Source organism: Herbaspirillum sp. Her3 (assembly GCF_057961275.1).
Genome location: NZ_CM176328.1, coordinates 228,914 through 685,892, shown reverse-complemented (window position 1 = coordinate 685,892; position 456,979 = coordinate 228,914). Strand labels below are relative to the sequence as shown.

The 456,979-nt window shown below is 62.4% G+C and carries 420 protein-coding genes, 1 tRNA gene, 4 pseudogenes and 2 riboswitches (2 of these 427 cut by a window edge); of the genes and pseudogenes, 202 read left to right on the top strand and 223 right to left on the bottom strand.

The genetic code is table 11. From position 1 onward, the window contains the following. On the bottom strand, positions 1–611 hold the 5' portion of the coding sequence (locus ACVC5H_RS03150) for a glycosyltransferase family 2 protein (protein WP_489620967.1). Its footprint begins 322 nt before the window's first position; only the first 611 of its 933 coding nucleotides appear in the window; it begins with the start codon at positions 609–611; its stop codon lies off the left edge, out of view. 672 nt (positions 612–1,283) lie between these two features. Further along, positions 1,284–1,359: transfer RNA gene (locus ACVC5H_RS03145), tRNA-Arg, on the bottom strand. Between the two features lie 258 nt (positions 1,360–1,617). On the opposite strand from ACVC5H_RS03145, the gene ACVC5H_RS03140 reads away from it, so the two are divergent. Further along, positions 1,618–2,178, top strand: a complete 561-nt coding sequence (locus tag ACVC5H_RS03140) for a c-type cytochrome (protein ID WP_489620966.1) — start codon at positions 1,618–1,620, stop codon at positions 2,176–2,178. 176 nt (positions 2,179–2,354) lie between these two features. Here the strand turns inward: ACVC5H_RS03140 and ACVC5H_RS03135 are convergent, their stop codons facing one another. The 5 genes from ACVC5H_RS03135 to ACVC5H_RS03115 form a co-directional block, all read right to left on the bottom strand. Further along, positions 2,355–3,059, bottom strand: coding sequence for a YiaD family glycine zipper/OmpA-like lipoprotein (locus ACVC5H_RS03135; RefSeq protein WP_489620965.1), 705 nt, complete (start codon positions 3,057–3,059; stop codon positions 2,355–2,357). 198 nt (positions 3,060–3,257) lie between these two features. Continuing rightward, positions 3,258–3,698 (bottom strand): hypothetical protein, encoded by a 441-nt coding sequence (locus ACVC5H_RS03130; RefSeq protein ID WP_489620964.1) that lies wholly within the window; start codon positions 3,696–3,698, stop codon positions 3,258–3,260. Positions 3,699–3,737: 39 nt separating this feature from the next. Continuing rightward, entirely contained in the window at positions 3,738–4,136 is a 399-nt protein-coding gene (locus ACVC5H_RS03125; RefSeq protein WP_489620963.1) for a phage holin family protein, read from the bottom strand. A gap of 8 nt (positions 4,137–4,144) precedes the next feature. Beyond that, positions 4,145–4,453, bottom strand: a complete 309-nt coding sequence (locus tag ACVC5H_RS03120; RefSeq protein ID WP_039783473.1) for an ElaB/YgaM/YqjD family protein — start codon at positions 4,451–4,453, stop codon at positions 4,145–4,147. Between the two features lie 234 nt (positions 4,454–4,687). Next, positions 4,688–5,815 carry a gamma-glutamyl-gamma-aminobutyrate hydrolase family protein gene (locus ACVC5H_RS03115; RefSeq protein WP_489620962.1) on the bottom strand — a complete coding sequence of 376 codons (1,128 nt, stop codon included), beginning with the start codon at positions 5,813–5,815 and terminating at the stop codon, positions 4,688–4,690. Positions 5,816–6,108: 293 nt separating this feature from the next. On the opposite strand from ACVC5H_RS03115, the gene kefF reads away from it, so the two are divergent. After that, on the top strand, positions 6,109–6,630 hold the full coding sequence (gene kefF / locus ACVC5H_RS03110; protein ID WP_489620961.1) for a glutathione-regulated potassium-efflux system oxidoreductase KefF: 522 nt from the start codon (positions 6,109–6,111) through the stop codon (positions 6,628–6,630). A gap of 75 nt (positions 6,631–6,705) precedes the next feature. Then, the gene (gene kefC / locus ACVC5H_RS03105; protein ID WP_489620960.1) at positions 6,706–8,541 is read left to right on the top strand and encodes a glutathione-regulated potassium-efflux system protein KefC; all 1,836 of its coding nucleotides are present in this window, start codon (positions 6,706–6,708) and stop codon (positions 8,539–8,541) included. A gap of 130 nt (positions 8,542–8,671) precedes the next feature. Here kefC and ACVC5H_RS03100 read toward each other — a convergent pair whose 3' ends face one another. The 5 genes from ACVC5H_RS03100 to ACVC5H_RS03080 all read right to left on the bottom strand — a co-directional run bounded on the left by ACVC5H_RS03100 (position 8,672) and on the right by ACVC5H_RS03080 (position 13,686). Continuing rightward, entirely contained in the window at positions 8,672–10,156 is a 1,485-nt protein-coding gene (locus ACVC5H_RS03100; protein WP_489620959.1) for a DegQ family serine endoprotease, read from the bottom strand. A 155-nt stretch (positions 10,157–10,311) separates the two neighbouring features. After that, on the bottom strand, positions 10,312–11,646 hold the full coding sequence (locus tag ACVC5H_RS03095; protein WP_489620958.1) for an ATP-binding protein: 1,335 nt from the start codon (positions 11,644–11,646) through the stop codon (positions 10,312–10,314). Further along, entirely contained in the window at positions 11,643–12,299 is a 657-nt protein-coding gene (locus ACVC5H_RS03090; protein ID WP_489620957.1) for a response regulator, read from the bottom strand. Before ACVC5H_RS03090 ends, ACVC5H_RS03095 begins: the two co-directional genes overlap by 4 nt. 21 nt (positions 12,300–12,320) lie before the next feature. Next, a complete protein-coding gene (locus tag ACVC5H_RS03085; RefSeq protein ID WP_489620956.1) occupies positions 12,321–12,515 on the bottom strand; it encodes a DUF2905 domain-containing protein in 195 nt (64 codons plus the stop codon). Between the two features lie 10 nt (positions 12,516–12,525). Beyond that, positions 12,526–13,686 carry a class I SAM-dependent methyltransferase gene (locus tag ACVC5H_RS03080; RefSeq protein ID WP_489620955.1) on the bottom strand — a complete coding sequence of 387 codons (1,161 nt, stop codon included), beginning with the start codon at positions 13,684–13,686 and terminating at the stop codon, positions 12,526–12,528. Positions 13,687–13,714: 28 nt separating this feature from the next. Between ACVC5H_RS03080 and ACVC5H_RS03075 the strand changes: the two genes are divergently transcribed. The 4 genes from ACVC5H_RS03075 (at position 13,715) to ACVC5H_RS03060 (ending at position 15,713) form a co-directional block, all read left to right on the top strand. After that, positions 13,715–14,482 (top strand): SDR family oxidoreductase, encoded by a 768-nt coding sequence (locus tag ACVC5H_RS03075; RefSeq protein ID WP_489620954.1) that lies wholly within the window; start codon positions 13,715–13,717, stop codon positions 14,480–14,482. Between the two features lie 17 nt (positions 14,483–14,499). Continuing rightward, positions 14,500–14,889, top strand: coding sequence for a dihydroneopterin aldolase (locus tag ACVC5H_RS03070; protein ID WP_008333021.1), 390 nt, complete (start codon positions 14,500–14,502; stop codon positions 14,887–14,889). 126 nt (positions 14,890–15,015) lie between these two features. After that, on the top strand, positions 15,016–15,309 hold the full coding sequence (locus ACVC5H_RS03065; protein WP_489620953.1) for a type II toxin-antitoxin system HigB family toxin: 294 nt from the start codon (positions 15,016–15,018) through the stop codon (positions 15,307–15,309). Positions 15,310–15,320: 11 nt separating this feature from the next. Beyond that, positions 15,321–15,713 (top strand): helix-turn-helix domain-containing protein, encoded by a 393-nt coding sequence (locus ACVC5H_RS03060; protein WP_489620952.1) that lies wholly within the window; start codon positions 15,321–15,323, stop codon positions 15,711–15,713. A 77-nt stretch (positions 15,714–15,790) separates the two neighbouring features. Here ACVC5H_RS03060 and ACVC5H_RS03055 read toward each other — a convergent pair whose 3' ends face one another. The 4 genes from ACVC5H_RS03055 to ACVC5H_RS03040 all read right to left on the bottom strand — a co-directional run bounded on the left by ACVC5H_RS03055 (position 15,791) and on the right by ACVC5H_RS03040 (position 20,536). Continuing rightward, entirely contained in the window at positions 15,791–16,423 is a 633-nt protein-coding gene (locus ACVC5H_RS03055; protein ID WP_489620951.1) for a YitT family protein, read from the bottom strand. After that, positions 16,416–17,606, bottom strand: a complete 1,191-nt coding sequence (locus tag ACVC5H_RS03050) for an amino acid aminotransferase (RefSeq protein ID WP_489620950.1) — start codon at positions 17,604–17,606, stop codon at positions 16,416–16,418. The genes ACVC5H_RS03055 and ACVC5H_RS03050 overlap by 8 nt, the downstream gene beginning before the upstream one ends. A 120-nt stretch (positions 17,607–17,726) precedes the next feature. Beyond that, positions 17,727–19,049: an MFS transporter gene (locus ACVC5H_RS03045; protein WP_489620949.1), complete on the bottom strand. Its 1,323-nt coding sequence runs from the start codon at positions 19,047–19,049 to the stop codon at positions 17,727–17,729. Positions 19,050–19,114: 65 nt separating this feature from the next. Beyond that, on the bottom strand, positions 19,115–20,536 hold the full coding sequence (locus tag ACVC5H_RS03040) for a M20 family metallopeptidase (protein ID WP_489620948.1): 1,422 nt from the start codon (positions 20,534–20,536) through the stop codon (positions 19,115–19,117). Between the two features lie 265 nt (positions 20,537–20,801). On the opposite strand from ACVC5H_RS03040, the gene ACVC5H_RS03035 reads away from it, so the two are divergent. The 3 genes from ACVC5H_RS03035 to rfbG all read left to right on the top strand — a co-directional run bounded on the left by ACVC5H_RS03035 (position 20,802) and on the right by rfbG (position 24,428). Then, on the top strand, positions 20,802–21,737 hold the full coding sequence (locus ACVC5H_RS03035; RefSeq protein ID WP_489620947.1) for a LysR family transcriptional regulator: 936 nt from the start codon (positions 20,802–20,804) through the stop codon (positions 21,735–21,737). A 203-nt stretch (positions 21,738–21,940) separates the two neighbouring features. Next, positions 21,941–22,906 carry a tRNA 2-thiocytidine(32) synthetase TtcA gene (gene ttcA, locus ACVC5H_RS03030; RefSeq protein WP_489620946.1) on the top strand — a complete coding sequence of 322 codons (966 nt, stop codon included), beginning with the start codon at positions 21,941–21,943 and terminating at the stop codon, positions 22,904–22,906. A 448-nt stretch (positions 22,907–23,354) separates the two neighbouring features. Continuing rightward, complete coding sequence (rfbG, locus tag ACVC5H_RS03025) at positions 23,355–24,428, top strand: CDP-glucose 4,6-dehydratase (protein ID WP_489620945.1); 1,074 nt, start codon at positions 23,355–23,357, stop codon at positions 24,426–24,428. 31 nt (positions 24,429–24,459) lie between these two features. Here rfbG and ACVC5H_RS03020 read toward each other — a convergent pair whose 3' ends face one another. Then, entirely contained in the window at positions 24,460–25,509 is a 1,050-nt protein-coding gene (locus ACVC5H_RS03020; RefSeq protein ID WP_489620944.1) for a glycosyltransferase family 4 protein, read from the bottom strand. A gap of 261 nt (positions 25,510–25,770) precedes the next feature. Here ACVC5H_RS03020 and glmU point away from each other — a divergent pair, with 261 nt between their 5' ends. Continuing rightward, positions 25,771–27,129, top strand: a complete 1,359-nt coding sequence (gene glmU, locus ACVC5H_RS03015; protein ID WP_489620943.1) for a bifunctional UDP-N-acetylglucosamine diphosphorylase/glucosamine-1-phosphate N-acetyltransferase GlmU — start codon at positions 25,771–25,773, stop codon at positions 27,127–27,129. Between the two features lie 143 nt (positions 27,130–27,272). Here glmU and ACVC5H_RS03010 read toward each other — a convergent pair whose 3' ends face one another. Further along, positions 27,273–27,764, bottom strand: a complete 492-nt coding sequence (locus tag ACVC5H_RS03010; protein WP_489620942.1) for an Lrp/AsnC family transcriptional regulator — start codon at positions 27,762–27,764, stop codon at positions 27,273–27,275. Positions 27,765–27,975: 211 nt separating this feature from the next. On the opposite strand from ACVC5H_RS03010, the gene glmS reads away from it, so the two are divergent. After that, entirely contained in the window at positions 27,976–29,793 is a 1,818-nt protein-coding gene (glmS, locus tag ACVC5H_RS03005; protein ID WP_489620941.1) for a glutamine--fructose-6-phosphate transaminase (isomerizing), read from the top strand. A 359-nt stretch (positions 29,794–30,152) separates the two neighbouring features. Then, positions 30,153–30,554 carry a hypothetical protein gene (locus ACVC5H_RS03000; RefSeq protein WP_489620940.1) on the top strand — a complete coding sequence of 134 codons (402 nt, stop codon included), beginning with the start codon at positions 30,153–30,155 and terminating at the stop codon, positions 30,552–30,554. Here the strand turns inward: ACVC5H_RS03000 and ACVC5H_RS02995 are convergent. The 8 genes from ACVC5H_RS02995 to ACVC5H_RS02960 all read right to left on the bottom strand — a co-directional run bounded on the left by ACVC5H_RS02995 (position 30,505) and on the right by ACVC5H_RS02960 (position 39,509). Further along, complete coding sequence (locus ACVC5H_RS02995; RefSeq protein WP_489622646.1) at positions 30,505–30,891, bottom strand: winged helix-turn-helix transcriptional regulator; 387 nt, start codon at positions 30,889–30,891, stop codon at positions 30,505–30,507. The genes ACVC5H_RS03000 and ACVC5H_RS02995 overlap by 50 nt on opposite strands. Positions 30,892–31,997: 1,106 nt before the next feature. Continuing rightward, entirely contained in the window at positions 31,998–33,011 is a 1,014-nt protein-coding gene (locus ACVC5H_RS02990) for a Rieske 2Fe-2S domain-containing protein (protein ID WP_489620939.1), read from the bottom strand. Beyond that, positions 33,008–34,117, bottom strand: coding sequence for a GNAT family protein (locus tag ACVC5H_RS02985; protein WP_489620938.1), 1,110 nt, complete (start codon positions 34,115–34,117; stop codon positions 33,008–33,010). Before ACVC5H_RS02985 ends, ACVC5H_RS02990 begins: the two co-directional genes overlap by 4 nt. Next, positions 34,108–35,265 (bottom strand): ATP-grasp domain-containing protein, encoded by a 1,158-nt coding sequence (locus ACVC5H_RS02980; RefSeq protein WP_489620937.1) that lies wholly within the window; start codon positions 35,263–35,265, stop codon positions 34,108–34,110. The genes ACVC5H_RS02985 and ACVC5H_RS02980 overlap by 10 nt, the downstream gene beginning before the upstream one ends. Further along, positions 35,258–36,619, bottom strand: coding sequence for a F390 synthetase-related protein (locus tag ACVC5H_RS02975; RefSeq protein WP_489620936.1), 1,362 nt, complete (start codon positions 36,617–36,619; stop codon positions 35,258–35,260). The genes ACVC5H_RS02980 and ACVC5H_RS02975 overlap by 8 nt, the downstream gene beginning before the upstream one ends. Further along, entirely contained in the window at positions 36,600–37,445 is an 846-nt protein-coding gene (locus tag ACVC5H_RS02970) for an MBL fold metallo-hydrolase (RefSeq protein WP_489620935.1), read from the bottom strand. The genes ACVC5H_RS02975 and ACVC5H_RS02970 overlap by 20 nt, the downstream gene beginning before the upstream one ends. Beyond that, positions 37,445–38,452 (bottom strand): NAD-dependent epimerase/dehydratase family protein, encoded by a 1,008-nt coding sequence (locus tag ACVC5H_RS02965; RefSeq protein ID WP_489620934.1) that lies wholly within the window; start codon positions 38,450–38,452, stop codon positions 37,445–37,447. Before ACVC5H_RS02965 ends, ACVC5H_RS02970 begins: the two co-directional genes overlap by 1 nt. A 7-nt stretch (positions 38,453–38,459) precedes the next feature. Further along, positions 38,460–39,509, bottom strand: coding sequence for a 3-oxoacyl-[acyl-carrier-protein] synthase III C-terminal domain-containing protein (locus ACVC5H_RS02960; protein ID WP_489620933.1), 1,050 nt, complete (start codon positions 39,507–39,509; stop codon positions 38,460–38,462). A gap of 93 nt (positions 39,510–39,602) precedes the next feature. Between ACVC5H_RS02960 and ACVC5H_RS02955 the strand changes: the two genes are divergently transcribed. Further along, positions 39,603–40,349, top strand: a complete 747-nt coding sequence (locus tag ACVC5H_RS02955) for a transcriptional regulator (RefSeq protein WP_489620932.1) — start codon at positions 39,603–39,605, stop codon at positions 40,347–40,349. Between the two features lie 277 nt (positions 40,350–40,626). Here the strand turns inward: ACVC5H_RS02955 and ACVC5H_RS02950 are convergent, their stop codons facing one another. The 6 genes from ACVC5H_RS02950 to ACVC5H_RS02925 form a co-directional block, all read right to left on the bottom strand. Next, the gene (locus ACVC5H_RS02950; protein WP_489620931.1) at positions 40,627–42,099 is read right to left on the bottom strand and encodes a TolC family protein; all 1,473 of its coding nucleotides are present in this window, start codon (positions 42,097–42,099) and stop codon (positions 40,627–40,629) included. Continuing rightward, entirely contained in the window at positions 42,089–43,510 is a 1,422-nt protein-coding gene (locus ACVC5H_RS02945; RefSeq protein WP_489620930.1) for an HlyD family type I secretion periplasmic adaptor subunit, read from the bottom strand. Before ACVC5H_RS02945 ends, ACVC5H_RS02950 begins: the two co-directional genes overlap by 11 nt. A gap of 12 nt (positions 43,511–43,522) precedes the next feature. Further along, complete coding sequence (locus ACVC5H_RS02940; RefSeq protein WP_489620929.1) at positions 43,523–45,664, bottom strand: type I secretion system permease/ATPase; 2,142 nt, start codon at positions 45,662–45,664, stop codon at positions 43,523–43,525. Between the two features lie 88 nt (positions 45,665–45,752). Continuing rightward, complete coding sequence (locus ACVC5H_RS02935; protein WP_489620928.1) at positions 45,753–53,846, bottom strand: beta strand repeat-containing protein; 8,094 nt, start codon at positions 53,844–53,846, stop codon at positions 45,753–45,755. A gap of 29 nt (positions 53,847–53,875) precedes the next feature. Next, positions 53,876–54,997 carry a hypothetical protein gene (locus ACVC5H_RS02930; protein ID WP_489620927.1) on the bottom strand — a complete coding sequence of 374 codons (1,122 nt, stop codon included), beginning with the start codon at positions 54,995–54,997 and terminating at the stop codon, positions 53,876–53,878. Further along, complete coding sequence (locus ACVC5H_RS02925; protein WP_489620926.1) at positions 54,994–56,697, bottom strand: outer membrane protein assembly factor BamB family protein; 1,704 nt, start codon at positions 56,695–56,697, stop codon at positions 54,994–54,996. The genes ACVC5H_RS02930 and ACVC5H_RS02925 overlap by 4 nt, the downstream gene beginning before the upstream one ends. A gap of 753 nt (positions 56,698–57,450) precedes the next feature. On the opposite strand from ACVC5H_RS02925, the gene ACVC5H_RS02920 reads away from it, so the two are divergent. Further along, the gene (locus tag ACVC5H_RS02920) at positions 57,451–57,813 is read left to right on the top strand and encodes a hypothetical protein (RefSeq protein ID WP_489620925.1); all 363 of its coding nucleotides are present in this window, start codon (positions 57,451–57,453) and stop codon (positions 57,811–57,813) included. Positions 57,814–57,834: 21 nt separating this feature from the next. Beyond that, positions 57,835–58,089 carry a hypothetical protein gene (locus tag ACVC5H_RS02915; protein WP_489620924.1) on the top strand — a complete coding sequence of 85 codons (255 nt, stop codon included), beginning with the start codon at positions 57,835–57,837 and terminating at the stop codon, positions 58,087–58,089. Positions 58,090–58,244: 155 nt separating this feature from the next. Here ACVC5H_RS02915 and ACVC5H_RS02910 read toward each other — a convergent pair whose 3' ends face one another. Then, a complete protein-coding gene (locus ACVC5H_RS02910) occupies positions 58,245–59,885 on the bottom strand; it encodes an alpha/beta hydrolase family protein (RefSeq protein ID WP_489620923.1) in 1,641 nt (546 codons plus the stop codon). Positions 59,886–60,175: 290 nt separating this feature from the next. Between ACVC5H_RS02910 and ACVC5H_RS02905 the strand changes: the two are divergent. Continuing rightward, positions 60,176–60,499: pseudogene (locus ACVC5H_RS02905) on the top strand (winged helix-turn-helix transcriptional regulator); the annotation flags it as partial. A gap of 650 nt (positions 60,500–61,149) precedes the next feature. Here the strand turns inward: ACVC5H_RS02905 and ACVC5H_RS02900 are convergent. The 3 genes from ACVC5H_RS02900 to ACVC5H_RS02890 form a co-directional block, all read right to left on the bottom strand. Further along, a complete protein-coding gene (locus ACVC5H_RS02900) occupies positions 61,150–61,395 on the bottom strand; it encodes an antitoxin MazE family protein (protein ID WP_489622645.1) in 246 nt (81 codons plus the stop codon). Between the two features lie 505 nt (positions 61,396–61,900). Continuing rightward, positions 61,901–62,044, bottom strand: a complete 144-nt coding sequence (locus ACVC5H_RS02895; RefSeq protein ID WP_489620922.1) for a hypothetical protein — start codon at positions 62,042–62,044, stop codon at positions 61,901–61,903. Between the two features lie 231 nt (positions 62,045–62,275). Beyond that, positions 62,276–62,680 carry a DsbA family protein gene (locus ACVC5H_RS02890; RefSeq protein ID WP_489620921.1) on the bottom strand — a complete coding sequence of 135 codons (405 nt, stop codon included), beginning with the start codon at positions 62,678–62,680 and terminating at the stop codon, positions 62,276–62,278. A gap of 11 nt (positions 62,681–62,691) precedes the next feature. Between ACVC5H_RS02890 and ACVC5H_RS02885 the strand changes: the two genes are divergently transcribed. After that, positions 62,692–63,797, top strand: a protein-coding gene (locus ACVC5H_RS02885; protein ID WP_489620920.1) for an IS3 family transposase whose coding sequence is annotated in 2 segments (ribosomal slippage) — positions 62,692–62,938 and positions 62,938–63,797 — 1,107 coding nt in all. Because the reading frame shifts where the segments join, the coding sequence is not laid out codon by codon here. On the opposite strand, the gene ACVC5H_RS02880 is transcribed toward ACVC5H_RS02885, so the two are convergent. The 4 genes from ACVC5H_RS02880 to ACVC5H_RS02865 form a co-directional block, all read right to left on the bottom strand. Then, positions 63,765–64,097 (bottom strand): DsbA family protein, encoded by a 333-nt coding sequence (locus ACVC5H_RS02880; protein ID WP_489620919.1) that lies wholly within the window; start codon positions 64,095–64,097, stop codon positions 63,765–63,767. The genes ACVC5H_RS02885 and ACVC5H_RS02880 overlap by 33 nt on opposite strands. 29 nt (positions 64,098–64,126) lie before the next feature. Next, positions 64,127–65,038: an oxidoreductase gene (locus tag ACVC5H_RS02875; RefSeq protein WP_489620918.1), complete on the bottom strand. Its 912-nt coding sequence runs from the start codon at positions 65,036–65,038 to the stop codon at positions 64,127–64,129. A gap of 125 nt (positions 65,039–65,163) precedes the next feature. Further along, positions 65,164–65,817 carry an NAD(P)-dependent oxidoreductase gene (locus ACVC5H_RS02870; protein ID WP_489620917.1) on the bottom strand — a complete coding sequence of 218 codons (654 nt, stop codon included), beginning with the start codon at positions 65,815–65,817 and terminating at the stop codon, positions 65,164–65,166. Positions 65,818–65,821: 4 nt separating this feature from the next. After that, positions 65,822–66,439 (bottom strand): FMN-dependent NADH-azoreductase, encoded by a 618-nt coding sequence (locus tag ACVC5H_RS02865; RefSeq protein WP_489620916.1) that lies wholly within the window; start codon positions 66,437–66,439, stop codon positions 65,822–65,824. Positions 66,440–66,548: 109 nt separating this feature from the next. Here ACVC5H_RS02865 and ACVC5H_RS02860 point away from each other — a divergent pair, with 109 nt between their 5' ends. Beyond that, positions 66,549–66,983, top strand: a complete 435-nt coding sequence (locus tag ACVC5H_RS02860; RefSeq protein ID WP_489620915.1) for a winged helix-turn-helix transcriptional regulator — start codon at positions 66,549–66,551, stop codon at positions 66,981–66,983. 133 nt (positions 66,984–67,116) lie between these two features. On the opposite strand, the gene ACVC5H_RS02855 is transcribed toward ACVC5H_RS02860, so the two are convergent. The 8 genes from ACVC5H_RS02855 to ACVC5H_RS02820 all read right to left on the bottom strand — a co-directional run bounded on the left by ACVC5H_RS02855 (position 67,117) and on the right by ACVC5H_RS02820 (position 74,655). Next, positions 67,117–68,010 (bottom strand): Rossmann-like and DUF2520 domain-containing protein, encoded by an 894-nt coding sequence (locus tag ACVC5H_RS02855; protein WP_489620914.1) that lies wholly within the window; start codon positions 68,008–68,010, stop codon positions 67,117–67,119. 377 nt (positions 68,011–68,387) lie between these two features. Continuing rightward, on the bottom strand, positions 68,388–69,122 hold the full coding sequence (locus tag ACVC5H_RS02850) for an amino acid ABC transporter ATP-binding protein (RefSeq protein WP_489620913.1): 735 nt from the start codon (positions 69,120–69,122) through the stop codon (positions 68,388–68,390). Then, positions 69,119–69,802, bottom strand: a complete 684-nt coding sequence (gltK, locus tag ACVC5H_RS02845; RefSeq protein ID WP_489620912.1) for a glutamate/aspartate ABC transporter permease GltK — start codon at positions 69,800–69,802, stop codon at positions 69,119–69,121. Before gltK ends, ACVC5H_RS02850 begins: the two co-directional genes overlap by 4 nt. An 11-nt stretch (positions 69,803–69,813) precedes the next feature. Further along, positions 69,814–70,539, bottom strand: a complete 726-nt coding sequence (locus ACVC5H_RS02840; RefSeq protein WP_489620911.1) for an amino acid ABC transporter permease — start codon at positions 70,537–70,539, stop codon at positions 69,814–69,816. A gap of 21 nt (positions 70,540–70,560) precedes the next feature. Next, entirely contained in the window at positions 70,561–71,136 is a 576-nt protein-coding gene (locus ACVC5H_RS02835) for a carboxymuconolactone decarboxylase family protein (RefSeq protein WP_489620910.1), read from the bottom strand. Positions 71,137–71,174: 38 nt separating this feature from the next. Next, positions 71,175–72,056 carry a transporter substrate-binding domain-containing protein gene (locus ACVC5H_RS02830; RefSeq protein WP_489622644.1) on the bottom strand — a complete coding sequence of 294 codons (882 nt, stop codon included), beginning with the start codon at positions 72,054–72,056 and terminating at the stop codon, positions 71,175–71,177. Positions 72,057–72,125: 69 nt separating this feature from the next. After that, positions 72,126–73,448 (bottom strand): aspartate aminotransferase family protein, encoded by a 1,323-nt coding sequence (locus tag ACVC5H_RS02825; RefSeq protein ID WP_489620909.1) that lies wholly within the window; start codon positions 73,446–73,448, stop codon positions 72,126–72,128. 325 nt (positions 73,449–73,773) lie between these two features. Then, entirely contained in the window at positions 73,774–74,655 is an 882-nt protein-coding gene (locus tag ACVC5H_RS02820; protein WP_489620908.1) for a MurR/RpiR family transcriptional regulator, read from the bottom strand. A gap of 357 nt (positions 74,656–75,012) precedes the next feature. On the opposite strand from ACVC5H_RS02820, the gene ACVC5H_RS02815 reads away from it, so the two are divergent. The 8 genes from ACVC5H_RS02815 (at position 75,013) to ACVC5H_RS02780 (ending at position 83,093) form a co-directional block, all read left to right on the top strand. Continuing rightward, positions 75,013–76,005, top strand: a complete 993-nt coding sequence (locus ACVC5H_RS02815; RefSeq protein ID WP_489620907.1) for a LysR family transcriptional regulator — start codon at positions 75,013–75,015, stop codon at positions 76,003–76,005. A 431-nt stretch (positions 76,006–76,436) separates the two neighbouring features. After that, positions 76,437–77,957: an amino acid ABC transporter permease/ATP-binding protein gene (locus ACVC5H_RS02810; protein ID WP_489620906.1), complete on the top strand. Its 1,521-nt coding sequence runs from the start codon at positions 76,437–76,439 to the stop codon at positions 77,955–77,957. A gap of 42 nt (positions 77,958–77,999) precedes the next feature. Continuing rightward, a complete protein-coding gene (locus ACVC5H_RS02805; RefSeq protein ID WP_489620905.1) occupies positions 78,000–78,872 on the top strand; it encodes a phytanoyl-CoA dioxygenase family protein in 873 nt (290 codons plus the stop codon). A 42-nt stretch (positions 78,873–78,914) separates the two neighbouring features. Then, on the top strand, positions 78,915–79,745 hold the full coding sequence (locus tag ACVC5H_RS02800; RefSeq protein WP_489620904.1) for an ABC transporter substrate-binding protein: 831 nt from the start codon (positions 78,915–78,917) through the stop codon (positions 79,743–79,745). A gap of 24 nt (positions 79,746–79,769) precedes the next feature. After that, positions 79,770–80,501 carry a class II aldolase and adducin N-terminal domain-containing protein gene (locus ACVC5H_RS02795; protein ID WP_489620903.1) on the top strand — a complete coding sequence of 244 codons (732 nt, stop codon included), beginning with the start codon at positions 79,770–79,772 and terminating at the stop codon, positions 80,499–80,501. Positions 80,502–80,621: 120 nt separating this feature from the next. Then, positions 80,622–81,941, top strand: a complete 1,320-nt coding sequence (locus ACVC5H_RS02790; RefSeq protein ID WP_489620902.1) for a flavin-containing monooxygenase — start codon at positions 80,622–80,624, stop codon at positions 81,939–81,941. 44 nt (positions 81,942–81,985) lie between these two features. Next, complete coding sequence (locus ACVC5H_RS02785) at positions 81,986–82,402, top strand: RidA family protein (protein WP_489620901.1); 417 nt, start codon at positions 81,986–81,988, stop codon at positions 82,400–82,402. Between the two features lie 13 nt (positions 82,403–82,415). Then, complete coding sequence (locus ACVC5H_RS02780; RefSeq protein ID WP_489620900.1) at positions 82,416–83,093, top strand: DUF1028 domain-containing protein; 678 nt, start codon at positions 82,416–82,418, stop codon at positions 83,091–83,093. 46 nt (positions 83,094–83,139) lie between these two features. Here the strand turns inward: ACVC5H_RS02780 and ACVC5H_RS02775 are convergent, their stop codons facing one another. Next, positions 83,140–83,631: a DinB family protein gene (locus ACVC5H_RS02775; protein ID WP_489620899.1), complete on the bottom strand. Its 492-nt coding sequence runs from the start codon at positions 83,629–83,631 to the stop codon at positions 83,140–83,142. Between the two features lie 372 nt (positions 83,632–84,003). On the opposite strand from ACVC5H_RS02775, the gene ACVC5H_RS02770 reads away from it, so the two are divergent. Both ACVC5H_RS02770 and ACVC5H_RS02765 read left to right on the top strand, forming a co-directional pair. Then, positions 84,004–85,056: a helix-turn-helix domain-containing protein gene (locus tag ACVC5H_RS02770; RefSeq protein ID WP_489620898.1), complete on the top strand. Its 1,053-nt coding sequence runs from the start codon at positions 84,004–84,006 to the stop codon at positions 85,054–85,056. Then, the gene (locus ACVC5H_RS02765) at positions 85,056–85,541 is read left to right on the top strand and encodes a PIN domain-containing protein (protein WP_489620897.1); all 486 of its coding nucleotides are present in this window, start codon (positions 85,056–85,058) and stop codon (positions 85,539–85,541) included. Before ACVC5H_RS02770 ends, ACVC5H_RS02765 begins: the two co-directional genes overlap by 1 nt. A gap of 98 nt (positions 85,542–85,639) precedes the next feature. Here ACVC5H_RS02765 and ACVC5H_RS02760 read toward each other — a convergent pair whose 3' ends face one another. Beyond that, positions 85,640–86,545: an alpha/beta fold hydrolase gene (locus ACVC5H_RS02760; protein WP_489620896.1), complete on the bottom strand. Its 906-nt coding sequence runs from the start codon at positions 86,543–86,545 to the stop codon at positions 85,640–85,642. Positions 86,546–86,628: 83 nt separating this feature from the next. Between ACVC5H_RS02760 and ACVC5H_RS02755 the strand changes: the two genes are divergently transcribed. Together ACVC5H_RS02755 and ACVC5H_RS02750 are read left to right on the top strand one after the other, a co-directional pair. Further along, entirely contained in the window at positions 86,629–87,024 is a 396-nt protein-coding gene (locus ACVC5H_RS02755; protein ID WP_489620895.1) for a MerR family transcriptional regulator, read from the top strand. Positions 87,025–87,105: 81 nt separating this feature from the next. Then, complete coding sequence (locus tag ACVC5H_RS02750) at positions 87,106–87,960, top strand: AraC family transcriptional regulator (protein WP_489620894.1); 855 nt, start codon at positions 87,106–87,108, stop codon at positions 87,958–87,960. 55 nt (positions 87,961–88,015) lie between these two features. On the opposite strand, the gene ACVC5H_RS02745 is transcribed toward ACVC5H_RS02750, so the two are convergent. The 4 genes from ACVC5H_RS02745 to ACVC5H_RS02730 all read right to left on the bottom strand — a co-directional run bounded on the left by ACVC5H_RS02745 (position 88,016) and on the right by ACVC5H_RS02730 (position 94,375). Continuing rightward, positions 88,016–88,579 carry a Fur family transcriptional regulator gene (locus ACVC5H_RS02745; protein ID WP_489620893.1) on the bottom strand — a complete coding sequence of 188 codons (564 nt, stop codon included), beginning with the start codon at positions 88,577–88,579 and terminating at the stop codon, positions 88,016–88,018. Between the two features lie 135 nt (positions 88,580–88,714). Continuing rightward, a complete protein-coding gene (locus ACVC5H_RS02740) occupies positions 88,715–90,094 on the bottom strand; it encodes an efflux transporter outer membrane subunit (protein ID WP_489620892.1) in 1,380 nt (459 codons plus the stop codon). 61 nt (positions 90,095–90,155) lie between these two features. Continuing rightward, entirely contained in the window at positions 90,156–93,248 is a 3,093-nt protein-coding gene (locus ACVC5H_RS02735) for an efflux RND transporter permease subunit (RefSeq protein ID WP_489620891.1), read from the bottom strand. Between the two features lie 11 nt (positions 93,249–93,259). Further along, on the bottom strand, positions 93,260–94,375 hold the full coding sequence (locus ACVC5H_RS02730; protein ID WP_489620890.1) for an efflux RND transporter periplasmic adaptor subunit: 1,116 nt from the start codon (positions 94,373–94,375) through the stop codon (positions 93,260–93,262). Positions 94,376–94,947: 572 nt separating this feature from the next. On the opposite strand from ACVC5H_RS02730, the gene ACVC5H_RS02725 reads away from it, so the two are divergent. The 6 genes from ACVC5H_RS02725 to ACVC5H_RS02700 all read left to right on the top strand — a co-directional run bounded on the left by ACVC5H_RS02725 (position 94,948) and on the right by ACVC5H_RS02700 (position 101,286). Further along, positions 94,948–97,026, top strand: coding sequence for a TonB-dependent siderophore receptor (locus ACVC5H_RS02725; RefSeq protein WP_489620889.1), 2,079 nt, complete (start codon positions 94,948–94,950; stop codon positions 97,024–97,026). A 41-nt stretch (positions 97,027–97,067) separates the two neighbouring features. Continuing rightward, positions 97,068–97,523 (top strand): hypothetical protein, encoded by a 456-nt coding sequence (locus ACVC5H_RS02720; RefSeq protein ID WP_489620888.1) that lies wholly within the window; start codon positions 97,068–97,070, stop codon positions 97,521–97,523. Next, complete coding sequence (locus tag ACVC5H_RS02715) at positions 97,510–97,911, top strand: hypothetical protein (RefSeq protein ID WP_489620887.1); 402 nt, start codon at positions 97,510–97,512, stop codon at positions 97,909–97,911. The genes ACVC5H_RS02720 and ACVC5H_RS02715 overlap by 14 nt, the downstream gene beginning before the upstream one ends. Before the next feature lie 312 nt (positions 97,912–98,223). After that, complete coding sequence (locus ACVC5H_RS02710; RefSeq protein ID WP_489620886.1) at positions 98,224–99,654, top strand: HAMP domain-containing sensor histidine kinase; 1,431 nt, start codon at positions 98,224–98,226, stop codon at positions 99,652–99,654. After that, the gene (locus ACVC5H_RS02705) at positions 99,651–100,292 is read left to right on the top strand and encodes a response regulator (protein ID WP_489620885.1); all 642 of its coding nucleotides are present in this window, start codon (positions 99,651–99,653) and stop codon (positions 100,290–100,292) included. Before ACVC5H_RS02710 ends, ACVC5H_RS02705 begins: the two co-directional genes overlap by 4 nt. Before the next feature lie 220 nt (positions 100,293–100,512). Beyond that, positions 100,513–101,286: a MipA/OmpV family protein gene (locus ACVC5H_RS02700; protein WP_489620884.1), complete on the top strand. Its 774-nt coding sequence runs from the start codon at positions 100,513–100,515 to the stop codon at positions 101,284–101,286. A gap of 83 nt (positions 101,287–101,369) precedes the next feature. On the opposite strand, the gene ACVC5H_RS02695 is transcribed toward ACVC5H_RS02700, so the two are convergent. The 3 genes from ACVC5H_RS02695 to ACVC5H_RS02685 form a co-directional block, all read right to left on the bottom strand. Next, entirely contained in the window at positions 101,370–102,521 is a 1,152-nt protein-coding gene (locus ACVC5H_RS02695) for an alpha/beta hydrolase (protein ID WP_489620883.1), read from the bottom strand. Positions 102,522–102,677: 156 nt separating this feature from the next. Beyond that, on the bottom strand, positions 102,678–103,499 hold the full coding sequence (locus ACVC5H_RS02690) for an SDR family NAD(P)-dependent oxidoreductase (protein ID WP_489620882.1): 822 nt from the start codon (positions 103,497–103,499) through the stop codon (positions 102,678–102,680). A 49-nt stretch (positions 103,500–103,548) separates the two neighbouring features. Then, a complete protein-coding gene (locus tag ACVC5H_RS02685) occupies positions 103,549–104,358 on the bottom strand; it encodes an NmrA family NAD(P)-binding protein (protein WP_489620881.1) in 810 nt (269 codons plus the stop codon). A 174-nt stretch (positions 104,359–104,532) separates the two neighbouring features. Between ACVC5H_RS02685 and ACVC5H_RS02680 the strand changes: the two genes are divergently transcribed. The 3 genes from ACVC5H_RS02680 (at position 104,533) to ACVC5H_RS02670 (ending at position 106,880) form a co-directional block, all read left to right on the top strand. After that, positions 104,533–105,477, top strand: a complete 945-nt coding sequence (locus tag ACVC5H_RS02680) for a LysR family transcriptional regulator (RefSeq protein WP_489620880.1) — start codon at positions 104,533–104,535, stop codon at positions 105,475–105,477. A 314-nt stretch (positions 105,478–105,791) separates the two neighbouring features. After that, positions 105,792–106,391: a TetR/AcrR family transcriptional regulator gene (locus ACVC5H_RS02675; protein WP_489620879.1), complete on the top strand. Its 600-nt coding sequence runs from the start codon at positions 105,792–105,794 to the stop codon at positions 106,389–106,391. 9 nt (positions 106,392–106,400) lie between these two features. After that, positions 106,401–106,880: a nuclear transport factor 2 family protein gene (locus tag ACVC5H_RS02670; protein WP_489620878.1), complete on the top strand. Its 480-nt coding sequence runs from the start codon at positions 106,401–106,403 to the stop codon at positions 106,878–106,880. 37 nt (positions 106,881–106,917) lie between these two features. Here the strand turns inward: ACVC5H_RS02670 and ACVC5H_RS02665 are convergent, their stop codons facing one another. The 8 genes from ACVC5H_RS02665 to ACVC5H_RS02630 all read right to left on the bottom strand — a co-directional run bounded on the left by ACVC5H_RS02665 (position 106,918) and on the right by ACVC5H_RS02630 (position 116,598). Further along, a complete protein-coding gene (locus tag ACVC5H_RS02665) occupies positions 106,918–108,231 on the bottom strand; it encodes a polysaccharide lyase family 1 protein (protein ID WP_489620877.1) in 1,314 nt (437 codons plus the stop codon). An 85-nt stretch (positions 108,232–108,316) separates the two neighbouring features. Further along, the gene (locus tag ACVC5H_RS02660) at positions 108,317–109,186 is read right to left on the bottom strand and encodes an SAM-dependent methyltransferase (protein ID WP_489620876.1); all 870 of its coding nucleotides are present in this window, start codon (positions 109,184–109,186) and stop codon (positions 108,317–108,319) included. Between the two features lie 459 nt (positions 109,187–109,645). Then, positions 109,646–111,169, bottom strand: coding sequence for a methyl-accepting chemotaxis protein (locus ACVC5H_RS02655; RefSeq protein WP_489620875.1), 1,524 nt, complete (start codon positions 111,167–111,169; stop codon positions 109,646–109,648). A 79-nt stretch (positions 111,170–111,248) separates the two neighbouring features. Continuing rightward, a complete protein-coding gene (locus tag ACVC5H_RS02650; RefSeq protein ID WP_489620874.1) occupies positions 111,249–112,691 on the bottom strand; it encodes an NAD(P)(+) transhydrogenase (Re/Si-specific) subunit beta in 1,443 nt (480 codons plus the stop codon). Further along, a complete protein-coding gene (locus tag ACVC5H_RS02645; RefSeq protein ID WP_006461707.1) occupies positions 112,688–113,002 on the bottom strand; it encodes an NAD(P) transhydrogenase subunit alpha part 2 in 315 nt (104 codons plus the stop codon). The genes ACVC5H_RS02650 and ACVC5H_RS02645 overlap by 4 nt, the downstream gene beginning before the upstream one ends. 11 nt (positions 113,003–113,013) lie before the next feature. Beyond that, the gene (locus tag ACVC5H_RS02640) at positions 113,014–114,129 is read right to left on the bottom strand and encodes a Re/Si-specific NAD(P)(+) transhydrogenase subunit alpha (protein WP_489620873.1); all 1,116 of its coding nucleotides are present in this window, start codon (positions 114,127–114,129) and stop codon (positions 113,014–113,016) included. 84 nt (positions 114,130–114,213) lie between these two features. Continuing rightward, positions 114,214–115,263, bottom strand: a complete 1,050-nt coding sequence (locus tag ACVC5H_RS02635; RefSeq protein WP_489620872.1) for a porin — start codon at positions 115,261–115,263, stop codon at positions 114,214–114,216. A gap of 126 nt (positions 115,264–115,389) precedes the next feature. Further along, entirely contained in the window at positions 115,390–116,598 is a 1,209-nt protein-coding gene (locus tag ACVC5H_RS02630) for an aspartate transaminase (RefSeq protein WP_489620871.1), read from the bottom strand. A 412-nt stretch (positions 116,599–117,010) separates the two neighbouring features. On the opposite strand from ACVC5H_RS02630, the gene nac reads away from it, so the two are divergent. From nac to ACVC5H_RS02555, 15 genes are all read left to right on the top strand, one after another. Next, positions 117,011–117,937, top strand: a complete 927-nt coding sequence (gene nac, locus ACVC5H_RS02625) for a nitrogen assimilation transcriptional regulator NAC (protein WP_489620870.1) — start codon at positions 117,011–117,013, stop codon at positions 117,935–117,937. Between the two features lie 147 nt (positions 117,938–118,084). Beyond that, positions 118,085–118,525 (top strand): acetyl-CoA carboxylase biotin carboxyl carrier protein, encoded by a 441-nt coding sequence (accB, locus tag ACVC5H_RS02620; protein WP_489620869.1) that lies wholly within the window; start codon positions 118,085–118,087, stop codon positions 118,523–118,525. 41 nt (positions 118,526–118,566) lie between these two features. Next, on the top strand, positions 118,567–119,919 hold the full coding sequence (accC, locus tag ACVC5H_RS02615) for an acetyl-CoA carboxylase biotin carboxylase subunit (RefSeq protein ID WP_489620868.1): 1,353 nt from the start codon (positions 118,567–118,569) through the stop codon (positions 119,917–119,919). A 65-nt stretch (positions 119,920–119,984) separates the two neighbouring features. Beyond that, on the top strand, positions 119,985–120,629 hold the full coding sequence (pxpB, locus tag ACVC5H_RS02610) for a 5-oxoprolinase subunit PxpB (RefSeq protein ID WP_489620867.1): 645 nt from the start codon (positions 119,985–119,987) through the stop codon (positions 120,627–120,629). After that, complete coding sequence (locus ACVC5H_RS02605) at positions 120,626–121,627, top strand: 5-oxoprolinase subunit C family protein (protein WP_489620866.1); 1,002 nt, start codon at positions 120,626–120,628, stop codon at positions 121,625–121,627. The genes pxpB and ACVC5H_RS02605 overlap by 4 nt, the downstream gene beginning before the upstream one ends. 7 nt (positions 121,628–121,634) lie before the next feature. Continuing rightward, entirely contained in the window at positions 121,635–122,030 is a 396-nt protein-coding gene (locus tag ACVC5H_RS02600) for an acetyl-CoA carboxylase biotin carboxyl carrier protein (protein WP_489620865.1), read from the top strand. A gap of 38 nt (positions 122,031–122,068) precedes the next feature. Next, a complete protein-coding gene (locus ACVC5H_RS02595; RefSeq protein WP_489620864.1) occupies positions 122,069–122,833 on the top strand; it encodes a LamB/YcsF family protein in 765 nt (254 codons plus the stop codon). Between the two features lie 133 nt (positions 122,834–122,966). Beyond that, the gene (locus tag ACVC5H_RS02590) at positions 122,967–123,710 is read left to right on the top strand and encodes an SDR family oxidoreductase (RefSeq protein WP_489620863.1); all 744 of its coding nucleotides are present in this window, start codon (positions 122,967–122,969) and stop codon (positions 123,708–123,710) included. A gap of 38 nt (positions 123,711–123,748) precedes the next feature. Then, on the top strand, positions 123,749–124,414 hold the full coding sequence (locus ACVC5H_RS02585) for an RraA family protein (protein WP_489620862.1): 666 nt from the start codon (positions 123,749–123,751) through the stop codon (positions 124,412–124,414). A gap of 88 nt (positions 124,415–124,502) precedes the next feature. Then, positions 124,503–125,510 carry a 2-hydroxyacid dehydrogenase gene (locus ACVC5H_RS02580; RefSeq protein ID WP_489620861.1) on the top strand — a complete coding sequence of 336 codons (1,008 nt, stop codon included), beginning with the start codon at positions 124,503–124,505 and terminating at the stop codon, positions 125,508–125,510. A 269-nt stretch (positions 125,511–125,779) separates the two neighbouring features. Further along, complete coding sequence (locus tag ACVC5H_RS02575; RefSeq protein ID WP_489622643.1) at positions 125,780–126,481, top strand: amino acid ABC transporter permease; 702 nt, start codon at positions 125,780–125,782, stop codon at positions 126,479–126,481. Between the two features lie 3 nt (positions 126,482–126,484). Beyond that, positions 126,485–127,252 carry an amino acid ABC transporter permease gene (locus tag ACVC5H_RS02570; RefSeq protein ID WP_489620860.1) on the top strand — a complete coding sequence of 256 codons (768 nt, stop codon included), beginning with the start codon at positions 126,485–126,487 and terminating at the stop codon, positions 127,250–127,252. Beyond that, complete coding sequence (locus ACVC5H_RS02565) at positions 127,249–127,977, top strand: amino acid ABC transporter ATP-binding protein (RefSeq protein ID WP_489620859.1); 729 nt, start codon at positions 127,249–127,251, stop codon at positions 127,975–127,977. The genes ACVC5H_RS02570 and ACVC5H_RS02565 overlap by 4 nt, the downstream gene beginning before the upstream one ends. A 143-nt stretch (positions 127,978–128,120) precedes the next feature. Continuing rightward, positions 128,121–128,966: an ABC transporter substrate-binding protein gene (locus tag ACVC5H_RS02560; protein ID WP_489620858.1), complete on the top strand. Its 846-nt coding sequence runs from the start codon at positions 128,121–128,123 to the stop codon at positions 128,964–128,966. A gap of 168 nt (positions 128,967–129,134) precedes the next feature. Next, positions 129,135–129,998 carry a DMT family transporter gene (locus tag ACVC5H_RS02555; RefSeq protein WP_489620857.1) on the top strand — a complete coding sequence of 288 codons (864 nt, stop codon included), beginning with the start codon at positions 129,135–129,137 and terminating at the stop codon, positions 129,996–129,998. 111 nt (positions 129,999–130,109) lie between these two features. Here ACVC5H_RS02555 and ACVC5H_RS02550 read toward each other — a convergent pair whose 3' ends face one another. Together ACVC5H_RS02550 and ACVC5H_RS02545 are read right to left on the bottom strand one after the other, a co-directional pair. Then, positions 130,110–131,483, bottom strand: a complete 1,374-nt coding sequence (locus ACVC5H_RS02550; RefSeq protein WP_489620856.1) for an MFS transporter — start codon at positions 131,481–131,483, stop codon at positions 130,110–130,112. Between the two features lie 49 nt (positions 131,484–131,532). Further along, positions 131,533–132,477, bottom strand: coding sequence for a 2-hydroxyacid dehydrogenase (locus ACVC5H_RS02545; protein WP_489620855.1), 945 nt, complete (start codon positions 132,475–132,477; stop codon positions 131,533–131,535). Between the two features lie 121 nt (positions 132,478–132,598). Between ACVC5H_RS02545 and ACVC5H_RS02540 the strand changes: the two genes are divergently transcribed. Beyond that, the gene (locus ACVC5H_RS02540) at positions 132,599–133,492 is read left to right on the top strand and encodes a LysR family transcriptional regulator (RefSeq protein ID WP_489622642.1); all 894 of its coding nucleotides are present in this window, start codon (positions 132,599–132,601) and stop codon (positions 133,490–133,492) included. On the opposite strand, the gene ACVC5H_RS02535 is transcribed toward ACVC5H_RS02540, so the two are convergent. The 5 genes from ACVC5H_RS02535 to ACVC5H_RS02515 form a co-directional block, all read right to left on the bottom strand. After that, positions 133,442–135,064, bottom strand: coding sequence for a methyl-accepting chemotaxis protein (locus ACVC5H_RS02535; protein ID WP_489620854.1), 1,623 nt, complete (start codon positions 135,062–135,064; stop codon positions 133,442–133,444). The two genes, ACVC5H_RS02540 and ACVC5H_RS02535, sit on opposite strands and share 51 nt — an antisense overlap. Before the next feature lie 87 nt (positions 135,065–135,151). Next, the gene (locus ACVC5H_RS02530) at positions 135,152–136,357 is read right to left on the bottom strand and encodes a pyridoxal phosphate-dependent aminotransferase (RefSeq protein ID WP_489620853.1); all 1,206 of its coding nucleotides are present in this window, start codon (positions 136,355–136,357) and stop codon (positions 135,152–135,154) included. A 30-nt stretch (positions 136,358–136,387) separates the two neighbouring features. Further along, a complete protein-coding gene (locus ACVC5H_RS02525; protein WP_489620852.1) occupies positions 136,388–137,059 on the bottom strand; it encodes an RraA family protein in 672 nt (223 codons plus the stop codon). A gap of 76 nt (positions 137,060–137,135) precedes the next feature. Then, on the bottom strand, positions 137,136–138,437 hold the full coding sequence (locus tag ACVC5H_RS02520; RefSeq protein ID WP_489620851.1) for an NAD(P)/FAD-dependent oxidoreductase: 1,302 nt from the start codon (positions 138,435–138,437) through the stop codon (positions 137,136–137,138). 59 nt (positions 138,438–138,496) lie between these two features. Then, positions 138,497–139,324 (bottom strand): ABC transporter substrate-binding protein, encoded by an 828-nt coding sequence (locus ACVC5H_RS02515; protein WP_489620850.1) that lies wholly within the window; start codon positions 139,322–139,324, stop codon positions 138,497–138,499. A gap of 195 nt (positions 139,325–139,519) precedes the next feature. On the opposite strand from ACVC5H_RS02515, the gene ACVC5H_RS02510 reads away from it, so the two are divergent. Further along, positions 139,520–140,419: a LysR family transcriptional regulator gene (locus ACVC5H_RS02510; RefSeq protein WP_489620849.1), complete on the top strand. Its 900-nt coding sequence runs from the start codon at positions 139,520–139,522 to the stop codon at positions 140,417–140,419. 21 nt (positions 140,420–140,440) lie between these two features. After that, positions 140,441–141,340, top strand: a complete 900-nt coding sequence (locus tag ACVC5H_RS02505) for a LysR family transcriptional regulator (RefSeq protein WP_489620848.1) — start codon at positions 140,441–140,443, stop codon at positions 141,338–141,340. Between the two features lie 33 nt (positions 141,341–141,373). On the opposite strand, the gene ACVC5H_RS02500 is transcribed toward ACVC5H_RS02505, so the two are convergent. The 4 genes from ACVC5H_RS02500 to ACVC5H_RS02485 form a co-directional block, all read right to left on the bottom strand. Continuing rightward, positions 141,374–142,102 (bottom strand): amino acid ABC transporter ATP-binding protein, encoded by a 729-nt coding sequence (locus ACVC5H_RS02500; RefSeq protein ID WP_489622641.1) that lies wholly within the window; start codon positions 142,100–142,102, stop codon positions 141,374–141,376. 46 nt (positions 142,103–142,148) lie between these two features. After that, the gene (locus ACVC5H_RS02495) at positions 142,149–142,901 is read right to left on the bottom strand and encodes an amino acid ABC transporter permease (RefSeq protein ID WP_489620847.1); all 753 of its coding nucleotides are present in this window, start codon (positions 142,899–142,901) and stop codon (positions 142,149–142,151) included. A gap of 2 nt (positions 142,902–142,903) precedes the next feature. After that, positions 142,904–143,602 carry an amino acid ABC transporter permease gene (locus tag ACVC5H_RS02490; RefSeq protein WP_489620846.1) on the bottom strand — a complete coding sequence of 233 codons (699 nt, stop codon included), beginning with the start codon at positions 143,600–143,602 and terminating at the stop codon, positions 142,904–142,906. 568 nt (positions 143,603–144,170) lie between these two features. After that, complete coding sequence (locus ACVC5H_RS02485) at positions 144,171–144,842, bottom strand: GntR family transcriptional regulator (protein WP_489620845.1); 672 nt, start codon at positions 144,840–144,842, stop codon at positions 144,171–144,173. A gap of 199 nt (positions 144,843–145,041) precedes the next feature. Between ACVC5H_RS02485 and ACVC5H_RS02480 the strand changes: the two genes are divergently transcribed. The 3 genes from ACVC5H_RS02480 (at position 145,042) to ACVC5H_RS02470 (ending at position 148,014) form a co-directional block, all read left to right on the top strand. Beyond that, the gene (locus ACVC5H_RS02480; protein ID WP_489620844.1) at positions 145,042–145,908 is read left to right on the top strand and encodes an NAD(P)-binding domain-containing protein; all 867 of its coding nucleotides are present in this window, start codon (positions 145,042–145,044) and stop codon (positions 145,906–145,908) included. Between the two features lie 31 nt (positions 145,909–145,939). After that, positions 145,940–146,578 carry a 4-carboxy-4-hydroxy-2-oxoadipate aldolase/oxaloacetate decarboxylase gene (locus tag ACVC5H_RS02475; RefSeq protein WP_489620843.1) on the top strand — a complete coding sequence of 213 codons (639 nt, stop codon included), beginning with the start codon at positions 145,940–145,942 and terminating at the stop codon, positions 146,576–146,578. 110 nt (positions 146,579–146,688) lie between these two features. Further along, positions 146,689–148,014 (top strand): MFS transporter, encoded by a 1,326-nt coding sequence (locus ACVC5H_RS02470; protein WP_489620842.1) that lies wholly within the window; start codon positions 146,689–146,691, stop codon positions 148,012–148,014. A 51-nt stretch (positions 148,015–148,065) separates the two neighbouring features. Here the strand turns inward: ACVC5H_RS02470 and ACVC5H_RS02465 are convergent, their stop codons facing one another. Beyond that, positions 148,066–148,815, bottom strand: coding sequence for a siderophore-interacting protein (locus ACVC5H_RS02465; RefSeq protein WP_489620841.1), 750 nt, complete (start codon positions 148,813–148,815; stop codon positions 148,066–148,068). Between the two features lie 144 nt (positions 148,816–148,959). Here ACVC5H_RS02465 and ACVC5H_RS02460 point away from each other — a divergent pair, with 144 nt between their 5' ends. The 5 genes from ACVC5H_RS02460 to ACVC5H_RS02440 all read left to right on the top strand — a co-directional run bounded on the left by ACVC5H_RS02460 (position 148,960) and on the right by ACVC5H_RS02440 (position 152,884). Then, positions 148,960–149,091: a hypothetical protein gene (locus ACVC5H_RS02460; RefSeq protein WP_489620840.1), complete on the top strand. Its 132-nt coding sequence runs from the start codon at positions 148,960–148,962 to the stop codon at positions 149,089–149,091. Between the two features lie 49 nt (positions 149,092–149,140). Then, on the top strand, positions 149,141–149,329 hold the full coding sequence (locus tag ACVC5H_RS02455; RefSeq protein WP_489620839.1) for a hypothetical protein: 189 nt from the start codon (positions 149,141–149,143) through the stop codon (positions 149,327–149,329). Positions 149,330–149,365: 36 nt separating this feature from the next. After that, a complete protein-coding gene (locus ACVC5H_RS02450; RefSeq protein ID WP_489620838.1) occupies positions 149,366–150,013 on the top strand; it encodes a YitT family protein in 648 nt (215 codons plus the stop codon). Between the two features lie 88 nt (positions 150,014–150,101). Next, entirely contained in the window at positions 150,102–151,475 is a 1,374-nt protein-coding gene (locus tag ACVC5H_RS02445) for an amidohydrolase family protein (protein WP_489620837.1), read from the top strand. 149 nt (positions 151,476–151,624) lie between these two features. Further along, positions 151,625–152,884 carry a nitrate- and nitrite sensing domain-containing protein gene (locus tag ACVC5H_RS02440; RefSeq protein ID WP_489620836.1) on the top strand — a complete coding sequence of 420 codons (1,260 nt, stop codon included), beginning with the start codon at positions 151,625–151,627 and terminating at the stop codon, positions 152,882–152,884. Positions 152,885–152,899: 15 nt separating this feature from the next. On the opposite strand, the gene atzF is transcribed toward ACVC5H_RS02440, so the two are convergent. The 6 genes from atzF to ACVC5H_RS02410 all read right to left on the bottom strand — a co-directional run bounded on the left by atzF (position 152,900) and on the right by ACVC5H_RS02410 (position 161,006). Next, on the bottom strand, positions 152,900–154,315 hold the full coding sequence (atzF, locus tag ACVC5H_RS02435; RefSeq protein WP_489620835.1) for an allophanate hydrolase: 1,416 nt from the start codon (positions 154,313–154,315) through the stop codon (positions 152,900–152,902). After that, a complete protein-coding gene (gene uca / locus ACVC5H_RS02430) occupies positions 154,312–157,935 on the bottom strand; it encodes an urea carboxylase (protein WP_489620834.1) in 3,624 nt (1,207 codons plus the stop codon). Before uca ends, atzF begins: the two co-directional genes overlap by 4 nt. Before the next feature lie 98 nt (positions 157,936–158,033). Next, on the bottom strand, positions 158,034–158,669 hold the full coding sequence (locus ACVC5H_RS02425) for an urea amidolyase associated protein UAAP2 (protein ID WP_338717035.1): 636 nt from the start codon (positions 158,667–158,669) through the stop codon (positions 158,034–158,036). Positions 158,670–158,684: 15 nt separating this feature from the next. Next, a complete protein-coding gene (locus tag ACVC5H_RS02420; RefSeq protein ID WP_489620833.1) occupies positions 158,685–159,416 on the bottom strand; it encodes an urea amidolyase associated protein UAAP1 in 732 nt (243 codons plus the stop codon). A gap of 1 nt (position 159,417) precedes the next feature. Continuing rightward, positions 159,418–160,194: an ABC transporter ATP-binding protein gene (locus tag ACVC5H_RS02415; RefSeq protein ID WP_489620832.1), complete on the bottom strand. Its 777-nt coding sequence runs from the start codon at positions 160,192–160,194 to the stop codon at positions 159,418–159,420. Further along, positions 160,191–161,006, bottom strand: a complete 816-nt coding sequence (locus ACVC5H_RS02410; protein ID WP_489620831.1) for an ABC transporter permease — start codon at positions 161,004–161,006, stop codon at positions 160,191–160,193. The genes ACVC5H_RS02415 and ACVC5H_RS02410 overlap by 4 nt, the downstream gene beginning before the upstream one ends. A 136-nt stretch (positions 161,007–161,142) precedes the next feature. Then, positions 161,143–161,243, bottom strand: a riboswitch (guanidine-I (ykkC/yxkD leader). 138 nt (positions 161,244–161,381) lie between these two features. On the opposite strand from ACVC5H_RS02410, the gene ACVC5H_RS02405 reads away from it, so the two are divergent. The 3 genes from ACVC5H_RS02405 (at position 161,382) to ACVC5H_RS02395 (ending at position 164,249) form a co-directional block, all read left to right on the top strand. Beyond that, entirely contained in the window at positions 161,382–161,840 is a 459-nt protein-coding gene (locus ACVC5H_RS02405) for a hypothetical protein (RefSeq protein ID WP_489620830.1), read from the top strand. Positions 161,841–161,921: 81 nt separating this feature from the next. Continuing rightward, positions 161,922–162,021, top strand: a riboswitch (guanidine-I (ykkC/yxkD leader). 67 nt (positions 162,022–162,088) lie between these two features. Next, positions 162,089–163,165 (top strand): putative urea ABC transporter substrate-binding protein, encoded by a 1,077-nt coding sequence (locus ACVC5H_RS02400; protein ID WP_489620829.1) that lies wholly within the window; start codon positions 162,089–162,091, stop codon positions 163,163–163,165. Positions 163,166–163,301: 136 nt separating this feature from the next. Next, positions 163,302–164,249: a TorF family putative porin gene (locus tag ACVC5H_RS02395; RefSeq protein WP_489620828.1), complete on the top strand. Its 948-nt coding sequence runs from the start codon at positions 163,302–163,304 to the stop codon at positions 164,247–164,249. Positions 164,250–164,354: 105 nt separating this feature from the next. Here the strand turns inward: ACVC5H_RS02395 and ACVC5H_RS02390 are convergent, their stop codons facing one another. The 12 genes from ACVC5H_RS02390 to ACVC5H_RS02335 all read right to left on the bottom strand — a co-directional run bounded on the left by ACVC5H_RS02390 (position 164,355) and on the right by ACVC5H_RS02335 (position 178,122). Further along, positions 164,355–165,998, bottom strand: coding sequence for a methyl-accepting chemotaxis protein (locus ACVC5H_RS02390; RefSeq protein WP_489620827.1), 1,644 nt, complete (start codon positions 165,996–165,998; stop codon positions 164,355–164,357). Between the two features lie 142 nt (positions 165,999–166,140). Then, positions 166,141–166,887 carry an SDR family NAD(P)-dependent oxidoreductase gene (locus ACVC5H_RS02385; RefSeq protein ID WP_489620826.1) on the bottom strand — a complete coding sequence of 249 codons (747 nt, stop codon included), beginning with the start codon at positions 166,885–166,887 and terminating at the stop codon, positions 166,141–166,143. A 48-nt stretch (positions 166,888–166,935) separates the two neighbouring features. Next, the gene (locus ACVC5H_RS02380; protein WP_489620825.1) at positions 166,936–168,069 is read right to left on the bottom strand and encodes an FAD-dependent oxidoreductase; all 1,134 of its coding nucleotides are present in this window, start codon (positions 168,067–168,069) and stop codon (positions 166,936–166,938) included. 58 nt (positions 168,070–168,127) lie between these two features. Further along, entirely contained in the window at positions 168,128–169,291 is a 1,164-nt protein-coding gene (locus ACVC5H_RS02375) for an alpha/beta hydrolase family protein (RefSeq protein WP_489620824.1), read from the bottom strand. A 20-nt stretch (positions 169,292–169,311) separates the two neighbouring features. Further along, a complete protein-coding gene (locus ACVC5H_RS02370; protein ID WP_489620823.1) occupies positions 169,312–169,671 on the bottom strand; it encodes a Rieske (2Fe-2S) protein in 360 nt (119 codons plus the stop codon). Between the two features lie 25 nt (positions 169,672–169,696). Beyond that, positions 169,697–170,629, bottom strand: a complete 933-nt coding sequence (locus ACVC5H_RS02365) for a VOC family protein (protein WP_489620822.1) — start codon at positions 170,627–170,629, stop codon at positions 169,697–169,699. Positions 170,630–170,707: 78 nt separating this feature from the next. Next, positions 170,708–171,652, bottom strand: coding sequence for an NAD-dependent epimerase/dehydratase family protein (locus ACVC5H_RS02360; RefSeq protein WP_489620821.1), 945 nt, complete (start codon positions 171,650–171,652; stop codon positions 170,708–170,710). After that, a complete protein-coding gene (locus ACVC5H_RS02355; protein ID WP_489620820.1) occupies positions 171,649–173,508 on the bottom strand; it encodes a phytoene desaturase family protein in 1,860 nt (619 codons plus the stop codon). The genes ACVC5H_RS02360 and ACVC5H_RS02355 overlap by 4 nt, the downstream gene beginning before the upstream one ends. Next, entirely contained in the window at positions 173,505–174,503 is a 999-nt protein-coding gene (locus ACVC5H_RS02350; RefSeq protein WP_489620819.1) for a fumarylacetoacetate hydrolase family protein, read from the bottom strand. Before ACVC5H_RS02350 ends, ACVC5H_RS02355 begins: the two co-directional genes overlap by 4 nt. 39 nt (positions 174,504–174,542) lie before the next feature. Beyond that, the gene (locus tag ACVC5H_RS02345) at positions 174,543–175,310 is read right to left on the bottom strand and encodes an SDR family NAD(P)-dependent oxidoreductase (RefSeq protein ID WP_489620818.1); all 768 of its coding nucleotides are present in this window, start codon (positions 175,308–175,310) and stop codon (positions 174,543–174,545) included. Then, positions 175,310–176,593 carry a histidinol dehydrogenase gene (gene hisD, locus ACVC5H_RS02340; RefSeq protein ID WP_489620817.1) on the bottom strand — a complete coding sequence of 428 codons (1,284 nt, stop codon included), beginning with the start codon at positions 176,591–176,593 and terminating at the stop codon, positions 175,310–175,312. The genes ACVC5H_RS02345 and hisD overlap by 1 nt, the downstream gene beginning before the upstream one ends. Positions 176,594–176,706: 113 nt before the next feature. After that, entirely contained in the window at positions 176,707–178,122 is a 1,416-nt protein-coding gene (locus ACVC5H_RS02335) for an SMP-30/gluconolactonase/LRE family protein (protein WP_489620816.1), read from the bottom strand. Positions 178,123–178,362: 240 nt separating this feature from the next. Here ACVC5H_RS02335 and ACVC5H_RS02330 point away from each other — a divergent pair, with 240 nt between their 5' ends. From ACVC5H_RS02330 to ACVC5H_RS02315, 4 genes are all read left to right on the top strand, one after another. Then, the gene (locus tag ACVC5H_RS02330) at positions 178,363–179,409 is read left to right on the top strand and encodes a LysR family transcriptional regulator (protein WP_489620815.1); all 1,047 of its coding nucleotides are present in this window, start codon (positions 178,363–178,365) and stop codon (positions 179,407–179,409) included. Positions 179,410–179,579: 170 nt separating this feature from the next. Then, positions 179,580–180,809, top strand: a complete 1,230-nt coding sequence (locus ACVC5H_RS02325; protein ID WP_489620814.1) for an MFS transporter — start codon at positions 179,580–179,582, stop codon at positions 180,807–180,809. Between the two features lie 18 nt (positions 180,810–180,827). Continuing rightward, positions 180,828–181,634, top strand: coding sequence for an SDR family NAD(P)-dependent oxidoreductase (locus tag ACVC5H_RS02320; protein WP_489620813.1), 807 nt, complete (start codon positions 180,828–180,830; stop codon positions 181,632–181,634). A 70-nt stretch (positions 181,635–181,704) separates the two neighbouring features. After that, the gene (locus ACVC5H_RS02315) at positions 181,705–183,105 is read left to right on the top strand and encodes a carbohydrate porin (protein WP_489620812.1); all 1,401 of its coding nucleotides are present in this window, start codon (positions 181,705–181,707) and stop codon (positions 183,103–183,105) included. 62 nt (positions 183,106–183,167) lie between these two features. On the opposite strand, the gene ACVC5H_RS02310 is transcribed toward ACVC5H_RS02315, so the two are convergent. Then, positions 183,168–183,701, bottom strand: a complete 534-nt coding sequence (locus ACVC5H_RS02310) for a GNAT family N-acetyltransferase (RefSeq protein WP_489620811.1) — start codon at positions 183,699–183,701, stop codon at positions 183,168–183,170. 73 nt (positions 183,702–183,774) lie between these two features. Here ACVC5H_RS02310 and ACVC5H_RS02305 point away from each other — a divergent pair, with 73 nt between their 5' ends. From ACVC5H_RS02305 to ACVC5H_RS02285, 5 genes are all read left to right on the top strand, one after another. Next, entirely contained in the window at positions 183,775–184,656 is an 882-nt protein-coding gene (locus ACVC5H_RS02305; RefSeq protein WP_489620810.1) for a LysR family transcriptional regulator, read from the top strand. 107 nt (positions 184,657–184,763) lie between these two features. Continuing rightward, on the top strand, positions 184,764–185,138 hold the full coding sequence (locus ACVC5H_RS02300) for a hypothetical protein (protein ID WP_489620809.1): 375 nt from the start codon (positions 184,764–184,766) through the stop codon (positions 185,136–185,138). Between the two features lie 181 nt (positions 185,139–185,319). Then, positions 185,320–186,033 carry a gluconate 2-dehydrogenase subunit 3 family protein gene (locus ACVC5H_RS02295; protein ID WP_489620808.1) on the top strand — a complete coding sequence of 238 codons (714 nt, stop codon included), beginning with the start codon at positions 185,320–185,322 and terminating at the stop codon, positions 186,031–186,033. 49 nt (positions 186,034–186,082) lie between these two features. Continuing rightward, positions 186,083–187,864: a GMC family oxidoreductase gene (locus tag ACVC5H_RS02290; protein WP_489620807.1), complete on the top strand. Its 1,782-nt coding sequence runs from the start codon at positions 186,083–186,085 to the stop codon at positions 187,862–187,864. Positions 187,865–187,878: 14 nt separating this feature from the next. Further along, positions 187,879–189,327, top strand: a complete 1,449-nt coding sequence (locus ACVC5H_RS02285; protein WP_489620806.1) for a cytochrome c — start codon at positions 187,879–187,881, stop codon at positions 189,325–189,327. A gap of 16 nt (positions 189,328–189,343) precedes the next feature. On the opposite strand, the gene ACVC5H_RS02280 is transcribed toward ACVC5H_RS02285, so the two are convergent. Genes ACVC5H_RS02280 through ACVC5H_RS02270 form a run of 3 tightly spaced genes read right to left on the bottom strand, consistent with a single transcriptional unit; the run spans position 189,344 to position 191,109 of the window. Continuing rightward, a complete protein-coding gene (locus tag ACVC5H_RS02280; RefSeq protein WP_489620805.1) occupies positions 189,344–190,144 on the bottom strand; it encodes an alpha/beta fold hydrolase in 801 nt (266 codons plus the stop codon). A gap of 13 nt (positions 190,145–190,157) precedes the next feature. Continuing rightward, a complete protein-coding gene (locus ACVC5H_RS02275; protein ID WP_489620804.1) occupies positions 190,158–190,469 on the bottom strand; it encodes a YciI family protein in 312 nt (103 codons plus the stop codon). 13 nt (positions 190,470–190,482) lie between these two features. Then, positions 190,483–191,109: an FMN-dependent NADH-azoreductase gene (locus ACVC5H_RS02270; RefSeq protein ID WP_489620803.1), complete on the bottom strand. Its 627-nt coding sequence runs from the start codon at positions 191,107–191,109 to the stop codon at positions 190,483–190,485. Positions 191,110–191,262: 153 nt separating this feature from the next. On the opposite strand from ACVC5H_RS02270, the gene ACVC5H_RS02265 reads away from it, so the two are divergent. Continuing rightward, positions 191,263–192,243: a LysR substrate-binding domain-containing protein gene (locus ACVC5H_RS02265; protein WP_489620802.1), complete on the top strand. Its 981-nt coding sequence runs from the start codon at positions 191,263–191,265 to the stop codon at positions 192,241–192,243. A gap of 61 nt (positions 192,244–192,304) precedes the next feature. Here the strand turns inward: ACVC5H_RS02265 and ACVC5H_RS02260 are convergent, their stop codons facing one another. Then, positions 192,305–193,198, bottom strand: a complete 894-nt coding sequence (locus ACVC5H_RS02260; RefSeq protein ID WP_489622640.1) for a LysR family transcriptional regulator — start codon at positions 193,196–193,198, stop codon at positions 192,305–192,307. A gap of 287 nt (positions 193,199–193,485) precedes the next feature. Between ACVC5H_RS02260 and ACVC5H_RS02255 the strand changes: the two genes are divergently transcribed. Genes ACVC5H_RS02255 through ACVC5H_RS02220 form a run of 8 tightly spaced genes read left to right on the top strand, consistent with a single transcriptional unit; the run spans position 193,486 to position 200,495 of the window. Further along, positions 193,486–194,520 carry an ABC transporter substrate-binding protein gene (locus ACVC5H_RS02255; RefSeq protein ID WP_489620801.1) on the top strand — a complete coding sequence of 345 codons (1,035 nt, stop codon included), beginning with the start codon at positions 193,486–193,488 and terminating at the stop codon, positions 194,518–194,520. 42 nt (positions 194,521–194,562) lie between these two features. Further along, on the top strand, positions 194,563–195,615 hold the full coding sequence (locus tag ACVC5H_RS02250) for an ABC transporter ATP-binding protein (RefSeq protein ID WP_489620800.1): 1,053 nt from the start codon (positions 194,563–194,565) through the stop codon (positions 195,613–195,615). Further along, positions 195,612–196,472, top strand: a complete 861-nt coding sequence (locus ACVC5H_RS02245) for an ABC transporter permease (protein ID WP_489620799.1) — start codon at positions 195,612–195,614, stop codon at positions 196,470–196,472. Before ACVC5H_RS02250 ends, ACVC5H_RS02245 begins: the two co-directional genes overlap by 4 nt. Continuing rightward, positions 196,469–197,269, top strand: a complete 801-nt coding sequence (locus ACVC5H_RS02240) for an ABC transporter permease (protein WP_489620798.1) — start codon at positions 196,469–196,471, stop codon at positions 197,267–197,269. The genes ACVC5H_RS02245 and ACVC5H_RS02240 overlap by 4 nt, the downstream gene beginning before the upstream one ends. Further along, the gene (locus ACVC5H_RS02235; protein WP_489620797.1) at positions 197,266–198,390 is read left to right on the top strand and encodes an NAD(P)/FAD-dependent oxidoreductase; all 1,125 of its coding nucleotides are present in this window, start codon (positions 197,266–197,268) and stop codon (positions 198,388–198,390) included. Before ACVC5H_RS02240 ends, ACVC5H_RS02235 begins: the two co-directional genes overlap by 4 nt. Then, on the top strand, positions 198,362–198,673 hold the full coding sequence (locus ACVC5H_RS02230) for a (2Fe-2S)-binding protein (RefSeq protein ID WP_489620796.1): 312 nt from the start codon (positions 198,362–198,364) through the stop codon (positions 198,671–198,673). The genes ACVC5H_RS02235 and ACVC5H_RS02230 overlap by 29 nt, the downstream gene beginning before the upstream one ends. Then, positions 198,670–200,073: an FAD-dependent oxidoreductase gene (locus ACVC5H_RS02225; RefSeq protein ID WP_489620795.1), complete on the top strand. Its 1,404-nt coding sequence runs from the start codon at positions 198,670–198,672 to the stop codon at positions 200,071–200,073. The genes ACVC5H_RS02230 and ACVC5H_RS02225 overlap by 4 nt, the downstream gene beginning before the upstream one ends. Before the next feature lie 50 nt (positions 200,074–200,123). Next, on the top strand, positions 200,124–200,495 hold the full coding sequence (locus ACVC5H_RS02220) for a RidA family protein (protein ID WP_489620794.1): 372 nt from the start codon (positions 200,124–200,126) through the stop codon (positions 200,493–200,495). 35 nt (positions 200,496–200,530) lie between these two features. On the opposite strand, the gene ACVC5H_RS02215 is transcribed toward ACVC5H_RS02220, so the two are convergent. After that, on the bottom strand, positions 200,531–202,555 hold the full coding sequence (locus tag ACVC5H_RS02215; protein ID WP_489620793.1) for a TonB-dependent receptor: 2,025 nt from the start codon (positions 202,553–202,555) through the stop codon (positions 200,531–200,533). A 230-nt stretch (positions 202,556–202,785) separates the two neighbouring features. Between ACVC5H_RS02215 and ACVC5H_RS02210 the strand changes: the two genes are divergently transcribed. Then, positions 202,786–203,697, top strand: a complete 912-nt coding sequence (locus tag ACVC5H_RS02210; RefSeq protein WP_489620792.1) for a LysR family transcriptional regulator — start codon at positions 202,786–202,788, stop codon at positions 203,695–203,697. Here the strand turns inward: ACVC5H_RS02210 and ACVC5H_RS02205 are convergent. The 3 genes from ACVC5H_RS02205 to ACVC5H_RS02195 all read right to left on the bottom strand — a co-directional run bounded on the left by ACVC5H_RS02205 (position 203,694) and on the right by ACVC5H_RS02195 (position 205,614). Then, a complete protein-coding gene (locus ACVC5H_RS02205; protein ID WP_489620791.1) occupies positions 203,694–204,233 on the bottom strand; it encodes an SRPBCC family protein in 540 nt (179 codons plus the stop codon). The two genes, ACVC5H_RS02210 and ACVC5H_RS02205, sit on opposite strands and share 4 nt — an antisense overlap. A gap of 107 nt (positions 204,234–204,340) precedes the next feature. Next, positions 204,341–205,039, bottom strand: a complete 699-nt coding sequence (locus ACVC5H_RS02200; RefSeq protein WP_489620790.1) for a carboxymuconolactone decarboxylase family protein — start codon at positions 205,037–205,039, stop codon at positions 204,341–204,343. Positions 205,040–205,056: 17 nt separating this feature from the next. Continuing rightward, complete coding sequence (locus ACVC5H_RS02195) at positions 205,057–205,614, bottom strand: flavodoxin family protein (protein ID WP_489620789.1); 558 nt, start codon at positions 205,612–205,614, stop codon at positions 205,057–205,059. Between the two features lie 152 nt (positions 205,615–205,766). On the opposite strand from ACVC5H_RS02195, the gene ACVC5H_RS02190 reads away from it, so the two are divergent. Further along, positions 205,767–206,720, top strand: a complete 954-nt coding sequence (locus tag ACVC5H_RS02190) for a LysR family transcriptional regulator (RefSeq protein ID WP_489620788.1) — start codon at positions 205,767–205,769, stop codon at positions 206,718–206,720. A 13-nt stretch (positions 206,721–206,733) separates the two neighbouring features. Here the strand turns inward: ACVC5H_RS02190 and ACVC5H_RS02185 are convergent, their stop codons facing one another. After that, the gene (locus ACVC5H_RS02185) at positions 206,734–207,198 is read right to left on the bottom strand and encodes a cyclophilin-like fold protein (protein WP_489620787.1); all 465 of its coding nucleotides are present in this window, start codon (positions 207,196–207,198) and stop codon (positions 206,734–206,736) included. Positions 207,199–207,313: 115 nt separating this feature from the next. Further along, positions 207,314–208,225, bottom strand: a complete 912-nt coding sequence (locus tag ACVC5H_RS02180) for a LysR family transcriptional regulator (RefSeq protein ID WP_489620786.1) — start codon at positions 208,223–208,225, stop codon at positions 207,314–207,316. A 256-nt stretch (positions 208,226–208,481) separates the two neighbouring features. On the opposite strand from ACVC5H_RS02180, the gene ACVC5H_RS02175 reads away from it, so the two are divergent. Both ACVC5H_RS02175 and ACVC5H_RS02170 read left to right on the top strand, forming a co-directional pair. After that, on the top strand, positions 208,482–209,708 hold the full coding sequence (locus tag ACVC5H_RS02175; protein ID WP_489620785.1) for an MFS transporter: 1,227 nt from the start codon (positions 208,482–208,484) through the stop codon (positions 209,706–209,708). After that, complete coding sequence (locus tag ACVC5H_RS02170) at positions 209,705–210,118, top strand: (R)-mandelonitrile lyase (protein ID WP_489620784.1); 414 nt, start codon at positions 209,705–209,707, stop codon at positions 210,116–210,118. The genes ACVC5H_RS02175 and ACVC5H_RS02170 overlap by 4 nt, the downstream gene beginning before the upstream one ends. Before the next feature lie 98 nt (positions 210,119–210,216). Here ACVC5H_RS02170 and ACVC5H_RS02165 read toward each other — a convergent pair whose 3' ends face one another. Then, positions 210,217–211,266, bottom strand: a complete 1,050-nt coding sequence (locus ACVC5H_RS02165) for an NAD(P)-dependent alcohol dehydrogenase (protein WP_489620783.1) — start codon at positions 211,264–211,266, stop codon at positions 210,217–210,219. 373 nt (positions 211,267–211,639) lie between these two features. On the opposite strand from ACVC5H_RS02165, the gene ACVC5H_RS02160 reads away from it, so the two are divergent. Next, positions 211,640–212,653 carry an XdhC family protein gene (locus ACVC5H_RS02160; protein WP_489620782.1) on the top strand — a complete coding sequence of 338 codons (1,014 nt, stop codon included), beginning with the start codon at positions 211,640–211,642 and terminating at the stop codon, positions 212,651–212,653. Between the two features lie 84 nt (positions 212,654–212,737). On the opposite strand, the gene ACVC5H_RS02155 is transcribed toward ACVC5H_RS02160, so the two are convergent. From ACVC5H_RS02155 to ACVC5H_RS02125, 7 genes are all read right to left on the bottom strand, one after another. Further along, positions 212,738–214,102 carry a c-type cytochrome gene (locus ACVC5H_RS02155; protein WP_489620781.1) on the bottom strand — a complete coding sequence of 455 codons (1,365 nt, stop codon included), beginning with the start codon at positions 214,100–214,102 and terminating at the stop codon, positions 212,738–212,740. A gap of 18 nt (positions 214,103–214,120) precedes the next feature. Continuing rightward, positions 214,121–216,373, bottom strand: coding sequence for a xanthine dehydrogenase family protein molybdopterin-binding subunit (locus ACVC5H_RS02150; protein WP_489620780.1), 2,253 nt, complete (start codon positions 216,371–216,373; stop codon positions 214,121–214,123). After that, complete coding sequence (locus ACVC5H_RS02145) at positions 216,370–216,981, bottom strand: (2Fe-2S)-binding protein (protein WP_489620779.1); 612 nt, start codon at positions 216,979–216,981, stop codon at positions 216,370–216,372. Before ACVC5H_RS02145 ends, ACVC5H_RS02150 begins: the two co-directional genes overlap by 4 nt. A 254-nt stretch (positions 216,982–217,235) precedes the next feature. Next, the gene (locus ACVC5H_RS02140) at positions 217,236–217,685 is read right to left on the bottom strand and encodes a DUF2442 domain-containing protein (protein ID WP_489620778.1); all 450 of its coding nucleotides are present in this window, start codon (positions 217,683–217,685) and stop codon (positions 217,236–217,238) included. Continuing rightward, positions 217,682–218,110, bottom strand: a complete 429-nt coding sequence (locus ACVC5H_RS02135) for a DUF4160 domain-containing protein (RefSeq protein ID WP_489620777.1) — start codon at positions 218,108–218,110, stop codon at positions 217,682–217,684. Before ACVC5H_RS02135 ends, ACVC5H_RS02140 begins: the two co-directional genes overlap by 4 nt. A gap of 245 nt (positions 218,111–218,355) precedes the next feature. Next, on the bottom strand, positions 218,356–219,420 hold the full coding sequence (locus ACVC5H_RS02130) for an aldose epimerase family protein (protein ID WP_489620776.1): 1,065 nt from the start codon (positions 219,418–219,420) through the stop codon (positions 218,356–218,358). Next, positions 219,417–220,691, bottom strand: a complete 1,275-nt coding sequence (locus ACVC5H_RS02125; RefSeq protein WP_489620775.1) for a XylR family transcriptional regulator — start codon at positions 220,689–220,691, stop codon at positions 219,417–219,419. Before ACVC5H_RS02125 ends, ACVC5H_RS02130 begins: the two co-directional genes overlap by 4 nt. Before the next feature lie 360 nt (positions 220,692–221,051). Between ACVC5H_RS02125 and xylF the strand changes: the two genes are divergently transcribed. From xylF to ACVC5H_RS02090, 7 genes are all read left to right on the top strand, one after another. Beyond that, positions 221,052–222,032: a D-xylose ABC transporter substrate-binding protein gene (gene xylF / locus ACVC5H_RS02120; RefSeq protein ID WP_374726462.1), complete on the top strand. Its 981-nt coding sequence runs from the start codon at positions 221,052–221,054 to the stop codon at positions 222,030–222,032. Positions 222,033–222,137: 105 nt separating this feature from the next. Then, entirely contained in the window at positions 222,138–223,694 is a 1,557-nt protein-coding gene (gene xylG, locus ACVC5H_RS02115; protein WP_489620774.1) for a D-xylose ABC transporter ATP-binding protein, read from the top strand. Positions 223,695–223,716: 22 nt separating this feature from the next. After that, positions 223,717–224,907 (top strand): sugar ABC transporter permease, encoded by a 1,191-nt coding sequence (locus ACVC5H_RS02110; RefSeq protein ID WP_489620773.1) that lies wholly within the window; start codon positions 223,717–223,719, stop codon positions 224,905–224,907. A 77-nt stretch (positions 224,908–224,984) separates the two neighbouring features. Then, positions 224,985–225,776 carry a D-xylose 1-dehydrogenase gene (gene xylB, locus ACVC5H_RS02105; protein ID WP_489620772.1) on the top strand — a complete coding sequence of 264 codons (792 nt, stop codon included), beginning with the start codon at positions 224,985–224,987 and terminating at the stop codon, positions 225,774–225,776. Positions 225,777–225,809: 33 nt separating this feature from the next. Beyond that, on the top strand, positions 225,810–227,594 hold the full coding sequence (locus tag ACVC5H_RS02100; protein WP_489620771.1) for an IlvD/Edd family dehydratase: 1,785 nt from the start codon (positions 225,810–225,812) through the stop codon (positions 227,592–227,594). Between the two features lies 1 nt (position 227,595). After that, a complete protein-coding gene (locus tag ACVC5H_RS02095) occupies positions 227,596–228,522 on the top strand; it encodes an L-fucono-1,5-lactonase (RefSeq protein WP_489620770.1) in 927 nt (308 codons plus the stop codon). A 118-nt stretch (positions 228,523–228,640) separates the two neighbouring features. Further along, a complete protein-coding gene (locus ACVC5H_RS02090) occupies positions 228,641–230,146 on the top strand; it encodes a sensor domain-containing diguanylate cyclase (RefSeq protein ID WP_489620769.1) in 1,506 nt (501 codons plus the stop codon). Here the strand turns inward: ACVC5H_RS02090 and ACVC5H_RS02085 are convergent. Further along, positions 230,127–231,278: a serine hydrolase gene (locus ACVC5H_RS02085; RefSeq protein WP_489620768.1), complete on the bottom strand. Its 1,152-nt coding sequence runs from the start codon at positions 231,276–231,278 to the stop codon at positions 230,127–230,129. The two genes, ACVC5H_RS02090 and ACVC5H_RS02085, sit on opposite strands and share 20 nt — an antisense overlap. Before the next feature lie 252 nt (positions 231,279–231,530). Here ACVC5H_RS02085 and ACVC5H_RS02080 point away from each other — a divergent pair, with 252 nt between their 5' ends. From ACVC5H_RS02080 to ACVC5H_RS02070, 3 genes are all read left to right on the top strand, one after another. Next, on the top strand, positions 231,531–232,832 hold the full coding sequence (locus ACVC5H_RS02080; RefSeq protein ID WP_489620767.1) for a UDP-N-acetylglucosamine 1-carboxyvinyltransferase: 1,302 nt from the start codon (positions 231,531–231,533) through the stop codon (positions 232,830–232,832). 623 nt (positions 232,833–233,455) lie between these two features. Beyond that, complete coding sequence (locus ACVC5H_RS02075; RefSeq protein ID WP_489620766.1) at positions 233,456–237,049, top strand: hypothetical protein; 3,594 nt, start codon at positions 233,456–233,458, stop codon at positions 237,047–237,049. A gap of 200 nt (positions 237,050–237,249) precedes the next feature. Further along, entirely contained in the window at positions 237,250–238,179 is a 930-nt protein-coding gene (locus ACVC5H_RS02070) for an amidohydrolase family protein (RefSeq protein WP_489620765.1), read from the top strand. Positions 238,180–238,256: 77 nt separating this feature from the next. On the opposite strand, the gene ACVC5H_RS02065 is transcribed toward ACVC5H_RS02070, so the two are convergent. The 6 genes from ACVC5H_RS02065 to ACVC5H_RS02040 are packed head-to-tail and all read right to left on the bottom strand — an operon-like array spanning position 238,257 to position 244,537. Then, the gene (locus ACVC5H_RS02065) at positions 238,257–239,588 is read right to left on the bottom strand and encodes an MFS transporter (RefSeq protein ID WP_489620764.1); all 1,332 of its coding nucleotides are present in this window, start codon (positions 239,586–239,588) and stop codon (positions 238,257–238,259) included. 59 nt (positions 239,589–239,647) lie between these two features. Then, a complete protein-coding gene (locus tag ACVC5H_RS02060; RefSeq protein WP_489620763.1) occupies positions 239,648–240,589 on the bottom strand; it encodes a hydroxyacid dehydrogenase in 942 nt (313 codons plus the stop codon). Then, positions 240,586–241,275, bottom strand: a complete 690-nt coding sequence (locus tag ACVC5H_RS02055; protein WP_489620762.1) for an RraA family protein — start codon at positions 241,273–241,275, stop codon at positions 240,586–240,588. The genes ACVC5H_RS02060 and ACVC5H_RS02055 overlap by 4 nt, the downstream gene beginning before the upstream one ends. Positions 241,276–241,320: 45 nt before the next feature. Then, positions 241,321–242,241 (bottom strand): SMP-30/gluconolactonase/LRE family protein, encoded by a 921-nt coding sequence (locus tag ACVC5H_RS02050; RefSeq protein WP_489620761.1) that lies wholly within the window; start codon positions 242,239–242,241, stop codon positions 241,321–241,323. Continuing rightward, the gene (locus ACVC5H_RS02045) at positions 242,238–243,578 is read right to left on the bottom strand and encodes an MFS transporter (RefSeq protein WP_489620760.1); all 1,341 of its coding nucleotides are present in this window, start codon (positions 243,576–243,578) and stop codon (positions 242,238–242,240) included. The genes ACVC5H_RS02050 and ACVC5H_RS02045 overlap by 4 nt, the downstream gene beginning before the upstream one ends. 11 nt (positions 243,579–243,589) lie before the next feature. Then, the gene (locus ACVC5H_RS02040) at positions 243,590–244,537 is read right to left on the bottom strand and encodes an amidohydrolase family protein (RefSeq protein WP_489620759.1); all 948 of its coding nucleotides are present in this window, start codon (positions 244,535–244,537) and stop codon (positions 243,590–243,592) included. 127 nt (positions 244,538–244,664) lie between these two features. Between ACVC5H_RS02040 and ACVC5H_RS02035 the strand changes: the two genes are divergently transcribed. Then, complete coding sequence (locus tag ACVC5H_RS02035; RefSeq protein ID WP_489620758.1) at positions 244,665–245,552, top strand: LysR family transcriptional regulator; 888 nt, start codon at positions 244,665–244,667, stop codon at positions 245,550–245,552. Between the two features lie 165 nt (positions 245,553–245,717). On the opposite strand, the gene ACVC5H_RS02030 is transcribed toward ACVC5H_RS02035, so the two are convergent. Next, positions 245,718–246,821, bottom strand: a complete 1,104-nt coding sequence (locus ACVC5H_RS02030) for a hypothetical protein (RefSeq protein WP_489620757.1) — start codon at positions 246,819–246,821, stop codon at positions 245,718–245,720. A 265-nt stretch (positions 246,822–247,086) separates the two neighbouring features. Here ACVC5H_RS02030 and ACVC5H_RS02025 point away from each other — a divergent pair, with 265 nt between their 5' ends. Next, positions 247,087–247,740: an HAD family hydrolase gene (locus tag ACVC5H_RS02025; protein WP_489620756.1), complete on the top strand. Its 654-nt coding sequence runs from the start codon at positions 247,087–247,089 to the stop codon at positions 247,738–247,740. 10 nt (positions 247,741–247,750) lie between these two features. Here the strand turns inward: ACVC5H_RS02025 and ACVC5H_RS02020 are convergent, their stop codons facing one another. Both ACVC5H_RS02020 and ACVC5H_RS02015 read right to left on the bottom strand, forming a co-directional pair. Then, positions 247,751–248,326 carry a TMEM175 family protein gene (locus ACVC5H_RS02020; RefSeq protein WP_489620755.1) on the bottom strand — a complete coding sequence of 192 codons (576 nt, stop codon included), beginning with the start codon at positions 248,324–248,326 and terminating at the stop codon, positions 247,751–247,753. Continuing rightward, positions 248,323–249,024, bottom strand: coding sequence for a YoaK family protein (locus ACVC5H_RS02015; protein ID WP_489620754.1), 702 nt, complete (start codon positions 249,022–249,024; stop codon positions 248,323–248,325). Before ACVC5H_RS02015 ends, ACVC5H_RS02020 begins: the two co-directional genes overlap by 4 nt. Positions 249,025–249,308: 284 nt before the next feature. Here ACVC5H_RS02015 and ACVC5H_RS02010 point away from each other — a divergent pair, with 284 nt between their 5' ends. Further along, positions 249,309–249,929, top strand: coding sequence for a response regulator transcription factor (locus tag ACVC5H_RS02010; protein WP_489620753.1), 621 nt, complete (start codon positions 249,309–249,311; stop codon positions 249,927–249,929). Between the two features lie 100 nt (positions 249,930–250,029). On the opposite strand, the gene ACVC5H_RS02005 is transcribed toward ACVC5H_RS02010, so the two are convergent. Both ACVC5H_RS02005 and ACVC5H_RS02000 read right to left on the bottom strand, forming a co-directional pair. Further along, complete coding sequence (locus tag ACVC5H_RS02005) at positions 250,030–250,290, bottom strand: BrnA antitoxin family protein (protein WP_489620752.1); 261 nt, start codon at positions 250,288–250,290, stop codon at positions 250,030–250,032. A gap of 16 nt (positions 250,291–250,306) precedes the next feature. Then, entirely contained in the window at positions 250,307–250,603 is a 297-nt protein-coding gene (locus ACVC5H_RS02000; protein ID WP_489620751.1) for a BrnT family toxin, read from the bottom strand. A 268-nt stretch (positions 250,604–250,871) separates the two neighbouring features. Between ACVC5H_RS02000 and ACVC5H_RS01995 the strand changes: the two genes are divergently transcribed. Both ACVC5H_RS01995 and ACVC5H_RS01990 read left to right on the top strand, forming a co-directional pair. Further along, a complete protein-coding gene (locus ACVC5H_RS01995) occupies positions 250,872–251,138 on the top strand; it encodes a BrnT family toxin (protein WP_338717078.1) in 267 nt (88 codons plus the stop codon). Then, positions 251,125–251,406 (top strand): BrnA antitoxin family protein, encoded by a 282-nt coding sequence (locus ACVC5H_RS01990; protein ID WP_039783151.1) that lies wholly within the window; start codon positions 251,125–251,127, stop codon positions 251,404–251,406. Before ACVC5H_RS01995 ends, ACVC5H_RS01990 begins: the two co-directional genes overlap by 14 nt. Positions 251,407–251,487: 81 nt before the next feature. Here the strand turns inward: ACVC5H_RS01990 and ACVC5H_RS01985 are convergent, their stop codons facing one another. The 5 genes from ACVC5H_RS01985 to ACVC5H_RS01965 form a co-directional block, all read right to left on the bottom strand. Then, positions 251,488–252,348, bottom strand: a complete 861-nt coding sequence (locus ACVC5H_RS01985) for a helix-turn-helix domain-containing protein (RefSeq protein WP_489620750.1) — start codon at positions 252,346–252,348, stop codon at positions 251,488–251,490. 155 nt (positions 252,349–252,503) lie between these two features. Beyond that, positions 252,504–253,037 (bottom strand): Dps family protein, encoded by a 534-nt coding sequence (locus ACVC5H_RS01980; protein ID WP_489620749.1) that lies wholly within the window; start codon positions 253,035–253,037, stop codon positions 252,504–252,506. Between the two features lie 4 nt (positions 253,038–253,041). Beyond that, complete coding sequence (locus tag ACVC5H_RS01975) at positions 253,042–253,869, bottom strand: alpha/beta fold hydrolase (RefSeq protein ID WP_489620748.1); 828 nt, start codon at positions 253,867–253,869, stop codon at positions 253,042–253,044. Positions 253,870–254,007: 138 nt separating this feature from the next. After that, a complete protein-coding gene (locus ACVC5H_RS01970) occupies positions 254,008–254,430 on the bottom strand; it encodes a DoxX family protein (protein ID WP_489620747.1) in 423 nt (140 codons plus the stop codon). 11 nt (positions 254,431–254,441) lie between these two features. Next, the gene (locus ACVC5H_RS01965) at positions 254,442–256,325 is read right to left on the bottom strand and encodes an amidohydrolase (RefSeq protein WP_489620746.1); all 1,884 of its coding nucleotides are present in this window, start codon (positions 256,323–256,325) and stop codon (positions 254,442–254,444) included. Positions 256,326–256,620: 295 nt separating this feature from the next. Here ACVC5H_RS01965 and ACVC5H_RS01960 point away from each other — a divergent pair, with 295 nt between their 5' ends. From ACVC5H_RS01960 to ACVC5H_RS01940, 5 genes are all read left to right on the top strand, one after another. Then, the gene (locus tag ACVC5H_RS01960; protein ID WP_489620745.1) at positions 256,621–257,310 is read left to right on the top strand and encodes a hydrolase; all 690 of its coding nucleotides are present in this window, start codon (positions 256,621–256,623) and stop codon (positions 257,308–257,310) included. 84 nt (positions 257,311–257,394) lie between these two features. Continuing rightward, positions 257,395–257,562: a DUF1427 family protein gene (locus tag ACVC5H_RS01955; protein WP_489620744.1), complete on the top strand. Its 168-nt coding sequence runs from the start codon at positions 257,395–257,397 to the stop codon at positions 257,560–257,562. A gap of 20 nt (positions 257,563–257,582) precedes the next feature. Continuing rightward, a complete protein-coding gene (locus ACVC5H_RS01950; protein WP_489620743.1) occupies positions 257,583–257,825 on the top strand; it encodes a DUF1427 family protein in 243 nt (80 codons plus the stop codon). Between the two features lie 29 nt (positions 257,826–257,854). Further along, the gene (locus ACVC5H_RS01945) at positions 257,855–258,253 is read left to right on the top strand and encodes a response regulator transcription factor (protein ID WP_489620742.1); all 399 of its coding nucleotides are present in this window, start codon (positions 257,855–257,857) and stop codon (positions 258,251–258,253) included. A 67-nt stretch (positions 258,254–258,320) separates the two neighbouring features. Continuing rightward, complete coding sequence (locus ACVC5H_RS01940; protein ID WP_489620741.1) at positions 258,321–259,877, top strand: sensor histidine kinase; 1,557 nt, start codon at positions 258,321–258,323, stop codon at positions 259,875–259,877. Between the two features lie 13 nt (positions 259,878–259,890). Here the strand turns inward: ACVC5H_RS01940 and ACVC5H_RS01935 are convergent, their stop codons facing one another. The 4 genes from ACVC5H_RS01935 to ACVC5H_RS01920 all read right to left on the bottom strand — a co-directional run bounded on the left by ACVC5H_RS01935 (position 259,891) and on the right by ACVC5H_RS01920 (position 262,619). Next, positions 259,891–260,793 carry an AraC family transcriptional regulator gene (locus ACVC5H_RS01935; protein ID WP_489620740.1) on the bottom strand — a complete coding sequence of 301 codons (903 nt, stop codon included), beginning with the start codon at positions 260,791–260,793 and terminating at the stop codon, positions 259,891–259,893. Positions 260,794–260,905: 112 nt separating this feature from the next. Next, positions 260,906–261,544: an FMN-binding negative transcriptional regulator gene (locus tag ACVC5H_RS01930; protein WP_489620739.1), complete on the bottom strand. Its 639-nt coding sequence runs from the start codon at positions 261,542–261,544 to the stop codon at positions 260,906–260,908. A 33-nt stretch (positions 261,545–261,577) separates the two neighbouring features. Further along, positions 261,578–262,156 carry a nucleotidyltransferase family protein gene (locus ACVC5H_RS01925; protein WP_489620738.1) on the bottom strand — a complete coding sequence of 193 codons (579 nt, stop codon included), beginning with the start codon at positions 262,154–262,156 and terminating at the stop codon, positions 261,578–261,580. A gap of 13 nt (positions 262,157–262,169) precedes the next feature. Then, a complete protein-coding gene (locus tag ACVC5H_RS01920; RefSeq protein WP_489620737.1) occupies positions 262,170–262,619 on the bottom strand; it encodes a PACE efflux transporter in 450 nt (149 codons plus the stop codon). 161 nt (positions 262,620–262,780) lie between these two features. Here ACVC5H_RS01920 and ACVC5H_RS01915 point away from each other — a divergent pair, with 161 nt between their 5' ends. From ACVC5H_RS01915 to ACVC5H_RS01905, 3 genes are all read left to right on the top strand, one after another. Then, positions 262,781–263,686, top strand: coding sequence for a LysR family transcriptional regulator (locus ACVC5H_RS01915; RefSeq protein ID WP_489620736.1), 906 nt, complete (start codon positions 262,781–262,783; stop codon positions 263,684–263,686). Between the two features lie 451 nt (positions 263,687–264,137). Next, complete coding sequence (locus ACVC5H_RS01910; RefSeq protein ID WP_489620735.1) at positions 264,138–264,296, top strand: hypothetical protein; 159 nt, start codon at positions 264,138–264,140, stop codon at positions 264,294–264,296. Between the two features lie 12 nt (positions 264,297–264,308). Then, positions 264,309–264,938, top strand: a complete 630-nt coding sequence (locus ACVC5H_RS01905; RefSeq protein ID WP_489620734.1) for a disulfide bond formation protein B — start codon at positions 264,309–264,311, stop codon at positions 264,936–264,938. 108 nt (positions 264,939–265,046) lie between these two features. Here the strand turns inward: ACVC5H_RS01905 and ACVC5H_RS01900 are convergent, their stop codons facing one another. From ACVC5H_RS01900 to ACVC5H_RS01880, 5 genes are all read right to left on the bottom strand, one after another. Beyond that, entirely contained in the window at positions 265,047–266,117 is a 1,071-nt protein-coding gene (locus tag ACVC5H_RS01900; RefSeq protein WP_489620733.1) for a porin, read from the bottom strand. Positions 266,118–266,325: 208 nt separating this feature from the next. Next, on the bottom strand, positions 266,326–267,414 hold the full coding sequence (locus ACVC5H_RS01895; RefSeq protein ID WP_489620732.1) for an ABC transporter ATP-binding protein: 1,089 nt from the start codon (positions 267,412–267,414) through the stop codon (positions 266,326–266,328). A gap of 40 nt (positions 267,415–267,454) precedes the next feature. Further along, positions 267,455–269,266, bottom strand: a complete 1,812-nt coding sequence (locus ACVC5H_RS01890; protein ID WP_489620731.1) for an ABC transporter permease — start codon at positions 269,264–269,266, stop codon at positions 267,455–267,457. Positions 269,267–269,459: 193 nt separating this feature from the next. Beyond that, positions 269,460–270,566, bottom strand: a complete 1,107-nt coding sequence (locus ACVC5H_RS01885; RefSeq protein ID WP_489620730.1) for an ABC transporter substrate-binding protein — start codon at positions 270,564–270,566, stop codon at positions 269,460–269,462. A 79-nt stretch (positions 270,567–270,645) separates the two neighbouring features. Beyond that, complete coding sequence (locus ACVC5H_RS01880) at positions 270,646–271,617, bottom strand: Bug family tripartite tricarboxylate transporter substrate binding protein (protein ID WP_489620729.1); 972 nt, start codon at positions 271,615–271,617, stop codon at positions 270,646–270,648. A gap of 279 nt (positions 271,618–271,896) precedes the next feature. Between ACVC5H_RS01880 and ACVC5H_RS01875 the strand changes: the two genes are divergently transcribed. Continuing rightward, a complete protein-coding gene (locus tag ACVC5H_RS01875) occupies positions 271,897–272,571 on the top strand; it encodes a response regulator (RefSeq protein ID WP_489620728.1) in 675 nt (224 codons plus the stop codon). Beyond that, the gene (locus ACVC5H_RS01870; protein WP_489620727.1) at positions 272,571–274,028 is read left to right on the top strand and encodes a sensor histidine kinase; all 1,458 of its coding nucleotides are present in this window, start codon (positions 272,571–272,573) and stop codon (positions 274,026–274,028) included. The genes ACVC5H_RS01875 and ACVC5H_RS01870 overlap by 1 nt, the downstream gene beginning before the upstream one ends. A 12-nt stretch (positions 274,029–274,040) precedes the next feature. On the opposite strand, the gene ACVC5H_RS01865 is transcribed toward ACVC5H_RS01870, so the two are convergent. The 3 genes from ACVC5H_RS01865 to ACVC5H_RS01855 form a co-directional block, all read right to left on the bottom strand. Then, positions 274,041–275,783 carry a methyl-accepting chemotaxis protein gene (locus tag ACVC5H_RS01865; protein ID WP_489620726.1) on the bottom strand — a complete coding sequence of 581 codons (1,743 nt, stop codon included), beginning with the start codon at positions 275,781–275,783 and terminating at the stop codon, positions 274,041–274,043. Between the two features lie 194 nt (positions 275,784–275,977). Further along, positions 275,978–277,606: an HAL/PAL/TAL family ammonia-lyase gene (locus tag ACVC5H_RS01860; protein WP_489620725.1), complete on the bottom strand. Its 1,629-nt coding sequence runs from the start codon at positions 277,604–277,606 to the stop codon at positions 275,978–275,980. A 51-nt stretch (positions 277,607–277,657) separates the two neighbouring features. Then, complete coding sequence (locus ACVC5H_RS01855) at positions 277,658–278,911, bottom strand: allantoate amidohydrolase (protein WP_489620724.1); 1,254 nt, start codon at positions 278,909–278,911, stop codon at positions 277,658–277,660. 167 nt (positions 278,912–279,078) lie between these two features. On the opposite strand from ACVC5H_RS01855, the gene ACVC5H_RS01850 reads away from it, so the two are divergent. The 5 genes from ACVC5H_RS01850 to ACVC5H_RS01830 all read left to right on the top strand — a co-directional run bounded on the left by ACVC5H_RS01850 (position 279,079) and on the right by ACVC5H_RS01830 (position 284,549). After that, positions 279,079–280,410, top strand: coding sequence for a C4-dicarboxylate transporter DctA (locus ACVC5H_RS01850; RefSeq protein ID WP_489620723.1), 1,332 nt, complete (start codon positions 279,079–279,081; stop codon positions 280,408–280,410). Positions 280,411–280,510: 100 nt separating this feature from the next. Then, positions 280,511–281,206 carry a GntR family transcriptional regulator gene (locus ACVC5H_RS01845; protein ID WP_489620722.1) on the top strand — a complete coding sequence of 232 codons (696 nt, stop codon included), beginning with the start codon at positions 280,511–280,513 and terminating at the stop codon, positions 281,204–281,206. Positions 281,207–281,499: 293 nt separating this feature from the next. Beyond that, complete coding sequence (locus tag ACVC5H_RS01840; protein ID WP_489620721.1) at positions 281,500–283,296, top strand: methyl-accepting chemotaxis protein; 1,797 nt, start codon at positions 281,500–281,502, stop codon at positions 283,294–283,296. Positions 283,297–283,498: 202 nt separating this feature from the next. Beyond that, positions 283,499–284,089, top strand: a complete 591-nt coding sequence (locus ACVC5H_RS01835; protein WP_489620720.1) for a biliverdin-producing heme oxygenase — start codon at positions 283,499–283,501, stop codon at positions 284,087–284,089. Positions 284,090–284,093: 4 nt separating this feature from the next. Next, positions 284,094–284,549, top strand: coding sequence for a YbaN family protein (locus ACVC5H_RS01830; protein ID WP_489620719.1), 456 nt, complete (start codon positions 284,094–284,096; stop codon positions 284,547–284,549). Positions 284,550–284,613: 64 nt separating this feature from the next. Here the strand turns inward: ACVC5H_RS01830 and mgrA are convergent, their stop codons facing one another. The 4 genes from mgrA to ACVC5H_RS01810 all read right to left on the bottom strand — a co-directional run bounded on the left by mgrA (position 284,614) and on the right by ACVC5H_RS01810 (position 289,422). Next, positions 284,614–285,648: an L-glyceraldehyde 3-phosphate reductase gene (mgrA, locus tag ACVC5H_RS01825; RefSeq protein ID WP_489620718.1), complete on the bottom strand. Its 1,035-nt coding sequence runs from the start codon at positions 285,646–285,648 to the stop codon at positions 284,614–284,616. A 164-nt stretch (positions 285,649–285,812) separates the two neighbouring features. After that, positions 285,813–287,363, bottom strand: a complete 1,551-nt coding sequence (locus tag ACVC5H_RS01820; RefSeq protein ID WP_489620717.1) for an ATP-binding protein — start codon at positions 287,361–287,363, stop codon at positions 285,813–285,815. Then, positions 287,347–288,060, bottom strand: coding sequence for a response regulator (locus tag ACVC5H_RS01815; RefSeq protein WP_489620716.1), 714 nt, complete (start codon positions 288,058–288,060; stop codon positions 287,347–287,349). Before ACVC5H_RS01815 ends, ACVC5H_RS01820 begins: the two co-directional genes overlap by 17 nt. Before the next feature lie 24 nt (positions 288,061–288,084). Continuing rightward, positions 288,085–289,422, bottom strand: a complete 1,338-nt coding sequence (locus ACVC5H_RS01810; protein ID WP_489620715.1) for an ABC transporter substrate-binding protein — start codon at positions 289,420–289,422, stop codon at positions 288,085–288,087. Between the two features lie 404 nt (positions 289,423–289,826). On the opposite strand from ACVC5H_RS01810, the gene ACVC5H_RS01805 reads away from it, so the two are divergent. The 7 genes from ACVC5H_RS01805 to ACVC5H_RS01775 all read left to right on the top strand — a co-directional run bounded on the left by ACVC5H_RS01805 (position 289,827) and on the right by ACVC5H_RS01775 (position 297,256). After that, a complete protein-coding gene (locus tag ACVC5H_RS01805) occupies positions 289,827–291,125 on the top strand; it encodes an ABC transporter substrate-binding protein (RefSeq protein WP_489620714.1) in 1,299 nt (432 codons plus the stop codon). Between the two features lie 85 nt (positions 291,126–291,210). Then, positions 291,211–292,125, top strand: coding sequence for a carbohydrate ABC transporter permease (locus tag ACVC5H_RS01800; RefSeq protein WP_489620713.1), 915 nt, complete (start codon positions 291,211–291,213; stop codon positions 292,123–292,125). A gap of 79 nt (positions 292,126–292,204) precedes the next feature. After that, on the top strand, positions 292,205–293,059 hold the full coding sequence (locus ACVC5H_RS01795) for a carbohydrate ABC transporter permease (protein ID WP_489622639.1): 855 nt from the start codon (positions 292,205–292,207) through the stop codon (positions 293,057–293,059). Between the two features lie 15 nt (positions 293,060–293,074). Continuing rightward, positions 293,075–294,208, top strand: coding sequence for an ABC transporter ATP-binding protein (locus tag ACVC5H_RS01790; RefSeq protein ID WP_489620712.1), 1,134 nt, complete (start codon positions 293,075–293,077; stop codon positions 294,206–294,208). Between the two features lie 3 nt (positions 294,209–294,211). Continuing rightward, positions 294,212–295,129, top strand: a complete 918-nt coding sequence (locus tag ACVC5H_RS01785) for a glucosamine kinase nucleotide-binding domain-containing protein (RefSeq protein ID WP_489620711.1) — start codon at positions 294,212–294,214, stop codon at positions 295,127–295,129. Continuing rightward, positions 295,126–296,253: an N-acetylglucosamine-6-phosphate deacetylase gene (gene nagA / locus ACVC5H_RS01780; RefSeq protein ID WP_489620710.1), complete on the top strand. Its 1,128-nt coding sequence runs from the start codon at positions 295,126–295,128 to the stop codon at positions 296,251–296,253. The genes ACVC5H_RS01785 and nagA overlap by 4 nt, the downstream gene beginning before the upstream one ends. Continuing rightward, entirely contained in the window at positions 296,246–297,256 is a 1,011-nt protein-coding gene (locus ACVC5H_RS01775) for an SIS domain-containing protein (RefSeq protein ID WP_489622638.1), read from the top strand. The genes nagA and ACVC5H_RS01775 overlap by 8 nt, the downstream gene beginning before the upstream one ends. A 110-nt stretch (positions 297,257–297,366) precedes the next feature. On the opposite strand, the gene ACVC5H_RS01770 is transcribed toward ACVC5H_RS01775, so the two are convergent. Beyond that, positions 297,367–298,254, bottom strand: a complete 888-nt coding sequence (locus tag ACVC5H_RS01770; RefSeq protein ID WP_489620709.1) for a LysR family transcriptional regulator — start codon at positions 298,252–298,254, stop codon at positions 297,367–297,369. Between the two features lie 478 nt (positions 298,255–298,732). Between ACVC5H_RS01770 and ACVC5H_RS01765 the strand changes: the two genes are divergently transcribed. Further along, on the top strand, positions 298,733–300,373 hold the full coding sequence (locus tag ACVC5H_RS01765; RefSeq protein ID WP_489620708.1) for a DUF3300 domain-containing protein: 1,641 nt from the start codon (positions 298,733–298,735) through the stop codon (positions 300,371–300,373). 70 nt (positions 300,374–300,443) lie between these two features. Here the strand turns inward: ACVC5H_RS01765 and ACVC5H_RS01760 are convergent, their stop codons facing one another. After that, positions 300,444–300,965, bottom strand: a complete 522-nt coding sequence (locus tag ACVC5H_RS01760) for a GNAT family N-acetyltransferase (RefSeq protein WP_489620707.1) — start codon at positions 300,963–300,965, stop codon at positions 300,444–300,446. A 441-nt stretch (positions 300,966–301,406) separates the two neighbouring features. Here ACVC5H_RS01760 and ACVC5H_RS01755 point away from each other — a divergent pair, with 441 nt between their 5' ends. The 4 genes from ACVC5H_RS01755 (at position 301,407) to ACVC5H_RS01740 (ending at position 305,822) form a co-directional block, all read left to right on the top strand. Then, entirely contained in the window at positions 301,407–302,120 is a 714-nt protein-coding gene (locus ACVC5H_RS01755) for a gluconate 2-dehydrogenase subunit 3 family protein (protein WP_489620706.1), read from the top strand. A 51-nt stretch (positions 302,121–302,171) separates the two neighbouring features. Further along, positions 302,172–303,944 (top strand): GMC family oxidoreductase, encoded by a 1,773-nt coding sequence (locus ACVC5H_RS01750; protein ID WP_489620705.1) that lies wholly within the window; start codon positions 302,172–302,174, stop codon positions 303,942–303,944. Between the two features lie 12 nt (positions 303,945–303,956). After that, entirely contained in the window at positions 303,957–305,240 is a 1,284-nt protein-coding gene (locus ACVC5H_RS01745; RefSeq protein ID WP_489620704.1) for a c-type cytochrome, read from the top strand. A 150-nt stretch (positions 305,241–305,390) separates the two neighbouring features. Then, a complete protein-coding gene (locus ACVC5H_RS01740) occupies positions 305,391–305,822 on the top strand; it encodes a hypothetical protein (RefSeq protein WP_489620703.1) in 432 nt (143 codons plus the stop codon). Between the two features lie 15 nt (positions 305,823–305,837). Here the strand turns inward: ACVC5H_RS01740 and ACVC5H_RS01735 are convergent, their stop codons facing one another. Continuing rightward, entirely contained in the window at positions 305,838–306,170 is a 333-nt protein-coding gene (locus ACVC5H_RS01735; RefSeq protein ID WP_489620702.1) for an ArsR/SmtB family transcription factor, read from the bottom strand. A 126-nt stretch (positions 306,171–306,296) separates the two neighbouring features. Here ACVC5H_RS01735 and ACVC5H_RS01730 point away from each other — a divergent pair, with 126 nt between their 5' ends. Then, on the top strand, positions 306,297–307,385 hold the full coding sequence (locus ACVC5H_RS01730; protein WP_489620701.1) for an NADH:flavin oxidoreductase/NADH oxidase: 1,089 nt from the start codon (positions 306,297–306,299) through the stop codon (positions 307,383–307,385). 170 nt (positions 307,386–307,555) lie between these two features. After that, positions 307,556–307,708, top strand: a complete 153-nt coding sequence (locus tag ACVC5H_RS01725; protein ID WP_489620700.1) for a hypothetical protein — start codon at positions 307,556–307,558, stop codon at positions 307,706–307,708. 271 nt (positions 307,709–307,979) lie between these two features. On the opposite strand, the gene ACVC5H_RS01720 is transcribed toward ACVC5H_RS01725, so the two are convergent. Beyond that, positions 307,980–308,603: a glutathione S-transferase family protein gene (locus tag ACVC5H_RS01720; protein ID WP_489620699.1), complete on the bottom strand. Its 624-nt coding sequence runs from the start codon at positions 308,601–308,603 to the stop codon at positions 307,980–307,982. Positions 308,604–308,824: 221 nt separating this feature from the next. Here ACVC5H_RS01720 and ACVC5H_RS01715 point away from each other — a divergent pair, with 221 nt between their 5' ends. Continuing rightward, complete coding sequence (locus ACVC5H_RS01715; protein ID WP_489620698.1) at positions 308,825–309,724, top strand: DMT family transporter; 900 nt, start codon at positions 308,825–308,827, stop codon at positions 309,722–309,724. 43 nt (positions 309,725–309,767) lie between these two features. Here ACVC5H_RS01715 and ACVC5H_RS01710 read toward each other — a convergent pair whose 3' ends face one another. From ACVC5H_RS01710 to ACVC5H_RS01680, 7 genes are all read right to left on the bottom strand, one after another. After that, entirely contained in the window at positions 309,768–310,706 is a 939-nt protein-coding gene (locus ACVC5H_RS01710) for a LysR family transcriptional regulator (protein WP_489620697.1), read from the bottom strand. Positions 310,707–310,944: 238 nt separating this feature from the next. Beyond that, the gene (locus tag ACVC5H_RS01705; protein ID WP_489620696.1) at positions 310,945–311,808 is read right to left on the bottom strand and encodes a cysteine hydrolase family protein; all 864 of its coding nucleotides are present in this window, start codon (positions 311,806–311,808) and stop codon (positions 310,945–310,947) included. A gap of 187 nt (positions 311,809–311,995) precedes the next feature. Then, the gene (locus ACVC5H_RS01700; RefSeq protein ID WP_489620695.1) at positions 311,996–312,220 is read right to left on the bottom strand and encodes a hypothetical protein; all 225 of its coding nucleotides are present in this window, start codon (positions 312,218–312,220) and stop codon (positions 311,996–311,998) included. Positions 312,221–312,337: 117 nt separating this feature from the next. Beyond that, entirely contained in the window at positions 312,338–312,598 is a 261-nt protein-coding gene (locus ACVC5H_RS01695) for a DUF4148 domain-containing protein (RefSeq protein ID WP_489620694.1), read from the bottom strand. 264 nt (positions 312,599–312,862) lie between these two features. Continuing rightward, positions 312,863–313,066, bottom strand: coding sequence for a hypothetical protein (locus ACVC5H_RS01690; RefSeq protein ID WP_489620693.1), 204 nt, complete (start codon positions 313,064–313,066; stop codon positions 312,863–312,865). A 17-nt stretch (positions 313,067–313,083) separates the two neighbouring features. Then, positions 313,084–313,713: a low affinity iron permease family protein gene (locus ACVC5H_RS01685; protein ID WP_489620692.1), complete on the bottom strand. Its 630-nt coding sequence runs from the start codon at positions 313,711–313,713 to the stop codon at positions 313,084–313,086. 151 nt (positions 313,714–313,864) lie between these two features. Next, complete coding sequence (locus ACVC5H_RS01680; protein WP_489620691.1) at positions 313,865–314,146, bottom strand: hypothetical protein; 282 nt, start codon at positions 314,144–314,146, stop codon at positions 313,865–313,867. A gap of 179 nt (positions 314,147–314,325) precedes the next feature. On the opposite strand from ACVC5H_RS01680, the gene ACVC5H_RS01675 reads away from it, so the two are divergent. Then, a complete protein-coding gene (locus ACVC5H_RS01675; protein WP_489620690.1) occupies positions 314,326–315,750 on the top strand; it encodes an MFS transporter in 1,425 nt (474 codons plus the stop codon). A gap of 33 nt (positions 315,751–315,783) precedes the next feature. Here ACVC5H_RS01675 and ACVC5H_RS01670 read toward each other — a convergent pair whose 3' ends face one another. Both ACVC5H_RS01670 and ACVC5H_RS01665 read right to left on the bottom strand, forming a co-directional pair. Next, positions 315,784–318,162 (bottom strand): DEAD/DEAH box helicase, encoded by a 2,379-nt coding sequence (locus ACVC5H_RS01670; protein WP_489622637.1) that lies wholly within the window; start codon positions 318,160–318,162, stop codon positions 315,784–315,786. A 206-nt stretch (positions 318,163–318,368) separates the two neighbouring features. Beyond that, complete coding sequence (locus tag ACVC5H_RS01665) at positions 318,369–318,548, bottom strand: metallothio multi-domain protein (protein ID WP_489620689.1); 180 nt, start codon at positions 318,546–318,548, stop codon at positions 318,369–318,371. Positions 318,549–318,815: 267 nt separating this feature from the next. Here ACVC5H_RS01665 and ACVC5H_RS01660 point away from each other — a divergent pair, with 267 nt between their 5' ends. From ACVC5H_RS01660 to ACVC5H_RS01645, 4 genes are read left to right on the top strand one after another with little or no spacing between them, the layout of a single operon-like run. Continuing rightward, positions 318,816–320,102 carry an MFS transporter gene (locus tag ACVC5H_RS01660; RefSeq protein ID WP_489620688.1) on the top strand — a complete coding sequence of 429 codons (1,287 nt, stop codon included), beginning with the start codon at positions 318,816–318,818 and terminating at the stop codon, positions 320,100–320,102. A 16-nt stretch (positions 320,103–320,118) separates the two neighbouring features. Beyond that, on the top strand, positions 320,119–322,530 hold the full coding sequence (locus tag ACVC5H_RS01655; RefSeq protein ID WP_489620687.1) for a glycoside hydrolase family 31 protein: 2,412 nt from the start codon (positions 320,119–320,121) through the stop codon (positions 322,528–322,530). Between the two features lie 55 nt (positions 322,531–322,585). Beyond that, positions 322,586–323,803, top strand: coding sequence for a porin (locus tag ACVC5H_RS01650; RefSeq protein ID WP_489620686.1), 1,218 nt, complete (start codon positions 322,586–322,588; stop codon positions 323,801–323,803). A 59-nt stretch (positions 323,804–323,862) separates the two neighbouring features. Next, positions 323,863–324,393, top strand: coding sequence for a cysteine hydrolase family protein (locus ACVC5H_RS01645; RefSeq protein WP_489620685.1), 531 nt, complete (start codon positions 323,863–323,865; stop codon positions 324,391–324,393). 268 nt (positions 324,394–324,661) lie between these two features. Here ACVC5H_RS01645 and ACVC5H_RS01640 read toward each other — a convergent pair whose 3' ends face one another. Further along, positions 324,662–325,948 carry an NAD(P)/FAD-dependent oxidoreductase gene (locus ACVC5H_RS01640; protein ID WP_489620684.1) on the bottom strand — a complete coding sequence of 429 codons (1,287 nt, stop codon included), beginning with the start codon at positions 325,946–325,948 and terminating at the stop codon, positions 324,662–324,664. 228 nt (positions 325,949–326,176) lie between these two features. Here ACVC5H_RS01640 and ACVC5H_RS01635 point away from each other — a divergent pair, with 228 nt between their 5' ends. Then, positions 326,177–326,812 carry a cysteine hydrolase family protein gene (locus ACVC5H_RS01635; RefSeq protein WP_489620683.1) on the top strand — a complete coding sequence of 212 codons (636 nt, stop codon included), beginning with the start codon at positions 326,177–326,179 and terminating at the stop codon, positions 326,810–326,812. A 117-nt stretch (positions 326,813–326,929) separates the two neighbouring features. On the opposite strand, the gene ACVC5H_RS01630 is transcribed toward ACVC5H_RS01635, so the two are convergent. From ACVC5H_RS01630 to ACVC5H_RS01620, 3 genes are all read right to left on the bottom strand, one after another. Then, on the bottom strand, positions 326,930–328,480 hold the full coding sequence (locus ACVC5H_RS01630; RefSeq protein ID WP_489620682.1) for a methyl-accepting chemotaxis protein: 1,551 nt from the start codon (positions 328,478–328,480) through the stop codon (positions 326,930–326,932). Positions 328,481–328,651: 171 nt separating this feature from the next. Next, positions 328,652–329,488 carry an amidohydrolase family protein gene (locus ACVC5H_RS01625; RefSeq protein ID WP_489620681.1) on the bottom strand — a complete coding sequence of 279 codons (837 nt, stop codon included), beginning with the start codon at positions 329,486–329,488 and terminating at the stop codon, positions 328,652–328,654. After that, positions 329,485–330,726: an MFS transporter gene (locus ACVC5H_RS01620; RefSeq protein ID WP_489620680.1), complete on the bottom strand. Its 1,242-nt coding sequence runs from the start codon at positions 330,724–330,726 to the stop codon at positions 329,485–329,487. Before ACVC5H_RS01620 ends, ACVC5H_RS01625 begins: the two co-directional genes overlap by 4 nt. Before the next feature lie 406 nt (positions 330,727–331,132). Here ACVC5H_RS01620 and ACVC5H_RS01615 point away from each other — a divergent pair, with 406 nt between their 5' ends. Beyond that, positions 331,133–331,867 carry a GntR family transcriptional regulator gene (locus ACVC5H_RS01615; protein ID WP_489620679.1) on the top strand — a complete coding sequence of 245 codons (735 nt, stop codon included), beginning with the start codon at positions 331,133–331,135 and terminating at the stop codon, positions 331,865–331,867. 153 nt (positions 331,868–332,020) lie between these two features. Here the strand turns inward: ACVC5H_RS01615 and ACVC5H_RS01610 are convergent. Beyond that, a pseudogene (locus ACVC5H_RS01610) lies at positions 332,021–332,419 on the bottom strand (type II TA system antitoxin MqsA family protein); the annotation flags it as partial. A gap of 1 nt (position 332,420) precedes the next feature. Further along, positions 332,421–332,717 (bottom strand): type II toxin-antitoxin system MqsR family toxin, encoded by a 297-nt coding sequence (locus ACVC5H_RS01605; protein WP_489620678.1) that lies wholly within the window; start codon positions 332,715–332,717, stop codon positions 332,421–332,423. A gap of 445 nt (positions 332,718–333,162) precedes the next feature. Between ACVC5H_RS01605 and yfcF the strand changes: the two genes are divergently transcribed. Then, positions 333,163–333,810 carry a glutathione transferase gene (yfcF, locus tag ACVC5H_RS01600; protein WP_489620677.1) on the top strand — a complete coding sequence of 216 codons (648 nt, stop codon included), beginning with the start codon at positions 333,163–333,165 and terminating at the stop codon, positions 333,808–333,810. A gap of 63 nt (positions 333,811–333,873) precedes the next feature. Here the strand turns inward: yfcF and ACVC5H_RS01595 are convergent, their stop codons facing one another. Then, entirely contained in the window at positions 333,874–335,130 is a 1,257-nt protein-coding gene (locus ACVC5H_RS01595) for an MFS transporter (RefSeq protein ID WP_489620676.1), read from the bottom strand. Between the two features lie 447 nt (positions 335,131–335,577). Here ACVC5H_RS01595 and ACVC5H_RS01590 point away from each other — a divergent pair, with 447 nt between their 5' ends. Further along, complete coding sequence (locus ACVC5H_RS01590) at positions 335,578–336,294, top strand: FadR/GntR family transcriptional regulator (RefSeq protein ID WP_489620675.1); 717 nt, start codon at positions 335,578–335,580, stop codon at positions 336,292–336,294. Positions 336,295–336,338: 44 nt separating this feature from the next. Here the strand turns inward: ACVC5H_RS01590 and ACVC5H_RS01585 are convergent, their stop codons facing one another. From ACVC5H_RS01585 to ACVC5H_RS01515, 15 genes are all read right to left on the bottom strand, one after another. Further along, complete coding sequence (locus tag ACVC5H_RS01585) at positions 336,339–337,115, bottom strand: DeoR/GlpR family DNA-binding transcription regulator (RefSeq protein ID WP_489620674.1); 777 nt, start codon at positions 337,113–337,115, stop codon at positions 336,339–336,341. A 115-nt stretch (positions 337,116–337,230) separates the two neighbouring features. Beyond that, the gene (locus ACVC5H_RS01580) at positions 337,231–337,683 is read right to left on the bottom strand and encodes a nuclear transport factor 2 family protein (RefSeq protein ID WP_489620673.1); all 453 of its coding nucleotides are present in this window, start codon (positions 337,681–337,683) and stop codon (positions 337,231–337,233) included. Between the two features lie 19 nt (positions 337,684–337,702). Continuing rightward, positions 337,703–338,887 carry a sialidase family protein gene (locus ACVC5H_RS01575; RefSeq protein WP_489620672.1) on the bottom strand — a complete coding sequence of 395 codons (1,185 nt, stop codon included), beginning with the start codon at positions 338,885–338,887 and terminating at the stop codon, positions 337,703–337,705. A 28-nt stretch (positions 338,888–338,915) separates the two neighbouring features. Then, the gene (locus tag ACVC5H_RS01570) at positions 338,916–340,349 is read right to left on the bottom strand and encodes a sodium:solute symporter family protein (RefSeq protein ID WP_489620671.1); all 1,434 of its coding nucleotides are present in this window, start codon (positions 340,347–340,349) and stop codon (positions 338,916–338,918) included. Between the two features lie 94 nt (positions 340,350–340,443). Continuing rightward, a complete protein-coding gene (gene pdxA / locus ACVC5H_RS01565; protein WP_489620670.1) occupies positions 340,444–342,765 on the bottom strand; it encodes a 4-hydroxythreonine-4-phosphate dehydrogenase PdxA in 2,322 nt (773 codons plus the stop codon). Further along, entirely contained in the window at positions 342,762–343,931 is a 1,170-nt protein-coding gene (locus ACVC5H_RS01560) for an iron-containing alcohol dehydrogenase (RefSeq protein WP_489620669.1), read from the bottom strand. The genes pdxA and ACVC5H_RS01560 overlap by 4 nt, the downstream gene beginning before the upstream one ends. A gap of 33 nt (positions 343,932–343,964) precedes the next feature. Then, positions 343,965–344,852 carry a 4-hydroxy-tetrahydrodipicolinate synthase gene (gene dapA / locus ACVC5H_RS01555; protein ID WP_489620668.1) on the bottom strand — a complete coding sequence of 296 codons (888 nt, stop codon included), beginning with the start codon at positions 344,850–344,852 and terminating at the stop codon, positions 343,965–343,967. 428 nt (positions 344,853–345,280) lie between these two features. Further along, complete coding sequence (locus tag ACVC5H_RS01550) at positions 345,281–346,084, bottom strand: transporter substrate-binding domain-containing protein (RefSeq protein WP_489620667.1); 804 nt, start codon at positions 346,082–346,084, stop codon at positions 345,281–345,283. 51 nt (positions 346,085–346,135) lie between these two features. Beyond that, positions 346,136–346,930, bottom strand: a complete 795-nt coding sequence (locus ACVC5H_RS01545; protein WP_489620666.1) for an amino acid ABC transporter ATP-binding protein — start codon at positions 346,928–346,930, stop codon at positions 346,136–346,138. After that, complete coding sequence (locus tag ACVC5H_RS01540; protein ID WP_489620665.1) at positions 346,914–347,567, bottom strand: amino acid ABC transporter permease; 654 nt, start codon at positions 347,565–347,567, stop codon at positions 346,914–346,916. Before ACVC5H_RS01540 ends, ACVC5H_RS01545 begins: the two co-directional genes overlap by 17 nt. Next, complete coding sequence (locus ACVC5H_RS01535; RefSeq protein ID WP_489620664.1) at positions 347,564–348,397, bottom strand: amino acid ABC transporter permease; 834 nt, start codon at positions 348,395–348,397, stop codon at positions 347,564–347,566. The genes ACVC5H_RS01540 and ACVC5H_RS01535 overlap by 4 nt, the downstream gene beginning before the upstream one ends. Positions 348,398–348,615: 218 nt before the next feature. Continuing rightward, a complete protein-coding gene (locus ACVC5H_RS01530) occupies positions 348,616–349,470 on the bottom strand; it encodes an NAD-dependent epimerase/dehydratase family protein (protein WP_489620663.1) in 855 nt (284 codons plus the stop codon). Positions 349,471–349,804: 334 nt separating this feature from the next. Beyond that, entirely contained in the window at positions 349,805–351,316 is a 1,512-nt protein-coding gene (locus ACVC5H_RS01525) for an efflux transporter outer membrane subunit (protein WP_489620662.1), read from the bottom strand. Next, positions 351,316–354,471 carry an efflux RND transporter permease subunit gene (locus tag ACVC5H_RS01520; protein WP_489620661.1) on the bottom strand — a complete coding sequence of 1,052 codons (3,156 nt, stop codon included), beginning with the start codon at positions 354,469–354,471 and terminating at the stop codon, positions 351,316–351,318. Before ACVC5H_RS01520 ends, ACVC5H_RS01525 begins: the two co-directional genes overlap by 1 nt. 11 nt (positions 354,472–354,482) lie before the next feature. Next, the gene (locus tag ACVC5H_RS01515) at positions 354,483–355,799 is read right to left on the bottom strand and encodes an efflux RND transporter periplasmic adaptor subunit (RefSeq protein WP_489620660.1); all 1,317 of its coding nucleotides are present in this window, start codon (positions 355,797–355,799) and stop codon (positions 354,483–354,485) included. A 229-nt stretch (positions 355,800–356,028) separates the two neighbouring features. On the opposite strand from ACVC5H_RS01515, the gene ACVC5H_RS01510 reads away from it, so the two are divergent. Both ACVC5H_RS01510 and ACVC5H_RS01505 read left to right on the top strand, forming a co-directional pair. Further along, positions 356,029–357,483: an ATP-binding protein gene (locus ACVC5H_RS01510; protein WP_489620659.1), complete on the top strand. Its 1,455-nt coding sequence runs from the start codon at positions 356,029–356,031 to the stop codon at positions 357,481–357,483. Then, positions 357,480–358,223 carry a response regulator gene (locus tag ACVC5H_RS01505; RefSeq protein WP_489620658.1) on the top strand — a complete coding sequence of 248 codons (744 nt, stop codon included), beginning with the start codon at positions 357,480–357,482 and terminating at the stop codon, positions 358,221–358,223. The genes ACVC5H_RS01510 and ACVC5H_RS01505 overlap by 4 nt, the downstream gene beginning before the upstream one ends. A 23-nt stretch (positions 358,224–358,246) precedes the next feature. Here the strand turns inward: ACVC5H_RS01505 and ACVC5H_RS01500 are convergent, their stop codons facing one another. The 4 genes from ACVC5H_RS01500 to ACVC5H_RS01485 form a co-directional block, all read right to left on the bottom strand. Further along, entirely contained in the window at positions 358,247–359,797 is a 1,551-nt protein-coding gene (locus ACVC5H_RS01500; protein ID WP_489620657.1) for a methyl-accepting chemotaxis protein, read from the bottom strand. 167 nt (positions 359,798–359,964) lie between these two features. Continuing rightward, positions 359,965–361,473 (bottom strand): efflux transporter outer membrane subunit, encoded by a 1,509-nt coding sequence (locus ACVC5H_RS01495; protein ID WP_489620656.1) that lies wholly within the window; start codon positions 361,471–361,473, stop codon positions 359,965–359,967. Further along, on the bottom strand, positions 361,470–362,711 hold the full coding sequence (locus tag ACVC5H_RS01490) for an efflux RND transporter periplasmic adaptor subunit (protein ID WP_489620655.1): 1,242 nt from the start codon (positions 362,709–362,711) through the stop codon (positions 361,470–361,472). Before ACVC5H_RS01490 ends, ACVC5H_RS01495 begins: the two co-directional genes overlap by 4 nt. Before the next feature lie 3 nt (positions 362,712–362,714). After that, entirely contained in the window at positions 362,715–365,903 is a 3,189-nt protein-coding gene (locus ACVC5H_RS01485; RefSeq protein WP_489620654.1) for an efflux RND transporter permease subunit, read from the bottom strand. A 392-nt stretch (positions 365,904–366,295) separates the two neighbouring features. Between ACVC5H_RS01485 and ACVC5H_RS01480 the strand changes: the two genes are divergently transcribed. Next, complete coding sequence (locus tag ACVC5H_RS01480) at positions 366,296–367,174, top strand: oxygenase MpaB family protein (protein WP_489620653.1); 879 nt, start codon at positions 366,296–366,298, stop codon at positions 367,172–367,174. Positions 367,175–367,281: 107 nt separating this feature from the next. Here the strand turns inward: ACVC5H_RS01480 and ACVC5H_RS01475 are convergent, their stop codons facing one another. Together ACVC5H_RS01475 and ACVC5H_RS01470 are read right to left on the bottom strand one after the other, a co-directional pair. Further along, positions 367,282–368,163, bottom strand: a complete 882-nt coding sequence (locus ACVC5H_RS01475) for a Rossmann-like and DUF2520 domain-containing protein (protein WP_338714856.1) — start codon at positions 368,161–368,163, stop codon at positions 367,282–367,284. Further along, on the bottom strand, positions 368,160–369,326 hold the full coding sequence (locus ACVC5H_RS01470) for a branched-chain amino acid ABC transporter substrate-binding protein (RefSeq protein ID WP_489620652.1): 1,167 nt from the start codon (positions 369,324–369,326) through the stop codon (positions 368,160–368,162). The genes ACVC5H_RS01475 and ACVC5H_RS01470 overlap by 4 nt, the downstream gene beginning before the upstream one ends. A 230-nt stretch (positions 369,327–369,556) precedes the next feature. Between ACVC5H_RS01470 and ACVC5H_RS01465 the strand changes: the two genes are divergently transcribed. Then, positions 369,557–370,558 (top strand): helix-turn-helix domain-containing protein, encoded by a 1,002-nt coding sequence (locus ACVC5H_RS01465; RefSeq protein ID WP_489620651.1) that lies wholly within the window; start codon positions 369,557–369,559, stop codon positions 370,556–370,558. On the opposite strand, the gene ACVC5H_RS01460 is transcribed toward ACVC5H_RS01465, so the two are convergent. The 6 genes from ACVC5H_RS01460 to ACVC5H_RS01435 all read right to left on the bottom strand — a co-directional run bounded on the left by ACVC5H_RS01460 (position 370,531) and on the right by ACVC5H_RS01435 (position 375,639). After that, complete coding sequence (locus ACVC5H_RS01460; protein WP_489620650.1) at positions 370,531–371,595, bottom strand: branched-chain amino acid aminotransferase; 1,065 nt, start codon at positions 371,593–371,595, stop codon at positions 370,531–370,533. The two genes, ACVC5H_RS01465 and ACVC5H_RS01460, sit on opposite strands and share 28 nt — an antisense overlap. Positions 371,596–371,792: 197 nt before the next feature. Continuing rightward, positions 371,793–372,164, bottom strand: coding sequence for a c-type cytochrome (locus ACVC5H_RS01455; protein WP_489620649.1), 372 nt, complete (start codon positions 372,162–372,164; stop codon positions 371,793–371,795). Between the two features lie 43 nt (positions 372,165–372,207). After that, complete coding sequence (locus ACVC5H_RS01450; RefSeq protein WP_489620648.1) at positions 372,208–373,431, bottom strand: MFS transporter; 1,224 nt, start codon at positions 373,429–373,431, stop codon at positions 372,208–372,210. Then, entirely contained in the window at positions 373,428–373,775 is a 348-nt protein-coding gene (locus tag ACVC5H_RS01445) for a DMT family protein (RefSeq protein ID WP_489620647.1), read from the bottom strand. Before ACVC5H_RS01445 ends, ACVC5H_RS01450 begins: the two co-directional genes overlap by 4 nt. 79 nt (positions 373,776–373,854) lie before the next feature. After that, the gene (locus ACVC5H_RS01440; protein ID WP_489620646.1) at positions 373,855–374,586 is read right to left on the bottom strand and encodes a hypothetical protein; all 732 of its coding nucleotides are present in this window, start codon (positions 374,584–374,586) and stop codon (positions 373,855–373,857) included. A gap of 153 nt (positions 374,587–374,739) precedes the next feature. Next, complete coding sequence (locus ACVC5H_RS01435) at positions 374,740–375,639, bottom strand: LysR family transcriptional regulator (RefSeq protein ID WP_489620645.1); 900 nt, start codon at positions 375,637–375,639, stop codon at positions 374,740–374,742. A gap of 92 nt (positions 375,640–375,731) precedes the next feature. On the opposite strand from ACVC5H_RS01435, the gene speG reads away from it, so the two are divergent. Beyond that, positions 375,732–376,316, top strand: coding sequence for a spermidine N1-acetyltransferase (gene speG, locus ACVC5H_RS01430; RefSeq protein ID WP_489620644.1), 585 nt, complete (start codon positions 375,732–375,734; stop codon positions 376,314–376,316). Between the two features lie 47 nt (positions 376,317–376,363). Continuing rightward, positions 376,364–376,696: a DMT family transporter gene (locus ACVC5H_RS01425; protein ID WP_489620643.1), complete on the top strand. Its 333-nt coding sequence runs from the start codon at positions 376,364–376,366 to the stop codon at positions 376,694–376,696. A gap of 14 nt (positions 376,697–376,710) precedes the next feature. Here ACVC5H_RS01425 and ACVC5H_RS01420 read toward each other — a convergent pair whose 3' ends face one another. After that, positions 376,711–377,652: a GlxA family transcriptional regulator gene (locus ACVC5H_RS01420; RefSeq protein WP_489620642.1), complete on the bottom strand. Its 942-nt coding sequence runs from the start codon at positions 377,650–377,652 to the stop codon at positions 376,711–376,713. A 110-nt stretch (positions 377,653–377,762) separates the two neighbouring features. Between ACVC5H_RS01420 and ACVC5H_RS01415 the strand changes: the two genes are divergently transcribed. The 3 genes from ACVC5H_RS01415 to ACVC5H_RS01405 all read left to right on the top strand — a co-directional run bounded on the left by ACVC5H_RS01415 (position 377,763) and on the right by ACVC5H_RS01405 (position 380,780). Continuing rightward, positions 377,763–378,581: an SDR family NAD(P)-dependent oxidoreductase gene (locus ACVC5H_RS01415; RefSeq protein ID WP_489620641.1), complete on the top strand. Its 819-nt coding sequence runs from the start codon at positions 377,763–377,765 to the stop codon at positions 378,579–378,581. Positions 378,582–378,715: 134 nt separating this feature from the next. Beyond that, positions 378,716–379,474, top strand: a complete 759-nt coding sequence (locus ACVC5H_RS01410; protein ID WP_008333490.1) for an SDR family oxidoreductase — start codon at positions 378,716–378,718, stop codon at positions 379,472–379,474. A gap of 73 nt (positions 379,475–379,547) precedes the next feature. Further along, positions 379,548–380,780, top strand: a complete 1,233-nt coding sequence (locus tag ACVC5H_RS01405; RefSeq protein ID WP_489620640.1) for an MFS transporter — start codon at positions 379,548–379,550, stop codon at positions 380,778–380,780. Here ACVC5H_RS01405 and ACVC5H_RS01400 read toward each other — a convergent pair. After that, positions 380,777–382,126, bottom strand: coding sequence for a sigma-54-dependent transcriptional regulator (locus ACVC5H_RS01400; RefSeq protein ID WP_489620639.1), 1,350 nt, complete (start codon positions 382,124–382,126; stop codon positions 380,777–380,779). The two genes, ACVC5H_RS01405 and ACVC5H_RS01400, sit on opposite strands and share 4 nt — an antisense overlap. After that, positions 382,111–383,547 (bottom strand): ATP-binding protein, encoded by a 1,437-nt coding sequence (locus tag ACVC5H_RS01395; RefSeq protein ID WP_489620638.1) that lies wholly within the window; start codon positions 383,545–383,547, stop codon positions 382,111–382,113. The genes ACVC5H_RS01400 and ACVC5H_RS01395 overlap by 16 nt, the downstream gene beginning before the upstream one ends. A 128-nt stretch (positions 383,548–383,675) precedes the next feature. On the opposite strand from ACVC5H_RS01395, the gene ACVC5H_RS01390 reads away from it, so the two are divergent. After that, complete coding sequence (locus ACVC5H_RS01390; protein ID WP_489620637.1) at positions 383,676–385,190, top strand: sensor domain-containing diguanylate cyclase; 1,515 nt, start codon at positions 383,676–383,678, stop codon at positions 385,188–385,190. A 92-nt stretch (positions 385,191–385,282) separates the two neighbouring features. Here ACVC5H_RS01390 and ACVC5H_RS01385 read toward each other — a convergent pair whose 3' ends face one another. Beyond that, the gene (locus ACVC5H_RS01385; RefSeq protein ID WP_489620636.1) at positions 385,283–385,933 is read right to left on the bottom strand and encodes a 3-oxoacid CoA-transferase subunit B; all 651 of its coding nucleotides are present in this window, start codon (positions 385,931–385,933) and stop codon (positions 385,283–385,285) included. 13 nt (positions 385,934–385,946) lie between these two features. Further along, a complete protein-coding gene (locus ACVC5H_RS01380) occupies positions 385,947–386,642 on the bottom strand; it encodes a CoA transferase subunit A (protein ID WP_489620635.1) in 696 nt (231 codons plus the stop codon). Between the two features lie 254 nt (positions 386,643–386,896). On the opposite strand from ACVC5H_RS01380, the gene ACVC5H_RS01375 reads away from it, so the two are divergent. Beyond that, complete coding sequence (locus ACVC5H_RS01375; RefSeq protein WP_489620634.1) at positions 386,897–387,457, top strand: LuxR C-terminal-related transcriptional regulator; 561 nt, start codon at positions 386,897–386,899, stop codon at positions 387,455–387,457. A 16-nt stretch (positions 387,458–387,473) separates the two neighbouring features. Here the strand turns inward: ACVC5H_RS01375 and ACVC5H_RS01370 are convergent, their stop codons facing one another. Then, positions 387,474–388,400, bottom strand: coding sequence for a LysR family transcriptional regulator (locus ACVC5H_RS01370; RefSeq protein ID WP_489620633.1), 927 nt, complete (start codon positions 388,398–388,400; stop codon positions 387,474–387,476). Between the two features lie 121 nt (positions 388,401–388,521). Between ACVC5H_RS01370 and ACVC5H_RS01365 the strand changes: the two genes are divergently transcribed. The 3 genes from ACVC5H_RS01365 (at position 388,522) to ACVC5H_RS01355 (ending at position 390,933) form a co-directional block, all read left to right on the top strand. After that, positions 388,522–389,418 (top strand): MBL fold metallo-hydrolase, encoded by an 897-nt coding sequence (locus tag ACVC5H_RS01365; RefSeq protein ID WP_489620632.1) that lies wholly within the window; start codon positions 388,522–388,524, stop codon positions 389,416–389,418. 96 nt (positions 389,419–389,514) lie between these two features. Continuing rightward, positions 389,515–390,126, top strand: a complete 612-nt coding sequence (locus ACVC5H_RS01360; protein ID WP_489620631.1) for an NAD(P)-dependent oxidoreductase — start codon at positions 389,515–389,517, stop codon at positions 390,124–390,126. Between the two features lie 81 nt (positions 390,127–390,207). Continuing rightward, complete coding sequence (locus ACVC5H_RS01355; protein WP_489620630.1) at positions 390,208–390,933, top strand: DsbA family protein; 726 nt, start codon at positions 390,208–390,210, stop codon at positions 390,931–390,933. A gap of 7 nt (positions 390,934–390,940) precedes the next feature. Here ACVC5H_RS01355 and ACVC5H_RS01350 read toward each other — a convergent pair whose 3' ends face one another. Continuing rightward, the gene (locus tag ACVC5H_RS01350) at positions 390,941–391,582 is read right to left on the bottom strand and encodes an HAD family hydrolase (RefSeq protein WP_489622636.1); all 642 of its coding nucleotides are present in this window, start codon (positions 391,580–391,582) and stop codon (positions 390,941–390,943) included. 16 nt (positions 391,583–391,598) lie between these two features. Next, positions 391,599–391,904, bottom strand: coding sequence for a cupin domain-containing protein (locus ACVC5H_RS01345; protein WP_489620629.1), 306 nt, complete (start codon positions 391,902–391,904; stop codon positions 391,599–391,601). Positions 391,905–392,091: 187 nt separating this feature from the next. Here ACVC5H_RS01345 and ACVC5H_RS01340 point away from each other — a divergent pair, with 187 nt between their 5' ends. Continuing rightward, the gene (locus tag ACVC5H_RS01340) at positions 392,092–392,538 is read left to right on the top strand and encodes a DUF2214 family protein (protein WP_489620628.1); all 447 of its coding nucleotides are present in this window, start codon (positions 392,092–392,094) and stop codon (positions 392,536–392,538) included. Positions 392,539–392,741: 203 nt separating this feature from the next. Further along, the gene (locus ACVC5H_RS01335) at positions 392,742–393,374 is read left to right on the top strand and encodes a TetR/AcrR family transcriptional regulator (RefSeq protein WP_489620627.1); all 633 of its coding nucleotides are present in this window, start codon (positions 392,742–392,744) and stop codon (positions 393,372–393,374) included. Here ACVC5H_RS01335 and ACVC5H_RS01330 read toward each other — a convergent pair. Both ACVC5H_RS01330 and ACVC5H_RS01325 read right to left on the bottom strand, forming a co-directional pair. After that, positions 393,364–393,936: a GNAT family N-acetyltransferase gene (locus ACVC5H_RS01330; protein WP_489620626.1), complete on the bottom strand. Its 573-nt coding sequence runs from the start codon at positions 393,934–393,936 to the stop codon at positions 393,364–393,366. The two genes, ACVC5H_RS01335 and ACVC5H_RS01330, sit on opposite strands and share 11 nt — an antisense overlap. A gap of 63 nt (positions 393,937–393,999) precedes the next feature. Next, positions 394,000–394,947 (bottom strand): LysR family transcriptional regulator, encoded by a 948-nt coding sequence (locus ACVC5H_RS01325; RefSeq protein WP_489620625.1) that lies wholly within the window; start codon positions 394,945–394,947, stop codon positions 394,000–394,002. A gap of 124 nt (positions 394,948–395,071) precedes the next feature. Between ACVC5H_RS01325 and ACVC5H_RS01320 the strand changes: the two genes are divergently transcribed. Continuing rightward, the gene (locus ACVC5H_RS01320) at positions 395,072–395,998 is read left to right on the top strand and encodes a DMT family transporter (protein WP_489620624.1); all 927 of its coding nucleotides are present in this window, start codon (positions 395,072–395,074) and stop codon (positions 395,996–395,998) included. A gap of 218 nt (positions 395,999–396,216) precedes the next feature. Here the strand turns inward: ACVC5H_RS01320 and ACVC5H_RS01315 are convergent, their stop codons facing one another. The 3 genes from ACVC5H_RS01315 to ACVC5H_RS01305 are packed head-to-tail and all read right to left on the bottom strand — an operon-like array spanning position 396,217 to position 398,703. After that, the gene (locus tag ACVC5H_RS01315) at positions 396,217–396,702 is read right to left on the bottom strand and encodes a GrpB family protein (protein ID WP_489620623.1); all 486 of its coding nucleotides are present in this window, start codon (positions 396,700–396,702) and stop codon (positions 396,217–396,219) included. A gap of 44 nt (positions 396,703–396,746) precedes the next feature. Next, positions 396,747–397,229, bottom strand: a complete 483-nt coding sequence (locus ACVC5H_RS01310) for an AAA family ATPase (protein WP_489620622.1) — start codon at positions 397,227–397,229, stop codon at positions 396,747–396,749. A gap of 55 nt (positions 397,230–397,284) precedes the next feature. Beyond that, positions 397,285–398,703 (bottom strand): aminotransferase-like domain-containing protein, encoded by a 1,419-nt coding sequence (locus ACVC5H_RS01305; RefSeq protein ID WP_489620621.1) that lies wholly within the window; start codon positions 398,701–398,703, stop codon positions 397,285–397,287. Positions 398,704–399,041: 338 nt separating this feature from the next. Here ACVC5H_RS01305 and aptA point away from each other — a divergent pair, with 338 nt between their 5' ends. The 11 genes from aptA to ACVC5H_RS01250 all read left to right on the top strand — a co-directional run bounded on the left by aptA (position 399,042) and on the right by ACVC5H_RS01250 (position 411,964). Next, positions 399,042–400,370: an omega-aminotransferase AptA gene (gene aptA, locus ACVC5H_RS01300; RefSeq protein WP_489620620.1), complete on the top strand. Its 1,329-nt coding sequence runs from the start codon at positions 399,042–399,044 to the stop codon at positions 400,368–400,370. A gap of 33 nt (positions 400,371–400,403) precedes the next feature. Further along, positions 400,404–401,897 (top strand): CoA-acylating methylmalonate-semialdehyde dehydrogenase, encoded by a 1,494-nt coding sequence (locus ACVC5H_RS01295; protein WP_489620619.1) that lies wholly within the window; start codon positions 400,404–400,406, stop codon positions 401,895–401,897. 290 nt (positions 401,898–402,187) lie between these two features. Next, positions 402,188–402,478 carry a hypothetical protein gene (locus tag ACVC5H_RS01290; RefSeq protein ID WP_489620618.1) on the top strand — a complete coding sequence of 97 codons (291 nt, stop codon included), beginning with the start codon at positions 402,188–402,190 and terminating at the stop codon, positions 402,476–402,478. Then, entirely contained in the window at positions 402,475–403,668 is a 1,194-nt protein-coding gene (locus ACVC5H_RS01285; protein ID WP_489620617.1) for an ABC transporter substrate-binding protein, read from the top strand. Before ACVC5H_RS01290 ends, ACVC5H_RS01285 begins: the two co-directional genes overlap by 4 nt. Positions 403,669–403,875: 207 nt before the next feature. After that, on the top strand, positions 403,876–404,742 hold the full coding sequence (locus ACVC5H_RS01280; RefSeq protein WP_489620616.1) for a branched-chain amino acid ABC transporter permease: 867 nt from the start codon (positions 403,876–403,878) through the stop codon (positions 404,740–404,742). A gap of 31 nt (positions 404,743–404,773) precedes the next feature. After that, positions 404,774–405,772 (top strand): branched-chain amino acid ABC transporter permease, encoded by a 999-nt coding sequence (locus ACVC5H_RS01275; RefSeq protein WP_489620615.1) that lies wholly within the window; start codon positions 404,774–404,776, stop codon positions 405,770–405,772. Next, positions 405,769–406,536 carry an ABC transporter ATP-binding protein gene (locus ACVC5H_RS01270; RefSeq protein ID WP_489620614.1) on the top strand — a complete coding sequence of 256 codons (768 nt, stop codon included), beginning with the start codon at positions 405,769–405,771 and terminating at the stop codon, positions 406,534–406,536. The genes ACVC5H_RS01275 and ACVC5H_RS01270 overlap by 4 nt, the downstream gene beginning before the upstream one ends. Beyond that, complete coding sequence (locus ACVC5H_RS01265) at positions 406,533–407,237, top strand: ABC transporter ATP-binding protein (protein WP_489620613.1); 705 nt, start codon at positions 406,533–406,535, stop codon at positions 407,235–407,237. The genes ACVC5H_RS01270 and ACVC5H_RS01265 overlap by 4 nt, the downstream gene beginning before the upstream one ends. Before the next feature lie 137 nt (positions 407,238–407,374). Continuing rightward, a complete protein-coding gene (locus ACVC5H_RS01260; RefSeq protein WP_489620612.1) occupies positions 407,375–408,634 on the top strand; it encodes a Zn-dependent hydrolase in 1,260 nt (419 codons plus the stop codon). Positions 408,635–408,671: 37 nt separating this feature from the next. After that, on the top strand, positions 408,672–410,198 hold the full coding sequence (locus ACVC5H_RS01255) for a M81 family metallopeptidase (protein WP_489620611.1): 1,527 nt from the start codon (positions 408,672–408,674) through the stop codon (positions 410,196–410,198). A gap of 161 nt (positions 410,199–410,359) precedes the next feature. Next, on the top strand, positions 410,360–411,964 hold the full coding sequence (locus ACVC5H_RS01250) for a methyl-accepting chemotaxis protein (protein ID WP_489620610.1): 1,605 nt from the start codon (positions 410,360–410,362) through the stop codon (positions 411,962–411,964). Here ACVC5H_RS01250 and ACVC5H_RS01245 read toward each other — a convergent pair. Next, positions 411,928–412,818: a TauD/TfdA dioxygenase family protein gene (locus tag ACVC5H_RS01245; RefSeq protein WP_489620609.1), complete on the bottom strand. Its 891-nt coding sequence runs from the start codon at positions 412,816–412,818 to the stop codon at positions 411,928–411,930. The genes ACVC5H_RS01250 and ACVC5H_RS01245 overlap by 37 nt on opposite strands. Before the next feature lie 153 nt (positions 412,819–412,971). Here ACVC5H_RS01245 and ACVC5H_RS01240 point away from each other — a divergent pair, with 153 nt between their 5' ends. Beyond that, positions 412,972–413,895, top strand: a complete 924-nt coding sequence (locus tag ACVC5H_RS01240) for a cupin-like domain-containing protein (RefSeq protein ID WP_489620608.1) — start codon at positions 412,972–412,974, stop codon at positions 413,893–413,895. 73 nt (positions 413,896–413,968) lie between these two features. On the opposite strand, the gene gatB is transcribed toward ACVC5H_RS01240, so the two are convergent. From gatB to gatC, 3 genes are all read right to left on the bottom strand, one after another. After that, positions 413,969–415,429 (bottom strand): Asp-tRNA(Asn)/Glu-tRNA(Gln) amidotransferase subunit GatB, encoded by a 1,461-nt coding sequence (gene gatB / locus ACVC5H_RS01235; RefSeq protein WP_489620607.1) that lies wholly within the window; start codon positions 415,427–415,429, stop codon positions 413,969–413,971. Between the two features lie 45 nt (positions 415,430–415,474). Then, entirely contained in the window at positions 415,475–416,941 is a 1,467-nt protein-coding gene (gene gatA / locus ACVC5H_RS01230; protein WP_489620606.1) for an Asp-tRNA(Asn)/Glu-tRNA(Gln) amidotransferase subunit GatA, read from the bottom strand. Positions 416,942–417,013: 72 nt separating this feature from the next. Beyond that, positions 417,014–417,316, bottom strand: coding sequence for an Asp-tRNA(Asn)/Glu-tRNA(Gln) amidotransferase subunit GatC (gatC, locus tag ACVC5H_RS01225; RefSeq protein WP_489620605.1), 303 nt, complete (start codon positions 417,314–417,316; stop codon positions 417,014–417,016). 360 nt (positions 417,317–417,676) lie between these two features. Between gatC and ACVC5H_RS01220 the strand changes: the two genes are divergently transcribed. The 6 genes from ACVC5H_RS01220 to ACVC5H_RS01195 all read left to right on the top strand — a co-directional run bounded on the left by ACVC5H_RS01220 (position 417,677) and on the right by ACVC5H_RS01195 (position 425,193). Further along, a complete protein-coding gene (locus ACVC5H_RS01220; RefSeq protein ID WP_006465688.1) occupies positions 417,677–418,720 on the top strand; it encodes a rod shape-determining protein in 1,044 nt (347 codons plus the stop codon). 297 nt (positions 418,721–419,017) lie between these two features. Continuing rightward, positions 419,018–420,091 (top strand): rod shape-determining protein MreC, encoded by a 1,074-nt coding sequence (gene mreC / locus ACVC5H_RS01215; RefSeq protein WP_489620604.1) that lies wholly within the window; start codon positions 419,018–419,020, stop codon positions 420,089–420,091. Continuing rightward, entirely contained in the window at positions 420,088–420,597 is a 510-nt protein-coding gene (mreD, locus tag ACVC5H_RS01210; RefSeq protein WP_489620603.1) for a rod shape-determining protein MreD, read from the top strand. The genes mreC and mreD overlap by 4 nt, the downstream gene beginning before the upstream one ends. Before the next feature lie 19 nt (positions 420,598–420,616). Continuing rightward, positions 420,617–422,587 carry a penicillin-binding protein 2 gene (gene mrdA / locus ACVC5H_RS01205; RefSeq protein WP_489620602.1) on the top strand — a complete coding sequence of 657 codons (1,971 nt, stop codon included), beginning with the start codon at positions 420,617–420,619 and terminating at the stop codon, positions 422,585–422,587. A gap of 117 nt (positions 422,588–422,704) precedes the next feature. Beyond that, positions 422,705–423,814: a rod shape-determining protein RodA gene (gene rodA, locus ACVC5H_RS01200; RefSeq protein ID WP_489620601.1), complete on the top strand. Its 1,110-nt coding sequence runs from the start codon at positions 422,705–422,707 to the stop codon at positions 423,812–423,814. Positions 423,815–423,987: 173 nt separating this feature from the next. Beyond that, the gene (locus ACVC5H_RS01195; protein WP_489620600.1) at positions 423,988–425,193 is read left to right on the top strand and encodes a septal ring lytic transglycosylase RlpA family protein; all 1,206 of its coding nucleotides are present in this window, start codon (positions 423,988–423,990) and stop codon (positions 425,191–425,193) included. Between the two features lie 131 nt (positions 425,194–425,324). Here ACVC5H_RS01195 and rsmI read toward each other — a convergent pair whose 3' ends face one another. After that, positions 425,325–426,239: a 16S rRNA (cytidine(1402)-2'-O)-methyltransferase gene (gene rsmI / locus ACVC5H_RS01190; RefSeq protein ID WP_489620599.1), complete on the bottom strand. Its 915-nt coding sequence runs from the start codon at positions 426,237–426,239 to the stop codon at positions 425,325–425,327. Between the two features lie 12 nt (positions 426,240–426,251). Between rsmI and ACVC5H_RS01185 the strand changes: the two genes are divergently transcribed. The 6 genes from ACVC5H_RS01185 (at position 426,252) to ACVC5H_RS01160 (ending at position 430,659) form a co-directional block, all read left to right on the top strand. Further along, on the top strand, positions 426,252–427,532 hold the full coding sequence (locus tag ACVC5H_RS01185; RefSeq protein ID WP_489620598.1) for a penicillin-binding protein activator: 1,281 nt from the start codon (positions 426,252–426,254) through the stop codon (positions 427,530–427,532). A 7-nt stretch (positions 427,533–427,539) separates the two neighbouring features. Beyond that, the gene (locus ACVC5H_RS01180; RefSeq protein ID WP_489620597.1) at positions 427,540–427,908 is read left to right on the top strand and encodes a YraN family protein; all 369 of its coding nucleotides are present in this window, start codon (positions 427,540–427,542) and stop codon (positions 427,906–427,908) included. A gap of 121 nt (positions 427,909–428,029) precedes the next feature. Further along, a complete protein-coding gene (locus tag ACVC5H_RS01175; protein WP_338717235.1) occupies positions 428,030–428,626 on the top strand; it encodes a phosphoheptose isomerase in 597 nt (198 codons plus the stop codon). Further along, positions 428,619–429,278, top strand: coding sequence for a BON domain-containing protein (locus tag ACVC5H_RS01170; protein ID WP_489620596.1), 660 nt, complete (start codon positions 428,619–428,621; stop codon positions 429,276–429,278). Before ACVC5H_RS01175 ends, ACVC5H_RS01170 begins: the two co-directional genes overlap by 8 nt. Before the next feature lie 175 nt (positions 429,279–429,453). Next, complete coding sequence (locus ACVC5H_RS01165) at positions 429,454–429,981, top strand: TlpA family protein disulfide reductase (RefSeq protein WP_489620595.1); 528 nt, start codon at positions 429,454–429,456, stop codon at positions 429,979–429,981. A 177-nt stretch (positions 429,982–430,158) separates the two neighbouring features. After that, on the top strand, positions 430,159–430,659 hold the full coding sequence (locus ACVC5H_RS01160) for a LapA family protein (RefSeq protein WP_489620594.1): 501 nt from the start codon (positions 430,159–430,161) through the stop codon (positions 430,657–430,659). Positions 430,660–430,749: 90 nt separating this feature from the next. Here the strand turns inward: ACVC5H_RS01160 and pyrE are convergent, their stop codons facing one another. After that, positions 430,750–431,409: an orotate phosphoribosyltransferase gene (gene pyrE, locus ACVC5H_RS01155; protein ID WP_489620593.1), complete on the bottom strand. Its 660-nt coding sequence runs from the start codon at positions 431,407–431,409 to the stop codon at positions 430,750–430,752. 174 nt (positions 431,410–431,583) lie between these two features. Between pyrE and ACVC5H_RS01150 the strand changes: the two genes are divergently transcribed. Next, the gene (locus ACVC5H_RS01150) at positions 431,584–432,360 is read left to right on the top strand and encodes an exodeoxyribonuclease III (protein WP_044531587.1); all 777 of its coding nucleotides are present in this window, start codon (positions 431,584–431,586) and stop codon (positions 432,358–432,360) included. Positions 432,361–432,575: 215 nt separating this feature from the next. Here the strand turns inward: ACVC5H_RS01150 and ACVC5H_RS01145 are convergent, their stop codons facing one another. The 3 genes from ACVC5H_RS01145 to dprA form a co-directional block, all read right to left on the bottom strand. Further along, positions 432,576–435,242 (bottom strand): DNA topoisomerase III, encoded by a 2,667-nt coding sequence (locus tag ACVC5H_RS01145; protein ID WP_489620592.1) that lies wholly within the window; start codon positions 435,240–435,242, stop codon positions 432,576–432,578. A gap of 391 nt (positions 435,243–435,633) precedes the next feature. After that, positions 435,634–436,110, bottom strand: a complete 477-nt coding sequence (locus ACVC5H_RS01140) for a Smg family protein (RefSeq protein ID WP_338717242.1) — start codon at positions 436,108–436,110, stop codon at positions 435,634–435,636. A gap of 88 nt (positions 436,111–436,198) precedes the next feature. Beyond that, positions 436,199–437,350, bottom strand: a complete 1,152-nt coding sequence (dprA, locus tag ACVC5H_RS01135; protein WP_489620591.1) for a DNA-processing protein DprA — start codon at positions 437,348–437,350, stop codon at positions 436,199–436,201. A 571-nt stretch (positions 437,351–437,921) separates the two neighbouring features. Between dprA and def the strand changes: the two genes are divergently transcribed. Beyond that, the gene (gene def / locus ACVC5H_RS01130) at positions 437,922–438,440 is read left to right on the top strand and encodes a peptide deformylase (RefSeq protein ID WP_489620590.1); all 519 of its coding nucleotides are present in this window, start codon (positions 437,922–437,924) and stop codon (positions 438,438–438,440) included. Positions 438,441–438,516: 76 nt separating this feature from the next. On the opposite strand, the gene ACVC5H_RS01125 is transcribed toward def, so the two are convergent. Then, a complete protein-coding gene (locus tag ACVC5H_RS01125) occupies positions 438,517–439,329 on the bottom strand; it encodes an aspartate dehydrogenase (RefSeq protein WP_489620589.1) in 813 nt (270 codons plus the stop codon). Positions 439,330–439,465: 136 nt separating this feature from the next. Here ACVC5H_RS01125 and ACVC5H_RS01120 point away from each other — a divergent pair, with 136 nt between their 5' ends. Beyond that, on the top strand, positions 439,466–440,401 hold the full coding sequence (locus ACVC5H_RS01120) for a LysR substrate-binding domain-containing protein (protein ID WP_489620588.1): 936 nt from the start codon (positions 439,466–439,468) through the stop codon (positions 440,399–440,401). A 67-nt stretch (positions 440,402–440,468) separates the two neighbouring features. Here ACVC5H_RS01120 and ACVC5H_RS01115 read toward each other — a convergent pair whose 3' ends face one another. Beyond that, a complete protein-coding gene (locus tag ACVC5H_RS01115; RefSeq protein ID WP_489620587.1) occupies positions 440,469–441,533 on the bottom strand; it encodes an MBL fold metallo-hydrolase in 1,065 nt (354 codons plus the stop codon). Positions 441,534–441,665: 132 nt separating this feature from the next. Here ACVC5H_RS01115 and ACVC5H_RS01110 point away from each other — a divergent pair, with 132 nt between their 5' ends. The 9 genes and pseudogenes from ACVC5H_RS01110 to ACVC5H_RS01070 all read left to right on the top strand — a co-directional run bounded on the left by ACVC5H_RS01110 (position 441,666) and on the right by ACVC5H_RS01070 (position 450,598). Next, entirely contained in the window at positions 441,666–442,079 is a 414-nt protein-coding gene (locus tag ACVC5H_RS01110) for a MerR family transcriptional regulator (protein ID WP_489620586.1), read from the top strand. Positions 442,080–442,188: 109 nt separating this feature from the next. Continuing rightward, positions 442,189–443,373: an isovaleryl-CoA dehydrogenase gene (locus tag ACVC5H_RS01105; RefSeq protein WP_489620585.1), complete on the top strand. Its 1,185-nt coding sequence runs from the start codon at positions 442,189–442,191 to the stop codon at positions 443,371–443,373. A gap of 34 nt (positions 443,374–443,407) precedes the next feature. Further along, on the top strand, positions 443,408–444,010 hold the full coding sequence (locus ACVC5H_RS01100) for a 2-hydroxychromene-2-carboxylate isomerase (protein WP_489620584.1): 603 nt from the start codon (positions 443,408–443,410) through the stop codon (positions 444,008–444,010). Between the two features lie 9 nt (positions 444,011–444,019). Then, a pseudogene (locus tag ACVC5H_RS01095) lies at positions 444,020–444,355 on the top strand (YchJ family protein); the annotation flags it as partial. Positions 444,356–444,438: 83 nt separating this feature from the next. Continuing rightward, entirely contained in the window at positions 444,439–446,073 is a 1,635-nt protein-coding gene (locus ACVC5H_RS01090) for a carboxyl transferase domain-containing protein (RefSeq protein ID WP_489620583.1), read from the top strand. A gap of 22 nt (positions 446,074–446,095) precedes the next feature. Further along, on the top strand, positions 446,096–448,111 hold the full coding sequence (locus tag ACVC5H_RS01085) for an acetyl/propionyl/methylcrotonyl-CoA carboxylase subunit alpha (protein ID WP_489620582.1): 2,016 nt from the start codon (positions 446,096–446,098) through the stop codon (positions 448,109–448,111). Positions 448,112–448,121: 10 nt separating this feature from the next. Continuing rightward, complete coding sequence (locus tag ACVC5H_RS01080) at positions 448,122–449,051, top strand: MBL fold metallo-hydrolase (protein WP_489620581.1); 930 nt, start codon at positions 448,122–448,124, stop codon at positions 449,049–449,051. Between the two features lie 88 nt (positions 449,052–449,139). Next, positions 449,140–449,637 (top strand): YbaK/EbsC family protein, encoded by a 498-nt coding sequence (locus ACVC5H_RS01075; protein ID WP_489620580.1) that lies wholly within the window; start codon positions 449,140–449,142, stop codon positions 449,635–449,637. 52 nt (positions 449,638–449,689) lie between these two features. After that, on the top strand, positions 449,690–450,598 hold the full coding sequence (locus tag ACVC5H_RS01070; RefSeq protein WP_489622635.1) for a hydroxymethylglutaryl-CoA lyase: 909 nt from the start codon (positions 449,690–449,692) through the stop codon (positions 450,596–450,598). A gap of 16 nt (positions 450,599–450,614) precedes the next feature. Here the strand turns inward: ACVC5H_RS01070 and ACVC5H_RS01065 are convergent, their stop codons facing one another. Next, positions 450,615–451,448, bottom strand: coding sequence for a hypothetical protein (locus ACVC5H_RS01065; RefSeq protein WP_489620579.1), 834 nt, complete (start codon positions 451,446–451,448; stop codon positions 450,615–450,617). Between the two features lie 725 nt (positions 451,449–452,173). Further along, positions 452,174–452,482 (bottom strand): annotated as a pseudogene (locus tag ACVC5H_RS01060) (integrase core domain-containing protein); the annotation flags it as partial. On the opposite strand from ACVC5H_RS01060, the gene ACVC5H_RS01055 reads away from it, so the two are divergent. Then, entirely contained in the window at positions 452,451–453,596 is a 1,146-nt protein-coding gene (locus tag ACVC5H_RS01055; RefSeq protein WP_489620578.1) for a ShlB/FhaC/HecB family hemolysin secretion/activation protein, read from the top strand. The pseudogene ACVC5H_RS01060 and the gene ACVC5H_RS01055 sit on opposite strands and share 32 nt — an antisense overlap. A 42-nt stretch (positions 453,597–453,638) precedes the next feature. Here the strand turns inward: ACVC5H_RS01055 and ACVC5H_RS01050 are convergent, their stop codons facing one another. Further along, complete coding sequence (locus tag ACVC5H_RS01050; protein WP_489620577.1) at positions 453,639–453,794, bottom strand: hypothetical protein; 156 nt, start codon at positions 453,792–453,794, stop codon at positions 453,639–453,641. 305 nt (positions 453,795–454,099) lie between these two features. Between ACVC5H_RS01050 and ACVC5H_RS01045 the strand changes: the two genes are divergently transcribed. After that, on the top strand, positions 454,100–455,074 hold the full coding sequence (locus ACVC5H_RS01045) for an NAD(P)H-dependent flavin oxidoreductase (protein WP_489620576.1): 975 nt from the start codon (positions 454,100–454,102) through the stop codon (positions 455,072–455,074). Positions 455,075–455,464: 390 nt separating this feature from the next. After that, positions 455,465–455,734, top strand: coding sequence for a hypothetical protein (locus tag ACVC5H_RS01040; RefSeq protein WP_338717289.1), 270 nt, complete (start codon positions 455,465–455,467; stop codon positions 455,732–455,734). 47 nt (positions 455,735–455,781) lie between these two features. On the opposite strand, the gene ACVC5H_RS01035 is transcribed toward ACVC5H_RS01040, so the two are convergent. Continuing rightward, on the bottom strand, positions 455,782–456,477 hold the full coding sequence (locus ACVC5H_RS01035) for an alpha/beta fold hydrolase (RefSeq protein ID WP_489620575.1): 696 nt from the start codon (positions 456,475–456,477) through the stop codon (positions 455,782–455,784). Positions 456,478–456,525: 48 nt separating this feature from the next. Continuing rightward, a protein-coding gene (locus ACVC5H_RS01030) for an MFS transporter (protein WP_489620574.1) crosses the window boundary here: on the bottom strand, positions 456,526–456,979 show its 3' portion. 707 nt of this gene lie beyond the right edge of the window; the window shows 454 of its 1,161 coding nt (coding positions 708–1,161); its start codon lies off the right edge, out of view; it ends in the stop codon at positions 456,526–456,528.

Genomic DNA, 456,979 nt, shown 5'->3' with positions numbered 1-456,979 from the left:
GCCATTTCGAGCGCCAGGTTCCAGTCGTGTCCACGAAACTCGCCCAGGCCGTCGACATTGACCAGGCCATCCAGGCGCAGGTCATAGGGCAATTCCCTGGCGCCATGGCGCGGCAACTGTTCCTTGCGGAAGATGGCCGTGCAAAGGAAGGCGTAATGGTCGAAACCCAGCAGCGCGCGGAAGTCGTCGGCCCCCTCCATATGGCGTGCGCGCCAGCCGGGGTGCTGTAGTTCAGTGACTTGCTCGCCGTCGAGGATGGTGTATTTTCCGAAACCGAAATACGCGTCCTTCTCGACGACTTCCTTCAGTAGCCGCGCCATCTGCGCCGGATAGAAGAAGTCATCGCTGGACATGAAACTGACATAGGGCGTCTGCACATGCTGGTACATGGTCATCAGCGACGCCATTGCCCCGATGCTCGACGTGTTTTCGAAGATGCGTACGCGTGGATCCGAGGCATATTTTCTCAGGATCGCGGCCGTGTCATCGGTGGAACCGTCGTTGCAGATGAGCAATTGCGCTACCGGCGACTGCGGATGCAGGATGACGTTTCCCAGCAGATTGTCTAAGTAGATGCCGTGGTTCTTTGTCGGAACAAGAGTGGTCAACATGATGCGGCTTTCAAAGCGATACCTGAGGCAGATCCGGCTTCAAGTGAATAAGAAGGTTCTTGCGGGCTGCCTGATGCTGCCGTAATCGTCCGGGTATGTCCTGCAGGCTGAGCGAACGCCGGCCGGTCCCGTTATTCATGGGCTGTGCCCGGTTGAGGCGATGCCTCCGTCTCCAGCAGCACCATTGCCCCGCATGTGCGCAGAACAATCCTGAATTTCTTATGGTTCTGCTCCCATGGTGAAAAAAGAACGCCCTGCGGCCGTCATGACCGGCAGTACACCAGCAAGGCCGGACTTGGCGCTACACATTCCCCTCTCGCGGCATGTGACCAAGCTTATTGATGTTGCTGTATCTTAAATTCGTGCAAGAAGGAGTAAAGCCGTGAGAATCGCTCTAATGTGGCGCCAATTCTCCCTTTTCCTCCTGGCCGGATGAGTTCCGCCGGATGAGAATCCGATCGCATCGGAACGGCCAAAAATTGCCGGAGGGAATGTGCCTGACGCTGGCTGCCCGCGGCAAAAGTTCAGCAGGCCCTTGGACAGGAGTTGATATCGCGCAAAGTATCTGTTGCGCAACCCACGCATACTGCTCGCCAGCAGAATACGTTGCTTTATTTGTAATTTGTAGAAGATTGGCGCTGCAGCAGCAGGATGGCGCGGCAGGAATGGAAGTGGCGCGGCTGGCGGGGATCGAACCCACGACCCTTGGCTTCGGAGGCCAATACTCTATCCACTGAGCTACAGCCGCGCTGAATCGGGGCGAACCCCGGAAAGGCCTGAAGGATACCGTCTTTCCTGCGGGACGTCCATGGCGCTGGCGGTTTTTCCGTGTCAAACGGAAAGCATTGTGACTATAATCAAGAGTTCGGCGAGAGAGCGCAATGACAGCCCTGCCTGATCCTGGTGCCACGCAATGCCCGGCCAGACGGCCATCAGCGATGAGGCGATACAAAGGGAACCGACGTTTTCCGCCCCAATTTCGAGGAAACATTACGGAGGGACGCCAATGAGCTCAGCTCAGCATGAACACGAGTCGGCAATCAAGACTCCCAAGCAATTGATCGCAGCCGTGGTCGCAGGTTTTATGGTCCCCATCGTGTGCATCGTGCTGCTGGTGCAGTACGTGACCAATGGCCAGAAAACCGGCGCCGGCTCCGACAGCCAGACGCCCGAGATGATCGCGGCACGCATCAAACCCGTTTCCGACGATGGCTTCACCTTCCGTGATGCCAATGGTCCCAAGCAACTGCTCTCCGGTGAAGAAGTCTACAAGACCACCTGCTCGGCCTGCCACAGCGCCGGTGTAGCCGGTGCACCCAAGGTCGGCGACGCCGCCGCCTGGCAGGCCCGCATCGCCCAAGGCTATGACACCCTGGTCTCGCACGCCATCAACGGCCTGCGCGCCATGCCCGCCAAGGGCGGCAACCCGGATCTGGATGACGTCGAGATCCAGCGCACCGTGGTCTACATGGCCAACCAGTCCGGCGCCAAGTTCAAGGAACCCGAAGTGAAGGCCCCGGCCGCCGCCGACGGCGCTGCACCGGCGGCAGACGCAGCCGCCAAGTAAGCCTGCTTCCCGGCCATCCGGCCTGCAGGTCAGCTCAAAAAAAATCCCCGGACAAAATCCGGGGATTTTTACATTTCCGTTCAGGTTCCCTGAGGGCGAATTGCCACTGGCTACCCTGCCGGCCCCTCCAGATGCGCCCGCCTTGCCGGACGCCCCGAAGAATCCTTCATATCGCCTCAATACCGCTGTGGTGGCGGGTAGCTGCCCGGCGCCTGCTGGGCCGGTGCGGCGGCCTGCGGCTCGGCCACGAAGATTTCCACGCGGCGGTTCTTGGCGCGGTTGGCGTCGCTGGTGTTGGGCACCAGCGGCTCATGCGATCCACGGCCCATGATGTTGAAGCGGCTGGCAGCCACGCCGCGCGAGGTCAGGTAATCGCGGGTACGGGCGGCGCGCTGTTGCGACAGCGGATCGTTGATGGCATCGCTGCCGGTATTGTCGGTGTGACCCACGATGGTCACGGTGGTGGCCGGGTTTTCCACCAGGGTGGCAGCGAAGCGGTCCAGCACCGGGCGCATCTCCGGCTTGATGTCGGCGCGGCCGGTATCGAAGGAGATGTCGCTAGGGATTTCCAGCTTCAGGCGGTTGTCGGCCGTCTGGGTGACCTGCACGCCGGTACCCTGGGTGGCTTGTTCCATAGCGCGTTTCTGGTTTTCCATGCGGTTGGACCAGATGTTGCCGGCCACGGCGCCGATGGCACCGCCAATGGCCGCACCGCCCAGCGCGCGTCCGCCGCCGCCACCGCCCGTGGCCGCACCGATGATGCCGCCCAGGCCCGCGCCAATGCCCGCGCCAGTGGCCGTGCCGCGCTGGGTCTCGCTCATGTCGGCACAGCCGGAGAGCGCCAGTACGCCGGCGATTGCTGCAATCGAAATTTTCTTCATGTCATGTCCTTTCTTGCCTTCTCAGTCTTGTTGTCCTGGCCAAGGGCCGGTGTGCTTCAGAGCGCGCTGGCGGCGATATGTTCCTGTCGCGCTTGTCAAAGCTGTCACCATGAATGACAAAGGCACCCGGAAGTCCGGATGCCTTTGCAGGAACATCATGGCCAAGTCAGATCATCTCGCCTGGCCGCATCGAATCACTCAATCCGATTCGGGCGGACCTTGCAGTGCTGCAGCGTCATCCGGTTCTGCCGAATCGCTGCGGCCACCGCGCTGGCTGAAGTAATACGCCAGGCCACCCACGGCCGCGATCACGCCACCCATCAGCAACGGCTTGCGCAACCAGCGGCGCAACAACAGCGAGGCGCCCGTCATCAGCAGCGGCGTCACCGTCTGCAGATTGAGGTTGCCCAGCCCGCCTGACGTGAGCGACTTGATCGACTGGACCGTCCGGCCGCCGCCAAAGAGCGACGCGGCAAAATGGCCCACCCGGCTCAAGGCGCCCTTGGCCAGCGACTCGGCGCTCAGGTTCTCGCGCACTACTTCGCGCGCTTCCATCACGCCCAGCCGGTACAGCGCGCCTTGCGCGAGCACCTTGCGCTTGCGTTCCTCATGGGTCATGCCCTGGTCCTGATCGCTCATGCCGTCCTCACTGAACTGGGAAAAATGGCGCACGCCGCGTCACAAGAGCGCATCGCGGTCCTTGCGCAGCTCGCTCATGGTCTGCGGCAGGGATAGTTTGCCCTGCATCAGCACTGAACGGGCGTACCACACCAGGCCCACGGTCGCGCCGCTGAAGACGAAGCCCAGCAGCGCCAGGATCCGCCAGCCCCAGGTATCCCAGGCCAGCATGACGATCAACACCGACCAGAAGGCGATGGCAAACCACAGCGCGACGGCGGCCAGCACGAAGATGACGGCGAAGCGGACCAGGTTGGCACCGATTTCCGACATCTCCAGCGAAGCCAGTTCGATGCGGCTGATGATGAGGCCCAGCAAGTTCTTGGCCAGGCCCAGCAGGCCCGCCGTCAAGCCGGGGTGGGCGGCCGGGGCCGGGCCTTCCTTGTGGGGAGTCGCCATCGGGCAGCTTACTTGCTGCGGCCGATGACCAGGCCCACCAGCAGGCCCAGGCCGGCCGAGATGGCCACGGCGCGCCACGGGTTCTCATGCACGTAGTCGTCGGTCTTGGCGGCGACTTCCTTGCCCTTCTCGATGGCGGCAGCCTGGGCGGTCTGGGCGGCTTCGGCCGCAGCTTCCAGCAGGGTCAGGCCGCGCGCGCGCAGCTCGTCAGCCTTTTCGCCCGTGGCGGCGGCGGCTTCGGCGAACAATGCCTGGGCGTCCTTGACCAGCGTCTTCATATCGTTGCGAACGGTCTTCAGTGCGGGGGATTGGGGCATGTAAATTCTCCTTGTTTGCCGATGATGAAAAAGACTAGCAAGTCGCCGCTCCCTGAATGCAGTGCCTGCAGGAATTGCAGTGCTGCGTTGCGACGACCTGTTGATTCTACAGAGTCCGCAAGCACGCGGATAGCGCATTGCGGCATTGCTGCAGTGGCGATGCAGAAGGCTTGCGCCAGCGCAAAGGAAGTTCGATGACGCTGGCGGACTTAGGTTCCGGCCAATCCGACCGGATCAGAAACGGGTTTCGCGCGCTGCCCGCAAGAAACTGTCCAGTATGGGCGTACAGTCGAGCAGTTCGGGGCCGCCGGCACGGTGGAATTCCGGGTGCCACTGCAAGCCCATCACGAAGGGCGCCTTGCGGTAACGGATGGCTTCGACGATCTGGTCCGGTCCGGACACCGCCTCCACCGACAGATCCCGCCCCAGTTGATGGACGGCCTGGTGGTGGATCGAATTGACCAGCGCATTCTCGGTCTTGACCATGCCCGCCAGCGAGGAGCCCTGCGGGAAGTGCAGGGTGTGGTAGTTGCTGTCGTACTGGTCATTGACGTGCGGGATGGCGGTCGGCACGTCGGAGGCGATGTCCTGGTAGAGCGTGCCGCCGAAGGCCACGTTGATCAGCTGGCAGCCACGGCAGATGCCCAGCACCGGCTTGCCGGCCTCGATGAATTCATGCAGCAGCTCCAGTTCGTACATGTCGCGCACGCGGTCACCGCTCCATTCGGGCCGGGTCGCCGCCTGCGCATAGCTTTGCGGCGACACGTCGGCGCCACCCTGCAGCACCAGGCCATCCAGGTGCTTGGCATAGTCGCGCAGTCGGATATTGCTCGGGTGGACCAGGCCATTGGTATTGACCGTCGGGATCATGAACACCAGCACGTCACGCGACATCACCCATTGCGCAATCGATTCTTCCAGATACTGCAGGGTCTTGCTGCGCAAGCCCTTGGCACCGCTCTCGGGATGGAAGATGCGTGCCGACACGCCGATCTTGAGCGTGCGCTGCATGACGCGGCGGCCGGCCTTGTCCGACAGCTGGCGCAGGCGCGCCGTCAGGAAGCGCCAGGTCTGCGCCCACGGGGCGTCGCCGGCATGATGCGGCGGCGGCACCGAGGTATAGGCGCTCTGCTGCGCCTGGCCTGCGCCCTGGGCCTGGGCGGCCTCGGCGGCGGGCTGGGGCGCAGCAGCGGCAGCCGGTGTCGCTGCTACCACGCTGGTAGCAGGCGCAGCGGACGGCTGGTCGGGTTGCTGGGAGGCAGCCGGCGCACCGGAGGCGTCGGCTGACACGGGCTTGGCCGGAACCGCCCCCGGGGTGCGGTCTGGCGGCAGGTTGGCTTCGGAATCTTGGATGTCGGACATGGCTGCAATAGGTAGTCAGAATGAACTGCGGCAAGTGCCGCCGTCGGCACACAGGCCGGCGATGGCGCGACGGGGCCCGGGAAGTGGCTGAGTATAAGCGCATTGCCCGGCTTTGGACACCAGCCGGGAGGGCAGCCGCCGAGCAGTTTCATACAAGCCGGCCGCCGCGCTTTCGTGGCACACTCCTTTCCCTCTTCAGGGCAGACAGCATCAGGGCCATCCATGTTCCGGCCATTTGCACCTGAGTAGCGCCTGTCCGCCCTGCCGCCGTCCACATTGCCCGCGCCACTACCATGTCCAAGGTCCTGATCCTGTACGCCCATCCCGCCGCCGAGCTCTCGCGCACCAATCGCCTGATGCTGGAAGCGGCCGCCCGCCTGCCCGATGTGACCGTGCATGATCTCTACGAGCACTACCCCGATTTCCACATCGACGTGGAACACGAACAGCAACTGCTGAGCCAGGCCGAGCTGATCGTGATGCAGCATCCCATCCACTGGTACAGCATGCCGCCGCTGCAGAAGGAGTGGCTGGACCGCGTCCTGGCGCGCGGCTGGGCCTTCGGCCACGACGGCCACGCGCTGCAGGGCAAGCGCTTCTGGCTGGTGGTCTCCACGGGTGGCGAAACGGCGTCCTACCAGAGCACGGGCCGCCATGGCCATCCCTTCACCGACTTCCTGCCGCCCTACCAGCAGACCGCACGCCTGTGCGGCATGCAATGGGTGGAACCGCTGATCCTGCATGGTGCGCATCACGTGCCGCCGGTGCAATTCCAGCGCCATGTGGAGCGCTATCTGGAGGGCTTGCAGGCATGAGGCCCCCTTCCGATTTCCCGCCCGTTTTCACGCTTCACCCTGCTCTTCTTCGCCATCAACCGACCGGACCTCGCCATGGATGAACAACTGCTGATCGCCCTCGTCTACCTGCTGGCGGCCGTGGCGGCCGTCCCCATCGCCAAGCGCCTGGGCCTGGGTGCGGTGCTGGGCTACCTGCTGGCTGGCATCGTCATCGGTCCGTGGGGGTTGGGACTGATTACCGAGGTCAAGCACATCCTCGAATTTTCTGAATTCGGTGTGGTGCTGCTGCTGTTCCTGATCGGCCTGGAGCTGGACCCCAAGCGTCTGTGGGCCTTGCGCCGTTCCATCTTCGGCTGGGGCAGCGTGCAGGTGACGGCGGTCTCGCTGGCCCTGTTCGCCGCCGCGCTGGCAGCAGGCGTGCCCTGGCGCATCGGCCTCATTGCCGCATTGGGCATGTCGCTCTCCTCCACCGCCATCGCCCTGGCCACGCTGGGCGAACGCAAGCTCACGGCCACCCCGGCAGGCGCGGCCGGCTTTTCCATCCTGCTGTTCCAGGATATCGCCGCCATCCCCATGATGGCCGCCGTGCCCCTGCTGGGCGTGGCCGCCAGCCAGGGCAGCGGGCAGGGCTGGCTGCATGCGGGCCAGGTGGCACTGGTGATCGCGCTGCTGATCTTCGGCGGACGGGTGCTGATGCGCCCCATCCTGCGCATCATCGCCAAGACCGACATGCGCGAGATCTTCACCGCCTTCGCGCTGCTGCTGGTCATCTCCACCTGCCTGCTGATGCAATCGGTGGGCATGTCGATGGCGCTGGGCACCTTCCTGGCCGGCGTGCTGCTGGCCGATTCCGAATACCGTCATGCACTGGAAAGCGACCTCGAACCCTTCAAGGGATTGCTGCTGGGCCTGTTCTTCATCGCCGTGGGCATGTCGGTGGACTTTGGCGTCTTCCTCGTCCAGCCCTGGCGCATCCTCGGCATGGTGGCGGCCTTCCTGGCCATCAAGACCTGCGTGATGTGGTTCCTCGGGCGCTGCTTCGGCATCCCGCGCGGACAACAATTGTTCTTCGCCTTCCTGCTCTCGCAGGGCGGGGAATTCGCCTTCATCGTCTTCGGCGCGGCCGTCACCGCCAAGGTGCTCACGCCCGAGATTTCTTCCATGCTGGTGGTCGTGGTGGCGCTGTCGATGCTGGTCACGCCGCTGCTCCTGCTGGTGCATGACCGGCTGCTGGTGCGCTGGCTGGAAGGCGGCAAGCGCCGTCCGGAAGACAAGATCGGCCCGCAGGACAACGCCGTCATCATCGCCGGCTTCGGCCGCTTCGGCCAGATCGTCGGCCGTCTGCTGGCGGCCAACGATATCGGCGCCACCGTGCTGGATCATGATCCGGACCAGATCGATTTCCTGCGCAAGTTCGGTTTCAAGGTCTTCTATGGCGATGCCACCCGCATCGACCTGCTGCGCACTGCCGGCGCCGACAAGGCGCGCGTGCTGGTGATCGCCATCGACGATGCCCAAGCCGCGCTGGAAATGGTGGACAAGGTGCGCGAGGAATTCCCGCACCTGCAGATCGCCGCCCGCGCGCGCAACGTCACGCATTACTACGACCTGATGGACCGTGGGGTGACGGTACTGGAACGCGAGACCTTCGAAAGCGCCCTGCACATGGGCCGCCAGGTGCTGCAGCAGCTGGACTTCGGCGCCTATCGCGCGCGCGAGGCCGCCATGAAATTCCGCGCGTACAATCTCAAGACCCTGGCAGCGCTCTACCCGCACTACAAGGACCAGGCGCAGATGGTCTCCATGGCCGTGCAGGCCCGCGAGGAATTGCAGGCCATGTTCGCCGGCGACCGCGAGGCCATGCAGCGCGATCATGCGCATGACCAGTGGCGCGAAAAACCTGCCTCGCCGACACCACCCGCAGAATGAAAAAAAGGCCGGACACGCTTGCGCACGTCCGGCCAAATCCCTCACTGCTTACTACTCACTGCTTACCACTTACTACTCACTGCTTACTGCTCACCGGTACTACTCACTGCAAAACCGTAAAACATATCAATCAATTCAGGGCCAGCGGCACGAAGATCTTTTCGTCGCCGCGCTCCACCAGCAGCGCCACGCTCTTGCCGGCCTCGCTGGCCAGCTTGCGCAACTGCGCCACGCTGGAGACCGGCGTGCCATTGAGCGCCAGGATCACGTCCCCGCTCTGGATACCGGCCACCGCAGCCGGACCGCTGGCGTCTTCCACCAGCAAGCCCTTCTGGCCACCGATCTGGGCCTGCTCATCCTTGTCCAGCGGGCGCACCGCCAGGCCCAGGCGTCCCTGGTCATCGGACTTGCCGGTCTTGGATTCATTCTTGGCCTGTTTCATCTCGCCCACGGTCACGTTGACGGTCATCACCTTGCCGCCGCGCATGACCTGCATCGGCTTGCTGCTGCCCGGCGCGGTATCGGCCACCAGCGTGGGCAGGTCTACCGAATGATCGATCGCATGGCCGTCGAAGCTGAGGATCACGTCACCGGCCTGCAGGCCCGCCTTGTCGGCCGGGCTGCCCTTTTCCACCGAACTGATGAGCGCGCCCTCGGCCTTCTTCAGGCCAAAGGATTCGGACAAGGCCTGGTTCAGGTCCTGCACCGACACACCCAGGCGGCCACGGGTAACCTTGCCGTGGGTGACCAGCTGCTGTTCCACCTTCATCGCCACATCGATGGGGATGGAGAAGGACAAGCCCTGGAAGCCACCGGTCTGGCTGTAGATCTGCGAGTTGATGCCGATCACCTGGCCATTCAGGTCGAACAGCGGACCACCGGAGTTGCCCGGGTTGACGGCCACGTCGGTCTGGATGAAGGGCACGTAATTGTCGTCCGGCAGGCTGCGCGACTTGGCGCTGATGATGCCGGCCGTGGCCGTATTGTCGAAGCCGTAGGGCGAACCGATGGCCAGGACCGGCTGGCCGACCTTGACGCGGGACGGGTCGCCGATCTGTACCGTCGGCAGGTTCTTGGCATCGATGCGGATGACGGCGATGTCGCTCTGCTTGTCGATACCCAGCACCTTGGCCTTGAATTCGCGGCGGTCGGTCAGCTTGACCACCACCTCCTGCGCGCCATCGACCACGTGGGCATTGGTCATGATCAGGCCATCCGGCGAGATGATGAAACCGGAACCCAGGCCGTGCATGATGCGCGGCTGCTGCGGCATCTGCAGTTGCGGGCCGAAGCGCTTGAAGAATTCAGAGAAGGGATCGTTGGGGTCCAGGCCGTTGTCGTCGTCATCGGCGACCTTGCGGGCCTTGCCGGTGACGCTGATGTTGACCACGGCCGGGCCGTAGCGCTGGACGATGCCCGAGAAATCGGTTGCCGCCGCCACCACCGGTCCGGCCGGGGCTGCGGGCGCGGGGTTGGACGCCACCAGCGGGGCGTTGAGCGCGGCCGCGTGCGCCGACGGCAGGTCGGCACCGCGAAAATAGACGTAGCTGCCGCCGACCACTGCGGCAATCATGACAGCCAAAGTGTTACGAACAAAAACGATGCGACGGCTCATCTTCTTCTCCTTGATCGAACGGAATCTCGAAGGTTGCGGCCTGTTGGCCTCAACCGTTGGAGTGAAGATTAAGCAGTGAAAATTAAGACAAACTTAAGGCTGAAAAAAGGAGCATTCATCCACGCTTAATGCTCCCCAGGCGGGACTGGCGGCCTTCAGCCAGGCAGCAGCGTGAACACTACCCGCGCCTGCAAACCGCGCCCGGTATTGCGCAATTCCACCGGTACCCGGTGCAGGTCGGCGATCTGGCGCACGATGGCCAGCCCCAGCCCGCTGCCGAAAGCGGCCCGTGGACCGCCCTGCTCCTGGCCCCGCTGGGCCCGATAGAAACGATCGAACACGCGCGGCAACTCGCTCTCGGGGATGCCCGGACCGCTGTCCTGGATCACCACCGTGCACACGCCCGCCCCGGAAAATTCGAAGCCGACGTCGACCACGCCACCGGCCGGCGTATAACGCAGCGCGTTATCCACCAGGTTGTTGAAGAGGATGCGCAAGGCATCGGCATTGCCCTGCACGCGCACGGGGCGGCCATCATCGCCCTGGTCCGACAAGCCCAGGTCGATGCCGCCATGCTCGGCCACGGACGACAGATCGCCGACCACGCTGCCCAGCAGCGCGCGCAGGTCAATCTCGGCAAAGCCCATCGCATCGGGTTCCTGGCGCGCCAGGGTGAGCAGCTGGTGGACCAGGTGGGTGGCGCGTTCCAGTCCGCTTTTGAGGTCGGCGAAGGCGGCGCGCCGCTCCTCTTCATCGGTGGCACGCTCGGCCAGTTGCGCCTGCAGGCGCAAGGCAGTCAGCGGCGTGCGCAATTCATGCGCGGCATCGGCCACGAAGGCGCGCTGGGTTTCGGTGGAATGTTTCAGGCGCGCCAGCAAGTCGTTGAGCGCATGGGTGAGCGGCTGGATTTCCTGCGGCATGCCCACGTCCGACAGCGGCTGCAGCGAATTCATGTCGCGCGCCGCCACTTCGGCTGCGGCCTTGCGCACCGGCGCCAACCCACGGCTGACCGCCACCCACGAGAGCGCGCCGAGCAGCGGGAACAGCAGCAACAAGGGCACCACCGTCTTGACCGCCATCTGCGCTGCGATCTCGTCGCGCGCACTCTGCGGCTGGGCCACCTGCACCACGGTACTGCCGATCTGGGCGCTGTAGACGCGCCACATGCCATTGGGTCCGCGCACGTTGGCAAAGCCCAGCTCGGCCTGGCGCGGCATGGCCCCGCGCGCATGGGAGTGATAGATGACCGAGCCACGGCTGTCCCAGATCTGCATCATGATCTCGTCTTCCAGCTCGGGGAACTGCTGGCCCGGCGAGATGGGCGAGAAGGCCTGGCGCGGCAGCGAGGCCGCGATCTGGCGCATCTGGTAATCGAAGATCTGGTTGGCCTCGCCGCGCGCCTGGAAGTACAGCGCCACCCCGGCCATCACGATGATGGAGAACAGTCCCAACCCCAGCCACAGCAGCAGCTTGTTGCGGATCGATTTCATGCCGGCACCAGGTAGCCCACGCCGCGCACGTTCTTGATGAAGTCGCTGCCGACCTTCTTGCGCAGTGCGTGGATGTGGACTTCGACGGCATTGCTCTCGATGCTGTCATCCCAACCGTAGAGCTTTTCTTCCAGCTGGGCGCGCGAGAGCACCACCCCCGGCCTGTCCATGAAGGCGTGCAGGAGCGCGAATTCGCGCGCCGACAGGTTGACCGCCTTGCCGCCCACGGTCACTTCATGGGTGGCCGGATTCAAGACCACCTCGCGCACCTGCACCAGGCTCTCGGCGCGTCCGGCCTGGCGGCGCGAGAGCGCGCGCATGCGGGCCGAGAGTTCTTCCAGGTCGAAGGGCTTGATGAGGTAATCGTCGGCCCCGGCATCGAGCCCGGCCACGCGGTCGGCCACCGCATCGCGCGCCGTCGTGATGAGCACGGGAATGGCGCTGCCGCGCTCGCGCAGGGTGCGCAGCACGGCCAGGCCATCCTTTTGCGGCAGGCCCAGGTCAAGCAGCAGCATGGCGTAGTCCTCGGTGCGCAGCGCCACGTCGGCCGACTTGCCATCCTGTACCCAGTCGATGGCGAAGCCATCCTGGCGCAAACCCTTGCGCACGGCCTCGCCCACCATGGGATCGTCTTCCACCAGCAATACGCGCATGTCTACAACTCCTGATCGGACTCAGAGGATCTTCGCCAGCAGGAAGGCCACCACGGAAATCAGGATGGTCGAGGCGAAGGGCAGCGAAAAGATGCGGCCGAACAAACGGAAACGCAAGTCCCCCGGCAAGCGGCCGATGCCCAGCTTTTCCAGCCAGGGCAAGAGGGAAGAAAACACGATGACCGTGAGGAAGATGACGACGATCCAGCGAATCACAGACTTCTCCTCAGAGGCGATGGGTACGGTCGTGGCGCAGCATGCGGGCCGGCCATTGGACATTCTTGCCGATGGCCAGCACCTTGAAGAGCTCGCCCATCTCGGCCGGGGAAATCAGTTTTTGCAGGCCGTTGGCCAGCGGCAGGTAGTGTGCGCTGTCCTCGGGGGAAGTGCGCAGCAGCAGTTCGCCGATGCCGGCATTGAGCAGGAAGGCGCCCTGGCTGGTATAGGCCAGCACTTCCGCGCCCTCTTCCACGGCGGCCACGGCCATCGCGGTGAAATCCACGTGCGCGGTGATGTCCTGCAAACCCGGCCAGTAGAAGGGATCGGTGTGGGCATGATGGCGGTAGTGGCACATCAGCGTGCCCTGGTCGCGGTCGTGCAGATAGTATTCCGCCGCGGGGAATCCGTAATCCGGAAGGATCGCCAGCGCCCCCGGACCGCTGGCCAGCATGCGGCCCAGCGTATGCATGAAGCCGATGGCGACCGGCGACAGTTCGGTGAGATAGCCGGGCGGCAATTCCTCCGCATCGGGAATCTGCGCCACCGGCAGGCCGGCCACGGCACGGTCTTCGAAGTGCAGGCGGCCCGCTGCATCCAGCGCCACACCGCGTTCCAGCCAGCCATCGTCGGCCTTGACGGCCAAACGCACCGGCATCGCATCAAGCACTTCGTTGCCGACTACGACGCCCGAGAATGTCTCCGGCAGCGCATCGAGCCATTCCACCAGAGGCGCGAACGCGGCCAGGGTTTCCTGCTGACGGGCGCGCAGTTGCGCCGAGATTTCCACGATGAAATATTTTTCCGGCAGCATCCCGCGCGATTGCAATTCGGTGAGGATGTCACGCGCCAGCCTGCCGGTGCCGGCGCCGAATTCCAGCAGCACGTTGGCCACCTGCGGGCTGGCCGCAATCACTTCGGCAGCCAGGTGGGCCAGGGTGGCACCGTACAGGGGCGAGATTTCCGGGGCGGTTGTAAAATCCCCATCCTTGCCCAGTTTGGCGGAACCGCCGCTGTAGTAGCCGACCTGCGGCGCATACAGGGCCAGTTCCATGTAACGTTCGAAGGAGATCCAGCCGCCGGCTGCGGCGATCTCGTCCGCAATCAGGTGCTGGAGGGTCTGCGAGGCGGACTGTGCGTCAGCGCCGGGGTCGGGTAGTTGCAGTTGCATGGGCCGTATTGTATTGGAAACCAGGAACATGACTTCATCCTCTTCTGCAGGCGTTGCGCTGGTCACCGGCGCAGCACGCCGTATCGGCCGCCACATTGCCCTGGCCCTGGCGCACGCCGGTTGGGACGTGGCGGTCCACTACAACCGTTCGCGCGAGGAAGCCGACACGCTGGTGCGCGAGATCGAAGCCCTGGGCCGGCGCGCCCTGGCGGTGCAGGGCGAGCTGGGCGATCAAGCCCAGGTGCGCGCGCTGCTGCCGCAAGCCGCGCCGCTGGGACGCCTCACCTGCGTGGTCAACAACGCTTCCCTGTTCGATTACGATGACGCCGCCAGCTTCGGCAACGAGCGCCTGCTGCGCCACATGAGCGCCAATGTCGGCGCCCCGGTGTTGCTGGCGCAGGCGCTCTACGAGGCCACGCCGGAGGGGCAGCAGGCCGTCGTCATCAACCTGCTGGACCAGAAACTGTACAATCCCAATCCCGACTTCCTGTCCTACACCCTCTCCAAGGCTGCCCTGCACAGCGCCACTACTCTCTTGGCGCAGGCCCTGGCGCCCAAGGTGCGGGTGGTCGGCGTGGCACCCGGGCTGACCATGGTCTCGGGCGACCAGACCGAGGAACAGTTCGGCAAGGCCCACACCGTTACGCCCCTGGGCCGTGGCAGCACGCCCGAGGACATTGCCGCTGCGGTCTGTTACGTCGCTTCGGCGCGGGCCGTGACGGGCACTACCCTGCTGGTCGATGGCGGCCAGCATTTGCTTCCCCTTTCGCGCGACGTCATGTTCGTGGCGAAATAACTTTTACTTTTTTGATCATGCTCTTCCTCTCCCATCCTTCCCTGCAAGATTGCCGCCGCCTGTTCCTGCGCAACTACGAGGTGTTCATCAACATCGGCGTGCACGAGTTCGAAAAGAAGGGTGAGCAACGCATCCTGATCAACGTCGACCTCTACGTCCCGCTGGCCGAGACCACACCCACCGCCGACCATCTGGACGAAGTGGTGGATTACGACTTCATCCGCTCCACCATCGCCGAACGCATGGCCCGCGGCCACATCCACCTGCAGGAAACCCTGTGCGACGACGTGATGACCGCCATGCTGGCCCACCCCAAGGTGCGCGCGGTGCGGGTCTCGACCGAGAAGCCGGATGTGTATCCGGATTGTGATTCGGTGGGGGTGGAGACTTTCCGGATCAAGGCTTGATTTTCATTCCACTGATTGCTTTGCCCGACTGGCCCCGCTTCATGCGGGGTTTTGTTTTTTTCGAGATCTGTCCAGAGTTTCCCCTTCCATCCCGCTACCAAGGTGGTAGCATGTTACGGTGTGTGGATGCGCGTTATTGCCCTCTCCACACTACGGAATTTCTGGACCGCCCATCCCGCAGCGGAAACTCCGCTGCGCGCCTGGCACGCGCTGGCCAGCCGGGTTAACTGGAAAACGCCGGCTGATATCAAGGCGGCCTATCGGAATGCCAGTTTCATCAGAAACAACCGTGTGGTGTTCAATATCAAAGGCAACGACTACCGCCTGGTGGTGGCCGTACGCTACGACAAGGAATTGCTCTACATCCGCTTCGTCGGCACGCATCGCCAATACGACGCCATCGATGTGGAAACGATTTGAAGGAACGTCATATGCAACTCAAACTGATACGCACCCGCAAGGATTACCGCGCCGCGCTGGCCGAGGCAGAACGGCTATGGGATGCCCCTGCCCGCTCTGAACAAGCCGACCAGCTCGACGTGCTCACCCTGCTCATCGCCCATTATGAGCGCGCGCACTTTGCCATCGAGGACCCCGATCCCATCGATTTCCTGCTGCACGTGATGGAAGCGCGCGGCCTCTCGCGCAAGGATCTGGAACCTTATCTGGGGCCGCGCGGGCGGGTGTCCGACATCCTCAACCGGGTCCGTCCGCTGACCCTGGACATGATCCGCAGGCTCAGCGCCGGCCTGAACCTCCCGGCCGATCTGCTGATCCGGTCCTATCCGGTGAAATCGGCCAGCAGCGAACTCCTGAGCGCCTGAAAATACCGCGAAAAAAATGCCGTTCAGTCTGCACTGAACGACATTTTTTATTGCACGACCTTACGGTCCCGCGCTTCTTACATGCCCATATACCTGCCCGCCCGGTGATTCAAGGCAATCACCAGATTGGCCATCACCGCCCCCAGGATCGAGGCCAGCAGCACGCGCGGCGTCACCACGAACAGCGAACACAGCACGATCACCACGTCCACGCCCATCTGCAGCTTGCCGGCGCGCAGGCCGTATTTGTCCTGCAGGAACAGCGTCACCACGTTGATGCCGCCCAGGCTGGCGCCATGGCGAAACAGCATCACGAAGCCCACGCCCATCAGCAAGCCGCCCAGCACGGCGCTGTAGAACAGGTCCAGCTTGGCATAGCCGATGAAGTGCGGATGCATCAGCGAAAAGCCCGACACCAGCGCCACCGCACAAAAGGTCTTGCCGGTGAAGCGCAAGCCCATGCGGCGAAACGCGAAGTAGTAGAACGGGATGTTGATGGTGAAGAACACCACCCCGAACGGCAGGCCCGTCAGGTAATGCGTCAGGAAGGCCAGCCCGGCGGTGCTGCCGGTGAGCAGGCCCACCTGGCTGTACATGTTCACGGCCAGCGAGACGAAGAGCGTACCGGCCACCAGGGCCAGCACGTCTTCATAGCTCTTGTGCCGCAGGTCGGCCGCAGAAACGGCGGCCTTGCTCGCCACTTCAGCCACGCAACACCTCGGCCATGGTCTCGGCCACGCGGGCGACGTTGCCGTCGTTCAAGCCGGCCACGCAGATGCGGCCGGTGCCCACGGCGTAGACGCCAAACTCGTCACGCAGGCGATCCACCTGGGCGGAGGTCAGGCCGGTATAACCGAACATGCCGTTCTGGCGCAGCAGGAAGGAGAAGTCCTGGTCCGGCACCGCGCTCTTCAACTGCGAAGCCAGTTTCACGCGCATGTCGCGCACGCGCACGCGCATCTCCTCGACTTCGGCACGCCATTGCGTGGCCAGCTTGTCGTCGCCCAGCACGTGGGCCACCAGCAGCGCGCCATTGCGGGCCGGGCTGGAGTAATTGCGGCGCACGGTCAGCTTCAGCTGGCCCAGCACGTTGGCGGCTTGGCCCGCTTGCGGGCAGAACACCGACAAGGCACCGATACGCTCGCTGTAGAGCGAGAAGATCTTGGAGAAGGAGTTCGACAGGAAGAACGGAATCTGGCGACGCACCGCTTCGCGCACCGGCCAGATGTCCTCGTCCAAGCTCTCGGCAAAGCCCTGGTAGGCCAGGTCGAAGAAGGGCAGCAGGCCGCGCTGTTGGACCACGGCAATGATCTGCTCCCATTGCGCACGGGTCGGATCGACGCCGGTCGGGTTGTGGCAGCACGGGTGCAGCAGCACCACCGCGCCCTTGGGCAGGCTCTCCAGCTTGGCCAGCATGCCGTTGAAGTCGAGGCCCTTGGTCTGGGCATCGTAGTAGGGATAACGCTCGGTCTTGAAGCCGGCGCCTTCGAAGATGCCGACGTGGTTGTCCCAGGTCGGATCCGGCAGCCAGATGGTGGGCTGCGGGAAGAAGCGCGCGATCAGGTCGGCACCCACCTTCAGTGCGCCCGAACCGCCCAGGGTCTGGACGATGGCCAGGTGCTCGGCCGGGGGCAGATCAGCGCCAAAGAGCAGCTTGGCCACCGCCTGGCGGTAGGCGGCATGGCCTTCCATGGGCAGGTAGACGTAGGGGGCGCCGGTCTCGGCGACGGCGGCGGCAGCGGTGCGCACCGAAGGCAGCACCGGCACCACGCCACGGCCATCGGTGTAGATGCCGATGCTCAGGTTGACCTTGTTGCTGCGCTCGTCGCGCTGGAATTGCTCCATCAGGCTCAGGATGGGATCGCCGGCATACGGCGGGAGATGCGAAAACATGGAAACCTCGTCAATGTGGGAAAACGCCGATGCCGGCACGGTCCAGCTTTTCCGGCAAGACCGCCATGGTAGCGCGGCGCGGGAAAAAATTCCCGTCCCGCGTGCCGCCTGTGCGTTTTTTCACAGGTATTTTTTCAGGCGGAAGTGGTAGATGCTCACGCACACCAGGCTGATCGCGGCGCAAACCATCAGGTAATAGCTGGGCGACACCGGATTGCCGGTCTTGCCCACCAGCCAGGTCACCATGAAGGGCGTGAAGCCGCCGAACAGGGTGGCGCCCAGGCTGTAGCTGATGCCCATGCCGCGCACCCGCGTGGCCGGCGGGAAGATCGACGACAGCACCACGCCCAGAGAACCGAAATATACCGCCTTGAGGATGCCGGCCCAGATCATGATGGCCATCATCACCCACACCGTGGGCATGGCGATCACCCAGACGAAGGAGGCATAGATGGTGGCCAGCGTGAGCACGGTGGAGATCACCATGATGCGGGCGCGACCCACGCGATCGGCCAGCATGCCCATGAAGGGCGCGCCGATCATCAGGATGGCGCCGGTCACGGCGGCCGCAGCAAAGGCGGTGGACTGCGGCAGATGCAGTTGCTTGATGGCAAAGGTCGGCATGTACAGCAGCATCAGGTAGGTGGCAGCGGTCGAGACCGACAGGATGCCCATGGCCACCAGCACCCGCGTGACTTGCAGGCCCCAGCTGGCATCGTCCTCGCCGGCCACCTGCACCTTCTTCGCCATCGGTACTTCATCGATGTGACGGCGGATGTACAAACCCACCGGCGCGATCAACAGGCCGAAGGCGAACGGCAAGCGCCAGCCCCAGGCAGCGATCTGCTCGGGCGTGAGCCACTGGTTCAGCAGGAAGCCGGCCAGCGCCGCCATCAGGGCGGCCGCCCCCTGGCTGGAGAATTGCCAGCTGGCCATGAAAGCGCGGCGCTTGGAGCCGGTCTCGGTCAGCAAGGCGGTGGCCGAACCGAATTCGCCACCGGCCGACAGCGCCAGCAGAATGCGCGCCACCAGGATGCCGATGGGTGCAGCCATGCCGATGGTCTCGTAGGTCGGAATCACGGTACAGATCAGGGTACCGGCCACCGTCATCGATAGCGACACCAGCAGGGCCGGCTTGCGTCCTACCTTGTCGCCATACCAGCCCAGCAGGATCGCACCCAGCGGGCGGAACAGGTAGGACAGGCCAAAGGTGGCGAAGGTCACCAGCAGCGAGACCGTGTCATCGCCGGTGGGGAAGAACAGCTTGGAAATGGTCACCGCAAAAAAACCGTAGGCCACGAAATCGAACCACTCCAGCGCATTGCCGATGGAGGAGGCGACGATCAGCCGGCGCGTGCGTGCGGCCGACATGGGCGGCTGGGCCGCCTCTGCCGGGGTGGTGGAAGAAACATCCGGTGCTGCCGATGGTGACGCTGCGTTCATGGTCGTGTTCCCGTTGGAAGATGGACTGCCTTGGCTGGCGTTCTTGTGTTGTGTGAAGTCATCGTTCAGGCGGCCGACGGCGCCGCCTGGGCGCGCTGCTGCCGCACCTGTTGGCCCTGCTGGCCGATGTCCCACAGCAGGCCGGCCATCAGTTGCAGGCCTTCGCGCGCCACCGGGGCCAGCAGGTGTTCGTCCGGCGCATGCTGCGAGCAGGACGGATAGGAATGCGGCATCCACAGCGTGGGCAGACCCAGCGCTTCGGCGAAGCAATGATTGGGGATGGTGCCGCCCAGGTTGGGCAGGATGGTCACGCTCTTGCCGCTGCTCTCCTGCATGGACGCCGTAGCCAGGCGTACCCAGGCATCGTCCGGATCGAGGCGCGTGGCCGGCGCGGCCGCCTGGATCTCGATCTGCACATCCTCGTAGCCGAGTTCATCGAGATGGCGGCGCAGGCTTTGCTGCACGTCTTCCCATACGGTGCCGACCACGAAGCGCAGCTGGAACACCGCCTGCGCACGGGCGGGAATCGCCCCCACCGGACGCTGGGCATTGCCGGCCTCGAAGGCGATCAGCTCCAGCGTATTCCAGGCGAACAGGCGCTCGCCCGCGGACAGGCCAGGCTCGCCCCAGTGCGCATCGAGCACCGGATCACCGGGATCGCTACCCACGGCAAAATCGCGCACCAGCGCACGCACCCGTTCGCTCACCTGGCGCGGACGCAAACCCGGCACCCGGATCACGCCGCGTCCATCTACCAGCGACGCGGCCGCATTGGCCAGCACGGTGGCCGGATTGCGCAGCACGCCGCCCCAGTTGCCGGCATGGTGTGCGCCATTGCCGGTGTCCAGCACCAGCTTGAATTGCAGCGCGCCGCGCGAACCGAGGAAGAGCGTCGGGCTGGAGGCCGCCAGGCGCGGGCCATCCGAGGCCAGGAACAGGTCGGCTTCCAGATAATCGGCGTGATCGCGGCAGGCCTCGTAGAGACCGGGCGAGCCCACTTCCTCGCCCATCTCGAAAATCATTTTCAGGTTGCAGCCCAGCTTGCCGTCGGCCGCTTCGATTGCTGCGGCCAGCGCGCCCAGGTTGATGCTGTGCTGGCCCTTGTTGTCGGCGCTACCACGTCCGTACCAGCGCTCGCCATCCGGGCTCAGCTGCCAGGGCGAGCGGTCCTGCTGCCAGCGGCCTTCCTGGCCATTGACCACATCGCCGTGGCCGTACATGAGCACCGTCACCGCCTCGGCCGATTCGATGCGGCGCGCCAGCAGCAAGGGCGGTGCGCCTTCCACGGGATTGACAATCTGCTGCGTCTCGAAGCCCATTGCGGCCAGGGCCGGCGCGATCTCTTCGCTCAGGTAAGCGGCCAGCTCGGCGCGACGGTCGGCATTCTGGCTCTCGGTCGGCAGCGCGATGCGGCGCTGCAGGTCATGCTGGAAGCGGCCGGAATCAAAATACTCGGCGGCCAGGCGAAGGGCGGTACTGCGGGACATGGGGAGACTCCTGATGAACTGATGCCAAGGATGATTCTAGGAGCCGCCATGGTTTCGAACAATGTCAATTTTTAAAACGATGCTTTCGCAAATTGGCAAAATGTTTTATTGTATTTTGCACTGCAATTCAGCCCAACAAGTGTGCACCTGTCGCAGATGATCGCCGTTATTTCGTGCATCTTTGCGGCCATGCACCATCATGACCTTGCATAGCTTTGCAAGGATATCCGCCGATAATTGCCAATTCGAGAAAGCATTGTCTGCCATGCAAAGTACCGCCCTTCGCTATTTCTACCAGGTGGGCCGCACCGGCTCCCTGACCGCCGCAGCCGAACGACTGCACGTGGCGGTCTCGGCGGTGAGCCGCCAGATCGCCAAGATGGAAGAAGAAACCGGCGTGCCGCTGTTCGAGCGCCGCGCGCGCGGCATGGTGCTCACGCCCGCCGGCGAGGTGCTGATGGCCTTTGCGCGCCGCAACCTGCTGGAGGTCGAGCAGGTCATGGCCGAGGTCAAGGGCTTGCACGCAGTGGGCCAGAGCGTGGTCACGCTGGCCTGCTCGGAAGGCTTTGCCTGGGACCTGCTGCCCAACGTGATGGCGCAATTCCGCGAGCAATATCCGGGCATGCAGTTCAAGCTCAACGTGGTGGGCGCGGCCAAGGCCTCGCAGATGGTCATCGATGGCGAGGCCGACATCTCCGTCACCTATAGCCTGGGACCGGTGGAAGGTCTCAACATCGCCTACCGCGAATCGGGACCGATCTTCGCATTGATGCGGCGCGACCACCCGCTGGCCGCGCGCAAGCTCCTGGCCCTCAACGATCTTTCACCCTACCCGCTGGCCCTGCCCGAGCAAGGCTCCACGGTGCGCCAGCTGTTCGATATCGCCTGCGGCATGCGCGGCCTGCTGTTCGCGCCGGTCTTCACCAGTCATTCGCTGGGCGCGGTGTATCGCTTCACCGCCCGATCACCCGACACGGTGGCGCTGGGCGGCTTCCTCACCGTGCAGGAACGCGCCGAGGAAGACGGCATGGCCCTGGTGCCGATGGCCGAGAGTGAGCTGCACCAACGCACCCTGCAGGTCCAGACCATGGCTGGACGCAAGCTGCCGCCGGCGGTGGCGGCGTTCATCGATTTCCTGGTGGCGGCGATCCGGCAGATCCGCAACCGGCATGTGCTGGGGGCACTGCAATCGGACAAATGAGCGTCGGTGCATCGCTCCGATGAGGCATCCATGCGACGCTTGCCCTGCGGCAAGCCACGCAGAAATGGCAGGAACCGGCGCTGCATGAGAAAATGCCGGTCCTCCGCCCGCACGCAGCCCTCCCGCCCATTGCCTCATCGATGTTGATGGACGGCAACTCCGCTCGTCCGGCAGCAACAGCCTACCGATTGAAGGAATTTCCCATGAACGACATTGCAGCCGCAGTGCAATTGTCCGAACTGACCGACATGGCCGACCTCGATGCAGCCGCTACGCAGGACGAGCGTGGCCATGCTGAAGTCACCGCGCGCGGTTCGCGCCGTTTCGAACTGCTCGAAAAAAGCATCCGCCGCCTCACCGGCAAAGCCATCGCCGACTTCGACATGATCCGCGACGGCGACGTCATCATGGCCTGCATGTCCGGCGGCGCCGACAGCTACACCATGCTGGACACGCTGCGCTACCTGCAGAGCGTGGCCCCGGTGAAGTTCGAGATCATTGCCGTGAACCTGGACCAGAAGCAGCCGGGCTTCCCCGAACACATCCTGCCGGAATACTTCGCCCGCATCGGCGTGCCCTACCGCATCATCGAAGAAGACACCTACAGCATCGTCAAGGAGAAGATCGCACCGGGCAAGACCACCTGCTCGCTGTGCTCGCGCCTGCGCCGGGGCATCCTGTACCGCGTGGCCAAGGAGCTGGGCGCCACCAAGATCGCGCTGGGCCATCACCGCGACGACATCCTGCACACCTTCATGCTCAACATGTTCTACGGCGGCAAGATCAAGACCATGCCGCCCAAGCTGATCGCCGACGATGGCGAGAACGTGGTGATCCGCCCTCTGGCCTACGTGCGCGAGCCCGACATCAAGAAGTACGCGGCCGCCATGGAATTCCCCATCATCCCCTGCAACCTGTGCGGCTCGCAGCCCAACCTGCAGCGCCAGGCCATGCGCGAGATGCTCAACCAGTGGGAAAAAACCAATCCCCTGTGGATCAAGAGCATGTTCACGGCCATGGCCAACATCACGCCGTCGCACATGCTGGATCGCAGCCTGTTCGATTTCACCAACTTCACCGCCGGACCCGGCAAGCAGGCCCAGGGCGACACTCTCTTTGACCGCGACGACAAACTCGACCAAAGCCAGTCGGTGATCAACCTGGTGTGACCTGACAACCATGACGATACGCAGCGGCTCACCGCAGCCCTGCACAAAAAACTTAGTCCAGCGAGACAGACCGTCTCACCTCATCAGTACGAAAGCCAGCTGTGGCGCGGCTTTCGCGCCGATGGCCCATTTCCGCAGGATGACGCAAAAGTAAATTTTTGTTGTCATACGGCTATATTTGGGAATGAGCATCAAATACCCTCCTCTTCCACGCTTGAAGGCCAAAACACGCATGTTTTAATTTGTCCTATCGCAATGCCGTGCCGCGAGGCCGCATTGCCAGGGAAAACAAACATAACCATGCAGTCGTGGTTTCGCAGGGAAACGTAGCCCGGCAAGAACAGGGGTTGGGCTGCGTGGTATTGCCATCCGCGTGATTGACTGGCCTGCGGCCGTCACGCCTCTGCACCCCGAACGACTCTCTGCCATACGTGTAAGAGGCTGCCTGATGGCTAACTTTTGGCGCGACAAGCGCGTTTTCATCACCGGTCATACCGGCTTCAAGGGGAGCTGGCTGACCTTGTGGCTGCACCTGATGGGGGCCAAGGTGAGCGGCTACGCGTTGCCGGCACCAACCAATCCCAGCCTGTTCCACCTGGCGCGCCTGCACAATTGCGTGCAGACCACCACCGGCGACGTGCGCGATCCGCGCCATCTGGCCGAGACGCTGGCGGCGGTGCAGCCGGACGTGGTATTCCATCTGGCCGGCCAGCCGCAGATCAGCCAGGCCTTCATCAATCCGCTCGATACCTTCTCCACCAACGTGATGGGCACCGCCCATCTGCTGGAGGCGGTGCGCCTGACGCCCAGCGTGCGCGCAGTCGTGGTGGCCACCAGCAACAAGTGCTACGAGAACCGTGAATGGCTGTGGGGTTACCGCGAGGACGACCCCATGGGCGGACGCGATCCCTTCAGCAGCAGCAAGGGTGCGGCCGAACTGGTCACGGCCGCCTACCGGCGCTCCTATTTCTCTGCCGAGAAAGGTAGCCAGGTCGGCCTGGCTTCGGTACGCACCGGCAACGTCATCGGCGGCGGCGATTTCTCGCCGGAACGCCTGGTGCCCGACTTCATCCGCGCCCTGGAAAAGGAAGAACCCGTCGTCATCCGCCAGCCGCGCGCCGTACGCCCCTGGCAATTCGTGCTGGAGCCGCTGTCCGGTTACCTGCAGATCGGCAAGCTGCTCTACGAGCACGGCAGCACCTATGCCGAAGCCTGGAACTTCGGACCGGCCGATACCGACCTGCAGACCGTGGCCCAGCTCTGCGCCACCTTCAATCATTCGTTGCAGAAGAACGATGTGGAGCCGATCGAGGTACGCCTCGAACCCGAGCAGGACGACCAGCAGCAGGCAGTGCTGCGCCTGGACATCTCCAAGGCACGGCAGCGCCTGGACTGGATCCCGCGCATGGAACTCTACACGGCGCTGGAGCTGACCGCGCAGTGGTACGCCGGCTACCTGAACAACGAAGACCTGCGCACCTTGAGCGAGAACCAGATCGCCTTCTACCAGAGCCTGAACTGAGGGCAAGGCGCCGGATCAGCTCCGGCGCACCTCAATATCCCATCTTGCGAATCTCGGCCATGGTCTGCGTGCGCAAGATCAGGCGTTCGAATTCCTCCGACCATTCCCGCGTGAGATTCTTCAGCAGCAGGCTCTTGCCTGCGCGCGTGATGCGGCGGCGTACATCCTCGTTATGCAGCACCATCTGCAGGTTCGACGACAGCAGATCGATGTTGCCCACCGGATGCATCAAGGCGTTGACGCCGTTCTTCAGACCGATGTGGCGATAGGTTTCCAGATCCGACAGGCAGACCGGCACACCGAGTTCAAAGGCTTCCCAGATGGTCAGCGGCTGGGATTCGCTGGAGCTGGCCAGCACGTAGGCATCGGCCGAGGCCAGGTAGCGCAGGGTTTCTTCATTGGGCTGCTCGCCCAGGAAGCGGTAGCGCTCCGGCAGCGCTTCGCAGAGCTTGCGCGCGCCCTCGCTCAGTTGCAGGTACTTGCCGATGAAGACGCACTCGACACCGGCACGCTGGTCGCCACTCATGGCATTGACGGCCATGACGGTATCTTCCATGCGCTTGCGCGGCTCGATGGTGCCGATGCAGACGATGCGCTTTTTATCCTTGGGCTTGGGCTGCAGGTCTTCCTGGCGATAGATGGCGTCATTCCAGAACGGCAGCACGTGGGACATGGCCGGGCTGTCGAACAGGAAGCTGCCGTAGACGATGCGCTGGAACTCGGTCTGGAAGACGATGTGCGACGCGCTCTTGAAACCCTGCGCATTCTGCGGATAGTGCAGCAGCAGATCGCGCCCGATCTCGGCTTCATGGATCCACCAGATCACCGGGCAGCGCGGCGCCATCTCGCCCACCAGTCCGCCCGAGAGGATGCAGTTGGAGACGATCACATCCGGATTGCCCGCCAGATCCTTGACGATGGGAATGCCCATCGCTTCAAACTGCTTGCGCACTTCACCCTGGCCATCGATACGCGGCAGGACCGACACCTCATGGTTCTGCACCAGGCGCTCGGCCAGGCGCAGCATCGCGGTGCTGGCGCCGGTGGTGTAGAACTCATCGTTCAACAGAAGAATCTTCATGCACTTTCCAGGAAGGGTCGGCCTGGGCCGGACCGGTTGTCATTGATCGTTCATCAGCGATCCTGCCCCTTCACGCGCAGGCAGCAACGGCGCAGACGAACTTGCACAGCTTCCCATGGTAAGCGCCAGCCGTGCGCATAAAAACGGGAGTACAACGCCAAACGCCCCTCAGCTTCATCTTTTGCAGCCCCGCACGTGTTGGCCGGCAGAGGGTGCGTGCTAGACTTTTGGCTTTTTCCCCTGCCCCTCCTGTCACCACTCATGAACATCGTCATCCTCGCCGCCGGCATGGGCAAACGCATGCAATCCTCGCTGCCCAAGGTCTTGCATCCGCTCGCCGGCAAGCCCCTGCTGGGCCACGTCATCGATACCGCCCGCCAGCTCGCGCCCACGCAACTGTGCGTGATCTACGGCCATGGTGGCGATGCCGTGCCCAAGGCCTTCGGCGGCCAGGGCCTGGCCTTTGCCCTGCAGGAACCGCAGCTGGGTACCGGCCATGCCGTCATGCAGGCGGTGCCGCATCTCGATGATGGCGCGCCCACCCTGGTGCTGTATGGCGACGTGCCGCTGACCACGGCGGCCTCGCTGCAGCGCCTGCTGGAGGCCGCCGGCCAGGACAAGCTGGGCGTGCTCACCGTGACCCTGGACAACCCCACCGGTTATGGCCGCATCGTGCGCGAGGATGGCAAGATCACGCGCATCGTCGAGCAGAAGGATGCCAACGAAGCCGAACGCGCCATCCGCGAGGTCAACACCGGCATCATCGTCGCGCCCACGGCGCGCCTGCGCCAGTGGCTCTCGCAGCTCTCCAACAACAATGCCCAGGGCGAGTACTACCTGACCGACGTCATCGCTGCCGCGGTGGCCGATGGCGTGGAAGTGGTCTCGGCCCAGCCTGACGACGTGGCCGAAACCCTGGGCGTGAACAGCAAGGTGCAGCTGGCCGAACTGGAACGCGTACACCAGCGCAACATCGCCCAGGGCCTGCTGGAAGCCGGCGTGACCCTGGCCGACCCGGCGCGCCTCGACGTGCGCGGTACGCTGACGTGCGCACGTGACGTGAGCATCGACGTCAACTGCGTCTTCGAAGGCCAGGTCAGCATCGGCGAAGGCAGCCACATCGGCGCCCACTGCGTGATCCGCAATGCCCGCATCGGCGCTGGCGTGGCCATCAAGCCCTTCACCCACATCGAAGACGCGGTGGTCGGCGACGGCGCCCAGATCGGCCCCTACGCGCGCCTGCGCCCCGGCACCGAACTGGCGCGGGACGTGCATATCGGCAACTTCGTCGAGGTCAAGAACAGCATCGTCGGCGTGGGCAGCAAGGCCAATCACCTGGCCTACGTGGGCGATGCGGACGTGGGCAGCGGCGTCAACGTCGGCGCGGGCGTGATCACCTGCAACTACGACGGCGCCAACAAATTCCGCACCATCATCGAAGACGACGCCTTCATCGGCAGCGACAGCCAGCTGGTCGCCCCGGTGCGCGTGGGCAAGGGTGCCACCCTCGGCGCCGGCACCACCCTGACCAAGGATGCCCCGGCCGGGCAGCTTACGCTGTCACGCGCCAAGCAGCTGTCGCTGGCGGGATGGCAGCGGCCGGTCAAGATCAAGAAGTAAGCGCCAAAGGCCGGGCGCCTGTGGACAACTTGAGTCGGCAGGGGTGGTTTCAGGGCGATATGAAGCAAAAAGACCAAAAAAACCATCCCACCTGACTTATCCACAGGCAAACACGGCCAATTGGTGAAGGAACGGCCCGTTTTTCAGGAAATTGCGCCGGCGTCATCCAGGGGAATGGCCGGCTCGAACTTGCTGCGGTGGATGGAGAAGTAACTGCGCACGTTGCGCACATTGCGCTGCGAAGCGAACAGCCGGTGCGCCAGGGCATGATAGGCCGGCATGTCGCGCACCAGCACCACCAGCACGAAATCCGGCCCCGGCGAGACCCGGTAGCACTGCTGCACGGCCGCTTCTGCCGCCACCAGCGCCTCGAAGGCTTGCTGCTCTTCCTCGCCCTGCCGGTCCAGGGTGATCTCCACCACGGCTGTCAGCGTGGAAGCCAGTTGCGCCGGGTCCAGCAAGGCCACCTGGCGCGCGATTACCCCCGCCTCCACCAGCCGTTTGACGCGGCGCAGACAGGTCGGCGGCGAGGCGTGCACGCGCAAGGCCAGTTCCTGGTTGGTCTGGCTGGCATCGCTTTGCAGGGCTTGCAGGATGCGGCGGTCAAGGTCGTCCAGCGGGAGCGGGGTTTTCATGGGAGAGAAAGAAACCTAGTGAAGTGGCCTGACATCGGCTGACTATGGGCGAACTTGCACGTTATATAAATTCAAAATGTCACCTTGAATTTAATATTATTTCATAGCATCCCCATGAAGCAATATTAGTTCATATTCATAAGATTTTAGAAATCTTATTTCACACCACCTCCCCTAAGATGCAAGCACATCTTTTCCAGCGAGGTAAGTCATGTGCGGCATCGTCGGCGCGGTAGCGCAACAAAACGTCACTCCCATCCTGCTTGAGGGCCTGAAGCGCCTTGAATATCGCGGCTACGATTCCTGCGGCGTGGCGCTGCACGTGGATGGCAAGCTGCAGCGTTCGCGCAGCACCTCGCGCGTGGCCGAGCTGCAGCATCAGGTGGCGCAGAGCGGCCTGGCCGGCTTCACTGGTATCGCCCACACCCGCTGGGCCACCCATGGCGCCCCGGCCACCCACAATGCCCATCCGCACTTCTCGCGGGACCGCATCGCGCTGGTCCACAACGGCATCATCGAGAACCATGACGAACTGCGCGCCGAGCTGCAGGCCGCCGGTTACGTCTTCGAGAGCCAGACCGATACCGAAGTGATCGCCCATCTGGTCGGCCACATCTATGACGGCGATCTCTTCAACACCGTGCAGCAAGCCGTGCGCCGCCTCACCGGTGCCTACGCCATTGCCGTCTTCTGTGCCGACGAACCGCATCGCGTGGTCGCTGCGCGCCAGGGTTCGCCGCTGATCGTGGGTGTGGGCGAGGGTCAGAACTTCGTCGCTTCCGACGCCATGGCGCTGGCCGGCACGACGGACCAGATCATCTATCTGGAAGAAGGCGATGTGGTCGACCTGCAATTGCAGAAGGTCTGGATCGTCGATGCTACCGGCCGCCCGGTCGAGCGCGAAGTGCGCACCGTGCAGGCCTACACCAGTGCGGTGGAACTGGGCCCGTACCAGCACTACATGCAAAAAGAAATCTTCGAGCAGCCGCGCGCCATCGCCGACACGCTCGAAGGCGTGGTCGGCATCATGCCCGAGCTGTTTGGCGACAAGGCCTACAAGGTCTTCAAGGAAGTGGATTCAGTCCTGATCCTGGCCTGCGGCACCAGCTATTACGCCGGCCTGACTGCCAAGTACTGGCTGGAATCGATTGCGAAGATCCCGGTCAACGTCGAGATCGCCAGCGAATACCGTTATCGCGACAGCGTACCGAACCCGAAGTCCCTAGTGGTCACCATCTCGCAGAGCGGCGAGACTGCGGACACGCTGGCCGCGTTGAAGCATGCGCGCAGCCTGGGCATGCAGCACACGCTGACGGTCTGCAACGTCGCCACCAGCGCCATGGTGCGCGAATGCGAACTGGCCTACATCACCCGTGCGGGTGTGGAAGTGGGCGTGGCCTCGACCAAGGCGTTCACCACGCAGCTGGCTGCGCTCTTCCTGTTGACGCTGGCGCTGGCGCAGACGCGCGGCCTGCTCACCGAAGAAGAGGAAACCGCGCATCTCAAGGCCATGCGCCACCTGCCCGCCGCACTGCAGAGCGTGCTGGCGCTGGAGCCCTCCATCGTCGCCTGGGCCGAAGCCTTCGCCCGCCGCGAGAATGCGCTGTTCCTGGGGCGTGGCCTGCATTATCCGATCGCGCTGGAAGGTGCGCTCAAGCTCAAGGAGATCACTTACATCCACGCCGAAGCCTATGCTGCGGGCGAACTCAAGCATGGCCCGCTGGCCCTGGTGACGGACCAGATGCCGGTGGTCACCATTGCGCCCAATGACGCGCTGGTGGAGAAGCTCAAGTCCAACATGCAGGAAGTGCGTGCGCGGGGTGGTCAGCTGTATGTGTTTGCCGATGGCGATTCACGCATCACCTCGGCGGAGGGTGTGCACGTGATCCGGATGCCGGAGCACTATGGCGTGCTGTCGCCGATTCTGCATGTGGTGCCGTTGCAGTTGCTGTCTTATCACACGGCGTTGGCGCGGGGGACGGATGTGGATAAGCCGCGGAATTTGGCTAAGTCGGTGACGGTGGAGTGAGGGTAGTGATCGCTCGTGACCTTGATGAATAAAGTTGGTCGGGCCCGAATAAAGTTGGTCGGAGAATGATACCGCCATTCCCTATTCAAAAAGTCAAAAGCCGCCTATACAGGCGGCTTTTTATTGAAACTTGAGATCTGACTACCGCTATCCGCTAGAAGCGGACTTCCATTTCCGCGTCACTTATTTTTCGGGATTTCGGCTTGGCCCGATAACTGCTGCGTCCCGACCAACATTTTGCATTGAGGTCACTCGCACTAAGGTCACTAAGACCTGCATAGTCCTATCAACGTGAAAAGGTATCGCTATACTTGATATTGGTAAAATTTCATCAAATTGAGACCAAAATTGAGGGGAAAATGTTTACTTCGATCGAAGCCGGCGACATTTACAACAAAAATATAAACATACTTATCGGCTCTGGTGCGTCCGCGGATCTGTTTCCGACACTAGCACTGAAGGTGAGAGATACCGATGGAGCACCTCAAACTATCGAAACCCTTGCGACAACGTTTGAAGGCGATATGGCAGTCAAATCTGCTATTTTTATGCATTACTTCAACACTTGTATTTTCCCCGTTCAAAATTTTGACCCCGAAAACATACCCACCGAAGAAGGAATCAAGAATTTTAAAAACTACGAGAACTTTGTTCTAACCCTTCTTGGATTACTAGACCGTCGCAAAGACGTGAATAGAAAAATTAATCTGTTTACGACAAATTACGATGGTTGTTTAGTGTTGATTTGCTCGCAGAATTGACCCTCTCCATTTGACCCACCTTCCATTGCCTTCCAAAGGCTGCCACGCGGTCATAAGACCCTTCATATCCCAGCTCTCGTAAGTCCAGGAACATCTGTTTCAGGGTTCGTCTCTGCTTGCGCGATTTGACTGCCTCAGCGCTGAGCCAGGCTGAAAGTCGAGGCGCGAATTCATCTAGGGCACTGGATGAATGCCTTGAGGGGTAGGAAGGCTCGATCGCTCCGGATCGGATATAGCGACGAACCGTGTTTCGAGAGATGTCCAGCCGGCGGGAGATTTCCCTGATCGAGATGTGATCGCGGATGTACCAGCGTCGAATAATTCCAAGTAGGGCCACGTCTATCACTCCGTTCTCCTGCTCGCTGTGATGAGCAGGATTGTGGTCTAAACATGGGTCAACTTAGGATGCAAATTTCCGGGGAAAGTGGGTCAGTTTTCGATGCAACTCAACATACTTCCTTCTGGCACGTCAACAAAACCATGGGCATGTAGAGTGCAAACATCAACAGAGCGCCTTACCATCACGGGAATTCGTTCAGCAGTCATTTTCTTGCTTAGAGAACACTCGGCGCCGCAGTCAGGCACGAACGGAGCGTCCCACGGTCGCCCTCCATTCATCGCGTGCAAAATTAGCAGAAAGCTGAGAGTGAACTGACCTAAGATATTTTTCGCTGCCAGCGGACAAGTTGATTTTGCAGATATTGGCGGGCGGCTTTTAATTGTATAAATCCGGAAACTCTATGAATCTATTACGTGAGCGCATTCGCGAAGAACGAGAAATTTACCGTATGACTGGGCCACGAGCATTTCGCCGCAAACGGTACATTGCAAAGAAGGACCGGCGGCCTCTTCGGGTCCTCATTCGCCGCTCAATGCCGTTGAAACCAAATCCCAGGAATAAGTAGCATCCCACCCATCGACATCGTTTTGCATCCTGGCTGAAACTCTGATCCGTACCTGACAGATCCTTAGTAAGGCAGCCTCTTAAATCATTATGCTCTTTTCGAAAAACCGTTAAAAATACGCGCAATCCATGGCGATGGCATTGATTTGTCTTTTAACGATATCGCTGAAGCCCAGCGAAAATTCTATCTTTCCACCGTCAGCATTTTTCTTAATGTAGTTGGCCTTATGTTTTCAATTTTCGTTTTAGGGCTATTCATCTATGCCGACTGTCGGGATCGTCAATCTTCTTCTCTTCCTAGGAAAATTTAATGCCAACTCCATCGACTTTCCTGGTTTTTACTAAGAAGACGGGGCCTAAGCTCACTTTAACTGCGGTTCCTGTAAAGGCTCACCTTTCAAGCTATTCACATGCTCTTTCGATCACGTTAATCGATGAACATCATTGCTGGGATGGTGCCGAGAACGTGCAACAGCCCGCTTCAGGCTGATCGCTGGCCATAGTGACAAGAATGGATCTTTTGATGCGATTGCGAGCACCTAAATAAACATCACTACATCACATTTGACTTGCTCAAATCCGCCTCGCTGCCCGGACCAGAGGTGGTCGAGATACGGGCGGACAATGTCCAGCCTGGTGCTGACGCCACGCGCTGGCGGAAATTTCAGCTTATTGGCATGCTGAGTTTCCAAGATTGCCCGATCCTGGCGCGCAATCTTCAGCAGCATCGGGCTCACCAATAGCCGAAGCAGCCACTTCGGGACCCGACGGCCACTTACCTCCAGCCGGCCGAACACGCGCGTGCGTCCGCTTGTTTCTGGAGTGAAATGCAGCGTGATGTGTACTTCGCTGCCGTTCTTATATCCATATTCGATGCGCGCCGATGCGGCACCGCCAAAGACCACACGTTCCTTGGCGCGTTCCGATTCGAACAGTCGATATAGCCATCCACTCTGCTGTTCCTGCCCACGATAGTCCACGGTGAAACCATCGCCGCCGATGCTGATTGTGGCGGTCACGATGCTGCGCTGCTTGTCCCTACGCACCAGGCCGGGGTGGATCGTGTGGGTATGCAGAGGATCCAGGAAATTCTCGATGGAATCCAAGGCCGGCGCGTTCCAGCGGTCGTCCCAGGTCAGGACGGCAGCATTCTCTAGGGGGCTGGTCATACAAGCGGGAGGAGCAACGGCGCCGGTGCCGCCCAGCCTGACCCACACCCATCCGCCCGCTTCATGGCATGTCACGGCCTGGGCGCTGATGGGTGGCGGCGTCTCTCCCGGCAACAGGCCGGGGATCTTCCTACATCGGCCATCGCTGCCAAACGACCAGCCGTGGTAAGGACATCGCAAACCGTGTTCGGTCATGCGGCCGGCCGATAGCGGCACCTGGCGATGCGGGCAGCGATCGACCAGCGCGAAGGCACGCCCTTGGTCGTCGCGCGCCACGACCAGTGGCACGCCCAGCACCTCGATGGCGGCCGGCCGGCCTTGCAGCTGGTGACTGTGCCCGACGACAAACCAGCATCCTTGAAGGTGATCCGGCCAGTCTGTCATAGTTGAAATTTCCTCATGAGCGGGATGCCGGCCCGATGGGCCAGCTGGCGCAACGCGAACAAGGTGAGGCGGTGGCGCGTGTCTAGATGGTCATCCAGCACGGCGCTGTATTCGATCTCGGCCTGCCCGCCCCGCAGGCGCTTGAAGTGCGCCGCGCCAGCACTGAGATTGACGCTCCATCCGCGCTGCATCGCCCGCTGCAGAACGCTCGCCATCAGCAGGCGGTACAGGCCCAGCGATTGCGGCAAGCAGGTGTGGTAGCCGACGATGGGCGCCGTGAGCACGCCGTCCTGGCTGAACGTGCCCACCACTGCCTGGAGCTCCCCGCCGGCGTCGCGAAAGCCCTGAAGTTCCAGCAAGCCCGCTTCATGCCAGCGCCGGAAGAAGTCGGCCCGGTAGCGGGGATTGAAACGGGAGTACTTGTTCATGTAGAGCATGGCATACAAGGTCTCGATGCGGGCGAAGTCGGATGGCGCCAGTTCCTCGGGCGGGACCGCCGCCAGCGGCGTCGTCTGCAGCAGGCGCAGGTCACGCCGGACGTTGGCATGCGCGAGCGTCCCCGGCTGGTCGAACAGATAGACCTGGCGCGACGGCAGCAGCCGGAACCCGCGCGCCAGGAGCAAGGCGATCCACTCGCCGTTCTGGCGCATGTTCAGCGAGCGCAGCCAGATCGCATGCGCGGGCCAGCGCTGGCGCGCCTGGTCTATCCAGCTGTCCAGGGCCACGGGATCGGGGCGCGGAAAGAGATTGGTCGCCAGCATCCAGTTATTGAGGGTGACGCAGCGGTCCAGCCGGGCGCCCTCCAGCATGCGGCGATAGACCCCGCACAGCCGCCCCGCCGGCCAGGCCAGCGCGCGCGGCAGGTAGCGTTGGATTTCCTCCGCCAGGTAGCGTCCATAAGTGACCGAGGGCGAACAGACCCAGGCCTCGCCCGGATCGCCATCGTTGATGGTGCAGGGAATGGCGGCCTCGCCGTGGGCGAGCAGCGCGATACGCGTGTCGATGTTGCTGATGAAAGCGTTGGTCGGCACATCTTGGTGGATGCTCGCATAGGCCCGCGCGCGCGCAAAGAAGACCTCCTGGCCGGGCGCGGAGGCTACAGGCATGGCAGCGTCTCCCCATCCCATTCGATGTCGCTGGTGGCCGCTTCGCGCAACGAGCAGCGGCGCGCTAGTGCGGTGCGGGCGAACCACGCCATATCGACCGCGGCGCCGGCCAGCGGCGCCAGATCCGGCCAGGCGCACAGGACGTCGCGCGCGCGTGCGCGGTTGGCGCGCCACGCGCCCAGGGCGCCGGTCGTCGCGGCCTGCCAGAGACCCGGGCCGTACATGACCGGGGCCAACATGCGCGCCGATCCTGGCCGAGGTGTCACCAGTCCATCCGCTGCACCTGACAGGGCGGCGGGAATGCCGTCGTCCATGCCGAACAGGTGCAGGCCGCTGGTGGCGCGGGGATTGCATTCCAGCGGCTGCATGCGGCCGTCCGGGGATTCGATCCAGTCGAAGGAAATCTGGCCCGTGAATTCCAGTTGCGCCACCAGCCGGGCGACGACGTCCTGCACCCCCTGGTGCTGGCGCGCCTCGAAATAGTAACTCGAACTCCGATGCAGGCGATGCAGCGGACGATAGAGCGCATGGGCCAGCAGGCGTCCGCGGTCGGCGATGCTGTACGAGCAGAACTCGGGGCCTTCGCAATAGGCCTGCACCACCCAGCGCCCCAACGGGGGGAGCGGCGGCATGTCATCGGCGATGCCCTGCGCGCAGATGCGCACGTGTACCCCGAAGCGGGAAAATTCCGGCTTCAGCACGACCGGCCGGCCGTTCGCCCAGGCGCGCGCCTGCGCCAGGTCGGCCACCGGCGCGCTGTCCGGCGCATGGCCGCCGGCTTGCCGGGCCAGCGCGAGGAAATCCCATTTGCTGTGCAGCACGCGTAGCTTGGCGAAGTCGTCGCAGACGATGCGGCAGGCTTGCGGCAGCGCTGCCCGATAGCGGGAAAGAAAGAAGACTTCTTCGCAGGTCGGCACCACCATGTCGATGCGGTGACGGTGGATCAGCCGGTTCAATGCCGCGATGAACTGCGCCGGCATGCGCCGCGGCGATGGCAGCCGCGCATCAGCATGCACCGCGCGCGACCAGCTGCTGAGACGGCAGGACACACTGTCGGCGACGATCACCTGCCAGCCTTGGGCGGCAAAGCGCCGTGCATGATCCAGCGCCACCGGCGCGCGGCCTCCCAGAATAAGCACCTTAGGCATGATCGACGAGACGCTCCGTGTGATGGCCTGGCGCCGGCCGCCTGATGCAGACGATGCGCCGGCGTTTGGCGTGTTGGATGGGCGGCGCGAACGTGGCCTGCGCGCAGGTGGGCGCCTGCATGCCGTGGCGTTGCGCGGCCTGCCCGAGGGCGGCGGCGATGCGCCGGTAAGCATGCGGGTCATCGCCATCGCTTGCGATCCGGAACAGTTCGCCATGCTGTTCGATGCGATAGTCGGGCAAGGGCTCGGGCGCGACCGATACGGCATGTCGCACGGCGTCCGGGAACAGCGGGCGCAACTGCCGGTCCTTCAGGGCCGGAAGCCACAGGATGTCGTCGCTGCGGCCTTCCACCGCATCCAGCGCCAGCGCGGCGTTGCCGCAGGGGCAAGGCGCCTGGCGCACGCGCAGGACATCGTTGAGGCGATAGCGGATGAAATGCTGGGTGCTGCGGGTGAAGTCGGTGATGACCGGCGTGAAGCGCGTCTTTTGCTCATCCAGCCACTCCTGTTCGATATGAACGTATTCCTCGTTCATGTGCAGCACGCCGTGCGGGCAGGTGTACGCCAGGAAGCCCTCGGTGCATTGATACAGCTGATGCACCGGCCTGCCGAACGCCTGCTCGGCACGCCGGCGGTCATCGGGTTCAAGCACTTCGGCCACCGCGATCAGCTTGGCCGGCGCCAGCGTCAATCGCCCCGCCAGCCGGGCGCCGGCCAGCCAGCCCAATGCGCGCGACGGCGCGACCAGGATATCCGGCGCATGGGCCTGCAGCGCGGCGAGATGCGGCTCCACGCCCTCCAGCAAATCATAGAAGCGGAAATCGATGCGCCGGCTGGCCAGCGTGGTGTAGAGGTTGCTGTTGGCGCGCATGAAAAAGGCCACTTTCAGCGGGCGCCTTCCCAGCACCAGTTGCATGAGCATCGCCGGCGTGAGCACCCGGGCCAGCATGATGCCGGCCCATTTCAAGCGCTCCGAGCGCGATACCATGAACGCGCCGCGCGGGCCTTGCGTGCCGCTGGAGAGGCCGACGGTGACGCCGCCCAGCTCCGGCCTGAAGTCGCGCGAGGATTCGGCCTCCAGGGCGCGGGCCGTGGCGTCTTCGAGGCGGATGCCGGCGCCGTTGAATTGTTCGAAGTGGGCCAGCATCACCTGTTTATCGATGATGGGCAGCGTCGCCGCACCTTGGCCGGCGGCGTGGGCATAGTACGGCAGCCGGGGCAGGCTGCGGCGCAGGAAGCGCCCGAGCCGGAAGCGCTGCCATGCTTGCAGCAGGCGCCGTGAACGGAACCGGAGCAGCCGGGCCGACAAGAAATGGAGCGCCACCAGCAGCGCATCAGTCGGGGCGTGTTTCATGGGAGAGCCAGGATTGCATGCAATGGGATGGGATCAGGCGCAGTTCGGGGGCACGCTCGTGCAGCCGGCGCAGCCGCGCAAAGGTGTCCAGATAGTGCGCCTCATTGTCGAACAGCCGGCGCGCCAGCCAGGTCGGCCGCAGATCGCCGGCGATTGCTTTGAGGTTCCAGCAGGCGTCGGCGCACAAGAAGATCGTGCGCCCATCTTCCTGGCGCAGGACGACGCCGATCTGTCCGCGGGTGTGACCGGGCAGATGAACGGCCAGCAGGCTGCCGTCGCCGAACAGATCCATGCCTTCGCCGAAGGCGGCCAGTTCGGGAGGCAGCGCGACCCGGCGGCACTCATCGGCCAGGCGCACCCGGTGCATGAAGTCGTCCGGCAACAGGCCCGGCAGCACGCCGCGGCGCAGATTGGCCAGCGGCGAGCGCCGCCGCATGCTGTCCAGTTCCGCGCGCATGATGATGAAGCGCGCGTTGGGAAAGTCTTTCAAGCCCGCGATATGGTCGCCATGCAGATGCGAAATGACGATGTTGGCGATGTCTTCGGGGGCGATGCCGCGGCGGCGGAGTTGGGCCGGCAACGCCTCTTCGTCCGGCAGGATGCTGGGCGTGACCCAGCGATAGAAGCGTTGCGGGAAAGGCTGCGTGGCCTGTCTGAAATGCCGGCTGTAACCGGTATCGAACAGCGTCCAGCCGCGTTGCGGATGGCGCAGCAGGCCGCATAGCGCTGGGAATGGGACGGATTTCCAGCGTCCGCCGCGCATCGCCACGCATTCCGGATGCGTGCAATATCCCACTTTGAGCAGTTGGAAGTCGAGGCGCGGCATCATGACGGGCGCTGCGCTTTCCACCAGGCCGCGGTTCTGGCGATGGCCTGGTCCAGACCGATGCGTGGCGCGTAGCCGAGTTGCGAGGTAGCGCGCGTCAGATCCAGCGTCTGCGAAAACGCGATGGCACCGAGTGAATAACGGGTGATCAACGGCTCCCCGCCGCCGGCCAGCCTCGCCCAGGCTTCCAGCGCGCGCGCCGCGATATCGGCGATGGCATAAGGGCGATGCACGGCCTGGATCGGCAGGTCCAAGGACCGCGCCAGACGGGCGAACAGTTCGGCCGCCGCGATCGGCTCCCCGTTGCTGACGTTATAGGCGCCGCCGGGACAGCCGTCGCGCAGGGACAGCAGCACCGCATCGACCACGTTGTCCACGTAGCTTAGATCCAGCAGAGCGCGGCCTCCGCGTAGCAAGGGCGCGCGGCCGCTTTGCACGATGCGCAACAGGCGCGGCAGCAAGGTGTTGTCCCAGGGGCCGAAGATGGCGCGCGGCCGCAAGATCACCAGCTGCTGCAAGCCTGCCGCCTGCGCCAGATGCTCGGCGTGCAGCTTGGTGCCGGCGTAGGCGTTGACCGGCGGCGGCAGCGGGTCGTCCTCACGGACTCCGATGCAATCGGCGAAGCGGAAATAGATGCTGGGCGTGGAGATATGCACCAGCTTGCCGATGCCGTGGTGGCGGCATGCGGCCAATACCTCCCGGGTGGAGGCGACATTGGCGGCATGGAAGGCGGCGGCGCTGCCCCATGGCGCGGCCAGCCCCGCGCAATGCACGATGGCTTGTGCACCGGCCGCGCATTCCAGCAACCGCTCCGCGGCCTCGGGATGTCCGTGCTCCAGCGCGCAAAAATGCACCGGGGCGGACGCCCCCGCGGGCATGGCGTGCGTGACGGCATCGGCTTGCACGCGGTCGCGGCCGGTGAAGACCACTTCATGGCCCTGCTCCGCCAGCCGCCAGACAATGTGCCGTCCAAGGAAACCGGTTCCACCAGTGATCAGGATTTTCATCACGGCCTCAATATGTCATGACGATGCCGCCCATCGTCAGGCCGGCGCCGGTGCCGATCAGCATCATGGATTCACCCCGTTTCACGCGGCCCTCCGCGATGGCGAGGTGCAAGGCAGTCGGCAACGAGGCCCCGACCTGGTTTCCGAACCGGGAAAACACGTCCACCAAGCGTCCGGACGGGATGCGCAATCGCTTAGACAGATGGTCCAGCGCCAGCTGACTGGCCTGGTGAGGAATGACGGCGGCAAGCTGCTCCATCGTCTGGCCGGCCTCGTGCAGCAGGCGCCCGGCAAAGGCCGGCAGCTCGGTGGCGACCCGACGGAATACCTGCTTGCCCGCCATGTGAAAGACCGACAATGGTTCGATGTCCTGCGCCATGCGGCGCGGATGATGACGCGATCCGCCGGCCGGGATGCGACAATCCGCAACTCCTTCCGACAAGGTGACCAGGCCGGCGCTGAGCAATTCACTGCCTTCGCCGTCCTCGGTGCGCCGGATGACTGCTGCGGCCGCACCATCGCCGAAGATTCCGCATTCGCGCGGGCGTTTCCAATCCATGCCGAAAGTCGCGATATCGGCCGACACCAACATCACGCGCCGGTAGCGCCCGGCTGCCACCAGGTAGCTAATCACATCCAGCGCCGTCAGGAAGGACATGCAGCTGGCGCCAATATCGAACGTGCTGGTGCGATGCGCCTGCAGTCCTAATTCCGCATGCACCAGTGCCGCGTTATAAGGAAGCGCCTGATCCATCGTGGCGGAGGCGGCGACCAGACAATCCACGTCGCTCCATTGCAAGCCGGCATCCTGCAAGGCGCGCTCGCAGGCCCCCGCAGCCAGTTGCGCGGCGGTTTCGTTGGTGGAGAGGAAGCGGCGCTTCACGCCTGTAATGCGGAAGGTGGAGCCCGGGGCCAGTCCAAGCCGACGATCCAGCTCGATATCGCTGACTTCCCCGGCTGGCAAGGCCATACCGGTACCGATTACTCTTATTTTTCTGTTTTCCAATTCAGTTGGCTTTCTGTACAAGGGCGCTAGATTCTCATGGGCCAGCGACATGTTTCACATCATAAGCAGAAAATATTAAATGCAGATACTTTTGTGATTTAGAATTAACCAAGTATATTTTTAGTATCAAATATAGATACTTCCATGGCCGACATCTCCATTTCGCGCTTGATGATTACGATCAAGCGAGGCTTGAAAGCCCGCGGGATGACCTACCGCGACGTAGCAATCTCGCTTGCCTTATCCGAGCCGACTGTCAAGCGCATGTTCTCCAATGGCAATCTCACCGTGGCGCGGCTTGGCCAACTGGCGCAGCTGCTGGAAATGTCGCTGGCGGAACTGGCCCAGCAGGCCGAAGCGGGTCACGAGCTAACAGAGCGGCTGGACGTCGCGCAGGAGCGCGAACTGGTCGCCGACATGCGCCTCCTGCTGGTGGCCATCTGCACCCTGAACCATTGGTCCGTGGCCGACATCATCCAGAAATACCGCATTGACCAAGCCGAATGCATCAAGTGCCTGTTGACGCTGGACCGGATGCGCCTGATCTCGCTGCTACCGGGTAACCGCATCCGCCTTCTGGTGGCTCGCAATTTCGAATGGCTGCCCGATGGCCCCATCAACCGCTACTTTCACAGCCAGGGTCTGACCGACTTCATAGGTAGCCGCTTTGCGGATCCATCCGAGAAGCTGGTGTTCGTGCATGGGATGTTGAGCGAACAGGCGTATGCCCAGTTGCAAGGCAAACTGGCGCGCCTGCATCGCGAGTTCGCGGAGTTGCATCAGGAAAGTCTGAAGGCCCCTTTCTCGCAACGGAGGGGAACAGGCTTGCTGATGGCTTATCGGGATTGGGAGCCGCAGGCGTTTGCGAGCTTGCGTAATGTGTCGCGATGATGACTTCCTTTTCTGATCCCGCTCATAGCTTACAAGGTGAATTTGCGCCGCTTCCGGCGCTTGCAGACATTTTATTCTTTCGAACCGGATATAAACGAAGCATCCACAATCCAATAGGTTGACTTGCGTTGAATAGTTCTTAGGCTTTTCATCTGTTCAGGTCGACTGAACTAAAAGCGCCCACGTCGCCGGACTAGGTGTCCATCATCACTGAAATACGCATTCAGCTAAGCACAACGCGGCACTGCCAAGTTGCCCAAGTTCTCGGGCAATGTCTTTACTTGTCTCGTGTAATGCTCCACATTCCCAGCTTACCCAACGTGGCTGCCAATTGCAGCCGTGCCGTACGCCAATCGGTCAATGCCTGCACATGTTGCTTGCGCGCAGTGGCCAGCGCTGTTTGCGTGTTCAATAATTCAAGAATATTGCCGACACCGGCCAAATAACGGTGGAACGAGGCGTCATAGGAGCGTTGTGCGATATCCAGCAAGGTCGTGCTGTTGCCGATATTTTCTGTCGCCGTGCGCAAGGCGTGTTCGCTAGACCAGATATTCAAAGCCACTTTGCGCTGCGCTTCGTCAAGGGTCGCGCGCGCCAACTCTGCTTGTGCTTGTGCCTGCCTCACCTGGTAGGTACGGTTAAATCCCTCAAACAAGGGCAAGGTGACTAGAACTCCAATGTACTTGTCACTAGCCCAGGCCGGCAACCCTGCCTCGCCCAGACTGGGACTGACCGGCTGGTTGTTCCAGCTGTACTTTCCGGTCAGTCCTACATTGGGCAAACCTTCTGCTTCAGTCTCCTTGATCTTGGCCAGTGCTGCGTTCAGTTGTGCACGAGCCGCCCGCACACTGGGATGGTCTTCCTTGGCATCGATGATCAAATCATCAAGTGATTGCGTGAATTCTGGCGGAGCGGCTACCACCTCGGTCACCGCTGGCAACGAAATCTTTTGATTCGGATCCAGATCCAGATCTGCCATCAAGGTACCCAGTGCCACTTGCCAATCGCCCTGGGCCTTGGTGCGGCTAAACACAGCCTGCGCATAGACTGTCTGTGCCTGCAACTGATCACTGATTGGGGCTATACCCCTGTCGACCCGGCTGGAGGCGGCCTTGAAACTCTCTTGCGAGGACTGTTCAATATCATTGGCGGCCACCAGATTGCCATAAGCTGCCTGCGCAGCATAATAGTCCTTGGCCGTAGCGCTAAAGGTATCTTGCAGGGTCGCTTCATGATTGGCCTGTGCTGCAGCAAGCAACTCCGTCGCATTGGTCAGTGCAGCACTGCGGCCGCCGAAGTCATACAACACCCAACTCAGAGAAACGCTGTACGCCTGCTCGGTCGCGCGTTGCTTCGAGCTTAGAGTTGGAAAACCGTTGATATTGGTGACGGTGTTGTCGCGAGTCACTTGCCATGAGCCAGAAACGGTCGGTAAAAATGCTGCCTTGGCGATCCCGACACCTGCACTTTGAACCTTGACCGTGGCCCAGGCTTCACGGGTTTTGGGGTTGTTACACAGGGAGCGCTCAATCGCTTCGGCCAGACTCAATGGCTGCCCTACTACCCCAAACGCGCAAACACCCTTTGAGCTTTCCACATTTCCGTCATTCAATAGCACGCCCGATGGTTCAGGCGGGACGGCGAGATCGGTACTAAACACATCAAATGCGCTCGCGCCCGGAGCAATTCCCAACAATGCCAAGCTCAGTGCCAGCGCCCGCATTCTGTAGCGATTTCCATCAACGCTCACGCATGCTCTCCTGCGCGGTCTGTACCAACGGGTCAAGGAAATAGTGCGCCACGGTGCGTTGACCGGTTTTTATTTCAGCGGTCACTTCCATGCCCGGCGTCAAATTCACCCATCTATCGCGTATATGAATTTTGTTGGTGGGGAGCTTGATGCGAGTCATGAAAATCAGGCCCAGTTTCTTATCCTGCGCGGCATCGTTGGAAACCGAGACTACGGTCCCCTTCAGATAGCCATATTGAGTGTATGGAAAAGCTTCAATTTTTACCACGGCCTCCTGTCCCGCATTGACGAAGCCGATATCCTTATTTTCGACGCTCACCTCTACTTCAATCGCATCATCCGGAACGATCTCCATGACTTGCTGCGCAGCCGTGACAACCCCACCCAGGGTGTGCACATTCAGTTGCTGTACCGTGCCGGCCACGGGCGCAGTCAAGCTCAGTAAATTCTGACGAGTCTCGGCCTTGGTTTCATTATTGCTGTTTTGTGTGAATTGCTGACTAGCCTTGTCTAGCAAATCCAGTTGCTCTCGCCGGAACTGCGAAGTTATCGAAGCGATCTCTGCGCGTTGCTGTACCACCGCAGCACTAAGCTGATGCGCGTGACTACGCAGAGCAATCAGTTCATGCTCTTGTCCCAGGGCATTCTGCTCCTTGTCCAGATAATCATTTTTTGCCACATATTTTTCGGCCAGTAAGGCCTGATAGCTATTTGCCTGCTGCCGTGCCAACGGGGCAGTCGCTTCGAGCTTGGCGATTTCCTTATTGGTGTTATCCAGTTCTGCGCTGCGCTTGGCCAATTCGGCCTGAGCACTGGCGTATTTATCTTGATATTCGTGATAAAAGCCATCGGCAAAATGTTGCGCCTGGCGTTGTTCCTCGTCCGAAGCGCCAGGCACCGATACCACATGCGGCATCTGTTGTTTTTGTTGCGCGTCAAGCAGGGCCTGGGAACGCGCCATGGCCAGCTGTGCACTAATTTTTGCTGAACGAGCATTGTCTGCGTCCGCAGCCGCCTGAGTTGGATCCAGCTCCATCAACAAGGCACCAGCCGCGACCCGCTGTCCGTCTTTGACCCATATATGCCTCACCACACCCGTGATCGCCGGCTGTATGATTTTCACTCGTGCATCTGGTAGTAATTTCCCTTTGGCCGACGCCACAATATCAAGCTTTCCAAACAATGCGATGATCAGTATCAGCAAGGCCAGTGCGACAATAGAGCGCATCGTCCAGTGTGGTGCAGGATGAGCCGGAGTTTCAACCAGCTCCAGATTGGAAGGAAGAAATTCCAGTTCATGTGGCAGGCGTGGTTTGCTATCAAGCTGATGGCGAATTGACCAAGCACTTCTGAACACGGCAAGGTAACGTCGCATCAAATCAGCGAAGGCGCTTAATCTGAGAAATTGCATGGATGAACGTGCTTAACTGTTCTGAAGAGATACAAGATGGGCGTAGTATCCAGCTTTGCTTAATAACTGATCGTGACTACCGCGCTCTACAATCAATCCCTTATCCATTGCAACGATTTGATCGGCATGCCGTACCGCCGACAAGCGATGTGCAATGATGATCACTGTACGGCCTTTGCACATAGCACGCATATTTTGCTGAACGATGCGCTCCGTTTCGAAGTCCAGCGCACTGGTGGCTTCATCAAAAATCAAAATACGCGGATTACTGACCAGGGCGCGGGCAATCGCAATCCGTTGCCGCTGGCCGCCAGACAAGCTCGAACCATGCTCACCGACAATCGTGTCGTACCCTTGTGGCAGTTCTAGAATAAAGTCATGAGCGCCGGCTAGCTGGGCGGCGTGGATCACCGCCTCCAAGGGAAGCCCGGGATCGGTGACGGCAATATTGTCGCGGATCGAGCGGTTGAACAGCATGTTTTCCTGCAGCACCACACCGATCTGACGACGCAGCCAAGCTGGATCCGACAGCGCCAGATCAATGCCATCCACCCGCACACGGCCATTTTCTGGCACATAGAGTCGCTGCAGCAGTTTGGTCAACGTGCTCTTGCCGGAACCAGACCGGCCAACGATGCCAATGACCTGTCCTGCATGAATATGCAAGGAGACCCCATTCAATATGGGCGGCCCATCGGGGCGATAGCGGAAACGGATATCTTCAAAACTGATATTGCCTTTGATGGCCGGCAATGCCTGCCTGCTCTGCGGCAATTCATTGCGCGTGTTGAGTATGTCACCCAGCCTGCGCATCGATAGGCCCACTTGCTGAAAATCCTGCCACAACTGCGCTAGCCGCAATACCGGAGCAGCCACGCGCTGTGACATCATATTGAAGGCGATCAACTGGCCCACGGACAATCTGCCGTCGATCACCAGCTTTGCGCCAAAGTACAAAGTTAACAGTGTCACTAGTTTTCCCACGAACTGAATTAGCTGCTGTCCTATATTGCCCAGAGAGCTCACACGGAATCCGGCTGCCACATAGGCCGACAGCTGATTATCCCAACGGCGAGTGAACTGAGGCTCGACCGCCATCGACTTCACTGTCTCAGCACTCGACACAGTCTCCACCAGAAAAGCCTGATTGTCTGCGCTCCGTGCGAATTTATCGTTGAGACGACTGCGTAGTACTGGATTGATGGTCGCGGAAATGGCGCCATAGACTGGCAATGAAATCACCACAATCATGGTTAGCCAGACACTGTAAAAACACATTACCGCGATAAAGATCACTGAGAAGATCAAATCGAGCACGGCAGTCAGTGCCTGCCCGGTGAGGAAACTGCGTATATTTTCCAGCTCGCGCACGCGTGCAACGGTATCACCCACGCGCCGGGCCGCAAAATAGCCCAGTGGCAGGGTCAGCAGATGGCGGAACAGGCGCGCTCCCAATTCAACGTCGATGCGATTGGTAGTGTGAGCAAACACATAGTTGCGTAACCCGGTCAGTAACACCTCGAATATGGCGCTGATCAGCAAGGCTATACATACTACATTCAAGGTGCTGAATGCGCGGTTAACCAAAACCTTGTCCATAACCACTTGGAACATCAGCGGCGATACCAGGCCGAACAGTTGCAAGACTGCCGATACTGCGAATACTTCCAGAAGCAGGCGGCGATACTTAACCACAGCGGGGATAAACCAGGAGAAATCAAAGCGCGCCAGCTCGCCCGCCAGTGAGGCGCGCGAGGCAAACAGCAGCATGCGTCCGGAACACCGGGCTATGAGTTCACTGATCGGAGTGAGCTTGGGACTGCTCTCATTAACGTCTAGCACCAGCACCTTGTCGGCGTCGCCACCGGCGAGGATGCAGTGCCGGCCATTCTTGCATAGCACTAGCGCCGGAAAGGGGGTGCTGGCGAGTCGCTCTGGTTCAACTTTTACGCCACGGGCTTTGAGGCCAATGGAGCGTGCTGCCAGCACAATATCGGCTTCCTGCATCTCTTCATTCGACACTCCGGAAGCATGTTTAAGCTGATCAATATCCACGGCTACACCGTGAAATCTGGCAATCAAGACCAATGCCGACAAGCCTGCATCAATACTGGGCGATGCTGCTTGCTGAGCGGTGGATAGCGGGATGCTCATACTCGGTTGATGACTTTACAAAGCCAAGTAGAAACCACCTGGGACCGTAATCTCAGGTGGTTGTATTGCATAGAGGAAAAGAGGAAACTCAGTGGTAGCTGGACGCGATGACAGATTCGAGTTGCTGCTGATACGAAGAAGACAGTGTCGTCGTACCCGCCGCTGGCGGCGACAGTGATGCCATCGCATTTACCAGCGCTTGTACTTGCGTATTCACCAGTGTTTTTCCATCATCAGTGGCCATGCTCTGCACCTGATAAGTATCAGACGAGTACCAATTGTTCAGATCCAACTGGACGGAGGTGCCAATCACACTGACAAGCAAATCTTCTCCAGAGCGTTGGAACCACAATTGCTGGCTAGAGGCATTGGAGAACACCAGTTCACTGTTGGCACCGCCATACGTCTGAATGTTGGCTTGCTCCACATCAGATGAATTGCCAGCGCTAGCGTCGACCTTAACGGTAGTATTGCCGGCACCGAGGTAAAGGTGATCCGTGCCATTACCAAGATCAATCGAATCAGTTCCGCTTCCCAAGGAGATGTAGTCGTTTCCACTACCCAGGATAAGCGTGTCATTACCGTCTCCGGCCGACACGTAATTACTGCCGTTTCCTAACTTAATGGTGTCGTTACCATTTCCTGCAGAAATGCTACTGCCTCCGTTACCCACGGAAACACTGTCATTACCGCCACCAAGGGAAATATTGTTCCAGGCATCACCGGCTACGACAGTATCGTCACCATTGCCGAGGGTAATGGTACTGCCGCCGCTACCGACAGTGATGTTATCGGCACCATTGCCTGCACTAATCTGCTCGTAACCGTCGCCCGCTGACAGTGTGTTGTTGCCGCTGCCCAAGGAGACTTCGCTGGTGCCATCTGCCAGTTGCAAAAGATTATTGCCATCACCCAGCGTGATGACGTTATAGCCTTGCCCCACACTGACCTGATTGTCACCGTTGCCGAACTGGATATTGACGCCGCCATCACCGACATTCAGGTCATAATTACCATCCTGTCCAATGACATTCTGGTCATCACCATTGAGCATCAAGCTATCGCCTTGACCACTCAGCATAATTGTCTGTTCATAGTTAGTGGTCATTGAAACCACACTATCAGTCACCGTAACCGCCTGAGCATTCCCCGCCAGAATAACATCATCATTCTGACCGCCGATAGTAACGACTTCGCCATCCGAACTTACGAGAACTGAATCATCTTGTCCCGAGACCGTGAGCGTTCCGGCACCGCCATTGATAGTCAGGTGGTTGCCGTCGCCCGTGACAATAATGGCATCACCGCTGCCATTCTCTGTTGCCACGGCATCATTTGAAGACAACATCATGCTTCCATTGTCGCCATTGACAATGACCGCCGCAGCACTTCCCAAAACGCTAACTGTGGCATTAGCACCTTCGACCGTCACTTGATCATTCTGCCCACTCAACGCGACTGAATCATTGTTGCCCGCCAGGGACAGCGTTGCATCACTGCCCGTCACTGCGACGGTGCTGCTCTCGCCATTGACAGCCACTGCATTTTTTTGGCCGCCAACTGTAAGCAGCTCATTGTTGCCATTAGCCATGACGTTGTTGCTACTGCTGTCCACCATCACATCGGCGTGATCGCCGTTGATTTCCGCCACATCATTTCCGCCGGCGATATCGAGCGCACCACCACTGCCGTTCAAGGTGATTTGTACCGCAGTACCTGTTACTTGCACATCGGAACTATCACCATCCGCGAGCAGGCTGCTATTCTGACCGCCAATCGAAATGGCTTCATCAGCACCGTTTGTGACGATGTTATCTGCAGATCCGGAGGCGTTCACAGTTGCATCGTCGCCGTCAACAGTCAAACTGTCATTCTGCGCAGCCAGCGTGAGGTTCTCGGCCGCACCGTTGGTCAGAACAATGGCACCGCTTCCGGCTATCACTGCGCTTGCCTCATCGCCATCTACTGTCAGGCTGGCATTCTGGCCGGTGATTTTGACCTGCGCATCCGCGCCATTCGTGACCACCGTGGCACCGTCACCAGCTACCAATACGTTACCCTGATCGCCGTCAACGGAGAGACTATCGTTCTGCCCATTCAGTGCAATCTGATTCGCGGAACCATCTGTGGTGACTCTAGTGCCACTTTCTGTCACATCTAAAGTGTCGCTGTCCCCACCAACCGTGTAGACATCATTCTGCCCCACCAGATTAATCACCTCATTACTGGCAATCATCTGCACCTCAGAGGCATGGCCTGCCACGGCAATACTGCCGCCACGACCAGTATAAAGCGTGAGATTACCGCCGCTGGCAATCACCTGATCGCTACCCACGCCCAACTGAATCCAGTCCTTGCCCGAGCCGGTGCGCACAATATCATCACCATTGCCTAACTGGACCGAGTTGCTACCATCACCAAGTGTGATCTGGTCGTTACTATTGTTATTGGCGAGTTGCAAAATGTCGTCGCCGTTGCCCAAAATAATCGTTGCTGCACCACTATCATTACCTGTAACAGTAACATTAGCATTACCTGTATCGTCGGTGATTACGCTATTGCCCTGGCCAAGCGTAATGACGTCACCAGCATTACCAAGTACGTAGGTATCATTGCCCGCCCCGCCGATCAGAGTATCGCTGGCAGATCCAGTCACCAGGGTGTCGTTACCGGCATTGGCGGTAATTACGTCATCCTCTCCGTTACCAGTCAGTGTCAGATCACCGCTGCCGGTTGCCTTCAGCGTTTGCACATTTTCCGAGGCCGTATAGCTGACAGTCGTGTCGATTTCGTTGCTCTTTGCACCGCTCTTGGCTTGCACTACATCACTGACGTTGTTGACAGCAAAAATATCGTTGCCCAATCCACCCGTCAAGGTAGCAATTCCGCTTCCGGCTACCAGAGTATCGTCGCCATTACCTGCAGTGATTTGCGCCACACCAGCACCACCTTGCAGCAGATCATTACCGTCTCCGGCAATGATCTGGATTGCACCATTCCCTGCGATCACACTGTCATTACCATTGCCCACCGATATCAAATCATTACCGTTTCCAGCGTAGATGATGTCGTTACCATTTCCGGCGAAGATTACGTCACTACCGCCGCCGGCGAAGATGTCATCGTTGCCATTGCCAACGACAATGAGATCGGTGCCACCGCCAGTGTATATAGTGTCATTACCGCCACCGGCATAGATAACGTCCTTACCATTGCCGGCATAAATCACGTCATTGCCATTGCCGACCTGAATCGTGTCATCTCCATCTCCGGAAAAAACCACGTCGGCACCGTCACCGCCAGTAATCGTGCTATTGCCGTTTGCTCCGAGCAATAGGCCGTCTCCTGAGACCACCGTATTGGTTGAACTGGAACTCTGCGTTTCTACAGTCGTAGTGCCATCGGCATTGGCAATCTTGACCTGATTTGTCATCTGCAACGTGATTTCTTCCGCCTGGATCTGACTTCCATCGGTCATGCCAACCGAAAATCCGCCATTGATGACATTGCCGTTCTGGGTGCCAAACTGTCCGGTACTAGTCAGAGAAATCTTGCTGATACCGGCTTGCGTAAGACTTTGCACTTCTCCCGCATCGACTATCCCGTTGCCGTTCGCATCATCCCAGACAAACAGGTCATTCCATACCGCATCTGCGGAGCTCAAGGCGCCTGCATGATTGGTATCGAAAGAAGCTAATGCAGCCAGATCGCTTGTGGCATTGGGTACATAATTTGTTAGATTGAGCTGCTTTGCACTACTGAGCAGACCTTGCCCAGTCGGGTCATAAAAAAGGAAGGCATCCTGAGCGCTAATCCAGCCCACGCTGTTCTTATAGCCATCCGAACTAAGATCAAAATAGACATTACTATTTTGTGCCGATGTGGTCAGAATACCGGTCTTGTGTAAATCCAGGACGATGGGATCACCACCTTCTCCACCTTCTCCTTCGCCACCGGATCCACCTTCGCTCTCACTCTCGCTCTCGGTCTCAGAACCGTCATCTGATCCTGTATTATTTCCATCTCCTTCGCCTTCCCCGTCACCCGGAACACTCACAGGTGCCGGTGCCGGTACGGTAATCGTTTCAACCGCGGACATCCCATACGAGTCCGTCACCTTTACCTGGAAGGCGTCGGTTTGCGACGAGTTAACCCGATAGCCGCTTTCCAGAATATAAGACCAGGTTCCATCGGCGTTGACGGTGGCGACGCCATCATCACCCTGATTGGTGATGGCATAGGTGAATTTTGTACTGTCCGGATCAACTATCTGCAACTTGCCATCGTATGGATCGAGGATGGTTGCTCCGGTCCCGGTAACAGTCAATGGCTGAGCGATAAACGACACGTCCACATCGACTGTGCCTGTTCCAACGTTGCCCAGGTTATCGACTTCGGTATAGGTGAAACTGGCCTGATTTCCTGAATAGTCATTGGTAGGGGAAAAATGAATAACACCATTGACTAATGAAACGGTGCCGTCTACCGCATTTCCCACGCCAGTGACAGTCAAGCCCGTCACTCCCGGTCCGACAGCAGTGTCGGTCTGCGTCAGTTCAGTCGTAGGAAGATCGATTTCTACATTCTCATCAGTAGTAATCTGATGGACTCCCGCAGAAATTGTCTGAATCTGGCTGACGTTATCGATGACCAGTGTCACTTGCCCGTCGCTGGTATTGACCAACAAGCCGTTAGTGGTCTCGGTTGTCTTGACGCCGATTGCATCAGCAGTCAGGTCTTCTGTCGCCATCTGATAAACCTGACCATTGCGGACCATTGTGCCATTGGAATAATCGAGTTCTGTAATACCCAGACTACTCAGGGAATGCAACTCGCCTGCTTGCGCAATACCATCGCCATTGATGTCCTGCCACACCTGCAAGGAATTCCAGACCGCATCAGCTGCGGTCAGGATGCCATCGCCATTGGAGTCAATCCAGCTTAGTGAGGCAACGCCGCGATCAGCTGGAACCACCTGGGAGTTGGAAAACAAGTCCGCCCCGGTATCAATATTCCCGGTGCCATTGACGTCCAACACCAGCAATCCATCGTTTGGACTTATCCATTCAGTGTGTTTCAAGTATCCCGAACCATCAACGTCAAACGACACATCGCTATTTGCCAGGGCTACCGTCTGAATACCGTTACCAGTCAGATCAAGAGCAATTGGATCAAACTGCTCTGTAGTTGCCGTCGATGCCAGCGGTTGTGCCAGACCGCCGGTCGCGGCATCTCGCTGCACTTCTGACTCGCCCGCCCGCGGCAAGCCATGCTGAGCCTGCTCGAACATGGTCTGTACTTCCCATTCAGGTGCGATAGCGTCATTGGCAAGTGCGGCCTCTACATATTGCTGCGACAGGGTCAGGTAATAATTGGTCGACCCCACGACGGCATCCAAAGGATTGCCATTGGCATCAAACGTGTAAGTGGATGTCGCACCAGTAACAGGATCTGTTTCAGTCAACGTAAACAAACCGTTATAAGAGAGCGTGGGCAGTCTGCTGGCGATCAATCCTACTGGTGTATCGGGAGAGTGAGCATTGGCCGTGTTGACTTCTTGTTCGAGATAGGTCAGAACAGTACTCATTACATTCGATATGCTTTGAGCGCCGCCATTTTCGCCGGCTACCTGCATGCCGACAGAGCCGTCGGCATTCCAGCTAAAGCTGCCGGTTCCCCAGGGAGATGGCGGATCATCATCGCTGAACAGTCCCCAGATTAGATCTACCGCCTCCAGCACAGCACCGACAGTAGGGTTGATCGCAGCGACAGTTGCAATTGCAGCACCGACGTAATTGTGCTCGAGCAAATCAACGCCGATATTGACATATGGTACGGCATCATTTATGTCAGTCGCCACACTGGAGGCCGCCTGAGCGTTGGCAATATCAGCTGCAGTTCCTGTTGCGGAGGCAGTCGCAGTCTCAATCTCCGAATACAAATTGGCACCAGCGGCGGCGACGTCGACCACATCGCCGACTGCCGCCGCATAGTCATCACTCTTTAGTGCATTTTCCAACCCAAGTAGTGCCACCGCGCCGTTAGCAACACTTCCCGCCTCATTGAGGTAAGTGTTGGTGGTAACGGCATTGGCCAGCGTGAGACCTGAAGCCAAAATCGGCAGTGGTTTTCCTTGCTGGATTGCAGTAATCAGTTCCAGCGCGTCGTCTGTAGTAGCCAATGCATTCGTGGCTACGGCCCTCTGGACCACGCTGGTTTGCTGGTCGCCTTCCGGATCTGTGACGGTCTGAAAATAATTCCCAGGAACTGAGTCTTTAACCGTGTTAGTCGCGCTCACCAGGTTGCCATCGCTGTCTCTCTGCAGCACCAGCGTGACATTTGGATCATTTGGATCTTTGTAATCAGTCTCGGTGCTGCTACCATCCGGCTGCTTTACTGTAATGGATTTCAGTGTGTCATCGCCGTCGTATGATTTTGACGTAACCGTATTATCGGTATCTGTCGTTGTGACGACGCGGCTAGTGATCAACCCTGTCGCGTCATAATTTATCAGGGTAACAGTTTCGACGCTGTTAATACTAATAGCTGTTGACGTATCTTGAGTGCTTATTACATTGCCGTCACCATCAGTAATCACAGTATGATAACTATTTGGATTCGTCCCTGCCGTTGTCGTTGCTGTTTGAATGTTACCGTTTTTATCAGTAGTGACTACTGTTTTTAGATTTTTATCTGTTGAGCTGTTATAAGTGGTTTTTACGCTAGAACCATCTGTTTGGATAACCGTAGTCGAGAGCAGTACATTGCCAACAACGTATATATTCTCTGTTGTGACTCCACTCTCGCTCGTAGAAATATTAATCGACTCAGCAACCTGATTCGAAGAGGAAATTGATTGTACGTTTTCTGAAGAATTACCAACAGCGTCACTTCCACCAGAACTAACCAGAGAACTACCGTCCGCATTCTTCTGTGTATTAGTCCACGAATTTGTCTTCGAGTCAAAAGTCATCACGTCGATACTTTGATCGACATTCTTAGTAGTTACAGATACCGGCTGCCCACTCTGATCCATCTGATATACATAGACCGTTCCATCGGTCGCGATAATCGTAGTTTGTGACGATCCATCTTTTTGTATAACCGTGGTAATTTTCGAACCATCTGCTGACACCTCTTGAGTTGTCGCGCCAGATTGAGCGATGTTGGGATTTAACAGCCCGGCGGCATTGCGTCCATAAATGTTGTATCCACTTTGATCATATCCATATTGGTCGTATCCATATGCGTCGTAAACAAGAGGGTCAGATGGAAGAGATGCAATATACGTATTCAGATCGCTTGCACTCATATTCAGCAAATTGGACTGCTGATCAGACGGCAGGCTCTGATACTGGCTCGCAGTCATATTTGACAGCGCCTGGAGTTGCGCTTTGCTCATTGTGGCGAGTACAGCAGGATCGATTTGTCCTAAAGCGGATTGGGAAATCGCACCCATGATTTTTCCATCCCCATGGGCAGAAAGGGTCGTATAAGCGCTATACAGGGTACCCGCCAGTCCCAAGGCTGGATTGATCAAATATAACAATGGCCCAGCCAAGGCAAAAGGTGATTGACCGGTGGGCATTAAAATATCAATTGCCCCAGACAAATCAGATCCTCCAGCCAAATGAACGGTATCGGCGGTGGATGCTATATTGATGACATTGTAATTCTGACCCTGCCCAGCAGTTCCCAAGTCAGCACCAGGAGAATCCAACACCAACGAGGTAATACTAATCCCTTGATATATCTGCGCTCCACTACTATCTTTGGCATTAACTAAAGCAAAGTTCTGATCTTGAGCTTCTGTTCCGCCTAAGGAATGCCCTGTTGTGTATATTTTCGTAACGTTCACATCAGGATATTGAGTACTCACCGCTTGCATTACATCCAGCGCATATTGTTCAGCAGCTGTTTGAGCCTCAAAAGATTGCCCTGTGGCGATCGCCGCATCAGACTCTAAATTTGCAGAATTCGTTGGTAAGGTTCCTCTGCTAGCAATGATCACCTCGCCGGTGCTCTCGTTTATCCAGGCAGCTCCCTGATATCCCAAGGCAGTATTTTGTGCAGTTGCTACTCCATTGATTTGCGTCCAACCAGGACCTAATGAAAGCGAGTCTGTAGTCCCGGCTTGATAAGCCAAATTTGCTGCTGCCTGCACAATATTCGTTGTTGCCATTTCCCCTCCGAAAAGATCTCGTATTGCGATTAACTTAAATTCTTTATTTCGTTTTCTATTGCACGAGCTTTAGATAAGCTCGTAACGCCGTCGATAAGTAGTAGATAACGTTCCTTGAGCAATTCCGTTTCAATCAATTTATCTCTGGCCCTCTGCAATTCTTCGATCCACTTTTTTACAACAAGTGATCTTTCGATTTTTCTCGAAGTTGAATATTGTTCTATGTAACTTTCATCAACTGGAGAAAGACGTTTCATTTTAATAAGCTCGGCTGCCAGCTTTGCCTTATAGGAGATCATTTGATCGTTCTGAACATACTTCATTTCGCGCGGTTCACGTATCTCGTTAATCACGTCGCGAAGAATGGCTCTTAATCTTGATTGTTCGTGAACTAATGCTTGACCAGACAATTCAGCATTCGAATCAGCAGGCTTGGTGTTGCTGAAGTTATAGCGAAACTCCCGCGACAACTCTGGATAAAGATCCTCTAACAATGCCGCACGCAAAGTCAGCAATCTTTCCTGGCTGTCCGCCTGCTCAATTAATAACGCAAAGCGCTCACGCACGCGCTCAGTCGCCAGTAGCATTTTTTCCATTTGCTCTGCACGCATGAGAATCAGACGTGCAGCATCGGTCATGGACAGATTGCGTGCCACTGCTGAAGCTTCCAGATAGGCATAACTTGCACCAGCATCTGGTTGTTCAAGAAAACGCTGCGCTTCCTGTTTTTTTTGGGCCCGTAATTCATGACCAAATCTGTCACTGGGAAAATAGGGCTCACGCACGCGGGCTATTTTGTCCTTCAGAATATTGTGCAGTGCCTTTTTATTGGCATCGATCAGCGCTTGTTCTTTGCTCTGTGGGGCCTGATCGCCTGCGTAAACAAAAGTATTGCCGTTGAATCGCCAAGACCAGCAGTTCTTTAATGTCATCCCTTCGGGCAACGGTCCGGCATACGTGGAGGCGAAATACCAGTCGCCTTCCATGGGCGGAACATATTGTGGATCGGTGGTGAAATAAACCACGCGATATGACTTTACTTGGGTCAGGACGACATATTTTTCATTGCCGGTTGTGTCTACACCTACAGCATCGGCGTCCGGGGCAACGCTAGCACGCAAAGAAATATTGGCCGCAAACGGAGTATTCATTGTTGATAGAAATCGTGAATCGCAAATACTTTCAGACCGGCTTCATTGGTCGCCAGCGCCAGCAATCCATCTGCAACAGAAGGCGGCTGATAGATCTGACCACCAGCATGTCCTTCCCATACCTTTCGCTCTTTGAGCGTATCGAGGACGGCAACCTCTCCTTTTGTTGATGCCACAATCAGGTAATGCCCCATCCTGACCGGTCCCCATGCTCCTGCCGAACGCAGACGATTTATCCAGCGCACTTCACCAGCGTCTATACTCATCGCGACGAGATTCCATTTCCCATCGAGCACATAGACACAGCCCTCACCACATTCAAGAAACTGATGAAAACCTGGCTTGCCATATTTTTTTTCCCATACGAGTGCTCCGTCTTTTAGATCGAAGCAGTACAACAAGCCGTTTTCGGTCGCCATGAATACACACTCATCGGCAACGCACGGTCGGCCACGTACCAAGCCCTTTGTTTTTGCTGACCATTTGAGAACCCCGGTATCGGCATGGACGCAAATGACGCTTTCGTCGTTACAGGTACTGACCACGCAATTCAAGTGCGGATCATAAACGGGGCTCGATGGCGGCCAGTAGGGATGTGCTGTAGCCCAGATTTGCCGCCCGCTGTCGAGATCAAGTGCTTGGAGGTGTCCGTATGGGGCACCCTCGTTCCATTGTTCGGTGTTGATAAAAATACGGCGCCGTTCGCCATCGATCAGTGGCGTAGCGTGAATGCTCGAACCTTGACGCCAGCGCCACAATATCCTGCCGCTGGTGGCGTCAAGTCTGGTGATGGTGCCGTCGTAGCATCCAAAAATCAGACTGTTATCGACATGCTGCAATAATTGAACAATACCTTTTTGAGGGCGCTCCAGACTTTGATATTCCCATTCCTGTGTTCCGTCTTTTGCCCGTAGACGGAATATGCGACTAGAATCGTCGGCGCAAAATACAGCATCGCCCACAATCACTGGCGCACTTTTATATCGATAGCGTTTGTTCTGATTTAATTCGAAGCGCCACCAGAGTGGCTCGCTGATGAATTCGGGATAGCTACCGCGCATGTTCGGCGGAGCGGCATCAAATGCATCACGCGATAAACCTATGTCATGACGCTTGAATAGCGGAATCAAAGGGAACTTTTTCAGACTGATCTGGCGAGATCCTAATGGCTGCCACATATCAAAGAAAACAGCCATGGCAACGATATGAATATCGTGCCCATCTTCTTTCAATGCTCTTTCAACCAAGGAAACCGCAGATCCACCTTCGATGAAGTCGTCGATGATAACAGCGCGGGTTTTGGCCGGATGACGGCGACCTTCAACCCATTTTTTCTTGTTATGTTCTTTACGCTGATCGCGAACCATCTGGATATTCAGATGCACGTTTTCCTTCAGAGCGGCCAGGGCCGTAGCAAAGAGTAACGGAGCCGCGCCGAATCCGGGACCAATCAATAACTTGATGTCGAAGGGCTTGATAAGTAGCCAAAGGAGCTGCCCCGCGCGCGCCGCATTATCAGCATCACAGAGCATTTCACGAAAATCAAAAGTCGCACCGGAAGCTGTCAATTGCAAAGCTTTGTGCAATATCTCTTGTCGCAGCAATTCCCAGTCGGACGATGCCCGTGCGGATGCCTGTGCCTGAAGGCAGAAATCCTTTGGTGCAATTCGGTGCTCTTCTTTTTGATTATCAGAAATCATTTAATCAGTTGGCGCTGATCCATCACAAAAAATGCATAAATGCGAAGCATTAGATTTGTTAAGGCCGCAGTTATCTGGTTTGCAAGAGGCAACTTAATTCTATTCAGTTAGCAGTAATTGTTAGCAAGTGGATTACGTAGTTTGCATGAATTTACCGGCAGTCAGTATTTGGTCAGTTTTTTGTATGGGATTTGTAAGCTGTGAGCTCAGACGAAAATCATATGCCACTGCCACCTACAAATATTTTGCTCGCTCCCGGCGTGGCAATTGGCTACGGCTTCTACTGGAGTCATATATGCTTGTAATGGCAATGAGCAAATTCCTACCGTTCACTGGAAATAGTGAAAGGTAATTTGTGTGGAGTCGATCTAGTTACTGGAAATGACAAATGATCATGCCTGCCCACGAGTTTGTTCGTTCGTTGAACGAGCTGACTCCGCAAGCGAAGGAAGACCACCCGAGCGTGAGAACGGCGCTTGCGCAATGGAAAGCTGCGTTGGCAGCTCTCCCGCGTCCGGTCGAAAACACCGGTGGACCTTATTGTAGGATGTGTATCGAATCTGATGATTGGTGACGTGAAGCAAACGGTCGGATTGGATAGAGCGATCACACCGGGCCACGCTATTGTTCAGAAGCTTTGTTGGAAAGCATAAAGAATTCACTCATCTGGGGACTACAAAATTCGTCTCAGTTCATTAGAAAATGACGAAATTTCGCGCGCTTTATAGAGACCTAGATAGAGGAGAGCAGATCTTGAAGCCAGCCTTGACGGCGATTACCAGTAAATTTTCTAAGCTAAGACTTTCTGAGAACATAGGCGCCATTAAGAACTTCAAGTGCTTCAGCAGTATTGGTAGTGGTTGTTCTTGGAACCAGCTCACCGACCTTCCGACTGCACTCGTCGATGCCGCATATCAAGGGAATCGTAGTATCAAGCTCATGGCAGGCCGTACTCTGCAAGGGCGTGTCGCCGGAAATGATGGTTATAAGCCGGTTACGACTATCCAAGAACATGTCCAAGGAATCACGTTCGAGCTTTGTCGCGACATGATTGTCGGCTTTGTCGATGGGTTGAAAAAGCTGGGTGAAAACTTGCCGTCGGCGGACCAGGAGTAGCGCATTGCGCGGACAAGTACCATGCAACGTAAGCCGGTGCTGGCTGCAGTGGCGGAAAAGAACAAAGCGGAGCTGCCTCAGAAACGGCAGATTGGCACGAAGCTTTGCCGGACCACTCCAGTTCAAGAATGGGTTCAAGTCGGATTCACCGAAGGCGTCTCAGCTGACAAAATCCAGATACGCGCTGTACAACGCGCAAGGGGAAGAGTTAGCGATGGCAGCTTCCGTGAGAGCATTGTGTGGGACTATCCGGACAACTGGTCGCTTTGCCGTTAACGGGGGTGACCTGCACTCCAATTTAGTACGAGAACGACTTGGAGTCTGCGTTCCAGCAGAGCCCATCGTTCGTCTGTTAGTTCTTCTCTTCGTGCCATACGAAGAAGTTAACAGGCTCGAGAAAAAGTTAACAGACCCTATTTATGAAATGAGTTCTAGTTACTCGCGGGTGAAGGTGTTTTCTGCGCCGATGTATTGTTTATCCCGATCTCCTTGAGAAATAGCGGAATTTCGTCCCGCCATAGTTGAGGTGAAAGATAGAGATAATGCCCATCCCCGGGAATGGGAGGCACCAGAACAAGCTTGCCCTTGCCGCCGGCATGGATAAACGAGTCGTAGGACACGCGAATAGTATTCGCGGTATAACGGCTGTCATTTTCAGCGAATAACCATAGGGTTGGAATCTGGGTTGTTTTTCCCAGAATGGAAAAGCCATTCACCATGGTGGGATTGAGATAGTGCGGAAGGCCAGTGATGGGCGCATCACTCTGGCCGCCGGCAAAATCGATTGCGCCAATCACTCCTTCCAGATTGAGACTGGCGATATACATCGCAGCATATCCACCAGAAGATTGACCTCCGATGATCATGCGGTGCGAGTCAATATCTGTTCTGGAACGCAAATAGTTAATCGCAGGAAGAATACTTTTTGCATGAAAGCTAGGCATGTAAAGTGGATCTGAATTCTGAAGGGATCCTATCTGGGTATAACCACCTTCGGACAACCCAATGCCTGATCGAGTTGGGAGGGCAACCGCAATACCGTTTTTGAGAAACTCAGCCGAGATCGACGCCAAGCGTACACGCTGATGTTCCTTGACCGCAGCATCGTCCGGAAACACATCTCCATGGTTGAGAATCAGTACTGGAAAAGGCCCTGTCCCTGTAGGAAAGAGCATCGTCATTTCGAGCTGATTTGTGCCAATGACCGCAGGAGCCGTATATTGAATTACCTCCTCACGCCAGGCAATTGCTGGTGGCGAGAATCCAATGACATGCGGTAAAGCTGCGCCTGATTGCCATTTTAGGAGAACATCGATAAGTTGTTGGTCCAGATTGTGGAAGCCGTACTGTTCTGAGACATTACAACTGGCATCAGTGTCTTGTGTCGGGTAGCCGGCTTGAACCAGCGTAAATTGATTTTTATCAGCAACCAGTTTCGCCTCGTAAAAAGGAGTGAGGAAACATGCTGTTCCAGGGCTGTGTATCAAAAGTATCCGTGATTTGAGATCACTCCAGTCACTAAGACGAGCCGTCAAAAAATTTCCATTGAGGATCACGGCTCTGCTAGCGCCGTCCAAAGAATTCAATATATCCAGTAGTGGCTTGGCTGCATCGCCAACAGCTGCGAGGTCGATTGGAGTGTCTGGAAATTTTGTATGCAGATAACTTAGTGATTGTTGCAGATCTCGTTTGAATTCCCATGGCCGATGATCGACATGCCGTCCTTGGGCATCGCTGGGCGCATCGGCATAGGCTAAGAGCACGCCGTGTTGGCTGAGAGCAGTTGCGATACGCAGCAGGGGCGTCTTGAATCTCAAGAATGAATCTACATTGGCGGTCGTGTTTCGGGAAATAAACAAGATAATCCGCCGAGGTGCTGTCTCAGTTGGCATTGCATGCATTGCCAGCATGAGGTTGGCAGGTACGCTATTTTCGGATGCTTGTAGAGGAAGACGTACTAATTGCCAGGAATTATTCTGCGTACGCGTGATTGTATTTTCCTCCGCACATAGACCAGATGAAAAAAACAGAAAGATACCTGTCAGAACGAGCTGTAAAAGTTTATTTAGCATTAGGGCTTCGCTGAATTAGTACTCGATTGCGCTGATGGTGCGAGAGTAGGTCAATAACGGCAAGCATACCAGCTGGCACCCGACCCACTCGAATTTCAAGAGAGGCCGTTTTCTGGAGTAGGAGGCGGCAGGATTTTTCGAGGCGTTGTGGAAAGCTAGCCTTGCCGAGTATGACCAGATGGAGTGTTGAATTGCACTGAAAACTGACCCACTTTTCCAGGAAATTTGCATCCTAAGTTGACTCATGTTTAGACCACAATCCTGCTCATGACAACGAGGGGGAGATCGGAGTGATAGACGTGGCCCTACTTGGAATTATTCGCCGCTGGTACATCCGCGACCGCATCTCGATCAGGGAAATCTCCCGCCGGCTGGACATCTCTCGAAACACGGTTCGTCGTTATATCCGATCCGGAGCGATCGAGCCTTCCTACCCATCCAGGCAATCATCCAGTGCCCTAGATGAATTCGCGCCTAGACTTTCAGCCTGGCTCAGCGCTGAGGCGGTCAAATCGCGCAAGCAGAGGCGAACCCTGAAACAGATGTTTCTAGACTTAAGGGAGCTGGGATATGAAGGGTCGTATGACCGTGTGGCAGCCTTCGGGAGGCAATGGAAGGTGGGTCACAAATGGAGAGGGTCAATTCCGCGAGCAAATCAGCAGAGGCTATTGCCCTACCTTGTGTTCGCCTCGCTTGCCTGCGCATTTGCGGCTAAAAATGAAAATCCTGTTCTTAGCCAGCTTAAAAACAGTAGGTGCTCAATTTAGCTAACTTGAAAGACCAACGCTAATTCGCTCAGTTCATTCCACGTCGCTTCTGACAATGTCTAGCTAGACAAAAGCCGCCGTAAAATGAAAACGGCCCACGTTTAGTGGGCCGCTTCAGAAGCATTTGTCTTGTGGGGGAGGCTCTCGCCCGCTTGTCCTCAAGCTCACGGCATAAGTGTAGCGCTAATAGCGGGTATTTGCTGAAAAATATCACCAAATTTTGGTAACTTTGCCACACCGGACTTGACTTACGAAAACACTTACTTTGCCGAAGGTGATACTGCCGAATGCCGGTCAACACCTTTTCGCATCTCACAGTCATTTCCATTTGCCAAGCTCTCTATGTGCTATTTTCAGCACTCCATTGCATCGTGATACGAAGTGGAGGCGTAACCAGATACTGTGGTTGATAGCCAACGGCTTGACGTTAGCGTACCTGCAGAGCAAGTTCGTCCGAATCATCAAAGCACGAATTGGGTTAGGAGAGTCGCCCAGTATCACTCCGTCCAGCCTTCTATATCTGCCAGCGTTTCGTCCATGAACCGTCGCGTGGCTCTATCTGCGCTATCGGCTTGAGCTACAAGAATGCATTGGCGACGGCACTCCTCCATAAAGCCCGGGCGTCGCGTATCAGGTACCCAGATTTGCACCGGGCGAAGTCCCGCCCTGCGCAGTGCGTCGCGGTGCTTCTGAACGCGTAAATTGCTATGTGCCACTTTCACCCCCTTACAATTGTATTTCATCAATACTGTGCGTCGTAGTTGGGAAACCGACGATGCTTGGGAAATGAACAACTAACCTTCAAGTTCGGAAAAATATGAACGCTTAAAGAAGTATTGTCTACCACTATATACCGATGGACCAGTCACCGGCTGAACGCCCACTCTCCGGAGAAGCGCCTTCGGTTTTTTTGTTCGTCGCGTCCAGGATGCGACTAACTTTATTTTCTGCACTCCTCTTTGAATTAGCTATATCGCTATAGCCCGACCAACTTTGACAGAAAATTTGATATCTTTAAAATCAAATACTTAGCATCGGCGTTTCCGACCAACTTTATTTACTGTAGTCACTCGTGACGACAACAAATAAAGTTGGTCGGAAATTGACTTAGCCCCAAAAATACAAAGCCACCTAATACGGGTGGCTTTTATTTTGAGAAGAGTCTTTGTTTGTCGAACGTGCTGCAGTAATGACCCATCCAAACCTGCTCACCTCCAGCAGCTAAAGCAAACGCCTCAGCTGGTGTCTTCATCCCCAGCGCGTGATGCGGCCGGCGGTGGTGATAGAAGCTGTGATCCAGTCGCCAATAATGCGACTGGCGTGCTGCAATGTTTCGAAGCGATGCCGATGGGCACACCGCTCCTTCAGCGTTCGGATGGCGCGTTCAACCATGCCATGCTGCCATGAGCCGCCCTTATCTTATCGAATCATCACTCGGGCGAATTCCCATTAAGGGACTAGGGCCTGTTCACATTAAATCTGCGAGTGCGAGAGGTCGCCAAGCGTTGTCTGCCTAGGCGCAGCGACGCGCCGTAGTGGTGCTACGGCAAGGAGCTGCAACAACGGCAGGCGACGCTTGGCGGCCTCTCCCGGAGGGTTGCCCCTAGAAGACGAAGACGCGCCTCAAGGAGAAATTTCGCCCAAAGTCGCCTGTATTGCCGAAGCAATCTCGTCTTCGCTGCGTCCGCCATTGATGGAAATGCTTTCCCCAAAGATGAAGTGAGGAACCGAACGGACATCAGCGGCGGCCGACTTGGCGGCTTCTTGCTCGACGCGGCGAATCTGTTCGGGATCAAGTGCAATGGCACGCATCTGATCGCGGCCGAAACCGTAGTTGGCCGCGATTTCGGCCAATACATCAGCATTGGAGATGTTTTTCGCTTCGACGAAGTAAGCGTCGCTGATGGCAACGGCAAGCCGATGCTGGTTACTGGTACCTGCTGCTGCCTGGATAACGGCATGGGCAGCTTGAGTCGCATTGACCTGCTCCCCGAGATTAGTACGGCAATGATGTAGAGTCTGCCCCATACGGAGGCAGCATGAAGAAACGATTTACCGAAGAGCAAATTATCGGCGTACTCAAGGAAGCCGAAGCCGGTATGAAAGTAGCCGAGGTTTGCCGGAAGCATGGCATCAGCGACGCGACGTACTACAACTGGAAATCCAAGTTCGGCGGGATGACGGTATCCGAAGCCCAACGGCTCAAGGCTCTGGAGGCCGAGAATGCCAAGCTCAAGAAGCTGCTGGCAGAAAGCCTGCTGGACAACGCTGCGCTAAAGGATGTTCTCGGCCGAAAGTGGTAAGCCCGCAGGATAGGCGAAGCGCCGTGACGCACATCATGCATGTTCACGGTCTAGGCGTAACCCGTGCCTGCGGGCTAATAGGAATTTCTCGTTCCTTGTATCACTACGAATCCCGTCGTCCTGACGATGAGGAGTTGCGTCAACGTCTTTGCGAACTGGCGGCCATAAAACGCCGATATGGCTATCGGCGTCTGCATGTATTGATGCAGCGGGAAGGATGGCAGGTCAATCGAAAGAAGCTGCTTCGGGTGTATCGGCAGGCAGGCCTGAGCGTCAGGCGCCGCAAGAGGAAGCGGATTGCGGGCGTGGAGCGGCAATTGAAGGTTCGGACGACGATGTCCAATCAGAGCTGGTCGATGGACTTTGTATCGGATGGATTGGCTGATGGTCGCCGATTGCGCTGCCTGAACATCGTGGACGACTTCACCAAGGAATGTCTGGCTATCGAGGTTGATACGTCGCTGCCAGGCACACGGGTCGTATCGGTGCTGTCGCGACTATCAGAGCTTCGAGGATTGCCGCAATCGATTACCATCGACAACGGCCCCGAGTTCGCCGGTAAGGTGCTCGATGCCTGGGCCTATGCACACGGATTAAAGCTGAACTTCATTGAACCTGGCAAGCCGCAGCAGAATGCCTACATCGAGAGTTTCAACGGCAAGTTTCGGGATGAATGCCTGAATGAACATTGGTTTGTTTCGATGCGGCATGCTCGGGAAGTCATTGCCGCCTGGCGACGAGAATACAATTTTGAGAGGCCGCATAGTTCCCTTGGGTACCTGACGCCGCAACAGTTTGCAGAGACTTTTTTAACCGCAGACTCCAAGTCGTTCTCGTACTAAATTGGGGAGCAGGTCAGCATAGGCCCAAAGCTGTCGACCAAGATCCAGGTGGAATCCTGAAGCGTGGGCTTCTCCTTCAGGCCGGGCGAAGGCGATTTTTGGATCGGTTATCCCGTAACGAGACTGCAGCAAATCAGGAATGTAGATGCCGCCCGCCGGCGCATCAGGAAGAAGCAGTACTGGATGGTGCCGAATATCAACGACCAAGCTGGGAAAATACTCCGCCAGCACTTTATCAAGACGATGATGCCCGACGAAGCACCACGGGCATGTAATGTCAGTGTATAGGTCTATCTGCATGGTAATGTTCTCGTGATTCGATCTGTACGCTATGAATTGGACGGTAGTGCGGGATCGATTCCGGTCAGTTGAACCGATATATCCCATAGTCTTTTGGCGAGTTCCGGGTTCTGCGCATCCGGGGACGGGGTGCATTCACCAGAGGGCCCTCGCAATTCGGATGTTTTCGTCGGGCCGTAATAACCGCCTGGCTTTATTTGGCCGGTCGCTGCCTGCAATGCCCCGCAGGCGCCCTGAGCTGGCGTGTTGAAGAACAGGCCGATCAATGCCATGGCGACGTTTCCCCACCAGTTATCGCGCGCAAGGTTGGTACCAGCAAGACCGGGATGGCAAGCCACTGCCGTAATAGGCGCACCCGCCGCTCGCAGTCGCCGATCCAACTCACAGATAAAAAGCAGATTCGCGAGTTTGCTGGCTGCATAACGAGGCATCCACTTGTAACTTTTCTCTGCATTGAGATCGTCCCAATCGATCTTCGCGCCCTTGTGCAGACCGCTGCCAGTGACGACGACGCGCGCCCCGGATGTTTCCATGAGCTTGGGCAACATGAGTGAGGTGAACGCAAAGCTACCAAGATGATTGACACCGAATGTCAGTTCGAAGCCTTGTGCCGTGTGCTTCAGCTTCGGCCCCTGCACACCCGCATTGTTGATCAGCGCATCAATGCGCGCCTCCCTTTGGGCCAGTTTGGCGGCAGTCTGCACGCTCGCCAGGTCTGCCAGGTCAAGCGACAAGAATGCCAGATTCGCTTCAGGAGTCTTACGGCGAATCCGGCTAATAGCGGCCTGCGCTTTGGTCTCGTCACGGCACGCGAGAAGCACCCTGGCTCGGCGCGCCGCCAACGTGTTGGCTATTTCAAATCCTATGCCGGTGTTGGCGCCGGTGATGATAAAGGTTTTCCCCGATTGATCGGGTACATCAGCATGGGTGAATCCACTCATGACCTGAACTCCAAGATAGCTTTCTTGATAATCACGAAAAGAGCTCCCCAGACAATGTTTCTGCCATTGACGTAGGTGACATCAATGGGAGTGCTCCTCCCGAACCTTGTCGAGACGTTCCGGCTTCAGTGGTTAGCGATACCCGGCGCAGCACGCAGAAATTTCTTATCGGTCACCTGATCCACCAAGAACTTGGCAAGATTGCCTCTTGAAAGCTTCGTGTTGAGGTGGGTCTTTCCATACCACCCCACATCCACGTTGCCACCGGCAGGACCCTCTTTGAGGTTAGGGATGCGCACCAATGTCCAATCCAAGTCAGAATTGGCGATCAATTCGCCGGTCGCTTTGATGTCCTCATATCCCTTTCGCGCGATAACTTTGAACAACAGCGCGAATGCTTGGGTTTTGAAGGCAAAGCCATCCTTGGGATCGCTGTAAGCAGCCGTGGAAATTTGGATAAGACGGCGCACGCCTGCTTGCTTCATCGCGGCGATGATGTTGACCACACCCTGCATGACCGGCTTATCTCCTTGCACCTTGAGGCTATTGGGACCAAGGGCGCTAATGACCGCATCAGCACCTTGGATGCACTTCGCAATGGCATCTTGATCTTGCAGGTTGCCGACGACGATATCGACCCTTCCCGCAAAGGAGGCGAGCTTCTTGGCGTCTCGCGTATAGACTGACAACTTGTAGCCCTGCTTCAGGGCCTCCTCAATGATGTGCCTTCCGGTTGGTCCGGTCGCCCCGAACAGCGCGATGTTTTTGCTCACGGCCATGAGATCACGCAGCCTTCGCCAACAAGGCCATGACGGTCGTTTCGGCGCTGGCGACTGCAGCCTTCACTGCATCAGGACCAAAAACCGTACCTTCGATGCACACAATTTCGACGTCGGTAAGGCCGATGAAACCGAGCAGATGCAGCACATAACTGGTCTGAAAGTCGAACGGTGCCCAGGCACCTTCCGAGAATATGCCGCCCGCCGCGGTAACCAGATAGACCTTCTTGCCGGTCAGCAGTCCTTTCGGTCCGGTGTCGCCATAGCTGAAAGTGACGCCCGGCCAAGTGACGTGATCGAACCACGCCTTGAGCTGCGAGGATGGACCGAAGTTGATCATCCCTGAACCGAGCACGATCACATCGGCGGTCTTCAACTCCTCAACGAAGGTTTGGGCGACCTTCACTGCCTCAGCCTGTTCCCCCGTACGATCTTCGGGAGAAATGATCCGACCCTGGATGTAAGCTGATGTGATGTGTGGAGGCGGACTGACGGTAAGGTCGCGTACGGTAAGCACGCCGCCCGAGCGAGCTTGGAGGCCTTCAGCGATTTCGGCTGCAAAACGGGTGGAAAGACTTTCCAGCCCACGTGGACTGGAAGTGACAAGCAGGATGTGGCTCATGACGGCTCCAAGGTATCAAATGAGAACTAAGCAACCAAAGTAGGTTGACTTACCATTTCATACGAACGATGGTATAGTTCCTGCCGTTTCCCCACAAGAAGGCACACTCATGTCACTTGGTCACATCGAGCTACCTGCCGCTATGCCCGCTCCCGATGCTGGTGGTTGTCTGGCAACCCGTGAAATCCTGAATCGCATCGGCGATAAGTGGAGCCTTTATATTGTCGCCATGTTGGCCAATGGTTCGCTGCGCTTTAACGAATTGAAGCGAGGCATCGACGGAATTTCGCAACGGATGCTGACCTTGACCTTGCGTGGGCTGGAGCGCGACGGGCTGATAACACGAACGATGTATCCAACGATTCCTCCGCGAGTTGATTATGAGCTCACAGAACTGGGAACAACTTTGTTAGAGCCAGTGATGGCGCTAGTGAATTGGGCAAACAATAACCAGCTCGCCATTTCTGAAGCGCATAAGCGCTTCGACGAAAAATCAGAACCTGATGAAGTCTTGGTTCAAGGCGTTGTCTATCAGCGAAGATAACCCGGTTCTCTTGCTGGCCTCGAAGCTTGAGCAATACTCGCTTTGCCAGAAACTCGGCGTGTTGGGGGAGCGTGTCTCTCAGCTCTCAGCCAGAGAGCCAGGGCGCCCAGCTTCATAGCCTTAGCTCCAAGCCCTACAAGACAGCACTACGCGTTCGTCCGAGAAGCTCCTCGATTTGCCGTGCCTGTAACAGGTTTATCGTGCCGCGTTCCAGCGCCAAAGGAACGTTGCGCAATGCCAGTTCACGATACAAGCCCGCAGCTGCTGAATCCGTTTGCTCCAGCGAAACCAAATGCTTCTGGATCGTTCCGATATCCCCCCGCGCGACACAACCTCCCATTCCATTTGCCAGTCCTGCATGTTGCACGGCTGCCATGGTCCCTCGAAGAAGCGGCATCAGTGCCTCCATCGCTTGACGCTCTGACGCACCGAAGTGCGCCCACAGCTTCGCGCCCTCTTTCAGCAGCGCAATCAGGAAGGGGCCAACGTAATAGGCCGATGCATGATAGAGCGGACGGATACCGGCTGGGAGAGACATCGGTACACATCCGATACTGCGTGCCAATGTCTCCAATTTTTCGAGCAGAGCGTCTTCTGCCTCGATTCCGACAGTGCAGCCTGGCAGGCCTGAGAGAGCGACATCCGGATCGGCAAACATCTGCAAAGGATGAAATCCTCCAATGAAAGCGCCGACGTCTTTTGCCGACGCAAGCACCGAGACTTCAGTGGCTCCCGAGCAGTGCACTACAGCACTTCCAGGTTCCCACGACACCTCTGCACAGATCTTGCCGATCACGTCGTCGCTCACGGTCAAAAAGACCATTGATGATTGATCCGCGACTTCCTGAGGCGAGCCCACTATTTCCGAACCAGGGCAGCGTAGTTGGAATTGGGCAAGATTGGTATCGCTTCGGCTGCAAACCGCGACCACGGCATGTCCGGCCTGAGAAAACGCTGCCGCGAGAGTCTGGGCGACTCGGCCAGCCCCTACGAAGCCGATCCGAGAAAACGGATTATTTGTGTCCATGACCTATCCCCGGTAAGGTGCCTCACGCTTGGGTTTCACGGGCGGCCTGACGCTTTCGACAGCGCTGAGAAGGCCCTCCATGTCATTTAGGCCACGACAAGTCGGCCGATGTATTTCGACGGGATTTTACACCTTGTTGCATATCGCAACTATATAAGGAAACAAATCGTTCAGCAACGACCTCTTCAGGTGCGCCATGAATCCAAAGTTGAGCCGTCTTTTGCCCCCATCCTGCTCATCACGGCAAGCGAGAGAACAGAACGATAGACGTGAAGATACCTGGAGTCATTCAACGCCAGCGCAACCGGCTGGTATCGATGATCCATTTGAAACGTAGCAGTCTGGCGCGTCCGGCGACGATGCGCTGTACGGAGGTATCAGTGCGAAAGAATTTTTGAGAGGAATTGCCTGCTACGCACCGAGTGATCGCCTCGGCCAGCAAAGAAATCATCCTTGCGGCGGTCTTCGACGATGCTTCCCTGATCCATGAAGATCACCCGATGGGCAACCTTGCGGGCGAATCCCATTTCATGGGTAACGCAGACCATGGTCATGCCTTCCTGCGCAAGCTCCACCATTACGTCCAGGACCTCATTGACCATTTCAGGATCGAGTGCCGAGGTGGGCTCGTCGAACAACATGCAGATCGGATCCATGGCCAGTGCGCGGGCAATCGCGACACGCTGCTGCTGCCCTCCGGACAACTGGCCGGGATATTTTCCGGCATGTGCTTTCAGGCCGACGCGCTCGAGATATCCCATGCCGTGCTGATGGGCCTCGTCCTTCTTTCGGCCTAGTACCTTTATCTGCGCCAATGCCAGGTTATCGGCGATGGTCAGGTGGGGAAACAGTTCGAAATGCTGAAACACCATGCCAACCCGCGAGCGCAGCCTGGGCAGGTTGGTGCTTCGGTCGTTGACCTTGATGCCGTCGACCGTAATGCTGCCTTCCTGGATCGGCTCCAGCGCATTGATGGTCTTGATCAGCGTCGACTTGCCGGAACCCGAAGGTCCGCAGACCACCACCACTTCTCCTTTGGCAATGGTGGCGCTGCAACCGGAGAGCACCTTGAAGTCGCCGTAGTACTTCGATACATCCTGCAGCGTGATCATGTCGCGACTTTCTTCCTGTAACGCTTGACCATGAGCGACATGGAAAAGCAGATGATGAAATACACCGCACCAGCAACAAACAACATTTCGATGATGCGGCCATTGCGCTCGCCGATGCTGTAGGCGCGTCCGAAGAAATCGGCCAGTGCGCTGACATAGACCAGCGACGTATCCTGGAACAGGACGATACCTTGCGTGAGCAGAAGCGGCACCATGTTGCGGAAGGCCTGGGGCAGAACCACCATGCCCATGGCTTGCGGATACGTCAGGCCCAGTGCATAGGCGGCCGCCATCTGTCCGCGCGACACGCTATTGATGCCTGCGCGGATGATCTCGGCGTAATACGCCGCTTCAAACAAGGCGAACGCCACCAGCGCCGAAGTCATGCGCAGGTCGTTGGCCGGTGACAGACCGAACAGCTTTTGCAGCAACTGGGGCACGATCAGGAAAAACCACAACAACACCATCACCAGCGGGATCGAGCGGAACAGGTTCACATACCCGGCAGCAAACCATTGCAAGGGACCACGCCTGGACAAACGCATCATGGCCAGCAGCGTACCCCAGACCATGCCGAACACAATCGCAACCAGGGTGATCTTGAGCGACACCAGCAAGCCATCGCCGAGTACCTTGAGCGCCGCCGGGGTCACCGCGCTGAAATCGAATTCGTATGCCATACCCCTCTCCTTCACTTGCCAGCCATGCCGGGCAGGCTGGTCCTGCGTTCCAGTATCCGCATGACGGACATGACACAGATATTGATCAGCATGTAGGCCAGCGTGACCGCGATGAATGCTTCATAGGGCTGGGCGGTATAGTCAACCAGTTGACGGCCTTGCGCGGCAAGCTCCAGCAGACCGATGGTGGATGCCACGGCCGAGTTCTTGAAAATATTGAGGAATTCTGACGTCAACGGTGGCAGCACGATGCGCATGGCCATCGGCAGCAGCACGAAACGATAGGTTTGCCCCAATGTCAGACCGAGCGCCAGACCGGCCCCCTTCTGGCCGCGCGGCAAGGATTCGATGCCCGACCGCACCTGTTCGCAAACCCGGGCCGCCGTGAACATGCCCAGACATAGCATCGCCATGAGGAACTGTTGCGTCATCGGCGGTAGCGCTTTGACTGCATCGCCCCAGGGCAGCAATTCCGGCATGGCGAAATACCAGATGAAGATCTGCACCAGCAGCGGCACATTGCGGAACAGTTCCACATAGCACGCCGCAAAAAGGGACAAGGAGCGATTGGGCAAGGTCCGCAGGATGCCGAGGAAGGTCCCCAGCGCCAGCGCCAGAATCCAGGCAGACAGGCCAAGTGCGACCGTGACGCCCAAGCCCGACAGGAGCCAGTCGAGATAGGTCTGCCCGGCGCCGGGCACCTGGAGGAATACTGACCATTGCCATTGGTATGCCATCACTGCTTCCTTCTCCGGCGCTCAGAGCACAGTTTCGGCGAAGGGCAAATCCCCCTCGCCTTGTCCTTCGGCACGCATGCCGAAGGTGTTCAAGGTCATTGCCACCAAGGCGTAATAGCCCAGCAATCCCACCAGATTGACGACGACCGGCAGGCCGAACATGGCAACGGCTGCCGCGTAGGTGTGCTCGGAAACACGCTTGTCGCGGTATAACTCATTGGCGAAACTCCAGATCACCCGCTCGTCCTCCTCCCGGAAATCCGGCGTAGCCCCCTGACGAATCTGTTCCGCGATCTCGGGTGCGAGACCGGCTTCCACGGCGATTGGCAGGTGAATGTGCCATTCCGCCTGCGATTGCCATGCGGATGCCGTCGCCAGGATCGCCAGTTCCGACAATCGCAGCGGCAGGCCCGTCTCGTAGCGGCAGAAAGCCCCAAGCCGCTGCGCCAACTCGCCCAGCGCCGGACTGTGAATCCAGGCCACGAAAGGGCCGTTCAGATTTTTGCGCGGCCCCGCGAGAATGGCATCGAGCATGGCGGCCTGCTCGGGCGTCATCTGCTCACGGACAATGGCGGGCAGGCGGTTGGGCTTGGGCATACGTGTCTCCTCAGGAATGGGTGCGGCAATTATCTGCCTCAATCCATCGGCTTGTCGCTCGGTGTCGCATACAACTTCGTGACGGTGTCCGACATCGGGAAGTTGAAGCTGACGTTCTTGGGTGGAATCGGGAAGGTGAACCACTTGGCGTACATCTTCTTGATCTCGCCGCTCTTCATCAGGCCGGACAGTGTGTCGTCCACCAGTTGCTTGAATTGCGGATCATCACGGCGAACCATGAACGCATAGGGCTCTGCACCGAAAGGATTGCCGGTCAACACCCAGTCATTGGGCTTTTGCGCCGTGGTACGGGCACCTGCCAGCAGAACGTCGTCCATCACATAGGCTGCCACGCGGCCCGATTGCAGGATCAGGAAAGCTTCACCGTAATCCTTGGCGCTCTGGATCTGCATGCCCATCTTGCGGTGCTCATTGAGATTGCGCAGCAGTTGCTCGGACGTTGTGCCGGCATTGGTCACCACCGCCTTCCCGGCCAGGTCGGGGAAGTCCTTGATGCCACTGTCGCGCTTGGTCAAAATGCGGCTGCTGGCGACGAAGAAGTTGGTTGCGAATGACACTTGCTGCCAGCGGCTCTTCAGATTGCTGGTCACGCCGCATTCGAGATCGATGGTGCCGTTCTGCAGCAAGGGCGTACGATTCTGCGAGGTGACCGGCACCATGCGTACCTCCAGTTTGGCCGCGCCGATCTTGGTTTTCACCGCATCGATCACCTTGTTGCAGAGGTCTTGCGAATAGCCGATTACCTGCTGGTTCTCGTCGTAATAAGAAAACGGAATGGAACTGGTACGGTGGCCGATGGCGATCAGGTTGGCATCCTTGATCTTTTGCAGCGTCGGGCCCAACGCGGAATCGGCAGCACGGGTTTGCTGCGGCAGTACGGCCAACATCACGGACAGCATGGCGGCCGGTGCGGCCAGATTGACTAGGCATTTCATCGCTTACCTCTCCTTGAAAAATGCGTTCTAAGTTCAGGCGACCGATGCCGCAACGGCCTCGGCCAGACGTTGCACAATCTCGCTGATATCGTTTGGCGTCGCGATGAACGGCGGCGCCAGCAGGATGTGGTCACCATGCTGGCCATCGATGGTGCCGCCCATCGGATACACCAGCAGACCGCGCTGCATGGCTTCGGTCTTGACGCGCGCATGGGTGCGCAAAGCCGGGGCCAGCGGCAGCTTGCTGCTGCGCTCGGCCACCAGCTCCACACCGACGAACAGGCCGCGGCCACGGACATCGCCCACATGCGCCTGGTCGCCGAACACCTGGCGCAATTCGCTGCGTAACTGTTCTCCGCGCTGGCGCACGTTTTCCAGCAGGTGTTCTTCCTGAATCGTTTTCTGTACGGCGACGGCTGCGGCGCATGCCGTTGCGTGACCGATGTAGGTGTGGCCATGCTGGAAGAATCCCGAACCTTGCAGCACGGCATCGTAGATGCGGTCGCTGCAGATCATGGCGCCTATCGGCTGGTAGCCGGCACCGAGCCCTTTTGCAATCACGACGATATCGGGTTCGACGCCATCCTCTTCGCAAGCGAAGAGATAGCCGGTGCGGCCCATGCCGGACATGACCTCATCCAGGATCAGCAACACGCCATATTTGTCGCAGACCTCACGTATCTTGCGGAAGTAGTCGCCCACCGGCGGCACCGCGCCGGCCGTTGCACCGACTACCGTCTCGGCCACGAAGGCGATCACCTGGTCGGCGCCGAGAGAGAGAATCTTCTGTTCCAGTTCATCGGCCAGACGTTGCACATAGGCCGCATCGCTTTCACCGTCGGCGCGGTCGCGATAGGCGTAGCAAGGGGAGACATGATGCGCGTCGATCAGCAGCGGCATGAACATTTCGCGACGCCATGCGTTACCGCCAATGGCCAGCGCACCCAGCGTATTGCCGTGATAGCTCTGCCGGCGCGCGATGATATGGCGCCGTTGCGGCTGGCCGGTCTCGACGTAGTACTGGCGCGCCAGCTTCAACGCCGCCTCGACAGCTTCGGAGCCACCTGACAGGAAGTAGACATGATTGAGCGAGCCTGGCGCAGTATCGGCCAGCATCGTCGCCAACTCTTCTGCCGGCGCAGTCGTAAAGAATGATGTATGGGCATAGGCCAGTTCGCCCACCTGCTTGCGAATGGCCTCGATGACACGTGGATGGCCATGTCCAAGACATGACACCGCTGCTCCCCCGGAGGCATCGATATAGCGCTTGCCGTCCTGGTCGATCAGCGCCATGCCTTCACCCGCAACGGCCATGGGAAGTTTGCTGCGGGGATTGCGGTGGAAAACATGGGTCATGGTATCTGTCCTTTTATCCTCTGAACGTGCAACGAGGGCTCATGACCTGGAAATTCGATCATGCAACGTTCGTTGCCAAATCAATGTGATACGCAATATAAATGAACAGGATCGCCAACGCAACATATGTTGCACATATATTTATTTGCGAATATTTTTGTGCATACTCAGCGTGTTTTGGTGCGCAAAATCGTCGCAAAGCACACCAATGGCACAGTTGTCAGGATACCGCCACGCAACATCGCCTCAGAGGCGGGAAAGGAGGGAAAGGAAGAAATGCAGAGGCGCAGGCGCAGGAAGCGCCTGGCAAAACAGGGAAGAAGATTTAGCGGGCGATATAAGCGCCGGTGCTGTGCAAGTCACTTTCGGCGAGCTCAAGGCGCCTGACGGCATGCTCATCGTCAATGGAAATCACCAGTTCTATCAGGCTTTCCGCAATGGCCGTGGCAGCAGCCATGGAGGGGAAAAAGGAAGGGCTTTCGTGGGAAAACAACAGGCAATGGTCGGCCTTGAGCGCGATCGGCGCGACCGCGCTGTCGGTCAAGGCGATGAGCTTGGCACCGGCGTGTTTGGCGGCTTCGGCAACGCGCACCGCCTCAGTGGAATAGGGTGCAAAACTGACCACTATCACCGCATCGTGTGCCGCGATGGCGCGCAGCTCCTGCTCGATCGAGCCTTCGCTGGCGCGCACCAGCGATACCGATGTCCGGAACAGGCGATACAGGTAATGCAACAGGAAGGAAATGGAAAACGCGGCGCGAAAGCCAGCAATGTGGACGTGATGCGCCTTCAATAGCGCCCGCGCGGCGCCCAGCATGCGGTCGGCGCTCTTGGGCTCCGAGGCATCGAGGTTGGCGCGCTGCGCGGTAAACAGTTCTGCCACCAGCTTGTCGCTATTGCTGCGACGGACAATGCTTTTGGCTTTGAATGCATAAGCCTTGGGCTCCCCGGCCAGCCGCTCCACAAAGAGCGCACGCAACTCCGCCCAACCGGCAAATCCCAGATGCTGCGCGAGACGTACAAATGTGGACGGTTGCACCTGCGCTTTTTGTGACAAGGCACGCATGGTGGACACGGCCACTTCGCCGGGGTTGTCCAGCAGGAAGGCGGCGCCTGCCTGAAACTGCGGCCGCATGTCGATGAAACGTTCTCGGATCAAGGCTTCCAGTTCACTGAAACTGTGCGGAGGTTGTGCGGCTTGGCTCATGGATGTCGGCTGGTACATTCGAAACAGGTCGATGGTAACAAAGATCGCCCCTGCTCGTGCAACATCTGTTGCATTGACCTACGCTCAGTCAGCCTCTCGGATCACATCCTTTCCAACCAAAAGCATCGCGCTATCTCCCATCGCATAAAGCGACTTCTGCGCAGGCTCAATGAGCCACCTGGGATACCAAATCGCACCAGCGTGGTGTGCCGTAGTTCTGCCTTATATCAAGCATGGCTCTCCTGCCGCACCACACTGGTGAGCGCCGCTGTTGAACGTATAGCCCAGCCACCCACCGGGTACAGTCCTTGCTTTGGAAAAAACTATGCAATGCCGTTTGCTGAAAGGGCTGCTCCTATGAGTCAACTAAACTCGCGCTTCACGCTGAAACAAATTAAATATTTCGTCGCCGTGGTGGAGGAGGACAGTATTGTAGAAGCGGCCAGGAAACTCCATATTTCGCAGCCCTCCATTTCAGTCGCCATCAAGTCTCTGGAAGAGATCCTCGACCAGCCCCTGTTCATACGACACCATGCGCAGGGCGTGTCCCTTACTCCAAACGGCCGCAGGGTTTACGAAAAGGCGAAGCAACTACTGCAGCTTTCCAATGATCTGGAACAGAATTCAACGACTGAATGGAATCTGGTCTCGGGAACCATCGCGCTGGGTTGCTTTGAGTCGGCAGCTCCACTCTACTTGCCGAAACTGATTTCGGGATTCAAGAAAATCTATCCTCAAATCACCATACAGCTTCAGGATGGCGAGCAGCATGAACTGATGCAAGGGCTGCACCGTGGAAGATTTGATCTGGTGTTCCTCTACGATCTGGAATTGGGCAATTCGATCAACAAGGAAGCGTTGAATGCGCCACACAAGCCTTACGCATTGCTTCCTGCCGGGCATCGGCTGGCCAAGCAGGCGACAGTTACCCTGGAAGAATTGAGTCATGAGCCAATGATTCTTTTGGACGTGGTACCAAGTCGCAACTACTTCGTCGATATTTTCAAGAATCGTGGTTTCTATCCGACCGTGGCATATAGCTCGCCGTCGATCGAAATGGTGCGCTGTATGGTAGGCCAGGGCCTCGGCTTTTCCCTGCTGGTGACACGACCCTATACGGAAAACACCTACGATGGCCAGCGCCTGGTGCAACTCGACATCGAAGATGACATGCCCACATCGACGCTGGTGATGGCCTATCTCAAGAATAGCCAGCCTTCACCAACGACCCGGCTCTTCATGGACTATTGTCACAGCGTGGATCTGACGCCCCCTGCCAACCTTCCTGAAGAGACCAATGTCCCTCCGGTTCAGCAGGATCGACGGGAGGCGGATTTCTTCGTCGCCTGATCACCCAATCCTGCCTTCACTTCCCTCCTCCCGTCTTCCTTGGATTTTCCCTGATTGAGTCACGACCATCGTCCAGTGAGCACCCACTGGCGGCGGATCTCCAGCAACTCACGGCGATGATTTCAGCGCCGGATTCCGTCCTCATCAACGCCCTCTCCAACGCGTCTTGTCGCCATTCATCCGTGGCACCAATAGCGGGAATGGCGCACTAAATTGGCATCCCTGCCAACCAAAATGACGCATCTTCATCCGCAAAAATTCCACATCGCCGTGCACGCTCATCTGTATAGGGTGAGCCTAAGCAGCGCATAACTATTTGTTAATTGACGCACATCAAAGCATGGAAAGATACTGGCCACCAATCGAGATCCACTAGCGTCTTGGTCATTTTTTCCTTTGATTGTCGTGGTCACTAGTCCTGAAAAAACAATATGAAATTTGACTGGAATTACATGTTCAGCCTGTTGCGCCAGCAGGACTTCTGGTTCGCGACAGTGACGGTGATCAAGCTGAGTATTGGCGCCTGGCTCATCAGCGTCGTCATCGGCTTCATGCTGGCATTGGCCAAGCAATCTTCGCATCGTTTCCTCAGCGTACCGGCGCGCTTTTATATCTGGTTATTTCGCAGCCTGCCGCTGCTCGTATTGCTGATCTTTATCTATAACCTGCCCCAGGCGATACCATCGAGTGGCGCCGTTCTCAACGATCCATTCTGGGCCGGACTGATTGGTCTGGTGTTGAGCGAGACTGCCTATATCGCAGAAATTCACCGTGGTGGCCTGCTATCGATTCCGAAGGGGCAATATGAGGCGGCAGTCGCACTCGGCCTGCGGTTCTTTGGTATCCAGTGCCGTATTGTCGTGCCGCAGGCCATCCGTGTTGCGCTGCCTTCCCTGACCAATGAATTCATTGCCATCGTCAAGCTGAGTTCGCTCGTTTCAGTGATTTCCCTGACTGAAATTCTGATGGTGGGGCAACGGCTGTATTCGCAGAATTTCCTGGTCATGGAAACCATGACTGCGGTGGCCATTTACTACGTGATGATCGTCACGGTATTCGACTTCCTCCTGAAACAAGTCGAGCACCTGCTTGACGTCACCAAACGCAAGATCGCTCGCACACCCGATGCGGCATTGTTCGAACTGGCCAGGAACAAGGTCGTGCAGGGGCTAAGGCAGCAGAGCGATTTGCAAGGCCCTGCCCTGGAAGCTTCCCGACTGCATAAGGCCTACAACAATGTTGAAGTGCTGGGAGCCGTTGACCTGTCGATTGCGCCAGGGCAGGTGGTCTCGGTGATCGGGCCATCTGGGTCAGGGAAGACAACCCTCATCCGCCTGTTGATCGGATTGGAAAAGCTGGATAACGGCGATATCAAGATCAACGGCCAACCATTCATTCATCTCCTCCGGCAAGGAATTCACAAGCCACGGCTGGTGGAGAACACTGTGCATCGCCGGCATATTGGCATGGTCTTCCAGAGCTTCAATCTGTTCCCCCATCTGACGGTACTGAACAACCTTTTGCTGGCACCCCGCTATCACGGTATTGCGCCGACCGAGGAACTAAAGGAACAGGCCTACGCGCTGCTCTTGAAGGTCGGCATGCTGGAACACGCCTTCAAGTATCCGCATCAATTATCGGGAGGCCAGCAACAGCGTGTGGCCATTGCCCGGGCATTGATGATGCGCCCGCAGATCATGTTGTTCGATGAGCCGACCTCGGCACTGGACCCGGAAAAAGTGAACGAGGTCCTGCAGGTCATCGAGGCCCTCTCCAAAGAAGGCATCACGATGGTGATCGTGACGCATGAAATGAATTTTGCCTTCAAGGTCTCTGATCGCATCGTCTTCATGGAAAAAGGCCGTGTGGTGTGTGATGACACGCCGGACGTCTTCAGGAAAGGAAGCAATGCACGGGTCGAGGCTTTCCTCAAAGACGTTTCTTTAGCTTAGACAGGTATAGGCGTCAGCCTGTAATTTATTAGGGAGTCTGGAATGATTGAGCAGTCACAGATCGATCAATATCATCAGCAAGGTTTCCTGGTGGTCGAGGGCGTGTTGTCCGACACCGAAGTCGCATCGCTGAGCGACGATTTCGAGCGATGGGTAGAGGAAAGCCGGACGAAAACACAGCCATGGGGAAAGACGCAGGACGGGCGTTCCCGCTTCGATATCGAAGACGATCACCGGGCAGATCATCCTTCTCTGCGACGCGTCAGTTCACCCACGGAGATTTCAGCTGCCTATAAAAAAATCGCTTTCGAATCGCGCATGGCGGCCATCGCAGCACAGTTGATCGGTGGCTCGGGTACCCGCTTCCACCATAGCAAAGTCAATTCCAAACTACCGCATACCAAGACGGTGGTGGACTGGCATCAGGATTTTCCATTCACGCCGCACAGCAACGATGATCTGGTCACGGCGTTGTTGATGGTGAGCGATGTCACGCCGGATAACGGCCCCCTGCTGGTGGTGCCCGGCAGCCACAAAGGACCGCTCTGGTCCCACTGGAAAAACAACCAGTTCACCGGCTTTGTCGACGATACCGTCGTGGAAGCTTATTGCCAGGCACCCGTTGCCTGTTATGCCCCGTCGGGATCGGTGTGCTTCATGCATACCCGCCTGCTGCATGCCTCCAAGCCGAACAACACCGAACAGGCACGCACCCTGTTCATCAGCGTCTACGCTGCAGAAGATGCGCTGCCATTTTGTGAAAACCCGCTCCCTAGCGAACATGCGGGCCTGCTCGTTGCGGGCAGCGAAAGTGGAATCGTGCGCTGTACCGAAAACCAGTTGCGTTTGCCCGAGAAACCCCGTGGTGCATCGTTCTTTGTGCAACAACAAGCCGCCAAGCACGCCATGGCCTGACTATCACCCGCTTCAACCCATCTCACCAAGGATATAACCATCATGACTCAGCGTTCTGTTTTCAAGGCCATCTTCCGTACAGTGGGCGTAGCAGCGATTGCATTGACTTCGTTGAATGCCGCCGCTTTTCAACAACCCGGGAAGATCACGGTGGGATCCGACGTTACCTTCTTCCCTTATGAATATATGGAAAACAACAAGCCCGCCGGATTCGACATCGAACTCGTCGATGGGCTTGCAAAAGTGATGGGACGCAAAGTTGAAACGATTGATACCCGCTTCCCGAACCTGATCACCGGTTTGCAAGGCAACCGCTTCGACATCATCAATTCCTCGATGTACATCACCGCCGAACGTGTCAAGGTGATCGACATGATCCCTTACCTGAAAAGCGGTGAATCGATCCTGGCGCTCAAGGGCAGCGATTACCAGCCCAAGAAGCCCGAGGATTTCTGTGGCCACAAGGTAGGCTCCATGGGGGCAACTTCATGGCTGCAGCAATTGCGCAAACTGTCAGCTGACTATTGCGTCAAGAACGGGAAGAAGCCCATTGAGATCAGCGAATTCCAAACCGATCCCCAAACCACCCAGGCGCTGCTATCGCACGCCGTCGAGGCGCAAATTACCGACGCTGCCGTGGCACGTGGCGCAGTGGAGAAGTTGGGTGACCGCATCGTCATCTCCTCGGACACGCTGATTTATCCGGTGCTCAACGGCTTCGGCGTGAAAAAAGGCAATGACGAAGTGAAGAAGGCCCTGGTTGACGCCTTGAACAAGTTCAAGACATCGCCTGAATACGCCGCCTTGCTGAAGAAATACAAGTTCGAAGCACCCACTGAAAAAGACCTGGAAGAACTGATGCCCAAACCTTGAATGAATTGAGCGAGGCGAAACACCATGTCGTTAAACCATGAAGAGCAGGTGCGTATCGATCTGGCTGCCACCTTTCGCATCATCGCGCATCTCGGGATGCATGAGGCGGTCGCCAACCACTTCAGTGCGGCACTGTCTGCGGATGGCAAGCAATTTTTGCTGAATCCCAAATGGATGCATTTTTCACGTATCCGTGCGAGCGATCTGCTGTTGCTGGATGCAGACGACCCATCTTGTGGAGAGCGCACGGATGTCGATGCAACGGCCTGGGCAATTCACGGGCAGATTCACCAGAAGCTGCCTCAGGCGCGGGCGGTGCTGCATCTTCATCCGGTCTATACGACCAGTGTGGCCACGCTGAAAAATCCGTACATCCCTCCTGTTGACCAGAATACGGCTCGCTATTTCAACCGCGTCGCCGTTGATGAGATGTATGGAGGGATGGCCGATACGGCCGAAGAAGGCGCCCGATTGGCCGGACTACTCCAGGATAAGACTCGTCTGTTGATGGGTAACCATGGCGTGATGGTGGTGGGCAAGACCATTGGTGAAGCGTTCGACGATATATGGACGCTCGAACGCGCCTGTCAGATCCTGGTAACGGCGTGGTCAACGGGGCAGCCGCTGAAGATTCTGTCCGATACGGTCGCAGAAAAAACAGCCCGGAGCTGGGAAAAAATACCGGATTTTTCTCAGCAGCATTTTGAAGAAATGAAATATTTGATGATGAAAGACGATCCCTCGCTAGCTGATTGAGCTGGTCGTCCTGCCGATGTGAAAGCTTGTTTTCTGACTGGCGCAGCACATGGCAACTGGATTGAAGTTGGGCTCAATGATGCCGCGATGGAGTGAAAAATTCTGTCCGAAAGATTAGCAATGACCAAGATAAAGCATGAAATTGACACGCTCGTTGTCGGGGCTGGCCAGGCCGGTGTGGCCATGAGTGAGCATCTGGGCCGGCTTGGCGTGGCCCATGTGGTGCTTGAAAAGAACCGTATCGCTGAAGCATGGCGCACCGGCAGATGGGACTCTCTGGTCGCCAATGGTCCCGCATGGCACGACCGTTTCCCGGGCCTTGAATTTGATCTTCCACCTGACGCCTTCGCCAGCAAGGATCAGGTCGTGAATTACTTCGAAAAGTATGCCGAGAAAATATCGGCACCCATTCATACCGGAGTCGAAGTGCAGCGCGTCATCCGCAATGCCGGCGGTCCCGGTTTCACGGTCGAGACGTCGGAAGGTACTTACCTGGCCAAGCGCGTGGTCATTGCGACCGGCCCTTTCCAAAAGCCGGTGGTCCCGGCGATTGCTCCTGCAGATCCGGCGCTGTACCAGATTCACTCGGCACAGTATTTCAATCCGGCGCAATTACCCGAAGGCAATGTGTTGGTGGTGGGTGCCGGTTCCTCCGGAGTGCAGATTGCCGAAGAGCTGCATGCTGCAGGCCGCGACGTGTATCTGTCAGTCGGTCCGCATGAGCGCCCTCCCCGCTCCTATCGCAACCGCGATTTCTGCTGGTGGTTAGGGGTGCTGGGCATGTGGGACTCCGAAGCCATGCAACCCGGTCGGGAGCATGTCACCATCACCGTGAGTGGCGCACGTGGAGGCCACACTATCGATTTCAGGCAACTCGCGCAGGGTGGCATTACCCTGGTGGGACATACGGCATCCTTTGAACACGGCAAGGTGAGCTTCCATCCTGATTTGGTGGATAACCTGAACCGTGGTGACGACAGCTATTTCTCCCTGTTGGATGCGGCCGATGCCTATGTGGAGCGCAATGGGCTGGACCTGCCCCTCGATCCTCAGGCCAGGCAGCGTGTGGGAGATGCGGCATGCATCACGGAACCCTTGCTTGAACTCGATTTGCAGAAGGCCGGGGTAACTTCAATCATCTGGGCTACCGGCTATGCGACGGATTACCGTTGGCTGGAGGTCGACACCCTGCATCCCAACGGCAAGCCCCGTCACCAGCGAGGTGTGGGTGCAGAGCCCGGCATTTATTTTATCGGTCTGCCGTGGTTGTCCCGCCGGGGCTCGGCCTTTATCTGGGGCGTGTGGCATGACGCCAAACATGTGGCTGACCACATTGCCATACAGCGTCAGTATGAGCAGCATCACGCCCTCAAATCTTCGTCACGAGAAGACGCCACTGCGCAAGAATTCAGCGCTGCAAGCCATCAGGCAGTCGCCTGATTCGATATTTTCATCAGCCCATTGATAGACAGCACTTAGCCAACATGACCACTCCTACACATACCCGTATTCGCATGTTCAATACGCGCGAAACCTATCCCAACCAGAACCTGGATAACGATCTTTGCCAGGCAGTTCGTGCCGGCAACACCGTTTATGTCAGAGGCCAGGTCGGGACCGACTTTGACGGCAATCTGGTGGGACTCGGGGACCCACGTGCTCAAGCAGAGCAAGCCATGAAAAACGTCAAGCAACTGCTTGAAGAGGCGGGGAGCGATCTGTCGCATATCGTAAAGACGACGACCTACCTGACCGATGCCCGCTACCGTGAACCCGTCTACCAGGAGGTGGGCAAGTGGCTCAAGGGTGTATTCCCGATCTCGACGGGCCTGGTGGTGGTCGCCCTCGGCCAGCCGCAATGGCTGATGGAGATCGATGTCATCGCGGTCATTCCCAACTAAACGGAGCATCTTCATGACGCTTTCCATTGCTGGTCGCTGCACCGATACCGGACAGTTGGGTATCGCCATCAGTTCTTCCAGTATTGCCGTGGGTGCGCGCTGTCCTTGGATACGCAGCGGTGTCGGCGCGGTCTCGTCGCAAAACATCACGTTGCCCGCGTTGGGACCCTTGACGCTCGATCAGCTGGAGCAGGGCTGCCTTCCGGAGGAGGCGTTGAAGCAAGCGCTCGCTACCGATGCATACGGCCCGTTCCGGCAACTGATCGCCATCGATCATCAGGGCCGCACGGCCCACTTCAGCGGTAGCCGCACGCTCGGTGTGCATGCGGCCATCGCCGGTGAGCAGTGTGTAGCGGCAGGTAACATGTTGGCGAGTCCGTCGGTGATCGAGGCAATGATAGAAGCTTTCGAGTCAGCGCCCGGCCATCTTGCGGATCGCCTGATTGCAGCAATGCAGGCAGGCCTTGATGCTGGCGGAGAGGCAGGTCCGCTGCACTCATCGGCCTTGATCGTGGCAGACGATCTGGTCTGGCCCATCGTCAACTTGCGCGTGGACTGGGCAGACGAAGATCCGATCGGAAAGCTGGGAGCACTTTGGCAAGCCTATCAACCGCAGATGAATGACTACATCGACCGCGCCCTGGATCCGGCCAATGCGCCTGGTTATGGAGTGCCTGGAGACAATCGGTAAATGCGCTGGCCGTTGGATACTGGTACGGTCAAAATAAATGCGGTGGCTAACCCCTTCTCTGCGGCTCGGCGGCATGAATGAATACGTTGTAGGTATCGGCTGGACGATGACCACCCGCCAAATCAAGTGCATGGCCAATCGCGCCGCGATGGTAGGTTCCATGATTGATCAGGTGGAATATGGCTTCTTCACGGCTGAGCCTGCCGCGTTTCCCATCCACAAACGTGAAAGCAATGTTTTCCTTCAAGCTGGTCGGCGTGAGGCTCCTGGCGTAGGGCAGCAACCATTGGTTCGCCGCCATCAGCCTGGCATCCAGCTCGGCCAATTCCGGCAGGTGCTCGGTATTGGTTGAGTCATGTGGGTCATCAAGTCCCCGTAATCTGGCTTGAAACAATTCCTCAACGCGAACCATGTGGTTCAGTTGCTGGCGAGCGAAATCCAGCGCACTCTTGTGTTCTGATTGAGTGAGCTGAGCTACTGCATCTAGAATGCGTCGGTCCGACCAGCTCTTGTATTCCAGGGGCTTGATAAAGTCCATTTGCAAACTCCTCCGTAGCGCTGAACGATACATCAAAAGGTGCGCATATGCTCAGAGCGATTTGGTCAGCGCAAACGTCGCGTAGACGTTTGCGCAATAACCGGCAATCCTGCAAAGCTCTCCCGCCCCTGGGTCGCCAAAATCGATGAGCTGTGCGAGGTGCTCGTAGTCGCGGACAAACTTGGACAGGCGTGAGATGAACACAACGAATTCATTCCGCTCGGCTGAAGCTTCTGCCCGGGAAGATGAGTTTCACGGCTGCCTATAGTGCCGAAGTGAAGATTTTTAGGAGGCCAGACCTTCCCCGGCGCCCGCGCACAGGTTGACGAAAAAAGAAAATAAATGTATTTTGTCAACCCAAAGGAGCCACCCATGATTAGCACTCGAATCCAACGCGCCAGACTGCTGCGCGGCCTGAGTCTGGAGGCCCTTGCTCAGTGCATGGGGGACATTTCCAAGCAGGCGTTGAGCAAGTTTGAGAAGGGAAACGCTTTACCCAACTCAACCCGCATCCTCCAGCTCGCCAAAGCACTCAACGTGAAACCCGAATATTTCTTCCGGGCTGACACGACTGAGCTCGCTCCGGTCGAATTCCGCAAACTATCCAAAATGCCGAAGCGTGACCAGCAGGTGGTCATTGAACAGGCCCGCGACCACCTGGAACGATACATCGCGTTGGAGCAGGTTTTCGCTTCCATCCACAAGAATGCAAAGCCTGCTGCTGCAGGCTCAATACGCGTCAACAGTCGCGACGACGCAGAAGCTGCCGCATCCCATTTGCGCGAAGAGTGGCGCCTTGGAAATGATGCCATTGCGAACTTGACTGAATTGCTTGAGGAGCACGGTATCAAGGTAGCGCTGCTTGAAGGGGTGGATGATTTTGATGGTGCCTGTGTCGCAACCAAGGATGAACAACATGTCCTGGTCGCCTTGAATCGGCATCGCCCTGGAGAGCGCCAGCGATTCACTGCCGCGCATGAGTTGGGCCACTGGATCATGGCATTACCGGATGACATGCCTGAAAAAGAGAAAGAGATGTGCTGCCACCGCTTTGCCGGGGCCTTGCTTTACCCCAAGGAGCGCGTTGAATCCGACTTTGGAGAACGCAGGCGAAGTGTCCTGTTGCAAGAATTATTGATTGCAAAGCGCGGGTATGGCGTTTCCATGCAGGTGGCACTACGCCGATTGAAAGACCTCCACATCATTGACGATGCCGGCTACACCTCCCTGAACATTGATATCGCAAGACGAGGATGGAAAACGTCAGAGCCAGAGGCTATGCCTTGCGAAAATCCTCTCCGGTTCTCGTCCCTGGTCTACCGAGGTCTGGCCGAAGGTTTGATCACGATTTCTCGCGCTGCCGAACTTCTGCAGCAGCCGATTTCTGCCGTTGAAAACGCTAATCCTTTGGCCATGGAGGGCTGATGGCAAAGGTATATGTTTCCGATACAAATATCTGGATAGATTTCCACCATGCCTCGCTTCTCAAAGAACTCTTCAAGCTCCCGTTCTCTTTATGCTGCACGGAATTCGTCGCCTTTGAACTGGATGAGCCCGACCTAACCCCTTTAATAAAACTCGGGCTGATCATTGAACCTCTCAGCGGCGAGGAGATTCAAGAACTGGGACAACTCACTCGGCAGCACAACAAACCCTCTCTTGCAGACATGTCTTGTTATTACCTGGCGAGGGAGAGACAGATGCCTTTGCTGACGGGAGACGGACAATTAAGGGCATTGGCCAAAGGCGAATCTGTGCAGGTTCACGGGGCACTCTGGCTTCTGGACCAGCTCGTCGCGCACCAGCTAATCGCCACCAACCGCGCCGCAGCGGCTCTTCAAACGATGTTGGACAACAACGCCCGTCTGCCAGCAGCAGAGTGTCGTAGCCGGTTTGAACATTGGAAGTAATGAACTCCGGAATTCCAGACTTCAGTTGGGGCACGGGATTCACCACGACCAAGCGATAAAGTAATGGTCTCCTCAGAATACGCAACAGCTAACGCGATCTACTGCCCGAAGCTGTCAGCCAGGATCGATTTCAGGTCTGCATTAAAGCGCGCCGATTCCTCAATAAACGGTGCGTGTCCTGAATCAGGATAGACAATACTGCGCACATTGGAATTCAACTGTCGCGCCCGAGCTAGGGTGGGCTCTGTCTTCACCAGCGCATCTTTGCCACCATAAAGGAACAGCATCGGAATGCGGGCACGGCCAATACCTTCTGAGGCGAAGACACTCATCGATTGAACCGCCTTTTGCATGGGCCATGAAGCCATGGAAGCATTTGCAAGAAGCCGCGCGAAGGTAGTCTCGTCAGGCTTCTTGTTGAAGCAAAGCGCCAGGAAGGTCCTCTCGCCATCCAGATGTGTTTTCAGATTGGGAGAAATCATGTCTTTGTAGACCTGCGGGTGCGAGACAATCTGGTCTGCGTTCAACTCGACCACACCATCAACGTACACTGCACCTTTAAGCTTTGCGTCGGTATAGGTCGCCAGGTAATTGGAAATCACGACGCCGCCCAGAGACCATCCGACCAAGACAGCGCCTTCTGCATGTGCAGCTTCAATGACGGCGGCCAGGTCCGCTGCCCAGATGCGCCCATCCTTGTAGACGTCCTCCGAGTCCGGCTTCCCGGATTGGCCATGCCCGCGCAGGTCATACGAGATGAGACGATATTTCGCCAGCGCACTATCCGAGAATTGCAGCTCCCAGTTCAAGTGGCTGCCCAGCAGGCCGTGAATGAATATGACGGGTGGCCCATTGGGATTACCTCCCTCCTGGATGGCCAGGACAACGCCGTCTGATGACACCGCCGAATATTCTTTCAGACCCGATTGCGCCCATGCCTGGCCGGACATGGCGAGGTACAGCATGAGGATGGAAAGTAATCGATAAAAATGTTGAGCAAGCATGTTGAACTCCGAAGTGGTTTAGACTCGGAAGTTTCAACCCTGCCACCGATGTGAGGGTCAAGCATTTTTTTGAGGTGAAGCCGATGACCAGGCAACCGCGCGACAAATCTCTTTCCATTGGCGAACTGGCCAAGATGACGGGTGCCAGCATCCGGGCTATCCGTCACTACGATGAGCAAGGTCTTCTGGCATCCTCACGGTTGGACAACGGTTACCGGGTTTTTGCTGAACTGGCGGTGACTCAGGTAAAGCAGCTGCGCCGTTTCATCGATGCTGGCTTCAACCTGGATGAGATCAAGAATTTCCCTGAATGCATGCTGATCATCGATGGCGCACTAGCCTGCCCTGAGACCAAAGGCGCACAACGAGCACGCCTTGTCGCCATCGACAAGCAAATTACGGAATTGGAACATCGTCGCTTACGGCTTCGCGCCATGCTGGAAGACCTTCACGGCGAGCAAGAACCGCCTCATAGATAGACGCTATTGAACAATTTTGTCATAATGTTTTCTCTTCAGGCCAATTTGCCGCATCTTCCATCCCGGGCTCCACAAAGCCATATGTCGCGCATTGCAATCATCGACCGAACCGTTACGCCCCGGGACATCGACAGCGTTTCTCGCCCGGTCGTGGCCTTGAGTACCACATCGGTAACAAAGGACTGGGAAAACGCCAGGCACCAGCATCGCAAGGCGCAGCTGATCTATTCCGTGCGCGGCATCCTGAACTGCGAAATCGAAGACGGTGTTTGGATCGTCCCTCCGCAATGCGCCATATGGATACCCGGTGACTTGCCGCATGCAGCCCGGGGCGCTGGTGAAACGGAATGCTACTGCCTGTTCGTCGAGCCCAACGCCGCACCCGATCTTCCGACAAGCTGTTGCACGATTTCGGTATCACCCTTGCTGCGCGAGTTGCTGCTCAAGGCGGCCGGTTTTCCTGAGTTGTACGCACTGGGGGGGCGTGAAGAAAGGTTGATTGCCGCGCTGCTTGATGAACTGGTGGAGGCTCCGGTAGAGGACCTGCATCTGCCCATGCCGCGCGACCCTCGCTTGCGCCGCCTCGTAGAAATGATGCTGGCTGATCCCTCCGACAAGACCTCGAAGGGCGATTGGGCTACACGCATTGGCATGAGCGAACGCAGCATGAGCCGTCTCCTGCTACACGAAATCGGGATGAGCTTCGGACGCTGGCGACGCCAGTTGCACGTGATCCTTGCGCTTCAACGCTTGACCAAGGGTGAAAGCGTGCAAACGGTGGCATTGGAGCTGGGATATGAAAACGCCAGCGGATTCATCACCATGTTCCGCAAGGCGGCGGGGAAATCTCCCGCGCGCTACCTTTCGGAACGCACGGGGGGGACCGAGCAGGCGTCGGTGCCAGGCATCATGATCCCGGATGAATTCCCGTCCTGAACAGATCAGGCTCTCTCGGCCGGCATCTCCGGGTGGCTTGCACGGCCGGGTATGCTCACGCGGGGAAGTGCCGGCATTTGGAACACGTTGTGGTGACAATGAAAACTGGCTCTTCAACAAGCGCGAAACCCTCCTGAAATGCCAGCGACTGCAAGTGCTTGTGCAATACAGGGGCGTCAATGAAAACAAGACGCGCACCACAATGACAGCGCAGCGTGACGTATTGATCCTTTGACGCCTGCGGTTTGATCGCATAGAAAGCACGCCCGCGTGCGCCTGCCGTACGAACCAGCAGCCCGGCAGTCCACAGATCGTTCAGCGCCCGGTAGACCGATCCCTGCGCGAGACTATCGAACTGTGTGCTGAGGAGGTGATATATCTGGCTGGCATCGAGACAACTGGGGGCCGCCTTCTCCAACGTACCCAACACGCCGGTACGCGCAATCGTGGGACGCAAGCCACTCATTTCCAGGCGTTGTTCCTGAGACGAAATCGGCAGTCCGCTCCCGCCACGACTTGTCACAACAGGCTTTCTCTTGTGTTTGCGCGACTGGGGCGTCTTGCTGCCGAATGGCGCAATCAGGTCACGGATACGACGCGATTCATCGTAGTGCTTCATAGTGTAGCTCCTTAGCAATGCCCGGCCTCCGTGATGTGCCACAACACGAAGCCGCATGGCGCATGACGAATACCGGCCAGGCGCGAGGTGACGTCACCACCTCGCCGGCATCCTTGCGCGCTGGCGCATGGTGGCTTATTCCCATCCGCCACCCAGCGCCTTGAATACGCTGACCTGTGCAGAACTTACACGTTGGTCGGCCGCTGCTACCTGCGATTTCGCGTCAATCAGGCTGGTCTGGGCGACGATCACGTCAAGGTAGCTGATCGATCCGACGCGGTAGCGCTGGTCTGCCAACTGGAAAGCCTTGTCAGCGCGATCACGTGCGTCGATCAATGCCTGGCGCTGCTGCATGGCCGCGCCATATGCGTTCAGGGACTGCTCGGACTCCTTGAGCGCATTGAGCACTACGCCATCGAAGCTGGCCAATGACGCTGCGGCTTGGGCCTTGGCCTGCGCGATACGGCTACGCACCACCATCGTGTTGGGAAAGCTCCAGGAAATCAGCGGTCCCAGGGAATACGACCAGGTACGATTGCCGCTCAGAGAATCATCGCGCAAATAACTGGCCGAAGCGCCCAGCGTGACCCGCGGATAGAGGTCGGCCACAGCCACGCCAATACGCGCTGTATCGGCGGCCAGCTGGCGCTCGGCCTGGCGCAGGTCCGGGCGGCGCCGCAGCAGCGCAGTGCCGTCGCCGATAGGCAGCGCACCTGCCACTTCCGGCGCCTTGGTGCAGGCACGCGCAGACTCAGGCACCTGCGACGGCGTGCGCCCCATCAGCGCGGCCAGTTCGAACAGCGCGGCCTCCCGCTGGTTTTGCAGCGGCGGCAACGCCGCCTGTGCCTGTGCGAGGGTCACGCCGGCCCGCTCCACATCCAGCAGCGAAGCCGCCCCTGCGTGCTCCTGGCGTCTGACCAGATCCAGGCTGCGCTGAGCCAGTGCAATGGACGCCTGCGCAACCTGCATGGATTCACCATAGTTACAGGCATCCAGGTAGGCCTTCGTGGTGTCGGCGACGACGACCACCTTCGCGGCATCATGGGCAGCGGCAACTGCCTCGGCATTGTCGCGGGCGGCCTCGGTATCGCGTCTTACCCGGCCAAACAGGTCGACTTCGTAGGAGATATCGATGCCACCGTTGTAGCTCAACTGCGTGGGTGCCTGACCGACTCCCGTCCACGTGGTCTGATCCCGGCCATAGCTGGGGCCGGCCGACAAGCTGGTCGAGGGATAGAGGCCGCCGCGCGCCTCCTTGTAGACGGCCCGTGCACGGTCGAGGTTGGCCAGTGTGACGCGCAGATTGGTATTGGCCGACAACGCTAGCTGCACAAGCTGGTCGAGCGCGGGGTCGTTGTACAGCTTCCACCAGTGCGCGGGCAGCGGCGCCGCAGTGTCTGTATCGGCCGGCTTGGTCACGAAGCTACCTGCTACGACGTTCGGCAGGGCCGGTGGATGATAGTCCGGTCCGGTGGTGCAGCCCGCGTTGGCGATGGCAGCGACTATCGCAATCAAGACAACGCGTCGAGAGACAAATGGCGACGCACCGGAAGCATTGGACATGATAGGGGTCAGTTTAGAGTGCGACATCAGGTGCCTCCGCAGTAGACAGTTCGCGGGCGCGCTCGCTTTGCGCTGATGCACGGTGATCTTTGGCGATAAAGCTGTAGATGGTGGGCAGCACAAACAGCGTGAAGAAGGTACCGATCATCATGCCCATCACCACCACGATGCCAATGGAGAAGCGGCTGGCCGAGCCCGCGCCGTTTGCAAACAGCAAGGGCACCAGGCCTGCGACCATCGCCGCAGTGGTCATCAACACCGGACGCATCCGCACGGCAGCAGCCTTCTCGATTGCCTCGATGCGGCTGAGGTTTTCGTGATGCTGGATATGGTTCGCAAAAGTGACCATCAGGATGCCATGCTTGGAGATGAGCCCGATCAGCGTGACCAGTCCGATCTGGGTATAGATGTTGAGCGTGGCATAGCCTAGCCAGAGCGGCACGAGCGCGCCGCAGACCGCCAGCGGGACGGTCACCAGGATCACCAGCGGATCACGCAAGCTTTCAAACTGCGCCGCCAGCACCAGGAAGATGACCACCAGCGCGAAGCAGAACGACACCAGCAACCGGTTGCCTTCCTGGACGAACTGGCGGCTGTCACTAAGCCAGTCCACACTGGTGCCAGACGGCAGTGGCTGCGATTGCAGGAAGGCAACCGCTTCGCCCATGCTCACGCCGGGCGCTGGCAGCAGTTCCAGCGTGGTCGAGTTCATCTGATTGAATTGCGCGAGCTGGTTCGCCTGCGGCCGCATTTCCACATGGATCACGGTGGCCAGCGGTACCATTGCACCGGTGCTTGCCTTGACGTAGAAGCGCCCGATATCTTCCGGCGTCATGCGTTCGCTACCACGTACCTGGGGAATGACGTCGTAAGAGCGGTCATGGAAGTTAAAGCGGTTGACGTAGTTTTCGCCGACCAGCACGGCCAGTGTGTCAGCGATAGACTGCATGGTCAGGCCCATCTGGCTGGCTTTGGCGTTGTCGATGGTGATATGGGCCTGCGGGCTGTTGTAAGACAGGTCGTTCTGGGCGTAGAGGAACAAGCCGCTGGCATAGGCCGCATTCTTGATCTTCTCACCGGTTTCATAGAGCGTCTTGAAATCATCGGGTGAACGCAACACCATCTGCACCGGCAAGCCACCGCTGGAGCCGGGCAGCGGCGGCAATTGCACGGCAGTCAGGGTCTCGCCGTCGATGGCGCCGCCGGCTGCCTGAATCTGGCCCTGGATGTCAGTCGCAGATCGCTTGCGTTCAGACCAATCCTTCAGGATCGCGCCCCCGATCATCATGTTCTGGCCACCGGCATAGTCACCGATGTTCATGAAGCTGCTGTCGAATTCCGGGATCGACTCGAACAGCTTCTCGATCTGTTGGGCATAGCGGGCCGTGTAGCCTACCCCGGCATATTGCGGTGCCTTGGTGACGACGATGATGGCACCCTGGTCTTCGGTGGGGGCCAATTCGCGACGGGTACCGGCAAACAACACCACGATGGCGACCAGCACGACTGCGCCGACCAGCAGGACCGCGCCGCGAGCGGCCAGTGTGTGTGCAAGGATGCGCTGATAGATTGCCGTCAGCACTTCCATGGAGCGTTCGATCCGCTTGGCCAGTTGGCCCTCACCTTGTCTGGAACTGAGCAGCATCGAGCTCATGACCGGCGAGAGCGTCAGTGCAACTACTCCCGAGACGATCACCGAGCCTGCCAGAGTGAAGGAGAACTCCTTGAACAGTGCGCCGGTGAGCCCGCCCATCAAGCCGATGGGGGCGTAGACCGCTGCCAGCGTGATGGTCATTGCGATCACCGGTCCGACGATTTCACGCGCACCGAGCAACGCCGCACGCACAGGTGAAAGACCTTCCTCGATGTGGCGATGGATGTTCTCCACCACGACGATGGCATCGTCCACCACCAGGCCGATGGCCAGGACCATGGCCAGCAGTGTCAGCAGGTTGATCGAGAATCCGCAGGCCAGCATCAGTGCCGCCGTGCCGACCAGGGACAACGGGATGGTGACCACCGGGATGATGACCGCGCGGAATGTACCGAGAAACAGGAATATCACCACGATCACGATCGCGATGGCTTCGACCAGCGTATGTTGCACTTCCTCGATGGAGGCGTTGACGAAACGTGCCACGTCGTAATTGGGCGCCACCGTCAGTCCCGGAGGCGCCATGGCCCGGATCTTGGGCAACAGTGCATTGGCGCGCTTGACGATCTCGAGAGGATTGCCATCAGGCGCAGGCTGAAGGGCAACGAAGATGGCGGGCACGCCGCTGGCGAACGAAAGATTGTTGTAGTTCTGGCCGCCGACCTCGATGGTGGCCACATCCGACAGCCGCACAACGCCGGCCGCCGGGCTGGACTTGACGACCATCTGGCGGAAGTCGTCCACGCTGCGCAAGTCGGTGGCCGCGCTGATATTGGTCACCGTCAAGGAACTCTTGAGCTGGCCCGGAGCTGACTGGACGTTATTGGCACGCAGCGCGGCCGATATCTCCCCGGCCGAGAGGCCATGCGCGGCCAATCGCAACGGGTCGATCCAGATGCGCATGGCCAAGGCCTGTCCTCCGAAGACATCGGCCGAGGCCACGCCGGGAATGCTGGTCAGCAAGGGTTGCGCCACCCGGGAGGCAAAATCCGTCACCTGCGGGATCGACAGGGTCTTGCTGTAGAAGGCGATGTACTGGACCGCTGTGCCACCTTCGGTGGACTTGCTGATGACGGGATCGGTCACTCCCGCCGGCAACTGATACTTGACCTGCTGTACCTTCGCGAGGATTTCGGTCATTGTGCGATCGGCATTGGCATTGAGTACGAGGCGCGCCTTGATCTCGCTTCTGCCCTGCTTGGTGGTCGAACTGAGGTATTCAATACCGCTGGCCGTCGCGATGGACTGCGAAATCGGCGTGGTGACAAAGCCCTGCATCACGTCCTGGGTCGCCCCCGGAAGCGTGGTGCTGATCGTGATGGTGGCGTTTTCCAGATAGGGATACTGCCGTACGGGCAGCAGGAACACTGCGGTGGCGCCCATCAGCAGGATCAACAAGCTCACCACCAGCGCCAGGATAGGTCGTCGAATGAAGATGTCGGTGAAATGCATGGTGCCGTCCCTTACTTTGCGCCAGCGGTGGACGCGGCCGCCGCAGGAACATTGATCTTCACCACGGCACCGGGTGGCAGGCGGTTCTGACCGGCCATCACCACGATGTCGCCGGCCTTGACGCCCTGGGTCACCAGGACTCCCTCATCGAGCCGCTGGCCGGTCACGACCGGTACCGCGACCGCCTTGCCGACGCCCTGCGCGTCAGCCCCGCGCACGAGCACCACGCTGTCGCCTGATGCGGATGTCTGGATCGCTGTCAAGGGCAACACGATGCCATCCTCCACGGCAGGCAAGTCCACGCGTGCAGTCGCGTACATCCCTGACTTCAGGAGCCGGTCGGCATTGGGCACGACGGCCTGCACGACCACGTTACGGGTTTCACCGTCGATGCGCGGTTCGATACTGCTGATCTTGCCGGTGAATATCCGGCCCGGCACAGCGTCTACGGAGACCTGCACCGATGCGCCTGCCGTGAGCCTGGACAAGTCCTGCTGGGGAAGCTGGAAGTTCACGTAAAGCGGGTCGGCCTGGGTCAGTGTGGCGATCGCATCGCCGGCATTGAGATACTGGCCTGGATTGACATGCCGGATGCCGATCTGGCCGGAGAACGGCGCCCGTATATTCTTCTGCTCGATACGCGCGTCCAGCTGCCTGACGGCGGCGACGGCCTGATCAGCGTCTGCCTGACGTTGCTCCAGCAATTCACGCGACTCGGCGCCGGCAGGAGACAGTTCTCGCGAGCGTCGCAGCTGGAGCTGGGCGAAATCGGACTTGGCCACTGCCGCGGCGCGATCCGCCTGTTCGGGAGCGTCATAGAGCTCGACCAGCAAGCTGCCCTGCTTGACCGTCTGGCCGGACTCGAAATGGATGGCGGTCACACGGCCGGATGTGTCCGGGGCCAACTGCACTTCCCGCACGGCTTGCAAACTGGCGACAGCCTGCAAGTTTTCGGGCACGGCACGAGCTTCGGCGCGGATCGTAGAAACCGGCAGCGGGGGCATGGCGTAGGGTTCAGCACCATCGCTGCGCAAGGAACGCACGGCATACAGCGCGCCGAAGACCACCACGAGGCCGACGACGCTGATAGCGATGGGCCTGACCCGGAATGTAGCGGCGGTAGTCATGTGTTCACCCCGGCGACCAACAGTGCTAAAGACGAGTGGGATCGACTGGGGAGCGTCGATGGACGAAGGCGAGGTAGGGGCATCAGATGGTTTCCTGGAGAGAACAAGTGCTTGTACGGCCGGCTCAGTGCCCCGGTTTAGGGCATGGCGAACCACGGTCAGGCGTAGCGTACCCACGCCAGAAAACATCCACATTGCGAAATTAAGTCAATATATTTCTCAATTCGGCCATCAAACGACAATTCTCCTGATTGGCCTGATCGAATAACAATCTGGCCCACTTTCGCTATTTTTGCTCGCTGCCTCCATTGTTTAATACAGCGTTCAAATAAAAATGATTATCGTTTATGTGCTATCTCAATGCTGTTTCAAAATCCCGTGGATCAATCGATCTGCGCGTTCATCCCATCGCCTATCCGCTTCCTGACAGGCCACATCTCGGCGCGGTCCGCCGCACGGTATTGAGCTCGGCAGTAGCGGCAGCCGTTCTCATCAGTGCCCAGGGGGCATTTGCCGCCGACTCATCGCAAGTGCAGAGCACGCCTGATGCACCGTCTCAAAAAAACGCAGCCTTGCCCGCCATCACCGTAACGAGCCACGCGGATACGGCAACCACCGAAGGTACCGGCTCCTACACCACTGGCGAGACGGCGGCGGCGACGCGCCTGCCGCTGTCGCTGCAGCAAACGCCACAAGCGGTCACGGTGGTCACGCGCCAGCGCATGGACGACCAGCAATTGAATTCCGTGCAGAGCGTGCTGGATAACACCACGGGGATCAGCTCTTACCAGTCCGACAGTGAGCGGACAAGCTTCTATTCACGCGGCTTCCTGATCAACAATATCCAGTACGACGGCATCCCCACTGTCGTGGGCAACACCGTCAACGGCAGCGGGATCAGTGCCATCGATACCTCGTTCTATGATCGTGTCGAGGTAGTGCGCGGCGCGTCCGCATTGCTGACCGGGACCGGTACGCCCTCGGCGGCCATCAACCTGGTGCGCAAGCGTCCAACCCAGGACTTCTCGGCCTCCGCCTCGATCAGTGAAGGGAGCTGGGACACCCACCGGGCGACGGCCGACATCTCCACTCCCTTGACCTCGGATGGCCGCATCCGCGCACGCGTGGTCGCCACCGATCAAGAGGCGCACTCCTACATCAATGGCTACGAGCCGGACAAGAAGTCGTTCTACGGCATCATCGAAGCCGACCTGACCCGCAACACCACGGTCAGCCTGGGCTTTGATTACCAGGACCTCACCTCCACCGGCTCCACCTGGGGCGGTCTTCCGCTGTGGTACAGCAACGGAGCGCAGGCCAGTTATTCGCCCTCTCAGAGCTACGGGCAGGACTGGAGCCATTGGGACAACATCTACAAGACCGCGTTTGCTGAGCTCGATCACCGCTTTGACAATGGCTGGAAGCTCCGTGCCATCGCCAACCAGTACCGCACCGAATACAACGCCCAACTGGCCGGCCTGGTGGGCCGCCCCGATCAGGCGACAGGACTGGGCTTCTATCCCAACGGGGCTTATCCGGTCGCGCTGGCCTCCGAAGGTAGCAGCCGTCAAAATACTTTCGATGTGATGGTGAACGGTCCCTTTGAACTGCTGGGTCGCCAACACGAACTGGTGGTGGGTGCCACGACGTCGCGGCGCTCTTCCGGCGAGAACGATATCGCACCGTTTTATGCCGGCTTCACCCCAGTCGATATCTATGACCTGAATACCCCCTTCCCCAGCCCCAACTTCGCGGCAATGCCGTCGACGCCGAGCTACACCGAGATCAAGCAGACCGGCGTCTATAGCGCCGCCCGTTTCTCACTGACGGACCCGCTGAAACTCATCGTCGGCGGTCGCCTGACCACCTATGAAATCGACGACATCGCCAGCGGCACGGCGATGCACTACAAGAAGAGCAATGAGTTCACGCCCTATGCGGGCCTGATCTACGACATCAACAAGATCTATTCGGCCTACGTCAGCTACACGGGCATCTTCAATCCGCAGACGGACTACCAGGACAGCAAGGGCAACGTGCTCACCCCGGCCACCGGAAAGACGGCGGAAGTCGGTCTCAAAGGCGCGTACCTGGGTGGGCGTCTGAATGCATCGGTGGCCTTGTTCGAGACCAGACTGGACAATGCCGCGCAGATCGTCCCCGGCACCTTTACGCCAGGCGGCGCCCAGGCCTACACGGGTGTGGATGGCACCAAGTCACGCGGTATCGAAGTGGATCTGCAGGGCGAGCTGGCAAGTGGCTGGAACATCTACGCAGGCCTGTCCCACTTCACGGCGCAGGATGGCGACGGCGTACGCCTGAATTCGCAGATACCGCGCACCACGGCGCAGCTCTTCACGACCTACCAGTTGCCCGGAGCGTGGAGCCAGCTGACGGTGGGCGGCGGTGTGAAATGGCAGAGCAGCTTCTACGAGGCAGCCAATACCGGCACCAGTACGCTGGGCGGCGAACAAGGTGCTTACGCCCTGGGCTCTCTGATGGCGCGTTATGCCTTCTCGAAGAAAACCACCCTGACGGTCAATGTCAACAACTTGTTCAACAAGACGTATGCCTTGCAGAAGGGCGATTTCGATACCGTGACGTATGGTGCACCACGCAACATGATGGCGACGCTTGATTTCAAGTATTGATTCCCGCCCACACCCCGCACTTCATCAAGGAGATAAGGTTCATGTCCCAACAGTCCACCCTCTCCGCCGCCCCTCATGAGGCGGCGCGCAATCCCAACAAGCCCTCCTTGTACTGGTTGACCACGGCCATTGGTACCGTGCTCTTCGTGACTTTCCAGTTGTTCTTCTACGTCAACGACTTTGTGAGAGCGCACGGAGCAACACCGGCCATCACCTTCGAGACCAATCTCCTGTGGATGTTCTCCGCGTACTACGGTTGCTGGATCGTCACGGTGCTGCTCGCACTGCAAGGCAGCCGCAAGGCGCAGTGGCTGACCCTGATCCTCGGCAGCCTGCTCGTCATCCTCAATACCCTGGGCGGAATTGCCGACGGATTGCGCGATGGCTGGCACATTGTCTTGTCGGCTGTGCTCTTCATCTCATTGCCAGGCGTGTTCGCCATTGCGGTCACCTGGCGTCACCTCAAACGCAAAGGAAACGGCCATGCCGATCAATAGTTCCAACTTCCCTCTTGTCTGGATGAACCTTACGCAAGAACCCGGACATGATCACCATGAGGACTTCGCAGAATTCGAAGCCAATTTGAAACGCGGGGAGCCCTTCGTGCTCTTGACCGATACCGCACCCGCTGAAGACCATGAGCATTCACCGGAAGAAAAGAAACGCACCGCGCTCTGGATGAAGAAGCACAAGCTTGCACTGCGAAAGCTGGTGCTGGCCATGATCGTGATCGAGCCCAGTTCGGCAAAACGGCTTGGATTCAAGGCTTTTTCGGTAGTCTTTGCCAAGTTCTGGGGCTACCCTCTGCTTCTTGCTGCATCGCGCTTGCAGGCAGAAGAAATGGCAAGAGAACTGCTCGCCGGCAACGGAAAGTCTTCGGACTGATAACGGACGCCATCTCGCTCATGCCGCTCCCTTGCAGGCTGTGCGGGTGTCTAATGGCGACCAACGAGAACCTCAATGACAGGGGAGTTCGCTTGCGTACAGATGAAACTGCTCAGGCAGCGTTCGAGGCGCAGGGGAAGTCCCCGGGCACATCAAGCTTCCGAAGAAGGAGCAATAGACTGGCCCCCAACTCCCGGCCGAACACAGCTGTGGCCTGACTGTACCTTTGTACGAGGCTTGCGAGTCCTTGCAAAGGTAAAATCCTGCAATTCAAAAACGAAGAGCAGGCCGAGGCGCTCGCCTGGAACAGCCATGACATCCCGCACCAGCTTCCCCGGCCAAGCCACGGCATCAGGCGCACCCTGCAAACCGAAGCAGCTTGGCATGTTCTGGCGCTTTCTCTTTACCTTGTTCCTTTCCTCGATTGTCGGGATGGAGCTCAACGTCCTCGGTGTAACGCTCTACGAAGAACACACGCTGATCCAGCGTCTCGAATCTCAGGAATTCGCGGCTGACCTTCAGAAGGAAGCGCTTGCCCACCGCGAGACATTCGAGGCGGCAAGGCGCAATCCCGAGCTTTGCCCACGGGTGCTCAATTCCATGATGGTCAACAGTCGCTTCCTCACGTTCTTCTCTGACAAGGGCCCCAATTCGGCACGGAAGATGCTCAACGAGGGCAGGCTTTCCATGGAGCTGACCAGCAAGGGCGAGCCTGTGTGCCGCTATCCCGCTGTCAGGGAGGCCAAGACTTCCGCGCCACCTGCCTTCCGTTTTTCGGCCGGCATCGCCTCTGCCGGCGGCACGCCGGCCGAAGTGACGCTGACGGTACGGCCACTTCGCTCTCCCGAATTGCTTTGGGAAACCAACAAGGGCATCCCCTGGAACTTCTTCGTGTTCTTCATGGTGGTCCTGAACGTCTGTTGCGCCTTTACGCTGGCACCGATCCTGGTCCGCAGGATCAAGAAAGCCGAAGTCGTCGCGCGAGGCTGGACCCAGGGCGACATGCAAGCGCGCATCGCCGACACGCGCAACGATGAATTTGGCAGCCTGGTGCGCTCTTTCAACACAATGGCGGACTCGTTTGAAGGCGTCATCCGCACGGAGCAGGAACTGGCCGCAGCGCAAGAGCGCAACCGGCTGGCGCGGGACCTGCATGACACCGCCAAGCAGCGCGCCTTTGCGCTGAACCTGCAGCTGACCGCACTGAATGCACTTCGCGGCAGCAACCCCGCCGAAGCAGAGAAGCTGATCGCCAGTGCGCTGTCCCTGGTGCATCATCTCCAGAGCGACCTGTCGAACGTGATCAAGCGCCTGTCGGCGTCGACCGTGGTCGAGCTGGGTACGCGCGAAGTCCTGCGCCAGGAGCTCCAGAGCCTGTTTCAAGGTTCGGGCATCGGCTGGGACGTCCACATCCCCGAGGCGATTGACGCCTTGCTCAAGCAAGCCAATGCAGTGGCCCAGCAACTGCTGCTGATCGTGATCGAAGCGGCCGCCAATGTGCTCAAGCATTCCGAGGCGAGCACGTTTTCCGTGGCCTTGTTCCAGGACAAGCAGGGCTACGTGCTGCTGCTGGAAGATGATGGGAAAGGTTTCGACGTCAACCAGACTCCCGCGACCGGCATGGGGCTGGCCAGCATGAAACTGAGGGCGCGAGGTCTTCCGGACGGAGACTTCGTGGTGACGAAGCTGGAAGACGGTAGAGTGCAGATTGCCGTCCACTTCACGATCCGAGGCAAGCCATGAAACCCACCGTCCTGCTGGTCGATGACCATGCCGTCGTCAGAGAAGGCCTCGCCAGCCTGCTGTCCATTGGCAACCGCTTCGACAGGATATTGCAGGCCAGCGAAGGCTCGCTGGCTGTTGCCATGGCAGCGCAGTCGCCGGTTGACATCATCGTGATCGACCTGTGCATGCCTGGGATGTCCGGAACAGAGGCCATTGCAAGGCTGCGCGAACTCACCCCCTGCCCACGGATCGTTGTGCTGACCTCCTCCGAGGATGAGTCGCTGGCGCTGTCAGCGCTGAAGGCCGGGGCGCAGTCGTACCTGGTGAAGTCGATGTCCGGCGACGAGATCCTGGCGGCGCTGGACCGGATCATGCACGGGGAAGAAGTGATCCATCCGTCGGTCAGCCATTCCATCCTGCGCATGACCTTGCGCAACAAGGAAATGCAGAACCCATTCGAACTGCTGACCCCGCGCGAACTGCACGTGCTCACCGAACTGGCCAACGGCGCCAGCAATGCGCGCATCGCGCTGGCACTCAATATCACGGAGCGCACGGTCAAGTCCCATATCGGCAATGTGCTGTCGAAACTCCATCTCGGCGACCGGACCGAAGCCGTGGCCTTTGCCTGGCGCCACGGCCTGATGAAGCAATAGCGCCCGGAGCGCGCGCCTCATACCAAAGTACAGTAAGGACATGGGCGCTTGGTACGATTCGAGGAGCCGACAGACTCCGTACACTTCGTGATGGCCAAGGGCGGCGTCGATGATCCTCTCCAGCCCGCAGACCTCGGGGAAGCCTGCACCGCCGGCTTTCATCTACCGAATGATTGAATCGAAACACACCAACATGAAAAAATTAGCACTGGCAGTTATCTTGATCGCACTGGCTCCGCCATTCATTCCTGCCAGCGCATATGCGCAGGAGGCGGACACGAGCGATACGCTGCACTACAACCTCGGGCTGGGCGTGATGAGCGGCCCCAAATATCCGGGGGCCAGCGACACGAAGATCAAGGCGCTGCCGGTGCTGGGCGCCTCGTACGGCAGGTTCTTTGCCGGTGCGGTTGACGGCGATAGTTCTGTGCCCTTCGGTGTGGGCTACAACTTCATCCAGGAAAAGAACTGGCGAGCCGGAGTCGCCGTCGGCTATGACCTCTACAGCCCGCGCAAGGAATCCGACGATTCGGCCAAGCTGCACGGCCTGGGCGATATCGATCGCGCCGGCCACCTGACGGCCTTCACCAGGTATTCGCTCAGGAACGGCCTCTCGCTATCGGGATCGGCCACCGTATCTAGCCAGGGACAAGGCTTGCAGGTCAAGGCTGGCGCGGACTACACCTATGTCCTCACCCCCAAGCTCTCCATCAAGGCCGGGCCCAGCGTGACATGGGCAAACGGCAAATCCAACCAGACCTTCTACGGCATCAACGCCGAGCAGAGCGCAAGCTCCGGCAAGAGCCAGTACACGCCTTCTTCCGGATTCACCGATTACACCCTGTCGGTGAGCGGCCGCTACGTGTTGTCACCGGCCTGGAGCATCGGCGCGCGGGCCGGCATTTCCTATCTGCCGAGCACGGTGAACGACAGTCCGATCGTGGATGAGAAGACCACGACCAGTGTGGCGATCTTTACTGCCTATCGCTTCTGAGTAGCAGGCTTTCTTTGACGCGCGCTCCGGAATGACAAGGCAAGGCTATGTTTCGAAAGGGATGGCGCCCCGGGCGCCATCCCTTAGAGAGTCCTGCCAAGAAACGCGGTGATTGCCTCGAAAGGAATTTTTTCAGAACGGTCATAAAGATCGGTATGAATGGCATCCTTGACGATCAGAAGCTCCTTGGGCTCTGCAGCTGCCTTGTAAGCATCTTCACTGAAATAACGCGAGTGTGCTTTTTCGCCGGCGATCAGCAGGATCGGACGCGGTGAGATGGCGCTGATGTAGGTCAGCATGGGCATGTTCATGAACGACAGCGGCATGGTACCGGTGAATGCTCCGCCAGAGTTCAGCGAGCGCTTGTGAAAGCCGCGCGGAGTGCGGTAGTAGTCGAAGTACATGCGCACGACAGGATCGGTCACATCATCGAGCTTGTCCGGCAGAAAGCTGGGGCCGGCGGAAGGCTGCCCTTGCCCCGCATCCACCCAGCGCTGCAGGTTGATCTGCGTGAGCATCTGGTTGCGAGATTGAGGACTGAGTTTGTCGTAGTAGCCCTTGGCCATCAGGCGCGAGATGTCGTACATGCTGGCGGCCACCACCACTTTGATACGTGTATCCACCGCCGCCGCATTGAGCGCAAACCCGCCGCCTCCGCATATGCCGATCACGCCGATGCGTTGACGATCCACGTTCGGTAGCAGGCCAAGGTAATCGACAGCGGCGCTGACATCCTCCGTATTGATCTCCGGCGAGGCAAGGTTGCGGGGTTCGCCACCGCTTTCACCGGTATAGGATCGATCAAATGCGATAGTGACATAGCCGCGCTCAGCCATCGCCTGCGCGTAGAAGCCTGAGACCTGTTCTTTCACGGAGCCGAAAGGACCATCCACAACCAGTGCGGCAAGGCGGGGCGTGCCATGGTCTTTGGGCAGGTATATGTCGGCCGCCAGCGTAATGCCATATCGGTTCTTGAAACTGACCTTGTGATGTTCGACCCGTTTGCTCCGGGGAAAAGTTTTGTCCCAGCCCGGGCTCAATTGCACCACCTTGCTCTGTGGTCCAGCAGGTTCTGCTTGCGCACAGACGGATTGAACCAGCAGCAAGACACTGGCCAGACCGACGGCCACACTGCGAAGAGCAACAACGATGCAACGGCGGCGGACGACAAGGGGGACCAGCCTGACGCCATGGCCCGGGTTAGAGGTACAAACTGAAAGCGATGTGGTAGACATAAGGCTCTCCGATCAATGGTGTCTGTTGAGTTTCTGCGGGACTTTTGCGGCCATCCTGGCACGATGCCCTGGTTACGAGTAGTTGTTGGGTCACGCGCCTCCAAGGCGCAGGTCATCTGTGCAAGAAAAAGGGTGGGGATCGGCCACGCGATTGCTTCAACCCAGCGCGGCACGCGCCTGGGTCTGCCACTGCTGCCATTCATCCAGACGTTGTGCATACTCCGCCTGCATCATCGTCAGGAGGTCGCCGAAGAATGCGCGTAGCGGCGGATTTTCGGCATCGACCAGTTCCAGCAGGGCTGCCGCCGAAGCCTCGGGCTTGCCCGGCGTCTGGGCGCGCCACATGCCAAGCACTTTCTGACGCACACCGTCGTACGCGGAATTGGGTGCCGCTTGAATCGCTGAGCCGCTTGCCCAGTCGGTGGCAAACGCGGTGGGCTCGATGAGCGTGACCTTGATACCGAGATCGCGCACTTCCGCGGCCAGTGCCTGGCTCATGCCTTCGAGCGCCCATTTCGAGGCGTTGTAGATGCCGAACAAGGGGAAGGCAGTGACGCCGCCGATGGTCGAGATTTGCACGATGTGCCCGCTACCCTGTGCACGTAGAAGAGGCAGTGCAGCCTGAGTCACCCACAATGCCCCGAAAAAGTTCGTCTCGAACTGATCGCGAGCTTGTTGCTCCGAGACTTCTTCCACCATCCCGAATAATCCGTAGCCAGCGTTGTTGACCACAACGTCCAATTGCCCGAAGTGCGCGTATGCGGCAGCCACAGCGTGAAAGACGGCGTTGCGATCACGAACGTCCAGTTGCAGGGGCAATACCCGCTCGCCGAATTGCTCCACCAGCGTGGCCAGTGCGCGTATATCGCGCGCGGTCGCGACTACGCGGTCACCTCGCGCGAGGGCCGCTTCGGCCCATACCCGGCCAAAACCTTTGGAAGTACCAGTGATGAACCAGACCTTGGATGCTTGTGTCATGAATTGCGTCTCCATTGAAAAGAATTGAGCAGGCGAACGCCGGCAACACTTACTGCCCGGACTGCAGGATCGACGCAATGGCCTCGTCAATCGTTGTTTGACCGCGACGGCGCGTGTCGGGGGCGCCTTCAAACGCAAGCCAACCTTCGTTGGTGCCGTCCAGCGACTCAATCCACGCCTCGGGGTGATTGATGCCGATGCGGCGGAAGCCGCTGCCCCAGGTCTCGCGTGGTACGGCTTGAGCGCGTACCTCTTTGCACAAACCACGCGCAAAGGCTTCAGCCAGACGGTTGGGGGAAATCGGCTCGGGGCCTTCAAGCTCGACGATGCGCGACCCGTTCCACTCTTGCATGAGCAGTTGGGCTGCCACGCGTCCGACGTCCTTGGTGGATACCATGGGAATGGCTTGATCGAGCGGCTGAAGATGGGAATGGATCACACCGTTCGCTCGCGCCGTGGGCAGGTCCCATTCGTGGTTCTCCATGTACCAGGCTGCCCGGAGGATAGTAACGGGCAGTTCCAGATTGGCCAGTACCCGCTCGAGATAGCCCAGTTCATTAAACAGATTTGGCCGCTGCACCTGGGCTCCATACGTGGATAGCACAACCACTTTGGAAGGGCGCGATTGCAGAATGGCTTTGCGGATGGAGTTCGCACGTGCGTGTCCCTCCGTCAAGCCCGGTGCCTGATCGAACGCTGGCGGCAGCATCACGAAGGCGCCTTGGACTGCTTCGAATGCAGCGGCGAGCGATTGGGCGTCGTCAATGTTGGCCACCTTTACCTCGCAGCCGATTTGCTGCCAGCGCGTTCCTTTTGCGCTATCCCGAACGATGGCACGGACCTGTTGCCCGGCATTCAAGATGTTTTACGCGACCGCACCACCGACGCGGCCTGAAATTCCCATAATTGCGTACATATCACTCTCCGATAAGGCGTTTTGCCGAGTTTTGATGTGATGGATGTTCGCACTGGACTTCCATTGATTAAAGGGCCTTAGTGTCCCTAGAATATGGACTTTTAGTCCGTAATTGCCATGACTGATACCACCACTTTTGACAGCCGCCTTCTTTCTGGCGTAAGCGTCCTCATGGCCGTAGTTGAGGCAGGCACGATGACGCGCGCATCGGAGGGACTCGGCTTGACCCCATCCGGTGTGGGCCGTGCCATTGCTCGCCTGGAAAGCCGGGTGGGTGTCCGGCTTCTCCATCGCACGACACGATCCCTGCGCCTGACCGATGAAGGGCTCCGGTTTTATGAGCAGGTAGTACCGCACCTGGAAGGGATTCAACAGGCGGCGCTGGAGGTAGCAGGAGCGGCACATACCGTACGCGGGCGCCTGCGGGTCAATGTGGCGCCCGTCTTTTCCCAAACGGTGCTTGCGCACCGGATCGGAGAATTCTTGGCGTTGTATCCGGAATTGCGAATCGAACTGATCATGCGCGACGCGATCGGTGATCTGGTCGCCGACGGCTTTGACATGGCACTGCGCTTTGGTCCGCCGCCAGAAGGCTCGCTGGTCGTGCGCAAGCTTACCGAGATGCGCGTGATCACCACGGCAACACCTGACTATTTGCAGCGCAGAGGTCGGCCTGCACATCCCTCGGAGCTCTCCCGGCACGACACGATCGATTTCTGGGATCCCGTGAGTTGCCGCCCCTATGCCTGGGTTTTCAAGCGCAAAAAGGAATCGCTGCCAGTCAAGGTGAATGCACGGATGATGACCTCCGATGCTGTGACGATGCTCAATGCCTGCAGGGCTGGCACCGGCATCTGCCAGATACTGCCTATCGGGGCCCAGCACCTGTTTGACTGCGGCGAGTTGGTCGATCTGTTTCCCGACTGGCCTGGTGAAGTATTTCCCTTATATGCAATCTACCCTTCCCGTCGGCAGCGAGCAGCCAAAGTCCAGGCATTTGTGCAGTTCGTCGAGCGGCTATTGCAGGATCCATCTTCGGAGCAAATGGCAGGATGGAGTTAGGAATATCGGATCGATGACGCGGACGCCATCGGTCGCGCCGTTTCTCACCCGCCTCCCCTGAGGGGAGACCTTCTTGAAGAGCCGCGTGCGCTCCTGGATGTGCGCTGGCGCAGACGATTGCCTGCTCAGTCAGATCGTTGGATATACCCCACGATGCGATCCATGCTCGCCCCCGACCTGCGCAGAGACAATCCAGACAACAGCCATACATCAATGGCGCAACAACGGAGAAGACATGTCCAGAAAAAGTAGTTGACCACGGAGAATGATCGTTCTACTATGCTGAGAACGATCATTCTCCACCCAAAATCATCATGGACACTTTCGACGACGCGTCTCTCGTTTCCCGCCTGCTGGCGGCCACGGAAAAGCTCATTTATTCGGGCGGCATTCACGCCACCGGCATGGACGCCATCGTCAAGGCATCCGGCGTGGCGCGACGCAGTATCTACAAGTTGTACCCAACCAAGGAAGAGTTGGTGGCTGCCGCTCTGCTGGCCAGGGACCAGCGCTGGATGTCGTGGTTCATTGATGCGACGTCGCAGACAAGCCAGCCGCTCAAGCGGCTGGCAGCCATATTCCCGGCGCTGCGCCAGTGGTTCGAGAGCGAAGACTTCCATGGTTGCGCGTTCATCAACGCCGCCGGTGAGCTGGGAAAGACCCATCCCGACATCGGCGCGGTCTCGGTGCTGCACAAGCAGCGCCTGCTTTCCTATCTGCGCGAGCTGACCAGTGCGTCCGGCTTGCCCGATCCTGATGAGATCGCAAATTATTTTCTGATTCTGATCGACGGCGCAACAGCAGTTGCAATGGTCACCGGTGATGCGAGTGCCGCCGATAGCGCTGGCAGGGCGGCCGCCCTGCTTTTATCGAGCCTGCAGCAACAAGCAGGGTCACATTCTCCTAACCGTTGAGGTCATATCATGTCATCCACTACCGAAGTTCGTCCTCCCCTTCCCCCGTTCACCCGCGAGTCTGCCATCGAGAAGGTACGCCTCGCTGAAGATGGATGGAACACCCGCGACGCGGCCAAGGTGTCTCTGGCCTACAGCCTGGACACCCGCTGGCGCAACCGCGCCGAGTTCGCCAATGGCCGCGACGAAGCGCGTGCCTTCCTTGAACGCAAGTGGGCCAAGGAACTGGAGTACCGTCTCATCAAGGAATTGTGGGCCTTTACCGGAAACCGCATCGGCGTGCGCTATGCCTATGAATGGCGCGACGACTCCGGCAACTGGTTCCGCTCCTACGGCAACGAGAACTGGGAATTCAATGAAGACGGGCTGATGGTCAACCGCTACGCCTGCATCAATGACCGCCCCATCCAGGAAAGCGAGCGTCTGTTCCGCTGGCCGCTGGGACGCCGTCCCGACGATCATCCGGGCCTTTCTGATCTGGGACTCTGATCACGTCTTGCGCGGCAGGTTGCGTGGTCAGGCAGAGCTAACTGCCCACGCAGCTCAGTGGCCCGGCATCGCGTTGAACCGAGGCAGGCACGTCGCCGGCAGCAGCTGGCGTCGTGGTGCTCAAGCCAGTCACCGTGCTGATCGCGCTACTGATGTACGTACTGAATACGCTGCGGTCGGCGCTGACCTTATCCGCACTTTGATTGCCGCCATCGTAGTTGCCTTCGCAATCGCGCCCCAATACCGACAAGCAGGCGCTGGACAAACTACCGGCGTTGCCGGACAGGGGCGCAAAGATCAGATCCCGGGTGCTTTTATTGCTGCTGCTATGGTAGATCGGGAAGAAATTCTCATCGTGCAAAAAGTAGTTACCCTCTACCACCAACAGCACATTGGGTGAAGAGGCTATGCCGATGTGCGAGTTGCCAGAGTAGTAGTTGTTGACGACGTGGACCAGACCGCCGTAGCCGCTGTTGGTCGGCGTCTCCACTTGGGGCGCACGGCCCGAGGTGTTGTAGAACCAGTTATTCGCGATGGTGGCGCTGACCGTACTGGTGTCGATCAGCAGGTTCCAGTAATGGCGTCCGTCGCAGTAATGTCCATAGTCACTGGTGCCGTCGAATTTGTTGTTGCTCACCTTCAGATTGGTAACGGAGCCCGTTCCCGCAGCGATGAATTGCCGGCCCACACGGGCGAAATAGTTATGGTCGATCCAGATGTTGGAAGCGTTGTTGATCTGGATCGCATCTCCTGCCCAGATGACGCCCTCGTTGATGTCGCTGAAGTGCAGATTGCGCACCACCACGTTGCGCTGGTTCCATATGGCGATTCCCTTGCCCTTGATGCCGGAACTCGCGCCTATCCCGATGAGGGTCTTGTTGGAGCCGACCTTCAAAGGTGTCGCAGCGGCCGTATCGTAGTCGACATTGATCAACTGCCTGCCGGCGCAATAGTTCATCGCGTTCTGAAGGATACGTTCCTGTCTGCCATGGATGCTGCAGCTATTCTCGGAATAGACGCAGCCATTGGCATTTCCCCGGGTCACTCCTGCACTCCCGGTGAAATCAATCACCCCGTTGATGCGAATGATGCGTGCGCTATCGCCTGCCAACGCACTGCTTAAATCGGCCAGGGCAGTGCTGCTGCTTGCATCGATGGTGACATCATTGGCTGTGTTCAAGGCACTGATCCCGCCAGAAATGATGCTGGTGTCAACACCTTGAGTTGTTGCACTGACCTGGCAGAGCGGATTGCCGGCTACGGAACTGCCGGTCCATGCGACGGCATACGTAAAAGCAAGCAGGAAAAATACGTTAATGGCGAATCTCTCGCCATCAAAATTAAAATCCATATTTACTATTTTTCAGGTCGCGCTTGCCAGAGCCAGGACAAAGCTTAGTTTCAATAAAGAGGACACGATTCCAATTCCACCACAATCAGGGCTTTGTTGCGATCACCGTTGGAAAGAGGCCTCTGCGATCGTCCACAAAGCGGATGCCGGTAAATCCGGCACGCTCCAGCTGCGCCGCAGTTTGGGCATGCGTGCGCAACGCATTCCAGTTTGCCCTGATGACACGGGCAAACAATACGTATTGCAAAGCCAATGCCTGCGGATCCATTGCCGCCATGTTCCAGGGAGACTCACTCGACAGTGAGGGCGGCGGGGTAAGAAAACTGCTGACCAACACACCGCCGGACTTCAGGGCGCGGAAGAAGGCGCCATACAGTGCAGTCACGCGCTCATCGTCAGGCTCATAGATGTTGAGGCCATTGCTGGCAAGGACATCAAATTCCCCCTCCGATCCGGACTTCCAGGCATCCTGCTGCCGCAAGGCGAGGCGGTCGGCGAGTCCGCGCTGCGTTGCCAGCGCCAATGCACCCTCGAGCGCTAGCTGGTCGAGATCGACCCCGACCAGGGAAACATCGGGTGCCTGCGAATAATCCAATAGCAGCAACTCTCCCATCCAGCCGCACGGCACGGACCCCAAGCACATGTCTGGCCTGAGCAGCTGCTGCAGATGCTCTCTGAAAATGCCGAATCGCTCGCGCGTAGCCAGTGCCGCTGGCGACGCCTCGTAGATCCAGCGTTCAAGTTCAGACATATCGTACTGCTTGCCGGCACCGGGTACATAGGTCACAAGCTGATGCGTCCAATACGCATCCAGGCCACGATTGAGAAGCAGAAAACGGCCCAGTTCGAATTGCGAAAGCTGCTCCAGCAATTCGATCTGGCGGGCCACACTCGCCTGTGGCAGGTCGCCTTCCGCAACGAGCCTTGCCCGAGACGCTTGCAGCAATGCGTCCATGTCAGGTGATGATTCACATTGGTGGGAAATCAGGGAGGAAGGTGGCGTAGCAGTCATTGGGCCCTCATCAAGAATAGAAAAATCGTCCGCCCCGGATGGGAACAGCCCACGCTGAGCCAGACAGATCTCCACGGCTGTGGGGCGGCATCGGCCAGAACGATGGTGATGCGCAGGACTGGTTGGAGCGTCCGCAGACCGCATTCTACGACCTGGCCACGGGGGTCAACGGACTACCGGATACGGTGGGCAAGGTAACAGCAATGAATTAAATGGCGATGACGGCTTTGTAACATCAGTATCTGAAATGCATTCACCAAGGCCAATCAGCAGAATGACGGTGTTGATGGCGCTTACGCTCTGGTCTGATTATGGGCGCTCTCCCGCCATCGCCAGCATCGCTGGGCTTCTCGCCAGAGCGGCTGTCGCTCGCTGTGAAGCGCAGGGCTACGCCAGCCAGCTTCATCCCAACGTGAATCGCTGCATGGCCGTAGACAGTCCATCGATCTCTCGCTTGAGCAAGCTGGTCGAGGTGCTCGCCTGATCAACTAGACTGGCGTTGCGCTGGGTAATGCCATCCAGCTGTACGATGGCCTGTGCAATCTGTTCGATCCCCGCCGTCTGGTTGTTGCCGGCTTGCGCAATCTCGTTCATCAGATCGTTGACTCGGTTGGCAGCCGCCACCATCTCTTCCATGGCGCGACCCGTGGTGTGGGCCAGATCGGCACCGGCCGCAATCTGGCCTGCCGAACCCTCGATGAGCCGCTTGATCTCGCGGGCGGCGGCGCCCGATCGTTGGGCAAGTGAACGCACCTCCGATGCCACGACCGCAAATCCACGCCCTTGTTCTCCTGCGCGTGCTGCCTCCACCGCTGCGTTCAGGGCGAGGATATTGGTCTGGAAGGCGATGCTGTCGATCACACCGATGATGTCATGGATCTTGCCCGATGAAGTGTTGATGGCAGCGATGGCCGATACCATCTTCTGTACCATCTCCCCTCCCCGCTGCGCCAATTCGCTGGCACGATCGGCGGCTGTCCGCGCTTCTTGTGCCGCTGCAGAATTGGTCCGCACGGTGTGCGCCATATCCTGCATCGAAGCCGTGGTCTGTTCGAGCGATGCCGCTTGCTCCTCGGTCCTCGCCGACAGCGCGGCGTTGCCGACGCATAGCTGGTCAATACCCTCTGCGATCTGTCTGCCGTGCACCGTTACCTCGCGGATCATCTGCGACAGGCTGCGATTCATGGTCGACAGCGCCGCCATCATCTTTCCCGTCTCGTCGTGTGAAGTCACGTTGATCTTGCTGCCCAGATTCCCGCGCGCCACAGCGCTGGCGATCTCCACGGCTTCTTTGAGCGGCCCGCTCACGCGACGCGCGATCAACAAGGACAAGCCCAGTCCGCAAACCAACGCCACCGCAAGCAAGGCAGCCACTCCTACACGGGCCTGCCCGAAGGTTGCATCGGCCTCAAGTCCGCTCTCGCGGCTGCCTTGTTCGACGGCAGCCAGGAGAGTGGACAAGGATTTCTCGACCGACCGGTCCAGTGCTGCTCCGTCCTCCTGGGCCAGGGCCTTGGCTTCTTCGGTGCGTCCTTGATCCGACAGGCTCAGGAGCTTTTCATGCAAGACCAGGTAGCGCTTGATGGACTCGCCATAAGCGCGCCATACCTGCTGCTCGTCATCCTTGAGAGGCAAGGCCTGAAATTGCTGCTCGAGCGATTCACGTCGGCGTGTAATCTGCTGCATCGCGGTCTCGGCAGCCCGCGCCTCCGCATTACGCGTGGCCAGCATGTGGCGGAATTCCTCGATACGAAACCGCGCAAATTCGCTGCGCAGATCGAGCAAGATGCGTTGTGCTGGCGTCCAGCGTCCAACCAGATCGCCTGTCGCATCATGTACCTGGCCGATCTGTATCAGCGCAAAACCGCCGAGAACGGCTGTGAAGGCCAGTACCACAAGGAATGAGACCATCAGTTTGACGGCCAAGTTGGGGCTACGCAGCAATCTCATCGGCGTCGTTTCAGGTTGATCAGAACGTCAGTTGTACTTTCATCCAGGGCCTGTCTCACGCTTCAGTGGCCTTGACCATATCCTCGATGACCTTCTTGGCATCGCCAAAGACCATCATGGTCTTGTCCATGTAGAACAGTTCATTGTCCAGGCCAGCGTAACCGGCGGCCATGGAGCGCTTGTTCACGATCACGGTCTTGGCCTTGTAGGCTTCCAGGATCGGCATGCCCGCGATGGGCGACTTGGGATCCTTGGCCGCCGGGTTGACCACGTCGTTGGCGCCCAGCACCAGCACCACGTCGGCCTGGGCGAATTCGCTGTTGATGTCTTCCATCTCGAACACCTGGTCATACGGCACTTCGGCCTCGGCCAGCAACACGTTCATGTGGCCGGGCATGCGGCCGGCCACCGGGTGGATCGCGTACTTCACGGTCACGCCGTTGTGGGTCAGCTTTTCGGTCAATTCCTTCAGTGCGTGCTGCGCACGTGCGACGGCCAGGCCGTAACCCGGCACGATGATGACGGTTTCTGCATTTCCCATCAGGAACGCCGCATCATCGGCCGATCCCGACTTGACGCTGCGCTGCTGCTGCGCACCGCCACCGGCCGCCGCCGCCTCGCCACCGAAACCACCCAGGATCACGTTGAAGAAGGAGCGGTTCATCGCCTTGCACATGATGTAGGAGAGGATGGCGCCGGAAGAACCGACCAGCGAACCGGCGATGATGAGCATGGAGTTGTTCAGCGAAAAACCAATGCCCGCCGCCGCCCAGCCGGAATAGCTGTTCAGCATCGAGACCACCACGGGCATGTCGGCACCGCCGATGGGGATGATGATGAGCACGCCCAGTGCAAAGGCAATGGCGGCCATGAGGATGAAGGGCAGCCAGTTTTGCGTGAGCACGAAGATGATGCCGAAGCCGATCATGGCCACCGCCAGCAACAGGTTCAGGAAATGCTGGCCGGCGAAGTTGACCGGCGCGCCCTGGAACAGGCGGAACTTGTACTTGCCCGAGAGCTTGCCGAAGGCGATCACCGAACCGGAGAAGGTGATGGCGCCCACGAAGGTGCCGATGAACAGTTCCACCCGGTTGCCCACGGGGATCAGCTGCCCGTGCGCCGAAATGCCCAGTGCCCACGGCTCGGCCACCGCCGCCACCGCGATACAGACCGCCGCCAGACCAATGAGCGAGTGCATCGCCGCCACCAGTTCGGGCATCTTGGTCATCTCGACGCTACGCGCCAGATAGGCGCCGATGCCGCCACCCACGATCACGCCAGCGGCCACCAGCAGGTAGCCGATGTCGCCGGAAGGATTGCTTCCCTCGCCCTTGAGCTTGACGATCAGCGCCAGCGTGGTCAGCACCGCGATCACCATGCCGGCGATGCCAAAGCTGTTGCCGCGCCGGGCCGTGGCCGGGTGCGAGAGGCCCTTCAAGGCCTGGATGAAACAGATCGATGCGATCAGGTACAGCAGGGTCACCAGGTTCATGCTCATGCTTGTTCTCCCGACTTGGCCTTGGGCTCTTTCTTCTTGAACATTTCCAGCATGCGCTGGGTCACCATGAAGCCGCCAAACACGTTCACCGCCGCCAGCGCCACGGCCAGCGTGCCGGCGATGCGGCCGACCGTGCCTTCGGTGAGGCCCGCCGCCAGCATCGCGCCGATGATGATGATGGCCGAGATGGCATTGGTCACCGCCATCAGCGGCGTGTGCAAGGCAGGGGTCACGGTCCAGACCACGTGGTAGCCGACGTAGATGGCCAGCACGAAGATGATCAGGTTGATGATGGTGTGGCTGACTTCCATTGCTTGTCTCCTTATTTGCGCAGCACTTCGCCACCTGAACAGAGCAGCGTGGCCGTGACGATATCGTCTTCCTTGTTGATGACCAGCTTGCCTTCGGCATCGATGATCAACTTGAGGAAGTCCAGCACGTTGCGCGCATACAGCGCCGAGGCATCGGCCGCTACCAGGGCCGCGAGGTTGCCTTCGCCGATGATGTGCACGCCATGCTTGATGACGGTCTTGCCGGGTTCCGACAAGGGACAGTTGCCGCCCTGGTCGACCGCCATGTCCAGGATCACTGAACCGGGCTTCATGGCCTTGACCGTGTCTTCGCTGATCAACACCGGTGCCTTGCGGCCGGGAATCAGGGCGGTGGTGATGATGATGTCGGCCTGCTTGGCGCGTTCGTGCACCAGCTCGGCCTGGCGCTTCATCCAGTCAGGTGGCATGGGGCGGGCATAGCCGCCCACGCCCTGGGCGATCTCTTTTTCTTCCTCGGTGAGGAAGGGCACGTCCAGGAATTTGGCGCCCAGCGACTCGATCTGCTCCTTCACGGCAGGCCGCACGTCGGAGGCCTCGATCACCGCACCCAGCCGCTTGGCCGTGGCAATGGCCTGCAAGCCGGCCACGCCAGCGCCCATGATCAACATGCGCGCGGCCTTCACGGTACCGGCTGCGGTCATCAGCATGGGCATGAAGCGTTGATAAGTGTTCGCAGCCATCAGCACGGCCTTGTAGCCGGCGATGTTGGCCTGCGAAGAGAGCACGTCCAGCGATTGCGCGCGCGTGGTGCGCGGCGCGGCTTCCAAGGCGAAGGCGGTGAGGCCGGCGGCAGCCATGGCGGCGGTGTTGTCAGCGTCAAAGGGATTCAACATGCCAATGACCACGGTGCCGGGCTGGATGCGGGCGCGCTCGGCCGCGTTGGGGGCGCGCACCTTGAGCAGGATCTCGGCGGTGTAGACGGCGTCGGCACTGCCGATACTGGCCCCTACGGCCACGTAGGCTTCGTCGGGAATACTGGACTTGACCCCGGCGCCGGACTCGACCATCACTTCGTGCCGGGCCGCGATGAGTTTCTTGGCGGTCTCCGGCGTGACGGCCACACGGGTTTCTCCATCCCGTGTCTCGACGGGGATGCCTATGATCATGAATTGCTCCTGCTGTTATCGTTCTTGGTATGCGGTCATGCGGTATGCGGCGGGGACATCCCTCAGGATGCCCCCGTTGCTGCATCAGAACTGGTGGCGAATGCCGGTTGTCACGCCCAAACGGTTGCCGAACAGCGTCCCGGAGGTCGAGCCGAGCGTCTTCCAGGCGTCGGTGAGCTTGGTGTAGTCCACGGTGACATAGACATCGGTACGCTTGCTGAAGGCATAGAGTGCGGTCGGCGCGATGGTCAGGCGATTGCCGCTGGTACCGGCGTGCTTGAGGCGGTCGAAGTAGACGGCATTCCACAAGCTCCACGGTCCGCTGATGTTCCACTTGAAGCCGGCGGAGTAGGAGCTGTTACGGTAGTCGGCAATGTCGAGCTTGTTGTTGATGTAGCCCAGATACCATTTCACCGGTCCGACGGTGTAGGTACCACCCAGGGACCAGGCAGTCTGCTTGCTGTTGGCACTGATGGCCGAGCTGAAATAGGTCGTCGAATTGTTCAACACCTGCCACGCACCGCCGACGTGCAGCGGACCATCGTCATAGGCCAGGCCGACGGCCTTGGATTCCCCATTGTGGATGTCGCCCGCCACTTCGCCGGCGCTGTAGCCCACCGAGGCGGTCACGCCCTTGAAGGTGCCGGCATAGCGCACGCTGTTGTCCAGTCGCGCACCCATGGTGTAGTTGCCGCCCTGGAAGCCGATGGTCTGGGTGACGTTGGAGAGCGCATAGACGTCATAGCTCACCAGCATGTCATGGATCAGCGCATATTGGCGACCCAGGGTCAGCTTGCCGAAACCGCCTTGCAGGCCGACCAGCGACTCACGGCCGAACAGCCGGGTGCCAGAGGCTGGCTGCTGCTGCAATGCGCCGGTGTCGGTACCAAAACCGGTCTCCAGCGAGAACAGCGCGGACAGTCCACCGCCCAGATCCTCGGTCCCCTTGAAACCGATGCGGCTGCCGGAGAGCGGGCCGCCGGCCAGTTGCACCTTGCTGCCACCTGCGGCGTTCTCATTGGTGCTGTAGCGGATCGACGAATCGACGATACCGTAAATCGTGACACTGCTCTGCGCCTGGGCACCACAGCTGATGATCCCCAGCGCTGCGGCCGACATGGCTATTTTTTTCATTGACGACTCCCTTTAGTGGTTGAATTGAATTGCACCCTCTACCTCAGACTTATCGGGAGCCGGCGTGGCGCCGCCTCCCGGCAATGGCCGCCAGGATGTCAGTCATAACGGCCCTTGTTCTTGGGATCAGCGCAGCGCTGCGACGGCCGTCGCCATGCGGCGGCAACCTTCTTCGATGGTTTCTACCGAGGTGGCGATGGACATGCGCATGTAGGGCGAAAGACCATAGGCAGTCCCTGCCACCAGCGCGACACCGGAGCTTTCGAGGAAATACATGACCACGTCGATGTCGTTCTCCAGCACCTTGCCCTGGGGAGTCTGGCGGCCAAGCAGGCCGCTGCAGTTGATGAACAGATAGAAGGCGCCATCAGGCTTGCGGCAGCTCAGGCCGACAATGGCGTTGATCAGCTCCAGCCCGCGATCGCGCCGGCGGCGGTAGGTTTCGGCAAACTCGGCCACGAAGCCCTGGTCTCCGGTCAGCGCAGCAAGGGCGGCCGCCTGGCTGACGGAGCTGGGATTGCTGGTCGATTGTGACTGCAGGATATCGAGCGCACCGATCAGGTCGGCCGGCCCGGCGGCATAGCCGATGCGCCAACCGGTCATGGCATAGGTCTTGGAAACGCCATTGATCAACAGCGTGCGCTCACGCAGATCGGGGGCTGCATTGAGCAGGTGCGGCGTAGCTTGACCGTCGAAGCGGATATGCTCGTAGATGTCGTCCGTCATCACCAGCACCTGCGGATGACGGCGCAGTACCTCGGCCAGGGCTTGCAGTTCTTCCAGGGTGTAGGCGGCCCCGGTGGGATTGCTGGGGGAATTGATGATGAGCCACTTGGTGTGCGCCGTGATGGCCGCATCCAGGACCGCCGGCGTGAGCTTGAAGCCGTCTTCTTCCACGCAGGGAACGACGACCGGCGTCCCGTCACAGGCCAGTACCATGTCCGGGTAGGACACCCAATAAGGTGCCGGCACCAGTACTTCATCCCCGGCTTGCACCGTGATGGCCAAGGCATTGAAGATGGCATGCTTGGCCCCGCAGGTGGTGATGATCTCGCGCGGAGAATAGGCCAGCTTGTTCTCACGCGCCAGCTTTGCTGAAATGGCTTCGCGCAATGTGGGCGTTCCCGCCGTCGGCGTGTAGCGGGTCTGGCCGGACTCGATAGCCTCGGCGGCAGCGCGGCGAATGTGCGCGGGCGTGTCGAAATCGGGCTCGCCCACGACCAGGTTGACGATGTCCTTGCCCTGGCGGCGCAGTTCGGCCGCACGCTCTGCAGCGGCACTGCTGGGGGACTGTTTGATGCGACGGACGCGGTCAGCGATACGGGGGGAAGTCACACGGCTCTCCAAAAAACGATCAAGAGCGCTAACGGTAAGCGGCTGCCCCTTTTTTCGATAAGACGACTTTCGTCTGGCAAAATAACGTCGCCTTATGGCTGGCGCGCAAACGCACTTCGGTCTGGCTTGCGACGCCTCGGCGGTGCCGTTGGCGCTCCTTCGCAAACCCTTTAAAACACCGGCTTGCAGCGTTGTCGGCGCAATCTGGCGCAGGGCCCGGAATGGTAAATAATTTCCGTGTAACAGTGTGTTGATCCCGCAACGCGAGCAGCCATATAAAATTCTTCTGCCGTGATAGCGTTATCATTGGAGCCAGACCTATATCAACAAGCAGAAACCAAACTGCGCGCCGTATGAGGAGACAGTGGCGTGATTCTTGCATCACGGCTGGCAGCATGGGAGGAAGAGAATCGTGAACCTGCGGCGCCTTAAATATTTTGTGAAAATTGTCGATATCGGCAGCCTGACCCAGGCGGCCGAAATCCTGCACATCGCGCAACCCGCCTTGAGCCAGCAACTGGCCACCCTGGAAGGCGAGTGCCGGCAACAGCTACTGGTACGGACCAAGCGTGGCGTGACGCCTACCGAAGCGGGCAGTACCCTGTACCGGCACGCTCAGATCATCCTGCGTCAGGTGGAGCAGGCTCAGAACGACGTCAAGAAATCGGGGCAAGCACTGTCTGGCCAGGTGTCGGTCGGGCTCTCGCCGGGTACTGCCGCCTCGGCACTGTCCCTGCCGCTGCTGCAAACGGTGCGGGCGCGCCATCCTGGCGTGCTGCTGTACATCAACGAGAACTTCGGCACGACCCTGAGTGAACTGATCATGAACGGGCGCATGGACATGGCGGTCCTGTATGGCGAGAAGTCCTTTCCCGGCCTGTCCTACAAGCCTTTGCTCAAGGAAGATCTTTATCTGGTAGCGCCTGCCTGTCTGCACTTCCCGGAGCGCGACATCAGCTTGCGCGAACTGCGCGATGTGGAGCTGCTGCTGCCGCGTCCCTACAACTATGTGCGCAAGTACGTCAACGAAGCCTTCATGGGCGCACAGATGGTGCCGCGCGTGGTAGCCGAGATCGAATCGGCCGCCACCTTGTCGTCGGCCATCGGTGCTGGACTCGGTGCGACCATCCTGCCGGTATCGGCCGCACGGGTGATTGCATCCTCGGGCAATGCCACGCTCTCGCGCATCATCGATCCGGTCATCCTGGCTCCGCTTTCCCTGTGCGAGTCGGATCATCTGCCCTTGTCCGAACCGGCGCATGCGGTGCGCGAAATCCTGCTTGAACTGGTGGATGACCTGGCCCGCGACAGCGGGCAGCCGCTCCCTCAGGAACCATGAACCACTGTGGATTGGCGGCGGCATTCTTGCGCGCCAATCCATAAGGTGACCTTATCCCTTCAAAGCCAATCCGTCTTATCCCATAGCGAGCGGTCCGCGTATATTGAATTCCTGAATATCGATAGCGCCGCACAGGCAAGGAAAGAGATGGATATCCCCAAGATAAAAGCATTGATCGACCTGCTCAACAGCTCCGGGCTGAGTGCACTCGAGCTCGCCGAAGGCGAGCACAGCGTGCGCCTGGAACGACACGCAAGGCCGGGGGGGCATCAGGTAGCGCCGCTTCCGGCAGCAACCACCCCCTCAGCGGCGCCTCTGGTTTCTCCGCCGCCTGCAGCCAGCAGCACCAGCTCCGCGAGAGTGATCGCAGCGCCCATGCAAGGCATCTTCCATCTCACGCCCGCTCCGGGCGAGCCGCCTTTCGTGAAGATCGGCGATGAAGTGCAGCTGGAACAAGTGGTCTGCGTGATCGAAGCCATGAAGATGTTCAACACGGTCGAATCCGACCAATCCGGACAGATTGCTGAAGTACTGGTGAGCTCCGGTACCGAAGTCAAGGTCGGCCAGGCCCTGTTCCGCCTCGCCTGACCCTGGCGCGTATCGACATCGCTCACTCATCCCACACATTCATGCTCAAGAAAGTTCTCATCGCCAATCGAGGCGAAATCGCTCTGCGTATTCAGCGAGCCTGCCGTGAGCTGGGCATCGCGACGGTGGCGGTCTACTCCGAGGCCGATGCTGGCGCCCGCCACGTCCGCCTGGCCGATCAGGCGCTGTGCATCGGGCGCGCCCACCCCACCCACAGTTATCTCAACAAGCACGCCATCGTCCAGGCCGCGCGCCTGTGCGGCGCGGACGCGGTTCATCCCGGCTACGGATTCCTGTCCGAGAATGCGGAATTTGCGCAACTGCTGGAAGACGCCGGCATTATTTTCGTTGGCCCGCTGGCCAAGTCCATTCGCGTGATGGGAGACAAGATCGCAGCCAAGCAGGCCATGCTGGCAGCGGGCGTGCCGTGCGTGCCGGGTTCCGACGGCGCATTGCCGGCCGATGCGCAGGCATTGAAGCGGATGGCCAGCGACATCGGCTATCCCGTCATCGTCAAGGCCGCTGGTGGTGGTGGTGGCAAAGGCATGCGTGTGGTCCAGCAGGAAAGCGAGCTGGCCGATGCCGTTGCGCTGACCCGCGAAGAAGCGCGCCGTGCCTTCGGCAACCCCGAGCTGTACATGGAAAAGTTCCTGCAGCATCCCCGGCATGTCGAGATCCAGGTGCTGTGCGACAACCACGGTAATGCCCTCTGGCTGGGTGCGCGTGATTGCTCGATGCAGCGCCGCCACCAGAAGGTCATGGAAGAAGCACCGGCACCCGGCATTGCCGCCGAGTTGCTGGAACAAGTGGGGCAGCGCTGCGTGCAGGCCTGCCGGCAGATCGACTATCGCGGCGCCGGCACCTTCGAATTTCTCTTCGAGGATGGGCGCTTCTACTTCATCGAAATGAATACGCGCTTGCAGGTGGAGCATCCGGTCACCGAAATGACCAGCGGCATCGATATCGTACAGGCACAACTGCGTGTGGCCGGCGGGGAGGTATTGCGCCTGCGGCAGCAGGATATCCGTTGCGAGGGCCACGCCATCGAATGCCGCATCAATGCAGAGGATCCCTATACCTTCGCGCCCTCACCCGGCACCATCAGCGACTGGGAGCTGCCCGGCGGCCATGGCGTGCGCGTCGATTCGCATGCCGGCGTCGGCTATACAGTGCCCCCCTACTATGACTCCATGATCGCCAAGCTGATCGTACATGCTCCCACCCGCGACGAAGCACTGGCCCGCATGCGTGGCGCGCTGGCAGAGATGCGGGTCGGCGGAGTCAGCACCAACCTCGCCCTGCATGGCGACCTGATGAGTGAACCCGGCTTTGCCGCAGGTGGCGTCAACATTCATCACCTCGAACACTGGCTCAAGCATCGGAACGCACCGTGAACCCATCGACCAAGCTCAGACAAGTCCCCCCGTTGGCAGCGCAGCCAGGCACCGCTGATCATTCCATGCAGATCAGCCTGCTGGGCGCCAGGGCCATCCTGTTCGAGGCACCGGGCGCAATGGACCTGCCCCGGCAACGCCGTATCTGGGATCTGGCCCGGCGCCTTGCAGCCTGGCCCGAGGTGGCCGAAGTCGTCCCCGGCATGGCCAACCTGATGCTGGTGCTGCATCACCCGCCCTCCGACATCGCCAGCGTGCAAGCCGCCTTGCGCCAAACATGGGAAGAGTCGGTCGAATGGCACATCGAGGGCCGGCACGTGGAGCTGGACGTGATCTACGGAGGCGATGGCGGCCCGCACCTGGGCGATGTAGTGGCCCATACAGGCCTGTCCGTGGACGACATCGTGCAGTTGCATGCGGCGCCTCTCTACACCATCTATGCCTTGGGCAGCCATCCTGGCTACTGCTACCTGGGCGGCATGGATGCACGCATCGCCACGCCCCGGCGCAAGGTACCGGTGGTACGCCTGCCCGGCGGCTCCGTCTCCATTGGCGGCGAACAGACCGGGGTGTCGGCGTCGGCAGGCCCAAGCGGCTGGAACACCATCGGCCACACTGAAATGCGCTTCTTCGATCCGCGCCGCGAGCCGCCAGCCATCCTGGCGCCGGGCGATACGATCCGCTTCAACATTGCAAAGGTGATCAAATGATCGAGATCCTGGCTACCGGTGCGCTGAGCACCGTTCAAGACCTGGGCCGGTTCGGTGTATTGCGTTATGGGGTTGGCACCTCGGGCGCCATGGACGATCTCGCCCTGGCCATCGGCAACATCTTGCTGGGCAATGACAGCAATGCCGCCGGCATTGAAGTCCCGATCCTGCCGTTTCGTGTTCGCTTCACCACCGATACCGATTTTTCCCTGACCGGGGCCGACTGCGAAGCCACGCTGGATGGCCAGCCCGTTCCGCCCTGGTGGTGCCGGCATGCACGCCAGGGGCAGGTAATGGCTCTGGGTGTGCCGCGCAGCGGTGCGCGGGCTTACCTGAGCGTGGCCGGAGGCATTGATGTCGATCCGGTACTGGGGTCACGCAGCACACAGATGCGCGGCAGTTTCGGCGGCTTCGAGGGCCGCCCGCTGAAGAAGGGCGATGCTCTCAAGGCAGCACAGCGCCCGGGTGAATTCACCCCGGTGTCGGCGATTTCCTCCAGCGGCTTCGGCGTACGTCCGCCGCAATTGGGATTGCCGCTCGCGCTGCCGGGAGCGCAGGAGCAGATCGTCGTGCGGGTCCTTCCGGCGGGCGAATATGACGGCTACACGGCGCAATCGCTGGAAGCATTCTGGCAGCAACCATGGCAGGTCACGCCGCAGAGCGATCGTTATGGCTACCGTCTCGAGGGACCAGGATTGCAGGCGGCCCGCCCCATGGAAATGCGCTCGCACGGCATCGTGCCGGGCGTGATCCAGGTACCCCACAGCGGGCAACCCATCATCCAGTTACGCGATGCCCAGCCTTCGGGCGGTTATCCCAAGGTGGGGACGGTGATCGAAGCCGACCTGTGGCGACTGGGACAGGCGCGCATCGGACAGTCGCTGCGTTTCATTCGGGTAGACCATGCGCAAGCCAGTGCTGCGCTGGAAGAAAAGGCGCTCTATCTCGCGCAATTGCAACAGGCGGTGCACATGCAACGCAAGATCTGGAACAGCTGAGGCAGCCATGGATATCGAACAACTACAGACACTGGTCAAGCTCACTGAGCAAGGCAGGCTGGCGGTGCTGGAGCTGCGCAGGCCGGGAGAGCGGGTGCGCCTGGAGGGCCCGGCCCACCTTGACGGTGTGGCACCGTCAACACTGCCGGCAGCACCGGTGCCGGAGACGAAAACTCAGGTCACGGCGCCCGGTTTCGGCCATTTCATTGCACAACATCCGCAGCGGGCCGAGCCCTTCGCCGGCGATGGCAGTGTGGTGAAACCGGGGGACATCCTGGGACTGATCCAGGTTGATCACTTGTATCTGCCGGTCACGTGCAAGCACGCTGGACCGGTACGCTGCCTGGCAACAGACCAGAGCCTGGTGGGCTACGGAACTCCCCTCTTTGAAATTGGCGCCTGAACGGTGACCGCAATGCCATCGGGCAACAAAGGACATGCATGAAGATCGATCTCAATGCCGACATCGGCGAAGGCTACGGCCATTACCGCATGGGTGACGACGAAGCACTCATGGACATCATCACCTCGGCCAACATCGCCTGCGGCTTCCATGCCGGCGACCCGGTGATCATGGACCGCACCTTGCGGCAGGCCGCCGCACGCGGCATCGATATCGGCGCCCACGTGGGATTTCCCGACATGCTTGGCTTCGGCCGGCGGGTGATCCAGGCCGATCCGCAGGAACTGGCCAAATACGTGCTCTACCAGCTGGGTGCGCTCTACGGCCTGGCTCGGGCAGCCGGCTGCCGGGTCGGACACATGAGCTTCCATGGCGCACTGGGCAATATGGCCGCTGCCGATGATGCACTGGCCGAACCGCTGCTCAGCGCCATCGCGCAGTTCGACCCCGAGATCATCATCAGCGTCTCGACCAATACGGCCATCGAACGAGCCGCCTTACGCCACGGCCTGCGGTGTGCTACCGCCTTCCTGGCTGACCGTGCCTACGACGATCAGGGGGCGCTGGTCTCGCGCAAATTGCCCGGCGCCGTCATAGAAGACAAGCAAGCCGTGCTGCAGCGCGTGGTGGATCTCCTGCGCACCGGCAGCATCGCATCCATTACCGGTTCACGACTGCCCATGCCGGTACGGCAAATCCTAGTGCATGGCGATACGCCCGGCGCCGTGGCACTGGCGCGCTCCATCCGTGACGCCATCGAGCAGGCCGGGGGCAGCGTCACGCCGGTCAGCCGGCTGCTCTAGCATATCGGCCTGGCTGGGCATAAGGAGTCCTTATCCCCTCAAAGCCAATCCGTCTTAGTCTGAACGGCGCGCGGGCGCTATATTCGAATCAGCGGGCTGCCCGTGCGGCGGCCCCCACAATGGAGATTTTCATATGCCTTTTTCTGATTACAAGACCGCACTGGTCACAGGCGCCTCGACCGGCATGGGTGCGGCCATCGTCGAACGTTTCTGCAAGGAAGGCCTGGAAGTGCATGCACTGGCCCGCAGCGAGGGCGCGCTCAAGGAGTTGGCGGCACGCACCGGTTGTATCCCGCATGTGGTGGACGTACGCGACCTGCCGACACTGACCCGCCTGGCACAGCAACACCAGTTCGACGTACTGGTCAACAACGCCGGCATTTCCACACCTGGTTCGATTCTCAATGCCAGCGAGAGCGACGTCGATGCACAGGTCGAGATCAACCTGCAAGCGGTTCTGCACCTGGTACGCCTGATCATGCCCGGCATGGTCGAACGCGACCGGGGCCACATCATCAACATCAGCTCGATCGCCGCCATTTACAACTTCAACGGCAACTCCATCTATCACGCTACCAAGGCAGGCATCCACGCCTTGTCGCGTCAGCTGCGGGTCGATGCCACCGGCAAGCGGGTCCGCGTGACCGAGATCTGCCCCGGCCGGGTGGCCACCGACATCTTCGGGCATGTGCATGGCGATATCGAGGCGGCGCGCAAGCAGTTCATCGATGGATTCGAACTCCCCCAGGCCTCCGACATTGCCGACGCCATTGCCTTTGCCGTCTCGGCCCCCATCGCAGTCAACATCAGCAACATCGAAATCCTGCCGACACTGCAAGTCCCCGGCGGCCTGACGACCATCAAGCCGCAGGACTGAGTCCACGGCATTCCTTCCCATCAGAAAGAGAACCCATCATGGAACATATCGGCGCCCGCAAGAATCCTTCTTCGCCGCAAGCCCCTTCGGCCATCATCGACCAGCTCAAGAAAATCCCGTCGGCGCTCATCAGCGACAACATGCGCCGTCTGGCCGGCACCTCCAACCTGCGCCCCATGTATCAAGGCGAACAACTGGTCGGTACCGCCGTGACCGTTCGCGTGCGTCGCGGCGATAATCTGGCCATCCATCGCGCCTTTGACTATTGCCGCCCGGGTGACGTGATGGTCATCGATGGTGGCGGTGATACGACGCAAGCGCTGATGGGCGAGATCATGACCACCTATGCAAGGACCATCGGCATTGCCGGGCTGGTGATTGACGGCGCCATCCGCGACGTGGCAGGTATCCGCGAAATGGGCTATCCGGTCTTCGCACGCGGAGCAACCCATAAGGGCCCGTACAAATGCGGCCCCGGTGAAATCAATGTACCGGTCAGCATCGATGGCCTGGTCATCAACCCCGGGGACATCATCGTGGCCGACGAGGACGGTATCGTCGCGTTCGCGCAGTCCGAAGCGCCGTACCTGATCGAAAAGGCGCTGCAGCAGATCCAGCGCGAGCACGACACCATGACCGCCATCCGCGAAGGTCGCTACGACCGCTCCTGGATCGACGCGCTCGAGGCCAATAGCGCCGGCTGAAGCGCTTTCCGCAGGTGTAGTACCACCCGCGCGAAATGGCACGTTCGCGCGGGTATCAATAAATAAAACGATATCGGAGACACATCAGATGAAAGCAGCCATCGCCGTGACCCGGGCGACCTTCCCGGATATCCTCGAACGCCTGCAGGCGCATTTCGACGTACTCGACAATCAGCAGGACGTATTGTGGAGCCAGGAGGAACTCATCGCCCGCCTTCAAGGCAAGGTCTGTGCGATGACCCACGGCAGCGACCGCATCGACGCCGCGCTGCTGGATGCCTGTCCTCAATTGCGCGCAGTGTGCAATGTCGGCGTGGGCTACAACAACATCGATGTAGACGCATGCAACAGCCGCGGTGTGCTGGTCACCAATACGCCCGACGTGCTCACCGAGACCACCGCTGATTTTGGCTTTGCGCTGCTGATGGCCACGGCCCGCCGGGTCGCCGAGTCCGATCGCTACGTCCGCTCGCGCCAATGGACGAAAACGGGTGTCTACGACATGCTGCTGGGAGCCGATATCCACGGCAGCACACTGGGCATCTTCGGCATGGGACGCATTGGCCAGGCCATCGCCCGGCGCGGCGCACATGGTTTCGGCATGCGCGTGCTCTATCACAATCGCAGCCGCCTCGCCCCCATGGTCGAGCAATCCTGCAATGCCACCTACGTGGATCGGCACACGCTGTTGTCACAAGCGGATCACCTGGTCGTGGTGGTCCCGTATTCCCCCTTGTCGCATCACGCGATTGGAGCCGCCGAACTGGCGCTGATGAAACCCACCGCCACCCTGGTCAACATCGCACGCGGCGGCGTCATCGATGACGCCGCGCTGGCCCAGGCCCTGCGTGCCGGCACGATTGCTGCGGCCGGGCTGGATGTCTTCGAGGGTGAGCCCAACGTGCGTCCGGACTTGCTGGACATTCCCAATGTGGTATTGACACCGCATATTGGGAGCGCCTCCATCCAGACACGGCGCGCGATGGCGCTGCTGGCGGTACGCAACCTGGAAGCCGTCTGTGCCGCACCGGTACCGACGGTCCTGACCCCGGTCAATCCGGAGCTGCTGTCCAGCCCCTCCCGTCTGCGCCGCTGACTCGCTTCCCACTGCCTGTTGCAGCCATGCGCGTGATTCTTGCAATACGCCATGGCTGCTCGTGTCTGTCACCCGGATCCAGGCCGGGCAGCCCCAAAATGGGGCTTGTTGCACCATCAGAGACGAAGCATGCACCACCATTTCAGAAACTTATCGGATCAGATGAAAAGCGTCTTTTCTTATCGTTTTTGAACCGCGTATTCTCTCTGAAAACAATATGTCACTGCCAAGGCGAACGACCCTCGGCGCATCAGTAAAGGAGAAACGCCATTAACCTCAACCTCAATTTTGCAGCCGTCCTGCAGGGGCAATATGCCGACTTGCTGGTCAAGGGCCTGCTGCTGACCCTCGAACTGACGGTTGCGTCCTGGCTCCTGGCCATGACACTGGGCACCTTGCTGGCGACCATGCGCATGAGCGGACACCGGGGGGCCATCGGCATCGTCTCTTGCTTCGTGGCCTACCATCGCAACGTGCCCATGCTGGTACAGATCATGATGTGGTACTTCGCGCTCCCGTCCTTGCTGCCGGACGACGTCCAGATGTGGATCAACCAGTTCAACGGTGAATTCCTCTACTCGGTCATCGCCATCGGCTTGTGCATGGCCGCCTACGTATCGGAAGATATCCGCAGCGGCCTGCGGGCCATTCCGGCCGGCCAGTTCGAGGCCTCACGCGCACTGGGCTTGAGCTACATCCGCACCATGCGTTTCGTGATCCTGCCCCAGGCCATGCGCATCGCGGTCCCCCCGCTGATCAACCATACCGTGCTGCTGTTCAAGAACACCAGCCTGGCCATGGCCATTGGCGTGGCAGAGCTGACCTACGCCAGCCGCCAGGTGGAGAACTACACCTTCCGCACCTTTGAAGCCTATCTCATCGCCAGCCTCGGCTATCTGGCCTTGTCCCTGGCATTGATGGCGGCCGGCGAGGCGATCTCGCGTCACTACAAGATTCCTGGAAGCCGCTAAATCATGTTCGATATCCTGCACAACTACTGGGAACTGCTGCTGCTTGGGCAATATCCGCACGGTGCACTGGGCGGACTGTCCATTACCCTGATCCTCTCGCTGCTGGGTCTGGGCCTGGCCTTCCCGGTCAGCATCCTGCTGGCGCTGGCACGCATCAGCCCGATGGCCGTGTTTCGCATACCGGTGACCATGCTGGTCTATACCATCCGCGGCATTCCGCTGATCATGGTGATCTTCTGGGTGTATTTCTTCCTGCCCCTGGCGATCGGCCGTACCATCACCGGCTTCACCACCATGCTGTGCACCCTGGTGATCTACCAGAGCGCCTATCTTTGCGAGGTCATCCGTGCAGGCATCGAAGCGCTACCCAAAGGACAGCTTGAAGCATCACGCGCACTGGGCCTGGGGTATTTCCGCACACTGCGCTTCGTGATCCTGCCACAGGCCTTGTACAACATGATGCCCAGCATGATCAGCCAGTTCGTCTCCACCATCAAGGAAACCTCGCTGGGCTACGTGATCAACGTCCCCGAGGTCACCTTCGCGGCCAACCAAGTCAACAACCAATTGCTGACCAAGCCGCTGGCTGTCTTCTCGCTACTGGCCCTGATCTATTTCATCTTGTGCTTCTCCTTCACGGAACTGGCGGATTACATCGAGCGCCGCATTACCCACAAACGTGCAGGCAAGGCACGCAAGAACAAGCCGGATGTTGGCAGCAGCCTGTCCATGACCGCGCTTCCCGCAGCAGCAAGCAAGGAGAATTCATGATTATTTTTACCGACGTCAACAAGTGGTACGGCAATTACCATGCCCTGGTCAACGTCAATGCCCAAGTCAAGCGTGGTCAGGTGGTCGTGGTCTGTGGCCCCTCCGGATCGGGCAAGTCCACCTTGATCCGAACCGTCAACCGGCTTGAGGACATCCAGAAAGGACAGATTGCCTTCGATGGCCAGGACGTCAATGCCGCCGGGCTCGATCTGAACAAGTTCCGTACCCGCGTGGGCTTCGTGTTTCAGCAATTCAACCTGTTTCCGCACCTGTCGGTGATGGACAACATCATTCTTTCCCCGACCCGGGTCAATGGCCTCAAGCGCCAGGCCGCGCGCGACAAGGCGATGAGCCTGCTGGAACGCGTCGGCCTGGCATCCAAGGCCGACGCCTTCCCCGGCCAGCTCTCCGGCGGCCAGCAGCAGCGCGTGGCCATCGCGCGTGCACTCGCCATGGATCCCCCGGCCATGCTGTTCGATGAGCCGACCTCGGCGCTGGACCCCGAGATGGTGGGTGAAGTCCTCAACGTGATGAAAAGTCTGGCGCGTGACGGTATGACCATGATGTGCGTCACGCACGAAATGGGATTTGCCCGCGAAGTGGCCGATCAGGTCTGGTTCATGGATGCCGGGACCATCCTGGAACGTGCCACGCCCGAGAAGTTCTTCACCAGTCCCGAACACCCGCGGGCGCAACGTTTCCTCTCGGATTTGCGCTCGCATTGAAGTTTTCACTGTCGCACCCCAAGCAGCTTGCAGAACACGGAATTCGTCCTGATCAAGCGGATTCGTACCAGCGCCTTCTGCCGGCAGGCAAGGGCATTCATTCATCAAGACCTGTTCCAAGAAAAACTGAGGAGCCTTACACCATGAAATTGAATCGCATCGTCTGTGCCTTCCTGTTCTTTGGCACGATCGGTATCATCCCGCAGGCCAACGCGGACCAGTTGCAGGAAGTCCAGGCTCGCAAGGAGTTGATCTGTGGTGTCTATGCAGATGTGGTTCCGTTCTCCTACCCCGACCCCAAGACCCGAGCGCTGGTTGGCATGGACGTAGACCTGTGCAATGCGCTGGCCAAGGAAATGGGCCTCAAGCCCACGCTGAAGCCCTTGTCGGTGGAAGCACGCATCTCGGAAGTGAAGATGGGACGCGTCGACCTGGTCATCGCCAATCTGGCCTATACCAAGACACGCGGTGAACAGATCGAGTTCAGCAATGCCTACTACATTACCAAGGAAGTGTTGCTGGTAAAGAAGGCCGATGCCAACAAGACCCTGGCCGACTTCGAAGGCAAGCGCATCAGTGCAGCCAAGGGGTCGACCTCGGAACAGTCGATCTACATGTCAGTCAAGAATGGCCAGGCCGTGACGTTCCAGGATTCCGGATCGGCCTATCTGGCCCTGCAGCAGAACAAGGTCAGCGGCTTCGTCACCAACATGATGACGGCCATCCAGTATGCCCAGGAGACCAAGGGAACGCCGAACGAACTGGCGATCCTGCGCGAACCGATGGCGCTTGAGCCGATCGGTGCGGGCATGCGCAAGGGCGAGCCGGCGTTTGCAGCGGCCGTCAACAAGGGCTTGATGGGGCTGGAAAGCTCGGGTGAGTTCAAGAAGATCTGGGACAAGTGGCTAGGTCCCGATACCCGCTACGGCATCACCCGTACGGAAAAGATCGCGCCGTTGAGCGAATTGAAGTTCCAACCCATGCCCTGATCGTCTCTTCAATATCCCCTGGTAGTTGCTTGAGGAAGTGTCACCTGAGTGTGGTGACTTTTCGGGGATTGGCAGCAGTGGCCAATCCCCTTTTTGATTTCTGGCACTGCAGTTTGCCGTTGTCACTCCTCTGCTTCGCTTTCCCCCTCTCGTTTCACCTCAGGTCTCATGTCTTCCAAGGATCTTTTTGCTGTCCTCATCGCCATTGCGGTGTGGGCTGGCAACATCATTGCCGTCAAAGCAGGTGTCGCAGAACTGCCGCCCTTGTTGATGACGGCTATGCGACTGGCCATGGTCGGCCTGGTGTTATTACCCTTCTCGCCTCCCTGGCGCATCGCACGGGCTCAATGGAAGTGGATCGTAGCGCTGTCAGCCACCTTTTCGACCTTGCACTTCTCCCTGATGTTCATCGGACTTGGCATGGCAGAAGCAGGGACAGGTGCCATCCTGCTGCAGATGGGCACGCCCCTTGCGATCGTACTGGGCGTGCTGCTCTTCGATGAAACGATGGCGCGTCATCATTGGATCGGACTGGCAGTCTCCCTCATGGGCGTAGCCATCCTTACCTTCAGTCCATCCATGCCAGGACTGCTCGCCTCCTTGCTGCTGCTGAGCAGCGCCCTGGCTTGGGCGGCATCGAACATCATCGTCAAGCTCGCGCGCTTGCCCGATCTGATGGCAATGATGTGCTGGTCTTCCCTGCTGGGCGTGCCGCAGGTGATGCTGGCATCGTGGATGTTCGAGCACGGACAGGCCGATGCCATGCTGCAGGCCAGCTGGCATGCCTGGCTTGCCACCGCCTATTGCGCACTGTGTTCGTCGGTGCTGGGCTACTGGATCTGGTACCGGCTCCTTGAACGATATCCGGTGAGCAAGCTCGCCCCTTATTCCCTGCTGACGCCTGTCTTGTCTGCGCTGCTTGGGGTCTGGATACTCAAGGACAGCGCCAGTCCCATCAAGATCATCGGTATCGCTACGGCGGTAGTGGGGCTGGGCGTACTCAATGTCGGCAAGCGCGTTGCAAAACGATGACAGCCGCTGTCTTCACTCCGACTTGCATCGGGTCGTCACATGAAAATTTACATCGCCGTGGACGTCGGGAAGGAGGGAGCACTTCCATCCGGAACTGCTCCCTCCGCAACACTACCTGATGCGCTCGAAGCGTTGCGCCAGGAGCAGGTAGGCCAGGATCCCCAACACACCATGCGCGGCCACGAACCACAAGGCATTGGAGAAGGACCCGGTACTGGCCACCACGTAGCCGATGACGATGGGCGTGACGATGCCGGCGACGTTGCCGATGCCGTTGAAGACGCCACCGCTCAGTCCCACCATGTTTTCCGGCGCGGTATCGGCCAGCACGGCCCAGCCGATGGCAGCCAGTCCCTTGCCGAAGAACGCCAGTGCCATCAGGGCGATCACGACCGTGTTGGAGTCTGAATAGTTGGCGCCCACCAGCATGGTGGAGAGCGCCATGCCGATCACGAACGGGGTCTTGCGCGAGAGCGAGGGATGCTTGCCGCGCTGGATCAGCCAGTCCGACAGCATGCCGCCGAGGATGCCGCCGCTGAAGCCGCAGATGGCCGGAAGCGCCGCCACCCAGCCGGCTTCCATGATGCTCATGCCGCGTCCCTTGACGAGGTAGATGGGAAACCAGGTGATGAAGAAATAGGTCAGCGCCGTGATGCAATACTGCCCGATGTAGATGGCCCAGAGATTGCGGCTCTTGAAGAGTACGGCGGCTTCACGCAGGCTGGCGCGCTGCTTCTTCTTGACCCGGTTCAACTCCAGATCGACCAGTGCGCCGCCCTGGCGCATCTGCTCCAGCTCTGCACTGGAAAGGCGCTTCTGGCTGTGCGGTTCACGATAGAAAGCGAACCAGACCACGGACAATCCCAGGCCCAAAGCACCCATCCAAAGGAAGACGTGTTCCCAGCCCATGCTGTGGGTAAGCCACCCCATCAAGGGCGCGAACACCACCACGGCCATGTACTGTGCAGAATTGAACAGGGCCGATGCGGTACCGCGCTCACGGGTCGGGAACCAGCAGGCGACGATGCGCGAATTGGCCGGGAAGGCGGGTGACTCCACCAGTCCCAGCATGAAGCGCATGGCAAACAGTGCGCTGGCGGCGGCCAGCCCTGACAGGCCCATCCAGCCCACCGTCCCCTGCAGCATGGTGAACAGCGACCACAGCACCAGGCTGCAGCCATACACGCGCCGCGCGCCAAAACGATCCAGCAGCCAGCCGCCCGGTACCTGCCCCAGTGCGTAGGCCCAGGCAAAGGCGGAGAAGATCATGCCCAGCTTGACCGGGTCCAGTCCGAGGTCGCGCACCACGCTGGTACCCGCGATGGACATGGTGGCGCGGTCGGCATAGTTGATCACCGTGACGATGAAGATCAGCGCCAGGATGCGATAGCGAAAGCGCCCGCCGACCGCAGGCCGGGCAGCGGCAGCGGGCTTGGGTGCGAAGGCGTCTTGCCCCGCTGGGACGGGGCTGGCGGGCTTGTTCATGGTGTCTCCTCCTGCTTGGGATGGTTGTCTTTTATGTGGAGTATCTGGCTCAGCCGGTCACGCTGGTCGGCGGCCGCTGGCCGGCGAAGCAGGCGGCCAGGTTTTCCAGCACGATCTCGCCCATGGCTTCGCGGGTCTCTTCGGTAGCACTGGCGCGATGCGGTTGCAGGACCACGTTGTCCAGCGCCAAGAGCGCGGGTGGCACGTGCGGTTCGTCGGCGAAGACGTCCAGCCCGGCGCCTGCAATGCGACCCTCGGACAGCGCCTTGACCAGGGCGGCTTCATCGACGATCTTGCCGCGCGCCACGTTGATGAAGTACCCGCGCGGACCCAGTGCCTCCAGCACGCTGCCGGTCACGATGACCTGGCCGTGATCGGCCGAGGCGGCCAGCACCAGGATATCCACGCTGGCGGCCAACTGCGCCACATCGGCCACGTAGCGATAGCCGCTGTCATCCTGGCGATGGGGATCGCAATAGGCGATCTCCATCGAAAAGGCGCTGGCGCGCCGCGCAATGGCATGGCCCACGCGACCCAGGCCGATGATGCCCATGCGCTTGCCGGTGACTTTGTTGGAGAGCGGCTGGTTGATCTTTCCCCACTGGCCGCTGCGCACGATACGTTCACCTACGCCCAGGTCGCGCAGGGCCATGATGGTCAGCCCCATGGCCATGTCGGCCACGTCGTCGGTGAGAACGCCCGGTGTGGTGGTGACGTGGATGCCGCGCGCGCGGGCGTGGTGCAGGTCCACCGCGTCGGTACCGATACCGCTGATGGCAATGATCTGCAATGCCGGCAGGCAATCCATGATGGCATTGGACAAGCCACGGGCGCCCCCGGTGACCACGCCCTTCACGAGGGGACCGATCTGGTCCAGCAGGACCGCCGGCACCTCGCTCTGGTACAGCCTGTGCACGCGATATCGCTCCACCAGCCTGGCATCGATGGCGGCGGGAACCGGTTGCGTCAAGAGGATATCGATGGCCTGGCTCACTGTGTTCTCCTTGGGACAAGCCACGCTGACGGGCCTGCAGGTTGATCTTGGTGGCAACAGTATAGAAAGGCGATCAATGTTCGTCTAACATAGATATCGACTGGATCAATTCAAAATTTGAATCATGGAATTACACCAACTCCGCTGTTTCGTGGCTGTGGCCGAGGAGCTTCATTTTGGCCGTGCGGCACAACGCCTGTTCATGACGCAGCCCCCGCTGAGCCGCCAGATCCAGATGCTGGAACATGCGCTGGGCGTCGAACTGCTCGAACGCAGCAGCCGCCAGGTCCGCCTGACGGCAGCCGGCAGCACCTTCCTGCGCGACGCCCGCCAGATCCTGGCCTTCTCGCAGCAGGCCGCCTTGTCGGCGCAGCGTGTGGCCAGCGGTCAGGCCGGTCGCATCACGCTGGGGTTCACCGCCGTCAGTGCCTACAGCATGATTCCCAACCTGCTGCTGCAGGCACAGCAAAGCCTGCCGGAGGTGGAAGTGGTCTTGCGTGAAATGGTGTCGGTCGCCCAGATGGAGGCACTGGTGACGGGGATGATCGATGTGGGGTTCATGCGCCAGGTGGTGAGCCGGCATGCGCTCTGTCACGAACTGGTCCACCGCGAACGATTGCTGGTGGCGCTGCCGCCCGGGCATGTGCTGGGCAAGCGCAGGAAGATCGCCGTGCGCCATCTGGACCAGCAGCCCTTCGTCATGTACACGCAGTCGGAAGGGCGCTATTTCTATGACTGCATCGCAGGACTCTTCGCCAGCCAAGGCGTGACGCCGCGCTACGTACAGCACGTGGGCCAGACCCATACTTTGCTGGGGCTGGTACGTGCGGGGCTGGGCGTGGCCATCGTGCCGGAATCGGCGCGCGAGCTGCAGCTGGGGGGTGTGGAATTCCGCGCCTTGCAGGAGCCGGCGGCCCATGCCGAGCTCTATCTTTGCTGGCGCAGCGATAACGATACGCCTGCGCTACCGGCCTTTCGCACCATGGTCATGGAGTTCTTTGCCGGGCGCCGCTGAGCTGCCGGCGATCTGGTGCGCATCGATTTCGAATACGCTCACCACTTCCGCCAAGCTCGCCGCTTCATTGTTGACCGAGCGCGCCTGCACGGAAGCATCTTGCACGAGCGCCGCATTATGCTGCGTCATGGCATCGATGTTGGCCAGCGCATCATTGACCTGGTGAATTCCGCTCAATTGCTCGGCGGATGCGCCGGTGATGTCGGAGATGAGCTCGCTGACGCGCTGGACATCGGCAACGATTTCCGCCATCGCCGTACCCGCCTGCCCCACCTCCACCGAGCCGGAGGCTACCGTGTCCAAGGATTCGCCTATCAGTCCCTTGATCTCCTTGGCGGCCTGGGCCGAGCGGTGCGCGAGGTTTCTGACCTCCCCCGCCACCACCGCGAAGCCGCGCCCCTGTTCCCCCGCCCTGGCCGCTTCCACTGCCGCATTCAAGGCCAGCAGATTGGTCTGGAACGCGATGCCATCGATCACCCCCGTGATCTCGGCGATCCTGCGCGAGGAGTCCGATATTTCCTCCATGCGCTGGATCACACCGTGCATGACCTGCCCACCCCGGGTCGCCGATTCGGCGGCCTGGCTGACCAGCCGGCTGGCTTCCCGCGCGGTATCGGCTGATTGCGAAATGGTGCCGGCGAACTGTTCCATCGCCGCTGCGGTGACTTGCAGGTTCCCCGCTGCCTGCTCGGTTCGTTCGGCCAGCGCCTGGTTGCTGACCGCGATATTGGCCGTGGCCGAAGAAACCGAGGCCACGCCATTGCGTACCTGGCTCACCAGTTCCCGCAAACCCTGCGACATGCTGCTCAAGGCCTGCTGCAGTTGCCCGAACTCATCCTGCCGCCGCAGCTCTGCTGACGCGCCTGCCCGCGTGAGCTTTCCCTGCGCGATGGCCTCGGCCTGCAGCACCGCCTGCGCCAGCGGGGCCGTCATCGAGCGGGCAATCGCCAGCGCCGTGACCACCCCCACCGCCAGCAGGACGGCCCCGCCCGCCAGCCCGCTCAGCATGAGCATGCGGCGCTGGCGCGCGACACCGCCAACCACGTCATCGCGCTGCTGCACCTCCAGCGCGACGAACTTCTGCAGCGCCGCCAGATAGGCCACGATGGCCGGACGCACCTCGTTGGGCAAGGCTTCCTGCAGGGCGCCGATATCCCCCTTCTCGGACAGCGTGGTGGCGCGGGTGATCATGGCGTCGAGCTTCGCAGCAGCGGCGTCGATGTGCGCCAGATACTCGGTATCCTCACTGCTGAGTTCGCGCGCCAGGATCTGCTTCTTCAGCGCGGCCATCCTGTCGCGCCCCTGCCTGATCTCCTGCTCATAACGCATGGCCAGGTCGCCATCGGAGGTGCCGAGTGCGGCGACGGCCCTCTCGCTGCCCAGCTCGGCCGCACCGAGCCAGCGTACGGCCGTGACGATGCGCTCGTCGTAGTCGCTGACGGCAGTCTGGCCTTGCTCCATTGATCGCAGGCTCAGGTACTGGGTGAAGGCGGCGACCAGCAACATCGCCACCATCAGACTGGTGATGCAGACCGAGAGGCGCACGGATACCCGCAAGTCATTCCACTTCATCTCTATCTCCCCCTTGGATCGTTGGACGCACGCGCCGGTGACACTGCAAGCCCATTTCGCCGCCTTGGCCGGGCTCGGACGGGCCGCTTACCTGAGCGCCGCCACCGCCGCCGCAATCTGCGCACATCCTTTTTCGATCTCTTCGCTGGAGGTGGCAAACGAGATGCGCAGATAACCGGGCTGCCCATACGAGGTGCCGTCGATGGTGGCCACCCCGGCGGCTTCCAGGAAGTACATCATCACGTCCACGTCGGTGACCAGTTGTTGTCCCTGCGGGGTGGTTCTGCCCAGCAGTCTTTCCACGCTGGGGAAGACGTAGAAGGCGCCATCCGGCACCTGGCAGCGCAGGCCATCGATCTTGCCGAGCAAGCCGACGACGAGTTCGCAACGCTGGGCGAACAGCTGTGCGCCTTCGCGCACGCAATCCTGAGGTCCGGAAAGCGCAACCACCGCAGCTGCCTGGCTCACCCCGGAAGGGCAGGTGGTGCTCTGGGTGATGAGCAGCGTGATGAGCTTCATCAGATCACGCGGACCGGCGCCATAGCCGATGCGCCAGCCGGTCATGGCATAGGCCTTGGAGAGGCCGTTGATGATGAGCGTGCGTCCGGCAAGACCCGGCTCGACCTGCAAGGGCGACACGTGCTGCGCGCCACGGTAGAGGAAGTGTTCGTAGATCTCGTCGGTCATCACCCACACCTGCGGATGCCTGGCCAGCACGTCGCACAGCGCGCGCAGTTCCTGCCGGGTATAGACCGCACCACTGGGGTTGTTGGGCGTATTGAGGATCAGCCAGCGCGTACGCGGCGTGATGGCGCTCTCCAGCGCCTGCGCGGTCAGCTTGAATCCGGTCTGCTCGGTACAGCTGACGATCACGGGCGTGCCACCGTTGATGGCCACCATATCGGGATAAGACACCCAGTACGGTGTGGGAATGATGACTTCATCGCCGTCATTCAAGGTAGCCGCGAACGCATTGAAAATGATGTGCTTCGCACCGTTGCCCACGACGATCTGGTCAATGCCATAGTCCAGGCCATTCTCTCTTTTGAGCTTGGCGGCAATGGCCTGGCGCAAGGGGACAATGCCGGGGGCGGCGGTGTAGCGGGTCTGGCCGCTTCGCAGCGCTTGCACGCCAGCCTCGACGATATGCGCAGGCGTGGGGAAATCGGGTTCGCCGATGGTGAAGTCGACGATGGTGCGACCTTCGGCGCGAAGACCATCCACGCGCGCTTTCGCGGCCATGCTGGGAGATGGTTTTACGCTATCGAGACGGTGCGAGAATGGGTGTGCCATGAGAATTCCTTGTTGTAGATGCTGCGCTGATCAGAGACCGAAGGGAGTCAGCACTTTGGCCAGCCACTCCTGTTCGATCTTTCCATTCATGATTTCCGCCTTGATGCGCTCTTCGTGCGCCAGCGTCTTGCGAGCGGCGGCGATGAGGTTTTCCGCTTCGCTCTGCGGGAACGAGACGACACCATCTTCATCACCGACGATGACGTCGCCAGGGTGGACCACCTGGCCGCCGATGGTGACCGGCACGTTGATCTGCCCCGGACCATTCTTGTAGGGCCCGCGGTGACTGACGCCGCGCGCGTAGCAGGGGAAATCGGCTTCCTGGAAGGCGGCCGTATCGCGCACCGCTGCATCCAGCACGAAGCCGGCACAACCGCGCTGCTGTGCGTACATCATGATGAGCTCGCCCACCAGTGCATTGGTCACCTCAGCGCCGCCATCGACCACCAGCACGTGTCCTGGCTGCATGAGCATGAGCGCCTTGTAGATCATGAGGTTGTCGCCGGGACGGCTTTTGATGGTCACCGCCGTGCCCACCAGCTTCTTGCTGCGGTGAATGCGCTGCAAACCGACCAAGCCGCTCAGGCGTTGCAGGTTGTCGCTCAGGTGCGAAACCACGATGCCGCTCAGTTCGGCCGCCATGGCTGCCGGGATCGGTGCCGGCATCGGGTTGACGAGGAAGGGGGATGAGGATGTGCTCATGAGGTTCTCTTCAAAAGATAAAAAGAAGGTTGCAATACGCCCGCGCGGTTCGGGCGGACGGCATGGACGCGTTCAATCACGGATGGGGTCTGGCGTCCTGGTGAAATCGTTCAATGGCGAAGGGCTGCAGATCGACCGGCGGCACCCCGCCGCGGATAAGACTGGACATGCAATGTGCAGTGATGGCCGAAGTCGTCAGTCCGTTGTGCCCGTGCCCCAGCGCGTAGTAGAGGTTGGGAGCAGCACTCAGTGCACCCATGGCAGGGCGCCCATCGGGCAAGGTGGGCCTGACTCCCATCCAGGGCTCGGCATCCTGGCCCGAGAGCTGCGGGAGATAGTTGCGTGCCATCTCCAGCAGCATGAAGCTGCGCGCCATGTCGGGCGCCCTGCCCGGATAGGCGAACTCGGCAGTCCCGGCCAGGCGCAAGCCGTGTTCCATGCTGGTGGCCGCGAACATGGGTTCGCCGAAGACCAGCGGCCGGTTCAGCGCTACGCCTGCGGCCGGGAGCATGAGGTGATAGCCACGCTCGGCCGCCATCGGCACGTTCCACCCGAGATGCTGTTGCAGCAGCGTCTTGTCGTAGCCGGTCGCGATGACGGCCTTCCCGAAACGCAATTCTTCATCGGAGGCCAGCCGAAGCACCGCATGCCCATTCGCATCCAGCGCAATGGCTTTCACACGCTTGCGCAGGACATGGGCACCGCCCGCCACCAGGCGCCGGAAGTAATGCTCGCCCAGCGATTTCGGATTGAGGCAGCGGCCCGCATTGGGGAAGAACACCCCACCCGCCATCGGCGCCAGCGCGGGCTCCAGATCGGCCACCTCGCCGGCGCTGACCACGCGCGCAAGCAGGCCGTGGCTGTTCCAGAGCGGAACATTCCTGGCCTTCTCCTCCAGCGCGGCCCGGGTCTTGTACGCCACCAGGCCGCCCTGGCGATCCAGCAGGTGCGCCGCGCCAGCTTCCGTGACCAATGCCTCGAAGCTACGGTAGGCCACACGCAGCAAGGCGGCCATGGAGGTGGCGATGTCAGCCAGGCGCTCCTTGTTGTTGAATTTGAGTGCCGGCAAGGCCCAGCGAATGAGCTGTGGCACATAGGCCGGCTGGATCACCAGCGGACTGTCCTTTGCCAGCATCAGTTGCGGCAAGCGCTTGAGGATCTCCAGCGAAGCGGGCGGAAAGATATTGGCCTCGGAGAGATAGCCGGCATTGCCCGCCGAACATCCGCTCATGGGCTCGGCCTGGTCAAAGATCGTTACCTGGCAACCATCGAGCATCAGACGCAAGGCAATGGACAAGCCGACGATGCCGGCCCCGACCACGGCCACAGAATGTTCAGGGCGAGCGCTACCCGCCAGGCCAAGAGATTGGCTTGTCATTGGAAACTCGGAAAAAAATGGCGTAGCGGTCCGCCGGACCGACTACGCCCAGGAGGAAATCAGCTGACGGGAATCGGTGCGATCTTGAAGGAGCGCTCCATCTTGAACTCGGTGGTCTTGCCCAGCCACTTGTCGAAGATCTTTTGCGCGGAGCCATCCTTTTCCATCGCCATGAGGGCGTCGTTGACGGCCTTGGTCATGGCCGGTTCACCCTTGCGCAGTCCCAGGCCCCAGACTTCCTGGCCGACCGGCGGATTGAGCACCTCGATATTGGCGTTGGGACCGAGCTTGGCGATGAATTGACGCAGCAGCGTCTCGGACAGGGCAAAGCCTTCCACCTTGCCCTGGGTCAGGGCGATGAAGGCCGAGGGACCGTCTTCGAAGGTCAGGTATTGCGCAGTGGGCAGCACCTTCTGCAGGAACGCCTGGGTGCTGGAGCCCTTGATGGCGCTCAGGCGCTTGCCGGCCAGGTCATCACGCGTCTTGTAGCCGCTGCCGGAGCGCACCGCCATCTTGTGTTCGCTGACGAAATAGACGTCGCTGAACTGGATCTGCTCAGCCCGCGCCGCCGACCATCCCAGTACGGCCGAGAGGATGTCCACGCGCCCCTGCAGCAGCTCGGGAATGCGCGCTTGCAAGGACAGCGGCTTGAGCTCAATCTTCACGCCCAGCTTGGCCGCGACCTCCTTGCAGAAATCGACGTCATAGCCGACCAGCTCACGGGTGTTGACGTCGGTGAAGCCGAAGGGAGGAAGGTTGCTCATCACACCGCACACCATCGTGCCATGGGCTTTGACATCGGCGAGCTGGTCGGCCTGGGCGGTGCCTAATGCACCGGCTGCCAGCATCAGCCCGCAGGCGAACAGGCGAATCGTCTTCATCTTCATTTTGGCGTCCTCGGTTTGGATAGGAAATGGCAAAAACAAGCGAAAAAAAATGGCGAAACAACTTGTCCCAGGTGGCCGTCTTCGGGCTTGCAAATCTGTCTCGTTGGGAGGATTATGCGTCTCAGAAAAATTCAAATAAAGAGATATTTCTCGATGCTTTTTCGAGAATAATTTAGATATGTCTACCGGACCAACATGACTACTTTCAAGCAGCTTGAGGCCCTCATCAGCGTGATCGATTCCGGCTCGTTCGAGAACGCGGCCTCGACACTCCAGATTGCGCAGTCGGCGGTGTCAAAACATATCCGCGACCTGGAAGAACAGTTTGGCTATCCGCTCTTCGACCGCTCTCAACGAACTGCCCGCCTGACCGTGGAAGGCAATGAAATCCTGCACCGGGCAAGAGAACTGATTGCCCAGCGCGACCGGATCGGCCGGCATCTGCAAGACGCGGCGGTAGTCCCGAAAAGCATTCGCCTGGGGGTCACGGAGATCACCGCAGCAAGCTGGCTGCCGGCATGGATTGCCGGCATCAAGGCGGAATTTCCCGAGCTGAAGATCCTGCCTTTCCAGTCCCACTCGACGCTGCTCAAGGAAAGGCTGTTCGCGGGACAACTGGATATCATCGTCATTCCGGAGCTGACGAGTTCGGCCGGCCTGATCAAGACGCATCTGCAGGCGGTGGATTTTTCGTGGGTATGCCGCAGCGATCTTGGCATTGCGCCGCGCACGTCGCTGAGCAAGATCGCCCTGCCGCTGTGCCTGCTGCAGGATGACGAGTGGGACAGTGCCTATCAATACAAGAGCTGGATCGCGGAACTGGGCGGCAATCCGGCCAACATCATTTCGTCGGAATCGCTGCAGATACTGCTGAGCCTGGCGTTCTCCGGGCAAGGGATTACCTTCATCCACAAGCCCTTCGTCGAACAATGGCTGGCCAGCGGCAAGCTGATGGAATTGAAGATTCCCAACTCGGCCAAGAAGATGAAATATTCCGCCTTCTATCGCACCGAAGCCGCCAGTCCGTTTCACGAGCGCATTTCAAAAATCGGAAAGAGCGTCTGTTCATTCAGCACGCCTTTTTCCTCCTACTGAACAACCGGCCGGAGCGACAGGATGGTGACGATCAATCAGCTGGAAACCTTTTACTGGATGAACAAGCTGGGCTCCCTGCAGGCTGCGGCAGACAAGCTTCATCTTTCGCCTTCAGCGGTCAGCAAGCGCCTTCAGGAGCTGGAAAAGCAGTCCCGGACATCGCTGTTCTCCGTCAACCGCAAGGGCGTCACGCTGACGGTGCGAGGACAGGAAATCCTGAATCTGGCCGAAGAGCTGCTGGGCAAGCTGTCTGCCCTCAACAATTTGAAGTCCTCGCCGCTGGCGGCGACGCGGCTGGTAAGTATCGGCATGACCGAGATCGTGGTGCTGAGCTGGTTCCCCGATTTCGTCGCCAGGCTGGCCTCTGCCTATCCGCATGTCTCGCTGCATCCGGAAGTCGATCTGTCCGCGCCGATCCGCGACAAGATCCTCAGTGGACAACTCGACTTCGCCGTGCTCCCGGAAACCTACGTCGACCCGCGCATGACCTCGCTCTATATCGGCACGGTCAAGTTCGCGTGGCTGTGCAAGCCCGGTGCCCTGCCCAGGAATGAGGTGGTCCCGCTCGAGCAGCTGGCCGCCTTCCCCCTCATCGAGCAGGGACCGGGTTCGGGCATCACGACCCTGGCGCGGCGGCTCTTTGGCCAGGTCAACACCCAGCCACAGCGCATCTCGGGCACCACCAGCATGGTGGCGCTGGCGGCACTGATCGAATCGGGGCTGGGGATTTCCTGCATTCCGCGCTTCCTGTTTGCCGACGCCATCAAGGCAAAGAAGCTGCAGGAGGTCATCACCGTTCCCGAGGCGCCCAGCGTTGACTATTACGCGGTGTTCCTGGCCCAGCAGCACTCGGCCATCGGCTGGGCGCTGGCCGATATCGCCAAACTCGCCGCCAACTTCTCCAAACCGCGCAACCTCTGACCCCTGCAGCATCGGCAGGGGCTTGCGCTGTCCTCAGTGGGAGCGCAGGTCGGAAAGGAATTTCTTGGCGCGGTCCGTTTGCGGCCGGGCGAAGAATTCCTCCGGCGTTCCGGTCTCCACCAGGCGGCCGCCATCCATGAACCATACGCGGTCGGCGACCTCGCGTGCAAAATTCATTTCGTGCGTGACGCACATCATGGTCATGCCTTCCTTGGCCAGGCTCTTCATGACCTGCAGCACTTCGCCCACCATTTCCGGGTCGAGCGCGCTGGTCGGTTCATCGAACAGGATGGCCGGCGGGTCCATCGCCAGGGCACGTGCAATGGCCACGCGTTGCTGCTGGCCACCCGAGAGCTGGCCCGGATAGGAGGCCGCCTTGCTGCCCAGGCCGACCCGGTCCAGAAGCTGCTGCGCCTTCTCGCGCGCGGCAGCGCGATGGGTCTTGCGCACGTTCATCGGCGCCAGCATGATGTTCTCCGCCACCGACAGGTGCGGAAAGAGATTGAAGCTCTGGAACACGAAGCCGACATGGCTGCGGAACTTGTTGACGTCGAGCTTCTTGCCATGGATGTCCTGTCCGTCGAATTCGATGACGCCGCCCTGGATTTCTTCCAGCCGGTTCACCGTGCGGATCAGGGTGGACTTCCCCGAACCGGAGGGACCACAGACGACCACCACTTCGCCCTTGCCGACCTGCGCGTTGATATTGTCCAGGGCATGGTACTGGCCGTACCACTTGGTCACGTTGGAAAAGCGGATCATCGCCTTGCTGTCTTGTTGAGTAGTCATGTCAATTCATCCCATCGGTTTACTCGGCGACCTGTACAGGCAAGCCGATTGATTCCATCTTCCGTTGCTGTTGCGTTGCGCCCGAACGCTTCTTGGTGATGCGCCGTTCAACGTGCCGCGCATATTGGCTCAGCGAGGAGCACAGGATGAAATAGCTCAGCGCAAGAAGGGCGAATACCTGGAAGGGCTTGGTCAGCAAAGCGCTGTTGACCTCGTTGGCCGCGAAGGTCAGTTCATTGACGCTGATGACGTAACCCAGCGAGGTCTCCTTGATCGTCGAGACGAACTGGCTGATCAGCGCCGGCACCATGTTGTAGAGCGCCTGTGGAAGAATCACCTTCTGCATCGTCTGCCGGTAGCTCAGTCCGACGGCACGCGCCGCTTCAGTCTGGCCCTTGGGCAATCCTTCGATACCGGCCCGCACGATCTCGGCCAGGTAGGCGGCCTGGTAGATCACCAGGGTCACCAGCATCGTGGTGAAACCACTGACCGTCCTGCCGATGACCAGCGGAACGAGGAAGTACACCCAGAAAATGAACATGATCAGCGGAACACCGCGGACCACGTAGACGATGACCGTGGCCGGCGTCCTGATCAGCGCATACGGACTGAGCCTGGCCAGCGCGATGAGAACGCCCAGCGGGAAGGCCAGCGCCAGGCCGAGCACGGAGAGTACGATGGTCAGCGCCAGGCCGCCCACCGGGCCGTTGGGATAGGAACCTACGAGCAGGAGCATGCCGTACTCGCGCAGGATGTTGATGAGGTCGGTCATGATTAGCGGGCTTTCATGCGGTAATGCTTTTCCAGCTGGGACGCCGCGCCCATCAGGGTCAGCGACACCAGCAGATAGATGGCGGTGGCGACGATGTAGATTTCAAAGGAGCGGAAGGTGTCGCTTTCGATTTCTCGCGTCACATAGGTCAGCTCGGCCACGCCGATGGTCATGGCCAGGCTGGTGTTCTTGAACAGCAGCACCGTGTGGTTGACCAGGGGCGGTGTCGCAATACGGGCGGCCTGGGGAAGAATCACCAGGCGCATTGCCTGCAGGTAGGTCAATCCCAGTGCGCGCGAGGCTTCCAGTTGCGACTTGGGAATGGAACGGATACCGCCGCGCAGATCTTCGGACATGTACGCCGCCATGCACAGTCCTACCGCAATGAAGGCAAACAGAAACTCCGCGTTGTGCGCATTGCACCACTGCTGGACCGAGGCCGGCAGCAGCGCGGGCACACCGAAATACCACAGGAAGATCTGTACCAGCATGGGCACGTTCTGGTGGTATTCGACATAGGCGGCGACAAAGGCTTGCGCCGCTTTCACCTGCGTCATGCGCACCACCGACAGGACGATGCCGAGCGCCATGGCGAGCAGCCAGGACAACAGGGTCAGCTCGAACATCGTGACGAGACCCTTCAGTATCGCCGTCGAATACTGCGGCGTAAGAAGAACAGAAAAATCTAGCTTCAGGTTCATGATGGCATTCCGCTACATTGGATAAGTCAGACAACACTCAGGCATTCATCGGTGGCAAGCAGCGCGTACGCAGCCTGCAGCTGCAGGCAATACGCTTTCAATCAACGGGCGACGGAAAATGCTGCGGGGGCCGCGTTCTTGCGCCAGGCAATGCGAAGGAACTCCCCTCCGTGGGCATCCTGCGCGCCGGGGCGGCTCATGCATGAGGCTGTCTCCATGGCCTCTGACGAACGCGTGACCCGGATCCTGGCCATCCTCTGCGCACGCCGCCACGTCTTTATCGCTGGCAGGCTTCTCGCGGAGTCGCTTCCCGGTGCAAATGAAGGCGGGCCACGGCTTCGCTTTCATCATTTTCGAAAAAGTATAGAAGTTACTCTCTTTTAAAAAAAACGATATTTTTCTATAGTTTTATGTGAAGAAAAGAGATGATTAATTCCGCCTCTTCCGGCGCGATCCGCTCGGACAGACGGGCGAAAAAAAGCCTCCTGTCCAGGAGGCTCGCGGGATGGGGGCAGGGCGGTCGCTGCGCCCTCATCGTGGCTGCGGCGCGCTACCTCAGTGACAGGGCTCATTCATCCGCTGCCCCCAGATGCTGATACTCACTGCGGCGCCGCATGAAGCGGTGATAGGACATGCGAAGATGCAGCCGCATCACCTGCCGCGCCAACTCCCCGTCATGCGCCTCCATGGCCAGCAGCAGATCCTGGTGATGGTGCAGGCTCTGCTCCAGCTGCGATTTATCGTAGAGATGAAAAGAGCGCACGATGATGGGCATGTCGATGATGGTTTCCAGCATGGCGCGCAAGCGTGGCGAGCCGGAGTATTCCAGTATCGTGCGATGGAAGACACTGTTGGCCGCCTGAATCTTCTCGACCGAATTGGCCCCGCCGCTGCGGATGGCCTGCGCCATCTTGGCATTGCTCTCGCTGAGCAGGGACAGCATCGTCTCATCGCCGCGTTCTGCGGCCAGGCTGGCCGCGTACGGTTCCAGCAGCATGCGCAGCTGGAAGGTCTCTTCGATATCCCATTCGCTCCAGGCGGCCACGTGGATGCCCTGGCCCGCATCGGCAGTGGCCAGGCCATCCTCCACCAGACGGCGCAGGGCAGTTCGTACCGGCGTGCGGCTCAATCCCATTTCGCGGGCCAGCGGTTCTTCCTTGAGCTGCGTCCCCGGCTTGTATTGCCCACCCACCACGCGCTGCCGAAGCACCTCATAGACCTTGTCCTTTCCGCGCTCCACCGTTGTCACTCCTGATTCTGATTGTCGTTGGCGGATTCTATATGCGCCCTCGCAGAAGCGTCCAATGGACACGCAGTGATGTCGATCTTGTTTCCAAAATGTATTGAATGTGGTTTTTAACTCGGCATTAATTCGGCCGATTGCTTTATTTGTTCTTTTTTTGTATTCTGAATAAAAGCAAACATATGAGGAGACAACAATGCATATCGCCATCATCGGCATGGGCGAGGTCGGCCGCTGCTATGCCAAGGCCCTTTACGGCGCGGGCTACCGGCTCAGTCTTTGCGACGCCTTCCCCTCTGCGGCAGCCACCGGGCTGAGCACGCAATGGGGTCTTCCCCTGCATCAGGCAGCGGGAAATTGGCTTGAAAATGTACAGTGGGTGCTTTCCTGCGTCACTGGCGCACAGGCGCTGGCGGTGGTCGGAGAAACGGCGCCCTTTCTCACGGCTGGCACAGGCTTCGCCGACCTGACCACCGCCAATCCCGATACCAAGAAACGCGCCGCTGCCTCAGCCGCCGCATCGGGCGCCGATTACGTGGACGTCGCCATTATGGGCGCCATCTCCCTGAACTGGGAAAAAACCCCTCTGCTGGCCGCCGGCGCGCGCGCCGACAGCTTCAAGGACATGCTCAGCGCGGTCCATGGCCGCGTGCAGGTCATCGCCGGAGGAAGACCGGGCGATGCAATCTCGCTGAAGATCCTGCGCAGCATCTTCACCAAGGGAATGGAAGCGCTGGCGGTGGAATTGCTGATGAGCGCGGAAAAACAAGGTGTGCGCGAGGAGTTGTATCGCCAGCTCAAGGATATCGACGAGACCCCGCTGCGCGACTTCATCGACATGCTGGTGCGCACTCACGTGATTCACGCCCGGCGCCGCGCCCATGAGGTGCGTGATGCACGGCAGGAACTGGAGGCGCAGCAGCTTCCCTCGCTGGTTCTTCCGGGCGTCGAACAGCGCTTCCATACGACGGCCTCCCTGCTCGAAGAGCATGCGCTGGGCACCGACACCCCGGACGTCAACCAAGCCCTTTCCTGGCTGCTCGGCAACGCGGCAGCGGCCTGATTTCCTTCTTATCCCACCGACAGGACTCATCATGATCACCCAAGAACAAATCCTCCAGTTGCGCGACCTCGGCTCAGCAACCGTCTACGAGGCGCAGGGCGCCAGGGGCGCGCTGGACCACGGCATGAAACCGATCGATCCTGCTTCGCGCCTGGCCGGCCCGGCGCTGACCGTGGACGTGCGCCCCGGCGACAACCTGGTGCTGCACTATGCGGTGCTGCAAGCCAAACCCGGCGACGTGCTGGTGGTCGATGCCAAGGCCTTCATGGAAGCCGGCCCCTGGGGCGACGTGCTGACGGTGCTGGCCATGAAGCGCGGGATTGCCGGCCTGGTCGTCAATGGCTGCGTGCGTGACGCCAACACCATCATCGACCTGGGTTTCCCGGTGTTCTGCCGCGGGCTGTCCATCAAGGGAACCGGAAAGCATCAGCCGGGCAAGGTCAATGTGCCGGTCGTCATCGGCGACGTGTTCATCCATCCGGGCGACATCATCGTCGGCGACCGCGATGGCCTGGCCGTCGTCGCCAAAGACGAGGTGGCAGCGACCATCGCCAGCAGCCTCGCACGGGAAGAGAAGGAACAGAAGATGCGCGCAGCCATTGAAGACGGCGCATCGACGGTTGAGCTGATGAACCTGGGCGGGATCCTCAAGCAATACGGACTGGTGTAAGCCAGCTGCTGCAAGCCGGCGCAAGACCGGCAGCCCAACACTGCGGTGCGGGATGCGACCCGCACCGCCGACGACAACACAGCGGATTGACACCGCTGAAGGAGACATCAATGGAAGCGGTAGCCGTTCAACGCGCCAACAAGAAAACCCATTTCCGATGGGTCATCGGCGCACTCATCTTCATCGTCTACACGGTAGCGGCGGCAGACCGCGCCAATCTCGGGGTGGCACTGCCTTTCCTGCGCAAGGAATTCGTGATGTCCAATACCGAGGCCGGAGCGTTGGCCAGCATCTTCCTGTTCGCCTACAGCCTGGCGCAATTGCCCTCCGGACTGGCGTACACGCGCTTTGGCATTCCGCGCGTGTTTTCCCTGGCCATGCTGGCCACTTCGCTCTTTACCGGGCTGATCGGTACGGCGTCCTCCCTGCTGGCCCTGAAGATCTATCGTTTCGGCCTGGGCCTGGCCGAAGGTCCGCTGCCCATCGGCATCACCTCCACCATCAACAACTGGTTCCCGGCCCGCGAAAAGGGCACGATGACCGGCATCTTCCTGGCGGCGGCCAAGTTCGGGCCGGTGCTTGTTCCGCCTGTGTGTGCGGTCATCATCCATTACTGGGGCTGGCGCCATATCTTCTATTTCTTCGCCCTGCCCGGCGTGATCCTGTCGGCGGTGTGGTTCGTGGTGGTGAAGAACCGTCCCTCGGAAAGCCGCCATGTCTCCGCCGAGGAGCTGGAGCACATCAACGACAGCCAACCCGCCAGCCCGGGCCAGGCGGCCGGCCACAGCGGCGCGCGTGATTTCGCCCTGCTGGACCGTCTCATCCGCAGGAGCAAGGTGGCAACCGTCGAATCCACCCGGGATATCTTCCGCTCCTGGAACATCATGGGCGCGGCGCTGGGATACTTCTTCATGACGGCCATCGTGAACGTCCTGCTGGCCTGGATTCCAACGTATCTCATCAGCGTGAAAGGCTATTCGATCACCAACATGGGCATGGTCGCGGCGGCCCCCTGGGTGGGTGCGGTGATGGGCAATCTTCTCGGCGGGATGATGACGGACCGCTGGCTGGACAAGCGCAGAAAGCCGGCGATGCTGATATCAGCCTTCTTCACCACGATCATGATGGTGGTGCTCATCAACTCGCCGGCCGACCCGCTGCTGTATGGTGCGCTGCTGCTCTTGACGGGTGTGCTGCTCAACATCGGCTATTCCACCTACATGGTCTATCCGATGGGCATGACCTCGAAGAAGGTGTATCCGATGGCCAGCGCGATGGTCAATACGCTGGGGCAGCTCGGTGGCGCATGTGCACCGCTGGTGGCGGGACTGCTGCTGGACAGCTACAGCTGGAGCTATGTGTGGCTGTTCCTGGCGGCCTGCTCCGTCCTGTGCTTCGTCACGCTGCTGACCATTCGCGAACCTGCACAGGGCTGAGGCCACAGCGTGGCCAGCCGAGATCAACCCTCAACGGCCACGCTCCAGACCTCAGTCCAGGCCCTTCTTGCCCGCCGCCCAATACGCCTTCGTCCGGATGCTGCGCTTGCCGATACCGGCCCAATGCAGGCTGCGCTTGACGGACTGGATCGCCGCCGCCCGTCCGGCCAGGATGAACGATGTCTGCGGCGAGGCCAGGCGCAGCATCGCATCGCTAATCGACGCCAGATGGCCATCGTCCGGCCGGCGTTCGACGAGAACCGCACCGGCAACGGCAAGAGTGCGCAAGACCTTCTCCGCCTGCGCCACGTCGCCGACTTCAAGCACCACGGCGGCCTGCCCGGAAGGATCTGCGCGAACCAGCGCTGCAGCCAGGCCCAGGCAGGTTTCATCGCCGAACAGCAGTGCAGGCGCCCCCTGGCTCAGATCGAGCGAGCCGCGCGGCCCCATGAACTGTACCTGGGTACCGGATCGGGCGCTGTCAAAAAATGCACAGGTGGACGTATCACCATGCAGATAGGCGATAAATTCCGCACAGCCGCTCGCCTTGTCCCAGGACACAGGCGTGTAGGTGCGGTTATCGAAACCTCGAGAAAGGCTGATCTGGATCTTGTCGCCGGGGGTCCAGTCCTGGTTCTTGAGGGCCTCGCCCTGCAAGGTGACGCGAACGTAATGCCCGCCCGGTTTTTCCACCGAGACGATCGTGGCCTGCTTCAGCAGCATCTTCTTCAGCAGCCGCGTGAAGGTACCGTCGGCGGGAAGGTGCTCATTGAGCTCTTGCTGGTTCAGCATGCTGTTCATGATCTTTCCTTTCGTGATGGGGATGACCGCAGGACGGTTCAGCATGGCGATTTATTGTGTGGCCCCGGCTGGAACTGCCCCACAATCAACACCGACTGAACCAGCCCAGCCAAGGAGGCCCGTGCCGCAGGCGCGACGCAACTGGTGGTCAACAGCGGACCGCGCTATCGCGCCAGCTGGGGTTTCTACGATCATCTCTTCGATGCCAGCCATGGCGCGATGACGGACTACTACGGACCGGGGCGGCATGCCCGGGTATGGAGCAAGCTGCTCTAGGCGCGCCGATGGCGGCCCGAGGACACAGGCCAGCTGCACGGATTCACCCGTGAAGCACCGCCTGGCACATTTCCTGCTAAACGAGAACTGTTGCAACGGCGCCGCGCCGCCTCATCCGGACATCGCCGCACTGCAACAAATCCTTTACCATGCGCTCCTGCGGCGGCTGCCGACGATTGAAGGCAGCTGCACACCGATGGCTGTGCCGGCTTACCCGCGGGCCCGGCCATTGACGTGACGCGTTCGTTATCCACGATTGATGATTGGTATTGCCATGACGACTTCCACTGCGGATTCCTCGCCCTCCACCCCCATTGTCCCTGCACCGCCCGTGCGCCATAGCTGGATCGACAACCTGCAAGGCCAGCTCTTCGGCGTGGTGATGATTTCCTTTGGCATGTCCATGCTGCACAGCCTGGGGCTGATCATCGGCCAGATCGCCGGCGTGGCCTTCCTGGTGACCTATGTCACGGGCATGAGCTTCGGCATGGCCTTCACCCTCATCAACCTGCCCTTCTACCTGCTGGCCGCCCTGCGCATGGGCGCGGCCTTCACCTGGCGCACCCTGGCCGCCGTCACGGCAGTCTCTTTGCTGACCAACATCGCCGGCAACTACATCAGCTACAGCCACCTCGATCCCGCCGTGGGCGCGGTACTGGCCGGGCTGTGCGTGGGCATTGGCCTGATCGGCCTGTTCCGCCACCAGGCCAGCTGCGGCGGCATGAGCATCCTCGCCACCTACGTGCAAGAACGTACCGGCTTCAAGGCTGGCTGGCTGCTGATGGGATTTGACCTGGCGCTGTTCGCCACGGCAGCCTTCTTCCTGCCGGCAGAGCGGGTCCTGTATTCGCTGGTGGGCGCCGTCACCATGAATCTGTTCGTGGCATGGAACCACCGCTACGAGTGGTACATCGCGCGATAAACACGCGCTCGATGCGCCTCGCGCAAGCAATGCACGCCCAGACGGAGTGCGCCGGCCAGATCAACGGCATCCAAACAGGGAGGACAAATTGAGTGCATTGTTGCTGCGCGCAGATCAGGTCATGCCGATGACCGAAGGCAACGAAATCATCGAGGACGGTGCCGCCGTGGTGGATCAGACCAGCGGCAGGATCGTCGATATCGGCGCCGCCACGACACTCCGTGCGCGCCATCCTGAAGCCCGCCTGCATGACCTGCCCAACCGGCTGCTGATGCCTGGCCTGGTCAATGGCCACTGCCACTCGGGCATCCTGCGCGGCACCGCCGAGGGGCTGCCGGTCTGGCAGTGGCTGCAGGAATATATCGATCCGATGCACCGGGTACTCACGGCAGAAGACGCAGAAATCGCCTCGCGGCTCTGTTATGCCGAAGCCTTGCTCTCCGGCACTACCACCATCGTCGATATGTGGCGCTTCATGGAGGGTAGCGCACGCGCCGCCCTGGAGCTGGGCATCCGCGCCGTCATGGTGCCTTACGTGGCCGAACATCCCGATCATGATTACTTCGAGACACTGGATGACAACGAAGCCATGCTCAAGCACTGGCATGGCCGCGACAACCAGCGCATTCAGGTCTGGGTCGGCCTGGAACACCTGTTCTATGCCGTCCCGCAGGCATGGGAACGTGCCACGGCCATGTGCCGCCATTACGATACCGGCCTGCATACACACAGCAACGAAAGCCGCTTCGATGTGGAAGAAACCCTGAAGCGCTACGGCATGCGCCCGGTGCAGGCGCTGGAAAAATTCGGCCTGCTGGACGCCCCGCGCGTCATGCTGGCCCATGGGTGCTGGCTCGATGACGCCGAGATCGGCCTGCTGGCCCGGCGCGGCAACATCGGCGTCATCCATAATCCGACCAGCAACATGAAACTGGCCAGCGGCATCGCCCCCATCCAGAAACTGCTGGCCGCAGGGATTGCCGTCGGGCTGGGCACGGATGGCGAAAAGGAAAACAACAACCTGGACATGTTCGAGGAAATGAAATTCGCGTCCCTGTTGACCAAGATCGGCGCCATGGACGCCGCTGCCCTGGATTCCTGGGCGGTCTGCAAGATGGCCACCATCGGTGGGGCGCGCACGCTGGGGCTGGACAAGACCATCGGCACCCTGGAAGCAGGCAAGGCCGCCGACCTGATCGCGGTGCGCACCGATACGCCCCGCATGACACCGCTTCTGACCGGCAAGTATCTCAATCTTCACCACAACCTGGTCCATGCGGTACAGGGCGGCGATGTCGACCTGACCATGGTGGCCGGCAAGATCGTGGTGGAACATGGCCAGTTGCAGAGCGCTTGCATGCAGGACCTGATCGCCGACGTCAACCGCGTCACGCCGGCCTTGTTCGCGCGCCGTGAAGCCATCCTGGCGCATCAGCGCGCGGTCTTGCGGGGTGCCAGCTAGGCCCGGATCGGGCGCTCGTGCTGCGTGAAGAGAGGGTTCGCCCTCTTGTCCCAATCGTTTATCATGGCGCCGGATCATCGGCAGAGCACCGGCCTGTGCTTGCGCATGATTCCCGCTTAACCCCGGACCACTCCATCGCCCCAAGCCACATGAGCAACGTCCTCAACTACCTGATCACCGCCCGCCGCTGCGAAGTGGAAGAACTGCAACGCCTGGCACGCACCTGCCAGCTGGTCCTCACCGTGGGCAAGCTGATCCACTGCCTGCAGCAGGAGCGCGGCATTTCCAACATCTACCTGGGCTCGCGCGGCGAGCGTGACGGCCAGGTATGGCAGGAACGCGTGGCCGCCAGCCAGGCGGCTCAGCGCGAATTCGAAGCCTGGCTGGAATCGACCGAACACGACAACGCCCTCTCCAACGGTGCACGCCTGTACACCCGCATCGCCTTCGCGCTACATGCACTGGATGGCATGCCCAGGCTGCGCACCGACGTGGCCGCGCTGGCCTGCACGCCGACAGCCAGCTACGAGCGCTTCAAGACCGTGGTGGGAGCACTGCTGGCACTGGTGTTCGAGGCCGCCGACGTGGCGGTCGATCCGCAGATCTCAAGGCTGCTGGTGGCACTGTTCAATCTCATGCAAGGCAAGGAATTCGCCGGCCGCGAACGCGCCTCCGGCGCCGCTGCCTTTGCCATGGGCAAGATCACGCGCGAGCAGGAGCAAGTCATCGAAACCCAGATCGAGATGCAGGAGCAGGCGCTGCGCCGCTTCGAATCCTTCGCCGAGGGCTTCCGCAACGAATGGAGCGCCATGCAGGCAACCCTGCCCCTGGCCGACCTGGAGCGGCTGCGCCGCAAGCTGCTCACTGCCCACGACCGGCCACTGGCCACCGACCTGGCCGATGCCTGGTACCAGTGCTGTTCCATCCGCATGGATGGCCTGCACCAGGTCGAGATCCATCTGGCGCAATACGTGCAGTCGCAATGCCGGGACAAGATCGTCGAATTGCAGAAGGAACTGGATGACCAGGGCCAGCTCTTCAGCCAGGCCGATGCACTGGACCCGCTGGCCCCGCTGGCGGCTTTCTCTTCCAGCCTGGAAGGCCAGGCCCTGCCGGACGAACCGCTGCGCGCAGGAGTAGGTCCTCACCTGACGCAATCCATCGTCGAAATCCTGCGCAGCCAGTCCGAACGCCTGCAGAACCTGACCCAGGAGCTGGCCACCGTGCGCGAGAGCCTGGAAGAGCGCAAGCTCATCGAACGGGCCAAGGGCGTGCTGATGATGAAGCAGGGACTCAACGAAGAGGCCGCCTATCGCCTGCTGCGCAAGCACGCGATGAACCAGAACCGGCGCATTGCCGAGGTGGCCCAGGCGATCCTGTCGCTGACGGAAATCCTGCCGGACGCCTGAGTCCCCTGCGTCCGCTCAAGCTGCCAGCAAGCGGCCCTCGATCTGGCGCTGCCCGACCAGCGGTTGCCCGTGCGCGCGCTGCAAGGCATCGGCCACGCCCAGCAAGGCCTGGTCGCTGAAGGCCGGGCCGAACACGGTAATGCCCCAGGGCAGGCCATTCTTCATGAAGTTCATGGGCGTGGCCACGGCGGCGTAATCCAGCATGTTCATGAAATTGGTGTACCAGCCCAGGTCCGAATTGCGCTGTACCGGCTGCTCGCGCAATTCTTCCAGCGTCACCGGGCGCGGATAGGCGGGCGTGACGACGCAATCGACAGTCGCCAGTATGCGGTCGCATTCGGCCTTCAGTTGCTGCAGGCGATATTGCGCGCGGAAGGTATCCACGGCGCTGTACTCGGGCGCCTTGCGCAGCACGTCACGGATCACCGGCAGGACGGCCTCGGGCCGTTCCTGCAACAGCGTTTCGATGGTGCTGTAGCGCTCGGCCACCCACGGTCCTTCGTAGAGCAGACGCGCAGCCTCCAAAAAGGGTGTGAAATCGATGGGCACGGCCACGCCGCCGATGGCTTCCATCTGCGCCAGCGCCTCTACGAACAGAGCCGGGCTTTCGCTGCAGCCGAGGAATTCCAGCTGGCGCGGCACGCCAAAGCGCAGTCCCTGGCGCGGCGGGCGGAAGGCCGAGGCGTCGTTGTGCGGCAGGTTGGCACGGCTGTATTCGTCGCGTTCATCGGGCTGCGCGGCCTGTGTGCACAAGGCCAGCAAGAGACTGGCTTCGGCCGCCGTGGCCGTGAAGAAGGTCACGCAATCCAACGTGCGGCAAGCCGGCACCACCCCGGCGGTGGACAGCAAACCCTTGGTCGCCTTGAGCCCCACCAGGTTGTTCAGCGCAGCCGGCACACGGCCACTGCCGGCAGTGTCAGTACCGAGCGCAAAGCTGGACAGACCCAGCGCCACCGCCAGGGACGAACCGGACGAGGAGCCACCGGAGGGATAGTCCGGATGCACGCTGTTGCGACAAGCGCCATAGGGCGAGCGCGTGCCGTTCAGACCGGTGGCGAACTGGTCCAGGTTGCACTTGCCCATGGGGATGGCGCCCAGCCCGATCAGTTGCGCTACCAGCGTGGCGCTTTCGCGCGGGACATGGCTGAAGGCCGGACAGGCGGCCGTAGTCGGGATGCCCGCCAGGTCGATGTTGTCCTTGATCGAGAAGGGCACGCCATACAGCGGCAGGCTGTGCGGCGATTGATGTTCCAGCGCCTGCAGGTAGGGCTCGGTTTCTGCCTCGCTCAGCAGGTGGATGTAGAGCCGATATTGCGGATTGAGCTTCTCTGCGGTTTCACGCAGGCGCTTGACTACCGTACGCGGGTCCAGTGTGCCCGCGCGATAGGCGGCGGTGAGCGCATCGATGCGCAGGTCAAAGGAATGGATCATGCGGCCTCCTGTGGGGTGTGTTCCATCACCAGTACACACTGGCCTGCACGCACCGGGCTGCCGGGCTGCACGCGTACTTCGGCGACGATGCCGGCCTCGGGCGCGGCAATGTTGATTTCCATCTTCATCGATTCCAGGATCATCAGCAGCTCACCTTGCGCCACGCGCTGGCCCGGGCTCACCTTGACCTGCCAGAGATTGCCGGCAATGGGTGCATCGACGGCCAGCTGGCCGGCCTGCAGCGGCTGGTCTTCCTGGACGATGGCCGTGCTTTCCTCGCTCTCGAAGTTGGCCTGGCCGCTGGCGATCCAGCGCTGGCGCTCGGCATCGAAGGCCGCTTGCTGGTGCTGGCGGAAGGTGGCTATGCCCTCGGCTTCGCGCTGCAGGAAATCCTGGTATTGCGCAAGGTCCAGGCGAGTTTCTTCAATACCGATCTCGAAACGGCCCAGCGGAAAATCGCGGCGGATGGTCTGCAATTCCCCGGCACTGACCGGATAGAAACGGATCTGGTCGAAGAAGCGCAGCAACCAGGGCTTGCCGTGGAAGGCCGCGACCTCGCGATAGCGGTTCCACATCTGCAGGGTGCGCCCGACGAACTGGTAGCCGCCCGGCCCTTCCATTCCGTAGATGCAAAGGTAGGCGCCACCGATGCCGACCGAATTCTCGGCGGTCCAGGTGCGCGCCGGGTTGTACTTGGTGGTGACTAGGCGATGGCGCGGGTCCAGCGGCGTAGCCACCGGCGCCCCCAGGTAGACGTCGCCCAGTCCCATGACCAGGTAGCTGGCGTCGAAGACAGTCTCGCGCACGGCGCCGATATCCCGGAGATCGTTGATGCGGCGGATGAATTCAAGATTGCTCGGGCACCATGGCGCATCCTTGCGTACCGTGGTCATGTATTTCTCGATGGCGAGCTGGCAGGCCGGATCGTCCCAGGACAAGGGCAGATGCACGATACGCGACGGAACCGTCAGGTTTTCGCGGGCGCACACGGCATCCCACAAACCGCTGATGGTCTGCAGCAAGGTAGCCAGGGGCAGTGCCTCCGGCTGGTAATGCACCTGCAGCGAACGGATGCCGGGGGTGAGATCGATCACGCCGGGCAAGGCCTGTTCTTCCAGTGCCGCAATCAGGGCGTGCACGCGGAAGCGCAACACCAGATCCAGTTGCGGGCTGCCCACTTCCAGCAGCAGGTTGGCATCACCCGACAGGCGCGCCACCAGGCGCCGTTCATCCTGTCCCAGGTCCAGCACGATGGGCGAGGCCAATGCTGCGGGCATCCATGTCACCGGCTGCGGCTGCAGGCTGGCGATACCGGCGTGGGCGGCCAGGGCGATGCGGCGCGCCGTGGCCACGTCCACCGGGATGAAGCGCAGCTTGTCGCCGGCCTTGAGCTGGCCGATCTGCCAGAGATCGGCCTCGATCACCGTCACCGGGCAGACGAAACCACCCAGGCTGGGACCGTCCGGCCCCAGGATCACCGGCATGTCACCGGTGAAGTCGACCGCACCCACGGCATAGGGATTGTCATGGATGTTGGAGGGATGCAGGCCGGCTTCGCCGCCGCTGTCGCGCACCCACTCGGGCTTGGGACCGATCAGGCGCACGCCGGTGCGGCTGGAATTGAAATGGACCTCCCAGTCGGTGGCAAAGAAGGTCTCCATGTAAGCCTGTGTGAAATATTCCGGCGCACCATGCGGACCGTAGATCACACGGACCCGACGGACCGCCTCCAGTGCGGGATACAGGCCGTCCGGCACGGTCTGCCCGGCCGCTGCCGCGTCGCCACCGGCCAGCGGCGCCAGGTGCAGCACGTCACCACTGGCCAGCGCGCGCCCGGCGTGGCCACCGAACTGCCCCAGCGTGAAGGTGCTGCGGCTGCCCAGGTAAGCCGGCACCTGCACCCCGCCACGCACGGCCAGATAACTGCGGGCACCGGCACCGCTGATGGTGCCGAGCTTGAGGGTGCTGCCGGCGGCCACCTGCAGTACGGTCGCCATGGGTTGCGCCACGCCATCGAGCAGCACCGGGATCGCGGCACCGGTGACCACCACCATGGCCGCCGTGTTGAAGCGCAGGACCGGCCCGCTCATGGTCACTTCCAGACCGGCCGCATCTTCGGCATTGCCCAGCAGGCGATTGCCCAGGCGCAGCGCGCGTTCATCCATCGGTCCTGAAGGCGGTACTCCGACGGCCCAGTAGCCGACTCGGCCGGGATGGTCCTGCACCGTGGTCTGGGTGCCGGGCGAGAGCACTTCCACCGTGTCGGCGCGATAGACCAGTTGTTCCAGGCAGCGTGTCCACGGCTGGCCGCTGGCAAACGGCGCATCGGCCAAGATCTGGCGCAGGTAGTGCTGGTTGGTTTCCACGCCATACAGCTTGGTCTCCCGCAAGGCCGCATCCAGCGCCAGGCGCGCTTCTTCGCGGGTGGGCTGCCAGCTGATGAGCTTGGCGATCATGGGATCGAAATAGGGCGGGATCTCACATCCGGCCTCGACCCAGGTATCGATGCGCAACGCCTGGCCATCGGCGGGTGGAAACTCGACCGCCGTCAGCAGGCCGGGACAGGGCTGGAACTGGCGGCCCGGATCTTCCGCGTAAAGACGCGCCTGGATCGCATGGCCGCGCGGCTGCAGGGCGGTTGCCAGTTGTGCCAGCGGCGGCAGGTCGCCTGCGGCCAGCTCGATCATCCAGCGCACCAGGTCGACACCCCAGACCTGTTCGGTGACGCCATGCTCGACCTGCAGGCGCGTGTTGACTTCCAGGAAGTAGAACTGCCCGGCCTGGCTGTCGTAGACGAACTCCACCGTGCCGGCACTGCGGTAGTTCACGGCCCGCGCCAGCTTGATGGCGGCGGCACAGAGGGCCTCGGCCATGCCCTCGGGCAGGTTGGGCGCCGGGGTTTCTTCCAGCACCTTCTGGTTGCGCCGCTGCACCGAGCAGTCGCGCACGCCCAGGGCGATCACCTCGCCCCGGCCATCGCCGAAGACCTGCACTTCCAGATGGCGGGCACGTTCGATGTATTTCTCGATGAAGACGCCGGCATCGCTGAAATTGTTCTGGCCCAGCCGGCGCACGGAATCAAAGGCATCGGCCAGTTCGGCATCGCTGCGGCACACGCGCATGCCGATGCCGCCACCACCAGCCGTGCTCTTCAACATCACCGGATAGCCCACGCGTGCTGCGGCTGCCAGGGCATCGTCAGCCGTCTCCAGCAAGTCCGTGCCTTCCAGCATCGGTACGCCCTGCTCGCGCGCCAGTGCGCGTGCCGTATGCTTCAGGCCAAAGATGCGCAACTGTGCGGGGGTAGGTCCGACGAAGGCGATGCCGGCCGCTTCGCAGGCTTCGGCAAAGGCGGCATTCTCGGAGAGAAAACCATAGCCCGGATGGATGGCCTGGGCGCCGCTGTCGCGGGCGGCGGCCAGGATCTTGTCCACGGCGAGATAGGTCTGGGTGGCCGGACCTTCGCCCAGCGAGATGGCGCGGCCGGCCTGCAGCACGTGCAGGCTGCCGAGGTCGGCTTCGGAATAGACGCACACGCCGGTCACGTCCAGCGTGCGCAGTGTGCGCAGGATGCGGCAGGCAATGGCGCCGCGGTTGGCAATGAGCAGATGGTCAAACATTCAGGTGGCCTTGAAATCCGGGTCGTCCCGTGATTCGGAAAACCGGCTCGCGGTCGTCCGCGAGGGGTGCAGGGCGGCGTGCGCGCATGCGGCAGGGATCAGTCCCAGACCAGCACTTCGGCCGCAGTCGGGTTCCAGCCATTGCAGGGGTTGTTCAGCTGCGGGCAGTTGGAAATAAGCACGATCAGGTCCTGCTCGGCGCGCAGCTCCACGTACTTGCCTGGCGCGGAGATGCCATCCTCGAAGGTGAGGCCGCCTTCCGGCGTGACCGGCACGTTCATGAAGAAGTTGATGTTGGCGCCGATGTCGCGCTTGTTGAGGCGTCCATCGTGCAGGCAGGCGCACAGGAAATTGTCGCGACAGCTGTGCATGTAGCGCTTCTCCAGCGCGTAGCGCACGGTATTGCTCTCCTGCGCGCAGGCGCCGCCCAGGGTGTCATGGCGGCCGCAGGTATCGGCCACGATGGTGGCCAGGGCCCGCCCCAGGTTGGAATAGAGCACGCTGCCCGCGCCCAGGTAAGCGCGGTTCTGGCGACGCAGGGTGCGCTGGGGATCGTAGCGTTCGCGCGGATTGGTGCTGCTGTAGAACAGGGTGTCGATGGCCTGGTTGCCCTCCAGGTCCAGCAGCCGCACGGTCTGGCCGGCGCGGACGTTGAAGAGGTAAGGTTCGCCGGCCGGGATCACGTGGCGGAACACGGCTTGCTCGGGGACGCGCTGGCTTTCGATGATGTGCATGTGATTCTCCCTGGCTCAGAGATGGAAGCGTTCGGTGTTGTGGAAGGCGCGCTCGTTCTCGGGGCGCGAATGGCGGCAGGCATGGGTGCTGTCGTCGCTGTGCGTGTGCAGCCATTCCAGCCGGACCGGGCGCGGCGCGTAGTGCGGATGCGGGTCCATGGGATGCTGCAAGGCCGTCAGGATGATGAGCGTATCCATCGGCGCGGCCAGCTCGATGAAGTCACCGGCCTTGGAATTGCCGGGCACGAAATGGAACACGCCTTCGGCATCCACGCTCACGCGCGAGAACAGGTTCACCACCATCAGCAGGTCTTGCAGGTCGAGGTTCCACTTGCCCATTTCCACCAGCAGGTTGTCCGCGCCATTGCGATAGAAGCCGTTGCGCAGTTCCTGGTAGCGGCCCTGGCCGTATTTCTCGCGCACCTCCTCGGCATTGAGCACGCCGCCGAAACTGTCATGCCAGCCGCAGGTATCTTCGGTGATGGCCGCCAGCACGCGCCCCATGTCAGAGTACAGGCAATGACCGGCCTGCAGGCGCGCGGTGTGCTGGCCCTTCAGCGTATCGGGCAGGTTCAGCCGTTCGCTGGGCTGCTGGGCGTTCAACATCATCATGCTGACGTTGGCGCCGCCTTCGATGTCGGTGATGCGCAGCGACTGGCCGCGCTTGAGGATGAAGGAGGTATGGCCGCCGCCGGACAGCAGTTCTTCGTAGAGTCTGGCTTGCAGGGCCAGGGGATCCTTGCTCATGTCAGCTTTCCTTTGCAGTGATGAGGGAGGCCAGCTTGCCGGCCTGTTCGCGGGCGCGGGCCTCGTTGAGGGCGATGTCGTAGGTGATGTGGGCGCCATAGGCTTGCGGGTATTGCGGATCGACGCGCACCTTGTCGAACACCAGCAGCCGGGTGCCCAGGGTGAAGCCTTCGGAGAGATCGTGGGTCACCATGAAGACGGTCAGGCCGCTGTCCTTCCACAGGTCCAGCAGCAGGGTGTGCATCTCCTTGCGGATGCCCGGATCGAGCGCACCGAAAGGTTCATCCAGCAGCAGCACACGCGGGCGCACGATGAGCGCCTGGGCAATCGCCAGGCGCTGCTGCATGCCGCCCGAGAGGCTACTGGGATACAGATCCAATGCGTGCCCCAGCCCGACGCGATGCAGCAGCTGCGCCGCTTCTTCCCGCGCGCGCCGCTTGGCACCGCCGAACAGGCGCCCCAGCAGCGGCGACCGGGGCAGCTCCAGGCCGATGGCCACGTTGTCCAGCACGTTCAGGTGAGGGAACACGGAGTAGCGCTGGAACACCACGCCGCGCGTGGCATCCGGCTCGGCCGGGAAGGGCTGGCCCTGCAGCAGCAGTTGTCCCTTGCTCGGCCGCTCCTGCCCCAGCAGCAGGCGCAGGAAGGTCGACTTGCCACAGCCGGAAGCGCCGACCAGGGTGCAGAACTGGCCCTCTTCCACGCGCAGGTTCAGGCGCTCCAGCACCACGTTCTGGTCATACTGCTGCCAGACATTGCGGATCTCGATGTAGCTCATGCGCGGCCTCCTTCAGCCCAGGGGAAGAAGCGCCGGTGCACGGCGCGCAGCAGCCAGTCCATCAGCCAGGCCAGCAGCGTGATCCAGACCACGTAGGGCAGGATGATGTCCATGGCCAGGTAACGGCGTACCAGGAAAATGCGATAGCCGAGGCCCGCCGTGGCCGAGATCGCCTCGGCCGAAATGAGGAACAGCCAGGCCGCCCCCAGTGACAGCCGCAGCGAGACCAAGAGACGCGCCAGCATCTGCGGCAGGGCCACACGCAATACCAAAGTCCAGCTGTTGGCCCCGAGCGTCTGCGCCTTGATCAGCAGTTCGGCGGGAATGGCGCGGCCGGTATGTTCGAGGTCGCGCGCCAGCAGAGGCGTGACGCCGATGACGATCAGCATCACCTTGGACAATTCATCCAGCCCCATGACGATGAAGAGAATCGGCAGGATCGCCAGCGGCGGCACCATCGAAATCACCGTCAGCAGCGGCGAGAAGCCGGCGCGCAGAACAGGGAAGATGCCGTTGGCAATGCCCAGCACCAGCCCGGCCACGGCCGCGATGCCCAGGCCCAGCAGCACCCGCTGCAGGCTGGCCAGGGTGTCGCTCCAGAACAGATAGTCGCCGGTGCGCGGATCTTCCATGAAGGCCATGTGGCGGATCGCATCGACCATCTGCGCAAGGCTGGGCAGCAGCTTGTCGTTGGGATTGTCGGCCAGGCGCGTGGCCGAACCGAAGGCATAGAGCAGCGCCAGGATCAGGAAGGGCAAGAGCGTGAGCAGCCATTGCCCGGAGCGGCCGGGATGGCGATTCAGGAAACGCATGATGCGCCTCCCTGCGACAGGGACGGTGGCAGCGCAGAAGCTGCCAGAGGGGAGCTGGGGATGCGAACAGCGATCACGATGGACTCCGGTCGGGGTTGAACAAAAGCAGGAGCAGCGCGGCACCTGTGGTGCAACTCTCTCCCGGGCTTTTGTCCCGCCGTGTAACCTCGACCGAGGTCGCCGGCTCTCGGACCAGTCATCTGCCTGCGGCAGACCGGAACCCTAGCCAGCTATTTGAACTACCTGTGCAGCCGTTGGATGATCCACTCACTCAGATCATCGATGCGGGCTGCTCTGCATTGATGTGGATTTCAGCAAATTCCATACCATCACTGTCTGCGCCGCAGCCAATGCACGGCGTGCGCTAGGACCTCGATGAGCAACAGTGAAGTGCGCATCCGGCCACACAGCGGCAGCGCTTGCGTAGCCTCGGTGGAAAAAGCGATGGGAAAAACGGCGGCGCTGCTTGATCGGGTCATGGGCATGGTCTACTCCTGCGAACATGGCCTGGCCGTCCAGGATGGTTGTCGAAGCCTGCGCTGCTGCCACTGCTCCGACCCAAGTCGTCTTGGCTCGCCCTATGCGAGAACGACGATCTTGTATGCAAGTTCCAGGCCAAGTCTTCCAGGATCAGGCCATACGGCGCAAAACCGCTCCACTACTGGATTCCGGCGGAACGACCCAATCGCAGCAGAGCACGCGAGCGCAAGCATGGTGCACGCTGGCACCGATTTGGCGCGCGATGGCTGCGCCATCGCCGCGCATTTGAGCCACGCCGAAAGACCTTCTGAGCGGTCCGCTATTAATAGCGAAATCGAGGTTCAGGCATCGTAAAGGCATCACGATCGGATTGGCATGAACCTTGCTGAAAAGCGAGCGGGAGCCGGCGAGTCCGGTCTTGAGTCAGCACAATTTGCAATGGACAGCTAGGGTTCCGGTTCGCTGGTGCGGATGTCTGGTCCGAGAGCAGTCGACCTCGCAAGGGGTTACACGGCGGGAGAAAAGCCCGGGAGATGACGCGATCGCAAGAGCGCGCCGCTCCCGGGCTTTTTTTCCAATAAACCCTTCGAGGACCCTACGCCGTGTACAACATTTCCCGAATCCTTGGTGGCGCTGCCATCGCCCTGGCCGCCTTCACAGGCGCGCTCTCATCCGCCCACGCTGCACCCCGCACCGATTTCAAGGTCTGTACGTCCATCTACGCCGGCTGGATGCCCTGGGGCGAAGCCCAGGCACAAGGCATCCTGGCCAAGTGGGGCAAGAAGTACGGCATCACCATCAGTGCCGTGCAACTGAACGACTACGTGGAATCGATCAACCAGTACACCGCCGGCAAGTTCGACGGCTGCACCATGACCAACATGGATGCGCTCACCATTCCCGCAGCCGGTGGCGTGGACTCCACGGCCCTGATCGTGGGCGACTATTCCAACGGCAACGACGGCATCGTCCTGAAGGGGAAGAACAAGAAGCTGGCCGACATCAAGGGCCAGTCGGTGCAGCTGGTGGAATTCTCGGTCTCGCACTACCTGCTGGCGCGCGCGCTGGAAACGGCCGGCCTGCGCGAGCGTGACGTCAAGGTGGTCAACACCAGCGACGCCGACATCACCGCTGCCTTCGCCACCCCTGCCGTCACCAGCACGGTGACCTGGAACCCGATGCTGTCCTCCATTGCGGCCTCGCCGGATGTTTCGCTGGTCTATACCTCCAAACAACTGCCCGGCGAAATCATGGACCTGATGGTGGTCAACACCAAGACCCTGCAGGAGAACCCTGCCTTCGGCAAGGCACTCACCGGCGCCTGGTACGAAATGATGTCCATCATGACCGCCAAGGATGAACGCGCCACCCGCGCGCTGACCGCCATGGGCAAGGCTTCCGGCACCGATCTGGCAGGATTCCAGTCGCAGCTGGCGGCCACGGCCATGTTCTACCAGCCCAAGGCGGCGCTGGAGTTTTCCACCAAGAAGGAACTGCCCGGCATCATGGGCCGCATCGCCAAGTTCAGCTTTGACCACGGCATCCTCGGTCCCAACGTCAAGAGTGCCGATGGCATCGGCATCGCCTTCGATGGCAACGTGGTGATCGGCGACAAGAAGAACGTCAAGCTGCGCTTCGATCCGACCTACATGAAGATGGCGGCCGACGGAAAACTCTAAGTTTTTCGCGCGCATGCGCCTGTAGTTCCCACACTACCTGCATCACAAACGACTTGCGCGGGTCCGGCAACGGACCCGCCTGGCCCTGCTCGTCCCTTGCTTTCACAACGATACAGTTCAACCCACGGAGAGAACCTTGACTACCTACACCGCTTCCCTGTCGCGCCTGCACGCCCGCTATGCCCTGGGCACCTGCGCTGCCGCCCTCGCCTCCCTGCTGGCCTGCGCGCCGGCGCTGGCCGACGATGCCGCCCCGGCTGCCACCGCCGAACCGGCCGGTCCCTGGACCATCACCAAGCACATCGACCTGGCCTCGCGCTACGTGCTGCGCGGTGTCACCACCACCTACGGCAACGGCCAGCCGCTGGGCAATGCCGGCGCCGACGCCCCCGAATCGGACCAGCCCGCGCTGCAATGGGGCATCGATTTCGTCCACAGCAGCGGCTGGAGCTTTGGCTACTGGGCCTCCACCATCAACTATTCGTACAAGCAGCTGGGCAATTCCTACAGTGACCGCAGCATCACCGAGTTCCAGAAACCGCGCTCGGTCGAAAACGATCTCTACTTCGCCTATGCCGGCAACATCACCGGCGACCTCGGCTATACCCTGGGCATGACCGGCTACTACTATGCCAACGGCAGCCATGCCAATGCTCTCGAAACCAAGGCCGGCCTGACCTGGGGCGCACTGTCCTTCACTGCGCAGACGCTGCTCAACGACGTGGTGTGGGGCAACAAGGGGGACACCTACTGGTCCCTGGTCTACACCAAGCCGCTGCCTTACGACATCACCTTCACCAGCACGCTGGGCGCCTACACTTACCACCGCGAAGGCAAGTACCTCGGCACCCGCGATACCGCTACCGGCACGGCCTGCGCCGCCGGAGAGGCGTTCGTGGTCAACGGCTGCTTTGCCGGCAACGGCCCCAGCAGCGGCGGCCTGCGCCACCTGACGCTGGGCCTGTCGGCGCCCTTCCCGAATTCGTCCATCACCTGGTCGCTGCAGGCCATCCTGGGCGGTTACAACCGCTTTGATGTCAAGCAGGGCAACCAGCTGGTGGGGATGCTGAGTCTGGGATTCTGAAGGCCAGGACGCTCTGATAGCTCAAAGGCTCAAGATGAAATGGAAGCATGACCTTGCCATTGCCGGGGTGATGCTTCCCTCCTCAAAATCACCGGCAGCGTCTGGTCAACCCGGCTTGAATGCCAGTGCCATCGGCGCTTGTGGCCTAACTGTTTTCAAGGCGGGGCCGGCAGACTCCAGATGATCAACACCGGATGACGCATCAGGCAATTTGAACATGGCCACTGTTTCCACCAACGATCTCACTTGCTGATTCAAAACGTCAGCAGAGGCCGCCATCTCTTCTACCATGGCGGCATTCTCCTGCGTCGCCTGATCCATCTGGATGACCGCTTTGCCGACCTGTGAAACCCCTGCACTTTGTTCTTTACCGGCAGTGCTGATGTCCATCATGATTTCCGATGCATGGCGAATGGCAGACACGATCTCGTTCATTGTATTGCCGGCCCGATCGACCAGGAGCGCCCCCTGCGTGACGCGTTCGACACTGGACGTGATGAGTTCCTTGATTTCTTTCGCGGCGCCCGAGCTACGCTGTGCCAGCGAACGCACCTCCGAGGCCACCACGGCAAAGCCTCTTCCCTGTTCCCCAGCGCGGGCCGCTTCCACCGCCGCATTGAGTGCCAGAATATTGGTCTGGAATGCGATGCCATCGATGACACCGATAATTTCATTCACCTTGCTGCTGCTTTCGTTGATGGCTCTCATCGTCATGACCACTTCAGCGACCAGTTCACTGCCTTCGGAGGCAACTGTCGCGGCCGTGCGCGCCAACTGACTGGCCTGTTCCGTATTGTCCGCGTTCTGTTTGACCGTAGAGCCCAGCTCTTCCATGGCAGCCGCAGTCTCTTCCAATACGCCGGCTTGTTCTTCGGTACGCGCGGAAAGCTCATTGTTGCTGGCCGCGATCTGAGCGCTGCCATCGGCAACGACCTGCGCGCTCTGTCTGACCGCGCTGACCGTGGTGACCAGACTCTGTTGCATACGCTGGAGGGCGTGCAACAAGATACCTATCTCGTCCCTGGATTCGAACACGATAGAATTGCCCAAATTGCCGTCAGCAACGGTATCTGCGACCTCAACTGCGTAGGCAATCGGGCCGGTGATGCTGCGCGCAAGCATCCATCCAAGGCCCGCCCCCAGCAATATCGTCACCAGGCTGCAGACCAGCAACAAGGTCTGCGCTCTGGCGTACGTCGCGTCCGACATGTTCTTGGCAGCCCGGGTATCGGCTTCCGCAGTTTTTTTCATCAGCGAGACGGCATCTGAATAGCCTTTCAGGAGGGGAGCAACCTCCTGATCAAAAAAAGCCTGCGACGCAGAAATGCTCTTCATGTCCGCAGGGTTGTGCATGCGCAAGAGTTGGCGCCGCTTCTCATGAAAAGCGGTGCCAGCCCGTTGGATCACGTCCAGGGCTTTCTGTGCTTCGGGTGGCGCGTGAGCCCGCAGGTCTCGCATGATCTCATCGGCCCGAGCCATCTGAGCGGTGGCGATGTGGTTAAGCCGAGCGACATGTTCAGCGTCGCTGGCACCAAGGATACTGTTGAGAATCAGATCCTGGTTGCCGAGCTGGTTTTTCCATTCGTTCATCAGCTGCTCGCCATCCATGACCGCACGCATGATGACGGCCTGCTCCTGGCAGACCTTCAGGCTCCAAAGACCAATCCCCCCCGTAGATACCATCAACGCAAGCAGGAACGCCATGCAAGAGCCCAGGCGGGTGCCAATTTTCCAATCTGTGAACTTCATTCACGCACCTTGAAAGAGAAGTGCAACAACCATTGATGGCTGCCTCAATATCGATGCCTCCGATCGTTCGAAGACCCCCCGTTGCATCTGCACTCGTCAACAATTCATATAACTCGTTACATAAACAGGCGTGAAATTCATTCTAGAACCCGAAGCCGCCGCCATCGACATTCAATACCTGCCCGGTGATGAAACGGGCATCGTCCGACACCAGGAAAGCCAGCGCCCCGGTCAGATCGTCGGGCAATTCGGTGCGTGGGATGAACTGGCGCGCACGTACTGCCTCGAAGGCGAACTCCGGAAGATGGGCAGCGCTGCCGGGATGGCGTGTCAGCCCGGGCGAGATCGCATTGACAGTGATGCCCTTGCCTCCCAACTCCGAGGCCAGTGCGCGCGTCAGTCCGATGACCGCCATCTTGCTGCATGCATAGGCGGACATTCCCGCTGGCGGGCCCCACACCGTGCTGGAGGCGAGGTTGACGATGCGTCCCCAGCCTCGTTCTGCCATGCCCACCGAGAAAGCCTGGGCCAGCAGAAATGGGGCATCGACGTTGACTGTCATGATCTGCCGCCAGACTGCTGCGCTGATCGAGGCCAGCGGCAGCATCGGCATGAAGGCGGCATTGTTGACCAGTACATCGATGCGGCCAAGCTGTTCCTCTACCTGGACGGCAAATCGGCCCACGGCGGCGGGATCGGCAAGATCGCAGGCCAGCGTAGTGGCATCGGTGCCACTGGTGCGGAGTTGTTCACTCAGGCGAGTGCACGGTTCACGATCGGTCAGCAACAGCCGATAGCCTTGCTCAGCCAGCCGAAGCGCAAACGCCTGGCCCAGACCACCGGCGGCGCCAGTGATAACGGCCACGCGGCCGGATTTGGAATTGGTCATGTCTGCTTCCTCGTTCAACAACACAATATCGGTATGCCTCAGGAATGCTCAGAGGGTGGCACGCAGGGCATTTTGCGCCTCCACCATGATGCGGGTGTGCTCATCACGCGCGCCCCCCTCCTGTTCAATCTGGCCCATGCGTGCCGAGGCCGAAACCACCAACCTTGCGCGGACCAGATGACGTTTGGCGTACGCGTGCAACGCTGCCTCGACGCTGGCATGGCGCTCAAGCTCTTCAGCCAGTACCAGTGCCCCTTCGATGGCGATGCCAGCGCCTGAAGCAAGGTGCGGCGTGGTGGCATGAATTGCGTCGCCGAGCAGCACGATGCGGTTGAGATGCCAGGGCGCCTCAATGATGTGCCCCGCCAGGGGACGGTACAGAATCCGGTGATTGCTGAGTGATCCGTCGCGCAGTCCATCGCGGAATGCTCCGATCTCGCCACCGAACTCCTCCAGCAGATCAGCCAGCATCAATGGCCAGTGTTCTGGTGCGATGAACTGGCTGCCGTCGCGTTTATCGAGCAGGAACAGGTAGCATTCGCTGGCACTAATGGGATTCATGCCGGCCTTGGTGGTCTGGCCCATGTAGATGGTGGAATTCTCACGCAGCCGCGGCACTACGGCCCGCCAGGACCCCTGGCCGGTAAAACGCGGCCCCGCAAATTCAGGCAGCACCAGTTTGCGCACAGCAGAATTGACGCCATCGGCACCGATAACCAGATCGTAACGCCCCCGGCTACCGTCAGTGAACACCGCCTCGACGGTATCCTGTTCCTGATGCAGTGCGCTGAAGCTCAGGCCGAGCCGGACATTGGCGCCGGCCGCCCGGGTAGCATTACCCAGGATTTCGGCCAGCACCGTGCGCATGATGCCTGCAGCACCCGGCATGTCCTCGGCACCGATTGCCGGTGCCACTGGTACGCAGGCGCGCAGTTCGCCATTGGCGTCGCACAGATCGACTGCATTCCAGCTGCCGCCGCGCCGCAGTACCTCATCGGCCACGCCCACGGAGCGCAAGGCGCGCAGCGAGGGGCCGCTGATGGTGATGCCGGCACCGTCTGGTGCCCAGTGCGGATTGGCTTCGATCAGATCCACCACAATCCCTTGCCGACGTAGCAGGATGGCTGCGCACATACCACCGATGCCACCACCGATGATCAATATCTTTTTTATCTGTCCCATAGTTTTTCTCGTGAGGTAAGTGGGCCGGGAATTCCATCCGGCCTCGGAGGGCCGCCGCTCAGACCAAGGTGCCGCTCAACTGTTCGGCCAGCCAGTCGGCGATGCGATTGCCGGCATTGAATGGATTGTCCAGCGAGCTGTGTTCTACACCGCCCTCGCGTTGCGTGAAAATGAACAAGTCCTTTTTGGGACAATTGACCAGCTGCTCGAAGGTCTGATGGGCGTACTTGAGCGGAATCTGACGATCGTTCTCGCCATGGGTGACGAGGAAGGGCACACGGATGCGATCCAGCACGCCGTTGAGATGCATATGTTCGGCCTTGGCCAGGAAGTCCTCCATCCCGCTTGCGCCAAAGACCCATTGCACGTGCTTCCAGTAATGCGGTACCGGATTTTCGCCTTCGCGCTTCAGGCGCGCCTGCTGTACTTCACGCCAGTCGTGATTGGCCCCCCACACCGCACCGCATGCGAAGCGCGGCTCGAAGGCCACGGCGCGCGGGCAGTAATAACCACCCAGCGAAACGCCCAACGCACCGATCCGGCGCGCATCAATCTGGGACTGCCGCACAACCCAGTCGACGATGGGGCTGGCCCAGGCTTCGGTGTTGAATACGGCAGGCAGATTCTGCAAGCGCAGCGCTTCACCGGTGCCAGGCTGGTCGACGAACAGGGCCGCCAGTCCGCGGCGCGCAAACATGGTGCCCATTACGCTTTTCTGCAGCATCTCCTTGGTCGAATCCAGTCCGTTCATCACGACCACCAGCGGTGCGGGCTGTCCCGCCGGGACGCCTTCGGCAGCCACGTAGAGCGCCGAAAGATGGGTACTGCCATAGGGAATCTCGACGCGCACGCAATTTTCCCGGGTCAGCTTGCGACCCAGTTCAAACAGCTCCAGCGAGCGGCGGTACAAGGCCAGACGCGCTTCGAAGCCGTGCGCCTGCATCCGCTCGGCAATGCCGTAATAGAGTGCAGCGCGGCCATACTTCTCCCCTGCCGACAGGTGCTGTCCACGTGCCATGTTCTCCTCTGCCAGTGCGACCAGATTGTCTGCGCCGCCCTTCCAGGCTTCGTAGAACGCCAGGGTGCCCGGATCATCACCGGCACGCGCCGCTTCGCGCAAGGGCGCGCACATGGCATCGATCTCGCCTATGTTGCCGCCATGGGTCAGCGCGATCATGGTCGACAGACTCCAGACGTAATTGGTAGGGAAGTATTGGAACATAGCGTCGTCTCTCTCAAAAATCAGTCAAAGATCGAAGGCAAGCCGGCGACAAGCCAGACCTTGCCATCTTCGATCCGGATCGGTACCGGCGTGAGCGACTTGCCAACGCAGGGGCCGGCAAAACAAGTGCCGGTACGCAGATCGAAATGCGCCGAGTGCGCATAGCAGATGATGTGCTGGCCGTCAGCGGACAGGAACTGGTCCTGCCGGTATTCCATCGGGCGCCTTTCATGCGGGCAGCTGTTGAGCCAGGCAAACACTTCATCACCCTGGCGCACTACGCATAGCTGATCATCCAGCCCGTGGCGCAGCAGACCGCGTGAGGTGCCGTCTGCCAGATCGTCCAGTGTGCACAGCAATTGTTCGCCTGGCATGTTCATTGAGGTGCACTCCCGCTGATGGCCATTACTCACCCGGTGCCCACTTCGGACGGGCCTCGAACAGGAAGATCTGCGAGTTGTCCGAGCCGGGATCACAGGAGCGGGGTATCCAGGTGTCGTCATGCAGATCCATGTCAGCATCGAACTCGATGGTGGCGCCGAAGGGGCTATTGAAGTACCAGAAGAAATTGCTGCCCAAGATGTGGCGGCCCGGTCCCCAGAAGCTCTTGTAGCCTTTCTTGACGAAGTTCCAGCCGTGTTGCAGCACCTCATTGGCCGATCCCAGATGGAAGGTGAAGTGATTGCAACCGATCATGTGATCGTTCTGGCTTTGGATCATGAACAGCGTATGGTGGTCCTGCGTCCCTGCCGGACGCATGAACGGTCCCAGGTGATTGAAGCGGTCGGTGACGACGAAACCCAGACGGGCGTAGAAGGCTTCGGCCTTGACCACATCCTCGACGAAATACACCACATGCGACAGGGTACGCGGCTTGATCACGGCATCTGGATCAGCCGCACATTCGTTGGGCGCGCGTCCCGGCGTCTGTCCTGGTACGTTGAAGCCCAGATGGCGGGCTTCATAGGCGTGCCTGCGCGAGACCATGAAGGCGATGCCGAAGCCGCTGTCGTCGAGGCAATGGATGCTGCCATCAGCAGCGGTACGAACGGTGCGGTCACGTTCCAGTTCCGCCTTGATGGCCTCCAGCGTGACCTGGTTGTCGACGCCATACACGGTTTCGCGCAGGCAGGGCGTGGCCGCTTTGGGCGGCAGGGGCGGCAGGCTGGGATCTCCGGCAGCGCGCATCACCAGTCCGGTGCCGTCCAGCGCGCTGTAGACTCCGCCTTCGGCGTCATCGTAGCCAAGCTCGTCGAGTCCATAATCGAGCAGGAACTGACGTGCGCCAGGCAAGTCGTCTACCCCAAAAACGAGAAATTCGAGTCCGAGAATATGCATGAAGATTTCCTTGTCAGAAGGGAGTGCGCCACCGCAAGGGACATGGTTGGCGGGCGCTGCTGCAGTGTTGTAGTTGGGTCAGGAGTTCATGGCGCCCGTGATCAGATCATCGACGTTGCCGTCATGGCGTAAGCCCAGTGTTTCCGCTTCGGGGGTCAACAAGGGGGGATAAGACGCGAACAGACGCTCGATGAATGGGTCCGGCGCATAGCGCACCAGGGCTTTGCGGTCAGTACCGAAGCGCGCCGCAAGTGCCTCGACCACTTCGCCCACGGTCAACCGTAGCACTGGCATCTGGTAGACCCGGCGCGCGTTGAACCGGCCTGGTTCGACTGTGGCAGCACGGAGCAAGTTGTCTACACAAGCGCCCACGGAGATCCACCAGGCAACGCCATCAGCCGAGACGGGCACACTCAGCGCTTCTCCCGCTGCGAGTTTCCAGAACAGCTGACTCATGAAGGCCGACATCATGCCGGCACCATCGCCGGGCCGCGCCACCACGCCGGGCAGACGCAGCGAGCATCCCTGTACCCAGCCCAGACGCGAAGCATCGGCCACCAGGGCTTCGCCGATCAACTTGTGGGTACCATAAGTCAGTGCCGGTGCTGGCAGGGTCGCTTCATCGACGGTGGCCGGCAACTGCTCGCCGTAGACGGCAATCGTGCTGGCGAAGACAAAACGTGGCGGCCTTGCCTGCATGCGCAAGTCCTCCAGCAGCCCCAGGGTGGCATCGAGATTGATGGAACGCCCCAGTGCATAATTCTTTTCTGCTGCGCCACCGGGAATGCTGGCCAGATGAAATACGGCATCCACCGGATCGGCATAGGCCTGGGCACGCAACGCCGGGTCGGCAATACTTCCGCTTAACTGCACCACCCGGGCATCGCTGGCAGCAGTATCGAAATGAAGATCCAGCAGGGTCAGCCGCGATACGGCGCATCCATCGAATCCGGCATTGAGCAGGCGCTTGACCAATGCCTGACCCACGAAGCCTTGGGCACCGGTGACGACGATATGGGTCATCGCGAACCTCCGCTACGAAACGGCAGGGATGCGAGGAACAGCAGCTTCCTGAGCCCCAGCAGTTTCAGGCCGGCCCGTGCCGATGCCGGATCCAGCCGCGCCTGCATCGGCATGGTGCCAAAGCTCTTGCCTTGAATGACCAGTTCATCGCCCACGCGTTCGAGCGACTCCACATGCATCAATTCCTCATCGGCCGCACCGCGCAGAACCATGCCGCTGCGCTTGGTGGCGGCGACGGTAGCGGGCACGCCACTATCCTGGCGCGCCCCGGCGGCCACACTGCCGAAGTCCATGCCAAGCTGCTCGAACATCTTCATGGCAGTGGCGCGGCCTGCTCCGTAGACGCCGCCACCCGGATGCTGGAAGGGACCGGCCAGATACAGACGATCCACTCCCGGAACGGTGAATTGCCCCAGATCGGGCGTAGGGCGATGCCCCGCGCTTTGATAGAAATACGGTGCAACGCCATGCAGATCGCCGCGCATCATGCTGTTCGGGCTGGAGCGTTCCAGGTCGACCGGACTGACGATGCTGCGCGCGATGATGTTGTCACTGGTCAGGTTGGAGACGAACTTGCGATAGTGGGCCAGCGAGAGATCGCCGATCTCTTCCTTGAACTCATCCCAATGACGCTCGGCCCAACGGGGGTCCTTGACCTGATACGGTGCGAACGTGATGCCATGGAACATGCCGGCACCGGCCGGTACACGGGTCTTGTCGCCGATACTTTCATCGCCGCCGGCACACAGGCGGCGTTCGCTGATCAGGCCCCGCTTGAGATCATCGAAGTCGGCCAGCATGTCGTCGAGCTTGTCGGTGGCCATGAATTCCAGCATGGTGGCGTAGCCGACTTCTTCACCGGCATAGAAGCGCGCATTCTGTTTCAGGTCATAGTGGCTCACCATGATCGAGAAAGGCGCCAGCGTGGCACGTTCGGCGCGCTGCATCACCGGCTCCGGCACGCCTTCGACGAACTTGCGGATGACATGAGGATGGATGGCGCCGATGACGGCATCCCGGGCCAGGATCTGCTCGCCATCCTGCAACTGCACGCCGCTGGCACGGCCATCCCTGGTCAGGATCTTGGTCACTTCCGCATTGCAGCGCACCTCGCCGCCATGCGCCTCGATACAGCGCACCAATGATTCGGTCAGCTTGCCGCTGCCGCCGATGGGCTGAGAAACGCCATAGGTATGAATGATGCCGGGCATGAGCAGCACCCCCATGCCGGTGCCGAGTTCATTGGGTGCCTGGAGGTTTTCGCTGACCAGCCGCAGCAGGTGGATCTTGATCTTGTCATGTTCATAGAGACGGTTGACCAGATCCAGGCAGTCGCGATTCATGTAGTCGAGCATGAGCCGTCCTTCATCGCTGCGGTCGAGCATGGCCACCAGCTGACCCAGCGGAGGCGGGGGGGCATACAGGCCGGGCATGAACATCTGCAGAATCTGCTGGCTCAGCTTGACGAAGCCACGATAGGTCTCGGCATCCTTGGGCGACACCTTGGCGAAACACTCGCAGGTCTTGTCCAGATCCTTGTAGGTAAAGAGCACCGACTGATCGGGGAAGATGGTGGCGTGCGGTACCGGCGAATAGTGATACTTCAGTCCGTGTTGCGAGAGCAGACCCAGCTCATCCTGGCGCAGCATGGGATTTCCCTGGATCATGATGTGCACGCTCGAGTGCTCGTCATGCCAGTATCCGGGCGTGTTCAATTGGCGGGTGCTCACGCCACCACCAGGCCAGGCCTTGCGCTCAAGCACCAGTACTTTCTTGCCGGCCTTGGCCAGATAGGCAGCGGCAGCCAGGCCATTGTGACCGGCTCCCATGGCGACGATATCGTAATGCTGGCTCATGCTGCGATTCCCTTTGCCTGCTGCTGGACGAAACGGTGTTCGATGGCACCGAAAACGGATTGTCCCTTCCTGTCCAGCATCTCGAAGCGCAGCCGTTCGCCAAAGCGCAGCCAGGGGGTGCTTGAAACACCGCTGTCGATCATTTCAACGGCGCGTTGTTCGGCCAGACAGGCGCTGCCGCGCTGGCGGTAGTCGACATTGGAAAACGTGCCCGAGCCGAGCAGCATGCCGGCACGCAGGTTGCGGTTGTAGGTCAGGTATTGCACCAGCTCGTGGAAGCCAAAACTCATTTCGCCGCCGTTGGGATGGCCGAACAATTTTCCGTTGCGATGGACCCTCAGGTCCAGGTGCACACGGCCATCGTGCCAGTCTTCGCCCAGTTCATCCGGGGTCACGGCCACCGGTGCAAAGGCAGTCGCCGGCTTGGCCAGAATGAAGCCGAAGCCCATGCCCAGTTCACGGAACAGGTGACGGCGCATGCTCACATCGTTGAACAGCACCAGCAGCCGGATTTTCTCCAGCGCAGCGGTGGCACTGGTGCCGGCCGCGACGTCGCCCAGCACGACACCGACTTCGCCCTCGAAGTCACAGTTGTCGGCCTCGTCGGGGAACGGGTAATCATCATGCGGGCCGGTAAAGTCGTCGCTCTGGCGCTGGATCAGGATCGGGACGGCAGGATCGGATTTCTTTTCCGGGTGGTAGGCCTGAGTCATGATGCGGCCATGATTGAGGAAGGCTGATGCATCGACGAATTGATGGGTGCGCGGCAGCGGGGCGGTGCAGGCATGCGCATCGAAATCGAAGGCGCCAGGCGCCCGGGACAGATTGAGCGCGTCATACAGCGCTTGTAGCGCCGGCGCAATGCGGTCCCAGTCGTCCAGGGCAGCACGCAGTGTAGGCACAATGCCAGCAGCGCTGACGGCATGGCGCAGGTCGCGCGAGACGACGATCAGTGCACCATCCGGATGTGAATTGCGAAGCGTCGCCAGTTTCATTCTCTTGTCTCCTTATGTTTTGGCTATCACGTTGCTGAATTACGCGAGTGGACGTCCGCCATCCACAGGCAGGACACATCCGGTTGAGAAGCGCAAATCCCGCACCACTGCCAGTACCGCACCAGCAACTTCGTCGGGGTGGGCCAGCCGACCCAGCGGCGTACGTTGGGCCTGTTGGTCGCGCCAGGCTGTGTCCAGGGATTTGACGAACTCCGTGTCGACCAGCCCGGGCGCCACCGAGACCACACGAATGGCCGGTGCCAGGGCGCGCGCCAGCGATTTGGTCAGATTGTCCACAGCGGCTTTCGAGGCGCAATAGATGATGTTGCTGCCCATGGCGGTCTGCGCGGCGATCGAGGAGATATTGACGATCACGGCACCGCCCGCCAGGGCGCTTTGCGCTAGTAACGGACGCAGTGCACGGACCATGGCCACCGGGCCGCGCACGTTGGTGGCAAGCACCTCATCGATCAACGTATCGTCGAGCGTGTCAAGATCGTCATGGGCGACGAAGCGGGTCGTGCCGGCGCAGTTGACCAGCACGTCGCATTGGCCATAGCGGGTCCGTATTTCGCTTGCCAATGCCACCAATGCGCCACTGTCGGTGACCGGTGCCGGCAGCGCGCTATGACCATCACCGGGCAGCTGTTGCAGCATGGCATGGGCCGCCGCTGCCGAACTGCGGTAGCCTGCCACCACGCGGAAACCCGCCTGTGCCAGCTGATGGCAGATCCGATCACCGAGCCCGCCGGTCGCACCCGTGACCACGGCAACCGGCGCCGCTTGTGAAGCATCACCGGCCATCATCAGGCCCCTTTGCCCAGGCGGCGTACGCGGATGTCGGCTTGTTCCTTGTGCCCGGAGAAATGTTCCAGCGCACACAGGCGCGAACAAACTTCACCGATACTGACCGAGGCTTCATCGGTAAGAATGCGCTGGTAGCTATGCGTCTTGATGAACTTGCCTACCCACAATCCCCCGGTATAACGGCCGGCGCCCATCGTCGGCAAGGTGTGATTGGTGCCGATCACCTTGTCGCCATAGGACACGTTGGTGCGATGACCCAGGAACAGCGCGCCGTAATTGGTCATTCTCTGCAGGAACCAGTCAGGATCACGGGTCATCACCTGCACGTGTTCCGAGCACAGGCGCTCTGCTTCCAGCAGCATTTCTTCGTCGGTGTCGCACAGGATGATTTCGCCATAGTCTCGCCACGCCACGCTGGCCACGGGCGCGGTATCCAGTCGCGCCAGCACGGTCTCGATGGCCGCCGGCAATTGTGCAGCGATGGTCTTGCTGGTCGTGATGCAGTAGGCGGGAGAGGTCGGACCATGTTCGGCTTGCCCCAGCAGATCGACGGCCACCAGTTCGGCATCAACGCTGTCATCGCAGATCACCATGGTCTCAGTCGGACCGGCGAAGAGATCAATGCCGACCCGTCCGTACAGCTGACGCTTGGCTTCGGCGACGAAGGCATTGCCAGGACCGACGATCATATCCACCGGTGCGATATTCTCGGTTCCCAATGCCATCGCGGCCACGCCTTGCACACCGCCCATGACGTAGATCTCATCGGCACCGGCCAGCGCCATGGCGGCAATGATTTCAGGCGAAGGCTTGCCATCGAAGGGCGGGGCGCAGGCGATCACGCGCTTGACGCCGGCCACCTTGGCGGTCAGCACGCTCATGTGGGCCGATGCCAGCAAAGGATATTTGCCGCCGGGGATATAGCAGCCCACGGAATTGACCGGGATATTCTTGTGTCCCAGCACGACACCGGGAAGGGTCTCGACCTCGACATCGCGCAAGGACAGCAGCTGGATTTGCGCGAAGCGGCGGATCTGCGCCTGGGCGAACTTGATGTCCTCAATGGCCTGCGCACTGAGCGAATCGATGCAGGCCTGGATTTCCTCTTGCGAAAGGCGCAGAGATGGCGGATTCCATTTGTCGAAGCGATCCGAATAGTCACGCACGGCCGCTTCACCACGCTGTTCGATGTCGGCGATGATTTTTTCTACGGTAGTGCGCACTTGTGCCTGGTTATCGGCTTTTTCTTTGGCGGTCTGTCCGGTCTTGAGGTATTCGATCATGGCATGCTCTCAGTCAGGTGATCATTGGGTAAGAGAAACGAGGGGATACGGTGCAACGCGTACCAGATAGCACAGGTACGCGTGTGGGCGCTGCAGCCGGGCTGAAAATGGAGTCAGCGCTTTTGCCAGTGCTGCAAAGGCAGACCGGGTACGGGCGAACGGAAGCTTGCCAGCCGTGTGCCAGCCAGACTGCCGAGGTAGACGGTGCGCAGATCGGGGCCGCCGAAGGTGATGCTCGCCATCATGGGTGCCAGCGTGCCGCGACAGGCGCCCATCAGCTCGGGCGTGGTGGTGCCGGCGGCGTAATGTTCCTGGTAGCGCGCCAGCGCTTCCGGATTGCAGTCGTCGAGCAGCTTGAGCAGCTCGCCTTCGGGAGTAAGTGCGATCAGCTGTTCGTTGAGAATCAAGGTGATCCACAGATTGCCGTACGCATCGAAAGCGAAGCCGTCAGGAAACCCGCCCAGATCGTCCGGGCCGAACACTTCGCGTGCGCTCAGCGAACCGTCAGCCGCCACGCGCAGCCGTGAGATATGGCGGGCATTGGTCTCCACCACGTACAGCCATTCTTCCTTGGCATCGAGACGTATTTCGTTGGTGCCGACAAAACCGTCGGCCACGATACGGATGCCGTTGCCATCGATCAGGCCAACGTAGCCGTCGGCGGTCTTTTCATTGATCGAGCGGGTCCAGGGAACCTGGCGCGTGGTGACGCTGAACCAGATGCGGCCCTGCGAATCGGTCAGGACAAAGTTGGCTTTGCCCAGCGGCTGGCCGTCAATGCTGTCGTACAAGGTGCGCGAATGACCGTCGCGCGTCATCAGTTCGATGGCATCGGTGCCGAAGTTGGCGATGACGATATTGCCATCGCGATCAAAGGCCAGGCCATTGGGCAACGTCTTTCCCAGGACCAGTTGCTGGGTATCGCTCACCGCAGGCGCCTCGCCGGTGCCGTTTTCATCCTTCTGGACAATCAGGGTCTGCTGCCCGTTGGCATCGATACGCATGACGCCACCGCGCCCGTCTGCCGTCCACAAGCTGCCATCTGCTTCAGCGAGGATGCATTCCGGGCGGGAAAGATCATGGCCGACCATGCGGATCTGATCGCGCGGCACTTGCCAGCCGCGCAATGGATTGGCATCCCTGGCTGCTGCCGCGCGATCCTGGGCGAAAGGTTCGAGCAATTCGATCAGATTGCCGCAGATGTCACGGATGAATGCGGTAGCGTTGCCGTCCACGCGCAGCTCCTTGGCGACATCGGCGCCCTTTGCACGCAGGCTTGCCACTGCCTGTGCCACGTCCGGCACTTCGAAGCACATGTGCTTGTTGCCGTGGGTGCGCAGATCCAGGTTGGGCGTACGGCGGTCTTCCGGCAAGGCCGCGGCTCCGGCGACTTCGAAGATCTCGATGCGGTACTGGTCGCGCCGAAGAAAGGCAATGTTGGCGGGAATCTGGTCCACGCTCAGGCGCGACTCAAGAACAAAACCCAGCATACGCTCATACCAGTGGATGGCGGCCTCCAGATCAGGCACGCTGATACCGAAATGATGGGGGCGCAATACCGGCAGCAATGGCTCTTCAGCGGACGTCTCGTGTGCTGCACGGACAGCAGGTAAAGCATTGTGAGGAAATGCCTCGACAACTCTTTGCATGATGCAGTCTCCAATATCATGTCAACCTGCGGCATCCTGCCGTCAGGAATTTTTTAATAGTTGGAGGGACTATAAAGGCAATCATCTGTCGAGACCATCAAATGATAATGGAAGCATCGATTGATCGTATCGGATGATTTCTGGATAATAATTCAACCGCTTTACCCGGACAGGCCGCCGCAGAGTGGCTCTCCATTGGCATCATCGTTTCTCCACCGATGCACCACAAACACAATAACGATCATGAGACTAGGCCACTTTGATATGAATCTTCTGGTGGCGCTTGATGCGCTGCTCGATACCCGCAGCGTGACGCGCGCCAGCGAGCGCCTGCATATCGGTGCTTCGGCGACCAGCAGTGCGCTGGGACGTCTGCGCGATCATTTCGGTGACGAATTGCTGATGCAGATCGGGCGCAACATGGAGCTCACACCGCTGGGCCGCAGTCTGGTGCAGCCGGTACGGGAGATCCTCCTGACCGTGCAATCTACGGTGATGACGCAACTTGAATTCGATCCGGCCCAGGCGCGTCGCAATTTCCTCATCCGGGCCTCCGATTATCTGACGACTACCTTGCTCATCGATGTCGTGCGACGCCTGCAATCGGAGGCGCCTGGCATCACGCTGCATATCGCAAATATGGGGGACGATGTTTCTGAACGTCTGGATCGGGGTGAAGTGGATTTCGTGATCTATCCGAGTGTATCGATGAATCCGGGCCATCCTTCCCTGCGCCTGTTCGAGGAAACCTACAGTTGCGTCGTCTGGCGCCACAACAAGCTGGTGGGCGACAGCCTCAGCCTCGAACAGTATCAACAGATGGGCCACGTCGCCGCCACCTTCGGCGACAGCCGCAGGGTGACTTTCGAAAGTCTTCAGATCGCCAATCTGGGCGTATCGCGTTCGATCGAGGTGACCACCACCAATTTCAACACGCTGCCGCAACTGGTTATCGGCACCACCCGCATCGCCACGGTCCATACGAGGCTGGCGCGGATTTATGCGCACTACCTTCCGTTGCGCGTGCTGCCGCTACCGATCGCCCTGCCTCCGCTGATCGAAATGATGCAATGGCACGCCATCAACAACACGGATCCCGCCCATCTGTGGATGCGGCGCCTGATCCTGGATCAGGCACAGAAGCGCTCTTCCGTCTGGCATACCTGAAGCGCTGATGGCACCGGGGCCTATGTTCGACACCATCAATTGGTGCTGTTAACGCAAATTGATTGTGTCGTACACCGTCCTCAGGAATCATGCGTCCACAAATGTCACTTTACGGACAGCCCAAGCGCTGTTGACGGAAGGATGTGTCAATTACAACGGAGACTAAAGTCATGCCTATTCAACATGGTCATGGCAGCACTGCGCTGCCTGCCCCACAAGCCAATCTGCTCCACGCTCTGATTCTTCTCAGTACGGTGATCTGCGGCACCTTGGCGCCCACCGTGATCGGGCCCATCCTGCCTGCCATGCAGCAGCATTTTCAACATATCCCGGGAATCGAAGGGCTGGTTCCGCTGGTGGTGACGATGCCCATGCTCATCCTCGGTGTAACTGCGATGGTGATTGGTGGCATCACTGACCGCATCGGCCGCAAGCGCGTGCTGGTAGGTGCACTCGTGCTGTACTCTCTCGCTGGTGTGGCACCCCTGTATCTGGAATCGATCTATGCGATTCTTGCCAGCCGGGCGCTGGTCGGCCTGGCCGAAGCTGCGGTCATGACGGTCAGCACCACGTTCATCGGCGATTACTTCAGCGGTGCGCAGCGCGATCGCTACGCCTCGATGCAGATCACCGTGGCTTCCGTGTCGGCTTTCATCTTCAATCTGCTGGGCGGCCTGCTCGGCACGCATGGTTGGCGCACCCCTTTCATTGCCTACGCGTTGCCGCTGTTACTGGTACCGCTGGTGCAGTTCTTCCTGTGGGATACCCATGGCAGCAATGGCAAGGCGGCTGCGGGCATTCAGGATGAAGGCGACGGCATGGCGTTCAATCCTCGTCTGCTGACGGTGATTTGCCTGGTGGCTGCGGTGATCGGGATAGTCTTCATGGTGGTGCCTGTACATCTGTCCTTCATGCTCGCCGATATCGGCACCCAGTCCACCAGCGCGATCGGGATAGCTTACTCCCTCAACAGTCTGGGCATTATCTGCGGCACGGTGCTGTTCGGCTGGATTCTCGCCACGCGCCTGTCCATCACGATGCAATTCAGTGCAGGCGCATTGCTGTGCGGCGCAGGCTTCGTGGTCATGGGCATGAGCCATGCATTCCAGATCATCACCCTTGGTGCCGCCATCAATGGCGTGGGTTGCGGCATCGCCGTGCCTGCCATGATCAGCTGGGGCCTGCGCTCGTTACCATTCTCACATCGCGGATTCGGTGCCGGCGCATTTACGGCCAGCCAATTCGTCGGTTACTTCTGCAGCCCGATCATCGTCATGGGCATGGCCACGCACATGGGCTCGCGCGCAGCTGTCATCAGTGACATCGGCCATGCACTGTTGCTGCTGGCCGTACTGATGTTCCTTCTCAGCTTGCGCGTGCGTCGTTTCAAGACGAACTAGTCCTCAGCGAGGTTTCTCATGACCGCAGTATTCAAGCATGCACTACCGGTGCAGGGCGGCTTGCGCCTGCAAGGAAAGATCGCCTTGGTCACCGGAGTAGGCAATGGAATCGGCCGCGCTTGCGCACTGATGTTTGCAGCACAGGGAGCGCGTGTCATCGGTTGCGACATCGATACGCAGGCGGCAGAGCGCACGCTTTCCGAATCCCGCGCCAACGGCTTTGCTCTGGAGGAAGTTCAGGCTTGCAATCTGACCGAACCAGAGCAGGTCCGGCAGTTGGTCCAATCGGTGCTCGCCCGTCATGGTGGTCTTGACGTGCTCGTCAATGCAGCCTCATTCGCCTCGTTCGCCTGGCTGCAGGAGATGGAATATGAGCGCCAATGGCGTCATACGCTCACAGGTGAACTGGACATCGTTTTCCTGTTATGCCAGGCGGCCTGGCCGGTCCTGATTGCGCGCGGTGGCGGCTCGATCATCAACTTCGCCTCGGCCAATGCCAGCGTGGCGCTGTCCGGTTCGCCGGCGCTGGCGCATTGCGCCGGCAAGGGCGGCGTGCTGGCCATGACACGTCAACTGGCCATGGAAGGAGGACCTCATGGCATCCGGGTCAACAGCATCTCGCCCGCCCTGGTGGAGACTGCGGCCACCCGTGCCCACATGCAGGCGCAACCGGAATTTCTCGAACAGGCACTGGGCAAGATGATGATCAAGCGGACCGGGCAGCCCGAAGACATCGCCTGGTGTGCCGTGTTCCTCGCTTCTGATGAATCCAGCTGGGTGACCGCTGCCGATTTCGCCATCGATGGCGGCGCCACCAAATGGTAGGCCGCTATCAAACGTAGTTTGCATTACCTCTCGCACCACAACTATAAATAATATTCTGGAGACACCTTTCATGCACAAGCAAGCACTCCTTTGCGCTCGCCGCAAACCATCGTTGTACACCTCGGCCAGCGCGCTGGCCGCACTGCTGATCAGCGTTGGCAGCGCTGCACAGACCACCGCAGATACTGATGCGGCACAAGCAAGTCCCATCACGCAAGATAAGGCCGCCTCACTTTCAAGCGGACGCCAAGGCGTCCTCTCCGCGCTGGGAGAAACGCTCAACGACGCCGGTGTTATTCCGATTCTGGATATGACCCAGATGTATCTGACCAATCCCAGCTTTGGCCAGACCACCGGCAAACATGAAGCGCTGACCTTCATTTCGGCCGGTGCCATTTTTGACATGAAGAAGATCGCCGGCATCGATGGCGCCACCCTGCACTGGCAGCAAATGTATGTGCCCTACACGAGCAACCTGGGCTGGGGCAATCAGGCGGGTGACTCATTGGTGGGACAGGCCGGTCCCTATGTGCCGCGTGTGTCGCATCTGATGTTTCTGAGCTGGGAGCAAAAAGCGCTCAATGACCAGCTGGATATTGAAGCCGGGAAGAACAACGCCGGCTTCTTCTTCGCAACCCCGGTATGCAATCAGGACTATGGCTGCCAGAGTGCGATTCTGCAAAAGACCGCCGGCTTCAATCCCATCATCTATGCAGACTGGGGCGCTCGTGTACGCTACGACCTGACTCCGGCATGGTCGGTACAGGCCGGCGGCTGGCGTTCGAATCCGGCGTTCCCCTTCACCAATGGCTGGGAATGGGGCCAGACCGTACCGACCAGCAACACCTGGCTCGCCAATGTGACGTATCGCACGACTTACCAGAACGATCCCTATCCCAAAAGCTATGAGCTGATGTTCTATCACAATACGGCCGAGCAGACCGATCCTTATACCGGCGAGATGCACAAGGGAACGTCAGGCATGTATGTAGGCGGCCGCCAGGTGGTCTACCGGCCGGACGGCGGCCGCAGCGGCGACACCACGCCCACCGCGCTGTCCCTCTTCGGCAGCTTCACGACCAGCTTCGATGCCCACTCCAGTGCCGGCCTGGCCAATACCGGCATTGCCGGCCTGATCCTGGAAGCTCCCATGCGCAGCCGGCCGCACGACAGCTATGCGCTAAGTCTCTATTGGTCCACCCTGAGCTCCAACGAACAGCGCTATCTGCAGCAGCAGAATCTGGCGGCAGGTGGTAGCGGATACACCGTGGGCCGCACGGAGTATGGTCTCAAGCTCGACGGCAATTTTGCGCTCACGCGCAGTGTCACGCTCAATGCTTATGTGACGCGCTTATGGAATGTCAATACCTGGATGAACCCGGCTTATGCCGGAACACCCAGCAATGGTTACGCTGCCGGGATGCTGCTGAAGGTTTCCCTGGACAGTTTGCTTGGTTTGGTTGCGCATTGATATCCGCTTCCCGCGGCCGCATGTTCACCTGCAGGCGATCCTGATCCGCGCGACCAGCGTGGTCATGGTATCGCCAGAGGCAATTGCATCAGCACCGTATCGACCAGGCAATCAAACTTGCGCCCCACATTCCTGAGCGTGCCGACATGCTGGAATCCGACCTTGCGATGCAAGGCGACGGAGGCCAGGTTGCCGCTGTCGCCAATGACGGCCACCATCTGTGAATAGCCCTGCGCACGGCATTGTTCCACCAGCGCGTTCATCAGCAGCTTGCCCAGTCCCTTGCCATGGTGCCGGTTGCTGACATAGACCGAACTCTCCACCGTCCCGTTATAAGCCGAGCGTGTCCGATAGGGACCGGCATAGGCATAGCCGATCACTTCTCCCCCCTGCAGGGCAACCAGCCACGGCAGGCCGGCTCGGCGCAGCCGGTCGAGACGGCGATGCATTTCCGCCAGCGACGGCGGTACCTCCTCAAAAGTACATAGGGCTGTCAGGACGTAGACGGCATAGATGTCGAGCATGGCCGGAACGTGTTCGGAGCGTGCCTCGGCCAGGGTGATGGCAGCGCTTGGGGGAAGAATCGGGGTATCCATGGCCGCGATGGTCACATATCCGTTTTCGCTGACATAGGTTATTCTGTTTATTCATTGCATAAGTATTCCTTATATGAAAATCTCCTCGATCGACCAGTTGGAGACCTTCGTCAAGGTCCTGGACAACGGCAGTTTCTCCGCCGCTGCCGCCGTGCTGGAGGTGAGCCAACCTGCCGTCAGCCAGCAGGTGCGCGAGCTGGAGCGGCGCATGGGCGTGAAACTGGTGGAGCGGGTGGGCCGCAGCATCGCCCCCACAGCAGCAGGGGCGAGCCTGCTGGGATATGCCCGCCAGATCCTCGATACCGCGGCCCGGGCCAGCGAAGCCGTCAGCGATCATGCGCAGGGCGTGCGGGGCAGCGTACGCCTGGGCATGGGTGGCACCGCCTGCCTGCATTGGCTGCCGCCCGTGCTGAGCGCACTCAAGCAACAGCATCCTGGCTTGCAGGTGATCGTCAGTACCGGCAATACCGACGACTTCGTGCGGCGTGTCGAACACAACCAGCTGGACGTCGCCCTGGTGACGCTGCCGGTGAGCAGCCGTGCCTTGCAGGTCACGCCGGCATTGAAAGACCCCTTCGTGGTCATCGGTCCGGCCAAGGGCGCACGGCTGCCGAGGAAGACCGCGGCCACCCATCTGGCTGCCCTGCCGGTCATCCAATTTGAGCCGGGTGCCAACATCCGCCAGATCGTCGACGGCTGGCTCCTGGGCGGCGGCGTGCGCCTGCAGCCGAACATGGAGCTGGGCAGCGTCGAGGCCATCAAGGAGATGGTGGCCAATGGCCTGGGCTACGCGATCATCCCGGCCATGGCCGTGCGCAAGGCCGATCAGCGCCGCTTGCAGGTGCGTGCGATGGAGCCTGCGCTGAGCCGTGAACTGGGCCTGATCGTGCGTCACGACAAACCGATGACGCGCGCCCTGCAAGCGGTGGTCCGGGCGCTGGGCGGCAAGCGCTGAATATCGGACTCGCGCAAAAAAATCCTGAAGACGTCGCCGGTCTGCAACGGCCCTTGATGCGATGGTGGCGCTGCCTATACTTCGCACCACACTTCAAGGAGATGTTCATGAGCAATGTCACATTCAATCTCGGACTGGGCGCCACCACAGGCCGGCAGCAGGCCTCGGGCGCAGACAATGATCCCGGCAGCAGCGTGGCGGACCGGGTGGCCGCCATCATGAAGAAGATCGGCAAGCTGCAAAAGGAGGCGGCCGCACTGCAAGGTCCGCCGGAAGAGGTGGCCAAGATGAGAAAGGCCATCGAGCAGGAAATCCGTGCGCTGGAGCTGAAGATGGAAGAAATGCTCAGGCAGCAGGCACGCGATCAACAGCAAGCGCAGTCTTCAACGGACGCAGCAGGCGACGATGCCGCGCAGCCTGGCACGCCAGCATCCGGCCGGCGGACCACCCGGGCGGGAAAGCTCATTGATGAGATCGTCTGACCGGATGTGGCCAGTTGAACCAGGGACGATGATGTCCGAGCGGCACCGTACGTCAGACATTTCCCACAGCAAAAGCGCAGCTTGACTGATCCCCCTCCCCCTTCATCGCGCGCATCATGGCCCGGCCGTGAGCAAGGCAAGGCTTTGCTCACGCTCCGGATTTCCCTCAAGGAAACGCGCCATGAAAAAAATAAGCATCTCCGCCAACCGCCGCCGTTTCCTGCGGGGCGCCCTCACTGCCGCGCCGGCTGCTGCGCTGGCCGTGACCACCGTCAGCCTGACGGCCAGCGCCCAGGCGCCCTCGACCAAGGCCGACGCCGACTACAAACCCGGCTTCTTCAACCAGGATGAATTCGCGCTGCTGAGCGCGCTGGCCGATACCCTGATCCCGGCCGACGACACCGGCCCCGGCGCAGTGGAAGCCGGCGTGCCGGCTTTCATCGATGCGCAGATGAACACGCCCTATGGCCAGGGCCAGCTGTGGTACATGCAGGGCCCCTTCACCCCCGATGCACCACCCGAATTCGGCTACCAGCTGCCCTATCCGCCGCGTGAACTCTACAAAAAGGGCCTGGCCGAATTTGATGCGGCCATCCGCCAGCAATACGGACATGGCTACGTGGAACTGAACACCCAGCAGCGCGAGAAGATGATGGGCGAATTCGAAAAGGGCGACCAGGGCAGTATCAGGATGGCCTCCATCCCGCCCGGGGTCCTGTTCAACCTGCTGCTGCAGAACGTCCACGAAGGCTATTTCTGCGACCCCACCGATGGCGGCAACAAGGGCATGGGTGCATGGAAGATGATCGGCTTTCCCGGTGCCCGCGCCGACTACTACGACTGGGTGGACCAGTATGGCCGCCCTTACCCGCTGCCTCCCATCTCGCGCGCCTGAGCGCCGCGTCCCCGTCTACGCCCACGTCTGACCCAGAAAGCCCAAACACATGGCCAACAAGAACATGAAGGAAGTCGATGTCGTCATCATCGGCTTCGGCTGGACCGGCGCCATCATGGCCAAGGAAATGACCGAGGCCGGACAGAGCGTGGTGGCGCTGGAACGCGGTGTCTACCGCGACACCTACCCCGACGGGGCCTATCCCAAGACCATCGATGAACTGGAATATCAGCAGCGCTTCAAGCTGTTCCAGAACCTCAACAAATCCTCTTTCACTTTCCGCCGCAAGACCGGCGACAGTGCCATCCCCTATCGCCAGATCGCCATGTTCAAGCCCGGCGAAGGCGTGGGCGGCGCCGGCCTGCACTGGTCCGGCTGCCACTGGCGCATCCTGCCCGAAGAGCTGCGCATGCGCAGCCATTACGAGGAACGCTACGGCAAGGGTTTCATTCCGCAGGACATGACGCTGCAGGACTGGGGCGTGACCTACGAAGAACTGGAACCGTATTTCGATTTCGCCGAAAAGATGATGGGCACCTCCGGGACCGCCTACCGGGTCCGGGGCAAGGTGGTCGATGACAGCGGCAATCCCTTCGAGGCCAACCGTTCCGATACCTTCCCGCTGCCGGCGCAGAAGGAGCAATACCAGGCCGCGCTGTTTCGCAAGGCCGCGCAGCAGGCGGGCTTCCACCCCTTCACCCTGCCCTCGGCCAATGCCGCCGCGCCCTACGTGAACCAGTACGGCTGCCAGATGGGGCCCTGTACCTTCTGCGGCTATTGCTCCGGCTATGCCTGCTACAACTATTCGAAGGCCTCGCCCAACGTCAACATCATGCCGGCCCTGCGCAAGAGCAAGCTGTTCGAGTTGCGCAGCAGCTGCAACGTGCTGCGCATCGAACTGGACAGCACCCGCAAGAAGGCCACCGGTGTGACCTACGTGGATGCCAATGGCGATACCGTATTCCAGCCGGCCAATATCGTCATCGCCAGTACCTTCGCCTACAACAATGCGCGGCTGTTCCTGCTCTCCGGCATCGGCAAGCCCTATGATCCGGTGAGCAATACCGGTGTGGTCGGACGCAACATCGCCTTCCAGATGATGTCGACCATCAATACCTTCTTCGATCCGGGCAAGAACATCAACGGCTTCATCGGGGCCGGCGGCAATGGCGTGGCGGTGGACGATTTCAATGGCGATCACATGGACCACGGCCCGCTGGGCTTCGTCGGTGGCTCGCCGATCTGGTGCAATCCGTCCGGGTCCAAGCCGATTTCCGGCATCGCCGTGCCCAACGGCACACCGAAGTGGGGACGCGACTGGAAGCGTGCCGTCAAGGCCAGCTATCTCAACACCATGGCCTTTGACGTGCATGGTGCCAACATGGTCTATCGCGACGTGTATGTCGACCTCGACCCCAATTACAAGGATGCCTTCGGCCAGCCGCTGCTGCGCTTCACCTTCGACTGGAAGGACAACGACATCCGCATGAGCCGCTACGTCACCGACCAGGCGGTCAAGATTGCGCACGAACTGAAGGCCAGGGAAATCAAGGTCACCGTGAAGGACTTCGGCGCCGCCCCCGACCTGCGCACTTACCAGACCACGCACTGGGCCGGAGGCGTGGCCATGGGGACCGACCCGTCCACCAGCGTGGTGAACCGCTACCTGCAGAGCTGGGATGTGCACAACGTCTTTGCGGTCGGCTCGGGCGTGTTTGCGCAGGGCATCGGCTACAACCCGACCGGCACGGCCGTGGCGCTGACCTACTGGTCGGCGCGCGCCATCCGCGAGCAATACCTGAAGGACCCGCGCCCGCTGGTCAGCGCATGAAGACGGGAGCGATGATGAAACGACTGATCCTGATCTCCACCCTGGCGCTGGGTGCCGCCGCACTGGTGATCGGTGCGGCCCGTAATCTGGCCCATGCCGACGACTCGCTGACGGTGCCTGCGCCGCCCGGGCAACCAGTTGGCGCTCGCCTGCTCAATCGGGAAATCGCGCCGCAACGCCCCTTCGTCCTGCCCCCGGCTGACGCCGCCCTGTCCGAACGGATCGGCAAGCAAGCCAGCCCCGGTGCCGACGACCAGCAACTGCTGCGCGGCGCCTACCTGGCACGGGCCGGCGATTGCGTGGCCTGCCACACCAGCAAGGGCGGTGCGCCCTTCGCGGGGGGACTGGCGCTGGCCTCGCCGATTGGCGCGATCTACTCCACCAACATCACGCCCGACAAGGAACACGGCATCGGCCACTGGAGCTATGACGACTTCGCGCGCCTGATGCGTACCGGCGTCACCAAGGCCGGCTATACCGTCTATCCGGCCATGCCTTATCCCTCGTATTCGCGCCTGACCGACGAGGACATGCAGGCGCTGTACGCTTACTTCACCAAGGCCGTACCGCCCTCGGCGCAGGCCAACCGCAGCAACGACATCCCCTGGCCCTTGTCGATGCGCTGGCCGCTGGCGATGTGGAGGAAGCTCTTCGCACCCACGCCAGCCCCCTATATGGCACCGGTCGGCACGGATGCCCAGCTGGCGCGCGGCGCCTACCTGGTGGAGGGGCTGGGCCATTGCGGCAGCTGCCATACGCCGCGCTCGACCACGCTGCAGGAGAAATCCCTGCGTGACGACAGCAGCCGTCTCTACCTCAGCGGCGGACAGGTGGTCGATGGCTGGAACGTGCCTTCGCTGCGCAATGAACATGGCGGCGGCATTGCCGGTTGGAGCCAGGCCGACCTGGTGGATTTCCTGCGCACGGGGCGCAACCAGTACACGGCCTCGTTCGGTGCCATGAACGACGTGATCGAATATTCCATGCAATACATGACCGATGCCGATCTCAACGCCATGTCGCACTATCTGCTGAGCCTGGCCCCGCGCAATGGCGCCGAACCCTATCGCTACGATGAGGTCACGGCCACCGCCGCTTTCGAGGGTCGCCCGCAGACCCAGGGGGCGGCGCTCTACCTGGACCGCTGTGCCGCCTGCCATCGCAGCAATGGCACAGGTTATGGCAAGGCCTTCCCTGCACTGGCCGGCAACCCGATACTGCAAACCCCCGACACCGCGTCGGCCATCCGCATCATCCTGCAGGGCGGGCGCCAACCCTCTACTGACTCGGCCCCGGCCGGGCTGGTGATGGCGCCGTATGCGCATCTGCTGAGCGATCAGCAAGTGGCCGATGTCACGTCCTACATCCAGACCGCCTGGGGCAATCGCGGCGGTATTGCCAACGCCGCCGATGTCGCCAAGGTCCGCAAGACGGCACGGATAGTCGAGGACCGCGCGCCCTGAGTCTGGCCGCCGTCGCTCAACGCAGGCTGCGCGCCGCACTGTCGATCAGATCGGCCACCTGCTGCGGATGCGACACCAGCGACAGGTGGCTGGAAGGGATGGTCTCGGTGCGTGCCTTCATGGCAGCGGCAAACTGTTGCTGCACGGCAGTGGACAAGGCGCGATCGCCTTGCGTGACCAGATACCAGCTTGGCTTGTCGTGCCAGGCCGCATGGCCGATGGCGGCGCTGAAGGCCGCAGCGGCGATGGGCTGCTGCACAGCCACCAGCGCACGCACCTCATCGGCAGGCAGGTCATGGGCCATCACCTGCGCAAACACCTCGGGATCATCCAGCCAGATCAGGCCCTGCGCATCCGCCTGCAGGCCCTGCATGGGCGCCTGCAAGCGCTGCAAGGCTTGCGCCACGCTCTCGCCGGAATCCGGCGCCAGCGCAGACAGATAGACCAGCCCCTTCACCTTGTGCTGGTTTCCTGCCACAGAAATCACCGCCCCACCCCATGAATGGCCGACCAGCAGCACCGGATGCGGCTGGCGTGCGATCACGCGGTGGGTGGCCTCGACATCGGCGGCCAGGCTACTCAGGGGATTCTGTACCGCCGTCACGCGATAACCCTTCTGCTGCAACAGCACGATCACCCTGGACCAGCTGGAGCCATCGGCGAAGGCGCCGTGGACCAGCACGATATCGATGGGTGGCGGAGTCTCGGTTCGCATGGTCTGTGCCTGTGAAAGCAACGGGATCGAGGAAAGCAGGGCCATCCAGCCCGCCAGCAGGAAACGCCAGCCGGGCCGATGCCCATCATGGTTGTACATCATCAGCGGTGTCTCCTCATTCGACAAACTTGGCCTGCGGCGCCCAATGCACCGGGAAACCTGCCGCAGCCAAGGCGGGCGCGCAACCGTAGGCCTGATAGCTGGCCACGGCGTGGGTGACGAAGGAATCCTCCGCCATCATCGCGTGCAGTTCCTCTTCATCGGCACAGGTCGCCAGCACCAGGCCTCCGCCACCAGCAGCCAGCGGGCCGGCAAAGATCACGCGACCTTGCTTGAGGTTGGCGGCCAGCCAGGCCTTGTGGGTGTCGAGGTGCTGGTTCACTTCCTCGACCGGACGGGTATAGGTCAATACGACGGAAAAGATCATGATGGACTCCCGGTCAACTGATCTGCAGGCCCGCCACCACGGACGGGATCTCGTCTAGTGCCGCCCGCATGGACTGGCTGCGCAGCTCGGCACCCTTGGTCAAGCGTTCGGCGCGCACGAAACGCACACGCTGGATGCCGAGGAAACCGAAGAAGGCCTTCAGGTAGGACTCCTGATGATCCATCACCGTCGCCGGCCCGCTGGAATACATCCCGCCGCGCGTGGAGGCCACGATCACCGCCTTGTCGCCGGACAGTCCCAGCGGCCCCTGCTCGGTATAGCGGAAGGTGCGGCCAGGCTGGGCCAGCCGATCCAGCCAGGCCTTGAGCTGGCTGGGAATGGAAAAGTTGTACATCGGCACGCCCAGAACGATGACGTCGCTGGCGAGGAATTCACTGACCAGTGTCTCGGAGAGGGCATGCTCGGCCAGCACGGCCGCGTCCGTAACGGTGCCGCCGGGCTGGCGGAAGCCCGCCGCAATGGCGCCGTCGAGGTGGGCAATGGGGCTGCCCGCGAGGTCGCGCACGCTGACCCGGGCTTCGGGATGCAGGGTACGCAGATGGTCGACCATGGCGGCGCTGAGCACGCGCGAGGCGGAGGCATCGGCCAGGATGCTGGAATCGAGGTGGAGAATCTTCATGGCGAGGTCCTTTCAGGGATCGGTTAGGGAAGGCACGCAATGGAAGATACCGGCCGGGGCGCCCTGCCACTAGTCGTCGCCTGCGCATCAGATTGTTCCATTTATAGGACAATACGCGCCCTATAATCAGGTTTTCTTCAGGGCGAGCTACGTATGGAAGACCTCAACGATCTGGCTTTGTTTGCCGCCGTGGTGGTACACGGCAGCTTCTCGGCGGCAGCCCGTGCGCTGGATATCCCCAAGTCGCGCATCAGCCGTCGCGTGGCCGAACTGGAGCAGCGCCTGGGCGTGCGGCTGCTGCAACGTTCCACTCGCGTGGTACGGGTCACCGACGTGGGGGCGGCCTTCTTCACCCATTGCGAAGCCATGACCCACGCTGCGCGCGCGGCCGTGGAAGTGAGCGAGCAGGCGGGCGCCAGACCGGCAGGCCGGCTGCGCGTGAGTTCACCGATGGGCGTGGCGCACATCTTCCTGGCGCCGCTGCTGGCGCGCTTCCTGTGCGCCCATCCGGATGTTCGGCTGGAGCTGGAACTGAGCAATCGCCGCGTCGACGTCATCGGCGAAGGCTTCGATGTGGCCATGCGGGTCAGGAGCACGCTGGAGGATTCCAACCTGGTGGTGCGCACCTTCGGCACCAGCCAGCAGGTGCTGGCCGCCAGCCCGGCGTTCATCCGCCGGCATGGTCCCTTCGACAGCGTGGAAGCACTGCAGGGGCAGCGCGGGCTCGGCCCGGGCGGCATGCCCGGTCAGGCGCAGCGCTGGCGCCTGCACGGCCCGCAAGGCGAGGTGGCCGAGATCGATTACGTCTCGGCGATGGTGACGGATGACATGCAGCTGGTCATGCAGACCGCCATCGGCGGCGCCGGCCTGGCGCTGCTGCCCTTCAACGTCTGCCACGGCGCCATCGAAGGCGGCGAGTTGGTAGTGTTGCTGCCGCAGTATCGCGGCACGCCGCATCAGTTGCATGCAGTGTTTCCGTCGCGGCGCGGGCTGGTGCCGGCAGTGCGCGCCTTCATCGAATTCCTGGCCGTGGAACTGTCGCAGACCATGCAAGCGGAAAACCAGGCCCTGCTGAAACTGCTGGCGCGCAAACCGGCGCGCTCGGGCAAGACCACAAGGGCCAGGCGAGCATGATGCGGTGATGCCTTGGGCCTGCGCTCCTGACCAGTTTCCTCCCCCCGACGGCCAGGCCCCCTCAGCCCGACTGGCAACGCCTGAGTTCATCGCGCAAATCGGCAGCAAAGGTTTCGGCCAGCGCCAGCCGCTTTCCCGGATAAGGGAAGATGATGGCGCAGCGCGTGTCGAGCTCCTCCACCACCGGCCGGATCACCACACCGGCACTGGCGAACGGCTCGGCCGTGATGCGCGAGACCAGGGTGATTCCCGCCCCTTCGGCCACCAGCGCACAGGCCACCAGCGAATTGGGCGTTTCCATCGCCACCTGCACCGACACCCGCAGCTTGGAGAGCGCGTCGTCGATCTGATAGCGCATGTAGCTGTGCTGCGACAGCAGGATCATGCGCTCCCCATCCAGTTCCTTGAGCGAGACCCGCTTGCGGCGCGCCAGCCGGTGCCCGGCCGGCAGCACCAGCGCGCGCTCCAGCGGCTCCAGCGGTTCAATCGAAATGGAAGGCTGCGACAAGGGCAGCTCGACGATGCCAATGTCGAATTGCTTGGTCGCGACCATCTCGGCGATCTGGCGCGAAGGCAAGGTCTGCACGAACACCGACACCTGCGGACGAGCTGCGGCGAAGCGCGCCACCGTGCGCGGCACCAGGCTTTGCGAGAGCGCCGGCAATGTCGCAATGCGCAATGCGCCGGCACGCTGGTGGCCAATATCGTGCGCGACCTGGGCGATACGGTCGAGGTTGCCGTAGATCGGTTCGAGCTCCGCATACAGGGCTTGTGCCTCGGGCGTGGCGACCAGCTTGCGGCCGCGCCGCTCGAACAGGTCATAGCCGATGCGGATCTCCAGATGGGCAATGGCCCGGCTCACAGCAGGCTGGGTCACGCTCATCATCTGCGCGGCACCCACCACGGTGCCGGTGCGCATGACCGAATAGAAGGCTTCGATCTGGCGCAAATTCACGCTGTTTCTCATATAACCAACTCGCTATCAAGGTTCAATCATTGTGCCTCAGCGAGGTGCAGTATCGCATCTTTGCGGTGCCTTTTCTCTGCTAAATCACTCTATTTGCACCGCAACAATACACATAACAAAAAGACATAAGCAACCCTCGAAATTTTAATATTTGATGACCGAAGGACTGCCTACACTAGGACCTGTTCAGGATGAAGCCAGCGTGCAATTTGCTCAGACTTCTCCCCTTGCCGCTCCGGCTGACCACTCAACTGCAGTCCTATTCGGAGGAATACATGAAGCGAAGCACTCTTGGCGTAACGATGGCGGCCGCCTTGCTGGCCACGGCAACTTCCCAGGCGGCCGAAACGCTGTACGTCGGCGGCTACGGCGGGTCCAGCGAACAAGCCTTCAAGGAAAAGATCATTCCGCCTTTCGAGGCCAGGACGGGCAGCAAGGTGGTCTATGTGTCGGGCAACTCCACCGACATCCTGGCCAAGCTGCAAGCCCAGAAGGGCCATCAGGAAATGTCGCTGGCCATGATCGACGATGGTCCGATGTACCAGGCCGTCGGCCAGGGCCTGTGCGCCAAGATCGAAGAAGGCAGCAGCTCGCGCGAGGTCTATCCCAATGCCCGCATGATCGGGGACAAATCGATCGGCATCGGCTTCATTGCCACCGGCCTGGCCTACAACAAGGAAGTCTTTGCCAAGAACGGCTGGAAGGCGCCCGACTCCTGGCAGGACCTGACCAATCCCAAGTACAAGCAGAAAGTGGTGATCCCGCCCATCACCAATGGCTACGGCCTGCTCACGCTGGTGATGATGGCTCGCCTGAACGGCGGCAGCGAAGAGAAGATCGCACCGGGCTTCGACGCCATGATCAAGAAGGTGGCGCCCAACGTGCTGGCCTGGGAACCGTCGCCGGGCAAGATGGCCGAGATGCTGCAGACCGGTGAAGCGGCGCTGGCGGTGTGGGGCAATGGCCGCGTGCAGGCCGTCATCGACCAGGGTGCGCCGGTGGAATTCGTCTATCCCAAGGAAGGTGCGGTGGCCCTCATGTCGGCGGCCTGCGTCGTGGAAGGCGGACCGCAACCCAAGCTGGCACAGCAGTTCCTGCAATACGTGCTGTCGGCCGACGTGCAGGCCATCCTCGCCACTTCGCAGGGCTGGGGACCGGTCAACAAGACCACCAAGCTCACGCCCGAGGTCATGAAGCGCGTGGTCTATGGTCCTGAGAAAGTGGGACAGATGATTGCGCCCAACTACGGCATCATCAATGCCCAGCGCGCCGAGTGGACCAACCGCTGGAACCGCGCGGTCGAGCGCTGAAGCCATCTCACCCTTACGCGATCAGACCAGGGGATCCCCTCCATGAGCTTTCTTCAACTCAATGGCCTGTCCAAGCACTACGGCGACGTGGTGGCGGTCGGGCAGTGCGACCTGTCGGTGGCCAAGGGCGAATTCATCAGCCTGCTGGGACCATCGGGCTGCGGCAAGACCACCACGCTGCAGATGATCGCCGGTTTCGTGCAGCCCACCAGCGGACGCATCCTGCTGGATGGGCGCGATATCACCGACGTCAAGCCGAGCCAGCGCGGACTGGGCATCGTGTTCCAGAACTACGCCTTGTTCCCGCACATGACGGTGGCCCAGAACGTCGCTTTCGGCATGGAAATGCAAGGACTGGCCAGCGCCGAGCGCAGCCGGCGGGTAGCGGAAACCCTCGATCTGGTCCACCTGGGTGCGATGGCACAGCGCTATCCCAAAGAGCTCTCGGGCGGCCAGCGCCAGCGTGTCGCGCTGGCACGCGCGCTGGCCATCCAGCCGCCGGTGCTGTTGCTGGATGAACCGATGGGCGCACTCGATGCCAAGCTGCGCGAGGAAATGCAGATCGAGCTGCGCGCCCTGCAGCACCGCGTGGGCGTGACCACCATCATGGTCACGCATGACCAGGCCGAAGCCATGACCCTCTCGGACCGCGTGGTGTTGATGAACAAGGGCGGCATCGAACAGATCGGCCGTCCCTACGACATGTACGAACAACCCAACGGACGGTTTTCCTCCACCTTCCTCGGCAAAGCCAACGTATTCGCCGGCACCCGCATGCAGGGCCGCAATTGCGTGGAACTGGAGGGCTATCGCCTGCCTGCGGCCGACCTGGCCGCCACTGGCGAGGTGGAATACATCGTCCGCCCGGAGAAGCTTGAATTCACCACGCCCGAGGACGCGCTGCTGGCCGGCCGCGTGCAGGCGCGCGTGTTCCTGGGCAATCACTGGCTCTACCAGGTGCAGACACCGCTGGGCCTGGTCCAGATCAGCCAGGCCAACAAGGGTGCACCCACCTGGGCCGAAGGCGATCCGGTCAGCCTGCGCTGGGCGCCGGAACATGCCCACGTGGTGCCCCGCACGGGGGCGGCACGATGAGCGCCCGTCACAGCGCACTGCCCTACTGGATGGGGACGCCCGCCACGCTGATCACGCTGGCTTTCGTGGTCTTGCCTCTGGTGATTACCCTGTCGCTGAGCTTCTTCCCCTTCGTGGCCGGTGGCGTCACGGGCGATCACCTTACGCTTGCCAACTATCTCGACATCGCCACCGACGACTACTACCGGAACATCTTCCTGCGCACCTTCGGGCTGGCCCTGGTGGTCACGCTGATCTGCATCGCCATCGGCGTGCCGGAGGCCTACGTGCTCTCGCGCCTGTCGGAAAGATGGCGCGCCGTCTCCCTGGTCATCGTGCTGGGACCGCTGCTGATCTCGGTAGTGGTGCGCACACTGGGCTGGGCCATCCTGCTGGGCAATGAAGGCGTGATCAACAAGGCGCTCATGGCCATGGGCCTCATCGATACGCCGGTCAAGATGATGTTCACCTTTACCGGTGTGGTGATCGCGCTGGTGCACGTGCTGGTGCCGATGATGGTACTGGCCGTCTGGGCCTCGCTGCAAAAGCTCGATCCCGCCACCGAACAGGCCGCCGAATCGCTGGGCGCGGGGCTGGGCACGATCATGCTGCGCATCGTCTTTCCCCAGGTCATCCCGGGGGTGCTCTCGGGTGGCCTGATCGTGTTCTCGCTGGCCGCCAGTGCCTTCGCCACCCCGGCCATCATCGGCGGACGCCGGCTGAAGGTGGTGCCTACCACCATCTACGACGAATTCCTGGGCAACCTCAACTGGCCGCTGGGCGCGGCCCTGTCGGTGGTGTTGCTGGTGATCGTGCTGGCCGTCTCGCTGGGCGTGAACCGCCTGGTGGAGCGGCGTTACAGGCAGGTGTTCCAATGAAGACGCGCGTTCCCCTGCCCCTGATGCTGTTCCATCTCGCCTTTGCGGCCTTCATGCTGGCGCCGCTGGTGATGGTGGTGTGCGTCTCCTTTACCGACAAGGGCTACATCTCGCTGCCCTTCGATGGCGCCTCGCTGCGCTGGTATGGCGCCATTCTCGGCGACGACAGTTTCATGACGGCCTTCTACCGCAGCCTGTCGCTGGGTGTGACGGCGGCGACCCTGGCGACCTTGCTGGCGGTACCGGCCGGCATGGCCATCGCCTGGTATCGCTTCCCCGGGCGGGATGCGCTGCTGGGGCTGCTGCTGTCACCGCTGATGGTGCCCAACATCGTGCTGGGCATTGCGCTGCTGCGCCTGCTGACGCTGCTGGGCTCGCCCGGTACCGCCTGGGGCCTGACGGTAGCGCACACGGTCATCGTGCTGCCCTACGTGCTGCGCCTGGTGGTGGCGGCGGCCACCGGCTTTGACCGCACCATCGCGCAGGCCGCGCAATCGCTTGGGGCCTCGGCCTGGACCGTGTTCCGGCGGGTCGAGCTGCCGCTCATCATTCCCGGCGTGGCGGGTGGCTGGATCATCGCCTTCATCAACAGTTTCGACGAACTCACCATGTCCATCTTCGTTTCCTCGGCGGGTACCGAAACCCTGCCGGTGAAGATGTACAACCACATCGCCAACACCATCGATCCGCTGCTGGCCTCGGTCTCCACCGTGCTGATCGTGCTGACCCTGGTGCTGATGGCCTTGCTGGAACGCTTCTACGGACTGGACCGGATTCTCTCTGGAAAGACATCATGATTTCAACGGATATCGATACGCTGGTCATCGGCGGGGGCGTGGTCGGCATGTCCATCGCCTACGGACTGTCCAAGGCGGGCGAGAAGGTGCTGGTGCTGGACGAGGGCGACGATGCCTTTCGTGCTGCACGCGGCAACTTCGGCCTGGTCTGGGTGCAGGGCAAGGGCGATGAGCTGCCCGACTATGCGCGCTGGAGCATGGCCTCGGCGCAAAGCTGGTCGGCTTTCGCGCAGGAACTGACGCAGGCCAGCGGCATCGACCTGGAGCTGCAGCAGATCGGTGGCCTGCAATTCTTCCTGACCGACGACGAGCTGCGCGCCTATGTGCAAAAACTGGAACGCCTGCGCGTGGCGGTGGGCGACTATCCCTTCGAGGTGCTCGACCCGGTGGCGCTCAAGGAGCTCTCGCCGCACATCGGACCGGAAGTGATCGGCGCCGTCTACGGTCCGCGCGATGGCCACGTGAGCCCGTTGCGGCTGCTGCGTGCACTGGTGCAGCGCTTTCACACGCTGGGCGGCATCCTGCGCAATGGCGTGCGCTGCGAGCAGATCATCCATCGCGCCGGCCAGTTCCACGTCCATGCCGGTGGGCAGGAATACGTCGCCGGCAAACTGGTGCTGGCGGCCGGGCTGGGCAATCGCACCCTGGCGCCGCTGGTCGGCCTGCACGCGCCGGTGGCGCCCAATCGCGGACAGGTGCTGGTGACCGAGCGCATGCAGCCGTTCCTGCGCCATCCTTCGGGCCATGTGCGGCAGACCGGCGAGGGCGTGGTGCAGATCGGCGATTCCAAGGAAGACGTGGGTTTCGACGACCGCACCTCGATTGATCAACTGGCCCATATCGCCAATCGTGCGCGCAAGTTTTTCCCCTTGCTCGATAGTGCCAACGTGGTCCGCACCTGGGGCGCGTTGCGGGTGATGACGCCCGATGGTTTCCCCATCTATGAAGAGTCGCGCCAATGCCCCGGTGCCTTCGTGGTGACCTGCCACAGCGGCATCACGCTGGCGGCCATGCATGCCGGTCCCCTGGCGGACTGGATACGGGGCGGCGCCGAGCCCACTGCCATTTCCAAATTCAAAGCGGAGCGATTCCATGTTCAAGTCCATGCTGACGGCCAATGAAGACCGCCGCCCCGAGGTGGCCCTCCGGGTGGACGGCAAGACCATCCACGCCAGGGAAGGCGAAAGCCTGGCCACTGCCCTGCTCAATGCGGGCGTGAGTCCGCTGCGGCATACCCCGGTATCGGGAAGCCCGCGTGCGCCCTTCTGCCTGATGGGCGTGTGTTTCGATTGCCTGGTCGAAGTCGATGGCCGCCAGAACGTGCAGTCCTGCATGGTGCAGGTGGAGGCTGGCATGGAAGTGCGTCTGCCGCATGGCGCGCGCCGCGTGGGAGAGCCCGCATGATGGCGCCGACCCACGATCTCATCATCATCGGCGCCGGCCCGGCCGGGATGTCGGCTGCCATCACCGCCGCAGGATTGGGCTTGAAGACGCTGCTGCTGGACGAGCAACCGCGCCCGGGCGGGCAGATCTATCGCAACGTCACGCAGGTGTCGCCCCAGGTAGCTGCCGTGCTGGGTCCGGATTACCTGCACGGACGCAGCCTGGCCGAGCGTCTGCAGCAGTGCGGCGTGGAGTATCGCAGCGGCGCCCTGGTGTGGGAAATCACCCAGGATCTGGTGGTCACGCTAGAGCAGGAGGGACGTTCCTCCCGCTTGCGTGCGCGCCAGATCATCGCGGCCACCGGCGCCATGGAACGCCCCTCGCCGGTGCCTGGCTGGACCTTGCCGGGCGTGCTCAATGCGGGCGCAGCGCAGATCGCGATGAAGACCTCGGCCTCGGTGCCGCAGGGGCCGGTGGTGCTGGCCGGTGCCGGTCCCCTGCTGTTGCTGGTGGCCTGCCAGCTGCTGGAAGCCGGGGCCGAAGTGGCGGCCGTGGTACAGACCTCGCCACGCGACAACCTGAACCGCGCCCTGCCGCATCTGCCGGCGGCGCTGGGCGCGCCGCAATACCTGATCAAGGGCCTGAAGATGCTGTGGCGTTTGCGCCGCGCCGGCGTGCCGCTGTATCAGGGTGCCAGCGACCTGCGCATCGCGGGCAGCGTCCAGGCCGAACAGGTGCAGTTCAGCGTCGGCGCCCAGCGCCACACGCTGGCGGCCAAGGTGGTACTGCTGCACCATGGTGTGGTTCCCAATACGCAGCTGAGCCGACAGTTGCGCCTGGATCACCGCTGGGATGCCCTCAATCTGTGCTGGACGCCGGTGGTGGACGAAGGCGGCCAGACCTCGCTGGCGGGACTGCGCATCGCTGGCGACGGTGCCGGTATTGCGGGTGCGCGAGCGGCAGAATCCGCCGGTATCCTCGCCGCCGCCCATGCCGCCCTGGCCATCGGCAAGAGCGATGCTGCGGCATGCGCCGCGCTGATCGGCCAGGCGCAGGCGGAACGCACCCGGCACCTGAAGATCCGCCCCTTCCTGGATGCGCTCTATCGTCCGCCGCAATGGCTGGCCAGTCCACCCGACGAGACCATCGTGTGCCGCTGCGAAGAGGTCAGCGCCGGGCAGATCCGCGAGATGGCGCGCCTGGGCTGCCAGGGGCCCAATCAGACCAAGTTCTTCAGCCGCTGCGGCATGGGTCCCTGCCAGGGGCGCATGTGCGGCCTGAGCGTGACGCAGATCCTGGCGCAGGAGCTGGGCAAGCCGCCCGGGGAAGTGGGGGCCTATCACATCCGTACGCCACTCAAACCCATCGCGCTGGCCTCGCTGGCGGCGCTGGACCAGACCGAACCCCTTGCCGCGGACTAATCCGGGCAAGTCCATGCAGTGACATGAACCAACGTTGACAGGAGAATCGCTTGAGCACCACCGACAACAGCATCGAGAGAAAGCACACCAATGCGCGCATGAGCAAGATCGTCAAATACGGCGGCCTGGTCTATCTGTGCGGACAGACAGCCAACGGCGGCCCGCATGCAGAGGCTGACATCGGCACCCAGACTGCGGAAGTGCTGGCCCGTATCGATGCCCTGCTCAGCGAAGCAGGTTCGCACCGGGAGCGCATCCTCTCGACCACCATCTACCTGCGCGACATCGCCGACTTCGCTGCCATGAATGCGGTCTGGGACGCCTGGGTGCCCGCCGGCACCGCGCCGGCCCGCACCACGCTCGAAGCCAAGCTGGGCTCGCCCAGCCTGCTGGTGGAAATCACCGTGGTCGCTGCGCAATAAGCAGGCAGGGCCGGTGTGCCCTGCCCTGTTTTCGCTCAATACTTCACATTGGCCGACACGTACACCGCGCGCCCGTCCCCCGGGGCATGCCGGGTCTGGTCATTGATCCAGACATATTCATAGTAGCGATTTGTAAGGTTCTTGAGCTGCAACTCCAGGCTCAGCTTGGGCGTGACCTGATAGGTGGCGCTGGCGTTGAACAGCGTATAGCCGCCGAACTTGCCGCCGGTATTGGCGGTGGTCAGGTAATAGCTGCCCTGGCCGTTGACCGAGGCGGAAAGTTTCAGGTCAGCGCTGGCCTGGTAATCGATCCCGCCCGAATAGACATAGCGCGGTACGTGATCGATTTCCTTGCCGATGGTGTTGGGTGCCGTCGGATCGGGCGTGACGATTTCCGAACGCTGGCGCGAATAGGCCAGCCACACCGTGGTGCTCCTGGAGGCACGCAGATTGACTTGCAGGTCGACACCGTTGCGCCGGGTGCGGCCGACGTTTTCGGAGTCGCCGGTGGGGTCGTTCAGACGCCGCTTGACCTCATCCGAAGCTTGCTGTGCCCACGCCGCCACACGGCCATCGAGCCAGTCCACCGGGGTGAACTTGAGCCCGGTTTCCCAGCCATCGTTGATGGAGGGCCGCAAGTCGTTGTTGTTGGACTTGTAGGCTGCCGCGCCCGCGCCGACCTGGAAGGTCCGGCCCCAATTGGCGTAGACGCTGGCCTGGCGGATCGGCGCGTACACCACACTCAGCTTGGGCTGGCGGATATAGCCATAGTCCTGGATGCCATAGCTCACGCCGCGCGACGGATCGTTGAAGCGCCCGCCCACATGATCCACGCGATAGCCGGGAATGATGCGCAGCGCCTCCACCGGCTTGATCACGGCCTGCACATAGGCGCCCACCGTATCGAAGACGAAATGATGATCACGCGTCTGCGACACCCGCACCTGGTTGACCGTGTTGTAGCGCGGGCTCTGGTCTTCCTGGCGCTCCAGGTTGAAGCCGCCTTCCAGCGCCAGGTCGTTCATACCCTCCAGCGCCTGCCAGCGGGGACGATAGGTGGCTGTGGTCAGCAGGCCGTAGTGGGTCTCGTCGATGAGACGTTCCTGCTGCGAGGTGGTGGAGGAATAGCGCAGCCAGCGCTGGTCGCGTACACGGTTCAGGTAGAGCTTGGCACCGACCGAGAGCTGGTCGTCAATGTCGCCATCGAAATGCAGGCTGACCTGATCCATCTGCCGGTTGCCGCCATCGGATTGGGCATAGGCATAGGAGGACGTCGGGTTGCTGTGTGCGTCCTGGGCGGTGAGGTAGCCCGGCTCCTGCGCATAGGCATTGGCGTGGCGAATGCTAAGGCCGGTGCGATAGCGCCCGTCATCGCTGGTGTAGAACCATTTGCCGGAGAAGACGATGTTCTCGCTCTGCGCGTGCTGGCGATAGCCATCCGATTTTTCGTAGCCGAGGAAATAGTTCTGCGACCAGTTGCCGTTCTCCACGCCCTTGACCACTTGTACCTGGCGTGTGTTGAAGCTGCCATAGGTCAGGCGCGCTTCATCGTAGTTGCCGCCCTGGCGGGTGACGATGTTGACGTTGCCGGCGATGTTGTGCAGGCCGTAGCGCGCATCGTTGGTACCGCGCACGACTTCGATGCGCTCGATGTCCAGCGGGAACAGCGTGCCCAGGAAGGGCATGCCACCGGCATTGTCGTTGCTGGGCACACCATCGATGAGGAGCTTGACCGCATTGACCTCGCCCTCGCCGTTGAAACCCCGGAAGGACAGCTTGCCCGACTCGTTGCCCTGGCGGAACTGGGTCAGCATCACACCCGGCGACTGCGCAAACAGCTCCCAGTTGTATTGCACCTGCTCTTGCTGGATGCGGTCGGCGCCGATCAGGTCGACCGAGCTCAGCACATTGTTCACCGGCAGCGGGCCGCTGCGGCGACCACTGACTTCCACCGTACCCAGCGTGAGTGAAGAGTCCTCGCCAGCGCTGGCCGATTGCGCCATGGCCAAGGGTGCGGTGCCCACGGCCAGCACGCTGGACAGGGCGGTCAGTTTCAACATGGGTCGGGCGCGATGCAACGGCCCGGGCCTGCGGGCAGAAATGATGGTCATTGGTTTTGTAATCATCGAATGGCATGCGACCTCGCCCGGCAGTCGCGCTGCCGTCCCCTGGATGCCGCATGGGAAATCAGGAGCGGCAAGGATAAGGGGGGATGGTGGCAAATTGAATGTGGCAATTTGTCGCAGGGGCTTGCTACCATGCGTCATTTCACCCAGCCGACTTGCCGCGCATGAAAAAGACCGACCTCCGCACGCTCGACCTGAACCTGCTCAAGGCGCTGGCCGCCCTGCTGGACGAACGCAACGTCACCCGCGCGGCCGCCCGCCTGGGCGTGAGTCAGCCGGCCATGAGCGGGATCCTCACGCGGCTGCGCGAGAGTTTCGATGACCCGCTGTTTGCCCGCAGCCAGCGCGGCATCATCCCGACACCACGGGCGCTGGAGCTGGCCCAGCCGGTACAGCGCGTACTGCGCGACATCGACGGCCTGCTGCATCCCCCGGTATTCGACCCGGCCACTGCCCAACTGGATTTCACCATCGCTGCCACCGACTACGCCTTGCGGGCGGTGGCGCTGCCTTTCCTGGCGGCGCTCAAGCAGCATGCACCCTTCATCCGGGTGGGGCTGGCCTCGATGGAAGATGCACCGCTGCAGGAGCGGCTGGAACGCGGCGAGATCGACCTGGCCCTCACCACGCCGCAGGATACCCCGCCCGGTTTGCACGCGCGGCGGCTCTTCGATGAGCACTACGTCTGCGCGCTGCGCGAGGATCATCCGGTGGTGCGCGGGCGGCGCATGTCACTGAGGCAGTTCTGTGCGCTCGACCATGCCTTGGTGTCGTATGCGGGAGATCCCTTCCACGGTGTGACCGACGAGGCGCTGGCCCAGCGCGGACTGCAGCGGCGCGTGAGCCTGTCGGTCAAGCGCTTCCTGGTGTTGCCGGAGATCCTGCGCAGCACCGATCTGGTGGCGGTGGTTCCCTATCGGCTGGTGGCGGGCGTAGCCGGTCTGAAACTGCTGGCCCCGCCCCTGGAGATCGCCGGCTTCACCAAGACCGCCGCCTGGCACGAACGCACCCACCGCGATCCGGCCCAGCGCTGGCTGCGGCAGTTGCTCTTCGCCACGGCGGGCTTGTTGCCTTAACGGCGTGCAGCGACGGCCGCCGCTGCACGAGCCAGGCCGCTGATCCATTCCTGATGGGCATTGAGCATGGGATTGGGCAGGGTCGCCGCCAGCGTGCATGCGGGTTGGCCGTTCTGGGTTTCCTGCGTGAGGATGCGCACGCGTCCGCCTTCCAGGTCTTCGAACAGCCAGGCATGGTGCACATCCAGACGCGTTGCAGCGTCGCCCTCGACCCAGCCATGCCAGGCAACGCGGGCGGCCTGTCCAGGCTGTGGCGACAGGTACTCGGTCACTTCCGCCTCGACCGCAAAGCCGAAGGTGGTGAAGCGAAAACGTGCGCCCGCAGACAGCAGCGGACCGCTGCCGTCGTGAAAACGGATCTCGCTGGCGTTGCCGTAACAGGACGGCCACGCGGTGGTGTCGTTGAGCAGCGGCCACACCTGCGCCGCCGAGAGGCCGGCAATGATCACTTCATTGGAAACATAGTTGTCGGTGGTACCGGGCAGATAGCCGGCAGGCCAGACGATGGCGGCCTGGGTGGTGGCAGAAGCGGACACGGGGAGTTCCTGGATGAATGTTGGACAGGTCTGCATGATGCAGTCCGGTGGCTTATTCATCCAATCCTGAAAAATGATTTTTGATATCAGATGAACTGATATCTGGATCACTCCGCTATCGCCACTGCCGCCTTCTGTGCCAAACCCCAGCCGCAATAGAAGGCCATATGCGCCAATGCCTCGCCAAACTGCTCACGGCCCAATCCGTGATGGCTGGCCAGGGCAAGATAAGCCGGCAGCCGCTCGGTCTGTCCCATCGCCGCCAGGGCAACCACGGTCACCAGGGCACGTTCGCGGACGGGCAGTCCGGGACGGCGCCAGATCTTCTGCAGCAAGACCACTTCGGTGAAGTGCGCCAGTGCTGGGGAGGACGAGGCCGACTGTCCAATGCCGAACACCGCTTCCTGAAGGTGGAACGGAACGACCTCAGCCAGCTCCAGCAACGGTGGTGCCGCGGCGGCCGGCAAGTCCACTTGCAAGCCGCGCTGGAGCAGCACCTCGCGCGCCGCACCGATGGCGGCGAAGGCATTGGCCAGGCTGGCATAGCAGCCCAGATGGGTCAGCAACTCGCTGAGCTCATCGGCCGACAGGCCGCTGTCGAGCGCCTTGTTGAAGTAATGCGGATAAGCCAGTGTGGCATGGCGTGCCACCAGCGCTGCCACCGTGACCAGGGCGCGCTCGCGTGTGCTCAGGCCGGGACGGTGCCACAGTTCATCGACAACGTGCTCGCGGGTCAGATCGACCAGGGCCGGAGCCACGCTGGAGAGCATCTCGAAGAGCGCATCGGTTGCAGAGGTTTGTGACATGACGGATTCCTTTGCAATCAGGCGCGGCCGCGTGCGAATTGCGCGGCCACTTCAGCCACGCGCTTGCCCAGGTAGGCCGCCGTGGCCAGGTCGCTGGCGCCGGGGGTGACGTCGGCTGGGGCATCGTCGGATTGCGCCATGGCGCCCAGCCAGCCACCGATACGGTTGAGTTCGTCACCGGTCTTGCCGGGGAACAGATCGACACCCGCCCAGAGCATGCCGTGCTGGGCGGCGAACAGTGCCATGGTCACCAGGGAATTGAGCTTGTCGCCATGCAGCGCGCCGGAATTGGTGAAGCCGGCAGCGACCTTGTTGCGCCAGGTCTGCGGGATCCACGCCTGGCGGGTGGAGTCTTCCATGAACTGCTTGAAGCGCGCCGAGATGGTGCCGTTGTAGGTCGGCGAGCCGAAGATGACAGCTTCGCTGCCGGCGATGGCGGTCCAGTCGACACTGCCGGCCGATAGCGGCACCAGGATGGCGCGGGCACCCGCGACCTCCTCCACGCCGCGTGCCACGGATTGCGCGAGTTTTTCGGTGTGGCCGTAGCCGCTGTCGAAGACGATGCTGATGTTCATGGTTTCTCCTGTGGGTAAGTCAAAGTGAGTCAAACCGGATCAGACGGTGACGGGACTTATTCTGGGCAAGATGATTCGATGACGGTAGCGGTGCAATCATTTAGGATTCGTCAAGATGAACTTATCAATCGTTTTTCCGGAGAACACCTGGCATGGATACCTCACAGCGGGTACGCGCGATCATTTCCTTTGTGCAGGCGGCCGATAGCGGCAGCTTTGCCGGTGCCGGCCGGGCGCTGGGTATTTCCTCGGCGGCGGTCAGCCAGAACGTGGCCGGACTGGAGACGGCGCTGGGCGTGCGGCTGATGAACCGCACCACGCGCAGCCTGAACCTGACCGAGGAAGGCAACGCCTTCCTGCGCCAGGCGCGCATTGCCCTGGATGCACTGGACCAGGCCACCGATGTCGTGGTCGCTGCGCGCGCAGCGCCGACCGGCCGTGTCCGCATTTCCACCAGCGCGGCCTTTGGCCGCGAACAGTTGCTGCCGCTGCTGCCCGGCCTGACCAGGCGCTATCCGGCGCTGTCGCTGGAGGTGGATTTCGATGACCGGGTGATCGACCTGGTACAGGACGGCTATGACCTGGCCATCCGGGGTGGACGCATTGCCGATTCCTCACTGGTCTCGCGCACCATCTGCAAGCTGAACCTGGTGCTGGTGGCCAGCCCGGCCTACCTGGAAGCGCGCGGCACGCCGCGCCGACCGCAGGACCTGCACAAGCACGATCTGATCACGCGCAAGTTCCTGGGAGGCAAGGTATCGCCCTGGAATTTCCAGGGCAGCGACGGCAGCATGACGACCTGGAATACCGAACAGGCGCTGCTGACCCTCTCCTCCCCGGAGACGCTCGTGCAAGCGGCGTTGGCCGGCCTGGGCGTGGCCGAGGTGGGGGCCCATCATGCATGGCGCCATCTGCAGCGCGGCGAGTTGAAGATGCTGCTGCCGCGCAGCCATCATCCCGGCCATTACGAGATGTGCCTGCAGTATCCGCATCGTGCGCTGGTGGCCCCACGTGTGCGGGTGGCGGTGGATTATCTGCTGGAAAGTTTCGCGGCCATGGAAGAACTCCACGTGCCGCTGGCCACGCTGCGCAAGTACGCGGCGTGATCGTGGGGACGATTCACTCCTGCTCGATCAGGGCCGTGTAGGGGCCCGGCTGGCGCAACACGTCGAGGTTGCCCGTAATGTGACCGAGCTTGACCAAGCCTTTCGAATAAGAGAAGTCCCGGTAGAACAAGGCGATATTGCCCCAGGGCGCGTAGAAGGCGATGTCCCCGGTATGCGGCGTGTAGCCTTCCGGCTCGCCGCGGATATTGAGCTTGCGGGGCAGTTGGGCGATCTTCTCGGTCTGGTTGTAGTCGGAGAGTTCCAGCGTCAGCGGCAGCTGCGCAGCGAAATCCCGGGCGGCCTGGCCGGCTTCGAGGCGGGCAGTGAGGATGGTGTCGGCAATGGTGATGCGCAGGGTCATGGGCAGGCTCTTGGCAGGAGAACGGGTCTGGGCCAGGGCTTCCATCGGCAACAGGCTTGCCGCAGCAGCCATCAGGAAACCGCTCAGTATCAGGCGCGGCAGGAATGAAGAAGACATAGGCAGCCCGCAGAAAATTTGTCAGCGCCGATTGTCGCCACACCAGCGGTTTCTGATTAGCCCCGGCTCTCTGAATACTGTTATCAGCCCAGCTTATGAATCCTGCCCAGCGTCATCAGCCCGGCTGGCGCGAGCGACCCTCGTAGCGTAGCGCATTGACCACCAGCGAAAACGCTGGCGACGGCTGGCGACGGCTCGGATAGTAGAGGTGATAGCCTTCGAAGACCGGGCACCAGTCCTCCAGCACCCGCACCAGCTGGCCGCTGTCGAGATGGGCTTGCAGCTCATCTTCCGGCAGCAGTACCACGCCAAGTCCGGCCAGGGCCGCGTCGATCTGGGGTGGCACGGTGTTGAAGATGAGTGCGCCATCAACGCGCACGTTGATCTTCTCACCGTCCTTTTCAAAGTCCCACACATAGAGCCCGCCCGAGGAGGGCATGCGCTGGTTGATGCAATCCTGGCCCATCAGATCGTGCGGATGCTGCGGCACCGGATAGCGCGTGAAGTACTCCGGCGCGGCCGCCACCACCATGCGCAGGGGCGGGCCGATGGGTACCGCAATCATGTCGCGGTCGATGGTCTTGCCCCAGCGCACCCCGGCATCGAAGCGGTCCGCCACGATATCGCGCAGGGCGTAGCTCATGTCGAATTCCAGCTTGATGTCGGGATAGTGTTTCAACAGCGGCGCCAGCTTGGGCAGCAGGACGCGCTGGATCATGCCGTCGCCGCAGGTGATGCGCACGGTCCCGCCGGGTTTTTCGCGCAGGGCGGTGAGCGCATCGAGTTCGGCTTCGATCTCGTCGAAGCGGTTGCCGATGGTCTGGATCAGGCGTTCACCTGCTGGTGTGAGCGCGATGCTGCGCGTAGTGCGGGTCAACAGGCGAATTTGCAGGCGCTCTTCCAGGCCACGGATGGCTTGTGAGAGCGCCGATTGCGTCACGCCCAGAGTGGCGGCGGCGCGCGTGAAGCTGCCCTCGCGCGCAACGGTGACGAAGCCCAGCAAGTCGTTGAGATTGCGTTTGATCATGCAGCCACCCTTCCAATGGTGAGCAAGAAAATCAGGTCAGCCTGAAATCGGCCCGATGGAAACAGGACGCGATGCCGGAGGGGGATGGGATTCATTGATTAGTTCTTCTAATAGGGTAATTAAGGATTGATTACCTAGTCAATATGGAGCGGACGGGTGACACTGGTCAGCTTCCACATTCTCCAAGGCAGGCACTGCCAGTGCTGCGTACGCTCAATGGCGTGACGCGGCTGGCAGGGTATTGCCGGCCATCATCATGAGCAGTTCTTCTTCCACGGTATTGCCTCTCGCGTCCGATGCACCTGCGCGCGCCTGCTGGAGCGGCGTCTTCGCCATGACGCTCACGGCCTTTGCGCTGGTGGCCTCGGAATTCATGCCGGTGAGCCTGCTGACGCCCATCGCGCATGATCTCGGGGTCAGCGAAGGGCTGGCCGGGCAGGCCATCTCGGTCTCCGGCGCCTTCGCCGTGCTCACCAGCCTGTCGATTGCACGCCTGGCCGGCAGGCTGCCGCGCAAGACGCTGCTGCTGTGGCTGACGGCACTGATGCTGCTGTCCGGTCCGGTCATTGCGTTCGCACCCAACTATCCCGTCTACATGGCCGGGCGGGTGCTGATCGGCATTGCCATCGGCGGCTTCTGGTCGATGTCGGCCGCCGCAGCCATCCGCCTGGTACCGCCGCACAAGGTGGGGCGCGCACTGGCCATCTTCAATGGCGGCAATGCCCTGGCCACGGTGGTGGCCGCACCGCTGGGCAGCTATCTCGGTGCCGTCATCGGCTGGCGCTGCGCCTTCCTGTGCCTGGCACCGGTGGCCTTGCTGGCACTGCTGTGGCAAGCGGCCAGCCTGCCATCGATGCGCCCTGCGGCGCGTGCAGAGGCCGCACCGCATCCCCTGGCACTGCTCGCCACGCCCCTGGTGGCCTTGGGCATGGCGGGTGTGAGCCTGCTCTTCATGGGCCAGTTCACGCTGTTCACCTATCTGCGTCCCTTCCTGGAAAACGAGACGCGCGTCCAGGTCCAAACCCTGTCGCTGATCCTGCTGCTGATCGGCGTGGCCGGCTTCATCGGCACCACGCTGATCGGGCGGCTGCTGCAGCGTTCGTTCTATGCCACGCTGGTCTTCATCCCGCTGCTGATGGCCATCATCGCGCTGGCACTGGTGGCCTGCGGTCACCACGTGCTGCCGGTGAGCCTGCTGCTGGCGCTATGGGGCCTGACCGCTACGGCTGCGCCCGTGGGCTGGTGGTCGTGGGTGGCCCGTACCCTGCCCGAGGACGCCGAAGCCGGTGGCGGGCTGATGGTCGCGCTGGTGCAACTGGCCATCGGACTGGGATCCACCATGGGCGGCCTGCTGTTCGATCACGGCGGCTATCGATTCAGCTTCTTTGCCAGCGCCGGCGTGCTGTTGGCCGCTGCCTTGCTGGCGGCGCTCACGGCGCGCCAGGATCGCGGGCATTCATCCACCAAGAGGACTTCTCCATGAAAATCATCCGTAACGGCAGCACTCCTTCGGCCAAAGGTCCGGCCTCCTTTTTCACCGGCAACGTGCGCATCGACAGTTTCTTCCAGGGCGAGGAACCGGCGCGTGCAGGCGGCGCCATCGTCACCTTCGAACCCGGTGCCCGCACGGTCTGGCATACCCATCCGCTGGGCCAGACCCTGATCGTCACCCAGGGGGTGGGCTGGACCCAATGCGAAGGCGGCCCGCGTACCGAGATCCGGGCCGGCGACGTGGTGTGGTGCCCGTGCCAGCGCCGTCACTGGCACGGTGCTACCGCCACCACGGCGATGACGCACGTGGCCATCACCGAACTGCTCGATGGCAAGAACGTCGAGTGGATGGAGCCGGTCAGTGATGAGCAATACCTTGGCGGGCCGGTCGTGGCCGATTGAGGCCGCGTTCCCGCAATCGCTCCGACAAAAAAGGGCCGGCACCTCTGATGGCGCCGGCCCGCTTTCACGCACTTCATGGCTGCGTCAGATATCGGCGATCAAGCTGCCATGCTGGCGTTATCGATCACGAAGCGGTACTTGATGTCGCCCTTGAGCATGCGCTCGTAGGCAGTGTTGATCTCCTCGGCACGGATGAGCTCGATGTCGGCGACGATGCCGTGTTCGGCGCAGAAGTCCAGCATTTCCTGGGTCTCGGGGATGCCGCCGATGAGGGAGCCGGCCAGCGAACGGCGCTTCATGATGAGGCTGAAGACGTTTGGCGAGGGATGCGGCGTGGCCGGTGCGCCGACCAGGGTCATGGTGCCTTCGCGCTTCAACAATGCCAGGAAGACATCCAGGTCATGCGGTGCGGCCACGGTATTGAGGATGAAGTCGAAGCTCTTGGCATGCGCAGCCATCTCTTCGGCATTGCGCGAGACCACCACTTCATCGGCGCCCAGGGCCTTGGCATCGGCGCGCTTGGAATCCGAGGTGGTGAAGGCCACCACGTGCGCGCCCATGGCGTGGGCGATCTTGATGCCCATGTGGCCGAGGCCGCCGATGCCGACCACGCCGACCTTCTTGCCGGGACCGGCGCCCCAGTGGCGCAGCGGCGAATAGGTGGTGATGCCGGCGCACAGCAGCGGGGCCACGGCGGCCAGGTCGGCTTCCGGATGGCGCACGTTCAACACATAGCGCTCATGCACCACGATCTGCTGCGAGTAGCCGCCCATGGTCCAGCCGGGGGCGTCGTCGGTCTTGCCGTTGTAGGTGCCGACCATGTTGTCGCAATAGTTTTCCAGGCCTTCTTCGCAGTCCGGGCAACTCTGGCAGCTGTCGACGATACAGCCCACGCCGACCAGATCGCCGACCTTGAACTTGCTGACGTGGTTGCCCACGGCCGCGACACGGCCCACGATCTCGTGGCCGGGAACGCAGGGGTATTGGGTGCCGGCCCATTCGGAACGGACCTGGTGCAGGTCGGAGTGGCAGATGCCGCAATAGGCGATGTCGATCTGCACGTCGTGCGAGCCGGTGGCGCGGCGGGTGATTTCGAGATGTTCGATCGGCTTGTCGGCTGCGTGGGCGCCATAAGCATGTACTTGCATGGGATCTCCTAAAGTAAGCTGGCGATGAAAATTGACAGGCAAAGAGGGTGGGCAGCCTGTCATGAAAATGGGATATTGTGGCGTCCGTCAAACAAGGAAGACAGACCTATTCCGCCACGATTCCTGCCTAAAATTCCAAGACCGGAACGGACACGGGCGAGTCATTCCCGAGACATCCGCCACGGCGCAATGAGACAGTCCGCCTTGCGGACAGAGTGCGTGCCAGCCTGCCGATTCTGCCTCATCATGCGAAGCGGGATTAGCCGGTCCGGGCTTAATTGGTCTATAAGCCGGACTAATTAGTTCCGGCAGCGATGTCATGTCAGACTGGCCGCCTGTAACGCTTCGTGAACATCCTGTGAATGACCCCGCAATGAACGACACCACCGACCTCAAGGTATTGCGCGCCCTGCGTGACTGGCGCCGCGACGGCCGTAGCGCGCTGCTGGCTACCGTGGTCTCGACCTGGGGCTCGTCGCCGCGGCCGGTGGGATCCCAGCTGGCGATCCGTGATGACGGCCGGCTCATCGGGTCGGTCTCCGGCGGCTGCATCGAGGATGACCTCCTGTTCCAGTACCTCAGTCAGCGCCCGGCAGCCTGGGGCCGCGCCGCGGCACCGCAGCAGGTACGCTACGGCATCGATGCCGATGAAGCTCACCGCTTCGGCCTGCCCTGCGGCGGCACACTGGCGCTGCTGCTGGAATTCGATCCGCCGGCCGGCACGCTGGATGCGCTGGTGCAGCAGCTGGAGCATGGCCAGCTGGTCTGCCGCAGCGTGGATTGCCACGACGGCAGCAGCCGCATCGAGGTGAGTGAGTCGCCCGCCGAGCTGGTGTTCGATGGCCACACGCTGCGCCATACCATGGGGCCGGACTACCGCATGCTGTTGATCGGCGCCGGCATGCTGGCCGAATACCTGGCGACGATGGCGCTCTTCAACGGCTTTTCGGTGACCATCTGCGATCCGCGTTCGGAATACCTGGGCAGCTGGTCGGTGGAGGGCGTACGCATCGTCACCGACATGCCCGACGATGCCGTGCTGGCCTTCCGCCCCGATCAGCGCAGCTGCGTCATCGCTCTCACCCACGATCCCAAGCTGGATGACCTCGCACTGCTGGAAGCGGTGGCCAGCCCGGCCTTCTATGTCGGCGCCATCGGCTCGCGCCGCAACAGTGCCGCGCGCAAGGATCGCATGATCACCCACTTCGGACAGACCGAAGAAAGCCTGGCGCGCTTGCGCGGGCCCATCGGGCTCTACATCGGCAGCAAGACACCTGCGGAAATCGCGGTGAGCGTGATGGCCGAGGTACTGGCCGTCAAGAATGGCGTGGCCTTGTCTCCGGTCCATTCCGTGGCAGCCATGAAGACCTCCGGCGTCACACGGTAATCCTCCCTGGTTCTTCCCGTCATGAAAAAAGGACCGCTGCCTGCCAAGGCCAGCGGTCCGAACGGGACTTCATGAAAAACAGGATCAGCGCATCTGCAACACGATGGGATTGCTGCTGGCCGGATTGGTGCGTTCGCGCAGGGTCTTGACGTCTTCCGCCTTGACCGCGCCGCCATGGTTGCCCCAGCTGCTGCGCACGAAGCTGAGTACGTCGGCAATCTCGGCATCGCTCAACTGGCTGCGGAAAGGCGGCATACGGTAGGAATCGGGCACGCCGTCAGCCACCACGCGGGCCGAGCCATTCAGGGTGACGTTGATGGCCGAGGCATCTTCCTTGGCCAGCGAAGAGACCGCACCGGCCAACGGCGGAATCCAGGGTGCACGGCCACGTCCATCGACCGCATGGCAGGCCGCGCACTTGGCCATGTAGGTGCGCGCAGCGGGCGTCTCCAGGCGTTGCGCAGCCAGGGCGGCGGTGGTACTGGCGTCGTACTTCCACGGTTCGCCATCGCGCCCGGGGTCGCCCGGCAACGACTTCAGGTAGCGGGCGATGGCCTGCAGATCCTGGTCGCTCAGGAATTGCGTGGAATTGTTGAAGGCATCGGCCATGGAACCGAACACCACCGCATGCTGGTTGCGGCCGGTCTTGAGGAACTGCACCACCTCCGCCTCGCTCCAGCGGCCGATGCCGGTGTTGAAGTCGCCGCGCAGGCTGGGAGCATACCAGCCATCGAGCAGCGCCCCGGACAGGTACAGCGGGTTGCCGCCGTCGAGTCCCTTCTCGTTCATCGCCACGCCACGCGGCGTATGGCAGCTGCCGCAGTGGCCGGCACCCTGGACCAGATAGGCACCCCGATTCCAGAGTGCATCCCGTTGCGGATCGGGCTGGTAAGGATGCGGGCTGGTGAAGGCCAGATTCCAGAAGGCCAGCGGCCAGCGCATGTTGAGCGGCCAGGGGATCTCGCTTTCCTGGTTGGCCTGCACCACCGGTTTGACGCCATGCATGAAGTAGGCATAGAGCGCGCCCACGTCCTCATCCGACATCTTGGCGTAGGAGGGATAGGGCATGGCCGGATAGAGCCGGTGGCCGTCACGCGCCACACCGTGGCGCAGGGCGCGATCAAACTCGGCCAGGGTGTAGTCGCCGATGCCGCTGCCCCGGTCCGGCGTGATGTTGGTGGCATAGATGGAGCCCAGCGGGGTAGCCATTTCCAGGCCACCGGCGAAGGGCTTGCTCTTGGGCGTACTGTGGCAGGCCACGCAGTCGGCCTGGCGTGCCACATATTCGCCGCGCTGGATCAGTTCGGCCGAGGGCGGCGCTGGTGCCGGTGCCGGTGCGGCATCGAAAGGCGAAGCCGGCGTACGCAGGGCGATCCAGGCCGCGGCCATCACCAGCACCAGGACGATCAGCAGGAAGAGGCGCAGTTTCGCGCTTTTGTTGTAAGTCATGAATGCGTCAGTCCGCCATCAGGCCTTGAAGGTGTAATGCGACAGCGGCATGCTGCGGATGCGCTGGCCCGTGAGGTGCGATACCGCATTGGCCACCGCCGGCGGCACGGCCGGCAGCGGCGGCTCGCCGATGCCGCCCATCTTGGCGCCACTCTCGATGATCTTCACGTGGACCCGTGCCATGCGCTGCGGCGGCAGGATGGGATAGAGATCGTAGTTGCGCGCCACGCGTGCGCCTTCCTTGTAGACCACCTCTTCCAGCAAGACCTGCGACAGGCCCAGCGTGACTGCACCATTGACCTGGGCCTCGACGATAGCCGGATTGACGATGCGGCCAGGATCGATGGCTTCCCAGATGTCGTGCACGCGCACCTGGCCGTTCTCGATGGAGACTTCGGCGATGGCTGCCGTCTCCGTGCCGAAGGCCTTGGCCATGGCGATACCGCGCGCACGGCGCGTGCCGTCGGGCGCTGTGAAGGGACCGCGCTTCCAGCCACCGGAAAGATCGGCGGCCGCACGCAGCAGTGTGGTCAGGCGCTCATTGCCCTGCAGCAGACGCAGGCGCAACTCATAGGGATCCTGGCCACCCTTGTCGGCGATCTCGTCGAGGAAGGCTTCGTAGAAAAAGTCATTCATCGAATTGCCGACCGAACGCCAATACCCAAGGATGGGCGGATTCTTCACGAAACGCTGGCCGATGCGCTTGTGGGCAAACTGATAGGACTTGCCGGCCAGCCCTTCCAGCGCGGTCGGGTCGATCTTGTTGCGCTTGTTGGCAATCGATTCGGTCGGACCTTCGGTGGCGCTGATGGCTTCGATGGCGATGGGGAAACCCTTGTCATCCAGGCCGGCGCGGAACTGCACCACTGCCATCGGACGCATGGTGTCGCGGGAGAATTCCTCCTCGCGGCTCCAGATCACCTTGACCGGCCGGCCCACGGCCTTGGCCAGCTGGATCGCCTGCGGGAACACCATGGCCGTCTCGTAGAGGAAGTGACGGCCGAAGAAGCCGCCCAGCAGCGGCGAATGGATGATGATCTTTTCCGGAGCCAGTCCGGTCTGCTTGGCGATGGCACCCTGGAACATCTCCGGTGCCTGGTTGGGTATCCACATCTCCAGCGTGCCATCGGCATTGAAGCGGGCTGTGGCCGAGGGTGGCTCCAGTTGCGCGTGATTCAGGTACTGGCTGCGGTAGCTGGCTTGCACCACGGTCTTGGCGCTGGCCAGGGCCTTGGCCACGTCGCCTTCGTTCTCGGACTCATCCACCGTGGCGGTGGACCTGGCCAGCTGGTCGGCGAAGCCCTCGGTGGAAAAGTCGGCCGGCACGTAGCGGCGATCCGGTGCCGGACCGGGGTCACTCCAGTCGACCTGCAGCGCTTCGACGGCGCGTTTCGCATTCCACCAGCGCTCGGCCACCACGGCCACCGCGCCGGGCAGGCGATGCACCGAATGCACGCCGGCCATCTTGCGCACCTCGGCTTCATTGCGGATGCTGCCCACGTCCAGGCCCAGGCGGGGCGCGTGTTGCACGGCGGCCTGCAGCATGTTCTCCACCTGCGTATCGATACCGTACTGCGCGCGGCCGGTGGATTTGTCGAGCACATCCAATCGCGCCAGGGGCTTGCCGATCCAGCGGAACTGGCTGTCGTCCTTGAGCTTGATGGTCTCCAGCGGTGGATTGGGCAAGTCCAGCGCCTTGGGGGCGAGCTCGCCATAACGCATCGAGCGGCCGCTGGCGGCATGCAGTACGCGGCCGGGCTCGGTGGAGAGGCTCGCCAGCGGCACCTGCCATTGGTTGGCGGCAGCCTGCATCAGCAGATGGCGCGCCAGGGCACCCACGCGGCGCATGGTCGGATAGCTGGTGCGCACCGACATGCTGCCGCCGGTAATGCGAATGCCGATGTCCATCACCTTGTACTGGTCATTGGCGGGCGCGTTGTGGACCACGAAACGGGCCGGATCGGCATCCAGCTCTTCGCCCACGATCTGCGCCATGGCCGTGAAGATGCCCTGCCCGCCTTCGACGAAGGGGCTTTGCAGGTGGATGCTGTCGTCGGGACGGATTTCGAGGAAGGCGGGCACCCTGGTTCCCGGTGCGGCCGGTGCCGCATTGGCCTGGGCGCGGGCGGTGCCGGCCGGCAGTGCGAAGCCGACCACCAGCGAACCGGCGGCGGTGCCGGCCGAGGCCAGCAGGAAGCGGCGGCGCGAGACGTTGACCGGCTCGCCCTCGGGCAACAGTTCGTGCAGGGGCAGATCGTGCGGTTGGTTCATGCTTGCTCCTTGCCGGCCTTGGCTTTCTGGGTCTTGCTCCACTGGATCGCAGCCACCGCGCCCACGCCGACTAAGGCGGCAGCAGCGACGGCGCTCTGGTTGAGGCCACCGGAAGCGGCAGGTGCCGCAGGCGCCGTAGCGGTGGGCGCAGCGGGGGTGGCGGTTGCGCCCGACAGGTCATGCATGGCCGCCTTGATGGCGTTGTAGGTACCGCAGCGGCAGAGGTTGACCATCGCGGCGGCGACCTGTTCGTCGCTGGGCTGGGCCACCTGCTTCAGGAGGGCCGTGGCGGCCATCACTTGGCCGGACTGGCAATAGCCGCATTGCGGCACCTGGTGTTTGACCCAGGCATCGACCACTTTCTGGCCGACCGGATCGGCGGTGACCGCTTCTATCGTGGTGACCTTGCGCCCGGCCATGGCGCCCACCGGCATGACGCAGGAGCGCAGCACCTCGCCGTCGACCATCACTGAACAGGCACCACATTGGGCCAGGCCGCAGCCGTACTTGGTCCCGGTCATGCCGAGTTCGTCGCGGATCACCCACAGCAGGGGCGTTTCGGCATCGGAGGTGATCTGGTAAGTCTTGTCGTTGATCTGGAGTTCCATGGTTCCTGCCATCGGGGTTGAGAACGCAAGCCAGCGCGGACGGGCGCTCTGGAGGGATGTGAAGGACGCAGCAAGGCGACACTAAAAGTAATCCCGGCATGATGGCGCATCATGCCGGGACTGATTAGCCGAGCTGGACTTAAAGGGGATATTAGACGAGCTAATGAATCTCGTCCGGAGGTGAAGGAAAACGCCGGGGAACAGGGGGCGGCCGAACGCCCGGGCGCAACAGCGCGAAGTCCGTTTCGATCCGGCTAACCGATGTCGGGCAGCTTGCGGGGCCGTCCGCCCTTCTTGCCGTTTTCGCGTACCGCCAGGACCTTGGCCTCGCTGCTGCGGCTGCCGTTGCGCGCGGCGGCAACTGTCATGGCCAGCTTCATCAGCGAGGGGCTGGCGGCGACCAGTCCGGCAATGGATACGTGCAGGTCGCGCTCTTCAAGGCATAGCGCGCTGCCGGCGTAACCGATCTCGAGGCGCCCCAGTTCGGCGGTGCTCAGCGTGGTGAACTCCGGGTAGTTGTCGATGGGCAGGAGGATGGCGGTCCTGTCGGCAAATACCACGGCAATGGCTTCAAGGGCCGGCAGATACCTCACCTGAATGGCTTGCGCGTCGGCGCCGCGCCGCTGGCGGCCCAACGTCATGGCCTGATCCAGAACCTCATCGGTGACGGGCGGATTGTCGCGTTTCTTTGCTTTGATTGTCATAGCTCGATCTCCACGGGGTTGGCTTGCCCCACAAGTTGCAATATCGTCCTGTCACACCACGGCTCGTAGACAGCCCCGAGGATGGCGAAGGTATTTCTTCGAAATACGCTGAGACTGACGACCTCTTCCCGGCCCGGGTCCCAATGCTGGTTATCAACGCAGACAGAGTGCCGGCTCAGCCACCATCGCTGGCGTGCCAGCCGCAGATTGCCCGGCTGCTCGATTACTTCCCTCAACTCTTCCAGCAGGGCAGCACCTGGACCATGCCGTATCGGTTTTACATCCCACAGCCCCACGCCGTTATGCCAGAAACTGAAGCGAAAACGGGCATCCCAGCGGTCGTTACCCACATGGACGTGCGGCGGACAGTGCTCGTCACGGGTGAAAATCGAAACGACGAATCCTCGATGAGAGCAGATTTTCATAAACCTAACCGTTAGGTTATTGTATTGGAGACCCCAATGCAAGTCCTGCGCAAGGCCAGGCGGCGCGGGAGCCGGCACTAGTACGGAAAGCAACAGATGAATGCGAGGGAGCGGACACGGCACCGCGTTCAGCGATGACGTGTTCCAAGGAGGCTAAGGAGGGGAGGGAAAGATGTCAGCGGCAAGGGGAAGATAGCGCCGCCTTCTTCAATTTTTTCAATGCATTCACACGGCGCGCACGACCATCAATCCCGCACCCCCAGCCGATACACCGTAGTCTGCCGGTACACCTGCCCCGGCCGCAGGATGACGGCCTCGCGCAATGGGGTGTTGACCTGATCGGGATAGGACTGCGCTTCGAGGCAGAAACCGTCATGGATGGCATACGGCTGCTCGCCCCGGCCCTGCACGCCGGAGAGGAAATTGCCGCTGTAGAACTGCAGCCCGGTCTCGGTGGTGGAGACACGCAGTTCGCGCCCCGAGCCCGGTTCGTAGACACTGGCCACCTCGCGCAGGGCCTGTGCCACGCGGCTCTCGCCCGGAACGGCTTCGTGTTCGCTGCGCAGGCAGTAGCAGTGGTCGAAGCCGCCGGCCAGTTTCAGTTGCGGATCGGGCCAATCCAGGCGCGGGCCGATGGGTGCCGGCTGGCGGAAATCGAAGGGACTGCCGGCAACGTCGGCGCGGCCTTCGGGGATCAGCTTGGCATCGACCTGCAGGTAAGCGTCGGCCTCGATGGCGATGATGTGATCGCGGATATCGCCGGCGCCGCCATTGAGGTTGAAGTAGGCATGCGAGGTCAGGTTGATGGGCGTGGCCGCATCGCTGGTGGCGGTGTAGTCGATGCGTAGCTGGCCCTCGTCATCCAGCCGGTACAGCACCGATGCCATCACCGTGCCGGGAAAGCCCGCCTGCCCCGCCGGGGAGACCAGCATCAGGCGCAGCCCCTCGGGATCGGGCTGCACGAGCCAGCGCTGGGCATGGAAACCTTCGCGGCCGCCATGCAGGTGATTGTCGCCTTCGTTGCAATCGACCTGATGGGCCACGCCGTCGAGTTCGAAACGCCCCCCGGCGATGCGGTTGCCCCAGCGCCCGACGATGGCGCCGAAATACGCCGGGTTGTGCTGGTACTGTTCCACCCTGCCGAAGCCCAGCAGGACGTCGGCCTCGCGGCCATAGCGGTCAGGGGCCCACCAGTTGACCATGGTGGCGCCGAGGTCGCTGATGGTCACGCGCATGCCGGTATGGTTGCGCAGGGTGTAGAGACGGATGCCGTCGACAGAAGTGGTGTGGGAGAGAGTGAAGTGCGTCATTTTATCGAGGTAAGGAGGGAGGGCCCTGCGGTTTTTTTCTTGGATCGGACGGTGGCGGCGGATGTTGCGGGCGGTGCGGCCGAGCGCTCCAGCCCGGCGATGAATTGTTCCTGATACTCCCGGGGCGTGCAGCCCAGTTCGCGTTTGAACACGGCGTGCAGGTATTGCACCGTGGTAAAGCCGCAGCTCACGGCGATATCGGCGGCATGGCTGCCGGCCTGCTCCAGCATGCGCTTGGCGGCCTCCAGCTTGAAGCGCAGGATCTCGTCATGGACGCTGCGGCCCAGCTCGCGGCGGAAATACCATTCCAGCGAGGAACGCGATATGCCCACGTAGTCGGCCACCTGGTCGGTCTTGATGCCCTGGCAGGCGTACTGGCGGATGAAGTGCAGTGCCTGCATCACGTGCGGATGGTTGCGCACCTCATGGCGGCTGGAGGCCAACACGTTGATACCCACCGGCGGCACCATGATGCGCGTGTCCGGAAAGCGCGCGCCATGCAGCATCTGGTGCAGCAGGTGGGCGGCAGTGCGGCCCATCTCGACGCTACCCTGGATCACCGAACTCAGGGGGATGCGCGTCAGTACCCGCGCCAGCGGGTCATTGTCGATCCCGATCAGGGCCACCTGTTCCGGCACGGCAATACCGGCGAACAGACATGCCTGCAGCAACTGGCGCGCCCGCGCATCGGTCACCGCGATGATGCCCACCGGCTTGGGCAGGCTGCGCACCCAGGCGATCTGCTGCTCCACGGCGGTATCCCAGGACTGCGCGCTGGTGCCCACGCCGCGATAGATGTGGCCGGTGATGCCGTCAGCCCCGGTGAGGTCGGTGAAGATGCGCTCGCGCTCCTGCGCCCAGCGGTTGCAGGGCGATTCGGGCAAGCTGAACAGGGCGAAATGCTGCAGGCCGGCTTCGATCAGATGGTCATAGGCCAGCTTGACCATCTTGTAGTTGTCGGTGGCCACGTAGGGCCGGCTGGCCGGGTATTGCGAGGGGTCGGCATAGGAGCCGCCGATGGCCACCACCGGCAGCTGCACGCCTTCCAGCGCGGCCGTGGTGACCGGATCATCGAAGTCGGCAATGATGCCATGCCCGGCCCAGCGCTCGATGCCTTGCGGACGGCAGCGGAAGTCCTCCTCCAGATACAGGTCCCAGGAGGCGCGGGTACTGCTGAGGTATTCGCCGATGCCGGAAATGATTTCCCGGTCGAAAATCTTGTTGCCGTTGAAGAGCAACGCAATCCGGTGCACCGTGGGAGCTTTTGCCACGCTCTGTCTCCTGTCTGGCGGCGTCGCAAGCGCGCCGTTTTTTATCGGGTGAGGAATTGTAGCGAGCCATCGTCACAAAGGCCGATATGTGCTCCTGCAACAAAAAGAATCACTACGCCGTTTGGTGAATTTCGTAATTGTAGAGGGGATTCGCACGGGGCTAGTATCCCCCTCGCACCATCATGCGGCGTGACCCCATCCTGACAAGCTCGGCCCCACGCGCCCCCGGAAGAGATTGCCCCAAAACGGGCCACCGATTCCACCCGGTCATGCCGCTTCAAAAATCATAATCAATTCAAATTCAATTCAATCGGAGACTGGACTATGAAGGCAATGCTGAAGAAGACCGTATTGGCGCTGATGACCGTGACCACCCTGTCCATGGTGGCCGGCAGTGCCATGGCCGACGCCAAGAACCCCAAGATCGGTTTTTCCATCGATGACCTGCGCGTGGAGCGCTGGGCGCGCGACCGCGACTTCTTCACCGCCGCCGCCGAAAAGCTGGGCGCCAAGGTCTACGTGCAATCGGCCGATGCCAGCGAGCAACGCCAGATTTCGCAGATCGAGAACCTGATCTCGCGCGGCGTGGACGTGATCGTGATCGTCCCCTTCAACGCCACGGTGCTGACCAACACCATCAAGGAAGCCAAGAAGGCCGGCATCAAGGTGCTCTCCTATGACCGCCTGATCCTCAACGCCGACGTCGATGCCTACATCTCCTTCGACAATGAGAAGGTCGGTGAAATGCAGGCCGAAGGCATCCTGAAGGTCAAGAACAAGGGCAACTTCTTCCTCCTGGGCGGCTCGCCCACCGACAACAACGCCAAGATGTTCCGCGAAGGCCAGATGAAGGCCCTGAAGCCCTACATCGACAAGGGCGACATCAAGATCGTCGGCCAGCAATGGGTCAAGGAATGGAACCCGACCGAGGCCCTGTCCATCGTCGAGAATGCGCTGACGGCCAACAACAACAAGATCGATGCCATCGTGGCCTCCAACGACGGCACTGCGGGTGGCGCGATCCAGGCCCTGGCCGCGCAGAAGCTGGCGGGTAAAGTGCCGGTCTCGGGCCAGGATGCCGACCTGGCGGCCGTCAAGCGCGTAGTGGCAGGCACCCAGACCATGACCGTCTACAAGCCGCTCAAGCAGATCGCCACCGAAGCTGCCAAGCTGTCCGTGGAACTGGCCCGCAACGAGAAGCCGACCTACAACGCCCAGTATGACAACGGCTTCAAGAAGGTCGACAGCCTGCTCCTGAAACCCATCCTGCTGACCAAGGAAAACGTCAAGGTCCTGGTCGATGATGGCTTCTACACCCAGGCCCAGATCGACGGCCGCTGATCCCTGAGTCAAGCATGCCGGCTGCAGCATCCCCCGAGGCAGCCGGCATCGCCGTCTGTGCCGCCCTGCGGCGCAGACCCTGCAGACTGACTGGAAAGAACAGGCATGTCCGAGTATCTGTTAGAAATGAAAGGCATCGTCAAGAGCTTTGGCGGTGTGCGTGCCCTCGATGGCATCGACATCAAGATCCGGCCCGGTGAATGCGTGGGCCTGTGCGGTGAAAACGGCGCGGGCAAATCGACGCTGATGAAGATCCTCTCCGGGGTCTATCCCCACGGCACCTGGGACGGCGAGATCCTGTGGGACGGCAAGCCGTTGCAGGCCCATTCGGTGCGCGATACCGAAGCCGCCGGCATCGTCATCATCCACCAGGAACTGATGCTGGTGCCCGAGCTGTCGGTGGCCGAGAACATCTTCATGGGCCACGAGATCACCCTGCCGGGCGGGCGCATGAACTACCCGGCCATGTATCGCCGCGCCGAAGAACTGATGCGCGAGCTCAACATGCCCGACATCAACGTGGCCCTGCCGGTCTCGCAATACGGCGGCGGCCACCAGCAACTGGTGGAGATCGCCAAGGCGCTCAACAAGGATGCGCGCCTCTTGATCCTGGATGAACCGTCGTCGTCGCTCACCGCCTCCGAAATCGCGGTGCTGTTGAAGATCATCAAGGATTTGAAGGCCCGTGGCGTCGCCTGCGTCTACATCTCCCACAAGCTCGACGAAGTGGCCGATATCTGCGACACCATCTCGGTGATCCGCGACGGCAAGCACATCGCCACTACCCCCATGCAGGAGATGGACGTGGACAAGATCATCACGCAGATGGTCGGCCGCGAAATCACCGCCATGTATCCCGAGCGCAATCACGCCATCGGCGAGGTGGTGCTGGAAGCCCGCCACATCACCTGCTACGACATCGACAATCCACGCCGCAAGCGGGTCGATGACGTCTCCTTCTCGGTGCGCCGGGGTGAGATCCTGGGCATTGCCGGGCTGGTCGGTGCGGGCCGTACCGAACTGGTGTCGGCCATCTTCGGCGCCTATCGCGGCCGCTATGAAGGGCAGGTGCTGCTGGAGGGCAAGCCGGCCGATACCGGCTCGCCCCTGAAGTCGATCCGCCAGGGCCTGTGCATGGTGCCGGAAGACCGCAAGCACCACGGCATCGTGCCTGACCTGGACGTGGGCCAGAACATCACGCTGACGGTGTTGAACCGCTTCTCGCGTGGCACCCGCATCGACAGCAGTGCCGAACTGAAGACCATCCAGGGCGAGATCAGCCGCCTGCGCGTCAAGACGGCTACCCCCTTCCTGCCCATCACGGGGTTGTCGGGCGGCAACCAGCAAAAGGCGGTGCTCGCCAAGATGCTGCTGGCCCAGCCCAAGGTGTTGATCCTGGACGAACCGACGCGCGGCGTGGACGTGGGTGCCAAGGCCGAGATCTATCGGCTCATCTCGGAACTGGCCAAGGCCGGTCTGGCCATCATCATGGTCTCGTCCGAACTGGCCGAAGTACTGGGCGTGTCGGACCGCGTGCTGGTGATCGGTGAAGGCAAACTGCGCGGCGACTTCATCAACGACAACCTGAGCCAGGAAACCGTGCTGGCCGCCGCCATCAACCAGCCTGTCCCGCAAGCGTCCCCACGCGCGGTGGCGGTCTGAACAATCACAAGGTGAATTCGGTATGACTTCAAGCAATCTGAGCAGCGCCGCCACTGGCGCCATGGGCGCAGCAGGCGGCATGGCCAATCTGAAGCTGGTGTTTCGTCGCTACAAGATCATTGCGCTGTTGATCGCCATTGCCATCATCTGGGGCTTCTTCAGCTTCATGACCGATGGCGGTTTCGTCACGCCGCGCAATCTCTCCAACCTGCTGCGCCAGATGTCGGTGACCGGCATCCTGGCCTGCGGCATGGTGCTGGTCATCATCGCCGGCGAAATCGACCTGTCGGTGGGTTCGCTGCTGGGCCTCTTGGGCGGCATCGCCGCGCTGCTGGACGTGAGCCACCACCTGCCGCTGGCGCTGAACCTGGTGCTGGCGCTGGGCTTCGGCCTCGGGCTGGGGCTGTTGAACGGCTACCTGACGGCTTATCTCGGCATCCCTTCCTTCATCGTCGGCCTGGGCGGCATGCTGGCCTTCCGCGGCATCCTGCTGGGCATCACCGGTGGCCTCACCATTGCGCCGGTGTCGGACAACATGGTCTATCTCGGCCAGGGCTACCTGCCGCCGCAGATCGGCATGGCGCTGGGCATTGCGCTGTTCGTGCTGGCGGTCGCGCTGACGTGGATGAGCCGCGTCAACCGCAGCCGCCATGGCCTGCCGCTGGCGGCGCTGTGGCGCGATGGCCTGAAGGTGCTGGTGATCGGCGCGGTGCTGCTGGCCTTCGTACGCACGCTCAACAGTTATGACGGCATCCCCGTGCCGGTGCTGCTGTTGCTGGCGCTGCTGGGCCTGTTCAGCTACGTGAGCACGCAGACCGTGTTTGGGCGCCGCATCTACTCGGTGGGCAGCAACATGGAAGCCACCCGTCTGTCGGGCGTGAACGTGCAGGCCGTCAAGCTGTGGGTGTTCGGCATCATGGGCCTGATGTGCGCGCTGGCCGGACTGGTCAATACGGCGCGCCTGGCGGCCGGGTCGCCCTCGGCGGGCAACATGGGCGAACTCGATGCGATTGCGGCCTGCTTCATCGGCGGCACTTCCATGCGCGGCGGCTCCGGCACCATCTATGGTGCCCTGATCGGCGCGCTGGTGATGGCCAGCCTCGACAACGGCATGTCCATGCTGGACGTGGGCACCTACTGGCAGATGATCGTCAAGGGCAGCATCCTGGTGCTGGCAGTGTGGGTCGATGTGAGTACCCGTTCTGGCCGCTGAGTACCGTAACACGCAAATCATTTATATCGTTTCTTGGCCGCACCAGCGTCCCATCCTATCCTCTGGAGTAATCAAGCATGACCGCAGCTACTACCCCCGTCTTCGAACACGCCCTCTATCGCAGCCTCGCCGGCAAGCGGGTCGTCATCACCGGCGGCGGCAGCGGCATCGGTGCAGCCTTGGTGGAAGCCTTCGCGGGACAAGGCGCGCAGGTGTGCTTCCTGGATATCGCCACCGAACCCTCGGAGGCACTGGTAGCCTCGCTCAAGGACGCTGCCATCACGCCGCGCTTCTTCCCCTGCAACCTGATGAACCTGGAAGCGCTGCGCGCCACTTTCACCGAGATCGAAACCGTCATGGGCGGCGTCGACATCCTCATCAACAACGCCGCCAACGATGACCGCCACAAGACCGAGGACGTCACCCCGGCCTACTGGGACGAGCGCCTGGCAGTCAACCTGCGCCATCAGTTCTTCTGCGCCCAGGCAGTGCTGCCGGGCATGCGCGAGCGCAAGCACGGCGTGGTCCTCAATTTCGGTTCGATCTCCTGGCACCTGGGCCTGCCCGACCTGACCCTGTACATGACTGCCAAGGCCGGCATCGAAGGCATGACCCATGGCATGGCGCGCGACTTCGGGCGCGATGGCGTGCGCGTCAATGCCATCATTCCGGGCGCCATCCGCACCCCGCGCCAGACCCTGCTGTGGCACACCCCCGAAGAAGAGGCAAAAATCCTGGCGGCGCAATGCCTGCCGACCCGCATCGATCCGCATGACGTCGCGGCGCTCGCGCTGTTCCTGTCCTCCGACAGCGGCGCCAAATGCACCGGGCGCGAATACTACGTCGATGCCGGCTGGCTGGGCGCGTAACTTATCCACATGCCTTTCGGCCCAGAGGACTCCATGAACAAGCCCAATGCCACTCCCCGTCGCTTCCGCTCCCAGGACTGGTTCGACAATCCCGACCACATCGACATGACCGCGCTCTACCTGGAGCGCTTCATGAACTACGGCATCACCGCCGAGGAACTGCGCTCGGGCCGTCCCATCATCGGCATCGCCCAGAGCGGCAGCGACATCAGCCCGTGCAATCGCATCCACCTGGAGCTGGCCAAGCGGGTGCGCGACGGCATCCGCGATGCGGGCGGGATTCCGATGGAGTTTCCGCTGCATCCCATCTTCGAGAACTGCCGCCGTCCCACCGCCGCCATCGACCGCAACCTGGCCTACCTGGGCCTGGTGGAAATCCTGCATGGCTATCCCATCGATGCCGTGGTGCTGACCACCGGCTGCGACAAGACCACGCCCTCGCAGATCATGGCGGCCGCTACCGTGGACATCCCGGCCATCGTGCTCTCCGGTGGTCCGATGCTCGATGGCTGGATGGATGGAGAACTGGTCGGTTCCGGTTCGGCCATCTGGAAAGGCCGCAAGCTGCTCTCGGCCGGCACCATCGACAACGAGAAATTCCTGGAGATCGCCGCTGCCTCCGCGCCCTCTTCCGGCCACTGCAACACCATGGGCACCGCCTCCACCATGAACGCCATGGCCGAGGCGCTGGGCATGTCGCTGACCGGCTGCTCGGCCATTCCCGCGCCCTATCGCGAGCGCGGCCAGATGGCCTATGAGACCGGCCGCCGCATCGTCGGCATGGCCTACGAAGACCTGCGCCCTTCGGCCATCCTGACGCGCGAAGCCTTCCTCGATGCCATCGTCGTCAACGCCGCCATCGGCGGATCCACCAATGCCCAGCCGCACATCATGGCCATGGCGCGCCATGCGGGTGTGGAATTGCATTCGGAAGACTGGATGCAATACGGTTACGACGTGCCGCTGCTCTTGAACATGCAGCCGGCCGGCAAATACCTGGGTGAGCGCTTCCACCGCGCCGGCGGCGTGCCGGCCATCATGTGGGAACTGCAGCAGGCCGGCAAGCTGCGTGCCGAACGCATCACCGCCACCGGCAAGACCATGGCCGAGAACCTGCAAGGCCGCCAGTCGCAGGATAGGGAAATGATTTACGCATTTTCCGCACCACTGCGCGAACGCGCCGGCTTCCTGGTGTTGAAGGGCAACCTGTTCGATTTCGCCATCATGAAGACCAGCGTCATCTCGCAAGCCTTCCGCGAACGCTATCTCAGCACGCCCGGCCAGGAAAACATCTTCGAATGCCGCGCCGTGGTCTTCGATGGTTCGGACGACTATCACGCCCGCATCAACGATTCGGCGCTGCAGATCGACGAGAACACCCTGCTGGCCATCCGTGGCGCTGGTCCCGTAGGCTGGCCCGGCTCGGCCGAGGTGGTCAACATGCAACCGCCAGATGCGCTCATCAAGCGCGGCGTATCGACCCTGCCCACGCTGGGCGACGGCCGCCAGTCGGGCACCTCCGACAGTCCGTCCATCCTCAACGCCTCGCCCGAGAGCGCCGTCGGGGGTGGCCTGGCCTACCTGCGCGATGGTGACCGGGTGCGCATCGACCTCAACACGGGAGAGTGCAACATGCTCATCAGCGAGGAAGAACTGGCGCGCCGCAAGAGCGAAGGCATCCCGCCGGTACCGCCCAGCCAGACACCCTGGCAGGAAATCTATCGCAACACGGTCGGCCAGCTGGAGACCGGCGCCTGCATGGAACTGGCCTTGAAGTACCAGGGCGTGGCGCAGACCCTGCCCCGGCACAATCACTGACATGCTGACCCTGCATCGTGAACTGCGCATGCCACCGGCCCCGGTGAGAAGGATCAAGGGACCGATGCGCATCGACGCGCACCAGCACTTCTGGCGCTACCGGTCCGAGGACTATCCCTGGATCGGTACCGGCATGGACCTGCTGGCGCAAGACCGCCTGCCCTACCAGTTCCAGCCACTGCTGGACGCGCAGGGCCTGCATGCGTCGATCACGGTGCAGGCCCGTCCGGGCCGCGAGGAAACCGGCTTCCTGCTGGAGATGGCGCGGCGTGATGCGCGCATCGCCGGTGTCATCGCCTGGGACGACATCGCCGCGCCGCAACTGGCCGAACGCATGGAGCAGTGGGGCCGGCCCAAGCTGCTGGGGCTGCGCCATCCCATGCAGGAGAGCGATGACGCCGACCTGCTGCTGGCCCGGCCGCAATTCCATCACGGCGTGCGCTGGCTGCAGGAGCGCGATTACGTGCTGGACGTGCTGGCCCATGAACGCCACCTGCCGCAACTGCGCCAGCTCTGCGCGCTGCATGACCAGCACTGGGTGGTCCTGAATCACCTCGGCAAGCCGGCCCTGAAGGAATTCCGCAAGGGCCGCGCCGCCTTCGAACGCTGGCGCCAGGAAATGCGCGAACTGACCGCCATGCCGCACGTGGCCTGCAAGATCTCGGGTCTGCTGACCGAGGCCGACTGGCTGCGCGGCCTGTGCACGCGCGACTTCGATCACATCGTGCAATGCCTCGATACGGCGCTCGAGCTGTTCGGTCCGCAACGCCTCATGTTTGGTTCGGACTGGCCTGTCTGTCTGCTCGCTGCCTCCTATGCACGGGTGGTGGCGGTGGTGCGCGAATGGGCCGCCAAACGTCTTTCTCCCGCCGACCAGGAGGCCTTGTGGGGCGAATCCTCGGCGCGGATTTATGGCCTGATGCCATAAGGTTTTCCCCGGATTCCTTTTCATTGCCAAGCGCAATTCACGGTGCGATATTGCACCGAGGGAAGTCTTGTCATGACAAGGTACGGGGAGACAAAAAATCAAACGCCTCAAACGCAACATGACCCTGATCATCTGCGCCCTGGCGCTGATGGCAGCCGTCATCACCAGTCTGGTGCTCTATCAGAGCTACAAGCAGATAGAACGCACCTCGGTCAACCACGCCTTGAACGTGGTGCGCATTGCGCAGCGCTCGATCTCGCGCAACATGGAACTGCTCTCGCTGGCGCTGGACAGCCTGGCCTGGCGCTATCGCCATACCCGGCTGCACAGCATGCCCGCGCAGCAGCAGCTGGAATTCCTCTTGGGCGAAAAGGTCGAGGCCAGCTATATCGCTGCCCAGGGCATCGTCAATGCCGAGGGCGAACTCGTGGTCGGCTCGCCGGTGCTGGACGAGATCATGCCCGGCCATTTTTCCGGACGCGATTTCTTCGACGTGCCACGCCAGGACGCGCGCAGCACCTTGTACGTCTCGCCACCGCTGGCGGTACGCATCGAACGGCGCGTCCACGTGATCGTGCTCTCCAAGCGCCTGGTGCACGCCGATGGCAGTTTTGCCGGCATCGCGTTCATGGTGCTGTACCTGGATTATTTCCGGCAGCTCTTCGAAGGCCTGTCACTGGACAAGAATGCCGTCATGTCGCTCTATTCCATGAATGGAGTGGCCTACATGCGCCAGCCCTACGACGAGGCCTTCATCGGATCGCAAGCAGGCCAGCTCGCGCATCTGCAGACCATGCTGTCGCCAGACTCACCCGCCGAAGGCAGCTATTTCGCGCGATCCCGGCAGGACGAGGTACAGCGCCTGTATGCCTATGTACGCATCCCGCAGAACCGCTGGGTGGTCTTCATCGGCCGGGCCAAGCATGAGCTGTTCGGCGAATGGACGCGCATGCTCTACGCGGTCGTGTTCCTGATGGCGGCCTTCAGCACCGCCAGCATCTATCTCATCAGCCGCCTGCGCGAAGAATTCTTTCGCCGCAGCAAGCTGGACCAGCAACTGGAAGAACAGGCCCGCACCGACAAACTGACCACCCTGCTGAACCGCCGCGCCCTGGACGAGGGCTTGCAGGCGGCGTGGCACAAAGCCCAGCGCAATGACACGGCGCGCTTTGCGGTGCTGTTTGCGGATGTGGATTTCTTCAAGCTCTACAACGATACCTACGGCCACAAGGCGGGCGATTATGCCCTGGTGGCGGTGGCCCGTTGCATCAAGGGGGCGGTCTCCCGGCATTGCGACCGGGCCGGACGCTATGGCGGGGAGGAATTCGTGGTGCTGCTCGACGAGGCCGATGCCGACGGCGCGCTGCATGTGGCCAAGCTGATCCTCACGGCGCTGCAGGCCCAGAAAATCCCGCACGAGCGCAGCCCTTTTGGCCGGCTCACCATCAGCATCGGCGTGGCCTGTCTGGACCGCAGCGTACACCGCAGCGTGGAGGAAGTGGTCAAGGCAGCCGACCAGGCTCTCTATCAGGCCAAGCGCGAAGGCCGCAATCGCGCACGGCTGTCCCAGGCGCCGGCCGAGATGGTGCCGGCAGGGTGGCAGTTCAGTTCAGCGAACAGTTGAGCCATTTGGCGATGCGCACGCCATCCAGGCGCGAGCCATCGGCGGTATCGCTGCCCAGCATGGTGACGATCACCGGACGGCGGTCATGCACCAGCAGGCGCAGCACCATGTTGTGGCCGGATTCGTTGATGAAGCCGGTCTTCTGCAACGAGGCATTGACCTGGCCATAGCGGATCAGGCGATTGGAATTGATGTATTGCAATTGCCCGCGGCCGATGTTGATCATCTTCTGCTTGTCCAGCGAGTCATTGCGGATGACCTGGTAGCGATTGGCCGCCTTGACCAGCTCGGCCAGCTCGCGCGGGGTCGAGACATTCTCGGGCGAGAGACCGGTACCATTCTCGAAATGGGTATGGCTCATGCCCAGCTCTTTGGCGCGCGCATTCATGGCCGCCACGAAGGCCGGACGGCCGCCCGGATAGTCGCGGCTGATGGCCGCCGCCGCCCGGTTCTCGGACGACATCAGCGCAATGTGCAGCATGTCCGCACGCGACAGGCTGGCGCCCACGTTCAGACGCGAATGGGTGAACTTGAGGTTGTCCAGATCGTCCTCGGTCACCTCCAGACGCTGGTTCATGGGCAGCGACTTCTGGTCCAGCCAGACGATGGCCGTCATCAGCTTGCTCACCGAGGCGATCGGCGCAACCGTATCGGGGTTGCGTTCAAAGAGCGGGGTGTTGGTCTCTTCATCGAGCACATACACGCCACGCGAGAAGATGTGGCGGCGCGAGGCTTCCGTGAAGCCGCAACGCGACAGCAGCTCCGGCTTGGTATTGGTGGTGACGGCTGCCGCCGGGGTGGCCACGGCGGCCGTCGTTGCCGCACCTGCTGCAGCGGCGGTGGCTGCCGCCGCATGGCCACGGCGACGGACATGGTGCGCGCTGCGCGCCGCCGGCGCCGCCGCCTTCTTGCGCACGCTGCGCTTGCGGCCCTTGGCACCGCTGGCAGCGGGACGATGCTTGCCCGCCGTGGAACCGGCGGCCTGGGCCTCGCTGACCTTGCCGGAAAGCGCCGTCAACACCAGCAGCAAGACGCTGCACATCAACAGGCGGGCCAGCACGCCGGCGCGGCGCAGGATCAACTGGAAAAAGCGTAAATCATTACCGGAACGGGACTGCTGCGTGCAAAACATCGTCGAAAACCTTGTCGGTGCGTTCATCCAAGACCGGCCATGATACGGAAACTTGGCTTTTGATGCAGCACCCTTCAGCTTCGTACAGCGATAAGCGAAGAAGATGACAAGGCGACAAGTCCCCAAGAGGAGCGCTCAACGGGCCATAATTTGCTTCCCTCGCTGCAACCGGCCGGCGCATAATCTGTCCATTCCCGGCCGGGGCAGGCTGCTTCCGGCGCACTCCCGTCTGACTGAACCCTTGATTTCTTCATGTCCAATCTCATCGTACACGGTGGCCGCCCGCTGCGCGGCGACATCATCCCTTCCGCCAACAAGAATGCCGTCCTCCCCATCCTCTGCGCCACGCTGCTGACCGACCAGCCGCTGCGGCTGATCGGCATTCCCGAGATCACCGACGTCAAGAAGATCCTGGAGATCTTCCGTGTGCTGGGCAGCGAGGTGAAGGTGGACTATGCCAGCGGCGTGCTGGAACTGCATCACCGCGATACCCGTTTCGATCCCAAGGTCCACCATCTGCCGGAGGAAATGCGTTCCTCCATCATGCTGGTTCCGCCGCTCCTGGCGCGCTTCGGCGTGGCGCGGCTGGAAAACGACGTCAAGGGCTGCACCCTGGGCGTGCGCGAAATCGATCCGCACGTCGAGGTGTTCCAGCGCTTTGGCGCCCAGGTCGAAAGCAGCCCCGATTCGCTCATCATCCGCACGCCCGGGCGCATGCAGTCCAACCATCACTGGCTGGACTATGCCTCGGTCACCACCACCGAGAACTTCGTGCTCTGCGCTGCTGCGGCCGAGGGCGAATCGGTGCTCACCAATGCAGCTTCCGAACCGCACGTGCAGGAGTTCTGCCGTTTCATGGCGATGATGGGCGTGCAGATCGAGGGCATCGGCACCTCGCGCGTGACCGTGCGCGGCGGCGGGCGGCTGGGCGGCGGCGAATTCCGCTTCGATGAAGACTTCCACGAGATCGCCACCTTCCTCGCCATGGGCGCCATCACCGGTGGCCAGGTGCGGGTGCGCAACAGCGCGCCCCAACAGTTCCCGCTGATCGACCGCACCTTCGCCAAGTTCGGGGTGGAAGTGGTGCATGAAAACGGCTGGTCGCACACGCGCCAGAACGGCCCGCTCAAAGTCGTCAAACCCTTCACCAGCAACATCCTGACCAAGGTGGAAGCCGCGCCCTGGCCGTATCTGCCGGTGGACCTGCTGCCCATCTTCATCGCGCTGGGCGTCAAGGCCGAGGGCAACACCATGTTCTGGAACAAGATCTACGACGGTGCCATGGGCTGGAGCAGCGAACTCTCCAAGTTCGGCGCCCACGTGTTCCTGGGCGATCCCCATCGCCTGATCACCTTCGGCGGGCTGCCGCTCTCTCCTGCCTCGGTGGAGAGCCCCTACATCATCCGCGTGGCCATTGCCCTGTTCATGGTGGCCGCCAGCATCGAGGGCCGCTCCGAAATCCGCAATGCGCTGCCGATCCGCCGCGCCCACCCCAAGTTCGTGGAAAACCTGCGTTCGCTGGGGGCCGTGGTGGATTGGGTCGAGGAAGACTGAAGAGGTTTCCGTTCGCCGGCAGGTGCCAGGAAACTGCCAGCAGCTTCCATCATGCAAGAGGCCTGTTCGCCGCACGGGAGGCCGCTCCCGTATCGCGGTTTTTTTGCGTATCCGAAGTGCGCGCAGCGTTGGACATCGCGCGCCTCCATTTCCCTTGGGCAAGGCAATTTCTGATCGCTTTCCGATTTCTTTTGCTTCATTTCCGAGCCCCTCCAACCACCCTTTGAAGGCTTTCAAAATACCTGCTTCTTGGTGGAGAAAATCGAATTTTTTCGAGAGATCAAGCCGCAGCAGCCCCGCATAATTTCCGCCGTTAATCTACGCCGTGGCGGAAATTCAGGTCACGCGGGCCGGTGCGAGAGACCCACAGAAAATCAGACAAGGGTCATCGTTCCGGTTTGCGAACCTCGCTGCATCACTCCTCCACCGGGACAGGCTTCGCCCCACTGATCCGAGAGCAGACCTTTCATCCGGACAGTCCTGTCTCAACCGCACTGATCGTCGAGCCACTGCCCTCCCGGGCCGCGGCCGGGGGATCTTGCGCCTTGCGGTTGGCGTAGTCGTGATCAACATGCCTGCCGGACGATGCGATCCGGCATGCCTTCTACGATAGAGCAGCCAACATGAGCGTTACCGTATTGAACCTGACCGAGGCCAGCACCCTGCTGCGCACCATCAACAAGCGCGACATCAAGGATGTGCGCGCCATCGAAGGCGATCTGGCCCTGGTGCTGGAAAGCGGCCACAAGATCATCATCAGCCGGGGCGCCGTGGCGGCCGTGAATTCGCCGCAGCTGGTCCTGGAATTCGCCGACGGCGACGTGGCCCTGGGTGATGCCTTCGAAAAACTGAATCACATCGAAGTCCCGGCCAACACCAGCGCCGCCTTCACCTCCCAGGAAACCGCGCGCTATGGCATCAAGCGCGTGGTCAAGGGTAAAGCCGCCAGGAAAGACAAGGACACGGATGAAGAGCAAACCGACGCCAAGCCGGAGATCGCAGAGGGCAAGCCTGCCGATGCACTGGCCAGCGAAGGCAGCCTGAAACTGAACCAGCAGGCCGATGCCGGCGACCTGGTCCTGAAACCGGCCAACGCCTCTTCTGTGGTGACCGAGAGCAGCGCCGGCAGCGCTGCCGACAATGGTGGCAGCAGCGGCATCTCCTGGCCCGTGATCGCGGGCGGCGTGGGCTTGCTGGCTGCTGCGGCCGGTGGCGGTGGTGGTGGCGGAGGAGGGGGCGGCTCGTCCCCGGCACCTGGCAACACTGGGAACACTGGAAACGGTGCGAACAGTGGCAGCGGCAGCACCAGCCCCACGCCGCCCAAATCGCCTGCCACGCTCACCGGCTCGACAGCCCTGGGGCCGCTCAACAATGCCACCATCACCGCCTACGACGGCCAGGGCAACGTCCTCGGCAAGTCCGTGCCGGTGATCAATGGCCGCTATTCGCTGGTGCTGGACCGGCCCGACTACCGGGGCCTGATCCTGCTGGCCGTGCGCGACAATACCCCGGGCGTGGCCGACAACTTCGCCGATGAAGCCACGTTGCGCATCACCGACCTGGGCAACACCGTACTGCGCTCGGCCGTGATGGCCGATGGCAGCAACCAGACCATCAACGTCACCGCCCTGACCGAACTGGCCGTGCTCAAGGCGGGCCTGACGGTGGCGACCGATGGCACCGGGTTGTCATTGGATCTGAACGCCGGCCAGCCTGGCGTACAGACGACCCGCACCCGCTACATCAACTCGAGTGCCAAGCTCGCCTTTGATACGGCGGGGGGAGAACGCTTCCTGGACAACGTGGTCGTGCCCCCCTCGGCCTCGACCACGGCCGAGATCCAGTTGCGCTTCCCCGGGTTCGACGAGAGCAACAGGAATGATTTTGTCCACTTCGCCGACAGCTTCACCTTTAGCCCGGCCCGGCCCAGTGTCTTCTTCGGCAAAATCAGCGGGATCAACATGTTGTGGTTCACGCCTGCCGACAAACCCGGACTGACGGTGCTCAGAAAACAGCAGGACGGCGGCACCCTCACCGGGGCGGAAGTCAAGGCCATCCTGGAAGCCATCGCCATCCGCGTCGGCAATCCGGCAGCCAGTGTGGAACGCAGCATGGAGATTACGCTGGTCACTTCCACGGGATTTGGCACGACCTCGCGCGCCACGCTGATCCTCGACACCCAGGCCCCGGTCCTGGACCTGGACGCCAACACCCCCGGCGTGCAGGTGCGCAGCAGCAAGTCCATCACGCAGGGCGATGCCATGAACGGCGTCAAGCTGTTCAGCAGCGAAGTGGCCGCACCGGTTGCCAAGGACATCGCCTTCATTCGCCTGACCCTGACCAGCGCCTTTGAGAGCGTCAACGACAACCTGATCCTGGGCAATGAGCGCTACACCGTGCGCAGCGACTTCGACTTCCGTGGCAGCCTGGGCGATGTCAGCGGCGTGGAAGTGCATTACGTGGCCAGCACGCACATCGCCACAATCAGCCGCACCGGTGGCGCCCCGCTGGACGGGCTGCAGGTGAAGGCCATTCTGGAGGCAATGAAGTACCGCTTCCTGCAGGTCGGCGGGGTACGCACCATGACCGTCGAAGTGGTGGACCAGGCCAGCAATGTGGCCCGGGGCGAAGTGGTACTGTCGATGGACAACACCGTGCCGGCCCAGCTGAGCACGGCCTTGCTGCCAGGCACGCAGAAGGCCTTCGGGATGGCGAAGATGGAAGACATCTTCGGCAGCGCGTTTTCCCCCCCGACCAACCCGCACAACCTGACCAAGAACGAAGGTGTGGTCACGCCGCTACCTTCGGGCTTTACCACTGCGGCCAGCTTCCTGGCAGCCATCCGTGGCATCTCGGCCGAATGGGGCGGCACCGCCATTGTGGGTGATCCCAACAGGAGCAACCCCAACCTGAGGAGCTACAACCTCTTCGACCAGGCGCTCAACCCCGGACAGGAACTGGCCGTGATGCAGCAAAGCGGCCGCGACGTGCTGGGCAGCTGGCTCAGTTTCACGCTGCAGCGACAGACCAACAAGCCGGCCGATGATGTCTTCATCAATCACCTGGGCAGCTACGTCCTGAACAACCTCGATCTGTACCGGTCCGAGACGGCCAGGGACAAGAGCCGCACCGGCATCGACCTGGCCAGGGTCGGCCTGCTCTACCAGATCGACACGGGCAGCCCCAACAAGACCCCGACCATCCAGGTCGGCTATGACGGCAGCAGTGCCGCCGTGGGCGACGTGGTGGCGCTCTTCGAGGGCAGCACCCTGCTGGCGCGCAAGGTCTTGACGAGTGCCGACGTCGGCGGCGGCAACAAGACGGTGAACCTGACGGTGGCGCAAAGCCTGGCCCCGGGCGAGCATGACATCGTGGCGCGCTATACCGATACGGCAGGCAATACCGTCAGCGGTCCTGCACGGCACGTCTCGGTGCGGCCTGACGGTGATCCGGTGACCCTCACCGAACTGGGCGTACGCAGCAGCAAGCAGGCGCCCGCTACAGTGCAGGCGCTCAATGCGTCGGAGAACCGCTATGCCGTGCTCAACGATCTCGATCCTTCGGAAAACGCGGGCCATTCAGCGAGCGGCCCGGTGTTCTCCGGCAAGGTCGGCGGCGGACGCGAGAGCGACCGTTACGTGGTGACCATCGAGATGGGCGGCAAGGTGCTGGCCTTCGACGAAGTGGCTGCGGGCGACTTCTCGATCAGCCTGCCGGCCGGCTCACTGCCGCCCGGGCTGTACAACGACGTCACCGTCACGGCCTCGCGCTCGGCCGGCAGCGGCCTGGGGCAAAGTACGGCGGTGCAGGGCCTGAAGCTGGGCTGGTACTGGGCGGCGCAACTGGCGGGCGATATCGTAGGCGGCAATGGCAATGACGAGATCGCACTCGGATCGACCCGCTTCAGTACGGCGACCTTCGTGCAGACCGGCGCCGGTCAGGACAAGGTGATCGTCGGGTCCTTCGGCCGCACCGACAACCTGGCCGCGACCATCGGCGATTTCACGCTGGGCGTGGACAAGGTGGAGGTCTTCAACCAGACCCTCAGCCAGGCCAACCTGTCGCGATTCGTGACGGCCTCGGCCGGCGCCAATCCCAACGACACGCGCCTGGTGATCGATCTGGATGGTGCCGGCCCGGGAACGCAGACCTACACCCTGATGTTGCACAACGTGGTGTACAACAGCGTCAATACCGCCACCATCTTTGGCGTGTAACGGCAGCAAGGTAACCTGCAGGACGTGCCAAGCATCATGGCCGCCCTGCGGCAATCATTCCTGCAGGTTATCGATGGCAAAACAAAAGCAAATAGTCCCTGGTTGCCCGCATCGCTAGACTCCTTGCCACAGGACCATCACGCCCGGTTCCTCCTGAGCCGGGCGTGATGGCTTCCGACAATGAAAAACCAAGGAGACCCATGCTAAGCAGAAGACATTTCCTGGCCGGCAGCCTGCTGGCCTGCAGCGGCCTGCGCGGCGCCCTGGCGCAAAGCGTACCCAATTCAGCAGGGGAGCGGCCACCCCGGCTGGCGGCCCCGGCACTGAGCTGCGACAGCCATCACCACATCTACGATGCGCGCTTCCCGGTCTCGCCACACTGGCGCGGCGGCCGGCCGGATGGCGCCACCGTGGCCGACTATCGCCTGCTCATGGCCAAGCTGGGCATCGCCCGCCATGTGGTGGTGCAGCCCTCCACCTATGGCAGCGACAATCGCTGCCTGCTCGACGCGCTGGGCCAGTTTGGCCCGAATGCACGCGGCATCGTGGTCATCGAGGATGACGTGCCGGTGTCGGCCTTGCAGGAGATGCACCAGCTGGGTGTGCGCGGCGTGCGCGTGAACTTTCTGTCCCCCCAGACCTGGGGCGTGACCACCGTGGAGCGGCTGCGCCGTACCGCTGAACGGATCGCGCCGCTGGGCTGGCATGTGCAGGTGCTGATGTCGGGACAACAGATTGCCGACCATGAAACCGTGCTGGCCAGACTACCCACGCCGGTGGTGATCGATCACCTGGGGCGCATCCCGCAGCCGGCCGGTCTGGATCATCCGGGTGCGCAAGCCATCCTGCGCCTGCTGCAGCAGGGCCGCACCTGGATCAAGCTGTCCGAAGCCTATGCCGATACCTTGCAGGGGCCGCCCGACTATCCCGATACCAGCACCCTGGCACGCGCCTTTGTGCAGGCTGCGCCGCAGCGTGCAATCTGGGGCAGCGACTGGCCTCATCCGACCGAGAAGATCAAGCCCGATGACGCCGTGCTGTTCGATCTGCTGGCCGCCTGGGCGCCTGATGCCGCCACCCGCGAGCAGATCCTGGTGCACAATCCGGCCACCCTGTTCGGCTTCACCTGATCCCACCTTGCCGTACAACGCAAAAAGCCGCCTGCTTGTGCAAGGCGGCTTTTTGTCGGGTAGTGCGCGGCGGCTGGTCAGTGCGCCGCAGGCTTGGCCGTCGCCGCTGCCGTGGCGGCCGGTGCACGCGACTTGCGCGACAGCACCAGCAAGATCGCCACGCTCAATGCCGACAAGCCCACCAGCGGCAGCAGCGCCAGCGCAAAGCTGCCGGTGGCGTCCTTGACCCAGCCGTAGACGTTGACCATCAGGCCGCCGCCGATGAGGTTGGAGACCGCATTGATCCCGGCCAGGCCGGCAGCGACCGAACCGGTGGCCAGCCAGTTGGTGGCCATGGCCCAGAACGGTCCCTTGAAGCAATAGGCACCGATCAATACCAGGGTCAGCATCAACACTACCGGAATCAGCGAATGGATCAGCGTGGCGCACGCCAGGCCGCCACCGATGAGCATGAGCGGGATGGCGGTATGCCAGCGGCGTTCACCACTGCGGTCCGAATGACGTCCCCACCACACCATCAGCACCGAGGCGATCAGGTAAGGGATGGAGTTGACCAGTCCGGTCTGCATCACCGACAGGCCGAAGGACTTGAGCAACTGCGGCTGCCAGACGTTGAGGACCGAACCGGCCGCTGAGGCACAGGCGCACACCAGGGCCATGCCCCACACATGCGGCTGGCTGAACAGCTTCCACAGCGGGATGTGCTGTTTGACGGTACGGCTTGCGGCCTCGCGCTCCATGGTAGCGACCAGCCAGTTGCGCTGGCGCTCATCGAGCCAGCGGGCCTGCGCCGGACGATCGGTCAGGAACATCAGGCAGACCACACCCAGCAGTACCGTCGGCAAGCCTTCCAGCAGGAACAGCCAGTGCCAGCCGCGCAGCCCGCCGATGCCATCCATCTGCAACAGCAAGGCCGACACCGGCGAGGCCACGAAGCTGGCCGCCGGAATGGCGACCATGAACAACGCCACCATGCGGGCCCGGTAAGCCGAAGGCACCCAGTAAGTCAGGTACAGCACCACGCCGGGAAAGAAACCGGCCTCGGCCGCCCCCAGGATGAAGCGCACCACGTACAGCGAATGGGGGCCCTGCACCAGGGCGGTACTGGAAGAAATCAGGCCCCAGGTGATCATGATGCGCGCCAGCCACTTGCGGGCACCAAACTTCTGCAGTGCCAGGTTGCTGGGTACCTCGAAGATGAAGTAGGCGATGAAGAAGAGGCTGCTGGCAAAGCCGAACATCTTGGGCGAGAGCCCGATGTCGTGATTCATCTGCAGCGCGGCCATGCCGATGTTGCCGCGATCGATGAAGGCGAACAGGTAGCACAGCATCAGGAAGGGCAACAAACGCCAGGTCACTTTGCGGACGGTTTCCCGTTCCAGCTGCTTTTCGTCTTGGATGGTCTCCATGTCTCTCTCGCGGAAGCGGGCGCCGCCTGTCTCGGCGGCTGGCCCGTAGTCATGATGGATCAGGCAGGCTGGGCCTGGGCATTCAACACGGCCAGGATGTTGCTGGCCGCACCGGTGCCCATGGCGATATAGGCGTCCGTGGTCACGCCACCGATATGCGGGCTCAGGATCGCATTGCCGACCTGCTGCAGCGGATGGGGTGCTGCAAACGGTTCCTTCTCGAAGCTGTCCAGACCGGCTGCGCGCAGCTTGCCCGAGCCCAGTGCAGCGATCAGGGCCTGCTCGTCGATCAGGCCACCGCGTGCGGTGTTGACCAGGATGGCACCATCCTTCATGCGCGCCAGCGACTGCGCATTGATCATATGCTTGTTTTCGGCCGTCAGCGGACAATGCAGCGACACCACGTCGGAACCCGCCAGCAGGGTATCCAGATCGACCAGTTGCACGCCCTGCGGTGCTTCCTTGGCAAAGGGATCATAGGCCAGCACCGGCATGCCCAGTGCCACCGCGACCGCAGCCACGCGGCGGCCGATGGCGCCAAAGCCCACCAGGCCCAGCGTGCGCCCTTGCAGCTCCAGGCTCTTGTGGGTGGACTTGTCCCAATGGCCCTCGCGCATCCGACGATCCAGACCGACCACGTTCTTGGCGCAGGCCATGATCAGCGCCCAGGTATGCTCGGCCACGGCCGGGGCATTGGCACCGGCGGCAGCCTTGACGGCGATCCCGCGCTGCTGGGCGGCCTGGCTGTCGATGGTGTCGATGCCGGTACCGTGCTTGGAGATCACGCGCAGCGCCGGGCTGGCATCCATCACGCGCGCACTGACACCACCGTAGCGCACGATGATGGCCACTGGCTGATGCTGTTGTGCCAGCTGCACCAGGTCATCCTCGCTCGGCTTGGCGCCAGCGTAGACCAGCTGGTAATCGCGCAGGATATCGACGGCGGCTTGCGCCAGGTCCACCCCGGTGACGATGATCACTTCCTTCTTGCCGGCGCTCACAGCGATTCTCCCTCGGCCAGCACGCCACCCTTGCGCAACGCGCCTTCCAGCCAGGTCGGACGCAGCGGGCCACCGCCACGGATTTCGGTCAGGCGCCTGGTTTCGTCAGCCACCTTCTTGGCGGCAGCGGCCAGCAGCGAGGGGGCCTTTTCACGCTCGACCACCACCACGCCATCGGCATCACCCACGATCAGGTCGCCCGGCTGCACGGCGGTACCGCCCACCGAGATCGGCCAGTTGACGCGGCCGGCGATATTCTTGGTGGGACCATTGGGATTGGCACCCACCGCATAGACCGGGAAGCCGATCTCGCGCAGCGCTTCGGTATCGCGCACCGAACCGTAGATGATGATGCCGGCCAGGCCGCTGGCCTTGCATTGCGAGACCATGATCTCGCCCATCAGTGCGCAGGTCTCATCGCCCTTGCCATCGATGACCAGCACATCGCCCGGTTTGGCGATGGCCATGGCGGCGTGGATCATCAGGTTGTCGCCAGGGCGCACTTCCACCGTCAGCGCCGGACCGGCCACGCGCATGGAAGGCGACAGCGGCGCCACGCGGCTGCACAGGGTGCCACGGCGACCGGCCACGTCGGCCAGAATGGAGGCGGCAAATTCCGAAGCCTGGGCCACGATGGCAGCATCGACACGTTCGAAGTCGCGGATGAAATCGGGTTGGGTGCTCATGATGATCCTTTACTTTAAGTTAACAATGCGTGATGACGCCGATGCTCAGGCGTGGGAATACATGGGCAGACCAGCCACCGGCACCTCGGCGCGCAGGATGGATCCGGTCTGGGATTCGGTGATGAACAGGCTCTTGCCCTCCGGCCCGCCGAAGGCCAGGTTGGTGGTGGAAATGCCGGCCGTGGAACGGATGCGCAGCAAGGGTTCGGCAAACTTCGACAGGCGCCAGATGGAGCCGAAACCGGTATGGGCGATGTAGAGGCAGCTCTCGGCATCCAGCGCCAATCCATCGGGACCGGCCATGCCGCCATGCAGGTTGGCGAACACCCCGACCTTGCCGACCACGCCGTTGTGATGCAGCGGAATGCGCCAGATCTGCTGGGCCCGCGTGACTGCCACCAGCAGGTGGTTGAGCGCCGGGTCATGGACGATGCCGTTGGGGCTGGGGATGGTGTTGATCAGGCAGGTCAGCTGGCCATCCGGCGCCAGCCGATAGACCCGGCCGGTGGCATCCTGCAGGCCGGTCTGACCCTGGTCGGTGAAATAGATCTCGCCCTTGGGGCCGAACACCAGATCATTGACGCCCTTGAAGCCTTCCGAGCCGACCGTCTCCAGCAGTGGCGTGACCGTGCCGGTATCGGCATCGAGCTGCACCAGGCCGCGCTTGTAGTCGGTGATGACGATGCGGCCGTTCTTGTCGATCTTCAGGCCATTGGGCCAGCCGTCGTATTCGGTAACCAGTTCCCACTGGCCGTCCATGGAGATGCGGAAGATGCGGCCATAGGGAATGTCAGTCACGTACAAGCGGCCCTGGCGGTCGAAAGACGGGCCTTCGAGGAAGGAATCGATGGGCAGGCCGCCGCGATTGGCATCGCCCCAGGCATTCTTGCGAGGGGTACGAAAATGATCTGGCAGACGGGTGAAGACGGTGGCATCGACCACCGGGGGCGGGGCAAAGAAGCTCATGATGTTTCCTTGGAAGTGGAGCGCACACGGGCAGGGTCGCCCAGCGCCAGCGTGATGACCGCACCCAGCAGCAGCGCACCGGCCACGAAGAGCAGCGGATAGGTAAAGCCTTGGGTCGCCTCGCGGATGAAGCCGATCACCGAGGGACCGACGAAGCCGCCCAGGTTGCCGATGGAGACGATCAGCGCCAGTCCGCCAGCCGCAGCGCGCCCGGTCAAAAAGCCCGAGGGAATGGCCCAGAAGGTGGCCTGGAACGAGAGGATGGACGCCACCGCAATGGTGATGGCCAGCATCTTCAGCAGGGGCGTATGCAGGAAGGCCGATACCGCCAGCGAGAGCGCGGCCAGCACGATGGCGCCGGCCACGAACAGCAGGCGACGTTGGCTGCGATTGGCCAGCCGGGCCCACAGCGTCATGGCAATGGCCCCGACCACATAAGGCAGGGCCGCCACCAGGCCGACCTGGTGCGAAGGCAAGCCGAATTCCTTGATGATCTGCGGCAGCCACAGTCCGATGCTGAGCGAACCGATGATGCCGCAGAAGTTGGCACCAGCCAGTGCGAAGACGCGCCAGTTGGTGAAGGCATCCTTGAGCTTGTTGCCATGGCGCTGGGCCAGCACGTTCTGCTCGGTGGACAATTCACCTTCCAGCCATTGTTTTTCGGCAGGGCTCAGCCAGTTCGCCCTGGCCGGACGATCCGGCAGCAGGAACAGGCACAGCACGCCCAGCAGCACGGCCGGCAAGGCTTCCAGCAACAGCAGCACCTGCCAGCCCTGCAAACCCCACATGCCGTGCAATTCCATGAGCGCGCCCGACAGCGGCGAACCAATGATATTGGCCACCGGAATGCCGATCAGGAAGAAGGCCGTGGCCTTGGCACGCCAGGGACCCGGGAACCACTGTGTGAAGTACAGGTAGATGCCCGGTGTGAATCCCGCCTCGGCCATGCCCAGCAGGAAGCGCGCCAGCGCAAAGCTCTTGGGACCGACCACGAAGGCGGTGGCCATGGAGATCACGCCCCACGAAATCATGATGCGCGAGATCCACATGCGCGCGCCGAAGCGATGCAGGGCAAGGTTGCTGGGAATCTCGAAGAAGAAATAACCGATGAAGAACAGACCGGCACCCAAACCGAACTGCGAGGGCGTCAAGCCCAGTTCCTTGTTCATGGTCAGCGCGGCGAAGCCGACGTTGATGCGGTCAAGGTAGCTGACCACGTAGCACAGCAGGATGAAGGGGATGAGGCGACGCATCACCTTCTTCATGGTGGCCTGTTCGCTCACGGCGGCAGTACCTGCAGGCGCGCTGGCCAGGGAATTGATTGATGCCTGTGACATGGGAGCTTCCCTCAGAAGTGGTAGAGACGGGCCGGGTTGTCCACCAGCACGGTGCGGATCATTTCTTCCGATTCCAGCCAGCCGATGAGGACATCGAGCAGGCGCGCATCATCGGGCTTGTGCTGTTCGGTCGGATGCGGCCAGTCGCTGCCCCACACCACCTGGGTGGGTGCGGCCTCGATCAGGGCGCGCGCCAGGGGTGCCACGTCCTCGTAGGCGGGTGCGCCGCGCTTGCTGTAGAGATAGGCGCCGGACAGCTTGACGCTGGCACGCTGCTCGCGCATGAGTGAGGTCACCAGGTCGAACACCGGATCACCGGCACCTGCCTGCAAGGGGATGCGGGCATAGTGATCGAACACCACCGGGACCGCCAGCCGCGCCAGCAACGCGCCATTGGCCAGCAGCACGTCATTGGGCATGTTGACCTGCAGATGCCAGCCCAGTGCAGCCACGCGGCGCGCCAGCGGTTCCATCATCGCCACGGTGGTCACCGAACCCAGCGCCAGGTTGAAGCGCAGGCCGCGCACGCCGGCCTGATGCAGGCGCTGCAGTTCCTCATCGCTGACCTGATCGTTGACCACCGCCACGCCGCGTGCGGTGCCGCCGAACCGGGCCAGGGCGTCGAGCGTGCAACGGTTGTCCACGCCATAGGCCGAAGGCGTCACCACCACGTTGCGCGTACTGCCCAGGCGTTGCTGTATCTGGCGGTACATGGCCACGGTGGCGGGCGGATGCAGCAGCCTGGCGCCGGGCGCCCAGGGGAAGCGCGCATCGTAGATGTGCATGTGGCAGTCGCAGGCATTGGCCGGCAGGCGGCTTTTCGCATGTTCGTCGCCGGCGGAATGGGGATAGCTCACCTCCTGTGCCAGGGCGGCGGGCAGGCAGGTGGCCGCGCCCAGGGCGCTGGCAAGGTGGATACTGCGCCGCAGGAAACGGCGTCGGGAAGGCTGGTCAGGCATCGTGCTGGTCTCCATATTGTCATTGCCATGCAAGGGCAAGGTTCTTGTTTGGAGGGCAGTCTACGCGGCGCAATATTTAATGTATATTTGCTTTTATTTTGGATTCGATAACTTTGAGGAATGAATTATGGACTTCCGCGACCTCAAGTATTTTGCCGTCATCGCCGAGGAAGGCCATGTGGGACGCGCGGCCGAGCGGCTCTTCAAGACCCAGCCGGCGCTGACCAAATGCATCGATCGTCTCGAAGAGCAACTGGGCGCACCGCTGTTCGAGCGCGCCGGCCGCGGCATCCGCCTGACCGCCGTAGGCCAGGCGCTGCTGAACCGTGCGCGCCAGATCAGCCTGATGATGGACGAGACCGCGCGCGAGATCGGCGACTACGCACACGGGCGCGAAGGCAACATCCGCCTGGGCTGCGTCCCCACGCTGGCCGAGCACATCCTGCCCGGCATCTGTCAGCAATTGCTGGGCGAAGCGCAGAAGGTCACCATCGACCTGAAGGTATCGATGAACGATGCATTGCTGGCGGGATTGAAGGCGGGTGAGCTGGACATCGTGCTGGGGCCGATGATCCAGGAAGACGAGGTATTCCATACGGAAGAGATCATGCAGGACCAGATGGTGGTCATGGCCAGTCCGCACCATCCCATCTTCGAACACCGCGTCAGGCTGCGCCACCTGCTGGATTACCAGTGGGTCCTGCCGGCGCAGTCGGTGCTGAGCCGCCAGTGGCTGGACAACGTGTTTGATCGCCATCATTTGCCCCGGCCCTCCGTGCAAATCACGCCCACGGTGCTCAACATGATCCTGCCGCTGATCGAGCGCAGCAATCTGCTGGGCTTTGCTTCCAAGCTGAACCTGCAGGCCGGGCGCGGCCATCTGCGCGAAGTCGTCCTCAAGGAAACCACCATGCTGCGGCGGATGGGGCTCACCTACCGGCGCGACCTCTACCTGTCACCGGCAGCGCAGCGGCTCATCGCCATCATCCGCCGGCAGGCGCTGACAAGAAAATAGTGACCGCATCAGGGCATGGCAAAAGGGCGGCCTTGCGGCCGCCCTCTTCGTTTCCATTTCACCGTGATGCTGCAGCGATGCTCAGAACAGCAGGATCAGCAGCAGGATGATGGGAATCGGAATCCCCAAGAGCCAGAGCAGAATGGCGCCCATGTCAGTCTCCTATCAAAGTTGATGTTCAGGTCCGCCGACGCGGGGATCGTGTTGATCGTGCACCCGGTGGTGCAGCACCGGCTCGCCGTAGAGTTCGTTGCGGTCACGCAGGCGGCCGCCATAGGTGGCCAGCCAGCTGGCGACGAAGGCACCGCACAGCAGCGCCAGGAACATCCACAGCGCGGCATAGGCAGCGGCCTTGCGGGCGGCATCGGCGGCTTGCTTGGCCTTGGTGGAGGCCTGTTCCAGATTGCGCTGGTAGGCCGCGAAGGTATCGGCCACGCGCTTCTCGGCATCGGCTTGCGACAGGCCGGTGTGGCGCGCCACCAGTTGGCCGAGGTAGCGCTTGTCGTTGTCGGCCAGCTGCTGGTTGGCCAGCGAATAGCCGAACACGCGCACCACTTCCATGCGCTGGGCCGAGCTTAGTTCGCGGCCATCGGCAGGAGTCGGCGCGGCCAGCGGTGCGGCAGGTGCAGCGGCAGAAGCGCTGGGGGCATCGCTGCCGGCAGGCGGAGTCACCGGAGCCGCAGGCGCAGCGGCAGTATTGGTACCGGTGCGGAACATGGAATCGATGAAGTATCCCGAGGCGCGATCAGCCAGGCTGCCGGCCTGTTGCGCGCCCTCCGGTCCCATGGCCGCAGCGCTCGCGGCAGCACCGGTCCCCAGTGCAGCGCCTGCTGCGCCCATGGTCCTGGCACCGCCGGAGATGACGCTGCCCACGGCCGAGCCCAGCAGGGCGGCGGTGGCCAGCGAGGCAACCGCCCAGGCTAGCAGGCCATGCGCAGTATCGCGGAAATAGACTTCACGGGTATGCAGGCCAGCCCATTTCACGCGCAGGCGGCCCGCCAGGAAACCGCCGATGGCCGAGGCCGCGATCTGGGTGAAGAGCAGCCAGCCAGCCGTGGAATAACCGATGGTCTTGGCCGAGACCCCTTCGCCGGACCACGGCGAGATGGAGGAAAAACCCAGGCCGAAGCCCAGCATCACCAGGATGAAGGATAGCGCCGCCGCCGCGAAGGCGCCGGCCAGGATGGCGCCCCAGGAAACGCCGGAGCCGTTGTTGTCGGCGGCCTCGACGCTGGCCGCTGGAAGGGAATGGATGGTTGAGGTGGTCATGAGTCTCCTCGCGATTCTTGATGGATTGATCCCTGCGGCAAGCGCAGGGCCGGGGGGCATTGCCACGATGAGACTGTAGGGGCGCGCTAGCGGCGGCGCCATCGGCGCAGTTCTTCAGCCGGCGTAGGAAATTGGGAAAAAATCGGCGCGGCGTAGCGGAAACCCTGCCCAGCACATCCGCGTCGGGTCTTATAGAATGGCCGCTCGCGCATCGTCCTTGCCGTCGCCCGAGGCGGCGGATCACTCCCCTCAGCTCATGACTCACATGGCCATTACCCATTTCCTGTTCGACCTCGACGGCACGCTCATGGATAGCGACGCCCTGCACCACGCCGCCTTCAACACCATCCTGTCGCGCTGGAATCGCTCGGTGGATGTGGATTACTACAAGACCCACATCATGGGCGCCTCCAATGCCATGATCTTCAATCACCTCTTCCCCGGCATGCCGCCGGAGCAATATCTGCCGCTGGCCGAAGAGAAGGAGCAGCTGTTCCGCTCGCAGCTGGACCAGCAGGTCGCGCCCACGCCCGGCATCGAACGCCTGCTGGAGCACATCGCCCGCATCGGCGGACGCACGGCCGTCGTCACCAATGCGCCGCGCGCCAATGCCGAGCTGATGCTCAAGGCCACCGGCCTGGCCGGCCGCTTCGATGCGCTGGTGATCGGCGATGAACTGGTGCGCGCCAAGCCCGATCCGCTGCCCTACCTGACCGCCCTGCAACTGCTGGGCGGCCAGCCGGAACAGGCGGTGGCCTTCGAGGATTCGGGTTCAGGAGTGAAAGCGGCCAGCGGTGCGCAGGTCTGGACCTTCGGCATGCTGGGCGGGCTGGATGAAGCGCGCCTGCGTGCGGCCGGCGCCCATGCCGTGATCCGCGACTTCAATGACCGGGCGCTGTGGGACAAGCTCGGCGGATGAGCTGGCGCAATCAGCCGGAACGCGCCGCTTCGAAGTGATGGTCCGGCAGGAACCACAGCAGGGCCAGCAGCACGTAGATCGCGGTGGCGCCCAGGGGCGTGACCAGTGACAGCGGAATGGCCAGCGCATAGAACAGGATGGAGAGCGCATTCTTGCGGCCATGGCCGAGCAGGGCCGCCAGCGACGGATGCGCAGCCTCGCTGTGGCGCAAGGCGCGTTTCAACAACAGGAAGGACAGCGAACACATCAGCAGCACCACGCCATAGCAGGCCACCGGTGCGCTCTGGCGATGATGATTGGCCACCCAAGAGGTGACGAAGGGCAGCAGCGACAGCCAGAACAGCAAGTGCAGGTTGGCCCACAGCACCCGGCGGTCGACCTGCGTAGCCAGGTGTAGCAGGTGATGATGATTGACCCAGTAGATGCCGATGTAGACGAAGCTGAGCACATAGCTCAACAGTGGCGGCATCAGCGGGGCCAGGTCAGCGAGACGTGCGCCCTGCGGCGTTTGCAGCCCCAGCACCATGATGGTGATGGCGATGGCGATGACGCCATCGCTGAAGGCTTCCAGCCGCGACTTGTTCACTGCCCGGCCGCCTTGGCCGGCAGCGGCTGGCTGAATTCCCACACCACCAGCGCCACCAGGATCAGCACCGGCACGATCAGCCCGGCGAAGCCGATGGCGTGATAGGCGAAGGCGGCGGCAATGGCACCCGCGCCAAAGGACAGCACCGGCCACACGAACTTGATGCAGCGCTCGGTGGTACCGGCATCGGCGGCACCGCGCAGCATGTCCACCACGTCGATCACCACCTGGGTGACGTTGCCGGTCATGAGCGAAGTGGGCGCCAGGTGCGCCAGCAGCAGGCGACTGATGGCACTGTGCACGCCCATGGAGGCGGTGCCCAGCAGGCCGGCGGCCATCACCCAGCTTGCCGTGGGAGACTGCACCGGAGCGGCGGCGATGCCACAGGCCATGAACCCGATCAGCAGCAGCAATTGCAGCAGCAAGGACCAGCCCAGCGCACGGCCATTGCGGCGCTGGATCGCGGCGATGTACACGCGCGCCACGGCCACGCCGAGGATGAAGGCCGGGAAGGCCAGGAACTTGAGCAGGATGGACATCTGCGAAGTGTCCGCCAGGGCGGCACCGATGAGGATGAAGTTGCCCGTCACGTGCGCCGTGAACAGGCCAAACAGGGCAATGAAACCCAGGGTATCGACATAGGCGGCGAGGAAGGCCAGTCCCGAGGACTGGAGGCGGTTGCGTTGTGCGGCATTCATGAGGGGTCTCGCTTCTGAGGGGCGGGGGCCAGGCCGCACACATTAGCATCGCTGCTGCAATGCGCCCATTATCCCTGTGGATAAGATAAGCACGGCATTGGCGGAATCGTCAGCGATACGGCAACGATACAGGCGGGGAAGATGCAACAAAGGCATTTTCTACAAAAAAAAGCACATTTGTACAATCCAAACCCGACCTGAATGCCGATCATGGGAGTACTGCACGGCAAGGCCTGGCTCTCTTGCCGGCCCGTCGATTTTCTCTACCAGGCACGGATGTCATTATGGAAAGCACCGTATACGTCGTCGATGACGATGGCATGGTCAGGACCGCCCTGTTGAGACTGCTGGCGTCGGCCGGCCTGGTGGCGCGCGGCTTTGCCTCGGCCGATGAATTCCTGCGGGAAACGCTGCCCGGCACGCCCTGCTGCCTGCTGCTGGACATGAAGATGCCCGGCTCGGACGGCTTTGCGGTAGTACGCCATCTGGAGCAGCGGGGCGAGGCCATTCCGGTCATCTTCATCTCGGGTTACGGCACCATTCCCGCCACGGTACAGGCCATGAAGGCGGGCGCGCATGAATTCCTCACCAAACCCATCGAAGACGAACGCCTGCTGGGCGCGGTGCGGGAAGCGCTGGCCATCGCCGGGCGCGACCTGCATCAGCGGGCCGAGCAGGCGGCCAGCACCTCGCGTTTGGAAAAGCTGACCCCGCGCGAACGCGAAGTGCTGGAACTGGCCATCGGCGGACTGCTCAACAAGCAGATCGCCACCGAGCTGGGCATCAGCGAAATCACCGTCAAGGTCCACAAACGCCGCGTGATGGACAAGATGCAGACCAAGACGCTGGCCGACCTGGTGCGCACGGCGGAGCGCTTGCAGATTCATTCGGCGAGGCAGCGGTAGGCCCACAGCGCTCTTTTTGCAACGGCGCATTCCTGAGCACCGATGGTCGACATCGTGCGCGGCGCCCCGCAATCAAGATAGCAAGGGCACAAGCTGTTGACTATGCCGGGGTGTGCGTCTTGAGCCAGTCCCTTACCGCATCATTGAGCCTGGTCTGCCAGCCTGGCCCGGTCGCCTTGAAAGCCTCCAGAATCTCATCGTCAAAGCGAATCGTCGTCGCAGTCTTGCGACTTCCTACGGGACGCCCCATTTTTTTTCTGGCCTGTTTGATCCCCTCTTGCATTTCTTCTCTTGTGAGAGGGCGATCATCTTCATCTTTGCCATCCCATTCATAGTACCCGCCAGGCGGTGGGGTCTTCATGGCAAGCAATGCCTTTTCACGATTCGTCTGCGGTTTCGAGCCAGCCATAGTAATCCTCCGATTCAGTTTCGTTGGCGGGACGGAAGCTGATGATGCGCGCCGTATTGTCTCGCGCGACATGCACCAGCGTCAGCACTGCGAGACGATCAAAAACATAAGCAAACGATTGAATGCGTTCCTCACCGTTGCGAAAGACGGCGATGTCCAGGCGGATATCGCTGCCAAGGACTAGTTCTGCATCGACGAAATCCAAGCCATGCTTGGCGATATTGCTCTGCCGCTTCTTTTCGTCCCATGTTAATTTCGTCTCCATGGAGACATATTGTATTTACAAAAAGTCTTCGCTACAACGACTTTTTGTAAGTACATCATGCCCCAGCTTCCAAATGACAAATCCTACCGCCAGCCGATACGAGCCACCGCTGAGCATGAGCGAACTGGAGCGTTCGTTGAATGCCGCATGCCCCAAAACAACGTCAATTTCCAGGCAGGCAGTACATGACCAGTCTCATGGCGCCGGCTTTATATGTAGCTACAAATAATCCTTGATCCGCATATTTATCGTAGCTACGATAATATGCATGGACATCGTATTCGACCCCGCCAAAGACGCGGCCAACCTTGCCAAACATGGCGTCTCACTTGCGCTGGCCGCCGAGATGGACTGGGACGATGCGCTGATCAGAACCGATGACCGGCACGACTACAAAGAGCAAAGAGAAATTGCCATTGCTTTCATCGGTTTGCGGCTCCATGTGGCTGTCTATGTCATACGGGATGACCAGCGGCGGATGATCAGCCTACGCAAGGCCAATCAAAGGGAGTTTCAACTGTATGCCGAAAATTAAACAAGGGGCGCTTCCCCCCGGCGATGAGGAAGATGCAGCGATCACTGCGGCAGCCTTGTCAGACCCGGACAATCCACCTCTGACCGCAGAGGATTTTGCAGCCATGCGGCCAGCGCGCGGCCGTGGCCGGCCTGCGGGTAGCGGTACGAAGGTGCAGGTGACGATGCGTTTCGATATTGATGTGCTCGAGGCTTTCAAGAGCGAGGGCGCGGGCTGGCAAAGCCGGATGAACGGCGCCTTGCGCGAATGGCTGGCGCAGCATCGTTGAGGATGCAAGCTGCCCGGAAGAGCTATCCATCCGCAAACGAGGAAGCAAGATGGAGCCCTAACTTCACTCGCTGCCTTCGAATCACGAATCCCGCCCCCGCACCCACACCATCGGCCCCACTCCCATCACCTGCTTGAACACCCGGCTGAAGTGACTCTGGTCCGAGAACCCGCATTCCAGCGCGATGGCCGTCATGCTCTTGCCGCCCTCGCGCAGCAGGCTGCAGGCCAGGGCAATGCGCTGGCGTTGCAGCCAGGCATGCGGCGGCAAGCCAAAGCTGAGCTTGAAGGCCCGTGAAAAATGCGCACGCGACAGGCCGCACTGGGCGGCCAGCTCCGCCAGGCTAAGGCGCTGCCCCAGATGCGCCAGCATGTAGTCACGCACCCGCACCTGCTGCCAGCCGGCCAGCCGCCCGCTGCTGCGCGGCGCCGCCTGGCCGCCATAGTGCTGCGCCAGATGGGTATGCAGGGCCAGCGTCACGGTGTCGATGAAGACCGTATCGCCATCATTGGCGGCCTCGCCCAGCATCGGCAGCATGGCCTGCACCAGATGCCAGACCACCGGATCGCGCACCGCCTGGCGCTGCTGCAAGCCGCTGATGCGGCGTCCGCTCTCTTCGCTCCAGTGCTCGATGGTGGCGCGCGGCAGTTGCAGGCGCACGTTGTCGTAATCCGAAAGATGCTGGCAGCGCCACCGCTCGCGCAAATCGGTGATGGCCATCTCGCCGCGCCGGTGACCACCCGCATGCACCAGTTGCTGGCCACGCCAGAGCTTGTGATGCCGGAAATCCTGCAATTGCACGATGATGGAAAACGCCTCGTCACCGGGAATGTCGATCACCGGCGCGTGCTCCGGCGCCATACCCTGGGCCGCACGCGCCAGCATGATGTCGTCCTGCAGGCGGATGCGCTTCATGGCACGGCTGGGCAAGGGCTGGATCACGCGAAAAATCCTTGGAAATGAAGGAAAAAAAACCGCCCCGCCACCATAGCGCGAGACCGGCCGGTCCGCCAGACACAGGGTGAAGGAAAACGCAAAAAAGGCAGGACCGTCAAGTCCTGCCTCCTGCCCTCTTTTAACCGAACAAGCGGCACGGCTTACATGGACGTGCGTCCCGACTCGAACAGGAACCAGGCCCGCTGCTCGGCCTCGTCAATCCAGTTCTCCAGGAGGCTGGCCGTGGCCACGTCGCCATGCTCGTCGCACAGCTCATGCGTGGACAGCATGAAACCGACCAGGCGCAGATTGTCTTCGCGCAGTTCGGCCAGCATGTCGGAGGGGGTGACGAAATCGGCATCGTTGTCGGCCAGTCGCTGCAGCTTGCCGACATGCCCGGTGGAACGCAAGGTGGTCGCGCCGATCTTGCGCACCCGCTCGGCCACCGCATCGGTGATGGCGATGATCTGCTGGGACTGGTCATCGAGCAGCAGATGGTAGTCGCGGAAGTGCGGACCGGACATGTGCCAGTGGAAATTCTTGGTCTTCAGGTACAGCGCGAAGATGTCCGCCAGCAACATGGTCAAGGCCCCGCCGATGTCCTGGCTGGCCTGCTCGGAAAGCACGCCGGGCGTGGCCAGCGGCGCCAGGCGGCGCTTTTCCAGCTGCTGGCGTCGGGAGGTGTCCAGGCTCATGATCTCACCCCTTCAGGAAGGCCAGCAGGTCGGCATTGATCTGGTCCTTGTGGGTGGCGCACAGGGCGTGCGGCGCGCCGCTGTAGATCTTCAGTTGCGCGCCCGGCACCATCTCGGCCACCAGCTTGCCGGTGGTCTGGAAGGGCACGACTTGGTCGTCGTCACCGTGGATCACCAGGGTCGGGAAGTTGAATTTCTTGATGTCGGCGCGGAAGTCGGTACCCGAAAAGGCGCTCACGCAATCGAGCGTGCCCTTGAGCGAAGCCAGCATGGCGATGTTGAAGGTCTGCGCCAGCACGCCGGGGCTGACCGCATCGCTCTTGCCAGGACGATTGGTGCCGAAGAAGACGGCAGCGAAGTCGCTGATGAATTGCGCGCGATCCTTCAGCAAACCTTCCTTGATCCCGGCGAAGACCTCGGCCGGCACGCCCTGCGGAAAGTCCGGCGCCTGGCCGAAGATCGGGGTCACCGCGCCCAGCAGCGCCGCCTTGGCCACGCGCTTGCTGCCATGGCGACCAATGTAACGGGCCACGTCGCCGCCACCCATGGAGAAGCCGACCAGGGTAGCGCCCTGCAGGTCCAGCTTGTCCATCAGCTCGGCCAGGTCATCGGCGAAGGTGTCGTAGTCGTAACCGCTCCAGGGCTGGCTGGAACGGCCGAAGCCACGGCGGTCATAGGCGATGACGCGATAGCCGCGCTCGGCCAGGAAGTTCATCTGGTATTCCCACATGTCGCCGTCCAGCGGCCAGCCGTGGCCAAACACGACTGGTTGGCCGCTGCCCCAGTCCTTGTAATAGATTTCGGTACCGTCGCGGGTGGTGATGGTGCTCATGGTGTGACTCCTTGTGAGGTGGTGGAGAGTGCCGCGTGAGCGGCCAGCGTGCAGGGGAACAGCAGCCGCCCCGTGCATGGCAGGGCGGCTTGGGAACAAAGACGTTGCGAAAGAGACAGCCGTGGAGCGGCTGGATTCCTACTGCTGAGCGGGAGAATTCCACAGCCGCCATTGGCCGGGCCCGCACAGCGCGATGGACGTGAAGATCACCAGCAACAGCCAGCCGAACTGGCCCTCGGCAATGCTCCAGTCCGGGTGCACGGCCAGCATGGCCACCAGCAGCACGCCGATGATGGGCAGGCAGGCCAGGCGGGTGAAGACACCCAGGGCGATCAGGACCGGGCACAGCGCTTCGGCCAGGATGGCCGACCAGAGCGAGACCGTCGGTCCCAGGCCGAAGGGATCTTCGATGACGGTCAGCTCATGGGCGTAATGCATGAGCTTGGGCAGGCCATGCACGTAGAACAGCATGAAGCTGCCGGCCACTCGCAGGAACAGCAGGCCCAGGTCCAGGGGCGGCACCGGCAAACCCTGCCGGAGGGTGGGATGGCGCGTTTCCAAGATCGCCCCCCTCAGAATGCGAAGCAGCTGCAACCCAACGCGCCCCAGAAACCGGCGAAGTTGGAGACCGGCACGCTGGACTTGCGCGCCACGTCATGCGCGTGACCATGCACGCCGCAGGAGCCCACGCAGGCATGCGGCAGCGCGGTCTTCTTCTGGCGGGCGGCATCGCCCTTGGCGATGGCACGGTAATGACCGGGCACCTTGGCCACCGGCGACCACTCGGGCAACACCGGGATGTCACCGGGGCCGTGCGAGGAGAACGGACCGGCGCCATAGACCACCTTGCCATCGACTACCGTCATGACCGATTCGATGGCCTTGATCTCGTCTTCATGCACGCTGAAGAAGTCCGCCGACAGCACCGCCAGGTCGGCCAGCTGGCCGGCCTGGATGCGGCCCTTCTTGGCCTGTTCGCTGGAGAACCAGGCGCTGCCTGCGGTCCACAGTTCCAGCGCGGTTTCGCGCGGCAGGCGGCCGGCCGCGCCATACAGCCTGGCACCGCCCACGGTGCGGCCCGAGACCAGCCAGTACAGTGCAGTCCAGGGGTTGTAGCTGGCCACGCGGGTGGCATCGGTGCCGGCGCCGACGGGCACGCCCATTTCCAGCATCTTGGTGATCGGCGGCGTGTGCTCGGCAGCCTCGGCGCCGTAGCGGTCGATGAAGTATTCGCCCTGGAAGGCCATGCGATGCTGGATGGCAATACCGCCACCCAGCGCCTTGACGCGCTCGATGTTGCGCTCGGTGATGGTCTCGGCGTGGTCGAACATCCAGTGCAGGCCATCGAAAGGAATGTCGCGGTTGACCTTCTCGAACACATCCAGCATGCGCGAGATCGATTCGTCATAAGTGGCATGCAGGCGGAACGGCCAGCGGTTCGAGACCAGGTGGCGCACCACCCGTTCCAGTTCGTCTTCCATGCCGGCCGCCAGGTCGGGACGCGGCTCCAGGAAGTCCTCGAAGTCGGCCGCCGAGAACACCAGCATTTCGCCGGCGCCGTTGTGGCGCAGGAAATCGTCACCGTCACCCGGCTTGACCATGCCGGTCCACTTCTGGAAGTCGGCCAGTTCGCCACCCTTGCTCTGGGTAAACAGGTTGTAGGCGATGCGAATGGTCAGCTGGCCGTCGGCGGCCAGCTTGTTGATGATCTGGTAGTCATCCGGATAGTTCTGGAAACCGCCGCCGGCATCGATGGCACTGGTCACGCCCAGGCGGTTGAGCTCGCGCATGAACTGGCGGGTCGAGTTGACCTGGTACTCCTGCGGCAGGGCCGGTCCCTTGGCCAGGGTGGCGTAGAGGATCATGGCATTGGGACGGGCGATCAACATGCCGGTCGGATTGCCCGAGGCATCGCGCACGATCTCGCCACCCGGGGGATTGGGGGTGTCCTTGGTATAGCCGACCGCCTGCAGCGCGGCGCGATTGAGCAGGGCGCGGTCATACAGGTGCAGCACGAAGACCGGGGTATCGGGCGCGGCGGCGTTCAATTCTTCCAGCGTGGGCATGCGCTTTTCAGCGAACTGGAATTCGGTCCAGCCGCCCACCACGCGCACCCATTGCGGATGCGGGGTACGCGCGGCCTGGTCCTTCAACATGCGCAGCGCATCGGCCAGCGAGGGCACGCCTTCCCAGCGCAGTTCCAGGTTGTAGTTCAGGCCACCGCGGATCAGATGCAGGTGGGAGTCATTCAGGCCGGGGATGACGGTGCGCCCGCCCAGGTCAATGACCTGGGTGGTGGCTTGCTTGCCGCGCATCACGTCGGCGGCGCTGCCGACTTCGAGGAATTTGCCGCCGCCGATGGCAACGGCCTCGGCGATGGGGTTTTGCTTGTCGACGGTGTGGATCTTGCCGTTCAACAGGATCAGGTCTGGGGTCACGCTGGCTGCGGTCGTCATGGAGGCTCCGGGCATGGGCTAAGGCGAATGAAGAGGGCGAATTGCGCAGGTAGTGGGGCCGCTTGCCGCGAACTGCTCATCCCCTGCACTTTTGTTGGCACTTTTGTTGGTGCTTGCAGTGTGCAAAAACGCACAGCCAGCGTCTAGCTATACGAACAGATAATGGCAGCGCCCTCCCCGCTTGCCTATGATCGCCTCCGGCAGCCTCACTCCCGCTGTCCGCCGGTCTGCGTCGTCAATCCCCCGACGCCGGACCGGCACCCTCCTCCACAAACATCCCACCTACGGAAACATCATGACCACCAATACCAAGCTCGACGTGCTGACCCCGACCAACTGCCAGTTCATCATCATCGACCATCAGCCGCAAATGGCCTTCGGCGTGCAATCGATGGACCGCCAGGCACTCAAGAACAACGTCGTCGCCCTGGCCAAGTCGGCCAAGGTGTTCAACATCCCCACCATCATCACCACCGTGGAAACCCAGGGCTTCTCCGGCTACACCTATCCGGAACTGCTGTCGGTGTTCCCCGAGCACGACATCCTGGAACGCACCTCCATGAACTCCTGGGATGACCAGAAGGTGCGCGACGCCCTCAAGGCCAACGGCAAGAAGAAGGTGGTCGTGGCGGGCCTGTGGACCGAAGTCTGCAACAACAGCTTCGCCCTGTGCGCCATGGCCGAAGGCGACTATGAGATCTACATGGTGGCCGACGCCTCCGGCGGCACCTCCAAGGAAGCCCACGACTACGCCATGCAGCGCATGATCCAGGCTGGCGTGATCCCCGTGACCTGGCAACAGGTGATGCTGGAATGGCAGCGCGACTGGGCCCGCAAGGAAACCTACAGCGCCGTCATGGACATCGTGCGCGAACACTCCGGCGCCTACGGCATGGGCGTGGACTACGCCTACACCATGGTGCACAAGGCCGAGCAGCGTCCGCACGGCAACCAGAAGACCCTGGCCCCGGTGCCGGCCAAGTAAGCGGCTTGCCCTCTATGCGCTGCTGCGTTCCGGCCCTCCATCGGCCGGGCGCGGCGGCGCCCCAACTTTTCGAGGAGCCGGGCCATGTCCGCTTATCTGATTTCCCTGGGTGCCGGCATCCTGATCGGTGTCGTCTATGCGCTCTTCAAGGTGCGCTCACCGGCGCCGCCCGGCATCGCCCTGATCGGCCTGCTGGGCATGGTGCTGGCCGAACGCCTGATCAACGGCCTGGGCCCCCTGTCGGGCCATTGAATCTGGAGACCGGAGTCCGCATGAAACCTTATCTGATTTCTCTCTTGATGGGCCTGCTGGCCGGCCTGATCTACGCCGCCTTGCACGTACAGTCGCCGGCGCCACCCATCATCGCCCTGCTGGGCTTGCTGGGCATGCTGATCGGCGAGCAACTGGTGCCCATCGTGCGCCGCAAGCTGGCCGGTGAACCCTTGACCGCATCCTGGTTCCACCGCGAATGCATGCCCAAGATCACGGGCACGCCGCCGCCGGACCAGAAGTAAGCGCTGCATCACAGGCCGCAGAGCTGACGATGATGAACGAGGGGAGGAACACGCCACCATCACACCGCCCCATCGCGGTGATCGATGACGATCTCGGGGTCCGTGCGGCCTTGTGCAATTTGCTGGATTCGGCCGGGCACCGCAGCTGCAGTTTCTACCGTGCCGAGGATTTCCTGGCCAGCACCTGCCTGCCGGTGGCCTGCTGCGCCATCGTCGACCTGAACCTGCCGCAGATGGGCGGCTTCGAGCTGGCCGAGCAGCTGGCACAGTTGCGGCCGGGGCTGCCGGTGCTGTTCCTGTCAGCGCAGGTGACGCCACTGCAGCGCCAGCGCGCCACGGACATGGGCTTTGCGCTGCTGGCCAAGCCGGTTGACGCCGATATCCTGCTGGTGATGCTGACGGCCACCCTGCTCTACGGACCTCCCTGAACGGCACAAGGGGCCGCAATGCGGCACAATGCGCCTTCAGTCCAAACTTGCCTGCCAGGAGATCCCCTTGCCGTCCGACCTGCGCCTTTCCGACGACGACGCCTTGCTGCTGACCCTGCGCGAACTGTCGGCACTGCTCGATCCGGTCCTGCTTCAGCCCGCCATCACCCGCGCCCTCTGCGATCTCGGCGCGGCGCGGCGCTGCCTGCTGGTGCAGCATGAAGCCGGCCTGGCCCTGATCCAGGCCGAAGCCCACCGCGTCGGCGGCGACATCAGCAACAGCCAGCGCGACTGCATTGCCCAGTCCGGCGATCTGCAATCGGCACAACTCACCCTGCCCCTCAGCCACCGTGGACAGTCGCTGGGCGAGCTGCTGCTGTATTACGACGATGCACCCCCGGCCGCCATCACACGGCGTGTTCATCATCTGGCCGCCCACGCCGCCGTGGTGCTGGCCAATGCCGCCGACCATGCCCAGGCGCTGCTGGAAAAGGAAATGCTGATCTGCGCCGAGCGCGAACTGCGCACCAGCCAGGAACTGCTCAAGCAGGGCGAGCGCTTCAACCATGCCGGCAGCATGCGCTACCTGGTGCGCGAGGACCTGATGTTCTGCTCCGATGAACTGTGCCGCATCTACGGCTTGCCGGTCGGACGCAACTGCATTACCTATGACGAGTTCGCGGCCATCATGCATCCCGATGACCGGCAGGAAGTCATCGAGACCGTCAACGCCGCCGTGGCCATGGGCGGCACCATCCGTGTGGAGCATCGCATCTGCCGCCAGGATACCGGCGAGGTGCGCTATCTCTCCGGCATCGGCAAGCCGGTGTGGGTGGACGGCACCTTTACCGAATACATGGGCACGGCCACCGACATCACCGTGCGGCGCCAGGCCGAGTACGCCATCCGCGCGGCCCAGGTGGACATGGAACGCGTGGCGCGCGCCAATACGGTGGGCCAGCTGACCGCTTCCATCGCCCATGAAATCAACCAGCCGCTCATGTCCATCGTCTCCAATGCCGGCGCCAGCCTGCGCTGGCTGAACCGGCCCGAACCGGAACTGGACCATGCGCGTGCCGGCCTGCGCGACATCATCAGCGAAGGCCAGCGCGCCGGCGGCATCATCGGCGGCTTGCAGAACCTCACCCGCAATCGCGCACCGCAGTTCGAACGCATCAACCTGCCTGCACTGATCCACCACGTCCTGACGCTCTCGCGCAGTGAGCTGGAGCAACGCGAAGTGCACCTGGCGCTGTCGCTCACGCCCGCCGACGTCTTTGTGCTGGGCGACACGGTGCAGTTGCAGCAGGTGCTGCTGAACCTGGTGGTCAATGCCATCGATGCCATGGTGGCGGTGCCGGAAAATGCCCGTGTGCTCACCATCAGCGCCAGCTGCTGCAATGAGCAGCGGGTCGAGGTGGCGATCCAGGACAGCGGCGAAGGCATCTCCGCCGAGGCCATGCCGCGCATCTTCGATGCCTTCTACACCACCAAGGAAAATGGCATGGGTATGGGCCTGGCGATCTGCCGCTCCATCATCGAGACCCATCGCGGACGCCTGCGCGTGGCCGCTGCCCAGCCGCAAGGAGCCGTGTTCAGCTTCGATCTGCCGCGCGTGCCCTGAACGGGCAGCGCCATCAGCCCAGCCGGCGGCGCCAGGCGCCCGGCGTGGTGCCGACCACCTGGGAGAACACGCGGCTGAAATGGCTCTGGTCGTAGAAATCGCAGGCCACCGCAATCTCGGCCAGCGACAGCCGGGTATGGCGCAGGTATTCGCGCGCCATCTCCACGCGCTGAATCAGCAGCCACTGGTGGGGCGTATGCCCGGTACTGGCCTTGAAGGCACGCAGGAAGTAGCTGGCCGACATGTTGCACTCGCGCGCGATCTCGGGGATGGAGACGTTGCCGTTAACCTTCTGCAACAGCATCTGCTTGGCGCGCTCCTCATGCATGCGCGACAGGCGTGCATTGCCCGTCAGCGGCAGGCTGGCGCCGCCATAGCGGTGCAGCAGATGGGTGCCCATGGCCAGCCCGAGCTGGTCGACGAAGAGCTGCCTGTCGGGGTCAGGGTCTGCCAAGGCCGGGGCCAGCGCTGCCGCCAGATGCGCCAGCACCGGATCGTCCTGACCGGTGACGGTGGACAGGCCCGTGACCTTGCGCCCGCGCAGATCCTCGTTGACGGTGGCGAACCACGACTGCGGCAACTCCACCAGCAGGAAATCGAACGGTCCGTGCAACTCAGCCCGATAGTCTTCGGAAAAATCGCGGGTATAGACGGCGCCGCGTCCAAACTCGAACTGCGCGCCCTGGCGGCCACGGAAGATGTGGCGGCGATGTTGCTGTGCCATCGAGATGCCAACCAGGAAACCACGATCAGAAGCCGGCGTGTAGACCTGCGACACCTCCCGGCTCTCGACCCGCTTGCGATAGAAACTGAACTGGCTGCCCTGCAACTCGTAGCTCTGCTTGAGGTGGGTCGCCGAGCAGCCGAGGGAATCACTGCGCGCGGCGGGGACGGCGGGAGCGGCCAGAGCAGTCATGTTCAACCTCGAGGAAATCTTCAATAGCGGACGGGCATGGAGCAGCCCTGTCCCGGCATTCTACACAGAGCGGCAGGGTCCCGTCTGAACAGCCCCGTATTGTTGCCACCGCTCACCGTTGCTTGCGTGCAGCCTCTTGCAGCATGGCCTGGCCGATCCCGGCGTGGCCGCGCTCGACCAAGGTGTTGCCGGCACTCTCGATGTCGCGCACCTCCTTGTTCTGGCTGAGCTTGCGCTTGCCTTCCAGGCGCGTGATCTCGATCTCGATGCCGACGATGGCCTTGAGCAGCGTGTCGGTATAGTCGGCGGGAGCATCGGACATCTTCCAGGGCTTTTTCTCGCCAGCCTCGTGGGTGCGCGTCAGGCGCGCCACCACGCCGCGCAGGTAGCGCTCGTCATCGCGGATGGTGACGCGTCCATGGGCATGGGCCACGGCGTAGTTCCAGGTCGGCACCTGGCGGTGCGCCTCATGCTTGCTGGGATACCAGCTCGGCGAGATGTAGGCATCCCCCGCCGAGAACACCACCAGCACCGCATCGCCATCGGCCAGTTCGCGCCACAGTGGATTGGCGCGTGCCACGTGCAGATGCAGGGTGCCCAGCGGTCCTTGGGCCGCGTCGAGATGGCAGGGCAGGTGATTGGCATCCAGGCCGCCGGCAGTATGAGAGACCAGCACGCCGAAGGGATGGGCGGTGATCAGCTGGTGCAGGCTGGCGGTGTCCTGGTCGGCGAAGTGGGCGGGGATGTACATGGCGTGATGGCGCAAGAAGGGAGTGAGAGCGCCCTATTCTATTGCATCGGCCGCGCTGGCGAGCCGGAGTTGCGGCCAGCGCTGCAGCCACCCGCGCTCCTGGACGCGCGCCGCGAACTGCGCATGCTTGCGGGTAGCGAAAGCACCCGCCGGACGCAGCAGCCCTTGCCACAGGTCCTGCAAGCCCAACGGGGCCGCCACCTCGATGTGGTCTTCAGCCGTAACGCGCACGGCCACGGCGGTAGCGGTCTCGGGCCAGTAACGCAGGGCATCGGTGGCGCTGGCATAGGGCGCATCGCCATTGCGCAGATGCATGCGCGCCTGGTTGCGTACCGACCACTGCGGGCCAGGGCAAGCCTCTTCCAGTTGCGCTTCGAGGGCATCATCCTGCTGCGGTGAGCAGCGCGTGGTGTCGAACCAGATCACATCAATATCGCTCTGCGGGGCCGTGGCCGGACGACCATGCAGGGCATCCCACACGGCGTTGCGGACGAAACCGGCACCAATCCACGCATCCGGCAGCGCCAGGCTGCGCACGGCCTGCAGCAGCCGCAGGCGTGCGGCGTCGGCGGCGATCAACTGCCGTAGCTGGTGGGCAAGCGGATCGTCCATCGGCATACGGGATTCAGCGCACCTGCGCCGTCGGCGCGCTCACCGGCATGGCCGAGCTGGGCAAGCCGAACAGGCGGTCAAAGCCCAGGTTGAAGAGGTAGGTGTAGATCATGAAGAAGACAATCAGCCCGACATCCAGCACCAGCGCCTCCCACAGGCTGATGCCCAGCCACCAGGCGAACAGCGGCACCAGCATCACCACCAGGCCGCCTTCGAAGCCGAGGGCGTGCGCGGCGCGCCGGGCGAAGTTGCGGCCACGGCGCGGCTGGCGTGCTTCCCAGCGCTCGAAGAGCGTGTTGAAGATGAAATTCCAGACGAAGGCAATGGCCGAGGAGGCCACGGCGGCAGCCGACGCATGCGCACTGTCGTGGCCGGCGAAGACGCTCAGCCCGACCGTAGTGAAGAGGATGGCCAACCCCTCGAAGAGGCAGGCATAGACCAGCTTGCGTTTGAATCCTTGCATGATGTGCTCCTGAAGACAGCGGTGCGCCAGCCTTCGGGCCTGGCCGCGCGATGGGAAGCATTCTATGATGATATTTTTGATGGATGAAGTCGGCTTCTTTCAGTTTTTCTGACAGGTCAGCGACGCGGCTTCAACGATGCAGACTCAGCAAGGGATACCCCATGGCTTTCTCCAGTGACAACGTAAAGGTCTTCCTGGCCGTGCTCGACAGTGGCTCGTTTTCAGCAGCGGCCCGGCTGCTGGGACGGGTCCCTTCCTCGGTCAGCATGACCATCAGCCAGCTCGAAGCGGAGCTGGACCTGGTGCTCTTTGACCGCACTGCGCGCGACGCCCGGCCCACCGAACTGGCGCGGGCACTGGAGCCGGATGCACGCTTGCTGGCCAGCACCTTGCGCCAGCTCGATACCCATGCCCTGGCCATGCATCAGGGGCTGGAGCGCAAGCTCACGCTGGCCGTCGCACCCGAACTGCTGTCGGTGCCCTGGGCCAAGCCGCTGGCGGTGCTGGCCGAGGAGTTTCCTTCGCTGGAAGTGGAAGTGCTGTCCTCGCCCCAGGCCGATGCCATGCGCATGCTCTATGACGGTACGGCGCAACTGGCCCTGGTCTTCGAACGCCACGCCGGCAATGATCGCGAGGCCTTCCAGGAATTCAGCAGCGAGATGCTGGTGGCGGTGATCGCGCCCGACCATCCGGCGCGGCTACACAAGAAGCGCAAACTGCGCTACGAGGACCTCTACGACATCCGCCAGATCGCCGTGGCCAGCCGCGATGCCAGCATTTCCGACCCGCGCTTCTTCCTGGCGCGCCACATCTGGCGCACCGACAATCACCTGGCAACGCTGTCGCTGGTGCGCGAAGGGCTAGGCTGGGCCTACCTGCCGCACAGCCTGGTGCAGGCACAGATCGAGGCCGGCGCGCTGGTGGTCATCGACTTCGACAACATCAGCAACCAGCAGCGCATGTGGGTGGATGTGGTGTGGAACAAGGACCGCCCGCTTGGGCTGGGGGCACAGCGCTTCATTGCCCTGATGCGGGAGATGGCGCCGAGCCGGCGCAAGCGCAGGTGACTCGGGCGAACGGTCTGTAGTAGCGCTGCGGATATCAGCAAATTTTTTAAGTTTTTTTGATTCCCTACTTAGAGAGAATATTCAAAAAACTTAGTTTTCAATGGATCACCCTGACCCGATTATTTCCCGTCAGCAACATCACCTGCAAACGATCGCGCTCTTCAACGATGTCGGCAGAAGTCTTGCCACGACGGCGCACAGCTGTTCCCGGCCACCGCTAGCCGAGGCTCCTCTGATCACCCGGCCGGGCCTGGCTTGCTGATGCCCCCATCTGTGCCTACTTCTTTGTTGTCGTTCAATGCCGCTCAGCTTACCCCGAAAAAAAAGTGAGCAAATCTCGATTTTATTCGATGTTTTTGAGCGAGATTTACGCGGGCATTCGGCTACGATTGGAACCAAAGCGCACAAACAAACAACCGGATATGAATCCGGACAAACTCCGGGCAGACCTATGTTCCTCTATCTTCCGTTCCTGCTGGCCTTCCTGACCGTTTTCGGAATTGCACTCGGCTGGAAATCAATGAGCAATAAACTATGGTTGGCAAGCACGGGGCTGACGCTATGGTGGTTCAGTCAATATACCCAGGATCGCCTGGGTTTCATCCTGTAATGGCACCGTCTCATGGACCGTTCCGTCGTCTTTACGCCGCGAGAGCCCATCCTGCCGGGCGGCATCTTCTTCAATTGCCTGTGCCTGCTGGCCGTGAGCGCCAGCCTGGGGCTGTTGCTGTACTACCAATGGGTACTGCAGGTGCAACCCTGTCCGATGTGCCAATTGCAACGCATGGGCATCATCCTGACCGGCATCGGGTTCATGCGCAATCTGCGCTTCGGGGTCAAGAGTGCGCACTACGGGGTCGCGCTGACGGGGGCGCTGCTGACCGGGCTGGTCGCGCTGCGACAGATCTCGCTGGAGGCGATGCCGGGCCAGACGCCGCAGGGACCGTTGTTTCAGGGAATGCACTTCTACACCTGGGCGGCGCTGTTTTCGCTGGCGGCCATCATCGTCATCGCCGGCCTGCTGGGCTTCAAGAGCGCTGAATACCCGGCCACGCTGCTGTTGCTGCAAAGCGCGGAACATCAGGATGAGCCGCGCCGCATCCCCTGGGCCAGGATATTGGTCAGCGCCATCTTCTTCGCCGTGGTCGGCGCGCACATGGCTTCCAGCATGGCTGGCTGCGAGCGCATCGCCTGCACCGGAGACCTCATCCATCGCCTGCCGCTGAATTCGCCACAGCACAAACCCCGATGAAAAACGGCGCACGCCTGCCATGGGCAGGGGTGCGCCGGTCAATCACGGCTCAAGACTATCGCGGCCCGCGCGCCGACAGCGCGCAGCGGGCCTGGTACTGCACTTGCGTCAGAAGCGATGCTGCATGCCCAGGGTCATGCCGAACTGGCTGCTGCCAAAGCCGGCGTCATCCCGCGAGAGGCCGACCAGCTGGTTGTTCTTGGCCTTGGCATAGGCGGTGCTCAGGTACAGGTCGGTGCGCTTGGACATCGCATACTTCAGGCGCAGCGAGTACATGATGGGATCGGCATCGTTGGCCACGTTCTTGATGTTCTGGTAGTAGATCGCACCGATCAGGCTCATGGCCGGAGTGAACTTGTAGGTCACGCCGCCCCAGAAGAAGTCACTGCGCAGGTCGGTCGCGCCGCTGGCCAGGGTCTTCTTGTAGTAGCGATAGCCGAGGTTGAACTTCCAGGCGTCGGCGAGCTGATAGCCCGCGGCCAGGTGGGCGCTGGTGGCGCGGTCATAGGCGGTGTTGGCGGTGGTGGTGCTGTTGTTGCGGTCATAGGTGGCCGCCACGCTGAACGGGCCCGAACCCCAGCCCAGGCCGACGCCATACTTGGCGCCATTGCCGGTCTCGCCCGCCACTTCGCCAAAGCCATACATGGCACCGACCTTCACACCGCCGAACTCACCCTGGTACTTGACCAGGTTGGACACGCCGGTCGGCATGCCGTCCTTGCGGCCACCGGTAGCACCGGCCGATGTCACCCAGGAATAGTTGGCCGAGTAGCCCATGGGATCGAAGGGCAGGATGAAGTCATAGGTGGTGGAGAAAGAACGGCCCGCCACCACGCGGCCGAAGCCGCCTTCCAGGCCGACGTTGGACTGGCGGTTGAAGAGCTGGTTGGCATCGCCGTCGAGGCCGCCGTTATCCAGCTTGAAACCGTTCTCCAGCTGGAACACGGCCTTGAGGCCGCCGCCCAGGTCTTCCGTGCCACGGAAGCCGATGCGCGAGGTATTCATAGTGCCCGAGCTCAGGCGCACCAGGCTGTTGCCGGCGGCGTTGGCATTGGTGAGATATTCCACGCCCGAATCGATCAGGCCATAAATGGTGACCGACGATTGCGCCTGGGCACCGGTTGCGGCCAAGGCCGCGAATGCCGCCAGCATGCCGGCGGTGAGGTGATTTTTTTGCACTGAAGTCTCCTTCTTGGTTGAAAGCATTGGATAGCGTCGGCACGGCCGTGCCGCGCGACGTCTTCTGGTCATGCACCCGGGCTGGCCGGGTGAGCGAGACAAGAGCGGATAGCTCTGCTCGCTGGTTTTCATCGATGTGATGAAGCGTCAAAAAACTAAGTTCCGGTGTTCCAAAAAGTTATAAATCCCATTGGCCGGTCTTAGTTTTTCAGAATGCCCACAAGGCCTGTTCCGGCAGCGACAGCCAGTACTCACCCTGGTCCAGGCGCTGCGGTGCATAGGCGCGCAGGCCGACCGAACCGGCCGGTCCGCCCTCGACCTTGAACAGGCATTCCCAGCGGTCGCCCAGGTACATGCAGGTGGAGAGCGGCAGGCGGATCGCGTTTCCGGTCTGCTCGCCCGAAATGCGCACCTGCTCGACGCGAATGATGCCGGTCAGCTGCTCGCCCGGACGGGCGTCGTCGCGGCCACGCAGGGTGGCCACGGCGGTGCCGCCATCCAGTTTCAGGGTCACGCGCTCGCCCTCGCGGCTCACCACTTCGGCGGCCAGCTTGTTGTTGCTGCCCATGAACTCGGCCGTGAACAGGGTATTGGGGGTCTGGTACATGCTTTGCGGCGTGCCCTGCTGTTCGATGCGGCCATTGTTGAGCAACAGGATGCGGTCGGAAATGGCCATGGCCTCGCCCTGGTCGTGGGTCACCATCAGGGCCGACAGGCCCAGGCGCACGATCAGTTCGCGCAGGAAGGCGCGGGCTTCCTCGCGCAGCTTGGCGTCAAGGTTGGAGAGCGGCTCGTCCAGCAGGATCACCTGCGGGTTGTAGACCAGCGCGCGGGCAATGGCCACGCGCTGCTGCTGGCCACCGGAGAGCTGGTGCGGATAGCGCTCGCCCAGGTGGCCCAGGCCCAGCTGCGACAACACTTCCTTCACACGCCTGGCGATCTCGTCCGAAGGCGTCTTGCGCAGCTTCAGGCCATAGGCCACGTTGTCGGCCACGGTCTTGTGCGGCCACAGCGCATAGGACTGGAACACCAGGCCCAGGTTGCGCTCTTCGGCCGGCATCTCGAAATTGCGCGCGCCCTCGAAGACGCGGCGGCTGCCGATGTCGATGGTGCCGGCCTTGGGCGATTCGAGGCCGGCGACGGCGCGCAGCAGCGTGGTCTTGCCGCTGCCGGAGGGGCCCAGCAGCGCCACCACTTCACCGCGCTGCAATTGCATGGAGACGCCCTTGAGGATGGGATTGGCGGAAGCGCCGGTGCCATAGTCCAGGTGCAGGTCGTTGACGGAAAGTTCGGTCATGATGATTCCTCAGAATGCTCTATAGGGAGGCTGGTGCCGCTCAGTCGTGCAGCTTGACGCCGAAGCGCAGCGCAATGCCCAGGCCCACGGCCACCAGCGTGATGTTGATGAAGGACAGCGCGGCCACCAGTTCCACCGCGCCGGCAGCCCACATGGAGACGATCATCGAGCCGATCACCTCGGTACCGGGCGAGAGCAGGTAGACGCCGGTGGAGTACTCGCGCTCGAAGATCAGGAATACCATCAGCCAGGCGCCCACCAGCCCGTAGCGCACCAGCGGGATGGTGACGTCGCGGGTGACGCGGGAACGCGGGGCGCCGACAGCGCGCGCCGCTTCTTCCAGTTCCGGGCCGACCTGCAGCAGGGCAGTGTTGATGAGGCGCAGGCCATAGGCCATCCACACCACCGAATAAGCCAGCCAGACCGAGAAGATGGTCGAGCGCAGGCCGCGCAGGGCAGGAATGAAGCTGTCCACCAGCCACAGGGCGATGGGGTTGTCGATGCCCTTCAGGGCGGAATCCAGCAGCGAGGGCACGAACAGGAACACCCACAGGAAGGACAGGCCGGCCAGGAGACCCGGCACCGCACGCGGCACCAGCACGCTGTAGTCGAGGAAGCGCGTCACGCCATCTTGCTTGCGGTGCATGGCCAGGGCGATGGCGGTATAGCAGGCCACGGCCAGGGCACCGCCGATCACGCCGATCAACACCGTGTTGATGATGCCGCGCACCAGCGAGGGCTGGTCCCAGACGTTCAACAGGTTCTCGAAGGTCAGCACCTCCAGCAGGCTCACGCCATCGCCCCAGTGCGAGACGAAGGTACGCAGGCCGATGCCCGAGAGCGGAATGATGACGGTGAAGAGCAGCCAGCCGGCGATCAGGGCGAAGGCCACCCAGCGCCATTTACCCAGCGGCAGCGCCTTCTGGCGCGCGCCCTTGCCCTTGATGGCGACGTACTTGTTGGCCGAGCGCAGCAGCCAGCGCTGCAGCATCACCAGCGGCATGGTCACCGCCACCAGGCACACGGCCACCGCCGCCATGAGGTGGTAGGACGGCGTGCCCAGCTTGTTGGTCAGCTTGTAGAGATAGGTCGGCAGCACCAGGTGGCCTTCCGGATCGCCCAGCACCAGCACCAGGCCGAACACTTCAAAGCCGAGGAAGAACACCAGCACGCCCGAGTAGGCCAGCGCCGGGGTGATCATCGGCAGCGACACGTTCAGCGCCACCTGCAGCGGCGAGGCACCGGCCACGCGGGCCGCTTCTTCCACATCCGATCCGAGGCTCTTCAAGGCCGCCGAGGCATACAGGTAGACGTGCGGCACGTGCGTCAGGCCGGCGATGATGACGATGCTGGTGAAGGAATAGATGTTCCACGGATCACCCTCGAAGCCGACCACCGACAGCAGGTTCTTGACCCACACCGTGTAGAAGCCCACCGGGCCCATCGAGACCACGTAGCCGAAGCCGATGACCATGGGCGAGACGAAGATGGGCACCATCAGCGCCGGAGCGATGAAGCTGCGGCCCGGCAGGTCGGTGCGCACCATCAGGAAGGCCAGCATGCCGCCCAGCGGCACGGCGATGAGGGCCAGGCCGGTGGCCAGGGTCAGGCCATTGACGAAGGCCTGGCGGAAGTCCGGATCATCAAAGATGAAGCGGTAGGAATCGAAGGTCAGGGTCTTGACCGGCGCGAAGAACGGCGCCGATAAAAAACTTTGATAGAAGATCAGCAGCAGCGGCACGAAAATGGCCAGGGCGGCCAGCAGCACGACCAGGCCGCGCGGCCAGTTCAGCCGGAAACGGCGGGCCGGCAGGGCTTGCTCGCTGCGCGTTAGCGTTGTGGTGGTTTGCATGTTGCGCCTCATGAGTGGGCAGATGGATCAGGACAGGCAGGGAAGCGGCCAGGGCCGCGCTCCGGAACAACGATGTTGCAAGTTCATGACCAACATCCCGTTCGGACTGAGTAGACCCGCAGGGTCGTATCGAAGGCGCGACGACCTTGGCACTGCGGACTACCCGGCCCATGACAGGATTGATTTAAAAAATTTACTTCTTGGTGGCTTCCTTCCACTGCTTCAGGAAGTCCAGGCGCTTCTTCTGGTCCAGGTATTCCAGCAGTTCGGTGGAGACCGGCATGGGCTTCAACGATGCGCCCAGTTGTTTGGTCAGCTCGGCCGAGGTAGTGGCACCGGTCACGTCGCCCCGGATTGCGAAGAGCTGCGCATCGTTGGCGATGATGGTCTGGCCGCGCCTGGAGAGGATGTAGTCCACCCACAGCTTGGCGGCATTGGTGTTCTTGCCGGCCTTGTTGATGAAGATCACGCGCGAGAGCACCAGGTTGTAATCCTTGGTGAAGGCCACGCCGATGGACGGATCCTTCTTGGCGCGCACCAGGGCATAGGGGCCAAGGATGTTGTAGCCGATCAGGTTTTCACCCGAGGAGATGCGCTCCAGCATGGTGCCGGTGGACGACTGTACGCGTGCGGCGACGCCACCCATGGCCTTGGCAAAGTCCCAGAAATGCGGGTTGTGCTTGAGGTCATAGGTCATCAGGCTGAAACCGACGCCGGACTTTTCGATGTCGTAGGTAGTGACCTTGTTCTTGAACTTGTCCTGCTTGCTGACCAGCAGCTTGGTGAAATCGTCGTGCGTGGCCGGTACTTCGGCCTCGCTCACCAGGCGCTTGTTGTAGACGATGGCGGCGGGCTCGAAGGTGGTGCCGTAGGCAGTGTCCTTCCAGTTGGCCCAGGCCGGCAGGGCTGCGGCTTCCGGCGACTTGTACGCGACCGCATAACCCTCGGCGGCCAGCTTGACCTGCAGGTCCATGGACGAGGACCACATCACGTCGGCGGTGGCGCCACCGGCGGCGGCTTCCGAGATGAAGCGGTTGTAGGCTTCGGTGGAATTCATGTCGTTGTACTCGACCTTCACGCCCGGATAGAGCGCGCCGAAATCCTTGATCAGCGCTTCGGCCGCCTTGGAGTCGGTGGTGCTGTAGATCACGACCTTGCCTTCCTTTTTCGCTCCCTCAATGACCTTGGCGTAATCGGCCGGATAACCGGCCGGGGTATCGGCGTGCGCCGCACCGCTGAAAGTGACGGGCAAAGCGAGGGCCAGGCCGAGCGCAATGCTCAGGCGACGTTTGTGCAACATGGGTTCTCCTTGATGATGAAACGGACCTCGCGCCGGCCCGGCTGCAGAGCACGCCTGACGGCGTGTGCAGCCTTGCTTGTCAGCGCACCAGGCCCAACTCCTGGGACTGCTTGCGATAGCGCGCAACGGTCTGCGCGATGTAATCCGAGAGCGGCTTGCCGGTCATGGCAAAGGGTTGCAAGCCGCCGACGCTGCGCTGGCGATCGAATGCGGGATCGGCCAGCGCGCGGTCAAAATACTGCACCCAGCGCCGGTAGTCCGCCTCCGGCGCATGCGGGCTCATGTAGAAGCCGCGGATGATGGGCCAAACCACGTCATAGCCCTGTTCACGCGCGGTCGGTACCTGCTGCAGCGGCCCCGGCAGGCGTTGCTCGGACAGCACCGCCAGGATCCGCACCCGGCCTTCGGCCAGGAAGTAGGCGGCCTCCGAGGTATCGCCCGAAATCACCTGCACGTGCCCGGCCTGCAAGGCCGCAAACGAATCGCCACCGCCTTCGAGCGCCACGAAGCGGAACTGGCGCGGAGTAAAACCGGCGTGCTGCGCCAGCAGGGCCATCTTCAGCCAGTCCTGGCTGCCGACGGTGCCGGACAATCCCACAGTGACCGCCGATGGATCCTTGCGGATCGCCTCCAGCAACTGCTTCAGGTTGCGCCAGGGGGCATCGCTGCGCACGGCGATCATGCCGTGGTCGATGCCGATGCCGGCCACCCAGCGCACGTCACCCACGTCGGCGCGGCCATACTTGCCTTGCGCCAGGCTCAGCAGCGAGCCCCCCGAAAAAGCCACCAGCGTCTCCGGTCCTCCGCGCCGCTGCGAGACCACCGAACTCCACGCCACTGCACCGATGCCACCGGGCAAGTAAGCCACCTTGAAGGCATCCTGGCGGCCCTCTTCCTGCATCACCCGGCGCAGCAGCTTGCAGGAGGCATCCATGCCGCCGCCCGGCTTGGCCGGGACGATGCATTCGGTAGCCAGCGCGCACGGACCCGCGCATGCCAGCAGGCATGCGGCCAGGAAATGACACGAGCGATGCCAGCGACCCGCCATCATGGCGGTCAGCAGCAGCGAGAAAGTGAATCGGAAAATAGGGTTCCGGCGCAGCCGGACCTGGGGGCGGTCATGATGTGTCTCCTGCCTGGTTTTTTTGATATGGGCGCATCGTACAAGAAAAGGCTTTCAGCCGGCTTTCAGCGAAGCTGTCACTGTGGGATCGATGCTACGCAGTTTCCACAATGGCCGGGCACGGGCATTTCAAAGGCGGCAGGCCATCTGTTAGCATCCGCGCTGGAGACAAGCCGTACCGCACTGACATCAAAAAAAGGCCGCTTCATGCGCATCCTGCTGGTCGAAGACCATATCGAACTTTCCCGCTGGCTGGCCAAAGCCCTGCGCGATGCCCACCTGGCCGTGGAATGCGCGCACAACGGCGCCGACGCCGACAGCCTGTTGCTCACGCAAGACTATGCGCTGGTGATCCTCGACCTCACCCTGCCACGCATGGATGGACTGGAAGTATTGAAGCGCATGCGCGCACGCGGCAGCCGCACGCCGGTACTGATCCTGACTGCGCGCGGCGGCCTGGCCGATCGTGTGAGCGGCCTGAACATGGGCGCCGATGATTACCTGGCCAAACCCTTCGAACTGGAAGAACTGGAAGCGCGCGTCAAAGCCCTGCTGCGCCGCTCGCAGAGCCAGGAAACGGTGACCGTAACCTGCGGCGCGCTGAACTTCGATACCGTCTCGCGCACCTTCACCTATGGCGGCGAACTGCTGGCCCTGACCCCGCGCGAACATGCCGTGCTGGAAGCGCTGATCGTGCGCCAGGGCCACACCGTGCCCAAGGACAAGCTGTTCCAGCAGGTGTTTTCGCTGGACGACAATGCCAGCGTGGATGCCATCGAAATCTACATCCACCGCCTGCGCAAGAAGCTCGAACATGAAGGCCCCGGGCGCGTGAGCATCACCACCCTGCGCGGCCTGGGCTACCTGCTGCAGGCGGCGTGATGGCGCAGGCGGCGCGCCGACTGGGCAACCTGCGCAGCCAGCTGGTGCGCTGGCTGCTGATCCCGCTGACCCTGCTGGTGGCCGTCGATGCAGTCTCGGTCTACTACAACGCCCTGGAGGTGGCCGACCTGGCCTACGACCGCTCGCTGCTGGCCTCCACCCGCGCGCTGGCCGAGCGAGTGTCCATCGTCGATGGCCACGTCACGGCCGACGTGCCCTACGTGGCGCTGGACAGCTTCGAGACCGATACCCTGGGCCGCATCTACTACAAGGTCACCGGCCTGAAGGGCGAGCTGGTCTCCGGCTATGAAGACCTGCCACCGGTGCCGGCCGACGTCAAGCGCTCCGAAGCCTATCCGGCGCTGGTACGCTTCTACCAGGCCGACTATCACCACCAGCCCATCCGCATCGCCGCGCTGCTGCAGCCGGTGTATGACGACAGCATGCGCGGCATCGCCCTGATCCAGGTTGGCGAGACCATGGAAGGCCGCAACGGCATGACCCGCAAGATCCTGTTCGACACGCTCTGGCGCCAGGGTACGCTGGTGACGGTGGCGGCGCTGCTGGTGTGGTTCGCGGTGCGCTTCGTGCTGCGTCCGGTGATGCAATTGAAGGGCGAGGTGGAGTCGCGCGCACCGACCGATCTGTCCGGTTTTGATCCGGCGCTGGTGCACAAGGAGATGCGCCCGCTGGTGCGCGCCATGAATGGCTACATGGGCCGGCTGCAAGCCCTGATCAGTGCGCAGCGGCGCTTCATTGCCGATGCCTCGCACCAGTTGCGCACGCCCCTGACGGTCTTGAAGACGCAATCAGAACTGACCCTGCGCGAGCTCAGGCGCGAGCGGCTCGATGCAGCCGAGCTGCGCGATCTGGTCGAAGGCATGGCGCGCACCACCGACGCGGCGGTACACCTGGCCAATCGCCTGCTCACGCTGGCCCGTGCCGAACATGGCGCGGCCGAAGGCGGCACACGGCGCACCTCGCTCACCGATGCGGCACGCCAGGTGGCACTGGAACTGTCGCAACAGGCGGTGTCGCGGCACATCGGGCTGGCCTTTGAAGAAGAGGGCGACGTCGGCATCGAAGCCAATGCCCTGTTGTTGCATGAACTGATGGTGAACCTGCTGGACAACGCCATCCGCTACACGCCCCCGGGCGGCCACGTCACCTTGCGCGTGCGTGCGGCAAGCAGCCCCGGACAGCCGACCGCGGCCCTGCTGGAGGTGGAAGACAATGGCCCCGGCATCGCCCAGGCCGAACGCGAAAAAGTGTTCGAGCCCTTCTACCGCGCCGGTGCCACCCAGCACGTCAATCCGGGGGGCACCGGGCTGGGACTGTCCATCGTGCGCGAGATCGCCGCCATGCACCGGGCCACGGTCACGCTGGATACGCCGCAGCAAGGCAATGGCTTGCTGGTGCGCATCGTCTTTCCCGGCGGGGTGGAATTGCGGGCCTGAACCCGCGAAGATTCAGAACTGTTCCCAATCCCCGTCATCGGCGGCCATGGCCTTGCCGGCCTTGGTGCTGGCGGCGGGCTTTGCCGGCAAGGCCTTGGGGGCCGGTGATGGCGGCGGCACGGCCGCCTTGGGCTGCGCTGCCGGAGCCGGCTTGACGGCGGCCTTGGGCGGCGCCGGCTGGCGCGGGACCTGGGTGCGTGGCGCGTCATGACTGCTGAGCTTGAAGATACTCACCGTTTCCACCAGGCGGCCCGACTGTTCCTGCAGGGATTGCGCAGCGGCGGCGGCCTCTTCCACCAGGGCGGCGTTCTGCTGGGTCACCTCATCCATCTGCACGATGGCGTGATTGATCTGCTCGATACCATCGCTCTGCTCGTTGCTGGCCGCCGAGATCTCGGCCACCACGTCGGTGACGCGCTTGACGCTGGCCACCACCTCGCTCATGGTCGCACCGGCTTGTTCCACCTGACGGCTGCCATTTTCCACGCGGCTTACCGAATCATCGATCAAGGCCTTGATTTCCTTTGCAGCAGTGGCACTGCGCTGGGCCAGTGTGCGCACTTCGGACGCCACCACCGCAAAGCCACGGCCCTGCTCGCCGGCACGCGCCGCTTCCACGGCCGCATTCAAGGCCAGGATGTTGGTCTGGAAGGCAATGCCATCGATCACGCTGATGATGTCCACGATCTTGCGCGAGGCTTCGTTGATCTCGCCCATGGTCTGCACCACCTGCCCGACCACGCTGCCGCCCTGTACCGCCACGTCCGAGGCGGTAGCGGCGAGGCTGTTGGCCTGGCGGGCGTTGTCGGCATTCTGCTTCACGGTGGAGGTCAGCTCTTCCATGGCCGAGGCGGTTTCTTCCAGGGCGCCGGCCTGTTCTTCGGTGCGCGAGGACAGGTCCAGGTTGCCTCTGGCGATTTCGGAGGAGGCAGTGTTGATGGTGTCGGTGCCGCTGCGTACTTCGCTGACGATGCGGTGCAGATTCTGGTTCATGGTCTTGAGCGAGGCCAGCAGCATCCCGGTTTCATCCCTGGTGGTCTGGCCGATCTGCACCGTCAGGTCGCCTTGCGCCACGGCACTGGCGACGTCCACGGCTTCATTGAGCGGACGGGTGATGGAGCGCGTGACCCACCAGGCGGCCAGCACGCACAGCAGGATGGCCGCGCCCGACAGTTCCAGCATCAGGGCAATGGCCGAGTCGGTGGTCTGCTGGCCTTCGGCCACGCTGTCGTCCATCAGTTTTTTCTGGAAGTCGGCGAAGGCATTGAGCGCTTCGAAGTAGGCATCCTGCTTAGGAATGACTTCATTGAACAGTACCTCGGTGGCCTCGTCCTTCTTCTGCTGGCCGATCAGTTCGCGCAGCTTGTCGCGCGGCGGGTTGTAGGCGGCGCGGGCATCGTGGATAGCCTTGAAGAGCTCCTTGCCGCGCGGCGTGCTGAGCAGCTTTTCGATCTGGTTCATGGCTGCGGTGGTCTTGGAACTGTGGCCGGCAGCGCGGTCAAGATAGCGCTTGGCCTCCTCAAGATTGCGCCCCAGCAAGGCATTACGCAGGTTGCGTGCGGCTCCATTGACGTTCTCGCGGATTTCCATCACCAGCGCAATCTTCACGTAGCGATCCTCCACCACCAGGCGCGATGCCTTGCTGATGCTGTACAGGCTTTGCATGCCTACGCCTGTAATCAGACACATGACCCCCACCAGCACGGCGAAGCAGGCCGCCAGGCGCATGCTGATCTTGATGTTCTTGATGTTCATTACTTCCCCCGATGACGTGTGATGGTGACCAACGGCAGAGCGTATGCCGGGCAGCGTTGTTACCTTGCCCAAAGGAAAGAGCGCAGCGCTGCCGCAGCGGCAAAAAAGCTGCCGTCCAATGAAGTTGAACGACAGCTTTTTGTCAGACTTGAGCCTGCGGGGAAAGAATTTACATCACAGGACGCGCCTGCCCCTCACACAAAGGCGCCGATGGCCGCCATCACCGCCGCGCGCACCGATCCGCTGACCACGAAGCCATGGGCGGCCTGCACATCGTCATGGAACCAGCGGTCGCCATCGAGACAAGCCGGGATCTGCCGGCGAATTTCTGCATAGGCCGCCTGCGTGCCCTGCCCCAGCTTGAAGTCCTTGAGCAGCTCTTCAGTCATGGTCAGCGCCTGCGCCGCCAGCAGCATTTCCACGCCGACGATGTACTGCGTGTTCTGCACCACCGTCATGGCCTTGCGGGCGCACCAGGTGGAGTTGGAGACGTGGTCTTCGCTGTTGCCCTTGGAGGGGATGCTGTCGACGCTGCCCGGCATGCACAGGGTGCGGTTTTCCATCACCAGCGAACTCATCGAACACTGCACCACCGGATAGCCGGTGTTGACGCCGCGCACGCCGCTCATCAGGTTGCGCGGCAAGCCCCACGACAGCGTGGGATCGATCAGGCGGGCAATGCGACGCTCGCAGATGCTGCCCAGATCGGTGATGGCCATGGCCAGCAGGTCCATCGCCTGGGCCAGGTACTGGCCGTGGAAGTTGCCGCCGGAAATGATTTCGAAACCTTCGCCCTCCTCCTTGCTGAAGATCAGCGGATTGTCGGTGGCGGAATTGGTCTCCTTCTCGATGATGGTATCGATGTAGTCCAGCGCATCGAAGACCGGCCCATACACCTGCGGTGCGCAGCGCAGCGAGTAGACGTCCTGGATGCGGGCGGTATAGGGGATGTCGGTGCGGCGCAATTCCTCGGGCAACTGCACGGCACGCGCTTGGTGCGTGGTACGGGTGGAGCCCTTCAGGAGCGTGCGGATCACCTCGGCCGTCTTGATCTGCCCGGCATGCGGACGCGCCTGCTGGATGCGCGGATCGAAGGCTGACATCTCCGCGCGCATTGCCTCGAGCGTCAGGCCCAGCGACAGGCAGGCATCGGTCAGCAGGTTGCGCGCATCATGCGCTGCCAGGATGGCCACGGCCAGCGAGGCGGTGCAGCCGTTGATGAGGGCCGAGGCATCCTTGGCCTTGAGGTCGAATTTCACCGGGCCGATGCCGGCCTGTTCGATGGCTTGCGTAGCGCGCATGCGCTGGCCCCGGTACATCACTTCGGCCTCGTCGAAACCGGCGATGGCCGCGGCCAGGTAAGACAGCGGCGCCAGGTCGCCGGAAGCGCCGACCGAGCCCTTCTGCGGCATGACCGGATGGATACCGGCGTTGATGAAGGCCAGCAGGCGGTCCACCACTTCCACGCGCGGGGCGGAATAGTTGGAAGCGAAGGCGTTGGCACGCAGCAGCATGGTGGCACGGCTGACTTCCTCGGAGAAGGGTTCGCCGATGCCGGCGCTGTGGGCGCGAATCAGCTGGGTCTGGAACAGCTCGATGTGCTCGACCTTGATGCGGGTGTCCTTCAACAAGCCGACGCCGGTGTTGAAGCTGTACATCATGGGCGCTTCATCGTGCATCCAGGTGCTTTCGATGTAGTCGCGGCTTTCCTTCAGGGCCGTGCGCGAGGAATCGGCCAGCGCGACCTTCAGGTGCGGGGCGCGCGCCACGCTGACGACTTGCGCGGCGGTGAGGTTGAATCCGTCGATGGTGATGGTGTGCATGAAAACTCCGTGATCCGTAATTGAGGCAATGAGGGGGGCCAGAGCGCGGGCTCAAGGCTGGAATTGTTCGACCAGATGCGTGAAGACCTGGGCGGCGATGGCGGCGTCTTCTGTCGTCATGGTTTCATCGGGGTGATGGCTGATGCCACCGTTGCCACAGCGTACGAAGAGCATGCCGACCTCGCCCAGCGGCGCCATGGCCATGGCGTCGTGGCCGGCGCCGGAGGGCAGGTGGCGCACCGGCCAGCCAGCGGCCTCGATGGCTTGCGCCAGGGCGGCCTGCAAACGGGGAGCACAGGAAACGCTGGCCGCCTCGTGGGTCTGGCGCAGACTGATCTCGACCTGGCGCCGTGCGGCAATGCGCTCGATTTCAGCGCGCACGTCGGCCACCGCTGCGAGGCGGTCGGCATCCTCCTCGGCACGGATATCGATGGAAAAGCTGGCCAGGCCCGGCACCACGTTGGCCGCGCCCTGTACCACTTCCAGGATGCCCATGGTGCCCACCAGCCCCGGCTTGACGCCGCAGCGGCGTTCGATATAGAGACCGATCTCGGCGGCCGCCATCGCCGCATCGCGCCGCAAGTGCATGGGCACCGTGCCGGCATGCCCGGCCAGGCCGCGCACCTCCGCCATGAAGCGGCTGGCACCGGAAATCGCGGTGACCACGCCTACGGGCAGATTCTCGTTGAGCAAGATCGGCCCTTGTTCGATGTGGACCTCGACAAACGCGGCCACCGATGCCGCTGTCCAGGCATCGCCGGCAATGCGCGCGGGGTCCAGCCCGGCAGCCTGGATCGCCTGGCGCATGCTGATGCCCCCGGCATCGAGGTTCTCCAGCACGGCCTGGTCGAAGGTACCGGCCACGGTGCGGCTACCCAGCAGGGTGGCCTTGAAGCGCACGCCCTCTTCCTCGGCAAATCCGATCACCTCGATGGGAAACGCGAAGCGCTTGCCCGTGCGATGCCACTGGGCAATACAGGCCAGCGGCAGAACGATGCCGAGGTTGCCGTCGTACTTGCCGGCATTGCGCACGGTATCAAAGTGCGAACCGGTGACCAGGGCAGCCTGGTGCTCATGGCCGGGCGCTGCCTCGTAGCGTCCGATCACGTTGCCGGCATTGTCGCGCCGCACGCGCAGGCCGGATTGCTCCATCCAGCGCGTCAGTTCGGTGGCCGCCGCCTGGTGCGTGGGGGTGAGATAGGTCCGGGTCAGCATGCCGGGCGCCTCGGTGTATTGCGCCAGCAGCTCGGCCCACTGCATCGCTTGCTGGCCGGCCTGCCGGCTGGCGGGGTCCAGGGCTTTCATTGCGTCTCCTCATGCTTGCCCGGTTCCGGGATGGAGCGGGACTAGAAAAAATTCGTCTTTTTTATTGTATTCAAAAATTGTATGCAATATAGTCCTCTGACGCCACGGCAACAAAAAAGATCGCTAGGGTTGGCAACATTTCACTAAGACAAGACTAGGAGACAACGGTGAGCAAAGTATTCAAGTCCCTGTTCGGGCAGGTCGTGCTGGCCCTGGTGGCCGGCATCGCCATCGGCCTGCTCTGGCCGGACTTCGCCCAGAGCTTGAAGCCGCTGGGCGATGGCTTCATCAAGCTGATCAAGATGATCATTCCGGTCATCGTCTTTTGCGTGGTGGTGCAGGGCATCTGCGGTGCCAGCGACCTCAAGAAGGTCGGCAGCGTGGGCGTGAAGGCCATCATCTATTTCGAGGTGGTGACCACCATCGCCCTGCTGCTGGGCCTGGTGCTGGCCGTGGTGGTCCATCCCGGCGCGGGCATGAACATCGACCCCAGCAACCTGGACGCCAGCAGCCTTTCCGGCTACATGGCCAATGCCGGCAAGGTCAAGGACACGGGCTTTGCCGAATTCATCATGAAGCTGATCCCGGCCACGGCCGTGAGCGCCTTCACCTCCGGCGACGTGCTGCAGGTGCTGCTGATCTCGGTGACCTTCGGCTGCGCGCTGCTGCTGATCGGCGAGAAGGGTGCGCCGGTGGTGGCGCTGGTGTCGTCGCTGTCGGATACCTTCTTCAAGTGCATGTCCTTCTTCATCCGCCTGGCGCCCTTGGGCGTGCTGGGGGCGATTGCCTTCACGGTCGGCAAGTACGGCATCGGTTCGCTGAAGCAACTGGCGCTGCTGGTGCTGCTGTTCTACGGCGCGGTGATCTTCTTCGTGCTGGTGGTGCTGGGCGGCATCCTGCGTGCCAGCGGACTGTCCATCTTCAAGCTGATCCGCTACCTGCGCGAAGAGCTGGTGGTGGTGCTGGCCACCACCTCATCCGATAGCGTGCTGCCGCAGATCATGCGCAAGCTCGAATACATGGGCATCAAGAAATCCACCGTCGGCCTGGTGATCCCGACCGGCTATTCCTTCAACCTGGATGCCTTCTCGATCTATCTCACCATGGCGGCGCTGTTCATCGCCCAGGCGACCAACACCCATCTGTCCTGGGGCGACCTGGCGGCGATCCTGGCCATCGCGCTGGTCACGTCCAAGGGTGCGCACGGCGTGCCGGGGTCGGCCATCGTGATCCTGGCGGCCACCCTGACCACCATTCCGGCCATCCCCGTGGTCGGCCTGGTGCTGGTGCTGTCCATCGACTGGTTCATCGGCATCGCTCGTGCGCTGGGCAATCTGCTGGGCAATTGCGTGGCCACGGTGGTCATCGCCAGTTGGGAAAAGGATATCGACAAGGTGCGCGCCCGCGCCGTGCTCAATGGCGAGCAGGTCGCGCCGCTGGCCGAGGAAGCCTCCATCCTCGACGCACTGGGCACCGGCGGCCACCCGGCCCGGGCCTGATGCCGGCCAATGGGAATCGATCATGGCTGGGCATGATGGCAATGGTTACAATGGAGCCCCGCCTTGTGGCGGCTTTCCGACCCATCCGCCCCTGTCCGCCATGACCACCGCTTCCTCGCCCGCACCCGCGCCCGACAGTTCCGACGCCATCGCCAGCGACATCGCAGCCAACATCGCCGCGCAGCGCCTGCCGCCCGGCGCCAAGCTGCCCGAGGAAGCACTGGCGCGCGTCTACCAGGTCAGCCGTACCAAAATCCGCGCGGCCCTGGTGATGCTGGCCAAGGACAAGCTGGTGGACCTGATCCCCGACAAGGGCGCCTTCGTCAGCAAACCCACGGTGGAAGAAACCCGCAACCTGTTCTTCGTGCGGCGCGCGCTGGAAGCGGCCATGGTGCGCCAGTTCGTAGCCTGCGCCACGCCGCAAGACTACGCCCGGCTGGAAGCGCATCTGGAACAGGAACGCCAGGCCGTCAAGGAAGACAACATGCAGGTGCGCTCTTCGCTGCTGAGCGACTTCCACATCCTGCTGGCGCGCATCGTGGGCAACGACGTGCTCACCGACATCCTCGAAAAGCTGGCCGGCCGCAGCGCCCTCATCACCATGCTCTACCAGTCCACGCGGGACGCCGCCTGTTCCAGCGAGGAACACGTCGCCTTCATCGCGGCCGCCCGTGCCGGCGACGTCGAGCGGGCGGTCGAACTGATGGAACATCACCTGCTGCACGTGGAGCAGGCGCTGGCCTTCGAACCGAAGTCCGGCCCGCGCAAGGATCTGCTGCGCGAACTCTTGTCATGAAACCGTCAGCAAGCACCACCCCGATTTCTTAAAACTTAGTAAAAATTCACATTCATTCTTGTCAATCCGCTCCCTGCAAGGTGTTGCAGGCGCATCATCATCATTGCTTCTAAGTTTTCTTCATATCGCCTTGAAGCCGCCAAAAGACGGGCCAATCCTGTATTTGACGGTGAAATCCGGCTCTGTTCTCAAGTTTCGGCCAAGGTGACAAAGGCCACACTCATGCACCGGTCCAACTCCCCTCCACTCCAACAGGACCGGTTCGCCAAGCGATAAAAAATCAGGGACCCCTCATGCTCAATTCGATCAAAGCCCGCATCCTGTTCTATACGATCACGCTGCTCATCGCCAGCCTGGCGGTGGTCGGTACGGTCTCCTTCTTCATCATCAAGACCGACAACGACAACGCCATCGAGCGCAACGCCGAAGCGGTCGCCACCGGTTTCGGCTCGGCCATCAATGAATGGGTGGCGGCACGCACCGCCATGACGGTGGCCGCCGCCGAGGGCGTGCAGGGTGCCGATCCGGTATTCGTCATCAAGATGCTGCAAAAGAGCGGCGGCTTCTACGTCACCACGCTGGGGCGCGAAGACAAGGCGGCCTTCACCTCCGCCGCCGAAGGCCTGCCGGCCGGATATGATCCGACCGCCCGCCCCTGGTACAAGCAGGCGGTGGCGGCCGGCAAGCCGGTGCTGACCAAGCCCTATACCGACGTAGCGACCAAGAAGCCGATGGTGTCCTTCACCGCACCGGTGATGCAGAACGGCCAGCGCACCGGCGTGGTGGCGGCGGCCATGTTCCTCGATGGTGTCTCCGACGTGGTGCGTGCCATCCATCCCACCCCGGCCAGCTTTGCCTTCCTGGTGGACCGTGATGGCCTGATGCTGGCCCATCCGGACGGCCAGTGGGTCAACAAGCCGGCCAAGGAGTGGAATGCCGAACTCACGCCCGAGCGCCTGCAAAGCCTGGGCAGCGATGACAAGGTGAGCGCGCTGGAGCTGGAAGGCGCTACCAAACTCATCAAGGGCATCCCCATCAAGGGCACCGAATGGACCCTGATGCTGGCCATGGACAAGGCCGACGTCACCGCCGGCATGCGCAATGCCACGCGCTCGGCAATGATTGCGCTGGTGCTGGTGGCGCTGGCGGCGGCGGGCATCATGAGCATCATCACCACGGCCGTGTTCCAGCGCCTCTCGCGCGTGCGCCGCGCCATGGACAGCCTGTCCTCCGGCAATGGCGACCTGACCCTGCGCCTGGCCGAAGATGGCCAGGATGAAGTGACGCAGATCTCGCGCTCCTTCAACCAGTTCGTCAATCAGATCACCGGCATCCTGCAGGACGTGCGCCGCAGCAGCGATACCGTCAAGATTTCCTCCACCGAGATCGCCACCGGCAACCAGGACCTGTCGGCACGTACCGAGCAACAGGCCGGCGCCCTGGAAGAAACCGCCTCGGCCATGGAACAGCTGACCTCGACCGTGCAGCAGAACTCGGAGAACGCGCGCCGCGCCAACGAGCTGGCCGGCAACGCCTCCAGGATCGCGGCCCAGGGCGGTGAAGTGGTGGGCAACGTGGTCTCGACCATGGAAGCCATCAATGCTTCCTCGCGCCAGATCGCCGACATCATCACGGTGATCGACGGCATCGCCTTCCAGACCAACATCCTGGCCCTGAACGCCGCCGTGGAAGCGGCGCGCGCGGGCGAACAGGGACGCGGCTTTGCGGTGGTGGCCTCCGAGGTGCGGTCACTGGCCCAGCGCAGCGCCCAGGCCGCCAAGGAAATCAAGCTGCTCATCGACACCTCGGTGGCCAAGGTGGCCGATGGCGGCGTGCTGGTGGCGCAGGCCGGGCAGACCATGGAACAGATCGTCTCCAGCATCCGCGACGTGAGCGTGATCGTCAGCGAGATCGCCCACGCCAGCAGCGAACAGAATGGCGGCATCCAGGAAGTGAACCTGGCCATCACCCATATCGACGAAGGCACGCAACAGAATGCGGCGCTGGTCGAACAGGCCGCCGCTGCCGCCAAATCCTTGCAGGACGAGGCGCACCGCCTGTCGGTACTGGTCGGCGGCTTCAAGATGTAAGGCGCCATCGTCACGGCGGCGATGCTCCCGACGGCCTGGCCGCGCGCAAGCGGGCCAGGCCGTTTGCGTTAAAATGGCCCGCGCAGTCAGCCGCTTCCGTCCTTCCCCAGGCCGGGTCTGCCAGCCGCGCCGCGCATGGGCCCTCTGCCTGATGGCCTTCCTGATGTTCAGGGCGGCAATATGATGACCCGTCCCGATCACGATGAATCCTCTTACCACCACACCCGTGCTGCTGTCGGCCCGCCTCAAGGCCGACACCGCCGTCCTGCACGAACAGATGCATGCGCTGATGGAACAGGCGCAGCCCTTCGCCAGCCGCGCGCATTACGCGCGCTTCGTGGCGGCGCAATATCATTTCCAGCGCGACGTCGAACATCTCTTCGACGATCCGGCGATCCAGGCGGCCGTGCCCGATCTGCAGGTACGCGGACGCGAAGCTGCTGCCCTGGCCGATCTCGCGGACCTCGATGCGCTACCGGGCGAGCAAGACATCGCCACCGCGATGGTGGCCATGCCGCAAGCCCTGGGCTGGCTCTACGTGTCCGAAGGATCGACACTGGGTGCGGCCTTCCTGCTCAAGGAAGTCAAGGACAAGCTGGGCTTGAGCGAGACGTTCGGCGCGCGCAACCTGGCCGCCTACCCGGAAGGCCGCGCAGTGGCGTGGCGCCGCTTCGTCAGCTTCCTCGATGCGCCCGGCCTGTCGCCGCTGGAGCAGGATGCCGTGGTGGCCGGCGCGAGTGCAGCCTTTGCCCGTTTCGGTGCTCTGCTGAAACGGCACTTCGCATTGGATTGAAACGATGGTAGACGGTCCGGTCAAGTCGCCTCTGCCCACCCCCGTGCAGGACCTCCCGAGCACGCTGGCCCCGCGCCGCACGCGCTGGCTGTGGTTGCTGCTGGCCTATGCGAGCCTGGGCATCGGCATCGTGGCGATCTTCATTCCCGGTATTCCCACGACGGAATTCGTGCTGCTCTCGGCCTGGGCCGCCGGCAAGGGATCGCCACGCCTGCAGCGCTGGCTGGAACAGCACCGCCTGTTCGGTCCGATGATCCACAACTGGCGCCACGGCCGGGTCGTCGCGCGGCGCGCCAAGATCAGCGCGTCGCTGATGATGAGCTTGTGCCTGGTCATCATGCTCTTTACGGTCAAGCGCCACTGGGTGATCGTGCTGGCCACGCTGGGCATGGCGCTGGGGGCAGCCTGGATGTGGTCGCGCCCGGAACGCACGGAAGACGCCGAGCCCGGCGAGCGCTGATGAAAAAAGCCTGTACCGCAATGCACGGTACAGGCTTCTCAATCGATGCCGCTGCAGGCTGGATTCAGGTAATCGAGGACGACACCTTCCACAGATCAACGTCGCCATCGGTGGCGTACTTGTCGATGCTGGCCAGTTCTTCCAGCGTGAAGTCGAGCTTGTTGACCGCATCCAGAGAATCATCGAGCTGCTCCACGGTACGCGCACCGATCAGCGCCGAGGTCACGCGGGCATCGCGCAGCACCCAGGCGATGGCCATCTGCGCCAGGGTCTGGCCGCGCTTTTCGGCGATGGCATTCAATGCGCGGATGCGCGCCAGGTTGTCTTCCGACAGCATGCGCTGCGGCAGCGAAGGCGCGCGCGTGACACGTGCCCCCTCCGGCACGCCGCCCAGGTACTTGCTGGTCAGCAAGCCCTGCGCCAGCGGAGAGAAACCGATGCAGCCCACGCCCAGTTCTTCCAGCGCCGGCAACAGCCCGCTTTCAATCGTACGGTTGAGCATGGAATAGTTGGGCTGGTGGATCAGCAGCGGCACGCCCTCGCTCTTGAGGATGGCAGCGGCCTTGCGGGTCAGCTCGGGTGAATAGGACGAGATGCCCACGTAGAGCGCCTTGCCCTGGCGATGCAGGTGGGCCAGCGCGCCCATGGTTTCTTCCAGCGGCGTATCGGCATCGACGCGATGCGAATAGAAGATGTCCACATAGTCCAGGCCCATGCGCTTCAAGCTCTGCTCGCAACTGGCGATGAGGTGCTTGCGCGCGCCGCTGGGGCCGCCGTAGGGGCCAGGCCACATCTGCCAGCCGGCCTTGCTGGAGATGACCAGCTGATCACGGTAGGGCAGGAAATCCTTGGCCATCCAGCGGCCGAAGTTTTCCTCGGCCGAGCCGGCCGGCGGACCATAGTTGTTGGCCAGGTCGAAGTGGGTGACGCCACGGTCGAAGGCACGGCGCAGTACGGCGCGGCCGGTCTCGAAGTTGTCGACGCCACCGAAGTTCTGCCACAGGCCCAGCGAGATGGCGGGCAGCAAGAGGCCGCTGCGGCCGGTGCGGCGATAGGGCATGCGGCCATCGTAGCGGGAGGGTTCGGCGATATAGCTCATGGGTCTCCTTGGAGAAATGTTCTGCGGAAAGAATCGAGGGGGACTGCCACTTCCTGGGTGGTTTGCAGAAGTCTACGCTTCTGGTGTTTATACGTATAAATCTGGATTTTGATGCGATTGACCGGTCTGACCGATTAATCTTCTTGCCTGTTCCCGCACATTTTTTATCGCGCCGGCAGGATGATGGTAGCGATCAGACCGCCTTCCGGATGATTGCGCAACAGCAGCTCGCCGCCATGGGCCTGCACGATGTTGCGCGAGATGCCCAGCCCCAAACCCATGCCGCCACTGTTCCGGGCGCGTCCATGTTCCAGCCGCACATAGGGCTGGAAGAGCGTACCCATGGCGTCCTCCGGCACGCCGGGGCCGTGGTCGCGGATCTCGATTTCCACCAGGTCGCCATTGGCACCGGCCGAGGGACGGATGCTGATCTCGACCTTCTGGCCGTAATACAAGGCATTGTCGAACAGGTTGCCGATGGCGCGCTTCAAGGCCAGCGGCTTGCCCATGACGTTGATGCCGCTGGGCGTGAAAGCGATCTCGTGACCGGCCAGGCGGGCGTCGCGGATCATGCGCAGCACCAGCGCATCGAGCCTGACTTCGGTGCGGTTCTCGTGGATGTCGCTGTCCTTCACCGATTGCAGGGCACCCTTGACCATCATGTCCAGCTCATCGAGATCGTCGTGGAAATCGGTGCGCATGGCATCGTCATCCATCAGTTCGGTGCGCAGCTTCAAACGTGTGATGGGGGTGCGCAGGTCGTGCGAGATCGAGACGAAGAGGCGTTCGCGGTCTTCCAGATAGCGCTTGATGCGCTCGCGCATGCCGGAGAAGGCGCGTGCGGTCTTGACGTATTCGCGGCTGCCGGTCTCGGGCAGGCTGGGCACGGTCTCGCCCTTGCCGAAGGCTTCGGCGGCATCGGCCAGGGCGGCCAGCGGGCGGGTGGTCCAGCGCACCACCAGGATGGTCAGCAACAGGATCGCGGCCAGTGACAGGCCCTGCAGCACCAGCCGGTCCAGCCACAGCGGATTGTCGCTGTCGAGGAAATAGGGATTGGGCATGAGCGCGGCCAGGTAGATCCAGCGGCCGCTTTCCACCTGCATCTGGATCACCAGCACCGGGGCCGAGTTGGGCTTGGTCAGCAGGATGTGCTGCACCCAGTTGTCGGGCAGGTCGTTGACGGTGAGACCGTCGCTGGCCACCGGCAAGCCATCCGGCCAGGCGAAAGCCAACCGCGCTTCCGGCAGGAAGGGCAGGTCTTCGCGCAGGGTCTGGGCGGCCACGTCGATGGCCAGATTGGCCAGGCGATTGTCGCCAATCGACTTGACCGGCACGGCACTGCTGTTGGCGTTGATGAAGAAGCGGGTACCACCCATCTCGCGCAACTGCTGGATCATCAGCGGGCGATAGTTGGGCGGCAGGGTCATGAAGTAGCGGATCGCCGAGGCGGCGCTATGGGCCAGGTGCTGCGCGGCCACGCGGGTCTCGGCTTCGGACTTGCTGCGCAGCTGCACCGCCCAGATGAGGCCACCGGCCACCTGGGTGACCAGCACGCCAAAGATCATCACCACCGACAGGCGGCCCAGCAGGGAATCCGGCAGCATCCAGTCCAGCAGCGCCGCCAGGCGATGGCGCAGGCCGGGCGGACGGCTGGCCGGCTCCTGAACAGCCAGCGGCGCCGAGGCCGGCGCCACGCTCTCAGGCGGCTGCGGCACTGACGTCGGCCGAGAAGACATAGCCGGCGCCGCGCACGGTCTTGATCAGGTGCGGCTGGCGGCCGCCGTCATTCAGGCGCAGGCGCAACTTGCTGATCTGCACATCCAGCGAGCGATCCAGCGGGCCGGCATCGCGGCCGCGAGTTTCTTCACAGAGCACGTTGCGATCGAGCACGTCACCCGGATGTTCGACGAAATACTTCAGCAATTGGTAGTCCATGCCTGTCAGCGGCACGATACCGCCCGCGCTGTCGGTGAGGGTGCGCTCCACGGTGTCCAGCGAGAAGCCGGCGAAGCGGTAGTAGCGCAGCGCCGCACTGCTGTCGATACCGATGCGACGATGGATGGCCTTGATGCGCGCCAGCAGTTCGCGCGGGCTGTAGGGCTTGGCGATGTAGTCGTCCGCGCCGAGTTCCAGTCCGACCACGCGGTCGGTCTCGTCCGAACTGGCGGTCAACATGATGACCGGCACGTTGGACTTGCGCCGTACCGCCTTGCACAGGGCAAAGCCGTCGGTGTCGGGCAGCATCACATCGAGGATCACCAGCGAGAGCTCATCGGCAAAGCGCTGGAACTCGGTCAGGAAGGCCGCGCCATCATGGGCCAGGCGGACTTCGTACTGGTTCTTTTCCAGATAGGCCTTCAAGAGCGTGCGGGTCTTCTGGTCATCGTCGACGATCAATATCTTGCGCGTCATGGTGTTGCTCCATCTCCGAAATTCTTAATCATTGCGGTTGCGCGCCAATGTACGCGCAATCACTGCGAGCCGTTTCTGGGTCTGTTCCTCGCTGATGCTGCGGTCGAGGAAGAAGCGCTGCACCTCGGCCACGATGGCATCCTTGGTCGTATCGTCGGTGGCCATGCGATGCACCAGGCTGGGCGCCTGCCACGCCGGGCCCTTGCTGAAGGCGCGCCAGGAGTCGCGCGCGCAGCGGTCCATGTGCGGATCGGCCGCGCGCAGCACGGGAATGGACCCTTTGATCCTATTGTATTCGGACTGCACCGCAGGCGACATGACCAGCCGCGCCAGCGTCTCCTGCATGGGCTGATGTGCATAGTTGCCGGCGAACATGGCCAGGGTATCGGTACTGTAGAGGTGGAAGTCGCCCGTGCCCGGTGCCGGCGCGCAGCCGAACTGCAGATCCACTTCCATGCCCCAGGCATTGAGTTCGCCCTTGGCCCAGTCGCCCATGATGAGCATGGCTGCCTCGCCGCTGACCATGCTGCGCGCCACTTCGGTCCAGGGCCGCTCGCGCACCGGCTGCGGCATCGCTGCGGCCAGGCCGCGCAGGCGCTTCAGGATGTGCAGCATGCGCGAATCAAGATAGGCGGCCGGACTCATCTCCACAAACAGGCGCCGGTAATAGGCGGGACCACTCTCGGCCAGCGCCAGGTTCTCGAACAGGGTCGCCAGTTGCCAGGCCTCGGCGCTCTGGGCCAGCGGGACGATGCCGGTGCCCTGCAGCTTCTTGACGATCTGCTCGAAGTCGTCCCAGGTCTTGGGCGGCGTCAGGTTGTAGCGCTTGAAGATGGCGATGTTGTAGAACAGCGAGTTGATGCGGTGGATGCCCAAGGGTGCCGCCACCACGTGGCCGTGATTGTTGAGCAGCGACCAGACCGTGGGGAACATCTGCTTTTCCCAGTTGCCCTGCACGGCCACATTGTCCAGCTCCAGCAAGAGGCCGAGGTCAGCCCATTCACCGAAGACCACACCGTTCAACTGCGTCACTTCCGGCGCGCGATTGGCCAGCACCATGCTCTTCAAGACCTTGGCCGCGCCCATGCCGGCACCACCGGGAATGGCGACGTCGCGCCACTGGATATCCTGTTTGGCCAGCTGGTTGACCACCACGTTGATGGCCTGGCGCTCGCTGGCCGAGGTCCACCAGTGCAGCACCTGCAAGGAACCGCCTGCGGCCGGGGGCTGCACCGGCGCGCCCGACTGCGCATGGGCACCGGCCCCGCACAGCCAAAGCGCCAGCGCGAGCAGCCACGCCACGGCCAGCCCGCAACGGGCCGGGCCGATGCTTGCATGCGCGGGCCGTTTCGTTCTTGTCATGAGGTTGCCTGTCTCCAAACCGGAAGAGACTATAGCCGGGTGCCTGCCAATGTGCAATTTGCGGCGTCCTGCCGACGTTTTTAATCAGGATGAACTCGGTTTAGCTCTTGTTAATTAATGTAAGGCAGGTTCTGCTTATCTTATCCACAGCCTCTGCCGCATGCTGCATCACGACGGCCTCTTGGCTCCCTTGGAAAATCCGCCAGCCCCGTGCTGCATACCGTGTAAGGATATGTAATGGAAAAACGCCTCGGCATTTCATCATTTTCCTTTTGAATCAACCACTTGCATCAGTCCTTGGCGAGCTGGCCTCGCGGCTCGCATCACATGGTGGGCGCTGCTAATGTCACGGCGTTTCGTCGTGGTCCGCTGCGGCGATCCCCACAACACCAAGGAGACCCAAGATGCAGACCGAACAAAAGGCTGGTGGTTTTTCCCTCTTTCCTGTCCTCCCGCGCCGTCCCCTGCTGGCCGCCTGTGCCTTGGCGCTGGCCCTGTCCGGCTTGGCCGCCACACCTGCCCAGGCCGGCAGCCTCACCATCGAAAGCTGGCGTGTGGATGACCTGCCGCTCTGGCAGGAGGTGCTGATCCCGGCCTTCCAGCGCAGCAATCCGGGCATCACCGTGAAGTTCTCGCCCACCGCGCCGACCGAATACGATTCCAGCCTGGCCGCACGCCTGGCTGGTGGCACGGCTGGCGACCTGGTGGCCTGCCGCCCCTTCGACGTGTCACTCTCGCTCTACAACAAGGGCCACCTGGAAAAACTGGACGGCAAGCCCGGCATGGAATTCTTCGCGCCCGCGGCGAAAGCGGCCTGGCAGACCGATGACGGCAAGGATACCTTCTGCATGCCGATGGCCTCGGTGATCCACGGTTTCTTCTACAACACGAAGATCTTCAAGGAGCTGAACCTGGAGCCGCCCAAGACCGAGGCGGAATTCTTCAAGCTGCTCGATACCGTCAAGGCCAACGGCAAGTACGCCCCGCTGGTGATGGGCACGGCCGAACAGTGGGAATCGCATCAGGTGCTCTTCACCAGCATCGGCCCCAACTACTGGAAGGGTGAGGAAGGTCGCAAGGCGTTGATCGCCGGCAAAGCCAAGTTCACCGATCCGCAATTCGTGGCCGCCTGGGACTACGAAGCCAGGCTCGGCAAGTACCTGCCCAAGGGCGCTTCGGCCCAGACCTACAGCGACAGCCAGAACATGTTCGCGCTGGGCAAGGGTGCGGTGTACCCGGCCGGTTCCTGGGATATCGCCTACTTCAACGGCAAGATGGACTTCGCCGCCTTCCCGCCGCCGGTGCCCAAGAACGGCGATGCCTGCTACATCTCGGACCACAACGACATCGGCATGGGCATCAACAAGAAGTCAAAGAACAAGGAGGATGCCTACAAGTTCCTGGCCTGGCTGGGCTCGCAGGAGTTTGCCGATCTCTATACCAACAAGGTCACGGGTTTCTTCTCGCTCTCCAATCACCTGATCTCGGTGAAGGACCCGATTGCCAAGCAGATGATGGGCTGGCGCAAGAATTGTGCGTCCACCATCCGCGTCAATTCGCAGATCTTGAATCGCGGTACCCCGAGCATGGAAAACGAGATGTGGAACGTCAATGCCCAGGTGCTCAACGGCAAGCTCAGCCCGCAGGATGCGGCGGCCAAGATCCAGGGCGGCTTTGCCAAGTGGTACAAGCCGCAGCAGTGACCTGACGAACTGACGAAGCGACGCTACAGAATGGAGCGAAGGACACGACAAGATGTCCGCTCCCCCTTCAGGACCAGGAGACCCCATGAAAACCATCCGCGCCTGGCAACTGCTGGTGCTGCTCGCGCCGGCCGTGCTGATCTACGCACTCTTCAGCGCCCTGCCGCTGCTGGATACCCTGCGACTGGGTTTCTACACCGCCAACGATGCAGGCGTGCGCAGCTTCGTGGGCCTGGACAATTACCGCACCATCCTGTTCGATCCCGACTGGTCGGCCGCCTTCTGGAATGCGATATGGAACAACGTCAAGTTCTTCTGCATCCACATGGCCCTGCAAAATCCCATCGGCCTCTTGCTGGCCACGCTCTTCAGCCTCAAGGGCCTGCGCGGTGCACGGACCTATCGCACCCTGATCTTCCTGCCCACGCTGCTGTCGGTGGTAATCATCGGCTTTATCTGGCAGCTGATCCTCTCGCCACTGTGGGGCGTGAGCGAAAAACTGCTGGGCTTGATCGGCCTGGCCGACTGGTTCGCCCCCTGGCTGGGACAGGAATCCACCGCGCTGGTGACGCTCTCGCTGATCTCGGTGTGGCAATACGTGGGCATTCCCATGATGCTGATCTATGCCGCCCTGCTGGCCGTGCCCGAGGAAGTGCTGGAAGCCGCCCACGCCGAGGGCGCCAGCGCCATGCGCATCTTCTGGCAGATCAAGCTACCGCTGATCTACCCGACCCTGGGGCTGGTGACCATCCTCACCTTCGTGGCCAACTTCAATGCCTTCGACCTGATCTATTCGGTCAAGGGCGCACTGGCCGGTCCCAACTATGCCTCCGACCTGCTGGGCACCTACTTCTATCGCACCTTCTTCGGCTACCAGGCGCAGATCGGCAGCCCGACCATGGGCGCGGCAGTGGCTACGCTGATGTTCCTGGTGATCCTGGGCGGCGTGGGCGCCTACTTCGTGCTGGTGCAGCGGCGCCTGACGCGCTATGCCATGTGAGGCGGAGGACGACATGCTGGCCTCTTCCCCCGTATCTGCTTCTTCCGCTTCTTCCACTTCTGCAACTATCCCGACCACCATGCACAAACCCACGCTGATCCAACGCAGCTTCGGCCAGGCGGGCCATCTCTGGGTGCATGCGGTGCTGTGCCTGTATGCGGTGATCGCCCTGTTTCCGATTGCGCTCATCCTCATCAATTCGGTCAAGACCCGCAATGCCATCTTCGAAGGGCCGATGGCCCTGCCCACGGCCGAGACACTGACCTTCGCCGGTTTCCAGAAGGTACTGGCGGGCACGCACTTCCTGCTCTACTTCGGCAACAGCCTGGCGGTCACGCTGGCCGCGCTGCTGCTGATCGTGCTGTGCGGTGCGATGGCGGCCTGGGCGCTGACGGAGTACCGCTTCGTCGGCAACCGCGCGCTGAACTTCTTCATCGCCATCGGCATCATGATCCCGATCCGGTTGGGTACCGTCTCCATCCTGCAGCTGGTGGTGGCGCTGGACCTCATCAATACCCGCACGGCCCTGGTGCTGGTCTATACGGCGCAGGGACTGCCACTGGCCGTGATGATCCTGTCCGAATTCATGCGCCAGATCCCGGGTGAATTGAAGGATGCGGCGCGCTGCGATGGCGTCGGCGAGCTCAGCATTTTTTTCCGGGTGATCCTGCCGCTGCTGCGCCCGGCCATTGCCACCGTGGCCGTGTTCACGATGATTCCGGCCTGGAACGATCTGTGGTTCCCGCTCATCCTCGCGCCGGGCGAAGACACCCGCACCGTCACGCTGGGCGTGCAGCAGTTCATCGGGCAATACGCCACCGACTGGAATTCGGTACTGGCGGCGCTGTCGATGGCGGTCATTCCGGTACTGCTGCTGTATGTGGCCTTCTCGCGCCAGCTCATCCGCGGCCTGACCTCGGGCGCCGTCAAATAATCCACAGGAGACTTCATGGCACACGTCAACATCAAGCAATTGCGCAAGACCTACGACGGCCGCGCCGATGTGCTGGCCGGGCTCAACCTCGATATCCGCGATGGCGAATTCTGCGTGCTGGTCGGCCCTTCCGGCTGCGGCAAGTCGACCCTGCTGCGCATGCTGTGCGGACTGGAAGAGATCAGCGGCGGCGAGCTGGCCATCGGTGGCCAGGTGGTCAATCACCTCCCTCCCGCCGAGCGCGGTATCGCCATGGTGTTCCAGAGCTATGCGCTGTATCCGCACATGAACGTGTACAAGAACATGGCCTTTGGCCTGAAGGTGGCCGGCAGCAGCAAGAGCGACATCGATGCGCGCATCCGCCATGCGGCCGCCATCCTCAAGATCGACCACCTGCTGCAGCGCCTGCCGCGCGAACTCTCGGGCGGCCAGCGCCAGCGCGTGGCGATTGGCCGCGCCATCGTGCGCCAGCCGCGCCTGTTCCTGTTTGACGAGCCGCTCTCCAATCTCGATGCGGCGCTGCGCGTGCAGACCCGGCTGGAAATCGCCAAGCTGCACCGGCAACTGGCGGCCACCATCGTCTACGTTACCCACGACCAGGTGGAAGCCATGACCCTAGGCGACAAGATCGTGGTGATGCACGAGGGCCGCATCCAGCAGGCCGGCACGCCCCTGGAGCTGTACCAGCAGCCGCAGAACCTGTTCGTGGCGGGATTCATCGGATCACCGAAGATGAATTTCTTCCCCGGCGTGGTCACGCGCTGCGATGACAGCGGTGTGCAGGTCGAGATCGCCGGCGGCCTGCGCCTGCTGGCCGATGTCGATCCGCTGGGCGCAGGACCGGGGGCGGCGGTCACCCTGGGCCTGCGCGCCGAACAGATCCGCGAAGGCCTGGGCGATGGCCAGCCCTTGCGCGGCGTGGTCAACCTGGTGGAGCACCTGGGCGAAGCCAACTTCCTCTACGTGACGCTGGAGGGCGGCCACGACATCGTGGTACGCGGCGATGGCAACCGCAGCGTGCACATCGGCGAGCGGGTCGCGCTGTCGGTACAGAGCCATGCGTTTCATCTGTTCGATGCCCAAGGACAGGCGCTGCGGCGGCGCAATCCCGGCAACCTGCAGGCGGCACGCCGGCTCGGACAGGACTGAATCATGGACGGCATCGCCTATCTGATCGGTGTGGATGGCGGCGGCACCAAGACCCTGGTGCGGCTGGCCTCGCCGCAAGGGCAAGTGCTGGCGCAAGCCAGCGGCCCCGGTTCAGCGCTGCGCAATGGCGCAGCGCTGGCCTGGCACGTCATCGGCCAGACCATCGACGCGGCATTCACCCACGCGGGACTGGCGCGCCCCCACGACCAGGCCCTGGCCGTGGGTATCGGTATTGCCGGCGAGAACGTGGCGCAATGGTCCGCTGACTTTCGCGCACTGGCACCGGCTTTCGGCGCGCTGGAGATCGTCAACGATGGCGTGGCCACACTGCTGGGCGCGCATGGCGGTGCACCGGGCGCCATCGTCGCGGTCGGCACCGGCACCATCGGCCTGGCGCTGGATGTGGACGGCAGCCGCCGCGTGGTCGATGGCTGGGGCTTTCCCAGCGGCGACGATGGCAGTGGCGGCTGGATGGGCCTGCGCGCCCTGCATCATGCGCAACTGGCCCTGGATGGCCGCAGCCCTCGCGGCCCGCTGGCCGAGGCCGTGCTGGCGCTGTGCCGCACCGAACTGCCGGCCGATCCCGCACGCGACGAGCGCGCCACCCTGCTGGACTGGCTGGCCCAGGCTGACCAGGCCGCCTTCGCCCGTGCCGCCAGGCCCGTAGTGGCGCATACTGCCGACGATGCCGCCGCCCGCGCCATCCTGCAGGCGGCGGCGGCCGAGATCAGCCTGATGATCGACACGCTCGACCCCGCACAACGCCTGCCGCTGGCCTTGTGCGGCGGACTGGCCGCAGCCTTGCAGCCCTACCTGGACCCGCGCCAGCAGGCCCGCATCGTGGCACCGCAAGCCGACGCGGCCGATGGCGCCCTGCTGCTGGCGCGGCGCGCCCTGCACCCCAAGGAAACCCCGGCATGAATGCACTGACCCAATTGCACGGCAACGTGCTGACCCCGCAAGGCTGGACCCATGGCAGCATCGTGTTCGACCAGCGCATCCGCTCCATCGACGGCAGGCCGCTACGGCGCGAGCCGCGCATCATCGATGAGGGCGACTACATCCTGCCAGGCTTCATCGACCTGCACGTGCACGGCGGTGGAGGGCGCGACGTGATGGAAGGCGGCGATGCGGTACAGGTGCTCGCGCGCCTGCATGCGCGGCACGGCACCACGAGCCTGCTGGCGACCACCATGACGGCGCCGCTGGACGACCTCGAAGTCGCCCTCCGGTCCATACGCAGCGCCACCGACCAGCGCCTGCCGGGCCAGGCGCGCGTGCTGGGCGTGCATCTGGAAGGCCCCTACATCAACCCCGGCAAGCTGGGCGCGCAGCCTGACTTCGCCATCGAGGCCTCGCTGGAACAGGTGGACTATCTCAACAGCCTGGCGCCGATCAGGCTCATCACCATCGCACCGGAAGTGGATGGCCACCTGAAGCTGGTCTGCAAGCTGGCTCATCGCGGCATGAAGGTGCAGATCGGCCACACCGCCGGCAGCTATGACGATGGCGTGGCCGCGCTGGCCCATGGAGCCTCCGGTTTCACGCACCTGTTCAATGCCATGAGCGGCTTCCACCATCGCGCGCCCGGCATGGTCGGCGCAGCGCTGGCGCACGCGCAGTATGCAGAGCTGATCCCGGACCTGCTGCACGTACACCCCGGCGCCATCCGTACGGCGCTGCGCGCCATCCCGCGCCTGTTCTGCGTGACCGATTCGACGGCGGCGGCCGGCATGCCCGATGGCGACTATGCGCTGGGCCGCCAGGTGGTGCACAAGTGCGCGGGCGGCGTACGGCTGGACGATGGCACGCTGGCCGGCAGCGTGCTGACCATGGACCAGGCGCTGCGCAATCTGATCTCGCTGGGCATGGACGTGGCAGAAGCCTCGCTGCGCACCTCGACCTATGCGGCCGACTACCTGGGCCTGGCTGATCGGGGCCGGTTGGCCACCGGCCACCATGCCGACATCGTGGTACTGGACCGACAATTCGCCCTCAAGGCTGTCTATGTGGAAGGAGAAGAGATTGACCTCGCTGATGCTTAAGGAAGCCCGCTCTGCAGCCGACTACGTGGCCGTGCAGCTGACCCGTGACCAGGACCGCTATGTCGCCCTGGGCCAGCAATTGCGCACCACCCCGCCCGCCAACGTCGTGACGGTGGCGCGCGGCAGTTCGGATCATGCGGCAGCCTATTGCGCCTATCTCATCATGGCGCGCCTGGGCCGCATCGTGGCCTCGCTGCCGATGTCGCTGGTGACGCTGAACCAGGCGCCGCTGCAGGTGCGCGATGCGCTGGCCATCGCCATCTCGCAATCGGGACAGAGCCCGGACGTGGTGGAGCCGATCCGCTACTTCCGCGCACAGGGTGCGACCACGGTGGCGCTGGTCAACCAGGCCGATTCGCCACTGGCCAGTGCAGCGCAATGGAGCCTGCCGCTGCATGCAGGGATGGAGTCCAGTGTCGCGGCCACCAAGAGCTTCATTGCGAGCCTGGTGGCAGGTGCCTTGCTGACGGCGCACTGGCAGGACGATGCCGCCTTGCTGGCCGCGCTCCAGCAGTTGCCCGATGCCCTGCGCGCGGCCTGCGAATGCGACTGGTCGATGGCGGTGCAGGCCCTGGTGCCGGCCAACCGGCTCATGATCGTGGGACGCGGCACCGGTTTCCCGCTGGCGCTGGAGGCGGCGCTGAAATGCAAGGAGACCTGCGCCATCCAGGCCGAGGCCTTCAGCGGCGCCGAGATCAAGCACGGGCCAATGGCGCTGATCGAAGAAGGCTATCCGCTGCTGATGTTCGCCACGCGCGGACCGTCCCAGGCCGGCATGCTGGCACTGGCGGCCGAGATGCGGGTGCGTGGCGCCAGGGTCTTGCTGGCCGCACCGGAGGAGGTGGTGGAACGAGACCTCACCTTGCCGGTGGCAGCTACACCCGACCTCGATCCCATCGTGGCGATCCAGGCCTTCTACGTGATGGCGGCGCAATTGTCGGCGGCGCGCGGGATGGATGCGGACCGGCCGCGCCATCTCAACAAAGTAACAAAGACGAACTAGGTCCTGTTCTGAGCCTGTCGAAGGGACGCTCATGCTTCTGCACGCAGGCGTGTCTTCGATACGCTGCTACGCCGCTACTCAGTCCGAACGGGTGGAGTGTCGCCCAAAGGTCATCCCTGCGCCTGGCGCGCCTCGTCGATGAAGGCGCGCAGGTAATCGATCTCCACGTCGCTTTCGCGCGCACCCAGGTAGATGTGCTTGGCGATGCCATGCTTGCCAAGGCGCACCGGCACGATCGCCATCTGCTCGGCGTATTCCAGCACCAGCCAGCGCGGCAGCGCCGCTACGCCGCGTCCGCTGGCCACCATCTGCAGCATGATGTCGGTGGTCTCGATGGTCTTGTGACGGCGCGGCACGATGCCGGCCGGGGCCAGGAACTGGGTGTAGATGTCCAGCCGGTCCACCGGTACCGGATAGGTCACCAGCACCTCGTTGCTCAACTGCCTGGGCTTGACGTAATCGGCCTGGGCCAGCGGATGATCGGCAGCCACCACCAGCACCTGTTCATAATCGAACACCGGCTCGAACACCAGGCCCGGCTTGTCCAGCGGATCGGGCGTGACCAACAGGTCGATCTCGTAGCCGAACAGCGCACCGATACCGCCAAACTGGAATTTCTGCTTCACGTCCACATCCACGTCCGGCCACGCGGCCAGATAGGGTGAGACAACCTTGAGCAGCCATTGGTAACAGGGGTGACATTCCATGCCGATGCGCAGCGCGCCGCGCTCGCCCTGGGCGAACTGGCGCAGGCGCTCCTCGGCCAGGCTCAGTTGCGGCAGCACACGGTTGGCCACGGCCAGCAGGTATTGACCGGCTTGCGTCAAGCGCAGATGGCGGCCTTCGCGTAGCCAGATATCGGTGCCCAGCTGCTGTTCCAGCTTTTTCATGCTGTGGCTCAGGGCCGATTGCGTGACGTGCAGCACGCCTGCGGCCGCCGTGAGGGAACCCTGGCGTTCGACTTCTTGGACGATGGAGAGGTGGATGCGGTCCAGCATGGAAATGAATGGAACTCATGGGTGGATAAGATTCCATCATTTTATGTCATGCATCGACAATGCAGGAATCCCCACCATCGGACCACCCTGCGAGATGAGACGTGATACTTTCATGCAGTTAAAAAACTAAGTTTTTTAATATTATTAGTACACCTTTCCGAAAATCATTCCTCCCGCTGATGAGACCTTGGCTTGCAAATCACTGACAAGGATCATTACCTTCTTATCCTTTTCTGGTGCGGATTTCCAGTCAGTTCTTTGTCAGATTCCCGGCGTCCGCGATCTTCCAGCCGATGTGTGCGATACACAGAACCTTTCATCAAGGCCGTGCTCGAATCCTAACAAAGCGTGACCGCGCGACAACGGACCGCGCTGTTACATCCCATCACAATTCCGAGGTCAACTGAGCATCGCCGCGCGTCGTTAGCCGGCTATCGCAACGCCTTTTCATGCTCCGACCCGGATCGAGGACTCCATCATGACAACAAGAAACAGATCTTCCGCCATCATCGTCTCGGCCTCGCTGCTCGGTGCAGTGCTGGCGCTCTCGGCCTGCCAGAAGCAGGACGCGCCGCCGCCCACGGCAGCGGCCGCACCCGCTGCCCCGACCACGCCGCCCTATACGCCGCCCACGGCTGCGCAGCTCTCGCAGATGGTGGCCCCGATTGCACTGTTCCCCGACAAGCTGGTGGCACAAGTGCTGGCCGGTGCCACCTATCCGGACCAGATCGTCGCGGCCAACCAGTGGCTGGGCCAGAATGGCGCGCTCAAGGGCGATATCCTGCAGGCCGCAGAAGACAAGGAACCCTGGGACGTGAGCGTGAAGTCACTGACCATGTTCCCCGCAGTGCTCTCGCAGATGGCCGCCAATCCGGACTGGACACGCTCGCTGGGCGATGCTTTCGTCAATGATCCGAATGACGTGATGAATGCCATCCAGGATCTGCGCCTGCGTGCGCAACAGGCTGGCAACCTCAAGAGTTCGGACAGATTGAAGGTGGTCAGCACGGCCCGCGGCAGCGAAAGCGTGCGCGTGGAGGAGGCACCTGAACCGCGTACCGTCTATGCCGGCGCACCGGTGATCCCGCCGCCGCCACAGACCATCGTGATCGAATCCAGCCAGCCCGATACGGTCTATGTACCGGCCTACAACCCGGCCGTGGTCTACGGACCTCCGGTGCCGGTGTATCCGGGCTATGCCTACCGTCCGCCCAGCCCGGTAGCCAATGAGGTCGTGGTGGGCGCGCTGTCCTTCGGCGTGGGCGTGTTCGTGGGCGAAGCCATCAGCCATCATTCCGGCTGGGGCTGGCATGACTGGGGCATGCACTGGGGCGGCCCGGGCGGTGGCGACCGTCCGTCCGGCGACTGGCAGCGGCCGGCCGTGGTGTACAAGAACACCACCTACGTCTCGCATTCGACCACGGTGATCAATCGCGTGACCAACAACAACGTGACGGTCAACAATACGCGGGTGGTGAACAACAACATGAACAACGTCAATAACGTGAATAACGTTAGCAACGTGCGCAATGTCGACGAGCACAACGTCAACAACCAGACTCGCATCGACAATCGTCGCGAACAGGCGGCTCCGGCCGCCATGAGCATGCCGCACTTCACCGCCAGCGATGCGCGTCCCGGTGCCATGCCGGTCCAGCATGGGCAGCCGCCGCAGCAGAAGATGGAACTGGCCAACGTGCATCCGCAACAGGCTGCGCAGGAAGGGAACGCACGGCAACGCCAGGAAATGGCACTGAAGGAACAACAGGCCCAGCGCGAGCAGCAGCAACAGCAGGAGCAGCATGCCCAGAAGGAACAGCAAGCCACCCATGAGCGTGAACAGGCCCAGCACAACGCCGCGCAGCAAGCCCGTCAGCAGGCCGAGGAAAGAAAGGCGCTGGCCATGAAGCAGGAAAACGCGCGCCCCGAGGCGCCGGCACATTCCAACCGGGAAGAGAACAAGCCCCTGCACGAACAGAAGCCGGCACCGGAAAAGCGCGAAGCGGCTGCACGCGAACACGCACCCCCAGCCCATGCCGAGCAGAAGCACGAGCCTGCGAAGCACGAGCAGGACAAGCGCGAAGAAGACAAACACGAAGCCGAGAAGCACAACGGCTGAAGCGACATCGGATTTTTGCAACACAAAGGGCCGCGTCACAGCGGCCCTTTTGTCGTGCAAAGAACTGTCCTCAGCTGCCGATGCGGTCAGGATCGGTGCGCTGGTCCAGCGTCAGTTGCAGGAAAGCCAGGTCCAGCCACTTGCCGAACTTGGTGCCAACCTGCGGCATGTGGCCGACCTGCTCGAAGCCCAGCTTCTTGTGCAAGGCGATCGAGCCGACATTGCTGGCATCGATGGCGGCCACCATCACATGCTTGCCACAGGCGCGCGCGCGCGGGATCAGCGCTTGCATCAGCGCCACGCCCAGGCCTGCGCCGCGATGATCCTTGTGGACGTAGACCGAGTGTTCCACCGAGTGGCGGAAGCCATCGAAAGGACGCCAGTCGCCGAAGCTGGCATAGCCCAGCACCTTCCCGCCGTCGACCGCCACCAGCACCGGATAGCCCAGTTGGCGCCGCGCGGCCAGCCAGTCCTGGCGGTTCTTGTCGTCGACCAGGGTGTCGCTCCAGATGGCGGTGGTGTTGACCACGGCATCGTTGAAGATCAGGGTGATGCCGGCAATGTCGGCAGGGGTGGCGTCGCGGATCTGCATGGTGTCTCGGGTCCCGGATATCAGGTTCAAGAAGAACAATCGTCTGGGGCAGCAGTGTAGCCGAAGACGGCGAGCGTGGATTTTGTTGCGTGATTTCCTCTTAAGACATCTGACAACTAGAGGTGTTAGAATGCGTCCGCTCATCCATAGAGCACTCCTCCTTGCCAGATTGTCTGCATGACAAGGACAGGAGAATCACCAGAAATGCCAGCCCCCGAGGCTGGACGCAAGATCGGAGACGTGTTGACCCACTCTGAGATTGCGACGCATGACCGATTCCCTGGCGACGACTCCCGTTCCTGCGCACGCTGGCCACACCAGCCGGGCGGGCTCCGGCACGTCCGTCATGGACCGGTCCTGGCAGGTAGATTGCTCCGCATGGCGCACGCGCCCCGGCGTGTCGCGCAACTTGTTTTCCACCCACCCCACTTTGCTCCCATCATGACCACCAAGTTCAGTCCCTCGCGGCGTGCCGTCCTGACGGCCACCGCAGCGGCAGTTCCGCTAGTCTCGCTTCCCCTGCTCAAGCAGGCCCGGGCCGATGGCCTGGAAGGCATCGAACTGCAGCACTACAAGCCGGTGTTCTTCAACGACGCCCAATGGCTCTTCATCCTGGCCGCCTGCGACCGCCTGATTCCCGCCGAAGGGCGCGGACCGGGTGCGCTGGAAACCAACGTGCCGGTCTTCATCGACCAGCAATTGCATGCCGGTCTGGGCAGCGACATCTACCAGCAGGGGCCGCACCAGACGGATGCGCCCTCCACGCTGGGCTTCCAGATTCCCTACGCGCCACAGGACGTCTATCGCATCGGCATCGACCTGACCCAGCAGCTCAGCCAGCAGCAACACGGCAAGCGCTTCGAGCAGCTGGAGGCCAAGGACAAGGATGCCCTGCTAACGGCCCTGCAGAAGAATGGCGTCGATTTCGCCGCGCTGGGCGAGAAGGCCATGAAGCCCTCGCAATTCTTCGGCCAGTTGCTGGGTGATACCAAGAACGGCTACCTGGCCGATCCCATGTACGGCGGCAACAAGGACATGAAGGCCTGGGTCGCCATCGGTTTCCCCGGTGCGCGTGCGGCCTACACCGAATGGGTGGACCAGCACAACGTGAAGTATCCGCTGGGGCCCGTGAGCCTGTCGGGCAAGCGCGCCTGAGGCGCCGATGCTGTCCCGCTCACGCCTGCAACCTCTTACAGATTGAATTCCATGCCTAACATCACCAACGACGACGTGGATGTCGTCATCGTCGGCCTCGGCTGGGCCGGCTCCATCATGGCCATCGAACTGGCCCAGGCCGGCCTGAAGGTACGCGCCCTGGAGCGCGGCCCGGACCGCCCGCCCGAAGACTTCGCCTATCCCAAGCCGGCCGACCAGTACGGCTACGCCACCCGCAACAAGGTCTTCGCCACGCCGCGCGATGCTGCCCTGACGGTGCGCTACAACACCGCGCAACAGGCGCTGCCGACCCGCAAGTGGGGCGCCTTCGCGCCCGGTACCGGCGTGGGTGGCTCGGGCCTGCACTGGACTGCGGTATTGATCCGTCCCACGCCCACCGACCTCAAGCTAAAGACCTACGCCGACCAGGCCTACAAGCACAGCAATCTCGATCCCGAGATGCGCATCAAGGATTTCCCGTTCACCTGGAACGAGATCGAGCCGCACTTCGATTTCTTCGAAAAGGTGTGCGGCCAGTCGGGCAAGACCGGCAACCTGCGCGGCCAGATCCAGCCGGGCGGTGATCCCTTCGAAGGACCGCGCTCGAACCCCTATCCGCTGCCGCCGCTGCACGACACCTACAACAGCAGCCTGTTCGCCGACGTGGCGCGCAAGATGGGTTACCACCCCTTCCCCAATCCTTCGGCCAATGTCTCGCAGGCCTGGACCAATCCGTATGGCGCGCAGATCGCACCCTGCAACTATTGCGGCTTCTGCAGCAAGTATCCCTGCCTGAACTATTCCAAGGCGTCGCCGCAGACCACCATCCTGGATGTGGTCAAGCGCATGCCCAACTTCGACTACAAGGTCAACGCCAACGTCATTCGCGTGGACCTGCACGCCGACAAGAAGACCGCGCGCGGGGTGACCTACATCGATGAGAACATGAAGGAAGTGTTCCAGCCGGCCAAGGTCGTGATCCTCTCCAGCTTCCAGTTCGCCAACGTGCGCCTGATGCTGCTCTCGGGGATCGGCAAGCCCTATGACCCGATCACCGAGACCGGCGTCATCGGCCGCAACTACGCCTTCCTTTCCAACGGGGGCGCGACGCTGTTCTTCAAGGACAAGCATTTCAATTCCTTCGCCACGGCCGGCGCTACCGGCGAAATGTTCAACGACATCTCCCCGGGCAACTTCGACGATGGCATCAAGCAGGGCTTCATCGGCGGCGCCAAGATCCACAGCTCGCAAGCTTCGGGGGCACCGATCGGCACGGCACTGCCACCGGGCACGCCGAGCTGGGGACGCGGCTGGAAGGAGGGCATGATCGACTGGTACGACCATTCCATGAAGATCAGCATCACCACCACCTGCATGTCCTATCGCGGCCACTTCCTGGACCTCGATCCCAACTACAAGGATCCCTGGGGCCAGCCGCTGTTGCGCATGACCTTCGACTGGCGCCAGAACGAATTGAAGCTGCAACGCTACCTGCGAGAGATCGTGCTGAAGATCTCCAAGGAGCTCAATCCCGATCACATGTCGGAAAGCTTCCTGGCCCTGGATTCACACTGGGACATCACCAAGTACGTCTCCACCCACAACGTGGGCGGCGCCATCATGGGTGATTCGCCGCGCGACTCGGCCCTGAACAAGTACCTGCAATCCTGGGACGTGCACAACGTCTTCGTCCCCGGCGGCAATGCCTTCCCGCAGAACTTCCAGGCCAATCCGACCGACACCATCGGCGCCATCACGCTCATGGCAGCGCAAGCCATCAAGACGCAGTACCTGAAGAACCCCGGCCCGCTGGTCCAGGTATAAGGGGGAGAGAACATGAAAAAACTGACTTCATTGTTTGCCACCCTGGCCTTGTCGCTGTCTGCACTGGGTGTACTGGGTGCGCTCACTCCGGCGCACGCGGCCGACCAGGATGTGGTGGCGCGCGGCCAATACCTGGCCCGTGCCGGCGACTGCATGGCCTGCCACAGCGCAGCGGGCAAGCCGGCCTATTCGGGCGGGCTGGCCATCGACAGCGGCCACGGCATCATCTATTCCACCAACATCACGCCGGACAAGGAACACGGCATCGGCAACTACAGCGAGGCGCAATTTGCCAATGCCGTGCGCCATGGCGTGCGCGCCGATGGCACCCAGCTCTACCCGGCCATGCCCTACCCCAGCTATGCCAAGGTCAGTGACGAGGACATCCATGCCCTCTACACCTACTTCATGCAAGGGGTCAAACCGGTGGCCACTGCGGCGCCGGCCAGCAGCATGAGCTTCCCCTTCAATATCCGCTGGGGCATGAAGCTGTGGAATATCTTCTTCGCCAATGACAAGCCCTTCAAGGAACAGGAAGGCTGGAACGCCGAGATCAAGCGCGGTGCCTACCTGGTCGAAGGCCTGGGCCATTGCGGCAGTTGCCACACGCCGCGCGGCTTCGCCATGAACGAGAAGGCCAGCGACAGCAGCCAGGCGCAGTTCCTCTCGGGCGGAGACCTCAACGGCTGGGCCGTGCCCTCGCTGCGCGGCATGCCGCACTGGAGCGCACAGGATATCGTCGACTACCTGCAGACCGGCCGCAACAAGACCGCCTCGGTGGCGGGCGAGATGAGCCTGGTGGTGGAGCACAGCACCGCGCACCTGAAGTCCGAGGATCTGCAGGCCATCGCGGCCTACCTGAAGACGCTCTCGCCGGTGGCCTCCAGCAGCAGTGGCCGGGTGACACCGCAAGGTGCCGAGGCGACGGCCAGGAAGCTCACGGCGGCCAAGGACCTGACGCTGGGCGAGCGGCTCTATCTCGACAATTGCGCCGCCTGCCACTTCGTCAATGGCCGTGGTGCACCGGGCATCTTCCCTGTACTCGATGGCGCCACCGTGGTCAATGCCGACAACCCCAGCGCCTTGCTGCACGTGATCCTGGCCGGGGCGCGCACGCCCTCCACCGAGAAGGCGCCGTCGATCCTGGTCATGCCGGGCTTCGCCCATCGTCTCTCGGACAAGGAAGCGGCCGAGCTGGCCACCTTCGTGCGCCAGGGCTGGGGCAACCAGGCGGGGGCCGTATCGGAAAGTGAAGTGAGCCGGATGCGGGCAGGCCTCGCCAGGCAAGGTTCCTGATCGCCTGCGCTGATCGCCGCAATGAAAGGCCCGCATGGAGACATGCGGGCCTTTTTACATCTGCCAAGCTCTTGGCGACGCGCACGGCGATTGACCGGCAAGCCCGATCACGCCACTATAGCGCTCAGAAAATTTCCCTTGAAAGTACGCATGTTACCCACCTACGGCGCCACCTATCGCGGCAAGCACATCAGTGTCACCTGCACGCAGCAACGCGATGGCGACGTCCACTGCGCCGTCAGCATCGATGGTGAACCGGCTCCGGGCCTGCGCGGCAATCCCTTCGGCTCGGTGGCTTCAGCACAGGTGGCCGGGGTCGGCTATGCGCGCGCCGTCATCGATACCCTGCTCGACAATGACGTGGCCGAGCATCACGGCTATTTCATCCGGGTCAGCAGCAGGGAGCAGATCGACGGTACCTGGGTCGGCAATTACCAGCTGCATCGCAATGACAATCCGGTGGCCTTCCGGCGCGTGGTATGCGAGGACTTTCGGGGCAATACCTCGGTGGAGGCGGAACAGTACGCGATGGCGATGGCCTTCGTGGCGGTGGACACCGACATCGCAGCCGGCAAGCTCTGACTTCTGGAAGCCGCTTCAGGCCGCCTTCTTGCGGCGGCCGGGCAGCTTGTCCTGCTGGGCCAGGATGGCCGACAGCAGGCCAGGGAAGCGCTGCTCGATATCGGCGCTGCGCAGGGTATTGATGTGGGTGGTGCCATTGCTCTCGGTGCGTACCAGCCCGGCTTCGCGCAAGACCTTGAAGTGATGGGAGACGGTGGACTTGGGACGCCCGCCATCGAGCTCGCCACAGGTCGCACATTCCACGCGCGCAAGGTGGCGCACGATCTCCAGGCGGATCGAATCGCTCAGCGCGTAGAGCACGCGCTCCAGCACGAACTCGGCAATCTCGGGGTGTTTGTAGGGACGCATCTGCAAGATGATACACCGTGGGTTATACTCCTTCCATAGTTCGAATATGTTCGAACCAACGAAACAGGTGATGTGCACGTGCATCACCTGTCGATTCCTTTTTGATTGTTGACGAGAAAACCGCCCATGTCTTCCCTGTTCACCCCCTTCAAGCTCAAGGACCTGAGCCTGCGCAACCGTATCGCCGTCCCGCCCATGTGCCAGTACATGGCGGTGGACGGCAAGGTCAATGAATGGCATTTGTCGCACTACGCCAGCATCGCCCGCGGCGGTGCCGGCCTGGTGATTGTCGAAGCCACTGCCGTCGCCCCGGAAGGCCGCATCACGCCGGGCTGCACCGGCATCTGGTCGGACGATCTGGCGCAAGCCTTCGTGCCGGTGGTGCAAGCCATCAAGGCCGCTGGTGCCGTGCCTGGCATCCAGATCGGCCATGCCGGGCGCAAGGCCAGCGCCAACCGCCCCTGGGAAGGCGACGACCACATTGCCGCCGACGATGCGCGCGGCTGGGACACCATCGCCCCGTCGGCCATCGCATATGGCAAGGGACTTCCCAAGCTGCCCAAGGCCATGAGCCTGGACGACATCGCCCGCGTGCGCCAGAACTTCGTCGATGCCGCCATCCGCGCCCGCGAGGCCGGCTTCGAATGGCTGGAACTGCACTTCGCGCACGGCTATCTGGGCCAGAGCTTCTTCTCGGCGCATTCGAACCAGCGCGATGACATCTATGGCGGCAGCGTCGAGAACCGCGCCCGCTTCCTGCTGGAGACCCTGCGTGCGGTGCGCGAAGTATGGCCCGAACATCTGGCGCTGACGGTGCGTTTCGGCGTGCTGGAATACGACGGCCGCGATGAAGAGACCCTGATGGAATCCATCGGCGTGGTGCGCCAGTTCAAGGACAGCGGCATGGACATGGTGAGCGTGACCATAGGCTTCACCATTCCGGAAGTGCAGATTCCCTGGGGTCCGGCCTTCCTCGGCCCGATCGCCAGGCGGGTGCGCGAGGAAGCCGGCGTGCCGGTCTCCTCGGCCTGGGGCTTCGGCACCCCGGAACTGGCCGAGCGCGCCGTCAAGGAAGGACAGCTGGACCTGGTGATGGTGGGCCGCGCCCACCTGGCCAACCCGCACTGGGCCTACCAGGCGGCCAAGGAACTGGGCGTGGACCGCGCCTCGTGGACGCTGCCGGCACCGTACGCGCACTGGCTGGAACGTTATTGATGAGGCAAGGCTGCCTTCGCTGTCTGTCGTCCGGCATGGCAGGATTGCAGCATTGCAGGCCTGCAAGCCGCTCGGGAATTTCCTGAGCGGCGTATGTGTTTTCTAGGGAAAATCACTAGAGCCAGCGGTGATGGTCTGTCCTAAGATGAAGCCGTCTTGAGGAGATCATCATGTTCACCCCCTTCCTGCTGACTGCCGTTCTCTCTACCTTGATGACCGTCGCGCTGTGCTCGGCGGGCATCATCCTGTTGGCCGAAGCCCGCTGGCGGCACCATCCGCTGGCCCGCCGCGCCAGCCTGCCGCCACGGCGGCCGCCTTGCTGAGCGAGCGGGACGGCACCGCGCAGGTGCCGCCTGGTATGTGTCTGCCTGAATCACGATGAAATGATGTTGGCCCCCTGGTCGCTGGATCCGGGGGATTTTTTTGTGTCGGCGTCAATAGAAAAGCAAAGTCCACAAGGGAACGCTGGCCAACAGCAGACAGCCGAGGAAGGCAGCAAGGAACAACAGTTTTTTCTTTCGGGTAACCATGGTGAGCCTGCAAACGGGATGGGCGCGGCATGCGCAAGGCGGCAGTGTACCGTGCCCACCCGCATCAGGCCATGCCGTTGCGGCCATACGCGCGAAAGCCCGGCCGTACGCTCAGGCGCTCGTAATAGGCGGCCACGGCCGGCAGGGGCGGATGATCAAAAGGGGTACCGAACCAGCGGTTCACCGACAAGCCCACCGGAATGTCGGCCAGCGTGAAATCAGGCCCCGCCACGAATCCTCCACTGTGCTGCAACTGCTGCTCCAATACCTGCATGAAACGCGTCCAGCCGGCAATGGACGCCGCCAGTTGCTGCGCATCGCCATGCTCGGGCGACTTGCGCACCAGCGCCATGAAGGCATAGCTCCAGTTGCGGTTGAGGTCGCTGGCCTGCCAGTCGATCCACTGGTCGATGCGCGCACGCAGGCGGGGTGCCTGCGGATAGAGCGCGGTCCCGCCATACTGCGCCGCCAGATAGCGCAGGATGGCGTTGGACTCCCACAGGATGAAGCCATCATCATCGATGACCGGCACCATCGCATTGGGATTCATGGCCAGGAAAGCCGGCTCGCTGGTGGCGCGGAAACCCGCGCCCCAGTCCTGCCGCTCGAACGCAATACCCAGCTCGCTGCAGGCCCACAGGACCTTGCGTACGTTGATGGAATTGTCACGGCCGTAGATCGTCAGCATGCGCGTCCCCTGCAGGAATGGTGTCAAAGCCATCAAGCCTAGCAAGTGTACCGGTACAGTGACATGCACAGTTAGCGTGTAAAGAGCGATGTGTCTGTTGCGCAGCGGCCAAGTGGCACGGTACAAAGTCATCAACTGTACCGGGACGGCTTGAAGAAGTGGCCGTACAATCGTCATCCGATTGGCCATCCCGACACCGCGCTGCGGTGCAGTCCACGCCCATGTCTTCCTCCAATATTGCCAAGCTCTTGCTGCTGGCTGCCATCTGGGGCACCAGCTTCATGCTCATGCGCATTGCCGCGCCGGTCTTCGGTCCCATGCTGACCACCTTCGGCCGCGCCTCGCTGGCCACGCTGTCGCTGCTGGCCTTTGCGCGCATGCGCGGGGTGCCGCTGCAGTGGCGCCGAAACTGGCTGCCCTACCTGGTGATCGGCGTCTTCAATACCGCCCTGCCCTTTGCACTCTTTGCCTGGTCGGCACTGCACATTCCCTCGGCTTACATGGCCACCATGAATTCACTGGCGCCGGTCTTCACGGCCATGTTCGGTTTCCTGCTCCTGGGTGAACGGCTGAGCCTGCTGCGCACCGGCGCCTTCGTGCTGGGCCTGGTGGGGGTGGCGGTGCTGGTGGGGATCGGCCCGGTACCGGTCGATGCGCTGGTGATTGCCGGCGTGCTGGCAGCCATGGGCGCCGCGGTCAGCTATGGTTTCGCCGCTACCTTCACGCGCATGCGCGCCGGTGGTATCCCGCCCATCGCCATGGCCACCGGCAGCCAGTTCGCCGCCGCCCTGTGCCTGCTGCCGCTGGCCGCGCCCTCGATGCCGCATGCGCTGCAGGCCGGTACGCTGCCGGCGCTGTTATCTGTACTGGTGCTGGGCGTGGTCTGTACCGGTATTGCCTACGCACTGTTCTTCCAGCTCATTGCCGCCGAAGGCGCCACCAAGGCCGTCACGGTGACCTTCCTGATCCCGATGACGGCATCGCTGTGGGCCTGGCTGTTGCTGGATGAACCGGTGACCCTGGGGACCGTGACCGGCATCGGCATCGTGCTGGTGGCGACCGCCACTGCCTTGCGGGCCAAGCCCGCGGTGGCGGTCAAGGACAAGAAAGTGACCGCCTGAGCCAGCCCGGGCACACGGGCGCATCCGAAAAAACCAGGGGCGCTTACTGCGCGCCGTGCTCGGCCTTGAGGTAGTTCCAGATCCGGTCGATGTCGGGATTGGCGCCATCCATGCGGCGATAGACGCGGATATCCATCTCGTCGCACCACAGTCCCTGCTCCAGTGCTTCACTGTCATTGGGTGCAATGGCCAGGGTCAGCTTGCCTTCGGCGATTTCACGCGAGACCGCGCTGGCCGGCAGCCAGGCGATGCCATGGCCTTCCACGGCCATGCTCTTCAAGCCTTCGGCCAGGTCGGTCTCGAAGCGGCGGAACAAGTGCACGCGGCGCGGGCTGGAATGCAGCGCCTTCTCGACGATGCGCGAGAGCGACGAATACGGCGAATAACTCAGGAAGGGTTGCGGATCATTGGGCGTGCCAGGGAGCACGTACTTGGGCAGGCCACCGGGCAGGGTCTTCACGTAGGGACGCAGGGGTTCCTTGCCCAGCGAGAGCACGGCATAACGTTCGGTATCGAGGGCGATGCCCTGCTGGCGGTGGTCATAGCACAGCAGCAGGTCGCAGTTGCGCTCCACCAGGGCCATGACCGCATCGTGGACGTTGCCGGCCATGACGGTGGTGACGATGGCACCGATGGTCTTTTCGATTTCCGACAGCAGCTTGGGGAACACCGTCAGCAGCAGCGTATGCGGCATGGCAAAGCGCACCGAGGATTGCGCCCCGGCCAGCTGGCCGCGCAAGACCAGCCGGGCCTGCATGGACTGGTTGAGCATTTCCTTGGCAATGGGCACGAAGGATTCACCGGCCGGGGTGAGCGTGCAGGGATAGGACGAGCGGTCGAACAGCTCGGCACCCAGCCAGGTTTCCAGCGAGCGGATGCGGCGACCGAAGGCCGGCTGCGTGACGTTGCGCAGCTTGGCCGAGCGGCTGAAGTTCAGCGTGTCGACGACCGAGAGGAAGTCCTCCACCCATTTGATTTCCATCTTCCCTACCCCGTTTGGCTTGCCGCACTGGTCCGGCGGCTTGGCTAGGGCGCCGGCCGTTGTCCCTGGCCGCCCCCTTCCTTGGAACGCCAGCCAATATACCGAACGGCATGGACAGCGCCCTATGCCATTTTGGCATGGGGCCTGCACGGCGGGCAGGGAGAAGAGACGGCAAAACCCTCGTCAGTTCCGCATGAGCGGCCCGATTCGCCAGTGCCTCATTGTCTGCTGAACAGGGTCAGGCGTTGGCTTGCAGTTCCTGCAGCACCTCGGCCGATGTAGCCAGGCGCACACCGGCCTTGGACATGGCCGCCAGGAAATCCTGGTACTGCGCCTCGAAGCCGGCCACCGGGCTCATGCAATCGGTCACCAGCACCAGACGGGCGCGGCCCGCGGCATCGAGGTTGGCGGCGATGTGCTCGGTGGTGGCCCGCACGCAATGGCTGCCGGCTTCGCCGGTGATGTAGACGGTATCAGCCTGCGCCAGGGTGGCGATGAAACCAAGGTTGAGCTGGGTGGCCGGATCATCCTCGTCCGGCACTTCGGCCATCACGGCCGAATAGTGCTCGGTCCAGGGATTGCTGCCCTTGCCCAGCTTGGTGACCACGCCCAGGGTGGCTTCTTCCCAGCGGTTGTAGGCGGCGCGCACGTCGGCATGGACCGCCGCCCCCCAGCTGCCGATCTCGCAGTGGACCGGCCAGACCATCAGGCGATAGCGTCCGGCTGCTTCCAGCGCATCGAGATAGGCGAGGGCGCGCGGCAGCGACCGTGGATCGCGCGGCAGGTAGGCACCGGCGCGCACTTGCGCAGCTTCGATCTGGGTGAAAGGCGCGACGCCCGCGCCATCAGCCTGGCGCCAGAAGGTGGGATGAGCGATGTCCAGCCGGTGGTGAGCATCGAGGGTGATGCTGATGGCCGACAGGCCCGCCCCGCCCTGGTCGATCAGGCCTGCAACGCGCTGCAGGTCAGCATGGCTGCCGGCCACCGGCAATGCCGGTCGCAGTACGCCGCCCGCAGCCGGGTCAGCCGGGAGCCAGGACGCCGGCAAGTCGCAAAAATCGTTTTGCGGATCGATCACGAGGAGATGCAGGGAGCGTTTCATGGAATCCATATTTCGGTGGGCAGGGTTGCGATGACGCCAGTGTAGACCACTTGATTTGACCGGGATGGACAGGCTGAAGGCCGTCGATCCCCCACCGGACGCAGCGACGCGTCAACAGCCACGAAAAAAGCGGCGCAGTCCCGATGGATGCGCCGCTTTTTTCATGGCTCAAATCCTTGAGCGAAGCTCAGGCACAGCAATTACCGCCAGGTTCGGCGCCGCGCGCACGGCGCAGCACTTCACGGCGATGGCGCACGCGTTGCGAGACGCGATAGACGGCGCGCTGGGTCAGCATCATGGACAGGGTGCTCAAGCTGAACTCGGCGGCAATGAGCAAACCGACCAGAGCGGCAAATTGCAGGTAGATCCGTGGATAGACGGACAGGCTACGCGAGAACAGTTGATGCAGCATGATGAATTCCTCTTTCTTGTTTTACGTGCTTGGGGTTCTTTGCCTCACACCGGTGACGGTGCAGCGAACCGCGATGCGTGGCCAACAGGATCGGCGCACGCATCGGCCAGCCCTGCATCAGGCACCTGCGTAGGTGGAGTCGGCGGCGCCACCGGCGGTTTGCACTGCGCTCTTGGCGGCACCATTGCTGATGACCGGGAACACGGCATCAGGCTGGTTGGCGATACCTTGGGCCTGGGCGCGGGCCAGGTCAGCCTTCACGGCAGCGCGGGTGGTGTGCGATACGAAGGGCTTCTCGACCGGATATTGGGCTTCAGCAAAAGCGACGGACGAAGCGGACAGGGCCAGGACAGCGGCGATGAGGGTCTTTGCGGACATGATGTTTCTCCTTGAATGCGTTGAGGGGACTTCAGTAAGCTGGATTACAGTTCAGTGATGCACCACACCGGGATGTCGGTCGGCGGGTGCCACTCTCTAGAACCGCATCGTTTCTTGCGTTGCGATGTCGTTCATCGATGGACTGAAGTCTACGGAAGAGCGCAGAGGAGAAAAACCATGCTGCAGAGAATTGAGTGTTCCGGCTTCTGGAACAATCGCCCCAGCCTATCAGGCCGATAGGCTGGGCTGAAGAGGCCGCAGTGATCAGCGGCCCTGGCGATCCAGCTTCTGCTGTTCCAGCAATTGCTCGGCTTCGGACAGCCCGCCCGGCTTGAGCGCGGTGCGGCCCTTGGCGGGCGCGCCGGCCAGCGGATCGGGGGCGACCTCCTGCGCTGGCGTGTGGCGTGCATCAGGATGGTCATCCAGTGCATTGTCGGAAGGGCGGGGCGGGATGCGGGGCGAATTCATGATCGGCTCTCCTGATGTCAGGTCCACTGGCGCTGGCTCACGCGCAGCGGTTGGGTGTATTCCTCATGCTGGGCTTGTTTCACCACGGGCTGGATGTTGCCGTGCCCTGCACGAGTCCGGGATGGCGTGGCGGCAGATGCAGAAGGCGCCTGCGCGGATGGCTTCGCATGACGTGGCGGCCGCTCCACCGGCGGGATGCGCCCGCCGCCCAGCGACTTGCGCAGGCGCTGGCGCACCGGATCGTCAGGATGTTCACCCATGTGCGCAAACTCGTCCTTCAGGCGGGACAATTCTTCATCCGACAGATCTTCGGCATCCATGATCTGCTTGCGGGTGCCCTTGACGGTGCGAATCAGTTCATCCAGCTTCAGTTGCGTGGCCTGGGCATCGCGGTTTTGTGCATTCTGGATCAGGAACACCATCAGGAAGGTCACGATGGTGGTGCCGGTATTGATGAGCAACTGCCAGGTGTCGGAATAATCGAACACGGGTCCGGTGACGGCCCACACCAGTACCACGCCCAGCGCCACCACGAAGGTCCAGGAACTGCCTACGGCCTGGGCGCAGGCTTCGCTGAAACGATGGAACAGGTCGCCCAGGCGCTCGTTGGCGGAGGGTTCGTTGCTGGAATGTTCGGTGGCTTGCATGATGCGGATCTCCCATCTCGGCGCGCAACGCAGGCGCGCCATCTTGGGTAGGAGTATCTGCGCGGCGCACTGCCGCGATAAGCGGACAAAGGCTCTGCCTGCTGTAGGAAAGCAGGCAGAGCCGTGGGCGTGTACAGAACAAGCGCAAACGTCAGGCGACGTTCTTGTAGGGACTGGGCCGGTCAGGCTCCTCGGCCACGATCTGCATCTCGCCGATGCGGTTGCGCAGTTCTTCCCAGGGGTGAGGAGGAAGCGTGTCGTCGTGGCGGGCCTGCTGCCAGCGCAGCGAGAGATCCTCCACATCATGGGCAACGTCGTCCTGCCAGCGGTGCTCCAGCGCGATGAACAATGCAATGGCCGCCACCAGCCCGAACGAACACAACACCAGCGCGGCATAGATGGCGTATTGCATGATGGCGTCGAACCAGCCCATGTGCTCCCCGTCCTCATCGTTTCATCACAATGCGGCGATGATATTCCCCTGCCTCGTACGCGCCCATCAGGAAATGTCTGAGGCACTCTTGGCACGTGCGGCCAAGCTCATCCACAGGAACCCGTGTTACATGCGGGCGGTCTGCCGTTCAGGCGCACTGCCTGCTACGGAACCACTCAATGACCGCCCTTGCCTCCACCACCATCCCTGCCCGCCTCGACAGCCTGCCCTGGTCGCGCTGGCACTGGCGCGTGGTGATTGCGCTGGGCGTGGCCTGGGTACTGGACGGGCTGGAAGTCACTTTGGTCGGTTCGCTGGGCAGCGTGCTCGAACGCAGCGACACCCTGGCCCTGGATGCCGCCCAGGTCGGCTGGACCGGCTCGCTCTACATCGCCGGGACCGTGCTGGGCGCGCTGATATTCGGGCGCCTGACCGACCGGCTGGGGCGCAAGCGGCTCTTCATGCTCACGCTGATGCTGTACATGGCGGCTACGCTGGCCACTGCCTTTGCGCAGGATTTCCTGTTCCTGGCGCTGTGCCGTTTCGTGACCGGGCTGGGCATCGGCGGCGAATATGCCGCCATCAATTCGGCCATCGATGAGCTGGTGCCGGCACGGGTGCGCGGGCGGGTGAACCTCATCATCAACGCCAGCTTCTGGATCGGTGCGGCATTGGGCGCAGGCCTGTCGCTGGTGATCCTAGATCCGCAGGTGATGGGTGCCGCGCTGGGCTGGCGCGCCTGCTTCCTGCTGGGCGCGGTGCTGGCGGTGGCGGTGCTGCTGGTGCGCCGGCACGTGCCGGAAAGCCCGCGCTGGCTGCTCATGCATGGCCGCGATGACGAGGCCGAAGAAGTGGTGCGCAAGATCGAGGCCGAGGTCGCGCAGCAGCACGGTCCCTTGCCGGCCCCGACTGACGTGGCCCCGGCCTCAGGCCATGCAGGCAGCGGCATGCTGCCCTGGCGCGAGATCGCCCACGTGCTGCTGCATCGCTATCGCCAGCGCAGCGTGATGGTGGCGCTGATGATGGTGGCGCAGGCCTTCGTCTACAACGCCATCTTCTTCACGTATTCGCTGGTGCTCACGCGTTTCTTCCAGGTGCCGGACCATCGCGTGGCGCTCTACATCTTTCCCTTTGCGCTGGGCAACGTGCTGGGACCGCTGCTGCTGGGTCACCTGTTCGACAGCATCGGTCGCCGCCGCATGATCGCGGCCACCTACCTGCTTTCCGGTGCGGGGCTGGCGGGCACGGCCTGGGCCTTCAATGCCGGGTGGCTGGATGCGCGCTCGCTGGCGCTGTGCTGGAGCGCGGTGTTCTTCGTGGCCTCGGCGGCGGCCAGTTCGGCCTACCTGACGGCCAGCGAGGTATTCCCGCTGCGCATGCGTGCCATGGCCATTTCCATCTTCTATGCCATCGGGACCGGCGTGGGTGGATTCGTCGCGCCGGTACTGCTGGGCTGGCTCATCGCCAGTGGTGACCGCCATGCGGTAGCTGCCGGCTATGCGCTGGGCGCATGCCTGGCGCTGTTGGCGGGTGCGTGCGCGCTGCGCTTTGCAGTGGATGCGGAACGGCGCACGCTGGAAGAGGTGGCGGAGTGGCGATCCTGAAATGATGAATGTGGGCCCTGTCATCAGCCTGGCTTATGACAGGATTTTCTCCGCAATCCCCGCGCCCAGCGGCGCCAGCAAGGCCTGCAATTCCTCTTCGCCAAACTTGACGGTGGCCGCATCGTCGCGGCCCAGCATGCCTTCGGCCAGGGCCGACTTGCGCGTCTGCAGTTCCAGCAGGCGCTCTTCGATGCTGCCTTCGATGACCAGCTTGTAGACAAACACCTGGCGCGTCTGCCCCAGCCGGTGCGCGCGGGCGATGGCCTGTTCTTCCACGGCCGGGTTCCACCAGGGATCGGCCAGGATCACCGTATCGGCGGCAGTCAGGTTCAGTCCCACTCCGCCGACCTTCAGGCTCACCAGCATCAGCGGATTCTCCTGCTGCTGGAAGCGCGCGATCACGGCACTGCGCGCGGCCGGTTCGGTCTCGCCGGTGAGCATCAGGCAGGGCAGGTTCAGGGCCTGCAGTTCGGCTTCGATCAGGGTGAGCATGCTGGTGAATTGCGAGAACACCAGGATGCGCCGTCCCTCCTCCACCAGCGCCGGCAAGGTATCGCGCAGCCAGTCGATCTTGGCCCGTTCCAGGCCACGCGGCATACGGCCCTGCTTCAACAGATAGGGATCGCAGCAGACCTGGCGCAGCTTGAGCAAGGCATCCATCACCGTCACCTGGGCGCTGCCCAGGCCGCGCCGCTCCAAGGCACGCCGCACCTGCTTGTCGGCGGCCATGCGGACGCTCTCGTAGAGCTCGCGCTGGCGGCCCTGCAATTGCAGGCGCTCGATGATCTCGATGCGGGCTGGCAACTCCTGCAATACGTCCTGCTTGCGTCGGCGCAGGATGAAGGGGCGCACGCGCTGTGCCAGCAGGCGCGCCCGCACCGTCTCGCCCTGCTGCTCGATGGGCTTGCGCCATAGCCGCGCAAAGCTGCGCGCATCGCCGAGAAAGCCGGGCATGAGGAAATGGAACTGGCTCCACAATTCGCCGAGGTGGTTTTCCAGCGGCGTGCCGGTCATGCAGAGACGATGGCGTGCGTGCAGGCGGCGCACAGCTGCGGTGCTGCGGGCGGCGGCGTTCTTGATGGTCTGTGCCTCGTCCAGCACCAAGAGATGAAAGCGCAGCGACAGCAGCAGGTCGAGGTCGCGCCACAGCAGCGGATACGTGGTCAGCACCAGATCGGCCTGGCCTTCGGCAATCGCGGCGACATGGCGCGCACGGTCCTGGCCATGCAGCACCGTCACGCGCAAGGCTGGTGCAATGCGCTGCGCTTCCTGCTGCCAGTTGAACAGCAGCGAAGTGGGCAGCACCACCAGCGCCGGCAGGTCGAGCCGTCCGGCCTGTTGCTCGATGAGCAGATGGGCCAGCACCTGGGCGGTCTTGCCCAGGCCCATGTCGTCGGCGAGTATCCCGGCCAGGCCCTGCTGGCGCAGGTACTGCAACCAGGCCACGCCTTGCAGCTGGTAGCCGCGCAGGGTCAGCCCCAGTCCCTCGGGCGGTGGCACCGGCTGCACGCTGCCGGCCGCACGCAGGCGCTGCGCCAGTTGCAGCACGCCAGCGGCTCCGCTCATGTGCCAAGGTGCACCGCCTTCGAGGGCCTGCAGATCGGCCTGCAGGCTGTCCAGGCGATGCGCATCCCAGGGCGAGAGCTGCAGCGGGCCTTCCTTGCGTTTGAGATCGACCAGCAAATCGAGCAGCGCCAGCACCACCGCCTTGAGCGGACCGGCCATGGCATCGATGCGCCGGCCACCGGGCGCACGCAGCGAGATCACCGCGTGCGGGTCCATGCGCTCGACCTGCTGTGCATCGGCCCAGCGTGGATCACGCCGCAACAGGTCGGCCACCATCGGCGCCACGTCCATGGTTTGCCCATCAACCTCGATGCCGATGGACAACAACCAGCGGCCGCCGGGATCAAGGCCATCGAAGATCTCGCTGGAGAAGGCGCGGGGCTGCAAGGGCGCGGCGACCTCGCGCGCACTGAGCTCGCCAGTCTGGCTGCTGACGATGAAGCGCCAGGCGGTCACCGGCACGCTCTCGTGCGCAAACCCGGGACGCACCCGCAAGGTCCAGCCCTGCTGCTGCAGGCGCGGCGCCTGGTCGGCCCAGAAGTCACCGAAGGCATCTTCCAGCATCAGGGTCCAGAGCGGGCCGGCATCGTGCAGGGGGTTTTCGGCGCGCCATTGCAGGGCATCCTCGCGCAGGGGCAACAGGCCCATCTCGCGGATGGTTTCCAGCGCCCTGGCCTCGGCGGCGAGGTCGCGCGCGATGTGGGCCGGGGTGTAGCCGCCCTCGTCATCGGGATGTCCGGTGGGTGCGGGCATGCTCCAGCGCTGCGCGCCCTGGCCATACACCCACTCGATCTGCGCCACCGTCACCATGCCGCCGCGCGGGCCGAACAGGCCGTGCGCCCGCATGCCCAGCAAGCCCTCGCCACGGGTGAGCGTCTGCAAGGTCAGGCGGGGTTGGAATGCGCTGGGGGAATGCGAATCAGGCATGCGGCCGGGAGAGAACGTGAGAGCGGCCATTGTAGGGCGCTTCGCGCAGGGCGTGCAGGATCAGGGGAGGAACTGGCGGAGGGCCGGGCCATGCGTGGGGCGCATGAGTCACCGTGGCCGCAGGCTTACCTGGCCGGCGGGGTGATGCAGAAGTCCAGCATGCCGAAAGGCGTACGGCCCTCACCGGTTGCCCACACCCACACCGCCCAGCACAGCAGGCCGCACACCAGCAGCAGGGCCAGCACGATGTGCAGTCCGGATGCCTTGCGCAGGAAACCTTCAACGCGGTCAAACAGGGCGGTCATGAACGGGCAATGAGAACAATGAGAGGCCCCTATTTTAGCCAGGCTGCCGCAGCAAGGACATGGGACAAATCGCCGCAGTGTCAGCCTGGCAATGATGATTCGCCGCCATTTTCAACTGCTGTCAGAAAACTAACGTTGACACGCGGCATCTGGTACCGCTACCATCACGAAAAATAAATTTGGTACCGCTACCAATACGCTCGATTCAGCCTCCTTCCCCCAAGGCTGTAGCCAGGCGGCAATAACATTCCAATCAGGAGACATCGCTTGAAGACGATCAAAGGCTTGCGCTGGTGGATCATCGTGCTGGTTTGTCTGGGCACGATCACCAACTATCTGGCACGCAATTCACTGGGCGTACTGGCGCCCACGCTCAAGGACGAACTGGGGATGAGCACCCAGCAATATTCCTACGTAGTGGCAGCCTTCCAGGTCGGCTATACGATCATGCAGCCGGTCTGCGGCTTCGTGGTGGACCTGATCGGGCTGCGCATCGGCTTTGCCCTGTTCGGCGTGCTGTGGTCGATTGCCGGCGTGCTGCATGCGGGCGCGACCGGCTGGCTCTCGCTGGCCGGCTTGCGCGCGCTCATGGGCCTGACCGAGGCGGCCGCCATTCCCTCCGGCATGAAGTCGGTGGCCGAGTGGTTCCCCGACAAGGAAAAATCGGTGGCCGTGGGCTGGTTCAATTCGGGTACCTCGCTGGGCGCCATGTTGGCGCCGCCGCTGGTAATCTTCCTGCAGTTGCGCTATGGCTGGCAGTCGGCCTTCGTGGTGACCGGCCTGCTCGGTTTTGCCTGGGCTGCGCTGTGGTTCGCCTTCTATCGCTCCCCGCGCGACCATGCGGCGCTGTCCGAAGCCGAACGCAATACTATCGTCAGCGGCCAGCAGCGCCCGGTGAGCGCGGTGCGCGGCAAGCGTCCGGTCAAGGACGTGGTGACTTCGCGCCGCTTCTGGGCCATCGCGCTGGCGCGCTTTTTTGCTGAACCGGCCTGGCAGACTTTCAGCTTCTGGATTCCGCTGTACTTCGTCAACGAGCGTCACCTGGATCTCAAATCCATCGCCATGTTCGCTTGGCTGCCCTTCCTGGCGGCCGATCTGGGCGGGCTGGCGGGCGGCTACCTGTCGCCATTGCTCATCAATCGCTTCAAGATACCGCTGATCTGGTCCCGCGTAGCTGGCGTGGTGCTGGGCGCGGTGATGATGATCGGACCGGCCTGCGTCGGCCTGGTGGCCTCGCCCTATACGGCTATCGCGCTGTTCTGTGTGGGCGGCTTTGCGCACCAGATGATTTCCGGGCTGGTCAACACGCTCTCGGCGGACGTGTTCGATCCTGAAGAGGTGGGTACAGCCAGCGGCTTTGCCGGCATGTCGGCCTGGATCGGCGGCCTCGGGTTCTCGCTGCTGGTAGGAGCGCTGGCCGACAAGGTAGGCTATGGTCCGCTGTTCGGCATGCTGGGCGCCTTCGACCTGATCGGTGCCGTGCTGCTCATCATCCTGATCCGTGGTCAATCCAATGAGGAGCGCGCCGCGCGCACGCCGCCTCGCACTGTCTAAACGCAAGGGTTTCATCATGTCCATGCTCCATCCTCCGCGCTTCGCGCTGCAGTCCCGCAACGGCAATCATCTGCGCCTGGCCGCCGAATCCGGCGCAGCCATCGAACTGTTCGTCCTGGAAGAGGACATCCTGCGCGTGCTGGTGCTGCCTCAGGGCGAGCTGCGCGGCCCGGCCTCCTGGGCCATTGCGCCCGGCGCCGAAGACACGCCACCGCAAGGCCGTGACCGCCGCGACATGAGCGGCTTCGCGCTGCCCGCATTCACCCTGCGCGAAGAAGCCGGCCGCGTGCAGATCGAGACGGCGCAGATCCGCCTGACGGTGACGCTGGAGGGTGGCTTCTGCCAATGGGAAATGCAGCGCCAGGGCCAGTGGCAGACGGTACTGGCGGACCGGCCCACACAGGCCTACAACTTCGGTTACTGGGACCAGCAGGTCTACCACTACCTCAAGCGCCAGCCCGATGAACTGTACTTCGGCCTGGGTGAACGCGCCGGTGACATGAACCGCGCCGGCCAGTCCTACGAGATGCGCAACATCGATGCGATGGGCTACAGCGCCCGCAACACCGATCCGCTCTACAAGCACATCCCCTTCTACATCACCTGGAATGCGCAGGCCGCCAGCGGCTTCGGGCTGTTCTACGACACCCTTTCCGACTGTCGCTTCGACATGGGCCGCGAGCTGGACAACTACCACGGCCTGTATCGCTACTTCGTGGCACCGCATGGCGATCTGGATTACTACTTCATCGCCTCGCCCGATACCCCCGTGGCCGCCGCCCGCCGCTTCACCTGGCTGACCGGCCGCCCCGCCTGGATGCCCAGGTGGGGACTGGGCTACTCCGGCTCCACCATGAGCTATACCGACGCGCCCGATGCCCAGGTGCAGATGGGGCAGTTCATCGACAAGTGCCGCGAGCATGACATCCTGTGCGACTCCTTCCACTTGTCTTCGGGCTATACCTCGATCGGTCCCAAGCGTTACGTGTTCCACTGGAACACCGACAAATTCCCCGATGCCAAGGGCTTCGTGCAGAGCTATCACGATGCCGGCGTACACCTGTGCGCCAACATCAAACCCTGCCTGCTGCGCGACCATCCGCAGTTCGAACAGGCGCGCGAGGCGGGGCTCCTGATCAGCGACAGCCAGGGACAGCCGGCCTGGGTGCAGTTCTGGGATGAGGTCGGGGCCTATCTCGATTTCACCAATCCCGCCACCCAGCAATGGTGGAAAGCCAACGTCAAGTCAGCCCTGCTGGATTACGGCGTCAGTGCCACCTGGAACGACAACAACGAATTCGAGGTCTGGACCCCGGATGCCCTGGCCAATGGCTTCGGCGCGCCCTATCCGGTGCAGCAGGCCAAGGTGCTGCAGACCATGCTGATGATGCGGACCTCGCACCAGGCACAATCCGAGGCTGCACCGCAGCAGCGTCCCTTCCTGGTGTCGCGCTCGGGTGGTGCCGGCATGCAGCGTTACGTGCAAACCTGGTCGGGCGACAACTACACCTCGTGGGAAACCCTGCGCTACAACCTCAAGATGGGCCTGGGCCTGGCGCTGTCGGGCGTATCCAACATCGGCCACGACATCGGCGGCTTCGCAGGTCCGGCGCCGGAACCGGAACTGCTGGTGCGCTGGGTGGCCTTCGGCGTGTTCATGCCGCGCTTCTCCATCCATTCGTGGAATGACGACAAGACCGTCAACGAACCCTGGATGTATCCCGAGGCGACCGCGCAGATCGCCGCGCTCATCAAGCTGCGCTACCGCTTCATTCCTTACCTCTATGAATTGCTGTGGCAGTCCACCCGGGACTACCAGCCGGTGCTGCGCCCGACCTTCGCGCAGTTCCCGCAGGACCGCCGCTGCTACGAGGAATGTGACGACATGATGCTCGGCACCGACCTGCTGGTGGCGCCCGTGGTCGAGGCCGGGCAGACCGAACGCGAAGTCTACCTGCCAGCCGGTGCCGATTGGGTGTCCTACTGGAGCGGCGAGAGCTTCGCAGGCGGCCAGCGCATCCGCCTGCCGGCCCCCTGGGACCAGCCGGTGATGCTCATCCGCAAGGGCGGGGTCATCGCCATGAATGTGGCCGAGCAGCACTTCGGCCAACCCGCCGATGCGCGCGCCTTCCTGGTGGCCCCGGTGGCCGGCGAAGGCGAAGCCAGCGGCGGCTGCATCGAGGACGACGGCCACAGCCAGGCCTGGCGCGAAGGCCAGCAGGGACGCTGGCAGGTGCGGGCTCGCAGCGATGCGCACAGCATCACGCTGCACGTGACGCAGGAAGGCCAGATGCCGGTCGCCACCAACACGGTGGAAATCTGGCTGCCGGCTGGCGATACCCGCACCCTGCATACGCCCGCTGCCCGCATCGTCAGCGAGGTCAGCAGCCATGGTTGGCGCCGTTTGCGGCTTGAAATGAAGGTTTGAACAGAGCACCCAGCAACAACAAGCACAACAACCACGCCAAAAAAAGGAGACGTGAATGAAAACGAAAAATTTCCCTACCCCCGCCGCCAGACTGTCGCTGCAACCCCTGGTCCTGTGCGCCGCCCTGCTGGGCGCAGGCGCCACGATGCCGGCCTGGGCGCAATCCTCGGTGACGCTCTACGGCACGGTGGACCTGGGCATGGCCTATAGCAGCAACCAGGGCGGCGCCTCCAACACCTACATGAACTCAGGTGCACTCAACGCCAGCAAGCTGGGCCTGGTGGGTAGCGAAGACCTGGGCGGCGGCACCAGCGCGCTGTTCCGCCTGGAAAACGGCTTCAATGCCGATACCGGCGCCATGTCCAGCAGCGGCGTGCTGTTCAACCGCCAGTCCTATGTGGGCCTGGCCAGCAGGGATTGGGGCCAGATCACGGTGGGCCGCCAGTACACGCCTTACTTCCAGTACGTGGGCGGACTGGGCCCGACCGGTGTGCTGACCGGCGCCACGGGCGCACACCCGGGTGATATCGATGCGCTCGATACCACGCTGCGCATGAACAATTCGGTGCTCTACACGCTGCCCACGCTGGGCGGCCTGCAGGCCGGCATCCAGTACGGCATGGGCGAACAGGCCGGTAGCACCGCCAGCGGCAGCAGCGTCAGTGCCGCGCTGCGCTACGACTACCAGGCCTTCTCCTGGAGCGCCGGCTATACCCGCTTGAAGAACCTGGCCAGCGGCAGCACCGCCGGCAGCTTCAGCAACGTGGGCAGCTTCGCCAACAATTCGCCCATCAATGCCGGCTATGCTTCGGCCGACAGCACCCAGTTGCTGGCCACGGCAGCCCGCTATACCTGGGGTGATTGGATGATGGGCCTGAACTATTCCAACGTGCAATACAAACCCGGTGCGCTGTCGGCCTTCACGCAGACGGCGACCTTCAATACCGTGGGCCTGATCGCCAGCTACAACCTCAATGCCGCACTGACCCTGGCGGCAGGCTACAGCTACACGGCCGAGAAGGCGCGCAATGGCATCAGCTCGCCGGCCAAGTACAACCAGCTCTCGCTGGAGCAGGTCTATGCGCTCTCCAAGCGCACGGCCCTGTATGCGATCCAGGCCTATCAGCGCGCCAGCGGCCAGACGCTGCACGCGGGCAGCTCCGGCACCAGCATCGTCGATGCCGTGGCCGCCGTGGGCGACTCGCAGAACGGTACGCCTTCCAATGGCCGCGGCCAGTTCGTGGCCATGCTGGGTATCCGCCATTCGTTCTGATCGCATCGCTGCGGGGCATGGGTTACCATGGCCGATTCATTGAACCAGGTCCCCCTGCCATGACCACTGCCCTGCTCATCATCGATGTTCAACAAGCCCTGTGCATCGGCCCCGAGGCCGTTGCCAACGGCGACAGCACCATCGCCGCCATCAACCTGCTTTCGGGGAAGGCGCGCGCAGCCGGCGTGCCGGTGATCTTCGTGCAGCACGAAGACCGGGGCACGCTGGTCCACGACAGCGCCGGGTGGCAACTGGCGCAAGGGTTGCATCACACCTCCGCTGACCTGTATGTGCGCAAGCGCGGTTCGGATGCCTTCCACCAGACGGACCTGGAAGCCCTGCTCCAGTCCCACGGGGTCAAGCAACTGGTCGTCTGCGGCATGCAGACCGAGTTCTGCGTGGAGTCCACCGTGCGGCGCGCACTGGCGCTGGGTTTCCCGGTGACGCTGGCGGCTGGCGCCCACACCACCGCACCCAACGGGGTGCTGTCGGTGGCCGATGTGATCGCGCATCACCAGGTCACGCTGGCCAACCTCGGCGCCTATGGGGTGCGCACCACCATCACGGCGGCCAGCGATATCAGCTTCTGACTAGGGCCTGTTCACATTAAATCTGCGAGATGCGTTGCCCCCAGAAGGCGTGTTGGCAAGGCGCGCGTCAGGGCTGGTGGTGGTGCCACCAGCCCTGACGTGCAACGCGGCCAGCGCGCCTTCTGGGGGCAACCCTCCGGGAGAGGCCGCCAAGCGTCGCCTGCCGTTGTTGCAGCTCCTTGCCGTGGCACCACCACGGCGCGTCGCCGCGCCTAGGCAGTCAACGCTTGGCGGCCTCTCGCACTCGCAGATTTAATGTGAACAGGCCCTAGAACCGCTGCGGGCTGAAGGGCGCCAGGTCGATTTCCGGCGCCTGGCCGGCCAGCAGTTGGGCCGCGATGCGGCCGGTGCGGGCCGAGCAGCCCAGGCCGATGTGGCCATGGCCGTAGGCGTGGATGATGTCGGCACTGGCACTGGCCGGGCCGATGCAGGGCATGCCGTCGGGGGTGCTCGGGCGGCGGCCCAGCCAGAACTGCACATCCTCGGCCGGTAGCGTGCGCGGCAGGCCGGGGAAGAGTTTCAGGGCGATGTCGCGCATGATCTCGCCGCGCCGCCAGTCCGGCGCCGCCTCGAAGGAAGCGAACTCGACCTGGCCGGCAATGCGCAGGCCGGTTTCCATCTGCGTGGCAATGACCTTGAATTCGGACACCATCATCGGCGTGCGTGCGCGTGCCTGATGCTCATGTCCTCGAATGACGGCGTGATAGCCGCGCTCGCTCTCCAGTTGCACCTTGTCCCCTGCAGCCGCCGCCAGCGCCTTGGAACGGGCGCCGGCACAGATGACGGCAGCGTCGCAGACGATCTCGCCCTGTTCGGTCAACACCGCCTTGAGCCGTCCCTGCTCCACCCGAAAACCGGTGGCACGTCCCTGGACGCGGCTGGCGCCACGCGCCAGCGCATAGGCCTGCAAGGCCTGCAGGTAGGCTGCCGGATTGCGGCAATGGCCCGCTTCGTCGACCTGCACGGCAAAACCGAAGGCCGGATCCAGATCCGGTTCGCGTTCGCGCAGGGCAGCGCCTTCCACTTCCTGCCACTGGATACCCAGCTCGCGGCGCACGCCCCAGCCGAAGGCGTCATTATCGAAGTGCTGGCGCGAACGGTAGACGTGCAGTACGCCGGAGGTGTCGATCAGGTGCGCCACCCCGGCCCGCTGCGCCACTTCCAGATGCAGGCGGCGGGCATCGGCCACCAGCGTGCGCAGGGCGCGCGCGGTGCTGCGGATGCGATCGCGGCGGGCGCTGGCGAGATTGCGCACGAGCCAGGGCGTCAGGCGCGGCAGGTAGCGCCAGCGGATGGACAAGGGGCCCAGCGGGTCCATCAGGTAGCCCGGCACCTTCTTCCACATGCCCGGTTCCACCGGGGGAATCACCGAATGCGAGGACAGCCAGCCGGCATTGCCATAGCTGGAGGCCTCTTGGCTGCCGGCCTCGTTGAAGTCCAGCAGGGTGACCTGCAAGCCCTGGTCCAGTGCGTGGATGGCGCTCATGAGGCCGACGGCGCCGGTGCCGATGATCACGGCGTGGCGGGGAAAGACGATTTCGGGGGAGGTGGACATGGCAGAATGTGCGATGCAAAGCAGCATGATACGAGAACTGGTCCCGGGCGTCAGGCCGATATTGCCGCGCTTGAAGGCATCAGGCCACACGCTGGGTCTTGCCTGCAAGATGAGATAAGCTCAGCGATAATGGCTTCCCGCAGCGCGCAGCGTCTGGCGCGACGCAGGAAAATGACCAACACGCCGCTACCCCTCGGCCACCTCAGCTTCCGTTCAGAAAGGACTACCATGCGCATGTTCTCCCAAGCCATCCTGACCGCCGTAATCGGTCTGTCGGCCTGCCTGGCCAATGCTCCCGCCACGGCGCAAGGCGTCTATGACGACTGGTCGACCGTGAAAGCGCCGGCCGCTCCCGCCCTCTCCCGCGTGACCATCGACCCGGCCACCACGGCCGTGCTGGTGCTCGATATCGCGCGCCAGACCTGCAATCCCGAGACCCGTCCGCGCTGCGTGGCGATGCTGCCGCGCGTGGCCAAGCTGCTGGCCATGGCGCGCGAGAAGAAGGTACCGGTGATCTATACCCTGGGTGGCAACAGCACACCCGCCGACATCTGGCCCGAGGCCGCCATGCAGGGCGGCGAACCTCTGTTCAAGTCCGGCCCGGACAAGTTCGTCAATACCGATCTGGAAAAGATGCTGCGCGACAAGGGCATCAAGACCGTCATCTGCATCGGTGCCGCAGCCCATGGCGCGGTGCTGCATACCGCGGCCAGCGCGGCTTTCCGCGGTTTTGACGTGGTGGTGCCGGTGGACCTGATGGCGTCCGACAGCGCCTATGCGGAACAGTACACGGCCTGGCACCTGGTCAATGCCCCGCGCCTGGGTGAGCGGGTCAAGCTGACGCAGCTGAGCTGGCTCGAATGAGGATGGGGACAAGATGATCCGCTGCGCGAATGATGCAGCGGATGCATCAATGCGGGGATTGATGCAAGCCAGGCATCAATCCCCTTTTTTGTTTTTTTCATCTCCGAGGGGCGCGCGTTACTCCGCGCGCAACTGAAAGCGCCCCACCAAGGCCGCCAGCTGATGCGTCTGGTCGCGCAAGGAATGCGACGCAGCCGCAGCCTGTTCCACCAGCGCGGCATTCTGCTGGGTGCCTTCGTCCATCTGTGTGACGGCGTGGCTGATTTCATCAATGCCACGGCTCTGTTCGCGGCTGGCCACGGCGATCTCGCTCATCAGTGTGGTCACGCGGGCCACCGAATCGACGATCTCATGCATGGTCTGGCCAGCCTGGTCCACCAGGCCCGCACCGGTGGCGACCTGCTGCACCGATCCCTCGATCAGTTCCTTGATCTCGCGCGCGGCAGCGGCCGAGCGTTGCGCCAGGCTGCGCACTTCGGTCGCGACCACGGCAAAACCGCGTCCCTGCTCGCCGGCGCGGGCGGCTTCCACGGCGGCATTCAGGGCCAGGATGTTGGTCTGGAAAGCGATGCCATTGATCACGCCGGTGATGTCGGCGATGCGTGATGAGCCGGTACGGATCTCGCCCATGGTCTGCACCACGCGGTCAACCACGGCGCCGCCTTCGCGCGCCAGGCGCGAGGAGGTGTTCACCAGTTCGTTGGCCTGATGGGCGTGGTCGGCATTCTGGCGCACGGTGGAGGTGAGCTGCTCCATGGCCGAGGCGGTTTCTTCCAGGCTGGAGGCTTGCGATTCGGTACGCGAGGAGAGATCGGCATTGCCGCTGGCAATTTCACCGGAGGCGGTATTGATGACGGCGATGCTGCGGTGGATTTGGCCGACCATGTTGCCCAGGCTTTGCGTCATCTGGTTCAGGGCTTCCATGAGCTGGCCGGTTTCATCGCGGCCGTGCACGCTGACCTGGCCGCTCAAATCATTGGCGGCCACGCGGCGCGCCAGTTGCAGGGCCTCGGCCAGCGGACGCGAAACCACGCGGGCAATGGCGATGGCCAATGCCAGGCCGATCAGGATACCGACCACCAGCAAGCCGATGATCCAGTGCTGCGAACGGTCAAAGACCTGATCGGCAAGGGTATTGGCCTCCTCCTTGTGATCGATGTTGGCCTGGCGCAGGGTGGCGAACTGCTTCTCGATGGCGCGATAGGCTTTGAGCGAATCACCCTTGGTCAGGGCCAGGGCTTCGTCCTTGCGGTTCTCGTGCGAGAGCGCAATGATCTTCCTGTGTTCGACCAGGTAGGCCGCCAGGGTCTGGCTGAGCTGGTCGAAGGCGGTGCTTTCTTCGGTGCTCAGATCGAGCTGGCGATACTCCTTTTGCAGCCGCGTGAATTCGGCATAGCGCTCGGCCAGCGCCTTCTCCAGCGTCGCCATGGTCTCGGCGTTGCCCAGGATGTGCTGGAATTCGGTCGAGCGCACGCGCACCAGGGTGCGTTCCAGCATCAGGCTGATGCGGATGCTGGGCTCCCATTTGTGGGCGATGTCGGTGGCGGCATCGTTGACCTTATCCATCTGGTAGACCGAGAACATGCCGAGGCCGCTCATCAGTGCCAGCACGGTCACGAATGACAGCAGCAGCTTGGTGGCGATCTTTCTGTCCATGAACCATTTCATTGTGTTACCCCTTTTCACAGAACCCCATGGGCCGCGCATGGCGGCATTTTCATTGACCGGGAAGATTGGCGTTTCACCATCTCCGGCCGCTCAAAGCAAAAGACCCAGCCGGATCACGGACTGGGCCCAGAGAGGGCGGCCATCACGGCCGCTCTGCTGTATGGCGAAGCGTCAGGCGATATGGAACAACTGCGCCGCCGTCTCACCGGTAATGCGGCCACGGTCTTCCTCGCTGCTCACCAGGTTTTCGAAGCGCCGCCAGCTATCGGCATAATCGGTCACGCTCTCGTGCTGGGTATGCGGCCAGTCGCTGCCCCATAGCAGACGATCCGTTCCCAGATGCTCGCGCAACAAGGGCCAGGCCTGGCGCGCGAACTGTGTGCCCACCTCGCTGCCGCCATTGCGATACTGCGCCGACAGTTTCACCCACACCTGGCGTGTGGCACCGGTCGAAAGCAGGTAGCGGAATCCCGGATCATCCACGCCCAGGGCCGGATCAACCCGGCCGAAGTGGTCCACCACGATCTTCAGGCCCAGCGCCAGCAAGGGTTCCAGCACGCGCGGCAGATCGGCGGCCTCGCGATGGATCTCGACCTGCCAGCCCAGTGCGGCAATGCGCGCCAGGGTGTCGCGCCAGAGGCCCCGGAAATCCGGCAGCGGCGCACCGCCGACCAGGTTGAAGCGGATGCCGACCACGCCGCCTTTGTGCAATGTCTGTAACTGCCTGTCGTCGGTCCCCACATCGATCATGGCGATGCCGCGCAGGCGCTCCGGCGCGCGGGCGATGGCCTGCAGCAGGTAGCCATTGTCGCTGCCGAGGAAACTGGGCTGCACCAGCACGCCATGGCTCATGCCATGCGCATCCAGCCGCGCCAGGTACTCTTCGACCGTGACGTCGTAGGCGGGGGTGTAGCGGCGCCCGTCGGCCATCGGCAGGTCACGCGCGAACACGTGCGCGTGCGTGTCGATGCGCAGCGCCGGGGCTGCCAGGGCTGCAGTACTGCTCATGCGCCGGTTTCCATCTGACGGCCCTTGGTTTCCGGCAGCATCAGCACGGCAATCACCACCAGCGAATAGGCGATGGCGGCATCGATGCCGATGGCCTGGCCCAGCGGCATGGAGTCGCTCATGTGGCCCACCAGCACCGGGAAGCCGGCCGAGGCCACGCGGCCGAAGTTGTAGCAGAAGCCCACGCCGGTGCCACGGATGCCGCTCGGATACAGCTCATTGAAGAGCGCACCCAGGCTGGCCGGAATACCCGCAGCGAAGAAGCCCAGCGGGAAACCGCAGACCAGCATCTGGGTATCGGACAGCGGCAGGAAGATGTAGCACAGCACGGTGGCCACGCAGCACACCGCGAAGGAAGCCACGGTACGGCGGCGGCCGATACGGTCCAGCAATTGCGCACTGGCGATGCAGCCACACCAGAAGGCGATGATGATGACGGCCAGGTAACCACCGGTGGAGAGTACCGACAGATGCTTTTCGGTCTTGAGATAGGTCGGCAGCCAGGTCATCAGGGCGTAGTAGCCGCCATGCGCACCAACGCCCAGGAGGCTGCCGATGATGGTCAGGCGCAGCACGTCAGGACGGAAGATGCCCAGCAAGGTGCTGGCCGCAGGCTTGCCGGCGGCGGCCTTCCGGCCGGCCAGGAAGGCGTCGGTCTCGGGCACCGAGCGGCGCACGTAGACCACCAGCAGCGCCGGCAGCAGGCCGACCACGAACATCACGCGCCAGGCCATCTCTTGCGGCAGCATCGTGAACAATACCGAGAACAGCAGCACCGCACCGCCCCAGCCCACGGCCCAGGCGCTCTGCACGGTGCCCATGGCTTTGCCGCGATGTTCGGCGCGGATGGTCTCGGCCATCAGCACGGCACCGGCCGCCCATTCGCCGCCGAAGCCGAAGCCTTGCAAGGCCTTCAGCACCAGCAGTTGCGGATAGCTCTGGGCAAAGGCGCTCAGGAAGGTGAACAGCGAAAACCAGATGATGGTGATCTGCAGGGTCTTCACGCGTCCATAGCGGTCCGACAGGGTACCGGCGAACCAGCCGCCGATGGCCGATGCCACCAGGGTGGCGCCGCTGATCATGCCGGCGTCGGCCTTGGACAGGGAAAAGGCTGCGATCAGCGCGGGGATGGCCAGGCTGAACATCTGCACGTCCAGCGCGTCCAGTGCCCATCCGCTGAAGCAGGCCCAGAAAGTCTTGCGTTCCTTGGCAGTGACCTGCCGATACCATGAAAACATTGTCTCGTCCTCTAAGCTGAAGGCGCGCAACCTTGGCGTCCCCGGGCCGCACATGCTGTGAAGGCGTGGCAGGGATACCGGCGGTGGCGCGAAGCTGATTGAATTATGTAGTTGACTGCTCATATAGACATCTATATGAGTTGACGCACGATAACACAGCTACGGCGAGTCAACAATCCTCGTCAATCCTTGGCGTAGTCGGCCAACTACGGCACGGTTGGCGGCGATGCGGTCCATCTGCAGCCCCCCCCCCCGGCTTGAGCGCGTTATCCGCTGGCACACAAGCCAGACAAGCAGAGCGGCACGGTCGCATCTGCTTTGGCTGAGCGCGGTTCACTGCATCGTTGTGGCCGAGCCCGGCCGCGGGTAGACTGAGTACTTTCCTTTCTGCAAGGCCAGTGTGACCATGCTTGACCAGACCGGTGCCGATAAGCGCCTGCCGCTGTACCTCCAGTTGCGCGACCAGCTCGCAGCCCAGATCCGCGCCCAGAAGTGGCAGCCGGGCCAGGCCATCCCTTCCGAGGCTGAACTGAGCCAGGCGTTCCAGGTGGCGGTGGGCACGGTGCGGCGGGCGATTGAAACGCTGATGAGCGAGGGCCTGGTCGAGCGCACGCATGGGCGCGGCACCTTCGTGCGCAAGGCGCGCTTCGACAATTCGCTGTTCCGCTTCTTCCGTTTCGAATCCGCCGACGGCCGTCCGCTGGCGCCCAAGAGCGTGATCGTCAGCCGCAAGATCATCGAGGCCCCGCGCCAGGCGGCCGAGGCCTTGCACCTGAAGGCCCATGCCAAGGTGATCGAGCTGCTGCGCCTGCGCAAGGTGGATGGCCAGCCGGTCCTGGCCGAGAACATCTACCTGTGCGCCCAGCGCTTCAAGGCCCTGGCCAACAAGGCGCCGGAGGATTTTGGCGATCTGCTGTATCCGCTGTATGAGCGGGAATGCGGGCTCATCGTGGCCTCCGCCCGCGAGACCCTGACGGTGGAAACCGTGACGGCAGCGCAGGCACGACTGCTGGGCTTGACCGAGAAGACGCCGGTGGTAGTGATCGAACGCATCGCCTTCGGCTCGGACGGCACGCCGCTGGAGTGGCGGCAATCGCGGGGGGCGGGGAGCAAGTTCAGGTATAGCGCGGAGATTCGCTGACGCACGGCGCACGGCCTTGATGACGTCGAGCCATCTGACAAAGGCGACATCCCTCACCGCAGACCTTGTTTATTTGGCTGGGCGCCGCGCCAGGGCCGCCTTGCGTGGCTCCTGCAGGGCAAGTCCAGCACGCTCGCGCTGCGTACCTGCGGGTTCGCTGCGCAGTTCGCCCAGCAGGTCCGGGTGCTTGCACAGCAATCGCAGCAACAGCACCAGCGCGCGGGGCGGTTTGATCTTGCCGGCCTCGTAGCGGTTGAAGGCATTGATGCCGCCACCGAACAACAGGCTGGCCTCGCGCTGGCCCAACTGCAGCGCCTGGCGCGCGGCGATAATTTCATCAGGATCGATCAATCCGGCGTTGACGGCCTTGTTGAAGGACAGCGCTTCGGCCGAGATCCGCTCTTCTTCCGATGCGTCCGGCACACACTCGCCGCAGCGCGGACAGTAGTCGCCGCTGACGCCAGCGATGATTGTGGTTTCGCCCTTGTAGGCATAAGGCAGGTCGCGCGTATCACGGATCAGCGCGGCGCCACCGCAGTGGGGACATTGCATGTCATTTCTCCTTGAAGAATACGATCAGGACATCATCGAGTACGGTCAGCTTGAGGTAGAGCTCGCCGTAGCGCGTCACAGGGCGGTACACGTCCTGCCAGATGCGGTGATCGTTGTGCGTGGTCATGCTCTTGCAGAAATCGCGCTTGCTCAGCGCAAGTACAATGGCCACCATCTCCATTTCATCGATCCCTAGCGCTGCAGCGCCCAACAGCGCCGCCGCCGTCTTGCGTACCCGCCCTTCACGAATCAGTGAGCGGACGACATCAAGCTTGCAGTGTGGAGTGTGCTTTTCCATGGGGAAGTGCAACCATCTTGGTTATGGACGCCAAGGGGGGATTTGGCCAACAAGTTTGAGAAACGGCAGGAAGTTTCAACGGCGGCCAGCCAGGGCCTGTGCCCACTTCATCTGCGAGACAGCGATTCTGGACCGCACGCTGTGGTTTAAACGCACACTCTTGGAAATGTTGCGGGAAACTCGTTTACTATCGCCGCTCAGCCCATCACTTCCCACGCCATGCACCACAAGCGATCCCTCATCCAGTCACCCGCTGCCCTCCCGGCCGCCGGCGTCTGCCTGTGCGGGCTGATTACCAAAAAACGGCATCTCCGCTGACGGGGATGTCACGTCCCGTCCGGCGGATCGCCTGGCGGGACTGGATCGCAACAACGTTCTCCTTTCAGACCTCGCCCGGCGCACTGCCGGCGGAACGATTTTTTCAACCGTTCTTCATGAGGTACACATGCAAACTGATCGTCCCGGCCCGTCGCTCCAACTCCACATCGACGCCCAATACGCCAGCCCCTACGCCATGTCGGTCTTCGTCGCCCTGCGCGAAAAGGCCTTGCCCTTCGCACTGCACACCGTCGACCTGGACGCCGCTGCCCAGCACGATCCCGCCTATGCCGCCCTGTCCCTGACCGCTCGCGTGCCGACCTTGCAGCATGGCAGCCTGGCGCTGTCGGAGTCCTCGGCCATTACCGAATATCTGGAAGAGGTCTTTGGCGGACCGGCGCTCTATCCGGCCGATCCGGCCACACGTGCACGCGCCCGACAGGTACAGGCCTGGCTGCGCAGCGACCTGATGCCCATCCGCGAGGAGCGCAATACGCAAGTGCTGTTCCATGGCGCGCGCAAGCCGCCCTTGTCCGCACAGGCACAGGCCGCCGCGCAACGCCTGTTCCGTTTTGTGCAGGCCTTGCTGCCGGAAGGCGCCGATTGCCTCTTCGGTGACTGGTGTATCGCCGATACCGACCTGGCGCTGATGATCAATCGTCTCGCCCTGCATGGCGACACCGTACCGGCGCCGCTGGCAGCATATGCCCGCACACAATGGCAGCGGCCCGCGGTGCAGGAGTGGGTAGCGATGCAGCGTCCACCGCTGCAATGACGCAATGAAAAAGGGCGGCGTCCGACGACGCCGCCCCTTCCCTTCAAGACCCTATGACACGTCTCAGGCAATGGCCTCCGGACGCGGGCGGGCAATCGCAAACACGACCGCCACGGCCACCAGGTCGAAGGCGGCCAGCAGGATGAACAAGGGTCCATAGCCGATCTGCGTGACCAGGATGCCGAAGAGCAGCGTGAACAGCGTCGCACCCAGATAGCCGCTCATGCCTGTCAGGCCGGTAGCGGTGGCCACCTGATTCTTGGTGAACACGTCGGAGGTGATCGAATACAGCGCGCCCGACAACGTCTGGTGCGCGAAGCCGCCGATGGACAGCAGCGCGATGGCCACATAAGGACTGTCGACAAAGCCCACGCAGGCCGGGCCGATCATGGCCAGGCTGCCGACCAGCATGACCAGCTTGCGCGACGTGAACAGCGACACGTTCAGATGCTTGTGGAAGAACGGACTCAGGTAGCCGCCCAGCACGCAGCCGATGTCAGCCGCCAGGAAAGGCAGCCAGGCGAACATGGCGATTTCCTTGATGTTCATGTGGCGCTCGGTGGCCATGTAAAGCGGAATCCAGGCATTGAAGGTCTGCCAGGCCGGTTCCGACAAGAAGCGCGGGATGGCGATCGACCAGAAGTTCTGGCTGCGCACGATCTTGGTCCAGCTTTCGCGCTGCACCTTCTCGGGCGACTTTTCCTGGCCGTCGAGGATGTAGGCGCGCTCTTCCGGCGAGAGCAGCTTCTGGTCGCGCGGGCTCTTGTAAAAAAACATCCACAGGAAGAACCACAACACGCCCAGTACGCCCACCACCACGAAGGACATCTTCCAGCCACCGTGCAGGATGGTCCACACCACCAGCGGCGGCGCGCACAGTGCGCCAATGGAGGAACCGATGTTGAACCAGCCAATGGCCACCGACCGCTCCTTGGCCGGGAACCACTCGGTGGACGCCTTCACCCCGCCCGGAATGCCGGCCGCTTCAGTCATGCCCAGCAGGGCGCGGAAGAAGGCCAGGCTCTGCCAGCCGGTCGCCATGGCGGCCGCCGCACAGACCAACGACCAGGCCAGGGCGAAGATGCCGAAACCGATCTTGGTACCGACGGCATCAAGAATGTAGCCGGCCACCGGTTGCATGACCGCATAGCAGATCTGCCACGCCACCACGATGTACGAATATTGCTGGGTATTCATGTCCAGCTCTTTCATCATGGTCGGGGCGGCCACCGATAAGGTGTTGCGGGCCAGGTAGTTGACGATCAGGGCCAGGGTGACCAGGGTCACCATGTACCAGCGGATTCCTCTTACGTACTTCATGGCGTCTCCAAAAGGATGTTCTTCAAAGGGCAGGCATCGCACGGCCGCTCGCCTCTCCGGCCCTGACTGCGCGCCCGCTCTCGCGGTGGATGGCGCGCAACCAGAGGCCAGGACGGCACCGGGCCGTCCGGGTTCAGGCAGGTGGGAAATGCATACCTGTCTCCAGATGAATTCTTATTGTCTTTTTTATCATTTTATTTATACGATGTCGTATAAGTTAAGGTGAAATTAGTCGGACTAATTCTTCATGCAGGTGGACAACTCTAATGATCGGCGCGATGGAAGTCAACCGAATTTAATGCAGATTCCTTCCTGGAAACGGCATTGGCAGGCTATTTCCCTCAGTTCAGGTGAACGACGGTGCGCGCCGGGAGACAATGACTTGCACCGCAGCGTCGACTCCTTCATAGTGTCCGCAGACGAACTCATCGGCAGCAGTCATCGTATATGTCAGCATTCCATTCTCCTGAACTTCCGCGCCGCGGCAACCTCAGCCGTTCCGAACACATCTGCAAGCAGATCATCGCGGCGATCCTGCGCGGAGAATGGGGCGAGAACCGCAAGCTGCCCACCGAGGTGGAACTGGCGCAGCGCTATGAAGCGTCGCGCACGACGGTGCGGGAAGCGCTGTCGCGCCTGCGTTCGGAAGGGATCGTGGTGTCGCGCCGGGGCTCGGGCAACTACGTGCAGCGCCTGCCGGTCCTGCAGAGCAGCGCGCCGGCGCAGATTGCCAGCATCCATGACGTGGAGCGCTATTACGCCTTCCGCGCATGCGTGGAAGTGGGTGCCGCCGGCATCGCCGCCAGCGCGCGCGAGGACGATGACCTGGCCCTGATGCGCAATTGCCTGCAAGCCTTGCGGCGGGCGCAACTGAACGGCCAGACCGGCGTGGACGAAGACCTGGCCCTGCACATGGCCATTGCCCGGGCCACGCGCAATCCCTTCTTCATCTCCACCATCGAACACGCCCTGGGTCCGATCCGCCAGTGCATGGAACTGGCGCAGAACCTGGGCTCGCCCCAGGAAGCCGAGCGCATCCAGGTCATCGACGATGAACACCAGGCCATCATCGACGCCATCGCGGCAGGATCGGTGCAGCAAGCCGAGGCGGCCATGCGGGCGCATATCGGCCATGCCCGGCAGCGCATCTTCGAGGGCGGCTAGCGCCTGATGCAGCCGCTTGCGGTGCAGCGCCAGCCAAGGCTGCCTCATTGTGGACGAGGCACCTCGACCGTCTCGATCTGCACACCGGGCAGCGCTTCAAAGGTATGCCGGCCGGCATGCCCGGCGGGTGCGTCGGTGATGAGGGTCCAGGGTTTTTCCATGGGGGTCCAGTGCTGCTGGCTATCGCGATTGAGCTTGTCAGCGGTGACCAGGACGAACACGGTAGCGGCCTGGCGGAGGATGCATTCCTTCAGGTAAGCCTGCTCCACCGTCGCCTCGCACAAGCCGCGTCCGGCCACCACACCATCGGCACCCAGGAAGGCCTTGTCGAAGGTCAGCCGGGTCAACCCCAGTTGCGCGATGGGGCCGAAGGTACTCATGCTGGAAGGACGTACATCACCACCGATCAACGTCACGGCGACCTGGCTGCCGGCCAGTGTCTGTACCACCAGCAGATTGTTGGTGATGACCTGGATTGCCTGGCGCCCGGCCAGCGCCTTGGCCAAGGCGGCCGTGGTGGTCCCGGCGTCGAGAAAGACCGTATCGCCCTCGGCCACATGCGCGGCGGCGGCCGCGCCGATGGCATCCTTCTCGGCCTGAAAGCTGTGGCTGCGCTGCTCCAGCGACTCTTCGGGAGCGTGCAGGCTGACCGAGGCGGCACCACCATAGGTACGCAGGATCAGGCCTTCGTCGGCCAATGCACGCAGGTCGCGGCGCACGGTAACTTCGGAGATGCCGAAATGGTCGCAAAGGGCAGTGACTTCGGTCATTCCCGAGAGGACGGCCTGAACCATGGCCTCGCGGCGGCGGGTAACTTTCATAGGGGGCAGTGGTGGGTTGACGATGCCGCGGCCGCTTTCAGCGGCGGCCGCAATCAGCGAGTATACCGGCTTCCCAGCTACCGCCCTCCCCTGCTCCACCAATGCCGCCAGTCCCTCAGGCAGCAATGGTGGTTGCGCCGCGCGCCAGCAGCTGCCAGCCCTGTGCTTCCTGGACCCAGCACATCAATACCTGGAGGTGACTGGCGGTCTTCTTTCCATCATTGTTGACCACATCATAGATGTGCCGCACGATGCCCGTCGTCCCCACGATCGCCACCGTCTGCGCCGACGTGCGCACGCTGAGATAGCGCTGCTTGCCGGCGATGGCGTCGAGCAGGACGGCCTTGGTCCACACCCGACCATCCGAATGGGAATAGCTCATGCGTTCGTGCAGCAAGGCCTGCAACACCTTGCCATCCCCTTCTTCCAGAGCGCGCCGCAAGGCCTCGGTGGCGCCCTCCAGCGCCCCCACGTCGGCGGCCTGCGCCGGTGCGCTCAGGCCGCTGGCGACCATACCGGTTCCCAATGCCATGATGGCCTCCCTGCGCGTCATCGTTGTCTTTTCCATTAATGCTCCTTAAACCGGCTCACGCGGCCGCTGCAATCTGTTGCGTGACCCAGGCTTCATCGACGCTCACGTATTTGATGTTCTGGCGGAAATAGGTATAGGCGATATGCAGCTTGCCATCGGCCGACTGCACGATGGAAGGATAGGAGTACTCACGATTGAGCTTCTCGGCCGAATTGTTGGTCATGCAGTAGCCATCCCCCACTTCCAGGTTGCGCATGGCGGGCCAGCTGCGGCCACCATCGTAGGACAGCGCCAGCGTCATCGGCGCGCGTGGTGCGCCCCAGAAGGCCGTGCCACGCTGCGAAGCGGACTGCGCGACCAGGTGGCCGCTATCTTCGGAATCCTCGATATCGTCATACAGCGAGGCACGGCGCGCAGTACTGTTGGCTGCGCTGCTGTGATTGAAGACCAGTCCCAGGTGGCCGTTGGCCAGGGCGACAAACTGGATGGAGGAATTGTTGTTGGGCAGGTCCAGCGGTTGCGGTGCACTCCACTGCACACCATCGGCCGAGCGGCTGCTGTAGATGTGATCGGCCCAACGGCTGCGGTACAAAGCCAGGAAGCCGCCTTCCTGCAAGGGCTGGATGTTCATGTGAACGCACCCCACGCTGGCCGGGACTTCGTGGGCGCTCCAGTGACGACCGCCATCGGTGGAGCGCATGACCATGCTGATGTCGTCATTACCCGACCAGCGCTCGCCCTCGGCCACCCGGCACATGAAGACGGGGCACAGCCAGGCGCCGTCGCGTGCCACCACGATGGGCTGGCGCACGAAGGTGCCGGGGGTGTCGAACAGGGTATCGATCGGTCCCCAGGTCTGGCCCAGATCGTCGGAAATGCGACGGCGCACGATGGACGTATTCTGGTGTCCCGACAGCTGCGCGGTATAGATCAGCCACAGCTCGCCATCGGGCGCTTCGAACAGCACCGGGTTCTGCTCGGAGCGGGTGGCATCTTCGGACAGACGCACGGGTACGGACCAGGTATCGCTGCCAGCCGCAAGCCGGGACAGGTAGATCGAGATATCGGGAATGCCTTCCTGAGTGCCGCCGAACCAGGCACACAGCAGGTCGCCATTGGACAGCGCGATCAGGTTGGCGGCGTGGTTCTGCACGGTCAGGGCCGGCAGGTGGGCTTCACGGCGGTCATTGTCGGCAGCGGCCGGGCGGACCTGGCCTGCGACGCGGGGTAACTGGCTCATGTTCATCCTCTTTCGTTGCGCGGGCGGTTCAGTGCTGCCGACCTGTGCCGGCAGCCAGCTCATGCGGCCTGACGTGCTCCGTCGCATTGGGTGCCGATGGGAAAATCAGGCGCTCGATCACCATCACGATGGCCGGAGCGACCAGGGCAATGTACATGTTGTCGATGCCGAACGGATTGTCGAGCAGATACCAGACGGTGGTCGCCACGGTGGCCAGGATCAGGGCCGAGATGGCACCACGGCTGCTGTTGAAGAAAGGCAGGTAGATGCCCATCAGGGCCACCACCGTCACCGTCAGTCGCAACGCCCGGGTGAAGAAGGACAGTGCCAGGATCTGCGGCACGAACAGCACGAAGATCAACGGCACGAAACCGACCACCAGCGAGATCCAGCGGGTCGCTACCAGTTCGCGCTCGGGCGAAGGGGCAAAACGGGGCACGTAGAAATCCTTGACGATCAGGGAGGCGATAGCCAGCGCCACAGTACTTACGCTCACGAAGATCGAGGCCACCAACGAGACCGTCACGATGCCCGAGAGCAGCGGATGCATGTGCTGCAGGAAGATCGGCAGCGCGTACAAACCCTTGATCTGCGGGAACAGGAACTTGGCGGCCACGCCCAGCAGGCCCAGCGCCAGTGCGATGGGAACGCACAGGGCGGCGGCCACCAGGGTCGCCTTGCGGGCATCTTCGCCGGAACGCGCACCGGAGATAGCCTGGATGATGAACTGGGTGGAGAAGATCGCACCGGAGGTGCCAATGACCCAGGCACCGATGGTGCCGCCGTTCAAGGCGCCCCTCCAGGTAAAGTAGTGTTCCGGCATGGTGCTGACCATCGGTGCAATGCCGCCGGTCAGCGACAGTGCGACCCACACCAGGATGCCGATGCCGAGGATCTTCATGGCGCTGTGGAAGATGGTCACGTAAAGCACGCTCTTGAGACCACCATAGGCGAAGTAGATGGTGCTGACGATGGCCGTGATGATGGCCGCCGTAGGCAGGTTCACCTTGAGCACGGTGGAGATGGCCGCCGCACCGCTGACGTAATTTCCGACGTTGACGATGAAGAGCGCATAGATCATCACCCCCGACACCACCAGCTTGGCGGTCTTGCCGTATTTCTGGGCAACGAAGCCGGAGATGGTGAATTCACCCGACTTGTAGAGCCGCTTGGCCATGAACAGGCCAAACAGCAGGAAACCGATGGCCGCCGCGATCACCGACCACGAGGCGGCGATGCCGACATTGAAGGCTTCCTGCGAAGTGCCGATGGTGGACTTGGCACCGATGAATTCGGACATCAGCAGGATGGCGATCACCAGCACCGGCGCTGCCCGGCCGGCCACCATGAACTCGCCCGTATTCTTGCTGCGCAGGCGGATGCTCAGCCAGGACGTGGCTGCGATATAGATGACGACCATCGCGATGATGATGGCCGTGTCCAATGCTCCAAACTGGTTCATTGTGTTCTCCTCCCGATCCTCGCAGATCGGATAATGTTATAAATAATTTATATTTCAGGACCACGGCCACCGCAGGCGGCGCCGTCCTGTTGCATCAGGCTGCCAGGGCAGCGCGGCGCGTAGCCAGGTCTTGTGCCTGCTTGAGCGCTTCCAGCATGCTTCCTTCGTCGGCGATACCCCGGCCGGCGATGTCGAAGGCGGTACCGTGATCCACCGAAGTACGGATCACCGGCAGGCCGACCGTCACGTTCACACCCGCTTCCAGCCCCATCACCTTGACCGGGCCGTGCCCCTGGTCGTGGTACATCGCCACCACCACGTCGAAGTCGCCGCGGCCCGCGCGATAGAACAGGGTATCGGCCGGCAGCGGGCCTTCCACGTCCCAGCCACGGGCACGCAGGAGCTCGATGGCGGGGATGATCTTCTTTTCTTCCTCGCCGTAGCCGAACAGGCCGTTCTCGCCGGCATGCGGATTGATGCCGCACACGCCGATGCGCGGCTGCGAGATACCCGCACGCACCAGCGTGTCATGCGCGCGCTCGATGGTTCGCTGCACCAGGCCCGGTTCGATGCGGTTGATGGCATCCAGCAGGCCAATGTGGGTGGTCACGTGGATTACGCGCAGCTTGGGCGCCACCAGCATCATCGAGACTTCGGGAATACCGGTCAGGTGCGCAAGGATCTCGGTATGGCCGGGGAAGATGTGGCCGCCCGCGTGCAGCGCTTCCTTGTTCAGCGGGGCCGTGCAGATGGCATCCAGTTCACCGGCCGAGGTCAATTCCACCGTGCGGGCGATGTACTGGAAGGCCGCATTGCCGGCCACTGCCGACAACTGGCCATACGGCAGGTCGGCCGGGATCAGACCGAGGTCGATGCAGTCGATCTCGCCATAGGAAAAACGGGCTTCGGCCGGGCTGGCGATGGCGCGCACCGTCAGGCTCACGCCGGTGATGCGGCCGGCCTCACGCAGCCGCCGCGCGTCGCCGATGACCAGCGGCCGGCAGCCGTCATAGACCTCGCGGCGGGCCAGGCTCTTCATGATGATCTCCGGCCCCACGCCGGCGGCGTCGCCCATCGTGATGCCGATAACCGGACGGTATGTCATAGCTTCTTCTCCAGTGGATGCGAGCACTGCTGGTGCAGGCTGCGTTGGCCCGGCGGTCATGGACCGCCATGCACGATAAAGGGTGTCGGGCTGGCCAAAGCCGCCCGCCTTGGTGACAACCGGGAAGTCCCGGCCCTGGTAGCGCGCACGCATGAGCGGCACGCCGGTATCGATCTCGCTGACGATGGCCAGTTGCCGCACGCCCATCCAGCTCAGCATGGCGCGCGCCGTTTCCCCGCCGGTGGCCACCAGAGCGCGGGCATGCTGTGCCACCGGTCCCAGGCAGGCCGCCAGTTGCCGTGCCAGTCGCGCGCCATCGGACACGGCCATGCGCTGTCGCTGGCTCAGCGTGACGAGGACGCTGCGCCCCTCCTGCAACGCCTGGGCGGCTTGTTGCGCCAGCTGGCGGGGGAGCAGCGACAAGGGATCGAGCAGCGCAGCCGCATCGATGGTACGGACCAGCAACTGCTCTCCGGCTTGCTCCTGCAACGCCTGCGCCTGAGCATGGGAGACGCTGGACATGCTGCCGACGATGGCGAGCACTCCACCTGGATGGAGCACTGCATCGCCAGGACCGGCTACTGCGGCAAGCGCTTGGCGATGGCCTTGCAGCGCCGCCACCAGTGGCATGGCCAATCCCGCCGAACCGACCCAGTAAAGTCCGTCCAGTGCGGCCGATGCCTGGGCGATGCATGCGAGATCCTCGTCCTTCTCTGCATCGCAGACCAGTGCGTCGATCCCTTCGGCCTGGCAGGCCAGGATGCGCTGCTTCACGTGCGCACTGCCCTGGCGTACGGTGGCCAGGCCAAGCAGCGCGGCCTTCATGCCGGCCTGGCGCAGCATGGCCACCAGGTCGGCAGGTCCGCCGATGTGTTCGTTACGCCAGACTTCGGACTCTTCCACCGGCACGCCGAAGACATACTGGCGCCCCTCTTTCGTGGTTCGTCCTGCGGCAGGAAAGGCCGGCGCGACGATGGCCATGCCGGCCCCGGTCAGCGCCGCCATCTCGGCGGCGACATTGCCGCGCAGCGTGGAATCGATCTTCTTGTAGAGCTTGCGGCCATGGCGATGGGCCTGCCACGCGGTGGCCTGCACCCGCCCGGCCTCGGCCGGCGGCAAGGCGCGGCTGTCCGTATCCAGCGCCAGCACATCGAGCTCCTCCTGCGTCGCTGACGGTTGCCCGTCCAGCAGAACCGCAGTCTTCAGCCCGAAGTGGCTGCAAGTCACGGCGCAGTCCGCGCTGCCGGACAGGTCATCACCGATGATCAGCAGGCGGGGTGCGGCGGCGGTGACAGCGATGGCCGCAGTCATGGCAGCAGATTCCGGTAGATGGTCTTGATGTCCTCATGGCCCAGCGGCTTGGGATTGTTGCCCAGCAGCCGCTTGACCTTGGCGGCGGCGATGGCCAGCGGTTCCAGATGCTCTTCGTCCACGCCGAAGCGGCGCAGGTCCTGCGGGATCTCCAGTACGGCAGTCCACTCACGCAGACGTGCCAGCAGCTTCTCGGCGGCAGCCTGGTCGCTGTCATCGTGACGGGCGATCTGCAGTGCATGGGCCACATGCGCCAGGCGCTCGACGATGGCATCGAGGTTGAATTGCATCACGTGCGGCAACAGCATGGAGTTGGCCACGCCGTGGGTGATGTTGAACATGCCGCCCAGCGGATAGGCCAGTGCATGCACGGCCGCCGTGCCGGCCGCCGTCAGGGCCAGCCCCCCGTACATCGAGCCCATCAGCATGGCCTGGCGGGCGGACAGCGACTCGCCGTGCTGATACGCCTCTACCAGGTTGGCGCCGATCAGCCGCATCGATTCCATGGCAAACATGTCGCTGATCGGATTGGCCTTGGTAGAGATATAGGACTCCAGGGCATGGATGAATGCATCCATGCCGGTGGCGGCGGTGATGGGCTTGGGCAGGCCCACGGTCAGGGTGGCATCCAGGATCACCAGTTGCGGCAGCAGGTGACGGCTGACGATGCCGACCTTCAGTTCCTCGTCGGGCAGCGTGACGATGGCATTGGGCGTGACCTCTGAACCGGTGCCGGCGGTAGTGGGCACCAGTACCAGCGGCACGCCGGGGCGTTTGATCAGGTCCACGCCCAGCCACTGGCGCAGCGGTTCATCATTGGTCAGGCGCACGGCAAAGAGCTTGGCCGCATCCAATACGCTGCCGCCGCCAATGGACAGGATGGCATCCGGCGCGAAGGGGGCGATCTGTTCACGGAAAACCGTTTCCACATTCTCGATGCTCGGCTCCGGCTGGACATCGCGGACCACCAGGGTCTGCACGTCGTGCTGTGCCAGGGCCGCTGCCACGCGTTCCGCCACGCCCATCTGTTCGATGACGGGCTGGGTGATGAAGGCAATGCGGCGTACCGGGCGATCCAGCAGCGCCAGCTTGTCGGCCAGTTGATCCAGGCTGTGCGGCCCGTGCACGATGTGCTTGACGCTCTGGAAGTGATAGGTGCTAGTCATGACATGATCCTTGCAATAGGCGGGCGCAGCCGCTCAGGCCACTCTCGGATAGGCGGCAATGGCCTGGTGGAGCTTGTCCAGCGCAGCCGCATCCAGCGGCAGCACCGGCGAGCGTGCCGGCCCGGCGGGCATGCCCAGCAGGCCGGCAGCGGTTTTGAGTACCACCGGCAAAGTCCCCAGGCCGAAGGCGTCGCGCAGCGGGCGCAGCGCCTCCTGGGCCTGGCGGGCTGCCGCAATGTCGCCCTGGCGGAAGTGGTTCCAGATCGACATGACCACGCTAGGCACCGCATTGGTGGTCGCAGCCACGGCACCGTCGCCACCGGCCATGAGCGTCCAGAGGATCATGGAATCGGTGCCGGTGAAGACCGCAAAGTCGTCCCGCTTGAGGTTGATCAGTTGCAGCAGGCGATCGAAGTCGCCGCCGCTATCCTTGATGCCACGGATGTTGGGAATTTCCGAGAGCCGGCGCACGGTGTCGATGTTGAGCTGGACACCGGTCTTGGCGGGAATGGTGTAGAGCATCACCGGCAACGGCGTGGCGCGGGCGATGCTGTCGTAGTGCTTGAACAGTTCGGCCTGGGTGGCGCCATTGAAGTAAGGCGTAATGACCGAGACGGCCTGCACGCCCAGGTCGTGCATCTTGCTGTTGAGGGCGATCACTTCGCGGGTGGCATAAGCCCCGGTGCCCGCGATGACGGGCACACGACCACGCGCCTGGTCCACGGCGATCCTTGCCACGCGCAATTTCTCGGCTTCGGACAAGGAAATGAATTCACCGTTGGTACCCAGCACGAACAAGCCATGGACGCCTGCATCGATGAGCCGGTCGACCAGCGTGCGCAAACCCGCCTCGTCGATCTCCTCCTCGGGAGTCATAGGTGTGATCAGGGCAGGGACGATGCCCTTGAAAGTGAGCGACATGGCTTATCTCCGTCTTTTTGTCATGACCGGCCGATGCCGGTACGGGGGGATGAGGATATGGAGGCCGGCCAACAATGACCGATTCGGTCACAAACTCAACAGAAAGCGTCCGAACATCCAACTCATACGATTTTTTTGATCAAGATATACCGATACAAAACGGAAATCAAGCTGAATATCGATCGTTACGATCATAACGATCGTGAAGTCCAGCTGGAAACGGCATTTCGTTTCCGTGGAAACACGCTTTTTCGTGGGAGATGACCGGTTTGATCAATTCGGGGAACAACTTGTGCGGTAGCGCGATAGGGAAGCCGGCATGATTTCGTCCTCGTGATTGCGAGGACGAAAAGGACCGGCACGGGAAGCCGGTCCTTTCAGAGTCAGCCGGACGAAATGCGCCAGACCGCCTTCAGGCCAGGGCCTGCTTATGCGGGATTCTGCACGCCGGCCGGCAGATCGCGGCCGTGATACTTCTTGTAGATGGCGTTGAGCTTGCCATTCTTCATGTTGGTCTTGACCCAGCCATCGATCCATTCCTTCAGGCGCGGCTGGTTCTTGTTGATGGCGATACCGAGATCAAAGGCCTTCTGTTCGAACTTCATTTCCAGATTCTTGCCCGGCGCTTTCTTCTGCATCTCCTGCAGGTTGGACGGCGTACTGGAGAAGACTTCCACCTGGCCCGTCACCATCGAGGTGATCAGGGTCGCATCATCTTCATAGCGCATGATCTCGGCGCCCTTGGCGTTCTGCGTGGTCAGCGTATCGTTGGGCGTGGCGCGGGTGACGCCGATGCGCTTGCCGTTGAGGTCGGCGTAATCCTTGATGGCCATGCTCTTGGGTCCACCGATGATGAGGCTGATGACCGCATAGGGCGTGGAAAAATCGATGACCTTCAGGCGCTCCGGCGTGATCGACAGCGAACCCACCACGATATCGGCGCGGTTGGCCTGCAAGGTCGGCACGCGTGCGGAATTGGCCACCGGCATCAGGTCAAGCTGCACGCCCAGATCCTGCGCCAGCAGGCGCGCAGCCTCGACGTCGGAACCGGCCGGTTGCAGCTTCTCATCGCTGTAGCCGAACAGCGGTGTGCTGGAGGTGGTGGCGATGCGGATCTTGCCGGCCTTCCTGATATCGTCCAGCTGGTCGGCCAGCGCGGCGTGGGCGGTCAGGCCCAGGATCAGGGCGGCGAGGGCCGTGCGCGCGAGGGGGCGCAATTTTGCTTTTTTCATCTCTTGTCTCCGTTATTTTATGAACAGGTCGTACTGGGAACAGCGTTTGCGCTACAGGTCGGCAGCCAGAAAGGCTTGTAATTCGGGGGTGTGCGGGTGGTCCAGCATGTCGCCGGGGCCGACTTCCCAGACCCGGCCCTGGTGCATGTAGATGATGCGATCAGCCACGCGCTTGGCGAAGTTCATCTCATGCGTGACCAGCAGCATGGTCATGCCATTGGCAGCCAGGTCTTCCATCACGCGCAGCACTTCGCCGGTCAGCTGCGGGTCCAGCGCCGAGGTCACTTCATCGAACAGCATCACCTTGGGCGCCATCGCCAGCGACCGGGCAATGGCCACGCGCTGCTGCTGGCCGCCCGAGAGCTGCTCCGGATAGGCGCTGGCCTTCTCATCCAGTCCGACCTGCGCCAGCGCAGCCAGGGCCACGCGACGGGCCTCGGCCTTGTCCTGCTGCTTGACGTGGCGCAGCGCCAGCATGACGTTTTCCAGCACGTTCAGATGCGGGAACAGGTTGTAGCTCTGGAACACGATACCGACCTCGCGCCGCAACCTGTGCAGGTCCACCTGCGGGTCATCGACGCGGATGCCGGCCACCTCGATGCTGCCCGAGTCGATGGTCTCGAGCCGGTCGATACAGCGCAGTGCGGTGGACTTGCCCGAGCCGGACGCGCCGATGATGGCGATCATCTCGCCGCGCGCCACCTCGAAGGACACCCCCTTCAAGACCTGGTTGTCGCCGAAGCTCTTGTAGACCTGATCGAGTTTGACGATGATGGGCTGCGCCTCCCGGGCGGGCGCGACCGGGCGCAGGTGCGCCACCGGTTCCGTTTTAGCGAAGGCTGACATTGAGTTTTCTCTCCATGGAGGCGCTCCAGCGCGACAAGGGATAGCAGAGCAGGAAATAGAAAGTACCGACCAACAGGAACACCAGGAAGGGCTGGAAGATGGAGTTGTTGATGATCTGCCCGGCCCGGGTCAGTTCGACAAAGCCGATCACCGAGGCCAGCGACGTCAACTTGATCAGCTGCACCAGAAAGCCGATGGTCGGCGGCAGCGACAACCGCATGGCCTGCGGGATGATGACCAGGCGCAGCGTCTGCCAGCGCGTCAGCGACAGGCATTCGGACGCCTCCCACTGAGGACGCGGCATGGCTTCCACACAGCCGCGCCAGATGTCGCCCAGGTAGGCGCTGGTATAGATCATCATCGCCAGTCCGGCTGCCACCAGCGCCGGCAGCACCAGCCCATACACCGACAGGCCGAAGTAGACGATGAAGAGCAGGATCAGCAAGGGAATACCCTGCACGCATTCGATGAAGAGGATGGCCGGCCGCCGCAGCCAGGCGCGCGGCGAGATGCGCGCCAGCATCACAAGGAATCCGCCGATTCCGCCCAGCGCGAAGGCCAGCGCCGACAGGACCAGGGTCCAGCCTATCGACTGCACCATGAAGAAAAAGTAAGTCCAGCTGAAGCCGCCCATCATGATGTGCTCCCTTCGATGCGCAGCGAGGCTGCCGTGTTGACCGCCACCGGCCGCGATGCGGGATGGACATAGGGCACATGCGCCAGCGGCGCCATCCCGGCCGGATCGGTCGCCGGCAGGCGCGAGACCGGACTGCGCCTGCCTTGTGCGGCAGCACGGCGCAGCGTGCGGCGGCGCTTGAAGATGGTCTCGCCGATGGCATAGGCCACCAGCTTGACCAGCACCGCCAGCACCAGGTACAGGGCCGCGACCACGATGTAGGTTTCCAGCGAGCGGAAGGTATCGGATTGCACGGTGTTGGCGATGGCTGTCAGCTCCTCGGCCGAGATCTGCGAGGCCATCGCCGAGGCCTGCATCATCAGCAGGAACTGGCTGGTCAGCGCCGGATAGACGCGCTCGATGGCCGGCTGCAGCATCACGTGCCAGCGGATGCGCCAGACCGACAGGCCCAGGCATTGGGCCGCCTCGATCTGCCCGCGCGGCACCGAATCGATGCCGGCACGAATGATCTCGGCGGCATACGCGGCGATGTTGATGATCATCGCCAGCACCGCGGCTGCGAAGGTCGGCATGCGGATGCCCAGGCTGGCCAGGCCGAAATACAGCAGGAAGATCTGCACCAGGAAAGGCGTATTACGCACCACCTCGATGTAGCCGCTGCAGGTGCGCGCGAGCAGGCGGTTGGGGCTGTTCTTGGCGAAGGCGACGAAGATGCCCACGCTGACGCCGACGATGACCGCCAGCGTGGTCATCTTCAGCGTCAGCCAGGCGCCGTGCAGGAACACGGGCCAGTACGGCGCGAGGGGACTGAAGTCGAGAGAGAAGTTCATGGGCTGCCGGTCCATCAAGGTTTCAGGAAACCGGACATCGGTGCGGCGCGGGCGCGATCCTGCTGCGTGCGAGCGGCCCGGTGTGCCGGGTGCTGCCTTGCTGCGATTCAGGTCAAGCGGTTGCGTGCGGTGCTGCCATGCCGCGCGGCCGGGACTTCAGGCCGCGACGGGAGTACGACGATACTGCCGAGGGTGGAGCGAAAACTGCTGTGGATAAATTAGCTGGCCAAGGGATCGAAGGGGCCTGCAGCCGTGAAGGCGCCGCCTTGCAGGGTCATGACGGGATCATCGGCGGCCGGCTGCGGCTGGGCCTCCACCTTGGCGCGGAAGATTTCCGAGCTGTCCTTGGGCGCATAGCCCAGGTGCGCGGCGTAGCGGTTGTCCCACCAGGTCTTGGCATTGGCCGACATGCCATAGACCACCGTGTGGCCCACGCCCGGGATGAACAGCGCACGGCGCAGCAGTTGCTCGAAATCGTCCATGCTCATCCAGCTGGCCAGCATGCGGCGGTTGGTGGCCTCCGGGAAGATCGAACCGATGCGGATGCTCACCGTTTCCACGCCATAGCGGTCGAAGTAGAACTGCGCCATGTCTTCGCCATAGGACTTGGACAGGCCGTAGTAACCATCGGGACGCTTGATGTCATGCGCATCGATGCGCTCATCCTGGCGATAGAAGCCGGTGACGTGGTTGGAGCTGGCGAAGATGACGCGCTTGACGCCATGACGGCGCGCCGCCTCGTAGATATGGAAGACGCCCTTGATGTTGGCTTCCAGGATCTCTTCGAAGGGACGCTCCACCGACACGCCACCCAGGTGGATGATGGCTTCGCAGCCCGCCACCATGGCATCGACCGCAGCGCGGTCGGCCAGGTCGCAGCCCAGCAGTTCTTCATGTGCGGCCGCCGCGTCGACGGCCTGCATCGCGGACGCCAGATCGGCTACCCGCACGCGCTCGGCAAAGGACGCCAGGCGTGGCCGCAATTGCCGGCCCACGCCACCGGCGGCGCCGGTCAGCAGCAGACGGGAAAAACGGGCGGTTTGCCACGCATCGCGGTCGGTATCTGCGCTCATGCGGGCTGTCTCCTGATGGTTGCTCATCGTTGTTGTTGTCGAATCGGGTGCTGCGTTCAAGGGCAATCATGCCGACAACGGCGCTTGCGGCAGAATGCGGCCGGTCGATCTTGTACGTTGTCGTATCACTTGCCGGATTATTCCCGCCGGGGTGAGGCTTGTCAACCCGAATTGAGGACAGTTTGTCCGTTGGGAAATGAAGTTCCGTGCAGGAAAGTCACGCTGGCCCGCACGCAGGCGAGCCAGCCGATCACGGGCAGTACTTCAGGAACAGGCCGGTCACGCGAGCGGTTCAACGTCCATCAATCACATGCCGACGTCACTTTCGATTCCATCACGAAGGCGACTTCTGCGTGGCCGCAGCGGGCTGCACCGTATCCTCGTTCCAACCTCCGCCCAGCACCTTGTAGAGCGTGATGCGATTGCTCTGCTCGGTCAGGCGCAGCGAGATCAGGGTCTGCTGTGCCGAGTACAGCGTGCGCTGCGCCACCAGGGTGGTGAGATAGCTGTCGATGCCATTCTTGTAGCGTGCCTCTGACAGACGGAACGCCTTCTCGCTGGCGGCCGTGGCCTTGCCCTGGGCATCCAGTCGCTGGTCCAGCGTGGCGCGCACGGCCAGGGCATCGGCCACTTCGCTGAAGGCGGTCTGGATAGCCTTCTCGTAATTGGCCACGTCGATGTCGCGGGTGATCTTGGCCGAATCCAGGCTGGCACGCAGGCTGCCGGCGTTGAAGATGGGCAGGTTGATCGACGGCACGAAACTCCAGCTGCCGCTGCCGGGCTTGAACAGGCCACCCAGCGTGCGGCTGGCGGTGCCGCCGTCGGCGGTCAGCGTGATGCTGGGGAAGAAGGCCGCGCGCGCCGCACCGATGTCGGCATTGGCCGACTTCAAGGTATGCTCGGCCGCCAGCACGTCGGGACGGCGCAGCAGCACCCGCGAAGGCAGTCCGGCCGGGGTGGCGGGCAAGACGCTGGCCGTGTCGGGCAATCCCGTGGGCAACAGCGAGGCATCGACGTCGGCCCCCACCAGCAGGCGCAGCGCATTGATGTCCTGCGCGACCTGGCTGGTGTAGCTGGCCACGTCGGCGCGGGCCGATTCCACGGTGGCTTCCTGGCTGGCCAGGTCGACCCCGGAGACGGTGCCGATGTCATGGCTGCGCTGGCTCAGCTCATAGGTCCGCGACTGGCTGGCATAGGTGTCCTGCGCCAGCTTGAGCAGGTCGCGGTCGGATGCCAGCGTGAGCCAGGCCGTCGCCACTTCGGCGACCAGGCTGATGTGGGTGCTGCGGCGCGTCTCGACCTGGTATTGATAGGTTTCGAGTGCGGCATCGGAGAGATTTTTCAAGCGCCCGAAGAAGTCCAACTCATAGGCGCTCATGCCCACCGTCAGGCTTTGCTGGTGCGATACCGTGGCCCGGCCGGTGCTGGACAAATCCGCCGGCGTGCGGCTGGCGGTGCTGCTGCCGGTGGCGGAGATGGACGGATAGCGGTCGGCATCGGTGATGCGATATTGCGCGCGCGCCTTCTCGATGTTCAATGCGGCCACGCGCAGGTCGCGGTTGTTTTCCAGCGCGGCGGCAATCACCTTCTGCAGGCGCGGATCAAGGAAGAACTGGCGCCAGCCCAGCTGGTCGGCATCGGTCTCGTTGGAGGCCTGGCCCACCTTGCCGGTGGCGCTGACCACCGTCTTGCCATCGACCTGCTGCGTCCAGCCGGACGGCACCGGCGCGGCCGGGCGGGCGTAATCAGGTTCGAGATTGGCGCAACCTGCCAGGGCCGCCGTCAGCGCCAGAATCATGGCCGTGCGCGGCCACAGGGCGGATGGGTGTTGTGCGGGACGGTTCATCACACGCCCTCCTTTTGCATCGCGTGATCGTCATCCTGGCGAGGTTTCTTGGCCGCGCGGCGGTCCAGCCAGGTACCGATCAGGTAGTAGAACAAGGGCACGAAGAAGATGCCCAGCATGGTCGCCGAAAGCATGCCGCCCAGTACGCCCGTACCGATGGCGCGGCGGCTGGCCGAGCCGGCGCCGGTGGCCACGGCCAGCGGCAGCACGCCGAACATGAAGGCCAGCGAGGTCATCAGGATCGGGCGCAGGCGCAGTTGCACCGCCTCCAGCGTGGCATCCCACAGGCTCTTGCCGGATTCGTGCAACTGCTTGGCGAATTCGACGATGAGGATCGCGTTCTTGGCCGACAGACCCACGGTGGTCAACAAGCCGACCTGGAAATACACGTCGTTGGACATTCCGAAGATCCCCGTCAGCAGCACGGTCCCGATGATCCCCAGCGGCACCGCCAGGATCACCGCGAACGGCACCGACCAGCTCTCATAGAGCGCGGCCAGGCACAGGAACACGAACAGGATGGAAATCGCATACAGCATCGGCGCCTGGTTGCCCGAGAGACGCTCCTGGTAGGACGATCCGGTCCACTCGAAACCGATGCCGGCCGGCAGTTGCGCAGCCAGCTTTTGCACTTCGGCCATGGCGGTGCCGGAGCTCACGCCGGCTGCGGGTTCACCGACGATTTCGAAGGAAGACACGCCGTTGTAGCGCTCCAAGAGCGACGGACCATAGGTCCACTTGCTGGTCATGAAGGCCGAGAAGGGCACCATCTGGCTGGCCGAATTGCGCACGAACCAGCGGTTCAGGTCGTCGGCCTGCATGCGGAAGGGCGCATCGCCCTGCACATAGACCTTCTTGACGCGGCCATTGCTGAGGAAGTCGTTGACGTAGGTGCCGCCCATGGCCGTAGCCAGTGCGGCGTTGATGTCCGAGGTCGCCACCGACAGGGCATCAGCCTTGCGGTCATCGATGGCCACGCGCAACTGCGGCGTGTCATCCAGGCCGGTCGTGCGCACGTTGGCCAGCATCGGACTGGAGCGCGCTGCCCGCAGGAACTGATCGCGCGCCTTGAGCAAGACATCATGGCCCACGCCACCGACGTCCTTGAGTTCGAAGTCAAAGCCCGAACTCTGGCCCAGGCCGCGCACCACCGGCGGATTCATCAGGAAGACGCGGGCACCGCGGATCTTGGACAGATCGGCATTGGCACGGCGTACCAGTTCGGACGCCGACTGCCCCGCGCCAGTACGCTCGCCCCAGTCCTTCAAGCGGATAAAGGCGCGGGCGCTGTTCTGGCTGTTGCCACCCACGCCGGAGCCGACGATGGCGAGCACCGATTCGACCGATTCGGGCTTGTTCAGGAAATAGTCCTGCACGGTCTTGACCACCGTGGCCGTCTGTTCGGCAGTGGCGCCCGTGGGCAGCTGGATCTGCGCCATCAGCACGCCCTGGTCTTCTTCCGGCAGGAAGGAGGTGGGCAGGCGCATGAACAGCACCGCCATCGCCACGGCAATGAGCGCATACATCAGCAGACCGCGCTTGCCGCGCTTGAGCAGGCCGCCCACGCCGCCCCGGTAGCGGGTGGCGTTGCGGTCGAAAGTACGGTTGAACCAGGTGAAGAACTTGCCCTGCTCTACGTGCCCGCTCGCATGCGGCTTGAGCAGGCTGGCGCACAGGGCCGGGGTCAGGGTCAGCGCCACCATCACCGACAAGGCCATGGCCGAGACGATGGTGATGGAGAACTGGCGATAGATCACCCCGGTGGAGCCCCCGAAGAAGGCCATCGGGATGAACACCGCCGACAGCACCATGGCAATGCCCACCAGGGCGCCCGTGATTTCCTGCATGGACTTGCGCGTAGCCTCCTTGGGACTGAGCTTTTCCTCGCTCATGAGGCGCTCGACGTTTTCCACCACCACGATGGCATCGTCCACCAGGAGCCCGATGGCCAGCACCATCCCGAACATGGTCAGGGTATTGATCGAGTAGCCGAACATGGCCAGGATGCCGAAGGTCCCCAGCAGCACCACCGGCACCGTGATGGCCGGAATGAAGGTGGCGCGGATGTTCTGCAGGAACAGGTACATGATCAGAACGACCAGCACGATGGCTTCGAGCAGGGTCTTGACCACTTCTTCCAGCGACACGCGCACGAAGGGCGTGGTGTCATAGGCGATATGGGTCTTCAACTTCATGGAGGCCGGGAAGTAGGGCTCCAGCTCGGCCATCTTCTTCTTGACCGCATCGGCCGTGGAGAGCGCATTGGCGCCCGTGGCCAGCTGGATCGCCAGGGCCGATGACGGCTTGCCGTCCTGGCGCGAGGCCGTCTGGTAGCTTTCGCCACCCAGTTCCACCCGCGCCACGTCCGACATCTTCACCACCGAACCATCCGAAGACGACTTGACGACGATGTTGCGGAATTCCTCAGCCGTAGTCAGCTTGCTGCGGGCGGTGATGGTGGCGTTGATCTGCTGCCCGGGCTGGGCCGGCAGCGCACCGATTTCGCCAGCCGAGACTTCGGTGTTCTGCGCCTCGAGCGCGCTGGTGATGTCCGAAGGCATGAGCGCGTACTTCTGCAGCTTGGCCGGATCGAGCCAGATACGCATCGCATAGTTGGTACCGAACGCGGTCACATCGCCTACACCCGGAACGCGGCTGATCTGGTCGGTCAGGCTGCTGCTGATGAAGTCGCCGATGTCGATGCTGGTGATGCGCGGATCGTCCGAACTCAGCGAGAGCACCATCAGGATGTCGGTCGAGGCCTTGGTGACCGTCACGCCATTGTTCTGCACCGCCTGCGGCAGACGGGCCGTGACCTGCTGCAGCTTGTTCTGCACCTGCATCTGCGCCACGTCAGGATTGGTACCTGCCGTAAAGGTCAGCGTGACAGTGGAGGTACCGGCCGAACTGGAACTGGCGGACATGTATTGCAGGTTGTCCAGGCCCTTCATCTGCTGCTCGATGATCTGGGTCACCGAGTCTTCCAGGGTCTTGGCCGAGGCACCGGTATAGGTGGCCTTGATGTTGACCTGCGGCGGGGCGATGTTGGGATACTGTTCCAGGGAAAGAGAACGGATCGACATCATGCCACCCAGCATGATGATGATGGCCATGACCCACGCGAAGATGGGCCGGTCGATAAAGAAACGTGCCATGTGCGCCTCGCTTACTTCGACTGGGCGCCGGGAGCAGCAGCGGTTCCCGCGCCGGCAGCCTTGTCTGCAGCCCCATCGGCAGCCTTGCCGGCGTCACCGCCCAGCGACGGATCAGCGGCGGCAGCGGCGGCTTCGCGCGCCAGGTCCTTCTGCAGGCTGTCGGTGATGTCGATGGCACGCGGGCTATCGCCGGCGCGTACCTTCTGCAATCCATCGACGATGAGCTTGTCGCCTTCCTGCAAGCCCTTGCTGATCCACCAGTTGTTGCCCACGGCGCGCGCCACGGTCACCACGCGCTGCTGCACCTTGCCATCACTGCCCACCACCAGGGCGGTAGCAGCACCGGTCTGGTCGCGACTGATGGCCTTCTGCGGCACCAGCAGGGCATGTTCGTCCACGCCCTCTTCCAGTACCGCACGCACGTAGGCGCCCGGCAGCAAGACGCCATCCGGGTTGGGAACCACGGCGCGCAAGGTGATCATGCCGGTGCCGGTATCGACCGAGAGACCGGTGAATTCCAGCTTGCCGGGGTGATCATAGGTGGAGCCGTCTTCCAGCAGGATCTTGACCTGGGCCGCGTTGGCGCCGCTCTTCCTGATCTGGCCGCTGGCCAGTTCGCGGCGCAGGCGCAGCAGGTCCACGGTGGACTGGGTAACGTCCACATAGATCGGATCGATCTGTTGTACCGTGGTCAGGGCCGTGGTCTGGCTGGCCGTCACCAGGGCGCCGGGCGTGACGGTGGATTTCTCGATGCGGCCCGAGATCGGCGAGAGAATCTTGGTGTATTGCAGGTTGATGGCGGCGGTCTGCACGGCGGCCTTCTGCACTTCCACATCGGCCTGGTTCTGGCGCAGGGTGCTTTGGGCGTCATCGTTGTCCTGCTTGGCGACGGCGTCGATCTTGTTCAGTTCGGCGTAGCGCTCGGCCTTGAGCCTGGATGAAGCCAGGGTAGCCTCGGACTTGAGCAACGATGCCTTGGCGCTGTCATAGGCGGCCTGGTAGCTGGCCGGATCGATCTGGTACAGCGGCTGGCCGGCCTTGACCAGGCTGCCTTCCTTGAACAGGCGCTTCTGGATGATGCCGCCCACCTGGGGACGGATGTCGGCTGCCAGGTAGGCCGTGGTACGGCCGGGCAGCTCGGTGGTGAGCGCCTGGCGCTGCGTCTTGACGACCACGTAGCCGACTTCGGACTGGGCCGCCGACTTGGGCAGGTCGCCCGATTTGGAGCAGGCGCCCAGGACAGCGACCATCATCAAGGACAGCACCAGGCGCGCTGCGGTGGAGGAACGGCGCCCGGCGTGGCGCGGAGTGCTTGCAATATGGGGCATGATCGGGTGGCTTTCTGCCCGTCCGCAAGCCGCCATGGGCAAGGGTTCCGGGCGCAATGAGCTATCGGACCTACGATGATGTACAACAAATGTGAGGGAAAAATGAGCAAGCATGGCCGTATGCCTGCCCTGCAACATCCACGGCTGATCCGGCAGGATATGGCCCACCGCGCGCCGGGTTCTTGTTAAGCTTTGCCTGATTCCACCGACCGCCTGCTGCTGCACCACCATGTCCATCGTCCACTCCATCGCGGAGCTGTCTGACCGCTTCTTCTATCGCGCCAACATTCGCCTGAAACTCTTCTATGCGATGCTGGCGCTGATCGTGGCGGTGATCGCGGCCATCAACGGTGCCGGCCACTACATCTTCAACCGCGACTTCCTCGGCTACCTCAACGAACAGGCCCAGCAGCGCATGGAAGACATGGTGCCGCGCCTGGAGCTGGCCTACCGCGAGCACGGCAGCTGGGATTTCATTCGCGGTAATCCGCGCCTCTGGTTCGAGCTGATGAGACCGGCCATCGTCGAACACATCGGCGTGGTCACCAAACCGATGCCCCCCATGACGGCCTCCGACCTGACCGGTGCGACTCTGCGTTTTTCCCTGCTGGACGCCAGCCGGCAGTTCGTGATCGGCTACCCCAACGTCGGCCCCGACGCTCGCCTGCGGCCCCTGCTGCAGGATGACGTGATCGTCGGCTGGGTGGCGCAGACTCCGTTTGAAAGCGTGATCGGTTCCATCGACCTGCGCTTCCAGCAGAGCCAGTTCCTGGCCCAGCTCATCATCGCGGTGGTGGCGGTGATGCTGGCGGCCTTCCTGGTAGTGCGCATCTCGGGCGTGCTGACGCGGCCGCTGACCCGCGTGGCGCGCGCCACGCACCGGCTGGCCGGGGGCGATTACGCGATCCGGGTGGAAGTGGAATCGGGCGATGAAGTGGGCATGCTGGCGCAGGACTTCAACCAGCTCGCCATGACGCTGGAGCGCAATGAGAAGCTGCGGCGCGAATTCATGGCCGACGTCTCGCATGAACTGCGCACACCGCTGGGCATCCTCAACGGCCAGCTGGAGGCGCTGGAAGATGGCGTGCTGCAACCCGATGCGCAGACGCTGCACTCGCTCAAGAGCGAGGTGGAGCATCTCAACAAGCTGGTGGGCGACCTTTACGATCTCTCGCTGGCCGATGCCGGCGCGCTCACCTATCGTCACGCCGACATCGACCTGGCCCCGCTGCTGCGCGACAGCGCGGCGATCTACGCCGAGCGTTTCAGCCAGCGCGGCATGCACCTGACCACCACGCTGCCCGCCACCATGCCGGTCCATGCCGATGGCGCGCGCCTGCAGCAGCTGTTCAACAATATTTTCGAAAACAGCCTGCGCTATACCGACAGCGGTGGCCGCCTGCAGGTGCATGCCCATCTGCTGCAACAGCACTGGCACCTGGTCTTCGATGACAGCGAACCGGGCGTGCCGCCTGAGGTGATGGCCCGCCTGTTCGAGCGCTTCTTCCGGGTCGAGTCCTCGCGCAACCGCGCCAGTGGCGGCGCCGGGCTGGGCCTGGCGATCTGCCGCCGCATCGTCGATGCGCACCAGGGAACCATCGGCGCGACCGCTTCGCCCCTGGGGGGCCTGCGCGTGTCGGTGGTCTTGCCGGCGCGGCTGGATGGCGAGGGAGAATCCGCATGAACCGGACCACCGACAATTTCCGGTTCGCTCCACCGGCCTCGGCCAATATCCTCATCGTGGAAGATGAACCCAAGCTGGCCGAGCTGCTGCAAAAATACCTGGCAGCGGCCGGCTACACCGCGCGCCACGTGGGGCGCGGCGATGCGGCGCTGGATGCGGTACGCGCGCAGCGACCGGACCTGATCCTGCTGGACATCATGTTGCCGGGAATGGATGGCTGGGAAATCTGCCGTCAGCTGCGCACCTTCTCGGACGTTCCGGTGCTGATGCTCACAGCACGTGCCGAGGAAGAAGACCGCTTGCGCGGACTGGAACTGGGGGCCGACGACTACATCGGCAAGACACCTTTTTCACCGCGCGAGATCGTGGCCCGGGTGAAATCCATGCTTCGCCGCAATGCGCTGGTACAGCGCGCCACGCAGACGCAGCAGCCCATGCAGACGGCCTCGCCCCTGGTCATCGACGAAGCGCGCCACCAGGCCAGCGTGCGCGGCGAGCCACTCAACCTGACACCGCTGGAACTGCGCCTGCTCAAGACCTTCGCCGCAGCGCCGGGCCAGGTCTTCTCGCGCGATCAGTTGCTCAATCATCTGCACAACGACGACCGCTTCGTCACCGACCGCGCCATCGATACCCACATCAAGAACCTGCGGCGCAAGCTGGAGCCTTTCTTCCCGGGCCACAATGCGATCCAGGCGGTGTATGGCGTGGGGTACTGCTTCGAACTTCCGCAGGAGTAAGCGTTTGCGGCTTGCGTTGCCGTTCAGCGCTGGATCTTGAACACGCTGACCACCTGCGACAGCCGTCCGGCCTGATCCTGCAAGGACTGCGCCGCAGCGGCCGCCTCTTCCACCAGGGCCGCATTCTGCTGGGTCACTTCATCCATCTGGGTGATGGCGCGATTGATTTCCTCGATGCCGGTGCTCTGTTCGCTGCTGGCCGCACTGATCTCGGCCACCACGTCGGTCACGCGCTTGACGCTGGCCACCACCTCACTCATGGTGGTGCCGGCACGCTCGACCAGCTGACTGCCGGCGCCGACCTTTTCCACGGAGTCATCGATCAACTGCTTGATCTCCTTGGCGGCGGAGGCCGAACGCTGCGCCAGCGAGCGCACTTCCGACGCCACCACGGCAAAGCCGCGGCCCTGCTCGCCGGCACGCGCCGCTTCCACCGCTGCATTCAATGCCAGGATGTTGGTCTGGAAGGCGATGCCGTCGATCACCGTGATGATGTCAGCGATGCGGTTGGAGCTTTCGGTAATGCCCTCCATGGTCTGCACCACCTGGCTGACCACCTGGCCGCCCTGGCTGGCCACGTCCGAGGCCGAAGCGGCCAGCTGGTTGGCCTGGCGCGCATTGTCGGCGTTCTGCTTGACGGTGGCCGTCAGTTCCTCCATCGCCGAGGCGGTCTCTTCGAGGGAACCGGCCTGCTGTTCGGTGCGCGAGGACAGGTCGAGGTTGCCGGTCGCGATTTCCTGCGAGGCCGTGGTGATGGCATCGGTGCCATAACGCACCTCGCTGACGATCTTGTGCAGGCTGTCGTTCATGGCACGCAGCGAGTGCATCAGCATGCCGGTTTCATCCTTGCTGTCGGTACGGATCTCGACCGTCAGGTCGCCCTGGGCCACGCGCTCGGCCACGTTCACGGCTTCGTTGAGCGGACGCGACACTGCGCGCGCCACCGCCAGGGCCAGTGCAAAGGCAATCACCACGATGGCCGCCAGCAATCCGATGATCCAGGCGCGTGCAGCATTGAAGACATCGGTGGCGGTCTGGTCCGAACGCTGGGTGCCTGCGTCATTGATCTTGACGATCTCATCCATGTTTTCCAGCATGCTGCGGAAGGTCTTGTTGGACTCCCCCTTGAACATGGCGCGGGCGTCTTCTTCCTTGCCGGCGCCGGAGATGTCGGCGAGCTTCTTGTCGATCTCAAGGTAGCTGGCGAAGCTCTTGGAAAACTTGTCGTAAGCGGCCTTCTCTTCCGGCTCAGAAATCTGGGCCTCGTAAGTGGCGCGCTGCTTGGCCAGGATGTCCAGGCGCGTCTTGATGGCCTTGATGGCATCTTCCCGCTCGGCCGGCGTGACCGCCGTGATCATCTGCAATTCGGAGATGCGCATGCGCGGCAGCGACGCCTGGATCGCCTGCGCCGCCTTGATCGTGGGCAGCCAGTTGGTGGCCATGTCGGTGGAGGCCTGGTTCACCGCGCCCAACTCGCGGATGGCGAAGATACCCAGGATCACCGTCAGGACGATGACGGCGGCAAAGGAAAGAATGAGCTTCTTGGCGATCTTCAGATTGTTGAACCAGTTCATGTCTGCCTCGATGTTCTTGCTGTGTTGGATTTCACAACTGATTCTAGGCAGGTCAGGAAGCCGCCATATCGCTGATTACACGGGCGTTTACGGGGCAATTGCCCTGCTGGTGGCACCAGCCTGACAGCACCGTCAGACTCGGCCGGTCAACTGGTCAGGCCACCATATCAGTCATTCCCCTGCGGCGATAAACTTGGTGATTGCACAATCCTCGTACCGGCCGCTGACCGTTCATCCGCCTCGGCCTGCCGGCGCCCATGCCAGTCCCCGCCGAGTGCCTTGATGAGAAACACCGACACCAACAAGCGCTGGCCCATCAATTGCGCCGCCTGGCGCTCGCTGTTGAGCAGGGACTGTTGCGCGTTGATCACATCCAGATAGGGCGTTGCGCCGCCCTCGTAGCGGCTGTTGGCGATCTCCAGCACGCGACGCGCACTGGCGATGGCCGATTGGGCCTGGCGGTAGGCCCGGTCCAGCGAGGCGATGCCGGTGATGCCGTCTTCCACCTCCTGCATGGCCGTCAGCACGGTGCGGCGATAGCTGGCCACGGTGGCGTTGTAGCCGGCCTGGCTGAAATCCACGCCAGCGCGCAGGCGGCCGCCATCCAACAGACTTTGCGATGCCGATACACCCAGCGACCAGAGCACGCTGGGCGCATTGAAGAGCGTAGCCCAGTTGCGGCTATCGACGCCGTAGCCCGGCTGCAGCATGAAGCTGGGATAGAAGGCCGCGCTGGCCACGCCAATCTGCGCATTGGCGGCGGCCATGGCGCGCTCGGCGGCGGCCACGTCGGGGCGGCGTTCCAGCACGTCGGAGGGCACGCCCAGCGGAATTTCCGGCAGCGCGATGGGCGCCAGCGACGGAGCCACGCGGAACATCGGCGCGGGCGTGCCGGTCAGCGTGGCGATGGCGTGTTCATATTGCGCACGCTGGCGGCCGAGAATGTCAACCTGGGTCAGGGTGTTGTCCAGCAGCGCTTGCTGCTGGGCCACGTCCAGACCGGAGGTGGCACCCAGATCGTGGCGCGCACTGGCCAGTTCCAGCGCCTGGCGCTGCAGGGCGATGGCCCGCTGCACCACGTCCAGCTCGACGTCCAGCTCGCGCAGGTTGAAGTAATTGCTGGCCAGTTCCGCGCTCAGCAGCAGGCGGGTGTTTTCCAGGTCGGCGGCCGATTGCTGGGCCGAGGCGTTGGCCGCTTCCACCGAACGCCGCACCCGCCCGAAGAAATCCAGTTCGTAACTGACATTCAAGCCCAGCGCGAAATCATTTTGTACGGTGGCGTAATTGGGCGAGTTGTAGTTGGTCAGGGGCCGGTTGGCCGAAATGCGCCCGCGTGCAGCGCGGGTACTGATGCCGACCTGCGCGGATTGCCCCGCAGTGGCTACATCCAGCTGCGCGCGTGCCTGGGCCAGCCGCGCAGTGGCGATGGCCAGGGTCTGGTTGCCGGCCAGGGCCTGCTGTTGCAGGGCATTGAGTTGGGCGTCGTTGAAGCGCTCCCACCAGGGGCCGCGCGGGGCGGCGTCCTGCGGCTGCATGGCGCGCCACGGTGCTTCCGGCGTCCAGGCGGCGGGCATGTCGACCTGGGGCCGCACGTAATCGGGACCGCTGGCGCACGCGGCCAGCAGCAAGGCGCTGGCCAGCGCAAGCGCCTTGCTGTGCGGGCGGTGCAGGCTCATAAGGCAGCCTTCCTGTCCTCGGGCTTGGCAGGCTTGGCGGACTTGTCCTGGGGCTGGTCCAAGGTGGGCTCCACCTGGTCGCCTTCAGCCAGGGAGTCGGAGGGATTGAGGATCAGCTTCTCATTGCCGCTCAGGCCCTCCAGCACTTCCACGGTGAGCCCGAAATTGCGGCCCAGCCTGACCTTCTTCAGGCGCACCTTGTTCTGATCATCCACCGCCGCCACCAGCGAACCATCGCGCCGGAACATGAGCGTATCGGCCGCCACCAGCAGCGTGCCGCTGGGCTTCAACGGCAACTCCACCTGCACGAAGGCACCGGGCAACAGCGCATTGTCGGCGTTGGAGAGCGTCACCTCGATCTGCATCGAGCGCGTGGCCGGATCGATGGAGCCGGCAGTGCGTGCCACCTTGCCTTCGAACTTGCGCCCGCGCAGCTCGGCCTGGGTCACCGTCACCTGCTGGCCAGGCTTGACCAGGTTGGCATAAGCCTGCGGCACGTTCACATAAACACGCAGCGGATCGGTCTGCGACAGCACGAACAACGCGCGGCCTGCGCCCGGATCGATCAGATCGCCCACGTCCACGTTGCGGCGCGTGATGATGCCCGAGAACGGCGCCACGATGCGCTTGAATCCTTCCACCTGGCGCAAGCGCTCGACGTTGGCGTCGGCCGCCGCCAGGTTGGAACTGGCCTGGGCGAAGGCGCTGCGGCGTTCATCGAGTTCCTGTTGCGAGACTGCATCCTTCTTGCGCAGGGCTTCCCAGCGCGCCATCGAACTCCTGGCCAGCTCCAGGCTGGAAGCGGCCTGCTGGCGCGCAGCCAGGGCTTGCGAGAGCTGCTGGTCGATCTCGGGCGTATCCAGTTCAGCCAGCAGATCGCCCTTCTTCACCTGGGCGCCGATGTCCTTGGTCCAGCGCTTGAGGTAGCCGCCGGAACGCGCCGAGATGGGCGATTGCACGAAGCCCTGCAAACTGCCCGGCAAGGCCAGCGTCTGGCCATCGGTACTGCTGCGGGCCGGCGCCACCCGCACGAAGACCTTGGCGCGTTCGGCCGTACCGGCCTCCAGCGCGCGGGCGTTGGCGGCGCGGCTGATGAGGGTGCGTGCGGCCCCGGCGGCCAGCAGCACCAGGACCACCAGCAGCACGACTTTGGCGCGCTTCATCATCTGCTGGCGCTGTTGCGGCTCGCCCTCGGAAAGAGGGTGGATGCCGAGTTCGGAATGACGGTCATGCGACATGGTTCAAGACTCCTGATGCGCGGGCCCGCCCGCCAGTGCGCGGCGCTTGTCGGCGCGGCGGGCCAGTCTCTGATGCACGCCGGCAAACACCACCGGCACGAAGAACAAGGTCGATACGGTAGCCAGCAGCAGGCCCCCGATCACGGCGCGCCCCAGCGGCGCGTTCTGCTCGGCCCCCTCGCCCAGGCCCAGGGCCATGGGGATCATGCCGATGATCATCGCCAGCGCCGTCATGAGCACCGGACGGATACGGGTGGAGCCCGCTTCCAGGGCGGCCGCCAGCGGCGTGGCCCCGTCCTCGCGGCGCTGCCGGGCGAAGGCGACGATCAGGATACTGTTGGCCGTAGCCACGCCCATGGTCATGATGGCCCCGGTCAGGGCCGGCACCGACAGCGTGGTGCCGGTGATGAAGAGCATCCAGGCGATCCCCGCCAGCGCCGCCGGCAAGGCAGCGATGATGATGGCCGCATCGATCCAGGACTGGAAGTTCACCACCACCAGCAGGTAGACCAGCACGATGGCCATGGCCAGGCCCACGCCCAGGCCGATGAAGGAAGACTGCATGGTTTCCACCTGCCCGCGAATGACCACCTGGCTGCCGCGCGCGAGCCTGGGCTTGATGTCCTCCACCAGCCTGGCGACCTTGCCCGCCACGCTGGCCAGGTCGGTGCCCTGCACGCTGACGTAGACGTCGATGGCCGGCGAGATGTTGTAACGCGAGGCCACGGCCATCTGGCGTCCTGCGTGCACATCGACCAGGTTGCCCAGCAACTGCGGTGGCGTGGTGGCATTGGCCCCCGCGCCCACCGGGATGTTGAGCAGCGCATCGAGCGAATCAACCTGGTATTGCGGCGACTGCACCGCGATGCTGTAGACCACGCCATTGTTGGGATTGAGCCAGAAGGCCGGCTGCGTCTGCGAGCTGCCGGACAGCGCAATCAACAGGTTCTGCCCGACGTTGGAGGCCGACAGGCCGAACTGCTGCAGGCGCGTGCGATCCATGCGCAGGTCCAGCGAAGGGCCATCCAGGCGCTGGTGCACGTGGGCATCGACCGCCCCCGGGATCTGCCGGATCTGCTTGGTCAGCTCGGCGGCCAGGCGCGCATTGGCTTCCATGTTGGGACCGGTGAACTGCACGTCGATGGCCGCCGGCAGGCCGAAGTTGAGGATCTGCGTCACGATGTCGGCCGGCTGGAAGAAGAATTCGATGCCGGGGAAGCGGCGCGGCAACTGCTCGCGCAACATCGCCACCAGCGCTTCGGTGGGCCGGTGGCCTTCCTTCAATGCCATCAGGATTTCGCCATCGAGGGTGCCGATGGTGCCGGCATTGCTGTAGGAGAGATTGATGCCGGAATTGGGCACGCCCAGGTTGTCGAGGATGGTCTCCAGCTCGGAGGCGGGAATCAGGGACCGGATGACGCGCTCAACCTCATCGGCTGCACGCGCGGTTTCCTCGATGCGGGTGCCGGTGGGCATGCGCATGTGCAGGCGGATCTGGCCACCATCCACATTGGGGAAGAAGTCGCGCCCGAGGAAGGGATAGAGCAGGCAGGACAGCAGGCAGAAGCCCAAAAAGCCCAGCGCAAAGCGGCGCCGGTGCGCCAGCAGCGAGGACAGCACCAGCGTATAGCCATGGCGCACCCGTTCGAAGCGGTCGTCGAAGGCGCGATAGAGACGCTGCAACAGGCTCTGCCTGGCGCTGTCGACCTTGCCATGGCTGCCCATGAGCAGCATCACCAGGGTTGGCACCAGCGTGCGTGAGAGCAGATAGGAGGCAGCCATGGCAAACACCACCGCCTCGGCCAGCGGCACGAAGAGGAAACGCGCCACGCCGGAGAGGAAGAACATCGGAACGAACACGATGCAGATGCACAGCGTGGCCACGAAAGCCGGTACGCCGATCTCGCCGGCGCCGACGATGATGGCATCGTGCAGCGGTTTGCCCAGGTGCAGGTGGCGTTCGATGTTTTCGATGGTGACGATGGCCTGGTCCACCAGGATGCCCACCGACAGCGCCAGGCCGCCCAGGGTCATGAGGTTGAGCGTCTCGCCCAGCGCGGCCAGCATCAGGATGGCGGCCATGATGGACAGCGGAATGGTCAGTCCGATGATGAGCGTGCTGCGCCAGTTGCCCAGGAACAGCAGCACCATCGCGGCCGTCAGGCCGGCAGCGATGAGTGCCTCGCTGATGACGCCGGTCACGGCGGCCTTGACGAACAGCGACTGGTCGAACAGGGGCGTGATCTTCAGATCTTCCGGCAGGGTCTGGGCTGCCGTGGGCAGCAGCTTGCGCAGGTTGTCCACGATGTCCAGCGTGGAGGCGCCGCCATTCTTGAGGATCGACAGCAGCACGCCGCGCGCGCCATCCTGGCGCACCACGTTGGTCTGCGGCGAAAAGCCGTCGCGCACGTTGGCCACGTCCTTGAGATAGATGGTCGCCCCATTGCTGGTGCGCACCGGCAGTTCGTTAAGACCCGCCACCGCTTCCGGCGATCCGTTGATCTTGACCGAATATTCGGTGCCGCCAAACTTGGCCGTGCCCGAGGGCAGGATCAGGTTCTGGGTGTTGATGGCATTGACCACATCAATGGGCGAGAGCCCGCGCGACTGCAGCGCCGGGGTGTCGAGGTCGACCGAGATCAGACGCGTCTTGCCGCCATAGGGATAAGGCACGGCCACGCCGGGGATGGTGACCAGTTGCGGGCGTAGCGTCTGCACGGCGCTATCGAAGACGGCCTGCTCCGGCAAGGTGGGCGAGGACAGTGCCAGTTGCATCACCGGGATGCTGGAGGCCGAGTACTTGATCACCAGCGGCGGGGTGATGCCCGGCGGCAGCTGGCGCAATTGCGATTGCACCGAGGCCACCACCTGGGCGATGGCGGTCTGGATGTTGGCCTTGGGCTGGAAGAACACCTTGATCACCGCCACCCCGGCCAGCGATTGCGACTCGATGTGTTCGATGTCGCTGACCACCGTGGTCAGCCCGCGCTCGTTCTGGGCGGCGATGCGCTGGCCCATCTCCTGGGCCGACAGGCCGTTGTAGTTCCAGATGATGGAGACCACCGGGATATTGATCTCGGGGAAGATGTCGGTGGCCATGTTCTTCAGCGTCAATGGCGTGGCCAGCACGATGAGCAAGGCCATCACGATGAAGGTGTACGGGCGGCGCAAGGCCAGCGCGACCATGTTCATGAACTGCGATCCCTGTGAAGCGGGCAGGACCAAACAGGCTGCCCGTGCGGCGCCCGACGTCCCTTCCCGCGATGCATTGTTCTGTCTTGCGCGGCCTGGTGTGCTGCCCCGGTGGCCCGGCCGCGTTCCCTGAGTTGCGATGTCCTGATGCTGCTCGTCGTGCGGTCCGGCGTGCTCCCGAAGACCGTGCGGCGTGGCTATTGTAGCGGCCTCGCGAGGCGCGTGCAGAGGGCTTTTTCGCCGTATTGGTTTCTGACAGAAATGTCAGCGAAACGCTTCTCGCCGGCTGCAAGCACATCCGGAAAAAAGTCCACATGGCGGCCCCGGCAGGAATGCAGGCGCTATGGCACACTGCCCTTCCCTTTCGTTTTTCAGGGTCGGCCCTACGCATCATGGAATTCCTGCGCCAGCGCATCGAAGCCAACGTCCTGTCCATCAGCCGTGGCCCCGGCAGTGCCGATTTCCTGCAGCCCCCGGGCGATCCTGGCCTGTTCGGTCCGGACTCCGCCGCCTGGCAGGTACACAGCGATTTCACCGCCATGCTGACCGGCGGCGTAGCCGCGCTGCTGCTGCAGATGCTGCATCCCTTGCCGCTGGCCGGGGTGTGGGATCACTCCAACTTCCAGGCCGACATGCTGGGGCGCTTGCGCCGTACCGCGCAGTTCATCGCCGGCACCACCTTTGGCGGGCGCGCCGATGCCGAGCGACTGATCGCGCGGGTCAAGCAGATCCATCTGGGGGTGACCGGCGTGGCACCGGACGGGCGGCCTTATGCGGCCAGCGATCCGGACCTGCTCACCTGGGTCCACGTGGCCGAGGTGCATTGCTTCCTGCAGGGCTATCTGCGTTATCGCGATCCGGATTTCCCGCAGGCGCGGCAAGACCGGTATTTCGATGAAATCGCCCGCGTTGCCGAGGCACTGGGTGCGCGCGACGTACCACGGTCCCATGTGGCCATCGCCGACTACATCGAGCGCATGCGGCCGCAATTGCACTGTGACGAACGCACCCGCGCGACCCTGCAGCTGGTGCTCAATGCACCCGCTCCCAACGCGGTAGCGCAGCCGTGGACACGCCTGATGATGCGGGGTGGGGTGGACCTGCTGCCGCCCTGGGCGCAGGAGATGCTGGGCGTCACACCGCGTGGTCCGGTGCGGCGCGAACTGCTGCGGCGCTCGGTACTCGTGGCCGCCCAGCCGATACGCTGGGCGGTGCGTCATGGGTCGATCCACCTGGCGCGGCAGCGCATGGGATTGCCGCCGCAGCCGTAAGCTGCCATCAGAACACGGCAAAGACATCATCAGCGGATAGCCCAGGTCCTACGGGAGCATCGCTAGCCAGGCGAGGACCGGACTCTTCTGCAATAAGCTGAGAAGCCTCAGGCCAGGTCACGCAATTCATTAGCGATGGCGGCGTCGATCCGCCCGGCTCCCTCCGCAATGCGAATGCTGCGCAGGTAAAGCGTGCGATAAAACGCCAGATCCTCATCGCCCAATGCGGCCACGGACAGCATTTGTTTCATGACGGTGGCGACATCGCCACGCGATACCGGACCGGGCATGCTTGCCGCGACACCAGCGCTCTCCATCGCAGAGATCGTACCGCGCAGCAGTGGCAGCAGCGCACGCAAGGCGGCTTCTTCCGATGCTCCCCATGAGCGCCAGATCCTGATGGCCTCGTCCAACAGGACGTTGACGTACTGAGATGCATACGCCGCTGCCGCGTGATATCGGCCGCGCGCTCCTGCGGGGATACGGTTTACCTCACATCCAAGCAACTGGGCAATATCCGCCAACCGCGCGCCCAAGGCCTCTCCCGCTTCGATGGTCACCACGCAGCCAGGCAAGGTCCGGGCCGCTGTGAGCGCATCGCCAAAGGTCTGCATCGGATGGAAGCCGCCGATATCCGCACCATCGGCAGCGGCCTTGCCGAGCACCGATATCTCGGTGGCACCGCTGCAATGCACGACGCTACTGCCCGGGCGCCAGGAAAGACCCTCGACGGTCGGCGCTATCAGCGCGTCCGGCGTGGTCACGAAAATGAGGTCGCAGTGATCCGCTACCCCCTGTGCGGTGAGTACGCTGCAAGAGCGCATACGCATGGCCGTCTCGGCGGTCCGCGTTACCGAGCGGCTCGCCAGCGCATGGACATTGCCGCCGTGCGACTCCAGGCTCCAGGCGAGCGCCGTGCCAAGACGGCCCAGTCCTATGATGCCGATCTTGAGACGCCTTGCATCAGCGCGAGTGACAAGCGAGGTCATCGCACGATCCCGATGGGTTCTTTCTTCCCGCCTCGGAACGTTGACAGCGTAAGCGCGCCCTGGAGAATATCGCCCTTCTCATCGAAAGCGATCGGTCCAGTCAGCCCCTTGATCTGTACTTTCGACACCTGCGGGAGATAGATGGCCGGATCCGCAGAGCCTGCCTTCATCATCGCGGCCACCAACACATTGACGGCATCGTAGGCGTTGGCTGCATAGAGTTGCACATCCACCCCATACCTCCGTCGGAACTCGGCCTTCCACTCAAGCATCTTTTTCTCGAATTCACCTTCTACGCCTCCGGCCTCTGCGCAGTAGACGACATCGTCCCCCAGGGCATCGCCTGACAGCTTCGCCATTTCACCAGTACACAGGCCATCGCCGCCAAGGAACTTGAGGTTGATTCCGAGGGCCTTCATCTGCCTGAGCATCGGTCCGCCTACTGCATCCTGGCCACCGAAGAAAATGACGTCGGCATGTGCCGCTTTCAATTTGGTCAGGATGGCATTGAAGTCGGTCGACTTGTCGGTCGTGAATTCGCGACCGACGATGCTTGCGTTGGCGGCTTTAGCCGCCTTCTCAAATTCGTCCGCAACACCTTGACCATAGGCACTCCGGTCATCAATGATGGCGATCCTGCGGGCCTTGAGCGTGTTCACGGCAAAGCGAGCCATGGCGCCGCCCAACTGGATGTCGTCTGCCACCAGGCGAAACGCTGTCTTGAAACCCTGGCGCGTGTATTTGGGATTGGTCGAGGAGGGCGATATTTCCGGAATGCCGGCCGCACTGTAGATCTTTGATGCGGGAATGGTGACGCCCGAATTGAAGTGGCCCACGACGCCATTGACCTTCATGTCGACGAATTTCTGGGCGATGGCTGTGCCTTGCTTCGGATCCCCGGCATCGTCTTCCGATAGCATTTCCAGGCGGACCCTGGTCTGCCCGATCACAAGGCCGCTCGCGTTGAGATCGTCAATGGCCATCTTCACGCCCAGCTCATTGTCTTTTCCCAGATGCGCTATCGCGCCGCTCAGAGGCGCAGCAGTCGCGATCCGGACTACCGGGATATCGGCAGCCTGTGCGGGCTTTGCGGAATCATTCGTCTTGCCACATGCCATCAGTAACATCGATACGAGCAACACTGCAGTCCACTTTTTGTCCATGACGTTGTTCACCCGATTGAGGTTGACGAAACACCGTGACGCCCACGAACATCGTCACGGCGACTCTGCCGCTCTCTCAGACCTGTTCCCACTGAATAGCGAATTCGAGATTAAGCGGGAGCAGGCCCTGTGGCAGCGTCAACATTATGGTGAGCAAATGCAGTGCGCCCTTTTACTGAACGGCCGCATTTTATTGAAAAGTGCCCCGGTCTTCGCTTACCGGTCACCTGATGGCGAACGAGGATCTTTTTCTGGCGCATTTTTTGCTTCAGCCAGAAGACGATGACATCCGTTGGAGTCTGTCTATGTTGCCTTCAAAGTGGAAGCGGTACTCGGACTTTTACCGGGGCTCGGTCTACCAGACCTTCCCGCAAGAGCATCTGAGCAGTCCAGGGAAATTGCGATACGACCTGATCAAGGTGCAGCAGGGGCCGCACAACTTCTCTGACCCGGAAGTACCGGAAACGATTCTCGCCTTACCCTATCGTGTGAAGCAGCGCTGCACCTGGCGCTGGTCGATGGCCGGCCGACGCCACGAGGAAGCGGCCGAGCCCGGACGGCTGCTGGTCGTCCCGTCCGGTGTACAAAGTGAATGGGAAATTGATGGCGAGCGCGAGATTCTGATGCTGGTCATTCCCGATGCGACGGTACAGGCGGTGCTCGGCCAGACGCATGGTCGAAGCATCCGCGAGGCTTTCCGCAGGCTCAGCGAGAATTCATGGGAAGACACGTTCCTGAATGTATTACTACACCGGATGTGGAGTTGCGTCTCGGATGGCGCAGCCGCCAGCCGCCTGCTCAGCGACGGTTTACTGATTTCCGCCCTGTCGCAGCTGATGATCAAGGCCGATGCGCCGCTTGAGGCGGATCCGGCGGTGGCGCTGCCGCGCTGGCGGCTCCAGCGGGTGATCAGTTTCGTGGACAACAATATCGACAGGAATCTGAGTCTGGAAGAACTCGCGGCGGCGGCCGGTTTGAGTCGTCGCCACTTTGCCCGCAGCTTCCGCAGCGAGGTGGGCGAAACGCCGCATCGCTGGCTGATGGAGCGCCGACTTGAAAAAGCCAAGACATTGCTCGCCTCAACGGAGCAATCCCTCATTGATATCGCGATGAGCTGTGGCTTTGCCAGCCAAAGCCACTTCTCTACCGTCATGAAGCAAGCCACGGGCATGAGCCCGTACCACTGGCGCCAGCATCGCCGCGATCAGATCACGTCGACACGCCAGCCATAAGGATCCTTGCCTGGCTGGGTATGCAGGCTGGTAATGGCGGCGTGCAGGCGTGCCGTTACTTTTCCGATCCGGCGTGCGCCGACTTCCAGCGTTTGGCCGCGATAGGTCAGTTGACCGATTGGCGATACCACGGCTGCGGTTCCAACGCCCCATATTTCTTCAATGGTGCCGTTGCCAATTCCGGTCATCACGTCGTTGATGTCAATCGGCCGCTCGCTGACCTGCAGTCCCCATTCACGCAGGAGGGCCAGCGCCGTCATGCGTGTGACGCCAGCCAGGATCGAATCGCTGAGGGGCGGGGTGATGATTTCGTTGCCAATTCTCAGCATCACGTTCATGGTGCCGACTTCTTCCAGGAATCTTCGCTCCGTCGAATCCAGCCACAGCACCTGCGTGTAGCCCATCGATTTGGCCTCTTCACTGGCCAGCAGACTAGCGCCATAGTTGGCAGCGGCCTTGGCGGCGCCGATGCCCCCGCGAGCGGCGCGTACATGCTTGTCCGAAACGAGGATGCTGACCGGATTGGCGCCCTCTGCATAGTACGAGCCGACCGGTGACAGGAAAATCATAAAGGTGTATTCGCTGGCCGGGCGTACGCCCATCAGCCCTTCCGTTCCGATCATCGTCTCGCGCACGTAGAGCGCCGTTCCTTTCTGGTGCGGGACCCACCGGCGGTCCAGATCCACCAGCTGAACCATGGCAGCCAACACGCTCTGCGGATCCACTGCGGGCATACACAGCCGGGCCGTCGACTTGTTAATGCGTTCGATATGGTCGAGTGGCCGGAACAGGCGGATCACATCGTCGTCGCAGCGGTAAGCTTTGAAACCGTCGAAGATCGATTGCCCATACTGGATGGCCGCACAGGACGGATGCAGGCTGAGCGGGCCAAAAGGAACAATCCTGTGGTTGTACCATCCCAGGCCCTGCTTGTAGTCCATCAGAAACATGTGGTCGGTAAAGTAGGCACCGAAGGTATTTCCCACGTCCTCTGGTATCGGCTTGGGGTTCAGGCTGGTCGTGATTGGAAAGGGCATGTCATCCTCAGTCAAACTGTGCAAGGGAGATAGGAATGGCTGCCGGTGCCGGAGAAGCAATCGGAGCCTGTTCACATTGAGGCATATTAGGGAGGCAGTGCGCCTTTGGCTTTCATCAACGGGCCCGGCTTTACAGCAGAGAGACATGCTGCGGTGGGGCGCGCCGTCATCTTCGCTTGGACAGGAGCAGGCCGTACTTAAGGATTGAAGGTACGCAGGTAAGCCAGGATGTCATCGATCTGCTTGTCGCTGCCGATCCCCCAGAAACGCATCTTGTTGCCCGGCACGACCTCGCTGGGCGCCTTGAGGTAGGCACGTAGCTTGTCTTCGGTCCAGATGAAACCGGCCGAGGCCATCGCCGGGGAATACTTGAAATCGCTGGTGGACCCGGCCTTGCGCCCGATCACGTTGGTCAGCTGCGGGCCAAAGCCACCGCGTGCCGAGGGGCCCACTGCATGGCAGCTGGCGCACTTGGCAAAGGCCGCACGGCCAGCAACAGGGTCGCCGGCCGCGTTGGCCATCCATGGCAGGCTGGCAAGACAAAGGGCAAACAACAGGTGGGAACGCATGATCGGCTCTTGAAAGTTCTACCCGGGCGGGCGTGCCGGGATTCTAGCGCTGAACCGCCACCTGTGCCGCCCCATGATCGCGCCGCTCCGCCAGCACACCCCACACCAACAGCGCCAGCAGGGCGATGCCGGTCAAGGCCGTGAAGGCCGCGCCATAACCGTAATGCTTGGCCACCACGCCCGCCAGCGCCGGGCTCAGCGCCGCGCCGATGGACTGGATGGTGGTCACCGCGCCCAGGCCGATGTTGATGTGGCCGCTGCCCTGCAGGATGCGCGCCACCGAACCCGGCAAGGCCACACCCAGCAGGCCCGCGCCCACGCCATCGAGCATCTGCACCGGCACCAGCGCCCAGGCCGAATCCCAGACCCCGGCCACCATGCCGCGCAACGGCAGGGCCAGCAGCGCCACCGTGATCAGGAGCCAGTAACCCTTGCGATCGGCAAAGCGGCCTGCGAAGAGCGCCGTGGGAATCATCACCAGCTGCGCCACGATCACGGTCAAGGCGGTATAGAGCGCCGGATCGGCACCGCCGCGTGCGACCACCGACTGGCTCAGCAAGGGCAGCATGGCCGCGTTGCCGAGGTGGAACAGCATCATCGCCAGCGCCAGCAGCATCAGCGGACGCGACCCGGCCAGCACGCGCCAGGTGGAGACCTGCGGCTGGTCCGCAGCACGCTGCGGATCGAGGCCGCGAGCGACATCATGGTCGATGTCCTCGGGCCGGATACGCGAGAGGCACACGAGTGACGCCACCGCCATCACCGCCATCAGCACGAACACCGCCGGCAAGCCCCAAAAATAGCCGAGCGCACCGGCCAGCGCGGCCGAGAAGACGTTGCCGGCGTGGTTCCAGGCCTCATTGCGTCCCAGCTGCGAAGGCAGGCCCTGCTGGCCGACGATGCCCAGCGTCAGGCCGGCAATGGCCGGTCCGATGATGGCGCCGACGATGCCGGTACCGACCTGCGAGATGGCCGTGACGGTGAAGCCCGGCGAGACCAGCAACAGCAGCGAGCCCGTCACCACCAGCACCGAGCCGATCCCGACCACCAGCCGCTTGGCGCGCACCGCATCGGTGAGCGCACCGGCGGGCGTGGTGGCCAGCATGCCGGCGATGCCGCCCAGCGTCATCACGTAGCCGATGTCATCGGCCGCCCAACCGTGGCCCATCAGGAACACGCCCAGGAAAGGACCGAGCCCGTCACGCACGTCGGCCAGGAAGAAGTTCAGCCTGGACAGCCAGGCGATGGAGCCGGCGTTGGCGTTCATCCGATGGGCCCCTTGAAGATGAAGAAGGCACCCAGGCAGATGCAGCCGAAGCCGACCAGGTGATTGATGGTGAACTGCTCACCGAGGTAGAGCACCGAGAAGATCGAGAACACCACCAGCGTGATGACCTCCTGCATGGTCTTCAGTTCGGCGGCGTTGTAGACGGTATGGCCGATGCGGTTGGCGGGAACGGCGAAGCAGTATTCGGCCAGGGCGATCATCCAGCTGACCAGGATCACCAGGTACAGCGGCCGGTTCTCGAACTTGAGGTGGCCGTACCAGGCAAAGGTCATGAAGACATTGGAGACGATCAGGAAAACGATGGGAAGGATTTTTGGCGACATGGTTCTTTTTCTTTATCAGGTGGATGAAAGGAAAGGCGAAAGATCGGCCGGAGCGACCCGCCACCCCGGCCGCAAACCCTTACCGGACGCGGCTGTACAAGGGTTGCAGGGAATCCGCGCTGGCCCCGACGTCGATGGCCTCGATGGCCGTGCCCAGACTGTTGCGGGTCCCCAGGCCATTGGCAGCAAACGGCGCGCCAGGCTCCAGGGGCGTGCGCAGGCTGTCCGGGGCGAAGCGCACGATGCTGCCGTCATCGAGGATGACACCATTGGCTTCGCCGCGCGGACCGGTCAGGACCAGGGCGATCTTGCCGCGCACCGACAGCTGGCGCAACTGCGCCGCGCGCAGGTGCGGCGGCAGCGGCGGATTGGCATCGAAGGCGGGCGGGCGGTCGATCACGGTCTGGCCATTGGCCAGGTTGACGATGGCGTCGGCCTTGATCACGCCGGCCGCTTCCGCCTGGCCGAACACGCGTACCGACTGGCCGGGCCGGACCGCATTCTGCAGCGTCTGCGACAGGTGCGGCGGGAACTTGACCACGGTGCGGTCCCCCACCATCAGGCCATCGACTTCGCCATAGGGATTGATGAGGAAACGGCTGACGCGGCCTTCCATGACAGGTGCCTGCGCGGTCATGGCGGCGTCATAGGTGGCCGGTGGCGCAGGCGGCGCCAGCGGTGCCGCAACGGGGCCGGCTCCGGGCGGCGGGGCGGGGGGCAATGCCTGAGCCTGCGCGGCCATCAGCGAACCCAACAGCATCAGGGCCGACACCGCGGCCAGGGAACGGGGGAGAAAGGATGAACGGTTCATGGCAACTCCTTTGAGGTGAGGTACGCTCTGTTTTGCAAACCCCGTGCCTGCCACGAAACCCTTTAAAAACAATGAGTTACAAAATCTTGTGCGCATGCAGGTGTCCGTTCTCGTGACACCTGAGTGTCCGCTGCCGGACACGCAGCGCTGCGTTCACATCTCGTCGCCCAACGCGGCCTGCCCCTGCGTGCTCAACAACTGGCCGAAGCGCTCGGCGATCCATTGGGCCGTGGCCCCCAGCGGGCGGCCGGGCAGCCACAGCATCTGCACCGACAGCAGGGGCAGCGCCACGGCGGGACAGCGCAGGCGCAGCAGCGCCTTGGCGTAGTCGAAATATTCGGCGACGTTGACCGGGAGGATGGCCCAGCCCAGGTTGTCGGCCACCATCTCGGCGATGCCGTAGTGATTGTCGGAGCGCCACAGCTTGGGGCTGTAGACCGGCTCTTCGACGCCATCGGCGTGCAGGATCAGTTGCCGGTATTGCGCCAGGTCGGTCTTGCGCAGGCGCTCGCGCGCGGCCAGGGGATGGCGCGGCGAAACGAAGATGCCTTGTGCCACCGAGCCGATGTGGCGCTGATCGAAACCGCTGGCCACGCGGCCACGGTCGAAGTGAAAACCGATGTCGGCGCGGCGCTGCTGGACGGCCGCCACCACTTCAGCCGGGGTGCCATCGAGCAAGGTCAACTCCAGCGCCGGAAAGCGCGCCGACAATTCGCGCAGCAGCACGCGCAGGGCGGCATAGGGCAAGGCTTCGTCCAGCACCATGGTCAGGCTGGCTTCGTCGCCCAGCGAAAAGGACCTGGCCCGCTGTTCCAGCGCATCGGCCTGGCGCAGTACTTCGCGCGCCTCCTGCAGCAGGGCCGCACCGACTTCAGTGAGGCCGGCCTTGTGCGTGGAGCGGTCAAACAGTGTCACGCCCAGGTCAACCTCCAGCAGCGCGATGGCGGTGCTGACCGCCGATTGCGCACGGCCCAGATGGCGTGCCGCTGCACTGATGGAGCCATGTTCGGCAGCGGCGATGAACTGGCGCAGTTGTTCGAGATTCCATTGCATGTTTCCGCTCCATCTGAGTTATCGATAGATTCCATCTTTGTCGATCTGCATTGATGTTGGATCATACGGCTTTTCACACAAAAGGAACTCTCATGAAGAACACATCTACTCCTACCGTGCATCTGCGGCCGCTGGAGCGCGAGGACCTGCGCTTCGTCCATCAGCTGAACAACAATGCGACGGTGATGCGCTACTGGTTCGAAGAACCCTACGAAACCTTTGCCGAACTGTCTGCGCTGTTCGAGGCCCACATCCATGAACAAAACGAGCGCCGCTTCATCGTCGATGCCGATGGCGAAAGCACCGGCTTGGTCGAGCTGGTGGAGATCAACACCGTCCATCGCAGCGCCGAATTCCAGATCATCATCGTGCCGGCCTGCCAGGGGCGCGGGCTGGCCGGGCAGGCCACGCGGCTGGCGCTGGACTATGGCTTTTCGGTACTCAATCTGCACAAGATTTCCCTGATCGTCGACCGCGAGAACGAGAAAGCCGCGCACATCTACACCAAGGCCGGTTTCCAGACAGAAGGCATGCTCAAGGAGGAATTCTTCATGAACGGCCAATACCGCGACGTCCTCCGCATGGCCATGTTCCAGCGCGACCATCTGGCGCGCATGCATGTCGACCAGAGGGAGGAACGTACTGCACGCGTCAACGGGGAGACGGTGATGCAATGAATCGCACGCCCTCCGATCGAATTGATTTATCCACAGGAGAATCCGGCATGTCCGCTTATCTGACCCTGGCGGTGGCCATCGTCACCGAGGTGATCGCCACCACCGCCCTCAAATCCTCGCAGGGATTCACGCGCCTGGTGCCGGGCATCGTCGTGGTGCTGGGCTACGGCGTGTCCTTCTATTGCCTGGCGCTGACCCTGCGCACCCTGCCCACCAGCGTGGCCTATGCGATCTGGTCGGGCGCGGGCCTGGTGCTCATCACCCTGGCCGCCTGGCTGATCCACCACCAGCGCCTGGACTGGCCGGCCATCGCCGGCATCGCACTCATCGTCGCGGGCGTACTGGTCATCAACCTCTTTTCCGGCAGCGCGGTGCACTAGGGCCTGTTCAGGCCTCAAGCCCGCCCCTCGCGCCGCATCGATTGCGGCGCCACGCCAAAGCCGCGCAGGAACACTTCACGCATGTGGCGGCGATCCCTAAAACCCGTCTCGCGCGCCACCACTTCCAGCGGATGGCGGCTCTGCTCGATCATCAAACGCGCTGCCTCCAGCCGCAGGCCCTCGATGGCCTTGGCCGGGGATTGCCCCGTCTCCAAGGTGAACACGCGCGTGAACTGGCGCGCACTCAGGTTGGCCTGCCCGGCCAGTTCTTCCACCGTCAAGGCGCGCTTGAGATTGCGGCGCGCATAGTTCAGCGCATCCTGGATACGGTCGGTCTTGGGCGCCAGCGCCAGCATTTCAGAATGCTGCGACTGACCACCGGCGCGATGCTGGTGCATCACCAGCTTGTGCGCCACGCCGCGCGCCACCTCCTCGCCCAGGTCCTTGCCTACCATGGCCAGCGCCAGGTCCAGCCCGGCGGTCATGCCGGCCGAGGTCCACAGCGGGCCATCGACGATGTAGATGCGGTCGTCTTCCACCTGGATATCCGGAAAGCGCGTGCGCATCGCCGCCGCAAACGCCCAGTGCGTGGTGGCACGGCGCCGCGCCAGCAACCCCGACTCGGCCAGCACGAAGCCGCCGGTGCAGATGCCGGCGATGCGCCGGGCCTTCTTCGCCGCGCGTTGCAGGAAGGCGCGTTCCGCGGCACTGGCAGGCGCCTCCAGGGGATTGCCCACGCCGCAGACGATCCAGGTATCGATGGTGGGGGTCGCTGCCGCCTTGCCGGTATTGACCCGCATGCCCAGAGACGAGGTGACATCGCCGCCATCGACCGAATAGTTGTGCATCCGGTAGAACTCGTGGCCGACGACCTTGTTGGCATATTCAAAGACCGACTGCGTGGCCAGGCCCATGACCTGGAATCCTTCCGTGAGCAGATAGCCGATGTGGTGCATGTCCTGACTCCGTAACGAATGTCCTAAAACACTACCATATACGTCATTCAGGAAGTCTGCAAGCGGCCTAAGATGCACTCCATCGACACACCACACCCAAGGAGAACAGCATGAACCAGCCGCAAAACCAAGTCCATCGTGGCACTGCCCTCGTCACCGGCGCATCCTCCGGCATCGGCGCGATCTACGCCGACCGCCTGGCACGCCTGGGTTACGACCTGATCCTGGTAGCCCGCAACCGCGAGCGCCTCAATGCCCTGGCCGCCAGCCTGACCAACCAGACCGGCCGCAACGTCGAGGTGCTGGAGGCCGATCTCGGCCAGGCCGATTCGCTGGCCCAGGTGGAAGAGAAACTGCGCAGCGATGCCAGCATCACCCTGCTGGTCAACAATGCGGGCATCGGCACCCATACGCCGCTGCTGCAAAGCAAGGTCGAGCACATGACCGGCATGATCGCCCTCAACGTCACCGCCCCGACCCGCCTGACCTATGCCGCCGTGCCCGGTTTCGTGGCCCGTGGCCGGGGTGCGGTGATCAACATTTCCTCCATCGTGGCCGTGGCGCCGGAAGTGCTCAATGGCGTCTACGGCGGCAGCAAGGCCTTCGTGCTGGCCTTCTCGCAATCGCTGCACCACGAACTGGCGGCCCAGGGCGTGCAGGTGCAAGCGGTGCTGCCGGGCGCCACCGCGACCGACTTCTGGGCCATCGGCGGCCTGCCGGTGGAACACCTGGACCCGGCCATCGTGATGTCGGCCGAGCAGATGGTCGATGCGGCCCTGGTGGGATTCCAGCGCGGCGAGCTGGTCACCATCCCCTCGCTGCACGAGGAAGACGCCTGGACCCGTTTCGAGAGCGCACGCCAGCACATGGCCACCCAGCTTTCCGCCAATACCCCGGCGCCGCGCTACACCCGCACCGATCTGCACTGAGCGGCCGAGGCTGCCCGCAACTGCCCGAAGCACCGCGGATAGGCCGTTTTTTGTCCCGATATGAACCTTGCCGCGACGGCCCGCTACGGGCGGGCGTTTGCGGCACCCCAACCCTGACCACGTGAAGGAAAATCATGAAACTGACCGACAACACCCTCTTCATCACCGGCGGCACCTCCGGCATTGGCCGCGCCCTGGCCGAAGCCTTCCACAAACTGGGCAACCAGGTCATCATCGGCGGCCGCCGCAAGGCCCTGCTCGATGAAGTGACTGCTGCCAATCCCGGCATGGATGCCATCGAATTCGACGTCTCCAGCCTGGCCAGCATCGATGCCGCCGCCGCCACCCTCAAGGCACGCTACCCCAAGCTCAACGTGCTCATCAACAATGCCGGCATCATGCCCTTCGACGACGCCGGCGGCACCATCGATGACCAGGTGAGCCGCAACATCCTCGACACCAACCTGCTGGGCCCGATCCGCCTCACCTCGGCCCTGATCGACCTGCTCAAGGCCCAGCCGCGCGCCACCATCATTCACAACACCTCGGTGCTGGCCTATGTGCCGCTGGCGGTCACGGCGGTCTATTCGGCCAGCAAGGCGGCCCTGCATTCGTATGCCCTGTCGCAGCGCTTCATGCTGCGCGACACCTCGGTGCGGGTGCAGGAGATCGCCCCGCCCTGGGTCGATACCGATCTGGTCAAGAAGAGCGGCGACCCGCGCGCCATGCCGCTGGATGCCTTCATCGCCGAAACCATGGCCAAGCTGGAAAGCGACGCCGAAGAAATCATCGTCGAGGCCGTCAAGCCCTTGCGCGACAATCCCGGTGCCAATGAACACGGGTTAGTCAATGGCTTCAACGCCGCGCTGATCGCCAATCCCATCCCGGTCTGATCGGGACCGCTCTTCCACCGCAACCGGCCATGGCAGAAGTCCCTTTCTTGTCCATGGACCGGTCGCCTCGCTGATGGTCGAACCCACCATGAATACCACTCCTACCACTCCCACCTCCTCCACGCCGCAGGCACAGCCGCACCAAGGCTCGCTGCTCACCGCCGGGTTCCTGGCCCTGGGCAGTTTTGCCATCGGCACCGAGGGTTTCATGATTGCGCCGCTGCTGCCGAGAATGGCGGCCGACTTCGGCATGAGCGTCTCGACCGTGGCCAGCCTGGTGATCGTCTTTACCCTGGTGCTGGCGGTCAGTTCGCCCATTACCACGGTGCTGTCGGCGGGAATCAACCGGCGCAACCTGCTCATCGGCGCCATGGGCATCTTCACCCTGGCCAATCTGCTGGCGGCGCAGTCGACCGGCTTTGCCAGCCTGCTGACATCGCGCCTGCTGATGGCGGTCGCGGCCGGTCTCTACACGCCCAACGCCAACGCCCTGGCCGGTGCCATCGTCAAACCCGAGCAGCGCGGACGGGCACTGGCCATCGTCAGCGGCGGCATGACCATCGCCATCGCGCTGGGCCTGCCGCTGGGTTCGGTGGTGGGCCATGCCTTCGGCTGGCGCGCCACCTTTGGTGCGGTGGCCGTGATGGGGGCAGTGGCGGTGGCCGGCATCTGGCTGGGCGTGGATCGGCGTGCCGGTGGGCAGTTGCACGTCGCCGGCCTGCGCGAGCGGCTGGGCGTGGTGGGGCAAGCGCAGATCCGGCGCCTGCTGGCCATCACCCTGTTCTGGTCGGTGGGCGCGTATGCGGCCTATCCCTACATTGCGCCTTACCTGGCGCAGACGCTTTCCTTCGGCGACCAGGGCATCGGCATGTCCGTCAGCCTGTGGGGTGCCGCTGCCGCCGTGGGCGTGACCGTGGGCGGCAGCCTGAATGACCGCTTCGGCTCGGGCCGCGTGGTGCGGCTGTCGCTGCTGCTGTTGATGCTGGCATTCTGGGCCTTGAGTGCGGCTACGCTGCTGGCGCCGCAGGCCGCGCTGGTGCCGGTGCTGGCCGCGGTGGTGGTGTGGGGTTTTGCGGTGTGGGCGTTCTTTCCGGCGCAGATGGCCAGGCTGATCGCGGCAGGTCCACCCGCACAGGCCTCTGTGGCCTTGTCACTCAACACCTCGACCATGTACCTGGGCTTCTCTCTGGGCAGCGCCGTGGGCGCAGGCATCCTGGCGCTGGGATGGGTGGGCGGCATCGGGCTGTTCGCGGGGGCTTGCGCCCTGGCAGGCGTGCTGCTGGAACGCAGGCTGAAGGCGCCTTAACCGCCGGAAGGCCCCTGCTCTTCCAGCTTGCGATACAACTGCTGGCGCGAGATGCCCAGCCGGCGCGCGGCTTCGGCGCGGTTGCCGTTGGCCGCCGCCAGCGCCCGCTGCAACATCACCCGCTCGACCTGCGCCACGGCCACGGCCAGTTCGCCGTCCCAGTCGATGGCGACTTCGCTGGCGCTGCCCACGGCAGTACGATCAGCCAGCTCGATATGCTCGGCCTCGATGCAGGCGCCATGGCTCATCACCGCCGCACGCTCCATGGTATTGCGCAGCTCGCGCACGTTGCCCGGCCAGGCATGCTGCAGCAGGCGGCGCGCTGCGGCCGGGCTGATGCGCTTGGGGGTGTCGCCACCCTGCTGGCGCAGGAAATGTTCGGCAATGGCGAGGATGTCGCCGGGACGCTCGCGCAGCGACGGCACCTTGATCGGCAGGACCTGCAGGCGATACCAGAGATCCTCGCGGAAGCGCCCTTCGCTGATTTCCTGCGGCAGGTCACGGTGGGTGGCGGCGATCACCCGCACATCCACCTTCACCGCCTGCTGGCCACCGACCGGCGTGAGTTCGCGTTCCTGCAGCACGCGCAGGATCTTGGCCTGGGTCGGCAGGGCCATGTCGCCGATCTCGTCCAGGAACAGCGTGCCGCCGTGGGCTTCCTGGAAGCGGCCCAGGCGCGCTGCGGTGGCGCCGCTGAAAGCGCCTTTGACGTGGCCGAACAGTTCGCTCTCGATCAGCTCGGCGGGAATGGCGGCGCAATTGACGGCCACGAAGGGACGCGCAGCGCGCAGGCCGTTGCGATGCAGGGCACGCGCCACCAGTTCCTTGCCGGTGCCGGTCTCGCCCAGGATCAGCACGGTGGCGTCGCTGGTGGCAGCACGCCCGATCTGCTTGAACACCTGGCGCATGGCCTCGCTGTCGCCGACCAGGGCATTGCGTTCGCTGCTGGCTGATGTGTCTGGCGTCATTGCCGCATCGGCGCGGGCCGCGCTCTGGCGCAGGGCGCGTTCCAGCGTTTCCACCAAGGCTGCGCGCGGCACCGGTTTGGTCAGGTGATCGAAGGCGCCCAGGCGGATGGCTTCGATGGTGTTGTCGCCGCTGGCGTAGGCGGTCAGCATGATGCAAGGGATGGCCGCGATGGCCGGGGCGCGCTGCAGGAAGACCAGGCCATCCTCGTCGGGCATGCGCAGGTCGACGATGGCCGCATCCACCGCATGCGCGGCCAGCAGGCTCAGGCCGGCAGCGGTACTGCCTGCTTCCAGTACCTCGTGGCCGAGGTCGCCGACGGTCTCGGCCAGACTGCCGCGAAAGGCAACATCGTCATCGACGATCAGGATGCGCGCCATGGCAACTCCATCTCAAAACGGGCGCCGCGCTCACTGGCGGCCAGGGTGATGACCCCGCCATGCGCATGCACGATCTCGCGCACCAGCACCAGGCCCAGCCCGGTGCCGCCGCTGCGCTGGCTGACGAAGGGGTCGAACAGGCTATCACGCAATTCGGCCGGCACGCCCGGTCCATCATCGGCCACCCACAGCAGGAGCCGCCGCTCATCGCGCAGGCGTGCGCCGATCTCTATGTGACCACCGCTACTGCAATGCGCCAGGGCATTGAGCAGCAGATTGTCGAGGGCACGCGCCATCTGTACCGGGTCCAGTGCGGTGGTGGTGAGGCCCCCGGCAAAGCTGGGCAGGTCGACGGCCGCCTGCAGATGCACCTGCCGCTGCTCGGCCAGTTCGGCGTGGGCCTGGCAGCGCGCCTCGATCCAGGCCGACAGGTCGATGCTCTGGCGCTGTACCTGGAAAGGCTGGGCCAGCGCCAGCAGGCTGGCCACCAGTGCATCGAGCCGCTCGGTCTGGCTGACCACCATTTCCAGCGCGCCGGTCACGCGCGTCTCGCGTACCTGGGCCGGTGCGGCCAGGGCATTCTCGGCCTTCATGCGCATGGCGCCGATGGGATTGCGGATCTCATGGGCCATGCCCGCAGCCACCCGGCCCAGCGTGGCCAGCCGTTCGGCATGGGCCAGCTGGCTGGCCAGGCGTTCGGACTGGCGGCGCCAGCGCGTGAGCGTAGCGCCCAGCCAGATGCCGCTGAGGATGACGAAGGCCAGCAGCAAGGCACTGGCTACCAGCAACTGGTTGAGCACGGCAGCGCTCATGACGGGCACCCGCTTGAGGGTCCAGGCCGCCAGGGAGAGCTGCCCCAGCGGCACCGGACAGGCCGCGAACACGACCGCCTCGCGCAGCCCCGGACGCACGTCGGTGACCGTGCTGCCAGCATTGAGCGCGCGCTGCGCAGTCGAGACGATGCGTTCCATCTCGGCGCCCGGCGGATCGCGCTTGATGCCGCTGCCGTCATAGGTCGGGAAGGCATAGGCCACCACGTCGCGCTGTGGATGCCAGAACCCGCCCTCCACCCCCGCCTGGTCGCGCAGGGACAGGTCGATCACCGCCTGCATCACCGAACTGCCGGGCAAGCCATCGGCATCGGCCTTGCTGCGGGGTGCGCCGCTGTTGCCCGAGAGCGCATGGGCCAGGCCCGCACTCATGGTGGCACAGCTCACCGCCGCCTGGCCGGTAGCCAGGCTGATCTGCGAAGAGGCGCCCTGGCGGCTCAGTTGCAGCAGCAGGAAAGCCAGGATCAGCGCGATCAGGGCGATGAAGGCCCACAGGATGAGCAGGTCGCGCTTGATGGTGTTCTTGATGTTCAGGGGGCCTCCGGCGCGGGTGTTCTTGATGTTCTCGCAGTCTGGTGAGAGCGCTCGCATTTAAACACGAAGCGCGGCCAGTGATGAATCATCTGACAGGAATGCGCGCACGCAGGTTCAGCATTTTGTTGCAGGACAATCACGTTGCCTGCGATCAAGCTGGAAGCCGGTTTTGCTTTATGCGTTAATTGCGCCTGGGGTTTTCGGGGGGAAGCAAAATCAAGCAGTTGAAGAAATACCTGGTGGTGGTATTGGGCATCGCCATGCTGATGGTGGTGGCCATGTGTGCCAGTACGCTCTATCAGAGTTATCGCCAGACGCGTCTTTCGGCAGTGACCAATGCCGGCAACGTGACCCTGATCTCCCAGCGCGCCATCTCGCGCAACCTGGAGGTGCTGTCGCTGTCGCTGGACACGCTGGCCTACCGCTACCAGCATCCGTTAAGCGCGCGCCGGCTCGATGAGGCGCAGCGCTATGCCTATCTGTTTGGCAGCGCGGCCAGCGTCACCCACATCACCGTGATGGCCGTCATCGATGCCAACGGCGATGTGCTGGCCAGTTCGCGTCGACGTCCGGGAGAGACGGCACCCAATTATGGCGACCGCGCCTACTTCACCATCCACCGCGATTCCGCCAAGGTCGGCCTGTACGTGTCGCGGCCCATCCGCGCCAGCCTGGGCAACGAGCTGCCGGTGGTGGTGCTGTCCAAGCGCTTGTTCAATGATGATGGCAGCTTTGGCGGCATCGTCCTGATGGCCTTGGACCTGGCCTATTTCCGCGACCTGTTCGAAGGCCTTTCGCTGGGGCCCGACGGCGTGGTCTCGCTGTATTCGGACGATGGCATCGCCTACATGCGGGTGCCTTACCGCGAGGAAATGATCGGCCGCGACGCCAGCAGCACTGCCAATTTCCAGCGCATCCAGAGCGCGCTGCAGAATGAGGAAGGCAGCTTCTTTTCTCGCGCCAGCAGTGATGGCGTGGAACGGCTCTATACCTTCCGCCGCATTCCCGATTCGCCGCTGATCGTCTTTGTCGGCTATGCAGAGGAAGCCATCTTCAAGAGCTGGCGCAAGACCTTGTACGTGGTCATCATCTCGCTGGTGATCTTTGGCCTGCTCTCGGCCTACCTGCTCTCGCACGTACGCCAGGAACTACGCCACCGCGTGGCCATCGAGAAGCGCCTGGAAGAACTGGCGCTCACCGATGGCCTCACGGGCCTGCTCAACCGCCGTGCCCTGGACGAAGCCTTGCAGGCTGCCTGGGAACGGTGCCGGCGCAATCTCAATTCGACCTTCTCGGTGCTGTTCATCGACGTGGACTACTTCAAGCCCTACAACGATACCTATGGCCACAAGATGGGCGATGCGGTGCTCAAGGAAGTGGCGCAGGCCATCGCCGAAAACCTCCCCCGCAATACCGACTGCGCCGGCCGCTACGGTGGCGAGGAATTCGTGGTGCTGCTGGAGCTGACCGACGAACAGGGCGCGCACCTGATGGCCCAGCGCCTGTGCGAGGCGGTCTACAGCCGACTCATCGTGCATGCCGCCAGCCCGCTGCGCGTGGTCACCATCAGCGCGGGCGTGGCCACCCTGCAGCGCGAACACCACCGCCGCGTGGAAGACGTGCTCAACGCCGCCGATGCCGCGCTCTATCGGGCCAAGCGGGATGGGCGCAACGCGGTGCGGGTCAGCGGGGCGGATTGACCGGCGGCCACCGCTGCAAAGACAAAGGGCGCCATCTGCATGGCGCCCCTCGTTTCATCACGACACGGCCGACGCATCAGCCGCGATCAGTCTCAGACTTCACTCACATCCAGCGGTGCCTCGGTCTTCTCGATCACTTCTTCCTTGGTCACGCCGGTCGCCAGTTCGATCAGCTTCAAACCGCCCGGCGTGACGTCGATCACGCCCAGGTCGGTGATGATGCGGTTGACCACGCCCACGCCGGTCAGCGGCAGGTTGCAGTCGTTCAGGATCTTCTTCGAGGTGCTGCCATCCTTGGCCTTGGCCACGTGTTCCATCAGCACCACCACGCGGCCCACGCCGGCCACCAGGTCCATGGCGCCGCCCATGCCCTTGACCATCTTGCCGGGAATCATCCAGTTGGCCAGGTCGCCCTTGGCCGAGACCTGCATCGCACCCAGGATGGCGATGTTGATCTTGCCGCCGCGGATCATGCCGAAGGAGTCCGCCGAGCTGAAGAAGGACGAGCCCGGAATGGTCGTCACGGTCTGCTTGCCGGCGTTGATCAGGTCCGGATCCACCTGGTCTTCGGTGGGGAAGGGGCCGATGCCCAGCAAGCCGTTCTCGGATTGCAGCCACACTTCGATATCACCCGGAACGTGATTGGCCACCAGCGTGGGCAAGCCGATGCCCAGGTTCACGTAGAAGCCGTCCTGCAGTTCCTTGGCTGCGCGTGCAGCCATTTCATCTCTGGTCCATGCCATTTTCTGTGTCTCCTTATGCGCGCACGGTGCGTTGTTCGATGCGCTTCTCGGGCGTGGCATTGACCACGATGCGATGCACGAAGATGCCGGGGGTGTGGATCTGGTCCGGGTCGAGCTGGCCCACTTCGACCAGTTCTTCCACTTCCACCACGGTGACCTTGCCCGCCATGGCCACGTTGGGATTGAAGTTGCGCGCGGTCTTGTTGAAGACCAGGTTGCCGGCCTTGTCGGCCTTCTGTGCCTTCACCAGCGACACGTCGGCCACCAGCGAGCGTTCCATCACGTAGCGCTCGCCGTCGAACTCGCGCACTTCCTTGCCCTCGGCCACCAGCGTGCCCACACCGGTCTTGGTGAAGAACGCGGGGATGCCGGCGCCACCGGCGCGCAGCTTCTCGGCCAGGGTACCTTGCGGGGTGAACTCCAGTTCCAGTTCGCCGGCCAGGTACTGGCGCTCGAACTCCTTGTTCTCGCCCACGTAGGAGGCGATCATCTTCTTGATCTGGCGGGTGGAGAGCAACTGGCCCAGGCCGAAACCATCGACACCGGCGTTGTTGGAAATGGCAGTCAGATTCTGCACGCCCGCATCACGCAGGGCGGCGATCAACGCCTCGGGGATGCCACACAGGCCAAAGCCGCCGACCGCAATGGTCTGACCGTCCTTGACGATATCTTTCAACGCGGTGGCCGCGTCTGGATACACTTTGTTCACGAGTCTCCTTTCGGCTCTTGTCTTGCGAGCAGGGTTGCAAGCGGGCCGGCGGACATGCCGGCTCCAACAGGGATGGGCAGAGGGGCTTCTCTTGCACGACGCACGGGGACGTCGCCAGGCACCGTTCAGCTCCAAATAGCGCCAAATATCATAGGGCAGCTGAAATAGGCCATACAATACGGTAAAAATACCTGGCGCAATGCAGCATGGTATCGCCAGGTGCGAGGGACCCGCCGAATATTCGCAGCAACTCCATGACCCAGCCACTTCCCATCGATTTCGAACAGGTTTTCATGCACGCGCCCATCGGCATGTGCGTCTCGCACAATCGCATCATCCAGCAGGCCAACCTGGCCATGGCGTCGATGTTCGGCTACGAGGTGGAGGCGCTGCGCCAGACTTCCTTCCAGGAAATCTATCCCACCGCCGACGAATTCGAACGCACCGGATTGCGCCTGGTGCCCATCCTCAACGAGAAGGGCTTCTACTCCGACGAGCGCATCATGAAGCGCTCCAACGACGAAATGTTCTGGTGCCACGTCACCGGCCATGCCCTGAACCGCGACAACCCGCACGCCGCCGGCATCTGGACCTTCGAGGACGTCAGCGCCAAGCGCCCCATCGCCCCCGGCCTGACCCCGCGCGAACGCGAGATCGCCGCGCTGCTGGTCGAAGGCAAGACCAGCAAGCTCATTGCACGCCAGGTCGAACTGAGCCCGCGCACGGTGGAAATGCATCGCGCCCGCCTGATGCGCAAGTTCGCCGCCGCCACCTCCTCGGAGCTGGTCCACAAGCTGCTGAGCATCACGCCTTGAGCTGCGTCGGGAACGGTCAGAACGGCTGGCCGGCAAACCGCTGCGCCAGGAAATCCAGCATGGTCCGCAATGTCGCCGGCATGTGCCTGCGCGAGGCATAGACGCCATACATGCCCAGTTGCAGGGGCTCATAGTCTGGCAGCAATTGCACCAGCTGGCCACTGGCCACCAGCGGCGCGACCGTGTAGGCCGGCATGTGGCCGATGCCCACCCCCGCCAACACCGCCTGCAGCAGCACCGTCACCTCGTTGGCACTGATGCTGCCGCCGACAGCAACGGTTTGCGTCTTCGACGCCGCACTGCGCTTGCCGCCCCTGGCGCTTTTCCTTTTCGGATCGAACTGCCACAGGCTGCGTCCCACATAGGAGTGCGTCAGGCAATTGTGCAGGGCCAGGTCTTCCACCTTGCGCGGCAGGCCGTGGCGGGCCAGGTAGTCCGGCGTGGCGCAGATGATCGAGCGGCACACGCCCAGCGGACGCGCGATCAGGTTGGGCTCAAGCCGGTTGGTCATGCGGATGGCCAGATCGATGCGTTCTTCGACCAGGTTCACGGTGCGGTCCAGCGCCAGCAGGTCCACCGCCACGCCCGGATAGCGGCGCCCGTAGTCCACCACCGCCTGGATCAGCTGGGTCTGCGCAAAGGAGGTGCTGGCGGTGATGCGCAAGAGCCCGCGCGGGGTTTCGTCGGGGGCATCGAGGGCGTGGCGCATGTCCTCGGAATACTCCAGCATCTGGCGGCAGCGCGGCAGCAGTTCGTTACCGGCCGCCGTCAGCGAGATGCGCCGCGTGGTCCGGTGCAGCAGCCGCGCACCCACCCAGTCTTCCAGCTCGGCCACGTAGCGCGAGACCACCGGACGCGACAAGTCCAGCTGTTCCGCCGCCGCCGACAGGCTGCCGCCATCCACCACCGCCACGAAGACCTGCATGGCCGTCAAGCGATCCATCCGCCCCTCCTGATTTGAACGATTTCAGAAACAAACTGTGATCGATTATGCTGTTTTTCGAAATCAAAAGCGATCCTATGATGACCACTCCTGACACCCACATCACCTTCACGGAGTCCTCATGTTTTCACGTACCCGCCTGCTGCGCCCGCTGCTGGCCATGGCTATCACGGGCCTGTTGGCCTTGTCCGCCGCCGCTGTCGAGGCTGCCGCGCCGCTCAAGCTGGACAGTTACAACCCTGGCAAGGAAGCCATCTTCCCGGTCAGCTCGGTGCTGGTCTCGGGTGAGCGCGAAGCGATCCTGGTCGATGCCCAGTTCGGCCAGCGCGAAGCGCAGCAGCTGGTGGAAAAGATCCGCGCCAGCGGCAAGCAGCTGACCACCATCTACATCAGCCACGGTGACCCGGATTACTACTTCGGCCTGGAAACCCTGCACGCCGCCTACCCGGACGCCAGGATCGTCGCCTCCGCGCCGACGGTGGAACACATCAAGCAAACCGCTGCCGGCAAGCTGGCCTACTGGGGCCCCAAGCTGGGTGACAATGCCCCGCACGCCACCATTCTCCCCGAAGTGCTCAAGGGCAAGACGCTGATGCTGGAAGGCCGCAAGCTGGAAATCATCGGCCTGGACGGTCCGCAGCCGGAGCGCAGCTTCGTCTGGATTCCTTCGCTCAAGGCCGTGGTCGGCGGCGTGGTCGTGGCCGGCAACATCCACGTTTGGGTGGCTGACACACAGAGCCTGACATCCCGCAAGGATTGGCTCGGCACGCTGGCCCGCATTGAAAAACTCAAGCCCGCCATCGTCGTGCCCGGCCACTATGCCGCCGGTGCACCGCTGGACATCGCTTCGGTACGCTTCACCCGTGACTACCTGAAGGCCTTTGACCAGGAAGCTGCCAAGGCCGCCGATGCCAATGCCCTGGTCGCCGCCATGAAACAGCGCTACCCCGACCTGGGCGACACCAGCTCGCTGGAGCTCTCGGCCAAGGTCATCAAGGGTGAAATGAAGTGGCCCTGAAGTGGCCTGAGTTGATCCTGACGTCAACCTGACTTGACCCCGGCTCGATTTGCTCCCAATCTGCTCGCAGCCCCTCCACCTCAGAAAGGAACCCTCATGAAAATCGCACTCATCGGCGCCTCCGGCAACGTCGGCACCCGCATCGTGGACGAAGCCCTGCGCCGCGGCCACAACCTCATCGCCATTGCCCGCGACGCCAGCAAGATCGCCCAGCGCACCGGCGTGACCGCCGTCTCGGCCGACGTCAAGGACGCCAGCGCCCTGGCCGTGGCCATCAAGGGCGCCGACGTGGTGATCTCCAGCGGCCGCTTCACCGCCTTCGGCGCCGCCGACCTGCTGCCCGCCGTGAAGGCCGCTGGCGTCAAGCGCCTGGCGGTCGTGGGTGGCGCGGGTAGCCTGGAAATCGCACCGGGCAAGGCTCTCATCGATACGCCGGACTTCCCCGCCGCCTACATGCCCGAGGCTTCCGGTGGCCGTGATTTCCTCAATGCCCTGCGTGAGGAAACCGAGCTGCAATGGACCTACCTGTCGCCCTCGGCCATGTTCGTCCCCGGTGAGCGCACCGGCCAGTTCCGCCTGGGCAAGGACGAACTGCTGGTCGGTGCCGATGGCAAGAGCTGGATCTCCTATGAAGACTACGCCGTCGCCCTGCTGGACGAACTGGAACAACCCAGGCACGTACGCACACGCTTCACCGTGGGCTACTAGGGCCTGTTCACATCACGGGCGTGATGGTGCAGAAAACGTCAGGCCCGGTGCAACATCATTCAAGTTCAAGGACATCGCATCATGAGCACTTCCGCCACCCCGCACGACACCGTGCTCCACTACATCCACGATCCACTGTGCGGCTGGTGCTACGGCGCCGCGCCACTGGTGGCGGCGGCGCGCGCGGTGCTGCCGGTGCAGGCGCACGGTGGCGGCATGATGGCCGGACGTAACCGCCGCCGCGTCGATGCGCAGTTGCGCGAATACGTGATGCCGCATGACCAGCGGATCGCGCTGATGACCGGGCAGGCCTTTGGCGAACAGTATTTCAATGGCTTGCTGCGAGATACCGAAGCCGTCTTCGACTCGGCCCCGCCGATTGCCGCCGTGCTGGCGGTGCAGGCGATCAAGGGCGAGGCGGCCGGGCTGGACATGCTGGCCTCGATCCAGCGCGCGCATTACCAGCATGGACGGCGCATTTCAGAACTGGCGACGCTGACCGAACTGGCGCAGGCATTGGGCATCGAGCCCACTGCCTTCGCCAGCGAGATGCAGCGTGTGGAGGCGGAAGAACTGGCCGAACACATCGAGGCCAGCCGTGAATTGCTGAACACCGTCGGCGGACGGGGCTTCCCGACCTTCGTGCTGCAGCGGGGCGATACGCTGGAGGTGCTCGATACCGGACGCTGGCTGGGGCAGCCGGAACAGTGGGCGAGCTATCTGCGTGATGAGACGGCGGCCGCGCTAGTGGACGCATCGGTGAGCGCGCCGGCCCGGTGCGACCTGCAGACGGGCCGTTGCGACTGAACCTGATTCAGACTGGCAGGCCCAATGCGCGCAATTGCGCCCGGGTTGCTGCGGCATCGACGTGATGGATACCCCGCCAGCCCAGCGCGCGGCAGCCGTCGATATTCTTTTGCAGGTCATCGATGAAGACCAGTTCCTCCGGCTTCAGATTGGGCAGATGCCGTGAGTAGCGCTCCAGCGCGATCTGGAAGATGCGCGGCTCGGGCTTGATGCAGCGCTCATGGCCCGAGACCACGATATCGAGAAAGAGCTGCAGGAAATCGTGATAGTCCCGCGCATGCGGATAGGTCTCAGCGGACCAGTTGGTGAGGCCAAACACCGGCACCTGCTGCGCATGCAATTCCCGCAGCAAGGCCACGCCCTCGGGCAATGGGCCAGGCAGCATCTCGATCCAGCGGTCATAGAAGGCACGGATCAGCGCCTCATGCCGGGGATGCTGCCGGATCAGGTGCGCGGTGCCTTCGGCCAGGGTGCGGCCACCGTCTTGCTGCACGTTCCATTCGGGTGAACAGATGTGGGTGAGGAAGTGGTGGCGCTCCTGCTCGTCAGCGATCAGCTTGTGATACAGATGCTGCGGGTTCCAGTCCAGCAGTACGCCGCCGAAATCGAAGACGACGGCGCGGATGGGGCTTGGTGCAGAAAACGTCATGGTCTGGCTCGACATGTCAGCCTCCAATCGGATCAATGATCATGAGGGTGCCATGACTTCCAGGCGCGACGGAGTGTGGCACTCCTGCCGTGGCCAGATACATTTCCCCTTCCGCGACTTCTATCTTTTCGTCATTCACGACCAGTAGCATTTTCCCTTTAATGACGATCAATGCTTCATGGTAGTCATGTGTCTCGTCCGGATAATGTTGACCATCCATCTTGAGAATTTTGATATTGCAATTTCCAGATTGCCCGATGATTTTTGATTTCCAGAATTCAGGCAATTTTTCTGCAATTTCATTGAGATTCGTGTGGGGCATCGGATTAACCTGATGGAAAAAGCTTAATTGTAGAACGCATTTCATCAATAGTCGCAAGCTGCGCTCCAGCAACAAATTGACAAACCACAGCCTTTCGCTTTTAATGTTTTCATTGTAAACATTAAAAGCGGATCATGCGCTTCTTCCTGCTCTCATCGCCCCGGCGCAGCGTCATGTGCCTGCACCCATGAGCGCCCTCGTCATCGACGCCCTGCTGGCGTGGGCCCATCACCTCTGCGCCTTCTCGCTGCCGGCCGTGCTGTTGAGCGAATGGGTCCTGCTGAGCGGCCCGCTCCCCGCGCAGCGCTTGCGCCTGCTGGCCGGTCTGGATCTCTGCTATGGGGCACTGGCCGGCCTGATGCTGCTGGCGGGCGCTGCGCGTGTGATGTGGGGAGCCAAGGGCGCGGCGTTCTACCTGGGCAACCCGTTGTTCTGGGCCAAGCTGGCCTGCTTTGCCCTGGTAGGTCTGCTCTCGATCAAGCCCACGCTGCACATTCTGCGCTGGAAACGCGCCGGCGAGGCACCGCAAGTGCAGATGCTGCAGCCAGTGCGGCGCTGGATGGGTGCGCAACTTCTGCTGTTTCCGCTTCTTTTGCTGTTGGCGCCGATGATGGCTCGCGGACTGGGCTATTGATGAACACGGAGAAGGTCCGCACTGGCCGACCGATTGACCTTACCGCCCAGCTGCTGGGCCAGCAGGTCGGCAATATCGATGGTCATGGCGTTCCCCCTTGGTATCATTGAGTGTTTGCGACATTTGGATGTCCGCATCGATTCACCTGAAGCGATGCAACGATTATTGCACCTCAATGTTTCCACTGACAACATAAATTTACAATGAGCTCCACGTACCACCACGGCGACCTGAAATCCGCTCTCATGCGCTATGCCAGACTGCAGCTCGAAAACGCCAGCTGGGAACAGCTTTCGCTGCGGGAGATGGCCAAGGCCATGGCCGTTTCCCATGCTGCGCCCTATCGCCATTTCAGCGACAAGCGCGCACTGCTGGAGGCAGTCGTGATCGCAGGCTTCGAGGAGTTGACGGGGCAATGCCGCGCTGCTGCCGATGAGTGGGAGTGCCATGCGCATCGCGCGCGCTTGAAGGCTTGCGGACTGGCCTATGTGAGGTTCGGCCTGCACAATCCGCGCCTGCTCAATGCCATGTTCACCACGCTGGCCGAGCCGCAGTCCGGCGCGCCCCTGGTCGACACGGCTGCGGGCCTGTTCGATGTGCTGATGCAAATTGTGTCAGCCGGGCAGGCTGCTGGCCTGCTGCGTACAGGTGATGCGCGTGCGCATGCGCACGCCTGCTGGGGCATGGTGCATGGCCTCTCGGCGCTGCTGGCAGTGGGGATGATGAAGGCGACCGAGGCCCAACTGCATGAACGGTTGCAATCGGCAGAGGCATCCATCGAGATATTTTTGGAGGGAATGGCGCCCAAGGCATCCCACCAGACTACTACTCGATGAGCTTCCCGCTCAGCTTGCGGTCTGCCGGATTGATCAGCGAGGTCAGGATATGGTCTCGCCACTCCCCATCGATCTTCAGGTAGGAACGCGCGCACCCTTCTTGCTGAAATCCCAGGCGCTGCAATAAGGCATGACTGCGCCCGTTCTCGGGTCGATAGTTTGCCATGATGCGATGCAATTCCAGCGTTGAAAAAACATGGCCGATGGCGAAGGTCAACGCTTCGTGCATGAGGCCCTGTCCCTGGAATGCGAGGTCCAGCGAGAAACCGAGATGACATGCCTGGAACGGACCTCGCGCGATATTGGTAAATCCACACTCGCCCACCATGACACCGGTAGATTTGTCGCGCAGGAGCAGGTGCAATGATTGTTGCGCCTCTATCGCGGAGGCCATGTCATGAATGCGTTTTTCCATTGCGGCCACGGTAAAGAAGTCATCGCCTCTTTCCGGTTCCCAGGGTTTCAGATGGATTCTGTTGCGCGTGTAGTAGCGGAGCAGTTCTTCTGCGTCAGCATGGGACGGCGGACTTGAGGTCAGACGCCTTGTTGAGAGCAAGATCATGGTCGCCATCCAATCAAAAATGATTCAGCTGAAAGCCTCGCCAGAAGCCAGATGGACGGCTTGTCAGGAGACCTCTTCAACGGCGTGCTTCCCTGCTGCTTGCGACTGCAGCGCCTCCACCAGATAGTCAATGAGCACCCGCATCTTGGGCGCGATATGGCGAGACGCCGGGAAAAGCAGATAGGCCACGCCCTGATAGTTGCTATCGACATTCCATTGCGGCAGCAGGTGCACCACACGCCCGGCCGCCAACGCTTCCTTGCCCACGAAATCGGGAACACAACCCACGCCAATACCTGCTTCAATGGCCGCCAGCCGCATTTCGCTGTGATTGACCGAACACCGCCCCGCCACGATGATCTCTGCCGATTCGGTACCGGAAACGAAACGCCAGCGATTATCACGTTCCTCCTCGCCTAGCGTCAGGCAGCTATGGCTCATCAGGTCTTCCGGATGATGGATCGGGCCATGGGCAGCAAGATAATCGGGGCTGGCCAGCAGCAATTGCCTGACCGGCAGCAGGGGCCGCGCCACCATGCCTTGCGGCGGGACATCGGTCAGACGGATCACCAGGTCCACCCCTTCGCGCAGCGGGTCCACCGCCCGGTCGACCACCAGCAGGTGTACATCGACCTCGGGATAGGATTTCAGGAATGCCAGCAGCACCGGCTGCAGGATGTGGCGGGCAAAGGCTTTGGGCGCGCTCAGCCTGACCAGCCCCTTGGGCGAGCCTGCATGGCCTTCCGCAGCCAGGAGCGTGGCCCTTGCGGCCGCGACCATCTTCCGTCCGTGCTCCAGCACATCCAATCCTGCCTCGGTGAGACGCAGTTGCCGTGTCGTGCGCTGGAACAGCGAGACGCCCATCATCTTTTCCAGCCGCGCCACCTGGCGGCTGACGGCCGAAGGCGTCATGCCCTGCTGCCGGGCCGCTTCCGAAAAGCTGCCGGACTCCACGACCTGCACGAACGTGACAAGCTCATGCAATACCTCGGCCAGATCATTTGTTCTCATGCGGCACAACTCCTGTTCTTGCTACCCATCTAGTCAGACCTCCCCGGCATCAAGACAATACACCCACTGATTCAACTCTCACCTGCGCCGGAAGCGAAATGCGCATCCCCAACGATAAGACATCATGAGCAAACCTTGCACCCTACACCCTGCATCCGGAAATCGGGTTGGACTCCTGCTCAGTCCTGTTCAATGGCTGCTGCTCCTGGTCGCTGTAATCTGGGGCGGCAGCTACAGCGCCGCCAAACTTGCCACGACCGAGCTGCCCGTACTGCAGTTCCTCGTACTACGTTTTGGTTTGACGTTTCTCTTGCTGGCCCCCGCATTACGCGGCATCACTGCAGTCGCGTCATGGAAAAGCTCACTGGCAGGGGCCATCTTGCTGGGCGCAATTCTGCTGGCGATTTTTGTCAGCGAGACCTTTGGAGTATCGCTGACGACGGCCTCCAATGCCGCCTTCCTGATCAGTCTGTGCGTAGTCTTTACGCCATTTTGCGAATGGCTTCTTCTGGGAGAGCGTCCAGGCCGTTCGGCGCTGATGGCCTGTGGCTTATCGTTTCTCGGTGCCTCATTGCTGGCATTTCAGGGCGGCGGCGATCTTTCCCGATTGACGTGGGGCGATGCCCTGATGGTGCTGGCCGCCCTCCTGCGCGGCGTCATGGTCTGCATGACACGCCGCCAGAGCCTGCTCTTCAGATTGCCCGCCCTCACCCTGACGGCCGTACAGATGGGCGTCATGACCCTTGGCTCGTTCATTCTCATGACCGTCGCGCCCGGTCCGGGCTGGGTAGCTGTTCCGGCCACGCCGTCGTTCTGGTGGGCGATGGCGTTTCTCGTCTTGCTCTGCACGATCCTCGCCTTCTTCGTACAGAACTATGCCGCCGCCCGCACCAGCCCGTCGCGCGTGGCTTTGCTGATGGGCAGTGAGCCGCTTTGGGGGGCGCTCATTGCGGTCTTCTGGATGAAGGAGCAGATGTCCTTGCAGGGGTGGGTCGGGGGCTTGCTGATCGTGAGCTCTACGTGGCTGGTGTTGCGGCCTCGGCGCCAGTAAATCCAGCGCGTGCATTACCAGCAAGGATGGCGCGGATAGGACTTGGTGCAGAAAACGTCATGGTTGAAATTCTGGAAAGACGCCATAGAAATTGATGGACTTGAGCGGCCTGATCAATCACCGCCAACATTGCGCCAATATTTGATGAAACCCTTCTTGGCAGAACCGGCGTGGCCCTTCGTTTCGATGAAAAGTCTCCATGAAGTGAAAACTCAACGTCAAGCCCTTGAAAGCGCTTGGGCTATGAATGCATCTTTCGCCTGACGATACGCCTGCATCGATTTGCCGTCCCATTGCATCTTGAGCCGATTGTAGGCATCTCTCAACTCGGCATCTTGCTTGAGCATGCAGAAGAACGAATCGAAAATATCGTATGGACTGTTACGGACGATAAGTTGCAAGGAAACCTCCAGACCCGACTCTACGTTGTAACCTTGGATACAGTGGTCGGATAGCTGATTGGGGTTGCGGATGAAACTCGTATCGAGCAACATCCTGGCGCAGTCAAACTTGTCCGCACTCACCTTAATCGCAAAATCCAGGTCTTCTTTCCCAATCACGCCGGGCACCGCCGTACTGCCGACTTCCCTGACGTCTGCATAGGGAAGCAATTCTCTGAGAAAGCGAACTACGCGTATCCGCTCACGCCGCATCATGCGAAGGTCTGGTGACTTGATTCTGAATACATCGGCATCATCAAACATGTGCTTGACCTCCTTCAATTCTCTGTCTAAACACGCCGAAAGAATCAATCCGTATCTTCCTGTACCACATTGAATTGTTCATCGAGAATGTGAATCTCGCTGAACCCTTCCACCACAGACGGGGGCTCGAAGAGCTTGAAAACATTGGCGACGGCATCCTCCGGAACAATCTCATCCGGCGACCGCCCCGCATTACGGCGCAAGGCAGTCTCCAGACTGACCCTTATCCAAACCGCCGCGACGGGCACGCCCGAAGCCTGCGCGATGCCGATGACGCGCGCGCGGCGAAGCGCCGTGGCGAACGTTGCGTCCACATAGATCGTCTGGTCCGACGCTGACAACCGCTTGCTGACCCAGGTCGATTTTCCTGATCCCTGAATTCCCAGCACCATGACGACCTTGCGGGGCGCAGTTCGCAGCGCGTCGGACAAATCAAGGTACAACTGCTCCCATGCAGCGGCATTGCGCTCCATGCTGAATTGGCGGCCGGATTCTGTCTGCAGATAATGGTCGGGATTGAGATGCATGCCGAGAGGTGACGCTTCGCTATCAAAAGAATTTTTTTGCCGCCGCCGATGATGCTCACAACCCCCGCAAAAAATCAAACAACTCCGGCACATCCGCATACCCCACATTGAACCGGAAACTGGTCTTGTGCGGCGCCGACAGATGGAAGAAATCCCCCGGCGCCAGCCAGATGCCCTTCTGCCGCGCCCTGTCCGCGATCTCGCGTGCCGACAACTCGCAACCTTCGATGGTGGCCCAGCTGAACATGCCGCCGCGCGCCGCCGTAAAGGGCGTCAGGCCGACTTCGGTGAGCTTGGCATTCAGGGTGGCCTGGGCATTGAGCAGTGTGGCATTGAGCGTCTGCACGTGGCGGCGGTGATGACCTTCGGTCAGGACATTGTGTACCAGCCGCTCATTGATCTCCGAATTGGTGAGCGTCAAGACCATCTTGGTATGCACGATCTGCCGCGCCAGTTCGCGCTGGCAGGCGATGTAGCCCACCCGCAGCGAGGGCGCGATGGTCTTGGAATAGCTGCCCACGTAGATCACCCGCTGCAAGCCATCCAGCGCAGCCAGCATGGGATCGGTGGCCTGGCCGAGTTCGCGGAAGATGTCATCTTCCACCACCCAGAAACCATATCGTTCAGCAGCCTGCAGCACACGCATCGCGCAAGCCGGGGTATAGGAGGTGCCGGTCGGATTCTGCAACACGCTGGTGGTGAAGAACATCTTGGGGTGATGCGTGCGCGCCAGCGTATCGAGCATGTCGGTATCGACCCCGCCCGGTGTGCGTGCCACGCCGATCACGTTCAGGCCGGCCAGGCGCAGCATGGCGATCAGATTGCAGTAGCCGGGATCGTCAATGAGCACCGTGTCGCCCGGCTTGGTCATGGTGCGGATCACCAGGTCCAGCGCCTGCGTGGCGCCGTGGGTGGTCAGCACCTGCTCGATGCCCAGCTCCAGCGCCCAATGCCCGAGGAATTGCGTGATGAGCTGGCGCAGCGGCGCATAGCCGTAAGGATGGCCATAGCCGACCTGCTGCGCGCCGGGGGAGCGGATGATGCGGCGCTCGGCCTGGTGCAGTCCCTCGTCGTTGAGCCACTTGCCGGGCAGCCAGCCGCAGCCGGCCTTGATGGGCACGCGCTCATCTGCAAACATTTCCGAGAGCAGCCAGGCCGAGTCGATCACCGGCTCGGGCGGCACGAAGACCGCGCGCGTGCCCGCTTGCCCGGCCCGCGCCGCCACGAAGAAACCGGCGCCGCGCCGGGCCTGCAGCATGCCGCGTGCGACCAGCTGCTCGTAGGCTTCCACCACGGTCGAAGAGCCAATGTCGTGGTGCTGGGCAAACTGGCGCACCGACGGCAGGCGCTCGCCGGAGCGCAATTCCCCCGTCTCGATCAGGCCGGCCAGGCCAGCGGTCACCTGCTCCAGCAGGCGCTCGCCGGTCTTGCGTCTCAGGTCCAGTTGCAGCGGCGCGCGCGCAGGCTTGGCCATGTCATCCTTTCGGGCAAAGTGTTGGGCTGGCGGAGCACTGCATTGCTGCCGCGAGCCAAAGTGTAGGGAGAAATTCCAAACTGTATTGGTCACTGTATTGGTACCGCCATACACCCGGATCATGGCGTATTCCCGATGGATAGCGGGTATCACGACATCCTGGGTGGCCAACGGAAGCACCCGCTTCCCGGCAGAGTGAGCAATACAGTTCGCCTTCCAGACCAATACAGTTTCGAGCGAAAATCAAAAGTGTAGCTAACAATACGGCCACTGTCTGGCAATAATCAAGCACCCTCGACTGATTCTCCAATTTCTCCATTTTTTTCACGGTGCCTGCCATGTCCAGCCAAGACCAAACGCATCCCTCCAGCCTGTCGGCCTACTGGATGCCCTTCACTGCCAACCGCAATTTCAAGACCGCGCCGCGCATGCTGGTGTCCGCCGAAGGCATGCATTATCGCGACGACGCCGGCAATGCCATCCTGGACGGCACCGCCGGCCTGTGGTGCGTACCGCTGGGCCACGCCCATCCGAAGATCGTGTCGGCGGTGCAGAAGTCGGTGGCTACGCTGGACTATGCGCCCTCCTTCCAGCTGGGCCATCCGAGCGCCTTCGAACTGGCCGAGCGCCTCAAGGCTTATACGGGCGACCGCTTTGCGCACGTGTTCTATACCGGCTCCGGCTCGGAATCGGTGGATACCGCCCTCAAGATCGCCCTGGCCTACCACCGCGCCAAAGGCAACGCCACCCGCACCCGCCTGATCGGCCGCGAGCGCGGCTATCACGGCGTGGGCTTCGGCGGCATGTCGGTGGGCGGCATCGGCGGCAACCGCAAGACCTTCAGCACGGCGCTGCTGCCGGGCGTGGATCACCTGCCGCACACCCACAACCTGGAAAAGAACGCCTTCACCAAGGGCCAGCCGGAATACGGCGCGCACCTGGCCGATGAGCTGGAACGCCTGGTGACCCTGCACGACGCCTCCAACATCGCCGCCGTGATCGTGGAACCGGTAGCCGGCTCCACGGGTGTGCTGATCCCGCCCAAGGGCTACCTCAAGCGCCTGCGCGAGATCTGCACCAAGCACGGCATCCTGTTGATCTTCGATGAAGTCATCACCGGCTTCGGCCGCCTGGGTACGCCCTTTGCGTCCGACTACTTCGACGTGGAACCGGACATCTTCACCACCGCCAAGGGCCTCACCAACGGCGTGGTGCCGATGGGCGCGGTGTTCGTGAAGAAGGAAATCCACGATGCCTTCATGAACGGCCCGGACGGTATCGAGCTCTTCCACGGCTACACCTATTCCGGCCACCCGCTGGCCTGCGCGGCCGGCCTGGCGTCGCTGGAGGTGTTCCAGACCGAAGGCGTGCTGGAGAATGCGCAAGCGGTGGCGGACTATTTCCAGGAAGCCGCCCATGCCCTGCGCGGCCTGCCGCACGTGATCGACGTGCGTACCATTGGCCTCATCGCCGGCATCGAGCTGTCCTCCATCCCCGGCCGCGTCGGCGCCCGCGCCTATGACGCCTTCGTGCGCGCCTTCAATGACGGCATCCTGATCCGCGTCACCGGCGACATCATCGCGCTGTCGCCGCCGCTGATCATCAACAAGCAGCAGATCGACGAACTGTTCGGCAAGCTGGCGGCCATCCTCAAGACCCTGGCCTGACCTCATCCTCACGCAATGACGCAAGAAAGATTCATGGAAAAGATTGCACACTACATCGGCGGACAGCGCGTCGATACCAAGAACGGGCGCTACGCCGATGTCTTCAACCCGGCCCAGGGCGTGCCGGTGGCGCAGGTGGCGCTGGGCACGGCCGATGAGGTCGATGTGGCGGTGAAGGCCGGCGTGGCCGCCTTCCCGGCCTGGTCCAACACCCCGCCGCTGACGCGCGCGCGAGTGATGTTCCGCTTCCTGCAGCTGATGCAGCAACGGGCCGATGACTTCGCCCGCATCATCGTGCGCGAACACGGCAAGACCTTCTCCGATGCGCAGGGCGAAGTGGCGCGCGGCATCGAGATCGTCGAGTTCGCCGCCGGTATCCCGCAGATGCTCAAGGGCGAATACACCGACCAGATCGCCCGCGGCATCGACGCCTGGTCGATGCGCCAGGCGCTGGGCGTGGTGGCCGGCATCACGCCGTTCAACTTCCCGGCCATGGTGCCGATGTGGATGTTCCCCATCGCCATTGCCTGTGGCAACTGCTTCGTGCTGAAGCCTTCCGAACGCGATCCGTCGGCTTCGCTGCTGATCGCTGATCTCTTGAAGGAAGCGGGCCTGCCCGATGGCGTCTTCAACGTCGTGCAGGGTGACAAGGTGACTGTCGATGCCCTGCTGGATCATCCGCAGGTCAAGGCCATCAGCTTCGTCGGCTCGACCCCGATTGCCGAATACATCTATGCCCGTGGCTCGGCCAAGGGCAAGCGCGTGCAAGCCCTGGGCGGCGCCAAGAACCACATGGTGGTGATGCCCGACGCCGACATGCAACTGGCCGTGGATGCCCTGATGGGCGCGGCCTACGGCTCGGCCGGCGAGCGCTGCATGGCGATCTCCGTGGCGGTGGCCGTGGGCAGCGCCGGTGATGAACTGGTGGCGGCCCTGGCCGAACGTGCGCGCAGCCTGAAGATCAACGAAGGCATGGCCGCCGGTGCGGAAATGGGCCCGGTGGTGACGGCTGCGGCCAAGGAACGCATCGAAAGCCTGATCGGCCGTGGCGTGGAAGAAGGCGCGACGCTGGTGGTGGATGGCCGTGGCTATCAGGTGCCGGGCTTCGAGAAGGGTTTCTTCGTGGGCGGCACCCTGCTCGATCACGTCACCCCGGACATGACGGTCTACAAGGAAGAAATCTTTGGCCCGGTGCTGTGCGTGCTGCGCTGCCCGGACATCGCCAGCGCGGTCGAACTGATCAATGCGCATGAGTATGGCAATGGCGTGGCTGTCTATACCCGCGATGGCGGCGTGGCCCGCGAGTTCGTGCGCCAGATCGAAGTGGGCATGGTCGGGGTCAACGTGCCGCTGCCGGTGCCGATGGCCTTCAGCAGCTTCGGCGGCTGGAAGCGCAGTCTCTTCGGCGACCATCACATGTACGGACCGGAAGGCGTGCGCTTCTACACCCGGGCCAAGGCGGTGATGCAGCGCTGGCCCAATACGGCCAGTGCCGGTGCGGAATTCGCTTTCCCGCAGATGAAATAAACAGGATCAACGGCATGAAATTTTCATGCCGTTTTTCTTTGGTGCACACGTATGATGAAGGATCTGGCCGGGCCCCGGCCATCGTTGTGTTGGTGCAGAAAACGTCAGGCACGGTGCAGAAAAGATCAGCCTGACTCAGCCCGCAGGAAATGACGTGAAGGCCTGCACCAAAAGCAAGAAGACTTAGAAAACAAGACCGTCGTGGACGACCGGTGGAGACACACCGGCAGCACGGGAGAACGGCCACACTCTATTGGAGACCCGCTCTTCGGAGCGGCAGGAGGAGCCCCATGCTGGCTCACGCCACGCGGCGCAAAGACGCGCTGCTGCAGCGTTTTGACGTCATCACGTCACTGCCTTGCGTCATGCGCAACAGGCAGCGCATTCCTGTTGCTCCTCTCTTTTCCGCCCGTGCCTGGCGGAGGATTTCCTGTGTCCACGCAATATTCTCATGCCGTAATTTCCTAATTTTTCTGGAAGACATGGGCATGGAACTTGCGTTGACGAACGGTAATGCTTTGTTGCGCAATTCCATGGATGTCATCTGTCAATCGTTCACCTCGAGGGAGAAAGAAGCATGATCAGCCGTCGCAATTTCCTGAAACTGTCCGCACTGGCCGCGCCCGGCGCATTGAGCTACCGCGATGTCTTTGCCCAGGCCGAGAGCATTGCCTTCGGCTGTCCGGTGCCGATGTCCGGGCCCTTTGCCGCCAATGGCAAATTCGCCGACATGGGCATGAAGCTGGCCCTGCAGAAATACGGCAAGGTGCTGGGCAAGAGCACCAGCTACGTCACCCTCGACACCGAAGGCAAACCCGCCACCGCCGTGCGCAAGATGCAGGAGACCATCGAGAAGGGCACGCGCTTCTTCGCCGGCGGCATCCTCTCGGGCGAAGCGCTGGCCATGGGCAAGGAAGCCGACAAGGCCGGCGCGGTCTTCATCACCACCGCCGGTGCCGATGAAATCACCGGCAGCGAGTGCAACCGCGCCACCTTCCGCTGGTCGGTGCCGACCTTCGGCGCCATCGAACAGACCGTGCGCCCGCTGCTGGAAAAGCTGCCCAACGCCAAGCGCTGGTACACCATCACGCCGCAATACGTGTTCGGCGAAGGCCTGCTGTCGGCGGCCAAGAACATCTTCAAGGAAAAGGGCATCGAGCACGTGGGCAACAGCTACCACTCGCTGACCGAAAAGGAATTCTCCGGCTATCTCACCAATGCCATTGCCGCCAAGCCGGACGTGCTGCTGCTGCTGAACTTCGGCTCGCAATCTTCGGATACGCTGCGCCAGGCGGTCAGCTTCGGCATGAAGAACAACTGCACCATCCTCATGGCCTGGGCCTCGGGGCTGGAACAGTTCGAGACCCTGGGCGCGGATATCTGCGAGGGCGTGTACTTCGGCGCGCAGTACTGGCATGCCATCGATTCTCCCTTCAACAAGGAATTCGTCAAGCTGGTCAACGACAACCTCAAGATCGATCCCAACTACAGCCTGGCCGGTTCCTACATCTGTACCAAGATCATCCTGGACGCCATTATCAAGGCCAACAGCACCGATCCCAAGGCGGTGATCGCGGCCATGGAAGGCATGAAGTACGAAGGCCTGACCGGCACCGAGGAAATCCGCAAGGGCGATCACCAGGTCATCAAGAACTACTACCTGCTCAAGGGCAAGGCCAAGTCAAAAATGGCCAACAAGAATGACTATGCGGACATCGTTTCTTCCGGCAAGTCCTTCCTGCCGCTGGAGAAGACGCAGTGCAAGCTGTGATGTGGCGCTGATGTGGCGTTGATGGGGCTGTGCTGACGTCGGGCACGCCCCACCCCGTTCGGACTGAGTAGCTGCGCCAGCGGCGTATCGAAGGCGTGGCTCCGGGTCCATTTCTGGCGGTGCGCCTTCGATACGACCCTGCGGGTCTACTCAGTCCGAACGGGGATTGAGCATTAATGAACTTCCTTGTTCTCCTCACGAGGTTCCATGAACATCTATCTGCTGCAGATTGCCAATGGCGTGGGCATCGGCATGCTCTACTTCCTGCTGGCGGTAGGCTTGTCGATCGTCTTCGGCCTGCTGCGCTTCGTCAATTTCTCGCATGGCGCCTTCTTCCTGCTGGGCGCCTATCTGTGTTTCGAGGTCACCGACCTGGGCCTGGGCTTCTGGTGGTCGCTGCTTATCGCGCCAGTGGCCGTGGGGCTGTTCGCCTGGATCGTGGAGCGCTTCGTGCTGCGCCACGTCTATGCGCTGCCGCATCACTTCCACATCCTCTTTACGGTCGGCATGGCGCTGGTGATCCAGGAAGCGGTGATCTCGGTATGGGGACCGCTGGGCAACAATGTCGCCCCGCCTGATGTGCTGCAGGGCGTGGTGATGTGGAGTGGCTTCGTCTATCCCAAGTACCGGCTCTTCGTCATCGGCCTGACTGCCGTGATTGCGCTGCTCTTGTGGTGGGTGCTGGAAGGCACGCGCCTGGGTTCGATCGTGCGCGCCGGATCGGAATCGACCGAAATGGTCAGCCTGCTCGGCTTGAACATCCAGCGCATCTTCAGCCTGGTCTTCGCGCTGGGCGCGGCCACGGCAGGTCTTGCCGGTGCGCTGGCCGCACCGATACGCGGCGCCGATCCCTTCATGGGCGTGGAGGCACTGGGCATCGCCTTCGTGGTGGTGGTGGTCGGCGGGCTGGGCAGCTTCTGGGGGTCGCTCATTGGCGGCATCCTGGTCGGCATCGTGCAGAGCGTGATGAGCACGGTCTGGTCCGAGGGCGCGCACCTGATGATCTATGTCGCGATGGCCGCCGTGATGCTGTTGCGTCCGAATGGCTTGCTGGGCCGTCCTGGCGCAGCTTGAGCGGCCTGACGTTTTCTGCACAGAGGTTTCCATGAAACAGATTGCGCATTTCCGTTACACCCTGTTGGCAGCCGCCGTGGCGCTGCTGTTGCCGCTGCTGCTGCCCTCGGGCACGCTGGCCACCGAAGTGCTGGTGTTTGCGCTGGCCGCGCTGGGCTGCAACCTGCTGCTGGGCTATACCGGGCTGATGTCTTTCGGCCAGGGCATCTTTTTTGGCGTGGGCAGCTATACCGCCGGTGTGGTGCTGCTGCAGTGGAAGCTGGCACTGCTGCCCGCGCTGGCCTTCGCCGCCCTCGGTGGCGCGCTGGTGGCGCTGCTGGTGGGCTGGTTCTCGATCCGCCAGCGCGGCACCTACTTCGTGATGCTCACGCTGGCCTTTGCCCAGATGTTTTACTTCCTGGCCTATACGATGAAGGACGTCACCGGAGGCGACAACGGCCTGCTGGACATCCCGCGCCCGCCCCTGTCACTGTTCGGACTGACGCTGCTGCCGACCACTTCTTCGTGGCAGTACTACACGGTGGTGGCGCTGCTGTTCGTGCTGGTGTTCTGGCTGCTGCAGCAGGTGGTCGATTCGGTGCTGGGCAAGACGCTGCTGGCGGTGCGCGAGAACGAGGCGCGTGCCTCGGCCTTGGGCTATGACGTGCGGCTGCTGAAACTGGCCGCCTTCGTGATCTCGGGCGCAGTGACGGGTCTCGCCGGCGGGCTGCACGCGATGATGACGGGGGTGGCGCCCTTGTCCAACATCGAATACCACACCAGCGAAGCAATCCTGGTGATGACCGTCATCGGCGGTACCGGCAACCTGTTTGCCTCGGTGCTGGGGGCGAGCTTCTACGTGCTGATGGGCAACTGGCTCTCCACGCTGTGGCCGCGCTGGCTGATGCTGCTGGGCTTGCTGTTGATCGCTGTCAGTCTCTACATGCAGAAGGGCTTGTTTGGCCTCGCGATGAAGATCATCGATGCCGTGCGCGGCAACAAGGAAGATGCTGCACAGAGCGCCACCGTGACCAAGGAGAAGCACTCATGAGCCGCCCCATCCTGCAGGCGGTGAACGTGACCAAGCGCTATGGCAAGTTCACCGCCGTCAACGGCATCACGCTCGATATCGAGGCCGGCACCGTCCATTCGGTGATCGGCCCCAATGGCGCGGGCAAGACTACGCTGTTCCATACGCTGACCGGTACCACACCCATCACCGAGGGCAGCATCCTGGTCGAAGGCGAAGAGGTGGCGCACCTGCCCGGCAATCGGCGGGTGCAGAAGGGCCTGGCGCGCTCCTTCCAGGTGACCAGCCTGTTCCCCAACCTGAGCGTGCGGGAAAACCTGCGCCTGGCCGCGCAAGGCCGCGCGCCGCTGGCTGCACTGAACCCCTGGAAACGTGCCGAACAATTCACTGCCGCGTGCGCGCTGGCCGATGCGCTGGTGGAGCGCCTGTCCCTGCAGGCGGTGGCGGGGCGGGCCTGTGCAGAACTTTCACATGGCCAGCAACGCAGGCTGGAAGTGGGCATGGCCATGGCCGGGCGGCCCAAGGTGATCTTCCTGGACGAGCCGACCTCGGGCATGGGCATCGACGACATCGCCGGGATGAAGCAGCTCATCCACGGGCTGCGGCGCGACTACACGGTGGTGCTGATCGAGCACAACATGGATATCGTGATGGATATCTCGGACCGCATCACGGTCATGCAGCTGGGCCAGATCCTGGCACAGGGCAAGCCGGCCGAGATCCGCAGTGACGAACGCGTGCGCCGGGCCTATCTCGGCAGCATGATCACCGGAGGCAAAGCATGATCCTGCAAGTGGAAGACGTTCACGGCTACTATGGCAAGAGCCACATCCTGCAGGGCGTGTCGCTGCAGGTCGATGCGGGCGAGGTAGTGACGCTCTTGGGCCGCAATGGCGCGGGCAAGACCACGACCTTGAAGAGCATCGTCGGCGTGGTGCCGCCGGCGCAGGGCCGGGTGCTCTTCGAGGGCCAGGTCATCAGCGGCTTGCCCGCCTACCAGATCGCCGCGCGCGGCGTGTGCCTGGTGCCCGAGCATCGCGGCATCTTCAAGCTGCTGACGGTGGAAGAGAACCTGACCATGGCCGCACGCAAGGAATCGGCCTGGGGGCTGGAAGAGATCTATGCCATCTTCCCGCGCCTGAAGGAGCGCCGCAAAAATGGCGGCGGCCAGCTCTCGGGCGGCGAGCAGCAGATGCTGGCCATTGCACGCGCACTGATGACCCATCCGCGCGTGCTGATGCTGGATGAACCGGTGGAAGGACTGGCGCCGGTGATCGTCGACGAGATCGTGGCGCAGATCAGGCAGATCAAGAGTACCGGGATGTCCATCATCCTGGTGGAGCAAAACCTGGAAGTATGTACGCAGCTGGCGGACCGGCATTACATCGTCGAACAGGGGCGCATCGTGTATGGCGGCAGCAATGCCGCGTTCCTGGCCGATGAGGGGGTGAAGGACCGTTATCTGGGTGTGAATCTGGCGGCATGAGGACGGTGCGCCTTCGATACGCCGCTGCGCGGCTACTCAGGACGAACGGGGAGTGGATGCCCCTCCTCCCGTTCGTCCTGAGTAGGCCGAAGGCCGTATCGAAGGCGCACCGGTATCAAATCAAACAAGGAATCAAGATGAACATGAAAACCAACCCCTCCACCCTGCGCATCGACGGCGCACGCCTGTGGAATTCCCTGATGGAACTCGGCCAGATCGGCGGCACCCCCAAGGGTGGCGTGTGCCGCCTGGCCCTGACCGACCTGGACAAGCAGGGTCGCGACCTGGTGACCTCGTGGGCGCGGGCCGAAGGCATGAGCGTGGTGGTGGACCAGATCGGCAACATCTTCATGCGCCGCCCCGGCCGCAACAATGCGCTGCCACCGGTGATGACGGGCTCGCACATCGACACGCAACCCACCGGCGGCAAGTTCGACGGCAACTATGGCGTGCTCTCCGGCATCGAGGTGATCCGCACGCTGAACCGGCACGGCATCCAGACCGAAGCGCCCATCGAGGTGGCGGTATGGACCAACGAAGAGGGCTCGCGCTTCGTGCCGGTGATGATGGGCTCCGGTGTCTTCTGCGGCGCCTTCACGCTGGAGCATGCCTACAACGCCACCGACATCGACGGCAAGAAGGTGCGTGACGAACTGGAACGCATCGGCTATATCGGCGAGCAGGTCTGCGGCGACCATCCCATCGGCGCGTATTACGAGGCGCATATCGAGCAGGGGCCGGTGCTGGAGAATGCCGATACGGTCATCGGCGTGGTGCCGGCCGTCTTGGGCCTGTCCTGGTATGACTGCACGGTGACCGGTTTCGAATCGCACGCAGGACCAACGCCCATGGAAATCCGCAAGGATGCGCTGCAGGTGTCGACCTTCATCATGCAGGAGGTGGTGGCCATCGCCCATCGCTATCCACCCTATGGCCGTGGCACGGTGGGCCAGGTGCAGGTGATGCCCAACAGCCGCAACGTGATTCCCGGACAGGTGAAGTTTTCCATCGACCTGCGCAACGTCAGCGAGGAGTCGCTCACCCGCATGCATGAAGACCTGCTGGCCTATCTGGAGGCCATGCGCAAGAAGACCGGACTGTCCATCGAGCTGGAGCGCGTGTCCTACTTCCCGCCCTGCCCCTTCCATCCGGAATGCGTGGGCAATGTGCGCGCTGCCTCCGCCGCGCTGGGCTACAAGACCATGGACGTGGTGTCCGGGGCCGGGCATGACGCCATCTATGCCGCGCGCCTGGCGCCGGCCGGCATGATCTTCGTGCCCTGCAAGGATGGCGTCTCCCACAACGAGATCGAAGACGCCCGTCCCGAACACCTGGAAGCCGGCTGCAACGTGCTGTTGCAGGCCATGCTGGCCAGTGCGGGTGTGGTCACCGAGTGATTGGTGCATGAAAACGGATTGATGCAAAAAACTGAACATGAAGCCGAAAATCGTCATTGCACGCATGAATCACGAGACCAATACCTTCTCGCCGATTCCCACACCACTTGCAGCGTTCGCCCCGCAATGGGACCACGCCGCCTGTCTTGACCAGAAGGGCGCACGTACGGCCATGGGTGCTTTCCTCGCACTGGCCGAACAGATCGGCGCGGACATCGTCACACCGCTGGCGGCCTGGGCCAATCCCAGCGCGGCGGTGGCGGCCGATGCCTATACCGTGATGTGCGACGCCATCGTGCGCGCCATCGAGGGCGGTTGCGACGCCATCCTGCTGGACCTGCACGGCGCCATGGTGGCCGAGAACGCCGAGGATGGCGAAGGCACGCTGCTGGAGCGCATCCGCCGCATCGCCCCGCACACGCCCATGGCGGTCGCGCTGGACCTGCATGGCAACGTCACGCAGAAGATGGTGGCGCATGCGGATGTCATCGTCAGCTTCAAGACCTATCCGCACATCGACATGTTCGAGACCGGCGAGCATGCAGGACGACTGCTGCTGGCGCGCCTGCAGGGCAAGTCGCAGCCGCGCATGGCCTGGCGCCAGGTGCCGGTGCTGTCGGCCACGCTGACCAGCAATACCTCGGCCTCGGCCATGCAGCGCGCAGTGGAAGCGGCCAAGGCGGCGGAACAACAGGCGGGCGTGCTGGCGGTGTCGGTGCTGGCGGGCTTCCCCCTGTCGGATTTCCGCGATGCGGGCATGTCGGTGGTGGTGGTGACCGAGAACGATGCGCCGCTGGCCGAGGCGGTGGCCGAGCGTATCGCCCGGCAGATCTGGGCCGAGCGCGCCGATTTCGTCTATGACAGCCTGCCCCTGGCCGAGTCGCTGGCACAGGCCCGGCAATTGAGCGAGGGACCGGGCCAGGGACCGGTGCTGCTACTGGACCATAGCGACAACGTCATGTCGGGCGGCACCTGCAATACCATGGACGTGCTGGAAGCGGCGCTGCAGGCGGGTCTTAGCGGCATCGCCGTGGGCCCCGTCAGCGATCCCGAGGCGGTAGCGCAGCTGGTCGCGGCCGGCGTGGGTGCCACCGTCACCCTGGCCGTGGGCAACAAGGTCGACCTGGCCGCACAGGGCATCCGCAAGATACCGCCGGTCTATACCGGCAAGGTCGTGGTCATCACCGATGGCCGCTTCACGGTGACCGGGCCGATCTATACCGGGTCGAGCTTGCAGATGGGACGCAGTGTGCTCCTGGACATCGGCGCGGCGCGCATCGTCATCACTGAGGAGCGGGTCGAGCCTTATGACCTGGGCGTCTTTACCAGCCTGGGCCTGGACCCGTCGCAGCAAGCCTTCCTGATCCTGAAATCACGCATGTATTGCCGTCCGGTATTTGTGCCGATCAGCCGGGCGCTGGTGGAATGCGATTCCGACAGCGGCGGGCCGACCAGTGCCAACTTCCGGCTGTTCCCCATCAAGAAGGTGCGCCGGCCGATCTATCCGCTGGATGCGGCCATGGACTGGCAAGGCCCGTCCAGCCCGGCTGGCGCTTTGCCGTAATACAACAGCAAGCATCAGGACATTCCCTAGTTGTGCTGTACAGGCGCGGGCCTGTGTTAGCCTGCAAGTCAGCAATGATGGGCCATTCATCGTTGCCATACGCCCGGCCAGGATCACAACAAAAAAGCAGCCGCCGGGCACTTCACCCAAGGGGAGACCGGATGAAAAACCTCAAGATCGGCGTGCGCCTGGCCATCGGCTTCATTGCCTTGCTGATGCTGATGGCCGTCATGGTGGGCCTGGGCGTATGGCGCCTGGGCAGCATTGGAGACGCCACCCACGAAATGACCCAGATCGCGCTGAAGAAGGAGCGCGATGCCGTGCAGTGGCATGCGGCCATCAAGGAAAACGGCGTGCGTACCTTTGCCGTCATGAAGAACGATGACGATGCCTTCCAGGCCTACTTCCAGAAGCAGATCGATGCCCAGTCGGCCAAGGTCAGCCAGTTGCAGAAGGAGGTTGAAGCGGCCATCAACGACCCCGAGGAAAAGCGCCTCTTCGAAGAAGTCGGCAAGCTGCGCGCCGCCTATCGCGATATGCGCCAGAAGATCTTCGACGTCAAGACGGCCGGCGACGATGCCCGCGCCCGCGAGATGACCGATACCGTGCTGGTCAAGATGATGGATGACTACGCCAACAGTGTGTTGCGCTATGCCGATTACCAGAAGAAGGAAATCGACGAGGCCGCTGCCGAGATCAACAGCAATTACCGTTCCGGCCGCGCCATGCTGCTGTTGCTGGGCGCCATCGAGATCGTCCTGGGGGCGGCGCTGGCCTGGCTGCTCACGCGCAGCATCACGCGGCCGCTGAACCAGGCGGTGGCCATTGCCGAGACCGTGGCCGCTGGCGACCTCACTTCCCGCATCCAGGCCGACAGGCGCGATGAGACCGGCCAGCTGCTGGCCGCGCTGAGCTCCATGAACGGTAACCTGCTGGATATCGTAGGGCGGGTCCGTTCCGGCACCGACACCATCAACGTCGCTTCACGCGAGATTGCCACCGGCAACCTGGACCTGTCGGCGCGCACCGAACAGCAGGCCGGCGCCCTGGAAGAGACTGCCTCGGCGATGGAACAGCTGACCTCCACCGTCAAGCAGAACGCCGACAATGCGCGCCAAGCCAACGAACTGGCGGCCTCGGCCTCGCAAGTGGCCAGCCAGGGCGGCGCGGTGGTGGAGCAGGTGGTGGCGACGATGGGCCAGATCCATGCCTCATCGCAGAAGATTGCCGACATCACCAGCGTGATCGATGGCATTGCCTTCCAGACCAATATCCTGGCGCTCAACGCGGCGGTGGAAGCCGCGCGTGCCGGCGAGCAGGGGCGCGGCTTTGCGGTGGTGGCGTCGGAAGTGCGCTCGCTGGCACAGCGTTCGGCATCGGCCGCCAAGGAGATCAAGCAACTGATCGATGAATCGGTGGAAAAGGTGGACGATGGTAGCCGCCTGGTGACCCAGGCCGGCAACACCATGCAGGAAGTGGTACACAGCGTGGCCCGCGTGACCGAGATCGTGCGCGAGATCACGCTGGCCAGCCAGGAACAGAGCGATGGCATTGAACAGGTCAACCTGGCCATCACCCACATCGATGAGGCTACCCAGCAGAATGCCGCGCTGGTGGAAGAAGCAGCAGCGGCCGCACGATCCATGCAGGATCAGGCAGCCTCGTTGACTGAAGCGGTCAGCGTATTTCGCCTTGATACCAGCGCGGTAGCGTTACCGAGCGCCAGCGGTCAGCGCGGTACGTCGCCTTCGACCGTGGTGCGATAGAGCGTGCGGCGCAGGTGTTGCGGAGTGATCGCGGCGTAATGCTGGGTGCTGCGGTTGTCCCAGAACACCAGGTCGTTGGGTTGCCAGCGGTGGGTGTAGACATTCTCCGGGCGGGTGATGTGGGCGTGCAGTTCCTTCAAGAGCGCATCGCTTTCGTCACGCGGGATGCCGACGATGTGCGACGTAAACCCTTCGCTGACGAAGAGTATCTTGCGGCCGCTTTCCGGATGGGTGATGACCACCGGATGCTCCACCGGCGGCACCTCGTCGATCTGCTGCTGCGTCAGCGGCTGGCGCCAGGGCGAGAGCTTGCGCAGGCGCTCGTAGCGATAGACGTAGGAATGCACGGCGCGCTTGCCTTCGAGCTGGGTCTTGAGCGCTGCAGGCAGGGTGTCCCAGGCGGCGGCGGTATTGGCATAGAGCGTGTCGCCGCGCTCGGCCGGCAATTCCTTTGAATGCAACAGCGCGCCCAGGCTGGGCTTGGGCATGTAGGACAGGTCCGAATGCCAGTCCGCGCCGGCATCGACCAGGCCGATGGGCTTGCCATTCTCGACCACGTTGGAAACGATCAGGATCTCCGGATGCCCGGCCAGGTGGAAGCGGTTGAGCACGTGCACCTGCAAGGGACCGAAGCGGCGGCTGAAATCGATGTGCTGCTGCGGCGTGATGCGCTGGTTGCGGAACACCACCACGCCATGCTCGACCAGTGCGCCACGGATGCGAGCCAGCTCTTCGGAAGAGACCGGCAGGTTCAGGTCCAGTCCGATGATTTCCGCACCCAGCGGGGCGTCGAAAGGAAGGATCTCGAATTGTTGATGGGTCTGCTGTGCGCGTTCCAGTGTGGCGACCGACATGGGGGCTCCTAGGTATCCGAGGCCAGACCGGACCACGCCCGGCTGACCTGCCAAAGCGCTTATTACACTCCCCTCGGCCATCCTCCAACAAGGAAGAAGAATTCATATCCATATGCGCTGAGCGTGCTAGGGCCTGCCGCTACAATAGCCAAGATGAAACAGCCCTTGCCTTTTCCTTCAGATGACCCGGAACCCGCCCATTCTGGGGCACGCCGCTTGCCGCCCCGGCCCGACTTCACCGGGCTGAGCGCTGCGGAAGTGGCTGCACGCAAAGCGGCGCGTGACCAGCGCGATGCGCAGGTGCGCGGCGTGGCGTCGGTGGCCGAAATGCGCCAGGCCATCCGCGAAGCCAGCGCCGTGCTGCCCGCGGTGCAGGAAATCGTGCGCATCGGCCCGCAGAAGACAGCCGCCTTCCGCGCACGTGCGCGGGCCGGCTTGCCCTTCATCATGACCGGCATGGCCAGCCGCTGGCCGCTGTCGGCGATGTCCATGGAAGACCTGCGCAACCACTTCGGCCAGTTGCCGGTGCGGGCGCGCGTGGGGGACTACATCAACACCGCCTTCGCGCCGGACCGGGCCATGCAGGACATGACGCTGGTCGATTACCTGGAGCAGGCAATGGCCGATGAGAGCGGGCTTCCGCCCTATCTCGGCAATCTGGAATTGCGGGCATTGAATGCGCTGTGCCAGTGGCCCAACTTCTTCGAGAAGATGGGCCCGCCGCGCTTCTGGATCGGACCGGCCGGGTGCATCACGCCGCTGCATTGCGACTATGACGACAATGTGTTCGCCCAGGTATGGGGAAAGAAGCGCGTCTGGCTGGCGCCGCCCCATCATGACCAGTATCTCTATCCGAAAGAGGCCAACGCCATCCTGTTCGGCTCGCCCTTCGACCCGGACCATCCGGACCTGGAACGCTTTCCGCTGGCGCGCCAGGCGGCGCTGGTGTGCTGCGAGGTGCAGCCGGGAGAGATGCTCTACATCCCGGCAGGCTGGTATCACCAGGTCAGTTCGTTGACGTTTTCGCTGTCGAGCAATCGCTGGGCGCGGGGGCGGCCGCTGGTGCTGTCCACTTAAGAAAAAAAAACCCACGCCTGTTTCCAGGCGTGGGGCTCGTTCGCTCGTTCAACTACTGCGCAAGCTGAGCGGGTCAGCCCGCCAGCTTCTTGCGCAGCAATTCGGTCAGTTGGGCCGGGTTGGCCTTGCCGCGCGTGGCCTTCATGGCCTGGCCGATCAGGGCGTTGATGGCCTGCTCCTTGCCGGCGCGGAATTCTGCAACCGACTTCTCGTTGGCCGCCAGCACCTGGTCCACGATGGCTTCCAGCGCACCGCTGTCGGAGATCTGCTTCAAGCCCTTGGCTTCGATGATGTCGTCGGCCAGGGTTTCCTTGTCGGACTTCGCTTCCCACATGCCGGCGAAGACTTCCTTGGCGATCTTGTTGGAGATGGTGCCATCGGCGATGCGCTTCAACAGCAGCGCCAGTTGCGCAGCCTTCACCGGGGCATCGGCGATATCGGTGTCTTCGCGGTTCAACGTGGAGGCCACGTCACCCATCAGCCAGTTGGCGGCCGGCTTGGCTTGCTCCTTGCCGGCTGCGGCGACCACGGCTTCGAAGTAGGAGGCCATGCCCTTGGATTGGGTCAGCACCATGGCATCATATTCCGGCAGCGCATACTCGGCCACGAAACGCGCGCGCATGGCGGCGGGCAGCTCGGGCATGGTGGCCTTGACGCGCTCGATCCACTCTTGCGAGATGGCCAGCGGCGGCAGGTCGGGGTCGGGGAAGTAACGGTAATCCTGCGCGTCTTCCTTGCTGCGCATGGAGCGGGTTTCCTTCTTGTCCGGATCGTAGAGGCGGGTTTCCTGCACCACGGTGCCGCCGTCTTCGATCAGCTCGATCTGGCGACGCACTTCGTAGTTGATGGCCTCTTCCAGGAAGCGGAAGGAGTTCAGGTTCTTGATCTCGCAACGGGTACCGAATTTTTCCTGGCCGACCGGACGCACGGAGACGTTGGCATCGCAGCGGAAGGAGCCTTCCTGCATGTTGCCATCGCAGATGCCCAGCCACATCACCAGCGAATGCAGGGCCTTGGCATAGCCCACGGCTTCGGCGGCACTGCGCATCTCGGGTTCGGTGACGATTTCCAGCAGCGGCGTGCCGGCACGGTTGAGGTCGATGCCGGTCATGCCCTGATAGTCTTCGTGCAGCGACTTGCCGGCGTCTTCTTCCAGATGGGCGCGGGTCAGGTTGATGGTCTTGATCTCGGTCTTGCCGTCTTTCTCTACGGCGAAGGACATGGTGCCGCCTTGCACGACCGGAATCTCGAACTGGCTGATCTGGTAGCCCTTGGGCAGGTCAGGATAGAAGTAATTCTTGCGCGCGAAGATGGAGCGCGGTGCGATGGTGGCACCGATGGCCAGGCCGAACTGGATGGCGCGTTCCACCGCGCCCTTGTTCAATACCGGCAGCACGCCCGGCAAGGCCAGGTCCACCGGGCTGGCCTGGGTGTTGGGTTCGGCGCCGAAGCGGGTCGAGCTGCCGCTGAAGATCTTGGATTGGGTCGAAAGCTGCGTGTGCGTTTCGAGGCCGATGACGACTTCCCACTGCATGATGTTGTCCTTGCGAATGCTGTTGTTGGCGACGAGGGCCAGCGATCAGGCCGGTTCGCGCAGGTGCCAGTCGGTGGCCTGCTGGAACTGGTGCGCCACGTTCAGCAGGCGCGCTTCGTCGAAATAATTGCCGATGATCTGCAGGCCGACCGGGCGCTTGCCGTTCTTCTCGCCCTGTCCGAATCCGCAAGGGATGGACATGCCGGGCAGACCGGCCAGGCTGGTGGAGAGCGTGAAGATGTCGGCCAGGTAGTTGGCCACCGGGTCATCAGCCTTGTCGCCGAGGTCCCAGGCGACGGTGGGCGAGACCGGGCCCATGATGACGTCGCACTGGCGGTCGGGGCCGGCCAGGGCGCGCTGGAAGTCTTCGGCGATGAGGCGGCGGATCTTCTGGGCTTGCAGGTAGTAGGCGTCGTAGTAGCCGTGCGAGAGCACGTAGGAACCGACCAGGATGCGGCGCTTGACTTCCTCGCCAAAGCCCTCGGCACGCGACTTCTTGTACATCTCGGCCAGGTCCTTGTAGTCGGCGGCGCGATGGCCGTAGCGCACGCCATCGAAGCGCGACAGGTTCGACGAGGCTTCGGCCGGGGCGATCACGTAATACACCGGGATCGACAGCTCGGTCTTGGGCAGCGAAATGTCGACCAGCCTGGCACCCAGCTTCTCGAACTCGGCCAGGGCGCCGCGCACGGCGGCTTCCACGTCGGCGGCCAGGCCGGCACCGAAGAATTCCTTGGGCACGCCGATGCGCAGGCCTTGCAGGCTCTGGTTCAGCGAGCGGGTGAAATCTTCCTTGGGGCGCTGCAGGCTGGTGGAGTCGCGCTCGTCGAAGCCGATCATGGTGTTCAACAGCAGGCCGCAGTCTTCGGCCGTCTTGGCAATCGGGCCGCCCTGGTCCAGCGAGGAGGCGAAGGCGATCATGCCATAGCGCGAGACGCTGCCATAGGTCGGCTTGATGCCGGTCACGCCGCACAGCGAGGCCGGCTGGCGGATCGAGCCGCCGGTGTCGGTGGCGGTGGCGGCCGGCACCAGGCGCGCGGCCACGGCGGCCGCAGAGCCGCCCGAGGAGCCGCCGGGGATGGCGGTCTTGTCCCAGGGATTCTTGACCGGGCCATAGAAGGAGTTCTCATTGCTGGAACCCATGGCGAATTCGTCGCAGTTGAGCTTGCCCAGGGTGACCGTGCCGGCAGCGTTGAACTGTTCCACCACGGTCGCATCGAAGGGGCTCACATAGTCCTGCAGCATGCGCGAGCCGGCCGTGGTGCGCCAGTTGCGGGTGACGAAGATGTCCTTGTGTGCAATGGGCACACCGGTCAGAGCAGGCGCATCATTGCCTGCCAGGCGCGCATCGGCGGCCTTGGCCTCCGCCAGGGTCAGTGCGCGGTCCACGTGCAGGAAGGCATTGAGATCGCTGGCCTCGATGCGGTCCAGGAACAGGGTCGCCAGTTCAGTGGCGGAAATCTTGCGCGCTTGCAGTTGCGCGGACAGTTCTTTGAGGGTGAGCTTGTGCATGGAATTGGTTACGCTGCGGTCTTGCGGGCCGGCTGGGCCGGATGCGGACAGGTTCTGGACGGGGCGCCGGGTTTATTCGATCACCTTGGGGACCAGGTACAGGCCATCCTGGGTGGCCGGGGCCGGTTGCTGGTAGTCGTCGCGGCGATTGGTCTCGGTCACGACGTCTTCGCGCAGGCGCAGCGCCAGCGCCGGCTCGATGGCGGCAATCGGGTGCGACAGCGGTTCCACGCCGGAGGTGTCGATGGCTTTCATCTGCTCCACCAGGGCAAAAATGCCATTGAGCTTGTCCAGCGTGGCGCCGGCCTGGGCGTCGGTCAACTCCAGTCGGGACAGGTTGGCAATGCGTTTGACGTCGGAAAGGGCAAGAGACATGATCGAAAGGACGCGCAGGGCGCGCCGCGTGATGTTGAAATTGGAGGACCCGTAGCCGCTGCGGCCAGAAGACGTCTTCTGCAGACTTGGCGCCGGCGGCAAGCTCGCTTGCGCGGCGGCTCGTCCGGGTCATGGCGGATCAGGCGTAAAAAACGGCAAACCCGCGCCGGATGGCGGCCGCAAGCGCCCGGAATGCTGATGTTTTTGGCTAACCGGCTTGCTGGTTTCTCGAGAATTATAAGGTAGAATGTCGGATTAATGCCTTGCAGGCGCCTGATTTTCGCGTCGCCGCAGCATGAACGGACACCCTCCCCCTATCAAAAAGCTAGGCGCCCCGTGGCGGGCGCATCAGGACAACTCATGTTTGGATTTCTCCGCAGTTACTTTTCGAACGATCTGGCGATCGACCTGGGCACCGCGAACACGCTAATCTACGCGCGCGGCCACGGCATCGTGCTGGACGAGCCGTCGGTGGTGGCGATCCGCCAGCAAGGCGGCCCCAACGGCAAGAAGACCATCCAGGCGGTCGGCAAGGAAGCAAAGCAGATGCTGGGCAAGGTGCCCGGCAACATCGAGGCGATCCGCCCGATGAAGGACGGCGTGATCGCCGATTTCACCGTCACCGAGCAGATGTTGAAGCAATTCATCCGCATGGTGCATGACTCCAAGCTGTTCCGCCCTTCCCCGCGCATCATCATCTGCGTTCCCTGCGGCTCGACCCAGGTGGAACGCCGCGCCATTCGCGAATCGGCCCTGGGCGCGGGGGCATCCCAGGTCTACCTGATCGAGGAACCGATGGCCGCTGCCATCGGCTCGGGCCTGCCGGTCTCCGACGCCACCGGTTCGATGGTGGTGGACATCGGCGGCGGCACCACCGAAGTGGGCATCATCTCGCTGGGCGGCATGGTCTACAAGGGTTCGGTGCGCGTGGGCGGCGACAAGTTCGATGAAGCCATCGTCAACTACATCCGCCGCAACTACGGCATGCTGATCGGCGAACAGACCGCCGAAGCGATCAAGAAGGAAATCGGCTCGGCCTTTCCCGGCTCCGAAGTCAAGGAAATGGAAGTCAAGGGCCGCAACCTGTCCGAAGGCATCCCGCGCTCCTTCACCATCTCCAGCAATGAAATCCTGGAAGCCCTGACGGATCCGCTGAACAACATCGTCTCGGCCGTCAAGAACGCGCTGGAACAGACCCCGCCGGAACTGGGCGCCGACATTGCCGAAAAGGGCATGATGTTGACCGGTGGCGGCGCGCTGCTGCGCGACCTGGACCGCCTGCTGATGGAAGAAACCGGCCTGCCGGTGATCGTGGCCGAAGATCCGCTGACCTGCGTGGTCCGCGGCTCGGGCATGGCGCTGGACCGCATGGACAAGCTGGGCTCGATCTTCTCGGCCGAATAAGCCGGCAGGACAGCCCGCCTGCACGATAAGCCTGCCGGACTGCAGGCGCAGGCAGCACAGCATGAACCGGCGGCGATGTACCGTCGGATGAGTGGGGAACCGATACGTTCGATATGACGCCGTTCACGCCGACCAGCCACAGGATGCGCACGCCGCTTGCGCACAAGGCGCAGGGTCGGCTTGTGCGGCCTCGCATGAGCGCCTCGGCTCCCCTTTTTGTTACCGTTGTTGACGCAGGAAGTGAGTTCTCCGCCTGCAGATGGTCGCACCACGCGGCCCTGCCGGCGGCCTGACGCCATGGAAATCCCACCACTCTTCAAGCAGGGCGCCTCCGCCCGGGTGCGCGTGACCGTCTTCGCATTGATCTCGGTCGTCATGCTGGTGGTCGACGCCCGCATGCACGTGCTGGGCACGCTGCGCCAGGCGCTGGGCACGGCCCTCTATCCGTTCCAGACGGTGGCCATGGTCCCGCGCGACGCCTTTACCAACTCGTCCGAGTATTTCTCTTCGCTGGCATCGCTGCAGCGGGAAAACCGCGAGCTGCGCCAGCAACAGATCGTCAACGCCCAGCTGATGCAGCAAGAACGCCTGCTGGCGGCCGAGAACGTGCAACTGCGCAAGCTGCTGGACATGCAGCAGAAGGTGCCGGTCAAGTCCATCGTCGGCGAGATCCTCTACGATGCGCGCGATCCCTTCACCCGCAAGATCATCCTCAACCGCGGTTCGCAGCAGGGCGTCATGGCGGGCCAGCCGGTGATCGACGAGGTGGGCATCGTGGGCCAGGTGACACGGGTGTTTCCGTTTACCTCGGAAGTCACGCTGCTCACCGACAAGGACCAGGCCATCCCCGTGCAGGTGCTGCGCAACGGCCTGCGCAGCGTAGCCTACGGCCGAGGCCAGACCGGTGCGCTGGACCTGCGCTTCATGCCGGCCAATGCCGACATCCAGAAGGGTGACATGCTGGTAACCTCGGGCATCGACGGCGTCTACCCGCCGGGCCTGTCGGTGGCCACCGTGGCGCTGGTGGAAACGCGCTCGGCCGACTCCTTCGCCCGCATCGTCTGCCGCCCGCTGGCCGGCATCGACCGCCATCGCCAGCTGCTGATCCTGCTGGTGGAACAGAACCTGCCGCCGCGTCCCGAACCGGACGTGATCGATGAAAAATCGGCCAAGCTCTTCAAGCGCCGCCTGCGCGACAGCACTCGCGACAACAGCACCGAAGAAGCCAACGCCACCCCCAAGGACAAGCCCGCAGAAGAGCGCAAGGGTACCGACAACGTGACGACGCCGGCCAAGCCCGCTGCTGCCACCCCTGCTGCGCCCGCTGCCGCCAGTGCCGCCAAGCCGGCTGCCAAGGAATCCGCACGATGAACGATCAAACCATCCTCCTGCCGGCCAGTCCGCTCTTCATCGCCTTCAGCCTGATCATGGCTTTCGTGCTGAACCTGATGCCCTGGGGGCAGATGGTCGGCGTGCCTGATTTCGTGGCGCTGGCGCTGGTGTTCTGGAACATCCACCAGCCGCGCAAGGTCGGCATCAGCGTGGCCTTCCTGATGGGCTTGCTGATGGACGTCAACGAGTCCACGCTCTTGGGCGAGAATGCCCTGGCCTATACCCTGCTGTCCTACTTCGCCATCATGATCCACCGGCGCGTACTGTGGTTCCCGCTGCGCACCCAGGCGCTGCACGTGCTGCCGCTGATGCTGCTGGCCCAGGCCGTGCAGCTGGTGATCCAGCTGATGGTCACGGGCAAGTCGCCGGACTGGTTCTATTTCAGCGAGAGCGTGATCTCGGCGCTGCTGTGGCCGGTGGTGAGCATGCTGCTGCTGGCGCCGCAGCGCCGCGCCGTGGACCGCGACGAGAACCGCCCCATCTGAGGGGCCAGGTGCAAGCAGCATGACCGAATTCAAGAATACCGCGCATGAGCTGAGGCTGTTCCGGATGCGCCTCCTGGCCGCCAGCGCCGTGGTGCTGGTGTGCTTCAGCCTGCTGCTGGCGCGCTTCTTGTGGCTGCAGGTGGTACGCCACGATGCCTATGCCGCCCAGGCCGAGGAAAACCGCATCTCGGTGGTGCCCATCGTGCCCAACCGCGGCCTGATCCTGGACCGCAACGGCGTGGTGCTGGCCCGCAACTATTCGGCCTACACGCTGGAAATCACGCCCTCCAAGATCAAGACCAACATCGATGACCTGATCGATGAGCTGGGCACCATCGTCGAAATCCAGCCACGCGACCGCCGCCGCTTCCGCCGCCTGCAGGAAGAATCCAAGAACTTCGAAAGCGTGCCCATCCGTACCCGCCTGACCGATGAGGAAGTGGCCAAGTTCACTGCCCAGCGCTATCGCTTCCCCGGCGTGGAGGTGCAGGCGCGCCTGTTCCGCCAGTATCCGTATGGCAAGACGGCCGCGCACGTGATCGGTTACATCGGCCGCATCAGCCAGCGCGATGCCGAGCGCATCGCCGATTCCGACGACGAAGCCAACTACAACGGCACCGACTACATCGGCAAGGAAGGCCTGGAAAAGAGCTACGAAACCCAGCTGCACGGCACCACCGGCTACGAGGAAGTGGAAATCTCGGCCAGCGGACGGGCGGTGCGTTCGCTCTCGCGCACCCCGGCCACGCCGGGCAAGAACCTGATACTGTCCATCGACATCGAGCTGCAGAAGGTGGTGGAAGAAGCCTTCGGCGACCAGAAGGGTGCGCTGGTGGCGATCAACCCGGCCACGGGCGACATCCTGGCCTACGTCTCGCAGCCTTCCTACGATCCCAACCTGTTCGTCGAAGGCATTGACCAGCAGAGCTGGGACGAGTTGAACAAATCGCCCGACCGGCCGCTGCTGAACCGCCCGCTGTCGGGCCTGTATTCGCCCGGTTCGACCTATAAACCGTTCATGGCGCTGGCCGCGCTGGAGCTGGGCAAGCGCCGTCCGCAGGATGCCATTCGCGATCCGGGCTTCTTCGTGCTGGGCAACCATCGCTTCCGCGACGACAAGGAAGGCGGCCACGGTATCGTCGACATGTACCGCTCCATCGTGGTGTCCTGCGATACCTACTACTACATGCTGGCCAACGACATGGGGGTCAATGCCATCCATGACTTCATGAAGCCCTTCGGCTTCGGCCAGATCACCGGCATCGACCTGGAACACGAGAAGCGCGGCATCCTGCCCTCCACCGACTGGAAACGCACCTCCTTCCGCAAACCCGAACAGAAGCGCTGGATTGCCGGCGATACCGTCTCGCTGGGCATCGGCCAGGGCTACAACAGCTTTACCCCGCTGCAACTGGCGCAGGCCACGGCCATCCTGGCCAACAACGGCGTGGTGATGAAGCCGCACCTGGTCAAGATCATCGAGGATGGCGTCACCCACGAGCGCACCGAGACCGTGCCCAAGGAAAGCTATCGCATCCCCCTGAAGCAGGAAAACATCGACTTCATCAAACGCGCCATGGTCGGCGTGGTCAAGGAAGGCACGGGCGCTGCCGCCTTCCGGGGTGCGCCCTACGACTCGGGCGGCAAGACCGGTACGGCGCAGGTGGTCAACATCGCCAAGAACCAGAAGTATGATTCGAAGAAGCTCTCGCGCATCTTCCACGACAACGGTCTCTATATCGGCTTTGCGCCCGCCGATGCGCCGCGCATCGCCATTGCTGCGGTGGTCGAGAACGGTGGCTGGGGTGCCGGGGTGGCCGCGCCTCTGGTGCGCAAGGCAATGGACTACTTCATGCTGGGCAAGCGCCCCAACGAGCCGATCAAGTCGGTGGCACCCAACGAACCGGTGAGCGCCGATACCCCGGTCGAAGGCCCGACCACCGAGGAAAGCACCACCACGCCGACGGTCCAGCCGGATGTGCAGGAATGACGCCTGTGCCCCGCAGGCACCCTGGCACTTCTGGCACCTGATATGAACGCTTGCGCAAGGGCAACGGCCCGGCGCAAGGCCTGACACCGCAACAAGCTGTACGCACGAGGAGCCGGCATGAGCCTGCAACGTCCGCCCCTGTGGCACATCATCAAGCCGCACCTGACGGTATTCGACGGCGCCCTGTCGCTGATCGTGTTCCTGATCGTCTGCGTGGGCATCGTCACGCTCTATTCGGCCGGGATGAACTTCCCGGGCCGGGTGGAAGACCAGCTGCGCAACATCCTGGTGGCCTTCATCATCATGTGGATCGCCGCCAACATCTCGCCGCAGCTGCTGCTGCGCATCGCCGTGCCGGTCTATACGGTGGGCGTGACGCTGTTGATTGCGGTGGCCCTGTTCGGCATCATCAAGAAGGGCTCGCGCCGCTGGCTCAACATCGGCGTGGTGGTGCAGCCTTCGGAGATCATGAAGATCGCCATGCCGCTGATGCTGGCCTGGTACTTCCAGAAGCGCGAAGGCATGCTGCGTTGGGATGCCTTCTTCGTGGCGGCGATCCTGCTGCTGATCCCGGGCTTCCTGATCATCCGCCAGCCTGACCTGGGCACGGGCCTGCTGGTGCTGGCGGCCGGCTTCTACGTGATCTTCTTTGCCGGATTGCCCTGGAAGATCCTGGTGGGCCTGGTCATTGCCGGCGCGGCCAGCCTGCCGGTGGTGTGGTCCTTCATGCACGATTACCAGCGCCAGCGCGTCATGATGCTGATCGACCCGACCTCCGACCCGCTGGGCAAGGGCTTCCACATCATCCAGTCGACCATCGCCATCGGCTCCGGCGGGGTGACCGGCAAGGGCTGGCTGATGGGTACGCAGACCCACCTGGAATTCATCCCCGAACGCACTACCGACTTCATCTTCTCGGTCTATTCGGAGGAGTTCGGGCTCATCGGCAACATCGTGCTGCTGGTGCTGTACCTGCTGCTGATCGGGCGCGGCCTGATGATCACGGCCAATGCGCCGACGCTCTTCACGCGTCTGTTGGGCGGGGCCATCACCATGATCTTCTTCACCTATGCCTTCGTGAACATGGGCATGGTCAGCGGCATCCTGCCGGTGGTGGGCGTGCCGCTGCCCTTCATGAGCTATGGCGGCACCGCCCTGGTGACGCTGGGCCTGGGTGCGGGCATCCTGATGAGCATCCAGCGGCACCGCAAGCTGGTGCAAAGCTGATCCGCAGGCGCACTTTCGTTGTTGCCCATCCGACAAGTCCGGTCGCGGCCGTGAACTTGCGGCACTGACGAGTTGTCAGCCTCGGTGCATTGCACTCTGGTATCGTTGCGAACATTCCGGCCGGGGCTGGCTTCACCAGGCCCCGCGCATCGACTGTTGATCAAGGACAGGCTATGGGCACATCCACTCTAGAACATCACGACCGGCTCGCCTCCTGGGGCGCGGCCCTGCGCTGTGGCACGCTGCTGCTGCCCTTGCTGCTGGCCGCCTGCGGCACCACCCAGCAGGCACCGCGCCAGACCGCAGAGGCGACGGGCACCGCCACCAGGTCCGGCGGACGGCCTTCCAACGTCCCGGCGCTGCCGCCGGCAGGCTCCGGACGGGGCGGCTACTACAAGGATGACGGCCCGGGCGACCATATCCCCGATGGCCTGTTGGACGTGGCTGATGCCGAACCGCAGGTGGAACCGGTCTCCAAGGCCGCCAGCCGACCCTATGCGGTGTTCGGCAAGACCTACGTGCCCATCACGGACAACAACCAGCCTTTCATCCAGCGCGGCATCGGCAGCTGGTATGGCAAGAAATTCCACGGCCAGAAGACCTCCTCGGGCGAGCTCTACGACATGTACAAGATGACGGCCGCGCACCCCACGCTGCCCATCCCGTCCTATGCCCGGGTGACCAACCTGAAGACCGGCAAGCAGGTCATCGTGCGCATCAATGACCGCGGTCCGTTCCACTCCAACCGCATCATCGACCTTTCCTATACGGCCGCGCTCAAGCTCGGCTATCTGGGCAACGGCAGCAGCGAACTGGAAGTCGAGCGCATCCTGCCAGACGAAGCCCAGCGCATGGCCGATGCCCGCCGCAATGGTGGCACCACCACGCTGGCGGCCGCCGATCCCATCAACCGCGCCGCCGATACCGGCGCCGGTAGCCAGGGCGTGGCCACCGGTGCAGTGGAAATCAATACCGTGACCGCGCAAAGCCTGCCGCCGCAGCCTACCGTGGCTGCGGTGCAGCCCATCAACGCCAGCACCACCAGTGCCGCCGGCGGCGCCGGGCTGGCCGGTGGCGGCGGCATCATCAATGCCGTGGCCAGCGGTTCGTCGCCCTCGCCGGCCATGCCCCAGGCCGTGCCGCTGACGGCCGGCTATTACCTGCAGTTCGGCGCCTATTCGCAGGAAGCCAATGCCCTGGTGGCGCGCGACAAGCTGCTGCCCAGCCTCACGGGCATCGTCGACAGCATGCAGGCGGTACAGGTCAATGGCCTCTATCGCCTCTATGCCGGCCCCTACCCGACCCGCCCGGCAGCGCAGAATGCCGCCATGCTGGTGCGCCAGCGCAGCGCCGGCACGCCCTTCATCGTGGAGCGCTGAATTTCCTGAGTTTTGGGAAAAATGTTCACCTGCCTTGTGCAGGTGGCTCTGTGAGGAGCGCTGCGCGGGCGGCTCCGCGCAAACCTTCATTTAAGAGCCCGGGCGGGCTCTACCGGGCGAGCTGAGGCTTCTCAGGCCTCGCCATCCTCCTGCCCACCCTGCCGGATCTGCAGGGCGCGCTCATACAAGGCATTCTTCTTCTGGCCGGTGATCTGCGCGGCCAGCGCGGCGGCCTGCTTGACCGGCAACTCTTCCAGCAGGATGCGCAGCACGCGCTCGCCTTCGGCATCCTCGCCCTCGACCGGCTGCGCCCCTTCCAGCAAGACCACGAATTCACCGCGCTGGCGGTTGGGATCCTGTTCCAGCCAGGCCAGCGCCTCGCCCAGCGGGCAGCGGTGGATGTGCTCGAAGAGCTTGGTCAGCTCGCGCGCCAATACGATCTGGCGCGTGGGACCAAACACCTGCAGCATCGACTGCACGGTCTCGACGATGCGATGCGGGGCTTCATAGAAGACCAGGGCGGCCTGCACGGCGACCAGTTCCTGCAGGGCAGTCTCGCGCTGGCGGGTCTTGGCCGGCAGGAAGCCGACGAAGTAGAAACGCGCATCGGTCAGGCCCGAGGCCGACAAGGCCGTCACCGCCGCCGACGCACCGGGCAGCGCAATGACCTGGAACCCTGCCGCGCGCACGGCGTCCACTACACGGGCGCCGGGGTCGGAGACGGCCGGTGTGCCGGCGTCCGAGACCAGAGCCACGCGCTGGCCTGCCTTCAACCGTTCGACGATCTTGGCAGCGGCTTCGCGCTCGTTGTGTTCATGGGTCGCAAGCAGCTGTTTGGACAAGCCATAGCGCTGCAGCAACTGGCTGGTGTTGCGGGTATCCTCGCAGGCCACCGCATCGGCGATGGCCAGGACATGCAGGCCGCGCAGGGTGATGTCGCAGACGTTTCCGATGGGCGTGGCCAGCACATATAATGCCGACACCGGATAGCTTTGCTGGGCGGCATCCTGCAGGATGGAAGCGGCTACGCTGGAATTCTGATTCATTGAGGGGGCGGGATGTTCACAGGTTGGAAGAAAATGACCGCGCACGCGGCACTGCTGGCAGGCATGCTGGCACCATGGATGATGACGGCCAGCGCCGCAGCAGCCGACAGTGTACCTCTGCTGGCCCAGGCTGCCACGCCTGCAGCCCCCCTGGCACTACCGCCGGGCACCTCGCCGGAGATGGAGAAGGCGGCCGAAGGCACGCCCACCCTGCCCGCCGTGCCGACCACGCCCGCGATATCGGCCACCGCTTTCACCTCCACGCCCGTGCGCATGGCCTTGCTGCTGCCCGCCCGCACCGGCGCCTTTGGTGCTGCCGCCGATGCGGTGCGTACGGGCTTCCTGACGGCCTATTCGCGTCAGAAGGAAAACATCCAGCTGTCCATCGTCGAGACCGGCGACTCTGCGCCCGACATGCAGCGCGCCTATGACGATGCTTCAAGCAAGTACGACATCCTGGTCGGCCCGCTTTCGCGCAGCGCCGTGACTGCCGTGGCCCAGAGCGGCCGGGTAACAAAACCCACCGTGGCGCTGGCCCAGCCCGACATGAATGGCGAAGCTGAATTGCCGCTGCCGCCGCAGATGCTGGCCGTGGGCCTGTCCATCGATGAAGAAGCGCGCCAGGTCGCCAACTGGGTCGAGAAGGAAAAGGCGCCTGGCAAGATCTTCGCCATTTCCACCGGCACCGCCTGGCAAAAGCGCGCCGCCCGCTCCTTCCAGCTGCGCGCGCGCCAGCTGGGCATGCAGGTCGATACGCTGGAGCTGAGCACGCCCGCCAACGCCCTCTCCGCCCCCGGCCTGGCGCAACTGGCCAAGCGGGTGGAGCAGGAAAAGCCGGCCCTGATCTTCGTGGCCCTGGATGCGGCGCAGACCGTGCAGCTGCGCAATGCCGTGGGCAACGACCTGCCGCTCTACGGCACCTCGCAGATCAATCCCTACACCCTCAAGCGCGACAACCCCAACGACAAGCTGCCCGAGCTGGATGGCGTGCGTCTGATCGACGTCCCCTGGCAACTGCAGGCCGACAACGTGGCCGTGGCCCGCTATCCGCGTCCGGCCGTCAATGACGGCGAGCGTCCCAATCCCGACCTGGCGCGCCTGTATGCCCTGGGCATCGACGCCTATCGGGTGGCCTATGGCCTGGCCCAGCGGCAATCGGCCTTCGACATCGATGGCGTCACCGGACGCCTGAGCGTGAACATGGCCAGCGGCGGCACCACCTTCTTCCAGCGCCAGGAAACCCAGGCCGTCTACCGGGATGGCTGGCCGGTGCCGCTGGCCGACCAGTACTGAGGCGGCCGTGACGCTGCGCGATCTGCTGCGGAGGACTTCCCGCCAGCGCAGCGGCGATGCGGCCGAGGACCAGGCCCTGGCCTATCTGCAGCGCCAGGGCTTGTCGCTGGTGGAGCGCAATTTCCGCTGCAAGGGTGGCGAAATCGACCTGATCCTGCGCGAAGGGTCCACGGTGGTCTTCGTGGAAGTGCGCGCCCGCGCCAGCGCCGCCTTTGGCGGGGCAGCGGCCAGCGTCACCCCGGCCAAGCAGCGGCGCCTGCTGCTGGCGGCACAGGTGTGGCTGCAAGGACAGTCCAGGCTCCCTCCATGCCGCTTCGACGTGATCGCCTTCGAGGGTGGCCAGTTGCAGTGGCTGCGCAACGCCATCAGCGCATGAACCGCCAGGATTGGTGCATCCCGCCTGGGCTGGCGTATCATGTGCGACCGGATTCCGGAAACTTCTCTTTACGAATTGCACGGACTTGGATGCTTTCAAGTCCTCTATAATCGCAGGCACTATGACAAATCCCCGCATCCTCGCCCATTTCCAGGAAAGCGCCGACCTGAAGATGAAGGCCGCCAACGTGTTGGCACAACCGATCGAACAGGCGATTGAACTTATGTTCACCGCACTGTCGAATGGCAACAAGATTCTTGCCTGTGGCAACGGCGGTTCGGCAGCTGACAGCCAGCACTTCGCCGCCGAACTGGTAGGCCGCTTCGAACGCGAGCGCCTGCCGCTGCCGGCACTGGCCCTGACCACCGATACCTCCATCCTCACGGCGGTCGGTAACGATTACAGCTACCAGGAAATCTTCTCGAAGCAAGTCCAGGCCTTCGGCCAGGCCGGCGACATCCTGCTGGCCTTCTCGACCTCGGGCAATTCGGGCAACATCCTGGCCGCCATCGAAGTGGCCCACGAACGCGACATGCGCGTGGTGGCGCTGACCGGCAAGGGCGGTGGCAAGATCGGCAAGATCCTGACCGATGCCGATGTGCATATCTGTGTGCCGCATGACCGTACCGCGCGCATCCAGGAAGTGCATCTGGTGTCGCTGCACTGCATTTGCGACGGTATCGACGTCGCGCTTTTTGGAGATGATGCGAATGAGTGATGCACGATCGTTGTCGACCCGCCTGCGCCGCCCCCTGGCGGCCGTGGCCCTGGGTGGCATGCTGGCCCTGAGCCTGCAGGGCTGTTTTGCAGTCTTTGCCGGCGGCGCGCTGGCCACCACCTTTGCCGCCACCGACCGCCGCACCCTGGGTGCGCAGACGGAAGACAAATCGATCGTGGTCAAGGGCGAAGCCCGCATTCCCGACGTGGTGGCCGCCGGTTCCCACGTCAACGTGACGGCCTTCAACCGCAAGGTGCTGCTGTCCGGCGAAGTGCCCGACGAAGCCTCCAAGGCTGCCGCCGAGCGTGAAACCAAGGCCATCCAGAACGTCGAGACGGTGTACAACGAACTGGAAGTGGGCCCTGCCTCCAGCTTCGGTTCGCGTTCCAGCGATGCGCTCATCACCAGCAAGGTGCTGGCCAGCCTGGTGGACGACAAGACGCTGTACTCCAGCGCCTTCAAGATCACCACCGAGCGCGGCATCGTCTACATGATGGGCCGCGTAACCCAGCGTGAAGGCCAGCGTGCCGCGCAGATCGCCAGCGGCGTCTCGGGCGTGAACAAGGTCATCACCCTGTTCGAGTACATCACCGAGGAGCAGTTGAAGGATTACCAGCGCAAGCCGGCCGACGAGAACAAGTCCACCAGCTGAGCGCAGGATCGCCCCTGATGCAGGTCAAACCGCCGGTCCGTCCGGCGGTTTTCACATGCAGGCGCGTCCGCACGTTCTGGCGCGGCGGTCTATAATGCTTCAGTTCAACGGGGACGCATACGACACCTTGTGCGCCTCTTTTGCCTCTTTCGGCATTGTCCATCCGGAGTTTCCCATGCAAGCACAGGCAAACGCTCCCAAGAGCGGTCTCATGATCAAGCTGGCCGCAGTGGCCCTGGTGGCGGCCATCGCCGCCTTCGCCTATTTCAAGGTCAATGCCGGCAACGCCGCGCCCGACGTCACCTTCACCAAGCTCGATGGCCAGAAGGTTGCGCTGAAGGACTTGCGCGGCAAGGTGGTCATGGTCAATTTCTGGGCCACCAGCTGCACCACCTGCGTGGGCGAGATGCCGAAGATGATCGAGACCTACAACAAGTTCAAGGACCGTGGCCTGGACTTCGTGGCCGTGGCCATGAGCTATGACCCGCCCAACTACGTGCTGAACTACACCGAAACCCGCAAGCTCCCCTTCAAGGTCGCCCTGGACCCGCAAGACAAGCTGGCCAACGCCTTCGGCGACGTCAAGCTGACCCCGACCACCTTCGTCATCGGCAAGGATGGCAACATCATCAAGCGCTACGTGGGCGAACCGCAGTTTGCCGAATTGCACCAGTTGCTGGAAAAGGCACTGGCTGCCGCCTGAGTCGTCTCCGCTACGCATCCCCGATAGCCGGCTTGATGCCGGCTTTTTCATTTCCGATTGCAGGATGGCAACTGCAAGGAACATCCTCGCGCGTGCCGTAGTCCAAGATATTCATATTGTCGTCATGACAAGCACTCGCGTGCCTCTGCCGACACCTTCACAACAAAGGAGGCTGACATGAAATTCCGGACCATTTTCCTGATTGTGCTGCTGGCGCTGGTCGCCATCTTCGCTGCCATCAACTGGACGGCCTTCACGGCCACGACCACCCTGTCGCTGATCTACACCGAATTCCAGGCGCCGCTGGGCGCGGTGATGTTGGGGGTTGTTGTCGTGCTGACGGCCTTCTTCCAGCTCTACATCCTGGCCCTGCAGACCAGCGTGATGCTGGAAAGCCGACGCCTGACCAAGCAACTGGAAGCCCAGCGCGCCCTGGCGGACCAGGCCGAGCATTCGCGCTTCAACGACCTGCGCGGCTATCTGAAGGCCGAGCTGGAACAGCTGCAACGCCGCCAGACCGAACAGCAAACCCTGCTGGCGCAGCGCCTGGATGCCTTGCAGCGTGACATCCACCTGCGCGTGGAACAGACCGAAAATGCCGTGGCGGCCCAGGTCGGCGAGCTGGATGACCGGCTGCAGCGTCAGCGCGCGACCGGAGTGGTCCAGAATTTGGCATAAACCTTCCAACACACCTGCAAAAAAGGCTGGAACCTCGCGGATCCAGCCTTTTTCTTCATCTATTGCCTTTTACGGCCATTTGCGGGGTACTTAGACGCCGTAACGGGTCCGATAGGCTGCCACGGCATCCTTGTACTGGCCCAGGCGCGCATCGCCGCCGTTGGAGATGTACTCGAAGAGGTCATTGAGGTTGCCGATGGAAATGACCGGCATGCCGTATTCGCGCGCCACTTCCTGCACTGCCGACAGTTCGGACAGTGCGCCATCCTTGCCCGAGCGCTCCATGCGGTCCAGCGCGATCAGCACGGCGCAGGGCGTGGCGCCGGCGGCGCGGATCATGTCCACCGATTCGCGCACCGAGGTGCCGGCCGAGATCACGTCATCGATGATGACGACCTTGCCCTGCAGCTTGGCACCGACGATGGTGCCGCCTTCGCCGTGGTCCTTGGCTTCCTTGCGGTTGAAGGCGAAGGGCACGTTGCGGCCCATGCCGGCCAGCGCCACGGCGGTGGCCGAAGCCAGGGTGATGCCCTTGTAGGCGGGACCGAACAGCATGTCATATTCCACGCCCGCATCCTGCAGGGTCTGGGCGTAGAAGCGGGCCACCTGGGCCAGCGTTGCGCCCTCGCTGAAGAGGCCGGCGTTGAAGAAGTAAGGCGAGGTACGGCCCGCCTTGGTGACGAATTCGCCAAAGCGCAGCACGCCGGCCGATACCGCGAATTCGATGAATTCCTGTCTCAAGTTGCTCACAATGCATTTCCCGGGAAGAGTCAAAACGGAAGGTGCGGGCCGCGCCCGCTTGCCCGAGGGCAAAGCAGGGCGGTGGCAAAGCCTTCATCAGGCCGCCATTTTAAATGATTCATCCTATCGGTTATGCTACCGGGCTTAATGAACACTCTTGCGCAGCAAGCAAACAGGACATCCATGCCAAAAATCGTCTCCGCCAACCTCAACGGAATCCGCTCGGCCGCCAAGAAGGGCTTTTTCGAGTGGCTGCAAAAGGAAGCGCCGGACTTCGTGTGCGTGCAGGAACTGAAGGCCCAGGCGGCCGACATGACCGATGAATTCCTGGCCCCGGCCGGCTACGTCGGCCATTTCCACTATGCCCAGAAGAAGGGCTACTCGGGTGTGGGCGTCTACAGCCGCCGCCAGCCGGACTCGGTGCGCATCGGCTTTGGCAATACCGAATTCGATGACGAAGGCCGCTATGTCGAATGCGACTATGGCGACCTGACCGTGATCTCGCTCTATGCGCCTTCGGGCTCCTCCAGCGAGGAACGCCAGGAAGCCAAGTTCCGCTTCATGGAAGCCTTCCTGCCGCACCTGATGGAACTGGAAAAGAGTGGCCGCGAAGTGGTCATCTGCGGCGACTGGAACATCGCCCACAAGGAAATCGACCTGAAGAACTGGAAGAGCAACCAGAAGAATTCGGGCTTTTTGCCGGAAGAACGCGCCTGGATGACGCGCATTTTTGACCAGTTGGGCCTGGTGGATGTGTATCGCCGCCTGCATCCGGAGACCACCGGCGAAGCCTACACCTGGTGGAGCAACCGCGGCCAGGCCTGGGCCAACAACGTGGGGTGGCGTATCGATTACCACGTCGCCACGCCGGGCATCGCCGCCAAGGCGGTGAGTGCGGCGATCTACAAGGAACAGCGCTTTTCGGATCATGCGCCGTTGACGGTGGTGTACAGCGACTGAACAAACACGGAAAAACACCCACCCACCGTTCGGGCTGAGTAGCGGCACAGCCGCGTATCGAAGACGCAGCGGCCGTTGCGACGGACGGCGATCCTTCGATACGGCCCTGCGGGCCTACTCAGTCCGAACGGGGATAGGTGAAAAATCGTTCGCAAAAAAACAAAGCCCTCGCACCGTGAAATGCGAGGGCTTTGTCGTTTCCGGCCGGCCGGAAATCAGGCGTCAGGAGCCGCCGCCTTCTTCGGCGTCGCCTTGCGCAGGGCCGGCTTCTTGGCAGCCGCCGCCTTGGTCTTGGTGGCAGCGGTCTTGGCCGTCGTCTTCTTGGCGGCCGGCTTGGCGACTGCCTCATCGGCACCGTCATCAGCCTCCGCTGCTGCCGCCTTGCCCTTGGCAGGTGCCTTGGCCTTGCGTTCCTCGAACTCGAAGCTGATCTTGCCATCCTTGCCACGCACCAGGAAAGCCTTGAAAGGCCGGCGCGTGCGCTGCGAGATGAAGCCCGGCAGCAGATCGGTCTTGCCGTCGTTCAAGAGCTTGGCCATCTGCTCCGGCAGGATTTCCTGCTGCAGGATGATGCGGCTGCTGCGGAAGTCGCAGGCCTTGGGCTTGGCGACGGTCTTTTCGCAGACATAGGCCAGGCCCATTTCGTAGACGCCGCTGCCGCACTTGGGGCAGGCGCCCAGCGGGGTCTGCTCGCTGAAGTCGACCGGTTCGCCGCCTTCGCCTTCGGACTGATCCTGGCCGAAGTCGAATTCCAGCTTGAAGTTCTTGATCTCTTCGTCGCGCGAAATCTTCAGGATGGCCGCGAACGGACGGCCCATCTTGGAACGGAAGCCCTGCAGCGGGCCGATGGTGCGGTTCTGCAGCAGCTCTTCCACTTCGGCGATCTCGAACTGACGACCACCGGGCACCTTGCTCATCGAGAATTCGCACTTGGTACAAGCGAAGCGGCGGTAATTTTCCTTCACCACGCCACCGCAGTTGGGGCAAGGCGTCTTCAGCGTCGCGTAGTCGCCGGGGATGGTGTCGTTGTCGTATTCCTTGGCGCGCTTGACGATGATCTGGGTCATCTGCGCGATCTCGCGCATGAACTCGTCACGGCTGATCTTGCCGCGCTCCATCTGGGCCAGTTTGTGTTCCCACTCGCCGGTCAGTTCGGGTTCGGTCAGTTCATCCACGCCCAGGCCGTGCAGCAGCGTCATCAGCTGGAAGGCCTTGGCGGTGGGCATCATTTCACGCCCTTCGCGGATCAGGTACTTTTCGTTGAGCAGACCTTCGATGATGGCCGCGCGCGTGGCCGGCGTGCCCAGGCCCTTGCCAGCCATCGCTTCGCGCAGTTCATCCGAATCCACCAGCTTGCCCGCGCCTTCCATGGCCGACAGCAGCGTGGCTTCGGTGTAGCGGGCGGGCGGTTTGGTGACCAGGCCGTTGGCGGTGACCTTGTCGGTCTTGACCTTCTCGCCCGGGGCCACGGCCACCAGGTTGCCGCCGCCTTCCTTGTCCTTGTCGTCTTCCTCGACCTGCTTGCCGTAGATGGCCAGCCAGCCGGGGTTGATCATGACCTTGCCTTCGCTCTTGAACTGGTGGCCCGACACTTCCGTGAAACGGGTGGTCACCTGGAACTCGGCCGGCGGGAAGAACACCGCCATGAAGCGGCGCGTCACCAGGTCGTAGAGCTTCTGTTCCGGCTCCGACAGGTTCTTGGGCACCTGGGTGGTCGGGATGATGGCGAAGTGGTCGCTGATCTTGGTGTTGTCGAAGATGCGCTTGTTGGGCTTGACCCAGCCTTGCTTCAGGATCTGCTTGGAGAACTGGTGGTAGTTGTTGTTCTCCGCCAGCGCCTCCATGGTGTCCTTGACCGTGTTGATGTAGTCCTCGGGCAGGTGGCGCGAATCGGTACGCGGATAGGTCAGCACCTTGTGCTTTTCATACAGCGCCTGGGCCAGGCCCAGGGTGTTCTTGGCCGAGAAGCCAAAGCGCGAGTTGGCCTCGCGCTGCAGGCTGGTCAGGTCGAACAGGCCCGGCGACATCTGCGTGGTCGGCTTGGATTCCTCGGTGACGTTGCCCTGCTTGTCGCGGCAAGCGGCCACGATGGAGTCCGCAGCCGCTTTGCTCCACAGGCGCTCGGGGCGCTTCTCGGGGTCGGCTTCATCCTTCTTGTGCCCCTTGTCCAGCCAGCGGCCCTTGTAGATGCCGGCCGCGCAGACGAACTCGGCGTGCACTTCCCAGTAGTCGCGCGGGACGAACTTCTTGATCTTCTCTTCACGCTCCACCACGATGGACAGGGTTGGCGTCTGCACGCGGCCCACGGTGGTCAGGTAGAAGCCGCCTTCCTTGGAGTTGAAGGCGGTCATGGCACGAGTGCCGTTGATGCCGATCAGCCAGTCAGCTTCGCTGCGGCAGCGCGCGGCATTGGCCAGCGGGAGCATTTCTTCATCATCGCGCAGATGGGCAAAGCCCTCGCGGATGGCGCCGGGGGTCATCGATTGCAGCCACAGGCGCTTCACCGGCTGCTTGGCCTTGGTGTATTGCGCGATGAGGCGGAAGATCAGTTCACCTTCGCGGCCCGCGTCACATGCGTTGATGAGGGTGGTCACATCCTTGCGCTTGATGAGCTTGGAGAGCACCTTCAGGCGCGATTCGGTCTTGGCGATGGGGTTCAGCGCAAAGTGCGGCGGAATCATGGGCAGATGCGTAAAACTCCACTTGCCGCGCTTGACGTCGTATTCCTCGGGAACTGCGATTTCCAGCAGGTGACCGACGGCCGAGGACAGGATGTACTCGTCGGATTCGAAATACTCATCGTGCTTGGTGAAGCCGCCGAGCGTCTTCGCGATGTCGTTCGCGACAGAGGGCTTCTCGGCAATGATGAGGGTCTTGCTCATAAGTATGGGTCTCGGTGTTGAGAGGTCAGTTGCTGGCGAGTTGCGGACGATGCACCAGCCTCACGTGGGGCCGGACCGTCCTAAAACAACGCCATGCCATCCCAGGCGGGAAACGATGGCGGCAACGAGCTTGGCAAGTGGCCGGCGTTTCATTGCCTGTGGACAACGGAATTTTTATATAGTAGCCAATATCGGGCCAATGCGGGGGAATGATAAGCGTGATGCAAATGAAACGGCAAGCACAAGGGCTTGCCGTTTCGATGATTCATCCGCTTTCTTGCTCATTCATGCCGGTCTTCATTTATATGAAGCAAAGGCACGAAGATGCGGCGTCAGCGCGTTGTCAGCAAGGCTCCCTCCCAGCCCTGGCGGACATTGCGGACATGCGGTTTCAGTGCAGCAGGCGCGGTTCGGTGTCGTCTTCGTCGAGGAACAGTTCCTCGAACATCAGACCGTCCGGTTCCTTTCCCTGGCTCCACAGGACCATCAGCACGATGACCTTGAGCTTTTCCAGGCCGACCGGCGCTTCACCGGCGGCCAGGGCGCGTTCGATGACGATCTCGCGCTGGATCGGGTCCAGCATCTTGGCCGATTCGAGGAACTGGATGAAACCGATGGCTTCCACGCCCAGGACGTCACTTTCCTGGTGCGCATAGATACGCGTACCGAAGGAAAAAGCCGTCTGTCGAGGATAGTTGTCGGCGAACTCATGATTGGCGACTTCAAGATCAGTCAGCCATCCGAGTGCCTGGGAGATTTCATCTTCTTCGAAACCAATCGCGGACAGCTTCTTGACGAGCGCCTCGGGTTCGGGGCAGGCATCAGGGCGATAGTAGGTTTCGTACAGGTAAACGAGGACATCAAACATGTTCGTACTCTATCGCGAAGGTTATGAATGTACAAGTCAGCCAAGTCCAGTATGGCAGGATTTGCGGCGCTGCGGGGGATTAATTTCTTCACCCCAGACGACGATAACGTGCACCGGGCAACAGCTCGACCGCACCCTGCAGTTCCAGTGTCAGCAATATTCCTGCCAGCGCCGCCACGTCCAGCCCGCAGCGCTGTGCGAGGCTATCGGCATCCAGCGGATCGTGGCCCAGGCTCTGCAGTACGACGCGCATTGCCGGATCGTCATCTTCGCGCTGTTGCTGTGCGTTCACGCACGCCGGGGCAGTTTCCTGGATGACAGCTTGACGACCCGGCAATGCGGGCCAGGGCGGCATCTCGTCGAGGATGTCCTGCGTGGTCTCCACCAGCTTGGCACCCTGGCGGATCAGCTGATGGCAACCCTTGGAGAGCGGCGCATGAATCGAGCCGGGAATGGCAAACACGTCGCGGCCCTGCTCGGCTGCCATGCGCGCGGTGATGAGCGACCCCGACTGGGCCGCTGCCTCCACCACCAGTACCGCGCGCGACAGGCCCGAGATAATCCGGTTGCGGCGCGGAAAGTTGGCCGCCAGCGGCGGCGTGCCCAGCGGATATTCACTGACGATGCAGCCGCCCTCGGCGATGCGCTGCGCCAGTGCGCGGTTGCGCCGGGGATAATCCAGATCGATGCCGGTGCCGATCACCGCCACCGTCGAGCCGGCCCCGCTGAGTCCACCCGCATGGGCGGCAGCATCGATGCCCAGCGCCAGCCCGGAGACGATGGTGATGCCGGCGTGGCTCAACTCTTCCGAAAAGCGCGCCGCATGCATCACGCCCTGGGTGGTGGCGTTGCGGCTGCCGACCACGGCCAGGGCGTTGCCCGCGAGCAGCGCCGGATTGCCGCGCAGATACAGCAGCAAGGGCGGATCGGCAATCTGCAGCAGGCCGGGCGGATAGGCCGCATCGGCCAGCGTGACCACGCACTGCCCCGGATGCCGGACCCAAGCCAGCGTGGCCGCGATGCGCTCGCATTGCTGCGCCGTGGGCGCACGCAACAAGCTGGCCGCCACCGGCGCCGGCACCGCCTCGCGCAGCGCCTGGGCATCGGCCTGCCAGAGATTGCCCGGCAAGCCGAACACCGACAACAACCGGCGCGCCAGCACCGGACCGATGCCGTCGGTCATTGCCAGGCGCAGCCAGTGCGCCAGATCGGCGCACGCTTCATGGAAATGCTCTTGCATGACAGAAAATGAAGTTTTGTGCATCTGCCGCCCGCTCAAGGCCGTGCGGCGCGGCTCTCCGGGCGGGCCGGGGGCTTGCTGTGATACACTTTTCCAATTGATCGGGAAACCGTTGGCCGCCGGGCCATGCAGCACACGCCAGCCAAAGAGGGCAATTGTGCTGCCGCCGCGCTTGAAGCGTCGCGCTCCGGCCACATTTACACGATAAATCCCGAAATGAATTCCCTGGATACTCGCAAAATGACGAGATCCGGACCGAACAAGGTCCCTAGGGCCTGTTCACATTTAATCTGCGAGTGCGAGAGGTCGCCAAGCGTTGACTGCCTAGGCGCGGCGACGCGCCGTAGTGGTGCTACGGCAAGGAGCTGCAACAACGGCAGGCGACGCTTGGCGGCCTCTCCCGGAGGGTTGCCCCCAGAAGGCGCGCTGGCCGCGTTGCACGTCAGGGCTGGTGGAACCACCACCAGCCCTGACGCGCGCCTTGCCACCACGCCTTCTGGGGGCAACGCATCTCGCAGATTAAATGTGAACAGGCCCTAGACCCAACTCCACGCTTACCGAGAACCATCGTATGGCCCTGCTGAACATCCTCCGTTATCCCGATCCGCGCCTGCACAAGATCGCCGCCCCCGTAACCGTCTTCGACGAGCGCATCAAGAAGCTGGTGGCCGACATGGCCGAGACCATGTATGCCGCCCCCGGCGTGGGCCTGGCCGCCACCCAGGTGGACGTGCATGAACAGGTGGTGGTGATCGACGTTTCCGAGGACAGCAAGCACCTGCAGGTCTTCATCAACCCCGAGATCACCTGGGCCAGCGAAGAAAAGCGCGTCTACGATGAAGGCTGCCTGTCGGTGCCCGGCATCTACGACGGCGTGGAACGCCCGGCCCGCGTCAAGGTGCGCGCCTTCGACGCCGACGGCAAGGCCTTCGAGCTGGAAGCCGATGAACTGCTTGCCGTGTGCATCCAGCATGAAATGGATCACCTGAAGGGCAAGGTCTTCGTCGAATATCTCTCGCCGTTGAAGCGCAATCGCATCAAGACCAAGCTGCAGAAGGAAGAGCGCGAGATGAAGAAAAAGGCTGGCTAAGGCTGGCCCAGACTCTCCAGCCCCGCGCAATGCATAGGCGAAAACGCCGGCCAGGCATCCACCTGGCCGGCGTTTTTCATGGGCGCGACGCTGCGCACGCGTTCATACGAACGCCAGGCAACCGCCGCAGCAAGGCCAGCACCGACTGGGCGGCCAGCGATGAGGTCCTGGGATTGGCCGAGGGCGCGGCATCCATCGAGAAACGCAGCAATCCGCTGTCGGCTTGCACCTCGACCTCATGCCGGTTGGTGCGCGCATGCGGATCAAGCCACAGTTCCACCATGGTGCGGTGCGCGCCCACACCGGCAAGGGCCAGCGCCGCCGCCACATTGAGGTTGTCAGGGAAGAGTTGGATGGCGTCGGCCGCCGTGCCGGCGAAGACCTGGGTCGGCCTGGTGAGCGATTGCACATCGATGCCCAGTTGCGTTATCCCGGGAGCGCCACGCAGCGCTGCCGCAGGCTTGGTGGTCACCAGGCGCACCGCATCGATATGCCCCTCGGCCATGGCTGCCACGGCATCGAGCCCACCGAGTGCACCGCTGGGGATATGGATCTGAGCGCGATATCGTTGCCACAGCAGCGCCAGCTCCGGCGAGGACACGAAAGCTCCCGCGCTCAGCGCCACCAGTTTCCGGCCAGACGCCAGCACAGGGGCGGCAATCTCCCGCAGCACCTGCGGCCCGGCGCACTCGACCACGACTTCGCCGTAATCGGCAAGACAGGCCAGCGCGACACAGGCGGGAGGGTGCGCCAGCACACGCAGGCGTTCAGCTGCGCCCGCCAGATCTCGCGTGGATACCGCAGAGAGCATCACCCCCGGCATCCCTTTGTCGATGGCATCGGCAACGGCCCAGCCGATGGCGCCAAGACCCGCAATGGCTACGTTCATCCCAGACTCCCCTGACGATTGAATCAGCCTATTCTAGGAAGCCTGGCACTGGCTGACAAATGACTATAATGGCGCATGCATTCCTTGAAGTCATGCATGTGATGATGGCAATGCCCCACCATTCTTGCTTCCCGCCATGAACAAACTCCCGCCATTGACTGCCTTGCGCGCCTTCGAGGCAACTGCCCGGCTGCTGTCTTTCACCGCCGCTGCTGACGAACTGCATGTGACCCAGAGCGCGGTGAGCCGCCAGGTGCGCATTCTGGAAGAGTATCTGGGCCAGACGCTGTTTGTCCGGCTCACCCGGCGCATCGAGCTCACCAGCGCGGGCGCGGCGTACTTTGTGCAAATACGCCAGGCCTTCGAGAGCATCTGCGCAGCGGGCGACCAGCTGCATGGACGGCGACAGCGCCGCACGCTGTCCGTAGGCGTGTTGCCCGGCCTGGCCTCCTTGTGGCTGGTGCCAAGGCTGGAGCTGTTCTGGCGTGACAACAAGGAGATCGATGTCAGTATCGTCGTGGCGACCGGCGCGGCAGACTTTCGCCGCACGTCGCTGGATATGTCGATACAGGTAGGCAGCCTCCCCGGTGCGGCCAGCCAGGGCTTGCCACTGAAGAAACGCATGGCCGTGGATTGGCACGAACTGCGTGCCGACCTGCTGTTCCCGGATGCCCTGGTGGCGCTCTGCCATCCGCGCCTGTGGCGCCAGCATCCCGTCAGGAGCGTGGCCGACCTCAGCCAGCATCGGCTGATCCATACGGCCATTCGTCCCGATGCCTGGGCGGATTGGTTGCGCCAGTACGGTCGCCGCCTCAGTGCGCAACAGGCTGGCATGGAATGCAGCCAGTATCCCGTGGCGCTACAGGCCGCGATGAATGGCGAAGGCATTGCCCTGGTGCCGTCGGTACTGGCCGACAGTTTCGATCCCGAACACCGCCTGCGCCGGCTCTTCGACGGCCCCACCCCCAGCGCCGGGCAATACTACCTGCTCACGCCGGGCGATCGTTACGAAGACGGCGCGGTACGGCGCTTCAGGCAATGGCTGCTGGCACAGGCGCACGCGATGGGCTGAGCAGGACGCATCATTGGCAGCGAGAAGCACACAGCACTGCAAAGAAGTGCTGCTGACATTGATCCGCTCAAGACACCACGAAGCGATACACCCCATCCTCCCCCAGCATCCGCCTGAGCGCACCGTCAAACCAGAGCTTGTGCAAGTGGGCCACGGCCTCGCCCAGCGCAAAGGACAACTGGTGCGTATCCAGCGGCCGCTTGAACATCACCGGCAGGATATCCACGCCCGTCTGCGGCGTAGCGCAGGCTTCCAGCACTTCGGCCAGACGCTCGCGGTGATGATCGTTCAACTGTCCGATACGCGTATGCAAGCCACGGAAGGGCTTGCCATGCGAAGGCAGTACCAGCGCATCGGCCGGCAAGTGGTCGTATTTCCTCAAGGAATCCAGATACTGCTGCACCGGATTGCTCTCCGGCTCGATGGCAAACACCGAGACGTTGGTGGAGATGCGCGGCAACACCATATCCCCCGAGATCAACACGTTGAGCGCCGCGCAATACAGCGACACGTGTTCCGGCGAGTGCCCGAACCCGGTAATGATTTCCCAGTCCCGCCCGCCGATGCGCACCGCATGGCCATCCTGCATGCGGTGATACGCACGCGGCACCGACGGTACCAGGTCCTGGTAATACGTATTGCGCCCTTGCAGCATGGCTACCGTCTCGGGATCCACGAGCCCATGGCGCTGGAAATGCGGGGTCGCCGCCGTGCCCTCCGCCCCCGGCAAGGCTGCCGACATCACGCGTGCAAAGGCATACTCGCCGGTACTCATCCAGAGCGGCGCCTGCCAGCGCTGGCACAGCCAGTCGGCCAGGCCCACATGGTCCGGATGACAATGCGTGACCAACACGCGCACGATGGGCAGGCCCTCGAGTTCCTCGGCGAAGATGCGCTCCCAGGCGTGGCGCGTGGCCTCAGTGGCGATGCCGCAATCGACCACGGTCCAGCCGCGCTGGCGACCCTGCGGTGTTTCCACCTCGTCCTCCAGCAGCCAGAGATTGATGTGATTCAGCGCAAAGGGCAGCCCCATGCGCAGCCAGCGCACGCCCGGTGCCACCGCCATCGTATGGCCGGTGTCGGGCAGGGTGTCGCCGAAGGCGTAGTCGAGCTGGGATTCAAGAGCATTCATCAGTAAGCCTGGCGATCATCGAGAGGGGGAATCATAAGCTGCCGCGCCAGCCCTGCATTTTTTGCTGGACGACAGGGCACAATATACTTTACGTTAACGTAAAGTGCCAGACCAACCCAATCCATCCGTCCCATGCCCACCTACACCATCACCGAACTGGCGGAAGAATTTGCGATCACGCCGCGCGCGATCCGGTTCTACGAAGACCACGGCATCCTCAATCCCAAGCGCGAAGGCGTGGGCGGACGGCATCGCGTCTATCCGGCGCGCGAACGCACGCGCCTGAAGCTCACGCTGCGCGGCAAGCGCCTGGGCTTTACGCTCTCCGAGATCAAGGACCTGATCGACATGTACGAGTCGCCCAAGGATACGCAGCCGCAACTGCAGCGCTTCCTGGGTCTCTTGCAGCAGCACCGCGAAAAACTGGAACAGCAGCGCGAAGACCTGGAACTGACCCTCTCCGAAATTGCCGCCCACGAAGAGGAATGCCGGCAATTGCTGGCCGAGGCGAAACCGAAAACCAAACGCAAGGCGATAGCGGCCTGACCTATACGGAAGAAAGAGGCCATCACGATATCGCCATTGACGTTAACGTCAAGCAACAACACCACATCATCAGAACAATAATTTCCCAACACCCAACGAGGAGACATCCATGATCCACCTGCCCGGCCTCACCTTCGACCACGGCGAGGACATCGCCGCCCTGCGTGAGGCGGTCGCCGCTTTCGCGCACACCGAGATCGCGCCGCGCGCGGCCGAGATCGACCGCAGCGACCAGTTCCCCATGGACCTGTGGAAGAAGCTGGGCGAGCTGGGCGTGCTGGGCATCACCGTGGGCGAGGAATATGGCGGCGCCGGGCTGGGCTACCTGGCCCACATCATCGCCATGGAAGAAATCTCGCGCGCCTCGGCCTCGGTGGGGCTGTCCTACGGTGCGCATTCCAACCTGTGCGTCAACCAGATCAAGCGCAACGGCAACGAAGAGCAAAAGCGCAAGTACCTGCCCAAACTGATCTCGGGCGACTTCATCGGCGCCCTGGCCATGTCCGAACCCAATGCCGGCTCCGACGTGGTGAGCATGAAACTGCGCGCCGACAAGAAGGGTGACCGCTACGTGCTCAACGGCAGCAAGATGTGGATCACCAATGGCCCCGATGCGGACGTGCTGGTGGTCTATGCCAAGACTGATCTGGACGCAGGTGCACGCGGCATGACCGCCTTCCTGGTGGAAAAGGGCTACAAAGGATTTTCGGTCGCACAGAAACTGGACAAGCTCGGCATGCGCGGCTCCCACACCGGCGAGCTGGTGTTCCAGGATTGCGAAGTGCCGGAAGAAAACATCCTGGGCGGCATCGGCCGTGGCGTCAACGTGCTGATGTCCGGCCTGGACTTCGAGCGCAGCGTGCTCTCGGGCGGTCCGCTGGGCATCATGCAAGCCTGCATGGACGTGGTGGTGCCTTACGTGCATGACCGCAAGCAGTTCGGCCAAGCCATCGGCGAGTTCCAGCTGATGCAGGGCAAGCTGGCCGACATGTACTCCACCATGATGGCCTGCAAGGCCTACGTCTATGCGGTGGGCCAGGCCTGTGACCGCGCCGACAGCGCCGACAAGGTGCGCGCCCTGCGCAAGGATGCCGCCGGGGCCATCCTCTACTCGGCCGAGAAGGCCACCTGGATGGCCGGAGAAGCAATCCAGTCGCTGGGCGGCAATGGCTACATCAACGAGTATCCCGTAGGCCGCCTGTGGCGCGACGCCAAGCTCTATGAAATCGGCGCCGGCACCAGCGAAATCCGCCGCATGCTGATCGGCCGCGAATTGTTTGCCGATACCCTCTGAACACGACATCCCTTTTTCAACCACACTGGACATCATGAGCAACCCCATCGATTTCTACTTCGACTTCAGCTCGCCCTACGGTTATTTCGCTGCCGTGGAGATCGACAAGCTGGCCGCGAAATACGGCCGCAGCGTCAACTGGCACCCCATTTTGCTGGGCCCCATCTTCAAGGCCCTGGGCACCAATTCGCTGGCCAACATCCCGGTCAAGGGCGAGTATTCGCGTCACGACATGGAGCGCACCGCGCGCTTCCACAACATCTTCTACAAGGCACCGAGCAACTTCCCCATCGGCACGCAGGTCGCGGCGCGCGCCACGCTGTGGGTGCAGCAGACCCAGCCGGCCAAGGCGGTGGACCTGATCAAGACCCTGTACAGCGCCTACTTCACCGAAGACATCGACATCAGCGTGCCCGAGCACGTGCTGCGCATCGCCGCCGACGCGGGCATCGACCGTGCTGCGCTGGAAGCGGCGCTGGCCTCCCCCGACCTGAAGGAACAACTGCGTGCGGCCACCGAAGCCGCAGGCAAGGCCGGGGTATTCGGCTCGCCCTTCATGATCGTCGATGGCGAACAATTCTGGGGCTTCGACCGCTTCACCCAGCTGGAAGCCTTCCTCAAGAACGGAAAGATCTGATGAGCACCAGGAAAGACAAGTCCGGCCACGGCCGAACTGCTGATGCGCTCGCGCTACAGCGCCTTCGCCCTGCGCGACGAAGCCTACCTGCGCGCTACCTGGCATCCCGACACCTTGCCGGAAGAAGAGCTGACCAGCGAAACCGACGTCAAGTGGATCGGCCTGGACATCAAGAAGCACCAGCACGCCAGCGGCAGCGATGAAGCCACCGTCGAATTCGTGGCGCGCTTCAAGGTCGGCGGGAAAGCACACCGCCTGCACGAGATCAGCAACTTCGTGCGCCAGCCCGACGAGAACGGGCAGGCCCGCTGGTACTACGTGGATGGGCGGTTTCCGGACGGGTGACGTTTTCTGCACCCTGCGCCCGCCTGCCGTGCGCCTGACCGCCCGAGAGCACAACAAGAAACTGAACAGAGAGACGAAAAACCATGCCGCAGATTGAAAGCAAGCTCAACCCGCGCAGCGAGGAATTCCAGCACAACCGCGACGCCATGCAGCGCATCGTCGACGACCTGCGGCAGAAGGTGGCCGCCATCGCCGAAGGCGGCGGCCCGGCCGCACGCGAGAAACACGTGGCGCGCGGCAAGCTGCTGCCGCGCGAGCGCGTGCAGATGCTGCTGGACCCCGGCACGCCCTTCCTCGAATTCTCGCAGCTGGCGGCCTACGGCATGTACCGAGAAAAGGATCGCGACGGCAACCTCAAGGATGCCGCGCCCTCGGCCGGCATCATCACCGGCATCGGCCGCGTGGCCGGGCAAGAATGCGTGATCGTCTGCAATGACGCCACCGTCAAGGGCGGCACCTATTACCCGATGACGGCCAAGAAGCACCTGCGTGCGCAAGAGATCGCCGAATTCAATCACCTGCCCTGCATCTACCTGGTCGACAGCGGCGGCGCCAACCTGCCCAACCAGGATGAGGTCTTCCCCGACCGCGACCACTTCGGCCGCATCTTCTACAACCAGGCCAACCTGTCGGCCAAGGGCATCCCGCAGATCGCCGTGGTGATGGGTTCCTGCACGGCAGGCGGTGCGTATGTACCGGCCATGAGCGATGAATCCATCATCGTCAAGGAACAGGCCACCATCTTCCTGGCCGGCCCGCCGCTGGTGAAGGCGGCCACGGGCGAAGTGGTGACGGCCGAAGAACTGGGGGGTGGCGACGTGCATACGCGGCTCTCGGGCGTGGCCGATCATCTGGCGCAAGACGATACCCATGCACTGGCCATTGCCCGCAACATCGTCAGCCACCTCAACCGCCGCAAGCCGCAGCAACTGGCCTTGCGCGAAAGCGTGGAACCGAAGTATCCGGCCCATGAACTGTATGGCGTCATCCCGACCGATACCCGCAAGCCCTTCGACGTACGCGAAGTGATCGCCCGCATCGTCGATGCCAGCGCGTTCGATGAATTCAAGGCGCGCTACGGCACCACGCTGGTGTGCGGATTTTCACACCTGCACGGCATGCCGGTGGGCATCATCGCCAACAATGGCATCCTGTTTTCAGAAGCGGCGGAGAAAGGCACGCACTTCATCGAACTGTGCTGCCAGCGCAAGATCCCGCTGGTCTTCCTGCAGAACATCACCGGCTTCATGGTCGGCAAGAAGGCCGAGAACGAAGGCATTGCGCGCCATGGTGCAAAAATGGTCACCGCCGTCTCCACCGCCAAGGTACCCAAGCTCACCGTCATCATCGGCGGCAGCTTCGGCGCGGGCAACTATGGCATGTGCGGCCGCGCCTTCTCGCCGCGCTTTTTGTGGATGTGGCCCAATGCGCGCATCTCGGTGATGGGCGGGGAACAGGCCGCCAGCGTGCTGGCTACCGTCAAGCGCGACGGCATCGAGGCGCGCGGCGGCAGCTGGAGCGCCGAGGAAGAAGCCGCCTTCAAGGAACCCATCCGCGCCCAGTATGAAACGCAGGGCCATCCTTACTATGCCTCGGCCCGCCTGTGGGATGACGGCGTGATCGATCCCGCCGATACGCGCCAGGTATTGGCGCTGGGATTGTCCGCCGCCCTGAACGCCCCCATCGAAGAGACCCGATTCGGCGTGTTCCGCATCTGAACCGCGCCACCGAGGAGACACCATGTTCACCAAGATCCTGATCGCCAATCGCGGCGAAATCGCCTGCCGCGTGGCCGCTACTGCGCGCCGCATGGGCATCGCCACCGTGGCCGTGTATTCCGATGCCGACGCGCACGCCAAACATGTGGCCGCCTGCGACGAGAGCGTGCATATCGGCCCGGCACCCGCCAAGGAAAGCTATCTCTGCGCCGACAAGATCATCGCTGCCGCGCTCGCCACGGGCGCACAGGCGATCCATCCCGGCTATGGCTTCCTGTCGGAGAACGCCGGATTCGCCCAGGCTTGCGCCGACGCCGGCCTGGTCTTCATCGGACCACCGGCCTCGGCCATTGATGCGATGGGCTCGAAATCCGCCGCCAAGGCGCTCATGGAAAAAGCCGCCGTGCCGCTGGTACCCGGCTATCACGGTGAGCGTCAGGAGAGCGATTTCCTGCGCGATGAAGCGGATCGCATCGGCTATCCCGTGCTGCTTAAAGCCAGTGCGGGTGGCGGCGGCAAGGGCATGCGCGTGGTCGAGCGCAGTGAAGATGTTGAGGCTGCATTGGCGTCCTGCAAGCGCGAGGCCATCTCCAGTTTCGGCGATGACCGCGTGCTGGTGGAAAAATACCTGACCCGTCCGCGCCATATCGAAATCCAGGTCTTCGCCGATGGCCACGGCCATTGCGTCTATCTGTTCGAGCGCGACTGCTCGGTGCAGCGCCGCCACCAGAAGGTGCTGGAAGAAGCCCCCGCGCCCGGCATGAGCGAGGACCGCCGCGCGGCCATGGGCCAGGCAGCCGTCGCCGCCGCGCGTGCAGTCGGCTATGTGGGAGCGGGCACGGTGGAGTTCATCGCCAACCAGGATGGCAGCTTCTACTTCATGGAGATGAATACCCGCCTGCAGGTCGAGCATCCCGTCACCGAAATGATCACCGGCCTGGATCTGGTGGAATGGCAATTGCGTGTAGCGGCCGGCGAAGCGCTGCCACTGCAGCAGGAGCAGTTGCGCATCCACGGCCACGCCATCGAGGCACGCATCTATGCAGAGAATCCCGAGAAGGGCTTCCTGCCCGCCATCGGCACGCTCACCCGCATGCGCAGTGCGCCCGCTGTGGAATTCGCGCTGGCCCAGCCCGGTGCTACGCAACCGGCAGCCGTGCGCATCGATGCGGGCGTACGCGAGGGCGATGCCATCTCGCCCTTCTATGATCCGATGATCGCCAAGCTCATCGTCTGGGGCCCGGACCGCGACGCGGCACTGCGCAACATGGCGCGTGCGCTGGCGCAGTACCAGGTAGTGGGGCTGGCGACCAATATCGGCTTCCTGCAGCGGCTGGTGACGGGCCAGGCATTTGCCACGGCCGATCTCGATACCGGCCTGATCGAACGCCACCGCGATGCGCTCTTCCCTGCGCCCATCAAGCCCGCGCCGGATACGCTGGCGCTTGCCGCTGCTGCCCTGCTGCAACAGGAGCAGCGCAGCCAGCCCAACGGCGATCCCTGGGCGCAGACCCATGGCTGGCGCCTCAATATGCCGCTGCGCCGCACGCTGGCCTTCGAGGATGAATCGGGCCACAGCAGCGTGCAGATCGAATACGCCGGCGATGGCCAGCACTGGCAATTGCAGATCGACGGCAACACGCACACCCTCGCATTGCATGAAGGTAGCGCAGACAGCCTGCTCATCAATCTGGATGGCCGCACCCTGCGTGCCGACGTGGCGCGTGACGGCGAATGGCTGCACCTCTTCGATGGTCGCAGCCAGCACACCTTGCGCTATCTCGACCCCATGGCCCACGCCGGCCATGCCGAGGCCGAAGGCGGACGCCTGACCGCGCCCATGCCTGGCAAGATCGTGGCGCTGCTGGTGAACCAGGGTGCCACCGTCACACAGGGCACGCCGCTGCTCATCATGGAAGCCATGAAGATGGAACACACCATCGCCGCCCCGGCCGCCGGCACCGTCGAAGCGCTGCGCTATGCCGTCGGTGACCAGGTAGCGGAAGGCGCGCAGCTGCTGGACTTCAAGGCCGCCTGAGCGCCGCGCCATGACAACCGCCGCGCTGCCTCTGCCACCCTCCCTGCACGTGCTGGAACGTGGCTGGCTGTCGTCCAACAACGTGCTGCTGTTCGGCCGCGATGAAGTCGCCATGATCGACAGCGGCTACGTCACTCATGCCGAACAGACGCAGACCCTGGTGCGCCACGTGCTGCGCCAGCGCGGGCGGGCGCGCATCGATGTGCTGCTCAATACCCATCTGCATTCCGACCACTGCGGTGGCAATGCCGCGCTGCAGGCCGCGCACGGCTGCCGCATCGCCATCCCCGCTGCCGAGGATGACAAGGTGCGCCGCTGGGATGAAGCGGCCCTGAGCTACCGCGCCACCGGCCAGCGCTGCCCGCGCTTTGCGCATGACCAGCTCATCCGCAGCGGCGACGTGCTGCACCTGGGCGACCTCGACTGGACCGCACTGGCCGCCCCGGGCCATGATCCGCATGCGCTGCTGCTGTATTGCGCACAGGAAGGCGTGCTGGTCTCGGCCGATGCCTTGTGGCGCAATGGCTTCGGGATCATCTTCCCCGAGCTGGACGGCGAATCTGGCTTTGACGAAGCGCGCGCCACGCTGGAGCTGATCCGCAGCCTTGAGGTGCGCACCGTCATTCCCGGCCATGGCGCGCCCTTTACCGAGGTCGATGATGCGCTGGAGAAGGCCTTCTCGCGGCTGGATTTCCTGCAGGCCGACCCGCTGCGCAATGCGCACAATGGCATCAAGGTATTGGTGAAATTCCTGCTGCTGGAGCGGGGCCGCATCCCGCTGGCGCAGTTGCCGGCGATGATGCGGGAGATCCCGCTGCTGCGCATCACCAATGCGCGCTTCCTGCAGATGGAGGAAGCGGCATTGGCCGACTGGTGCGTGGCGCAACTGGAGAAGGCGGGCGCCGCCATCAGCGACGGCACCTGTCTGCTGGACCGCTGAATGCGCGCTCGCGCGGCAGAGGGGGCGGGGGTGCTGTTATCATTTCCGGCTTGTCCTGTTGCCGGCCTTGCGCCTACTTTTGATCACCATGAACGATACCGCTGCCGCCCTGCCCTCTTCCGCCCAACGCATTGCCGACCTGCTCGCCACGATGGGCCATGACAAACCGGTCGTGATGCTGCCCTCGACCGGCCGCACCTCCGCCGAAGCCGCTGCCGCCGTGGGCTGCAGCGTGGCCGAGATCGCCAAGTCCATCATCTTCCGCCGCGTGGCCGACGATGCGCCGGTGCTGGTCATCGCCAGCGGCGCCAACCGCGTGGACGAAGCCAAGGTCACCGCGCTGACCGGCCCGCTCGGCAAGGCCGATGCCAAGTTCGTGCGCGACACCACCGGCTATGCCATCGGCGGCGTCTGCCCGATCGGCCACGTGGTCAAGCCGGTGATGCTGATCGACCGTGATCTCTTCAACTTCGATAGCGTGTGGGCGGCGGCTGGCCATCCGCATGCCGTCTTCAACCTGACCGCCGCGCAGCTGGAGAAGATGACCGGCGGCACGGTGGCCGACGTGCGCCTGGAAGCCAGTTGATCCTGTCCGCCGCAGCCCACGATTGCTTGTAACGCCCATGGAGACCCGCATGATGAGCCTGCCCAAGAAAGTCAAGATCGTCGAAGTCGGACCGCGCGACGGTTTGCAGAACGAGAAGGAAACCATTTCCGCCGAGGTCAAGATCGAGCTGGTCAACCGGCTGTCGGCGGCTGGTTTCCCCAACGTGGAGGCGGCGTCCTTCGTCTCGCCCAAGTGGGTGCCGCAGATGGCGACCTCCGGCGAAGTCATGCAGGGCATCACGCGCAAGCCGGGCGTGGTGTATTCCGCGCTGGTGCCCAACATGAAGGGCTTCGAGGCGGCACTGGCAGCGGGTGTGGATGAGGTGGTGATTTTTGGCGCGGCCTCGGAGGCGTTCTCGCAGAAGAACATCAATTGCTCCATTGCCGAATCCATCGAACGCTTTGCCGAGGTAGCCAAGGCAGCCAAGGATCACCGCAAGCGACTGCGTGCGGCAGTGAGCTGTGCCTTTGGTTGCCCGTACCAGGGCGAAGTGCCGCTGGACGCGGTGGCGGACGTGGTGCGCCGTTTCCGTGAACTGGGCTGCGACGAGATCGACATCGCCGACACCATCGGCGTGGCCACGCCGGACAAGGTGCGGCCGGTGATGGAGACGGCGATTCGGGAATTCCACATCGAAGGACTCTCGGGGCATTTCCACGATACCTATGGACAGGCGCTGGCCAACATCTATGCCAGCCTGCAGACGGGCATCAGCATCTATCACGCTTCGGTCGCCGGGCTGGGCGGCTGTCCTTATGCCAAGGGCGCGACCGGGAATGTGGCGACGGAAGACGTGCTGTACATGATGAACGGGCTGGGCATCGAGACCGGCATTGATCTGGATGCGGTGGTGGACGCCGGGCAGTTCATCTCGCAGCACCTTGGGCGCAAGTCGGTGAGCCGGGCGGGGAATGCGATTGCGGCCAAGCGGGCGAACTAACCCGGTACCGACTTCATTAGTAGAAGCTGTAGCCGAGGCCGACGCTGACGGTCGTGTATCTGGACTCACTCTTCGGCTCGTAGTAGGTCACGCCGTCAGCGGTAGTGACGTTCCCACTGCGGCCATAGTTGAAGGCGCGATAGTCAACACCTGCATTGGCATGCAGCGCATCTGTAAGCGCGTAGTCGAGAGACAGACCGACCCGATAAAACGAAGAATTCCCGAGCCCCGCAGAGAACGCATCGCTCGGTGCAAATCCGCTATTGTTATTGGCTACGTCGATGCTGGAACCGCTTGTGCGCCCGACCGTTCCGGTGGCCGATACGACCAGTTTGTCGATGACGTTGGACTGGATCATGGCGCCGATGCCGTACCATGAATTCTTGTAGGTCTCACCGGCATTGACGCCACGGTCCCATTCGTGATGGCCGATTTCGGCGAACGGGGTCACCAGCCATTGCGGGTTGATGGGGAAACCGGCCCCCCAGCGCAGGCTGTAGTCGGTAACGGTTGCGCCTGAGGTCGCGGTCACCGATCCGTAGTTGCCACCGCTGATCAATGACCCCACATAGTTGGTATTGCCGTTGGTCCGGCTATACGCCAATTGCAGGTAATCATTGCCGAACCAGAGGTCCCGCATCACCGAGGCTGTAATGGCGAAGCCTGGCACATGTCCGTTCTCCGTGTCGAGGACCGCACCCGAGTCGTCCTTCTCCGTGTAATCGACCTTGCTGGAAATGTATTGGAGATTGACCTGGTTGTTGACCGAGAGGATGTCCTTGGTCTGGGCGCAGGCGTTCAGCGAGAAAGCGGCAGAAAAGGCAAACAGGGTGGCCAGGCGGGTGTTCAAGTCTTTCTCCTTGGTTCGATGCAGGCGGCGGTGATCAGGGAGGTGGATCGCCCTGGCTCGGTTGCTGGGATGAATCAGGAGGAATTCTAGGGGCTACAGGATTTGGACATGCCTGCTTGTACGGAAATTTTCTGTCGTTAAGGTGGTCTTTGCAGGTTGGGTTGTTGGCGTTAGGCCAAGGCAGGTGGCTGATATGCGGATTCAGTTCAAGCTGCGACTGCAGAGGCGCCTAAGGGCACAGTTACTTACTTCTTAAGCCACGGACCAAAACTCGACGGTTCATCACTCAACATCCCTGCTTTGCGAAGCGCTCTTGGTAGATAAATCAGACTCCATATCAATATGAGGAGAAAGAGCGGCAACCCAAGGTAGAGAATCGCGACTTTCTCGTCCAATTTAAAGACCACCTTAAAAATTCCGGCAACCAAGAGTGCCCATCCTCCGGAGAGAATGGACATGCATCCAACTACCACTAACCTCTGCAATTTTGCATAAAGTCTAGACCAGTTCATTTCCCACCTATTTTGTCGTGAGTGCTATCAACAGCATTATTTCAAGAGTGGAAAATATCCAGTGCAGAGGTGAGCTTTTTTCCTTATACGGAACACGCTCATCATCGACCCCTCATCACCCGCCTTGATGCCGGATTGCTCAATCACGCTGGCGTAATGGCTTCTCGTGTTCGACTGGCTGTAGTTTGACCTGCGTCGGTAATTTGTAGCCAGTCAGGCAGTGAGTCGGTTGTCGATCATATTCGATTCTAGCCAGGCTCGACGGACCGTAGCTGGAGGTTTGTACTGATGTGCGCTATGCGGCCTGCGCTCGTTGTAGAACTGACGCCATCTTTCAATCAGCACTTTTGCCTCCGCCCGGCTGCGGAACCACTCCCGGTTAAGCAGTTCGTCACGCAGCTTGCCATTGAAGCTTTCCACGAATCCGTTCTGCCATGGACTGCCTGGCGCAATGAAGGCGGGGCCAACGGAGGCATCCCGCAGCCAGCGCATGACCTTGGCCGCTGTGAACTCGGCTCCATTGCGCGCCATCGAGCAAGGACTGGAAAACCTCAAGCGCGTCCCCACAGCCGAGGCCGAACTCCAGATCACGCCATCGGAAGAGGCCGATGCCCAGGCCGGCGACAGCGATCTGGTGTTGCACTACCGGCAGCGCTTCCCGTTCCGCTTTTCCACCTCGCTGGACGATGGCGGTGCGCGTGCGACCGGGCGCTACCAGGCGAGCGTGACCGTGGCCTATGACAACTGGTGGACGCTCAATGATCTGTTCTACGCCAGTCTCACCCGCAGTCTTGGCCGCTACGGAGACCGCGGCAGCCGCAGCCATACGCTGCATTACTCGCTGCCCTTCGGGTACTGGCTGCTGTCCGCGACCAGTTCGGCCAGCCGCTATCACCAGGCGGTGGACGGCGCGTTCGAACCGGTGGTCTATAGCGGCCACGCCGAAACCACCGAACTGAAACTGTCGCGGCTGCTGCAGCGGGGCGCCGCCAGCAAGAGCCATCTCTCGGCGAAGCTGCTGTTACGCAAGTCCTTCAACTTCGTTGACCAGATCCCTTTGGGACCCCAGCAGCGGCACATGACGGCATGGGAACTCGGAGCCCATCACCGGCATTTCATCGGCGCTGCGGTCGGCGAGATCAACCTGAGCTATCGGCGGGCGCTGGACCGCCAGGGCAAGACACCCAAGCACGCACTGGACCTGCCGCAGATCAATACGCGCTACGGCCTGTGGCTGGCGGACGCGGCCCTTCAAGTTCCCTTCCAGATCGGACCGGCACGACTACGCTACACCGCAACGGCCCGCGCCCAATGGAATCGCGGCCAGTTGCCCGCGCAGGATCAGTTCGCCATCGGTGGACGCTACACCGTGCGCGGCTGGCTGCTGCGCAATGAGCTGTCGTGGGGATGGGAAGAAAGGGCAGAGGAAATCTACGCCGGCCTCGATACCGGCGCGGTAGCAGGTCCGCTGGCGCACTATCTGAGCGGGCACCGGCTGAGCGGTGCCGTCCTCGGCTGGCGCGGCAGCGTGGACAAGCTCGGCTACGAGCTCTTCGTTGCCGCGCCGCTGGCCAGGCCGAACGGATTTGCCACCGGTGCGTTGACCGGTGGATTCAGCCTGCAATGGTCATACTGAAAGGCGAAATGGCGCAAAGAAGGCGCGCATCAGCGCCCGCCGTCATTGCTGGCGATAACGGCGCAAGCGGCGCACCGCCAGCTTGTCGGCATCGATCAGGGACTTTTTCAGTGCACGCTTGTGCAGCACCGCGCCCCCGATCAGTGCGACGGCGGCCAGAATGATGATGAGAACATTGACGAGATCAAAGTGTTGCATGATTCCCCCCTACGGCAAATGACGACAGATGAACCCCGGGCCCGGCCCTTCCGGCTGAGCCGGTCTGCAAGACGCCCCCGGTGGCGCCTGCTTGGCCTGTTTTGCACCAGGCTTTGTGGAAAAAATAGCACATGGTCGAGGGAAGACAGTAAATCATATAAATAATTTCCTGAATATTTCCCGTTGGCGCAACAAAAAGCACGACCGTTATATTTTGTCGCTTTTTGTCCTATAATCGCCGGACAAAAGCGGCACAAGGCCAAGCCCTGTTGCCTTGAGATAACGACAACCCACGAGAGACGACCATGCCACCAGCCCCTGCTTACCCCAAAGCATTGCAAGATCTGCGCCTGCCCATCATCTGCTCGCCCATGTTCATTGCCAGCGGCCCGGCGCTGGTGGCAGCGCAGTGCAAGGCCGGGCTGGTCGGATCGTTTCCTGCGCTCAACGCGCGCCCGGCCGAGCTGCTCGATACCTGGCTGACCCAGCTGCAGGAAGAGCTGGCGCAGTGGCAGGCCGAACACCCGGAGCGCAAGGCCGGGCCGATCGCGGTCAACCAGATCGTGCACCAGTCCAATGACCGCCTGGCCCAGGACGTGGCCACCTGCGTCAAGCACCAGGTCCCCATCATCATCTCCAGTCTGCGCGCACCGCCCAAGGAAATGCTGGACGCCGTGCACAGCTATGGCGGCATCGTGCTGCATGACGTGATCTCGCTGCGTCACGCCGAAAAGGCGCTGGAAGCCGGGGTCGACGGGCTGATCCTGGTGGCGGCTGGTGCCGGTGGCCATGCCGGTACGCTCTCGCCCTTCGCGCTGGTGGGCGAGGTGCGCAAGATGTTCAAGGGACCGCTGGCCCTGTCGGGGGCAATTGCCACCGGCGACGCGGTGCTGGCGGCCCAGGCCATGGGAGCGGACTTCGCCTACATGGGCTCGCGCTGGCTGGCCACGCGCGAATCGAACGTGGATGAGGCTTATCGCCAGGCCATCGTGGAGTCCACCGCCGCCGATGTGGTCTATACCAACCTGTTTACGGGCGTGCACGGCAACTACCTCAAGAAGTCCATCGTCAATGCCGGCCTCGATCCGGACAACCTGCCGGAAGCAGACAAGACCAAGATGAACTTCGGCTCCGGTGGCGGCAGCAAGGCCAAGGCCTGGCGCGACATCTGGGGCGCCGGCCAGGGCGTGGGCCTGATGGAGGATGTGCCGACGGTGGCCGAGATGGTCGACCGGCTGGAAGAGGAATACCGTGCTGCACGTGCGCGGCTGTCGCTATGAGGCGACGTTTTTTTGAGAATGGATGAGCTTGGGTCTTCCATTCATGCGAACGAAAAACTAAGTAAAAAGGCGGACCGCAGTACGGGTCCGCCTTTCCTTCATGGTGAGGCCATTCGCAGCCGATGGGGAACGCCGCCAGTACTGGCGCGTCCAAGCGGCTGCCTGCTCTTCCTTTACCGCGCTCCTTGCGCCGGCTTGTGCGAATTGTCTGTCGGACAGATCCTTATTTTTCAAAATCGTTTTGCAACTCGCGGCACTTCTGGCCGGGGGCCCTGTCGTACCTGTTCGCTTCGTGCATACGCAAGGTAATTGATGCGCTGTGGCCACGTTCACACGGCATCGCCCTGCGGCAAAAGAAGAGTCAACCATTCACTTGCGAGGACCCTCACCATGACCAGCTTCCTGAGAACCAGAAAAGATCGTCATCCCAAACAAGACAAGCCACGTCTGCCGCATGAGCATGACCAGAACGCTGCCCCCCAGGACCCGGGGCGCAGCGGCCATCAGGTCGAGCGCCCGGAAATCCGCCAGGCCTATGACGACATCCGCAAGGGCCAGGTCGATACCGACCTGCGCGGCACCGGCGGCCTGGATGAAATGAACAAGGGACCCGGCCGGCGCGCTGCCGGGGCACCAGGCAAGGAGCTCGACGAAGGTTGATCGCTCGACGCTGCAGCGCCGCTCCCGGCCGGGACGGCGCTGAGGTTTTACAGGCCTGACCGGGCAATCCAGTCCGAGATGATCCTGAACAATTCCTGCGGTTTTTCCATCGGCGTCATGTGACCACAGTCGCCGACGATCTCCAGGCGCGATTGCGGTATCTGCCGTGCCATCTCTTCGGACTCTTCCACACTGCGCAATTTGTCTTCGTCGCTGCTGACGATGAGCACCGGGCAGCGCAATTGCTGCAGATCCTCGGCATTGCTGTCGCGCAGGGTCTGCAGCTGGCGCAGGAAGACGTCCTTGCCATTGGCCAGCGCCATGGCCTGCAGCCGGTCCAGCAGATGGCGGTCAGTGCTGCGCGCCGGATGCAGCGATGACGCCAGGGCGCGCGAGGTCAGGCCCTTGAAGGGCGTGCGCTGGGCCAGTTCGATCTGGGCCAGCGTACCCTGCGATTCGCGCTCGGTCTGCGGTCGCGACGAGGTATTGAGCAAACCCAGGCCCAGCACGCGCTCGGGCGCCTTCAGGGCAATCGCTTGCGCAACGAAACCGCCCATCGAGAAGCCGAACAGCACGAAGCGCTCTGGCGCCTGGCGCAGTACGGCGTCGGCCATGGCCTGGATGCCGATGTCCTGGCCCAGGTCACCAAAGTGCAGCGGACCGAGCGTGGCGAGATCGGCCTGCATGTCGTCCCACAGATGTTCATTGAGCATGAAGCCCGGCAGCAGCACCAGGTTGCGCATCGTATTTTTTCCTTGTTGATGATTGAGTAAAAGACGTCGCTACTGGCGCTACTGCAGCCATTGCGCACGCCGGCTGGAACCGGACATGGCCAGGCACAGCACGCCCAGCAAGGCCAGCGCGGCCTGCAAACCCCAGCCATGGGCCAGGAAGCCGAAGACCGGCGGACCAATCAGGCTGCCGCTGTAGCCCAGCGTGGCCACGGCCGCCAGCGCGCTCGATCCGTGCCGTCCGGCAGCGCTGAAGACGAAGGGAAACACTGCGGCCACCCCGGTGCCGGCAATGGCAAAGCCGAGGATGGCGGTGGCCATGCCGGGCGCGGCCACCGCCAGGGCGATACCGCCGCTGGCTACCAGCGTGCCGATCCAGACCACGCGGCGCGCATCGTAGCGGGCCTTGAGACGGTCGCCGACCATGCGCATGATGAGCATCATGCCGGCAAAGGCGGCATAGGCCAGGGGCGTGGTGCCGTCGCTGGCGCCGATATGGTCCTTCATGTAGATA

Bases quoted from the DNA above. Each gene is read 5' to 3' on its own strand.
- ACVC5H_RS03140 (WP_489620966.1), top strand. From the start codon at position 1,618: ATGAGCTCAGCTCAGCATGAACACGAGTCGGCAATCAAGACTCCCAAG.
- ACVC5H_RS03135 (WP_489620965.1), bottom strand. From the start codon at position 3,059: ATGAAGAAAATTTCGATTGCAGCAATCGCCGGCGTACTGGCGCTCTCC.
- ACVC5H_RS03130 (WP_489620964.1), bottom strand. From the start codon at position 3,698: ATGAGCGATCAGGACCAGGGCATGACCCATGAGGAACGCAAGCGCAAG.
- ACVC5H_RS03125 (WP_489620963.1), bottom strand. From the start codon at position 4,136: ATGGCGACTCCCCACAAGGAAGGCCCGGCCCCGGCCGCCCACCCCGGC.
- ACVC5H_RS03120 (WP_039783473.1), bottom strand. From the start codon at position 4,453: ATGCCCCAATCCCCCGCACTGAAGACCGTTCGCAACGATATGAAGACG.
- ACVC5H_RS03115 (WP_489620962.1), bottom strand. From the start codon at position 5,815: ATGTCCGACATCCAAGATTCCGAAGCCAACCTGCCGCCAGACCGCACC.
- kefF (WP_489620961.1), top strand. From the start codon at position 6,109: ATGTCCAAGGTCCTGATCCTGTACGCCCATCCCGCCGCCGAGCTCTCG.
- kefC (WP_489620960.1), top strand. From the start codon at position 6,706: ATGGATGAACAACTGCTGATCGCCCTCGTCTACCTGCTGGCGGCCGTG.
- ACVC5H_RS03100 (WP_489620959.1), bottom strand. From the start codon at position 10,156: ATGAGCCGTCGCATCGTTTTTGTTCGTAACACTTTGGCTGTCATGATT.
- ACVC5H_RS03095 (WP_489620958.1), bottom strand. From the start codon at position 11,646: ATGAAATCGATCCGCAACAAGCTGCTGCTGTGGCTGGGGTTGGGACTG.
- ACVC5H_RS03090 (WP_489620957.1), bottom strand. From the start codon at position 12,299: ATGCGCGTATTGCTGGTGGAAGACGATCCCATGGTGGGCGAGGCCGTG.
- ACVC5H_RS03080 (WP_489620955.1), bottom strand. From the start codon at position 13,686: ATGCAACTGCAACTACCCGACCCCGGCGCTGACGCACAGTCCGCCTCG.
- ACVC5H_RS03075 (WP_489620954.1), top strand. From the start codon at position 13,715: ATGACTTCATCCTCTTCTGCAGGCGTTGCGCTGGTCACCGGCGCAGCA.
- ACVC5H_RS03070 (WP_008333021.1), top strand. From the start codon at position 14,500: ATGCTCTTCCTCTCCCATCCTTCCCTGCAAGATTGCCGCCGCCTGTTC.
- ACVC5H_RS03065 (WP_489620953.1), top strand. From the start codon at position 15,016: ATGCGCGTTATTGCCCTCTCCACACTACGGAATTTCTGGACCGCCCAT.
- ACVC5H_RS03060 (WP_489620952.1), top strand. From the start codon at position 15,321: ATGCAACTCAAACTGATACGCACCCGCAAGGATTACCGCGCCGCGCTG.
- ACVC5H_RS03050 (WP_489620950.1), bottom strand. From the start codon at position 17,606: ATGTTTTCGCATCTCCCGCCGTATGCCGGCGATCCCATCCTGAGCCTG.
- ACVC5H_RS03045 (WP_489620949.1), bottom strand. From the start codon at position 19,049: ATGAACGCAGCGTCACCATCGGCAGCACCGGATGTTTCTTCCACCACC.
- ACVC5H_RS03040 (WP_489620948.1), bottom strand. From the start codon at position 20,536: ATGTCCCGCAGTACCGCCCTTCGCCTGGCCGCCGAGTATTTTGATTCC.
- ACVC5H_RS03035 (WP_489620947.1), top strand. From the start codon at position 20,802: ATGCAAAGTACCGCCCTTCGCTATTTCTACCAGGTGGGCCGCACCGGC.
- ttcA (WP_489620946.1), top strand. From the start codon at position 21,941: ATGAACGACATTGCAGCCGCAGTGCAATTGTCCGAACTGACCGACATG.
- rfbG (WP_489620945.1), top strand. From the start codon at position 23,355: ATGGCTAACTTTTGGCGCGACAAGCGCGTTTTCATCACCGGTCATACC.
- ACVC5H_RS03020 (WP_489620944.1), bottom strand. From the start codon at position 25,509: ATGAAGATTCTTCTGTTGAACGATGAGTTCTACACCACCGGCGCCAGC.
- glmU (WP_489620943.1), top strand. From the start codon at position 25,771: ATGAACATCGTCATCCTCGCCGCCGGCATGGGCAAACGCATGCAATCC.
- ACVC5H_RS03010 (WP_489620942.1), bottom strand. From the start codon at position 27,764: ATGAAAACCCCGCTCCCGCTGGACGACCTTGACCGCCGCATCCTGCAA.
- glmS (WP_489620941.1), top strand. From the start codon at position 27,976: ATGTGCGGCATCGTCGGCGCGGTAGCGCAACAAAACGTCACTCCCATC.
- ACVC5H_RS03000 (WP_489620940.1), top strand. From the start codon at position 30,153: ATGTTTACTTCGATCGAAGCCGGCGACATTTACAACAAAAATATAAAC.
- ACVC5H_RS02990 (WP_489620939.1), bottom strand. From the start codon at position 33,011: ATGACAGACTGGCCGGATCACCTTCAAGGATGCTGGTTTGTCGTCGGG.
- ACVC5H_RS02985 (WP_489620938.1), bottom strand. From the start codon at position 34,117: ATGCCTGTAGCCTCCGCGCCCGGCCAGGAGGTCTTCTTTGCGCGCGCG.
- ACVC5H_RS02980 (WP_489620937.1), bottom strand. From the start codon at position 35,265: ATGCCTAAGGTGCTTATTCTGGGAGGCCGCGCGCCGGTGGCGCTGGAT.
- ACVC5H_RS02975 (WP_489620936.1), bottom strand. From the start codon at position 36,619: ATGAAACACGCCCCGACTGATGCGCTGCTGGTGGCGCTCCATTTCTTG.
- ACVC5H_RS02970 (WP_489620935.1), bottom strand. From the start codon at position 37,445: ATGCCGCGCCTCGACTTCCAACTGCTCAAAGTGGGATATTGCACGCAT.
- ACVC5H_RS02965 (WP_489620934.1), bottom strand. From the start codon at position 38,452: ATGAAAATCCTGATCACTGGTGGAACCGGTTTCCTTGGACGGCACATT.
- ACVC5H_RS02960 (WP_489620933.1), bottom strand. From the start codon at position 39,509: ATGTCGCTGGCCCATGAGAATCTAGCGCCCTTGTACAGAAAGCCAACT.
- ACVC5H_RS02955 (WP_489620932.1), top strand. From the start codon at position 39,603: ATGGCCGACATCTCCATTTCGCGCTTGATGATTACGATCAAGCGAGGC.
- ACVC5H_RS02945 (WP_489620930.1), bottom strand. From the start codon at position 43,510: ATGCAATTTCTCAGATTAAGCGCCTTCGCTGATTTGATGCGACGTTAC.
- ACVC5H_RS02940 (WP_489620929.1), bottom strand. From the start codon at position 45,664: ATGAGCATCCCGCTATCCACCGCTCAGCAAGCAGCATCGCCCAGTATT.
- ACVC5H_RS02935 (WP_489620928.1), bottom strand. From the start codon at position 53,846: ATGGCAACAACGAATATTGTGCAGGCAGCAGCAAATTTGGCTTATCAA.
- ACVC5H_RS02930 (WP_489620927.1), bottom strand. From the start codon at position 54,997: ATGAATACTCCGTTTGCGGCCAATATTTCTTTGCGTGCTAGCGTTGCC.
- ACVC5H_RS02925 (WP_489620926.1), bottom strand. From the start codon at position 56,697: ATGATTTCTGATAATCAAAAAGAAGAGCACCGAATTGCACCAAAGGAT.
- ACVC5H_RS02915 (WP_489620924.1), top strand. From the start codon at position 57,835: ATGCAACGTAAGCCGGTGCTGGCTGCAGTGGCGGAAAAGAACAAAGCG.
- ACVC5H_RS02910 (WP_489620923.1), bottom strand. From the start codon at position 59,885: ATGCTAAATAAACTTTTACAGCTCGTTCTGACAGGTATCTTTCTGTTT.
- ACVC5H_RS02900 (WP_489622645.1), bottom strand. From the start codon at position 61,395: ATGAAATACAATTGTAAGGGGGTGAAAGTGGCACATAGCAATTTACGC.
- ACVC5H_RS02895 (WP_489620922.1), bottom strand. From the start codon at position 62,044: ATGGTTGAACGCGCCATCCGAACGCTGAAGGAGCGGTGTGCCCATCGG.
- ACVC5H_RS02890 (WP_489620921.1), bottom strand. From the start codon at position 62,680: ATGGGGCAGACTCTACATCATTGCCGTACTAATCTCGGGGAGCAGGTC.
- ACVC5H_RS02880 (WP_489620919.1), bottom strand. From the start codon at position 64,097: ATGCAGATAGACCTATACACTGACATTACATGCCCGTGGTGCTTCGTC.
- ACVC5H_RS02875 (WP_489620918.1), bottom strand. From the start codon at position 65,038: ATGAGTGGATTCACCCATGCTGATGTACCCGATCAATCGGGGAAAACC.
- ACVC5H_RS02870 (WP_489620917.1), bottom strand. From the start codon at position 65,817: ATGGCCGTGAGCAAAAACATCGCGCTGTTCGGGGCGACCGGACCAACC.
- ACVC5H_RS02865 (WP_489620916.1), bottom strand. From the start codon at position 66,439: ATGAGCCACATCCTGCTTGTCACTTCCAGTCCACGTGGGCTGGAAAGT.
- ACVC5H_RS02860 (WP_489620915.1), top strand. From the start codon at position 66,549: ATGTCACTTGGTCACATCGAGCTACCTGCCGCTATGCCCGCTCCCGAT.
- ACVC5H_RS02855 (WP_489620914.1), bottom strand. From the start codon at position 68,010: ATGGACACAAATAATCCGTTTTCTCGGATCGGCTTCGTAGGGGCTGGC.
- ACVC5H_RS02850 (WP_489620913.1), bottom strand. From the start codon at position 69,122: ATGATCACGCTGCAGGATGTATCGAAGTACTACGGCGACTTCAAGGTG.
- gltK (WP_489620912.1), bottom strand. From the start codon at position 69,802: ATGGCATACGAATTCGATTTCAGCGCGGTGACCCCGGCGGCGCTCAAG.
- ACVC5H_RS02840 (WP_489620911.1), bottom strand. From the start codon at position 70,539: ATGGCATACCAATGGCAATGGTCAGTATTCCTCCAGGTGCCCGGCGCC.
- ACVC5H_RS02835 (WP_489620910.1), bottom strand. From the start codon at position 71,136: ATGCCCAAGCCCAACCGCCTGCCCGCCATTGTCCGTGAGCAGATGACG.
- ACVC5H_RS02830 (WP_489622644.1), bottom strand. From the start codon at position 72,056: ATGCTGTCCGTGATGTTGGCCGTACTGCCGCAGCAAACCCGTGCTGCC.
- ACVC5H_RS02825 (WP_489620909.1), bottom strand. From the start codon at position 73,448: ATGACCCATGTTTTCCACCGCAATCCCCGCAGCAAACTTCCCATGGCC.
- ACVC5H_RS02820 (WP_489620908.1), bottom strand. From the start codon at position 74,655: ATGAGCCAAGCCGCACAACCTCCGCACAGTTTCAGTGAACTGGAAGCC.
- ACVC5H_RS02815 (WP_489620907.1), top strand. From the start codon at position 75,013: ATGAGTCAACTAAACTCGCGCTTCACGCTGAAACAAATTAAATATTTC.
- ACVC5H_RS02810 (WP_489620906.1), top strand. From the start codon at position 76,437: ATGAAATTTGACTGGAATTACATGTTCAGCCTGTTGCGCCAGCAGGAC.
- ACVC5H_RS02805 (WP_489620905.1), top strand. From the start codon at position 78,000: ATGATTGAGCAGTCACAGATCGATCAATATCATCAGCAAGGTTTCCTG.
- ACVC5H_RS02800 (WP_489620904.1), top strand. From the start codon at position 78,915: ATGACTCAGCGTTCTGTTTTCAAGGCCATCTTCCGTACAGTGGGCGTA.
- ACVC5H_RS02795 (WP_489620903.1), top strand. From the start codon at position 79,770: ATGTCGTTAAACCATGAAGAGCAGGTGCGTATCGATCTGGCTGCCACC.
- ACVC5H_RS02790 (WP_489620902.1), top strand. From the start codon at position 80,622: ATGACCAAGATAAAGCATGAAATTGACACGCTCGTTGTCGGGGCTGGC.
- ACVC5H_RS02785 (WP_489620901.1), top strand. From the start codon at position 81,986: ATGACCACTCCTACACATACCCGTATTCGCATGTTCAATACGCGCGAA.
- ACVC5H_RS02780 (WP_489620900.1), top strand. From the start codon at position 82,416: ATGACGCTTTCCATTGCTGGTCGCTGCACCGATACCGGACAGTTGGGT.
- ACVC5H_RS02775 (WP_489620899.1), bottom strand. From the start codon at position 83,631: ATGGACTTTATCAAGCCCCTGGAATACAAGAGCTGGTCGGACCGACGC.
- ACVC5H_RS02770 (WP_489620898.1), top strand. From the start codon at position 84,004: ATGATTAGCACTCGAATCCAACGCGCCAGACTGCTGCGCGGCCTGAGT.
- ACVC5H_RS02765 (WP_489620897.1), top strand. From the start codon at position 85,056: ATGGCAAAGGTATATGTTTCCGATACAAATATCTGGATAGATTTCCAC.
- ACVC5H_RS02760 (WP_489620896.1), bottom strand. From the start codon at position 86,545: ATGCTTGCTCAACATTTTTATCGATTACTTTCCATCCTCATGCTGTAC.
- ACVC5H_RS02755 (WP_489620895.1), top strand. From the start codon at position 86,629: ATGACCAGGCAACCGCGCGACAAATCTCTTTCCATTGGCGAACTGGCC.
- ACVC5H_RS02750 (WP_489620894.1), top strand. From the start codon at position 87,106: ATGTCGCGCATTGCAATCATCGACCGAACCGTTACGCCCCGGGACATC.
- ACVC5H_RS02745 (WP_489620893.1), bottom strand. From the start codon at position 88,579: ATGAAGCACTACGATGAATCGCGTCGTATCCGTGACCTGATTGCGCCA.
- ACVC5H_RS02735 (WP_489620891.1), bottom strand. From the start codon at position 93,248: ATGCATTTCACCGACATCTTCATTCGACGACCTATCCTGGCGCTGGTG.
- ACVC5H_RS02730 (WP_489620890.1), bottom strand. From the start codon at position 94,375: ATGACTACCGCCGCTACATTCCGGGTCAGGCCCATCGCTATCAGCGTC.
- ACVC5H_RS02720 (WP_489620888.1), top strand. From the start codon at position 97,068: ATGTCCCAACAGTCCACCCTCTCCGCCGCCCCTCATGAGGCGGCGCGC.
- ACVC5H_RS02715 (WP_489620887.1), top strand. From the start codon at position 97,510: ATGCCGATCAATAGTTCCAACTTCCCTCTTGTCTGGATGAACCTTACG.
- ACVC5H_RS02710 (WP_489620886.1), top strand. From the start codon at position 98,224: ATGACATCCCGCACCAGCTTCCCCGGCCAAGCCACGGCATCAGGCGCA.
- ACVC5H_RS02705 (WP_489620885.1), top strand. From the start codon at position 99,651: ATGAAACCCACCGTCCTGCTGGTCGATGACCATGCCGTCGTCAGAGAA.
- ACVC5H_RS02695 (WP_489620883.1), bottom strand. From the start codon at position 102,521: ATGTCTACCACATCGCTTTCAGTTTGTACCTCTAACCCGGGCCATGGC.
- ACVC5H_RS02690 (WP_489620882.1), bottom strand. From the start codon at position 103,499: ATGACACAAGCATCCAAGGTCTGGTTCATCACTGGTACTTCCAAAGGT.
- ACVC5H_RS02680 (WP_489620880.1), top strand. From the start codon at position 104,533: ATGACTGATACCACCACTTTTGACAGCCGCCTTCTTTCTGGCGTAAGC.
- ACVC5H_RS02675 (WP_489620879.1), top strand. From the start codon at position 105,792: ATGGACACTTTCGACGACGCGTCTCTCGTTTCCCGCCTGCTGGCGGCC.
- ACVC5H_RS02670 (WP_489620878.1), top strand. From the start codon at position 106,401: ATGTCATCCACTACCGAAGTTCGTCCTCCCCTTCCCCCGTTCACCCGC.
- ACVC5H_RS02665 (WP_489620877.1), bottom strand. From the start codon at position 108,231: ATGGATTTTAATTTTGATGGCGAGAGATTCGCCATTAACGTATTTTTC.
- ACVC5H_RS02660 (WP_489620876.1), bottom strand. From the start codon at position 109,186: ATGGACGCATTGCTGCAAGCGTCTCGGGCAAGGCTCGTTGCGGAAGGC.
- ACVC5H_RS02650 (WP_489620874.1), bottom strand. From the start codon at position 112,691: ATGAGCATGAACCTGGTGACCCTGCTGTACCTGATCGCATCGATCTGT.
- ACVC5H_RS02645 (WP_006461707.1), bottom strand. From the start codon at position 113,002: ATGGAAGTCAGCCACACCATCATCAACCTGATCATCTTCGTGCTGGCC.
- ACVC5H_RS02640 (WP_489620873.1), bottom strand. From the start codon at position 114,129: ATGATCATAGGCATCCCCGTCGAGACACGGGATGGAGAAACCCGTGTG.
- ACVC5H_RS02635 (WP_489620872.1), bottom strand. From the start codon at position 115,263: ATGAAAAAAATAGCCATGTCGGCCGCAGCGCTGGGGATCATCAGCTGT.
- accB (WP_489620869.1), top strand. From the start codon at position 118,085: ATGGATATCCCCAAGATAAAAGCATTGATCGACCTGCTCAACAGCTCC.
- accC (WP_489620868.1), top strand. From the start codon at position 118,567: ATGCTCAAGAAAGTTCTCATCGCCAATCGAGGCGAAATCGCTCTGCGT.
- pxpB (WP_489620867.1), top strand. From the start codon at position 119,985: ATGCAGATCAGCCTGCTGGGCGCCAGGGCCATCCTGTTCGAGGCACCG.
- ACVC5H_RS02605 (WP_489620866.1), top strand. From the start codon at position 120,626: ATGATCGAGATCCTGGCTACCGGTGCGCTGAGCACCGTTCAAGACCTG.
- ACVC5H_RS02600 (WP_489620865.1), top strand. From the start codon at position 121,635: ATGGATATCGAACAACTACAGACACTGGTCAAGCTCACTGAGCAAGGC.
- ACVC5H_RS02595 (WP_489620864.1), top strand. From the start codon at position 122,069: ATGAAGATCGATCTCAATGCCGACATCGGCGAAGGCTACGGCCATTAC.
- ACVC5H_RS02590 (WP_489620863.1), top strand. From the start codon at position 122,967: ATGCCTTTTTCTGATTACAAGACCGCACTGGTCACAGGCGCCTCGACC.
- ACVC5H_RS02585 (WP_489620862.1), top strand. From the start codon at position 123,749: ATGGAACATATCGGCGCCCGCAAGAATCCTTCTTCGCCGCAAGCCCCT.
- ACVC5H_RS02580 (WP_489620861.1), top strand. From the start codon at position 124,503: ATGAAAGCAGCCATCGCCGTGACCCGGGCGACCTTCCCGGATATCCTC.
- ACVC5H_RS02570 (WP_489620860.1), top strand. From the start codon at position 126,485: ATGTTCGATATCCTGCACAACTACTGGGAACTGCTGCTGCTTGGGCAA.
- ACVC5H_RS02565 (WP_489620859.1), top strand. From the start codon at position 127,249: ATGATTATTTTTACCGACGTCAACAAGTGGTACGGCAATTACCATGCC.
- ACVC5H_RS02560 (WP_489620858.1), top strand. From the start codon at position 128,121: ATGAAATTGAATCGCATCGTCTGTGCCTTCCTGTTCTTTGGCACGATC.
- ACVC5H_RS02555 (WP_489620857.1), top strand. From the start codon at position 129,135: ATGTCTTCCAAGGATCTTTTTGCTGTCCTCATCGCCATTGCGGTGTGG.
- ACVC5H_RS02550 (WP_489620856.1), bottom strand. From the start codon at position 131,483: ATGAACAAGCCCGCCAGCCCCGTCCCAGCGGGGCAAGACGCCTTCGCA.
- ACVC5H_RS02535 (WP_489620854.1), bottom strand. From the start codon at position 135,064: ATGAAGTGGAATGACTTGCGGGTATCCGTGCGCCTCTCGGTCTGCATC.
- ACVC5H_RS02530 (WP_489620853.1), bottom strand. From the start codon at position 136,357: ATGGCACACCCATTCTCGCACCGTCTCGATAGCGTAAAACCATCTCCC.
- ACVC5H_RS02525 (WP_489620852.1), bottom strand. From the start codon at position 137,059: ATGAGCACATCCTCATCCCCCTTCCTCGTCAACCCGATGCCGGCACCG.
- ACVC5H_RS02520 (WP_489620851.1), bottom strand. From the start codon at position 138,437: ATGACAAGCCAATCTCTTGGCCTGGCGGGTAGCGCTCGCCCTGAACAT.
- ACVC5H_RS02515 (WP_489620850.1), bottom strand. From the start codon at position 139,324: ATGAAGATGAAGACGATTCGCCTGTTCGCCTGCGGGCTGATGCTGGCA.
- ACVC5H_RS02510 (WP_489620849.1), top strand. From the start codon at position 139,520: ATGACTACTTTCAAGCAGCTTGAGGCCCTCATCAGCGTGATCGATTCC.
- ACVC5H_RS02505 (WP_489620848.1), top strand. From the start codon at position 140,441: ATGGTGACGATCAATCAGCTGGAAACCTTTTACTGGATGAACAAGCTG.
- ACVC5H_RS02500 (WP_489622641.1), bottom strand. From the start codon at position 142,102: ATGATCCGCTTTTCCAACGTGACCAAGTGGTACGGCCAGTACCATGCC.
- ACVC5H_RS02495 (WP_489620847.1), bottom strand. From the start codon at position 142,901: ATGACCGACCTCATCAACATCCTGCGCGAGTACGGCATGCTCCTGCTC.
- ACVC5H_RS02490 (WP_489620846.1), bottom strand. From the start codon at position 143,602: ATGAACCTGAAGCTAGATTTTTCTGTTCTTCTTACGCCGCAGTATTCG.
- ACVC5H_RS02480 (WP_489620844.1), top strand. From the start codon at position 145,042: ATGCATATCGCCATCATCGGCATGGGCGAGGTCGGCCGCTGCTATGCC.
- ACVC5H_RS02475 (WP_489620843.1), top strand. From the start codon at position 145,940: ATGATCACCCAAGAACAAATCCTCCAGTTGCGCGACCTCGGCTCAGCA.
- ACVC5H_RS02470 (WP_489620842.1), top strand. From the start codon at position 146,689: ATGGAAGCGGTAGCCGTTCAACGCGCCAACAAGAAAACCCATTTCCGA.
- ACVC5H_RS02465 (WP_489620841.1), bottom strand. From the start codon at position 148,815: ATGAACAGCATGCTGAACCAGCAAGAGCTCAATGAGCACCTTCCCGCC.
- ACVC5H_RS02450 (WP_489620838.1), top strand. From the start codon at position 149,366: ATGACGACTTCCACTGCGGATTCCTCGCCCTCCACCCCCATTGTCCCT.
- ACVC5H_RS02440 (WP_489620836.1), top strand. From the start codon at position 151,625: ATGAGCAACGTCCTCAACTACCTGATCACCGCCCGCCGCTGCGAAGTG.
- atzF (WP_489620835.1), bottom strand. From the start codon at position 154,315: ATGATCCATTCCTTTGACCTGCGCATCGATGCGCTCACCGCCGCCTAT.
- uca (WP_489620834.1), bottom strand. From the start codon at position 157,935: ATGTTTGACCATCTGCTCATTGCCAACCGCGGCGCCATTGCCTGCCGC.
- ACVC5H_RS02425 (WP_338717035.1), bottom strand. From the start codon at position 158,669: ATGCACATCATCGAAAGCCAGCGCGTCCCCGAGCAAGCCGTGTTCCGC.
- ACVC5H_RS02420 (WP_489620833.1), bottom strand. From the start codon at position 159,416: ATGAGCAAGGATCCCCTGGCCCTGCAAGCCAGACTCTACGAAGAACTG.
- ACVC5H_RS02415 (WP_489620832.1), bottom strand. From the start codon at position 160,194: ATGAGCTACATCGAGATCCGCAATGTCTGGCAGCAGTATGACCAGAAC.
- ACVC5H_RS02410 (WP_489620831.1), bottom strand. From the start codon at position 161,006: ATGCGTTTCCTGAATCGCCATCCCGGCCGCTCCGGGCAATGGCTGCTC.
- ACVC5H_RS02405 (WP_489620830.1), top strand. From the start codon at position 161,382: ATGAGCAACAGTGAAGTGCGCATCCGGCCACACAGCGGCAGCGCTTGC.
- ACVC5H_RS02390 (WP_489620827.1), bottom strand. From the start codon at position 165,998: ATGAAGTTCACAGATTGGAAAATTGGCACCCGCCTGGGCTCTTGCATG.
- ACVC5H_RS02385 (WP_489620826.1), bottom strand. From the start codon at position 166,887: ATGACCAATTCCAAATCCGGCCGCGTGGCCGTTATCACTGGCGCCGCC.
- ACVC5H_RS02380 (WP_489620825.1), bottom strand. From the start codon at position 168,069: ATGGGACAGATAAAAAAGATATTGATCATCGGTGGTGGCATCGGTGGT.
- ACVC5H_RS02375 (WP_489620824.1), bottom strand. From the start codon at position 169,291: ATGTTCCAATACTTCCCTACCAATTACGTCTGGAGTCTGTCGACCATG.
- ACVC5H_RS02370 (WP_489620823.1), bottom strand. From the start codon at position 169,671: ATGAACATGCCAGGCGAACAATTGCTGTGCACACTGGACGATCTGGCA.
- ACVC5H_RS02365 (WP_489620822.1), bottom strand. From the start codon at position 170,629: ATGCATATTCTCGGACTCGAATTTCTCGTTTTTGGGGTAGACGACTTG.
- ACVC5H_RS02360 (WP_489620821.1), bottom strand. From the start codon at position 171,652: ATGACCCATATCGTCGTCACCGGTGCCCAAGGCTTCGTGGGTCAGGCA.
- ACVC5H_RS02355 (WP_489620820.1), bottom strand. From the start codon at position 173,508: ATGAGCCAGCATTACGATATCGTCGCCATGGGAGCCGGTCACAATGGC.
- ACVC5H_RS02350 (WP_489620819.1), bottom strand. From the start codon at position 174,503: ATGAAACTGGCGACGCTTCGCAATTCACATCCGGATGGTGCACTGATC.
- ACVC5H_RS02345 (WP_489620818.1), bottom strand. From the start codon at position 175,310: ATGATGGCCGGTGATGCTTCACAAGCGGCGCCGGTTGCCGTGGTCACG.
- hisD (WP_489620817.1), bottom strand. From the start codon at position 176,593: ATGATCGAATACCTCAAGACCGGACAGACCGCCAAAGAAAAAGCCGAT.
- ACVC5H_RS02325 (WP_489620814.1), top strand. From the start codon at position 179,580: ATGCCTATTCAACATGGTCATGGCAGCACTGCGCTGCCTGCCCCACAA.
- ACVC5H_RS02320 (WP_489620813.1), top strand. From the start codon at position 180,828: ATGACCGCAGTATTCAAGCATGCACTACCGGTGCAGGGCGGCTTGCGC.
- ACVC5H_RS02315 (WP_489620812.1), top strand. From the start codon at position 181,705: ATGCACAAGCAAGCACTCCTTTGCGCTCGCCGCAAACCATCGTTGTAC.
- ACVC5H_RS02310 (WP_489620811.1), bottom strand. From the start codon at position 183,701: ATGGATACCCCGATTCTTCCCCCAAGCGCTGCCATCACCCTGGCCGAG.
- ACVC5H_RS02305 (WP_489620810.1), top strand. From the start codon at position 183,775: ATGAAAATCTCCTCGATCGACCAGTTGGAGACCTTCGTCAAGGTCCTG.
- ACVC5H_RS02300 (WP_489620809.1), top strand. From the start codon at position 184,764: ATGAGCAATGTCACATTCAATCTCGGACTGGGCGCCACCACAGGCCGG.
- ACVC5H_RS02295 (WP_489620808.1), top strand. From the start codon at position 185,320: ATGAAAAAAATAAGCATCTCCGCCAACCGCCGCCGTTTCCTGCGGGGC.
- ACVC5H_RS02290 (WP_489620807.1), top strand. From the start codon at position 186,083: ATGGCCAACAAGAACATGAAGGAAGTCGATGTCGTCATCATCGGCTTC.
- ACVC5H_RS02285 (WP_489620806.1), top strand. From the start codon at position 187,879: ATGAAACGACTGATCCTGATCTCCACCCTGGCGCTGGGTGCCGCCGCA.
- ACVC5H_RS02280 (WP_489620805.1), bottom strand. From the start codon at position 190,144: ATGATGTACAACCATGATGGGCATCGGCCCGGCTGGCGTTTCCTGCTG.
- ACVC5H_RS02275 (WP_489620804.1), bottom strand. From the start codon at position 190,469: ATGATCTTTTCCGTCGTATTGACCTATACCCGTCCGGTCGAGGAAGTG.
- ACVC5H_RS02270 (WP_489620803.1), bottom strand. From the start codon at position 191,109: ATGAAGATTCTCCACCTCGATTCCAGCATCCTGGCCGATGCCTCCGCC.
- ACVC5H_RS02265 (WP_489620802.1), top strand. From the start codon at position 191,263: ATGGAAGACCTCAACGATCTGGCTTTGTTTGCCGCCGTGGTGGTACAC.
- ACVC5H_RS02255 (WP_489620801.1), top strand. From the start codon at position 193,486: ATGAAGCGAAGCACTCTTGGCGTAACGATGGCGGCCGCCTTGCTGGCC.
- ACVC5H_RS02250 (WP_489620800.1), top strand. From the start codon at position 194,563: ATGAGCTTTCTTCAACTCAATGGCCTGTCCAAGCACTACGGCGACGTG.
- ACVC5H_RS02245 (WP_489620799.1), top strand. From the start codon at position 195,612: ATGAGCGCCCGTCACAGCGCACTGCCCTACTGGATGGGGACGCCCGCC.
- ACVC5H_RS02240 (WP_489620798.1), top strand. From the start codon at position 196,469: ATGAAGACGCGCGTTCCCCTGCCCCTGATGCTGTTCCATCTCGCCTTT.
- ACVC5H_RS02235 (WP_489620797.1), top strand. From the start codon at position 197,266: ATGATTTCAACGGATATCGATACGCTGGTCATCGGCGGGGGCGTGGTC.
- ACVC5H_RS02230 (WP_489620796.1), top strand. From the start codon at position 198,362: ATGTTCAAGTCCATGCTGACGGCCAATGAAGACCGCCGCCCCGAGGTG.
- ACVC5H_RS02225 (WP_489620795.1), top strand. From the start codon at position 198,670: ATGATGGCGCCGACCCACGATCTCATCATCATCGGCGCCGGCCCGGCC.
- ACVC5H_RS02215 (WP_489620793.1), bottom strand. From the start codon at position 202,555: ATGTTGAAACTGACCGCCCTGTCCAGCGTGCTGGCCGTGGGCACCGCA.
- ACVC5H_RS02210 (WP_489620792.1), top strand. From the start codon at position 202,786: ATGAAAAAGACCGACCTCCGCACGCTCGACCTGAACCTGCTCAAGGCG.
- ACVC5H_RS02200 (WP_489620790.1), bottom strand. From the start codon at position 205,039: ATGTCACAAACCTCTGCAACCGATGCGCTCTTCGAGATGCTCTCCAGC.
- ACVC5H_RS02195 (WP_489620789.1), bottom strand. From the start codon at position 205,614: ATGAACATCAGCATCGTCTTCGACAGCGGCTACGGCCACACCGAAAAA.
- ACVC5H_RS02190 (WP_489620788.1), top strand. From the start codon at position 205,767: ATGGATACCTCACAGCGGGTACGCGCGATCATTTCCTTTGTGCAGGCG.
- ACVC5H_RS02185 (WP_489620787.1), bottom strand. From the start codon at position 207,198: ATGTCTTCTTCATTCCTGCCGCGCCTGATACTGAGCGGTTTCCTGATG.
- ACVC5H_RS02180 (WP_489620786.1), bottom strand. From the start codon at position 208,225: ATGATCAAACGCAATCTCAACGACTTGCTGGGCTTCGTCACCGTTGCG.
- ACVC5H_RS02175 (WP_489620785.1), top strand. From the start codon at position 208,482: ATGAGCAGTTCTTCTTCCACGGTATTGCCTCTCGCGTCCGATGCACCT.
- ACVC5H_RS02170 (WP_489620784.1), top strand. From the start codon at position 209,705: ATGAAAATCATCCGTAACGGCAGCACTCCTTCGGCCAAAGGTCCGGCC.
- ACVC5H_RS02165 (WP_489620783.1), bottom strand. From the start codon at position 211,266: ATGCAAGTACATGCTTATGGCGCCCACGCAGCCGACAAGCCGATCGAA.
- ACVC5H_RS02160 (WP_489620782.1), top strand. From the start codon at position 211,640: ATGAACGACACCACCGACCTCAAGGTATTGCGCGCCCTGCGTGACTGG.
- ACVC5H_RS02155 (WP_489620781.1), bottom strand. From the start codon at position 214,102: ATGACTTACAACAAAAGCGCGAAACTGCGCCTCTTCCTGCTGATCGTC.
- ACVC5H_RS02150 (WP_489620780.1), bottom strand. From the start codon at position 216,373: ATGAACCAACCGCACGATCTGCCCCTGCACGAACTGTTGCCCGAGGGC.
- ACVC5H_RS02145 (WP_489620779.1), bottom strand. From the start codon at position 216,981: ATGGAACTCCAGATCAACGACAAGACTTACCAGATCACCTCCGATGCC.
- ACVC5H_RS02140 (WP_489620778.1), bottom strand. From the start codon at position 217,685: ATGACAATCAAAGCAAAGAAACGCGACAATCCGCCCGTCACCGATGAG.
- ACVC5H_RS02135 (WP_489620777.1), bottom strand. From the start codon at position 218,110: ATGAAAATCTGCTCTCATCGAGGATTCGTCGTTTCGATTTTCACCCGT.
- ACVC5H_RS02130 (WP_489620776.1), bottom strand. From the start codon at position 219,420: ATGACGCACTTCACTCTCTCCCACACCACTTCTGTCGACGGCATCCGT.
- xylF (WP_374726462.1), top strand. From the start codon at position 221,052: ATGACCGTGACCACCCTGTCCATGGTGGCCGGCAGTGCCATGGCCGAC.
- xylG (WP_489620774.1), top strand. From the start codon at position 222,138: ATGTCCGAGTATCTGTTAGAAATGAAAGGCATCGTCAAGAGCTTTGGC.
- ACVC5H_RS02110 (WP_489620773.1), top strand. From the start codon at position 223,717: ATGACTTCAAGCAATCTGAGCAGCGCCGCCACTGGCGCCATGGGCGCA.
- xylB (WP_489620772.1), top strand. From the start codon at position 224,985: ATGACCGCAGCTACTACCCCCGTCTTCGAACACGCCCTCTATCGCAGC.
- ACVC5H_RS02100 (WP_489620771.1), top strand. From the start codon at position 225,810: ATGAACAAGCCCAATGCCACTCCCCGTCGCTTCCGCTCCCAGGACTGG.
- ACVC5H_RS02095 (WP_489620770.1), top strand. From the start codon at position 227,596: ATGCTGACCCTGCATCGTGAACTGCGCATGCCACCGGCCCCGGTGAGA.
- ACVC5H_RS02090 (WP_489620769.1), top strand. From the start codon at position 228,641: ATGACCCTGATCATCTGCGCCCTGGCGCTGATGGCAGCCGTCATCACC.
- ACVC5H_RS02085 (WP_489620768.1), bottom strand. From the start codon at position 231,278: ATGTTTTGCACGCAGCAGTCCCGTTCCGGTAATGATTTACGCTTTTTC.
- ACVC5H_RS02080 (WP_489620767.1), top strand. From the start codon at position 231,531: ATGTCCAATCTCATCGTACACGGTGGCCGCCCGCTGCGCGGCGACATC.
- ACVC5H_RS02075 (WP_489620766.1), top strand. From the start codon at position 233,456: ATGAGCGTTACCGTATTGAACCTGACCGAGGCCAGCACCCTGCTGCGC.
- ACVC5H_RS02070 (WP_489620765.1), top strand. From the start codon at position 237,250: ATGCTAAGCAGAAGACATTTCCTGGCCGGCAGCCTGCTGGCCTGCAGC.
- ACVC5H_RS02065 (WP_489620764.1), bottom strand. From the start codon at position 239,588: ATGGAGACCATCCAAGACGAAAAGCAGCTGGAACGGGAAACCGTCCGC.
- ACVC5H_RS02055 (WP_489620762.1), bottom strand. From the start codon at position 241,275: ATGAGCACCCAACCCGATTTCATCCGCGACTTCGAACGTGTCGATGCT.
- ACVC5H_RS02050 (WP_489620761.1), bottom strand. From the start codon at position 242,241: ATGAGCTTCTTTGCCCCGCCCCCGGTGGTCGATGCCACCGTCTTCACC.
- ACVC5H_RS02045 (WP_489620760.1), bottom strand. From the start codon at position 243,578: ATGTCACAGGCATCAATCAATTCCCTGGCCAGCGCGCCTGCAGGTACT.
- ACVC5H_RS02040 (WP_489620759.1), bottom strand. From the start codon at position 244,537: ATGCCTGACCAGCCTTCCCGACGCCGTTTCCTGCGGCGCAGTATCCAC.
- ACVC5H_RS02035 (WP_489620758.1), top strand. From the start codon at position 244,665: ATGGACTTCCGCGACCTCAAGTATTTTGCCGTCATCGCCGAGGAAGGC.
- ACVC5H_RS02030 (WP_489620757.1), bottom strand. From the start codon at position 246,821: ATGACCACCTCAACCATCCATTCCCTTCCAGCGGCCAGCGTCGAGGCC.
- ACVC5H_RS02025 (WP_489620756.1), top strand. From the start codon at position 247,087: ATGGCCATTACCCATTTCCTGTTCGACCTCGACGGCACGCTCATGGAT.
- ACVC5H_RS02015 (WP_489620754.1), bottom strand. From the start codon at position 249,024: ATGAATGCCGCACAACGCAACCGCCTCCAGTCCTCGGGACTGGCCTTC.
- ACVC5H_RS02010 (WP_489620753.1), top strand. From the start codon at position 249,309: ATGGAAAGCACCGTATACGTCGTCGATGACGATGGCATGGTCAGGACC.
- ACVC5H_RS02005 (WP_489620752.1), bottom strand. From the start codon at position 250,290: ATGAAGACCCCACCGCCTGGCGGGTACTATGAATGGGATGGCAAAGAT.
- ACVC5H_RS02000 (WP_489620751.1), bottom strand. From the start codon at position 250,603: ATGGAGACGAAATTAACATGGGACGAAAAGAAGCGGCAGAGCAATATC.
- ACVC5H_RS01995 (WP_338717078.1), top strand. From the start codon at position 250,872: ATGGACATCGTATTCGACCCCGCCAAAGACGCGGCCAACCTTGCCAAA.
- ACVC5H_RS01990 (WP_039783151.1), top strand. From the start codon at position 251,125: ATGCCGAAAATTAAACAAGGGGCGCTTCCCCCCGGCGATGAGGAAGAT.
- ACVC5H_RS01980 (WP_489620749.1), bottom strand. From the start codon at position 253,037: ATGAGCCTGGACACCTCCCGACGCCAGCAGCTGGAAAAGCGCCGCCTG.
- ACVC5H_RS01975 (WP_489620748.1), bottom strand. From the start codon at position 253,869: ATGAGCACCATCACCACCCGCGACGGTACCGAAATCTATTACAAGGAC.
- ACVC5H_RS01965 (WP_489620746.1), bottom strand. From the start codon at position 256,325: ATGACGACCGCAGCCAGCGTGACCCCAGACCTGATCCTGTTGAACGGC.
- ACVC5H_RS01960 (WP_489620745.1), top strand. From the start codon at position 256,621: ATGACCACCAATACCAAGCTCGACGTGCTGACCCCGACCAACTGCCAG.
- ACVC5H_RS01955 (WP_489620744.1), top strand. From the start codon at position 257,395: ATGTCCGCTTATCTGATTTCCCTGGGTGCCGGCATCCTGATCGGTGTC.
- ACVC5H_RS01950 (WP_489620743.1), top strand. From the start codon at position 257,583: ATGAAACCTTATCTGATTTCTCTCTTGATGGGCCTGCTGGCCGGCCTG.
- ACVC5H_RS01945 (WP_489620742.1), top strand. From the start codon at position 257,855: ATGATGAACGAGGGGAGGAACACGCCACCATCACACCGCCCCATCGCG.
- ACVC5H_RS01935 (WP_489620740.1), bottom strand. From the start codon at position 260,793: ATGACTGCTCTGGCCGCTCCCGCCGTCCCCGCCGCGCGCAGTGATTCC.
- ACVC5H_RS01930 (WP_489620739.1), bottom strand. From the start codon at position 261,544: ATGTACATCCCCGCCCACTTCGCCGACCAGGACACCGCCAGCCTGCAC.
- ACVC5H_RS01925 (WP_489620738.1), bottom strand. From the start codon at position 262,156: ATGGACGATCCGCTTGCCCACCAGCTACGGCAGTTGATCGCCGCCGAC.
- ACVC5H_RS01920 (WP_489620737.1), bottom strand. From the start codon at position 262,619: ATGCAAGGATTCAAACGCAAGCTGGTCTATGCCTGCCTCTTCGAGGGG.
- ACVC5H_RS01915 (WP_489620736.1), top strand. From the start codon at position 262,781: ATGGCTTTCTCCAGTGACAACGTAAAGGTCTTCCTGGCCGTGCTCGAC.
- ACVC5H_RS01910 (WP_489620735.1), top strand. From the start codon at position 264,138: ATGTTCCTCTATCTTCCGTTCCTGCTGGCCTTCCTGACCGTTTTCGGA.
- ACVC5H_RS01905 (WP_489620734.1), top strand. From the start codon at position 264,309: ATGGACCGTTCCGTCGTCTTTACGCCGCGAGAGCCCATCCTGCCGGGC.
- ACVC5H_RS01895 (WP_489620732.1), bottom strand. From the start codon at position 267,414: ATGACCGAACTTTCCGTCAACGACCTGCACCTGGACTATGGCACCGGC.
- ACVC5H_RS01890 (WP_489620731.1), bottom strand. From the start codon at position 269,266: ATGCAAACCACCACAACGCTAACGCGCAGCGAGCAAGCCCTGCCGGCC.
- ACVC5H_RS01885 (WP_489620730.1), bottom strand. From the start codon at position 270,566: ATGTTGCACAAACGTCGCCTGAGCATTGCGCTCGGCCTGGCCCTCGCT.
- ACVC5H_RS01880 (WP_489620729.1), bottom strand. From the start codon at position 271,617: ATGATGGCGGGTCGCTGGCATCGCTCGTGTCATTTCCTGGCCGCATGC.
- ACVC5H_RS01875 (WP_489620728.1), top strand. From the start codon at position 271,897: ATGCGCATCCTGCTGGTCGAAGACCATATCGAACTTTCCCGCTGGCTG.
- ACVC5H_RS01870 (WP_489620727.1), top strand. From the start codon at position 272,571: ATGGCGCAGGCGGCGCGCCGACTGGGCAACCTGCGCAGCCAGCTGGTG.
- ACVC5H_RS01865 (WP_489620726.1), bottom strand. From the start codon at position 275,783: ATGAACATCAAGAACATCAAGATCAGCATGCGCCTGGCGGCCTGCTTC.
- ACVC5H_RS01860 (WP_489620725.1), bottom strand. From the start codon at position 277,606: ATGCACACCATCACCATCGACGGATTCAACCTCACCGCCGCGCAAGTC.
- ACVC5H_RS01855 (WP_489620724.1), bottom strand. From the start codon at position 278,911: ATGAAAGCCCTGGACCCCGCCAGCCGGCAGGCCGGCCAGCAAGCGATG.
- ACVC5H_RS01845 (WP_489620722.1), top strand. From the start codon at position 280,511: ATGACCACCGCTTCCTCGCCCGCACCCGCGCCCGACAGTTCCGACGCC.
- ACVC5H_RS01840 (WP_489620721.1), top strand. From the start codon at position 281,500: ATGCTCAATTCGATCAAAGCCCGCATCCTGTTCTATACGATCACGCTG.
- ACVC5H_RS01835 (WP_489620720.1), top strand. From the start codon at position 283,499: ATGAATCCTCTTACCACCACACCCGTGCTGCTGTCGGCCCGCCTCAAG.
- ACVC5H_RS01830 (WP_489620719.1), top strand. From the start codon at position 284,094: ATGGTAGACGGTCCGGTCAAGTCGCCTCTGCCCACCCCCGTGCAGGAC.
- mgrA (WP_489620718.1), bottom strand. From the start codon at position 285,648: ATGAGCTATATCGCCGAACCCTCCCGCTACGATGGCCGCATGCCCTAT.
- ACVC5H_RS01815 (WP_489620716.1), bottom strand. From the start codon at position 288,060: ATGACGCGCAAGATATTGATCGTCGACGATGACCAGAAGACCCGCACG.
- ACVC5H_RS01810 (WP_489620715.1), bottom strand. From the start codon at position 289,422: ATGACAAGAACGAAACGGCCCGCGCATGCAAGCATCGGCCCGGCCCGT.
- ACVC5H_RS01805 (WP_489620714.1), top strand. From the start codon at position 289,827: ATGCAGACCGAACAAAAGGCTGGTGGTTTTTCCCTCTTTCCTGTCCTC.
- ACVC5H_RS01800 (WP_489620713.1), top strand. From the start codon at position 291,211: ATGAAAACCATCCGCGCCTGGCAACTGCTGGTGCTGCTCGCGCCGGCC.
- ACVC5H_RS01795 (WP_489622639.1), top strand. From the start codon at position 292,205: ATGCACAAACCCACGCTGATCCAACGCAGCTTCGGCCAGGCGGGCCAT.
- ACVC5H_RS01790 (WP_489620712.1), top strand. From the start codon at position 293,075: ATGGCACACGTCAACATCAAGCAATTGCGCAAGACCTACGACGGCCGC.
- ACVC5H_RS01785 (WP_489620711.1), top strand. From the start codon at position 294,212: ATGGACGGCATCGCCTATCTGATCGGTGTGGATGGCGGCGGCACCAAG.
- nagA (WP_489620710.1), top strand. From the start codon at position 295,126: ATGAATGCACTGACCCAATTGCACGGCAACGTGCTGACCCCGCAAGGC.
- ACVC5H_RS01775 (WP_489622638.1), top strand. From the start codon at position 296,246: ATGCTTAAGGAAGCCCGCTCTGCAGCCGACTACGTGGCCGTGCAGCTG.
- ACVC5H_RS01770 (WP_489620709.1), bottom strand. From the start codon at position 298,254: ATGCTGGACCGCATCCACCTCTCCATCGTCCAAGAAGTCGAACGCCAG.
- ACVC5H_RS01765 (WP_489620708.1), top strand. From the start codon at position 298,733: ATGACAACAAGAAACAGATCTTCCGCCATCATCGTCTCGGCCTCGCTG.
- ACVC5H_RS01760 (WP_489620707.1), bottom strand. From the start codon at position 300,965: ATGCAGATCCGCGACGCCACCCCTGCCGACATTGCCGGCATCACCCTG.
- ACVC5H_RS01755 (WP_489620706.1), top strand. From the start codon at position 301,407: ATGACCACCAAGTTCAGTCCCTCGCGGCGTGCCGTCCTGACGGCCACC.
- ACVC5H_RS01750 (WP_489620705.1), top strand. From the start codon at position 302,172: ATGCCTAACATCACCAACGACGACGTGGATGTCGTCATCGTCGGCCTC.
- ACVC5H_RS01745 (WP_489620704.1), top strand. From the start codon at position 303,957: ATGAAAAAACTGACTTCATTGTTTGCCACCCTGGCCTTGTCGCTGTCT.
- ACVC5H_RS01740 (WP_489620703.1), top strand. From the start codon at position 305,391: ATGTTACCCACCTACGGCGCCACCTATCGCGGCAAGCACATCAGTGTC.
- ACVC5H_RS01735 (WP_489620702.1), bottom strand. From the start codon at position 306,170: ATGCGTCCCTACAAACACCCCGAGATTGCCGAGTTCGTGCTGGAGCGC.
- ACVC5H_RS01730 (WP_489620701.1), top strand. From the start codon at position 306,297: ATGTCTTCCCTGTTCACCCCCTTCAAGCTCAAGGACCTGAGCCTGCGC.
- ACVC5H_RS01725 (WP_489620700.1), top strand. From the start codon at position 307,556: ATGTTCACCCCCTTCCTGCTGACTGCCGTTCTCTCTACCTTGATGACC.
- ACVC5H_RS01720 (WP_489620699.1), bottom strand. From the start codon at position 308,603: ATGCTGACGATCTACGGCCGTGACAATTCCATCAACGTACGCAAGGTC.
- ACVC5H_RS01715 (WP_489620698.1), top strand. From the start codon at position 308,825: ATGTCTTCCTCCAATATTGCCAAGCTCTTGCTGCTGGCTGCCATCTGG.
- ACVC5H_RS01710 (WP_489620697.1), bottom strand. From the start codon at position 310,706: ATGGAAATCAAATGGGTGGAGGACTTCCTCTCGGTCGTCGACACGCTG.
- ACVC5H_RS01705 (WP_489620696.1), bottom strand. From the start codon at position 311,808: ATGAAACGCTCCCTGCATCTCCTCGTGATCGATCCGCAAAACGATTTT.
- ACVC5H_RS01700 (WP_489620695.1), bottom strand. From the start codon at position 312,220: ATGCTGCATCAACTGTTCTCGCGTAGCCTGTCCGTCTATCCACGGATC.
- ACVC5H_RS01695 (WP_489620694.1), bottom strand. From the start codon at position 312,598: ATGTCCGCAAAGACCCTCATCGCCGCTGTCCTGGCCCTGTCCGCTTCG.
- ACVC5H_RS01690 (WP_489620693.1), bottom strand. From the start codon at position 313,066: ATGAATTCGCCCCGCATCCCGCCCCGCCCTTCCGACAATGCACTGGAT.
- ACVC5H_RS01685 (WP_489620692.1), bottom strand. From the start codon at position 313,713: ATGCAAGCCACCGAACATTCCAGCAACGAACCCTCCGCCAACGAGCGC.
- ACVC5H_RS01680 (WP_489620691.1), bottom strand. From the start codon at position 314,146: ATGGGCTGGTTCGACGCCATCATGCAATACGCCATCTATGCCGCGCTG.
- ACVC5H_RS01675 (WP_489620690.1), top strand. From the start codon at position 314,326: ATGACCGCCCTTGCCTCCACCACCATCCCTGCCCGCCTCGACAGCCTG.
- ACVC5H_RS01670 (WP_489622637.1), bottom strand. From the start codon at position 318,162: ATGCGGGCGCACGGCCTGTTCGGCCCGCGCGGCGGCATGGTGACGGTG.
- ACVC5H_RS01665 (WP_489620689.1), bottom strand. From the start codon at position 318,548: ATGACCGCCCTGTTTGACCGCGTTGAAGGTTTCCTGCGCAAGGCATCC.
- ACVC5H_RS01655 (WP_489620687.1), top strand. From the start codon at position 320,119: ATGTCCATGCTCCATCCTCCGCGCTTCGCGCTGCAGTCCCGCAACGGC.
- ACVC5H_RS01650 (WP_489620686.1), top strand. From the start codon at position 322,586: ATGAAAACGAAAAATTTCCCTACCCCCGCCGCCAGACTGTCGCTGCAA.
- ACVC5H_RS01645 (WP_489620685.1), top strand. From the start codon at position 323,863: ATGACCACTGCCCTGCTCATCATCGATGTTCAACAAGCCCTGTGCATC.
- ACVC5H_RS01640 (WP_489620684.1), bottom strand. From the start codon at position 325,948: ATGTCCACCTCCCCCGAAATCGTCTTTCCCCGCCACGCCGTGATCATC.
- ACVC5H_RS01635 (WP_489620683.1), top strand. From the start codon at position 326,177: ATGCGCATGTTCTCCCAAGCCATCCTGACCGCCGTAATCGGTCTGTCG.
- ACVC5H_RS01630 (WP_489620682.1), bottom strand. From the start codon at position 328,480: ATGAAATGGTTCATGGACAGAAAGATCGCCACCAAGCTGCTGCTGTCA.
- ACVC5H_RS01625 (WP_489620681.1), bottom strand. From the start codon at position 329,488: ATGAGCAGTACTGCAGCCCTGGCAGCCCCGGCGCTGCGCATCGACACG.
- ACVC5H_RS01620 (WP_489620680.1), bottom strand. From the start codon at position 330,726: ATGTTTTCATGGTATCGGCAGGTCACTGCCAAGGAACGCAAGACTTTC.
- ACVC5H_RS01615 (WP_489620679.1), top strand. From the start codon at position 331,133: ATGCTTGACCAGACCGGTGCCGATAAGCGCCTGCCGCTGTACCTCCAG.
- ACVC5H_RS01605 (WP_489620678.1), bottom strand. From the start codon at position 332,717: ATGGAAAAGCACACTCCACACTGCAAGCTTGATGTCGTCCGCTCACTG.
- yfcF (WP_489620677.1), top strand. From the start codon at position 333,163: ATGCAAACTGATCGTCCCGGCCCGTCGCTCCAACTCCACATCGACGCC.
- ACVC5H_RS01595 (WP_489620676.1), bottom strand. From the start codon at position 335,130: ATGAAGTACGTAAGAGGAATCCGCTGGTACATGGTGACCCTGGTCACC.
- ACVC5H_RS01590 (WP_489620675.1), top strand. From the start codon at position 335,578: ATGTCAGCATTCCATTCTCCTGAACTTCCGCGCCGCGGCAACCTCAGC.
- ACVC5H_RS01585 (WP_489620674.1), bottom strand. From the start codon at position 337,115: ATGAAAGTTACCCGCCGCCGCGAGGCCATGGTTCAGGCCGTCCTCTCG.
- ACVC5H_RS01580 (WP_489620673.1), bottom strand. From the start codon at position 337,683: ATGGAAAAGACAACGATGACGCGCAGGGAGGCCATCATGGCATTGGGA.
- ACVC5H_RS01575 (WP_489620672.1), bottom strand. From the start codon at position 338,887: ATGAGCCAGTTACCCCGCGTCGCAGGCCAGGTCCGCCCGGCCGCTGCC.
- ACVC5H_RS01570 (WP_489620671.1), bottom strand. From the start codon at position 340,349: ATGAACCAGTTTGGAGCATTGGACACGGCCATCATCATCGCGATGGTC.
- pdxA (WP_489620670.1), bottom strand. From the start codon at position 342,765: ATGACTGCGGCCATCGCTGTCACCGCCGCCGCACCCCGCCTGCTGATC.
- ACVC5H_RS01560 (WP_489620669.1), bottom strand. From the start codon at position 343,931: ATGACTAGCACCTATCACTTCCAGAGCGTCAAGCACATCGTGCACGGG.
- dapA (WP_489620668.1), bottom strand. From the start codon at position 344,852: ATGTCGCTCACTTTCAAGGGCATCGTCCCTGCCCTGATCACACCTATG.
- ACVC5H_RS01550 (WP_489620667.1), bottom strand. From the start codon at position 346,084: ATGAAAAAAGCAAAATTGCGCCCCCTCGCGCGCACGGCCCTCGCCGCC.
- ACVC5H_RS01545 (WP_489620666.1), bottom strand. From the start codon at position 346,930: ATGTCAGCCTTCGCTAAAACGGAACCGGTGGCGCACCTGCGCCCGGTC.
- ACVC5H_RS01540 (WP_489620665.1), bottom strand. From the start codon at position 347,567: ATGATGGGCGGCTTCAGCTGGACTTACTTTTTCTTCATGGTGCAGTCG.
- ACVC5H_RS01535 (WP_489620664.1), bottom strand. From the start codon at position 348,397: ATGAACTTCTCTCTCGACTTCAGTCCCCTCGCGCCGTACTGGCCCGTG.
- ACVC5H_RS01530 (WP_489620663.1), bottom strand. From the start codon at position 349,470: ATGAGCGCAGATACCGACCGCGATGCGTGGCAAACCGCCCGTTTTTCC.
- ACVC5H_RS01525 (WP_489620662.1), bottom strand. From the start codon at position 351,316: ATGAACCGTCCCGCACAACACCCATCCGCCCTGTGGCCGCGCACGGCC.
- ACVC5H_RS01520 (WP_489620661.1), bottom strand. From the start codon at position 354,471: ATGGCACGTTTCTTTATCGACCGGCCCATCTTCGCGTGGGTCATGGCC.
- ACVC5H_RS01515 (WP_489620660.1), bottom strand. From the start codon at position 355,799: ATGCCCCATATTGCAAGCACTCCGCGCCACGCCGGGCGCCGTTCCTCC.
- ACVC5H_RS01510 (WP_489620659.1), top strand. From the start codon at position 356,029: ATGTCCATCGTCCACTCCATCGCGGAGCTGTCTGACCGCTTCTTCTAT.
- ACVC5H_RS01505 (WP_489620658.1), top strand. From the start codon at position 357,480: ATGAACCGGACCACCGACAATTTCCGGTTCGCTCCACCGGCCTCGGCC.
- ACVC5H_RS01500 (WP_489620657.1), bottom strand. From the start codon at position 359,797: ATGAACTGGTTCAACAATCTGAAGATCGCCAAGAAGCTCATTCTTTCC.
- ACVC5H_RS01495 (WP_489620656.1), bottom strand. From the start codon at position 361,473: ATGAGCCTGCACCGCCCGCACAGCAAGGCGCTTGCGCTGGCCAGCGCC.
- ACVC5H_RS01490 (WP_489620655.1), bottom strand. From the start codon at position 362,711: ATGTCGCATGACCGTCATTCCGAACTCGGCATCCACCCTCTTTCCGAG.
- ACVC5H_RS01485 (WP_489620654.1), bottom strand. From the start codon at position 365,903: ATGAACATGGTCGCGCTGGCCTTGCGCCGCCCGTACACCTTCATCGTG.
- ACVC5H_RS01480 (WP_489620653.1), top strand. From the start codon at position 366,296: ATGGAATTCCTGCGCCAGCGCATCGAAGCCAACGTCCTGTCCATCAGC.
- ACVC5H_RS01475 (WP_338714856.1), bottom strand. From the start codon at position 368,163: ATGACCTCGCTTGTCACTCGCGCTGATGCAAGGCGTCTCAAGATCGGC.
- ACVC5H_RS01470 (WP_489620652.1), bottom strand. From the start codon at position 369,326: ATGGACAAAAAGTGGACTGCAGTGTTGCTCGTATCGATGTTACTGATG.
- ACVC5H_RS01465 (WP_489620651.1), top strand. From the start codon at position 369,557: ATGGCGAACGAGGATCTTTTTCTGGCGCATTTTTTGCTTCAGCCAGAA.
- ACVC5H_RS01460 (WP_489620650.1), bottom strand. From the start codon at position 371,595: ATGCCCTTTCCAATCACGACCAGCCTGAACCCCAAGCCGATACCAGAG.
- ACVC5H_RS01455 (WP_489620649.1), bottom strand. From the start codon at position 372,164: ATGCGTTCCCACCTGTTGTTTGCCCTTTGTCTTGCCAGCCTGCCATGG.
- ACVC5H_RS01450 (WP_489620648.1), bottom strand. From the start codon at position 373,431: ATGAACGCCAACGCCGGCTCCATCGCCTGGCTGTCCAGGCTGAACTTC.
- ACVC5H_RS01445 (WP_489620647.1), bottom strand. From the start codon at position 373,775: ATGTCGCCAAAAATCCTTCCCATCGTTTTCCTGATCGTCTCCAATGTC.
- ACVC5H_RS01440 (WP_489620646.1), bottom strand. From the start codon at position 374,586: ATGAACCGTTCATCCTTTCTCCCCCGTTCCCTGGCCGCGGTGTCGGCC.
- ACVC5H_RS01435 (WP_489620645.1), bottom strand. From the start codon at position 375,639: ATGCAATGGAATCTCGAACAACTGCGCCAGTTCATCGCCGCTGCCGAA.
- speG (WP_489620644.1), top strand. From the start codon at position 375,732: ATGAAGAACACATCTACTCCTACCGTGCATCTGCGGCCGCTGGAGCGC.
- ACVC5H_RS01425 (WP_489620643.1), top strand. From the start codon at position 376,364: ATGTCCGCTTATCTGACCCTGGCGGTGGCCATCGTCACCGAGGTGATC.
- ACVC5H_RS01420 (WP_489620642.1), bottom strand. From the start codon at position 377,652: ATGCACCACATCGGCTATCTGCTCACGGAAGGATTCCAGGTCATGGGC.
- ACVC5H_RS01415 (WP_489620641.1), top strand. From the start codon at position 377,763: ATGAACCAGCCGCAAAACCAAGTCCATCGTGGCACTGCCCTCGTCACC.
- ACVC5H_RS01410 (WP_008333490.1), top strand. From the start codon at position 378,716: ATGAAACTGACCGACAACACCCTCTTCATCACCGGCGGCACCTCCGGC.
- ACVC5H_RS01405 (WP_489620640.1), top strand. From the start codon at position 379,548: ATGGTCGAACCCACCATGAATACCACTCCTACCACTCCCACCTCCTCC.
- ACVC5H_RS01400 (WP_489620639.1), bottom strand. From the start codon at position 382,126: ATGGCGCGCATCCTGATCGTCGATGACGATGTTGCCTTTCGCGGCAGT.
- ACVC5H_RS01395 (WP_489620638.1), bottom strand. From the start codon at position 383,547: ATGCGAGCGCTCTCACCAGACTGCGAGAACATCAAGAACACCCGCGCC.
- ACVC5H_RS01385 (WP_489620636.1), bottom strand. From the start codon at position 385,933: ATGGCATGGACCAGAGATGAAATGGCTGCACGCGCAGCCAAGGAACTG.
- ACVC5H_RS01375 (WP_489620634.1), top strand. From the start codon at position 386,897: ATGACCCAGCCACTTCCCATCGATTTCGAACAGGTTTTCATGCACGCG.
- ACVC5H_RS01370 (WP_489620633.1), bottom strand. From the start codon at position 388,400: ATGGATCGCTTGACGGCCATGCAGGTCTTCGTGGCGGTGGTGGATGGC.
- ACVC5H_RS01365 (WP_489620632.1), top strand. From the start codon at position 388,522: ATGTTTTCACGTACCCGCCTGCTGCGCCCGCTGCTGGCCATGGCTATC.
- ACVC5H_RS01360 (WP_489620631.1), top strand. From the start codon at position 389,515: ATGAAAATCGCACTCATCGGCGCCTCCGGCAACGTCGGCACCCGCATC.
- ACVC5H_RS01355 (WP_489620630.1), top strand. From the start codon at position 390,208: ATGAGCACTTCCGCCACCCCGCACGACACCGTGCTCCACTACATCCAC.
- ACVC5H_RS01350 (WP_489622636.1), bottom strand. From the start codon at position 391,582: ATGACGTTTTCTGCACCAAGCCCCATCCGCGCCGTCGTCTTCGATTTC.
- ACVC5H_RS01345 (WP_489620629.1), bottom strand. From the start codon at position 391,904: ATGCCCCACACGAATCTCAATGAAATTGCAGAAAAATTGCCTGAATTC.
- ACVC5H_RS01340 (WP_489620628.1), top strand. From the start codon at position 392,092: ATGAGCGCCCTCGTCATCGACGCCCTGCTGGCGTGGGCCCATCACCTC.
- ACVC5H_RS01335 (WP_489620627.1), top strand. From the start codon at position 392,742: ATGAGCTCCACGTACCACCACGGCGACCTGAAATCCGCTCTCATGCGC.
- ACVC5H_RS01330 (WP_489620626.1), bottom strand. From the start codon at position 393,936: ATGATCTTGCTCTCAACAAGGCGTCTGACCTCAAGTCCGCCGTCCCAT.
- ACVC5H_RS01325 (WP_489620625.1), bottom strand. From the start codon at position 394,947: ATGAGAACAAATGATCTGGCCGAGGTATTGCATGAGCTTGTCACGTTC.
- ACVC5H_RS01320 (WP_489620624.1), top strand. From the start codon at position 395,072: ATGAGCAAACCTTGCACCCTACACCCTGCATCCGGAAATCGGGTTGGA.
- ACVC5H_RS01315 (WP_489620623.1), bottom strand. From the start codon at position 396,702: ATGTTTGATGATGCCGATGTATTCAGAATCAAGTCACCAGACCTTCGC.
- ACVC5H_RS01310 (WP_489620622.1), bottom strand. From the start codon at position 397,229: ATGCATCTCAATCCCGACCATTATCTGCAGACAGAATCCGGCCGCCAA.
- ACVC5H_RS01305 (WP_489620621.1), bottom strand. From the start codon at position 398,703: ATGGCCAAGCCTGCGCGCGCGCCGCTGCAACTGGACCTGAGACGCAAG.
- aptA (WP_489620620.1), top strand. From the start codon at position 399,042: ATGTCCAGCCAAGACCAAACGCATCCCTCCAGCCTGTCGGCCTACTGG.
- ACVC5H_RS01295 (WP_489620619.1), top strand. From the start codon at position 400,404: ATGGAAAAGATTGCACACTACATCGGCGGACAGCGCGTCGATACCAAG.
- ACVC5H_RS01290 (WP_489620618.1), top strand. From the start codon at position 402,188: ATGCTGGCTCACGCCACGCGGCGCAAAGACGCGCTGCTGCAGCGTTTT.
- ACVC5H_RS01285 (WP_489620617.1), top strand. From the start codon at position 402,475: ATGATCAGCCGTCGCAATTTCCTGAAACTGTCCGCACTGGCCGCGCCC.
- ACVC5H_RS01280 (WP_489620616.1), top strand. From the start codon at position 403,876: ATGAACATCTATCTGCTGCAGATTGCCAATGGCGTGGGCATCGGCATG.
- ACVC5H_RS01275 (WP_489620615.1), top strand. From the start codon at position 404,774: ATGAAACAGATTGCGCATTTCCGTTACACCCTGTTGGCAGCCGCCGTG.
- ACVC5H_RS01270 (WP_489620614.1), top strand. From the start codon at position 405,769: ATGAGCCGCCCCATCCTGCAGGCGGTGAACGTGACCAAGCGCTATGGC.
- ACVC5H_RS01265 (WP_489620613.1), top strand. From the start codon at position 406,533: ATGATCCTGCAAGTGGAAGACGTTCACGGCTACTATGGCAAGAGCCAC.
- ACVC5H_RS01260 (WP_489620612.1), top strand. From the start codon at position 407,375: ATGAACATGAAAACCAACCCCTCCACCCTGCGCATCGACGGCGCACGC.
- ACVC5H_RS01255 (WP_489620611.1), top strand. From the start codon at position 408,672: ATGAAGCCGAAAATCGTCATTGCACGCATGAATCACGAGACCAATACC.
- ACVC5H_RS01250 (WP_489620610.1), top strand. From the start codon at position 410,360: ATGAAAAACCTCAAGATCGGCGTGCGCCTGGCCATCGGCTTCATTGCC.
- ACVC5H_RS01245 (WP_489620609.1), bottom strand. From the start codon at position 412,818: ATGTCGGTCGCCACACTGGAACGCGCACAGCAGACCCATCAACAATTC.
- ACVC5H_RS01240 (WP_489620608.1), top strand. From the start codon at position 412,972: ATGAAACAGCCCTTGCCTTTTCCTTCAGATGACCCGGAACCCGCCCAT.
- gatB (WP_489620607.1), bottom strand. From the start codon at position 415,429: ATGCAGTGGGAAGTCGTCATCGGCCTCGAAACGCACACGCAGCTTTCG.
- gatA (WP_489620606.1), bottom strand. From the start codon at position 416,941: ATGCACAAGCTCACCCTCAAAGAACTGTCCGCGCAACTGCAAGCGCGC.
- gatC (WP_489620605.1), bottom strand. From the start codon at position 417,316: ATGTCTCTTGCCCTTTCCGACGTCAAACGCATTGCCAACCTGTCCCGA.
- ACVC5H_RS01220 (WP_006465688.1), top strand. From the start codon at position 417,677: ATGTTTGGATTTCTCCGCAGTTACTTTTCGAACGATCTGGCGATCGAC.
- mreC (WP_489620604.1), top strand. From the start codon at position 419,018: ATGGAAATCCCACCACTCTTCAAGCAGGGCGCCTCCGCCCGGGTGCGC.
- mreD (WP_489620603.1), top strand. From the start codon at position 420,088: ATGAACGATCAAACCATCCTCCTGCCGGCCAGTCCGCTCTTCATCGCC.
- mrdA (WP_489620602.1), top strand. From the start codon at position 420,617: ATGACCGAATTCAAGAATACCGCGCATGAGCTGAGGCTGTTCCGGATG.
- rodA (WP_489620601.1), top strand. From the start codon at position 422,705: ATGAGCCTGCAACGTCCGCCCCTGTGGCACATCATCAAGCCGCACCTG.
- ACVC5H_RS01195 (WP_489620600.1), top strand. From the start codon at position 423,988: ATGGGCACATCCACTCTAGAACATCACGACCGGCTCGCCTCCTGGGGC.
- rsmI (WP_489620599.1), bottom strand. From the start codon at position 426,239: ATGAATCAGAATTCCAGCGTAGCCGCTTCCATCCTGCAGGATGCCGCC.
- ACVC5H_RS01185 (WP_489620598.1), top strand. From the start codon at position 426,252: ATGTTCACAGGTTGGAAGAAAATGACCGCGCACGCGGCACTGCTGGCA.
- ACVC5H_RS01175 (WP_338717235.1), top strand. From the start codon at position 428,030: ATGACAAATCCCCGCATCCTCGCCCATTTCCAGGAAAGCGCCGACCTG.
- ACVC5H_RS01170 (WP_489620596.1), top strand. From the start codon at position 428,619: ATGAGTGATGCACGATCGTTGTCGACCCGCCTGCGCCGCCCCCTGGCG.
- ACVC5H_RS01165 (WP_489620595.1), top strand. From the start codon at position 429,454: ATGCAAGCACAGGCAAACGCTCCCAAGAGCGGTCTCATGATCAAGCTG.
- ACVC5H_RS01160 (WP_489620594.1), top strand. From the start codon at position 430,159: ATGAAATTCCGGACCATTTTCCTGATTGTGCTGCTGGCGCTGGTCGCC.
- ACVC5H_RS01150 (WP_044531587.1), top strand. From the start codon at position 431,584: ATGCCAAAAATCGTCTCCGCCAACCTCAACGGAATCCGCTCGGCCGCC.
- ACVC5H_RS01145 (WP_489620592.1), bottom strand. From the start codon at position 435,242: ATGAGCAAGACCCTCATCATTGCCGAGAAGCCCTCTGTCGCGAACGAC.
- ACVC5H_RS01140 (WP_338717242.1), bottom strand. From the start codon at position 436,110: ATGTTTGATGTCCTCGTTTACCTGTACGAAACCTACTATCGCCCTGAT.
- dprA (WP_489620591.1), bottom strand. From the start codon at position 437,350: ATGCAAGAGCATTTCCATGAAGCGTGCGCCGATCTGGCGCACTGGCTG.
- def (WP_489620590.1), top strand. From the start codon at position 437,922: ATGGCCCTGCTGAACATCCTCCGTTATCCCGATCCGCGCCTGCACAAG.
- ACVC5H_RS01125 (WP_489620589.1), bottom strand. From the start codon at position 439,329: ATGAACGTAGCCATTGCGGGTCTTGGCGCCATCGGCTGGGCCGTTGCC.
- ACVC5H_RS01120 (WP_489620588.1), top strand. From the start codon at position 439,466: ATGAACAAACTCCCGCCATTGACTGCCTTGCGCGCCTTCGAGGCAACT.
- ACVC5H_RS01115 (WP_489620587.1), bottom strand. From the start codon at position 441,533: ATGAATGCTCTTGAATCCCAGCTCGACTACGCCTTCGGCGACACCCTG.
- ACVC5H_RS01110 (WP_489620586.1), top strand. From the start codon at position 441,666: ATGCCCACCTACACCATCACCGAACTGGCGGAAGAATTTGCGATCACG.
- ACVC5H_RS01105 (WP_489620585.1), top strand. From the start codon at position 442,189: ATGATCCACCTGCCCGGCCTCACCTTCGACCACGGCGAGGACATCGCC.
- ACVC5H_RS01100 (WP_489620584.1), top strand. From the start codon at position 443,408: ATGAGCAACCCCATCGATTTCTACTTCGACTTCAGCTCGCCCTACGGT.
- ACVC5H_RS01090 (WP_489620583.1), top strand. From the start codon at position 444,439: ATGCCGCAGATTGAAAGCAAGCTCAACCCGCGCAGCGAGGAATTCCAG.
- ACVC5H_RS01085 (WP_489620582.1), top strand. From the start codon at position 446,096: ATGTTCACCAAGATCCTGATCGCCAATCGCGGCGAAATCGCCTGCCGC.
- ACVC5H_RS01080 (WP_489620581.1), top strand. From the start codon at position 448,122: ATGACAACCGCCGCGCTGCCTCTGCCACCCTCCCTGCACGTGCTGGAA.
- ACVC5H_RS01075 (WP_489620580.1), top strand. From the start codon at position 449,140: ATGAACGATACCGCTGCCGCCCTGCCCTCTTCCGCCCAACGCATTGCC.
- ACVC5H_RS01070 (WP_489622635.1), top strand. From the start codon at position 449,690: ATGAGCCTGCCCAAGAAAGTCAAGATCGTCGAAGTCGGACCGCGCGAC.
- ACVC5H_RS01055 (WP_489620578.1), top strand. From the start codon at position 452,451: ATGACCTTGGCCGCTGTGAACTCGGCTCCATTGCGCGCCATCGAGCAA.
- ACVC5H_RS01050 (WP_489620577.1), bottom strand. From the start codon at position 453,794: ATGCAACACTTTGATCTCGTCAATGTTCTCATCATCATTCTGGCCGCC.
- ACVC5H_RS01045 (WP_489620576.1), top strand. From the start codon at position 454,100: ATGCCACCAGCCCCTGCTTACCCCAAAGCATTGCAAGATCTGCGCCTG.
- ACVC5H_RS01040 (WP_338717289.1), top strand. From the start codon at position 455,465: ATGACCAGCTTCCTGAGAACCAGAAAAGATCGTCATCCCAAACAAGAC.
- ACVC5H_RS01035 (WP_489620575.1), bottom strand. From the start codon at position 456,477: ATGCGCAACCTGGTGCTGCTGCCGGGCTTCATGCTCAATGAACATCTG.